Source organism: Sinorhizobium sp. GQ132 (genome assembly GCF_059758575.1).
In genome coordinates this window covers 168,051-617,914 of the sequence record NZ_JCAXDX010000003.1, presented here as the reverse complement: position 1 = coordinate 617,914, position 449,864 = coordinate 168,051, and the positions used below count along the sequence as shown (strand labels likewise).

General features: G+C 62.9%; 416 protein-coding genes, 4 tRNA genes, 4 pseudogenes and 1 riboswitch (2 of these 425 cut by a window edge). Of the genes and pseudogenes, 198 read left to right on the top strand and 226 right to left on the bottom strand.

All coding sequences use genetic code 11. The features are described from left to right. Window positions 1–432 carry the 3' portion of an N-acetyl-gamma-glutamyl-phosphate reductase gene (gene argC, locus AC6CIG_RS11220; RefSeq protein ID WP_437408971.1) on the top strand. It extends 501 nt beyond the left edge of the window, so only the last 432 of its 933 coding nucleotides appear in the window; its start codon lies off the left edge, out of view; the stop codon is at window positions 430–432. Between the two features lie 70 nt (window positions 433–502). Here argC and AC6CIG_RS11215 read toward each other — a convergent pair whose 3' ends face one another. After that, entirely contained in the window at window positions 503–1,606 is a 1,104-nt protein-coding gene (locus AC6CIG_RS11215; RefSeq protein WP_127709307.1) for a COX15/CtaA family protein, read from the bottom strand. Window positions 1,607–1,781: 175 nt separating this feature from the next. Between AC6CIG_RS11215 and AC6CIG_RS11210 the strand changes: the two genes are divergently transcribed. The 3 genes from AC6CIG_RS11210 to AC6CIG_RS11200 all read left to right on the top strand — a co-directional run bounded on the left by AC6CIG_RS11210 (window position 1,782) and on the right by AC6CIG_RS11200 (window position 4,151). Next, window positions 1,782–1,994 carry a DUF2842 domain-containing protein gene (locus AC6CIG_RS11210; RefSeq protein WP_003529239.1) on the top strand — a complete coding sequence of 71 codons (213 nt, stop codon included), beginning with the start codon at window positions 1,782–1,784 and terminating at the stop codon, window positions 1,992–1,994. 11 nt (window positions 1,995–2,005) lie between these two features. Beyond that, entirely contained in the window at window positions 2,006–2,746 is a 741-nt protein-coding gene (locus tag AC6CIG_RS11205; RefSeq protein ID WP_437411665.1) for a metallophosphoesterase family protein, read from the top strand. Window positions 2,747–2,903: 157 nt separating this feature from the next. Continuing rightward, the gene (locus AC6CIG_RS11200; RefSeq protein ID WP_437408970.1) at window positions 2,904–4,151 is read left to right on the top strand and encodes a GNAT family N-acetyltransferase; all 1,248 of its coding nucleotides are present in this window, start codon (window positions 2,904–2,906) and stop codon (window positions 4,149–4,151) included. Window positions 4,152–4,153: 2 nt separating this feature from the next. On the opposite strand, the gene AC6CIG_RS11195 is transcribed toward AC6CIG_RS11200, so the two are convergent. Further along, window positions 4,154–6,292, bottom strand: a complete 2,139-nt coding sequence (locus AC6CIG_RS11195; protein ID WP_498322708.1) for a GumC family protein — start codon at window positions 6,290–6,292, stop codon at window positions 4,154–4,156. A gap of 208 nt (window positions 6,293–6,500) precedes the next feature. Between AC6CIG_RS11195 and AC6CIG_RS11190 the strand changes: the two genes are divergently transcribed. The 8 genes from AC6CIG_RS11190 to AC6CIG_RS11155 all read left to right on the top strand — a co-directional run bounded on the left by AC6CIG_RS11190 (window position 6,501) and on the right by AC6CIG_RS11155 (window position 13,986). After that, on the top strand, window positions 6,501–7,076 hold the full coding sequence (locus AC6CIG_RS11190) for a polysaccharide biosynthesis/export family protein (protein ID WP_018094818.1): 576 nt from the start codon (window positions 6,501–6,503) through the stop codon (window positions 7,074–7,076). A 5-nt stretch (window positions 7,077–7,081) separates the two neighbouring features. Continuing rightward, a complete protein-coding gene (locus tag AC6CIG_RS11185; RefSeq protein ID WP_437408968.1) occupies window positions 7,082–8,251 on the top strand; it encodes a glycosyltransferase family 4 protein in 1,170 nt (389 codons plus the stop codon). A gap of 58 nt (window positions 8,252–8,309) precedes the next feature. Further along, on the top strand, window positions 8,310–9,872 hold the full coding sequence (locus tag AC6CIG_RS11180) for an undecaprenyl-phosphate glucose phosphotransferase (protein ID WP_437408967.1): 1,563 nt from the start codon (window positions 8,310–8,312) through the stop codon (window positions 9,870–9,872). After that, window positions 9,869–11,113 carry an O-antigen ligase family protein gene (locus AC6CIG_RS11175; protein WP_437408966.1) on the top strand — a complete coding sequence of 415 codons (1,245 nt, stop codon included), beginning with the start codon at window positions 9,869–9,871 and terminating at the stop codon, window positions 11,111–11,113. Before AC6CIG_RS11180 ends, AC6CIG_RS11175 begins: the two co-directional genes overlap by 4 nt. Next, window positions 11,110–12,285, top strand: a complete 1,176-nt coding sequence (locus AC6CIG_RS11170) for a glycosyltransferase family 4 protein (protein WP_437408965.1) — start codon at window positions 11,110–11,112, stop codon at window positions 12,283–12,285. The genes AC6CIG_RS11175 and AC6CIG_RS11170 overlap by 4 nt, the downstream gene beginning before the upstream one ends. A 96-nt stretch (window positions 12,286–12,381) precedes the next feature. After that, the gene (locus tag AC6CIG_RS11165; protein WP_018094813.1) at window positions 12,382–12,591 is read left to right on the top strand and encodes a hypothetical protein; all 210 of its coding nucleotides are present in this window, start codon (window positions 12,382–12,384) and stop codon (window positions 12,589–12,591) included. Between the two features lie 193 nt (window positions 12,592–12,784). Continuing rightward, window positions 12,785–13,063 carry a hypothetical protein gene (locus AC6CIG_RS11160; protein ID WP_127709323.1) on the top strand — a complete coding sequence of 93 codons (279 nt, stop codon included), beginning with the start codon at window positions 12,785–12,787 and terminating at the stop codon, window positions 13,061–13,063. A 737-nt stretch (window positions 13,064–13,800) separates the two neighbouring features. Continuing rightward, window positions 13,801–13,986, top strand: coding sequence for a hypothetical protein (locus tag AC6CIG_RS11155; RefSeq protein WP_127709327.1), 186 nt, complete (start codon window positions 13,801–13,803; stop codon window positions 13,984–13,986). Between the two features lie 354 nt (window positions 13,987–14,340). Here the strand turns inward: AC6CIG_RS11155 and AC6CIG_RS11150 are convergent. Further along, a tRNA-Pro gene (locus AC6CIG_RS11150) sits at window positions 14,341–14,417 on the bottom strand. Between the two features lie 183 nt (window positions 14,418–14,600). On the opposite strand from AC6CIG_RS11150, the gene AC6CIG_RS11145 reads away from it, so the two are divergent. Next, window positions 14,601–14,816 (top strand): hypothetical protein, encoded by a 216-nt coding sequence (locus AC6CIG_RS11145; RefSeq protein ID WP_018094738.1) that lies wholly within the window; start codon window positions 14,601–14,603, stop codon window positions 14,814–14,816. A 63-nt stretch (window positions 14,817–14,879) separates the two neighbouring features. On the opposite strand, the gene AC6CIG_RS11140 is transcribed toward AC6CIG_RS11145, so the two are convergent. The 6 genes from AC6CIG_RS11140 to AC6CIG_RS11115 all read right to left on the bottom strand — a co-directional run bounded on the left by AC6CIG_RS11140 (window position 14,880) and on the right by AC6CIG_RS11115 (window position 19,577). Beyond that, on the bottom strand, window positions 14,880–15,410 hold the full coding sequence (locus AC6CIG_RS11140; RefSeq protein WP_018094737.1) for a MerR family transcriptional regulator: 531 nt from the start codon (window positions 15,408–15,410) through the stop codon (window positions 14,880–14,882). Window positions 15,411–15,745: 335 nt separating this feature from the next. After that, on the bottom strand, window positions 15,746–16,084 hold the full coding sequence (locus AC6CIG_RS11135) for an integration host factor subunit alpha (RefSeq protein ID WP_003529278.1): 339 nt from the start codon (window positions 16,082–16,084) through the stop codon (window positions 15,746–15,748). Between the two features lie 93 nt (window positions 16,085–16,177). Next, on the bottom strand, window positions 16,178–17,149 hold the full coding sequence (locus AC6CIG_RS11130) for a beta-ketoacyl-ACP synthase III (RefSeq protein ID WP_437408876.1): 972 nt from the start codon (window positions 17,147–17,149) through the stop codon (window positions 16,178–16,180). A gap of 18 nt (window positions 17,150–17,167) precedes the next feature. Further along, the gene (gene plsX / locus AC6CIG_RS11125; RefSeq protein WP_018094735.1) at window positions 17,168–18,211 is read right to left on the bottom strand and encodes a phosphate acyltransferase PlsX; all 1,044 of its coding nucleotides are present in this window, start codon (window positions 18,209–18,211) and stop codon (window positions 17,168–17,170) included. A gap of 194 nt (window positions 18,212–18,405) precedes the next feature. Continuing rightward, the gene (locus tag AC6CIG_RS11120; RefSeq protein ID WP_437408875.1) at window positions 18,406–18,957 is read right to left on the bottom strand and encodes a YceD family protein; all 552 of its coding nucleotides are present in this window, start codon (window positions 18,955–18,957) and stop codon (window positions 18,406–18,408) included. Between the two features lie 83 nt (window positions 18,958–19,040). Further along, window positions 19,041–19,577, bottom strand: coding sequence for a ubiquinol-cytochrome C chaperone family protein (locus tag AC6CIG_RS11115; RefSeq protein ID WP_018094733.1), 537 nt, complete (start codon window positions 19,575–19,577; stop codon window positions 19,041–19,043). 137 nt (window positions 19,578–19,714) lie between these two features. On the opposite strand from AC6CIG_RS11115, the gene AC6CIG_RS11110 reads away from it, so the two are divergent. Continuing rightward, window positions 19,715–20,221, top strand: coding sequence for an outer membrane protein assembly factor BamE (locus tag AC6CIG_RS11110; RefSeq protein WP_018094732.1), 507 nt, complete (start codon window positions 19,715–19,717; stop codon window positions 20,219–20,221). A 73-nt stretch (window positions 20,222–20,294) separates the two neighbouring features. Here AC6CIG_RS11110 and AC6CIG_RS11105 read toward each other — a convergent pair whose 3' ends face one another. The 4 genes from AC6CIG_RS11105 to ribH all read right to left on the bottom strand — a co-directional run bounded on the left by AC6CIG_RS11105 (window position 20,295) and on the right by ribH (window position 24,800). Then, a complete protein-coding gene (locus AC6CIG_RS11105; RefSeq protein ID WP_437408874.1) occupies window positions 20,295–22,430 on the bottom strand; it encodes a sodium-translocating pyrophosphatase in 2,136 nt (711 codons plus the stop codon). A 198-nt stretch (window positions 22,431–22,628) separates the two neighbouring features. After that, complete coding sequence (locus AC6CIG_RS11100) at window positions 22,629–23,855, bottom strand: MFS transporter (RefSeq protein ID WP_437408873.1); 1,227 nt, start codon at window positions 23,853–23,855, stop codon at window positions 22,629–22,631. 4 nt (window positions 23,856–23,859) lie between these two features. Then, window positions 23,860–24,342 carry a transcription antitermination factor NusB gene (nusB, locus tag AC6CIG_RS11095; RefSeq protein WP_003529296.1) on the bottom strand — a complete coding sequence of 161 codons (483 nt, stop codon included), beginning with the start codon at window positions 24,340–24,342 and terminating at the stop codon, window positions 23,860–23,862. Continuing rightward, a complete protein-coding gene (gene ribH, locus AC6CIG_RS11090) occupies window positions 24,339–24,800 on the bottom strand; it encodes a 6,7-dimethyl-8-ribityllumazine synthase (protein ID WP_018094729.1) in 462 nt (153 codons plus the stop codon). Before ribH ends, nusB begins: the two co-directional genes overlap by 4 nt. 250 nt (window positions 24,801–25,050) lie before the next feature. On the opposite strand from ribH, the gene AC6CIG_RS11085 reads away from it, so the two are divergent. From AC6CIG_RS11085 to AC6CIG_RS11075, 3 genes are all read left to right on the top strand, one after another. Continuing rightward, entirely contained in the window at window positions 25,051–25,554 is a 504-nt protein-coding gene (locus AC6CIG_RS11085; protein WP_127709338.1) for a cupin domain-containing protein, read from the top strand. Window positions 25,555–25,594: 40 nt separating this feature from the next. Continuing rightward, window positions 25,595–26,134, top strand: coding sequence for a GNAT family N-acetyltransferase (locus AC6CIG_RS11080; protein WP_018094727.1), 540 nt, complete (start codon window positions 25,595–25,597; stop codon window positions 26,132–26,134). A gap of 555 nt (window positions 26,135–26,689) precedes the next feature. Next, window positions 26,690–27,040, top strand: a complete 351-nt coding sequence (locus AC6CIG_RS11075) for a hypothetical protein (RefSeq protein WP_018094726.1) — start codon at window positions 26,690–26,692, stop codon at window positions 27,038–27,040. Window positions 27,041–27,125: 85 nt separating this feature from the next. Here the strand turns inward: AC6CIG_RS11075 and AC6CIG_RS11070 are convergent, their stop codons facing one another. From AC6CIG_RS11070 to AC6CIG_RS11040, 7 genes are all read right to left on the bottom strand, one after another. Beyond that, on the bottom strand, window positions 27,126–27,746 hold the full coding sequence (locus AC6CIG_RS11070) for a riboflavin synthase (RefSeq protein ID WP_437408871.1): 621 nt from the start codon (window positions 27,744–27,746) through the stop codon (window positions 27,126–27,128). Then, window positions 27,747–28,931: a bifunctional diaminohydroxyphosphoribosylaminopyrimidine deaminase/5-amino-6-(5-phosphoribosylamino)uracil reductase RibD gene (gene ribD, locus AC6CIG_RS11065; RefSeq protein ID WP_437408870.1), complete on the bottom strand. Its 1,185-nt coding sequence runs from the start codon at window positions 28,929–28,931 to the stop codon at window positions 27,747–27,749. A 17-nt stretch (window positions 28,932–28,948) separates the two neighbouring features. Beyond that, complete coding sequence (gene nrdR, locus AC6CIG_RS11060; protein ID WP_003529310.1) at window positions 28,949–29,422, bottom strand: transcriptional regulator NrdR; 474 nt, start codon at window positions 29,420–29,422, stop codon at window positions 28,949–28,951. Between the two features lie 12 nt (window positions 29,423–29,434). Then, entirely contained in the window at window positions 29,435–30,730 is a 1,296-nt protein-coding gene (gene glyA / locus AC6CIG_RS11055; protein ID WP_018094723.1) for a serine hydroxymethyltransferase, read from the bottom strand. Window positions 30,731–30,914: 184 nt separating this feature from the next. Then, window positions 30,915–32,246, bottom strand: coding sequence for a L,D-transpeptidase family protein (locus AC6CIG_RS11050; protein ID WP_437408869.1), 1,332 nt, complete (start codon window positions 32,244–32,246; stop codon window positions 30,915–30,917). Window positions 32,247–32,669: 423 nt separating this feature from the next. Next, window positions 32,670–33,182, bottom strand: a complete 513-nt coding sequence (gene ldtR / locus AC6CIG_RS11045; RefSeq protein WP_018094721.1) for a transcriptional regulator LdtR — start codon at window positions 33,180–33,182, stop codon at window positions 32,670–32,672. 130 nt (window positions 33,183–33,312) lie between these two features. Beyond that, window positions 33,313–33,750 carry a DUF6163 family protein gene (locus AC6CIG_RS11040; protein ID WP_437408868.1) on the bottom strand — a complete coding sequence of 146 codons (438 nt, stop codon included), beginning with the start codon at window positions 33,748–33,750 and terminating at the stop codon, window positions 33,313–33,315. Between the two features lie 180 nt (window positions 33,751–33,930). Between AC6CIG_RS11040 and hemB the strand changes: the two genes are divergently transcribed. From hemB to AC6CIG_RS11020, 4 genes are all read left to right on the top strand, one after another. Further along, entirely contained in the window at window positions 33,931–34,944 is a 1,014-nt protein-coding gene (gene hemB / locus AC6CIG_RS11035; RefSeq protein ID WP_026168572.1) for a porphobilinogen synthase, read from the top strand. Between the two features lie 83 nt (window positions 34,945–35,027). Beyond that, window positions 35,028–35,492, top strand: coding sequence for an RDD family protein (locus tag AC6CIG_RS11030; protein ID WP_003529322.1), 465 nt, complete (start codon window positions 35,028–35,030; stop codon window positions 35,490–35,492). A 95-nt stretch (window positions 35,493–35,587) separates the two neighbouring features. Next, window positions 35,588–36,367 carry an arginyltransferase gene (locus AC6CIG_RS11025; RefSeq protein WP_018094718.1) on the top strand — a complete coding sequence of 260 codons (780 nt, stop codon included), beginning with the start codon at window positions 35,588–35,590 and terminating at the stop codon, window positions 36,365–36,367. Window positions 36,368–36,370: 3 nt separating this feature from the next. After that, window positions 36,371–37,276: a DMT family transporter gene (locus AC6CIG_RS11020; RefSeq protein WP_437411663.1), complete on the top strand. Its 906-nt coding sequence runs from the start codon at window positions 36,371–36,373 to the stop codon at window positions 37,274–37,276. A gap of 83 nt (window positions 37,277–37,359) precedes the next feature. Here the strand turns inward: AC6CIG_RS11020 and AC6CIG_RS11015 are convergent, their stop codons facing one another. Both AC6CIG_RS11015 and parC read right to left on the bottom strand, forming a co-directional pair. Beyond that, a complete protein-coding gene (locus AC6CIG_RS11015) occupies window positions 37,360–37,698 on the bottom strand; it encodes an ArsR/SmtB family transcription factor (protein WP_127709352.1) in 339 nt (112 codons plus the stop codon). A gap of 158 nt (window positions 37,699–37,856) precedes the next feature. After that, window positions 37,857–40,133 carry a DNA topoisomerase IV subunit A gene (parC, locus tag AC6CIG_RS11010; protein WP_498322701.1) on the bottom strand — a complete coding sequence of 759 codons (2,277 nt, stop codon included), beginning with the start codon at window positions 40,131–40,133 and terminating at the stop codon, window positions 37,857–37,859. A gap of 183 nt (window positions 40,134–40,316) precedes the next feature. Here parC and AC6CIG_RS11005 point away from each other — a divergent pair, with 183 nt between their 5' ends. The 3 genes from AC6CIG_RS11005 to groL all read left to right on the top strand — a co-directional run bounded on the left by AC6CIG_RS11005 (window position 40,317) and on the right by groL (window position 43,655). After that, window positions 40,317–41,507 carry an aq_1923 C-terminal domain gene (locus tag AC6CIG_RS11005; RefSeq protein ID WP_018094714.1) on the top strand — a complete coding sequence of 397 codons (1,191 nt, stop codon included), beginning with the start codon at window positions 40,317–40,319 and terminating at the stop codon, window positions 41,505–41,507. 173 nt (window positions 41,508–41,680) lie between these two features. Beyond that, window positions 41,681–41,899 (top strand): hypothetical protein, encoded by a 219-nt coding sequence (locus AC6CIG_RS11000; protein ID WP_100672147.1) that lies wholly within the window; start codon window positions 41,681–41,683, stop codon window positions 41,897–41,899. A gap of 127 nt (window positions 41,900–42,026) precedes the next feature. After that, window positions 42,027–43,655 carry a chaperonin GroEL gene (gene groL, locus AC6CIG_RS10995; RefSeq protein ID WP_018094712.1) on the top strand — a complete coding sequence of 543 codons (1,629 nt, stop codon included), beginning with the start codon at window positions 42,027–42,029 and terminating at the stop codon, window positions 43,653–43,655. Window positions 43,656–43,779: 124 nt separating this feature from the next. On the opposite strand, the gene AC6CIG_RS10990 is transcribed toward groL, so the two are convergent. Then, a complete protein-coding gene (locus tag AC6CIG_RS10990; RefSeq protein ID WP_018094711.1) occupies window positions 43,780–44,160 on the bottom strand; it encodes a rhodanese-like domain-containing protein in 381 nt (126 codons plus the stop codon). A 175-nt stretch (window positions 44,161–44,335) separates the two neighbouring features. After that, complete coding sequence (gene aspS, locus AC6CIG_RS10985) at window positions 44,336–46,123, bottom strand: aspartate--tRNA ligase (RefSeq protein WP_018094709.1); 1,788 nt, start codon at window positions 46,121–46,123, stop codon at window positions 44,336–44,338. Window positions 46,124–46,425: 302 nt separating this feature from the next. On the opposite strand from aspS, the gene AC6CIG_RS10980 reads away from it, so the two are divergent. The 5 genes from AC6CIG_RS10980 (at window position 46,426) to AC6CIG_RS10960 (ending at window position 53,272) form a co-directional block, all read left to right on the top strand. After that, window positions 46,426–47,661 (top strand): MFS transporter, encoded by a 1,236-nt coding sequence (locus tag AC6CIG_RS10980; protein WP_437408866.1) that lies wholly within the window; start codon window positions 46,426–46,428, stop codon window positions 47,659–47,661. Between the two features lie 133 nt (window positions 47,662–47,794). Further along, window positions 47,795–49,273: a multicopper oxidase family protein gene (locus AC6CIG_RS10975; protein WP_437408865.1), complete on the top strand. Its 1,479-nt coding sequence runs from the start codon at window positions 47,795–47,797 to the stop codon at window positions 49,271–49,273. Window positions 49,274–49,354: 81 nt separating this feature from the next. Then, complete coding sequence (gene rnd / locus AC6CIG_RS10970; RefSeq protein WP_498322698.1) at window positions 49,355–50,506, top strand: ribonuclease D; 1,152 nt, start codon at window positions 49,355–49,357, stop codon at window positions 50,504–50,506. 245 nt (window positions 50,507–50,751) lie between these two features. Further along, on the top strand, window positions 50,752–51,843 hold the full coding sequence (gene cya2 / locus AC6CIG_RS10965; RefSeq protein ID WP_018094705.1) for an adenylate cyclase Cya2: 1,092 nt from the start codon (window positions 50,752–50,754) through the stop codon (window positions 51,841–51,843). A gap of 70 nt (window positions 51,844–51,913) precedes the next feature. Next, window positions 51,914–53,272, top strand: coding sequence for an esterase-like activity of phytase family protein (locus AC6CIG_RS10960; protein ID WP_437408863.1), 1,359 nt, complete (start codon window positions 51,914–51,916; stop codon window positions 53,270–53,272). 67 nt (window positions 53,273–53,339) lie between these two features. Here the strand turns inward: AC6CIG_RS10960 and ppx are convergent, their stop codons facing one another. The 4 genes from ppx to AC6CIG_RS10940 form a co-directional block, all read right to left on the bottom strand. Beyond that, on the bottom strand, window positions 53,340–54,863 hold the full coding sequence (ppx, locus tag AC6CIG_RS10955; protein ID WP_018094703.1) for an exopolyphosphatase: 1,524 nt from the start codon (window positions 54,861–54,863) through the stop codon (window positions 53,340–53,342). 11 nt (window positions 54,864–54,874) lie between these two features. Beyond that, complete coding sequence (locus AC6CIG_RS10950) at window positions 54,875–57,085, bottom strand: RNA degradosome polyphosphate kinase (protein ID WP_018094702.1); 2,211 nt, start codon at window positions 57,083–57,085, stop codon at window positions 54,875–54,877. Between the two features lie 63 nt (window positions 57,086–57,148). Then, window positions 57,149–57,838, bottom strand: coding sequence for a DnaA regulatory inactivator HdaA (gene hdaA, locus AC6CIG_RS10945; protein ID WP_018094701.1), 690 nt, complete (start codon window positions 57,836–57,838; stop codon window positions 57,149–57,151). A gap of 73 nt (window positions 57,839–57,911) precedes the next feature. Then, a complete protein-coding gene (locus AC6CIG_RS10940; RefSeq protein ID WP_437408862.1) occupies window positions 57,912–59,027 on the bottom strand; it encodes an AI-2E family transporter in 1,116 nt (371 codons plus the stop codon). A gap of 245 nt (window positions 59,028–59,272) precedes the next feature. Here AC6CIG_RS10940 and purM point away from each other — a divergent pair, with 245 nt between their 5' ends. After that, window positions 59,273–60,343, top strand: a complete 1,071-nt coding sequence (purM, locus tag AC6CIG_RS10935) for a phosphoribosylformylglycinamidine cyclo-ligase (protein WP_437408861.1) — start codon at window positions 59,273–59,275, stop codon at window positions 60,341–60,343. Further along, window positions 60,340–61,002 (top strand): phosphoribosylglycinamide formyltransferase, encoded by a 663-nt coding sequence (gene purN / locus AC6CIG_RS10930; protein WP_275596496.1) that lies wholly within the window; start codon window positions 60,340–60,342, stop codon window positions 61,000–61,002. The genes purM and purN overlap by 4 nt, the downstream gene beginning before the upstream one ends. A 10-nt stretch (window positions 61,003–61,012) precedes the next feature. Here the strand turns inward: purN and AC6CIG_RS10925 are convergent, their stop codons facing one another. From AC6CIG_RS10925 to AC6CIG_RS10910, 4 genes are all read right to left on the bottom strand, one after another. Continuing rightward, complete coding sequence (locus AC6CIG_RS10925) at window positions 61,013–62,395, bottom strand: virulence factor (RefSeq protein ID WP_437408860.1); 1,383 nt, start codon at window positions 62,393–62,395, stop codon at window positions 61,013–61,015. Further along, window positions 62,392–64,998, bottom strand: a complete 2,607-nt coding sequence (gene mprF / locus AC6CIG_RS10920; RefSeq protein ID WP_437408859.1) for a bifunctional lysylphosphatidylglycerol flippase/synthetase MprF — start codon at window positions 64,996–64,998, stop codon at window positions 62,392–62,394. Before mprF ends, AC6CIG_RS10925 begins: the two co-directional genes overlap by 4 nt. A gap of 104 nt (window positions 64,999–65,102) precedes the next feature. Beyond that, complete coding sequence (locus tag AC6CIG_RS10915; RefSeq protein WP_018094695.1) at window positions 65,103–65,699, bottom strand: NUDIX domain-containing protein; 597 nt, start codon at window positions 65,697–65,699, stop codon at window positions 65,103–65,105. A gap of 129 nt (window positions 65,700–65,828) precedes the next feature. Then, entirely contained in the window at window positions 65,829–67,961 is a 2,133-nt protein-coding gene (locus AC6CIG_RS10910; RefSeq protein ID WP_437408858.1) for a molybdopterin-containing oxidoreductase family protein, read from the bottom strand. A gap of 68 nt (window positions 67,962–68,029) precedes the next feature. Between AC6CIG_RS10910 and AC6CIG_RS10905 the strand changes: the two genes are divergently transcribed. From AC6CIG_RS10905 to AC6CIG_RS10890, 4 genes are read left to right on the top strand one after another with little or no spacing between them, the layout of a single operon-like run. Then, entirely contained in the window at window positions 68,030–68,899 is an 870-nt protein-coding gene (locus AC6CIG_RS10905) for a 23S rRNA (adenine(2030)-N(6))-methyltransferase RlmJ (protein ID WP_127709385.1), read from the top strand. Between the two features lie 51 nt (window positions 68,900–68,950). Then, the gene (locus tag AC6CIG_RS10900) at window positions 68,951–69,394 is read left to right on the top strand and encodes a hypothetical protein (protein ID WP_018094692.1); all 444 of its coding nucleotides are present in this window, start codon (window positions 68,951–68,953) and stop codon (window positions 69,392–69,394) included. A 55-nt stretch (window positions 69,395–69,449) separates the two neighbouring features. Next, complete coding sequence (locus AC6CIG_RS10895; protein WP_437408857.1) at window positions 69,450–70,208, top strand: ribonuclease T2 family protein; 759 nt, start codon at window positions 69,450–69,452, stop codon at window positions 70,206–70,208. A 14-nt stretch (window positions 70,209–70,222) separates the two neighbouring features. Next, a complete protein-coding gene (locus tag AC6CIG_RS10890) occupies window positions 70,223–70,813 on the top strand; it encodes a glutathione S-transferase (RefSeq protein WP_437408856.1) in 591 nt (196 codons plus the stop codon). A gap of 164 nt (window positions 70,814–70,977) precedes the next feature. Here the strand turns inward: AC6CIG_RS10890 and AC6CIG_RS10885 are convergent, their stop codons facing one another. After that, a complete protein-coding gene (locus tag AC6CIG_RS10885) occupies window positions 70,978–71,616 on the bottom strand; it encodes an outer membrane protein (RefSeq protein ID WP_018094689.1) in 639 nt (212 codons plus the stop codon). A gap of 362 nt (window positions 71,617–71,978) precedes the next feature. Here AC6CIG_RS10885 and AC6CIG_RS10880 point away from each other — a divergent pair, with 362 nt between their 5' ends. The 5 genes from AC6CIG_RS10880 to AC6CIG_RS10860 all read left to right on the top strand — a co-directional run bounded on the left by AC6CIG_RS10880 (window position 71,979) and on the right by AC6CIG_RS10860 (window position 76,315). Then, a complete protein-coding gene (locus tag AC6CIG_RS10880) occupies window positions 71,979–72,743 on the top strand; it encodes an SDR family oxidoreductase (protein ID WP_018094688.1) in 765 nt (254 codons plus the stop codon). Next, window positions 72,740–74,764 (top strand): excinuclease ABC subunit UvrC, encoded by a 2,025-nt coding sequence (gene uvrC / locus AC6CIG_RS10875; protein WP_437408855.1) that lies wholly within the window; start codon window positions 72,740–72,742, stop codon window positions 74,762–74,764. Before AC6CIG_RS10880 ends, uvrC begins: the two co-directional genes overlap by 4 nt. Window positions 74,765–74,998: 234 nt before the next feature. After that, window positions 74,999–75,586 carry a CDP-diacylglycerol--glycerol-3-phosphate 3-phosphatidyltransferase gene (pgsA, locus tag AC6CIG_RS10870; protein WP_003531610.1) on the top strand — a complete coding sequence of 196 codons (588 nt, stop codon included), beginning with the start codon at window positions 74,999–75,001 and terminating at the stop codon, window positions 75,584–75,586. Then, window positions 75,583–75,843, top strand: coding sequence for a molybdopterin converting factor subunit 1 (gene moaD / locus AC6CIG_RS10865; RefSeq protein WP_379942488.1), 261 nt, complete (start codon window positions 75,583–75,585; stop codon window positions 75,841–75,843). Before pgsA ends, moaD begins: the two co-directional genes overlap by 4 nt. A 4-nt stretch (window positions 75,844–75,847) precedes the next feature. Next, entirely contained in the window at window positions 75,848–76,315 is a 468-nt protein-coding gene (locus AC6CIG_RS10860) for a molybdenum cofactor biosynthesis protein MoaE (protein ID WP_437408854.1), read from the top strand. 19 nt (window positions 76,316–76,334) lie between these two features. Here AC6CIG_RS10860 and AC6CIG_RS10855 read toward each other — a convergent pair. Continuing rightward, a pseudogene (locus AC6CIG_RS10855) lies at window positions 76,335–77,231 on the bottom strand (branched-chain amino acid ABC transporter permease). Window positions 77,232–77,299: 68 nt separating this feature from the next. On the opposite strand from AC6CIG_RS10855, the gene AC6CIG_RS10850 reads away from it, so the two are divergent. Both AC6CIG_RS10850 and AC6CIG_RS10845 read left to right on the top strand, forming a co-directional pair. Next, on the top strand, window positions 77,300–77,860 hold the full coding sequence (locus AC6CIG_RS10850) for a CGNR zinc finger domain-containing protein (protein ID WP_018094683.1): 561 nt from the start codon (window positions 77,300–77,302) through the stop codon (window positions 77,858–77,860). Continuing rightward, window positions 77,857–78,360 carry a hypothetical protein gene (locus AC6CIG_RS10845; protein ID WP_018094682.1) on the top strand — a complete coding sequence of 168 codons (504 nt, stop codon included), beginning with the start codon at window positions 77,857–77,859 and terminating at the stop codon, window positions 78,358–78,360. The genes AC6CIG_RS10850 and AC6CIG_RS10845 overlap by 4 nt, the downstream gene beginning before the upstream one ends. 52 nt (window positions 78,361–78,412) lie before the next feature. On the opposite strand, the gene ndk is transcribed toward AC6CIG_RS10845, so the two are convergent. Continuing rightward, window positions 78,413–78,835 (bottom strand): nucleoside-diphosphate kinase, encoded by a 423-nt coding sequence (gene ndk, locus AC6CIG_RS10840; RefSeq protein ID WP_003531616.1) that lies wholly within the window; start codon window positions 78,833–78,835, stop codon window positions 78,413–78,415. Window positions 78,836–78,937: 102 nt separating this feature from the next. Further along, the gene (locus tag AC6CIG_RS10835) at window positions 78,938–79,627 is read right to left on the bottom strand and encodes a glutathione S-transferase family protein (RefSeq protein ID WP_437408853.1); all 690 of its coding nucleotides are present in this window, start codon (window positions 79,625–79,627) and stop codon (window positions 78,938–78,940) included. Window positions 79,628–79,779: 152 nt separating this feature from the next. Here AC6CIG_RS10835 and AC6CIG_RS10830 point away from each other — a divergent pair, with 152 nt between their 5' ends. Further along, entirely contained in the window at window positions 79,780–80,292 is a 513-nt protein-coding gene (locus AC6CIG_RS10830) for a DinB family protein (RefSeq protein ID WP_437411660.1), read from the top strand. Here AC6CIG_RS10830 and AC6CIG_RS10825 read toward each other — a convergent pair. Both AC6CIG_RS10825 and AC6CIG_RS10820 read right to left on the bottom strand, forming a co-directional pair. Next, a complete protein-coding gene (locus AC6CIG_RS10825) occupies window positions 80,233–82,884 on the bottom strand; it encodes a non-ribosomal peptide synthetase (protein WP_437408852.1) in 2,652 nt (883 codons plus the stop codon). The two genes, AC6CIG_RS10830 and AC6CIG_RS10825, sit on opposite strands and share 60 nt — an antisense overlap. Before the next feature lie 233 nt (window positions 82,885–83,117). Then, a complete protein-coding gene (locus AC6CIG_RS10820; protein WP_003531620.1) occupies window positions 83,118–83,399 on the bottom strand; it encodes a hypothetical protein in 282 nt (93 codons plus the stop codon). Window positions 83,400–83,709: 310 nt separating this feature from the next. Between AC6CIG_RS10820 and AC6CIG_RS10815 the strand changes: the two genes are divergently transcribed. Further along, window positions 83,710–85,599, top strand: a complete 1,890-nt coding sequence (locus AC6CIG_RS10815) for an ABC-F family ATP-binding cassette domain-containing protein (RefSeq protein WP_324763177.1) — start codon at window positions 83,710–83,712, stop codon at window positions 85,597–85,599. Window positions 85,600–85,686: 87 nt separating this feature from the next. Here AC6CIG_RS10815 and AC6CIG_RS10810 read toward each other — a convergent pair whose 3' ends face one another. Further along, complete coding sequence (locus AC6CIG_RS10810; RefSeq protein ID WP_437408851.1) at window positions 85,687–86,526, bottom strand: GNAT family N-acetyltransferase; 840 nt, start codon at window positions 86,524–86,526, stop codon at window positions 85,687–85,689. A gap of 181 nt (window positions 86,527–86,707) precedes the next feature. Here AC6CIG_RS10810 and AC6CIG_RS10805 point away from each other — a divergent pair, with 181 nt between their 5' ends. After that, the gene (locus AC6CIG_RS10805) at window positions 86,708–87,634 is read left to right on the top strand and encodes a Gfo/Idh/MocA family protein (protein WP_275596510.1); all 927 of its coding nucleotides are present in this window, start codon (window positions 86,708–86,710) and stop codon (window positions 87,632–87,634) included. Window positions 87,635–87,810: 176 nt separating this feature from the next. Here the strand turns inward: AC6CIG_RS10805 and AC6CIG_RS10800 are convergent, their stop codons facing one another. Both AC6CIG_RS10800 and AC6CIG_RS10795 read right to left on the bottom strand, forming a co-directional pair. After that, window positions 87,811–88,260, bottom strand: a complete 450-nt coding sequence (locus AC6CIG_RS10800; RefSeq protein ID WP_100672117.1) for a DNA polymerase III subunit chi — start codon at window positions 88,258–88,260, stop codon at window positions 87,811–87,813. Window positions 88,261–88,279: 19 nt separating this feature from the next. Further along, the gene (locus tag AC6CIG_RS10795) at window positions 88,280–89,773 is read right to left on the bottom strand and encodes a leucyl aminopeptidase (protein WP_437408850.1); all 1,494 of its coding nucleotides are present in this window, start codon (window positions 89,771–89,773) and stop codon (window positions 88,280–88,282) included. A 313-nt stretch (window positions 89,774–90,086) separates the two neighbouring features. On the opposite strand from AC6CIG_RS10795, the gene lptF reads away from it, so the two are divergent. The 6 genes from lptF to rsmA all read left to right on the top strand — a co-directional run bounded on the left by lptF (window position 90,087) and on the right by rsmA (window position 97,851). Further along, the gene (gene lptF, locus AC6CIG_RS10790; RefSeq protein WP_018094671.1) at window positions 90,087–91,259 is read left to right on the top strand and encodes an LPS export ABC transporter permease LptF; all 1,173 of its coding nucleotides are present in this window, start codon (window positions 90,087–90,089) and stop codon (window positions 91,257–91,259) included. Then, window positions 91,256–92,338 (top strand): LPS export ABC transporter permease LptG, encoded by a 1,083-nt coding sequence (lptG, locus tag AC6CIG_RS10785; RefSeq protein WP_437411676.1) that lies wholly within the window; start codon window positions 91,256–91,258, stop codon window positions 92,336–92,338. The genes lptF and lptG overlap by 4 nt, the downstream gene beginning before the upstream one ends. Next, window positions 92,338–94,683, top strand: a complete 2,346-nt coding sequence (locus AC6CIG_RS10780) for an LPS-assembly protein LptD (protein ID WP_018094669.1) — start codon at window positions 92,338–92,340, stop codon at window positions 94,681–94,683. The genes lptG and AC6CIG_RS10780 overlap by 1 nt, the downstream gene beginning before the upstream one ends. Before the next feature lie 355 nt (window positions 94,684–95,038). Continuing rightward, window positions 95,039–95,989 (top strand): SurA N-terminal domain-containing protein, encoded by a 951-nt coding sequence (locus tag AC6CIG_RS10775; protein ID WP_018094668.1) that lies wholly within the window; start codon window positions 95,039–95,041, stop codon window positions 95,987–95,989. A gap of 9 nt (window positions 95,990–95,998) precedes the next feature. After that, entirely contained in the window at window positions 95,999–97,027 is a 1,029-nt protein-coding gene (gene pdxA, locus AC6CIG_RS10770; RefSeq protein WP_437408849.1) for a 4-hydroxythreonine-4-phosphate dehydrogenase PdxA, read from the top strand. After that, entirely contained in the window at window positions 97,027–97,851 is an 825-nt protein-coding gene (rsmA, locus tag AC6CIG_RS10765; protein WP_018094666.1) for a 16S rRNA (adenine(1518)-N(6)/adenine(1519)-N(6))-dimethyltransferase RsmA, read from the top strand. The genes pdxA and rsmA overlap by 1 nt, the downstream gene beginning before the upstream one ends. Before the next feature lie 114 nt (window positions 97,852–97,965). On the opposite strand, the gene gmk is transcribed toward rsmA, so the two are convergent. From gmk to fabD, 7 genes are all read right to left on the bottom strand, one after another. Next, on the bottom strand, window positions 97,966–98,625 hold the full coding sequence (gene gmk / locus AC6CIG_RS10760) for a guanylate kinase (RefSeq protein ID WP_018094665.1): 660 nt from the start codon (window positions 98,623–98,625) through the stop codon (window positions 97,966–97,968). Between the two features lie 3 nt (window positions 98,626–98,628). Next, complete coding sequence (locus tag AC6CIG_RS10755; RefSeq protein ID WP_437408847.1) at window positions 98,629–99,516, bottom strand: YicC/YloC family endoribonuclease; 888 nt, start codon at window positions 99,514–99,516, stop codon at window positions 98,629–98,631. A gap of 246 nt (window positions 99,517–99,762) precedes the next feature. Next, complete coding sequence (gene mltG / locus AC6CIG_RS10750; RefSeq protein ID WP_437408846.1) at window positions 99,763–100,962, bottom strand: endolytic transglycosylase MltG; 1,200 nt, start codon at window positions 100,960–100,962, stop codon at window positions 99,763–99,765. Between the two features lie 324 nt (window positions 100,963–101,286). After that, entirely contained in the window at window positions 101,287–102,552 is a 1,266-nt protein-coding gene (fabF, locus tag AC6CIG_RS10745) for a beta-ketoacyl-ACP synthase II (RefSeq protein WP_018094662.1), read from the bottom strand. A gap of 305 nt (window positions 102,553–102,857) precedes the next feature. After that, entirely contained in the window at window positions 102,858–103,094 is a 237-nt protein-coding gene (locus tag AC6CIG_RS10740) for an acyl carrier protein (RefSeq protein WP_003531676.1), read from the bottom strand. Window positions 103,095–103,430: 336 nt separating this feature from the next. Further along, on the bottom strand, window positions 103,431–104,168 hold the full coding sequence (fabG, locus tag AC6CIG_RS10735) for a 3-oxoacyl-[acyl-carrier-protein] reductase (RefSeq protein ID WP_018094661.1): 738 nt from the start codon (window positions 104,166–104,168) through the stop codon (window positions 103,431–103,433). Window positions 104,169–104,192: 24 nt separating this feature from the next. Next, window positions 104,193–105,137 carry an ACP S-malonyltransferase gene (fabD, locus tag AC6CIG_RS10730; protein ID WP_437408845.1) on the bottom strand — a complete coding sequence of 315 codons (945 nt, stop codon included), beginning with the start codon at window positions 105,135–105,137 and terminating at the stop codon, window positions 104,193–104,195. 336 nt (window positions 105,138–105,473) lie between these two features. Here fabD and AC6CIG_RS10725 point away from each other — a divergent pair, with 336 nt between their 5' ends. After that, entirely contained in the window at window positions 105,474–106,517 is a 1,044-nt protein-coding gene (locus tag AC6CIG_RS10725) for an aldo/keto reductase (RefSeq protein WP_379942518.1), read from the top strand. Window positions 106,518–106,543: 26 nt separating this feature from the next. Here AC6CIG_RS10725 and AC6CIG_RS10720 read toward each other — a convergent pair whose 3' ends face one another. Continuing rightward, window positions 106,544–106,876: a four-helix bundle copper-binding protein gene (locus AC6CIG_RS10720; RefSeq protein ID WP_018094658.1), complete on the bottom strand. Its 333-nt coding sequence runs from the start codon at window positions 106,874–106,876 to the stop codon at window positions 106,544–106,546. Between the two features lie 342 nt (window positions 106,877–107,218). On the opposite strand from AC6CIG_RS10720, the gene rpsF reads away from it, so the two are divergent. The 4 genes from rpsF to rplI all read left to right on the top strand — a co-directional run bounded on the left by rpsF (window position 107,219) and on the right by rplI (window position 109,699). Then, complete coding sequence (gene rpsF, locus AC6CIG_RS10715; RefSeq protein WP_018094657.1) at window positions 107,219–107,668, top strand: 30S ribosomal protein S6; 450 nt, start codon at window positions 107,219–107,221, stop codon at window positions 107,666–107,668. A 25-nt stretch (window positions 107,669–107,693) separates the two neighbouring features. After that, window positions 107,694–107,942 (top strand): 30S ribosomal protein S18, encoded by a 249-nt coding sequence (gene rpsR, locus AC6CIG_RS10710; RefSeq protein ID WP_003531693.1) that lies wholly within the window; start codon window positions 107,694–107,696, stop codon window positions 107,940–107,942. A 193-nt stretch (window positions 107,943–108,135) separates the two neighbouring features. Then, entirely contained in the window at window positions 108,136–109,089 is a 954-nt protein-coding gene (locus AC6CIG_RS10705; protein ID WP_498322691.1) for a YybS family protein, read from the top strand. 34 nt (window positions 109,090–109,123) lie between these two features. After that, window positions 109,124–109,699, top strand: a complete 576-nt coding sequence (gene rplI, locus AC6CIG_RS10700; protein WP_018094655.1) for a 50S ribosomal protein L9 — start codon at window positions 109,124–109,126, stop codon at window positions 109,697–109,699. 91 nt (window positions 109,700–109,790) lie between these two features. Here rplI and AC6CIG_RS10695 read toward each other — a convergent pair whose 3' ends face one another. Genes AC6CIG_RS10695 through AC6CIG_RS10685 form a run of 3 tightly spaced genes read right to left on the bottom strand, consistent with a single transcriptional unit; the run spans window position 109,791 to window position 112,920 of the window. Then, window positions 109,791–110,858 carry an HlyD family secretion protein gene (locus AC6CIG_RS10695; protein WP_275596521.1) on the bottom strand — a complete coding sequence of 356 codons (1,068 nt, stop codon included), beginning with the start codon at window positions 110,856–110,858 and terminating at the stop codon, window positions 109,791–109,793. Between the two features lie 17 nt (window positions 110,859–110,875). Then, window positions 110,876–112,471, bottom strand: coding sequence for an MFS transporter (locus AC6CIG_RS10690; protein WP_498322689.1), 1,596 nt, complete (start codon window positions 112,469–112,471; stop codon window positions 110,876–110,878). Next, window positions 112,468–112,920 carry a MarR family winged helix-turn-helix transcriptional regulator gene (locus AC6CIG_RS10685; RefSeq protein ID WP_018094652.1) on the bottom strand — a complete coding sequence of 151 codons (453 nt, stop codon included), beginning with the start codon at window positions 112,918–112,920 and terminating at the stop codon, window positions 112,468–112,470. The genes AC6CIG_RS10690 and AC6CIG_RS10685 overlap by 4 nt, the downstream gene beginning before the upstream one ends. A 322-nt stretch (window positions 112,921–113,242) precedes the next feature. Here AC6CIG_RS10685 and AC6CIG_RS10680 point away from each other — a divergent pair, with 322 nt between their 5' ends. Beyond that, the gene (locus AC6CIG_RS10680) at window positions 113,243–114,742 is read left to right on the top strand and encodes a replicative DNA helicase (RefSeq protein WP_003531702.1); all 1,500 of its coding nucleotides are present in this window, start codon (window positions 113,243–113,245) and stop codon (window positions 114,740–114,742) included. Between the two features lie 92 nt (window positions 114,743–114,834). Here the strand turns inward: AC6CIG_RS10680 and AC6CIG_RS10675 are convergent, their stop codons facing one another. From AC6CIG_RS10675 to AC6CIG_RS10665, 3 genes are all read right to left on the bottom strand, one after another. After that, window positions 114,835–115,137 carry an AzlD family protein gene (locus AC6CIG_RS10675; protein WP_127709425.1) on the bottom strand — a complete coding sequence of 101 codons (303 nt, stop codon included), beginning with the start codon at window positions 115,135–115,137 and terminating at the stop codon, window positions 114,835–114,837. After that, window positions 115,134–115,787 carry an AzlC family ABC transporter permease gene (locus AC6CIG_RS10670; RefSeq protein ID WP_437408897.1) on the bottom strand — a complete coding sequence of 218 codons (654 nt, stop codon included), beginning with the start codon at window positions 115,785–115,787 and terminating at the stop codon, window positions 115,134–115,136. Before AC6CIG_RS10670 ends, AC6CIG_RS10675 begins: the two co-directional genes overlap by 4 nt. Window positions 115,788–115,971: 184 nt before the next feature. After that, a complete protein-coding gene (locus tag AC6CIG_RS10665) occupies window positions 115,972–116,829 on the bottom strand; it encodes an AraC family transcriptional regulator (RefSeq protein WP_100672099.1) in 858 nt (285 codons plus the stop codon). Between the two features lie 132 nt (window positions 116,830–116,961). Here AC6CIG_RS10665 and alr point away from each other — a divergent pair, with 132 nt between their 5' ends. The 5 genes from alr to AC6CIG_RS10640 all read left to right on the top strand — a co-directional run bounded on the left by alr (window position 116,962) and on the right by AC6CIG_RS10640 (window position 122,692). Then, entirely contained in the window at window positions 116,962–118,101 is a 1,140-nt protein-coding gene (gene alr, locus AC6CIG_RS10660; RefSeq protein WP_437408843.1) for an alanine racemase, read from the top strand. Between the two features lie 123 nt (window positions 118,102–118,224). Beyond that, on the top strand, window positions 118,225–119,628 hold the full coding sequence (gene radA / locus AC6CIG_RS10655; protein ID WP_018094646.1) for a DNA repair protein RadA: 1,404 nt from the start codon (window positions 118,225–118,227) through the stop codon (window positions 119,626–119,628). A gap of 75 nt (window positions 119,629–119,703) precedes the next feature. After that, window positions 119,704–120,303: a CvpA family protein gene (locus AC6CIG_RS10650; protein WP_018094645.1), complete on the top strand. Its 600-nt coding sequence runs from the start codon at window positions 119,704–119,706 to the stop codon at window positions 120,301–120,303. 146 nt (window positions 120,304–120,449) lie between these two features. Next, window positions 120,450–121,940 (top strand): amidophosphoribosyltransferase, encoded by a 1,491-nt coding sequence (gene purF, locus AC6CIG_RS10645; protein WP_018094644.1) that lies wholly within the window; start codon window positions 120,450–120,452, stop codon window positions 121,938–121,940. 11 nt (window positions 121,941–121,951) lie between these two features. After that, window positions 121,952–122,692: an SDR family NAD(P)-dependent oxidoreductase gene (locus AC6CIG_RS10640; protein ID WP_018094643.1), complete on the top strand. Its 741-nt coding sequence runs from the start codon at window positions 121,952–121,954 to the stop codon at window positions 122,690–122,692. A 118-nt stretch (window positions 122,693–122,810) separates the two neighbouring features. Here AC6CIG_RS10640 and pssA read toward each other — a convergent pair whose 3' ends face one another. From pssA to AC6CIG_RS10620, 4 genes are all read right to left on the bottom strand, one after another. Beyond that, window positions 122,811–123,686 carry a CDP-diacylglycerol--serine O-phosphatidyltransferase gene (gene pssA / locus AC6CIG_RS10635; RefSeq protein ID WP_018094642.1) on the bottom strand — a complete coding sequence of 292 codons (876 nt, stop codon included), beginning with the start codon at window positions 123,684–123,686 and terminating at the stop codon, window positions 122,811–122,813. A 9-nt stretch (window positions 123,687–123,695) separates the two neighbouring features. Further along, window positions 123,696–124,394: a phosphatidylserine decarboxylase gene (locus AC6CIG_RS10630; RefSeq protein ID WP_018094641.1), complete on the bottom strand. Its 699-nt coding sequence runs from the start codon at window positions 124,392–124,394 to the stop codon at window positions 123,696–123,698. Window positions 124,395–124,499: 105 nt separating this feature from the next. Further along, window positions 124,500–126,383: an ABCB family ABC transporter ATP-binding protein/permease gene (locus AC6CIG_RS10625; RefSeq protein ID WP_127709429.1), complete on the bottom strand. Its 1,884-nt coding sequence runs from the start codon at window positions 126,381–126,383 to the stop codon at window positions 124,500–124,502. Window positions 126,384–126,667: 284 nt separating this feature from the next. Further along, entirely contained in the window at window positions 126,668–128,377 is a 1,710-nt protein-coding gene (locus tag AC6CIG_RS10620) for a LysM peptidoglycan-binding domain-containing protein (RefSeq protein ID WP_437408842.1), read from the bottom strand. 242 nt (window positions 128,378–128,619) lie between these two features. On the opposite strand from AC6CIG_RS10620, the gene AC6CIG_RS10615 reads away from it, so the two are divergent. Further along, complete coding sequence (locus AC6CIG_RS10615; RefSeq protein WP_127709433.1) at window positions 128,620–129,237, top strand: LOG family protein; 618 nt, start codon at window positions 128,620–128,622, stop codon at window positions 129,235–129,237. A 131-nt stretch (window positions 129,238–129,368) separates the two neighbouring features. Here AC6CIG_RS10615 and rarD read toward each other — a convergent pair whose 3' ends face one another. The 7 genes from rarD to cysS form a co-directional block, all read right to left on the bottom strand. Continuing rightward, on the bottom strand, window positions 129,369–130,310 hold the full coding sequence (rarD, locus tag AC6CIG_RS10610) for an EamA family transporter RarD (protein ID WP_275596531.1): 942 nt from the start codon (window positions 130,308–130,310) through the stop codon (window positions 129,369–129,371). A gap of 211 nt (window positions 130,311–130,521) precedes the next feature. Next, the gene (gene cimA, locus AC6CIG_RS10605; RefSeq protein ID WP_127709436.1) at window positions 130,522–132,138 is read right to left on the bottom strand and encodes a citramalate synthase; all 1,617 of its coding nucleotides are present in this window, start codon (window positions 132,136–132,138) and stop codon (window positions 130,522–130,524) included. 54 nt (window positions 132,139–132,192) lie between these two features. Then, window positions 132,193–133,155: a prolyl aminopeptidase gene (gene pip, locus AC6CIG_RS10600; RefSeq protein WP_437408840.1), complete on the bottom strand. Its 963-nt coding sequence runs from the start codon at window positions 133,153–133,155 to the stop codon at window positions 132,193–132,195. After that, the gene (locus tag AC6CIG_RS10595) at window positions 133,152–133,652 is read right to left on the bottom strand and encodes a GFA family protein (protein ID WP_100672087.1); all 501 of its coding nucleotides are present in this window, start codon (window positions 133,650–133,652) and stop codon (window positions 133,152–133,154) included. The genes pip and AC6CIG_RS10595 overlap by 4 nt, the downstream gene beginning before the upstream one ends. After that, window positions 133,649–134,128, bottom strand: a complete 480-nt coding sequence (locus AC6CIG_RS10590; protein WP_127709440.1) for a GFA family protein — start codon at window positions 134,126–134,128, stop codon at window positions 133,649–133,651. The genes AC6CIG_RS10595 and AC6CIG_RS10590 overlap by 4 nt, the downstream gene beginning before the upstream one ends. Then, window positions 134,125–134,607, bottom strand: a complete 483-nt coding sequence (locus AC6CIG_RS10585; RefSeq protein ID WP_018094632.1) for a GFA family protein — start codon at window positions 134,605–134,607, stop codon at window positions 134,125–134,127. The genes AC6CIG_RS10590 and AC6CIG_RS10585 overlap by 4 nt, the downstream gene beginning before the upstream one ends. Window positions 134,608–134,656: 49 nt before the next feature. Further along, window positions 134,657–136,057, bottom strand: a complete 1,401-nt coding sequence (cysS, locus tag AC6CIG_RS10580) for a cysteine--tRNA ligase (RefSeq protein WP_437408839.1) — start codon at window positions 136,055–136,057, stop codon at window positions 134,657–134,659. Between the two features lie 412 nt (window positions 136,058–136,469). On the opposite strand from cysS, the gene AC6CIG_RS10575 reads away from it, so the two are divergent. Then, complete coding sequence (locus tag AC6CIG_RS10575) at window positions 136,470–136,619, top strand: hypothetical protein (RefSeq protein WP_080662060.1); 150 nt, start codon at window positions 136,470–136,472, stop codon at window positions 136,617–136,619. 90 nt (window positions 136,620–136,709) lie between these two features. Here AC6CIG_RS10575 and AC6CIG_RS10570 read toward each other — a convergent pair whose 3' ends face one another. After that, window positions 136,710–137,540, bottom strand: coding sequence for an SOS response-associated peptidase (locus AC6CIG_RS10570; RefSeq protein ID WP_018094629.1), 831 nt, complete (start codon window positions 137,538–137,540; stop codon window positions 136,710–136,712). On the opposite strand from AC6CIG_RS10570, the gene AC6CIG_RS10565 reads away from it, so the two are divergent. The 8 genes from AC6CIG_RS10565 to AC6CIG_RS10530 all read left to right on the top strand — a co-directional run bounded on the left by AC6CIG_RS10565 (window position 137,539) and on the right by AC6CIG_RS10530 (window position 142,682). Continuing rightward, window positions 137,539–138,003, top strand: a complete 465-nt coding sequence (locus tag AC6CIG_RS10565) for an NUDIX hydrolase (protein ID WP_018094628.1) — start codon at window positions 137,539–137,541, stop codon at window positions 138,001–138,003. The two genes, AC6CIG_RS10570 and AC6CIG_RS10565, sit on opposite strands and share 2 nt — an antisense overlap. Beyond that, window positions 138,000–138,440 carry a TIGR02301 family protein gene (locus AC6CIG_RS10560; protein WP_437408838.1) on the top strand — a complete coding sequence of 147 codons (441 nt, stop codon included), beginning with the start codon at window positions 138,000–138,002 and terminating at the stop codon, window positions 138,438–138,440. The genes AC6CIG_RS10565 and AC6CIG_RS10560 overlap by 4 nt, the downstream gene beginning before the upstream one ends. A 157-nt stretch (window positions 138,441–138,597) precedes the next feature. Then, window positions 138,598–138,867: a hypothetical protein gene (locus AC6CIG_RS10555; RefSeq protein ID WP_010969047.1), complete on the top strand. Its 270-nt coding sequence runs from the start codon at window positions 138,598–138,600 to the stop codon at window positions 138,865–138,867. A gap of 15 nt (window positions 138,868–138,882) precedes the next feature. Continuing rightward, the gene (locus AC6CIG_RS10550) at window positions 138,883–139,626 is read left to right on the top strand and encodes a hypothetical protein (RefSeq protein WP_437408837.1); all 744 of its coding nucleotides are present in this window, start codon (window positions 138,883–138,885) and stop codon (window positions 139,624–139,626) included. A 108-nt stretch (window positions 139,627–139,734) separates the two neighbouring features. Beyond that, window positions 139,735–140,583: a CAF17-like 4Fe-4S cluster assembly/insertion protein YgfZ gene (ygfZ, locus tag AC6CIG_RS10545; protein WP_437408836.1), complete on the top strand. Its 849-nt coding sequence runs from the start codon at window positions 139,735–139,737 to the stop codon at window positions 140,581–140,583. Continuing rightward, window positions 140,580–141,188, top strand: coding sequence for a YfbR-like 5'-deoxynucleotidase (locus AC6CIG_RS10540; RefSeq protein WP_028012012.1), 609 nt, complete (start codon window positions 140,580–140,582; stop codon window positions 141,186–141,188). The genes ygfZ and AC6CIG_RS10540 overlap by 4 nt, the downstream gene beginning before the upstream one ends. A gap of 2 nt (window positions 141,189–141,190) precedes the next feature. Next, window positions 141,191–141,724, top strand: a complete 534-nt coding sequence (locus AC6CIG_RS10535; protein WP_275596538.1) for a tyrosine phosphatase family protein — start codon at window positions 141,191–141,193, stop codon at window positions 141,722–141,724. Then, complete coding sequence (locus tag AC6CIG_RS10530; RefSeq protein ID WP_437408835.1) at window positions 141,678–142,682, top strand: NUDIX hydrolase; 1,005 nt, start codon at window positions 141,678–141,680, stop codon at window positions 142,680–142,682. Before AC6CIG_RS10535 ends, AC6CIG_RS10530 begins: the two co-directional genes overlap by 47 nt. Before the next feature lie 53 nt (window positions 142,683–142,735). On the opposite strand, the gene AC6CIG_RS10525 is transcribed toward AC6CIG_RS10530, so the two are convergent. From AC6CIG_RS10525 to AC6CIG_RS10470, 12 genes are all read right to left on the bottom strand, one after another. Beyond that, window positions 142,736–143,254 carry a superoxide dismutase family protein gene (locus AC6CIG_RS10525; protein ID WP_018094621.1) on the bottom strand — a complete coding sequence of 173 codons (519 nt, stop codon included), beginning with the start codon at window positions 143,252–143,254 and terminating at the stop codon, window positions 142,736–142,738. A gap of 102 nt (window positions 143,255–143,356) precedes the next feature. After that, window positions 143,357–144,256 carry a carboxylating nicotinate-nucleotide diphosphorylase gene (gene nadC, locus AC6CIG_RS10520; RefSeq protein WP_437411650.1) on the bottom strand — a complete coding sequence of 300 codons (900 nt, stop codon included), beginning with the start codon at window positions 144,254–144,256 and terminating at the stop codon, window positions 143,357–143,359. A 49-nt stretch (window positions 144,257–144,305) separates the two neighbouring features. Further along, complete coding sequence (locus tag AC6CIG_RS10515; RefSeq protein ID WP_018094619.1) at window positions 144,306–145,904, bottom strand: L-aspartate oxidase; 1,599 nt, start codon at window positions 145,902–145,904, stop codon at window positions 144,306–144,308. A gap of 49 nt (window positions 145,905–145,953) precedes the next feature. Next, window positions 145,954–147,033 (bottom strand): quinolinate synthase NadA, encoded by a 1,080-nt coding sequence (gene nadA, locus AC6CIG_RS10510; RefSeq protein ID WP_018094618.1) that lies wholly within the window; start codon window positions 147,031–147,033, stop codon window positions 145,954–145,956. Window positions 147,034–147,217: 184 nt separating this feature from the next. Further along, window positions 147,218–148,456: an MFS transporter gene (locus AC6CIG_RS10505; protein ID WP_437411649.1), complete on the bottom strand. Its 1,239-nt coding sequence runs from the start codon at window positions 148,454–148,456 to the stop codon at window positions 147,218–147,220. A gap of 137 nt (window positions 148,457–148,593) precedes the next feature. After that, the gene (locus AC6CIG_RS10500; protein ID WP_437408833.1) at window positions 148,594–149,436 is read right to left on the bottom strand and encodes an MOSC domain-containing protein; all 843 of its coding nucleotides are present in this window, start codon (window positions 149,434–149,436) and stop codon (window positions 148,594–148,596) included. A gap of 78 nt (window positions 149,437–149,514) precedes the next feature. After that, window positions 149,515–150,171 carry an HD domain-containing protein gene (locus tag AC6CIG_RS10495; RefSeq protein WP_018094615.1) on the bottom strand — a complete coding sequence of 219 codons (657 nt, stop codon included), beginning with the start codon at window positions 150,169–150,171 and terminating at the stop codon, window positions 149,515–149,517. Then, the gene (locus AC6CIG_RS10490) at window positions 150,168–152,924 is read right to left on the bottom strand and encodes a DUF2339 domain-containing protein (protein WP_437411675.1); all 2,757 of its coding nucleotides are present in this window, start codon (window positions 152,922–152,924) and stop codon (window positions 150,168–150,170) included. The genes AC6CIG_RS10495 and AC6CIG_RS10490 overlap by 4 nt, the downstream gene beginning before the upstream one ends. Window positions 152,925–153,090: 166 nt before the next feature. Further along, window positions 153,091–154,320, bottom strand: coding sequence for a diaminopimelate decarboxylase (lysA, locus tag AC6CIG_RS10485; RefSeq protein ID WP_437408832.1), 1,230 nt, complete (start codon window positions 154,318–154,320; stop codon window positions 153,091–153,093). A gap of 87 nt (window positions 154,321–154,407) precedes the next feature. Next, complete coding sequence (locus AC6CIG_RS10480) at window positions 154,408–155,583, bottom strand: PLP-dependent transferase (RefSeq protein WP_437408831.1); 1,176 nt, start codon at window positions 155,581–155,583, stop codon at window positions 154,408–154,410. A 16-nt stretch (window positions 155,584–155,599) separates the two neighbouring features. Continuing rightward, complete coding sequence (locus tag AC6CIG_RS10475) at window positions 155,600–156,967, bottom strand: MATE family efflux transporter (RefSeq protein WP_437408830.1); 1,368 nt, start codon at window positions 156,965–156,967, stop codon at window positions 155,600–155,602. Then, a complete protein-coding gene (locus AC6CIG_RS10470) occupies window positions 156,967–158,112 on the bottom strand; it encodes a GNAT family N-acetyltransferase (protein ID WP_437408829.1) in 1,146 nt (381 codons plus the stop codon). Before AC6CIG_RS10470 ends, AC6CIG_RS10475 begins: the two co-directional genes overlap by 1 nt. A gap of 303 nt (window positions 158,113–158,415) precedes the next feature. Here AC6CIG_RS10470 and AC6CIG_RS10465 point away from each other — a divergent pair, with 303 nt between their 5' ends. From AC6CIG_RS10465 to AC6CIG_RS10450, 4 genes are all read left to right on the top strand, one after another. Next, window positions 158,416–162,357, top strand: a complete 3,942-nt coding sequence (locus AC6CIG_RS10465) for a non-ribosomal peptide synthetase (protein ID WP_437411648.1) — start codon at window positions 158,416–158,418, stop codon at window positions 162,355–162,357. 22 nt (window positions 162,358–162,379) lie between these two features. After that, window positions 162,380–163,699 carry a lysine N(6)-hydroxylase/L-ornithine N(5)-oxygenase family protein gene (locus AC6CIG_RS10460; RefSeq protein ID WP_437411647.1) on the top strand — a complete coding sequence of 440 codons (1,320 nt, stop codon included), beginning with the start codon at window positions 162,380–162,382 and terminating at the stop codon, window positions 163,697–163,699. Continuing rightward, window positions 163,700–164,425 (top strand): 4'-phosphopantetheinyl transferase family protein, encoded by a 726-nt coding sequence (locus AC6CIG_RS10455; protein WP_437411646.1) that lies wholly within the window; start codon window positions 163,700–163,702, stop codon window positions 164,423–164,425. A gap of 144 nt (window positions 164,426–164,569) precedes the next feature. Beyond that, complete coding sequence (locus AC6CIG_RS10450; protein ID WP_437408825.1) at window positions 164,570–165,130, top strand: sigma-70 family RNA polymerase sigma factor; 561 nt, start codon at window positions 164,570–164,572, stop codon at window positions 165,128–165,130. 29 nt (window positions 165,131–165,159) lie between these two features. On the opposite strand, the gene AC6CIG_RS10445 is transcribed toward AC6CIG_RS10450, so the two are convergent. Beyond that, window positions 165,160–166,056, bottom strand: coding sequence for an alpha/beta hydrolase (locus AC6CIG_RS10445; protein WP_437408824.1), 897 nt, complete (start codon window positions 166,054–166,056; stop codon window positions 165,160–165,162). A 288-nt stretch (window positions 166,057–166,344) separates the two neighbouring features. Here AC6CIG_RS10445 and AC6CIG_RS10440 point away from each other — a divergent pair, with 288 nt between their 5' ends. Continuing rightward, window positions 166,345–168,474, top strand: coding sequence for a TonB-dependent siderophore receptor (locus tag AC6CIG_RS10440; protein ID WP_437408823.1), 2,130 nt, complete (start codon window positions 166,345–166,347; stop codon window positions 168,472–168,474). Between the two features lie 365 nt (window positions 168,475–168,839). Continuing rightward, window positions 168,840–170,843 (top strand): PhoX family protein, encoded by a 2,004-nt coding sequence (locus AC6CIG_RS10435; RefSeq protein WP_437408822.1) that lies wholly within the window; start codon window positions 168,840–168,842, stop codon window positions 170,841–170,843. Between the two features lie 112 nt (window positions 170,844–170,955). Here AC6CIG_RS10435 and recO read toward each other — a convergent pair whose 3' ends face one another. Further along, the gene (gene recO / locus AC6CIG_RS10430; RefSeq protein WP_086017456.1) at window positions 170,956–171,699 is read right to left on the bottom strand and encodes a DNA repair protein RecO; all 744 of its coding nucleotides are present in this window, start codon (window positions 171,697–171,699) and stop codon (window positions 170,956–170,958) included. A gap of 223 nt (window positions 171,700–171,922) precedes the next feature. On the opposite strand from recO, the gene AC6CIG_RS10425 reads away from it, so the two are divergent. Further along, window positions 171,923–172,663 (top strand): L,D-transpeptidase, encoded by a 741-nt coding sequence (locus AC6CIG_RS10425; protein ID WP_018094612.1) that lies wholly within the window; start codon window positions 171,923–171,925, stop codon window positions 172,661–172,663. A 108-nt stretch (window positions 172,664–172,771) separates the two neighbouring features. On the opposite strand, the gene AC6CIG_RS10420 is transcribed toward AC6CIG_RS10425, so the two are convergent. Beyond that, window positions 172,772–173,134, bottom strand: coding sequence for a glyoxalase/bleomycin resistance/dioxygenase family protein (locus tag AC6CIG_RS10420; protein WP_018094611.1), 363 nt, complete (start codon window positions 173,132–173,134; stop codon window positions 172,772–172,774). Between the two features lie 9 nt (window positions 173,135–173,143). Continuing rightward, a complete protein-coding gene (locus AC6CIG_RS10415; RefSeq protein ID WP_018094610.1) occupies window positions 173,144–173,626 on the bottom strand; it encodes an SRPBCC domain-containing protein in 483 nt (160 codons plus the stop codon). Between the two features lie 51 nt (window positions 173,627–173,677). Between AC6CIG_RS10415 and AC6CIG_RS10410 the strand changes: the two genes are divergently transcribed. The 3 genes from AC6CIG_RS10410 (at window position 173,678) to rkpK (ending at window position 176,567) form a co-directional block, all read left to right on the top strand. After that, a complete protein-coding gene (locus tag AC6CIG_RS10410; protein ID WP_018094609.1) occupies window positions 173,678–174,010 on the top strand; it encodes an ArsR/SmtB family transcription factor in 333 nt (110 codons plus the stop codon). A gap of 71 nt (window positions 174,011–174,081) precedes the next feature. After that, window positions 174,082–175,107 carry an NAD-dependent epimerase gene (locus AC6CIG_RS10405; protein ID WP_018094608.1) on the top strand — a complete coding sequence of 342 codons (1,026 nt, stop codon included), beginning with the start codon at window positions 174,082–174,084 and terminating at the stop codon, window positions 175,105–175,107. A 146-nt stretch (window positions 175,108–175,253) separates the two neighbouring features. Next, window positions 175,254–176,567, top strand: coding sequence for a UDP-glucose 6-dehydrogenase (gene rkpK / locus AC6CIG_RS10400; protein ID WP_018094607.1), 1,314 nt, complete (start codon window positions 175,254–175,256; stop codon window positions 176,565–176,567). 86 nt (window positions 176,568–176,653) lie between these two features. Here the strand turns inward: rkpK and AC6CIG_RS10395 are convergent, their stop codons facing one another. The 3 genes from AC6CIG_RS10395 to cfa2 form a co-directional block, all read right to left on the bottom strand. Further along, on the bottom strand, window positions 176,654–176,968 hold the full coding sequence (locus tag AC6CIG_RS10395) for a hypothetical protein (protein WP_018094606.1): 315 nt from the start codon (window positions 176,966–176,968) through the stop codon (window positions 176,654–176,656). 240 nt (window positions 176,969–177,208) lie between these two features. Then, a complete protein-coding gene (locus AC6CIG_RS10390) occupies window positions 177,209–179,515 on the bottom strand; it encodes a Tex family protein (RefSeq protein ID WP_437408821.1) in 2,307 nt (768 codons plus the stop codon). Window positions 179,516–179,664: 149 nt separating this feature from the next. After that, window positions 179,665–180,921 carry a cyclopropane-fatty-acyl-phospholipid synthase gene (cfa2, locus tag AC6CIG_RS10385; protein ID WP_018094603.1) on the bottom strand — a complete coding sequence of 419 codons (1,257 nt, stop codon included), beginning with the start codon at window positions 180,919–180,921 and terminating at the stop codon, window positions 179,665–179,667. 513 nt (window positions 180,922–181,434) lie between these two features. Here cfa2 and AC6CIG_RS10380 point away from each other — a divergent pair. Then, window positions 181,435–182,433 carry a glycerophosphodiester phosphodiesterase family protein gene (locus AC6CIG_RS10380; RefSeq protein WP_437408819.1) on the top strand — a complete coding sequence of 333 codons (999 nt, stop codon included), beginning with the start codon at window positions 181,435–181,437 and terminating at the stop codon, window positions 182,431–182,433. A gap of 211 nt (window positions 182,434–182,644) precedes the next feature. On the opposite strand, the gene era is transcribed toward AC6CIG_RS10380, so the two are convergent. From era to rpoZ, 8 genes are all read right to left on the bottom strand, one after another. Further along, window positions 182,645–183,574 (bottom strand): GTPase Era, encoded by a 930-nt coding sequence (era, locus tag AC6CIG_RS10375; protein ID WP_026168570.1) that lies wholly within the window; start codon window positions 183,572–183,574, stop codon window positions 182,645–182,647. Window positions 183,575–183,582: 8 nt separating this feature from the next. Next, entirely contained in the window at window positions 183,583–184,299 is a 717-nt protein-coding gene (gene rnc, locus AC6CIG_RS10370) for a ribonuclease III (RefSeq protein ID WP_018094599.1), read from the bottom strand. Next, window positions 184,299–185,042 carry a signal peptidase I gene (gene lepB / locus AC6CIG_RS10365; protein ID WP_127712567.1) on the bottom strand — a complete coding sequence of 248 codons (744 nt, stop codon included), beginning with the start codon at window positions 185,040–185,042 and terminating at the stop codon, window positions 184,299–184,301. The genes rnc and lepB overlap by 1 nt, the downstream gene beginning before the upstream one ends. A gap of 157 nt (window positions 185,043–185,199) precedes the next feature. Continuing rightward, the gene (gene acpS, locus AC6CIG_RS10360; protein WP_018094597.1) at window positions 185,200–185,619 is read right to left on the bottom strand and encodes a holo-ACP synthase; all 420 of its coding nucleotides are present in this window, start codon (window positions 185,617–185,619) and stop codon (window positions 185,200–185,202) included. Continuing rightward, on the bottom strand, window positions 185,616–186,173 hold the full coding sequence (locus AC6CIG_RS10355) for a DUF2062 domain-containing protein (protein WP_437408818.1): 558 nt from the start codon (window positions 186,171–186,173) through the stop codon (window positions 185,616–185,618). Before AC6CIG_RS10355 ends, acpS begins: the two co-directional genes overlap by 4 nt. A gap of 291 nt (window positions 186,174–186,464) precedes the next feature. Further along, window positions 186,465–186,617, bottom strand: coding sequence for a DUF3563 family protein (locus tag AC6CIG_RS10350; protein ID WP_018094596.1), 153 nt, complete (start codon window positions 186,615–186,617; stop codon window positions 186,465–186,467). Between the two features lie 157 nt (window positions 186,618–186,774). After that, window positions 186,775–189,000 (bottom strand): RelA/SpoT family protein, encoded by a 2,226-nt coding sequence (locus AC6CIG_RS10345; protein WP_018094595.1) that lies wholly within the window; start codon window positions 188,998–189,000, stop codon window positions 186,775–186,777. Window positions 189,001–189,102: 102 nt separating this feature from the next. Further along, window positions 189,103–189,510, bottom strand: coding sequence for a DNA-directed RNA polymerase subunit omega (gene rpoZ / locus AC6CIG_RS10340; RefSeq protein WP_018094594.1), 408 nt, complete (start codon window positions 189,508–189,510; stop codon window positions 189,103–189,105). Between the two features lie 471 nt (window positions 189,511–189,981). On the opposite strand from rpoZ, the gene AC6CIG_RS10335 reads away from it, so the two are divergent. Then, on the top strand, window positions 189,982–190,560 hold the full coding sequence (locus AC6CIG_RS10335) for a LabA-like NYN domain-containing protein (protein WP_003527296.1): 579 nt from the start codon (window positions 189,982–189,984) through the stop codon (window positions 190,558–190,560). Window positions 190,561–190,782: 222 nt separating this feature from the next. Here AC6CIG_RS10335 and smpB read toward each other — a convergent pair whose 3' ends face one another. Further along, window positions 190,783–191,262 carry an SsrA-binding protein SmpB gene (gene smpB / locus AC6CIG_RS10330; RefSeq protein ID WP_003527297.1) on the bottom strand — a complete coding sequence of 160 codons (480 nt, stop codon included), beginning with the start codon at window positions 191,260–191,262 and terminating at the stop codon, window positions 190,783–190,785. Further along, window positions 191,262–192,146, bottom strand: a complete 885-nt coding sequence (gene dapA / locus AC6CIG_RS10325) for a 4-hydroxy-tetrahydrodipicolinate synthase (RefSeq protein ID WP_018094592.1) — start codon at window positions 192,144–192,146, stop codon at window positions 191,262–191,264. The genes smpB and dapA overlap by 1 nt, the downstream gene beginning before the upstream one ends. Window positions 192,147–192,447: 301 nt before the next feature. Between dapA and AC6CIG_RS10320 the strand changes: the two genes are divergently transcribed. After that, window positions 192,448–194,493 (top strand): lytic transglycosylase domain-containing protein, encoded by a 2,046-nt coding sequence (locus AC6CIG_RS10320; protein WP_437408817.1) that lies wholly within the window; start codon window positions 192,448–192,450, stop codon window positions 194,491–194,493. A 165-nt stretch (window positions 194,494–194,658) separates the two neighbouring features. After that, on the top strand, window positions 194,659–195,147 hold the full coding sequence (locus AC6CIG_RS10315; protein ID WP_164867105.1) for a BA14K family protein: 489 nt from the start codon (window positions 194,659–194,661) through the stop codon (window positions 195,145–195,147). Window positions 195,148–195,298: 151 nt separating this feature from the next. Here the strand turns inward: AC6CIG_RS10315 and AC6CIG_RS10310 are convergent. Further along, window positions 195,299–195,373: pseudogene (locus tag AC6CIG_RS10310) on the bottom strand (GIY-YIG nuclease family protein); the annotation flags it as partial. Window positions 195,374–195,932: 559 nt separating this feature from the next. On the opposite strand from AC6CIG_RS10310, the gene AC6CIG_RS10305 reads away from it, so the two are divergent. Further along, complete coding sequence (locus AC6CIG_RS10305; RefSeq protein WP_437411645.1) at window positions 195,933–196,964, top strand: porin; 1,032 nt, start codon at window positions 195,933–195,935, stop codon at window positions 196,962–196,964. Between the two features lie 173 nt (window positions 196,965–197,137). Continuing rightward, a complete protein-coding gene (locus tag AC6CIG_RS10300; RefSeq protein WP_026168567.1) occupies window positions 197,138–198,070 on the top strand; it encodes a tyrosine-type recombinase/integrase in 933 nt (310 codons plus the stop codon). 105 nt (window positions 198,071–198,175) lie between these two features. Here the strand turns inward: AC6CIG_RS10300 and AC6CIG_RS10295 are convergent, their stop codons facing one another. Continuing rightward, entirely contained in the window at window positions 198,176–199,195 is a 1,020-nt protein-coding gene (locus AC6CIG_RS10295; protein ID WP_437408815.1) for a porin, read from the bottom strand. A 685-nt stretch (window positions 199,196–199,880) separates the two neighbouring features. Between AC6CIG_RS10295 and AC6CIG_RS10290 the strand changes: the two genes are divergently transcribed. Then, complete coding sequence (locus AC6CIG_RS10290) at window positions 199,881–200,462, top strand: TetR/AcrR family transcriptional regulator (RefSeq protein WP_018094587.1); 582 nt, start codon at window positions 199,881–199,883, stop codon at window positions 200,460–200,462. 13 nt (window positions 200,463–200,475) lie between these two features. Next, window positions 200,476–200,769 (top strand): YciI family protein, encoded by a 294-nt coding sequence (locus AC6CIG_RS10285; RefSeq protein ID WP_437408813.1) that lies wholly within the window; start codon window positions 200,476–200,478, stop codon window positions 200,767–200,769. Between the two features lie 190 nt (window positions 200,770–200,959). Here the strand turns inward: AC6CIG_RS10285 and AC6CIG_RS10280 are convergent. After that, window positions 200,960–201,049 (bottom strand) — tRNA-Ser (locus tag AC6CIG_RS10280). A gap of 260 nt (window positions 201,050–201,309) precedes the next feature. Here AC6CIG_RS10280 and AC6CIG_RS10275 point away from each other — a divergent pair. Further along, window positions 201,310–202,431, top strand: a complete 1,122-nt coding sequence (locus AC6CIG_RS10275; RefSeq protein ID WP_437408812.1) for a pyridoxal phosphate-dependent aminotransferase — start codon at window positions 201,310–201,312, stop codon at window positions 202,429–202,431. Window positions 202,432–202,452: 21 nt separating this feature from the next. On the opposite strand, the gene AC6CIG_RS10270 is transcribed toward AC6CIG_RS10275, so the two are convergent. Next, window positions 202,453–202,719 carry a sel1 repeat family protein gene (locus AC6CIG_RS10270; protein WP_100672044.1) on the bottom strand — a complete coding sequence of 89 codons (267 nt, stop codon included), beginning with the start codon at window positions 202,717–202,719 and terminating at the stop codon, window positions 202,453–202,455. A 606-nt stretch (window positions 202,720–203,325) separates the two neighbouring features. On the opposite strand from AC6CIG_RS10270, the gene AC6CIG_RS10265 reads away from it, so the two are divergent. After that, window positions 203,326–203,667 carry a DUF2147 domain-containing protein gene (locus tag AC6CIG_RS10265; RefSeq protein ID WP_018094582.1) on the top strand — a complete coding sequence of 114 codons (342 nt, stop codon included), beginning with the start codon at window positions 203,326–203,328 and terminating at the stop codon, window positions 203,665–203,667. 80 nt (window positions 203,668–203,747) lie between these two features. Here the strand turns inward: AC6CIG_RS10265 and AC6CIG_RS10260 are convergent, their stop codons facing one another. Further along, the gene (locus AC6CIG_RS10260) at window positions 203,748–204,449 is read right to left on the bottom strand and encodes a glutathione S-transferase family protein (RefSeq protein WP_018094581.1); all 702 of its coding nucleotides are present in this window, start codon (window positions 204,447–204,449) and stop codon (window positions 203,748–203,750) included. Window positions 204,450–204,684: 235 nt separating this feature from the next. On the opposite strand from AC6CIG_RS10260, the gene AC6CIG_RS10255 reads away from it, so the two are divergent. The 4 genes from AC6CIG_RS10255 (at window position 204,685) to AC6CIG_RS10240 (ending at window position 207,024) form a co-directional block, all read left to right on the top strand. Beyond that, complete coding sequence (locus tag AC6CIG_RS10255; protein WP_003527318.1) at window positions 204,685–204,858, top strand: hypothetical protein; 174 nt, start codon at window positions 204,685–204,687, stop codon at window positions 204,856–204,858. 13 nt (window positions 204,859–204,871) lie between these two features. Then, the gene (locus AC6CIG_RS10250; protein WP_003527319.1) at window positions 204,872–205,045 is read left to right on the top strand and encodes a hypothetical protein; all 174 of its coding nucleotides are present in this window, start codon (window positions 204,872–204,874) and stop codon (window positions 205,043–205,045) included. Window positions 205,046–205,121: 76 nt separating this feature from the next. Continuing rightward, window positions 205,122–205,442, top strand: a complete 321-nt coding sequence (locus AC6CIG_RS10245) for a YnfA family protein (protein ID WP_018094580.1) — start codon at window positions 205,122–205,124, stop codon at window positions 205,440–205,442. A gap of 79 nt (window positions 205,443–205,521) precedes the next feature. Further along, the gene (locus AC6CIG_RS10240) at window positions 205,522–207,024 is read left to right on the top strand and encodes an AMP nucleosidase (RefSeq protein ID WP_018094579.1); all 1,503 of its coding nucleotides are present in this window, start codon (window positions 205,522–205,524) and stop codon (window positions 207,022–207,024) included. A 28-nt stretch (window positions 207,025–207,052) separates the two neighbouring features. Here the strand turns inward: AC6CIG_RS10240 and AC6CIG_RS10235 are convergent, their stop codons facing one another. After that, window positions 207,053–208,009 carry a lysylphosphatidylglycerol synthase domain-containing protein gene (locus AC6CIG_RS10235; RefSeq protein ID WP_437408811.1) on the bottom strand — a complete coding sequence of 319 codons (957 nt, stop codon included), beginning with the start codon at window positions 208,007–208,009 and terminating at the stop codon, window positions 207,053–207,055. Between the two features lie 95 nt (window positions 208,010–208,104). Here AC6CIG_RS10235 and AC6CIG_RS10230 point away from each other — a divergent pair, with 95 nt between their 5' ends. Together AC6CIG_RS10230 and AC6CIG_RS10225 are read left to right on the top strand one after the other, a co-directional pair. Beyond that, entirely contained in the window at window positions 208,105–209,124 is a 1,020-nt protein-coding gene (locus AC6CIG_RS10230; protein ID WP_437408810.1) for a glycosyltransferase family 2 protein, read from the top strand. Beyond that, window positions 209,117–210,601, top strand: coding sequence for an ArnT family glycosyltransferase (locus AC6CIG_RS10225; protein ID WP_437408809.1), 1,485 nt, complete (start codon window positions 209,117–209,119; stop codon window positions 210,599–210,601). The genes AC6CIG_RS10230 and AC6CIG_RS10225 overlap by 8 nt, the downstream gene beginning before the upstream one ends. Before the next feature lie 15 nt (window positions 210,602–210,616). Here the strand turns inward: AC6CIG_RS10225 and AC6CIG_RS10220 are convergent, their stop codons facing one another. The 4 genes from AC6CIG_RS10220 to AC6CIG_RS10205 form a co-directional block, all read right to left on the bottom strand. Beyond that, the gene (locus AC6CIG_RS10220; protein ID WP_437408808.1) at window positions 210,617–211,543 is read right to left on the bottom strand and encodes a diacylglycerol/lipid kinase family protein; all 927 of its coding nucleotides are present in this window, start codon (window positions 211,541–211,543) and stop codon (window positions 210,617–210,619) included. Between the two features lie 245 nt (window positions 211,544–211,788). Then, the gene (locus AC6CIG_RS10215) at window positions 211,789–212,676 is read right to left on the bottom strand and encodes an ABC transporter permease (RefSeq protein WP_018094574.1); all 888 of its coding nucleotides are present in this window, start codon (window positions 212,674–212,676) and stop codon (window positions 211,789–211,791) included. Window positions 212,677–212,896: 220 nt separating this feature from the next. Beyond that, window positions 212,897–213,895, bottom strand: a complete 999-nt coding sequence (locus tag AC6CIG_RS10210; RefSeq protein ID WP_018094573.1) for an ABC transporter substrate-binding protein — start codon at window positions 213,893–213,895, stop codon at window positions 212,897–212,899. A gap of 562 nt (window positions 213,896–214,457) precedes the next feature. Then, window positions 214,458–216,122: an electron transfer flavoprotein-ubiquinone oxidoreductase gene (locus AC6CIG_RS10205; protein WP_127712296.1), complete on the bottom strand. Its 1,665-nt coding sequence runs from the start codon at window positions 216,120–216,122 to the stop codon at window positions 214,458–214,460. Between the two features lie 269 nt (window positions 216,123–216,391). Here AC6CIG_RS10205 and AC6CIG_RS10200 point away from each other — a divergent pair, with 269 nt between their 5' ends. The 5 genes from AC6CIG_RS10200 (at window position 216,392) to AC6CIG_RS10180 (ending at window position 220,676) form a co-directional block, all read left to right on the top strand. Then, entirely contained in the window at window positions 216,392–217,681 is a 1,290-nt protein-coding gene (locus tag AC6CIG_RS10200) for an Hsp70 family protein (RefSeq protein ID WP_437408399.1), read from the top strand. Window positions 217,682–217,753: 72 nt separating this feature from the next. Then, window positions 217,754–218,617 (top strand): uracil-DNA glycosylase, encoded by an 864-nt coding sequence (locus tag AC6CIG_RS10195; RefSeq protein ID WP_437408398.1) that lies wholly within the window; start codon window positions 217,754–217,756, stop codon window positions 218,615–218,617. Between the two features lie 138 nt (window positions 218,618–218,755). Beyond that, window positions 218,756–218,932: a hypothetical protein gene (locus tag AC6CIG_RS10190; RefSeq protein ID WP_018094569.1), complete on the top strand. Its 177-nt coding sequence runs from the start codon at window positions 218,756–218,758 to the stop codon at window positions 218,930–218,932. Window positions 218,933–218,969: 37 nt separating this feature from the next. Then, window positions 218,970–219,125 (top strand): hypothetical protein, encoded by a 156-nt coding sequence (locus AC6CIG_RS10185; RefSeq protein ID WP_018094568.1) that lies wholly within the window; start codon window positions 218,970–218,972, stop codon window positions 219,123–219,125. Between the two features lie 261 nt (window positions 219,126–219,386). Beyond that, window positions 219,387–220,676, top strand: coding sequence for an MFS transporter (locus AC6CIG_RS10180; protein WP_275596568.1), 1,290 nt, complete (start codon window positions 219,387–219,389; stop codon window positions 220,674–220,676). 9 nt (window positions 220,677–220,685) lie between these two features. Here the strand turns inward: AC6CIG_RS10180 and AC6CIG_RS10175 are convergent, their stop codons facing one another. Beyond that, window positions 220,686–221,624 carry a DMT family transporter gene (locus AC6CIG_RS10175; RefSeq protein ID WP_437408397.1) on the bottom strand — a complete coding sequence of 313 codons (939 nt, stop codon included), beginning with the start codon at window positions 221,622–221,624 and terminating at the stop codon, window positions 220,686–220,688. Window positions 221,625–222,053: 429 nt separating this feature from the next. Here AC6CIG_RS10175 and pepN point away from each other — a divergent pair, with 429 nt between their 5' ends. Both pepN and AC6CIG_RS10165 read left to right on the top strand, forming a co-directional pair. Next, complete coding sequence (gene pepN, locus AC6CIG_RS10170; protein ID WP_437411643.1) at window positions 222,054–224,708, top strand: aminopeptidase N; 2,655 nt, start codon at window positions 222,054–222,056, stop codon at window positions 224,706–224,708. 313 nt (window positions 224,709–225,021) lie between these two features. After that, on the top strand, window positions 225,022–227,349 hold the full coding sequence (locus AC6CIG_RS10165; RefSeq protein ID WP_437408395.1) for a PAS domain-containing sensor histidine kinase: 2,328 nt from the start codon (window positions 225,022–225,024) through the stop codon (window positions 227,347–227,349). A gap of 10 nt (window positions 227,350–227,359) precedes the next feature. Here the strand turns inward: AC6CIG_RS10165 and AC6CIG_RS10160 are convergent, their stop codons facing one another. The 12 genes from AC6CIG_RS10160 to feuN form a co-directional block, all read right to left on the bottom strand. Next, window positions 227,360–230,320, bottom strand: a complete 2,961-nt coding sequence (locus AC6CIG_RS10160; RefSeq protein WP_437408394.1) for a bifunctional [glutamine synthetase] adenylyltransferase/[glutamine synthetase]-adenylyl-L-tyrosine phosphorylase — start codon at window positions 230,318–230,320, stop codon at window positions 227,360–227,362. Window positions 230,321–230,355: 35 nt separating this feature from the next. Then, on the bottom strand, window positions 230,356–231,753 hold the full coding sequence (locus AC6CIG_RS10155) for a sensor histidine kinase (protein WP_018094562.1): 1,398 nt from the start codon (window positions 231,751–231,753) through the stop codon (window positions 230,356–230,358). After that, entirely contained in the window at window positions 231,750–232,451 is a 702-nt protein-coding gene (locus tag AC6CIG_RS10150; RefSeq protein WP_498322672.1) for a response regulator transcription factor, read from the bottom strand. Before AC6CIG_RS10150 ends, AC6CIG_RS10155 begins: the two co-directional genes overlap by 4 nt. A 149-nt stretch (window positions 232,452–232,600) precedes the next feature. Continuing rightward, the gene (locus tag AC6CIG_RS10145; protein WP_127712289.1) at window positions 232,601–234,151 is read right to left on the bottom strand and encodes a Do family serine endopeptidase; all 1,551 of its coding nucleotides are present in this window, start codon (window positions 234,149–234,151) and stop codon (window positions 232,601–232,603) included. Window positions 234,152–234,421: 270 nt separating this feature from the next. Then, a complete protein-coding gene (locus AC6CIG_RS10140; RefSeq protein ID WP_026168565.1) occupies window positions 234,422–234,877 on the bottom strand; it encodes a cytochrome c-type biogenesis protein in 456 nt (151 codons plus the stop codon). Continuing rightward, on the bottom strand, window positions 234,877–236,859 hold the full coding sequence (locus AC6CIG_RS10135; RefSeq protein WP_437408393.1) for a heme lyase CcmF/NrfE family subunit: 1,983 nt from the start codon (window positions 236,857–236,859) through the stop codon (window positions 234,877–234,879). The genes AC6CIG_RS10140 and AC6CIG_RS10135 overlap by 1 nt, the downstream gene beginning before the upstream one ends. Then, entirely contained in the window at window positions 236,856–237,308 is a 453-nt protein-coding gene (gene ccmE / locus AC6CIG_RS10130; protein ID WP_018094557.1) for a cytochrome c maturation protein CcmE, read from the bottom strand. Before ccmE ends, AC6CIG_RS10135 begins: the two co-directional genes overlap by 4 nt. Then, window positions 237,305–238,450 (bottom strand): c-type cytochrome biogenesis protein CcmI, encoded by a 1,146-nt coding sequence (gene ccmI, locus AC6CIG_RS10125; protein WP_437408392.1) that lies wholly within the window; start codon window positions 238,448–238,450, stop codon window positions 237,305–237,307. The genes ccmE and ccmI overlap by 4 nt, the downstream gene beginning before the upstream one ends. Before the next feature lie 171 nt (window positions 238,451–238,621). Continuing rightward, window positions 238,622–239,068 carry an RT0821/Lpp0805 family surface protein gene (locus AC6CIG_RS10120; protein WP_437408391.1) on the bottom strand — a complete coding sequence of 149 codons (447 nt, stop codon included), beginning with the start codon at window positions 239,066–239,068 and terminating at the stop codon, window positions 238,622–238,624. A 214-nt stretch (window positions 239,069–239,282) separates the two neighbouring features. Next, window positions 239,283–240,668 carry a two-component system sensor histidine kinase FeuQ gene (gene feuQ, locus AC6CIG_RS10115; RefSeq protein ID WP_127712287.1) on the bottom strand — a complete coding sequence of 462 codons (1,386 nt, stop codon included), beginning with the start codon at window positions 240,666–240,668 and terminating at the stop codon, window positions 239,283–239,285. After that, window positions 240,658–241,329, bottom strand: a complete 672-nt coding sequence (feuP, locus tag AC6CIG_RS10110; RefSeq protein WP_003527364.1) for a two-component system response regulator FeuP — start codon at window positions 241,327–241,329, stop codon at window positions 240,658–240,660. The genes feuQ and feuP overlap by 11 nt, the downstream gene beginning before the upstream one ends. A gap of 40 nt (window positions 241,330–241,369) precedes the next feature. Then, entirely contained in the window at window positions 241,370–241,621 is a 252-nt protein-coding gene (gene feuN / locus AC6CIG_RS10105) for a two-component system FeuPQ modulator FeuN (protein ID WP_003527365.1), read from the bottom strand. Window positions 241,622–241,964: 343 nt separating this feature from the next. Here feuN and AC6CIG_RS10100 point away from each other — a divergent pair, with 343 nt between their 5' ends. Then, window positions 241,965–242,105: a hypothetical protein gene (locus AC6CIG_RS10100; protein WP_003527368.1), complete on the top strand. Its 141-nt coding sequence runs from the start codon at window positions 241,965–241,967 to the stop codon at window positions 242,103–242,105. Between the two features lie 65 nt (window positions 242,106–242,170). Further along, window positions 242,171–242,506 carry an MmcQ/YjbR family DNA-binding protein gene (locus tag AC6CIG_RS10095; protein ID WP_018094552.1) on the top strand — a complete coding sequence of 112 codons (336 nt, stop codon included), beginning with the start codon at window positions 242,171–242,173 and terminating at the stop codon, window positions 242,504–242,506. A 43-nt stretch (window positions 242,507–242,549) separates the two neighbouring features. On the opposite strand, the gene AC6CIG_RS10090 is transcribed toward AC6CIG_RS10095, so the two are convergent. Next, entirely contained in the window at window positions 242,550–243,017 is a 468-nt protein-coding gene (locus AC6CIG_RS10090; protein ID WP_003527370.1) for a YcgN family cysteine cluster protein, read from the bottom strand. A gap of 120 nt (window positions 243,018–243,137) precedes the next feature. Between AC6CIG_RS10090 and AC6CIG_RS10085 the strand changes: the two genes are divergently transcribed. The 3 genes from AC6CIG_RS10085 to AC6CIG_RS10075 all read left to right on the top strand — a co-directional run bounded on the left by AC6CIG_RS10085 (window position 243,138) and on the right by AC6CIG_RS10075 (window position 246,595). Beyond that, the gene (locus AC6CIG_RS10085) at window positions 243,138–245,372 is read left to right on the top strand and encodes a transglycosylase domain-containing protein (protein ID WP_127712286.1); all 2,235 of its coding nucleotides are present in this window, start codon (window positions 243,138–243,140) and stop codon (window positions 245,370–245,372) included. Between the two features lie 97 nt (window positions 245,373–245,469). Then, window positions 245,470–246,057 carry a DUF1214 domain-containing protein gene (locus AC6CIG_RS10080; RefSeq protein ID WP_018094550.1) on the top strand — a complete coding sequence of 196 codons (588 nt, stop codon included), beginning with the start codon at window positions 245,470–245,472 and terminating at the stop codon, window positions 246,055–246,057. Beyond that, window positions 246,050–246,595 (top strand): DUF1254 domain-containing protein, encoded by a 546-nt coding sequence (locus tag AC6CIG_RS10075; RefSeq protein WP_437411641.1) that lies wholly within the window; start codon window positions 246,050–246,052, stop codon window positions 246,593–246,595. Before AC6CIG_RS10080 ends, AC6CIG_RS10075 begins: the two co-directional genes overlap by 8 nt. 108 nt (window positions 246,596–246,703) lie before the next feature. Here AC6CIG_RS10075 and AC6CIG_RS10070 read toward each other — a convergent pair whose 3' ends face one another. The 3 genes from AC6CIG_RS10070 to AC6CIG_RS10060 form a co-directional block, all read right to left on the bottom strand. Further along, window positions 246,704–246,874, bottom strand: coding sequence for a hypothetical protein (locus AC6CIG_RS10070; RefSeq protein WP_013844138.1), 171 nt, complete (start codon window positions 246,872–246,874; stop codon window positions 246,704–246,706). Between the two features lie 287 nt (window positions 246,875–247,161). Further along, window positions 247,162–247,446: a hypothetical protein gene (locus tag AC6CIG_RS10065; protein WP_018094548.1), complete on the bottom strand. Its 285-nt coding sequence runs from the start codon at window positions 247,444–247,446 to the stop codon at window positions 247,162–247,164. Window positions 247,447–247,603: 157 nt separating this feature from the next. Further along, on the bottom strand, window positions 247,604–248,254 hold the full coding sequence (locus AC6CIG_RS10060) for an SH3 domain-containing protein (RefSeq protein ID WP_437408389.1): 651 nt from the start codon (window positions 248,252–248,254) through the stop codon (window positions 247,604–247,606). A gap of 242 nt (window positions 248,255–248,496) precedes the next feature. On the opposite strand from AC6CIG_RS10060, the gene AC6CIG_RS10055 reads away from it, so the two are divergent. Next, a complete protein-coding gene (locus AC6CIG_RS10055; protein WP_437408388.1) occupies window positions 248,497–249,552 on the top strand; it encodes a DUF2336 domain-containing protein in 1,056 nt (351 codons plus the stop codon). 171 nt (window positions 249,553–249,723) lie between these two features. On the opposite strand, the gene AC6CIG_RS10050 is transcribed toward AC6CIG_RS10055, so the two are convergent. The 3 genes from AC6CIG_RS10050 to AC6CIG_RS10040 form a co-directional block, all read right to left on the bottom strand. After that, a complete protein-coding gene (locus AC6CIG_RS10050; protein WP_018094545.1) occupies window positions 249,724–250,059 on the bottom strand; it encodes a DUF1491 family protein in 336 nt (111 codons plus the stop codon). Between the two features lie 86 nt (window positions 250,060–250,145). Next, window positions 250,146–251,099, bottom strand: coding sequence for a peptidoglycan-binding domain-containing protein (locus tag AC6CIG_RS10045; RefSeq protein WP_437408387.1), 954 nt, complete (start codon window positions 251,097–251,099; stop codon window positions 250,146–250,148). Then, window positions 251,071–252,648, bottom strand: coding sequence for a sensor histidine kinase (locus tag AC6CIG_RS10040; RefSeq protein ID WP_437411640.1), 1,578 nt, complete (start codon window positions 252,646–252,648; stop codon window positions 251,071–251,073). The genes AC6CIG_RS10045 and AC6CIG_RS10040 overlap by 29 nt, the downstream gene beginning before the upstream one ends. A 515-nt stretch (window positions 252,649–253,163) precedes the next feature. Between AC6CIG_RS10040 and AC6CIG_RS10035 the strand changes: the two genes are divergently transcribed. Further along, the gene (locus tag AC6CIG_RS10035) at window positions 253,164–253,601 is read left to right on the top strand and encodes a DUF5330 domain-containing protein (RefSeq protein WP_437408385.1); all 438 of its coding nucleotides are present in this window, start codon (window positions 253,164–253,166) and stop codon (window positions 253,599–253,601) included. A 179-nt stretch (window positions 253,602–253,780) separates the two neighbouring features. Next, on the top strand, window positions 253,781–254,203 hold the full coding sequence (locus AC6CIG_RS10030; RefSeq protein ID WP_437408384.1) for a SufE family protein: 423 nt from the start codon (window positions 253,781–253,783) through the stop codon (window positions 254,201–254,203). Window positions 254,204–254,405: 202 nt separating this feature from the next. On the opposite strand, the gene mucR is transcribed toward AC6CIG_RS10030, so the two are convergent. From mucR to AC6CIG_RS09990, 8 genes are all read right to left on the bottom strand, one after another. Further along, window positions 254,406–254,837: an exopolysaccharide biosynthesis transcriptional regulator MucR gene (mucR, locus tag AC6CIG_RS10025; protein WP_018094540.1), complete on the bottom strand. Its 432-nt coding sequence runs from the start codon at window positions 254,835–254,837 to the stop codon at window positions 254,406–254,408. Window positions 254,838–255,242: 405 nt separating this feature from the next. Beyond that, entirely contained in the window at window positions 255,243–255,593 is a 351-nt protein-coding gene (gene mnhG / locus AC6CIG_RS10020; RefSeq protein WP_018094539.1) for a monovalent cation/H(+) antiporter subunit G, read from the bottom strand. Then, the gene (locus AC6CIG_RS10015; protein ID WP_127712281.1) at window positions 255,593–255,979 is read right to left on the bottom strand and encodes a cation:proton antiporter; all 387 of its coding nucleotides are present in this window, start codon (window positions 255,977–255,979) and stop codon (window positions 255,593–255,595) included. The genes mnhG and AC6CIG_RS10015 overlap by 1 nt, the downstream gene beginning before the upstream one ends. Then, window positions 255,976–256,452 carry a Na+/H+ antiporter subunit E gene (locus tag AC6CIG_RS10010; RefSeq protein WP_018094537.1) on the bottom strand — a complete coding sequence of 159 codons (477 nt, stop codon included), beginning with the start codon at window positions 256,450–256,452 and terminating at the stop codon, window positions 255,976–255,978. The genes AC6CIG_RS10015 and AC6CIG_RS10010 overlap by 4 nt, the downstream gene beginning before the upstream one ends. Further along, the gene (locus AC6CIG_RS10005; protein WP_018094536.1) at window positions 256,449–258,014 is read right to left on the bottom strand and encodes a Na+/H+ antiporter subunit D; all 1,566 of its coding nucleotides are present in this window, start codon (window positions 258,012–258,014) and stop codon (window positions 256,449–256,451) included. The genes AC6CIG_RS10010 and AC6CIG_RS10005 overlap by 4 nt, the downstream gene beginning before the upstream one ends. Before the next feature lie 5 nt (window positions 258,015–258,019). Then, a complete protein-coding gene (locus AC6CIG_RS10000; RefSeq protein WP_018094535.1) occupies window positions 258,020–258,397 on the bottom strand; it encodes a Na+/H+ antiporter subunit C in 378 nt (125 codons plus the stop codon). Continuing rightward, entirely contained in the window at window positions 258,397–258,816 is a 420-nt protein-coding gene (locus AC6CIG_RS09995) for a Na(+)/H(+) antiporter subunit B (RefSeq protein ID WP_437408383.1), read from the bottom strand. The genes AC6CIG_RS10000 and AC6CIG_RS09995 overlap by 1 nt, the downstream gene beginning before the upstream one ends. Continuing rightward, a complete protein-coding gene (locus tag AC6CIG_RS09990; RefSeq protein WP_437408382.1) occupies window positions 258,813–261,188 on the bottom strand; it encodes a putative monovalent cation/H+ antiporter subunit A in 2,376 nt (791 codons plus the stop codon). The genes AC6CIG_RS09995 and AC6CIG_RS09990 overlap by 4 nt, the downstream gene beginning before the upstream one ends. A 251-nt stretch (window positions 261,189–261,439) precedes the next feature. Between AC6CIG_RS09990 and msrB the strand changes: the two genes are divergently transcribed. Together msrB and AC6CIG_RS09980 are read left to right on the top strand one after the other, a co-directional pair. Continuing rightward, on the top strand, window positions 261,440–261,847 hold the full coding sequence (gene msrB / locus AC6CIG_RS09985) for a peptide-methionine (R)-S-oxide reductase MsrB (RefSeq protein ID WP_018094532.1): 408 nt from the start codon (window positions 261,440–261,442) through the stop codon (window positions 261,845–261,847). 192 nt (window positions 261,848–262,039) lie between these two features. After that, complete coding sequence (locus AC6CIG_RS09980) at window positions 262,040–262,537, top strand: hypothetical protein (protein ID WP_127712278.1); 498 nt, start codon at window positions 262,040–262,042, stop codon at window positions 262,535–262,537. 22 nt (window positions 262,538–262,559) lie between these two features. Here AC6CIG_RS09980 and trhA read toward each other — a convergent pair whose 3' ends face one another. From trhA to AC6CIG_RS09965, 3 genes are all read right to left on the bottom strand, one after another. Continuing rightward, window positions 262,560–263,222: a PAQR family membrane homeostasis protein TrhA gene (trhA, locus tag AC6CIG_RS09975; RefSeq protein WP_100672000.1), complete on the bottom strand. Its 663-nt coding sequence runs from the start codon at window positions 263,220–263,222 to the stop codon at window positions 262,560–262,562. A gap of 264 nt (window positions 263,223–263,486) precedes the next feature. Next, window positions 263,487–263,831, bottom strand: a complete 345-nt coding sequence (locus AC6CIG_RS09970) for a TraR/DksA family transcriptional regulator (protein ID WP_018094528.1) — start codon at window positions 263,829–263,831, stop codon at window positions 263,487–263,489. A gap of 60 nt (window positions 263,832–263,891) precedes the next feature. Continuing rightward, window positions 263,892–264,314, bottom strand: a complete 423-nt coding sequence (locus tag AC6CIG_RS09965) for a universal stress protein (RefSeq protein WP_100671998.1) — start codon at window positions 264,312–264,314, stop codon at window positions 263,892–263,894. A gap of 342 nt (window positions 264,315–264,656) precedes the next feature. Here AC6CIG_RS09965 and AC6CIG_RS09960 point away from each other — a divergent pair, with 342 nt between their 5' ends. The 6 genes from AC6CIG_RS09960 to AC6CIG_RS09935 all read left to right on the top strand — a co-directional run bounded on the left by AC6CIG_RS09960 (window position 264,657) and on the right by AC6CIG_RS09935 (window position 273,622). Then, window positions 264,657–265,547: a VOC family protein gene (locus tag AC6CIG_RS09960; RefSeq protein ID WP_437408381.1), complete on the top strand. Its 891-nt coding sequence runs from the start codon at window positions 264,657–264,659 to the stop codon at window positions 265,545–265,547. 174 nt (window positions 265,548–265,721) lie between these two features. Beyond that, window positions 265,722–267,830 carry a S9 family peptidase gene (locus AC6CIG_RS09955; protein WP_437408380.1) on the top strand — a complete coding sequence of 703 codons (2,109 nt, stop codon included), beginning with the start codon at window positions 265,722–265,724 and terminating at the stop codon, window positions 267,828–267,830. An 11-nt stretch (window positions 267,831–267,841) separates the two neighbouring features. Continuing rightward, a complete protein-coding gene (locus AC6CIG_RS09950) occupies window positions 267,842–268,369 on the top strand; it encodes a DUF1697 domain-containing protein (RefSeq protein WP_437408379.1) in 528 nt (175 codons plus the stop codon). Window positions 268,370–268,463: 94 nt separating this feature from the next. Next, the gene (locus AC6CIG_RS09945) at window positions 268,464–269,420 is read left to right on the top strand and encodes a homocysteine S-methyltransferase family protein (RefSeq protein WP_437408378.1); all 957 of its coding nucleotides are present in this window, start codon (window positions 268,464–268,466) and stop codon (window positions 269,418–269,420) included. Between the two features lie 166 nt (window positions 269,421–269,586). Then, window positions 269,587–271,059, top strand: coding sequence for a protein adenylyltransferase SelO (locus AC6CIG_RS09940; RefSeq protein ID WP_437408377.1), 1,473 nt, complete (start codon window positions 269,587–269,589; stop codon window positions 271,057–271,059). A 229-nt stretch (window positions 271,060–271,288) separates the two neighbouring features. Continuing rightward, window positions 271,289–273,622: a glucose/quinate/shikimate family membrane-bound PQQ-dependent dehydrogenase gene (locus AC6CIG_RS09935; RefSeq protein WP_324763090.1), complete on the top strand. Its 2,334-nt coding sequence runs from the start codon at window positions 271,289–271,291 to the stop codon at window positions 273,620–273,622. Between the two features lie 116 nt (window positions 273,623–273,738). Here AC6CIG_RS09935 and bla read toward each other — a convergent pair whose 3' ends face one another. Further along, window positions 273,739–274,629 (bottom strand): class A beta-lactamase, encoded by an 891-nt coding sequence (gene bla / locus AC6CIG_RS09930; protein ID WP_437408376.1) that lies wholly within the window; start codon window positions 274,627–274,629, stop codon window positions 273,739–273,741. Between the two features lie 289 nt (window positions 274,630–274,918). Here bla and AC6CIG_RS09925 point away from each other — a divergent pair, with 289 nt between their 5' ends. Beyond that, a complete protein-coding gene (locus tag AC6CIG_RS09925; RefSeq protein WP_018094518.1) occupies window positions 274,919–275,332 on the top strand; it encodes a MerR family transcriptional regulator in 414 nt (137 codons plus the stop codon). Window positions 275,333–275,521: 189 nt separating this feature from the next. After that, window positions 275,522–276,025, top strand: a complete 504-nt coding sequence (locus AC6CIG_RS09920) for a GNAT family N-acetyltransferase (protein ID WP_018094517.1) — start codon at window positions 275,522–275,524, stop codon at window positions 276,023–276,025. A 23-nt stretch (window positions 276,026–276,048) separates the two neighbouring features. Here AC6CIG_RS09920 and AC6CIG_RS09915 read toward each other — a convergent pair whose 3' ends face one another. The 3 genes from AC6CIG_RS09915 to AC6CIG_RS09905 all read right to left on the bottom strand — a co-directional run bounded on the left by AC6CIG_RS09915 (window position 276,049) and on the right by AC6CIG_RS09905 (window position 278,371). Then, the gene (locus AC6CIG_RS09915) at window positions 276,049–276,963 is read right to left on the bottom strand and encodes a c-type cytochrome (protein ID WP_437408375.1); all 915 of its coding nucleotides are present in this window, start codon (window positions 276,961–276,963) and stop codon (window positions 276,049–276,051) included. 122 nt (window positions 276,964–277,085) lie between these two features. Beyond that, window positions 277,086–277,532 (bottom strand): c-type cytochrome, encoded by a 447-nt coding sequence (locus tag AC6CIG_RS09910; RefSeq protein WP_018094515.1) that lies wholly within the window; start codon window positions 277,530–277,532, stop codon window positions 277,086–277,088. A gap of 200 nt (window positions 277,533–277,732) precedes the next feature. Continuing rightward, window positions 277,733–278,371, bottom strand: a complete 639-nt coding sequence (locus tag AC6CIG_RS09905) for a LysE family translocator (protein ID WP_100674530.1) — start codon at window positions 278,369–278,371, stop codon at window positions 277,733–277,735. A gap of 127 nt (window positions 278,372–278,498) precedes the next feature. Here AC6CIG_RS09905 and AC6CIG_RS09900 point away from each other — a divergent pair, with 127 nt between their 5' ends. Further along, window positions 278,499–279,212: a helix-turn-helix transcriptional regulator gene (locus AC6CIG_RS09900; protein WP_437408374.1), complete on the top strand. Its 714-nt coding sequence runs from the start codon at window positions 278,499–278,501 to the stop codon at window positions 279,210–279,212. 94 nt (window positions 279,213–279,306) lie between these two features. On the opposite strand, the gene AC6CIG_RS09895 is transcribed toward AC6CIG_RS09900, so the two are convergent. After that, complete coding sequence (locus tag AC6CIG_RS09895; protein WP_018094513.1) at window positions 279,307–279,909, bottom strand: superoxide dismutase; 603 nt, start codon at window positions 279,907–279,909, stop codon at window positions 279,307–279,309. A 231-nt stretch (window positions 279,910–280,140) separates the two neighbouring features. On the opposite strand from AC6CIG_RS09895, the gene AC6CIG_RS09890 reads away from it, so the two are divergent. Next, window positions 280,141–280,551, top strand: coding sequence for a VOC family protein (locus AC6CIG_RS09890; RefSeq protein ID WP_102761399.1), 411 nt, complete (start codon window positions 280,141–280,143; stop codon window positions 280,549–280,551). Window positions 280,552–280,626: 75 nt separating this feature from the next. Here AC6CIG_RS09890 and AC6CIG_RS09885 read toward each other — a convergent pair whose 3' ends face one another. Beyond that, window positions 280,627–281,508 carry a branched-chain amino acid aminotransferase gene (locus tag AC6CIG_RS09885; protein ID WP_018094511.1) on the bottom strand — a complete coding sequence of 294 codons (882 nt, stop codon included), beginning with the start codon at window positions 281,506–281,508 and terminating at the stop codon, window positions 280,627–280,629. Window positions 281,509–281,661: 153 nt separating this feature from the next. Between AC6CIG_RS09885 and AC6CIG_RS09880 the strand changes: the two genes are divergently transcribed. From AC6CIG_RS09880 to AC6CIG_RS09860, 5 genes are all read left to right on the top strand, one after another. Then, window positions 281,662–282,702, top strand: a complete 1,041-nt coding sequence (locus AC6CIG_RS09880; RefSeq protein ID WP_018094510.1) for a zinc-dependent alcohol dehydrogenase family protein — start codon at window positions 281,662–281,664, stop codon at window positions 282,700–282,702. A 67-nt stretch (window positions 282,703–282,769) separates the two neighbouring features. Further along, window positions 282,770–283,321: a phosphatase gene (locus tag AC6CIG_RS09875; protein WP_437408373.1), complete on the top strand. Its 552-nt coding sequence runs from the start codon at window positions 282,770–282,772 to the stop codon at window positions 283,319–283,321. Between the two features lie 179 nt (window positions 283,322–283,500). After that, window positions 283,501–284,163, top strand: coding sequence for a haloacid dehalogenase type II (locus tag AC6CIG_RS09870; RefSeq protein ID WP_437408372.1), 663 nt, complete (start codon window positions 283,501–283,503; stop codon window positions 284,161–284,163). Between the two features lie 12 nt (window positions 284,164–284,175). Further along, window positions 284,176–284,949, top strand: coding sequence for a trans-aconitate 2-methyltransferase (gene tam / locus AC6CIG_RS09865; protein ID WP_018094507.1), 774 nt, complete (start codon window positions 284,176–284,178; stop codon window positions 284,947–284,949). A 140-nt stretch (window positions 284,950–285,089) separates the two neighbouring features. Beyond that, entirely contained in the window at window positions 285,090–285,917 is an 828-nt protein-coding gene (locus AC6CIG_RS09860) for an aldo/keto reductase (protein ID WP_026168562.1), read from the top strand. Between the two features lie 96 nt (window positions 285,918–286,013). Here AC6CIG_RS09860 and AC6CIG_RS09855 read toward each other — a convergent pair whose 3' ends face one another. Next, entirely contained in the window at window positions 286,014–286,409 is a 396-nt protein-coding gene (locus AC6CIG_RS09855) for a DUF2780 domain-containing protein (RefSeq protein WP_018094505.1), read from the bottom strand. Between the two features lie 290 nt (window positions 286,410–286,699). Here AC6CIG_RS09855 and AC6CIG_RS09850 point away from each other — a divergent pair, with 290 nt between their 5' ends. Beyond that, complete coding sequence (locus AC6CIG_RS09850; protein WP_100674540.1) at window positions 286,700–288,262, top strand: helicase HerA-like C-terminal domain-containing protein; 1,563 nt, start codon at window positions 286,700–286,702, stop codon at window positions 288,260–288,262. Between the two features lie 363 nt (window positions 288,263–288,625). On the opposite strand, the gene AC6CIG_RS09845 is transcribed toward AC6CIG_RS09850, so the two are convergent. Further along, window positions 288,626–289,048, bottom strand: coding sequence for an organic hydroperoxide resistance protein (locus tag AC6CIG_RS09845; protein ID WP_010968954.1), 423 nt, complete (start codon window positions 289,046–289,048; stop codon window positions 288,626–288,628). A 108-nt stretch (window positions 289,049–289,156) separates the two neighbouring features. Here AC6CIG_RS09845 and AC6CIG_RS09840 point away from each other — a divergent pair, with 108 nt between their 5' ends. Beyond that, the gene (locus tag AC6CIG_RS09840; RefSeq protein WP_018094502.1) at window positions 289,157–289,633 is read left to right on the top strand and encodes a MarR family winged helix-turn-helix transcriptional regulator; all 477 of its coding nucleotides are present in this window, start codon (window positions 289,157–289,159) and stop codon (window positions 289,631–289,633) included. A gap of 142 nt (window positions 289,634–289,775) precedes the next feature. Here the strand turns inward: AC6CIG_RS09840 and AC6CIG_RS09835 are convergent, their stop codons facing one another. Both AC6CIG_RS09835 and AC6CIG_RS09830 read right to left on the bottom strand, forming a co-directional pair. Next, complete coding sequence (locus tag AC6CIG_RS09835; protein ID WP_026168561.1) at window positions 289,776–290,555, bottom strand: L,D-transpeptidase family protein; 780 nt, start codon at window positions 290,553–290,555, stop codon at window positions 289,776–289,778. 185 nt (window positions 290,556–290,740) lie between these two features. Further along, a complete protein-coding gene (locus AC6CIG_RS09830) occupies window positions 290,741–293,059 on the bottom strand; it encodes a putative bifunctional diguanylate cyclase/phosphodiesterase (RefSeq protein ID WP_437411636.1) in 2,319 nt (772 codons plus the stop codon). Between the two features lie 261 nt (window positions 293,060–293,320). Here AC6CIG_RS09830 and AC6CIG_RS09825 point away from each other — a divergent pair, with 261 nt between their 5' ends. After that, the gene (locus AC6CIG_RS09825) at window positions 293,321–293,980 is read left to right on the top strand and encodes a glutathione S-transferase family protein (RefSeq protein ID WP_437408369.1); all 660 of its coding nucleotides are present in this window, start codon (window positions 293,321–293,323) and stop codon (window positions 293,978–293,980) included. Between the two features lie 30 nt (window positions 293,981–294,010). On the opposite strand, the gene AC6CIG_RS09820 is transcribed toward AC6CIG_RS09825, so the two are convergent. The 3 genes from AC6CIG_RS09820 to AC6CIG_RS09810 form a co-directional block, all read right to left on the bottom strand. Continuing rightward, window positions 294,011–294,919, bottom strand: coding sequence for a LysR substrate-binding domain-containing protein (locus AC6CIG_RS09820; RefSeq protein ID WP_437408368.1), 909 nt, complete (start codon window positions 294,917–294,919; stop codon window positions 294,011–294,013). A gap of 386 nt (window positions 294,920–295,305) precedes the next feature. Beyond that, window positions 295,306–295,926, bottom strand: coding sequence for a glutathione S-transferase family protein (locus tag AC6CIG_RS09815; RefSeq protein WP_102761397.1), 621 nt, complete (start codon window positions 295,924–295,926; stop codon window positions 295,306–295,308). A 90-nt stretch (window positions 295,927–296,016) separates the two neighbouring features. Further along, window positions 296,017–297,024: an asparaginase gene (locus AC6CIG_RS09810; protein WP_018094496.1), complete on the bottom strand. Its 1,008-nt coding sequence runs from the start codon at window positions 297,022–297,024 to the stop codon at window positions 296,017–296,019. A 71-nt stretch (window positions 297,025–297,095) separates the two neighbouring features. On the opposite strand from AC6CIG_RS09810, the gene AC6CIG_RS09805 reads away from it, so the two are divergent. Further along, window positions 297,096–297,833 (top strand): DUF3750 domain-containing protein, encoded by a 738-nt coding sequence (locus tag AC6CIG_RS09805; protein WP_437411635.1) that lies wholly within the window; start codon window positions 297,096–297,098, stop codon window positions 297,831–297,833. Window positions 297,834–298,133: 300 nt separating this feature from the next. On the opposite strand, the gene AC6CIG_RS09800 is transcribed toward AC6CIG_RS09805, so the two are convergent. The 3 genes from AC6CIG_RS09800 to AC6CIG_RS09790 form a co-directional block, all read right to left on the bottom strand. After that, window positions 298,134–299,135 (bottom strand): NAD(P)H-quinone oxidoreductase, encoded by a 1,002-nt coding sequence (locus AC6CIG_RS09800; protein ID WP_437408366.1) that lies wholly within the window; start codon window positions 299,133–299,135, stop codon window positions 298,134–298,136. 79 nt (window positions 299,136–299,214) lie between these two features. Beyond that, entirely contained in the window at window positions 299,215–301,014 is a 1,800-nt protein-coding gene (locus AC6CIG_RS09795; protein ID WP_437408365.1) for an EAL domain-containing protein, read from the bottom strand. A gap of 107 nt (window positions 301,015–301,121) precedes the next feature. Next, complete coding sequence (locus AC6CIG_RS09790; protein WP_437408364.1) at window positions 301,122–301,670, bottom strand: HdeD family acid-resistance protein; 549 nt, start codon at window positions 301,668–301,670, stop codon at window positions 301,122–301,124. A gap of 144 nt (window positions 301,671–301,814) precedes the next feature. Between AC6CIG_RS09790 and betI the strand changes: the two genes are divergently transcribed. The 4 genes from betI to betA all read left to right on the top strand — a co-directional run bounded on the left by betI (window position 301,815) and on the right by betA (window position 307,355). Continuing rightward, window positions 301,815–302,435, top strand: a complete 621-nt coding sequence (gene betI / locus AC6CIG_RS09785; RefSeq protein WP_018094490.1) for a transcriptional regulator BetI — start codon at window positions 301,815–301,817, stop codon at window positions 302,433–302,435. Window positions 302,436–302,538: 103 nt separating this feature from the next. Further along, a complete protein-coding gene (betC, locus tag AC6CIG_RS09780) occupies window positions 302,539–304,077 on the top strand; it encodes a choline-sulfatase (protein WP_437408363.1) in 1,539 nt (512 codons plus the stop codon). 1 nt (window position 304,078) lies between these two features. Then, entirely contained in the window at window positions 304,079–305,542 is a 1,464-nt protein-coding gene (gene betB, locus AC6CIG_RS09775) for a betaine-aldehyde dehydrogenase (protein WP_437408362.1), read from the top strand. A 163-nt stretch (window positions 305,543–305,705) separates the two neighbouring features. Then, window positions 305,706–307,355: a choline dehydrogenase gene (gene betA / locus AC6CIG_RS09770; protein WP_127711624.1), complete on the top strand. Its 1,650-nt coding sequence runs from the start codon at window positions 305,706–305,708 to the stop codon at window positions 307,353–307,355. Between the two features lies 1 nt (window position 307,356). Here the strand turns inward: betA and AC6CIG_RS09765 are convergent, their stop codons facing one another. Together AC6CIG_RS09765 and AC6CIG_RS09760 are read right to left on the bottom strand one after the other, a co-directional pair. After that, window positions 307,357–307,836, bottom strand: a complete 480-nt coding sequence (locus tag AC6CIG_RS09765; protein ID WP_127711626.1) for a DUF6644 family protein — start codon at window positions 307,834–307,836, stop codon at window positions 307,357–307,359. After that, window positions 307,836–308,222 carry a DUF6152 family protein gene (locus AC6CIG_RS09760; RefSeq protein ID WP_026168560.1) on the bottom strand — a complete coding sequence of 129 codons (387 nt, stop codon included), beginning with the start codon at window positions 308,220–308,222 and terminating at the stop codon, window positions 307,836–307,838. Before AC6CIG_RS09760 ends, AC6CIG_RS09765 begins: the two co-directional genes overlap by 1 nt. Window positions 308,223–308,378: 156 nt before the next feature. On the opposite strand from AC6CIG_RS09760, the gene AC6CIG_RS09755 reads away from it, so the two are divergent. The 4 genes from AC6CIG_RS09755 (at window position 308,379) to cysN (ending at window position 313,166) form a co-directional block, all read left to right on the top strand. Continuing rightward, on the top strand, window positions 308,379–309,731 hold the full coding sequence (locus tag AC6CIG_RS09755; RefSeq protein ID WP_026168559.1) for a chloride channel protein: 1,353 nt from the start codon (window positions 308,379–308,381) through the stop codon (window positions 309,729–309,731). A gap of 143 nt (window positions 309,732–309,874) precedes the next feature. Next, window positions 309,875–310,669: a phosphoadenylyl-sulfate reductase gene (locus AC6CIG_RS09750; protein ID WP_437408360.1), complete on the top strand. Its 795-nt coding sequence runs from the start codon at window positions 309,875–309,877 to the stop codon at window positions 310,667–310,669. 47 nt (window positions 310,670–310,716) lie between these two features. Next, window positions 310,717–311,670 carry a sulfate adenylyltransferase subunit CysD gene (cysD, locus tag AC6CIG_RS09745; protein WP_127711630.1) on the top strand — a complete coding sequence of 318 codons (954 nt, stop codon included), beginning with the start codon at window positions 310,717–310,719 and terminating at the stop codon, window positions 311,668–311,670. Then, on the top strand, window positions 311,670–313,166 hold the full coding sequence (gene cysN / locus AC6CIG_RS09740) for a sulfate adenylyltransferase subunit CysN (protein ID WP_018094481.1): 1,497 nt from the start codon (window positions 311,670–311,672) through the stop codon (window positions 313,164–313,166). Before cysD ends, cysN begins: the two co-directional genes overlap by 1 nt. A gap of 115 nt (window positions 313,167–313,281) precedes the next feature. Here cysN and AC6CIG_RS09735 read toward each other — a convergent pair whose 3' ends face one another. Further along, complete coding sequence (locus AC6CIG_RS09735; protein WP_498322662.1) at window positions 313,282–313,425, bottom strand: hypothetical protein; 144 nt, start codon at window positions 313,423–313,425, stop codon at window positions 313,282–313,284. A gap of 192 nt (window positions 313,426–313,617) precedes the next feature. Beyond that, window positions 313,618–313,694, bottom strand: a tRNA-Pro gene (locus AC6CIG_RS09730). A 277-nt stretch (window positions 313,695–313,971) separates the two neighbouring features. Here AC6CIG_RS09730 and AC6CIG_RS09725 point away from each other — a divergent pair. Next, window positions 313,972–314,385, top strand: a complete 414-nt coding sequence (locus tag AC6CIG_RS09725; RefSeq protein ID WP_018094479.1) for a hypothetical protein — start codon at window positions 313,972–313,974, stop codon at window positions 314,383–314,385. Window positions 314,386–314,468: 83 nt separating this feature from the next. Here AC6CIG_RS09725 and AC6CIG_RS09720 read toward each other — a convergent pair whose 3' ends face one another. The 3 genes from AC6CIG_RS09720 to AC6CIG_RS09710 all read right to left on the bottom strand — a co-directional run bounded on the left by AC6CIG_RS09720 (window position 314,469) and on the right by AC6CIG_RS09710 (window position 318,441). After that, a complete protein-coding gene (locus tag AC6CIG_RS09720; RefSeq protein ID WP_437408359.1) occupies window positions 314,469–317,087 on the bottom strand; it encodes a DUF3772 domain-containing protein in 2,619 nt (872 codons plus the stop codon). 346 nt (window positions 317,088–317,433) lie between these two features. Continuing rightward, window positions 317,434–318,030: a hypothetical protein gene (locus AC6CIG_RS09715; protein ID WP_234704904.1), complete on the bottom strand. Its 597-nt coding sequence runs from the start codon at window positions 318,028–318,030 to the stop codon at window positions 317,434–317,436. A 336-nt stretch (window positions 318,031–318,366) separates the two neighbouring features. Then, window positions 318,367–318,441, bottom strand: a tRNA-Gln gene (locus tag AC6CIG_RS09710). 223 nt (window positions 318,442–318,664) lie between these two features. Between AC6CIG_RS09710 and AC6CIG_RS09705 the strand changes: the two genes are divergently transcribed. Further along, entirely contained in the window at window positions 318,665–319,573 is a 909-nt protein-coding gene (locus AC6CIG_RS09705) for an MBL fold metallo-hydrolase (RefSeq protein ID WP_437408358.1), read from the top strand. Between the two features lie 53 nt (window positions 319,574–319,626). On the opposite strand, the gene AC6CIG_RS09700 is transcribed toward AC6CIG_RS09705, so the two are convergent. Further along, entirely contained in the window at window positions 319,627–320,535 is a 909-nt protein-coding gene (locus AC6CIG_RS09700; protein ID WP_437408357.1) for a DUF1499 domain-containing protein, read from the bottom strand. A gap of 293 nt (window positions 320,536–320,828) precedes the next feature. Here AC6CIG_RS09700 and AC6CIG_RS09695 point away from each other — a divergent pair, with 293 nt between their 5' ends. Beyond that, on the top strand, window positions 320,829–321,218 hold the full coding sequence (locus AC6CIG_RS09695; protein WP_018094473.1) for a hypothetical protein: 390 nt from the start codon (window positions 320,829–320,831) through the stop codon (window positions 321,216–321,218). A 168-nt stretch (window positions 321,219–321,386) separates the two neighbouring features. Further along, window positions 321,387–321,635, top strand: coding sequence for a hypothetical protein (locus tag AC6CIG_RS09690; RefSeq protein ID WP_018094472.1), 249 nt, complete (start codon window positions 321,387–321,389; stop codon window positions 321,633–321,635). 42 nt (window positions 321,636–321,677) lie between these two features. Here the strand turns inward: AC6CIG_RS09690 and ppdK are convergent, their stop codons facing one another. The 5 genes and pseudogenes from ppdK to AC6CIG_RS09665 form a co-directional block, all read right to left on the bottom strand. Continuing rightward, window positions 321,678–324,374: a pyruvate, phosphate dikinase gene (ppdK, locus tag AC6CIG_RS09685; protein ID WP_018094471.1), complete on the bottom strand. Its 2,697-nt coding sequence runs from the start codon at window positions 324,372–324,374 to the stop codon at window positions 321,678–321,680. Between the two features lie 195 nt (window positions 324,375–324,569). Next, window positions 324,570–328,031 (bottom strand): chromosome segregation SMC family protein, encoded by a 3,462-nt coding sequence (locus AC6CIG_RS09680; protein WP_437411632.1) that lies wholly within the window; start codon window positions 328,029–328,031, stop codon window positions 324,570–324,572. 50 nt (window positions 328,032–328,081) lie between these two features. Then, a pseudogene (locus tag AC6CIG_RS09675) lies at window positions 328,082–328,234 on the bottom strand (DUF559 domain-containing protein); the annotation flags it as partial. A 77-nt stretch (window positions 328,235–328,311) separates the two neighbouring features. Further along, complete coding sequence (locus tag AC6CIG_RS09670; RefSeq protein ID WP_018094469.1) at window positions 328,312–329,121, bottom strand: DsbA family protein; 810 nt, start codon at window positions 329,119–329,121, stop codon at window positions 328,312–328,314. A gap of 110 nt (window positions 329,122–329,231) precedes the next feature. Further along, window positions 329,232–329,738 (bottom strand): DUF721 domain-containing protein, encoded by a 507-nt coding sequence (locus AC6CIG_RS09665; RefSeq protein WP_026168555.1) that lies wholly within the window; start codon window positions 329,736–329,738, stop codon window positions 329,232–329,234. A gap of 89 nt (window positions 329,739–329,827) precedes the next feature. Here AC6CIG_RS09665 and mutY point away from each other — a divergent pair, with 89 nt between their 5' ends. Both mutY and AC6CIG_RS09655 read left to right on the top strand, forming a co-directional pair. Further along, window positions 329,828–330,928 carry an A/G-specific adenine glycosylase gene (gene mutY / locus AC6CIG_RS09660; RefSeq protein ID WP_437408354.1) on the top strand — a complete coding sequence of 367 codons (1,101 nt, stop codon included), beginning with the start codon at window positions 329,828–329,830 and terminating at the stop codon, window positions 330,926–330,928. Window positions 330,929–330,999: 71 nt separating this feature from the next. After that, window positions 331,000–331,656 carry an HAD family hydrolase gene (locus AC6CIG_RS09655; RefSeq protein ID WP_437408353.1) on the top strand — a complete coding sequence of 219 codons (657 nt, stop codon included), beginning with the start codon at window positions 331,000–331,002 and terminating at the stop codon, window positions 331,654–331,656. Between the two features lie 133 nt (window positions 331,657–331,789). Here AC6CIG_RS09655 and AC6CIG_RS09650 read toward each other — a convergent pair whose 3' ends face one another. Next, window positions 331,790–332,920, bottom strand: coding sequence for a site-specific DNA-methyltransferase (locus AC6CIG_RS09650; protein WP_018094465.1), 1,131 nt, complete (start codon window positions 332,918–332,920; stop codon window positions 331,790–331,792). Between the two features lie 168 nt (window positions 332,921–333,088). Here AC6CIG_RS09650 and AC6CIG_RS09645 point away from each other — a divergent pair, with 168 nt between their 5' ends. The 3 genes from AC6CIG_RS09645 (at window position 333,089) to AC6CIG_RS09635 (ending at window position 335,913) form a co-directional block, all read left to right on the top strand. After that, a complete protein-coding gene (locus tag AC6CIG_RS09645) occupies window positions 333,089–333,772 on the top strand; it encodes an ArsR/SmtB family transcription factor (protein WP_437408404.1) in 684 nt (227 codons plus the stop codon). A gap of 183 nt (window positions 333,773–333,955) precedes the next feature. Beyond that, window positions 333,956–334,651 (top strand): HAD family hydrolase, encoded by a 696-nt coding sequence (locus AC6CIG_RS09640; protein WP_100674567.1) that lies wholly within the window; start codon window positions 333,956–333,958, stop codon window positions 334,649–334,651. 155 nt (window positions 334,652–334,806) lie between these two features. Next, a complete protein-coding gene (locus AC6CIG_RS09635; protein ID WP_018094462.1) occupies window positions 334,807–335,913 on the top strand; it encodes a branched-chain amino acid ABC transporter substrate-binding protein in 1,107 nt (368 codons plus the stop codon). A gap of 228 nt (window positions 335,914–336,141) precedes the next feature. On the opposite strand, the gene AC6CIG_RS09630 is transcribed toward AC6CIG_RS09635, so the two are convergent. Further along, window positions 336,142–336,687 (bottom strand): hypothetical protein, encoded by a 546-nt coding sequence (locus AC6CIG_RS09630; protein WP_026168553.1) that lies wholly within the window; start codon window positions 336,685–336,687, stop codon window positions 336,142–336,144. A 349-nt stretch (window positions 336,688–337,036) separates the two neighbouring features. On the opposite strand from AC6CIG_RS09630, the gene thrC reads away from it, so the two are divergent. From thrC to AC6CIG_RS09610, 4 genes are all read left to right on the top strand, one after another. Beyond that, complete coding sequence (thrC, locus tag AC6CIG_RS09625; protein WP_018094459.1) at window positions 337,037–338,437, top strand: threonine synthase; 1,401 nt, start codon at window positions 337,037–337,039, stop codon at window positions 338,435–338,437. A gap of 15 nt (window positions 338,438–338,452) precedes the next feature. Continuing rightward, entirely contained in the window at window positions 338,453–339,754 is a 1,302-nt protein-coding gene (locus tag AC6CIG_RS09620; RefSeq protein WP_018094458.1) for a M16 family metallopeptidase, read from the top strand. 270 nt (window positions 339,755–340,024) lie between these two features. Next, on the top strand, window positions 340,025–340,636 hold the full coding sequence (locus AC6CIG_RS09615; RefSeq protein ID WP_437408352.1) for a GNAT family N-acetyltransferase: 612 nt from the start codon (window positions 340,025–340,027) through the stop codon (window positions 340,634–340,636). Beyond that, a complete protein-coding gene (locus AC6CIG_RS09610) occupies window positions 340,636–343,548 on the top strand; it encodes a sensor domain-containing phosphodiesterase (RefSeq protein ID WP_100674571.1) in 2,913 nt (970 codons plus the stop codon). Before AC6CIG_RS09615 ends, AC6CIG_RS09610 begins: the two co-directional genes overlap by 1 nt. Window positions 343,549–343,695: 147 nt before the next feature. Here AC6CIG_RS09610 and AC6CIG_RS09605 read toward each other — a convergent pair whose 3' ends face one another. After that, entirely contained in the window at window positions 343,696–344,301 is a 606-nt protein-coding gene (locus AC6CIG_RS09605) for a YqgE/AlgH family protein (RefSeq protein ID WP_018094455.1), read from the bottom strand. Window positions 344,302–344,504: 203 nt separating this feature from the next. Here AC6CIG_RS09605 and AC6CIG_RS09600 point away from each other — a divergent pair, with 203 nt between their 5' ends. Together AC6CIG_RS09600 and AC6CIG_RS09595 are read left to right on the top strand one after the other, a co-directional pair. Beyond that, a complete protein-coding gene (locus AC6CIG_RS09600) occupies window positions 344,505–345,332 on the top strand; it encodes a protein-disulfide reductase DsbD domain-containing protein (RefSeq protein ID WP_437408403.1) in 828 nt (275 codons plus the stop codon). Window positions 345,333–345,387: 55 nt separating this feature from the next. Next, on the top strand, window positions 345,388–345,873 hold the full coding sequence (locus AC6CIG_RS09595; protein WP_437408351.1) for a peroxiredoxin: 486 nt from the start codon (window positions 345,388–345,390) through the stop codon (window positions 345,871–345,873). Window positions 345,874–346,080: 207 nt separating this feature from the next. Here AC6CIG_RS09595 and rnhA read toward each other — a convergent pair whose 3' ends face one another. The 12 genes from rnhA to coxB all read right to left on the bottom strand — a co-directional run bounded on the left by rnhA (window position 346,081) and on the right by coxB (window position 355,418). Further along, window positions 346,081–346,542, bottom strand: a complete 462-nt coding sequence (rnhA, locus tag AC6CIG_RS09590) for a ribonuclease HI (protein WP_018094452.1) — start codon at window positions 346,540–346,542, stop codon at window positions 346,081–346,083. After that, on the bottom strand, window positions 346,539–347,519 hold the full coding sequence (locus AC6CIG_RS09585; protein WP_379938893.1) for a homoserine kinase: 981 nt from the start codon (window positions 347,517–347,519) through the stop codon (window positions 346,539–346,541). Before AC6CIG_RS09585 ends, rnhA begins: the two co-directional genes overlap by 4 nt. Window positions 347,520–347,672: 153 nt before the next feature. Continuing rightward, window positions 347,673–348,683, bottom strand: a complete 1,011-nt coding sequence (gene ispH / locus AC6CIG_RS09580; RefSeq protein WP_437408350.1) for a 4-hydroxy-3-methylbut-2-enyl diphosphate reductase — start codon at window positions 348,681–348,683, stop codon at window positions 347,673–347,675. Between the two features lie 92 nt (window positions 348,684–348,775). Next, window positions 348,776–349,543, bottom strand: coding sequence for an SURF1 family protein (locus tag AC6CIG_RS09575; protein WP_437408349.1), 768 nt, complete (start codon window positions 349,541–349,543; stop codon window positions 348,776–348,778). Continuing rightward, window positions 349,512–349,895 carry a DUF983 domain-containing protein gene (locus tag AC6CIG_RS09570; RefSeq protein WP_437408348.1) on the bottom strand — a complete coding sequence of 128 codons (384 nt, stop codon included), beginning with the start codon at window positions 349,893–349,895 and terminating at the stop codon, window positions 349,512–349,514. The genes AC6CIG_RS09575 and AC6CIG_RS09570 overlap by 32 nt, the downstream gene beginning before the upstream one ends. Further along, the gene (locus AC6CIG_RS09565) at window positions 349,892–349,993 is read right to left on the bottom strand and encodes a L,D-transpeptidase (protein ID WP_234819171.1); all 102 of its coding nucleotides are present in this window, start codon (window positions 349,991–349,993) and stop codon (window positions 349,892–349,894) included. Before AC6CIG_RS09565 ends, AC6CIG_RS09570 begins: the two co-directional genes overlap by 4 nt. Before the next feature lie 95 nt (window positions 349,994–350,088). After that, window positions 350,089–350,967, bottom strand: coding sequence for a cytochrome c oxidase subunit 3 (locus tag AC6CIG_RS09560; RefSeq protein WP_026168551.1), 879 nt, complete (start codon window positions 350,965–350,967; stop codon window positions 350,089–350,091). A 61-nt stretch (window positions 350,968–351,028) separates the two neighbouring features. After that, window positions 351,029–351,625, bottom strand: a complete 597-nt coding sequence (locus tag AC6CIG_RS09555; protein WP_127711677.1) for a cytochrome c oxidase assembly protein — start codon at window positions 351,623–351,625, stop codon at window positions 351,029–351,031. Window positions 351,626–351,636: 11 nt separating this feature from the next. Then, window positions 351,637–351,777: a cytochrome c oxidase system small membrane protein gene (locus tag AC6CIG_RS09550; protein WP_010968907.1), complete on the bottom strand. Its 141-nt coding sequence runs from the start codon at window positions 351,775–351,777 to the stop codon at window positions 351,637–351,639. Further along, window positions 351,777–352,727: a heme o synthase gene (locus tag AC6CIG_RS09545; protein ID WP_437408402.1), complete on the bottom strand. Its 951-nt coding sequence runs from the start codon at window positions 352,725–352,727 to the stop codon at window positions 351,777–351,779. The genes AC6CIG_RS09550 and AC6CIG_RS09545 overlap by 1 nt, the downstream gene beginning before the upstream one ends. 98 nt (window positions 352,728–352,825) lie before the next feature. Further along, complete coding sequence (gene ctaD / locus AC6CIG_RS09540) at window positions 352,826–354,514, bottom strand: cytochrome c oxidase subunit I (protein ID WP_003532329.1); 1,689 nt, start codon at window positions 354,512–354,514, stop codon at window positions 352,826–352,828. Window positions 354,515–354,533: 19 nt separating this feature from the next. After that, window positions 354,534–355,418 carry a cytochrome c oxidase subunit II gene (gene coxB / locus AC6CIG_RS09535; RefSeq protein ID WP_018094445.1) on the bottom strand — a complete coding sequence of 295 codons (885 nt, stop codon included), beginning with the start codon at window positions 355,416–355,418 and terminating at the stop codon, window positions 354,534–354,536. A 400-nt stretch (window positions 355,419–355,818) separates the two neighbouring features. Between coxB and AC6CIG_RS09530 the strand changes: the two genes are divergently transcribed. Continuing rightward, on the top strand, window positions 355,819–356,349 hold the full coding sequence (locus tag AC6CIG_RS09530; protein WP_026168549.1) for an invasion associated locus B family protein: 531 nt from the start codon (window positions 355,819–355,821) through the stop codon (window positions 356,347–356,349). A gap of 69 nt (window positions 356,350–356,418) precedes the next feature. On the opposite strand, the gene ribB is transcribed toward AC6CIG_RS09530, so the two are convergent. Continuing rightward, window positions 356,419–357,519 (bottom strand): 3,4-dihydroxy-2-butanone-4-phosphate synthase, encoded by a 1,101-nt coding sequence (ribB, locus tag AC6CIG_RS09525; protein ID WP_018094444.1) that lies wholly within the window; start codon window positions 357,517–357,519, stop codon window positions 356,419–356,421. 115 nt (window positions 357,520–357,634) lie between these two features. Continuing rightward, a complete protein-coding gene (gene aroC / locus AC6CIG_RS09520) occupies window positions 357,635–358,732 on the bottom strand; it encodes a chorismate synthase (protein ID WP_018094443.1) in 1,098 nt (365 codons plus the stop codon). 440 nt (window positions 358,733–359,172) lie between these two features. On the opposite strand from aroC, the gene AC6CIG_RS09515 reads away from it, so the two are divergent. After that, window positions 359,173–359,433 carry a DUF1344 domain-containing protein gene (locus tag AC6CIG_RS09515; protein WP_003532345.1) on the top strand — a complete coding sequence of 87 codons (261 nt, stop codon included), beginning with the start codon at window positions 359,173–359,175 and terminating at the stop codon, window positions 359,431–359,433. Window positions 359,434–359,443: 10 nt separating this feature from the next. On the opposite strand, the gene AC6CIG_RS09510 is transcribed toward AC6CIG_RS09515, so the two are convergent. The 4 genes from AC6CIG_RS09510 to AC6CIG_RS09495 form a co-directional block, all read right to left on the bottom strand. Continuing rightward, window positions 359,444–360,070, bottom strand: coding sequence for a histidine phosphatase family protein (locus tag AC6CIG_RS09510; protein WP_437408347.1), 627 nt, complete (start codon window positions 360,068–360,070; stop codon window positions 359,444–359,446). Between the two features lie 102 nt (window positions 360,071–360,172). Further along, window positions 360,173–360,991 carry an enoyl-ACP reductase FabI gene (fabI, locus tag AC6CIG_RS09505; RefSeq protein ID WP_018094441.1) on the bottom strand — a complete coding sequence of 273 codons (819 nt, stop codon included), beginning with the start codon at window positions 360,989–360,991 and terminating at the stop codon, window positions 360,173–360,175. 199 nt (window positions 360,992–361,190) lie between these two features. Next, window positions 361,191–362,234, bottom strand: coding sequence for a DnaJ C-terminal domain-containing protein (locus AC6CIG_RS09500; protein ID WP_026168547.1), 1,044 nt, complete (start codon window positions 362,232–362,234; stop codon window positions 361,191–361,193). A 215-nt stretch (window positions 362,235–362,449) separates the two neighbouring features. After that, a complete protein-coding gene (locus tag AC6CIG_RS09495) occupies window positions 362,450–362,899 on the bottom strand; it encodes an RT0821/Lpp0805 family surface protein (RefSeq protein WP_018094439.1) in 450 nt (149 codons plus the stop codon). 140 nt (window positions 362,900–363,039) lie between these two features. Between AC6CIG_RS09495 and pdxH the strand changes: the two genes are divergently transcribed. After that, window positions 363,040–363,660, top strand: a complete 621-nt coding sequence (gene pdxH / locus AC6CIG_RS09490) for a pyridoxamine 5'-phosphate oxidase (RefSeq protein WP_018094438.1) — start codon at window positions 363,040–363,042, stop codon at window positions 363,658–363,660. A 23-nt stretch (window positions 363,661–363,683) separates the two neighbouring features. Here the strand turns inward: pdxH and AC6CIG_RS09485 are convergent, their stop codons facing one another. Then, entirely contained in the window at window positions 363,684–364,742 is a 1,059-nt protein-coding gene (locus AC6CIG_RS09485) for a polysaccharide deacetylase family protein (RefSeq protein ID WP_437408346.1), read from the bottom strand. Window positions 364,743–364,953: 211 nt separating this feature from the next. Here AC6CIG_RS09485 and AC6CIG_RS09480 point away from each other — a divergent pair, with 211 nt between their 5' ends. Further along, window positions 364,954–366,183 carry a serine hydrolase gene (locus AC6CIG_RS09480; RefSeq protein ID WP_437408345.1) on the top strand — a complete coding sequence of 410 codons (1,230 nt, stop codon included), beginning with the start codon at window positions 364,954–364,956 and terminating at the stop codon, window positions 366,181–366,183. Between the two features lie 85 nt (window positions 366,184–366,268). On the opposite strand, the gene tldD is transcribed toward AC6CIG_RS09480, so the two are convergent. Continuing rightward, window positions 366,269–367,684: a metalloprotease TldD gene (tldD, locus tag AC6CIG_RS09475; RefSeq protein WP_437408344.1), complete on the bottom strand. Its 1,416-nt coding sequence runs from the start codon at window positions 367,682–367,684 to the stop codon at window positions 366,269–366,271. A gap of 102 nt (window positions 367,685–367,786) precedes the next feature. Further along, complete coding sequence (locus AC6CIG_RS09470) at window positions 367,787–368,986, bottom strand: winged helix-turn-helix domain-containing protein (protein WP_018094434.1); 1,200 nt, start codon at window positions 368,984–368,986, stop codon at window positions 367,787–367,789. Between the two features lie 132 nt (window positions 368,987–369,118). Here AC6CIG_RS09470 and AC6CIG_RS09465 point away from each other — a divergent pair, with 132 nt between their 5' ends. From AC6CIG_RS09465 to AC6CIG_RS09445, 5 genes are read left to right on the top strand one after another with little or no spacing between them, the layout of a single operon-like run. Beyond that, window positions 369,119–369,799, top strand: a complete 681-nt coding sequence (locus AC6CIG_RS09465; RefSeq protein WP_018094433.1) for an energy-coupling factor ABC transporter ATP-binding protein — start codon at window positions 369,119–369,121, stop codon at window positions 369,797–369,799. Next, window positions 369,793–370,398, top strand: a complete 606-nt coding sequence (locus tag AC6CIG_RS09460) for a CbiQ family ECF transporter T component (RefSeq protein WP_437408343.1) — start codon at window positions 369,793–369,795, stop codon at window positions 370,396–370,398. The genes AC6CIG_RS09465 and AC6CIG_RS09460 overlap by 7 nt, the downstream gene beginning before the upstream one ends. Window positions 370,399–370,429: 31 nt before the next feature. Beyond that, complete coding sequence (locus AC6CIG_RS09455; RefSeq protein WP_275596639.1) at window positions 370,430–370,993, top strand: biotin transporter BioY; 564 nt, start codon at window positions 370,430–370,432, stop codon at window positions 370,991–370,993. A gap of 4 nt (window positions 370,994–370,997) precedes the next feature. Beyond that, on the top strand, window positions 370,998–372,494 hold the full coding sequence (locus AC6CIG_RS09450) for a class I adenylate-forming enzyme family protein (protein ID WP_437408342.1): 1,497 nt from the start codon (window positions 370,998–371,000) through the stop codon (window positions 372,492–372,494). Further along, entirely contained in the window at window positions 372,478–373,671 is a 1,194-nt protein-coding gene (locus AC6CIG_RS09445) for a thiolase family protein (protein ID WP_437408341.1), read from the top strand. The genes AC6CIG_RS09450 and AC6CIG_RS09445 overlap by 17 nt, the downstream gene beginning before the upstream one ends. On the opposite strand, the gene AC6CIG_RS09440 is transcribed toward AC6CIG_RS09445, so the two are convergent. Continuing rightward, window positions 373,659–374,060 (bottom strand): acyl-CoA thioesterase, encoded by a 402-nt coding sequence (locus AC6CIG_RS09440; protein ID WP_018094428.1) that lies wholly within the window; start codon window positions 374,058–374,060, stop codon window positions 373,659–373,661. The two genes, AC6CIG_RS09445 and AC6CIG_RS09440, sit on opposite strands and share 13 nt — an antisense overlap. A 13-nt stretch (window positions 374,061–374,073) precedes the next feature. Between AC6CIG_RS09440 and AC6CIG_RS09435 the strand changes: the two genes are divergently transcribed. The 7 genes from AC6CIG_RS09435 (at window position 374,074) to AC6CIG_RS09405 (ending at window position 381,602) form a co-directional block, all read left to right on the top strand. Continuing rightward, complete coding sequence (locus AC6CIG_RS09435; RefSeq protein WP_437408340.1) at window positions 374,074–375,042, top strand: zinc-dependent alcohol dehydrogenase family protein; 969 nt, start codon at window positions 374,074–374,076, stop codon at window positions 375,040–375,042. Window positions 375,043–375,104: 62 nt separating this feature from the next. Beyond that, the gene (locus AC6CIG_RS09430) at window positions 375,105–376,034 is read left to right on the top strand and encodes a histone deacetylase family protein (protein ID WP_018094426.1); all 930 of its coding nucleotides are present in this window, start codon (window positions 375,105–375,107) and stop codon (window positions 376,032–376,034) included. 3 nt (window positions 376,035–376,037) lie between these two features. Further along, window positions 376,038–376,289: an exodeoxyribonuclease VII small subunit gene (locus AC6CIG_RS09425; protein ID WP_275596642.1), complete on the top strand. Its 252-nt coding sequence runs from the start codon at window positions 376,038–376,040 to the stop codon at window positions 376,287–376,289. A 199-nt stretch (window positions 376,290–376,488) separates the two neighbouring features. Beyond that, window positions 376,489–377,412 carry a pirin family protein gene (locus AC6CIG_RS09420; RefSeq protein ID WP_100669193.1) on the top strand — a complete coding sequence of 308 codons (924 nt, stop codon included), beginning with the start codon at window positions 376,489–376,491 and terminating at the stop codon, window positions 377,410–377,412. A gap of 220 nt (window positions 377,413–377,632) precedes the next feature. Beyond that, entirely contained in the window at window positions 377,633–379,546 is a 1,914-nt protein-coding gene (gene dxs / locus AC6CIG_RS09415; protein ID WP_198516604.1) for a 1-deoxy-D-xylulose-5-phosphate synthase, read from the top strand. A gap of 56 nt (window positions 379,547–379,602) precedes the next feature. Then, entirely contained in the window at window positions 379,603–380,358 is a 756-nt protein-coding gene (locus tag AC6CIG_RS09410; RefSeq protein ID WP_100669195.1) for a TlyA family RNA methyltransferase, read from the top strand. Continuing rightward, the gene (locus tag AC6CIG_RS09405) at window positions 380,355–381,602 is read left to right on the top strand and encodes a class I SAM-dependent RNA methyltransferase (RefSeq protein ID WP_437408337.1); all 1,248 of its coding nucleotides are present in this window, start codon (window positions 380,355–380,357) and stop codon (window positions 381,600–381,602) included. Before AC6CIG_RS09410 ends, AC6CIG_RS09405 begins: the two co-directional genes overlap by 4 nt. An 81-nt stretch (window positions 381,603–381,683) precedes the next feature. Here the strand turns inward: AC6CIG_RS09405 and mcpU are convergent, their stop codons facing one another. The 4 genes from mcpU to AC6CIG_RS09385 all read right to left on the bottom strand — a co-directional run bounded on the left by mcpU (window position 381,684) and on the right by AC6CIG_RS09385 (window position 387,188). Continuing rightward, complete coding sequence (gene mcpU / locus AC6CIG_RS09400; protein WP_437408336.1) at window positions 381,684–383,780, bottom strand: methyl-accepting chemotaxis protein McpU; 2,097 nt, start codon at window positions 383,778–383,780, stop codon at window positions 381,684–381,686. Window positions 383,781–384,075: 295 nt separating this feature from the next. Further along, window positions 384,076–384,828 carry a crotonase/enoyl-CoA hydratase family protein gene (locus AC6CIG_RS09395; RefSeq protein ID WP_437408334.1) on the bottom strand — a complete coding sequence of 251 codons (753 nt, stop codon included), beginning with the start codon at window positions 384,826–384,828 and terminating at the stop codon, window positions 384,076–384,078. A 9-nt stretch (window positions 384,829–384,837) separates the two neighbouring features. Beyond that, window positions 384,838–386,619 (bottom strand): acyl-CoA dehydrogenase family protein, encoded by a 1,782-nt coding sequence (locus AC6CIG_RS09390; RefSeq protein ID WP_018094418.1) that lies wholly within the window; start codon window positions 386,617–386,619, stop codon window positions 384,838–384,840. Window positions 386,620–386,768: 149 nt separating this feature from the next. Next, the gene (locus AC6CIG_RS09385; RefSeq protein ID WP_018094417.1) at window positions 386,769–387,188 is read right to left on the bottom strand and encodes a BA14K family protein; all 420 of its coding nucleotides are present in this window, start codon (window positions 387,186–387,188) and stop codon (window positions 386,769–386,771) included. Window positions 387,189–387,446: 258 nt separating this feature from the next. Between AC6CIG_RS09385 and AC6CIG_RS09380 the strand changes: the two genes are divergently transcribed. Next, window positions 387,447–388,508 carry a glycoside hydrolase family 25 protein gene (locus tag AC6CIG_RS09380; protein WP_018094416.1) on the top strand — a complete coding sequence of 354 codons (1,062 nt, stop codon included), beginning with the start codon at window positions 387,447–387,449 and terminating at the stop codon, window positions 388,506–388,508. Between the two features lies 1 nt (window position 388,509). Here the strand turns inward: AC6CIG_RS09380 and AC6CIG_RS09375 are convergent, their stop codons facing one another. After that, complete coding sequence (locus AC6CIG_RS09375; protein WP_018094415.1) at window positions 388,510–389,610, bottom strand: FAD-binding oxidoreductase; 1,101 nt, start codon at window positions 389,608–389,610, stop codon at window positions 388,510–388,512. Further along, the gene (locus AC6CIG_RS09370; protein WP_437408333.1) at window positions 389,607–390,851 is read right to left on the bottom strand and encodes an aromatic ring-hydroxylating oxygenase subunit alpha; all 1,245 of its coding nucleotides are present in this window, start codon (window positions 390,849–390,851) and stop codon (window positions 389,607–389,609) included. Before AC6CIG_RS09370 ends, AC6CIG_RS09375 begins: the two co-directional genes overlap by 4 nt. A gap of 113 nt (window positions 390,852–390,964) precedes the next feature. Beyond that, a riboswitch (cobalamin riboswitch) is annotated at window positions 390,965–391,167 on the bottom strand. 320 nt (window positions 391,168–391,487) lie between these two features. On the opposite strand from AC6CIG_RS09370, the gene AC6CIG_RS09365 reads away from it, so the two are divergent. The 3 genes from AC6CIG_RS09365 to AC6CIG_RS09355 all read left to right on the top strand — a co-directional run bounded on the left by AC6CIG_RS09365 (window position 391,488) and on the right by AC6CIG_RS09355 (window position 394,604). Continuing rightward, the gene (locus AC6CIG_RS09365) at window positions 391,488–392,084 is read left to right on the top strand and encodes a DUF6656 family protein (RefSeq protein ID WP_026168546.1); all 597 of its coding nucleotides are present in this window, start codon (window positions 391,488–391,490) and stop codon (window positions 392,082–392,084) included. A gap of 65 nt (window positions 392,085–392,149) precedes the next feature. Next, window positions 392,150–393,124 (top strand): L-threonylcarbamoyladenylate synthase, encoded by a 975-nt coding sequence (locus tag AC6CIG_RS09360; RefSeq protein ID WP_437408332.1) that lies wholly within the window; start codon window positions 392,150–392,152, stop codon window positions 393,122–393,124. Window positions 393,125–393,170: 46 nt separating this feature from the next. Beyond that, window positions 393,171–394,604: an FAD-binding oxidoreductase gene (locus tag AC6CIG_RS09355; RefSeq protein WP_026168545.1), complete on the top strand. Its 1,434-nt coding sequence runs from the start codon at window positions 393,171–393,173 to the stop codon at window positions 394,602–394,604. A 40-nt stretch (window positions 394,605–394,644) separates the two neighbouring features. Here AC6CIG_RS09355 and AC6CIG_RS09350 read toward each other — a convergent pair whose 3' ends face one another. Then, a complete protein-coding gene (locus AC6CIG_RS09350; protein ID WP_437411630.1) occupies window positions 394,645–396,954 on the bottom strand; it encodes a DUF1217 domain-containing protein in 2,310 nt (769 codons plus the stop codon). A 370-nt stretch (window positions 396,955–397,324) separates the two neighbouring features. On the opposite strand from AC6CIG_RS09350, the gene AC6CIG_RS09345 reads away from it, so the two are divergent. After that, window positions 397,325–397,891: a DUF6101 family protein gene (locus AC6CIG_RS09345; RefSeq protein WP_100669217.1), complete on the top strand. Its 567-nt coding sequence runs from the start codon at window positions 397,325–397,327 to the stop codon at window positions 397,889–397,891. A gap of 79 nt (window positions 397,892–397,970) precedes the next feature. On the opposite strand, the gene ubiA is transcribed toward AC6CIG_RS09345, so the two are convergent. From ubiA to AC6CIG_RS09330, 3 genes are all read right to left on the bottom strand, one after another. Next, window positions 397,971–398,930: a 4-hydroxybenzoate octaprenyltransferase gene (ubiA, locus tag AC6CIG_RS09340; RefSeq protein WP_437408329.1), complete on the bottom strand. Its 960-nt coding sequence runs from the start codon at window positions 398,928–398,930 to the stop codon at window positions 397,971–397,973. A gap of 73 nt (window positions 398,931–399,003) precedes the next feature. Next, window positions 399,004–399,810, bottom strand: a complete 807-nt coding sequence (locus AC6CIG_RS09335; RefSeq protein ID WP_498322647.1) for a MipA/OmpV family protein — start codon at window positions 399,808–399,810, stop codon at window positions 399,004–399,006. Between the two features lie 804 nt (window positions 399,811–400,614). After that, window positions 400,615–401,430, bottom strand: a complete 816-nt coding sequence (locus AC6CIG_RS09330; protein ID WP_018094407.1) for an AraC family transcriptional regulator — start codon at window positions 401,428–401,430, stop codon at window positions 400,615–400,617. A 114-nt stretch (window positions 401,431–401,544) separates the two neighbouring features. On the opposite strand from AC6CIG_RS09330, the gene AC6CIG_RS09325 reads away from it, so the two are divergent. The 5 genes from AC6CIG_RS09325 to AC6CIG_RS09305 all read left to right on the top strand — a co-directional run bounded on the left by AC6CIG_RS09325 (window position 401,545) and on the right by AC6CIG_RS09305 (window position 408,253). After that, the gene (locus AC6CIG_RS09325; protein WP_437408327.1) at window positions 401,545–402,741 is read left to right on the top strand and encodes an MFS transporter; all 1,197 of its coding nucleotides are present in this window, start codon (window positions 401,545–401,547) and stop codon (window positions 402,739–402,741) included. 105 nt (window positions 402,742–402,846) lie between these two features. Then, a complete protein-coding gene (locus AC6CIG_RS09320) occupies window positions 402,847–403,887 on the top strand; it encodes a polyamine ABC transporter substrate-binding protein (protein ID WP_437408326.1) in 1,041 nt (346 codons plus the stop codon). Then, window positions 403,884–406,256 (top strand): putative bifunctional diguanylate cyclase/phosphodiesterase, encoded by a 2,373-nt coding sequence (locus tag AC6CIG_RS09315; RefSeq protein ID WP_437408325.1) that lies wholly within the window; start codon window positions 403,884–403,886, stop codon window positions 406,254–406,256. Before AC6CIG_RS09320 ends, AC6CIG_RS09315 begins: the two co-directional genes overlap by 4 nt. 126 nt (window positions 406,257–406,382) lie before the next feature. Next, the gene (purD, locus tag AC6CIG_RS09310; protein ID WP_437408324.1) at window positions 406,383–407,654 is read left to right on the top strand and encodes a phosphoribosylamine--glycine ligase; all 1,272 of its coding nucleotides are present in this window, start codon (window positions 406,383–406,385) and stop codon (window positions 407,652–407,654) included. A 116-nt stretch (window positions 407,655–407,770) separates the two neighbouring features. Next, a complete protein-coding gene (locus AC6CIG_RS09305; RefSeq protein WP_437408323.1) occupies window positions 407,771–408,253 on the top strand; it encodes a plant virulence effector HPE1-like domain-containing protein in 483 nt (160 codons plus the stop codon). A 110-nt stretch (window positions 408,254–408,363) separates the two neighbouring features. Here AC6CIG_RS09305 and AC6CIG_RS09300 read toward each other — a convergent pair whose 3' ends face one another. From AC6CIG_RS09300 to AC6CIG_RS09285, 4 genes are all read right to left on the bottom strand, one after another. Beyond that, complete coding sequence (locus AC6CIG_RS09300) at window positions 408,364–408,879, bottom strand: 2-thiouracil desulfurase family protein (RefSeq protein ID WP_018094401.1); 516 nt, start codon at window positions 408,877–408,879, stop codon at window positions 408,364–408,366. 59 nt (window positions 408,880–408,938) lie between these two features. Next, a complete protein-coding gene (glyS, locus tag AC6CIG_RS09295) occupies window positions 408,939–411,104 on the bottom strand; it encodes a glycine--tRNA ligase subunit beta (RefSeq protein ID WP_437408322.1) in 2,166 nt (721 codons plus the stop codon). 91 nt (window positions 411,105–411,195) lie between these two features. After that, window positions 411,196–413,130: a DUF2207 domain-containing protein gene (locus AC6CIG_RS09290; protein WP_437411629.1), complete on the bottom strand. Its 1,935-nt coding sequence runs from the start codon at window positions 413,128–413,130 to the stop codon at window positions 411,196–411,198. Between the two features lie 117 nt (window positions 413,131–413,247). Continuing rightward, complete coding sequence (locus AC6CIG_RS09285; protein WP_018094398.1) at window positions 413,248–413,796, bottom strand: LemA family protein; 549 nt, start codon at window positions 413,794–413,796, stop codon at window positions 413,248–413,250. A 239-nt stretch (window positions 413,797–414,035) separates the two neighbouring features. On the opposite strand from AC6CIG_RS09285, the gene AC6CIG_RS09280 reads away from it, so the two are divergent. Next, the gene (locus AC6CIG_RS09280; protein ID WP_437408319.1) at window positions 414,036–414,278 is read left to right on the top strand and encodes a hypothetical protein; all 243 of its coding nucleotides are present in this window, start codon (window positions 414,036–414,038) and stop codon (window positions 414,276–414,278) included. Here AC6CIG_RS09280 and AC6CIG_RS09275 read toward each other — a convergent pair whose 3' ends face one another. The 5 genes from AC6CIG_RS09275 to AC6CIG_RS09255 form a co-directional block, all read right to left on the bottom strand. Further along, window positions 414,279–415,241 (bottom strand): glycine--tRNA ligase subunit alpha, encoded by a 963-nt coding sequence (locus AC6CIG_RS09275; protein ID WP_437408318.1) that lies wholly within the window; start codon window positions 415,239–415,241, stop codon window positions 414,279–414,281. A gap of 99 nt (window positions 415,242–415,340) precedes the next feature. Further along, window positions 415,341–415,532, bottom strand: a complete 192-nt coding sequence (locus AC6CIG_RS09270; RefSeq protein WP_018094395.1) for a hypothetical protein — start codon at window positions 415,530–415,532, stop codon at window positions 415,341–415,343. Window positions 415,533–415,680: 148 nt separating this feature from the next. After that, the gene (locus AC6CIG_RS09265) at window positions 415,681–416,547 is read right to left on the bottom strand and encodes a S49 family peptidase (protein WP_102761391.1); all 867 of its coding nucleotides are present in this window, start codon (window positions 416,545–416,547) and stop codon (window positions 415,681–415,683) included. Between the two features lie 138 nt (window positions 416,548–416,685). After that, window positions 416,686–417,456 carry a tRNA1(Val) (adenine(37)-N6)-methyltransferase gene (locus tag AC6CIG_RS09260; RefSeq protein WP_437408317.1) on the bottom strand — a complete coding sequence of 257 codons (771 nt, stop codon included), beginning with the start codon at window positions 417,454–417,456 and terminating at the stop codon, window positions 416,686–416,688. A 34-nt stretch (window positions 417,457–417,490) separates the two neighbouring features. After that, window positions 417,491–417,712, bottom strand: a complete 222-nt coding sequence (locus tag AC6CIG_RS09255; RefSeq protein ID WP_018094392.1) for a putative signal transducing protein — start codon at window positions 417,710–417,712, stop codon at window positions 417,491–417,493. 107 nt (window positions 417,713–417,819) lie between these two features. On the opposite strand from AC6CIG_RS09255, the gene AC6CIG_RS09250 reads away from it, so the two are divergent. The 5 genes and pseudogenes from AC6CIG_RS09250 to AC6CIG_RS09230 all read left to right on the top strand — a co-directional run bounded on the left by AC6CIG_RS09250 (window position 417,820) and on the right by AC6CIG_RS09230 (window position 423,921). Further along, window positions 417,820–418,836 carry a polyprenyl synthetase family protein gene (locus tag AC6CIG_RS09250; protein ID WP_010968861.1) on the top strand — a complete coding sequence of 339 codons (1,017 nt, stop codon included), beginning with the start codon at window positions 417,820–417,822 and terminating at the stop codon, window positions 418,834–418,836. Between the two features lie 262 nt (window positions 418,837–419,098). Continuing rightward, complete coding sequence (locus AC6CIG_RS09245) at window positions 419,099–420,922, top strand: tetratricopeptide repeat protein (protein WP_437408316.1); 1,824 nt, start codon at window positions 419,099–419,101, stop codon at window positions 420,920–420,922. A gap of 7 nt (window positions 420,923–420,929) precedes the next feature. Further along, window positions 420,930–421,832 (top strand): annotated as a pseudogene (locus AC6CIG_RS09240) (4-(cytidine 5'-diphospho)-2-C-methyl-D-erythritol kinase); the annotation flags it as partial. A 9-nt stretch (window positions 421,833–421,841) separates the two neighbouring features. Continuing rightward, entirely contained in the window at window positions 421,842–422,384 is a 543-nt protein-coding gene (gene moaB, locus AC6CIG_RS09235; protein WP_018094389.1) for a molybdenum cofactor biosynthesis protein B, read from the top strand. A gap of 457 nt (window positions 422,385–422,841) precedes the next feature. Next, complete coding sequence (locus AC6CIG_RS09230) at window positions 422,842–423,921, top strand: hypothetical protein (protein ID WP_437408314.1); 1,080 nt, start codon at window positions 422,842–422,844, stop codon at window positions 423,919–423,921. A 63-nt stretch (window positions 423,922–423,984) separates the two neighbouring features. Here AC6CIG_RS09230 and AC6CIG_RS09225 read toward each other — a convergent pair whose 3' ends face one another. After that, entirely contained in the window at window positions 423,985–424,542 is a 558-nt protein-coding gene (locus tag AC6CIG_RS09225) for a glycosyltransferase family protein (protein ID WP_437408313.1), read from the bottom strand. 177 nt (window positions 424,543–424,719) lie between these two features. Here AC6CIG_RS09225 and AC6CIG_RS09220 point away from each other — a divergent pair, with 177 nt between their 5' ends. Both AC6CIG_RS09220 and rnhB read left to right on the top strand, forming a co-directional pair. Continuing rightward, window positions 424,720–425,877, top strand: a complete 1,158-nt coding sequence (locus AC6CIG_RS09220) for a PA0069 family radical SAM protein (protein WP_437408312.1) — start codon at window positions 424,720–424,722, stop codon at window positions 425,875–425,877. Between the two features lie 187 nt (window positions 425,878–426,064). Next, a complete protein-coding gene (rnhB, locus tag AC6CIG_RS09215; RefSeq protein WP_018094385.1) occupies window positions 426,065–426,715 on the top strand; it encodes a ribonuclease HII in 651 nt (216 codons plus the stop codon). A 239-nt stretch (window positions 426,716–426,954) separates the two neighbouring features. Here the strand turns inward: rnhB and AC6CIG_RS09210 are convergent, their stop codons facing one another. From AC6CIG_RS09210 to AC6CIG_RS09155, 12 genes are all read right to left on the bottom strand, one after another. After that, window positions 426,955–427,440 carry a F0F1 ATP synthase subunit B gene (locus tag AC6CIG_RS09210; RefSeq protein WP_018094384.1) on the bottom strand — a complete coding sequence of 162 codons (486 nt, stop codon included), beginning with the start codon at window positions 427,438–427,440 and terminating at the stop codon, window positions 426,955–426,957. A gap of 13 nt (window positions 427,441–427,453) precedes the next feature. Then, window positions 427,454–428,068: a F0F1 ATP synthase subunit B gene (locus tag AC6CIG_RS09205; protein ID WP_018094383.1), complete on the bottom strand. Its 615-nt coding sequence runs from the start codon at window positions 428,066–428,068 to the stop codon at window positions 427,454–427,456. A gap of 72 nt (window positions 428,069–428,140) precedes the next feature. Next, window positions 428,141–428,368, bottom strand: a complete 228-nt coding sequence (locus AC6CIG_RS09200) for a F0F1 ATP synthase subunit C (protein WP_003533642.1) — start codon at window positions 428,366–428,368, stop codon at window positions 428,141–428,143. A gap of 84 nt (window positions 428,369–428,452) precedes the next feature. Beyond that, complete coding sequence (locus tag AC6CIG_RS09195; RefSeq protein ID WP_018094382.1) at window positions 428,453–429,205, bottom strand: F0F1 ATP synthase subunit A; 753 nt, start codon at window positions 429,203–429,205, stop codon at window positions 428,453–428,455. Window positions 429,206–429,265: 60 nt separating this feature from the next. Then, window positions 429,266–429,625: an AtpZ/AtpI family protein gene (locus AC6CIG_RS09190; protein WP_018094381.1), complete on the bottom strand. Its 360-nt coding sequence runs from the start codon at window positions 429,623–429,625 to the stop codon at window positions 429,266–429,268. A gap of 289 nt (window positions 429,626–429,914) precedes the next feature. Continuing rightward, a complete protein-coding gene (locus tag AC6CIG_RS09185; RefSeq protein WP_379938803.1) occupies window positions 429,915–431,072 on the bottom strand; it encodes a cell wall hydrolase in 1,158 nt (385 codons plus the stop codon). A 205-nt stretch (window positions 431,073–431,277) separates the two neighbouring features. After that, window positions 431,278–433,179, bottom strand: a complete 1,902-nt coding sequence (locus tag AC6CIG_RS09180) for a potassium transporter Kup (protein ID WP_033047212.1) — start codon at window positions 433,177–433,179, stop codon at window positions 431,278–431,280. A gap of 16 nt (window positions 433,180–433,195) precedes the next feature. Beyond that, window positions 433,196–434,176, bottom strand: a complete 981-nt coding sequence (locus AC6CIG_RS09175; RefSeq protein ID WP_018094378.1) for a magnesium transporter CorA family protein — start codon at window positions 434,174–434,176, stop codon at window positions 433,196–433,198. Between the two features lie 320 nt (window positions 434,177–434,496). Further along, window positions 434,497–435,651 (bottom strand): Mrp/NBP35 family ATP-binding protein, encoded by a 1,155-nt coding sequence (locus tag AC6CIG_RS09170; protein WP_437408311.1) that lies wholly within the window; start codon window positions 435,649–435,651, stop codon window positions 434,497–434,499. 624 nt (window positions 435,652–436,275) lie between these two features. Then, on the bottom strand, window positions 436,276–437,109 hold the full coding sequence (gene nurR, locus AC6CIG_RS09165; RefSeq protein WP_018094375.1) for a LuxR family transcriptional regulator NurR: 834 nt from the start codon (window positions 437,107–437,109) through the stop codon (window positions 436,276–436,278). Window positions 437,110–437,280: 171 nt separating this feature from the next. Further along, window positions 437,281–438,021, bottom strand: coding sequence for a helix-turn-helix transcriptional regulator (locus tag AC6CIG_RS09160; RefSeq protein ID WP_018094374.1), 741 nt, complete (start codon window positions 438,019–438,021; stop codon window positions 437,281–437,283). A gap of 225 nt (window positions 438,022–438,246) precedes the next feature. Continuing rightward, window positions 438,247–439,101, bottom strand: a complete 855-nt coding sequence (locus tag AC6CIG_RS09155; protein WP_018094373.1) for an IclR family transcriptional regulator — start codon at window positions 439,099–439,101, stop codon at window positions 438,247–438,249. A gap of 127 nt (window positions 439,102–439,228) precedes the next feature. Here AC6CIG_RS09155 and AC6CIG_RS09150 point away from each other — a divergent pair, with 127 nt between their 5' ends. The 6 genes from AC6CIG_RS09150 to AC6CIG_RS09125 all read left to right on the top strand — a co-directional run bounded on the left by AC6CIG_RS09150 (window position 439,229) and on the right by AC6CIG_RS09125 (window position 445,244). Continuing rightward, a complete protein-coding gene (locus AC6CIG_RS09150) occupies window positions 439,229–439,999 on the top strand; it encodes an SDR family NAD(P)-dependent oxidoreductase (RefSeq protein WP_437408309.1) in 771 nt (256 codons plus the stop codon). Continuing rightward, window positions 439,996–440,916 carry a 2-dehydro-3-deoxygalactonokinase gene (locus AC6CIG_RS09145; protein ID WP_437408308.1) on the top strand — a complete coding sequence of 307 codons (921 nt, stop codon included), beginning with the start codon at window positions 439,996–439,998 and terminating at the stop codon, window positions 440,914–440,916. Before AC6CIG_RS09150 ends, AC6CIG_RS09145 begins: the two co-directional genes overlap by 4 nt. A 14-nt stretch (window positions 440,917–440,930) precedes the next feature. Then, a complete protein-coding gene (locus AC6CIG_RS09140) occupies window positions 440,931–441,569 on the top strand; it encodes a 2-dehydro-3-deoxy-6-phosphogalactonate aldolase (RefSeq protein WP_018094370.1) in 639 nt (212 codons plus the stop codon). After that, window positions 441,566–442,450, top strand: coding sequence for an SMP-30/gluconolactonase/LRE family protein (locus AC6CIG_RS09135; RefSeq protein ID WP_018094369.1), 885 nt, complete (start codon window positions 441,566–441,568; stop codon window positions 442,448–442,450). The genes AC6CIG_RS09140 and AC6CIG_RS09135 overlap by 4 nt, the downstream gene beginning before the upstream one ends. Before the next feature lie 89 nt (window positions 442,451–442,539). Beyond that, on the top strand, window positions 442,540–444,264 hold the full coding sequence (locus AC6CIG_RS09130) for an IlvD/Edd family dehydratase (protein WP_275599982.1): 1,725 nt from the start codon (window positions 442,540–442,542) through the stop codon (window positions 444,262–444,264). Between the two features lie 347 nt (window positions 444,265–444,611). Then, a complete protein-coding gene (locus AC6CIG_RS09125) occupies window positions 444,612–445,244 on the top strand; it encodes a PRC-barrel domain-containing protein (RefSeq protein WP_018094366.1) in 633 nt (210 codons plus the stop codon). A gap of 81 nt (window positions 445,245–445,325) precedes the next feature. On the opposite strand, the gene AC6CIG_RS09120 is transcribed toward AC6CIG_RS09125, so the two are convergent. Then, window positions 445,326–446,870, bottom strand: a complete 1,545-nt coding sequence (locus AC6CIG_RS09120; protein WP_437408307.1) for a trimethylamine methyltransferase family protein — start codon at window positions 446,868–446,870, stop codon at window positions 445,326–445,328. 90 nt (window positions 446,871–446,960) lie between these two features. On the opposite strand from AC6CIG_RS09120, the gene AC6CIG_RS09115 reads away from it, so the two are divergent. Beyond that, on the top strand, window positions 446,961–447,935 hold the full coding sequence (locus AC6CIG_RS09115; protein ID WP_437408306.1) for a LysR substrate-binding domain-containing protein: 975 nt from the start codon (window positions 446,961–446,963) through the stop codon (window positions 447,933–447,935). Here AC6CIG_RS09115 and AC6CIG_RS09110 read toward each other — a convergent pair. Then, window positions 447,908–449,257 carry a putative bifunctional diguanylate cyclase/phosphodiesterase gene (locus AC6CIG_RS09110; RefSeq protein ID WP_324763014.1) on the bottom strand — a complete coding sequence of 450 codons (1,350 nt, stop codon included), beginning with the start codon at window positions 449,255–449,257 and terminating at the stop codon, window positions 447,908–447,910. The two genes, AC6CIG_RS09115 and AC6CIG_RS09110, sit on opposite strands and share 28 nt — an antisense overlap. Beyond that, window positions 449,254–449,864 carry the end of a response regulator gene (locus AC6CIG_RS09105; protein ID WP_437408305.1) on the bottom strand. Its footprint extends 1,255 nt past the window's final position, so 611 of the gene's 1,866 nt are visible here — the last part of the coding sequence; the start codon falls outside the window, past its right edge; it ends in the stop codon at window positions 449,254–449,256. Before AC6CIG_RS09105 ends, AC6CIG_RS09110 begins: the two co-directional genes overlap by 4 nt.

The following is a 449,864-nucleotide window of genomic DNA, read 5'->3' as shown; positions in this document are numbered from 1 at the left end:
CACATCGACGCGCCGCATTTCCTCTACGGGCTTACGCTGAAGCACAAGCACGTGCCGGAAATGAAGATGCACGGGCTTCTCGAGCGCGCGCCGGTCTTCAGCCCTTCCGTCGGCAAGTTCGCGCAGGGGATGATCGTGCAGGTGCCCCTCTATCTCGAGGACCTGGCAGCCGGTGCAACGCTCGAAACGATCCATCGGGCCCTCGTCGACCATTATGCGGGACAGTCGATCGTCGAAGTCGTGCCGCTTGAAGAGAGCGCCAAGCTCGCCCGGATCGATGCAACGGAGCTCGCCGGCAGCGACGCCATGAAGCTTTTCGTCTTCGGCACCCAGGGTGGAGCGCATGTCAATCTGGTCGCGCTGCTCGACAATCTCGGCAAGGGCGCCTCGGGCGCCGCCGTCCAGAACATGGACCTGATGCTGTCCGCCTGACACGGCCAGTCAAGACGAAAACCCCGGCAGCGTTCCTGCCGGGGTTTTGGTTCGTTCGATCGCAGGCAAATCAGTCGCGCATTTCTATCGCCGTGTCTGTCGGATAGGTGCCGACGAAACCGCGCCAATGGGCGATCACGAAGCCGAGCACGACGAGGGCGCCGCCCTGATGCAGCACGCCCCAGCCGATCGGTACCTGCAGTAGCAACGTCGTGATGCCGATTGCCGCCTGCACCGTCACCAACGCGAACAGGAGCACCGAGCGCCGGGCATGTGTCGTCTCCGGCGCGGCGCGCAGGGACGCGATCATGTGCCAAAGCGCCAGTGCGAACAGCAGATAGGCGCCGAGACGGTGTACGAACTGCACCGTCTTCGGATTTTCGAAGAGATTGATCCAGGCGGGCTGCTGCACGAACAGACCGCCCGGCACGATCGCCCCGTCCATCAGCGGCCAGGTGTTGTAGCTCAGACCCGCATCGAGACCCGCGACGATCGCGCCCAGATAGATCTGGAAGAGGCTCATGATCGCGATGGCCGCCGCCATGCCTTGCGACCTTTTCGTCGGATGCGCGTCGTCGGAATGCGGACACAGCCCCCGGTAAATCCACATGCAGGCGGCAAAGATCAGACAGGCGATGGTCAGATGCGTGGCAAGCCGGTACTGGCTGACTGCAGTCCGTTCCGCCAGACCGGAGGATACCATCCACCAGCCGATGAATCCCTGAAAACCGCCGAGCGCCAGGATTCCGAGAAGCGGCAGCCGCAGACGCCGCTCGATCCGCCCCGTGATCCAGAAGAAGAAGAACGGCAAAGCGAAGATCACCCCGATGCCGCGCGCGAGCAGCCGGTGCGCCCATTCCCACCAGAAGATGGTCTTGAACTCGTCCACCGTCATGCCTTTGTTGATCTGCTCATATTGCGGAATGCGCTGGTAGAGGCGGAATTCCTCCTCCCATTCCTCCGCGGAGAGCGGCGGTATGACGCCGTGGACGGGTTTCCACTCGGTGATCGACAAGCCGGATTCGGTCAGTCGCGTCGCCCCTCCGACGAGCACCAGTGCAAACAGAGCGAAGAGAACGGCGGCGAGCCAGCCGCGGATTTGCCGGCGGTTGCGCTCGGTTCTGCCGATCTCTTTGAGCAGCATCTGTTCTGTTGCCAATTCGGCGTGGGCCATGGCACTTCCTCATCTGTCGCCGGAAACGGTACCGCTGTGCCGGCATTGCCGGTCAGGACGGTCTCAAAGCCGTTGATTTGCACCAGAGTGCCGTGCAAAACAAGGCCGAACCCTTTGCGGCATGCCGTCGCGGGCCGCCCGAGTGCCAACGCTGCCGCCACCGAAAGAACGAAAAATGCCCGTACGCCTCCGAAAACTGATCGGTACCGTCCTGCTCATCATCCTCGTCGTCGTCTACGCACTTGCGGCCGTTACCTTCGCTTCCCTGCTGCTCGGCGCGTCTCCCTGGTGGGTGCATCTGCTTTATTTCTTCTTCACCGGCCTGCTGTGGGTCCTTCCCGCCATGCTGATCATCAAATGGATGGAAAAACCCGCCGCCGATCACTGAGGTTTCCGGGCATGAGAATCGCGGTGATTTCCGATGTTCACGGCAACGATCTCGCGCTCGAGGCCGTGCTTGCCGACATCGATGCACAGGGCATCGACGAGATCGTCAATCTTGGCGATCATCTGAGCGGCCCGCTGAATGCCGCGCGGACAGCGGAGATCCTGATCGGCCGCCGTACCGCTGCGATACGCGGCAATCACGACCGCTATCTTCTCACGCTCGACCCTGCCCGCATGGGATTGTCCGACCGCTCCGCCCATGACGAACTCGATGAGCGCCACCTCGACTGGCTGGCCGATCTCCCGGCGACCCTCGTCTACCGGGACGCTCTCTTTCTCTGCCATGGCACGCCGGCTAGCGACGAGGCCTACTGGATGGAAGCGCTGACGGGCGATGGCATCGTTCACATGGCGCGGCGCGCGGAGATCGAGCGCTTTGCTGACGACATCGAGCACCCCGTAATCCTCTGCGGCCACACGCATGTTCAACGTGCCCTGCGGCTTTCGGGCGGGCGGCTCCTGGTCAATCCGGGCAGTGTCGGATGCCCGGCCTATGGCGACGACCGGCCAGTCGCGCACAAGGTCGAAACCGGTTCGCCGGATGCCCGCTACGCCATCGTCGAGATGGCATCCGGCGACTGGAACGTCACCTTCCGCTGTGTCGGCTACGATCACATGGCGGCGTCGCTCCTCGCGGCCGAACGCGGCCGCGAGGAATGGGCAACGGCGCTCGCGACCGGATTCCTCGACTGAATTCTACCGGCCGCCTCGCCAGCATTTCCAGCCGCCGCCTGTTCCGGCTTCATATTCCCCTAACCCTGTTGTCTGCCGGGCAGGCGCGTGCCTGCCGGATTAATCAGATCTATCAGAATTCCCGCTTCAATGGCTGCATCACGCATGCGGATCGACAATGATGGCAAGTTCCGATTTCACCCTTTCGCCGGAAGCCAGCGCCGGGCGGTATCTTTCGGCCGGGAGCGTCGCCCGTGGAGGCAGCGCTGCCGGCCGGATCACCATCTCCGTCCACGCGGACATGGACGAGATCGAAGCGGAATGGCGCGCGCTCGACGGAAGCAGCGGCAATTCGCTGCACCAGAGCTTCGACTGGTGTGCGGCCTGGACAAAGACCCATGGCAGCGAACTGCTGATCGTCCGTGGCGCGGCTGGCAGGGAGCCGCTTTTTCTCCTCCCGTTCGAGATCGAACGCGGCCGGCTTTTCCGCGCGGCGCGCCTGATCGGCTCGGAGCACAGCAATCTCAACACCGGCCTGTTCGGCCCCGGCATCGACAACGCGCCCGCTGCGGAGCTCACGGCAGCGCTCACCGGCGGCATCGGTCGCCAGCTTCGCCGTTTCGCGGACGTGATCGTATTCGACCGGACGCCGCAGATCTGGCGCGGCGCGCCGCACCCCCTCGCCGCTCTGGACGGCATCGAGAACCCGAACGCATCGTTCCAATTGCCGCTTCTCGGCACCATCGAGCACACACTCGCCCAGATCAATGCCAAGCGGCGGCGCAAGAAGATGCGCATATCCGAACGGCGCCTCGCCGAGATCGGCGGCTATGATTATGTGATCGCTCGCGATACGCAGGAGGCCCACGCCCTGCTCGAGACCTTCTTCCGCCAGAAAGCCGCCCGTTTCGAGATACTCGGTCTGCCGGATGCCTTTCGTGATGCCCAGACGCGCGCCTTTTTCCATGCGCTGATCGATGCCCGAGCGCCCGAGCCCCTCCTCGAACTCAATGCGATAAGACTGAGGGGCGAATATGCCGGCCGAATTCTCGCGGTCGCCGGTCTCTCGCGTAAGGGCGACCACGTCATCTGCCAGTTCGGTTCGATCGACGAGGAAATCGCCGCGGACGCCAGCCCGGGCGAGTTGCTGTTCTACAGAATGATCGAGCGCCTCTGCGCGGAAGGCGTCGCCGTCTTCGACTTCGGCATCGGCGACCAGCCTTACAAGCGGTCGTGGTGCACGGTGGAAACCCCGTTGCGCGACATCGTTCTGCCCCTCACGTTCCGCGGTCGGCTGGCCGCCGGCGGTTTCCGGGCGATCGCCGGGGCGAAACGGTTGGTCAAGGCCAACGAAACGCTTTATGCCTTCATTCAACGGCAGCGGCAGCGACGGCAGACATCGGCTTCAAGCGCGGATGAACCGTGACGTTATGCAGCGCGGCGGTTGGGAAAATCGGGGCCGTCCTGCCCCTTCCCGGTCATCAGCACGACGTCGCGATATCCGGCTTCCCCGAAACTCAACAGCATCTCGACGATCTGGTCGTCGCTGATCGACGGTGCCGACAGAATGATCTCGGTGCCCTCGTGCCGTGCCACCTTGGCGACGGCCTCCGCATCGGCCGACCCGCATTCGATCAGGACGAGATCGTAGGCGTTGGCGAGCGCGTCGATGATGATCTGCAGCCGGTCGATGCCGCGCATCGCCGCATGAGGATCGGCGTCGCCATGGGGTACGATATGTGCTTGGGACAACCTGTCCGAATGAATCGACTCGGAGAAGGCGACTTCGCCCATGAGCAGATTCGTAACCCCGGCAAGGTCCTGCGATTGTGCCATGAGCCGCGTCGGACAGGCCGAACCGGAAAGGTCGATCAGCACGACTTTCTGCTCGTCCTCGGCCAGAACGCGCGCCAGCATCACGGTGGCCGTCGATCCCTCGTCGCCGCCCGGCGATACCGAGACCGCAATCCGCACGCCATTGGCACGAAGATGTTCGGCCACCGACTCGATCGAAAAATCGTGCTTCGATGCCGCATTTCCATCGCCGCCGTTCTCCTCAGGCGCAGGTTCCGCCGCGACGAGGACAGGTGCGGGAATTTCTTCGATCACGCCAGCTGCTGAAGGCATTTCTGCAGGCTGACCCGCGGCCGGTGCTTCGGGGAGCGAGACCGGCCTTAGCGCCCGGCCGCTGAAAAGTTCGCCAAGCATGACGACGACGCAACTGACCAGGAGGCTGGCAAAGGCAGCGACGATCGTGATCGGCAGCACCTTCGGAAAGCTCTGGGCGGTCGGAACCACGGCGCGCGAAATCACGCGTGCATCGGCCGGAGTTGCGTTCGCAACGGTACGCGACGTCGCCTCGCGGTATCGGGCGAGATAGGTTTCGAGCAGTTGGCGCTGCGCCGTCGCCTCGCGCTCGAGCGCGCGGAGCCCGACTTCCTCCTCGCCCGCCTGCGCCGATTGCGCCTTGAGCGTGTTCATTTGCTGAACGAGCTGCTGCTCGCGCAGTTGGCCGACCTTCGCCTCATTTTCGAGGCTCGCAAGAATTTTCCGCGTCTCCGACCGGATCTGCCCCTCGATCCCTTCGAGCTGGGATTTGAGCCCCTTCAACCGCGGATGGCCGTCGAGCAGTGCCGTCGACAGATCGGCGATCTGCGCCTGGACGTTGGCGCGGTTCTCCTTGAGACGCTGGATCATCGGCGAGCCGACGATGTCGGCAAGCGTGTCCGCCGGACGGCCGTCGGCGAGCGCCGTCCGCATACCCTCGGCGCGCGCAGCCGTGTTCGCCCGCTCCGACCGCACCCGTGCAAGCTCCGTCGAAATGTCGGTAAGCTGGCGCGTGGCAAAATTCTGCGTCTCGCCGGTCGGAAGCAGGCCCGACTCGGCGCGGTAACCTGCGACCTTCGCCTCCGCCTCGCGCACCTTCTCGCGCAGGTTGGCGATCTCCGGCTCAAGCCAGCGGCTCGCCTCGGAGTTCGAGTCGAGCTTGGCTCCGCTCTGCAACGAAAGATAGACATTGGCCATTTCGTTCGGAATGGCGGCTGCGAGCTTCGGGTCCTTCGAGGTGAAGGCGATAGCGATCACACGCGATTTTTCGACCTGATAGACCTGCAGCTTCTCTTCGAACTCCTTCAGCACCCGTTCTTCCGGCGGCAAATCGAGAGGATTCTTCTTCAGACCCAGCATCACCAGGAGATCGGACGCGGCAGAAGGCCGTGCCGAGGGATCGAACTCGTCGAGTTCGTGAAGCTTCATGTTGCGCGCGACCTGCTTGATAAGGTCCGCCGAGCGCAGGACCTGCACCTGGCTGAGGATGCCCGACTCGTCGAACATCCGGTCGGAGCCATTCTGCGAAACTTGATTGGTGCCGCTGAACTCGGGTTCACGCGACTCTATCAGAACGCGCGTTTCGCCCTCGTAATCGGGATCGACCATCTTGGCAGCCGCGAAGGCGACGGCAGCGACCCCGACCGTGGCGAGCAGCACCCGCACGCGGCGTTGCCAGATGGCGCGAAAAAGCCCGCCGAGATCGATATCCACATCCTGCTGTCCGCCGATGCCCGACATGCCTGCACTCCAATGCTTTCTCGTTTCGCGGGAAGGTAAACGAACATGGTAACCCAAGGGTTAATTTCCGCTGCAACCAGAGAGTGGCATGCTCCATGAACGGGAAGGGCATTCGATGCCGAAATTCTCGTGGCGGATTTACCGGCCATTAACCCTAACGGATCGATAACATCGGCCAACGGTGATCGTTTCCGGAGCCCCTGACCGCATGTCGACCGCAGCCAACAAGAGAACAAGCGTCTTCGCCGTGGCGATCCTGTCGGCGCTCGTCGGCGGTTGCACGAACTACCAGCCCGCCCCCAAAGGCTTCAGCCAGGCCACGGTGCAGCCCTATCGGCTGGACAGCGGCGATCGCTTGCGCATCAACGTCTTCGAACAGGCAAGCCTCAGCGGCAGCTATACGGTCGATCAGGCCGGCTATGTCGCCTTCCCGCTGATCGGGGCCGTTCCGTCGCGCGGGCATACGCTTCCGGAACTGGAGGGGATGATCGCGGCGAAGCTGCGCCAGGGCTTCCTCAAGGATCCGGACGTCACGATCGAGGTCGACCGCTACCGCTCCGTGTTCATCATGGGCGAAGTGGGACAAGCCGGCCAATACGCCTACGTTCCGGGGATGACGGTACAGAATGCGATCGCCGTCGCAGGCGGCTTCACGCCACGCGCCAACCAGGCGACCGCCGACATCACCCGCAAGATCAACGGCCGCATCATCACCGGACGCGTTCCGGTGACCGACCCGGTTCTCGCCGGCGACACCGTCTATATACGCGAACGTCTGTTCTGATCGCCATGAGCGAACGCCCCCTGCGCATTCTTCATTGCTTCAGATCCCCGGTCGGCGGCATATTCCGGCACGTGCGCGACCTTGCCGAAGCGCATGCGGATGCCGGACATCAGGTCGGAATCCTTTGCGACAGCACCACCGGCGGGGCCCACGAGGACGCGCTCTTCGAAGAGGTTCGCCCGCATCTGGCGCTCGGCATCATCCGTGTTCCAATCCATCGTTCGATCGGGGCATCGGACGCCGCGGCGCTTTGGCGCGGCTACAAGGAAATCAGAAGTTTGCAACCGGATGTATTGCACGGCCACGGCGCCAAGGGCGGCGTGCTGTCGCGCATCGTCGGTTCAGCCCTGCGGGTCAACAAGTATCGCGTAGCCCGCCTCTATTCGCCCCATGGGGGCAGCCTTCACTTCGAGCGCCGGTCCCTGGCTGGTTCGCTCATTCTGCGCGTCGAGCGCCTGCAGGAACGCCTGACCGACGCCCTCGTCTTCGTCTGTGAATACGAACGCCGCACCTACGGCGCCAGGGTCGGCCCTCCACTGGCGCGCAACGAGCTGATCTATAACGGCATCGACGATGCGGAATTCGAACCGGTCGAGACGGGCCCGGGCGCTGTCGATTTCCTCTATATCGGCATGATGCGGGACCTGAAGGGTCCCGATCTTTTTATCGAAGGATTTGCCGCAGCCGAAGAGATCGCCGGCCGCAGGCTTTCCGCCTTGATGGTCGGAGATGGCCCGCAGCAGCGGCAATACGAAGAAATGACCCTGCGCATGGGTCTCGCCGATCGCGTCCGGCTGCTGCCGGCAATGAGGGCGCGCGAGGCTTTCGCTCTGGCCCGCACGGTCGTCATTCCCTCCCGCGCGGAATCCATGCCGTATATCCTGCTGGAAGCGCTCGCCGCCGGAAAGCCCGTAATCGCCACCCGCGTCGGCGGCATCCCGGAGGTTCTCGGGACTGATAGCGAGGCGCTCGTCCAACCCGGCGATGCGGGGGCGCTTGCCCGTCTCATGGCAGACCCCATCCTGGACGCTGGCTGGGCTGCCCGGACGATGCCCGACGCGGACCAGTTCAAATCCCGCTTCGCCGCATCGGTGATGACCAGACACGTGATGCAGCTTTATCGAGACCTCACCGAGGAATCGCTTGTGCCGCAGGGGCGGCTGCGTACAACGTAAGCGTTTCTTAGTGGCTTTCTGCTATCCGGGCGGAGGACTTCAGCGCCGGAAAGCGACCATGAACCAGTTTGACAGGCCAGAGACCTTCGACCCCGAAGCGCTTCGCAAGAAGGTCGCCGAGATCCGCAAGACCACCACCGAACAAAAAAACGGGACAGGGGGAAATGCGGGGCTCAACCCGCTGGCGAAGCAGATCGCCCTTCAGTTCCGTGCGGACACCTACACACCGGCGATGATCACCGGACTTATCCGGCTTCTCGACTTCTGCGCACTTTTTGCCATCGGCTACGGCATCAATGCAGAATATGTCGCGCCGACGCTGGAGCAACTGCCGGTCTATCTCCTTATCCTCGCCGGGGGGCCGGCGCTCGCCGTTGCCGCCATGCAGGTCGCCGACGCCTACCAGGTGCCGGCACTGCGCGCCTGGCTGAGGATGACGCCGCGCGTCCTCGGTGCCTGGACGGCTGCGTTCGGCGTGATTGCGCTTGGCCTCTTCTTTCTCAAATCGGGCCACCTCTATTCTCGGTTCTGGATCGGCGCATGGTTCCTCGCCGGCGGGTTTTTCCTCGTCGCGGAGCGCGCATTCATCGCCTATTCGATCCGTCACTGGTCGAGAAACGGCACCATGGAACGGCGAGCCGTCATCGTCGGTGGCGGGCAGCCCGCGAAGGACCTGATCCGGCAGATCGAGCATCAGCCGGACAACGACATCCGCATCTGCGGGATCTTCGACGATAGAGACGAGCGCCGGTCCCCGAATGTGATTGCCGGCTATCCGAAACTCGGGACGGTGGACGAACTGGTCGAATTCGCCCGTCTCGCCCGCATCGACATGCTGATCATCTCGCTGCCGCTGACTGCGGAAAAGCGCATCCTCGCACTCCTCAGAAAGCTGTGGGTGCTTCCGGTCGACATTCGGCTCGCGGCGCACGCCAACAATCTCCGTTTCCGCCCACGCAGCTATTCGCATGTCGGGCAGGTCCCGATGCTCGACATCTTCGACAAGCCGATCGCAGACTGGGATTCCGTCGCCAAGCGCTGCTTCGATATCTTTTTCAGTCTCGTGGCGCTCGCTTTGCTCTGGCCCGTCATGCTCGCTGCCGCCGTCGCGGTGAAGGTCACCTCGCCCGGTCCGATCATCTTCAAGCAACACCGCCACGGCTTCAACAACGAGACCATAGAGGTCTACAAGTTCCGCTCGATGTACACGCATATGAGCGACCCGACCGCGCGCAACGCCGTAACCAAGAACGACCCTCGCGTAACCCCCGTCGGACGCTTCCTGCGCAAGTCTTCGATCGACGAGTTGCCTCAGTTCTTCAATGTCCTGAAAGGCGAGCTCTCGCTCGTCGGGCCGCGTCCCCACGCCGTGCTCGCGCAGACGAAGGACCGCACCTATTCCGATGTCGTCGAAGGCTATTTTGCCCGCCACCGCGTCAAGCCGGGAGTGACCGGCTGGGCTCAGATCAACGGCTGGCGCGGTGAGATCGACAACGACGAAAAGATCCGGTTCCGAACGGCATTCGACCTCTACTATATCGAGAACTGGTCGCTGCTGCTCGACCTGAAGATTCTCATCCTCACGCCGTTTCGGCTGCTGAACACGGAAAACGCCTATTGACCGCCGTCACCGCATCGCGGCCGGCTATCCTTCGCCCGCAGCTTGCCGCGATTTCGCTCGTCGGCTCCTGCCTGGTGACGATCGGCGTCTTCCTGTCCGGGTTCGTCATCGCCGAGCCCGCGCCCTACGAGATCTTCATGGCGGGGCTCATCGGCCTCTGGGCGCTTTTCGGCCTCAGGATCTCCCGTGCCACGGCTCCGCTCACGGTCCTTCTCGCCCTGTTCATGATCGGCGGCATCCTGTCGCTGACGGTGATGGCCGACCTTGGGACCGGTCCGATGTATATGGCCGTTACCGGCTTCCTCTGCCTCACGGCGGTGTTTTTTGCGGCCATCATCGAAGAGAGCTACCGGCGCCTGCCGCTCATCCTCAACGCCTGGGTGGCAGCCGCAGTCATCACCGCCCTCCTCGGCGTCCTCGGCTATTTCGGCGCGATACCGGGTGCGGCGAACTTCACGCTGTATGATCGGGCAAAGGGAGCGTTTCAGGACCCGAATGTCTTCGGACCGTTTCTCGTAGCCCCCACCCTCTACCTCCTTCACGGCCTGCTTACGCAGCCGATCAGCCGGGCGCCCCTGAAGGTCGCCGGGCTGCTGGTGCTCACGCTCGGCGTGTTCCTCTCCTTCTCGCGCGCGGCCTGGGCTCTCGACCTCTTCTGCGTCGTCGCTCTCGTCTTCGTCATGCTGCTCAAGCAGCGCAGCGGTCTCTTCCGCCTCCGGATTCTCGTGCTGACCCTCTCCGGCGCCCTGTTCGTGGTGGCAGCACTCGTGGTCGCCCTGCAGTCGGACCAGGTTGCCTCTCTCTTCTCGAGCCGCACGCAGCTCGTTCAGGATTATGACGGCGGACATCTCGGGCGTTTCGACCGGCACCGGATCGGCTTTCTGATGGCCATGGAAAAGCCGCTCGGCATCGGCCCCATGGTGTTCAGCACCATGTTTCCTGAAGACGAGCACAACGTGCTTCTGAAGAGCCTGACATCCTATGGATGGCTCGGCTTCGTCGCCTATGTCACGCTCATCCTCTGGACGCTGTCGCTCGGCTTTCGGTTTCTGCTGCTCGAGAGGCCGTGGCAACCATATATGATGATCGCCTGGATCACGCTTATCGGCCATGTCGGTATCGGCAACGTGATCGACACCGACCACTGGCGCCATTTCTATCTGCTTCTCGGCATCCTCTGGGGGTGCGCCGCGCTCGAATATCGCCATAAAAGGCAGATCCGTTCCGGAACGACCGCATGACCACGGGTAGCAAGCCGCTCGACGCCCCTCTGCGCCTGCTCGAGGTACTGGAACCCAGCGGCGGCGGGTCCGGACGCCACTTTCTCGATCTCTGCCGCGGCATGCATGCGCGCGGTCATCATGTCGAAGCGATCTATTCTCCTGTTCGGGCCGAAGACGGTTTCGTGCGCGAACTCCAGGCACTCGGCCTTCCCGCCATTCACGCCGTCGGCATGTGCCGGGCGCCCGCCCCCTCCGACTGGTCCTGCTTTCGCGCCATAAATCGCATCATCCGCACTGCCGGGCCGTTCGACGTCGTTCACGGGCACAGTTCCAAGGCCGGAGCCCTGACGCGCCTGCGCCTGCCGGGAAGGCACGTGCCGCGCGTCTACACGCCGCATGCCTTCAGGACGATGGATCCGACGCTCGGCCGCAGCGGCCGGGTGATATACGGGGCCATCGAGGCGCTTCTCGCCCGTTTCTTCACCGATCATCTCGTCACCGTCTCCGGTGACGAACTCGCCCATGCGCTGTCGATCGGCATTTCGAAACAGGGCATGTCCGTCATCGTCAACGGCGTCGAGACCCCCTCGACCGGCATGGCGCAGACGGTGCGCGCCAGCTTCGGCATTCCACCTGACGCCTTCGTTTTCGGCTTCATCGGCCGGCTCTCTGCGCAGAAGGCCCCCGAGCGTCTCATCAATGCCTTCGGCAAGGCCGCGTCGGCGATCAGGAACAGTCACCTTGTGATGGTCGGTTCGGGAGAATTGGAGGAAGAGGTCCGCGCCGCGATCGCCGCAAGCGGTTTGCAGAACCGCATCCATCTGACCTCGGCCTTTACGGGCCCTCAGGCGGTGCCCGCATTCGATCTCCTCGTCATGCCGAGCCGCTACGAGGCAATGTCCTATGTGATGCTCGAAGCCGCCGCCGCCGGCCGGCCGATCATCATTTCCGACGTCGGCGGAGCCAGAACGGCCGTCGATCACGGAGAGAACGGCTACGTCGTTCCGAACAGCGAGGACGCCTCACCGCTTGCACAAGCGATGATAGCGGCGGCCGACCCGGATATGTTTCGGCGCCTTGCCAGCGCGGCTTCGGCACGCCGGGACCGTTTTACACTGAAACGCATGCTCGACGAGACGGAAGAGGTTTACCGGCGAATGGCAGCGCAGCGGCGCCGACAGCAGCCATAGGATCGAACCAGCCCAGATTTGGCCACAGACGTTCCGTACATTCCATTGCACTTTATTAGGCATTTATAATTCTATTTATATTGGATAGGGGCAATCATGGGACCGGTAACACTGGTACTAACGGTGTGCCTTATTTCGGCGCCTGAAAAATGCCGTGAGGAGCGCCTGCACCTGGAGATCCAGGAAACGTTGATGCAGTGCACGTTCCGCTCCGCAATGTATGTCAGCAACTGGTCGGGACAGCACCCAGCTCTTAGCGTCAAAAAATGGCGATGCGAGCTTTCAGTGGCGAACAGGAGCATCTAGGCGTCCTACGACGCACCGGAGGACCTGCGGCGCATGCTCGACAACGGAAAATGGATCGGGGCCAGATGAGCCGTTGCCGACGCGGGAGCAGATTTCGATGAATTCTCAAACGCGGCGAGCCTATATCAATCGCTATATCGCAATACATTTGAGATGTCTTTAAAATAGCCCTCGCCAACAGGAGGGCACAGAGATGGAGAAACCTCGGGCCGAACTGCCTCAGAGCGACGAAGACAGACGCGAGTTTCTAAAAGCTTGCGGCCGATTCGCGGCAGTCACGCCACCTGCTGTGACGATGCTTCTTTCTGCCAGCCTCACCTCGGATGCAATCGCTGCATCCGGCAGCGGCAGCTCGAACCTGGGAAAGGGCGACGGAGGCGGGAATAGGGCAAAGGGCGGCAAGGGCGCCAATGGCATAAAGGGCGGCAAGGGCGGAAACAACGCAAAAGGGAAAGCCAAACCCGGCAGATAATGTGCAGCCCTCCAGCATTCAAGGATGAACGCTCAGGCGGGTCTCGTCACCTGCTACAGCCTTCGAAGGCCCCAGATTTGCCTGGGTCGTCCGATCGCCGAGTACCAGCCACGGAAGCGGCATCACGGAGCACCAGCTGCTGCAACGGCTGTTGATGCAGCGCCACGATCAGCAGGCGAAGGACGCAATCGGTGACGATCGGCAGGGTTGGTGGCCGGACGATGATCGAGGCGACGGCGGCAGCCCGCTCCTCCAAACCGAAAAATGGCCTGACACAAATAGAGCTGCAGCGGGGGACTTGCTGCAGCTCCGGTCGCGACGTGTCATCTTCTAGCTGGGGCGCATTTGCCCTGTTCCATTCAAGGGAACCGCTTCGAACGTCGCTTGGACATATTGTACTCTCAGCGGAACAGGAATCAAGGGAAAGCGCCTGTTTTGCCAGCACCGGGGCTCACACTTTTTAAGGCCGGGAATGGCACTCGCCCCATGGCCCGAGGGCGATGTTCCGATAGCCGTGCCAGCGCTTCCCGCCGACGGCATATCGGACCTTGGTCGGGTTTATCGATGGCAAAGGTCTTAGCCGCGCCGCCGAGCGAAACCTTTCAGACCGAATTGGAGTTGTCACCTTCGAGCGGCCCCCAGCCGCTTGGGTGAGTGATGACCTCAGAGCTGTAAAGATTGTCCCTTCTCCGCAGCTCTGAGGCTCCCGCTCCCTACAGCGCATTAGGAATTGATTGATGCAAGACAGAGACGACTACGCGTTGCCGGAGCAAAGTGTCTCACGCGACGAGAACAAGGATTCTGACACTCCAAAGAAAACGATGGCACAGCGGCGGAAGTCAGTGGGAGTGAACCGCGGAGCCGATCACAGTCGTTTGAAGGCCTTGGAGTATCTCGGCAGAAGGTGGTTGTCACATCGATGACAGAGTGAGAGCAAGCGGACTTACTCTCCCCGAAGCAAAAACACAAAGCGCCAGTCGGAACCATCTGTGCGGCCGACCGTTAAAGCCCGTCTCCGGACGGAGCGGCAGCGTCCTCATCTCCTCCCTCGCCCCGAGGATGCTGCCACTTCCGGGCAACTTTGAGCAAACGCTGGCGCAGCTCGATCAACGCCGCAACCGGGCGCCGTCTCGAAGGAGATGGGGAGGAAGAAGGGCGACCGGTATCCGATCACCTATAGCGGGCTCAAGATGCAGCGGAAGCGAATCAGGGCGAAAGCCAAGGTCCGGGATTCCGCGAGGGCGCCTATCATATAGCGTTGAAACCAAAGCGGAAAATGGTCGGAGCGGCGGGATTCGAACCCACGACCCCTTGACCCCCAGTCAAGTGCGCTACCGGGCTGCGCTACGCTCCGACCCGCTTGGTTACAAGCCCGCTCTCATTAGTCGGAACACACGCCCGGCGCAAGGGGGAAAATGGAGCTCGCCCATCACAGGAGGCCGCCGATTGTATCGGAAGCGGCAAGACAACAGTTTTGTGATTTGGATCGATGTCCCGTGCTGGATAAACTGCGCCTGCAAACCACAGGAGAAGCCCGATGAAGAGCATCCTCGTACTTGCAGCCGCCTTCGCTTTATCGGCGACGGCAGCGTCAGCCGATTGCCTGGGCCATTCCAATACCACGGCATCGATCGACAAAGTCGACAAGGAGATCACGACCGCGAGCGTGGCAAAGGCCGAGCAGTCGACCTCTGACGATCTCCTCCTGAAACAGAAGCATGCACAGCAGTCGACGGAAGAAGCGGCCGAATAAGTCGATAACGACCGAGTTGGGCCTCGGCACTGCTTTCGAGGCCCCCTTCCCGTCCCTTCCCTGCTACCGAACCTGATCGAGCAGACGCTTGCATTCGAGGAGGTCGTAGAGCGCTTCCTGCAGCAGCGCCCGGTCTTCCTTGCCGACCGACGTCTTGCCGACGGTTATCTCGGCATCGTCGCCTCCGGTGCCGAAAGTGAAGAAACGCCGGCTCGCCGGTGCCTTCGGACGGCCGACGATCTGGTCCTCCTCCGCCACGCCCGCCTTGGGCGGCGCCGGCTCTTCGTTGCTGGAAGCGGCAAGCGCCTCGACGGTCGCAAGATCCCCGCTCGCGATGGCGGCGACGAATTTGTTGCCGTTGGCTTTCAAAAGCTTCTGCACACCCTTGATTGTATAGCCGTGATCGTAGAGGAGGTGGCGTATGCCCTTGAGCAGGTCGACATCCTCGGGGCGATAATAGCGGCGCCCGCCACCGCGCTTCATCGGCTTGATCTGCTGGAACCGGGTTTCCCAGAAACGAAGCACGTGTTGGGGGAGATCGAGTTCGTCCGCAACCTCGCTGATGGTGCGGAAAGCATCCGGGCTTTTCTCCATGTGGTCCCCATCTCCATAAGGCGCGTCGGGATCTGAACCGATTCCTGCGACGTGTTTTACGTCCTCTGTCTGCGTATCCGCCATCAAACCGCTGCGCGGACCGGAGCTTTCAGCGTTTCATGGAAAGACTGAAACCTTCTAAGTCCTTGAAGCTCCGCACTTCCGCACGGAAAACCGCTAAGCACTTTTCCGGGCAACGCTTCGGGCGGCACTTGCTCGCCGCGCAAGATCGGCTACGCGACGCACGGATCGTCAGGCGATGATTACACGAATCATGCCTATTTCAATGGCTTATGGATGGGTTTTCAACCACATTTGTGGTGGTCGACGGCGCTTCAGCCGGCCGGATTGGACGGCTTCAACTTGGACTTGCGGCTCAGATGCGCCTTCAGGACCCGCTGCTTCAGGACATTCGAAGCCTTGAAGGTCATCACGCGGCGCGGAGAAATCGGCACTTCCTCGCCGGTTTTCGGGTTCCGGCCGATGCGCTCGTTCTTGTCGCGCACCTGGAACGTTGCGAAGGAAGACAGCTTCACGCTCTCGCCACGCACGATTGCGTTGCAGATCTCGTCGATGACAGTTTCTACGAGTTCGGCGGACTCCGTGCGAGACAGACCCACCTTGCGAAAAACCGATTCAGCCAAGTCTGCCCGCGTTACTGTTTTTCCGCTCATCTTCCCCCACCGATGTCTGGCATGCCGATCAGCGATTGAAGACTATTGCCCTTGTCTTTTCCGGTCAAGCGCCTGCCGTAATTCATTATTTTCTTACCAGCGAAGAAGAACGGAGCCCCAGGTGAAGCCCCCGCCCATCGCTTCGAGCATTACGAGATCACCCTTCTTGATCCGGCCGTCGGAGGCGGCGGCATCAAGGGCAAGCGGAATCGACGCCGCGGAGGTGTTGCCATGCAGGTCGACGGTAACCACAACCTTTTCGAGAGGGATGCCGAGCTTCTTGGCCGAGCCGTCAATAATGCGGCGGTTGGCCTGGTGCGGAACCAGCCAATCGATGTCGTCGGCGGTCGTCCCGGTTGCCTCGAAAGCCGCCTCGATCACGTCGGTGATCATGCCGACCGCATGCTTGAAGACCTCGCGCCCTTCCATCCGGAGATGGCCGACGGTGCCCGTCGTGGACGGCCCGCCGTCGACATAGAGCTTGTCGCGGTGGGCGCCGTCAGAGCGCAATTGCGCCGTCAGAACGCCTCGATCAGCCTTCGTGCCGGCCCCCTCCTGCGCCTCCAGGACGATCGCGCCGGCGCCGTCGCCGAAGAGCACACAGGTCGTCCGGTCGGTCCAGTCGAGAAGTCGCGAGAAGGTCTCAGCGCCAATGACCAGCGCGCGTTTGGAGAGACCGCCGCGAATATAGGCGTCAGCCGTCGCGACCGCGTAGACGAAGCCGGAACAGACCGCCTGCATATCGAACGCCGCACCGTGCCGCATGCCGAGGCGGTTCTGGATGTTCACCGCGGTTGCAGGAAAGGTGTTGTCCGGAGTGGAGGTCGCGACGATGATCAGATCGATGTCGTCGGGCGTCAGCTCGGCTCTCGCGAGCGCCGCACGCGCCGCCGCCTCGCCGAGAGAGGCGCTCGTCTCCTCCTCGCCTGCGATGTAGCGCTGGCGGATGCCGGTCCGCTGCACGATCCATTCGTCGGACGTGTCGACCCTGGATTCGAGTTCCTTATTGGTCATCACTCGCTTCGGCAGTGCTGCCCCGAAGCCGCGCACGACAGAACGGATCATCTACTCAAACCTCATCATTCATGCCCGCGGAAGGGCTTCGGACGGCTGGGCGCCATGATACCGTGCCAGATCGGCCTCGATCTTCGCCTTCAGGCCGTTCTTCACCATATCGTATCCGACGTCGATGGCCGCGGCGAAGCCCTCGGCATCCGCGCCACCATGGCTCTTGATAACGATGCCGTTGAGACCGAGGAAAACCCCGCCATTGACTTTTCGCGGATCCATCTTCTCGCGGAGCCGGTCGAAGGCTCCCTTGGCGAAGACATAGCCGACCCTTGCAAGAAGCGTGCGCGACATCGCGGCGCGCAGATATTCGGCGATCTGACGCGCCGTCCCCTCTGCTGCCTTCAGCGCGATATTACCGGAAAAGCCCTCGGTGACTACGACATCGACGGTGCCGCGGCCGATATCGTCGCCTTCGACGAAGCCGTAATATTCGATCCCCTCGACGTCGGCCTCACGGATCAGGCGCCCGGCCTCCTTTACCTCTTCCTGGCCCTTGATCTCCTCCACCCCGACATTTAGAAGGCCTACGGAAGGACGCTCTACTTCGAAGAGCGCCCGGGCCATTGCGCCGCCCATCAGGGCGAAATCCATGAGTTGCTGCGCGTCCGCGCCGATCGTAGCGCCGACGTCGAGAACGATGCTTTCGCCCTTCAGCGTCGGCCAGATGGCGGCGATCGCCGGCCGCTGAATGCCCTGCATCGTCCTCAGACAGAAAACCGACATCGCCATCAGGGCGCCGGTGTTTCCGGCCGAGACGACCACATCCGCTTCGTCGGCGTTGATCGCGTCGATCGCCTTCCACATGCTCGATTTGCCGCGTCCGCGCCGAAGCGCCTGGCTCGGCTTTTCGTCCATGCCGACGGCAATCTCGCAATCATGGAACGTGCTGCTCGCCTTGAGCTTCGGGTGCTTGGCGAGCAGTTCCACGCACCGCGCTTCCTGGCCAAAAAGAACGAACTTTATGTCCGGGTGACGTTCGAGCGCTCTCGCTGCGCCCGGGATGACGACTTCAGGACCATAGTCGCCTCCCATCACGTCAAGTGAAATTCTGACCACGCGTGTCTTATCCTTTTTTCCCGCCACGCAACATGTTTCGCCCCTCAAGCATCAAGCGGCGGCGATCCATGTTCCTTCTGATAGTGGGGCCGGCATGCAATGTCTCGGCGTAGCGGCCCCCTTGGCTGGAGTCGGGCCAAAATACTGCTTTTCGTCGGCGTGACAACCGAATTGTAAGCCGGGGCTCAGCCGTTTCAATCCTTTTTCCAGTCCTTCAGCGCCGCGAACGGGTTCGGCCGTTCGTCATCCGCTGCGGAGCTTTCGATGCGTTCGCCGAAAGCGGCGCCCGGCTTGCGCGGATAGGGATCGATGGCGAGCGCGACGTGCTCGCTGACGACCACGCCGGCATCGATCGTATCGCCTGTGAAGGTATCGGGCAGGTCGGGTCCGTCCGGATCGACGATCATCTCGCCGCCGTCGGCGTCGGCCTGCCGCGCGAGACGTGATCCCTCGGGTACGAGGATCGCCTCCACCGGTTCGCGGATATCAGATTCGACCGGCTCGAGCGTCACGACGCACGACTGGACGATATGCGCACGAACCTCGCCCTTGATCTTCACACCGTCCTTTTTCCAGCGCGCAATCTGCAGGTCGGCGGCAAGGGAAGAGACGCCTTCCACGCGCCAAAGCTCGGCAAGAGCCCGCAGTTCGGCATCGTTCGCCGACATATGCACGGTCACAGGATTTGCCGAAATATGCCCCACCTTCACCGGGTAGGAGAATGCCGGTTTGCTCTCTTGCTTCATGTTCAGACCCTTCCTCGCGCCGGCACCGCTGCAGGGCGGCGGTCGGCACGCTGCCATTTGATCGACGAACGATCGCGGCGCTTTTACGTTCCGGCCGGGGGGATGCGCAACTGACCCGTCTCGACGGCCTCTTCCGTGGTATCCGAGAGTACGGACTCGACCGCAAGGAGGTAGGAGGCGAGGCCCCGCATCGACGGCGCGTCCTCTACGTCGGCGTGAAAATTGCGCCGCAATGCGGCCGCCAGTGCGCCGGCGTCGCGTCCTTCGAGGGCCGCCGCGTAGGATTCGAGGCGGCCATAGAACATGCCGGCAAGTTTCTTCATCTTCTTCGGCACGCTCATGTCGCCGACGCCGAGCTCGCGGATGGAATGGTCGACATCCTCGAAGAAGGCGTCGACAATCTCCTGCGCGATCTCCTGGCCGGCTCGCGCCGAGCTGCGCGTGCGGCGGAAATAAAGGATCAGAATCGCCGACAACATCTCGAAGCGCCCCATGACCGTGTCGGGCACATCGAGGTCGGTATAGAGAAACGGTTGGCGCGCCGCCGCCGTCAGTGCCGCATATTGGCGCTTCACAATCGCAATATTGCCGCTTTTTTTCTTGAACAGTCCAAAAATCATCACAGAGGCCGGCTGGCTTTCTCGAAATCAGGGGCAAGCGCCCATGATCATGTTGCATGATAGCCGAAGCTGGTTTACCGAAGCGGGCACGAATTGCAATGGCCGATCTGCCAATCGTTACTCCAGGGGAGCAGTCCTTGACGAAGCGGTATTTGACGACAAACCTCAAAGTCCTGGGCCGTGCCGTGCTCGTGGCTTCCCTGTGTACTACCGCCCTTTCCGCCTGCATGTCCGCGAATGTGGGTGAAGTCCTGCATCAGGGCTATGTCGTCGACCAGGAAACGCTGGCACTCGTGCCGGTCGGATCGAGCCGCGAGCAGGTGCTGCTTTCGCTCGGCACGCCTTCGACCACCGCGACATTCGACAATGAGGTGTTCTACTACATCTCCCAGACCCGCAAGCGGCCGGTCGCATTCATGAAGCCGAAGATCATCGATCAGTCGATCCTCGCCGTCTATTTCGACAAGGAAGGCACCGTCAGCCAGCTCGCGCACTACACGTTGAAGGACGGGAAGGTCTTCGACATGCTGTCGCGAACGACGCCGACCGGCGGCAAGGAATCGAGCTTCCTCGGCCAGCTCCTGAGCGGCCCCGGCGCCGGACAGGCCGCCGCGCGCAACCTGTTCAAGGACTTCGGCAAGTAACCGAGCCGCAACGGATCGAAAAAGGCCCGCGAGACCAGGTCCCGCGGGCCTTCTGTTTTCCAAGACGCCTGCGTCAGGCCAGGACGGCGAGCAGGAGAAGGGCCACGATATTGGTGATCTTGATCGCGGGGTTGACCGCCGGACCGGCGGTATCCTTGTAGGGATCGCCGACGGTGTCACCCGTCACCGAGGCCTTGTGCGCTTCGGATCCCTTCATATGGCGCGTGCCGTTGCGGTCGACGAAGCCGTCTTCGAAGCTCTTCTTGGCATTGTCCCAGGCACCGCCGCCGGACGTCATCGAGATGGCCACGAAGAGGCCGTTGACGATCACGCCGAGGAGCGAGGCACCGAGCGCAGCGAAGGCGGACGCCTTCGAGCCGGAGATCAGCAGCACGCCGAAATAAACGACGATCGGCGCCAGCACCGGCAGCAGCGACGGGATGATCATTTCGCGGATCGCCGCCTTCGTCAGCATGTCGACGGCCCGGCCATAGTCCGGCCGATCCTTGCCTTCCATGATGCCGGGCTTTTCCTTGAACTGACGACGAACCTCCTCGACGACGGCGCTCCCGGCACGGCCGACGGCGGTCATTGCGATGCCGCCGAAGAGATAGGGGATGAGACCGCCGAAGATCAGCCCGGCGACGACGTAAGGATTGGACAGATCGAAGGAGATCGTCCCCACGTCGGCGAAATAGGGATGCTTGTCGCCATTGGCGGCGAAATAGGCAAGATCGTTGGAATAGGCCGCGAAGAGTACCAGGGCACCAAGGCCCGCCGAACCGATCGCATAACCCTTGGTCACGGCCTTGGTGGTGTTGCCGACGGCGTCCAACGCGTCGGTCGACTTGCGGACCTCGGGCGGCAGATGCGACATCTCGGCAATCCCGCCGGCATTGTCGGTCACGGGACCGAAGGCGTCGAGCGCTACGATCATGCCGGCAAGACCGAGCATGGCGGTCACGGCGATGGCCGTCCCGAAGAGGCCGGCGAACTGGAAGGTCGCGATGATGCCGCCGACGATGACGATTGCCGGCAAGGCCGTCGATTCGAGGGACACGGCGAGACCCTGGATCACGTTGGTGCCGTGGCCGGTGACCGAGGCCTGCGCGATCGAGTTCACAGGCCGCTTGTTCGTCCCCGTATAATATTCGGTGATCACGACGATCAGCGCGGTGACGATAAGGCCGATGATGCCGCAGAGAAACAGATTCCAGCCGGTGATGTCCATGCCCGCGACCGTTCCGATCGAACCCCATCCGATCGTCAGCGATGTCGCCGCGCCAAGGCCGAGGATCGACAGAGCGCCCGTAACGATCAGCCCGCGATAAAGCGCGCCCATGATCGAGGCGTTGGCGCCGAGCTTGACGAAGAAGGTGCCGATGATCGAGGTGATGATGCAGGCCGCGCAGATCGCCAGAGGATAAGTCATGACGGTTGCGAGCATCGGGGTCCCTGCGAAGAAGATCGATGCAAGCACCATCGTCGCAACGACGGAAACCGCATAGGTCTCGAACAGGTCGGCGGCCATGCCGGCGCAATCGCCGACATTGTCGCCGACGTTGTCGGCGATCGTCGCCGGGTTGCGCGGATCGTCCTCGGGGATACCCGCTTCCACCTTGCCGACGAGGTCGCCGCCGACATCGGCGCCTTTCGTGAAGATGCCGCCGCCGAGACGGGCGAAGATCGAAATCAGCGACGCCCCGAAGCCGAGCGCGACAAGCGCATCGATGACCTCGCGCGCGGCCGGCTCATGCCCCAGGCCCGCGGTGAGTATGAGATAGTAGACCGAGACGCCCAGGAGGGCGAGGCCGGCCACCAGCATGCCGGTGATTGCACCGGATTTGAACGCGATGTCGAGACCGGAGGCGAGGCTGACCGAGGCGGCCTGGGCCGTACGGACGTTGGCCCTGACCGAAACATGCATGCCGATGAAGCCTGCGGCACCCGAGAGCACCGCACCGATAAGGAAGCCGATGGCGGCTGCACCCGACAACAGGACCCATGCGGCGATGAAAACGACGACGCCGACGATGGCGATGGTTGTGTACTGACGCGTGAGGTAGGCCTGCGCCCCCTCTCTGATAAAACCTGCGATTTCTTGCATGCGGGCATTCCCCTGGTCGGCGGCAAGCACCGACCTTGTCGCCCAGATGGCATAGACCACCGAAAGCAACCCGCATGCGATAACGCCCAACAATATGGTCATTTCGCACTTTCCTCCGTTACAACCTGCGGGCTCATCCCTGCCGCAGGCCCCTCTCCGCGAATCACACGCCGCCTCCTCAAGCGACGCGTTTTCGCGGCGCGGCCAGAGTGCTGTTGCCGATGTGGATCGTCAAGCCCCTGAAATTGCCCGCATGCCGGCCTTTTCAGGGTCCGGGAGGCATTCGGATAAAACCGGCTTTCAGGCGGTGGCTTGCTTGCCCGCGCGCATGAGCGGGAGAAGGAGAAGAAGGCAAAAACCGGCCACTGGCCAGACAACCGCGCTCAGCATGTCCCAACCATAGGCGGAAAGCACCTTGCCGGACGCGAAGGAAGAACAAGCGACGGCTGAGAAGAGAACGATGTCGTGAAAGCCCTGGACCTTGTCTGCCTCATGCGGCCGGTAACTCTGCGCGACGATCGCCGTGGAGCCGATGAAACCGAAATTCCAGCCGAGGCCGAGCAGCGACAACGCCCCCCAGAAATTCCAGAGTGCGACACCGAGGTGAGCCACGGCAGCGCAGGCCATCAGCAGGAGGAGACCGCATGCGACGATGCGTTCGGCGCCGAAGCGGCTGATCAGCCAGCCCGTCACGAAACTCGGAGCGAACATCGCAAGCACGTGCCATTGGATTCCGAGCGTCGCGAGATCGCTCGAAAAGCCGCAGCCGACAACCATGGCGACGGGCGCGCCCGTCATCATGAAGGTCATCAGGACATAGCTGGAAATCCCGCAGATCATTCCCGTCATGAAACGCTGGCTGCCCGCAATCTCGCGCAGCGGACGCGCGGGAGGCTGCTCATGATGGGCCGATGCCGATGTGTGGTCCGGCAGCCGCAGCGGCACGAAGAAGAAGAGCGCGACGATGCAGACCGGTACGAGAGCGACGAAGGCGCCCGCGAACCACACGGGCGCAAAGTAATCGCCCGCGAAGATGACGATCTGCGGTCCGAGGATCGCCGAGACGATGCCGCCTCCCAGGATCCAGGAAATCGCCTTGGCCTTGTAGAAGGAGGGCGAGGCGTCGGCTGCGGCGAAGCGGAGCTTCTGCGTAAAGCCGTTGGAAGCGCCGAGCACGGCGAGGCCGCAGGCGAAGAACCAGAAACTCTCCCGGAACAGTGCAGCCATGGCGAGCACGCCGCCGAGCGCAGCGATCGACGCACCGGCGATGAAGGCGAAGCGCCGGCCAACGAGTCGCGACAACACCGCAACGAGCACGACGCCGAGCGCCATGCCGAGATTGTAGGCGGTGAGCGGCGCCGTCGCGAGCGACTTGTCTTCGCCGAGCAACTGGTGGCCGGCAACCCCACCGACGGCAAAACTGATCGGCCCGACAACGCCGAGCAGTGCCTGGGCAACGGTAAGCAACTGCACGTTGCGACGCGCCTCGCGGAGGACCGTTCCGATTTCTGCCGGCTCGGTGGCCATCCGCTTACTTTCTCTGGTCGCCGCGAACTTGTTTGGCGATCCGGTCGAGGACGGCGTTGACGAGCTTCGGCTCTTCGTCCTGGAAGAAGGCCTTGGCGATCTCGACATATTCGGTCACGATCACCGGAACCGGCACGTCCTTTCGCTCCAGTATCTCGAAGGTGCCGGCGCGCAGGATTGCACGAACGGTGGAATCGAGCCGGGAAAGCGCCCAATCGTCCTGTAGCGCCGAGCCGATCAACGGATCGAGCTTGCGCTGGTCGCGCACGACGCCCGCAACGATCGAGCGAAACCAGGACGCGTCTGCCCTGAGATAGGTGTCACCGTCCAGTTCCTTGCCGAGGCGATGTTCCTCGTATTCGGCGACGATCTCCAGGACGCCGGTCCCGCCGACATCCATCTGATAAAGCGCCTGAACGGCTGCAAGGCGCGCGGCGCCCCGCTGGTTGACCTGTTTCAGCGGCTGATCCGAAGGGGTGTTCGTCACTTCTCTGCGCCCAATCTTTGCTTCAGTTCAATCATGGTTAGGGCGGCGCGCGCGGCGAATCCGCCCTTGTCGCCTTCCGTACGGCGGGCCCGTGCCCAGGCCTGATCGTCGTTTTCGACCGTCAGAATGCCGTTGCCGAGCGCCAGGCTCTCGCTGACGGCGAGATCCATCAGCGCGCGCGCGGACTCGTTGGCGACGATGTCGAAATGGTAGGTCTCGCCGCGGATCACCATGCCGAGCGCAACGAAGCCGTCATATTCCGCCCCGCCTTCGTCGGCGCCGTCGAGCGCCATGGCGATCGCCGCGGGAATTTCCAGTGCCCCCGGAACCGTCACAATATCATAAGTGGCGCCGGCCGCATCCAGCGCATGTTTCGCTCCATCGAGGAGCGCGTCGGCCATATCGTCATAGAAACGCGCTTCCACAATCAGGATGTGGACGGGCTTGATCTTCGCCATGGATCACCTGTCTTGAAAAATTCGGACCGGACTTGGCCGGTGCAGGCGGCGGTCAAACCATGCCCGGCACGGAATGGCAAGTAAATTCCGTTAACCGAAGGGCATTTGCCCTACCGCAATCTTCGATATTGGTGGAGCCGAACAGCAAACCCGCTTGTAACGGCGCCAACTGTCTCTAATCCTTAACCGCGCCCAGCCCGATTCCGCGAGGTCGAGCCGGGCATGCGAAGCGACCAGGAGGACGACTGCGATGACGGACGCGCAAAGGCCCATCGTCAATCCGAAGAACCTGAAGCTCGACCACTGGCGCCGTGGTTCGTTCTTCGAATCCAGCGACGTCTCTTTCGGGTCGCTTCTCGGCCTCAAGGATATCGGCATAGGCTACGGCGAGGTTCCGCCCGGCAAATCCGGGTGTCCGTTCCATAACCACCATGTCGAAGAAGAGCTGTTCATCATCCTCGAGGGGCAGGGTACCTACCGTTTCGGCAGCGAACGCCATGCGGTCGGGCCAGGCGACATACTCGGAGCCCCCGCTGGCGGCCAGGAGACCGCGCATCACCTCATCAATACCGGCACCGTGCCGCTCAAATACCTGTCCATTTCAACCATCGCAGCGACCGAAATCTGCGAATATCCGGACTCCGGCAAGTTCCTTGCCCGGACCCGGCGTCCCGGTGAAAGCCAGGCGTCGTTCGACTTCATCGGCCGCGCGCCCTCGGCGGCCGACTATTGGGACGGTGAACCGGGCATCTGAGAACTCTACTCCTTCCCCTGTCAGAACAAGCGGAGCGACAATGCACAGCGTCCCCACGATCGAGACCGAGCGGCTATTCCTGCGCCCCTACCGGCGCGACGACTTTCCTTCCTATTGCGCACTCTTCGGCGACGAGGAAGTGACCCGCTATACCGGCGGCGTGCCGTACACCCGCGAACAGTCCTGGACGCGATTTCTGCGCCAGGTCGGCATGTGGCACTACTTCGGCTTCGGCTTCTTCGCGATCCAGGACAAGCAAAGCGGCGCCTTTATCGGAGAGGCCGGCTTCCACGAAGCGCATCGCCAGATCACCCCCTCACTGGAGGGAACGATGGAGACGGGCTGGGCGATTTCACCGAAAAACCACGGCCGCGGACTGGCGACGGAAGCCGTGACCGCCGCCCTCGCCTGGGCCGACCGTCAGTTTCCCGTGCTGAGGAAGACCTGCATCATCGAACCGGGCAACCAGGCTTCGATCAATGTCGCCCTGAAACACGGTTTCAAGGAATTCTGGCGCACGACCTATAACGGCCGGCCGATGGTCATGTTCGAAAGGCGGCCGAGGGGATCGGAGGCTTAGACCGGGAAAAGTGTGCGGGGTTTTCCGCTGAAGGAAGCTTTTCGGAGGACCGCAACCTCTCCTCTTCCTCATCGTGCTCGTCACAGGGATGAGAGCAGCGCCGCGTCCGCGGCGCGGGAGGCGTTTTTTCAGCCCAAGGACTTGGTCTGGCTGGATTCCTGTGACAAGCACAGGAATGAGGCGATCAAACAAGCGGCGGCGGTGGCCCATTCTCAACAGCCGTTAAAGCACTTCCAGGAAAGTTTCCTACGGCGCCGCGCGGATCGCAGAAGCGGAAAGATGAACAATTCTTAATTATTTTCAGCCGTTTACGCCACCGAAACGGCCACATTCCGGTCCACTTTCATGATCGTTGGCACGGCGCGAGATCCCAGTCGGACGCAACAAGGCGCAGTACCAACCAGTCGAAACGGTCCAGCTTCTTCGCTGCGGGTGACATCACCCGTAAACGACCCGTGCTGGCCTGCAGGCTGCGCCTCAGAGAAGCAAAAGGCCGTGGCGGATCTACGAACCGATCGTCACCGGGGCCAGCCGCAAAACCAAAGGAGCATGACAATGAACAGCATTGCGAAAATCTCCGTCATCGCCACCCTCTCCGCCCTTACCTTCGCCGGTATCTCCCAGGCGGCGAGCGTCGAAATGAACTGGCCGGACCGGATCGACCAGACCGTGCGCACCTTCAAGGGCGACAATTTCCGCGTCGTCGATGTCGACACGTTGAGCCGTTTGAATCAGACCCGTATGCGGGTCGACGAGGCGACACCGGGGCAGCGGGCCGCATTGCGAGCCGCCGTCGAAGCCAATAGACCGCTGCTCGCTTCGCTCAGGGCACGCAATGTCGAAATCGACAACGTCGCCGCGGCGACGCAGGCGGCCGATGGCGGACTGACGATCTATCTGCGCTGACGTTTTCGGCCGGCTGCCGACAATCTCGTCCGCCCCCATTTTCGGGGGCGGGCTCTTTTGACGGGCGATTTCTTTCGGCCGGACGTTATTCCTCCTTGGGAGCCGGGAATTCCGCCAATCGCGCCGCGTAGCGCGCCATCGTGTCCACCTCGAAATTGACGAGATCGCCGGACTTGCGTTCGCCCCAGGTCGTCACTTCGAGCGAATGACGGATCAGCAATACGTCGAACTCGACGCCATCCACCTTGTTCACGGTGAGCGACGTTCCGTCGAGCGCCACCGAGCCCTTGGGCGCGACGAATTTCGCGAGATGTTCGGGTGCCCTGAGGCGGAAGCGCACGGCTTCCCCCTCCGCTTCGACTGCGAGGATCTCCGCTTTGCCGTCGACATGGCCGGACACGATGTGGCCGCCCAGTTCGTCGCCGATCTTCAGCGAGCGCTCGAGATTGATGCGCGTCCCCTCCTGCCAGTCGGCGATCGTCGTCAGCCTCAGCGCTTCCTCCCATGCCTCGACCTCGAACCAGCGCTCGTTGCTGCCCGCTTCCGGCAGTGACGTGACGGTCAGGCAGATGCCGGCATGGGCGATGGAGGCGCCGAGATCGATGGTCTGAGGGTCGTAATTGGTGGCGACACGAAGCTTGATGCCTTCCTTGAGGGGTGAAGCTTTCTCGACCGTGCCGATATCGGTGATGATGCCTGTGAACATTCAGCTTTCTCTCTCATAGTCCTCGAACAGATCGTCGCCGTAGCGCGCCGCGCGGCGAAGCGAGAAGCCCTCCGGCACCGACGTCCTCTGAAATGGGGATGGAATGCCGCCTGCGCCAATCGCCGGCGGGCAGGTGAAGAGCAGGATTCGGTCCACCAGATCCGCATCGAGAAACGAACGCGCCGCCCGGGCCCCACCCTCCACGAGCAGGGAGGAAATGCCCCGGGACGCAAGTGCGGCCAGGAGGTCGGGGATGGTATCGGCGTTCAGCAGCTCGGCTCCTGCCGCTTCGAGGCCAGCTCGCCTGGCGTCGTAATCGACCTCTCTCTCCGCGAGCGCAGAGAGAGGCATCTGCGCGCCGCCTGGCTGCCCCTCATCCGCCCTTCGGGTACCTTCTCCCCATATGCGGGGAGAAGGGAATCCTGCATCACCCGCAACCACAATCAGCGGAACGTCGCGCGCCGTGCGGACCAATTTCGACTCAAGCGGCAGATCGAGACGGCGGTCGAGCACGATCCGGATCGGAGAGCGCTCCTCCAGTCCCGGGAGCCGCACCGTGAGTTGCGGATCGTCGGCAACGGCCGTACCGATACCCACAAGAATCGCGTCCGTCTCGGCTCGCAATATCTGCACCTGGGCGCGAGCGACGGCACCGGAAATCCTCACCTGCCCCTCGCCTCTCCGGCCGATCATGCCATCGGCGGAAACCGCAAGTTTCAGAGTCACATGCGGACGTTTCTTCCGCTGACGCATAAGGTAGGCCTCGAGCACGCGCCCGCCCTCTTCATGGAGCGTGCCGATGTCGACGGCGATCCCCGCATCGCGAAGCATCACCACCCCGCGGCCGGCAACGCGTTCGTCGGGATCGAGGATGGAAACGACGACACGGGCGATCCCCGAAGCGATCAGCGCATCCGCGCAGGGCGGGGTCTTGCCATGATGCGAACAGGGTTCGAGGGTGACATAGGCGGTGGCTCCCCTCGCCTGTTCGCCCGCCTCCGCAAGCGCCTGTGTTTCCGCATGCGGCCGCCCGCCCGGGGCGGTCACGGCGCGGCCGACGATCGTCCCTTCGTTGACAATGATGCAGCCGACCGAGGGATTGGTGGAAGTCAGGCCGAGATTGCGTCTTGCAAGCCGCAGCGCCGCAGCCATGAAACGTTCGTCTTCACGTGTCGGCTCGCCCATACCCCGTGGTCTCCGGCCTATTCGCCCGGGTCGCGGGCAATCTTGGCGCTTATCTCGGCAATCACCTTTTCGAAATCTTCCGCATGGGAGAAATCGCGATAGACAGACGCGTAGCGCACGAAGGCAACGTCGTCGAGGCTCTTCAACGCCTCGAGCACCTGAAGGCCGATTTCCTCCGAGGGAATTTCGGTTTCGCCCGAGCTTTCGAGCCGGCGGACGATGCCCGACACCGCCCGTTCGATCCGGTCGCGATCCACCGGGCGCTTGCGAAGCGCGATCTCGAAGGAGCGCAGCAGCTTATCCCGGTCGAAAGGAACCTTCCGACCGGTCTTCTTGATGATCATCAGCTCACGCAGCTGCACCCGCTCGAAGGTCGTGAAGCGGCCGCCGCAATCCGGGCAGATGCGGCGGCGGCGAATGGCGTTCCCGTCCTCTGCCGGACGGGAATCCTTCACCTGACTGTCTTCGGAACCGCAATAGGGGCAGCGCATGCAGCCGTCCGATCACATATAGCCGTACATGGGGAAGCGGTCGGTGAGCTTGATCACCTTCTCGCGCACGCCAGCCTCGACTGCGGCATTGCCCTCGTCGGAATTGGCGACCTTGAGACCGTCGAGCACCTCGACGATCAGTTCGCCGATCTCCTTGAACTCCGCCTCCTTGAAGCCGCGCGTCGTACCGGCCGGTGCACCGAGGCGCACGCCGGATGTGACGAAGGGCTTTTCGGGGTCGAAGGGAATGCCGTTCTTGTTGCAGGTGACGTAGGCACGGCCGAGAGCAGCTTCGGCACGCTTGCCGGTCGCGTTCTTCTTGCGCAGGTCGACCAGCATCAGGTGGTTGTCGGTACCGCCCGAGACGATGTCGAGTCCGTTGGCCTTCAAGGTTTCGGCAAGGGTGCGGGCGTTCTTGACGACCTGGGCCGCATAATCCTTGAAGGAGGGCTGCAGCGCCTCGCCAAGCGCGACTGCCTTGGCGGCAATCACGTGCATCAGCGGACCACCCTGGAGGCCGGGGAAGACCGCGGAATTGATCTTCTTGGCGATTTCCTCGTCATTGGTAAGGATCATGCCGCCGCGGGGCCCGCGCAGGGACTTGTGCGTGGTGGTCGTCGCAACGTGGCAATGCGGGAACGGCGACGGATGCTGGCCACCGGCCACGAGACCGGCAATGTGCGCCATGTCGACCATCAGCCACGCGCCCACCTCGTCGGCGATCTCGCGGAAGCGCTTCCAGTCCCAGATGCGGGAATAGGCCGTTCCGCCGGCGATGATCAGCTTCGGCTTTTGCTCGCGCGCCTTCTTGGCGACCTCGTCCATGTCGAGAAGGTGATCGTCTTGACGCACGCCGTAGGAAACGACGTTGAACCATTTGCCCGACATGTTCACCGGGGACCCATGCGTCAGGTGGCCGCCGGAATTGAGGTCGAGGCCCATGAAGGTGTCGCCCGGCTGCAGCAGCGCCAGGAAGACCGCCTGGTTCATCTGCGAGCCCGAATTCGGCTGAACGTTGGCGAAGTTGACGCCGAAGAGCTTCTTGGCGCGCTCGATCGCGAGTTCCTCGGCGATATCGACATACTGGCAGCCGCCGTAATAGCGCTTGCCCGGGTAACCCTCGGCGTATTTGTTGGTCATGATCGAGCCCTGCGCCTCGAGCACGGCCCGTGAAACGATGTTCTCGGAGGCGATCAGCTCGATCTCATGGCGCTGGCGACCCAGCTCCTTCTCGATCGCACCGAAGATCTCCGGATCGCTGTCGGCAAGAGAGCGGGTGAAGAAAGCGTCGTTGGTCTGTGAAAGCATCGGCTCGAGGCTCCTCTGAAGGGTGGCTGTTCTTTAGCTTCCTCGCACGCGGAGAGCAATATCCGCTATGCGGATTGCGTCATTTCCGCCATCCGCCGCGCCGGGTTCGCACAGCCGTCTCCAATTGAAAAAGCCGCGCGTTCGTGGAACGCGCGGCCTGTGATGAGGAATGCGGCTTCTCTGCTTATTGCGGCAGGGCGTCTGCGTCGATGGGACCGGCAGATTGCTCGATCCCCGTCGTCGTTTGCAGCGCGAGTTCGGCCGCACCGTCACGCTGGTAGATATCGTCGCGGAACTGGACGACACGGTCTTTTGCCGACCAGGCGGTTATATAGGTGAAGTAGACCGGGACCTCTTCGGCAAGCTTGATCGGCGTGTTGACGCCGGACTTGATCGTCGCCTCGATCTGCTGACGCGCCCAGCCGGGCGTTTCCTTGAGCAGCCAGGTGGAGAGGTCGCGCACGTTCTGGACGCGCACGCAGCCGGACGATTCGAAGCGCATCAGCTTGTTGAACAGGCCCTGCTGCGGCGTGTCGTGCATGTAGACGGCGTGCTCGTTGTGGAAGTTGATCTTCGTCGAGGACATAGCGTTGATCTTGCCGGGGTCCTGGCGGAACATCAGATTCGGCGCCTTCTCGGCCTGCCAGTCGATGGTTTCCGGCGACACTTCGTTGCCGTTGCCGTCGAGAAGGCGGATCGCGTTGCGCTCGAGATAGGTCGGATCCTTGCGCATCAGCGGCATGATGTCCTTCTGGATGATCGAGCGCGGCGCCGTCCAGTACGGGTTGAGGATGACCTCGTAGATCTTTGAATTGAGGATCGGCGACTGGCGGTCGATCTTGCCGACGATGGCCGTATGGCGCAATGCGACGCGGCCGTTCTCCACTGCTTCGATATAGGCCGCAGGGATGTTGACCATGACGTAACGCCGTCCGAGGTCGCCGGACATCGACTGGAGCCGTACGAGGTTTGTTTCGAGCTGGGCGAGCCGGGTCGAGGCGTCGACGTTCATGGCCTTCAGGGAATATTCGCCGATCACGCCGTCGGCCGGAAGGCCGTGGCGCGCCTGGAAGCGCTTGACCGCGCCGTCGACGTAGGAGTCGAAGGAAGAGGAAATGCCGGCAGACTGCGGCAGATCGCCGGAGATCATCAGGCGCTGACGCAACTGCCGGACGGAAGGATCGGTAACGCCGATTTCGAGCCTTTGGGTGCTCGCAGGCGTGACCATCGGCCAGCCTCCGGCGGATGCGATCTGCTGATAATCGTAGATCGCCTGCTGCAAATGTGCGATCGTTTCAGGGCCGAAAACCGGCGTGTTGGAGAGGACCGCAGTAGCCGTTCGCGACGCCTTCGCATCGAACTGGTCGTCCCAGGAGCCGCGGCGCGGCGAATTGATGATTTCGTTCAGCGCATCCTGGGCGCCGGCGGCGCCTGCCCATGCGGCGGCACCGAAGGTTGCGGCCGAGCGCAGAAATGCGCGGCGCGAGAAAGCATCAATTCCGTTCTTTTTCGACATAGTCCCACCGTCTCAATGCGCCAGAAGCGCGCTGCCCGAGCCCTAAAGCGCATTACGCGATGCGCTTTACGTCTTTGCATTCATGCAAGTCGCGTCCCAAAACCGATGTGCGCTTCTGGGCGACATGCATTAGCACGGCTATGGTTAACAAAGGTAAACCCGCGTGCCACCCGGCCCTCAAATCGCTTCACGTTCCCGCGAACAAGAGCCGCCCCGGCAGGCGAGCCGCGCAACCGACTTCCGTCACATGGACGCAATCGCGCACCTGCCGCACCCAAGCGTCGCTGTCACAGCAATATGGCCAATTCGTGTCTCCGCGCCGCCGGCGGGGCGTGGCGCTGCAACTCCATGGCGTGAAATACAGCAAAGGTCGGACACGCAGGGATTGCGCCCGACCCTTGAGACTGGAGGGGGTACGCCCGATTAAAGGCGATAGAGGATTTGATCGTTCCAGAAGCGGTCGAGACGCTGCAGGAGCTTATTCATCTGGGTGAACTCGTCGCTGCCGATCCCGCCGACCTTCTGGATCGAACCGATGTGGCGCTCATAAAGCTTGGCGACGGTTTCGGCGATCTCCTGCCCGTCTTCCGTGAGGCTGATGCGAACCGAACGGCGGTCGACACGCGAGCGTTGGTGGTTGATCAGACCGAGATCGACGAGTTTCTTGACGTTGTAGGAAACGTTCGAGCCCAGATAGTAACCGCGGGAGCGAAGTTCGCCGGCGGTCAGTTCGGAGTTGCCGATGTTGAACAGCAGCAGAGCCTGGACGGCATTGACGTCACTGCGGCCCTGCCGGTCGAACTCGTCCTTGATGACGTCGAGCAGGCGGCGATGCAGGCGCTCGACGAGGTGGAGGGATTCCATGTAGAGACCACGGATGGTTTCTTCCTGCGGGTCTCTGGGCGCAACAACCTGCGGCTTCATCTTGGTGTTCATTTTCGTGCCTCACTGTTTCGTTTGGCGGTGTCTCTTTGTCTTCCCGCCTTGAGTGAGACCCTATCGAATACGTATAAAATTCTACTTAAACCGCAGCCTTAACATGAACTTACCGCCGACCGAGCCTGTCTCAGGGTGAATCAACCCTTACCTTCCGCACCTGGCGCAGCCGCTGATAGAGCAGTGCCGCGCGGAAGAGCACGAAGGTGACGGCGACCGATCCGTGGAGCACGATCAGCAACGGACGGTGGCCGAGGATGCCGGGATAGAACTTGTCCATGGCGATCTCCGTCGCGGCGGCAACCACCCAGACGACCGGCCCCCAGGAGACCAGAAGCCAGAGCCCGATGGCGGCGACCGGGTAGACGACTGCAAGGGCCGTGGCGGCCGCGCGCCACTCCGGCGACAGAAGATCGAAACGGCCCGCGCCGCTATGGGAAAAGCCGATCAGCATGGCCCAATAGCTCAATGCGAACCAGAAGCAGGACGCGCCGACCAGGCGCAGGAACCAGGCGAAGAACACCTCGGTGAGCGACGGTTTGGGCACGTGAACAGAATCATGAAGCATGCCCGGCAAGATAGGCCGGGCGTCTGCGAACCACCAGCGCGAAGGACGGGAATGCGCCGCGATGTACTCGACGGGCGGAAGAAATGCCGCAGGCCAATGGCGGGCGATGCGGGTTTTCAACCCCTGAAGGCGCGTGATAAACCGCCTTCACGCACGATCAGGAAAGAGGGACGCGGCGCGATGAACGACAGGACAAATCTTGTGGACAGGATCACCGGACACCGCCGCATGCGCCGCAACCGCAAGGCGGATTGGACACGCCGGCTGGTCCGGGAGAGCAGCCTGACGGTGGACGACCTGATCTGGCCGATCTTCGTCGTGCCCGGCAGCGGCATCGCCGAGCCGATCGCTGCGATGCCGGGCGTCAACCGCATGAGCGTCGACAAGGCGGTCGAAGCGGCCAAGGAGGCGGCCGGCCTCGGCATCCCGGCTATCGCCACCTTCCCCAATATCGACATGGCGCTTCGCGACGAGACCGGTTCCGACAGCCTCAATGCCGACAATCTGATCAATCAGGCGACGCGGGCGATCAAAAAGGCCGTACCCGACATCGGGATCATCACCGATGTCGCGCTCGATCCGTTCACCAGCCACGGGCACGACGGCATCCTGCGGGGCGGCGAGATCGTCAACGACGAGACGGTGGAGGCGATCGCCAGGGCGGCGGTCATTCAGGCCGACGCCGGCTCCGACATCATCGCGCCCTCGGACATGATGGACGGGCGGATCGGCGCGATCCGCGAGGCGCTCGACGCCGCCGGCCACCAGAATGTCGGGATCATGTCCTATGCGACGAAATTCGCCTCCGCCTTCTATGGCCCTTATCGAGAGGCGATCGGCACGGGCGGTCTGCTCAAGGGCGACAAGAAGACCTATTACATCGATCCGTCGAACGGCACGGAGGCGATCCGCGATGCGGCACTCGATGTGGAGGAAGGCGCGGACATGCTGATGGTGAAGCCCGGTCTGCCCTATCTCGATATCTGTTGGCGGATGAAGGAAGCCTTCGGCCTGCCCGTCTTCGCCTATCAGGTTTCCGGCGAATACGCGCAGATCAAGGCAGCCGCCGCCAATGGCTGGATCGACGGGGAGCGGGTGATGCTTGAGACGCTGCTCGCCTTCAAGCGAGCCGGTTGCGACGGTATCCTCAGCTACTTTGCCGTCGACGTAGCTCGCATTCTTGCGAAACGCTGACGCCGGCAGCAGACCGGCCAGTGCATTGTTTTACCGCATTCGCTCCCCATATTTTGGGTGGATAGCAATTTTGGGGCACGCGCATGAGCATGCATAATGAAGAACTGAGGCTTCCGAGCGAGGACTGGCGCGCCTACCAGGGCGTATTGTCACGCAGGATATTCGCTTTCATCATCGATTACCTGATCGTCGCGCTGCTGTGGATACCGGCGGCCGTCGTGGTCTTTTTCCTCGGCATACTGACGCTCGGCCTCGGCTTTCTCCTCTACCCGGTCCTCTTCGCTTTGGTGGCGATGCTCTATTTCGGACTGACCGTCGGCGGCCGCGAGCAGGCATCACCCGGTATGAGGATCATGGGCGTGGCGATCGCCCGGACGGACGGTCGGCCAATGGATTTCCTGACGGCAATCGTCCATCTGGCGATATTCTGGATCGCCAATGCGCTGCTGACGCCGCTCATCCTGCTGATCGGCCTCTTCACCGACCGTGGCCGGCTGTTGCACGACCTGCTGATCGGCACCGTGGCCGTTCGGCGCGACATGTACTGACGGGACCGTTACGCCGAACGAGTGTGTTGACGTTTTCCATTCTTCGGCCATGCTATTACGATGAGCAACCGCACGAAGAGTGATCCGCCCGCTCGATGAACACGCAGACCGCACCGTCTCCTCAATTCTACCTGACCGCACCGGCAGCCTGTCCCTATCTGCCGAACCAGATGGAACGGAAGGTATTCACGCATATGGTGGGAGAGCGGGCGCCGGAGCTCAACGACCTGCTGACGCAGGGCGGCTTCCGCCGCTCGCAGAACATCGCCTACCGCCCCGCCTGCGAGACCTGCCGGGCGTGCATTTCCGTGCGCATACTCGCCAACGAATTCGCGCCGACGCGATCCATGCGGCGCGTGCTTGCGACCAATGGCGACATCGTATCCGCGGAATATCCGGCCGAGCCATCGAGCGAGCAGTACAATCTCTTCCGGCGCTATCTCGACTGTCGCCATCAGAAAGGCGGCATGTCCGACATGTCGGTGCTCGACTATGCGATGATGGTCGAGGATACCCATGTGCACACGAAGATCATCGAGTACCGGTTGCGGGTCGAAGGCGACGGCATCAACGACAAGGCGCGAGGCCCCCTGGTCGCCACGGCGCTCACAGACCGGATGAGCGACGGTCTCTCCATGGTCTATTCCTTCTTCGATCCGGCTCTCTCCGAGCGCTCCCTCGGCACCTACATGATTCTGGATCATATCCGCCGGGCGAAGGAACGCGGTCTGCCGCATGTCTATCTCGGCTACTGGGTCAAGGGATCGCGCAAAATGGGGTATAAGACAAAGTTTTTGCCGCAAGAGCACCTTATGGCCCGCGGCTGGGAGCGCTATTCTGGCGAGCACGATTCCACCAAACCCGCCACGGATTGAAAATTGACCCCATCCACTGACGCCGCCCGGCACCGGCGCGGCCTTGCCATCACCGGCCTCGGCGGCCTTGCGCTCTCCTTCGACATTCCGCTGATCCGGTCGGCAGATGGCGAGGTCTGGTCGATCCTTGCCGTGCGCAGCCTCTCGACCTTCCTCGCCGCGCTCGCCACATGGGTGGTGATCAACCGCCTGCTCGGCCGCCGTGTCGCCCTGATCCCGGGAAAGGCCGGCCTGATCGCCGGTCTCTTCTACGGCATCAACTCCTTCACTTTCCTGCTCGCCGTATTCAATACGTCGACCGCGAACGTCGTTTTCATCCTGGCGTTCACTTCGATGTTCGCGGCGATCCTCTCCTGGATATTCCTTGGGGAGCGCCCCTCCAACGCCACCTCCCTGACGATGGCGGTCATGCTCGTCGGCGTCGGTGTGATCGTCAGCGACGGACTCGAAAGCGGGCATCTCTTCGGCGACGCGATGGCGGCATCCTCGGCCTTCCTGCTCGCAAGCGCGATCACGATCAGCCGCGCCAGCGGCCGCGACATGTCGCTCGTGCCGCTGACAACGGCGATCTTCCCGGCGATCGCCGGCTTCATGCTTTTGCCGTCCGGCGGCCTCACGATCGCCGAACCCGCCTACATCCTCTTCAACGGACTGGTGATGATCCCGCTTGCCTTCTTCTGTCTGGCGACGGGGCCGCGCTACCTTTCCGCGCCGGAAGTCGGCATGTTCTACCTGCTGGAGACCATTCTGGCGCCGATCTGGGTATGGATCGTCTTTGCCGAGACGCCGACGAACCGAACGCTCCTCGGCGGCACGATCCTCATTCTCGCTTTGCTCGGCCATTCGTTTTGGCAGATGCGGATCAAGGCGGCCAGGGCGCGCATCGCCTGCGTGGAAATTGCGGGATAGGATAGCGCCTCATCCGCCTGCCGGAGGAGAGGCGCTTTGCACCGAGGATGCGAAGCGACGACTTTACGTCGCTGTCCGGGCTCCTATCGCTGTTCGGGCGACCCTTCATCTCTGGAGGATTCCTGCATCTGCGACTGCATCGCCCAGAGCTCGCGATTGGTGTCGATCCACTCCGCGGCAATCTCGAGCGGCGCAGGATCGGCCTTGACGAGTTCTTTCCCGCCCTTCCACCGCCGGGCAACCAACCCGGCTGTCTCCAGAACGGCCAGATGCCCCGAAAGGACGTCCTGCCCGATGCCGATGGCCGCAGCGATACTCGCCGCAGGCGTCTCGCCGGCAAACAGGACTTCGAATATGCGGCGGCGCATCGGATCGGCCAGCGCCAGCAATGTATCGTCAAGAGCCGAGGTCATCGCGTTCATCTCGCCGCCGCATGGTTGCCCGAATCGGAGCCGATCTAAGGGACATGCAGGAGATCAAGGAATTACAGCGACATTCGGGATAGCGAGGACACCGGCCCGCGCTATCCACCAACATTGATCCACGAACGCTCCGCCCTTGCAAGCCCGGTGTTACCGATCTAGCCGCTGAACTTGCCGCTCCGTGGGAAGCCCTTCGGGACGACCCTGCCGGCGCCGGCGCGATCACCCATCCACTCGATCAATTCGTCCTTGGTCTTGGTGAAGACACGGCCGGCGCTGTCTTCCCAGCTAAGCCCTTCGGCGATTGCGAAAGAACGGATATCGGAAACACCGCCATCCTTGTAGCCCTGGAGACGCACGCCCTTGCCGCGCGCCATTTCGGGAACCTGGACCAGCGGGAAGACGAGCATCTTGCGGTTCTCGCCGACGACGGCGAGATGATCGCCCTTGACCGGAACGACGAGCTTGGCCTCGTCGGGCATGGTGACGTTCATCACCTGCTTGCCCTTGCGCGTATTGGCCACGATATCGCTCTCGGTAACGACGAAGCCATTGCCGGCCGTGGAAGAGACGATGAGCTTGCGTGCCGGATCGTGCACGAAGGCCGTCAGCACGTCCTGGTCGTTCTCCATATCGACCATGATGCGCAAGGGTTCTCCGTGGCCCCGCCCGCCGGGCAGCTTGTCGCCGCCAAGCGTGTAGGCCTTGCCGCCCGTCGTGAAGATGAGGATCTTGTCCGTCGTCTGCGCGGGAAACGAAACCTTCAGGCCATCGCCATCCTTGAACTGGAGCGAAGACGTATCGGCGATGTGCCCCTTCAAGGCCCGGATCCAGCCTTTCTCCGAGATGACGACGGTGATCGGCTCTTTTTCGATCATCGCCTGCTGAATGGCTTCGACATCCGCGTCGGGCGCGTCGGCGAAGGTGCTGCGGCGCTTACCGAGTTCGGTCGCCTTGGCGAATTTCTTCTTGACCTCGCCGATCTCCCAGGCGACCGCCTGCCACTGCTTGTCACCAGAGGCGAGCAACGCCTCGATTTCCGCCTTCTCTTTCGACAGCGCGTCGAATTCGGTGCGGATCTCGAATTCTTCGAGCTTGCGCAACGATCGCAGCCGCATGTTGAGGATCGCTTCGGCCTGGACATCGGTGAGCCCGAAGCGCTCGATCATCACGGCCTTCGGCTCATCCTCCTCGCGGATGATGCGGATGACCTCGTCGATGTTGAGATAAGCGATAAGATAGCCGCCGAGGATCTCGAGCCGCCGATCGATTGCGGCGAGCCGGTGGCGCGAGCGCCGCTGCAGGACCTCCCGGCGGTGCGCCAGCCATTCGCTGAGCACCTCGTTGAGCGCCATGACGCGCGGTACGCGGCCCATCGACAGCACATTCATGTTCAGCGGAATGCGGCTCTCGAGTTCGGTAAGCTTGAAGAGCGATTCCATCAGGATATTGGCATCGACCGAGCGGCTCTTCGGCACCAGCACGACGCGGACGTCCTCGGCCGATTCGTCCCGGATGTCCTCGAGAAGCGGCAGTTTGCGCGCTATGAGCAGTTCGGCGATCTTTTCGATCAGGCGGGACTTCTGGACCTGATAGGGAATTTCGGTGACGACGATCTGGTAGCCGCCGCGCCCAAGATCCTCTACCGCCCAGCGTGCCCGGACCCGAAAACCGCCGCGGCCGGTCCGGTAGGACTCGGCCATGCTGGCGCGGCTCTCGACGATCACGCCCCCGGTCGGGAAATCCGGCCCTTCGATGCCGCCGCGCTGCGGATTGGCCGGATCGAACAGCAGATCCTCCACCGTCGCACCCGGATGCTTGATGAGATGGAGCGCCGCGTCGCAGAGTTCATGCGCATTGTGCGGCGGGATGGAGGTCGCCATGCCGACGGCGATACCGGACGCGCCGTTGGCGAGCAGATTCGGGAAGGCACCGGGAAGCACGGTCGGCTCCTGGTCCTCCTCGTTGTAGGTCGGGCGGAAATCGACCGCGTCCTGGTCGATCCCCTCCAGGAGGAGGGCTGCGACCTCGGTCATTTTCGCTTCGGTGTAACGGTAGGCGGCAGCGTTATCGCCGTCGATATTGCCGAAGTTGCCCTGGCCGTCGACGACCGGATAGCGCTGGGAGAAGTCCTGCGCCAGGCGCACCAGCGCATCATAGACCGACTGGTCGCCATGCGGGTGGAACTTACCGATGACGTCGCCGACGATGCGGGCGCATTTCTTGAACGAGGAATTGGGCCGCAGGCCCATCTCGCTCATGGCATGAATGATCCGGCGATGGACCGGCTTCAGGCCGTCGCGAACGTCCGGCAGCGCGCGGTGCATGATGGTCGACAGCGCATAGGCGAGATAACGCTCTTCCAGCGCCGCCTTCAGGTCAACCGGCTGAATGTTGTCGTCCCCGCCAGACGGCGGCAAAAGGCTTTGTCCCATATGTCCTTGCTACCTCAACAGGCGCGGGACGGCAAGAATTCCGGGCTATGCCACTGTGGAGAACGTCACCGGCGGGTGATCCCTGCCCCGCCCCCGCACGAGTTTGCACTTGGCGGCAGAACGGCGCTTGCGTATCGTCCCGGCATGATCGACGCAATCAGAACAATCTCACAAGGAACTCCGATGATGCATACGCGCAAAGTCCGCCTGATGCTGGCCAGCGCCGCCCTCCTTACCCTCGCCGGACCGGCCATGGCCCTGGACGGCGCGGACATGATGCAAAAGCTCAATGCGGCGACGTCGCCCAACGGCACTTCGGTGACATACGACAAGGCGGAGGCCGACGGCGACGTGGTGACGGTCACCGGCATGAAGCTGCAGGTGGTGGCAAAGCCCGGCACGTCCATCGACATAGGCGAAGTGACGTTCGAAGGCGTCGAGGAAAAGGACGGCGGCTACTATGCCGAAACCGTCTCCTTCCCGGATATCGCTGTCAGTGACAAGGATTCAAGCTTCTCGGTCAAGGACATCTCTATCGGCGGCCTGTCCATTCCGGGCAACGCGGCCGGTACCACGATCGATGACATCCTGCTTTACGAAACAGCCGGCACCGGCCCTATGACCGTAAACGTCAAAGGCAAGAACGTCTTCACCGCCGAAAGCACGGAAACCAATCTGACGCGGCAGGAAAACGACGCGGGCTTCGACTTCGACGCGACGCTTGCCGGAATCAAGGCGGATCTGTCGCAAATCGAGGATGCCAAGACCAAGGAGGCGGTCGAGAAGCTTGGGCTGACGACGCTCGATGGCGGAGTCACGATGAAGGGCAGTTGGGAATTGGAAACCGGCAACCTTGCCCTCGACGAATACGCGCTGGACTTCAAGAATGTCGGCCGGCTGAATATCGCCATGGACTTGTCCGGCTATACGCTGCAATTCATGAAGTCGTTGCAGGAGGCAGCCCAAGCGGCTGAGGCCAACCCGAACAAGAAGGAAGCCGATCAGGCGATGGCACTGGCGATGCTCGGCCTGATGCAGCAGCTTACCTTCAATAGCGCCTCGATCCGCTTCGACGATGCATCGATCACGAAAAAGGCGCTCGACTACGCCGGCAGCCAGCAGGGCGTCACCGGCGAACAGTTGGCGCAATCGCTGAAGGGGCTCGTGCCGATCATGATGGCGCAGCTCAATATCCCGGAGCTGCAGAACCAGGTCTCCAGCGCCGTCAGCGCCTTTCTCGACAATCCGAAGAGCCTGACGATCAGCGCTGAGCCGGAAAAGCCCGTGCCGTTCCCGATGATCATGGGTGCTGCAATGGGGGCTCCAAACACCGTCCCGTCCGTGCTCGGGGTCAAGGTGACGGCGAACGACTGATCGCGCTTATGGCGCGGCCACATGCTGACCCCGGCGGCCTTGTCGCCGGGGTTTTTTTCATCCGCTCGATCGATGATATGATGCATGCTTGATGCTCGCACGCGATCGCCTATCTATTTTTTGCGTGCCGACAGTTTGCGCATTCCCGACCGACCAAGCGGAAGGAGGACGCCATGGGACTGAAGCATTCGGATATCACCGCCATCCTCGGCCCTGTCGACGAAACGCTGATGGCTGAACTTCTCGCGACGGGCGCGACCGCGAGTGAACTTGCCGAAGCAATAGCATGGGTCAACAACGACGAGGCGCTGATCGGCGAAGGCCGCCACCTTCCGGCCGGCCGCGTTGCGGCGCTGATCGATATCCTGACGCCCGCCGACGACGAGGAGTGAATGCAATCGGCGGGGAGCACGGCATGCCCTGCTCCCCGCCGACACGCGGCGCTCCAGGAGGAGCGTGCCGGCGGAACGCGAAAGAGGCACGAAGACATTCGGGAATTCCGTGTGGAGGGAGGCATAAATGGCTGCCAAGGAAGTCAAATTCACCAGCGATGCCCGCGATCGGATGCTGCGCGGGGTCGACATCATGGCCAACGCGGTGCGCGTGACTCTGGGACCGAAGGGACGGAACGTCGTCATCGACAGGTCCTTCGGTGCACCGCGGATCACCAAGGACGGGGTTTCGGTCGCCAAGGAAATCGAGCTCGAGGACAAGTTCGAGAACATGGGCGCGCAGATGCTGCGCGAAGTGGCGTCGCGCACCAGCGACATCGCCGGTGACGGCACCACCACGGCCACCGTACTCGCGCAGGCTATCGTCAGGGAGGGCGCCAAGGCCGTCGCATCGGGAATGAACCCGATGGATCTGAAGCGCGGCATCGATCTTGCCGTCGAGGCTATCGTCAAGGAACTCAGGAACAATGCCCGCAAGGTATCCAAAAATGCCGAAATCGCCCAGGTGGCGACGATTTCGGCCAATGGCGATGCCGAGATCGGCCGCTACCTGGCCGAAGCAATGGAAAAGGTCGGCAATGAGGGCGTGATCACCGTCGAGGAGGCCAAGACCGCCGAGATCGAACTCGAAGTCGTCGAGGGAATGGAATTCGATCGGGGATATCTGTCCCCCTATTTCATCACCAATCAGGAAAAGATGAGGGTGGAGCTGGAAGACGCCTATATCCTGCTTCACGAGAAGAAGCTCTCCAACCTGCAGGCGATGATCCCGATACTCGAATCCGTCGTCCAATCCGGCAAGCCGCTCCTGATCATTGCCGAAGATGTCGAGGGAGAGGCGCTCGCCACCCTGGTCGTCAACAAGCTTCGCGGCGGCCTGAAGATCGCTGCGGTAAAGGCCCCGGGCTTCGGCGACCGTCGCAAGTCCATGCTGGAAGATATCGCGATCCTGACCGGCGGCACCGTGATTTCCGAGGAACTCGGGATCAAGCTCGAAAACGCCACGATGGACACCCTCGGCCGTGCGAAACGCATCATGGTGGAAAAGGAGACGACGACGATCGTCGACGGCGCCGGATCGAAGGAGGACATCGGCGGCCGCGTCGCACAGATCAAGGCGCAGATCGAGGACACGACCTCGGACTATGATCGGGAGAAGCTGCAGGAGCGGCTTGCCAAGCTCGCGGGCGGCGTCGCCGTCATCCGCGTCGGCGGCTCGACCGAAGTCGAGGTCAAGGAGAAGAAGGACCGGGTCGACGATGCGCTGCATGCAACGCGCGCGGCGGTCGAGGAAGGCATTCTGCCCGGCGGCGGAGTAGCGCTGCTGCGTGTCGTGAGTGCGCTCAACGGTCTTGCGACCGCCAATGACGACCAGCGCGTGGGCATCGAGATCGTCCGGCGCGCGATCGAGGCACCCGCGCGTCAGATCGCCGAAAACGCCGGCGCCGAGGGATCGATTATCGTCGGGAAGCTCCGCGAGAAACAGGATTTCGCCTTTGGCTGGAACGCACAGACCGGGGAATTCGGCGATCTCTTCCAAATGGGCGTGATCGATCCCGCGAAGGTCGTGCGCGCCGCGCTTCAGGACGCTGCCTCCATCGCCGGTCTCCTCGTGACGACGGAAGCGATGATCGCCGAGAAACCGCAGAAGGACGCTCAGCCGCAGATGCCGCCTGGCGGCGGAATGGACTTCTGAGAAGCGTCCACGGCGACGCAGGCGGCGAGCGCCAGCAACGGATGCCGAAGGCGGAGCGCCCCGCGAGGCGCCTTCGCCTACTTGCGAGGCCTACGAGGGGCGAAGTTCGGCTCGATGTGCGCGCTCACGCCGGTTCTGTATCGATGCCCGCCTCGGCCAAATCCTTGAAGCCGCCGATGTTGTAGACGTCCGAATATCCCATGTCCTGCAGGGTCTTGCCCGCAAGAGCGGAACGGCCGCCGGAGGCACAATGCAGAAGGATGGTCTTGTCCTTCTGAAAGACCGGATTGTGGTACTGGCTTTCCGGGTCTGCCCGAAACTCCAGCATGCCCCGCGAGACGTTTACCGCCCCCTTGATCCTGCCGGTTTGCTGGACTTCTGTCGGATCACGGACGTCCACGATCAACACATCACCGGCTCGCATCTTCTCGGCCGCCTCGGCGGGAGACAATTTCGGGACTGCACCGTTTGCTTCCGCGAGCAGATCCTTGACGGTCTTGATCATTGTTCCCCTCCAACCGATGGTTTGCACGGAAAGGAAACGCCTCGAAACATCCGCTGTCAAGGCGAGCGTCACGGGTCGCGTTCGGGGACACTCTCCTCCCGCGCTTCGAAACAAGGAACCGGACCAAAGAAAAACCCGGCGAGATCATCGCCGGGTCGTTCGGTCTCGAAGAAGATCAATCCTTCTTCTGAGGGATCGGTCGGATCGAGAGTTCCCTGAGTTGTGCAGGCGTCGCCTGAGAAGGCGCGCCCATCAGCAGATCCTGGGCCTGCTGGTTCATGGGGAACAGCGAAATCTCGCGCAGGTTCTTGGCGCCGACGAGCAGCATGACGATGCGGTCGATGCCGAAGGCCATGCCGCCATGCGGCGGGGCACCGTACTGGAACGCACGGTAGAGACCGCCGAACCGCTCTTCGACGTCGGCCTGGCTCAGGCCCACATTCTCGAAAGCCTTGACCATCAGTTCCGGCGACTGGTTACGGATCGAGCCCGAGGCGATCTCGAAGCCGTTGCAGACCATGTCGTACTGGAACGCCTTGATCGACAGGAGATCGTCGCTCGAAAGCGCGGTCAGACCGCCCTGCGGCATCGAGAAGGGGTTGTGGGCGAAGTCGACACGCTTTTCCTCCTCGTTCCATTCATAGAACGGGAAGTCCACGATCCAGCACAGCTCGTAGCGATCTCGGTCGACGAGGTTCAGTTCCTCGCCGGCCCTGGTGCGAGCCTCGCCGGCGAATTTGTAGAACTTCGCGGGCTCGCCGGCCACGAAGAAGCAGGCGTCGCCATCTTCGAGGCCGAGCTGCGTGCGGATCGCGTCGGTTCGTTCCTCGCCGATATTCTTGGCCAGCGGACCGGCGCCTTCGAGCTTCTCGCCCTCCTTGCGCCAGAAGATGTAGCCGAGACCCGGCTGACCCTGGCTCTGGGCCCAGGCGTTCATACGATCGCAGAATGCGCGGGAGCCGCCGGTCTTGGCGGGAATGGCCCAGATCTCCACCTTCGGATTGGAGGCGATCATGTTGGCGAAGACCTTGAAGCCGGATCCGGCGAAATGCTGCGTGACTTCCTGCATCTCGATGGGGTTGCGCAGATCCGGCTTGTCGGAACCGTATTTGCGGATCGCCGTGTCGTAGGGAATGCGCGGGAACTTGTCGGTCACCGGCTTGCCGCCGGCGAAGTCCGAGAAGATCGCCCGGATCATCGGCTCCATGGCGTCCCAGACGTCTTCCTGCTCGACGAAGCTCATTTCGAGGTCGAGCTGGTAGAACTCGCCGGGCAGCCGGTCGGCGCGCGGATCCTCGTCGCGGAAACAGGGCGCGATCTGAAAGTAACGGTCGAAGCCGGCGACCATCAGAAGCTGCTTGTACTGCTGCGGCGCCTGCGGCAGCGCATAGAAGTTGCCAGGGTGGATGCGGCTCGGCACCAGGAAGTCACGCGCACCTTCCGGCGAAGAGGCCGTCAGGATCGGCGTCGTATATTCGGTGAAGCCGATGTCGCCCATCCGCCGGCGCATGGCGGCGATGATCTCGGTGCGCCTGACGATGTTCTTGTGCAGCGTCTCGCGGCGGAGATCCAGGAAGCGGTATTTCAGGCGCACGTCTTCCGGATAGTCCGGCTCGCCGAACACCGGCAGCGGCAGTTCCTTGGCGGCCGAGAGGACCTCGATCTCGCGGGCATAGAGTTCGACCTCGCCGGTGGGCATGTTCTTGTTGACCGTATCGTCGGTGCGCGCCTTGACGGCACCGTCGACGCGAATGACCCATTCGCCGCGCACGGTCTCGGCGGTCTTGAAGGCCGGCGAATCCGGATCGGCGACGACTTGGGTCATGCCATAATGGTCGCGCAGGTCGATGAAGAGCACACCGCCGTGATCGCGGACGCGGTGAACCCAGCCGGAAAGGCGAACGGTGGAGCCGACATCCGACTTGCGGAGGGCGGCACAGGTGTGGCTGCGGTAACGGTGCATCGTATAGTCCCGGAATTGCTTAAAGGCCGCGCAGCTCGCAGAACGGCGCAGGGCGGCAGGTCAAAGTCGGGCGGAAAAGCGCATGATGCGCCGGTTTTGTCAAGGCCGCGGCGCGCCGGCGGCAGGAGCGCCGGCCCGGCCTTGCAAGTTGCCCGCGTCGACCACGGCCGCGAGGGGTACCGCGCAAATTTGGACACGAGTGGTCACAAATTGCTACTGTTCCCGCGCGTCAACCACGGTTAAACAGGGGCAAGGGTCGCGTATCGCGCGAGTCGCGGCCGCAATCGGATGCCTTCTGTTCCATGTCCCAGATTCGCCCGCTCATCCCGCTGCTCGTCACCGCAGGCATTCTGATCGGCGGCAACGGGTTGCAGGGCACGTTCATTTCCTTAAGAGCGCTCGAAGAAGGCTTCTCGACCTCGCTGATCGGCGTGATCGGCGCCGGCTACAATGTCGGCTTTGCAATCGGCTGCGTCTACGTCACCCGCATCCTGAGGGCGATCGGTCATATCCGCACCTTTTCGGCGATGGCAGCCATCGCTTCCGCCGCTGCGATCGCCATGGTGCTGGTCATCGATCCGTGGTTCTGGTTCCTGATGCGGCTCGTCGCCGGCATCTGCTTCGCGAGCCTCTTCGCTACGGTCGAGAGCTGGTTGAATGCCAGCGTCACCAACGGCAACCGCGCGCGCACCCTTTCGATCTATCGCCTCGTCGATCTCGGCTCGGTGACGGCTGCACAATATGCAATTCCCGGCATCGGAATCGGCGGCTTCGAGCTTTTCGCCATCATCTCTATGGCGCTGACGCTTTCGCTCGTGCCGATCTCCTTTGCCGACCGGTCGAGCCCGGTTGCACCGGAAGCGATACGCTTCGACGTGAAGGCGCTCTGGAACATCTCGCCGCTGGCCACCATCGGCTGCATCGTCGTCGGCCTCACCAACGCCGCGTTCCGCTCGCTCGGCCCTATCTATGCGCAGGAGATCGGCCTTTCGGTGACGGCGATCGCCACCTTCATGAGTGCCGGCATCATCGGCGGCGTCGTGCTTCAATATCCGCTGGGGTATTACTCCGACCGGATCGACCGCAGGCTGATCATCCTGATCGCCACCTTCGGCTCCCTTCTCGCGGGGCTCTTCCTCGCCTTCATCGCCGGGAGCGACGAGTGGTTGAACTTCGCCGGCATCTTCGCCTTCGGCGCGTTCGCGATGCCGCTCTTCTCGCTCTGCTCCGCGCATGCCAACGACCATGCGGCCGAAGGCCAGCATGCTCTGGTTTCCGCCGGGATGCTCTTCTTCTGGTCGCTCGGAGCCATCATCGGGCCGCTCCTCGCATCCTTCCTGCTCGAGATCTTCGAACCGCCGGTGCTTTTCATGTATACGGCAGCAATCCTGGCGCTCTTCATGGCCTATACGATCCGGCGCATGACTGCGCGCAAACCCGTTCCAACCGAGGAAAGGTCGATGCGGTTTCGCAGCCTTCTGCGCACATCGTCCTTCTTCAACAAGCTTGCGGGCGGCCAGACGCGGAAAGAGCCTTGACCCAACTGGGCCGCAACGAGGCGCGGGCTGCCGAATTGCTGAAACTGAAAATCAGGTTTAATAACGGGCCGGATCATTTTTCGGGGGCCGATCGGCTTTGCCCCTTCTTCCGGAACAGACAAGCAAGATACAGATGCTCGATCGCCGAATGTTTCTCCAGGGTTCAGCCGCACTTGGCGGCGCCTTCGCGCTCGGCGCCGGTCTTGCCGCGCGAGCGGGCGCAGCGCCCGATCCGCAGATCCTGACGGCGCGTTTCACCGAGGCACAGATAGCGGCCGGCGGCATCACCCCCCGGGTCATGACCTATGATCCCCGGGTCACGGCGCATGATCCCCGGGGTATCGCGCATGATCCCCGGGTCATCCTGCATGATCCCCGGGTCATCCTGCATGATCCCGGCAACCCGGCAAGCGCCGCCATGCCGCCCGTCTTGAGGATGCGCAAGGGCGAACCCTTCGCGGCGAGACTGGTCAACCGTCTCGACGAACCGACGACCGTTCATTGGCATGGCCTGAGGATCGCCAATGCCATGGATGGCGTGCCGGAAATGACGCAGCCCTATGTCTATCCCGGCGACGGGTTCGACTATCTCTTCACACCGCCGGACGCCGGCACCTTCTGGTACCACCCGCACTGCAACACGCTGATGCAGATGGGGAGCGGCCTGACCGGCGTGATCGTCGTCGAGAACCCGGAGGATCCGACCTTCGATTCCGAGATCGTTCTCAACCTCAGGGACTGGCGGCTCGGCGCCGGCGGCGCGTTCATCGCCCCTTTCAAACCGCGGGATGCGGCGCGCGGCGGGACCTATGGAACGGTGAGAACCGCAAACTGGCAGCGCGAGCCGGTCTACGACGCTCCCGCCGGCGGGCTCGTCCGCGTGAGGATCGCCGCAACCGACGTCACGCGCATCTACACGATCGGGCTCGAAGGCGCTGAGGCCCGGGTGATCGCGCTCGACGGCAACCCGGTCGAAATCCCCTTCGCGCTCGACCGGCTCGACCTCGGCCCCGGCCAGCGCATCGACCTTGCGCTTCGCATGCCGCAAAGCGAGGGCCAGCAGGCAAGGCTTGGCAATTTTCGCGGCTCCAACCCCTGGACGATCGCAGCCTTCCGGGCAGTCGGCACTTCGCTGAAGCGGGACCTCCGGGATATCGCACCCCTGCCCGCAAACCCCATTGCCGAAGCCGACATTTCCACCGCCAGGCGTATTCCGATCGAACTGACTGCAACGGCCGAGCACGAGCCGGCCGCCTCGATCTGCGGCTCGCTCGGCTATACTTTCTGGGCGATCAACAAGGTACCTTGGCCCGGTGACACGCCCGATCCGGTCGCCCCGATCGATGAACTCAAATTCGGGAAAAGCTATGTGCTGGAGATCGCCAACCGCACGCCGCATGCCCATCCGATCCATCTGCATGGGCTGAGCTTCCGCGTTCTCGCCTCGAACAAGCGGAGCCTGTTGCCGCCGCCGACCGACACGATCCTGCTCTTGCCGGACGAGCAGGCGCAGCTCGCACTGGTCGCGGACAATCCCGGCGACTGGGTGTTCCATTGCCATATCATCGAACATCAAAAGACCGGGATGTCGGCTTATTTCCGGGTCGCCTGACAATTTCCATTGTGACAGGTGCCGTGAAACGGTACACGGGGAAACTCAAAGCCGCATTTTTGCCACAGTGATTAAAGCCCGATGATTCAAACGACAGCAGATCTTGAGGCCGCCTGCCAAGAGCTGGCCCGTTCAAGCTATATTACGATCGATACGGAGTTCCTGCGCGAAACCACGTTCTGGCCGGTGCTGTGCCTCATCCAGATGGCAAGCCCGGATATGGCAGTGATCGTCGATCCGATGGCACCCGGCATCGACCTCGCCCCGTTCTTCGCGCTCATGAGCAACCCGGATGTCGTGAAGGTGTTCCACGCCGCCAGGCAGGACATCGAGATCATCCATCATCTCGGAAACCTCATTCCTCATCCGATCTTCGATACGCAGGTGGCCGCGATGGTTTGCGGCTTCGGTGACAGCGTTTCCTATGATCAACTCGTCAACCGCATCAAGAACGAGCAGATCGACAAGTCGTCTCGCTTCACCGATTGGAGCCGCAGACCGCTCACCGACAAGCAGCTCGACTATGCGCTGGCGGACGTGACGTATCTGAGGGATATCTACCAGTACCTCACCAAGGAACTGGATCGCGAGGGACGCTCCTCCTGGCTTGCGGAGGAAATGGCGATCCTCGAAAGCCGGGAAACCTACGACCTCCACCCGGACAATGCCTGGCAGCGGCTGAAGATGCGGGTGAAGAAGCCCATCGAGCTCGCCGTCCTGCAGAAGGTGGCGGCGTGGCGCGAACGCGAGGCGCGGGCCCGCAACGTGCCGCGCGGGCGGATTATCAAGGATGATGCTATCTATGAAATCGCGCAGCAGCAGCCGAAGGATGCCGAGGCGCTCGGACGCCTCAGGACCATTCCCAAGGGCTGGGAACGCTCGAGCGCGGGGACGGCCCTCATCGAGGCCGTCGGCGAAGCCTTGGCGATCCCGAGGGGCGAGCTGCCGCGCCTGCCGCGTCAGAACCACGCACCCGAGGGCGCTGCGGCAGCGAGCGAGCTGCTCAAGGTGCTGCTGAAACTCATCTCCGAAAAGGAGGGAGTCGCGGCGAAGATCATCGCCAACAGCGACGATCTCGACCGGATCGCGGCAGAGGGCGAAGGCGCCGACGTCGCCGCCCTCAAAGGCTGGCGGCGTGAGCTCTTCGGCATGACGGCGCTGAAACTCATTAATGGCGAGGTGGCATTGCGCTTTGTCGACAAAAAGGTCGAGGCCATGGAAATCGGCGGTTGAAAACCGCCGCTCGACGACAATTTTCCGCCCGAATCTGAGCTTAGCCGAGACGTTGCGACGGCTGATCGCGGCAAAACGCGCCGATCAGCCGTTTCTACATGCCGAGCGGGACCGCCCGGCCCCGCATGCTTCAACTGCATGTGTCCTTTGAGGACAAAACATGTAGCAATTCCACTTGCTCCAGCGACCTTTGCGTGCCTGATAACACGTGCGGCGCTGTCTATTCTCGTTTTCGAGGCTGTCACATGCGCTGGAGATTTTCCACGCTCGAGATCATCCTGTTGCTGCTCGTCGTCGCCGGCAGCGGCATGGCCTATGCGTGGGTCGTCTACGGCGGCGGCGGTCTGATCGGCGCAACCTATGCGCTCTTCATGTGCATGCCGATTCTCGCCTTTGAACGGCACATCATCTTCCGGCGCCTTTACCGGAGGATCCACGGATCGCCGACGCCGGCGTTTCTTCTCTCGTCCCTCGCCGTCTACTTCATATTCGTCAACGTCGGATATGCAGCCGCGGGGCTGCTTTTGCACGTCGCCGGCGTCATGCGTGAAAGCAGGACGGACGCGATGCTGCCATCGCTCAATGTGCTGGTGTACGCACTCGCGACCTCCGGTCCGATCATCTTCGTGCTCAGGGTACGCGAATTGCTCGGCCGCGATATTTTCCTGAGCCTCCTGACTGGACGATACCGCAAGCCGGTGCAGGAGGAACGCGTGTTCCTTTTCATCGATCTCGCCGGATCGACATCGCTTGCCGAGCGCTTCGGTGACCTGCGCATGCAGGAATATTTGGGAAAGCTGTTTGCAGCCATGGCTGATCCCGTGCTGCGCTATGGCGGATCCATCGACGACTATGTCGGCGACGCTGCCGTGATCACCTGGCCTTACGATCGCGCCGTCGCGGATGCAGCCTGCATTCGCTGCGTGTTCGACATTCTGGAACAGATCGAAGCGGACGCCCGTCGCTGGCGAAAAGACTACGGCGAGGTGCCGCGCCTGCGTGCCGCTCTGCATGGCGGCACGATCGTTGCCGCGGAGATCGGCGTCGACAAACACAAGATCACCTATTTCGGCGACACCGTGAACACGACGGCACGCCTGGAGGGCCTGTGCCGAACGCTCGACCGTCAGGTCTTGATCTCAGCCGATCTGCTGCGGCGCTTGCGCCCCCCGGTCTTCGTGCGCGCCGAGGATCTCGGCGAGCATGAGGTCAAAGGTCGGGGCCAGAAGCTCGCGGTTCTGTCGCTCACGGCCGGTTCGCTCAGCGGCGAGGGCGCCATGGACCCAGACGGGAAGCCCGTTAGCAGTCCGGCCGCCGGGGCATTCACCTCGCTGTAAGACAAACTTCAAACAGCTGTCATCGAAGCCGCCTATCGGGTTCACCTGCACTCCAACCCGAGGTGAACTTATGACGAAACCCATCCTTGCCGCCATGGCGTTAACCCTTCTGGCGTCGAGCGCCGCGCTTGCCGAGGAAAAGGCCTTTCCCGCAACGCTCGAGGCGCATGCGATCCTTCCCGCAAACACCATTATCGCTGCGCCGGCGGATGCCGCGGAGTACCTCAAGACCTCGGGCAAGTTCTCGACCGCCGACCGCAAGCGCGCCGCCGAACTCGGCAGCGTCGCGGGCAAGGATGGCGTTCGCCCGACCGGTCTGTCGCTTCCCTTCAACGGCCAGCCGATGCAGGGCTTCTCCGGCATCAAGGCGATGGAGGACGGCACTTTCTGGAGCCTTTCGGACAACGGCTTCGGCAACAAGCTCAACTCGACCGACGCAATGCTGATGCTCCACCACCTCAAGATCGACTGGGACGCCGGCAAGGTCGAGGCGTTGAAGACCCTGTTCCTGTCCGACCCCGAGCGCAAGGCGCCCTTCCCCATCGTCATGGAAGGCTCGGCCACCCGCTATCTCACGGGCGGCGATTTCGACGTCGAATCGATCCAGCCGGTGGCCGACGGCTTCTGGGTCGGTGAGGAATTCGGACCCTACATCCTGAAGTTCGACCTTGACGGCAAGCTCACCGATGTCATTGCGACCGTCGTCGACGGCAAGCCCGTACTCTCGCCGGACAACCCGGAACTGACGCTGCAGGGAGACCCCTCCAAAAAGGCACCGGACTTCAACCTGAAGCGCTCCGGCGGTTACGAAGGACTGGCACTTTCGAAGGACGGCGCGAAGCTCTACGGACTGCTCGAAGGCCCGCTCTGGGCGGACAGCGAATCGGTGGAAGAGGCGGAGGGCCGGCCGGCGCTGCGGATCGTCGAGCTTGACGCCGGCAGCAGGGCCTGGACCGGGCGCAGCTGGCTGTATCCACTCGCCGAAGGCGGCGAAGCGATCGGCGATTTCAACATGCTCGACGAGAAGACCGCGCTGGTGATCGAGCGCGACAACGGCGCCGGCACCGTCGACAAGGCCTGCGCGGATCCCAAGAACCCGCAGCCGGATTGCTTCGCCGTCGGATCGAAGCTGAAGCGTGTCTACAAGATCGCCATGAGCGACGAAAACGTCGGCAAGGCCGTGCGCAAGATCGGCTATGTCGACCTGCTGAAAATCGCCGATCCGGACAACCGCAAGCGCCAGGGCGGCGGCGAGGGCTATTACGACATGCCCTTCGTCACCATCGAGAATGTCGATCGCGTGGACGAAACGCATATCATCGTCGGCAACGACAACAACCTGCCATTCTCCGCCGGGCGTTCGCTCGACAGGGCGGACGACAATGAATTCGTGCTGCTCGAAGTCGGCGAATTCCTGAAGGCCGAATAAGTGGCGCAGGGCCGCGCATCGTCAGATGCGCGGCACCCTGCTGTGGCAGGAACGAGCCGGAAAGGGTTCAGCGTTCGAAGGAGAAGACGAGCTTCTTGCCGGTAAGCTTGCCGAGTTGCTGGAGCCGGCCGTCGAGGCGTTCGCCCTCGAAGTCGGCATAGGCTGCCGGGACGACGAATTCGAGATCGATGTCGGGCTTCGAAGATCGCCGGAGCGTGAGGTGGCGCGCCACACCCGGCATGGAGGCCGAAAAGAGATAGGCGACGCGCAACAATCCGCCCAGGAGCTTCGCCAGCTCGAGCAGGCGCGGCGTCGTGATGCCTGCGAGCGGGCTCGTGGCGCCGTCGTCGTTAAGCCCCTCGAAGCGGTAGTAGTTCGCGAGCGCGATATAGGCCCGTCCCGCATGCGTGATGCCGGTGAAGGCCGAGTGCGCAATGATGTTCAGCGCCTGCAGACCGCGATAGTCCGGATGCGCCCGCCAGCTGATGTCCGCCAGCAGACAGGCGGCCTGACGGTAGCGCCTCTCCTCTTCCGTTTCTTCGATGCCGAAGAACGGCACGAGGCGGCCGGTCCATTCGGCGAGCTCTCGCGCATGCTCGGGCGAACGGGCCCGAAGGATGGCGAGTTCGTTGGCAGCCGTCAGCAGCGGGTCCTGCTGGCGTTCCTCACTGGAAAGCAGCGAAAAGAGATACCCTTCGCGCACGCCGAGCGCGGAAAACGAGATGCGCTCGGGCTTCATGATGGAGATTGCCTCTTGCATCGTCACCGCACCGAAGGGCAACAGGCTCCGGCGGCTCTTGGAAATCGTCGCATAGGCGGAGGGCTTGATATTCTTCGGCTCCATCACTTCGGCAAGGATCGCCAGCGCCTCGTCATAGGAGATCTCGTAACCCTGCATCATGTGCAGCGGGTAATTGTGCATCTCCATGTGCAGCTTGGCAATGGCTCGCCAGGTTCCGCCCACGGCGTAGAACGTGCGTCCGGTCCCCTTCTTCAGGACCTCGGCGTCTTTCATGACTTTGCGCACCCAGGTCCGCGCCTTGCTGAGCGAGCCGCTCGAATGCTCGAAGAGGCGGATGCCGCCCAGAGGCAGCGTTATGCCCTTGCCGATCCGCTTGCCGTCTACATCGACAAGCTCAAGCGAGCCGCCGCCGAGATCGCCGACGACGCCATCCGGCTCATAGTAGCTGCTGACGATGCCCATCGCCGAGTAATGGGCCTCCTCCTCCCCACTCAGGATCTTCACCCTTTGCCCGAGGATGGCTTCCGCCCTTTCGATGAAGGCCGCTCCGTTGGTGGCCTCCCGCGCCGCAGCGGTCGCGATCACATACATCTCGGTCGCGCGCGCCTGGTCGGAGAGCGCACGAAAGCGGTGCAGCGCCCTCAGCGCCCTGGCCACGCTTTCCTCCTCCATGCGGCCGGTGGCATCGATGCCCTTGCCGAGGCCGCACATCACCTTCTCGTTGAAAAGCATTGCCGGCGAACGGCTCAGCCCTTCATAGACGACGAGACGAATGGAGTTGGAGCCGATATCCACAACGGAGACCGGGCGGATACCGGGCAGACGTCCCTGCGCTTCAGATTCGACCATGCAATTCCAGTTTACTTGTGCCAGCCGCTCTTCCAGCCGGCGATCAGCTTCGGTGCACTGGATTTCAGAGCCTCACCCCGGCCCGAAAGGCTCGGATTGGTCATGAAATAATGCTGAGCGTTGAACGGCTCGGCGTCCTTGCCGACTTCCATGCGGCGCGAGGTGCCGTCCGGAAGAATCTCGTAGCTCTGCTGGTTGTCGATGAGATTGCCCAGCATGATCTGCGAAAGAACCTGTTCGTGCACAGTGCGGTTGATGAGAGGAACGAGCGTCTCCACCCGCCTATCCAGATTGCGCGGCATCATATCCGCCGAGCCGATATAGACAAGCGCATTCTCCGATGGAAGTCCATGTCCGTTGCCGAAGCAGAAAATTCTTGAATGCTCCAGGAAGCGACCGACGATGGACTTGACGCGGATATTGTCGGAGAGCCCGGGCACCTGCGGCCGCAGACAGCAGATGCCGCGCACGACGAGATCGATCTCGACGCCTGCGCAGCTTGCCTTGTAGAGCGCATCGATGATTTCCGGGTCCACCAGGGAGTTCATCTTCATCCAGATCGACGCCGGCCGCCCGGCTTGCGCGTGGACGATCTCCTCCTCGATGTGCTTGAGGATGCGCGGACGCAGCGTATGCGGTGACACTGCGAGTTTCATGCCCCCTTCCGGCTCGCCGTAGCCGGTGATGAAGTTGAAGATGTTCGCCATGTCGTGGGCGATCACCGGGTTGCAGGTGAAGAACGACAGGTCGGTGTAGATTTTCGCCGTGACCGGGTGGTAGTTTCCGGTGCCGAGATGGCAATAGGTCCTGAGCTTGCCCTCCTCACGGCGCACGACCATCGACATCTTGGCGTGGGTCTTCAACTCGATGAAGCCGAAAACCACCTGGACGCCGGCGCGCTCGAGGTCGCGCGCCCAGCGGATGTTCGCCTCCTCGTCGAACCGCGCCTTGAGCTCGACAAGCGCCGTCACCGACTTGCCGGCCTCGGCGGCATCGATCAGCGCGCGCACGATCGGGCTGTCGTTCGAGGTTCGGTAAAGCGTCTGCTTGATCGCGAGCACGTCCGGATCGCGCGCAGCCTGCAGCAGGAACTGCACGACGACATCGAAGGATTCGTAGGGGTGGTGGACCACCATGTCCTTTTCACGGATGGCGGCAAGACAGTCGCCCGCATGTTCGCGCACACGCTCCGGGAAGCGCGGATTGTAGGGCTCGAAGCGCAGATCCTCGCGCGGCGCCTTGGTGATCTCCGAAAGCGTGTTCAGCGCCAACAGGCCCGGCAGGACCGCGACGCGATTTTCCGGGACACCGAGCTCCTGCACGACGAACTGGCGCAGCGAAGCCGGCATCTCCGAATCGGTCTCGATCCGGATCACCGATCCGCGACGGCGGCGCTTGAGGGCCGTCTCGAAAAGACGCACGAGGTCTTCGGCTTCCTCCTCGACTTCGATATCGCTGTCTCGAATGATGCGGAACGTGCCGGACCCCTTCACCTCGTAGCCCGGGAAAAGCCGGTCGATGAACTGGCTGACGACATCTTCGAGGGTGATGTAGCGGATGACGTTCTTGACATCCGGCAGGCGAATGAAGCGATCGAGCGCCACCGGCAGGCGCAGCAGTGCCGTCATCGGATCGCGCCCGGTCTTGCTGACGAGCTGCAGGCCGATGGAGAAGCCGAGATTCGGAATGAATGGGAACGGGTGCGCCGGATCGATCGAGAGCGGCGTCAACACGGGGAAGATCGCCTGGTCGAATTCGTTCGCGAGCCAGCTGCGATCCTGCGCGGAAAGCGAAGCCGGACGGACGATGAGGATATCTTCCTTGGCGAGATATTGCTGCAGGACGGCAAGCGATGCCTGCTGCTCCATCTGCAGATTGTCGACTTCCGTCAGAATGCTCTCGAGCGTTTCCGCCGGCGTCAGGCCGTCCGGGCTACGCAGCGAAAGCCCGGAACGGACCTGGCCCTCCAGACCCGCGACGCGAACCATGAAGAATTCATCGAGATTGGCGGCGGAGATCGACAGAAAACGGACGCGCTCCAGAAGGGGGTGCGCCGTGTTCAGCGTCTCCTCGAGGACCCGGCGGTTGAACTGAAGCCAGGAGAACTCGCGGTTGACGAAGCGCTCGGGGCTCTTGAGAAGGTCCAGCGCTTCGGCCGGCGCCTCACGCTTCTGCTCAGCAGATGCCTCGTGTTCCGTGATTGCAGACGTTGCGCTGTCCATGCCTGTAAAGCCCCATTACTCCGAACGACGAGCTACCCCAGTTTGACGACGGAACTGTGACAGTCAATCGGAGAGGCTTGTATTTGCAAGCTCTTCCAGAACTTCCGCGGCGAGCGCACGGGTCGGCCGGGTTCCACGCGCAAGCGCCAGATGGTCTATCCGCTCGACGATGGTCTGCGCCGCCTCGAGCGAGCGTTCCATGCGCGCGACGACGTAGCCGACCAGGCGCTCGTCCACGAGGAGCTGGCGGTCGGCAAAAAGCTTGGTGAGCACCTGCGCGAGCAATTCGTCGTCGGGCTCGCCGATTTCGACCACGGTGGCAGCCTTGAGGCGCGACTTGAGGTCAGGAAGCCGCACCGGCCATGACATCGGCCATAGCCGAGACGTCATCAAAAGCGCCGTACCGTTCTGTCGCACGCTGTTGATGACATGGAAGAGAGCCGTATCGTCGAAGCCCTGGCGGTCGGCATCCTCGAAGAGGACCGGCTTTTCCGCGGCGATATCGGCGGCGTTCGAGCCGGCAAAGGGATGTATCGGCTCCGCCCTCGCCTTTTCGCGCCAGATGCCCGCAAGATGCGATTTGCCGGAACCGACCGGCCCGCAAATGATGACCACCGGCGACGGCCAGACGGGCCAGTGATCGACGATGGAAATGGCCGCGCTCAACCGGTCCGAGACGAGCAGGTCGTCGCGACCGGTTGCGGGCGCATGGCCGAAGACCAAAGGCAATTGTTCGGACAGATGTCTCTTCATGCATTACCCGTGAGCATTCACCTTTTGCAGCTACGCACGTCCGCACGGAAAACCGCTATGCACTGGAAGTGCTCTAGCCGTTGCTCTCCGGCTCCTTGTGAACGGCTGTTCTATGCCCGTGATAGAGATCGCTATCAAGGTACCGCTGGATGCCGAAGCGGACAAGCACACCGATCGCGGCCGCCGCGGGCACCGCCACGAGCAGGCCGACGAAGCCGAAGAGCGCGCCGAACGCAAGCAGGGCGAACATCAGCCAGACCGGGTGCAGCCCGACGGTTTTGCCGACCAGTTTCGGCTGCAGAATATTGCCTTCGAGAAACTGGCCGCTGAAGAAAACGGCGAGAACCACAAGGATCCAGACATAGTCCGGCCAGAACTGAACGAGCGCGACGCCGAGCGCAAGCACGAGACCGACCAGCGATCCCACATAGGGGATGAAACTGATCATGCCGGCGAAGAGGCCGATCAGGAGGCCGAAATTGAGCCCGACCATGCTCAGCCCGATCCCGTAATAAAGGCCGAGGATCACGCAGAGAGAGCCCTGGCCGCGTACAAACCCGGCAATGGTCGTATTCATGTCGCGAGCGATTTGCCGCACGACCTCGACGTAATCGCGCGGTATCCAGCTGTCGACCCTGTCGACCATACGGTCCCAGTCGAGCAGCAGATAGAAGGCGACGACAGGGGTGATGACGAATAGGGACAGGATATTGAGAAGTGCCAGGCCGGAGTTCCAGATCTGCTGGAACAGCGTGCCGAGGAAGCTTGCGCCTTGCTCCAAGAGCTTGGCCGAGTTCTGCTTGATGGTCGTCATCTGGCCGGCGAGCCAGTCCGGCAACAGCGTCGACTGGCTGTCGGTCAGGAACTCCTGAAGCCTGGTGATGTAACCCGGCATTTTCTGAATGAATTCGGCAGCCTGCGTGACGACCAGCGGAACGATGATCATCAGCGACAGCGCCAGCACGACGACGAAGGCGACCAGGATGGCGATCGTCGCCATCAGCCGGCTCAGACCGAGCCGCTCCAGGCGATCGGCGACAGGATCGAGAAAATAGGCGAGCGCCATGCCGGCGAGAAAGGGCAGAAGGATGGAGCTGAACACCAGCAGGAAGGCAATGAAGCCGACAAGCACCAGCAGCCAGAAAAAGATCTGGCGCTGAAGTCCCATACTGCTGACCCGATCGCCCATGACGGCCCCCGTTGCGCGCGGCACACCGCACCTTCCGCGTCGTTCGTTCGCACGAGATAGGGCTTGGGGCGCGCCAAGGTCAAGTCCGGCGGCGCTCACGGGACAAACGGCCTGTGACCGGCAGAAGGCGCTGACCACAGGCAGATTCACGAAAAAAGCAGGATCGGGCGCGCCTCTGCGCTTGCACTCCTCGCTTCTCCGTGCCAATCGCATCCGCAATCAGCGACGAGCCTTGGAGAGCGAGCATGAGCCAGTCGGGAAAGAACGGCCTCACCTACAGCGACGCAGGTGTCGATATCGATGCCGGCAACCTGCTGGTCGAGAAGATCAAGCCGCATGTCCGCTCGACCCGGCGCCCCGGCGCCGATGGCGAGATCGGCGGGTTCGGCGGCCTTTTCGACCTGAAGGCCGCCGGTTTCAGCGATCCGGTCCTCGTCGCCGCCAATGACGGCGTCGGCACGAAGCTCAAGATCGCGATCGACGCCGACAAGCACGACACGGTCGGCATCGACCTCGTCGCCATGTGCGTGAACGATCTCGTGGTGCAGGGCGCCGAACCGCTGTTCTTCCTCGACTACTTCGCGACCGGCAAGCTCGATCCCGACCAGGGCGCCGCGATTGTCGCGGGAATTGCCGCCGGCTGCCGCGAGGCCGGCTGCGCGTTGATCGGCGGCGAGACGGCCGAGATGCCGGGCATGTATTCCGGCGGCGACTACGACCTTGCCGGTTTTGCCGTCGGCGCGGCCGAGCGCGGGCAGCTTCTGCCTGCCGGCGACATCGCCGAAGGCGACGTCATCCTCGGGCTTGCCTCCTCGGGCGTGCACTCGAACGGCTATTCGCTGGTGCGCAAGATCGTTTCGCTCTCGGGTCTTGCCTGGGATGCTCCGGCACCTTTCGGCGAAGGCACTCTCGCCGACCTCCTGATGACTCCGACGCGCATCTATGTGAAACCGCTCCTGAAGGCGATCCGCGGGACGGGTGCGATCAAGGCACTGGCCCACATCACCGGCGGCGGCTTCCCCGAGAATATTCCGCGGGTGCTGCCGAAGCATCTTGCCGCCGAGATCGACCTCGGCGCCATCAAGCCGCCGGCCGTCTTCTCGTGGCTCGCAAAGACCGGCGGCGTTGCCGCCAACGAGATGCTGCGCACCTTCAATTGCGGCGTCGGCATGATCGCCGTGGTTCCGGCGAGCGAAGCGGAAAAAGTTGCGGTCGTGCTTGCCGGCGAAGGCGAAACGGTCTTCACGCTCGGCCGCATGGTCGCACGCGCCGAGGGCACACCCGGCACGATCTACAAGGGCAATCTCGCCATATGAGCTTGATGACCGGCAAGAAGAAGGTCGTCGTGTTCATTTCCGGCGGCGGCTCCAACATGATCGCGCTGGCGAAGGCTGCCGCCGCGCCGGATTTTCCGGCCGAGATCATTGCGGTGATCGCCGACAAGGCGGATGCCGGTGGCCTCGACAAGGCGGCCGGGCTCGGCATTCCGACCTTCGCCTTCGTTCGCAAGGATTTTGCGAGCAAGGAAGCGCACGAGGGAGCAATCCTGGCCGAGCTCGACCGCCTCCAGCCGGACGTGATCTGTCTCGCGGGCTATATGCGCCTTCTTTCTGCGGCCTTCATCCAGCGCTACGAGGGCCGGATCCTCAACATCCACCCGTCACTGCTTCCGCTCTTCCCAGGGCTCCACACGCACCGCAGGGCGATCGACGCCGGGATGAGGATCGCAGGCTGCACCGTGCACTTCGTGACGGAGGGTATGGACGACGGGCCGATCGTCGCCCAGGCGGCCGTACCGGTCGTTTCCGGCGACACGGCGGATACCCTCGCCGCCCGCGTCCTTACCGTCGAGCACAAGACCTATCCGATGGCGCTTCGGCTCGTGGCTGAAGGCAAGGTTCGGATGGAAGCCGGCCGGGTGGTAAGCCATGCCGTCGGCGAGGCAACGGGTACGCTCATTTCCCCCGTCATCTGACGCAAGCGGGTCACCTTCCCATCGCCAGCCGCCGGTCGAGCGCATCAAGCACGCGTCGTGTCAAAGCGGCATAATCGCCATCGAAATGATGGCCACCCTGGATGGGAACCACCTCGATACCGGAGGATTTCAGATCCGGGCAAGCGTCGTCCTCCTCGTCGGTGCCGTAGATGCACTGAACGAGTGGCGGCTCGATCGCCTTGATGTCGTCGACCGGGTCGCCGGCATTCCCCTCCCCGTCAGCGCCGAGCCAGCCAAGGACGGAGATCTTGTAGTCGGCGCGATGCGACAGTGCCATGAGCGTGACCTGCCGTATGCGTGCGCGGGTCGCGGGCGCAAGCAGGTTGTATGTGCGCGGCAGGATGTCGGCGCCGAAGGAATAGCCGATCAGCACTACGTTGCGGACGTTCCACCGCTTGCCGTAATAGGTGATGACACGGGCGAGATCGTCCGCCGTCGCCTGCGGCTGTCGCTCCGACCAGAAATAGCGCAGCGAATCCACCCCGACGACGGGCACGCCCTGCTGCTGCAGGGCATTGCCGACCTCCTTGTCGATGTCGCGCCAGCCACCATCGCCGGAATAGATCACCGCCATGGTATCGCGCGTTGGCTTCGCATCGAGAACGGTCAGGGGGAGCCCGAACGGGTTGTTCCCGTCGTCCTCCTGCTGGATGTACCCGGCGAGCGTGCCGGAGAGTGCGGCATAGACGTCTTCGTCGCTCGCCTGGACTTCGACGTCCGGATGCTTGGCTGCGAGAGCGGCAACGTGCTCGCGCCCGGCGGGCGACGCGGACGGCGAAAAGATTACGGTTACCGGGTCGGGTAAGGCGCCATCGGTCAGGCCGTAGACCATACCATCGCCTTTTCGAATTTTTTCGGCCGGAGTGCAGAGCTGCTTCGTCAGGGCGATACCCTCTTCGGGATCGACCGCGAGCGTCCGGCCGATGGTCGCTGCGGGCGACTGTGCGGCGATTGCCAGCGCCATGGCGCCGCCGGCGCCGACGCCGGCGACGATCGGCGGCCGATAGGCGCCGCTGCCGGCCGCGCGCTGCACCTGCTGACTCAAGGATTCGATGTCCGAAACGGTGTAGACGCAGTCCCCGTCATCCCTTGCAAGGGCTGCCAGATAGGCCTTGAGGTCGATGCCGATGACGAGCGCTTTCTCGCTCGAAAGCTTTCGGGCCACGGCATCCTCCCTCTCAGTCCAGCCGCCGGCGTCCGAAAGCAGCACCACGGCGCCGGAAGGCGCCTCTTTCGGGAACAGGATGTGCGGTGCGGGGATCATGCCGGTGTCGAACTTTGCCGAGTCTTCGGCAAAGGACGGAAGGGATGCAGTGCCGGCAATCAGGGCCGCCAGGGCTGCACGTTTCAATATCCTTTTAATGGGGGTCATTTCCCGATCACTCCCTTCAGACCGCCGCCGATCAGGAATGTCGCATCCATCAGCGCCAGGATCGGGTTGAAGCCGCCGCTCGCCACCAGGTAGCGCGGTTGCCACTGCGGGTGAAACTTGGACTTGAAGGCACGCAGTCCCTTGAAGTTGTAGAAGCGCTCGCCGTGCTCGTAAAATGCCCGGCCGGCGCGGTCCCATACGGGCGCCAGCCGCCGCTCCGACATTCCCGACAGCGGTGCCATTCCGAGATTGAAGCGCCGATAGCCCTCGTTTTTCAGATATTCCATCAGTTGCGTGAACAGGAAATCCATCGTCCCTTTCGGCGCCTCGGGCGAGAAACGCATGAGGTCGACCGAGCCCTCCTCCTTCGTGCCGGTGATCAGAATATTGGAGAAGGCCACGATGCGACCCTGCCATTTGAGGATCGCAACAGGCTGCGCCGTCAGATATCGCGGATCGAAGGCGCCGAGGGAAAAGCCCTTTTCCCGCGCATTGTGGTGGGCGAGCCAAGCATCGGAAACCGCCTCGAGCTCCGGAAGGATCGCCGATACCTCCGCAGGCGCGACGACCGAGAACTCCAGCCCGTCGCGAAGGCCACGGCTCACCTGCTGGCGCAGGTTTGCCCATTTGCCGCCCTTCATCTCGAAGCGCGTGAGATCGACCTCGGCAAGTTCGCCGAGGCGGAAGGCTCTCAAGCCCGCATCCGCGTAATGGGCAAGCCCGCGGGCCGAGACCTGGTAGAAGACGGCCCGGCAACCATTGGAGCGCGCCGCCTCGATGAACTGCCAGATCAGGTCCGGCCAGGCATCCACGGGCCCGACCGGATCGAACAACGCAATCCAGGAACGCGCCCAGCGGCCATACATGATGAAGGCCCGGCCGTCGGCGGAGAACATGATGCTCTTGTCACCCATGCGCACGAGGTTGGCATCGGACATGTCCTGCGCGTCGACGATGGCGATCGCCCGTTCCATCTCCTGCCTGCAGGCGGGGGCAACCGCCGCAGCGGCCGGGCGCATCAGGCTCCAGGTCGCTACAGCACTTGCGCCGATCGTCACTCCCAGAAGGGCGCGGAGCCCGCGCGGCGCCTCGGCGGAAAATTCGAACTGCCACCAGAGCTCATGGCTATATGCGACGTCGCGATAGACGAAGAGCAGGACGACGAATGCGCCGAAACAGATGACGCCGAGCGCGGTAAGCCACGGCAGCGTCAGCGCCTGTCCGAAAAGCGAGGCGGGACGGTTGAAGAGCCGCCGACTCGCGAGCAGCCCGACAAGGAGGAAGGCGAGCATGCCAGCTTCCCCGAGCGCCACCGCCTTCACCAGGGAAAGCAGGATTGCGGCCAGCGCGATCGCGATCGATGCCCACCAGGCGCCGTCGAGACGCAGCGCCAGCCCCCGCGCGACGATGAACAGCGCCAGCCCCAACAGGCTCGCCAGGAAATGCGCCCCTTCAATGATCGGGAGGGGCACGTAATTCGCAAGAAAGTCCAGGTTCTCGTCCGGGGTCGGCGTCACCCCCGAGAGCACCAGCATCAGGGCGAGGACGAGCGCCAGCGTGGCAAGCAGAAGCGGCGTCATCCGGCCGCCGGCACGGCGAAGGCTGGAGGCCGCCGGATGGCCCGCCAACTGGCGGAGTTCGATGCCGGTCATCACGACGATGGCGATGAGCAAGGGCAACAGATGGTAGATGACGCGGTAGAGGACGAGTGCACCGAGCACCGCATCGACGCCGGCTGCGCGGCCCAGGCTCGCAACGATCACCGCTTCAAAAACGCCGAGCCCCGCCGGCACGTGGCTGAGCACGCCGAGGCCGACCGCCACGGCGTAGATCGCCAGGAAGGCGGGCCAGCTCACCGTTCCGGCGGGCAAAAGGACATAGAGGACGCTCGCAGACGCAGCGAGATCGAGCGCCGTCACGAGGAACTGGCGCGACGATGTCCGTGAGTCCGGCAGACGCAGGACGAGGCGGCCGATGCGGACCTCGCGACCGCTGCGGGCGGCGACCAGCACCGCCAGCAAGCCGGCAAGGACGAAGGCGGCGATTGCCCGCAGCCATGCCGCATCGATCCCGGTCAACGGCGCCACGTATTCGCCAACGGCAAGCAGGCTCAGGCATGTGACCGTCGCGAGCCCCAATCCGAAGGCGAGCGTGACGAAGGCGATGATACGGGCGATCTCCTCCGGTTCCAGTCCAAGGCGCGAATAGGACCGATAGCGGATTGCGCCGCCGCTCAGCGGACCGAAGCCCGCCGTGTTGCCGACCGCATAGGCGCAGGCGGCGGTAAGCGCGACGGCGGGATAAGGGAGCTTGCGTTCGATGTAGTCGAGCGCGCTGACGTCATAGAAGGTGAGTGCGAGGAAGCTCAGGCCCGTAAACAGGATCGCCGTTCCCACCGATCGCCGGCTCGTATCCGACAGCGCCGACACGACATCGTCATATTGCACCTCGGCCGTCAGGTGAAAGATCGCCGCCCCGAAGAACGCGATCACGAGGAGTGTGCCTAGCGCGGAGAGATAGCGCTGGTTGCGCTTCAGAAAGTGCATCCATGCGCCCCGCGGCCGCTGGTCTTTCTCTTCAAACTCTTCAGAGGAGGACGCCATTGGATCGCCCGTGTCGTTGAAGGAGACGACAAGGACTTACCGCAGCGCAGCGCGATCAAACAGTGAAATATCGGTAATGTAGAATATTGCAGAGTATCAGGCGATTACTTGGCCAGAGAGGCACGGTTGAGCATAGCCCACTGCAGAAGCATGATGGTTTTCGCGTCGCAGATCTCGCCGGTGCCGATCCCCGCGACGGCTTCGTCGAAGGAAATTTCCAACACCTCGATGTCCTCGCCTTCATGCGCAAGCCCGCCGCCCGCCGCCACCTTCTTCGATATATCGATGAGACCGAGGAAGAAGCTCGTGCGCTCCGTAATGGAGCCGGGGCTCATATAGGCATCGAAGAGATGCATAGCCGTCTCGATGCGGTAGCCGGTTTCCTCCATCGCCTCGCGGCAAATGGCGACCTCCGGCGCTTCGCCGTCGAGGAGGCCCGCCGGCGCTTCGAGGAGATATCCCTTTTCCCCCTGCAGGAAAACCGGCAGGCGCAGCTGGCGGACGAGAACCACCACCTGCCGCTCCGGGTCGAAGAGGAGGATCGTTGCGGCGCGACCGTGGTCGTGGACTTCACGCACGAGGCGCGCGGTGCTGCCGTCGGACATTTCCTGCTCGATCGTGATTTGCTCGAGATTGATGAAGCCATCCCAGACCGTCTTGCGATCGATGATCCGGAAGCGCGGGTCTGCGTTTTTGATCATAAGAAATCCTTGTTCGATCGCCCTGTGCTCGTCACAGGGATCCAGCCGGACCAAGTCCTTGGGCTGAATTAACTCTGCCCGCCCCGCAGACGAGGGGGCATAAAGACATCGTGATCTGGAGAGCGGCGGTCAGGTCCGCCGCATCCAGACCCGGTTGTCGTGGAATGCAGCGCCGCCATAGGGTGCCACGGCATCGGCACCGGTCAAGACGTTGATCCCCTCCCCGTCCAAATGGGCGCCATTGGGCCAAAGCCCTTCGGCGATGACGACGCCGCGACGGGCACCCCCTCCGATCTTCGCGTGCAGGCGAATTTCACCACGCCCGTTGCCAAGCCTCACGACGTCGCCCTCGGCGATACCGAGTTCGGCCGCATCCTCCGCATGGATCATGACTTCCGGCCGGCCTTCCTTCTGGATCGAGGACGGGGTTTCGGCAAAGGTGGAGTTGAGGAAGGACCGCGCCGGCGACGTCGCCAGCCGGAACGGATGCCGCTCGTCGGCTACCTCGATGAGGTCGACATGATCTGGGAACTCGGGAAGTTCACCGTGCGGCCCCTGAACCCCCATCGCCTTCGGTGGCCGGTTCGGCGCGGGCGTACCGGTCCAATCCGCCTTGAAGCGGAACCTGCCGTCCGGATGCGCGAAACCGTTGAGGAAATGCGCCTCCTCGAAAGCCGGCTGGCAATCGAGCCATTTCCGCTCCTTCATCTCGTCGTAGCCGATGCCGTAATTGGCGAGCAATCGATCGATATGCTGGCGTTCCGTCATCCCGAAGCCGGGACAGTCTGCGACGCCGAGACGCTTTGCCAGCTCTTCGATGACGAAAAGATTGGTGCGCACGGTCGGCGGCGGCTCGACGACTTTCGGCCCGAGCAGAACATGCTGGTGTCCACCACCGCGATAAAGGTCGTCGTGCTCGAGGAACATGGTGGCCGGCAGGACGATGTCCGCGAGTTGCGCGGTGTCCGTCATGAATTGCTCGTGCACGGCGACGAAGACGTCGTCGCGCAGAAAGCCGCGCTTCACCAGCCGCTGCTCCGGCGCGACATTGACCGGGTTGGTGTTCTGGATGAGCAATGCCGTCACAGGACCGCGATGGCGAAGCGCCTCGGCGTCTCCGGTCAGCACGCGGCCGATCTGCGACTGGTCGAGCATGCGCACATCCGGATCGTGAAGGGCGCTGCCGACGAGCTCGCGCTTGTCCAGCCGGAAAATGTCGTTGTTCGAATGGAAGGCACCGCCGCCCTCGTGCTTCCAGGAGCCGAGCACCGTGGCAACGGAGGCTGCGGCATGGATCGCGACGGAACCGTTGCGCTGGCGGGTGAAGCCGTAGCCGAGACGGAAATAGGTCCGCGGCGTCGTCCCGACGAGTCTCGCGAAAGCTTCGATCTCCTCCACCGAAAGCCCGGTGATCGCGGAAGCCCATTCCGGTCCGCGCGTCTTCAGATGCGCTTCGAGCCCCGCGGGATCGTCGGCGAATTCAGCCATATAGGCGCGGTCCGCATGACCGTCGCGGAAGGCGACGTGCATGACGGCGCAGGCGAGCGCCGCGTCGGTGCCCGGCTTCAGGACCAGCCCCATATCGGCCTGCTTGATCGTCGGATTGTCGTAGACGTCGATGACGACGATCTTGGCGCCGCGCTCCTTTCGCGCCTTGACCGCGTGGGTCATCACGTTGACCTGCGTCGCAACCGCATTGGTGCCCCAGATCACGACGCAATCGGACTTGGCCATCTCTCTTGGGTCCGGCCCGCGCAGGGTACCGGTCGCCATGGTGTAGCCGGTCCAGGCCATATTGGTGCAGATGGACCCGAAGAAGCCGGAATAGCGCTTGGCGTGGCGCAGCCGCTCGATGGAGTCGCGTTGCACCTGCCCCATCGTGCCGGCATAGAAATAGGGCCAAACCGCCTCCGAGCCGTGTCTCTGCTCGGCTTTGACGAACTGGTTGGCAATCTCGTCCAGGGCCGTCTCCCAGGAAATCTCCTGCCAACGCCCGTCGCCCTTCGCACCGAGCCGGCGTTGCGGCACCATCAGCCGGCCGGGATGATAGATGCGCTCTGCATAGCGGGCGACCTTGGCGCAGATCACCCCCGCCGTATAGGTGTTTTCCGCCGCTCCGCGTACGCGGCCGATCCGGCCGTCGGCGGTGAGGTCGACCTCCAGAGCGCAAGCCGAGGGACAGTCGTGCGGACAGACCGAATGGCCGATGGTTTTTTCTTGTCTGATAGGGGTCGCAACGTTCATGGCTTTTCTATATGGCATGGCCAGGGACGCTCAAAGCCCCATTCGCCATTCATCGAAACAATTGATCGCGGCCATCGGCAACGCTTATGAACTACCGGCACATCTACCACGCGGGCAACTTCGCCGATGTCCTGAAGCACGCGGTGCTGGCACGGCTCGTCACCTATCTGAAGCAGAAGGACAAGGCCTTCCGCGTGCTGGACACCCATGCGGGGATCGGCGTTTACGACCTTTCGAGCGAGGAAGCGCAGAAGACCGGCGAATGGCGCGAGGGCATCGGAAGGCTGATCGAGGCAGAGCTTCCCGCCCCGGTCGCCGCCATTCTCGAACCGTATCTTTCCGCCGTTCGCGACCTTAACCCCGGGGGCGGCCTCATGCATTATCCGGGGTCGCCGAAGCTCGCTCGCATGTTGTTTCGCCCGCAGGACCGGCTGTCGGCCATGGAACTTCATCCGGAGGATCACGAGGCGCTGCACCGGCTCTTCGAAGGTGATTTCCAGAGCCGCATCACCCGGCTCGACGGCTGGCTGGCGCTGGGCGCACATCTGCCGCCGAAGGAAAAGCGCGGCCTCGTTCTCGTCGATCCTCCCTTCGAAGCCGAAGGCGAGTATGAGCGGCTGGTGGACGGGCTGGCCAAGGCATACCGCCGCTTCACCGGCGGCATCTACTGTCTCTGGTATCCGCTGAAGAAGGGCGCGCCGATCAGGGATTTTCATGAGTCGCTCAAGGCTTTGGAAATCCCGAAGATGCTTTGCGCCGAACTGTCGGTGCGCAGCGATCGCGTTACCACGGGACTCGCGGGGTCCGGCCTCGTCATCGTCAACCCGCCCTTCACGCTGAAAGGTGAACTCGACATTCTCCTACCCTATCTGAAGACACAACTCGCCCAGGATCGTTTCGCTTCGGGGCGTTGCTTCTGGCTGCGCGGCGAGGCGCCGCTCGATCGAGGGCCTTGACGGATAAGGTTCTGTGGCTTCAATCTCTTACGACGACTCAGGGAGGTAGCCATGACTTGCAAGCTTGCCGCAATGCTTCTCACCTCGCTTTCCCTCGTTGCCGGCGTGACCAGCAGCGCGGCCGCCGCAGACTTTGCGGAAGTTCCCGTTGCCCGGCATACCTACGACGTCGGCGTTTGCGGCAACCCCTCCGTCCTGGGTTTCATTACCCGGCGCTTCGACTACAAGGCGGCGAACTATCTGCGCGCCAACATCGCCATCGCCGAGATCCGTGAAATGGGTCAGAGCCGCTTCGAACCGCGCGATTACACCCATCTGGTGGAACGCGAATATTGCTACGCGACCGCGGTGACCACGGACGGCGTTCGGCGCCCGATGTGGTATCTGATCGAACGGCCATGGGGCTTTGCCGGCGTCGGGTCCAATATCGAGTTCTGCGTCGGGGGTCTCGACCCATGGTATGTCTACGGCGCCAACTGCGCTTCGCTTCGGTGATCGCAGCACCTAACGCATGTCGCCCAAAAGTGCGCAGCGGTTTTGGGACAACGACATGCATCGGTACGAAAAGCTGAAGCGCATCTCACGAACTCGATCGAATGCGACGCCTTTCAGCCTGTTGCCGGCAATCGTCGTCCTTGGCACGCTTCTCGGCTGTAGCGGTGAAGAAGGCAGCCAGACTGCCCCGAACGCCTCGGATGATTTGGCGAGACGTGCGTCAATGGCGCCTGTGCCCGTCGGCACGGGCTTCGACTTCTATGTGCTTTCCCTCTCCTGGTCGCCGACCTGGTGCGACGCCAACGATCCGAAAGGCAAGTCCGACCAGTGTGAGACCGGCCGCGGACATGGCCTGATCGTACACGGGCTCTGGCCGCAGAACGAAGGCAGCTATCCGGAATATTGCCGGACGCGGCACTCGGATCGCGTGCCCGAATCGCTCGGACGGCAATATTTCGACCTCATCCCCTCGATGGGCCTTATCGGCCATCAGTGGCGCAAGCACGGCACCTGTTCCGGCCTCAGCCAGAGAGATTATTTCGCGGTCACGCGGGCCGCGCATGAGAGGCTCGCCATTCCCTCGGAATTGACGGCTGCGGACGGCGCGGAGAACCTCTCCGTCCAGGCGATCGAAGCGGCCTTCAAGAAGAAGAATTCCGGGATGACGAGCGAGTCGATCGCTGTTACCTGCGAAGGAAGGTTACTCGAAGAAATCAGGATCTGCTTCGACAAGGAACTGAAATTCAGGGCTTGCCCTCAAGTCGACCGACAGGCCTGCAGACGAGACACCGTCTCGTTGCCTCCAGCACCATGATGGAAAGACATCGCATGAAGATACTCTACTCGCCCGCCTCCCCCTATTCGAACAAGGTCCGCATGGCGGCTCATCATGCCGGAATCGCGGCGGAAAGCGTTCTCACGGAAACCAATGCCAATCCGCCGCAGCTGATCGACAACAATCCGCTCGGAAAGATTCCGACGCTGATCACCGACGACGGCCTGGCAATCTACGACAGCCGCTCGATCATGCATTTCATCGATCGCGAAACCGGGGGCAAGCTCTATCCGAAGAATCACGAGAAGCGTACCCGGATCGAGATCTTCGAGGCACTTTGCGACGGCATTTGCGACAGCCTGCTCGCGATCGTCTACGAGAAACGCTTCCATCCGCCTGAAAAGGTGCACCAGCCCTGGATCGACCGGCAATGGGAAAAGGTGGAACGGGGCCTCGACTACCTCGAAGCAAACCTGCCCAAGACCGGAGGGAAGCTCAATGCCGGTCATTTCGCACTCGCCGCCACGCTGCGCTACATCGAACTGCGCTTCGCCGGCGAATGGCAGAAGGGCCGGCCCAAGCTCAAGAACTGGCCTGCCAAATTCGAGAAGCACTTCCCGGATTATTCGAAGTTCAAGGCTTGAGCATCGCGAAGCTTGCTCTTGCTTGCATCGCCCCTCATCCGGCCTGCCGGCCACCTTCTCCCCGCAAGCGGGGCGAAGGAGACTCGTGGCGCGCGCCGCAGGATGCGGCTCAAAACAAAAAAGGCCGGGGGTGAGCCCGGCCTTTTTCGATCGCGTTGGACGGATCAGAACTTGACGCCCATACCGAGTTTGACGCTGTGCTCGTCGTAGCCGGACGAGATCGTCGAACCGCCGGCGCGGAAGTCCTTGGAGCCGTAATCCGTGTAGCGGTATTCGGCACGCGCGGTGATGTTGTCGGTGACGAAGGTTTCGGCGCCGACGCCTGCGGTCCAGCCGACAAGAGTCTTGTCGTCGGAGCCTGCCGGAGTCGAAAGCTTGGCATTGCCGAGTGCGACACCGGCCGTGCCGTATACGAGAACCGGGTTCAGGTCGACACCGACGCGACCGCGGACCGAGCCGTTGACACCCTGCTTGACGCGGCGGCCGCTGGAGCGGGCGTCGTTGCCGGTGTAGTTTACGTCGGCTTCACCGCCATAAACCATCTGACCGTCCTGAACGTTGTAGCCGCCATAGAGACCGCCGCCGAAACCGACCGACTTATTGTTGCCGGTTGCATCGGCCTCGCCATGGTGCCAGTCGATGGTGCCGCCGACATAGGCGCCGGACCAGTTGCGCACCGCCGGTTCGGTATATTCGGCAGCCGGAGCAGCCGGAACTTCGTCGACCACGTCAGCGGCGTGGGCGGCCTGGAAAGCAACGAGGGCCATGGCCGAGGCCATGAGGGTGGTGGTGAGCGTACGCATACTATTCTCCTTTCGAACCGGCGTTCCGTTTTAGGTGTTTCCCGGCGGAACACCGGACATCTGCAATTAACCCGCCCGGTTGACCCGAAATTGATCAGGAAATGAGGAATCTCAAGAGCCAAAATGTGAAATTTTAGTGGCGGCAACGCGACCGAAAAGCGATGTTGCAGCGCAGACACAGGAGTTTTATTAACCATGACTCAAGATTAACGAAATATATACTATAGCAATACAAACTAATGCAAATTACGGCTTCCACGTTAATTTTTCAGAAATGAATCCTCCGGCGAGAGTTTCGGCGAGCGTTTCCAGTCTATATCTTCTGCCACTCGGCATCAGGATTCGAAGAACGGGACGAAACGTTGAAAAGGACACTCAAGGCGGCGCTCGTTACCGGCGGCGCCCGACGCATCGGCAGGGCAATAGTCGAGGATCTGGCGGCGCACGGTTTCGCGCTCGCCATTCACGCGAACGGATCGTTCGCAGAAGCGGAGGCGCTCGCCGGGAAGCTGGGACAGACCGGCGCGAGGGCGGTCGCACTCAGAGCCGATCTTACCGAAGCCGGCGCCGCCTCCGGGCTCATCGCCGAGGCAACGGCCCTGCTCGGTCCGCTGGATCTCCTCGTCAACAACGCCTCGGTGTTCAACAAGGACAGCCTCGCCGAGTTCGACGAAGCGGTATGGGAGCGGCACTTCGCGCTGCATGTCAAAGCCCCCTCCCTGCTCGCCCGCGATTTTGCCCTGCAGCGGCCGGCCGACGTCTCCGGTCTCATCGTCAATGTGATCGATCAGCGCGTCTGGTCTCCAAATCCGCGCTTTTATTCCTATATGTTGTCGAAGTCGGCGCTGTGGACGGCAACTCAGACGATGGCCCAGGCGCTCGCCCCCGACATTCGCGTCAACGGCATCGGACCCGGGCCGACGCTGCCGAACGAGCGACAGGATCCGCGTGATTTCGAGGCGCAGGTCGAGGCGCTGATTCTCAGGCGCGGTCCGGCGCTCGATGAATTCGGACGTGCGATCCGCTTCCTTTTCGACACGCCGTCGGTTACCGGACAGATGATTGCACTCGACGGCGGCCAGCACCTTGCCTGGGAGACGCCGGATATTCGGGAGATAGTGGAATGAACGGGCAGACGCCCACCGATGGCGGCATCCTTTACGACGCCACGGAGACGGACGACGAAGACGATCTGGTCGAAGTGACCGAGCCCGAACGGCCGGCGCCGGCAATAGGATGGGCGGAGAGCCTGCCGGACGCGGCGGGCCTCAAGGGAGCCGAACTCATCCAGGCCTTCGTCAAGCGCCTGCCGAACGGGCCCGGCGTCTACCGGATGCTCAACGAGGCCGGCGACGTGCTCTATGTCGGCAAGGCCCGCAGCCTGAAGAAGCGGGTGAGCAACTATGCGCAGGGGCGCGGCCACTCCAACCGCATCGCGCGCATGGTTCGCGAGACCGCACATATGGAATTCGTGACGACGCGGACGGAGATCGAGGCGCTGCTGCTCGAAGCGAACCTCATCAAGCGCCTGCGCCCGCGCTTCAACGTGCTTCTGCGCGACGACAAGTCCTTCCCCTATATCGTCGTCACCGGCGATACGCGTGCGCCGGCGCTCTACAAGCATCGCGGCGCGCGCAGCCGCAAAGGCGACTATTTCGGCCCCTTCGCCTCGGCCGGAGCAGTCGGACGCACGATCAATTCGCTGCAACGCGCCTTTCTTCTCAGAACCTGCACGGACAGTGTCTTCGAAACACGCACGCGCCCCTGTCTGCTTTACCAGATCAAGCGTTGTTCCGCGCCGTGCACGAACGAGATCAGCGATGCGGACTACGCGGAACTGGTCAGCGAAGCCAAGGACTTTCTCTCCGGCAAGAGCCAGGCGGTGAAGGCGACCATTGCCTCCGCCATGGCCGAGGCTTCGGAAAACCTGGATTTCGAGCGTGCCGCGCTTTACCGCGACCGGCTGGCCGCGCTGAGCCACGTCCAGAGCCACCAGGGCATCAATCCGGCCGGCGTCGAGGAAGCGGACGTCTTCGCCATTCATCACGAAGGCGGCATCTCCTGCATCCAGGTGTTCTTCTTCCGGACGGGGCAGAACTGGGGCAATCGCGCCTATTTTCCGAAAGCCGACCCTTCGATTCCCCCCGCCGAGGTGCTCAGCGCGTTTCTTGCCCAGTTTTACGACGACAAGCCCTGTCCGCGGCAGGTCCTGCTCTGCGCCCCCGTGGAGGAACAGGAACTGCTTGCACAGGCGCTCAGCGAGAAATCCGGGTACAAGGTCTCGATCCTCGTGCCGCAGCGCGGAGAGAAGAAGGATCTCGTCGAGCATGCGCTCGCAAACGCCCGCGAGGCGCATGGCCGCAAGCTCGCCGAAACCGCTTCGCAGGGGCGCCTGCTCGAAGGTTTTGCCGCAACCTTCCAACTCCCTTACGTGCCGCGCCGCATCGAGATCTACGACAACTCGCATATCATGGGCACCAATGCGGTGGGCGGCATGGTGGTCGCCGGCCCGGAGGGCTTCGTCAAAGGCCAGTACCGAAAGTTCAACATCAAATCGACCGACATCACGCCGGGCGACGATTTCGGCATGATGCGCGAGGTCATGACGCGGCGCTTCTCCCGACTCCTGAAAGAGGAGGGCAAGCCGGATCGGTCCGCAGAGCCGGGTGAGGATGCCGGTTTCCCCGCGTGGCCCGACGTCATCCTGATCGATGGCGGCCAAGGACAGATGACCGCGGTTCGTGCGATTCTCAAGGAACTCGGCATAGAGGATAGCGTGACGGCGATCGGCGTGGCCAAGGGCGTCGACCGCGACGCCGGCCGCGAACGTTTCTTCGCCGAAGGCCGGGAAAGCTTTACTCTGCCGCCGCGCGACCCGGTCCTCTATTTCATCCAGCGCCTGCGCGACGAAGCGCACCGCTTCGCGATCGGCTCGCATCGGGCTCGCCGGAAAAAGGAAATGGTCAAGAATCCGCTCGACGAGATCGCAGGAATCGGCCCGACACGCAAACGCGCGCTCCTCACCCATTTCGGAACCGCCAAGGCAGTCTCCCGCGCTGGCATCAACGACCTGATGTCGGTAAACGGCATTTCCGAAACGGTCGCCCGTATCGTCTACGAGCATTTCCACGAAGACGCCGCCAAATGACGGCGCGGCGCGGTTCAGCCTGCATTCAGGCGAAATCCGCCAATTATGACAGGCGTCACGCAATGATCTGTTGACCTTATGGTCGCAAAGTCATTCTGTACAGCTGAACCCGGAGGGGATGAGGAAAGGCATTCGGCGTTTCCGCCCGCATCCCGCTTCGACCACTAGAATCGATCGCGCCGAGACCCCAGATGGCGGGAAATGAGGACTGTCGTGTCCAGAGAAACCGAATCCATGCCAACGCCCATAGCCTATAGCATCCCGAATCTGCTGACCTATTTCCGCATCCTGATCGTGCCGCTGATCGTCTTCTGCTTCTTCATCGAGGGCCGGCTTCACAGCTCGGACTTCGCGCGCTGGACCGCGCTTATTCTCTTTGTCGCGGCTTCGATCACAGACTTTTTCGACGGCTATCTCGCCCGCATATGGAAGCAGACCTCCAATATCGGCCGCATGCTCGACCCGATCGCGGACAAGCTGCTGGTCGCCTCGATCCTGCTGCTCGTGGCCGCCGACGGGACGATCGCCGGCTGGTCGATCTGGGCTGCCATCATCATCCTCTGCCGCGAGATACTGGTTTCCGGTCTGCGCGAATATCTTGCAGCTCTCAAGGTCAGCGTTCCGGTGACGCGGGTTGCCAAATGGAAGACGACGATCCAGATGGTGGCGATCGCGTTCCTGCTCGCCGGTCCGGCCGGCGACAAGATCGTGCCCTATGTGACGGAAGCCGGTATCCTGCTTCTGTGGATCGCCGCGGCCATCACACTCTATACCGGCTACGACTATTTCCGCGCCGGCCTGAAACATGTGGTCAACGAATGAGCACGGTAAACCTCGTCTATTTCTCCTGGGTTCGCGAACGCATCGGCAGGCCGGAAGAAACACTGGACCTGCCGGAGGATGTCGTCACGATCGCCGATCTGCTTGGCCATCTGAAGACCCGCGGCGAGGAGTATGCCGCGGTGTTCGAGCACGCGAACGTCATCCGCGCGGCGATCAACCAGGAACATGTGGAGCACGGCGAGCCGATCGCCGGCGCCCGCGAGATCGCCCTCTTCCCACCGATGACGGGCGGCTGAGATCATGGCTGCCCCGGTCACCGTGCGCGTCCAGCGCGACGACTTCGACATCGCCGCCGAAGTCTCGGCGCTTTGCCGTGGGCGGACTGACATCGGTGCGGTGGTCACGTTTGCGGGGCTGTGCCGGGACGAGGCCGGAGCCCTCGGCGCCCTCGAGCTCGAGCACTATCCCGGCATGGCGGAGGCGGAGATCGAACGGATATGCCAGGAAGCGGTCGAGCGCTTCGGCCTGCAGGCCGCAACCGCCATCCATCGCTTCGGCCGCATGGAGCCGGGAGCGAACATCGTCCTGGTGGTAACCGCCTCGCCGCACCGGCAGGCGGCATTCGATGGCGCGAATTTCATCATGGATTTCCTGAAGACCTCGGCCCCCTTCTGGAAGAAGGAACATCGCACCGACGGCAGCGCAGGCGATTGGGTCAGCGCGAAGGATGCGGACGACGCGGCGCGCGATCGCTGGACGCGTCGCTGATCTCACACCGCCTAGCGGTTCATGGAATGATCTTTTCCCGGCGCGTGATCACGAGCACGATCACCAGAAAGCCGAATATGGCGAAGTCCCGCCAGAGGATGGGTCCATAGGCGCTCCACAAGGTCTCCATGAGGCCGATGCCGGCTGCGCCCAGTGCCGCGAATAGCGGCGAAGCCTGCCCGCCGATGGCCGCGATGAACAGGACCTTGACCCCGAAGGTCAGGCCGGTGCCGAAATCCATGTTGCCGTAATAGGAAGCAGCGAGAATCCCGCAGAACGCAGCGATCAGCGACGCCACGCCGTAGGCGGCGACATAGACCACGCCGGGATCGATACCGCAAAGCGCGGCGGCCTTGCGATCCTCGGAAACGGCACGCCAGTAGCGGCCGGCGTAGGAACGGGTCAACAGCCAATGGCCGCCGCCGACAAGGGCCACCATGAGCGCGGTATTGACGAGTTGTACGACCGTCAGCGCGACCGGAAAGGCGGGATTGGGCCAGAACACCACCACGTCGTTCAGGAAGGGCGGCAGCCAGAGGCTTCTGGTGTCGGAGGCGAGCCGGGCTGTTTCCATCAACACCAGCAGGCTTCCGAGCGAGGCGACGACCACCGCGTTGGCGGAGGAAAAAGCCAGGGGCCTCATGACGTAGCGGCCGGCAACAAGGCCGGCGCCGAGCCCGAATGCGAGCGCCGCTGCCGCCCCCAGCGCGAGCGCCGCCGGCAGTACCAGTCACAGCCGGCTCCAGCCGACATCGGCGAAGAGCACGAAGATTTGCCCTGCAAAGGCGAAGAGTGCGCCATAGGTCAGATCCGCCCGGCGTGTGACGGCAAAGGCGATGGCGTATCCGAAGGCGAGCGCCGCATAAAGCGCGGCCACGGGCACGGCATTGGCGATCTGCTGCAGGAAATAGGCCATGGCACATCCGCGTGATGACAAGCGTACTATAACTGGTAAAATAGCTTTTACCAGTTAGGACTTTTCGCATGAGCTTCACCTGGACCGCACATCGATTCTCCGGCGGCGCGCTCGCACTGGACGTCGCCAATTCCGTGGTCCTGCGCTTCGACGCGGAGCGCCGGATCGATCGCTTCGACGATCCGGCGGCGATCGACAGCTTCGCCGAGGCCGCAAATCTCTACGGCGCCGAACGGAGCCGTTTCGGCACGCTCGTCCCGGCAAAATCAGTGCGCCGAAACGCATTCATTGGACTGCGCGAGGCGACCGACCGCCATTTCCGCGCGCTGGTGCGGACTGAGGATCGGCCGGACCTCCTGGCCGATCTGCTCGAGGCGATCGCCACCGTCCTGCGTCAACCCGCGGACACGGGCAAAGGCACGCCGCTCGATGTGGCCACGGCGCATTCGGCACTTGGTCTCATTGCCGGACCGGAGAGGGAACGCCTCAAAATCTGCCCCAACTGCGCGTGGCTGTTTCTCGACCGCAGCCGCAACCGAAGCCGGACGTGGTGCGACATGGCGGTTTGCGGCAACCGCACGAAGGCCAGGCGTCATTATCGCCGCAGCAGGGAGGAACCGAAGCCATGAAGAGAGCCATGATATCCGCTCTGCTCGCCGCAGCGGTCGCTGCCGGCTGTCAACGCGAAAGCGGCAGGGATCCGCTCGAACTGACCGGCAAGATGTTCGTGTTCAACTATCGGCTGGCCTATGCGACCTATATGGTCACCCTCAACAAGACGGAGCCGGTTCCGGATGGGAGCACTGTCGTCGCAACCTTCGAAAACCCTGCCGGCGGCAATCCGCTGACCCTTGAACGGCGGCTTTTCCCGAAGCTGAACAAGGTGGTGCTGGAAAGTCCGGACATCACCTGCGTGAAGAAGCAGAGACCCTATGCCGTGACCATCGAGGTCAAAGGGCCGGACGGGACATCGCTTCAGAGATTGGAGACGACTGTCATTTCGGACATCGATCAGGACGTGATGCCGGCGAAACCCCTTGTCGAAGGTCCGGCCTACGACAAGAACCCGGAGGTCTTCAAGGACGGCAAGGCGCCGGCGCGCTTCGAGACCGCCAGTTGCCCGACGTAAAAAGCCGGAGCGTCGCCGCCCCGGCTCGAAAGTCACGTCTCTGCTTTATCGCTCAGCCGACGATCTCGGTGCCGGAGAACCAGTAGGCGATTTCCTCGGCAGCCGTCTCCGGGGCATCGGAACCGTGAACCGAGTTTTCGCCGATCGAAAGAGCGTGGACCTTGCGGATCGTGCCCTCGGCGGCGTTAGCCGGGTTGGTAGCGCCCATGACTTCACGGTTCTTGGCAATGGCGTTCTCGCCTTCGAGAACCTGGACCACGGTCGGGCCGGAGGACATGAATTCGACGAGCTCGCCGAAGAACGGGCGCTCCTTGTGGACGGCATAGAAGCCTTCGGCTTCGCGGCGGCTCATCCAGACGCGCTTCGAGGCGACGACGCGAAGGCCGGCATCCTCCAGCATCTTGGTGATGGCGCCGGTCAGGTTGCGCTTCGTCGCATCCGGCTTGATCATCGAAAAGGTACGTTCAATCGCCATTGGCTCAATTTCCCTTGCTCTTGAGAAGTGGCGGTTCATTAGCCGCCAATTCCGCGCAAAACAAGGGGGCGCGGCGATGATTCGCCCCCTCGCGCTGTAGTTTCACGCCGCTGTCACGCTGCGGCCCAAGCCGTCGTGAAGGTCGAGGCAGCGCTCGAACCAGTCGGTGACGACGTCGCCTGCGGCAAGCAGGCGGCGTGGCGAAGCGATACGCGCCCATTGCAGCGCGCCAAAGACGATATAATCGGCAAATAGCGGCCCGTCGCCGCCGAGGAACGGCTGAAACTTCAGCATGTGGCGGAGCGGTTCGAGCTTCGCCGAGAAGCTTTCGAGGTCTCCACGCCCGGCCTCGGCAACCGCCTCCAGCGGCCTTCCGAAGCGCTCCTCGCGGCTCGCCCGGAAATAAGCCCGGTCGATCGGGTCGAGGCTGTCATGAATGTCCATGATCGCGATACGTCCGATCGCGGGATGCAAAACCGTTTGCGACCAGCCCTCGACGAAGCGAGCCATGGCCTTTCCGCCTTCGCCGGAAAACAGCGGGGGACGATCGGGATAGGCCTCTTCGAGATAGAGAGCGATATCGAAGCTGTCGCTGACGAGTTTCTCCCCGTCGCGCAGCAGGGGAACGATCTTCGTCGCCCCCTGCTCCAGCCTCGGAATCTCGGTGAAGCCGACGGGCGCGATGTCGAAGGCTAGGCCCTTGTGCGCGAGCGATAGCTTCGTCTTCCACACATGCGGCGAAAAGGGGCGGCTCCTGTCGGTTCCGGAGAGTGCATAGAGTTTGCGTGTCATTCAGGCTCCTGTATTTCGCTACTGAGGCACATAAGGGGAGCACCGCTTGCGGATCAAATCACTTAATTTCATCAGTAGCATTCGACACCCTGATACGGATTCGCGATAGGTTGCCGACCACACGAGGAGCCGACCACACGAGGAGATTGCCGATGCTCGACCACTACCGGATGTTTGCCGACTACAATCGCTGGGCGAACCGGCGTGTCTACGCTGCCGTCTCGGAACTATCGGATTCGGAATACCGGGAGGACAAGGGAGCCTTCTTCGGCTCGCTGCACGGGACGCTGAACCATATCCTCGCGGCGGACCGGATCTGGATGAAGCGGTTTACGAAAGAGGGCGAGGCGCCGTCGCAACTCGACGCCATTCTACACGAAGATTTCACCGGACTGGCGCCGGCGCGGGCGGCCGAGGACGACCGCATCATTGCCTGGGTCGACAGCCTCGACGAGGCGCGCCTTGCCGGGCACTTCACCTACTCTCCGCTCACCAATCCGGTCGAGGTCACGGAACGGCTCGCACGGACGCTCGCTCACTTCTTCAACCATCAGACCCATCATCGCGGCCAGGCGCATGCGACCTTGACCGCGCTTAGGCAGCCCTCACTGACGCTGGACCTGGTTTTCTTCCTGCGGACCGAGGGCAAGAAGTGGGCCGATTGAAGCGAGGCCGGAGCCGCCCTCCGTTGCAAGCGAGATGCGCCTGTCTCGGGCACCGGCGAGCCACGCGATAAGTCGACCCTGCCCCAGCCAGGCGGCAATGCCGAGCGCGATGCCCCCCAGGATTGAGCAGAAGGCAAACGCCAGCGGCGACAGCAACGGCCGGATCGGCAGCAACAGCAACTCCGGCACGAAGCGGTGCAGGATGTAGATATGAAAGCCCGCTGCGGAAAGCGGCAGGATCAGCCGCGTACCCCATTGCGGCATGCGAATGCGCGGCAGGAAGAGCAGCGCCGCCAGGACGGCGATCTGCAGCAGATATTTGACTTTCGTCCCGATCCAGACGCCCTCATAAAGTCCGAGGAACAGGAAAACGCCTGTTCCTGCCAGCATTACCATCGAGCGTTCTTTCCACGTTTCGGCAACTGCCGCACACCAGCCGAGCACCGCCATGTAGAAGATCCATGGAAGGGTGAATATCTGGCGGTTGCCGATATCGACGAGAAGCGGAAACGCCATCCGCGCAGCGAAGGCCGCGGCAAACAACGCCATGCCCACGGCAAGAGGTCTTCTGGCCGCGGCGCGCCGGACGACCGGAACGGCAAACAGAGCGCCAAACACCAGCAGCATCTGACAATAGGCTTCGATGAACCAGTAGAGATAGGGCACCATGCCGTGGCGCCCGGGGTCGGCAAAGCCGAAATTCCCGACGAGAAAGACCGACGCCCAGGGTATCTGGCCCCAGGCGAGCGTGTAGCCCGCCACGATCAGATAATAGGGGACGAGAATCTGGACGAGCGGCCGCAGCAGCTTGTCTATCGCGCCGGAGAGCAGTGCGCCGCTCTGGAAGCGCGCTAGACCGAAGCCGGCGAGAATGACCATGGCAGCCGATCCTCCCGGAATCGGCCAAAGCGTCTCGTGGTGGACCACGACCAGCAGGATCGCCAGCGCCCGGATCAGGAGATCCGCGCCGATCCGGCGGCTCTTTCGCTCGCGGCTGCCGAGGGCGGCGAGTTCGCCGATCGAGAGCTTTTCCCAGGCCTCCGGCAGTTCTCCGAGCCTCCTCTCGAGGCCGATCGAAAGCTGGACGAAACGGAGCGAATCGCCACCGAGCGACAGAAAGCTGTCCTCCCGTCGAACCTTCTTCGGATAGAAGAGCTGGGCAAAAAGCGCCTCGACGTCCCCCTCTTCCGAACTGCCGCACGTTGCCGCGGCCGGCCGCTTGCGAAGGGCCGGGTAATCGATCTTGCCGGATGTCAATCTCGGCAACTTGTCGAGGCGGGAAGCCCCTACATGCATCAAGGTCAAGCCGCTCGCCTCGACGAGCAGGCGGCGAACTTCATCCGGATCGCGGTTTCCCACATAATAGGCATGGATTTCGGTGTCGCTGCCGACCACGGCCGCGGCGACTCCGTGCCGCTCCAGGGCCGCCTCCAGACCGTCGTGACCTATTCGGAGGCCGGCAATCTTCGATATCCGCTTTGTTCGTCCGACGATCCGGAAGAGCCCGTCCGCATCTCTTACGGCCAGATCGCCGGTCCGCAATTCCGACAACTCGGCCCCTCGCGCGAGATCGGCGCGTGACGAAGCGTAGCCCATCATCACATTCGGCCCGCGATAGACAAGCTCGCCGGGCTGATCGGCGCTGGAGATTATCCTTCCACCGTCGTCCTCTAGCGTCAGGCTGCCGCCCGGGATGGCGATGCCGATCCGGTCTTCCCTGCCCCGGAGACGGTCCGGCGGCATATAGGCCATGCGAGCGGTTGCCTCTGTCTGGCCGTACATCACGAAAAGGCACGCGTTGCGCGCGGAGAGATGCTCATTGTAGCGGCGAACGAGTTCCGGCGCCAAACGTCCGCCGGCCACAGTCATGAAGCGCAGCGCCGGAAAGTCCCGCTCCCGGAATCCCGCCATTTCCAGGAGGTCGTAGGAATAGGGGACTCCGGCAAAATTGGAGCTGCCGCTCTGCGCAAGTTCATCGAGGAAGCCCTCGTCGAGGATGGAACAGCCCGGCATGTAGACGCTCGCGCCCACGGCGAGGTGGGCGTTAAGGACGGAAAGCCCGTAGGAATAGTGAAGCGGCAGGATGAGGCAGCCTCGGTCCGCTGCCGTCAAACCGAGATATTCCGCGATTGACCGCGCATTGGACTGGATATTCATGTGCGACAGCCGCACCCATTTTCCTTGCCCGGTGCTGCCGGACGTCGAGAGCAGGACGGCAAGTTCGGGATGCGGTGTGATCGCATCTCCCGCCAGCCGCTCCATGCGCCAGCGACCGCCGAAGCGGCGGTAGCAATATTCCGGCTTGAAGACGTCGCGATCCTCGGCCATGGAAGCGGTGCCGCACAGGGCGACCGCGTGGCCCGCCTCGAGTGCTGCGAGATAAGCGACGATAGCGTGTTCGGAAAGATCGGCCTCGATTATGACCAGGCCGCGATCGCCGCGCCACCGAGAAGCGAGCCGGTCGATGCGCTCGGCAAGTTCGCTGTAACTCACGATCCGCCCGCCGCGCAAAAGCAGCGCCGGCCGGTCGCGCCGCGCAGCAAGACTTGCAACACCGAACGGAGACACCGAAACTTCGCCTGAGCCGCCCAAAACCACCTCCATTTTAGCACGGCGGCATATTATTGCTGACTCCCATCGTCAAGTATAAAGGGCGAAGCGGAGAGAGGACGTTGTGCGAAACGGTTTTGCGCGCGGAGTGCGCCGTTTGAAAAGGCCACCCCGGAGCACGAAAGACCCGGTTCGGGGGAACCGGGCCTTTCGTTCGGGCGGAGCCAGAGGCGCGTGGGAGGCCGCGCCCGCTCCATGACTCGTCGGCTGTGGCCTTAGCGGCTGAGGCCCTGGTAATATTCGCCTTCACCGCCGGAAACGACCTTCGGCTGCGGAGCATAGCCGACCGAACCGGTGGACGTACGGTCGAGGGAGCCGTCGGCACGGCGAACGGCCGTCTGGTCACCGGCTCGCGCTGCGCGTTCGGTGTAGAGCGGCTTGTCGCTGACACCCTGATAATAGCTGCCGCCGGCAAAGGCTGCGGATGCACCGCCGAGAACGGCTGTGGCAACGAGGGTGGCGGCGAGAGCAGTATGGATTGCGTTCCTCATGATCATCACTCCTGATCGGTCGTTCGCTTGAACGAAGGTTTCGTCGCGACCGCCTTGATCGGCACCATTCCGGACGCGGTGGCCTCGCCGATGGCGCCCGGTCCGATCAAAGGGTCAGAAGAGCATTCTCGTGCTCTCCGTCCGAAGATGTGGGGCCTCATGATGAGGATGGGAAGTATTGATTATCGGAACACGTTGTCCATGAATCCATAACAATCCTTACTTGAAAATGCCTTCGGCATCCTTATTCGAGCGATCGCGAGAGCAGTGGCGCGAGCCTCTTGCCTTCCCGAAAAAGTCCGGGCAAAAGGCCCGGATGATCCAGATATCCGGCCTCTCCGCCCGCATTGCGGGCCGTCTGCTTATCGACAACGCTTCCGTGACGCTCCCGGCGGGCACGAAGGCCGGGCTCGTCGGGCGCAACGGCGCCGGCAAGTCCACACTGTTTCGGGTCATCACCGGCGAGCTTGCGGCGGAAGCCGGCGGTGTTTTCTTGCCGAAGAACGCGCGGATCGGGCAGGTCGCACAGGAAGCGCCGGGGACGGAAGAGCCTCTGATCGAAATCGTGCTCAACGCCGACAGGGAACGCACCGCGCTCATCGCGGAGTCGGAGACGGCGATCGACCCGCACAGGATCGCCGAGATCCAGACGCGGCTCGCCGACATCGGCGCCCATTCGGCGGAAGCGCGCGCGGCAAGCATTCTCGCCGGTCTCGGCTTCGACCACGAGGCGCAGAAACGCCCCGCCTCCTCCTTTTCCGGTGGCTGGCGCATGCGCGTGGCGCTTGCCGCGGTCCTTTTTTCGGAGCCCGATCTGCTGCTCCTCGACGAGCCGACCAACTATCTCGACCTCGAAGGAACGCTGTGGCTCGAGGACTATATTCGCCGTTATCCGCACACGGTGATCATCATCAGCCACGATCGCGACCTCCTGAACACCGCGGTGAACGCGATCGTTCACCTCGATCAGAAGAAGCTCACCTTCTACCGCGGCTCCTACGATCAGTTCGAGCGGCAGAAGGCGGAAGCGGACGAACTGCAGATGAAGGCGAAGGCCAAGAACGAGGCGGCCCGCAAGCATCTGCAGAGCTTCATCGATCGCTTCAAGGCCAAGGCTTCCAAGGCCCGTCAGGCCCAGAGCCGCATCAAGGCATTGGAGCGGATGGGCACCGTTGCAGCCGTGATCGAAGACCATGTCCAGGGCTTCACCTTTCCGGACCCGGAGAAGCAGGTGGCCTCGCCCATCGTCGCCATCCAGGGCGGCGCGGTCGGCTACGAACCGGGCAAGCCTATCCTGAAGAGGCTCAATCTGCGCATCGATGCGGACGACCGGATCGCGCTTCTCGGGTCCAACGGCAACGGCAAGTCCACTTTTGCGAAGTTCATCGCCGGGCGCCTCCCGGCGCAAAGCGGCGAGGTGCGGATCGCCCCGGGGCTGAAGGTGGGCTTCTTCGCCCAGCACCAGCTCGACGACCTCGTGCCGACGCAGAGTGCCGTGGAGCACGTCCGCCGCCGCATGCCGGAAGCGCCGGAAGCGAAGGTGCGCTCCCGCGTGGCGCAGATGGGACTTGCAACCGAGAAGATGGACACCGCGGCCAAGGATCTCTCCGGTGGCGAAAAGGCGCGGCTTCTTATGGGCCTTGCCGCCTTCGAGGCGCCAAGTCTGCTTATCCTTGACGAGCCCACCAACCATCTCGACATCGACAGCCGCAATGCACTGATCGCCGCCCTCAACGACTTCTCCGGCGCGGTCATCCTCATTTCGCATGATCGCCACCTGATCGAAGCGACGGCCGACCGGCTGTGGCTGGTGCGCGAAGGAACCGTCACGAACTACGACGGCGACCTCGAGGACTATCGCGGGCTGATCGTCGGCGGGCCGAAGCCCAGGGACGACAAGCCCAGGGTGAACGGATCGGATGAGGCGCTCTCCAAGGCAGACCAGCGAAAGGTGAATGCGGACAGGCGAGCCTCACTGGCACCGCTCAGGAAAAAGATCAATGAGATCGAGTCCTTGACGGCCAAACTGGAGAAAGTGATTCAGGCCCTTGATGCGGAGCTTGCAGATCCCGCGCTTTACGAGAAGGCCCCGGCAAAAGCGGCTCAGCGCGCCAAGGAGCGCGCCGATGCCGTCGAGAAACTTGCTGCTGCGGAAGAGCAATGGCTGGAGCTGTCGGCGGAATACGAGGAAGCGATGGCGGGATAATCAGCCCGGCTGCTCTCGATCACGATGTTTTTAGGTCGGGTCGACCTAAAAACATCGGCGGAAATGGCACAGTTTTCCTCATCCCCTCTAACCGAGCTCAAAGGTCGTGATCCCGTAAATCCGTGCAAGCGGCAGATCCGGTGCCGGTCCGCGATACATGCGGGCGGTCTCGAAAACCGGCTTCATGTTGTAGCGCGTGCACAGTGCTCGGGCGGACGCATTCGGCTCGGGAACGTCCAAATAGATCCGTTCCCCGCCGGTGCCGGTTGCGAGCTTGCGAAACAGGAGATCCGCACCGGTCTCGCTGTCGGCGAGCAGCGGACCGATCTTGTAGCCTTCGCGGCACTTGCGGATCGTTCCGTAACCGGTGATGGCGCCGTCTCGCAGCAGGACCACGCTTCTGCGCGTCTGCAATTGCTTGGTCCATTCGCGCAGAAACGCCTCGCGCCGCGTTGGATTGAACCTCATGTCATAATCGATCAGCGTCGCCGAATGCACCGGCGCCACGTCGACAAGCTCGGTGCCGGGCGGCTCGGTCACGTTCACCACGCCGCCGTAGCGTATGTTCGCGTGCGCCCAGCCGAAACCCGATTTCCGATAGTTTCCCTGCTGGCCCACGACCCCGTCGAGGCCGATGGTCCGCCCCTCGGCCCTCGCGATTGCCCACTTCCAAAGCTCGAGGCCGATGCCCCTGCCCCGATACGCCTCGTCGGCGATGAAAAACCCGAGAAATGCGTAACCGCTGCCATAGCGCACGAGCGAAATGGCAGCGGCAAGCCGCTCTTCCTCGACCGCGACCCAGTAGCCTTCTGGATCGGCGGCCCAGAAAGCATTGCCGTCGTCAGTACCGGGATTCCATCCCTCCCTGGCGGCCCAGTCGATGATCGTGTCGAGCTCGGCCCGTGTCGCAAGACGAATATGTGGCATCTGAAATCCTGACTTCGGAGACCCCCTCGAGAGGCAAGAAGACGGACAAGATAGATTTGGGTTCCATCTTGTCCACCCAAGCGCCTAGGCTAATTTTTGCAACTGGATGCCGGCTTGTCGGCATTTCCCAATCTGCTAAAAGGGTGCGGAATAAATCATACTAATCAGGGCGGAAAACACCATGTCCCCAATCAACATTGCCATCGTTGGCGTCGGCAAGATCGTGCGCGATCAACATCTGCCGGCGCTTGCGAAGAACGCGGACTACCGCCTGATCGCAGCCGCGAGCCGCCATGGAACGGTGGACGGCATCGACAATTTCAAGTCGATCGAGGCCATGCTCGAGGCCGTGCCGGGGGTCGAGGCGGTTTCGCTCTGCATGCCGCCGCAATACCGCTACGAGGCGGCGCGTACCGCACTTGCCGCCGGCAAGCATGTCTTCCTCGAAAAGCCGCCGGGCGCGACTTTGAGCGAGGTCGCGGACCTGGAGGCGCTGGCGGACGAGAAAGGCGTTTCGCTTTTCGCGAGCTGGCACTCGCGTTATGCGCCGGCGGTGGAGGCGGCAAAGACGTTTCTGGCGTCGACCGCGATCCGCAACGTCCGGATCATCTGGAAGGAAGATGTTCGCCACTGGCATCCGAATCAGGAGTGGATCTGGGCAGCCGGCGGGCTGGGCGTCTTCGACCCCGGCATCAATGCGCTCTCGATCATGACCCACATCCTGCCCCGGCCGGTCTTCATCACCTCCGCGACACTCGAATTTCCCGAAAACCGCGACGCGCCGATCGCCGCCACGATCGCCTTCAGCGATGCCGAAAAGCTCGATGTCGCTGCCGAGTTCGATTGGCGCCAGACAGGCAAGCAGAGCTGGGACATCGTCGCTGAAACCGACGCGGGCGAGATGGTCCTCTCCGAGGGCGGCGCCAAACTCGCGATCGACGGCAAGATCGTCCACGAGGAGCCCGAGCAGGAGTACCCCATGCTCTATCGGCGTTTCGCCGAGATCATCAAAGCCGGCAGATCGGATGTCGACCTGGCGCCGCTCCGGCACGTGGCCGACGCCTTCATGCTCGGTCGCCGCAAATTCGTCGAGGCATTCCACGACTAAGTGTGGCGTGTGCGGACATGGTGCTGTCGCCCTCGCCGCCGCTGATGCCCCTCTCCCCGGTTAAACCCGAGGGGACGAGTACGACGCTGCCGCGAGTCTCTTTCGCACCGCCTGCGGGGAGAAGGTGGAAGGCAGGCCGGATGCGGTGCAACCGGTTCCGGCCTGATTCGCGTCGATCACGCCTTCTTTTCCCATCTTCCGTCACGGTTCTGCTGCCAGTAGGTGAGATTGTGCCCCTCGCCCTTTAGCCGCTTCCACTGATCGCGCGCCGCCTCGAGCTGCTGCTGGTCGTAGCCGTCGAACATGAAAACAACCCGCTCATATTCCGAAACCGGCGGCGGCTCGGCGCCGTCGACGACGAAGCGCACAGTCGCGGCATTCCGGTTGCCTTCATCGGCGACGACGAGAATCGGTTGCTCCGCCGCGAAATCGCCGGCGTCCGTCCCGTGCGGCAGGAAGCTGTCGTCCCGATAGACCCATAGATGCGTATCCAGCGCATCGCGCCTTTCGGCGTCGATCGTCTGCACGACCACCCGCCAGCCGCGCTCGATGCTCTTGTCGAGCAGCGGCGGCAGGGCGTCTTCGAGCTTCGATTCCGTCAGGTGGTAAAAAAGGATCTCGGTCATTCCGATCTCGGGCCAACGGTCACGATTCGTAGTTCGCGCGCACCAGCTGGTCGAGGAGACGAACGCCGAAGCCCGAGCCCCATGACTGGTTGATCTCGTCGGTCGGCGAGCCCATGGCGGTGCCGGCGATGTCGAGATGCGCCCAGGGGGTGTCCTTGACGAAGCGTTTCAGGAACTGCGCCGCGGTGACAGAGCCGCCGTGCCGGCCGCCGGTGTTCTTCATATCGGCGAACTTGCTGTCGATCATCTTGTCGTATTCCTTGCCGAGCGGCATCCGCCACAGTCGTTCCTGCGTCGCCAAACCGGCGGCGAGCAACTGCTCTGCCAGCCGGTCGTCGTTCGAAAACAGCCCCGCGTAATGATTGCTGAGCGCTACCATGATCGCGCCGGTCAGCGTTGCCAGATCGATCATCAGCTGCGGCTTGAAGCGATCATTGCAGTACCAGAGGGCATCGCCGAGGACGAGCCTGCCTTCGGCGTCGGTGTTGATCACCTCGATCGTCTGCCCGGACATGGACGTCACGATGTCGCCCGGCCGCTGGGCACTTCCGTCCGGCATGTTCTCCACGAGCCCGATGATACCTATGGCATTGACGGCTGCCTTGCGCGCGGCAAGGACATGCATGAGGCCGGTCACTGCCGCCGCTCCGCCCATATCGCCCTTCATTTCCTCCATGCCGGAAGCGGGCTTGATCGAAATGCCGCCGGTGTCGAAGACGACCCCCTTGCCGATGAAGGCGACCGGCCTTTCCTTGGCCTTTCCGCCCTTCCACTGCATGACCACCAGCCGCGGCGGACGGGACGAGCCTTGCGCCACGCCGAGGAGTGCGCCCATGCCGAGCTTCTTCATCTCCCGCTCGGTCAGGATCTCGACATCCACGCCGAGTTTTTCCAGTTCCTTCGCGCGCGCCGCGAACTCGACGGGGCCCAGCACGTTGGCGGGCTCGTTGACGAGATCGCGCGCCAGAAACACGCCTTCACCGACCGCCTGCGCCGTCATAAAGGCCTTTTTCGCTGCGATCACCGTGCCGGTGACGATGGTGACCTTGACCGGTTTCTGCGCCGCCTTCGGCTCGTCATCCGATTTCCGGGTCTTGTAGCTCTCGAAGCCGTAGGCATTCATTTCCATGCCAAGGGCGAAATCCGCAGCTGCCTTGCCGGTGACTTCGAGCCCCGGCGCATCGAGGAAAACCGTGATCTTTTCGGCAGACCGCGATTTCGCAGCCGCGGCGCCACCGGCCTTCAGCCAGTCGTGATCGCCGACGCCGCCCGCGTCCCCGAGGCCGAGCAGGACAATCCGATCGGCCGGCGAGCCGTGCGGCGCAATGACGTCGAGGGTCGAGAGCGCCTTGCCCGTGAACTTCCCGATCTTCGCCGCCTTCGGCAGGACGCCCTCCGGATCGGCGACAGCCGCCCCGGCCGCTTCCTTGGCTCCCGCAACCTGCAGGAGTACCGCGACGCCGCCGGCCGGGCGGTGGGATTTGCTGAAAGAAAACTCGAATTTCATCGGCATGCAGGACTCCAGGCACTTTCTGACGGTGGCGCCCGGCCTGTTACCGGACGGCTACAGTGACCGACATTCGCGACGTCGGCGGTGATCGAAGCTGTGGGCCGCACCCTTCTCGCTTTTCAGGCGCTTGGCAAGATGCTCGCACATGTTTACATGCGGTTAACCGAAATTCTTCGGCTTATATTTTCCCTGTTGTCGCATATTCCGATTCGCGGCACGGGGACGAAGACGGCCACCTCGGCCGGCAAGAAATTGTGCGCTCGTCCGCAACCGAACGGCATACGAAATTGAGCAGGACCTTGGACCGGATACGGCTATGAAGCTCATCGAACGCTACATATTCCGGCGCGCCACGATCATGTTCCTGGCGACGCTCCTGCCGTTGATGGGCATCGTGTGGACCACGCAGGCGCTCACCAATGTCAACCTCGTTACCGACAGCGGTCAGTCGATCATCGCTTTCCTGAAGCTCGCGACGCTGATTCTGCCGTCGGTCGTGCCGATCATCCTGCCCTTTGCCTTGGTGATCGGCGTGACGCAGACGCTGAGCGCGATGAACACCGATTCAGAGCTTACGGTGCTCAGTGCCGCCGGCAGTTCGCGCATGTCCATCATCCGGCCGGTGATGTTTCTCGCGGCAGGACTGAGCGTCCTCTCCTTCGCCATCGACAATTTCGTCGAGCCTTATTCGCGCGTTGCGGTACGCAAGATGATCGCGACGGCCCATGCGGATCTGCTTGCCTCCGTCGTCCAGGAGAACGCATTCCGCAAGATTGCCGACGGGCTTTACGTTCAGGTCGGCGCCCGCCGCAGCGGCGGCGTGCTGCAGGGCATCTTCGTCGCCGATGCGCGCGATCCGAATTTCGAACTCGTCTACTATGCGCGCGAAGGAGCCGTCGACGAGGAACGCTCCGCGCTGGTGATGAAGGACGGAGAGGTCCACCGCAAACTGCCGGACGGCGACGTTTCCATCATCAAGTTCGACTCCTACGCCTTCGATCTGACCGACCTGACCAGGATGGCGGGAGAGGCCAATATCCGCGCCAAGGACCGCGATCTCTTCTATCTGCTTGACCCCGATCCCGACGACGAAGCCTACAAGAGAGCTCCGCGCGCCTTTGCGGCGGAGCTGCACCGGCGCTTCACCGAATGGACCTTTCCGCTGCTCTTCGGCCTCATTGCACTGGTCGTCAGCAGCGATGCCCGGTCGCATCGCGAAGCACGCGTGCACCCCATGGTCAGCGCCCTTGGAGCGGCTCTGGTCATCCGGTGGATGACGTTCTACGCGGCCAACAGCGCCGAAGATTCGGTATGGTTCGTGCCGCTCATGTATCTGATCCCGCTGGTGACGGGAGCGCTTGCCATACAGCAGCTTGCCAGCAACCGGCGCCTCGACATCCCCATGACCTGGCAGGAAAAGCTCACGGACCTCATGGTCAGGCTACGGCTCGTGCGGCCGGCGGGCGCCGACGGGGAGCAGCCCTCATGATTTTCAACACGCTCGGACGCTATTTCTTCAAACGTTATGCACGCACCACGTTTTGGTTCCTCGTCGGCATTTTCGCGCTGATCTTCATCATCGACTTCAGCGAACTGACCAGCCGCATGTCGAACCTGCCACATTACACGGTGTCGGGCGCGCTGCTGATGACCGCGTTCCGCATTCCGACGATTCTGCAGCAAACGGTGCCCTTCGTCGCGCTTTTCGCGGCGATGGCTGCATTGATCTCCCTTAACCGGCGCTATGAACTCGTCGTAACCCGGGCGGCGGGCATTTCCGTCTGGCAATTCCTGCGTCCGTTCGTCGTCGGCTCGCTGCTCTTCGGCGTGCTTGCCGTGGTCGTGATCAACCCGCTTGCCGCTTGGGGAACCAAGAAGGCGGAAGCGCTGGAGGCCGAGTGGGGCTCCACCCGTTCGGCCGCCGCGAACTCGATTCCCTGGCTCCGGCAGATCTACGACGGTACCGACACGATCATCGGCGCACGCTCCGTCCAGAACGGCGGCACCGAGCTGATCAACGTGACCGTTATCCACTTCGATCCACAGGGCGCAATCACGCTCCGGCAGGATGCGAAGTCGGCGAAACTCGAAGATGGTTACTGGCTTCTTAACGGCGTCGTCGAGACGGAGGTCGGGCGCCTGCCGCGTCGTATGGAAACGGCACAGCTTCGCACCAACCTGAAGCCGGATTTCGTCCAGGAACGTCTGGCGAAGGCTGATTCTATTCAGTTTTTTGACCTTCCGCGGAAAATCGAAGTGGCACGGTCCTTCGGCTTTTCCACCAACGGCCTGGAAACGCAATTTCACTCTCTCATGTCGCTGCCGCTGCTGCTCGTCGCCATGACGCTGATCGCCGCCTGCGTCTCGTTAAAATTTAGCCGGTTCAACCAATCTCGATCGGTGATTCTCGGTGGAATCCTATCGGGCTTCGTGCTTTATGTCGTCACCGTGCTTGTCAAAGCATTCGGGAGCAGCGGCATTGTGCCTCCGTTCGTTGCAGCCTGGCTGCCGGTTGTTGTAGCAATGGCGCTGGGCTCGACGATTCTACTGCATCAGGAGGATGGCTAGTGGCGGCAGGCAACCGCAAACGCATGAAGCTTACCAACGCTGCCCTGCTTGCAGGCGTGGCGCTGCATATGCTTGCCATCGGAATGAATGCGCCAGCCAAGGCGCAGGACGCAGGGACGCGAATCGACGAACTGCAGCCGAATATTCCTGCCGACGCCAAGCTGCTGCTGACCGCCAATGAGCTCGTCTACAATCGCGACACGGAAAAGGTGACCGTACGCGGCAATGTGCAGATCGAATACGGCGGCTACAAGATGGTGGCCCGGCAGGTCGATTACGACCAGAAATCCGGCCGCATCCTCGCGACCGGCGACATCCAGCTCATCGAGCCGGGCGGCAACATCGTTTATGCCGACAGAATGGACGTCACCGACGACTTCGGCAACGGCTTCGTCCAGGCCCTCAGGATCGAAACGACGGATCTGACGCGCCTGGCGGCGGAAACCGGCGAAAGACGCAATGGCGAGGAATTCATCCTCAACAAGGCTGTCTACACCGCCTGCACGCCGTGCAACACCAAGCCGGAACATCGCTCTCTGTGGCACATCAAGGCCCAGCGAATCATTCAGAACGGACGCACCCGTACCATTCGGCTCGAGCACGCCTATTTCGAGCTCTTCGGCAAGCCGATCGCCTACATTCCGGTGATGGAAATCCCGGACCATACGGTCAAGCGCAAGAGTGGCTTCCTGTTCCCGCAGTTCCGCTACACGCAAAAGCTCGGCGCCGGCGTAGGAGTGCCCTACTACTGGGCGATCTCGCCCTACATGGACGCGACGATCACCGGCACCGGGCTGACCCGCCAGGGTTTTCTCCTTGAAGGTGAGTTCCGGCAGCAGTTCCACAACGGCCTGCATACGCTGAACGTCGCCGGCATCAGCCAGCTGGACAGGGAGCAATTCACACCGGGAACCGTGGACGCGCTGGAAACCAATCGCGGCATGATCGCTTCGCGGGGCAAGTTCGAGATCAATCCGCGCTGGAGCTTCGGCTGGAACGTCCTCGTCCAGTCGGACAACAACTTCGCCAAGACCTACGATCTGTCGACCTTCGACGGCACGACCTATGTGAACCAGGCCTATCTCACGGGCCTTGGAAAACGCAATTATTTCGACCTGCGGGCCTTCTATTTCGACATCCAGGATGCCGACCCAAACAGCCTCGACGAAAACAAGCAGCCTATCGCGCAGGTCCTCGACTATTCCTACACTGCACCGGAGCCGATCCTGGGCGGCGAACTCAACGCCGATTTCAACCTTACCAACATCAAGCGCAACCGGCTCGACAGGATAAACGTGTTGGGGGTCGAGCGCTTCCGCGGCCTCGAGGGTACCTCGCACAGGCTCACCGGCGAACTCGAATGGAAGCGGACCTTCATTGCGCCCGGCGGACTTGTGCTGACACCGCTGCTCGCGGCACGCGGCGATGCCCTCGGCATGAATGTGGATGACCCGGTCGGTTATACCGGCAACTTCAGCAGCAGCGATGCCGAGACCCGTAGAATGTTGACCGCCGGTCTCGAGGCGCGCTATCCGATCCTCTTCGCTGGAGAGACGAGCACCCACGTTCTCGAGCCGATCGGACAGCTATATGCGCGTCCGGACGAGCAATATGCAGGCGGACTGCCGAACGAAGACGCGCAGAGTTTCGTCTTCGATGCGACCAACCTCTTCGATCGCGACAAATTCTCCGGTTACGATCGCATCGAGGGCGGCACGCGCGCGAATATCGGTCTGCGCTATACCGGAAGCTTCGACAGCGGCTTCGGCCTGCGCGCCATAGCCGGCCAGTCGTTTCACCTTGGCGGCCTCAATTCCTTCGCGACGGACGATCTCGTCAAGGCCGGGGCGGATTCGGGCCTCGAAACCGACAGTTCCGACTATGTCGCCATGCTGGGTATCGATGCCCCGTCGGGTCTGATGGCGAGCCTCTCCGGACGGCTGGACGAAAGCGACTTCTCGCTGCGCCGGGCCGATGCAACGGTCGGCTATCTCGGGCTGAACTGGCAGGCCGCTCTCACCTATACGCGGATCGAAGCGCAGCCGACCTATGGCTCACCGTTCGATCAGGACGAAATCCAGACCGCTGCCGCCTACCGGTTCCACGAATATTGGTCCGTTTTCGGCGCGGTGACCTACGATATCGACGCGGGCGTCGTCTCCCGCAACGGCCTCGGCATCACCTATGACGACCAGGACACCCTGTTCTCGATCGTCTACAAGCAGGAGCGGGACACCGACAGTTCGCTTGCGAACGATTGGTCGATCGGCGCCCGGATCAGCTTCCGCACGCTCGGTGACGTCTATGTCGGCGACACCAAGTTCGACGAGCTGGACTACTTCTAGAGCGTTTGAAACGGCGCACTTCCGGACGGAAACCGTTCCACGTTTTCCTGGAAGTGCTCTGAAGTGGCCATGTTCCGCCCTTGCCGCATCGGCCCGATCGGAATCGACTTTCGCAAAGGACGATGCGTCGGTTCCATAAGTTGAAGCGTCCTTCCGGCGTCCGCTCGGACGCACGGCGCTCCGGCGTGAATCGATCATGCGGTCTTGTCATTGTTTGGCCGCATGTATTATGCATTTCCCTCGCATTGACACCTATGACGCCCCGCGACTTGCGGAGCGCGCAGAGCTCGCCGTAGCAAGGTCGGCAGTGTGGCAACTGAAGCCGCCGGCAACGGGAGGCAGAACGAACAGGGGAATGATGATGGGCGGGAAAAACGCGATCGTGAGGTTGCTTTCGGCGGTTGCACTGGCGGGTGCGCTGAGTGTCGCAGCGGGTACGGCTACCACGGTAATGGCGGCGAGTACCGTCGAGGTGGTCGTCAACGGCACCGTGATCACCTCAGGCGACGTAGCCAAGCGGGTCGCTTTCCTTCGGCTTCAGCGGCAAAGCGGCGGCGCGGCCGAAGCCAAGCAGCAGCTCGTCGACGAGGTACTGAAGCGCGCCGAGATCGCGCGCGTTCAGCAGTCCGTCAGCACGGAGGAGGTCGATGCCGCCTTCGCGCGTTTCGCCGCCGGGAACAAGCTTTCGCCGGAGCAGCTCGGCAAGATCCTTGACCAGGCCGGCGTCGGCATCGACCATTTCAAGCAGTATATCGCAGTCCAGATGAGCTGGCCGCGTGTCGTCAACTTCCGCTACGGCAGTGCCAGCCGCCTTTCCGGCGGCGACCTCGTCAAGCGCATGATGCAGGGCGGCGGCAACAAGCCGGTCACGACGGAATATTTCCTGCAGCAGGTCATCTTCGTCATTCCCGAATCGAAGCGCGGCGCCATTACGGCGAAGCGGCAGGCTGAAGCCAATGCCTCGCGCTCGCAGTTTCCAGGTTGCGACACCTCAAAGGCCTTCGCGGCGAACTATCGCGACGTTTCGATCCGCAGCCTCGGCCGGATTCTGGCACAGCAGCTGCCCGAAGATTGGAAGCCGCTCGTCGAAAAGGCCGGCGACGGCATGACGACGGGTACGCGCGTTACCGAAAAAGGCGTCGAATATCTGGCAATCTGCAAGAAGCGTCAGGTCAACGACGACGCCGCCGCCGAGATCGTCTTCCGCGCCGAGGATCTCGGCAAGAAGAGGGCCGAGGGGGAAGACCCGAACAGCGCCAAATATCTTGAAGAACTGCGCTCGAAGGCGCAGATCGCCAACAAGTAACGAGCCGGTATGAGCGAGACGAGCATCGGGCCGGTCGCCCTGACCATGGGCGATCCGGCCGGGATCGGCCCGGACATCAGCCTCTCCGTATGGGCGAAGCGGGCCGATCGGGCGACACCGCCGTTTCTTTATGTGGGCGATCCGGCGGTACTCGCCGCCCGTGCCAAGCTCCTGGGTCTGACCGTGCCGATATGCGAGACCGATTGTCACGGGGCCGTCGCCGCTTTCCGGCAGGCGCTCCCCGTTTGGCCGGTCCGCTCCCCTGCCCCCGTCGTTCCCGGTAATCCCGATGCGGCGAATGCTTCCGCCGTAACCGATGCGATCGACACCGCCGTCCGGCTCGTGCTGGCGGGAGAGGCGTCCGCCATCGCCACCAATCCGATTGCCAAGGCAGTGCTCTACGAGGCGGGGTTCCGCTTCCCGGGCCACACCGAATATCTCGCGGATCTCGCCGCGCGTGCAACGGGCGTTGCCGCCCTGCCGGTGATGATGCTCGCCGGGCCGAAGCTGCGCGCGGTCCCGGTCACGATCCATATCCCGCTCAAGGACGTTCCAGCCGCGCTGACGCCGGACTTGATTTACGAGACCTGCACGATCACCGCGGCCGACCTCAGGAGCCGTTTCGGTCTGCCGGCGCCGCGCCTGGCGATTGCCGGTCTCAATCCGCATGCGGGCGAAGGCGGCGCGCTCGGCCGCGAGGACGATGCCGTCATCCGCCCCGTCATCGATCGGCTGCGCGCCGAGGGGCTGGACGTCGTCGGCCCCCTGCCGGCAGACACCATGTTTCACGATCGCGCGAGAGAAAGCTACGACGTCGCCATCTGCATGTATCACGATCAGGCATTGATCCCGGCCAAGGCGCTCGGTTTCGACGACAGCGTCAATGTCACGCTGGGCCTGCCCTTCATCAGAACCTCTCCGGATCACGGAACCGCCTTCAGTCTCGCGGGGAAAGGGATCGCGCGCGCGGAAAGCCTTCTTGCGGCACTGCGGCTTGCAGAAGAACTTGCCCGCAACGCCGGCAGGACGAAGCGCTGATGGCGGCTCTCGACGGTCTGCCGCCGCTACGCGACGTCATCCAGCGCCACGGTCTCGACGCGAAGAAGGCGCTCGGTCAGAATTTCCTCCTCGATCTCAACCTTACCCAGAAGATCGCGCGCACCGCCGGTCCGCTTGAGGACGCGACGGTGATCGAAGTCGGTCCGGGTCCCGGCGGCCTTACACGGGCGATCCTCGCTCTGGGGGCCAAGAAGGTCGTTGCGATCGAGCGCGATTCGCGCTGCCTGCCGGCACTCGCCGAGATCGGCGCCCATTATCCGGGGCGGCTCGACATCATCGAGGGCGACGCATTGAAGGTGGACTTCGAATCGCTTGCCGACGGCCCGGTGCGCATCATCGCCAATCTACCCTACAACGTCGGCACACAGCTTCTCGTCAATTGGCTGCTGCCAGGGCACTGGCCGCCCTTCTGGCAATCCCTGACACTGATGTTCCAGCGCGAGGTCGGCCTGAGGATCGTCGCCGGCGCCGATGACGATCACTACGGCAGGCTCGGCGTCCTCTGCGGCTGGCGTACAAAGGCGCGTCTGGCATTCGACGTGCCGCCGCAGGCCTTCACACCGCCGCCCAAAGTGACGTCGACGGTCGTCCATCTCGAGCCTGTCGAAGCTCCGATCCCCTGCTCGCCCGCGGTCCTGGAGAAGGTCACCCAGGCAGCCTTCGGCCAACGGCGCAAGATGCTCCGCCAGAGCCTGAAACCCCTCGGTGGCGAGGCGCTGCTTGCAAAGGCGGGCATCGATCCGCAACGTCGCGCGGAAACCCTGACTGTGGAAGAATTTTGCCGACTGGCCAATTGTCTGTAGAGTCGGGCGCTTGCGACAGCGCAGGAACGAGCCCGCAGCCGCCGGTTGTCTTCCCCCTCATACGCCTGCCGGCCCCCTCTTCCCGCGAGGCGGGCGAAGGGACAAGCGGCGCGCTCAGAGTGGATTTTCCGTCAGCAGTCCGTTGACGAATTCGAAGAGGCCGGGGCGCCGGTCGCGGCGAAGGCGCTCGGCTTCGACGATCGCCCTGACGGCGGAGAAGGCCCGGTCGAGATCGTCGTTGACCACGATGTAGTCGTATTCGCGCCAGTGCTCGATTTCGGCGCGCGAATTGGCCAGCCGCGTCGCGATGACCTCTTCACTATCCTCGGCGCGCCGATGGAGCCGCGACTGCAGCTCCGCCATGGACGGCGGCAGGATGAAGATCGATACCACGTCGCCCGCCATTTTTTCCTGCAGCTGCTGGGCGCCCTGCCAGTCGATGTCGAAGAGCATGTCCCGCCCTTCGCCCATCGCCTTCTCGACGGCGTCACGCGGCGTGCCGTAGTAATTACCGTGCACTTCGGCCCATTCGAGCAGCGAGTCCGTTGCCCTCAGTGCCTCGAACTCTCGGATCGACTTGAAAAAATAGTGCCGCCCCTCGATCTCGCTCGGCCGCCGCGAACGCGTCGTCACGCTCACTGAAATGCTCAAGTCCGGATCGGCTTCGAGCAGATTGCGCGCGATCGTAGACTTCCCCGCACCTGAGGGCGATGAAATCACGAGCATCAGCCCGCGGCGAGCGATCTTGATGGGCGAAACGGTCGCCGGTTTCATATCCTACTCCAGATTCTGAACCTGTTCGCGGAACTGGTCGATCACGACCTTCAATTCGATACCGGCGGCAGACACGGCAGCGGCATTCGATTTCGAACAGATGGTATTCGATTCTCGGTTAAATTCCTGTGCAAGGAAATCGAGCTTGCGTCCGACCGGCCCGCCCTTTGTCAGGAGGTCGCGGGCAGCGCCGATATGGGAACCCAGCCGATCGAGTTCCTCCCGAAGATCGGCCTTCGTCGCAAGCAGCGCGACCTCCGCATGCAGCCTTTCGCGGTCGATGCCGGACGCGTTGGCCATGATCACCGAAACCTGCTGCGCCAGCCTGTCGGCGATCGCCTGCGGGCTGCGGGACGGATCGTTTTCGACTACCGCGGTCAGCTTCTCGATGCGCTCCACCTGGGCGAGCAGCACCTGCCCGAGCGCCTTGCCCTCGTCTTCCCGCATCGTCCGCAGATCGGCGAGCGCGCCTTCCAGGCCGGCGAGTATCTCCGCGTCGCGTTCCGCGCGCTCGTTCTCGCTCTCCTCCGGCTCGCGGAAGTCGACGATGCCGCGAATGGAAAGCAGCGTATCGAGTTTGAGCGGCGCCGGATCGACGACATCGCCCAATCGTTCGCGAAGCTTCAGGACGGCGGCGAGCGCTTCCTCGTTGAGAACTGCCTCCGCCGAAACTTCAGTACCGCTCAGCGAAAGGCCGACCTGCAGGTTCCCTCGCGAGAAATACTGCGAGGCGAGACGTCGGCAGTCGGGTTCGATACGTTCCAGTCCCGGCGGCAGGCGAAGCCGCATGTCGAGACCTTTGCCGTTGACCGAACGGAGTTCCCAGGCCCAGCGATACCGTCCGGTGCTCCCTTCTTTCCTGGCAAAGCCGGTCATCGATTGGAGCGGCATCGTTTCCTCCGTTGGCAGTGATTCGTTAAAGTGACAACGATTTCTGTACCTCCGAGGGAGGCACGACATTGTCGTTGAGGGAAGCACTATGGCGACAGCGCCGAACTCCGCAAGAAATATCCGCGCGGCGGCGAGCCCGTCCACATGAGGCTGAGGCGCGCCGCATTTTTTTCACGCGGCGCGCCTCAGGTTTTGCTTTCGTGCATGTCGTTATCCCAAACCGCTGCGCGGTTTTGGCGACGTGTATTATTGCTGAGTCCCGGTCTGCGTGACGGCATCCTGTGCCGCCTCGGTGGCCTTCGCCGCCTCCGCTGCCCTCTCCGCCTCGATCTTGCGCCAGCGCCGCACATTGGCATTGTGCTCCTCGAGCGTCTCCGCAAAGACGTGTCCACCGGTGCCGTCGGCGACGAAGTAGAGTTCGGGCGTGCGCGACGGATTGGCGACGGCTTCGAGCGCCGCCCGGCCCGGATTTGCGATCGGCGTCGGCGGCAGACCTTTGATGAGATAGGTGTTGTACGGCGTCTGCTTGTCGAGGTCGGACCTCAGGATCGCCCGGTTGGCGGGTTTGCCTTCGCCCCCGAAGATGCCGTAGATGATCGTCGGATCCGACTGCAGCCTCATGCCCTTTTCCAGGCGATTGATGAACACGGAAGCGACCCGCGGTCGCTCGTCCGCGCGGCCGGTCTCCTTTTCCACGATCGACGCAAGAGTTACGAATTCCTCTATGGTCGACACGGGAAGATCCGGATCCCGCTTCTCCCAGATCTGCTGTACCAGCGCCTCCTGGGCAGCGGTCATCTGCTTGATGATCTCGTTACGGTCGGTTCCGCGGGTGAACTTGTAGGTGTCCGGCTTCAGGGAGCCTTCGGGCGGCAGCTCCGCCGGCAGATCGCCGACAAGAACCGGATCGTCGGCAAGCCTGTGGAACATCTGCTTCACGGTCAAACCCTCGGGCAGCGAGACGGAGTAGAGGATCGACTTGCCGGATTTCAGAAGCTCCATGATCTCCTGCATCGATGCATGCGCCTTGATTTCATACTCGCCGGCCTTGAGCGTGTCATTGCTCAGATAGGCTTCCGAAACGAACCGGAATACGCGGCTGTCGGTAATGATCTCGTTGCGCTCCAGATTGCTGGCAATCTCGCTGATGCCCGCGCCGCTGCGAACGATGAAGTTCTTGTTCGCCTCCAAGGGACCCGGCTTCTCATATTCGTGCATGGCATAATAGACGGCCCCGGCGGCCGCGAGTGCCACGAAGACGACCACGGTCATGACGAAGTTGAGAAAGATGACGACTTGGCTGCGCGCCTTGCGTGAACGCTTCGGCGGGTGGGGAACTCTTTCGGGACGCAGCGCTTCGTTGGCCGACTTCGGAATGATCGGCCCGTTGCTCCCGGTTTCATTGCGGCCGAATTGCACCGCGCTGTTATCGTTTGAGTCGCTCACGATTGTCCCGATTCCGAAATTCGCAACCTTTTCAAACCGCCGCCGGTGCGAATTTCGGATTAGACCGGCGACCAGTGAATGTTACGGCGGCCTCTGCGGCTCCGGTGAAAGAGCGGCCTGCCCTGCGATGAATATCCTACAATTACCAGATGTGGCTTGCGCGAACATAGCCCTTGGCGGCGGCCCCGAGTCGTCGCCACTCCAGCGACAGCTTGTAGCGAGCATTGCGGCAAAAAGCGGGATCGCGGGTCGATGCAGATCGGAAGATCTGCCCGAATTCCGCTTACCCTGGCAACCCGTTTCGCAACACGCCCGCTCGAGGGATCAATGGCCGGTGTAACGGCGCAGAATCAGCGACGCGTTGGTGCCGCCGAAACCGAACGAGTTCGACAGGGCCACATTGATCTCGCGCTTGCGCGCGACATGCGGCACCAGATCGATCTTCGTCTCGACGGAAGGATTGTCGAGGTTGAGCGTCGGCGGGGCGACATTGTCGCGAATTGCGAGCGCCGAGAAGATGGCCTCGACCGCGCCGGCCGCTCCGAGCAGATGCCCGATGGCCGATTTCGTCGAGGACATGGAGATCCTCGAAGCACTGTCTCCGACCAGCCGTTCGACCGCGCCGAGCTCGATCGTGTCGGCCATCGTCGATGTTCCGTGGGCGTTGATATAGTCGATGTCCGCAGCCGTGACGCCCGCGCGCTTCAACGCCATCTGCATGCAGCGGTAAGCGCCTTCGCCGTCTTCGGACGGAGCGGTGATGTGGAAGGCGTCGCCGGACAGGCCGTATCCGATCACTTCGGCGTAGATCTTGGCACCGCGCGCCTTTGCGTGCTCCAGTTCTTCCAGAACGACGACGCCCGCACCCTCGCCCATGACGAAGCCGTCACGATCGGCGTCATAGGGCCGCGAGGCCTTCTCAGGATTGTCGTTGTGCTGGGTCGAGAGCGCCTTGCAGGCGGCGAAGCCTGCGAGCGATATCCGACAGATCGGCGATTCCGTACCACCGGCAACCATCACGTCCGCATCCCCGAGCGCGATCAGCCGGCTGGCGTCGCCGATCGCATGCGCGCCGGTCGAGCAGGCCGTCACGACGGAATGGTTGGGACCGCGCAGCTTGTGGCGGATGGAAACCTGACCGGCTGCGAGATTGATCAGCCGCCCGGGAATGAAGAACGGGGAGATACGCCGCGGACCCTTGTCGCGCAGGGTGTAACCCGCATCGACGATACCTTCCAGTCCGCCGATGCCGGAGCCGATCAGGACGCCGGTCGAAATCTGGTCTTCGTCGCTTTCGGGTTTCCAGCCGGCATCCGCCAGCGCCATATCGGCAGCGGCCATCGCATAGACGATGAAGGGATCGACCTTGCGCTGTTCCTTGGGCTCCATCCAGTCGTCGGCATTGAACGTGCCGTTGCTGCCATCGCCGAAGGGAATGCGGCAGGCAATCTTGGCGGGAAGGTCCTCGACCTCGAACTCGGTGACCTTGCGGGCTGCATTGTCGCCGGCCAGAAGACGCGCCCAGCTGACTTCGGTTCCGCAACCCAGAGGAGATACCATGCCGGTACCGGTGATAACGACACGTCTCATACCCGTGACCCACCCTGACTGTTCAATTCAACCGCCGGACCGGACCACGCGACGATCGCGACCCGCGCATGCATTGCAAATCTCGTTACAGCGTCGTGAAGACGCGCAAAGGTCGCTGTGACCTTATGGTTCCTTGCATGTTCTTGTCCCTGGACGGACTCCAATCAGGAGACATGCAGTAGTGACGACCAGAGGGAAAGGCGGGACGCTTTACCGATCGCAACCCGCAGTGGATGCAGGCCAGCCCACTGCCCCAGGGCTGAACGGGCCGCGAGTGCGGCCCGCCAATAGCTCAAGCCAGAAGGTCAGGCCTGGGCTTTCTCGATGAACTTGACGGCGTCGCCGACGGTGAGGATCGAATCTGCAGCGTCGTCCGGGATTTCGACACCGAATTCTTCTTCGAATGCCATGACCAGTTCGACGGTGTCGAGCGAGTCCGCGCCGAGGTCATCGATAAAGCTTGCGCCTTCGCTGACCTTTTCGGCGTCGACGCCAAGATGATCAATAACAATTTTCTTCACGCGTTCTGCGATATCGCTCATGTCGGAGTTCCTCGACCTTATGTTTCTCTACGGCGCTGTTACCGGCACCGGCACTCTATCACGCCTGATAGACCAAGTTGGTCCAACGGGCAATCCATCCAACCGAAACCGCGGAAACCTAGGGCAACAAGAGCTGCCGGACACCTGGCCGGAACGGTCGACTGCGCGCAGTCATGGCCCGATTAACACGGTTTATGCCTGCCGCAAAGTGCGAAAATGCCCGATATTCCCTTGGTCAACATTGATTTTCAGGCATTTGGCACAATCAAACGAAGAGGCTGATCGGAGCTCGCGGCACGGGCCGAAGACCAAGGTACCGCACACTCCATCGCCTCGTCAGATCATCGCCATGCCGCCGTTGACGTGGATCGTCTGACCGGTGACGTATCCCGCTTCGTTCGAAGCGAGATAGGCGACGGCGGAGGCGACCTCGGCTCCGCTTCCCATCCGCCGCATCGGGATCGCAGACATGATCCCTTCCTTTTGCTTGTCGTTCAGCTTGCCGGTCATCGCGCTTTCGATGAAGCCCGGCGCGACGCAGTTGACCGTGACGTTGCGGGTGGCGATTTCCTGTGCAAGCGACTTGGAGAAGCCGATCATGCCGGCCTTCGAGGCACAGTAATTCGCCTGCCCCGGATTGCCGGTGACGCCGACCACCGAAGTTATGTTCACGATGCGGCCGAAGCGACGGCGCATCATCGGATGCGTGAGCTCCCGCGTCAGCCGGAAGACGGCTGTGAGATTGACTTCGATGACGTTGTCCCAGTCTTCGTCGCTCATGCGGACGAAGAGCCCGTCCTTGGTAATGCCGGCATTGTTGACGAGGATGTCGACGCCGCCGAGATCGGCTTCCGCCTTTTCACCGAGCGCCTTGACTTCCGCCCGGTCGGAGAGATTTGCCGGGAATATCTGAACCCGTTCGCCGAGGGTGTTGGCAAGAGCTTCGAGCTTCTCGACGCGGGTACCATGCAGTCCGACGACGGCGCCCTGAGCATGCAGCATGCGGGCGATTTCCTCGCCGATACCACCGGAAGCGCCGGTAACGAGAGCCTTGCGGCCTGAAAGATCGAACATGGATTTCTCCTTATAGTAGGGCGCTCAGGCCAAGAGGACGGCAAGCGCCGCATCGATATCGGCGGGCGAATTGACGGCGATGCCGGTGACGGTCTTGTCGATCCTCCGGGCAAGTCCCGTCAGGACCTTGCCCGAGCCGATCTCGTAAAGCGTCGTTACGTCATGGGACGCAAACCACTCGACCGTCTCGCGCCAGCGCACCTGCCCGGTGACCTGCTCGACAAGCAGGCGTGCGATGTCGCCCGCATCGCTTACCGGCGCGGCAAGCACGTTCGCGACGACCGGCACCACTGGGTCGCGCTTCTCGACCGTTGCGAGCGCCTGGCGCATGGCTTCTGCGGCCGGTGTCATCAACGCGGAATGGAAGGGGGCTGACACGGGCAGCATCAGCGCGCGTTTGGCACCCTTCTGCGATGCAAGAGCCGCGGCCTTCTCCACAGCCGGCTTCTCGCCCGAGATCACCAGCTGGCCGCCGCCGTTGTCGTTGGCGATCTGGCACGAGCCGAGCGATGCGGCGTCGCGGCAGATCGCTTCGACATCGTCATGCTCCAGACCGATGATCGCCGCCATCGCGCCCTTGCCGACGGGCACGGCCGCCTGCATGGCATCGCCGCGAATGCGCAGAAGACGCGCCGTGTCGGCGAGCGAGAAGGTACCGGCCGCACAGAGCGCCGAATACTCCCCGAGCGAGTGGCCCGCAACGAAGGAAACCTTGCGCTTGAGATCGACGCCCTTGGCCTCGAGCACGCGGATGACCGCCATGGACACCGCCATCAGCGCCGGTTGCGCATTCGACGTCAGCGTCAGCGTGTCCTCAGGGCCGTTCCACATGATGTCGGAAAGCTTTTCGCCGAGCGCCTCGTCGACCTCGGCGAAGACGGCGGCAGCCTCCGGAAAGGCCTCGGCCAGATCCTTGCCCATGCCGACGGCCTGGCTGCCCTGACCGGGGAACGTGAATGCGGTGCTCATCAAGAGTGCCCCTTCCATGGGTCGCGGCTGGTTCGGAGCAAGCCAGTAACCGTGACCGTTTCAATTGCGCGGGCGGGTGCAGATGAACCGCCCGGACCTTTGGCGCCGCCCCGCATTTTCCTCTCCATTCACATTCCTGAACCGCAAGTCAAGCGCGGAAGCCGCGCTTCGCCGGTTGGTTAGGGTCTTTTGCCCTTGATCTTCGCCGATCAAGGCTTAAGTTTGCCCCGCTTTGCCGCCGCGCCGTTCCGGAACTTCCCGGGCTGCGGCCAACCGTCATTTCCAAGGCGGAGCGCCTCCCTCCCATGGGCGCGAACCCGCCCCACAAGGAACGTCATGCGCTACAACAAACTCGGCCGCACCGGCATCAAGGTTTCGTCCATCTGTCTCGGAACGATGACGTGGGGCTCGCAGAACACGCCGGCCGAGGCCCATGAACAGCTCGACTATGCCTTCGATCATGGCGTCAACTTCATCGATACGGCCGAACTCTATCCGACCACGCCGCTTTCAGCGGAGACCTACGGCAACACCGAGCGCATCATCGGCGATTGGCTGGCCGCGCGCGGCCGCCGTGACGACGTGGTGGTTGCAACCAAGGTCGCCGGCTCCGGCCGTGCCTACATCCGCAATGGCGGCCCGGTCACCCCGCAAGGGATCGGCGAAGCGGTCGATGCGAGCCTCGCGCGGCTCAGAACCGACTATATCGACCTTTATCAATTGCACTGGCCCAACCGCGGCCATTACCACTTCCGAAACGCCTGGTCCTATGATCCTTCCCACCAGAACAGGGAGGAGGTCGCGGCTGATCTCAAGGCCATTCTGGACAAGCTCGGCGAACTCGTCAAAGCGGGCAAAATCCGCGCAGTCGGCCTTTCGAACGATACGGCCTGGGGCGCGATGAAGATGATCGACCTCGCCAACAGATACGGCTTCCCGCGCGTCGCAACGATCCAGAACGAATACAGTCTGCTCTACCGCAGCTACGATCTCGACCTGGCGGAAGTGTCGCACCACGAAGATATCGGCCTGCTCGCCTATTCGCCGCTGGCGGCCGGGCTGTTGAGCGGAAAATATCTGGACGGGGCCAGGCCGGCCGGGTCGCGCCTGTCGATCAACGGCGACCTCGGCGGCCGCTACACGCCGCATCAGGAGCCCGCCGTCGCCGCCTATGCCGCACTCGCCCGCGAACACGGTCTTGACCCCGCTCAAATGGCGATCGCGTTCTGCCTCACGCGCCCCTTCATGGCCTCGGCCATCATCGGCGCCACGTCCATGGAGCAACTGAAGAATGACCTCGGCGCCGCCGACGTCACTCTCTCCCAGGACGTGATGAACGGCATCCGGCGGCTGCACCGGCTCTATCCGGCGCCGATCTGAAACACTCTCCCGCCGGAGCGGCGGCTTCATGCCGCCATCTGGCGGCAGCTCTCGGCACAGCGCCTGCAGGCGTCGACGCAATCGCCCATGTCGCCGATGCGCTCGCAGTCGTCCGCGCACTCCGCGCAAATCTCGGCGCATTCGCCGCACAGGTGCTTGTGGTGCGGCGTCCCCAGCAGCATGAAATGCGCCGCGTCCCTGCAAATTTCCGCGCAGGCCATCATCAGCCGGAAGTGCGGCGGCTTGGTATGCTCGCCGCCGGTCTCGAGGCAATGCGTCATCGCCGTCGAAAGGCAGACGCGATAGCAGGCAAGACAATTCTCGATGCATTCCTGCATCTTCGGATCGAAGGGGGCCATTTTCTTCTCCCGGATGGGTGGAAGCCCACTCAACAGCGCAAGGGCGCTTTTGTTCCGGATGAGTGCAGCCGGGACGCCAATCCGACGAGAGCGCTTGCATTTCGGGTGAAAACCCGTATAAGCGCGCTGTTCGAAACGCCCGGTCTTCTGGCTGGTGGCTGAACGGAGGGCCGGTTTCCATTCGGAAACCGCGAGGAATGTAAGGCATTCCGGCCTCCCGTGTCTCCGCTCTCGACCGTCTCGATACAACACTTTCTTGCCGGCTCTCGTAGCCTTTAAGAACAGTCGTTGAGGCTTAGCCGCCGAGGTCCGGGCTGATTAACGCAAGAAAGGCAAGCCACAATGGCTCTTTATGAACACGTATTCCTCGCTCGGCAGGACATCACGCCGCAGCAGGTCGACGCTCTGGTCGAGCAGTACAAGGGTGTCATCGAATCGAACGGCGGCAAGGTCGGTCGGGTCGAGAACTGGGGCCTGAAGTCCCTCACCTACCGCATCAAGAAGAACCGCAAGGCTCACTACGTCCTCATGGACATCGATGCCCCGGCACCGGCCGTGCACGAAGTCGAGCGTCAGATGCGCATCAACGAAGACATCCTGCGCTACATGACGATCGCCGTCAGCAAGCACGAGGAAGGCCCGTCCGCGATGATGCAGAAGCGCGACCGCGACGATCGCCCGCGCCGCGACGGCGACCGCCCGGACCGTGGTGGGTTTGGCGACCGTGGTCCGCGTCCGGACCGTGGCGACCGCGATGACCGTCCGCGCCGCCCGCGCGAAGACCGCGCTTAACAAGAAGCTTTAGGAGATAAAGACAATGGCTGAAGTTTCTTCCGCTCCGGTACGCCGTCCGTTCCACCGTCGCCGCAAGACCTGCCCCTTCTCGGGCGCAAACGCTCCTCGGATCGACTACAAGGACGTCCGTCTCCTGCAGCGCTACATTTCCGAGCGCGGCAAGATCGTGCCGTCGCGCATCACGGCCGTTTCCCAGAAGAAGCAGCGTGAACTCGCCCAGGCGATCAAGCGCGCCCGCTTCCTCGGCCTGCTGCCCTACATCGTATCGTAAGGCGGCCGGCGCTCCGTTGATCGGTTGACTCAACGGAAACCAGTTCCGATCGAGGCGCGCTCTCAAGTGTGCCTCGATCCCTCCCTTCCGCGGTGGGCGCGGATCGGAAACGCGCCGGAACGGCGCGCAAATCCCATGTTGGGGCAATGGCCGGATGGCCGCCCCTAACTGCCTCTCAAGCAGGACAGCGAACGTGAAGAACTGGAACAGGACATCGCTGCTGACCGGCGTTCTCGCCGGCATTACCGCCGCCCTCTTGTCGATGGGCGCGAATACGCAGTCGTCTCTTGCGATCGTTCTCTACGCCGCCTCCGCGCTGCCGATCCTGATTGCGGGTCTCGGTTGGGGAAACGCCGCCGCCATCGCTGCCATCGTGGTCGCGGGCGGGGCAGCAGTGGCACTCGTGTCACCCTATTTCGCACTGCTGATCGTCGTCGTGACGCTCGTCCCGGCCGGCTGGCTCAGCCACCTCTCCAATCTTGCGCGCCCGGCTTCCGAACTCGGCGGTCCCGAGGGTTCACTCGCCTGGTATCCGCTCTCCGACATCCTCGTGCATCTTGCCGGACTGGTGACGGTCGGCATGATCATCGTCGGCTATATCGTCGGATACGACTCGAGCGTCTCCGACATCATGGTCGACATGGTGGTCGAGGCGGTAAAGGCGCAGGAACCGCTCTACAATCCGGATGCCGCGGCGATCGCTCAGCTCAAGTCGATATTCGCGCTGGCGCTGCCGCTGGTGCAGGGTGCCATCTGGGTATTGATGCTGTTCGCCGCCTACTATCTCGCGACCCGCATCGTGCAGCTGTCCGGAAAGGCGCTTCGGCCGCGGGAGGACGTTCCCTCGTCGCTCAGGATGCACCGCAACGCCATCTTCGTTTTTCTCGGCGGCCTGGCCCTCACCTTCTTCGGCGGGGCGCCGGCTGTGATCGGTGCGCTCGTCTGCGGTACCTTCGGCGCCGGCTTCCTGCTGTCGGGCTTCGCCTCTTTTCATTTTCGCACGCGCGGCAAGTCCTGGCGGCTTCCCGTGCTGTGGATCGCATACCTGTCGGTGTTCGTCTTTACGATTCCGGCTTTCTTCTTCCTCCTGTCCGGCTTGATCGATACGCGCCGCGCCATCGCACTCACGCCCACGGGAAAAAACTGACCAACGAAACGAACAAAACTGAAAGGAAATCAAAATGGAAGTCATTCTCCTCGAACGCATCGCCAAGCTCGGCCAGATGGGCGAAACCGTGAAGGTTCGCGACGGCTTCGCGCGCAACTACCTGCTGCCGCTCGGCAAGGCGCTCCGCGCCAATGCCGCCAACAAGGCCCGTTTCGAATCCGAGCGCTCGACGCTCGAAGCCCGTAACCTCGAGCGTAAGTCGGAAGCCCAGAAGGTTGCCGATTCGCTTGACGGCAAGTCCTTCATCATCGTCCGTTCCGCTGGCGAGACCGGCCAGCTTTACGGCTCGGTTGCCGCCCGCGACATCGTCGAGACACTGGCTGCCGAAGGCTTCAACATCAACCGGAACCAGGTCGACCTCAACCAGCCGATCAAGGCTATCGGCCTGCACAAGGTCACGCTGCACCTGCACGGGGAAGTCGACGTGGCGATCGAAATCAACGTCGCCCGTTCGGCCGAAGAAGCCGAGCGCCAGGCCAAGGGCGAAAGCCTGACCTCGGCCGATGCCATCTACGGCGTGGACGAAGACGCCCTGAAGCCGGAAGACTTCTTCAACCCGGAAGCCGAGATCGAGTCCGAAGAGGAATAAGTCCCGAGCGGACCTCAAGGAAAAAAGCCCGGATCCGATCGGATCCGGGCTTTTTGTTTGCGGGCGATTCCTCGCGGAACCTGGAATTGCCCTACCCGGCGGACGCGATCGCCGCCTGAGGTTCGGCCGCCTTGTCGACCCTCACCACCACCGAAAGCCCGGGAGCAAGGCGGTCGGCCATTGGCTGTTCGGGATCGACGGCGATGCGCACGCCGAGACGTTGCGCCACCTTGGTAAAATTGCCGGTGGCGTTATCGGGCCGGATGATGCTGAATTCCGATCCGGCAGCGGGAGAGAAGCGCTCGATGTGGCCTCTCAGCACCTGCCGGTTCAGGGCGTCTACCGAAATGGTGACGGGCTGACCAACCCGCATCCCGTCAAGCTGCGTCTCCTTGAAGTTGGCGACGATCCAGACGTCGTGCGGCACCACCGAGAGCAGCTGTGTGCCGGCAGTGACATATTGCCCGACACGGGCACCGATCTCGCCGAGCCTGCCGGCACGCGGCGCAACGATCCTGGTGTTGTCGAGGTCGATCTCGGCGAGTTCCACGGCCGCCTCGGCGCCGGCTACCGCACCCTCGAGGCCGGCGCGGGCGCCGAGCGTCGTCGCAAGCGACTGGCGCGAAACCTCGAGATTTGCGATCGCCTGTTTGACGCCCGCGTCCGCCTGCTCGAACGCAGCCCGGGCCTGGTCGGCGTCGCTCCGCGTCGCGACACCTTTGTCGGCGAGCGGACGAATGCGGTCCCAGGTTGCTCTCGCCGTTGCCAGAGCCGCTTTGGCCCCGTCGAGCTGGGCCTCGCTCGCGGCGATTCCGGCCTTTGCCGATAGCTCCTGTTCGAACGAGTTGGCCAGTGCCGACCGTTGTGTCGCAAGCGTCGCTTTTGCCTGCGCAAGCTTCTGGACGTAAATCCGGTCATCGATCCTGACGAGGAGCTGACCAGCCCTCACCTCCTCGTAGTCGCGCACCGGCACCTCCGCGACGTAGCCGGAAAGTTGCGGGCTGATGGTCGTGACATAGCCGCGGACATAGGCGTTCTCCGTGGTTTCGACGGAGCTCGCGAAGGGCGGCAGACGCCAGGCGTAGAGGACGAGCGAAAGACCGGCGAGGCCGGCAAGAAATACGATGAGCGTTGTAGGAGAGCGGAAATTTTTCAGCATGATAGCAACTTCATTGTTCAAGATATGGCCGCCGGTACGGTGTCGGAATCGCGCCCGGCAAGCCGTTTGACAGCGACTTGGATGAGCAGCACCGCGAGCGCGAAAAGCGCTATGATCGCCGCCAGCAGGAAGGCATCGTTGTAGGCGAGGATATTGGCCTCGCGTGTGATCGTCTGTCCGAGCAGGGCAACGCCCTCCCCGTTCAGCAACGCCCTGTCGCCGATTGCCTTGGCGTAGGCGCCCGACAACTGCCCGATGCGCTGCGCGACCAGAGGATTGGTCAGAACCATCTGCTCGGCCAGAATGTTGGCGTGGAACTTCTCCCGCAGTGTCACGAAGGTTCCGAAGGCGGCCGAGCCTATCAGGCCGCCGATGCTCTGCGTGAACAGAAAGACGACGATGAAGCTCAGGATGTAGCTCGGGCCTTTCGCGAGTGCCGCCGTGAAACCGCGGGCCATGGCCGGCGGCAGGAAAAGGGCCGTGCCGGCGGCGACCAGCGCCTGGCTCACATACATTTGTTCCGGACGCGTGAGGCTCGTCGCATGGCTGTCCATAAAGGCGCCGCCAGCGAGCAAGCCGAGGGCGAGCACGTGGATGACGTCCGCGTGCCCCGGCTTCATCAGCGCCGCACAGAGCAGACCGCCCGCGAGCGATGCGGCCAGAATGATCCAGTAAAGTGTCGCGAGCTGGTCATACTGCAGGCCGAGCAATTGGTAGAAGTTGGTGGCGATCGCCGACTGCTCCGAGGCGACGAGGCGGAAGATCAACAGTACGGCAGCAAAATGCACGATCTCGCGCGAGGCCAACCAGCGTATGTCGATCAAGGGCTGCTCGCGATTGAGCTCGATCAGTACGACGGCCGTGAGGGTAACGACCGCCAAGGCGAGCAGCATGCCGAGCCAGGGTGCCTCGAACCACCAATAGAGCCTCCCCATTACGAGGACGACGGCAACACAGCCGAAGCCGACGGCGAGCAGCAGGTAGCTGAGGATGTCGGTACGCTGGATGACTTTGGCATGAGGCACCGGCGTCAGCGGCAGCAGATAGATGATCGGCAGCGCGATCAGCGCGAGCGCCATCTCGAGCGTGTACAGCCCGTGCCATTGCCCGATCTCGATGAGCCGCGGCGAAATCAGCCGCGTGATCGGAGCGGCCAAGGTCGTGCATGTCAGTGCGAGTGCGAGGCCCACCGTCAGCTTGCGCGCCGGTGGAAAGGCTTCCAGCATATAGAGAAAGCCGAGGCTCGACATCGGCGCGGCCGCAATGCCGCTGATGAAGCGGACGACGACCGCCGAATGAAGGTCCGAGACGAAGACGTTCATCAGTGAAGCGATGACGAAGCCGACTATGCCGATCTCAGCGAAGCGGCGAAGACCGTATTGGGCGCGGATCTTCACGAGAGCCGCCGAAAGGCTGACATTGGGCGCCATGTAGGCAGCGGCAAGCCAGGCAGCCTCCACCGACGTGGCCGAAAGCGACCCCTGGACCTGCGCAAGATTGGCCGAGGCGAGATTCATGCCGAGGCCCTGCGTCAGAAAAAGGAGAGCGGAGCCGGCGATATAGAGAGCTGATTTACCGATGCGCATCGAGTCGGGAGCGGCAACGGCATTCATCGGTCGCCACTCCGCCCTATCGACTGGATGTTCGTCGCGATCTTGCAGACGACCTTCAGCGCCACGGCGATTTCCTGTGGCTGCAGCCCGCCCAGGACCTCCTCGCGGATGTCGCTCGCGAGCTTCTGAATCTCATCCGCCACGGAGCGGCCAATGTCCGTCATATGGATCTGCTTCGCACGACGATCGGAAATCTCGACCCGGCGCTCGATGAACCCCTGCTTTTCCATGCCGTCGAGAAGGCGAACGATCGTCGGCGTCTCGATATCGAGCTCTTCGGCCAACTCGCGCTGGTTGAGACCTTCTTTCCTGGCGAGCGCGAACAGCATCCGCGCACGCGGCAGCGTCAGGCCGCGCTCCTTCACCCGCGCGTCGAACACCGACCGCAGTTTGCGATTGACGGTCGCAAGCGCGTCGAACAGTTCACGATTGTCGCTTGGATTCGGCATTTAGTATCGTTTCCATATTACTAGCATGCTAACTATCTGGACACTATTTAATCCGGCCATGGGCATTTTTCAAGATGCCCATCGAGGACGCGGGGACGCGAATCAGCTAGTTTTTACCCATGGCCGCTGCGTCAACCAGTGTCGCGTGAGAATGTATTTTTTTACAACTTCTCCCTTGCCTCCCTGTGGATCAGTCGAACAACGGGCAAAGGCGACAGGCGGGGTTGTATGGCACGCCACTGTTGCGTGCCTGCACTAGACGCGACGGGCAACAGTCAGCAAACCGGGTGCCTCACGGGATCATAAGCGGAAACGGAAAACGATGAACGACGCAGCGCGAAAGCTCGCCCCTTTGGCCAAGGATCAGGCGGAACAGCATTATCGCGAGGCGCCGAACAATCTGGAAGCGGAACAGGCCCTGCTCGGCGCCATTCTCGTCAATAACGACGCCTTCTACCGGGTGTCGGACTTCCTCAAACCCGTACACCTGTATGAGCCGTTGCATCGCAGGATCTTCGAGATCGCCGGCGAAATCATCCGCATGGGCAAGACTGCCAACCCGGTGACGGTCAAGACCTTTCTCAAGGCCGACGAGAAGGTCGGCGACCTGACCGTTGCGCAATATCTCGCGCGCCTCGCCGCCGAAGCCGTGTCCATCATCAATGCGGAGGACTACGGCCGCGCGATCTACGACCTGGCGCTCCGCCGGTCGCTGATCACCATCGGTGAAGACATGGTGAACATCGCCTATGACGCACCGCTCGACATGCCGCCGCAGAGCCAGATCGAGGATGCCGAACGGCGCCTGTTCGAACTCGCCGAGACCGGGCGCTACGATGGCGGCTTCCAATCGTTCAACGACGCGGTCGCGCTCGCGATCGACATGGCCGGACAGGCGTTCGAGCGGGACGGTCACCTCTCCGGCATTTCCACCGGCATCCATTCCCTCGACGGGAAGATGGGCGGACTGCAGCGTTCGGACCTGATCATCCTCGCCGGCCGTCCGGGCATGGGCAAGACCTCCCTCGCGACGAACATCGCATACAACATCGCCGCCGCCTACGAGCCGGAAGTACAGCCCGACGGCTCCTTCAAGGCCAAGAACGGCGGCGTGGTCGGCTTCTATTCGCTCGAAATGTCGTCCGAACAGCTCGCTACCCGTATCATCTCCGAGCAGACCGAAGTCTCCTCCTCGAAGATCCGCCGCGGTGACATTTCGGAAGCGGATTTCGAGAAGCTCGTCGCCTGCTCGCAGATGATGCAGAAAGTGCCGCTTTATATCGACCAGACCGGCGGTATCTCGATCGCCCAGCTTGCCGCACGCGCGCGCCGGTTGAAGCGGCAGCGCGGCCTGGACGTGCTCGTGGTCGACTACATCCAGCTCATGACCGGTTCGAAGAAGTCGGGCGAAAATCGCGTACAGGAAATCACCGAGATCACCACCGGCCTCAAGGCGCTCGGCAAGGAACTCAACGTGCCGATCATCGCGCTGTCGCAGCTTTCGCGCGCGGTGGAAAGCCGCGAGGACAAGCGGCCGCAGCTCTCCGACCTGCGTGAATCGGGCTCGATCGAGCAGGACGCCGATGTGGTTCTCTTCGTGTTCCGCGAGGAATATTACGTGAAGAACATGGAACCGCGCGACGAGTTCGATCCGAAATACGAAGAGTGGAAGATGCAGATGGAGAAGGTGAAGGGCACGGCCGACGTGATCATCGCCAAGCAGCGCCACGGACCGACCGGTACCGTGAAGCTCGCCTTCCAGTCGGAATTCACGCGCTTCTCGGATCTCGCCGATCCGTCGTTTACGCAGTACGAGCACTGAGGGGCGGACTGAGAGTATTGCAATGTTTCATGGAAACACTGAAATGCTCTAAGTCGCTGGTCCAACGCACTGCCGGACGGAAAACGGGCTCTCTACCCCACGAACACCCTCGCAACCGCCACGACGATCACGCCGGCCGCCACGGCGGCCAGCAGCGGAAGCCTCGTGGCGACAAGCGCTGTCGCGAGGGTTGCGAGCGTTTCGGCCGGCCCGGTGACCAGCGCCGTCGGCGCGATGACGGCCATCAATACGGCCGGCGGAATCGCCTCCAGCGCCCGCTTCTGCTTAGGACCTATCGTGACGAAACGGATGAGAACAAGACCGCCGATGCGGGTCAGCACGGTCGCCACGGCCATCGCGACGATCGCAAGAAGCGTGTGCGGATCGAGCGTCATGCGCGGGCCTCCTGACGTTCCCCGGTGAAGAGCGCCGCAATGACGCCCGCCCCCGCGCCGGCTGCGATATACCAGACTCCGGGGAGGAGTTGGTGCGCGAGGACCGCGGCCGCAGCGCTCGCAGCGAGAACCGCGCCGGTCTCTCGTCCCTTCCAGAAACCCATGACCAGGACGATGAAGACCGCGGGGAACGCAAAATCGAGACCGAGCGCTTTCGGGTCTCCGAGGAACGCGCCGGCGAGCGAGCCGACAAGGCCGGCAAGCACCCAGACCAGATAGAACGGCACCGCGAGGCCCGCATACCAGGCAGGCGTGAGCCGCGACTCACCGGCCCGGACCTCGGCCATGGCCCATATCTCGTCGGCAAGGAGAAGCATCGCGGCATATCTCGCCGGCCCCGAGAAGGCCGGCATCTTCGTGCCGATCGACGCGCTCATCAGAAGATGGCGGATATTGACGAGCAGAGCCGAAAATCCGAGGGCCGCCCAGGAGGCAGGATGAGTCCAGATGTCGAGCGCGACGAATTGCGAACCGCCGGCGAAGACCAGAGCGCTCATCGTCACGACTTCGAGGGGCGACAGGCCCTTGGTTGCGGCGACGGCCCCGAAGACGAGCCCGATCGGCATCACCGCCACGATAAGCGGTGCCATCGCCCTGAAACCTCCCCAGAATTCCTCGACTGTCCGCACCTTTTTCACGCCAGGGATCTCCCGCACCTGCAACACCAATCTTCTGAAATTGCGCACATCCGGGACGGAAAAACCGTTACGCGCTTTTCCTGGAAGTGCGCCAGCAGGTAGCCCGGCAGAGGACGGCCGTCTTGAACGAAAGTGATCAGCCTGAGCGATAGGTGCCCGGCGTCACGCCGGTTCGAGCCTTGAAATGGCGGCTGAAATGCGCCTGATCGGCAAAACCGCAGTGATAGGCGGTGTCCGCCGCAGACCAGCCCTTGCGCAGAAGGGCCTTGGCTTCCCGCACCCGCTTGTCGGTGAGAAAAGCATGCGGGGTGATGTGAAATTCCTTTCGGAAGGCGCGGATCAGATGGGCGCGGCTGAGCCCCGCCAGCTTCGCAAGTTCCTCCAGCCCGATATCGTGCGTGTAGTTTTCAACAAGATAGTCGCGTGCCCGGTGCACGGCTGAACTCTCGCGCGTCTGCAGAGGGACGATGATAGCGTTGCCGTGGCGCTCGAAGAGCCTGGCCAGGAACCCGAACATGCTTTCGTCCGCTTCCAGCGTACCGACCTTGCCTTCCAATGCGCGGTGCGCACGATGAAAGCCGATCGCAAGCTCTCTATCGGTGAGAAGCAGCCGCGAGAAGGACGGCGTTCCCTTGAAGGAGCGGCCGGTCACATCCTCGAGAATCTCCACCAGCAGGTCCGTGGATGGATAGATCATCCGGTAGCGGTAGCCTTCATGACCCGGATGCCCGTCGTGGATTTCATCCGGGTTGATGAGATAGAGATCTCCCGGGCCCGTCTGCGATCGTTCTCCCTTGATCGTGCTGATCTGGGAACCCGCTTCGATCGCACCTATGCTGAAGGTGTCGTGCGCGTGGGGGGCGAATTCGTGTGTGATGAAGGTCGCGCTGAGGCACTCCATGCCCTTGAAGCGGGGGTCGCGCCAGAAACGAGTCCGCTCGGCTCCCTCGAGCGGCATGGCCTCGATGGCCTTTTCCTGTGAGATCGTTTCCATCGGCCGATCTTATCGGGCGAGGAAAGGCTCGTCTTGCATAAAAGTGCTTTCGGCCGGAGCATTGCGTCGGCGGTTTGCGGCACGGAGCACTTGGATGTATTGCTGCGGGTATCACCCACGCAGAGTTCCAGTATGCAAAGCCCCGAGTTTCTTTCCGCCTCCAGCAGGCTCACCGTCGACCTCACCGCGCTTGCCGACAATTGGCGGGCGATGAACGAGCGGTCCGGAAACGCCCGCACCGCCGCCGTTCTGAAGGCCGATGCCTACGGCCTCGGCGTCGTGCATGCCGCACCGGCTCTCTATGCCGCCGGCGCGCGCGATTTCTTCGTGGCCAGTGTCGAAGAAGGGGCCGAGCTTCGCCCGCTTGTTCCGGATGGGCGAATCTACATTCTCGCGGGAATGTGGCCGGGCAACGAGGAACTCTTCTTCGAGAACGATCTCGTGCCGATCATCAACTCGGAGGAGCAGCTGGCGGTCTTCATGGCAGCGCTTTCCGAACGGGGCGACCACCCCTGCGTTCTCCACGTCGACACGGGCATGAACCGGCTCGGCCTGTCGCCCGAGGAGGCCGTTGCCCTCGCCCACGACCCTGCGCGGCCTGCGAGTTTCTCGCCGGTCCTCGTCATGAGCCATCTGGCCTGCGCAGACGATCCTGGACACCCGATGAACCGCTATCAACTTCAGCGTTTCCGCGAGGTTACAGCCGCCTTCGAGGGCGTGCCGGCAAGCATCGCAAATTCCGGCGGCGTGTTCCTCGGCGCGGACTACCACTTCGATCTCACCCGGCCCGGTATCGCCGTCTATGGCGGCGAAGCGGTAGATGGCGCCGTGAATCCGATGAAAGCGGTCGTCACCGCCGAAGCGCGCATCGTGCAGGTCAGGACGGTTCCATCCGGCGAAACGGCAAGCTACGGCGCCTCGGTCCGCTTCGGCCGCGACAGCCGCATTGCGACGGTCGCAATCGGCTATGCCGACGGCTACCACCGTTCGGTTTCGGGCGGCGGCGTCACCCTCAGACAGGCGATGCCTTCGGGCGCCTTCGGTTTCCTGCATGGTATGAAGGTGCCGCATGTCGGGCGGGTGACTATGGATCTGAGCCTGTTCGACGTCACGGACCTGCCGGAAACGGCCGTGCGTGCCGGCGATTACATCGAGGTCTTCGGGCGCAATGTCGCCATCGATGACGTCGCGCGCGCCGGCGGCACTATCGGCTACGAGCTGCTGACGAGTCTGGGCCGCCGGTATCATCGGACCTATGTCGGAGGCGCTTGAACAAGGCGCAAAGGAATATCGTCCTTTCAATCGGGATTTCGCGGCATTATGTGACCGCCAAGAGTGATTCTCGGGCGGCGGCAATTCCGCCATCTGCCCGCAAACATCCGAAAGCCGACATCCATGGCGAAAGCCCGCACCCAGTTCGTCTGCCAGAATTGCGGCACTGTCCATTCCCGCTGGGTGGGCAAGTGCGACGGTTGCGGCGAGTGGAACACGATCATCGAGGATGACCCGACGGGGGGGATCGGCGGCGGTCCCATGCGCACGCCGAAGAAGGGGCGTCCCGTCGCACTTACCACGCTGTCCGGAGAGATCGAAGACGCGCCGCGCATCCACACCGGCATTTCCGAACTCGATCGCGTGACCGGCGGCGGCTTCGTTCGCGGATCCGCACTGCTCGTCGGCGGAGATCCGGGCATCGGCAAGTCGACCGTACTGATGCAGGCGGCCGCGGCACTTGCCCGCCGGAAGCATCGGGTGATCTATGTCTCGGGCGAAGAAGCGATCGCCCAGGTCCGCCTGCGTGCTCAGCGGCTTGGCGCCGCCGACAGCGACGTGCTTCTTGCGGCCGAGACGAATGTCGAAGATATCCTCGCGACGCTTTCCGAGGGCAAGCGCCCGGACCTCGTCATCATCGATTCGATCCAGACGCTTTGGAGCGACATCGTCGACTCCGCACCGGGCACGGTGACGCAGGTCCGCACCGGCGTGCAGGCGATGATCCGCTTCGCCAAGCAGACGGGCACGGCGGTCGTGCTGGTCGGCCATGTGACGAAGGAGGGCCAGATCGCCGGCCCGCGCGTCGTCGAGCACATGGTCGATGCCGTCCTTTATTTCGAGGGCGACCGCGGCCATCATTACCGCATCCTCAGGACGGTGAAGAACCGCTTCGGACCGACCGACGAGATCGGCGTTTTCGAAATGTCGGACAAGGGCCTGCGCGAGGTCGCCAACCCGTCGGAGCTGTTTCTCGGCGAACGCAACGCGAAATCGCCGGGTGCCGCGGTCTTCGCCGGCATGGAGGGCACGCGGCCCGTGCTTGTCGAGGTACAGGCGCTGGTCGCGCCGACATCGCTCGGAACGCCCCGCCGCGCGGTGGTCGGCTGGGATTCGGCCCGCCTTTCGATGATCCTCGCCGTGCTGGAAGCCCATTGCGGCATTCGCCTCGGTCAGCACGACGTCTATCTCAATGTCGCGGGTGGCTATCGCATTTCCGAACCGGCGGCCGATCTCGCTGTGGCTTCCGCACTGGTTTCGTCGCTTGCCGGGCTTGCCCTGCCGGCCGATTGCGTCTATTTCGGCGAAGTCAGCTTGTCGGGTGCAGTCCGGCCGGTTGCGCATACCGCCCAACGTCTCAAGGAAGCCGAGAAGCTCGGTTTCTCCCAGGCCGTCCTGCCATCTGCATCGACCGAGCTGCCGAAGAACGGCAACGGCCGCTGGAGCGAGATGGAAAGCCTGCCGGATCTGGTGGCGCGTATCGCGGGATCGCGGCGTGCCCTGCAGCAGACGAATGACGAGGACTGACGGAATAGCCGCGCCCTGGGGCATCAACAGGATGTGCCGCCTGGCGATTGGCGGTGAAGTCGGAGTAAGGACAACATGCCCATCACAATTCTCGACGGTATCGTTCTCGGCGTCGCGCTGTTTTCGGCCATCCTCGCGATGGTTCGCGGCTTCTCGCGCGAGGTTCTGTCGGTGGCGAGCTGGGTCGGCGCAGCCGCCGCGGCCTATTTCCTCTATCCGCATCTTCTGCCCTACGCCAGCCAGTACACGACCAGCGGAACGGTCGCGATGATCGGCTCGGCGGCCGTGATCTTCCTGATCGCACTGATCATCATCTCCTTCATCACGATGCGGGTGGCCGACTTCATCATCGACAGCCGCATCGGCGCGCTCGACCGCACGCTCGGCTTCCTGTTCGGAGCCGCTCGCGGCATTCTGCTCGTCGTCGTCGCCATGCTGTTCTTCAACTGGCTGGTGGCGCCGCAGCAGCAGCCCGTCTGGGTGACCCACGCGAAGTCGAAGCCGCTGCTCGACAATCTCGGCAATCAGTTGGTGGCGCTGCTGCCGGAAGAGGCCGACGCCACCATTCTCGACCGCTTGCGCGGAAAGGATACGACCGGCGAAGGCGAAGGCGAGACGCCGCCGGCTCAGACGGAACAGGCGCCCGGCGAGGAAGCACCGGCGACGAACGGCTGAGATCGACAGGAAAGTTTGCGACAAAGCCCGCTGTGCGGGCTTTATCCATTTGGAATGACGCTTGTCAGTGTTTTCGGGTAAGATCGCTTGAAGACTGGCGGCCCGATCACGATATGCGCACCGGCACGTAGCAAAGGCGAATTGCGATGACCGATCTCAGATCCAGCGAAATTCATGACGAACTCGACGGCGACACCCTCCATGAGGAGTGCGGCGTTTTCGGCATTCTCGGGCATCCGGACGCCGCCGCGCTGACGGCGCTCGGCCTGCATGCTCTCCAGCATCGAGGGCAGGAAGCCGCCGGCATCGTCACCTTCGACGGGCGGCAGTTCTATTCGGAGCGCCGGATGGGTCTCGTCGGCGACCACTATACCGATCCGACGACGCTCGCGAAGCTGCCCGGTTCGATGTCGATCGGCCATGTACGCTACTCCACCACCGGTGAGACGGTCCTGCGCAACGTCCAGCCGCTGTTTGCCGAGCTGCAGGAAGGCGGAATCGCAATTGCGCACAACGGCAACTTTACGAACGGGCTGACGCTCCGGCGCCAGATCATTGCAGACGGTGCCATCTGTCAGTCGACATCCGACACCGAAGTGGTGCTGCACCTGATCGCGCGGTCGAAACACGTCTCCTCCAGCGACCGCTTCGCCGACGCGATCGCCCAGGTCGAAGGCGGCTATTCGATGCTGGCTCTGACGCGCACCAAGCTCATCGCCGCCCGCGACCCGAACGGCATTCGCCCGCTCGTCATGGGCGAACTCGACGGCAAGCCGATCTTCTGCTCGGAGACCTGCGCGCTGGATATCATCGGCGCCAAGTTCGTTCGCGATATCGAGAACGGCGAAATCGTCATCTGCGAGATTCAGGCGGACGGGTCGATCACCATCGATGCCCGCAAGCCGCAGAATCCGCTGCCGGAACGCCTTTGCCTTTTCGAATACGTCTATTTCGCCCGGCCGGATTCAGTCGTCGGCGGCCGCAACGTTTATGTCGCCCGCAAGAACATGGGCAAGAACCTCGCCATCGAAGCCCCCGTCGAGGCGGATGTCGTGGTGCCCGTTCCGGATGGCGGTACTCCGGCTGCAATCGGCTACGCGCAGGAAAGCGGTATCCCCTTCGAACTCGGGATCATCCGCAATCACTATGTCGGGCGGACCTTCATCGAGCCGACGCAGCAGATCCGCGCCTTCGGCGTCAAGCTCAAGCATTCTGCGAACCGGGCGATGATCGCCGGCAAGCGCGTCGTGCTCGTCGACGATTCCATCGTCCGTGGCACCACTTCGGTCAAGATCGTCCAGATGATGCGTGACGCAGGCGCGCGCGAGGTGCATGTGCGCGTCGCAAGCCCGATGATCTTCCACCCGGATTTCTACGGCATCGATACGCCGGACCGTGACAAGCTGCTCGCCAACCAGCATGCCGACCTCGCCTCCATGTGTCGCTTCATCGGCGCCGATTCGCTCGAATTCCTCTCCATCGACGGGCTTTATCGTGCCGTCGGCGGCGAGACGCGCAACCCACAGGCGCCGCAGTTCACCGATCACTATTTCACCGGAGACTACCCGACCCGCCTTCTCGACCAGGGGGCAGCGAGCAACGTTCGCAAACTCTCGGTTCTCGCAAGCAACGGATAACGAACAACAATATGACGCCCAATCTGAAAGACCGGATCGCCGTCGTCACCGGCGCATCGCGCGGGATCGGCTATTTCACTGCGCTTGAACTCGCCAAGGCCGGCGCCCACGTCGTCGCCTGCGCCCGCACCCTCGGCGGCCTCGAAGAACTGGACGACGCGATCAAGGCTTTCGGCGGTTCGGCAACGCTCGTCCCCTTCGATCTGTCGGACATGGCCGCCATCGACAAGCTCGGCGGCGCCATAAACGAGCGCTGGGGCAAGCTCGACATCATGGTCGCCAATGCGGGCGTCCTCGGCACGATCTCGCCGATCGGGCATGTGGAAGCCAAGGTCTTCGAAAAGGTGATGGCGATCAATGTCACCGCGACCTGGCGCTTGATCCGTTCGCTCGAACCGTTGCTCGTCCGTTCGGATGCCGGCCGCGCCCTCATCCTCTCCTCGAGCGCGGCGCACAAGTGCAAGCCCTTCTGGGGGCCCTACTCCGCCTCCAAGGCTGCGGTCGAGGCGCTGGCACGCACATGGGCCTACGAGACGCAGCGCCTGCCGCTGCGCATCCTCAGCGTCGATCCGGGCGCCACGCGCACCGCCATGCGGGCGCAGGCCGTGCCCGGCGAAGATCCTGAGACCCTACCGCATCCCTCCGAGGTGGCTCAGGCGCTGTTGCCGCTGCTCGGCCCCGAGCAGACCGAGACGGGAAAGCTCTTCATCGTTCGGGAAAAGAAGATCGTCGACTACCGCATGCCGGAATAGGGCGGTGGCGCTTCCCCGCATCCGGCCTGCCGGCCACCTTCTCCCCGCAAGCGGGGCGAAGGTGATTGGCGACTGATGCTCCGCCCCCGGCGGGCATCCGCTCGCGGTAACCTTTCAGCTATTCGCTATCCCCCGGCAAACCGTCGTTCCCGTGGCCGCCCGGCCAGTCGCCGTATTTGCGCTGCCAGGATCGGGCACCGAAGGGCAGGCTCACCAGATAGGCCACCGCAGTCACCACCATCGTCTCCCAGGTATAGGTCATCAGCGTCGCCACGTAAAAGACGACGACCAGAATGACGGGAAGGACCAGATCCCGGCGGACGCGGTTCTCCGACTTGCCGGACCAGACAGGAAGACGGCTGACCATAAGGAAGGCGATCAGGACGGTATAGAGCGACGCGATCAGCGCAAACGTCCTTTCCGGCGCAAGGCCGAGCAGGCCAAGATAGACGGGCAGCAAAACCAGCATCGCACCGGCAGGCGCGGGAACGCCGACGAAATATTCCGACTGCCAGGACGCCTTGACCTGGCGCTCCGCCATCACGTTGAAGCGCGCCAGCCTCAGACCGACGGCAATGGCGTAGATCAGGGCCGCAATCCAGCCGAGGGAACGCGCCTGATCGAGCAGAAACACGTAGAGGACGAGCGCGGGCGCGACCCCGAAATTGATGATGTCGGCAAGCGAGTCCATCTGGACCCCGAAACTCGAGGTCGCCTTGAGAAGACGCGCGATGCGCCCGTCGATGCCATCGAGGAAAGCGGCAAGGAGAACCATCGCAACCGCGAGCTCGAACCGATTCTCGAATGCCAGCCGGACGCCCGAGAGGCCGGCGCAGATCGCCAGGACCGTGATCATGTTCGGGACCATCAGCCGTAGCGGAATCTCCCGCAACCTTGGCCCGCGGGCCTTGTCGTGGGTGCCGGTGGCGTCCACGTGCTCAGCGGCGGGCTGTTCCGGGCTTCCTGCGGATTGTTCGTGGCGGGGTTCTTCCATGACCTGTCCTCACGCGCGCCGGCTGATGACCGGGCCCTTCGCCGATCCGAATTCGGCGAGCACCGTCTCGCCGCCGGTGGCCGTCTGACCGACCGTCACGCGCGGTTCCGCACCGGCAGGCAGGAACACGTCGAGGCGCGAGCCGAAGCGGATGAGGCCGAAACGCTCGCCCGCCTCGAGCGACGCGCTCTCCCGCGTCCAGCAGAGGATGCGGCGGGCCACGAGACCGGCAATCTGGACCACGCCGATCTGGCCGTGTTTCGTTTCGATGACGAGGCCGTTGCGCTCGTTTTCCTGACTTGCCTTGTCCAGCTCGGCATTCACGAACTTCCCGGCACGGTAGGCGATCCGGCGTACCGTGCCGCTCATCGGCGCACGGTTCACGTGGCAGTTGAAGACGTTCATGAAGACCGAAATGCGCAGCATCGGCTCCGATCCGAGGCCCAGTTCCTCAGGCGGCGTCACGGTGGCGACCGACGATACGGTGCCGTCCGCCGGGCTGATGACGAGATCGTCGTCGATCGGCGTCATGCGCTCCGGATCGCGGAAGAAATAGGCGCACCAGGCGGTCAGCACGAAGCCGATCCACATCAGCGGCTCCCAGAGGAAGCCGAGCGCCAGCGAAACGACAAAGAAAATCGCAATGAAGCGGTAGCCTTCCCTGTGGACCGGTACGAGCGTGTTGCGCACTGTGTCGATCAAACTCATGAACTCTACTCTCCATATTTGCTTTGCGACGTGAACTAGCGCGAATCAGACAGCCCGGCAATGTCGAGGCCGAAAGATAGAGGACTCGCGGTAACCTCAGTGCGGTCAGAGCGCCGGCATTCCCCGGTCGACGATGCCGAGATCGTCGCTCTCACGCACGCGTTTCAATTGTTCTTCGGCCTGCGTTGCCTCGCGCTGGCGGCTCCACATGGAAGCATAAAGACCGCCGCGGTCGATCAGTTCGCCATGGGTGCCACGTTCGGCAATCACGCCGTCCTTGAGGACGATGATCTCGTCGGCGTTGATGACCGTGGACAGGCGATGGGCGATGACGAGCGTGGTGCGATTGCGCGACACGATATCGAGCGCAGCCTGGATTTCCTGTTCCGTCTTCGTGTCCAGAGCCGAAGTCGCCTCGTCGAGGATCAGAATCGGCGGCGCCTTCAGGATGGTTCGCGCGATCGCGACGCGCTGCTTTTCGCCGCCCGAAAGTTTCAGGCCGCGCTCGCCCACCATGGCGCGGAAGCCTTCCGGCAGGTCACGGATGAAATCGGCGATCTGCGCCGCCTCGGCGGCTGCCTCGACCTCCGCATCGCTCGCCGTCACCCGGCCGTAACGGATATTATAGGCGATCGTATCGTTGAAAAGCACAGTGTCCTGCGGCACCATGCCGATCACGGAGCGCAGGCTCTTCTGGGTGACGTCACGCACGTCCTGACCGTCGATGGTGATCGAGCCTTCCTGGACATCGTAAAAGCGGTAGAGCAGCCGCGACAATGTCGACTTGCCGGCTCCTGAGGGGCCGACGACTGCGACCGTCTTTCCGGCGGGCACATCGAAGCTGATCCCTTTCAGGATCGGCCGTGCCGGATCATAGGCGAATTGGACGTTCCTGAAGGAAATTGCGCCTTTTTCGATCTCGAGCTCCTTCGCGTTCGGCCGGTCCACGACCTCCGCCCGAACGTCGAGCAGATCGAACATGTGCTCGATATCGGTCAGGCCCTGGCGGATTTCGCGATAGACGAAACCGATGAAATTCAGCGGGATCGCGAGCTGGATCAGCATCGCGTTGATGAAGACGAAGTCGCCGATGGTCTGTTCGCCGCGCTGCACGGCGAGCGCCGATATCGTCATCATCACCGCCGTGCCGGCACCGAAAATCAGCGCCTGACCGAAGTTCAGCCAGCCGAGCGACGTCCAGACCTGCGTCGCGGCCCGCTCGTAACGCTCCATAGACTTGTCGAAGCGCTTCGCCTCCATCTCCTCGTTGCCGAAATATTTCACGGTCTCGAAATTCAGGAGCGAATCGATTGCCTTGGTGTTCGCATCGGTGTCGCTGTCGTTCATCGAGCGTCGAATGGCGATGCGCCAGTCGCTCGCACGCACCGTAAACCAGATGTAGAGCCATACCGTGACAGCGGTCACCAGGAGATAGGTGAAGCCGTAGCCCCACCAGAAGATCACCGCCGTCAGCAGAAACTCGATGAGTGTCGGCACGCTGTTGAGGATCGTGAAGCGGACGATCGTCTCGATGCCCTTGGTGCCACGCTCTATGATGCGCGAAAGCCCGCCCGTGCGCCGCTCGAGATGGAAGCGCAGCGAGAGCTGGTGCATGTGAACGAAGGTCTTGTAGGCAAGCTGCCTGACGGCATGCTGGCCGACACTGGCGAAAAGCGCGTCGCGCAGCTGGTTCAGGCCCGCCTGCAGCAAACGCGCGAGATTATAGGCGAGTACCAGCATGACGGCGCCGGTCAGGAACTGTGGCAGGAAACCGAGCGCGTCGGGCTTGTTGTTGAGCGCATCTGTCGCCCATTTGAAGAAATAGGGGACAAGGATGAGCACCATCTTGGCGATCACCAGGATCACCGTCGCCCAGACGACCCTCAGCTTCAGATCGATCCGGTCCGCCGGCCACATGTATGGCCACAGATTCGCTATGGTTTCGATGGGATTGGCGCTGTCGGCGGAAACCGTCTTCTTCTGGGGCACGTCTCAGTCCGCTTCATGATTTGATTGACGAAGACATGCGGGCGAACCGCTACGTCGCGCGGCTTCATCCCGCACCAGCTTCAATGAAAAGCGGCGCCTTTTTGGAGGACGCCGCTTTTCCTGACAGATAGGTCCACCTCCCCGCCAACGCAATGGAAGTGCCGGCAAAAGACAAACTTAGAGCGGGATGAGGAAAACTATGTGCGGTTTTCCGCCCGCATCCCGCTCTTGGGAACGATCACGTCAATGCTTTGAGGTCGAACCGACCTCAAAAGCATCGTGATCTAGTGTCGCATATGCTTGCGGTGGATTTCCCGCGATTCTTCCTCCGACAGCATCTCGTCCGGAACCCCGAAAACCTGGCCCGGACGGATCAGATCCGGATTTTCGATCTGTTCGCGGTTGGCGAGATAGATGGTGGTGTAGCGCAGACCGGCACCGTAGACGCGGCGCGAGATCTGCCACAGCGTATCGCCGCGGCGGATGATCACCGACGTCTTGCTTTCCTTGAGCGGTGCCTGCTCGATGGTGGCCGGCTGTTCCTTCACCGCATCCGAAGCCGGCGCCGCCGCCTGTTCGATCACGGTTGCATTTGCCTCGCCCGCTGCCGAAGGCTCCGGCTGCTTCGAGGCATCGCTCGCCTGCACCGCCAAGGGTTCGGCGGATGCCACCGAGGCGCCGACATTCTGGCGCGTCAATGCGTTCCCAAGAGCGCCATCGACCTTCTCCACCGCCGCTGCGACGCTTGACGGGTCCTGCGGCGCAGCCTTGAGCGCGTCCAGCGCCGTTGTCGCCGCCTTGGATGCTTCAGCGGCGGCTGCCGCCAGATCGGCATCGGAGCCGTCGGCCGGCTTGAATTCGGCCAGCGACTGGAGGGCGAATTCGGTTGCCGAGCGGGCTGCGGCGAGCTGCTCCACGGAGGGCTGCTTCCCGTCGGCAAAAAGCGCTTTCAAAAGGGTAAGCGCCTTGCCCGCTTCCGCCTTCAAACGGTCGAGACCCGTCGTGGGTGCCGCAAGCGTCGAACCGGCGATGGCGGCAACCTGCGCGCCCGCCGGCCTGTCGAAGGGAACGGAGGCGCGCATCGCCACCTTGCTTGCATCTTCGTTCATCATATCGGCGCGGATGATGTGGCTGCCGACCGAGAGATCGATCGAACCGTCGACGACGAAATGTCCCTTGTCATCGGCTTTCACCTCACCCAGCAGATCGTCGTCCGCGTAAATGCGGACAAGGGCACCGGGCTTGGCGTTGCCTGCGACATACATCATGCCGCCTTCGATCTCGACCGCAGTCACCTGCAGCCCGGGAATGGTTGCCGGTGCGGCGGGAGAAGCGGAAGCGCCGCCGGGCTCGCCGGCCGGGACCGTGCCCGGATCGGCGGCTGCCTGCATCGGCTTCGGCTCGGCTTCCGGCGTCGTGATCAGCCGGCTCGCCTTGCCCGCCTTGGATACCATCGCCAGCAGCTGCCCACTCGAATCCTTCGGTACCGAAACAGTTGCAACCTCCTCCGACGTCTTGCTGTGTCCGCCTGAGCCGACGCTTCTGAGCGTCAGCTGGTGGTCGCCTGCCGAGAGCGGCTTGTCGAAGACGGCGGCAAAATCGCCGCCCGCGCCGACATTGGCGGTACCGACGACCGTGTCGCCGCTCAGGATCTCGAGCTTCGTGCCGGGCTGGGCTCTGCCCGCGACGACCGTCGAGCCGTCCGGTTCGACGCGCAGGACGTCAAATCCCGGAACCGTCCAGTTCGCCACCGGGTCGGATGCGGCCGCATTGCTGCCGGAGGCCGCTGTCGCTTGTTGCGCTGCGTTGCCTTGGGGAGCGGACGGATCGGTCTTCGTCGCCGCCGCCGTTTGGCCGGGCTGCTCGCCTGCGCCCGATTGGGCCACCGCCCCCTTGTCGCTTTCACGCAGATTCGGCTGAACCACAAAGATCATCAATGCGGTCGCGATTGCCAGGACGCCAAGCGCCACCCAGCTGGCCTTATTCTTAATCATGCCACTCTCCACAGGGCGGAGCGCCTTGATGCTCCCCGCATGCCCCATCGGCCGGCGCTGCGACGCCCGGTGCATTATAGCGCAACCGCAGCACACTGTCCGAATTCTTCAATGTATTACTGAAATTGCTAACGTTTCTTATAGTTCTATACAAGCGCTCACTATGATTCCGGCGCTCGACAGCCGGAGATTTTTCGTCCATTTTCCTTGACCCGTGCTGCACTGCAATTTCTGGTGGGACCATGAACGAGGAAACCACGCCGATTCTATCCGTTTGCGTTTATTGCGGTTCTCAGCCCGGGCGTGACGAAGCCCACATGCAGGCCGGCCGCACCCTCGGCAAATCGATCGCCGATCATGGCCTGCGCCTCGTCTATGGCGGCGGCACGCGCGGGATCATGGGCGCCGTGGCGAGCGGCGTGCTTTCGTCCGGCGGACACGTGACCGGCATCATTCCCGAATTCCTGATGGACAAGGAAGCGACGCGTCACTCGCTAGGCCAGCTGAACGAATTGATCGTTACCGCCGACATGCATGAGCGCAAGCACAAGATGTTCGAGCGCGCCGACGCCTTCGTCGCCCTTCCGGGCGGGATCGGCACGCTCGAGGAGATCGTCGAAATCATGACCTGGGCGCAGCTCGGCCGCCATAGGAAGCCGATGGTCTTCGGCAATGTCAATGGCTTCTGGGATCCGATGCTGCAGCTGATCGACCACATGCGCGGCCAGGGATTCGTTCACACCGCGCATCTCGTGCAGCCGCTGGTGATCGACCGTGCGGAAGACATCATCCCCGGCATCCTTGCCTCGGTCCGCGCCAACGGGCGCGAAGGCGAAGCCGAGATCATCGCCAGGCTCTGATCCGGATCGGGACGAGGAGAAGTGTGTGCGGTTTTCCGCCCGCATCCCCGCTCTAACTTCTTAGAATCGATCACGTTCATGACTTCAGGTCGATCCGACCTGAAGTCATGAACGTGATCTGACTCTGCCGATTATTCGGCCGGCGTCGGTTGAGCCGCGCGCCGCGCCCTGCTCTCCGCAAGCATCGCTCCCGAATAGATGAAGAGCGCGGCCCAGATCAGGGCGAAGGCGACGAGTTTTGCCGTTCCAAAGGGTTCGTGGAAAACGAAGACCGCGATCAGGAAGATCATCGTCGGAGCGATGTATTGCATGATCCCGATCGTCGAAAGCCGGAGCAGCTTCGCGCCATTGGCATAGATCATCAGCGGCACGGCGGTGACGATCCCGCAGGCGAGGAGCAGCAGGACATCCGTCATGTTGGCGTCGCCGAGGAAGTGGCCCTGCCCGGTCGCCTCGAGCCAGATGACGTAGCCTGCGGCCGGGATGCTGAGCAGCAAGACTTCGAGGAAGAAGCCCTGGTTCGGCCCGACCGGCAGCGTCTTCCGGAAGAACGCATAGAAACCCCAGGAAAAGCACAGCCCGATCGAAACCCAGGGAAGACCGCCCGCGTCGAAGGCAAGCACGCCAACGGCGAGCGCGGCGAGGCCGATCGCCACCATCTGCGCCGGATTCGGCCTCTCCTTCAGCAGCAGCGCACCGAGGAAGATGGAGAACAGAGGGTTGATATAGTAGCCGAGCGCCGTCTCGATGGCCCGCCCCGCCCCGATCGCCCAGACATAGATGCCCCAGTTGACCGTGATGAGAGCCGCCGTGATCGTGGCCATCATCAGCACGCGTGGAGAGCGCAGCGCTACCTTCACGTCCTGCGTGCGGCCGAGCCACACGAGCACGAGGCCTGCGAGCGGTACCGACCAGACGATACGATGCGCCACCACTTCCGCCGCAGGGATATGCGACACCGCCTTCATGAAAAAAGGCAGGAAACCCCACAACAGGTAGGCTGCCAGCGCGAAGGCGAAACCCTTCGGGGAATCGACATTCTCTGCGGGCAAATTCGCGTTCGGCTCGGCCATGATTTTGATCCTGAAATTCCACCGGAGCCGAGCGGGAAGCGCTCCGGCCGCAATCGACGGCCAACCCTCTCGGGAGCAATTGCCGTCAGTCCTCCTGCGTCCTACTCCAACCGACGGTGATGCACCAATTCATTTCCGTGAACCGATGGATGAACGGCGTTGATGCGACGGAAGCGGATATCCCGCGCAACCCGACATCATCGTGATCCAACTACTCGGCCGCGATCGATCCGACCTGATCGCGGTTTTTGAGCAGCTTGTAGACGATACTGTCCATCAATGCCTGAAATGAGGCGTCGATGATGTTGTCGGACACGCCGACCGTCCACCAGCGCGCCCCTGAGCGATCCGTCGATTCGATCAGAACGCGGGTGACGGCCTCGGTGCCGCCGTTGAGGATGCGCACCTTGTAATCGGCAAGTTCCAGATCGGCGATCTCGGACTGGTACTTGCCGAGATCCTTGCGAAGCGCGAGGTCGAGCGCGTTGACCGGGCCATGCCCTTCGGCGACCGACATCATCGTTTCGCCGTCGACGATCACCCTGACCACGGCCTCCGATACCGTCTTCAGCTTGCCGTTCGCGTCGAAGCGGCGCTCGACCATGACGCGGAAGCTCTCCACCCGGAAGAAGTCGGGCACGGTGCCGAGAATACGGCTCGCGAGCAGCGTGAAGCTCGCATCCGCACCTTCATAGGCATAGCCCGTCGCCTCGCGTTCCTTGACGATCGAGATCAGCTTGTCGAGCCGCGGATCGTCCTTGGAGACCGTGATGCCGCGCCGCTTGAGGGCATTGATGAAATTGGCCTTGCCTCCCTGATCGGAGACCATGACCTTGCGCAGGTTGCCGACGCTTTCCGGTGCGACATGCTCGTAGGTCCTCGGGTCCTTGAGCAAGGCGGAGGCGTGAATGCCGGCCTTGGTGGCAAAAGCCGAAGCGCCGACATAGGGGGCCTGGGGATCGGGAGAGCGGTTGAGCAACTCGTCGAAGGCATGGGCGAGCTTGGTCAGCTCCTGGAGCCTCTCGGCATCGATTCCCGTCTCGAAGCGGTTCGAATAGGTTTCCTTCAGGGCAAGCGTCGCAATCAGCGTCACGAGATTGGCGTTGCCGCAGCGTTCCCCGATGCCGTTGAGCGTGCCCTGGATCTGACGAACGCCGGCTTCGACCGCAGCCAGCGAGTTGGCCACCGCCTGCCCCGTATCGTTATGCGCATGGATGCCGAGATTTGCACCGGGCACTCCCGCCGCAATCACGGCCGAGACGATCTCGCGGATCTCGCCCGGCTGCGTGCCGCCATTGGTGTCGCACAGGACGACCCAGCGCGCGCCCGCCTCGAAAGCCGTTTTCGTGCAGGCGAGCGCATAGGCGGGATTCGCTTTGTAGCCGTCGAAGAAATGCTCGCAATCGACCATCGCCTCGCGCCCGGACTCGACGACCGCCTTCACGGATGCGCGGATATTGTCGAGATTTTCCTCGTTCGTGCAGCCGAGCGCCACCTCGACATGATAATCCCAGCTCTTGGCGACAAGACAGATCGCATCGCTCTTGGCGCTCAGCAGCGCGCTCAGTCCCGGGTCGTTGGACGCGGAGACGCCGGCGCGCTTGGTCATGCCGAAGGCGACGAAGGAGGCCTTGTCGGTACGCCGGCACTTGAAGAACTCCGTGTCCGTGGGGTTGGCGCCGGGATATCCGCCCTCGACATAGTCCATGCCGAATTGATCGAGCAGCGCCGCAATCGCGATCTTATCCTCGACGGAAAAGTCGATGCCCGGCGTCTGCTGCCCGTCCCGAAGCGTCGTGTCGAAGAGATAGATGCGTTCCCTGGTCATGTCTCGATTCCAACGTACAAATCACTGATCGATTGCGGGTTCTTCGCACCCGCTCTATTCGGTCTTGCCGGCAAATTTATCGGTCGCCCGGATGAGCCGGTCGAGAATGCCCGGCTCCGAATAGGCATGTCCCGCCCCCTCGATGAGGTGGAATTCGGCTTGCGGCCAGGCCTTGTGCAGCTGCCAGGCATATTTTGCCGGGCAAGGCATGTCGTAGCGGCCATGCACGATCACGCCCGGAATTCCGTGGAGCTTATAGGCATCGCGCAGCAATTGCCCGTCTTCCAGCCAGCCGGCATTGACGAAGAAATGGTTTTCGATGCGGGCGAACGCATGAGCGTATTCGTCCTCCTCGAAGGGCGTGCTGGTGTCCGGCTCCGGCAGAAGCGTAACGGTCTCCCCCTCCCAGATGCTCCAGGCCTTGGCCGCGGCAAGCCGCGTCGCGCGGTCCTCGCTTGTCAGGCGGCGGTGATAGGCCCGCATCATCTCGTGGCGTTCTTCCGGCGGGATCGGCGCGATGAAGCGTTCCCACTTGTCGGGGAACATTTCCGAGACGCCGAACTGATAGTACCAGTCGAGCTCGGCCTTGGTCAGGGTGTAAATGCCCCTGACGACGAGCTCGCTTACCCGCTCAGGATAGGTCTCGGCATAGGCCAAGGCCAGCGTCGAGCCCCAGGAGCCGCCAAAGACGAGCCACTTGCCAACCCCGCAAAATTCCCGCAGCCGTTCGATATCGGCCACGAGGTGCCAGGTCGTGTTGGCCTCGATCTCTGCATGCGGCGTCGACCTGCCGCAGCCGCGCTGGTCGAACAGCATCACATCGTAGAGCGACGGATCGAAGAGCCGGCGGTGGTTCGGCGAAATCGTACCGCCCGGGCCGCCGTGGAGGAAGACCGCCGGCTTGGCGCCGGGCGTGCCCGCCCGTTCCCAATAGATCGAATGGCCGTCGCCCACATCGAGGTGCCCGGATGCATAGGGTTCGATTTCGGGATAGAGGGTACGCAATGGAGAACTCACGATAGATCTTCCTCGGGCGGCCAGTGCACCGTGTCGTAATCGGGGTGCTGGCGGTTGGATTCCAGGACTATGAGATGGCGCTCGGCGGCCGCTTCGCTGCCGTCGTCGGTCTCTGTTTCGGGAAGCTGCGGCAGATGCGAAAACCAGAACATCCGCGACTCGACGCCGGACTGGTAGACCGGCTGGACGTCATCCGGATCGTCGAGCGAACCAAGCGCGATGTTCAGAAAGCTCGCATGCGGCATGTCATAGAAGAGCGGCGTCCCGCAATCGCGGCAAAAGCCGCGGCGCACGAGATCGGACGAACGATACCAGGCGGGCTGGCCGCGCACGATGCGGAAATCTTCGCGCGCGATATTGGCAAGCGGCAGAAAGTAGTTGCCCGCCGCCTTCTGGCACATGCGGCAATGACAGATGTGCGGATCGTCCAGCGTGCCCTCGGCGCGGTAGCGCACCGCGCCGCACTGGCAGCCGCCGGTGAAGATGCGTCCGATCATCGTGCCCAGACTCCGCCCGGAGGCCACTGCTCCGTCTCATGGTCCGGATGCTGAAACGAGATGATCTGCTCCTGCCGCCCATAATAGTCGGGATCGTGGTGAACCGGCTGCTCGAAGATCGATTCGACCCAGGGAAGCCGGGACTGGTAATTGACCTGAATTTTCGGCGCGAGATCGGAGCGGTCGTCGAAGGCGCCTATGGCGATTTCGAGGCCGCCGGGATGCCGATAGGTCATCGGCGTACCGCATTTCGGGCAGAAGCCGCGATCGATATTGACCGATGACTGGAAATAGCTCGGCTCGTCACGGATCCACTCGACCCCGTCCTTCGGCGCGGTTACCAAGGCGGAGAAGAACGAGCCGAACTGTTTCTGGCACATGCGGCAATGGCAGATCGAGGGGCGCCCGAGCTCTCCGTGGATGCGGAAGCGAACGGCCCCGCACTGGCAGCCTCCAGTCCTGACGGTATTGCTCATCCTTTTTCCTCCGGTGGCCAGGTTTCGGTGTCGTGATCGGGGTGCTGATAAGAAACGAGATCGGCAAGAAAGGCGACAGCCTCGGCGTCGGCCATGGTCTCTTCGCCGGGCAGCTCGGATACATGATCGACATAGGGCAGTTTTCCTTCGACGCCCCATTGGATGGTCGGCACGATGCCTTCCGGCCTGTCGAATGCAGCGATCGCGAGCGCCATGCCGTCCGGCGCCTCGTAGGTCAGCGGCGTTCCGCAGTCGCCGCAGAAGCCGCGCCAAACCACATTCGAAGACCGGAAGCGCTTGCGCTCGCCGCGGGTCCATACGAGCTTCGCGCCGCGTACGGAAACGAGCGGCAGGTAGAAATTGCCGCTCGCCTTCTGGCACATGCGGCAATGGCAGACGGAAGCATCGCCGAGTTTTCCCTCGACGCGGAAGCGGACCGCGCCACACTGGCATCCGCCCATATGGATCTCGTCAGCCATCTCGCCCTCCTCTTTCCTCCGGCGTGCCGGCAGCGCCACCATCCTGAAACTAGACCTGAGACCGCTTCACCTCCCAGGTGGTCACTCTTTCGCCGGTCTCGGGATCCTTGCCGTCCTTGAGTTGGATGCCTCTCGCCAGGAGATCGGCGCGGATGCCGTCGGCCTGCGCGTAGTTCTTGGCCTTCAGAAGCTCCAGACGCTCACGTACACGGCCATCGATCTCGTGAACGACCGCCTCGTCGAGTTCGACCTCCTTCGGCACCACCCCGAGAAGCGCCGCGCTCGCGGCGAAGGCCCCGAGATGGCGCGTATCGGCGGAAGCCTTTTGCGCCAATGCATGCAGCGCCTGAACGGCCGCCACGGTGTTGAGGTCGTCGGCAAGGGCGGTGACGACGGCCGGATCCGCCTCGCCTGCAGCGTCGCCGTAGACCGGCCATTTCGACAGCAGATGCTCGGCCTCCTCCAGCCGCTTGATCGAGAAGTCGATCGGTTCGCGGTAATGGGTCATCAGCATTGCCAGCCGAAGTACATCGCCGGGCCATTTGCGGCCGCCGAATTTTTCCGTGTGAAGAAGCTCGTAGATAGTGATGAAATTGCCCTCGGACTTCGACATCTTGCGGCCTTCGACCTGCAGGAAGCCGTTGTGCATCCAGACATTCGCCATCATCTCGGTGCCGTGGGCACAACGCGACTGGGCGAGCTCGTTTTCGTGATGCGGGAAGATCAGGTCGATGCCGCCGCCGTGGATGTCGAACACGTCGCCGAGATAGCGCCCGCTCATCGCCGAGCATTCGATGTGCCAGCCCGGCCGCCCGCGGCCCCAGGGGCTGTCCCAGCCCGGCTCGTGCTCGGCGGAAAGCTTCCAGAGCACGAAATCGCCCGGGTTTTTCTTGTGCGCCTCGACGGCGACACGGGCACCGGCCTGCTGCTCGTCGAGATTGCGCTTGGAAAGCTGGCCGTAATCGTCCATCGACCGTGTATCGAAGAGCACCTCTCCCTCGGCCTCGTAGGCATGGCCCTTGGCGATCAGCTTTTCGATGATTTCGATCATCCCGGCGATGTTTTCGGTAGCGCGCGGTTGCACGGTGGGCTCGAGGCAGCCGAGCACCGCCGCATCTTCGAGGAACTGCGCCTCGGTCTTCTCGGTCACATGCCGGATCGCCTCGTTCAGCGGCAGCCCGGGATAGTCGCGCAATGCCCGCGCGTTGATCTTGTCGTCCACATCGGTGATGTTGCGAGCATAAATGACGTGATCCGCGCCATAGACGTGACGAAGCAGCCGGAACAGGACGTCGAATACGATGATCGGCCGTGCATTGCCGATATGGGCATAGTCGTAGACCGTCGGGCCGCAGACATACATGCGGACGTTCTGAGGATCGATCGGCCGGAATTCGGCTTTTTCCCGCGTCAGCGTGTTGTACAGTTTCAAAATCGGCATTCCGCCCATCCCAGATCTCCAAGTCTGCATGCAGCCGTCGCAATATAATCGCCGGGTGGCCCCGCGCGTTTGTCATCTTGGATTTCTGGAGACGAAAACGGCCAGGCCAGCGGTTCGCTAGCGAATAATCTTCCGGCAAATAATGCAGATAACCGTTTTCATGGGGACCCTTATCGCGCGTCACCCGGCGCCGGTCAAGAGGCGAGCCACGTGCAAGCGAAAGTCGTCATTCCGCAAATGACAGCCATGGATTCGTCACGATTTGGCTTATCTGGAAATCGTCAGAGGGGGAGGAGATTCGCCAATGCGGCCCGGCACTGCTTCAGGTCCTGTTTCCCGAGGAACAACAGGGACATGGTTTTCGTTGAAAATTCACGAGGGCTAATGCTCCCGATAGGGAAAACACCAAGGAAGACATGCAATGAAGGCCGCCAAAATTGCCGAACGCAACCCGCCGCCATCCGATCTGCTGACGAAATACCGCCCACTTGGCCTGAAGGCCGTCCTCGCAGCCGCGCTGCAAGTCAGGGCTAAACCGGCTGACAAGAAGATCGCGAAGCGTTCGGCTTAGTTCCGATCTGGGAGCAGCGCCGCGCGTCCCCTTCGCCCCGCTTGCCGGGGAGAAGGTGGCCGGCAGGCCGGATGAGGGGCGGTCCTTGGCTCAAAACAGCGACATCTGCCCGCCATCATCCCGATCGTCAGAGCGCCCCCTCTTCGGGATCGGCGCTATGGGCGTGACCTCGTCCTGGAGCTCAGGGCCGGTGTTGGCGACCTTGTTGACCTTGTCCGACACGGGGATTGCTTCGAAATAATCCTCCGCCGCCGGCACCATGAGGTCGGCCACCTCGCGAGGTTCCTGGCTCTTGCAATCGAGCCAACGGGAAAAGTCTTCGGGCTGGATCACGACCGGCATGCGGTCATGGATGTGGCTGACGGCGCCGTTCGCATCGGTGGTGAGGATCGCCGCGGTGTCGACCTCCGAACCGTCGGCGGAAGACCACGTCTCCATGAGCCCGGCAAAGGCCACGATCCCGCCCTTCTTCGGCCGGACCCAAAAGGCTTGCGAGGCCTCCCGGCTGCCCTTGACCGGGCGGCGCCATTCGTAGAAACCGGACGCCGGCACCAGCACGCGGCGATGGCGCATTGCGGCGCGGAAGGCGGCCTTGCCGATCGCGGTTTCGGCCCGAGCGTTGATGAGCAGCGGAAACTTGCGCGGGTCCTTTACCCAGCCTGGCGTGAAACCCCAACGGACGAGGACAGCCTTGCGTTCCGGCAGGTTGCTGCCCGGTTCCGGCCGATCGGAGGCCACGATAACGACTATCGGCTGCGTCGGCGCGATGTTGAAGCGCGCAGGAAAGCCCTCCGCTTCAAGCAGGCCAAACAGTTCCAGCAATTCCTCCGGCGTGGCCGTAAGCGCAAAACGTCCGCACATGACATCGATGTGGCACTTCACGTAGTATGGGTCAACGACCAAGGTGATTTTCGATTCCATGATAACGAAGCAACCCGAGCGCGCCTCCTCCGCCATTCTCGAACGGAACGGCCGCTATCTTCTTGTCCGGCGGGCCAATCCGCCGTCAGCCGACATGTACGCGTTTCCCGGCGGCAGGGCGGAGCCCGGGGAGACGCCTGCGCAGACGGCATTGCGCGAACTCGCCGAGGAAACGGGCATCAGCGCCCGCGATCCCGTGCTCTTCGAAATCTATGACCTGCCCGGTATAGGCCCGCAGGAGCGTCACTTCCTGCTTTCGGTCTTCACCGTCCAAGCCGATCCTGATTTGGTCGCGATCGCCTGCGATGATGCCGCCGGCGTTGGCTGGTTCACACCGGAGGAGATTTTCACCTTGCCCATTCCGGAAAGCGTGCGCGACTGCGTGGAAAAGCTGGCTGCCGGCGGGCCAAGGCGTATTCCGGAGGCGACGACCGGCGTCAGTTCGGATTTGAGGGGCGCATGACCGATAAACGGCTCCCGTTCAGACTGTTGCTGCTGACAGGAATTCTCCTTGCGACCGCCGCGGGCGTGGCGGCTCAGGAAAAGCAGCCTGCCCAGCAGACGGCCGCTCCTTCCGCGGCGCAGGAGGAAAAGCCGACCCCCTACGACCGGCGGTTGATCCGCCTCGCCGAAATTCTCGGCTCGGTGCATTATCTGCGCAATCTCTGTCTCGACCAGTCCGAGGACGGCTGGCGCCGCTCCACGCAGGAACTGATCGACAAGGAGGCGGCCGGAGAGCCGAAACGGCGCGAGCGCATAACCGCCGCTTTCAACCGGGGCTATCGGACCTTCGCCTCGGTCTATACCAGGTGTACGGAGCCCGCGACGCTCGCGGAAGAACGCTACCGTGCCGAAGGTGCAACACTCGTTTCGGAAATCGTCGCCCGCTTTGGAAATTAGGAAGATATTAACCTCTTTTTCCCTGACCCCGTGTCGTTTCGGGAAAAGGCTGCTAAGTTTGTTAAGAGAGTGATAAGAAGTAGCCGGCCTGTCTGCCCGTTCAGTTGCGGTTCAGCCGATAGGCGTTAGGTTAGCCAGTGCACGTAATGGAAGCCGCATGGAACGAATGATGGAACCAAGCCTGACAGACATCGACGACATGATCGTCCACGAGAAGATGCAGGCGGCGCTCGAGCACCAGAACGAGGCTTGGGCGGATGGCATGGCCGACGGCATCGAGCCCGAAATCATCGCCGATGCGGCGATTGCGCTGGCCATGCGCGAAACCGTCCGGCTTCATGGCGAAGAAGGTGCCGAGGCAATGCTTAATTCGCTTCGCGAGCGCATGCTCGCCGGAGAATTCTCGCCAGAGCGGACGATTCAGTAACATCAGGACTGCCCGATGAACCGGAACCCTGCAAACCGGGCCTTCCCGGTTGGTCTTGTCGTGTTGCTGCTGGCGAGTGCGACCATGCCCCCTGCGCCCGCGTTCGCGCTCAGTGAGTTTCAGGGCGCCCCTGCCCCTGCCGGCGAACAGAACGCAGCCCCAGGCGACGAGGCCGAAGAGTCCGCGCCGGAAGAACGGGCCCCCCTCGAAATTCCGATGCCAGACCCTCTCGTCGACAGGACGGCCGTCGAGTCGAAGGACGATGAGATCGCCGCGCCTGACGTTGTGGAGCCTGTCGAGGTCCTGACGGATGTTTCGAAGATCCCGGTGCCGGTCGCACGCATGCGCGAACTGATCGTCGAGGCCGCGGCTTCGGGTGACATCGAGCGGTTGCGCCCCCTGCTCGGCAAGGGCCCCACCCAGACCCAGGTTACCGCCACCGCCGGGGAAGACGACCCGATTGCCGCACTCAAAAGTCTTTCCGGCGACCAGGACGGCATCGAAATTCTGGCCATCCTCCTCGACGTCATGTCGACGGGCTTCGTGCTTGCGGACAAGGGTACTCCCGAGGAGGCCTATGTCTGGCCCTATTTCGCCGAGAAGCCGCTCTCGTCGCTGACCGCCCCGGAAAAGGTCGACCTCTTCCGACTGGTGACCGCCGGCGATTTCGCCGGGATGGAAGAGTTCGGCACCTACAATTTCTACCGCGTCGGCATCACGCCGGATGGAAAGTGGAAGTTCTTCGTCGCGGGCGATTGAGCGCGTCTCGTGCCGGAGAGACGGAAATGCTGGCGGTTCCCGCACGGCATGCTTGCCCTTCCCCGGCAGACATCCTACCTCTTCGGAATAGAGAATAGGACTCGACATATGCCAATGGTTTGCCTCGACGGCCGCGCAATCATTCGTGTCTCCGGAAAGGACGCGGAGACCCTTCTTCAGACGCTGATCACGACGGATATCGCCTCGTTGACCCCCGACGAGGTCAGGCCCGGCGCGCTGCTGACGCCGCAGGGCAAGATCCTTTTCGATTTCCTGATCTCCCGCGACGGCGAAGCGTTGCGTCTGGAGACGACGGAGGATCAAGCCGACGCGCTCGTCAAGCGCCTGACGATGTACAAGTTGCGATCGGCAGTGGAGCTGTCGCTCAATTCGCCGGCGCCGGTCACGGTCGTGTTCGGAGAAGATGCGCCTGCCGGGAGCTATCGCGATCATCGGTTCGAGAAGGCGGGCATTTCCGCTTTCCGCCTCTATCGCGACATGCCTGCAGCGGAAGCGGGCGTCGCCGATCTGGACCGGCTCAGAATCGCGGCGGGCATCGCCGTTGCCGGCCGCGACTACGACCTGCAAGATGCCTTTCCGCATGACGTGCTCATGGACATGAACGGCGGCCTTTCCTTCCGCAAGGGCTGCTATGTCGGGCAGGAAGTCGTTTCGCGCATGCAGCACCGAGGCACTGCGCGACGCCGCCTCGTCATCGTCGCCGGCGAGGCGACGCTGCCGCCGAGCGGAACCAACATTTCGGTCAACGGACGGCCGATCGGTTCTCTCGGCACCGTACTGGATCGGGACGGCCTGGCTATCGTCAGGATCGACAAGGCAGGCGAAGCGATCGCCAAGGGTGAGGCCATTCTTGCAGGCGATGTGCGTCTTACCCTCACGCTGCCCGCCTGGACGGGACTCGTCTTTCCGAACGAGACAGGCGAGGCGAGCGCATGATGAGTGCGCGTGCGTGGCAGCGTATGCTTTCCGGGCGGCGGCTCGATCTTCTCGACCCCTCACCGCTCGACGTCGAGCTTTCCGACATCGCCCACGGACTCGCCCGCGTGGCGCGTTGGAACGGGCAGACTTCCGGCGACCACGCCTTCTCCGTTGCCCAGCACAGTCTCGTTGTCGAGGAGATTTTCCGCCGCACCAATCGCTGCGATGCCCAGGATTGCCTGATGGCCCTGCTTCACGACGCGCCGGAATACGTCATCGGCGACATGATCTCGCCGTTCAAGGCCGTCGTCGGCGGCGGTTACAAGACCGTGGAGAAGCGCCTGGAGAATGCGGTCCACCTGCGCTTCGGGCTTCCGGCACATACGCCCAGGGAGCTCAAGGAGCGGATCAAGAAGGCCGACCGTATCGCGGCCTATTTCGAAGCGACGGAACTTGCCGGCTTTTCAGCAGAGGAGGCCCGCAAGTTCTTCGGTCAGCCGCGCGGCATCACCCGCGAGACGTTGCTGATCGACCCTCTGCCCGCGGTCGAGGCGCAGCGGCTCTTCGCCACGCGCTTCAATGCGCTGGAGTCCGAACGCGCCAAGGCGAGACAGGAGGCGTGACCATGACGGCAATCGTCGTCTCGCCGCTTCAGCGCATCGCGGAGATGGCCGTCCGGCACGGCTGCCGCGAAATGCTGAGCCTGCTTGCGAAGGGTCAGAATTTTCATCGCCCAGCCGTCATCGACCATGCGAAGCATCTGACGATCGGCGTGAACGACATCAGCTTCGCCGGAACGGGCGACCTGATTGCGCCGCAGGAAGAACACGTTCATCGAATCATCGATTTCGCCCGCAAATGGGACCGGACGCGGCCGATGCTCATACATTGCTGGATGGGCGTCTCCCGCTCGCCTGCGGCCGCGCTGATCGCCGCACTCGCCGTCGAACCGGACCAGGACGACCACGCGCTCGCGAAGCGCCTCCGGCTTGCCTCGCCCTATGCGACGCCGAATGCGCGGCTCGTGGAAATCGGCGACCGGGCGTTGTCCCGCAAGGGTGCGCTCGTCGCCGCAGTGCGAGCCATCGGCCGCGGCGCGGATGCCGACGGCAATGCTCCGTTCATCCTGCCCCTGCAAGACGTGCAACATGCCGGGTGAAGCGCAGCCGGTCACGGTCGAGATCGGGCTCAATGCCGTGATCGTCGCGGTCGTCAGTCGCAGCCCGCGCATCCTCGCCGTCAGCGAGGCGGACGGGGACGCTCGCGACAGCCTGCCCTTCGGCCCCTTCGATCCGGCCCGCCACCGCACTTTCGAGGCAAGCCTGCGGGCGCGCGTCGAGAAGCGTACGGCGCTCAAGCTCGGCTATATCGAGCAGCTCTACACCTTCGGCGACCGTGGGCGCCAGCGTCTGCCCGGCGAGGAAGGTAAGCACATGGTGTCCGTCGGCTACCTGGCGCTGACGCGCACCGACGCCGAGAACAACGAGAGGCTGGCCGAGGCGGGCGCGCATTGGCGCGACTGGTACGGCTATCTGCCCTGGGAAGACTGGCGTCTCGGACGTCCCGCGATACTCGACCAGACCATCCTGCCGGCGCTTGTTCGCTGGGAGTCCGGCGACGAAAAGCCGGCCTCCGCACAGCGTCGTTCACGGATACGCCTCGCCTTCGGCCTTGACGACTTTCCCTGGGACGAAGAGCGCGTGCTGGAGCGCTACGAATTGCTCTATGAGGCGGGTCTGGTGCGCGAGGCCGTGATCGACGGCCATTGCCGCGAACCGGAAAACCCGGCGGCGGGGCTGGCGATGCGCCACGACCACCGCCGGATCGTCGCGACCGCTGTCGCGAGACTGCGCGGCAAGCTCAAATACCGGCCGGTGGTCTTCGAGCTGATGCCGCCGGCATTCACCCTTACCGATCTGCAGGCAACCGTCGAGGCGATTTCAGGACGCCATCTCCACAAGCAGAACTTCCGCCGGCTGGTCGAAGGAGCGGAGCTCGTCGAGCCGACGGGAGAGACCCTGGCATCCACCGGTGGCCGTCCGGCCGCACTCTTCCGCTTCCGCCGCCAAATCCTGGACGAGCGGCCAGCGCCCGGCCTCAAGGTCGGCGGCCGCTGAACCTTAAAGCGCGTCGCGTTTTGCCAAAACCGCTGCGCACCGGGCGAGATGCACTATTTCACCACCGCGCAGGCCAGCCGGTCGCCGGCATCGCCGGAGGGCTGGCTGCGGTTGTCGTCCGAATGCATATGGATCACCAGGGCCCGGCCGCGAAGGGCGGTGGCCTTGTCGTCGAGAGACACGAAGCTGTTGAAGACCTGGGCACGCAGGATGCCATCGGCGCCGACATACTGGTTGGGCATGTCACCGGCATGCGGGCCATTGGAAGCGAGGAAGCCGTGCTCGGAATTTTCATCCTCGCCGGCAAAATGCTTTCCCGCCGACTCGAACCCGTCCTTGGGATCGCAGCGCCCCATTTCGTGAGCGTGAAAAGCGACCCAGGTATCCTTCGGCAGGCCGCTTATCTCCATCTCGATCAGCACGCCCTTGCCACCTGCCGTCAAAGTGGCCCGCCCGATGTCGGTACCGTCCTTGCCCACGAACTCGGCCGTTGCCGTTTGCGAGGATTGTTGTGCCGAAGCGGCACCCGCCAAGCCTGCCGCACAGGCGATCGCGATCATCGTTCTCATCATCGGAGTTCTCCCTCTCACTCGCGGGTCGATAGAAGACAACGCGCGGCTGCCGAGGTCGTTCCGCAAAAACGCGGCTGAGTTGCAGTCATCCGGCGAATTGAGCTAAATCGACACGTCCAGACCGATGTCGAGCGTCGGTGCGGCCATCGTGATCTTCGAAGTCGAGATGTAGTCGACGCCCGTTTCGGCGATTGCCCGAATGGTTTCGATCTTAACGTTTCCCGACGCCTCCAGCCTGGTGCGGCGCAGGTCACCGGGATAGGAAGCGGCGGACAGTCCCCAATGTGCCGCGTTGGTTGCGACGGCCTCGCGCAGCAGTTCCGGCCCCATATTGTCGAGCAGGACCACGTCCGGCGAGGCGGTCAGCGCCTCGCGCAACTGGGCGAGGCCGTCGACTTCGACCTCGACCTTGACGAGATGGCCGCAATAGGCCCGCGCGGCGCGGACGGCGCCGGCAACACCGCCGGAAACGGCGATATGGTTATCCTTGATCAGCACCGCGTCGTCGAGGCCGTAACGATGATTGGAGCCGCCGCCGAGGCGAACGGCGTATTTTTCAAGAGCGCGAAGGCCGGGGATCGTCTTGCGCGTGCAGCAGACCTTGGCGCTCGTATGGGCGATCTCGTCGGCGAACGTCGCCGTGTAGGTCGCGACCCCCGAGAGATGCATGAGAAAGTTGAGCGCCACCCGCTCGGCCGAAAGGAGTCCTCGGGCACGGCCGGAAATTCGCGCAATCGTCGTACCTGGCGCCACCCGGTCGCCGTCCGCAGCGAGCGCCTCGAAGCGGATCGACGGGTCGATCAGGCGGAAGGCGGTTCGCGCCAGTTCCAGCCCCGCAATCACGCCCGCTTCGCGCACGCTCATATTCGCGGCGGCTGTCCGCTCCGGCCCGATCGTCGAGAGGGTGGTGATGTCACCGGCCCGGCCGAGATCTTCCAAAAGGGCCGCTTTCACCTGCTCCTCGACCATGAGAGCGGGCAGTTCCGGGCGAAGGGCGATCATTATGTCGTTCCTGCGATTGGAGTAGCTTCTAATTTCGCGTTTGCCGCCGTCATGCCGGCTCGCTCTCGGCCACGTCCGCGGCCAGACGCTCCGCCTGGGCAAGCGTCAGATAGGTCCGGCGCCGCCATTCCGGTCGCTCGTCCGGGCAATCGGCCCGAAAATGACCGCCGCGGCTTTCCGTCCGCTGCAGGGCGGCGATCGCGATGAGCTTGGCCGTGGTAACGATATTGGCGAAGCGCAGGCGCTTGTTCGTCCTCTCGAGTTCCGCAATCCCCCGGATCGCCCGGGTCAGGCTTTCGCGCGTACGCACGACCCCGACGCAATCGCTCATCAATTGCCGCAGCACCTTGAAAGGCGGGCTGTCCTCGACCGTCACCGGATCGTCGTTCTCGCCGGCATTGTCGCCCCAGGCAGTCAGCTTCGGGGCCGGCAGGCTGCCCTTGATATTCTCCGCGATCCGCGCCGCGAAGACGACCGCCTCCAGCAGCGAATTCGAGGCAAGACGGTTCGCGCCGTGAACGCCGGTCGATGTCACTTCGCCCGCCGCCCAGAGGCCGTCGATGGAGGTACGCCCCTCCCCGTCCGTCAGCACGCCGCCCATGTGGTAGTGCACGGCAGGCGTGACGGGGATCGGTTGCCTGACCGGATCGATGCCCGCTGCCATGCATGAGGCGTAGACGGTCGGGAACATCTCAGGAAAATGCCTGCCGACGGCCTTTGTGCAATCGAGGAAGGCGCCGCGTCCGGCCTGGACTTCCGCAAAGACCCCACGCGAGACGATATCGCGCGGCGCGAGCTCTCCATCGGGATGGATGTCGAGCATGAAACGGCGGCCTTGCGAGTTCACCAGGGTGGCGCCATCTCCGCGCAACGCCTCGGTGGCAAGCGGCGCCGGGTCCTTGCCGATGTCTATCGCGGTCGGATGAAACTGGACGAACTCGGGATCGGCAATGATGGCGCCCGCCCGCGCCGCCATGCCGACGCCCTGGCCGCATGCTTCCCATGGATTGGTGGTGACCGCATAGAGATGGCCGACACCGCCCGAGCAAAGAACGACGGCGCGCGCCGGGAAGGAAACGCGGCTCTTCGACTGGCCGGCATCCGGCCGCGCGATCACGCCGGAGATGAACCGGCCCTCGCGCACCAGTTCCTCGACCACGTAGCCCTCGATCACCCGGATCGACGGGGTATTGCGCACCGCGGCAATGAGCGCCTCCATGATCGACTTGCCGGCCATGTCGCCCTTGACGCGGACGATGCGCCGCTCGGAATGCGCGGCTTCCCGCGAAAGCAGGAGCTTTCCCTCCAGGTCGCGGTCGAAGGGCACCCCGAATTCGAGCAGATCGTGGATGCGGGCCGGGCCCTCTGCGACCATCATGCGCGTCATCTTCTCGTCGACGATACCGGCACCGGCCGCAACCGTGTCGGCGACATGCTTCTCGAATGTATCGCCCCTGCTCATCGCGGCGGCTATGCCGCCTTGCGCCCAGGCCGAGGAAGCGCCGTAGCCGATCGGTGCGGCGGCAAGGATCGTAACGGGACGCGGCGCCAGTTTCAGCGCGCAGAAAAGCCCGGCAAGGCCGCCGCCGACGATGACGATGTCATCGATCCCGTTGAAGGACTGCGGGCGGAAATGGTCGGTCAGCATGGCTCGATAACTCCTCCACGGGCCTGCGCCGGGTTTGCCCCGGCATTGATCACTGCTTGAGGTTCACCATGCGCTCGACCGCCAGCCGCGCGCGGTCGGCGATCGCCGGATCGACCAGAACCTCTTCCGTCATGTCGAGCAGGCTGTCGAGGATCTTCGGCAGCGTGATGCGCTTCATGTGCGGACACAGGTTGCACGGCTTGACGAAATCGACGCCCTTGACTTCCGACTGGATATTCGAGGCCATCGAGCATTCCGTCACCAGCAGCACCCGTTGCGGCCGCTTGTCCTTGACGTAATTGATCATGCCCGATGTGGAACCGGAGAAATCGCAGACGGCGATGACATCGGGGTGGCATTCCGGATGGCCGACGATCTCGATGCCGGGATTGGCTTCCTTGTAAGCCAGGAGTTCGGCTGCCGTGAAGCGCTCGTGCACCTCGCAATGACCTTTCCAGGTCAGGATCTTCTTATTCGTCTGGCGCGCCACGTTCATCGCCAGATACTCGTCCGGGATGCAGAGCACGGTGTCGGACTCCAGGCTTTCGACTACTGCCAGCACGTTGGAGGAGGTGCAGCAGATGTCGGTCTCCGCCTTCACGTCGGCCGAGGTGTTGACATAGGTGACGACCGGCACGCCCGGATAGCGTTCCCTGAGGAGCCGCACATCCGCTCCGGTGATCGAGTCCGAAAGCGAGCAACCTGCTCTCGCATCGGGAATGAGCACCGTTTTTTCCGGATTGAGCAGCTTCGACGTCTCGGCCATGAAGTGCACGCCGCACTGGATGATGATCTCCGCGTCGACCTTGGTAGCGTCGCGCGCAAGCTGGAGCGAATCGCCGACGATGTCCGCCACGCAGTGAAAAATGTCCGGCGTCTGGTAATTGTGGGCCAGGATGACCGCGTTGCGTTCCTTCTTCAACCGGTTGATCGCATGAACGTAAGGCGCATATGCCGCCCACTCGAACGCAGGAATGAAGTCCTTGACCTTTTCGTAAAGGTGCTCGGTCTCGCGCGCGACAGCCGGGGTGAAGGCGAGATCCGGCTTTTCGATGACACCGAAGCGTGCCGCAGCGCTTGCAAAGGCCGGAGCGGGCGCCGCTTCCTTGCGAAGGTCAAGAGTGGTCATCGGGCTCTCCTCTCTCGCCGTTTCCGGCAATTTCTAATTATGCTCAAAATGAGCATAATTAGATCAAAACAAAAGCGGCTGAGCCGCCGGAACTGATTTAGAAAGTTTTGTGACAGATTTCAAGCGCGCAGGGTGGAAACGACACGCCCGCATATCGCACGGGCGCATCGCGACATTTTGGTGATCAGGCCATTGCCGGGCGGGCGACGGCACGCTCCTCGATCGGCCAGTGCACGATGGCCGCGAACACTCCGAGCGCGACGCCCACCCACCAGACCGGATCGTAGGATCCGAATTGGTCGTAGAGATAGCCGCCCATCCATACGCCGAGAAATGAACCGATCTGGTGCGACAGGAACACGATGCCGCCGAGCAGGCCGAGATGCCGCGTGCCGAACATGATCGCCACCAGCCCGTTGGTCGGCGGCACCGTCGAGAGCCACAGGAGGCCCATGGCGACCGCGAAGACGATGACCGATGTCGGCGTTTGCGGCAGCAACAGGAAGGCCGAGACGACGACTGAACGGGCCAGATAGATCAGCGCCAGGAAATAGGGCTTCGAATAACGCTGGCCGATGATGCCCGCCGAGAAAGAGCCGATGATGTTGAAGAAGCCGATCAACGCCAGCGCGATTACCGCATAGCGGGCGTCGATTCCGATATCGCCGATATAGGCCGGAAAATGCGCGGTGATGAAAGCGACCTGATAGCCGCAGACGAAGAAACCCGAGACGAGCAGAAGATAGCTCTTGTGCCCGAGCGCTTCCTTGAGCGCTTCCCCGACTGTCTGCTTGAACAATGCCTCGGACTGGCGCCCGGAAGAGGCATTGCCGCGCAGCGGAATCGCAAAGAGCGGAACGAGCAGCATCATGAGGCCGAGATAGACGAGGCTGTCGGACCAGCCATAGGCGGAGATGAGGCCTTGGCTCAGCGGCGCGAAGAGGAACATGCCGGCCGAGCCGGCGGCGGTGCCTATGCCGAAGGCGAGCGAGCGCTGCTCGGGCGCGACGTTGCGGGCAAAGGCGGAAAGCACGATGCCGAAGGAACCCGACGCAACGCCCAGCCCGACCAGTACGCCGCCGCCGATATGCAGCCAGATCGGCGCATCCGCGAAGGCCATCAGGATCAGTCCCGCGGCATAGACGAGGCCGGAGAGGGCGAGCACGCGCCAGGTGCCGAACTTGTCGGCGATCGCGCCGAAGAACGGTTGGCCAAGACCCCAACAGAGATTTTGAAACGCCATTGCCAGGCCGAAGGTCGTCCGGTCCCAACCCTTCTCGGCAAGCATCGGCAGCTGGAAGAACCCCATGGCGGAGCGCGGACCGAAGGTCAGCATCGCGATGATGGAGCCGGCGAAGATGATGAGCCAGGGCAGACCGCTGCGGTCCGCCGGACGGGTGACTGCGGGAGAAATGGCAGACATGGGCAAGCTCCTGATGATGAGGGGCCATCCTATGGTGGCGGCGAGCCCGGGGGAAACCAATAATATTGAGCGTGGCATCACAGGAATTGATGCGCCGGCCGCTCGCACCTTTTCGCACGGCCGCGTTTTAAGCCGCCTCAGCGCACCTTCATCGGCCAGCGCTCCTCGCGACGGCGGAGGACCTCGACCGCGTCGCCGAGCCTGACAATGCCCTCCCCCCGCGGCACGGCGTTCCAGCCGAAGAGCACGCCGGGCACGCGCCGGTCCGCAGACATGCGCTTTACCGAAAGACCCTGGATCGGGTTACCGCCGACGCGTTCGCCGGTCGTCTGATCCTGCGTCGTCATGATGCACCGGGCGCAGGGCTTTACGAGATCGAAGGTAATCCCGGCAATCTCCAGGCTCTCCCAGAAGTCCTCGGCCCAGGCCTCGTCGCAATCGATGACGATATTGGTGCGGAAGCGCTCCATGCCGACCGGCTCCTGCCCCTTTTCCATCAGGGTGCGGTTGAGGTCGGCGAGCGAGCCCGTTGTCGTAACCAGAACCGGGAAGCCGTCGGCGAATGCGACGGGCGCCGCCGCTCCCGCCCATTCGGCGCCGACGAAGCGCTCGGCCTCATCGTCCATGCGGACGAGCTTGACGGGGCGGCCGAACCAGCCGGACAGCATGTCGTTTGCAGCACCCCCGGCGACAGCCGCATTGACGTCGCTCGACCAGACCCGGACATCGAGGCGGTCATTCGGGTCGAAGCGAACGGAAAGCTCCTTGCCGTTCATCCGCAGGCGCACACCGCCGGCGACATGCTCCGCCTCCACCTGCGCAAGCGCCTGCAGCTCGCGCTGTGTGATGAAATGTCCGTCGGGCGCGACCAGCATGAAGCGCCGGTCGCCGGCGAGTCCGTCGAGATTGACGGTAACGGCCGTTTGCGGCACCGCGCGACCGCTCTTCAGGGGATGGATGTTCAGGCCGGTCACTTGCATGTCAATTTTCCGAATTCAGAAATCGAGTCAGGCCGTTGCCAATCTGATTCACCGGGACGGGCCAACCCATTGAGGCTTTTAGATTTCATCCAGCATCATGGCAAGCACGCCGCGAAGCCGCTCCTGCCGCTCGACAGCCAACCGCCGCCCCGCCGCGGTCTGGAAATCTTTCGCCAGGCGGAAGAGCTTCGCCTCGAAATGGTCGATCGCGAAAGCCTTGTCGTCGAGCGGGCGGGCTTCGGCCAGGGGATCGAGGGGATCATAAAGCGCGCTGTTCATGCGCCCGGCGATGTAAAAGCAGCGGGCAGCGCCGACCATGCCGATGGCATCGAGCCGATCGGCATCCTGCAGAATCTGCGCCTCCAGCGTTTCCGGCGGCAGATTGGCCGAAAAGCTGTGTGTCAGAACGGCGTGGGCGACGGATGTGATATCGGCCGCACTCCAGCCGAGCCTCTCGAGGATTTCGGACGCCTTTTCGGCCGCCAGCCGAGAAGCCGCTGCACGCTGTGGGGAATTTTTCTCGACCGACACGCAGTCGTGCAGCAGCACGGCGGCGGCCAGCAGGCGGGTGTTGCCACCCTCCTCCGACTGGATGCGGAGAGCGTTTTTCCAGACTCGGATGAGATGCGAGGCGTCATGGGAACCATCGTCCGCGGCGAAGGCATGCGGGAGGAGTTCGCCGGCGAGCCGGTCATGGGGTGCGAAGGCGGCCGCGAGTGCAGGAAGTCGGCTCATGCGCGGTGAGCCCCGTTGCCAGCGCTGCCCGACAATATCTTCTGGTAGAAGAGCCCGATACCGATCAGTACCGCCCCCAGGCCGATGAAGGACAGCGCCCGCAGAAAGCCTTCGAGATTGGACATGTCGACCAGGAATACCTTGAGCACGGCGATGAAGACCAGCACCGCCGAGGCGATACGGATGCTCTTGGCATTCATGCGCGAGCCGACCACGAGAAGCAGCACGCCGAGAACCAGCCAGACCACCGAATAGGTGTAGGTCTCACCCTGCAGGAAGCCCTTCCAATCGGCGACGTTCTGCCCTTGCCAGAAACGGCGCACGCTGAGGCTCGCCCAGGCGAAGGCGAGAACGGCGCCACTGACGGCGAGCGCCGCCACATAGGGCAGCGGGCGACGGCCCCGCGCATACCGGGCAAGCCCCGCATAGCCGATGGCGGGGAGCAGATACCCGATGAGGAGCAGGTCGAAGAAGGGAACGCTTCCGAGCAGTTCGCCGCTGAAATACGGGTTCAGACCGACGAGGTGGGCGGCAAGCACGGAAAGCATCGACAGGACCCCGAGCACCATGCCGCCGTAGCGGAACACCGGACTCGGCGACCTCCCGTCGAGTGTCATGAATATCCCGGAGGCGCCGATCGCGAGAAGCGTGTAGATCGCCTGCTCACCGAGTGTCGGGACGGAACTGTCGAGCACGCCGCGGTTCATCGCGTGGCGAACGAGGATCGCGACCGTCAGAAGCACGAAAAGGCTCGCCAGCGCCTGCAGCAGGTTGCGCACCCGCACATCCGGCAAGGTCCTCAGGAAATAGGCGGAGGCGACGAGCAACAACGCCGGGATGCCGTAGCCCGGGAGCAGCGCATTGAAGACCGGCACCGTTCCGAGGCTGCCCGGCCCGACGATCGTCGGCTCCCAGGCAATCCGCGCGAGAACGACGACCGCGCCGGCGACCGTCACCCAGGGAAGAACCGGCCAGGAGCGAAGACGCGTCGCGAAGCTGTATGCGGCCCCGAGGAAGGCGATCGCCAGTGTCGTCACCAGGCCGTCGGTCCAGGCGTGAAGCCCGATGACGAGAAGACCGAAGGAGCCGAGCGCCAGCAGACCGCCGGGAACGTCGGCTTCCCCCGCCTCTATGCCCCGGCGATAGAGCCATTCGACTAGCCCGAGAAGGAACAGCCCGCCGGCGAAGGCGACGAGGCCATGCGGCAGGTCGAAGGTGAAATTGCCCGTCATCAGGAACGACATGGCCAGAAGCGCATTTGGCATTGCCGCGGCGAGACCTGCCCAAAGAACGACGAATGGCCGATTCCCCGCCGGGCGCCGGGCAAGCACGAGGGCGCCGAAGAGGACGAAGAGCGCCGAAAGTATCATGGCGCTCAGCATGGCCGTGCGGCCAGGGACGACGATCTCGGGCGGCAAATCGGCCAAAGACGGATCGAGATAGGACAGAACACCACTGAGCGCAGTCAAGCTCCAGGTACCTGCGATGGCACCGAAGGCGGCGAGCAGTGCCCCATAGACCGCATTTGGACGCAAGGAGCCTGCAGCGGCAAGCGCCGCGACGACGACCACGAATTCGGTCACCGGGAAACGCTGGGCGTCGACGGTCGGGCTGATGAACAGCAGCGCGAGAACGGCTGCGACGATCGCCGCCGAGATGGAGATGGCAAGTCGGGGCGGCTTGAAGAGCCGCTCCCAGGCGCCCGCCGCCGGCGCTCCGCTCGGCTCCGCGTCCCGCTCGCCGAGGCCCGGCCAGATCAGTGCGACACCGGCGATCATCACCAGGAGCGCGAAGGTCACCGGAGGCGCCTCGAAAGGCGTCGCGAGCGCTACATAGGCAAGGCCCCAGAGCCCGAGGCCGGCATTGGCAAGCGTCGGAACGACCGACCAGCGGCGCAGACGCGACGCGGCAAGCGTGGCGAGCCATGCGGCCGCAAGGAAGCCGAACAACACCCAGGGGCGCGGCTCTCCGCTGGAGACGAACAGGGGCGTCAGAAGCGATGCGAGAAGACCGAGGCCGGCAAACGCCTGACCGTGCAGCAGTGACAGCCCCACCGTCGCAAGCGAAATCACCGCCAGCAGAATGAAAGCGGCTGCAGTGCCGATGAAGCCGTAGATGCCATAGGCGGCATAGACGACGCCAAACAGGGTGACGGCACCGGCAGCGGTCAGAACGCCCGGTATCATCGCGTTGCGGAAGCGGTCCGCGACAGCAGGCACGGCGCGCCGGCGGATCACCTCGCCGGCTGCTCCGAGCGCGAGCCCGAAGAGGGCGGCGAGGGTCAAGCGGACCGGGGGGCTCAGCAAGCCGGCATCGATCGAATACTGCACGAGGAAATAGCCGCCGAGCGCCAAGGCGAGCCCCCCGACCCAGACCGGCCACCTCCCGCCGATCCGGCTCTCCAGGCTCTCGGTCCGCGCTGCCGCAGCCGAGGGTATCGCCGGTGGCGCGGCCTCCTCGTCGAGGCTTTCGGCAGCACCCCTGGTTTCGTCAGCAACGGCGTGAGCGTCCTGCCGCGCCCGCGCCCATGGACCGTCGGCCATCGCCTCGGGCTCGGCAGCCTTCGCAACGTCAGCCTCCGTCCTCGCAGCTTCGATATCCGGGGAGCGCTGTTCCGTCGACTCTCTCCCGAGCCGCGCGATCTCCGCCTTCAGGCTCTCGATTTCACGGTCGAGGCGCTCGGCCGTCCTCCGGCCGCCGAGGAAAGCAACGAGCGCCATCACGAAGGCTAGAAGAGCTATGGCCTCGAGCATCAGTTCCCCCGGCATCACCACGATCAGGATCGATTCGGACAACGTTAGCGCGAAACGGGCGCCGAAAATATCCTGCGGCAGATATCCGCGGATTTATGCCGACGAGCTCCGTTCCCCCTCAAGGGATTTCCCGACATGGCGGGATGATAGCTCGTTGAAATGCGCGTCACGGCAAACCGGTTTCGAGCGTCAGCAGTTCGTCCAACGTCTGGCGGCGGCGGATCAAGGTGTGCCTGGACTCGTCGACGAGCACCTCCGGTACATAAAGCCGGCTGTTGTAGTTCGACGACATCGTCGCGCCATAGGCGCCGGCGCCATGGAAAACCAGATGATCGCCGACCTCGACTTCGGGGAGGTCGCGGGGCAGCACCGTCCCGGTTTCGGTCTGGGTGAAGACGTCGCCGGATTCGCAAAGGGGGCCGGCGATGATCGACGGCAGCATTTGAGCCCGCTCCGGAATGGCGGAAATGCGGTGGTAGCTGCCATACATGGCGGGCCGGGCTAGTTCGCTGAAACCGGCATCGACGAGCACGAAGCGGTTCCGCCCCATGGTCTTGACGGCGCGGACCTCCGAGACGAGCACGCCGGAATCGGCAACAAGGTAGCGGCCGGGCTCGATTTCGAGCCTGACGGCGTGTCCGACTTGCGCCTCGATCTCCAGCCGCGCCGCATTCCAGAGCGAAAAATAGTGGGCGGGCTCGATCTCCTCTTCCTCCTCCCGGTAAGGTACGGAGAGGCCGCCGCCGGCGGAGACGGCTTCGATATCGGCGCCCAGCTTGCGGCAGAGGTCCACCATTGCCCCGCAAACCCGTTGCAGGTGACCGTAATCGACACCCGAGCCGATGTGCATGTGAAGGCCGACGAGCGTCAGCGCATGGCGGCGCACGAGCGCCATGGCATCCTGCAACTGCTCGAACCAGATGCCGTGCTTGCTGCTTTCTCCACCGGTATTGGTCTTGTTGCTGTGGCCGTGCCCGAAACCCGGATTGAGGCGCAGCCAGACGCGATGGCCCGGCGAGCGTTCACCAAGTTGCCGCAGCATGTCGATGGAGCCGGCATTGACCTCTATCCCGTCGGCGACGACGCGCTCGAGGGTAGCGCGGTCGAGGAGATCGGCAGTGAAAACGACGTCCGCCGTGCCCGAGATATTGCCGACGGCAAAGCCGGCCCGCTTCGCCCGCTCGATTTCCCCGAGCGAGACGGCGTCGACCCGCACACCGGCCTTGCGCATCTCGTCAAGGACATGAATGTTCGAACAGGCTTTTTGCGCATAGCGCACGACATCGAAGGCGGAGAGCTGCGCGATGCGGCGGCGGATGGACGAGGCGTCGTAGACCCAGAGCGGCGTACCGTATTCGCCGGCAAGCGAGATCAGCGTTTCGTTCGAGAGGGGCATGGTGTCTCTGGAAATTGGAGTAATGTCGGGGAGCGGAGCGGCGGGGCTGCACCGCTCCGGGCATGGTGCGGAAGCATATCGCCCGGTCTAGCGTTTCGCCGCCCGCAAGGCTTGATCCAGATCGGCGATGACTCTTTCCGCAGAATGCAACCCGACATTCAGGCGGATCGTGCGATCGCTGACGCCGAAGCGGGCGAACACGTTGGTTTCCGGCGAGATGCTGAGCGCAGCCTTGGCCGGCACGACGAGGCTTTCCGGCCCGCCCCAGCTCACCCCGATGCGCACCAGGCGCAGCGCATTGACGAAGGACGCCACGTCTATGCCGTCCGAGACCGTGAAGGAGAACAGGCCGCCGAAGCCGCGGAAGGCGGCCTTTCCGGGATGGTCGTAGAAAGCCGGATGCAAGACGCCGGTCAGATCCTCATGCGCCTGGAGCCAGGAAGCCACGGCAAGGCCAGCCTCGTGGTGATGGCGCATGCGGAACGGCAGGGTTTCGAGGTTGCGCAGTACCAGCCAGGCTTCGAAGGGTGCGAGTTTCGCGCCGGTATAGGGATAGATCTCGCCATTGATCCGGTCGATATGCGCCTTCGAGCCAGCGACGAGGCCGGCAACCGTATCGCTTTGCCCGCCGAGATACTTTGACGCCGCGTGAATGACGAGATCAATGCCGAAATCGAGCGGGTTCTGGTAGAGCGGCGTCGCCCAGGAATTGTCGACGATGGTCACGACGCCGTGGCGGCGGGCGGCCTCGCCGATCGCCTTCAGATCCTGCAGTTCGAAGACCATGGAGGTCGGGTTTTCCAGATATGCGAGGCGGGCGCCGGGCAGCGCGGCGACCATCGCCTCCGTATCGGTGCCGTCGACATAATCGACGAGGATCCCGAAGCGTTTCAGCACCTTCTCGAAGAAGCGGAAGGCATCGCTATAGACGTGCCGCACGGTAACAATGCGGTCGCCCGGGCCGACGAAGGCGAGCACCGCGGCGGCGATCGCCGCCATGCCGCTGGAAAAGGCGCGGGCATCCTCCGCGCCCTCCATATCCGCGATGCGGCGCTCCAGCAGGCGCACGGTCGGATTGTCGCCTCGCGAATAGATCGGCTTCTTCGAGCGGCCGGCAAAGACGTCCTCCAGTTCCTCGTAGCTGTCGAAGAGGAAGAGCGACGTCTGGTAGATCGGCGGCACGGCGGCATCGAACGGATCGTCGCGTTGCAGCAGCAGCGCCTCAGCATTGCGATAGGCGTCGACTTTCAGGGGCTCGTTCATGGTGTTTCCTCTTATGTCAGGAAGGGCCGACAGATGGATCGGCGAGACGCGGGGCCATCGCTCGGGGTATGGCGGACCATTCGTGCCGGGCGACAAAAAGGCCGAGCACGGCGGCCAGGACGGCTGCCGCCGCAGGCGCGGCAGCAACGCCGGCGAAGCCGGCCCATAGCGGCAGGAGAATAAGGAGCGGAATGAGCAGGTAGCCTTGCGGCGCGAGCCCGACGAGGGCCGAAAGCCCGGCTCTCCCCCGCGATTGCAGCAGCACGAGCAGCACGGACTGGAACGCGGCCAGCGGAAAGACCGGGAAGAGCGCGCGCAACCAGGTTGCGGCCTCGGCGACAACCGCGGGGTCGCCGGTAAAGAGCCGCGCGACCGGTTCAGCCGCAAAGAACAGCAGCGCCGCATAGAGGAATGTCGCCGGGATCGTCAGGGCCAGCATGAAGCGTATGACGCTCTTCAGCCGCGCGGCATCGCCCGCGCCGAAGGCATGGCTCACGACGCTCTGCGCGCCAAGGCAGAAGCCGAGCACGGGAAGCTGCCCGAGCGTCATCATCCGCACGGCGATGGCGGTCGCCGCAACGCCGGTATCGCCGCCATGGACCGCCGACTTTCGCATCAGGACGAGGAGGGCGACGCCGGTGGCGAGCGTCGTCGCGGCGGCGGGCACGCCGATTTTCCCGATCGGCCTCAGCAAGGACCAGCGGATTTTACCGCCGAGAAGATCGACTTTGCCCCATCTGCGCAGGAAATAGACGGCATAGCAGGCCAGCGCCGCCGTTGCGGAAAGCAGCGTGGCGAAAGCCGCGCCGGCGGCGCCAAGATCGAAGGCGAAGATGAAGATCGGGTCGAGCACGACGTTAAGTGCGAAGCTTGCGATCAGCACGATCATGGAAAAGCGCGAATTGCCTTCGGCAATCGCGATGAAGTCGCAGACCACCTGCAACAGCCCGAGCGTCAGGCCGAGTGCGAGCATCCGGCCGTAAGCGAGGGCTGGCGCGAGCAGAGCCTCGCTTGGCCCAAGCGCGCCGGCAAACGCCGGTAAGCCGAGATAAATCGGTACGGAGAGGGTGATGCCGAGGGGCATCGTCGCCGCAAGCGCCGTCACCGCGACGGCCGCTGCCCCCGTGCGGTCGCCGGCGCCGAGTCGGCGCGCCAAAAGCGTCGCGAGGCCGATGCCGAGCCCTTGGCCGGCGGCGCCCACCAGGAGAAAAAGCGGCATGACGAGGCCGACGCCTCCAAGCACTTCCGGCCCGAGGGCGCCGAGGAAGAGCGCGTTCACCGCATGATGCCCGGCATTGGCGGCAAGGCCTGCCACCGCCGGCAGCGCGACCGCCAGAACGAGCCGCACGAGGCGCGGATCGTTCAAGTCCACGGCGGTTTTCATCACGCGGCGTCTCGGGCGAGCGATCCGAGGGCGGGTAGGCCGTCCGGCCCGCCGAGGCCAGTGAGATCGGGAGAAAGCAGCCGATCCATGAAAAAGCGCTCGCGCAGCAGCATGACGAGAAGTGCCTTCTTATGAGGGAACTGGACGTGCTTGACCTTGGCGAAGCCGGAACGGTCCAGATTGCGGATCTGCTGGCGGTGGTGGTGGATCGGCTCGCCGACGATGCGGCGGGTGCGCGCATCGGCGAGGAACATGTAATGCATCAGCGAGGGCAGCCAGGCGCTGACGAACGCCTTGCCACGGAAATCGTCCTCGCCGATCGCCACATGCCAGCCGCGATCATAACCATCGGCCTCGTAATGCGGGCCAATCCGGTCCTCCTTGGCCCAGTAGAGTTCGAAGTAGCCGAAGGGCACGCCGCCGAAGGTTCCGATCAAGGGCAGCGTGCGCGGATCGGCAAGGCGGCCGGCGATGAAATCTCGATGGTAGGAGAGTTCGCCATTGTCCTCCCAAATCGCCGCCACGCGGGAATCGTTCATCCAGCGATGGAAATGCGGCAGATCCGCCTCGACATCGGCGACATGGAAGGCGAGGTCAGTGTTCAACCAGGGAATAAAGCGGCTATAGACGCGGCCCGCGGGTTTCGGCGGGCGCTGCGGATGAAGCGCGCCGTTCGTCAGCGTCACAGCTTCGGGATAGGCGGCGGGAACGCCTCCGAGCCACGGCCTTGCCAGTTGGAAGAAGGTTTCCGGCCGCGCGAGCAGCCGCTCGCCATGGCGTTCGAGCGCGCCGGTGCGAAGGAGGTCCTGCACGAAACTGCCATCGGCAAACTCCACCTCAACGGCGCTCAACGCCGGATTGCAGGCGAGGACCGATTCCAGAACGGCGCCGACGATATCGGCGGCAGCAACCTGCGAGACCGGCAAAGCCTGGAAGGTCAGCAGGCGGGCGGACGGGCTGGAGAGCGAGCCCGACGCCACCTCTTCTCCCTCGTGCTCGACGCGAAAGCCGCCAGGAGCCTTGCTCCGCAAGACACGAAGCGGCTGTCCGTAAGCAAGCGTGTGACTGAGCGCTCCCGTCGCCGGCAACTCAAGGCCATCGGACTTCTCCCCCATCGTTTCGCTGACGGCGACATAGGCATTCATGGTCTTCTCCACTTTCGAAACGCGGGGCCGGCCAGAGGTCCACGCGCGGCCGATGGTTCGACAATGACGAATGAGGCCACGTCGAATTCAGATTATTTTCAGCTTTTTTCTAAATTCGCGCGCGGCTCATTCGTCATTGGTTGGCGTCGATGTAACGGCTGGCCGGACGACAGTCGATCGGCGCGCTAAAGCCGCGCATATAGGGCAAAAGAGCTTCACGATCGCGAAAATCACGAAGCCGATACTATACCTATATTCGCGCCACATAAAACATTTCGATTCCATCGAGAGAACGGCGAAGAAATGACAATTCATGATCGGAACGCCAAGGCGGCAAACGACTTCGCTCCCGTAGCGAAATGTTCGCTTTCGCCAGCGCAATCGCGAATCTGGTTCTTGTCGGAGACGGGCAACGAAGCCGTCTACGGGCGGCAAATTCTCGGCGTTACCTTCCCGCCGGTCGCCCTTGCGACGGCGCGCGAGGCACTGGCCCTCCTGTCGCGACGCCACCCCCTGGTCACCACGCGTTTCGAAGCGCGCGCCGGCGGCGCGGTGCAGCAGGTGCGGACGAGCGGCGAGGCTGTCGCCGTGCTGGAAGTGGCTGGCGCAGGCGATCTCGACAGAGTGCTGTCCGAGGCCGCCGCGACGGAAAGGAACCGCCCGGTCGATCTTGCGGGCGGCAATCCGGCACGCTTCATCCTTGCCACGGAGAACGGTGTGGCCGTCGGCGCGGTGTTTTCGCTGCATGCCGTGCTGGCCGATACGGCGACGCTCGACCTTCTCGCGACAGATTTCCTTCGCTTTCTCGGTGGGGAGGCCCCCGCGGCTACGGACGGCGGAGCCGTTGCGGGCTGGATGGCCAGAAACGGTGCGTCGCGCGTTCCGGCGCAGGCTCTGGTCGATTTCTGGTTCCAACGGCTGACGGCGCAGGACAGCGTTGCCGTATTGGCTCCGCAGGCCGCGACAGGGCAGGATCGCCTCGAGGAGACCTGGGCGGAACACCTGCTGGTATTGCCCGTCTCCCGAGAACAGTCGATCGACGAAACGACACGCCGCGTTCTCGGCGCCCTCGGGATCGCCCTCCGCCGGCATTCCGGTCACGGCGCGCAACGCATCGGCCTCGTCACCCGGCCTTCCGCACCCGCCGTCGCCGCCCGCAGCGAGGATGTGCTGATCCTGACGGCCGCGCTCGGCGGCGACATGACGCTCGCGGATGCCCGTGCCGCCTTCGAAACGGAGATCTTGACCGCCGCCGCACGGTCCGTGCCCTTCGAAGCGCTGGCCGACGCGCTACTGCGCCGTGACGAAGCCTTCGACACGACCAGCCTCGCCAGGACGCTTCTCGACGTGCGCCCGCCCTTCCGCTTCGCCGGGATGGACGGCGTGCGCACCATTGCCGAACCGCCGGCCCGCCGGGATGCGGAGCTGGTGGTGACCGTCCGCCGTCTTTCCGACGAGACGCTGGGCGTCAGCTTCGGCTTCGATCCGCAGAAACTCGATCGCAAGCAGGTCGCCCGTTTTGCCGATGATCTGGCGATTGCCCTGGCGCGGCTCGCCAGCCATCCGGACGAGCCGATCAAATGCATCCCCTTCGTTTCACGCGAAGAGCTGGACCGGCTTTCCGCACCCTATCCGGATACGCCCGCGCCCGATGACGGCACGCCCATCCACGAGGTCATTTCGGCCGAAGCCCGGCGCCGGCCGCATGCCTTCGCCGTAGCTCAGGGCGAGCGTTCGGTCACCCATGGCGAGCTCGAGGCCGCCGCCAACCGGCTGGCCCATCGCCTGATCGCCCTAGGCATCGGTCCGGAAAGGCGGGTCGCCGTGGCGCTCGAAAAGTCGATCGATGCGATCGTCGCCATTCTCGCCGTGCTGAAATCGGGCGGCGCCTTCACCCCGGTCGAGCCGGATCATCCCGAAGCGCGCAACCGGCATATCCTCACCGCGCCCGGCCTGTCGCTCGTCATTTCCCGCACGCGGCATATCGCCAACCTGCCGGGCGACATCGGCACGCCGATGCTCAATCTCGACGCGACCGACCTTTCCGGCGAGGCCGAGACCGCGCCGGCCACGGTCATTGCGCCGGACCAGCTTGCCTATGTGATCTATACCTCGGGCTCGACCGGCGTGCCGAAGGGCGTTGCCGTCGAACACGGGCCGCTGGCGCATCATTGCAAGGCCACGCTCCGTATATACGAAATGAGCGAGGAGTCTTGCGAGTATCCCGTGCTGCCCTTCACCTCCGATGGCGGCCATGAACGCTGGATTGTCCCCCTGATGGCCGGGGGCGGCGTGGTGCTCGCCCCCGACAGGCTGGCAACGCCGGAAGACGCCTTCGCCATGATGGTCAGGCATGGCGTCAATAATGCCAGCCTCCCGACCAGCTATGTGCGCGGCCTTGCCGAATATGCCGGGGAGAATGCAGACATTCCCCGCCTGCGGCTCTATTCCTTCGGCGGCGAGGCGCTGTCGCAGGCCGTGTTCGACATGATCACGGAAAACCTCCAGGCAAAATTGCTGATCAACGGCTACGGTCCGACCGAGACGATCATGACGCCGATGATCTGGAAGATTCCGGCCGGCACGCGCTTCGAGGGCGCCGTTGCGCCGATCGGCCGCGGCGTCGGCGACCGACGCATCTATGTGCTCGACGCCGATCTCGCGCCCGTGCCGGTCGGCGTCATCGGCGAGATCTATATCGGCGGCAGCGGCATCGCGCGCGGCTATCTCGGCCAGCCGGAGCTTACGGCGGACCGCTTCATCCCCGATCCGTTCTCCGGGACGGGACGGCTCTACAAGTCCGGCGACCTCGGCCGCTGGCGGGAGGACGGCATCGTCGAATTCGCCGGCCGCGTCGATCATCAGATCAAGCTGCGCGGTTTCCGCATAGAGCCGGGCGAGATCGAAGCCGTGCTGCGCTCCGACCGGCGCGTCGCCGAGGCCGTGGTGCTGCTGCACAGTGAAGGCGGGCGCAGCTTCCTCGTGGCCTATGTGGTGCCGTGTGAGGGCGAGGCGCTCAGCGCCACCGACCTGCGACGCGTAGCCGTCGCCGCCCTGCCCGACTATATGGTGCCGCAGACCATTATGCTCATCGACGCCCTTCCCATGGGCCCGAACAGCAAGCTGGACCGCGCCGCCCTCCCCGCTCCGCGCATCGAACGGGCGCTTGTTTCGCCGGCAACCGACAAGGAGACGGCGATCCGCGAGGTCTGGCAGGACGTTCTCGATATCGGCGAGATCGGCGTGACCGAGAACTTCTTCGACATCGGCGGGCAATCCCTGGCGGCGGTGCGCATCGTCTCGCGCTTGAAGATGCGCCATCCCGAATGGCCGCTGTCGATTGCCGACATGTTCAACCACCCGACCATCCGCGACCTTGCACTCGCCGTCGAAGGCGGACGCGATGAGGCGGGTGTCGATGTCGTCTATCTCCGCCGCAACGGCGAAAAGCCGGTGCTCTATTGCTTCCCCGGCCTTCTCGTCAGTACCCGCGAATATATGCGGCTGGTGGACTATCTCGGCCCGGACCAGCCGGCGACCGGCTTCATCTGCTACTCGCTAACCGAGACGAAAACGCTGAGCACCCGTGTCGAGGACATCACGGCGCGGTATGCGGAGGCGGTGCGCCGGCAGGCGCAGGGCCGGCCCTGCGCCTTTCTCGGCTGGTCCTGGGGCGGCCTGCTGGCCTATGAGGCGGCGCGCCAGCTCGGCGCCGACATCGATCTCCGCATGATCGGCATGGTCGACGTGTGCGACATGGACGAAGAGTTCACCCTCGGCGTCATGCCGCGCTTCGCCGAGAATGTTCGCGAGCGGACCCATGCCGCCGTGAAGCAATGGCTCATGACAACACCGATGCGCGAGGACTGGAAGCGCCTCTTTGCCGCCATGGATGCGGAGGTCTACGAACAGTTCCTCTCCCATATCGTCAAGAACAACGTCACCCTGCCGACAGATGGGCCGGATATCGGCTCGGAGGAGCACACGTTCTGGATCCTCATCGACAATGCGATGATCTTCCGCAACTACCGCCTCGCCCCGTCCGATTTCCGCATTCATGCCTTTGCCGCGGAAGACTCCCTCACACGCGCGCTCAACGTCATCGACTGGCGCCGCTATTCGCCGAACGCCACCGCGTCGGAGATCGTCACCGGCACAAACCATCTCACGATCATCGGCAAGACGCCGTTCCACCAGCGTTTCGCCCGTCGGCTGGACCAGGCGTTCTCGGCTTCCGTCCTCTAATGCCTCATTCTGGAGTTCCATCATGACTTCCCATGTGCTCGACCTCGCCGGGGCCGGTATCGGACCGTTCAACCTCAGCCTTGCCGCTCAGCTCGATTCGATACCCGAGCTTTCGGTGCGCTTCTTCGAGCGGCGCGCCGCCTTCGCCTGGCATCCCGGCATGATGCTGCCGGGAGCGGAAATGCAGACCTCCATCCTGAAGGACCTGGTGACCGCCACCAATCCGACGAGCCCCTGGAGCTTCCTCGCCTATCTTGTGGCGCACAAGCGCTTCTATCAGTTCATCAATGCGGAATATGAAGCGGTGCCGCGCAAGGAATTCGCCGACTATCTCGGCTGGGTGGCGCGCGGCCTCTCTTCTCTCCGCTTCGGCACCAGTCTGCGCGACGTGCATCTCGACGGCGACCGCTTCGACATCGCCACCGACAACGAGACCGTGCATGCGAAAAACCTTGCCGTCGGTGTCGGCAAGGTACCGTCCCGGCCGGCATGGGCCGAGGCTTTGCCGAAGTCGATGACCTTCCACAGCAGCGAGGCCGTCTCGCGGCTCACCGAGGTGAAGGCCGGGCGGATCGCCGTCGTCGGCGGAGGTCAGAGCGGCGCGGAGATCGTCGATGCACTCATGGAGCGCAATGATGTTTCGGCGGTGCACTGGATCAGCCGCCGCCCGAACTTCGAGCCGCTCGATGCCACACCGTTCACCAACGAGCTTTTCACGCCGAGCTACATGGAACGTTTCCATGTCCTTCCGGAGGAGTTGCGGCTCATCCACACGCGCCGGCAGGTGCTCGCCAGCGACGGTGTTTCCGCCTCGACGCTGAAAAAGCTCTATCGCCGGCTCTATGAACGGCAGTTCGAGGCCGGTCAGGGCGTCGATCACGGCATTTCACTGCGCCCCTTCCGCGACGTCGTCGCGGCCGAGCAGGAGGGTTCCGGAATTTCCCTGACCATGCGCAACGGCTTCGACGGGAACATCGAGACGCTGACCGTCGACATGGTGGTGCTCGCCACCGGTTATCGCTTCGTGCTTCCCGAATTCCTGCATTCGCTGGAAGATCGCATTGCGTTCAACTCGCTCGGCGAGCCGGTGCTGGAGAGCGATTTCTCGCTCGCATGGGACGGTCCGCGGGAAAACCGCATCTTCGTGCTCAATGCCGGGCGCCACAGCCACGGGATCGCCGAACCGCAGCTCAGCCTCGCCGCCTGGCGCAGCGCCGTCATCGCCAATGCGCTGGTCGGACGGCAGCATTTCGATCTCACGCAGATCGACCCCGTCGTGCGGTGGGAAAGCGAGGGCGGGCCGGCGAGGCTGCCGGCGCATCTGGGCCAGGCCGCCGAATAGGTGTCCGCGGCCCTCTTGGAAGGCGCGAAGGGGCGGGTGGAACTGCATTGCCTGCATTTGCGCACCGGGTGCCCCGCTCCCGACAACGTACTCAGCCTCGCAGAGAGGCAGCGTGCGGCCGCTTTTCGCTCGAGCGAAGCGGCCCGCTTGTTCGTTGCAGGTCGCGTCCTTTGCCGAAATATCCTCGCCGAAGTCATCGGTTGCGCGCCAGAATCTCTCGCCATTGCGCTGTCGCCCGAGGGCCGGCCCTATCTGCCCGGCCATCCCGGGATCGATTTCAATCTTTCCCACACGACGGGGACCGTCGCACTCGCGGTGTGTCTCAACGGTCGCGTGGGTATCGATATCGAACGCGCCGAAGGACATGGCGAGGCGGCGATGCGGGATCTCATGCCCCTCATTCTTTCCGAGGAGGAAGAGGCAGATCTCCGGCAGCTGCCTCCGGGGGAGCAACCGACTGCCTGTCTCGCCCGGTGGGTGGCCAAGGAGGCGGTCTTGAAGTGCCGCGGTCGTGGTCTTCTCGACGATCCCAGACGTGTGACGATCGAATCCGGAGGTTCGATCTCGAATTCATGCAACCGTCCCAATGAGGCTGGCGGCGGATGTCGATTCCATGCAGGTCGGGACTATGGTCACCTGTGGGCCGTCGCAACCCAAAATCCGGTCGAGAGGCCCCTCTGGCACCATCACCACGCGGGCGACCGTCTCAGAAGAGAACATCGATGAAGCGGCCGGTCGAAAGATGTTGACCGACAGCGGTGAGGCTCTGCATCTTCATCAATATCTTGACTGAAAGAATCATGTTTTATAATCATCGTGAAAAAACAAGGGGAGATTGAAATACAGCCATGATTTCAACGGGGACCCGACATGATTGCCGACAGCAACCCGCAGTCGACGTGCAACGAACAGCTCCAATCGGCTCTTGAGGCCTATCCCAAGCTCCTCTCCATCGCCCGCAGGATCACCGGCTGCCCCGTCATCGCTGAGGACGTCGTCCAGGACGTCCTGCTGCAGCTCGTCTCCAAGCCGCTCAACCATGACATAGCGGCGCCGATCTCTTACGTGATACGGATGGTACGCAATCTGGCGACTGACCATATGCGGCGGCTGCGCTATGAGAGAGGCCTGTTTCTGGAAGAGGACGTCGGCGGCAACGCAACCGCCTACGGCAGTCCGGAAGAACGCCTGCGGGAAGCCGAAGCCTACAGGGCATTCTGCTGTGTGGTCGAGGCCATGCCGACGCGCACGCGAAAATTCTACGAGGACCATTATTTCGCGGACGTCCCGCAAAAGACCATAGCCCGGGAGGCGGGCGTTTCGTGCGCGCTCGTCTGTGGTCTGCTGCGCGAAGCGCATACCCGCTGCCTTGCCGCGCTGTCGGTCGAAGCGAACCAAAGCCGTCGCTATCGGCCGAAGCAGACATCATGAAGGCCGATCCCGCCGAAAGCCGGAACCGGCTACATTTCCTGGCGGAAGGCGATCTGCACGGCCCGGTTCACCGCAACGGGAAGAACGGACATGTGGTTTTCGCCGGCGTATTCCTCGAAACGGCCGACGCCTGCGAGTGCCGGCAACGCTTCCCAACGTTCCGCCATGGCGCGAGCATATTCCACGGTTCGCGTTTCCAGAGCTCGGGCGAGGCGCTGCCCCTCGTCGGGCCTGCCCTTGTGAAAGGGGGCGATGCACCGCTCACTCTCATATTGCCCGGCCGAAAGATGAAGCTCCAGGCCCGGCGGCACGTCTGCGCGTTCCAGAAATGCCCGTTCCGTCACGAGAATGGCCGCATCCTCCCAGAAGATCGCGGGGCTCGCCGCGATCCAGCGCCGGAAGGCCCGGGGTCTGGTAAACAGTGCGTGGAGCACGAACAGACCGCCGAAGGAATGGCCGAAAAGCGACTGGCGAGACCGGTCGATTGGTACCTGCTTTTCGACCCAGGGCTTCAACTCGTCTTCGATCGCCGAGAGAAAATCGGCCCCTCCCCCGGTCCGGACATCCGGCGTATCCGGGAAGAAGGGCGGATAGGTCCGACCGGGCGGCGGGCTCAGGTCCCAGGAACGCCGCACAGGATCGTACGCCTCATCGGAGGGGTAGCCGATCGCAACGATCACGCCGTCACAGATGTTCGTCCCGCCCGGATAGGACATCTGCACCTTCTGAGCGTCGACGGCCGTCGCGAAGCAGGCGTTGCCGTCCGTGAGATAGAGAACCGGCCAGCCCTCCGGCGGCGCCGGCCTCGCCGGTCGATAGAGAAAAATCCGGTATGGCTGCTCGACATCGCCCAAGGTCAGATCGGCGAATGTGGCACCGGCGATCGCCACGGGCGATGCCGCAAGTTCGGATGATGAATGGGGCATGATCTCTCCGGACGGCCGACGGCAGGATGCCGATAAAGTTGAATGAAATTGGCATATTATGTGAATCGAAGCCTGGCAAGAGCGGCGAAGCTCGCTGAGACGCGGACGGATTGCCCGCCCCGATGCCGCAAAATTTCTGCCGCCATTGCATCCAAAACCCGGGCCGAACGCACAATCTTCAGGCGAATCTAAAAAGGTGACTAAATTCGTCATGTATTCTTGACGCCGGCGAATCCTGCTGTATAGGGTACGCCATCACTGTCGAAAGCTGCGGGGGTGGAACACCGAATGAAGCCGAACTCAGATAATGCCTTCAATACCTTGAAAAGATACAAGCCTCATGCCTGGCGCACCGCCACCGCATTGGCCGCAGTGCTGGCCGTGAACGGAAATGCGGCGGCGCAGGAGGCCGTCCCCGGCGCGACCCAAAGCGGCGCGACGCAGCTGGATGCGATCGTCGTCGACGGCGCGACCAAGATCCCGACGACCCTGGTCGAGACGCCGCGCTCCGTCTCTCTCATCAGCCGCGAGGAACTCGACAAGCGCGCCGTGCAGGATATCATCGAGGCGGTGCGCTATTCCGCCGGCGTCGTGACCGGCTCATACGGTTTCGATCCGCGTTTCGAGCAGATCACCATCCGCGGCAACGACATCACCACGACGGGTGACTATCGCGACGGACTGCGCCAGCCCTATCTCAGCTATGCCATGCTTCGTAACGAGCCCTATTCACTGGAGCAGGTCGAGGTCATCAAGGGCCCGATCTCCGTGCTTTACGGCGCGGGCTCGCCCGGCGGCATCGTAAACAAGACCTCGAAAATGCCGACGGAAGAGACGATCCGGGAAGTCGGCGTCCTCTACGGCACCGAGAATCGCATCCAGGGCATGTTTGACTTCGGCGGACCGCTGAGCGAGAACGACGATGGCCTGCTCTACCGCGTCGTTGGTCTGGCGCGCCGAGGCGAGACCAATTTCGACATTGCCGACGACCGCTACCTCATCCAGCCGGCTCTTACCTGGAAGCCGGATGAGGCAACCTCCTTCACGATCTACGGCCTAGCGCAGGCCGATGAGACCGATGTCGATGTCGGCGCGGTCATCGGCCCCGACGGTAGGATTCACGACCTGCGCGGCAGCGACCCCGATTACGACTTCCAGAAAGTCCGCCAGCAGCAGATCGGCTACCGGTTCGAACACGAATTCGACAATGGTCTTACCTTCCGCCAGAAGCTGCGCTATTCTCACCTGAAATTGTCGGGGCGCTATCTCGGCATCACGGATTGGACGGGCACGGTTGGCCATCGCACGCCCTACTCGCTCGGCGACGAGCTCGACGTCTTCCAGGTCGACAACCAACTTGAATACAAGTTCGATACGGGCCCGGCTTTGCATACCGGGATGCTCGGCCTAGACTACAGCAATGTAAAATCCGCCTTTGGCTTCGGTGCGGGCAGTTCCGATCCGGCCTACGATTTCGACATTGAAAACCCGACCTGGGGTGTTTCCGGTCCGACGCCTGCCTATAGCAGCCTCAGCGACAGCCGGATGCGCCAATTGGGGGTCTATGTCCTCGACCAGATCGAACTGGACAAATGGCGCTTCACGCTGGGCGGGCGGCAGACGTGGGTGCAGCAGGACAGGGATTCGACCGACGTTCCCTCGGCAACGACGGCATCCGAGAGCCTCGACAAGCACGGCTTCTCCGTTCAGCTCGGCACCGTCTATCTCTTCGACAATGGTCTTGCGCCTTTCGCCAATTACGCGACCTCCTTCGATCCCGTGACCGAGAAATCGCGAAGCGGCAGCATCCTGCAGCCGACCGAGGGCGAACAGTTCGAGCTTGGCGTGAAATATCAGCCGCCGGGCACGGACATTCTTCTCTCCGCAGCGCTTTATCATCTCGTCGAGAAAAACAAGCCGATCGCCGTCGATCCCGTGAATGGCATCTATGAATCGCTTGGCGAGGTCACGAACAAGGGTCTCGAGCTGGAGGCGCGGGCGCATGTCGCCGATGGTCTCGATCTGATCGCAGCCTATACCTATAACAATTCCGAAGTCACCGCCGGCGAGAATGTCGGCAATGCACCTGCCGTCACGCCGCGGCATACCGCCAGCCTCTGGGCGGACTACACCTTCCAGGAGGATACGTTCGCCAGCGGCCTGACGGTCGGCGCCGGACTTCGCTTCACCGGCGAAAACTATGCCGAAATCGAAAACACCAGCAAGAACAAGGCGAACGTCTATGTGGATGCCTCCCTTACCTACGATTTCGGGGCGCTCGACAAAGAGTTCGACGGCCTGACCGGCAACGTCGCCGTCCGCAACATCGCCGACCGGCGCGACACGGTTTGCAACAGCGGCTATTGCTATCTCGGCCAGGGCCGCAACATCACGGCCTCTCTGAAGTATCGCTGGTAGACGAAAGGCACGGACAGACGGGGAGCCGCGTTCGCCGCGGCTTCCCAACCGTTGCTCCTGGAAGGGCGAACGGACATGTGCTCCATGTCGGCTGCGGCATCAAGGCTCCGATATGGCCTCCCCTCACGCGAGGCGCATCACAAGAAGTTGCGCCCTAGGCGCGGAAACGCCGACACCGACAGGTATCTCCAACTTTCCCAGCGACCGGCCAGCACGCTCTTCCGAAGCCGGCGTCGCGGCATCGCGACCCTCTGCAGCAATCTCTTCATCCAATTGTCGCAGAGCTGTCATGAACTCGCTGGTAAAGCGAGACCGGGACGCCCGGGGGATCGGGCGCGTCTACCGTCTCAATGGGGAGAATTGCCATGGACAAATATCTCGGCCTTACCGAAGAAACCGAATTCAAGACGCTGACGGAGCGCAGGGAAGAACTGGAAGACGTCGGCCATAACTGTTCCACCAACCCGACCATGGGCGACATCATCAATCGCCGCTTCTCGCGCCGGTCGTTCATCGGCGGCTCTCTGGCCGTGGCTGCCATATCCACGACGGTTAGCCCCCTCGCCCTGCTGACGGCTGACGAAGCACGGGCAAACGGCGAAGCGTCGCGATTCGCCTTCAAGGAGATCGAAGCCGGTGTCGACGAGACCCATCATGTAGCCGAGGGTTACGAAGCCGACATCCTGCTGCGCTGGGGCGACAAGGTCTTTGCCGACAGCCCGGAATTCGGCCCGCTGAACCAGACAGCCGAGGCCCAGAGCCGGCAGTTCGGCTACAACAACGACTATGTCGGCTTCATTCCGCTCGAAGGCAATCCGGACCACGGCCTGCTGGTCGTCAACCACGAATACACCAATGCGGAGATCATGTTCCCGAACTTCGCCCGCGTCGAAAAGGTGACGGAGGACGGCAAGGAGGAGGACAAGGTCGTGCTCGGCGAGTACACCAAGGACCTCGTCGATATCGAAATGGCCGCCCATGGCGGCACCGTCATCGAAATCCGCAAGATCGACGGGAAATGGCAGCCGGTCCTCGACGGCAAGTACAACCGCCGCATCACGGCCACGACCGAGATGCAGCTTTCCGGCCCTGTTGCCGGCCACGAGCGGGTCAAGACCCCGTCGGATCCGACCGGCAGGAAGGTCTTCGGTACCCTCAACAATTGTGCCGGCGGCGTCACCGCCTGGGGCACCTACATGATGGCCGAAGAAAACTTCAACGGCTATTTCGGCGGCGAACTCGCCGAGGATCATCCGGAATTCAAGCAGATGAAGCGTGTCGGCGCGCCGGGCGGGCAGTATGAATGGTCGAAATTCTACGACCGCTTCGACGTATCCAAGGAGCCGAACGAAGCCAACCGCTTCGGCTGGGTGGTCGAGGTCGACCCGCTGGACCCCACCTCCGTCCCGAAGAAGCGCACCGCGATCGGACGCTTCAAGCACGAGGGCTGCGAGTCGATCGTCAACAGGGATGGCCGCGTCGTCCTCTATAGCGGCGACGACGAACGCTACGATTATGTCTACAAGTTCGTGACGAAAGGCACTTACAACCCGGACGACCGGGCGGCGAATATGGATCTCTTCGACGAAGGCACGCTCTACGTGGCGAAGTTCGACGAGGACGGCACGGTCACCTGGATGCCTCTCGTCCACGGCGAAGGGCCGCTGACGGCCGAGAACGGCTTCGCCTCCCAGGCCGACGTGCTGATCGACACCCGTTTTGCCGCCGATGCGCTCGGCGCGACCAAGATGGACCGGCCGGAAGACGTTCAGCCCAATCCGAAGACCGGCAAGGTCTATGTGATGCTGACCAACAACACGAAGCGCAAGGAGGACGAGATCGACGCCGCCAATCCGCGCGCCAAGAATGCCTTCGGCCACATCGTCGAAATTTCGGAAACCGACGGCGATTTCGCCTCGACGAAATCCCGCTGGGACGTCCTCCTGAAGTGCGGCGATCCGAGCGTCGCCGAGGTCGGTGCCTCCTTCTCCACCGCGACGACCAGGAACGGCTGGTTCGGCATGCCGGACAATTGCGCCATCGACGCCGATGGCCGTCTTTGGGTGTCGACCGATGGCAACAACGAAAAGGACACGGGGCGCACGGACGGTGTCTGGGCCGTGGAGACGGAAGGCGAAGGCCGCGGCACCTCGAAGCTGTTCTTCCGGGTGCCGGTCGGTGCCGAAATGTGCGGGCCGAGCTTCAACCCGACGAGCGACACCTTCTTCCTCGCGGTTCAGCACCCGGGCGATGCCGGTCTCGCAACCTACGAGAAGCCGGCGACGCGCTGGCCGGATTTCCGCGACGACATGCCGGTGCGCCCGGCCGTCGTCGCCGTCACCAAGCAGGGTGGCGGCAAGATCGGCTGAAGCGTTTCGGAGCGCCACACCCTCTGCGACCTCCCATCCCTGTGTCCGTCACAGGGGTGGGAGAAAAGCCATCCGCCACCCGTCGCCACCGCGGTCGCCTTCTCAGAAACGCTTAAGCCTCCGACGATGCGGCCTTCAGCGCCTTCAGCGTCGCATGGACGAACCCGTCCCGCGCCGACGCGGCGTCGACGCCCCGCGGCTCGTAAACATGGCGGTTGAGGAAATAGGCGGTAAGGCGGAAGGCGGCGGCAAGGCTTTCGTGATCGGCAGCTCTGGTTCCTCCCGATAGGAAGTCCGGGAGGGCGAGCATGCGATCGGCGTAAGGGGCACCCGCTTCGCGGCAGATCGCGCGGCCCGATTTCGGCGATACGAAGACAAGGTCGCTGCGCGCACCCGTCGCACCACATCGGGAAAGATCCAGACCGAAGCCGAGATCGTTCAGCACCGCGAGTTCGAAGCGCACGAACAATTCGCCGGCGTCTGCCGGGTCCTGGAGGTGATCGACTATGACGGCGAGCGCCTCGTAGAGATGGGGATGCGGGTCGCGCTCCGGCAGGAGCCGCAAGAGTGCGCCGATCGCCTGAATTCCGTAGACGGAAGTCGCCGTCTCGATCAGCCTCGCGGCGCGCAATTGCAGCGGCTCGACGCGGAATTCGCCGAGATGCTCGTCCAGCCTCGCCCGCCAGTTCACCTCCACGGAATTGCCCGGCTGCAGCACCGGCTGCATCGCACGCGAGCGGCCCGAGCGCACGAGCCCGAGATGCCGCCCGTGCCCGGGCGTCATCACCTCCGCGATGACAGAGCTCTCGCCATGCCGCCGGATGCCGAGAATTATGGCTTCATCGCTCCATTGCATGAAAAAGGCATACACCCGCCGCCGAAACCGGAGCAAGCGAAGAAACGCGCCCGGTTTCGAGCCTTGTCCGGTGCGGCGGAAACAAACTGTAGCCTTTCCGCTACACTTGCCGTGCGCCGCAAATCTATTGTCGTTTTTGCCGCATTGCGACGCCTTTCAATGCGGGTTGCGAGGCCTTAGACGTGCCTCCTCAAGAATGACAGTCAGCAGGAACAATTCGACTATGTGTGTGTCCGGGAATCGCGCCAGCCGTCTGATGCAGCTTTGCGCCGCTTTGGCCCTCTCCGCCGCGCTGGCGGGTTGCGTGAGCAGCAACCAGCCGGTCCGGCCGAAGGGGCCGGATCCCTATTTCGTAGCAATGTATGGGGCGAAGCCGGATGAGAAGTTTCCGCTTCCGGCCACCGACATCAGCAAGGTCGAACCGCGTTTTCTGCGGCAACAGGTGCCTTACGTCACGCATGAGCCGCCGGGTACTGTCGTGATCGACACGGAAAACCGCTTTCTCTATCTCGTGCAGGGCGGAGGCATGGCGCTTCGTTACGGCATCGGCGTCGGCAAGGCCGGGCTGGAATTCGAGGGCGAGGCGCGCGTCGGCCGCAAGGCGGAATGGCCGCGCTGGACGCCGACATCCGACATGGTCGCGCGCGAACCCGAGCGCTACGGACCGCTCGCGGGAGGCATGGACCCCGGCCTGCGCAATCCACTCGGACCGCGCGCGCTCTATCTCTACCAGGGAAACCGCGACACGCTGTTCCGCATCCACGGCACCACGGAGGCCTGGTCGATCGGCAAGGCGGTCTCGAGCGGCTGCATCCGCCTGTTCAACCCGGATATCATCGACCTTTACAGCCGCGTGCCGGAAGGCTCGCGCGTTGTCGTGCTCCAGGCGGAACCGCCGATGAGCCAGCCGATGGATGCACCGATGTCGACCGCCGCCGATGGCAGCGGAACGCTTTCGTTCTAGAGTACATCCAGGGAAAGTGTGTAAACGGTTTTCCGCCCGGAATTGCGTTGGATTAAATGGTTAGAGCATTTCAGTGTTTCTATGAAACCTTGAAATGCTCTCGCTCCCTTACCAGGCATCCGGCTCGCGCACGAGGTGCACGATATTGGCGGGGTTCATGATCCATCCGCCGCGGAAGCCCTCGCCCAGTTTCTCGATCTGATCGCAGCGCACGACCTGGTGCGCTGCGAGACGATCGAGGGCTGCCTCGTGATCTTCGGTAAAGAGTTCCAGCCATATTTCCGCCTGGCTGTAATGCGGCGCTTCGTCTATCCACAAACGATTGGGGCCGAGAATGAAGCCTTTCGCCGGTGCCTTTTCGTCGAAAGGCGCGAGACCGACGACGTCGCGGTAGAAGGCGATCACCGCTTCGTATTGATGGCTCGGAACTTTCATGGCGATGTTGATACCGCCCTTGATTTCGGTGGACATCGCCCCCTCCTACAGTTGCGGTTCGAGCGCCGGCTTGCCGGAGAGTTCGCTCACATAATAGCCCTCCCGCAAATTGATGCCGTATTCGACCCAGGCCTTCATGCAGGCGAGCATCTGCGACCAGCCCTCGCAATTGAGATAGGAGCTCTTCTGCCCCTGTTCGTTTTCCCGCCAGCCGCTCTCGGCGATCGTCACCATGGTGGCGCCGTCGTCGAGCGACTGAAAGCGCATCTCAACCCGCGTCTGGTAGGGGGACTCGCCCTCACCGGTCATGGCATCCCAGCAAAAGACGATCCGCTCGTTGGGCTCCACGGCCTCGACCTTGATGGGAACTTCGCCCCACCACGTCACGGTGGTGCCGGCAACCAGCGGTCCGCTGATGCCGCCGAGCGTTACGAAATAGCGGCTGAGCTGATCCGGGTTTACCACCGCGTCGAAGACCTGCTCGACGGGACGGGCAATACGTCCATTCACACGAAATTCGAATGCCATGACGTCCTCCTCACGATTGTATCGGTGGATAATATGTTATAAAAACATAACATGTCAAACGATTCGAAAGACGATGCGGTTTTCAAAGCGCTGGCGAACGGCCTGCGGCGACGGATGCTCGACGCGCTGAAGGAGAAACCGCAAACGACGGGCATGCTCTGCGAGCTCTTCCCGAACCTGGATCGCTGCACGGTGATGCAGCACCTGAAGGTTCTTGAGGAGGCCGATCTCGTTCTCGCCAGGCGCGAGGGCCGGGAGCGGTGGAACCACCTGAACGCCTTGCCCATCCGTGCCATCCACGATCGTTGGATCAGTCAGTATGCCGGCCACGCAATGTCCGTTCTGACAGCCCTCCAACGTGAGCTCGACGAGCCCCGCGAGTGACGGAATTGACTTTTCATCGGCCGCCTTTCTGCGTATGAACTGTGGAGTGGGGCAAACTGGGGGAAATCGTCATGCGTTACCTCATCACCGGCACTGCAGGATTCATCGGTTTTCATGTTGCAAAACGACTGATCGACGAGGGGCATTTCGTCGTCGGATTCGACGGCATGACGCCCTATTACGACGTGACGCTGAAAGAGCGCCGACACGCGATCCTTCAGCGCTCCAACGGCTTCAAGGCGGTGACGGCCATGCTCGAGGACAAGGCCGCGCTGGACCGGGCGGCGGAGCTTGCCGAGCCGGAAGTCATTATCCACCTCGCCGCCCAGGCAGGCGTCCGCTACAGCCTCGAAAACCCGAAAGCCTATGTGGACGCAAATCTCGTCGGGTCGTGGAACATGCTCGAGCTCGCCAAGGCGATCGCACCGAAGCACCTGATGCTCGCCTCCACCTCCTCGATCTACGGCGCCAACGAGAAGATCCCGTTCGCCGAAGCGGACCGGGCCGACGAACCCATGACGCTCTATGCCGCGACGAAGAAGTCGATGGAGTTGATGGCGCACAGCTATGCGCATCTCTACAAGGTGCCGACCACCGCCTTCCGCTTCTTCACCGTTTACGGCCCCTGGGGGCGGCCGGACATGGCGCTCTTCAAATTCGTCGACGCCATAGACAACGGCCGCCCGATCGACATTTATGGCGAGGGCCGGATGAGCCGGGACTTCACCTATATCGACGATCTCGTCGAAAGCATCGTGCGGCTGTCGCATATTGCGCCCTCCGAGGAGAACCGGGTGGCACCGGAAAAGGCCACGGATACGCTTTCGCGCCATGCGCCGTTCCGCGTCGTCAATACCGGCGGTGGCCAGCCGGTAGAATTGATGACCTTCGTCGAAACGGTCGAGAAGGCGATGGGGCGTCCGGCGATCCGCAACATGCTGCCGATGCAGCAGGGCGACGTACCGCGCACCTTCGCTTCGCCGGACCTGCTCGAAGCCCTGACCGGATTCAAGCCGTCCGTTTCGGTCGAGGAAGGCGTTGCGCGCTTCGTCGAGTGGTATGAACAGAATTATCGCCGTGCACCCACGACCGTCTGATGGTAAAACAAGCGATATTTGTGCGAAGCGCGTGCTTCCGCACGCAGTTGCAATTTGGTTTTTCTTTACTTTTTTATCGATGACATCCTTTTATTAGATAAAACTTAATTGATCAGCGTTCTCAAGAACAATCAAAGGAAAAGCGGATGAAAATCACGATGATCGGTGCCGGCTATGTCGGCCTTGTTTCGGGTGTTTGCTTTGCGGATTTTGGCCATGACGTCGTCTGCGTCGACAAGGACGAAGGCAAGATCTCGGCGCTGAAGAAGGGGCAGATTCCCATCTTCGAACCCGGGCTGGACCATCTCGTCGCCAGCAACGTCGCGTCCGGGCGCCTGAATTTCACCGATGATCTCAAGACCGCCGTGGCCGCCAGCGACGTCGTTTTCATTGCCGTCGGAACGCCGTCGCGGCGCGGTGACGGACATGCGGATCTTTCCTATGTTTACGCAGCTGCACGCGAAATCGCTGCCAACCTTCAGGGCTTTACCGTCGTGGTGACCAAGTCCACGGTTCCGGTCGGCACCGGAGACGAGGTCGAGCGCATCATCCGCGAAACCAACCCTGCGGCTGACGTCACCGTCGTCTCCAACCCGGAATTCCTGCGGGAAGGCGCCGCGATCGAGGATTTCAAACGGCCCGACAGGATCGTCATCGGGGTCGACGGCAGTGACGGTCGCGCGCGAGAGGTGATGACGGAGGTCTATCGGCCGCTCTATCTCAACCAGTCGCCGCTGGTATTCACGACACGCCGCACGTCGGAACTGATCAAATATGCCGGCAACGCCTTCCTGGCGATGAAGATTACCTTCATCAACGAGATTGCCGATCTCTGCGAGAAAGTCGGTGCCAATGTGCAGGACGTCGCCCGCGGCATCGGGCTGGACGGCCGCATCGGGTCGAAGTTCCTGCATGCCGGGCCGGGATATGGCGGCTCCTGCTTCCCCAAGGACACATTGGCGCTGGTTAAAACCGCCCAGGACCACGACACCCCCGTGCGGCTCGTCGAAACCACGGTCGCCGTCAACGACAACCGCAAGCGGGCAATGGGACGCAAGGTGATTGCGGCGGCCGGCGGCGATATCCGCGGCTCCAAGATCGCAGTCCTCGGCCTGACCTTCAAGCCGAACACCGACGACATGCGCGACAGCCCTGCAATCGCGGTGGTTCAGGCGTTGCAGGACGCAGGCGCCCGCGTCACCGGTTACGACCCCGAAGGAATGGAAAACGCGCGCAAGCTGATAGAGGGCCTGGACTGCGCGAGCGACCCCTATGAAGCGGCGGCCGAGGCGGATGCTCTGGTGATCATAACGGAATGGAACGAATTCCGGGCGCTGGATTTCGACCGTTTGAAATCCGCCATGAAGACGCCCCTGCTCGTCGACTTGCGCAACATCTATCGCAAGGACGAGGTCGCAAGGCACGGCTTCCGCTATGCGAGCATCGGCAGGCCGGACTGACCGGCAACGCACCGTCGCATTCAATGGTAAGCGGAGGGAAGCTGCACGGGCTTCCCTCTGCGCGCCTCGCGCAGAAGGGCTGAAGGTCAGGCCCTCGGGCCGACCTGGATGACCTGTTCCCAGCTTTTTCCGGCAAGGAAGACGCAGCTTCGGCCGGAAACATCGGTTACGATCAAAGTCCAACTGCCGCCGTCGGCCGCATAGAGTTCCATGACCGCTTGCGGATTGATCTGCCCGAACGCGGCCTGCTTTTCTTGATATTGTCGAGCAAGCAGCTCGACAACCTGCGAACGCTCGGCGCAATTCACAACGGCCTGTGAGTCTGCCGAATTGGGGTAGGCCGTCACTGCGGCCGTCAGAAGGACGGCAAGAGAGAAGCCGCGGACCACATTGCGTACCATGACGCACCTCCTTTAGCCGGGAAGTCCCGGCGGAAGAGGATTTCCGCTGACCTGTTCCGCCGTATACCGGCATTCGATGGTCGACACCTTCACGAGACGGAGCGATGTCGCCATCCGAAAAGTGTGACGGAGGCGGGTTACATCTCAGTTGGCTGAATTATAGAGCGCAACCTGAGCCATCACACGAGCATCGATGCCCGGGTAACGATCCTTCCATGCGTGCCGTTCCATCAAACGCTCTCATTTTTTCTTCATCGCCGCCATCAGCGCCGCGCCGAACGCGCCCTGCGCCGGCTCCTGCGGTGTTTGCGACCGAGCCGACCCGCCCCGGTTCGCGCCCTTCGGTGTCGCCCCCCTCGACTCACGGGGCGTGTCGGCGCTACCTTCCTTGCGCATGGAGAGCCCGATGCGCTTGCGGGCGACGTCGACCTCCGTGACGCGGACCTGCACGACGTCACCCGCCTTGACGACCTCATGCGGATCCTTGACGAAGCGGTCGGCCAATTGCGACACGTGGACGAGGCCGTCCTGGTGCACGCCGATATCGACGAAGGCGCCGAACGCTGCGACGTTGGTCACCGTGCCCTCGAGCCGCATCCCGACTTTCAGATCCTTGATGTCGTCCACGCCTTCCGCGAAGGTGGCCGTCTTGAAGCTCGGGCGCGGATCGCGACCCGGTTTCTCGAGTTCGGCCAGGATGTCCTTGACCGTCGGCAGGCCGAAGCGCTCGTCGACGAAAATGCGCGGATCGAGTTTTTTCAGCTCGGCGCTGTCTGCCATCAGCGAGCGCACGTCCCGCCCGCAGGCTGCAACGATCTTCTTGGCAACGCCATAGGCCTCCGGATGCACCGCAGACGCGTCGAGCGGCTCGGAACCGTTCGGTATCCGCAGAAAGCCGGCGCACTGCTCGAAGGTGCGGGCGCCGAGACGCGGCACTTTCAAAAGCTCCTGGCGGCTGGCGAAGGCCCCCATCGCATCGCGGTGCGCGACGATTGCCTCGGCCGAGGACTTGCCCAGTCCGGAGACACGCGCCAGGAGCGGCGCCGAGGCGGTGTTGAGATCGACCCCGACGGCGTTTACCGCATCCTCGACGACGGCGTCGAGCGAGCGGCTCAGCTTCGACTGATCGACGTCGTGCTGGTACTGGCCGACGCCGATCGATTTCGGTTCGATCTTGACGAGCTCGGCCAGCGGATCCTGCAGCCTGCGGGCGATCGAGACGGCGCCCCGCAGGGAAACGTCGAGGCCCGGAAACTCGGCAGCCGCCGTCTCCGAAGCGGAATAGACCGATGCACCCGCTTCGGACACGATCACCTTGGTAGGCTTCGGCGCCGGCATGGCAGCGAGCATGTCTGCGACGAGTTTCTCCGTTTCACGGCTACCGGTGCCGTTGCCGATCGCAATCAGTTCCACCTTATGCTTGCGCACGAGCGCCGCAAGCTCTGCCTGGGCGCCGCGAATGTCGTTCTTCGGCGGAAAGGGATAGACCGTGGCGGTGTCGAGCAGCTTGCCTGTGCCGTCGACCACCGCGACCTTGACGCCGGTGCGGATCCCGGGATCGAGGCCCATGGTCGCGCGCGAGCCCGCGGGTGCCGCGAGCAGCAGGTCCTTGAGATTGCGTGCGAAGACGCGGATTGCCTCTTCTTCGGCCCGCTCGCGCAGCTCGCGCATCAGGTCCAGCGACAGCGAAAGCGAAAGCTTGACGCGCCATGTCCAGCCGATGACCTCCAGCAGCCATCTGTCGCCGGGCAACCGATCGCCGACACCGTAGGCCGCCGCGATCATCCGCTCGGTCGGCCTTTGCGAAGGCGCGGCCTCCTGATCGACCACGATATCGACCGAGAGGACCTCTTCGTTCCAGCCGCGCAACATCGCCAATGCGCGGTGCCCGGCCACCGTCGCCCAGCGCTCGGAGTGGTCGAAATAGTCCGAGAATTTGGCGCCGGACTCCTGCTTGCCGTCCACGACCCGAGCGCGCAGGAAGGCTGCCTCCCGCATATAGTTCCGCAACCGCCCGAGAAGGTCGGCGTTCTCGGTCATGGCCTCGGCGATGATATCGCGGGCGCCGTCGAGTGCGGTCTTGACGTCCGGCACATCGGCGGTGAGGAAGGCGGCCGCGCGTTCGGCCGGCGCGATCGAGCGGTCGGAAAGAATTGCTTCAGCCAGTGCGCCCAGCCCCCGTTCGCGCGCGATTTCCGCCTTGGTGCGGCGCTTCGGCTTATAGGGCAGGTAAATGTCTTCGAGTTCCGCCTTGGTAACCGCGCCGGCGATTTTGCCTTCGAGCTCGTCGGTCATCTTGCCCTGGCCGCGGATCGAATCGACAATCGACGCCCGCCGCGCTTCAAGCTCGCGCAGATAGGTAAGCCGCTCCGACAGGACGCGCAGTTGCGTGTCGTCGAGACCGCCGGTGACCTCCTTGCGATAGCGGGCGATGAAAGGCACCGTCGCTCCGCCGTCCAGCAATTCGACTGCCGCTGTGACCTGGGCGGCGGTCGCCTTGATTTCGCTGGCGATGATGGCGGCGATGGGCTTTGCGGTCGTGACCATTCTCTCGTTCCGTTTCCTGTTTCGGCCGGACCATACCGGCGCAGACCATCAAGGCCAAGTGAAGGCCGATGGCCGCCCGGGCGAACTCCACAGAAGATCAGGAGACGGTGCCGTCGCGTGGGCGGATGAGGGGGCCTTCGCCCGCCCCCTCACACCGCGACGAGTTCCAGCCGTTCGCGGGTCTTTTCGAATTCCAGCAATTCGCGCTCCTTGATGGCGATGTAGTCGCGCGACACCGGCACCGTCGCGAGTGACGGCGAGAGCTGGAGCTGGAAGACGAAATGCTTGTCGTAGAGGAAGGCCGTTTCCGAGGCGGCGAGATAGAACTCCCACATCCGGAAAAAGCGCTCGTCATAGAGCCTGACCGCCTCCTCCCGCTGCGCCAGGAAACGCTCGCGCCAGGCCCTGAGCGTCCAGGCGTAATGCAGCGGCAGAATCTCGATGTCTTTGACGAGCAGGCGGTTGCTTTCGACCCGTGGCAATACCTCCGACAGGGCGGGAATGTAGCCGCCGGGGAAGATATACTTCTCGATCCACGGGTTGGTCGCCCAGGGTTTGTAGATCTGACCGATCGAATGCAGCAGCATCACGCCGTCCGGCTTCAGCAGTTCTTTCATCTTGCGGAAGAAATTGCCGTAATTTCCGATGCCCACATGTTCGAACATGCCGACGGAGACGATGCGGTCAAATTGCCTTCCCTGCATGGTGCGATAGTCCTGCAGTTCGAAGCGCACCCGGTCCGAAAGCCCGCGCCTTGCGGCGCGCTCGCGCGAGACCTTCAACTGCTCTTCGCTGAGCGTGATGCCCGTGACTTCGACCCCCGACGACTCGGCGAGGTACATCGCCATGCCGCCCCAGCCGGAACCCACTTCCAGTACCTTCTGGCCAGGCTCTAGCAGCAGCTTTGCCGCTATGTGCCGCTTCTTGGCGCGTTGCGCCTCGTCGAGCGAGATGCCCGGCGGATGGAAATAGGCACAGGAATATTGCCAGTCCTCGTCGAGGAAGAGGTTGAAGAGCTTGCCGTCCAGATCGTAATGGTGGGCGACGTTGTAGCGGTTGCGGTTTACCGGCAGCCGGCTCTTCATCTGCTGGCGAAAGATGTGTCCCAGCGCGACGATCGAATTGGTGAAGGTTGCCGCCTTGTCGAGATCATTGCTCTTGACGATGGCCAGCACGTCGAAAATATCGCCCTCCTCCACGAGAACGCGACCGTCCATGTACATTTCGCCGAATTTCAGCCCTGGATCGTGAAGAACGGCTTTTTCCGCTCCGGCATCAGCGAAACGGATGGCCGCCGGCTTGCCCGTACCATCGCCCAGAACCACCTTTTCACCCGACGAGAAAACGACCGTCAGCTTGCCTTTCTCGACAAGCCGGCGAAGTAGATTCAACAAACCCGCATTCATATCCTACCTCAGCTCAGACCTAAACGGACCATCGGTTCCTTCACAGGGGGAGCGGGTGAGCGGCTGGTCGGCTTCAGGGCAGACATGCGGCAGCTTGGAAGCGGGCGGCCACATCCGGAAGCGGCGAGAAACCGGCTCGAGCGCGACCTCACGGTTTCCGGCGAGTCCTCGCGAAGCAAGGCAAGGACCAGCTGCGGGAATTCGTCAGGCCAGCCCATCGGGCTCCTATCCATCAGAACTTCCATTAACTTAGCTGTGTTCGGCGGTTATTCAATGGGGCTTTTTTGTGGCCCCTCAAAGATTTGTTTGCTTAGCAAATTCGAAAGCACTGGAAACGGGCTCTCCTCGGATGTTGCGGGGCCGCTTCCGAGCGCCTACCTGCGCTTAGTGGTGGCCGACCCGTCATGGACCCGGTAACAGAGTGGTGCCGGTCCTTGTAACACGCGTATACCAACCGGTAACATCGTCACGCCACATTGTCGCGGCAAGCCCGTCGCGAGAGGAGGATACACGATGAAGAAGATCGCCGCGGTTGCGCTCGTCGTCGTCGCCATCGTCTGGCTTCTCAACACGTCGCTTCTGGCGCCGCCCCCCTCCGGCAATGCAAAGATCCTCGCTCATCGCGGCATCCACCAGGTTTTTTCCTCGGAAGGTCTCGACAACGACACCTGCACCGCCGAGCGCATCGAAACGCCGCGCCACAGCTATCTCGAAAACACGATTGCCTCGATGCGCGCGGCGATGGAGAGCGGCGCCGACGTCGTCGAACTCGACGTCCACCTGACACCGGATCGCCAGTTTGCCGTGTTTCACGACTGGACGCTCGATTGTCGGACGGATGGGAGCGGCGTCACCCAGGACACTCCGATGTCCGAGCTGAAGACACTGGACATCGGCTACGGCTATACGGCCGACGGCGGCAAGTCCTTCCCCTTCCGCGGCCAGGGGGCCGGCCAGATGCCGACGCTGACGGAAGTTTTCAAGGCCCTGCCCGAGGGCCGCTTCCTTATCAATTTCAAGAGCGAGAGGCGGGAGGAAGGAGCGACCCTCGCGGTCCTCCTCCGGTTCCACCCGGAGTGGCGCAAACAGGTGTTCGGCGTCTATGGCGGCACCGCTCCGACGCAGGAAACGCTCCGGCTGGTTCCGGGGCTCAGAGGCTATGATCGACAATCCACGATCGCCTGCCTTGGCCGCTATGCCGCCTATGGCTGGACCGGCATCGTACCGGATGCCTGTCGCGATACGCTGATCATCGTGCCGAGTAATTATGCAAGTTTTCTGTGGGGCTGGCCCCACCGGTTCGCGGCCCGCATGCAGGCGGCCGGCAGCGAAATCATCCTGCTTGGCCCTTACAGCGGAGGAGATTTCACCTCCGGCATCGACAGCACCGATGATCTCGCTTTCGTTCCCGAGCGCTTCTCCGGCTACGTCTGGACCAACAGGGCGGAAACAATCGCTCCCCTTCTCGGAAAGCGCCCCGGCGCAGCGACCGACCAGGCCAATCGACAGTAGCCGAACGGCGCAACCTTCCTCGTGCAAGGGTCAACATATGTCGACCTATGGATTCTCGCGGCCGCCGCCCTTGCTGCTCTCGCTACATTCGCGGCGCATGATCACGGTTCCGCATCAGTCTCCGTCGCCAAGGCGTTCCAGGAAGGCTGGTGAACCGGCTGCGGAGCTCGAACGCCGCATGACGTTGAAGAGCGTCTGACGGTCCTTCCCGCTATTTCGGAAAGTCGAGCCCCATTTCGCGGAAGCGTTCCGGATCGTCGCCCCAGTTCTCGCGCACCTTGACGAACAGGAAGAGGTGCACCGGCTGCTCGAGAATTTCGGAGATTTCCTTGCGCGCGGCGGTCGAGATCGCTTTGATCGCCTCGCCGCCCTTGCCGAGGGCGATCTTCTTCTGGCTGTCCCGTTCCACGTAGATCACCTGTTCGATGCGCACGGAACCGTCCTTGCGCTCCTCCCATTTCTCCGTTTCCACGTGAGATGCATAGGGAAGCTCCTGATGCAGACGAAGGAAGAGCTTCTCGCGGGTGATCTCGGCGGCCAGCTGGCGCATCGGCAGATCGGAGATCTGATCCTCGGGATAGTACCACGGACCCTCCGGCAGCGTCTCGGCGAGATAATCCATCACGTCTTCGCAGCCGGAACCCGTCAGCGCGGAGATCATGAAGGTGCGCTCGAATGCGACCACTTCGTTCGCAGCGGCCGCAAGCTTCAGCAAATCCTCGCGGCGAACCTGATCGACCTTGTTGAGGACGAGGACCTTCGGCTGATGTACCTCCTTCAGGCCCTCGAGGATCGCCTCCGCGTCACCCTTGATCCCGCGCTCGCTGTCGATCAGCAGCATGATCAGATCGGCGTCCTTGGCTCCGCCCCAGGCCGTGGTGACCATGGCGCGGTCGAGCCGACGCCGCGGCTTGAAGATGCCGGGCGTGTCCATGAAGACGATCTGCGCGCTGCCGTGGATCGCAATGCCGCGGATGATCGCCCGCGTCGTCTGCACCTTGTGGCTGACGATCGACACTTTCGCGCCGACAAGGCGATTGACCAATGTCGACTTGCCGGCATTCGTCGCCCCGATCAGCGCCACGAAGCCCGAGCGCGTCGGCACTGCGCCGGCGGCCGTATCCTTTTGAGTATCCGTCATGATATCCGTCAATTTCCGGCAGAGCGCTTCTGCCACACACCTTCGCGTTCCAGCAATTTCATCGCGGCGACCTGCTCGGCCCCGCGCTTGGAACGATCGACCCCCGTCTCCGGCGCGATCCCGTCGACCTCCACCGTCACGGTAAAGCGCGGATCGTGATCAGGCCCGGAACGGTCATCCGTCCTGTATTTCGGCGCGACACCGAATCTGGCATGCGCCCATTCCTGCAGTTCCGTCTTGGCGTCCCGCCTGGCGCCGTCTGCGCTTGCGGCCCTATGCGTCCAATGCTCGAGCACGAAACGTCGCGCCGCGTCGAGGCCGCCATCGAGATAAATCGCGGCGATCAGCGACTCTACCACATCGGCGCGCACATTCATCATGTGCTTGCCCGTGATTTTCTTCACATCCGAGCCGGTACGGATGAATTCGTGCAGCGAGAGCTCATCCGCCACCTTCGCGCAGCTCTCCGCGCTGACGAGCTGGTTCAGGCGCACCGAGAGCTCGCCTTCGTTGGCATCGGTGAAGGTCTGGAACAGGAGTTCCGCGACGCAGAGCCCAAGCACCCGGTCACCCAGGAATTCGAGCCGCTGATAGTTGATCGCGCGGCCGCTGCGAGCGCTCGAATGCGTCAGCGCCCGGTCGAGACGTTCCTTCTCGGCGAACCGGTAACCGATCGCGGCCTCGAGCCGCGCCCGGTCCTCCCCGTTCAACGAGCGGCCCTTCATCAGTGGACGACCTTGAATAAACGATCGTAACGCAGGTTCGCCGGCCATTTCCAGATCTGCCGGAACGAGGTGTCGTTGCCGAGCGAGAAGAAGATCAGGCTGGCCCGGCCGACAAGGTTTTCGGCCGGCACGAAGCCGACGTCGAAACGGCTGTCGGCGGAGTTGTCCCGGTTGTCGCCCATCATGAAATAATGACCTGCCGGGACGATGAATTCACGGGTGTTGTCGCCGCGCGAATCGGGGAACTGGTCGAGCGTGTCGTAAGTCATGCCGTTGTCCATCGTCTCGCGATAGACAGGAACATCGCCGCCCGTGTCGTACTGATCGTCAGCGCGGAACGTGCCGTCCGGCACCCGTTCGACCGGCTTGTCGTTGACGTAGAGAATGCTGTTCCTGACCTGGATGCGGTCGCCCGGCAGGCCGACGAGGCGCTTGATATAGTCGATGTCGGGATTGGGCGGGAACCGGAAGACCACGATGTCGCCCCGGTCCGGTTCGCTCGCAAAGATCCTGCCGCTGAAAAGATCCGGCGAAAAGGGCAGCGAGTATTTCGAATAGCCGTAGGCGAACTTGTTGACGAAGATGTAGTCGCCGACAAGGAGCGTCGGCATCATCGAGCCGGAAGGGATCGTAAAGGGCTGAAAGAAGACGGTGCGGATGACCACGGCGAGGAGCAGCGCCTGGATGATGACCTTGACGTTCTCCCAGAGACCGCTCTGCTTCGCTTCTGTCTTTTCTGCCACGCTCAGTCTTCCTTGTCATCCTGCCCGGGGCACCGGGCCTAACGCTTCAACGTTCGTCTGCGCCCGAACTCAAGCGCACGCCGCCCCGCAACTCGATGCTATATGTCGCGGGAATGCCGTGCTTCAAGCGACCGCGGGCCGGTCTTCGGCAAGTGCTCTAAACCGTTCCCTCGGCGGGGGCAACCGGGAGCGCTTCGATAATCACGAAAGCTTGAGCAAGCGGGAAGTCGTCGGTGATGGTCAGATGGATTGCGGCGCGGTGGCCGACCGGCAGCAATTCCTGAAGGCGCGCGGCCGCGCCGCCGGTCAGCTGCATCGTCGGCTTCCCGCCGGGCAGGTTCACGACGCCCATATCTTTCCAGAACACGCCTTGAGCCAGACCGGTGCCCAGTGCCTTGGAACAGGCCTCCTTTGCGGCGAAACGCTTGGCATAGGAGGCCGCACGGTTTTTGCGGCCTTCGGATTTGGCGATCTCGATATCGGTGAAGCACCGGTTGACGAAACGCTCGCCGAAGCGTTGGAGCGAGTTTTCGATGCGCCTGATATCGATGAGATCGCTGCCGATGCCGATGATCATGTCGGATGTCCGAATTTGTGCGCGCGGGCCTGCCGGCGCCGCTTCTGGAAGAGGCGGGCCGTCTGAAAGGCAAACGGGTAGAATATCAAGGCGCCCGCCGCTGAAAGAGGGAGCGAGCCAATGAGCATCGGCTTGAAGACCGGGCCCCACAGGCTTGCAAAATCGAGATGTTCGATCATCCGCATGATCTCTTGGCCGCCGATCACCTGAGCGGCTTGCGGCTGCGTGAGCATCGTGCCGACCTCGTAGGAAGCCGTCAGGATGACGGGTATCGTGATGGGATTGGCGAGCAGCGTCGTGATCGCGGCCGCGATGAGATTTCCGGAAAACACCGACGCCAGAAGGACGGCGAGAACGATATGCAGGCCGAAGAACGGCGTCAAGGACGACGCGACACCCGCCGCCACCCCGACGGCGATCGAGTGCGGAGACGAGTTAAGCCGGAGAATTCGAAGGGCAATGTAGCGCGGAGCGCGCGTCAGCCCCTTGCGCGGCCAGAAGAAAGCGCGAAGCCTCTCGGATAGTGTGACCGGTTTTCTGCGCCTGAATAACATTATGCCGTCATGATCGCATTCGAAACCGCCGCCGGCGCAAGACGGACCGCCCGCCTTACGATGGGCGCAAGATAGGCGCCGCACACGCCATGTGCAAGCTGCTGCATGTTTCCTTCAATCCTTGAAGACTGAGACGTGCGGCAGATCAAAGCGTTACAGCCGCAGGACACGCAGCGTCGTAAGGCGTCAGACTGACAGATAAGGCAAGAGAGCCATTCGTAAAACGCATAGCTCAGGCTACCGCCGGGCGCAGCAGCCGTGGCGCGCCTTTCGGGCGCGCCGCATTCGCGATCAGAAGCCCTTCCGGAAAAGGCCGCGGTCGATCTGACGCTGACGGTATTCCAGGTCGATCCGGTCGACGGAGCCATTCAGATAGGCGGTCTCGCGTTCTTCGATGCTCGGAATGTGCAGGGCACGGGTGATTTTCTTCAACTGCTTGAACATGGCAAACCCCTTTCGTTCACCTCCCGATGCGAAAGATAGTTCACCAGCCGAACCATCACCAGTCCCGCGAAGCGTCGGCAGCCATGCAATGAGTGCATGGCGCGGCTCATCATTGTTACGAGATGCTTATTTCTGAGGCAGATTGCACAGAAACCGGCTACTCGAAGAGGCGCTTGACCATGGATATGCTCGGCAGCTCCTTGAGCTGCGCCATCAGATGGTTGAGCTGACGCAAATCCCAGACCTCGAGATCGAACTGCAATTCGCTGAAGTCCGCGGCGACGCGCCCCATGGAAAGCGAACGGATGTTGACGTCGGTGGTCGCGATGGCCTGTGCGACCTCTGCCAGCGTGCCGGGCTCGTTCAGGGCGCTGACCGCAATCCTCGCCATGAAACGGCTGTTGTTCGCCTCGTCGAGATCCCAACGAACGTCGATCCAGCGCTCGGGCTCTTCATCGAACTTCTGCAGGATCGGCGACTGGATCGGATAGATGGTGATGCCTTTGTCCTTGTCCATGATGCCGACGATGCGATCGCCGGGAACGGCGCCGGCAGGACTGAAATGGACCTCGGCATTGCCGGAGAGGCCACGGATCGGCAGGGCTTCCGGCCCCTCCGCCTGCTCGGCGGCGGCCATTTCCTTCGACCGCTCCGGCAGCTTGAAGATCATGCCCGCGGCGCTGCGCATGTTGAACCAGCCGTCGTCGGCGCTGGGCTTCACGGTCACGCGCTCGTCCTGATGATCGGGAAACACCGCGCGCAGCACGTCGAGCGAGGAGAGTTCGCCGCGCCCGACCGCGGCGATGGCGTCTTCGACGTCCTTCTGCCCGAGCCGATGCAGCACCGGCTTCAAAGCCTCACGCGAGAAGGTCTTGCCCGCCCGTTCGAAGGTGCGCTCGAGGATGCGATAGCCGAGGCCGGCATATTGCTTGCGAATGGCGGCGCGGGTGGCGCGGCGGATGGCGGCCCGCGCCTTGCCCGTGACGACGATCTCTTCCCAGGCCGGCGGCGGCACCTGAATACCCGACCGGATGATCTCCACCTCGTCACCGTTGTTGAGCCGGGTCACCAGCGGCATGATGCGACCGTTGATCTTGGCCCCGACGCAGGTGTCGCCGATATTCGTATGGACGGCATAGGCAAAGTCGATCGGGGTGGCGCCGCGCGGCAGCGCTATCAGTTGCCCCTTCGGTGTGAAGCAGAAGACCTGATCCTGGAAGAGTTCGAGCTTGGTGTGCTCGAGAAACTCCTCCGGATTGTCGCCCTCGGCGAGCGATTCGATCGTCCGGCGCAGCCAGGAATAGGCATTCGATGTCGGAGTGCGCGTCAGGTCACCGGAAACGGTGTCGCGATCCTTGTAGAGTGCGTGGGCCGCGATACCGTATTCGGCGATCTCATGCATGCGCTTCGTGCGGATCTGCAGTTCGATGCGCTGGCGCGACGGGCCGATGATCGTCGTGTGAATCGATTGATAGTCGTTCTGTTTCGGGGTCGAGATGTAGTCCTTGAAGCGTCCCGGCACGACACGCCAGCGGGTGTGCACGATACCGAGCGCGCGATAGCAGGACGGAATGTCGTTGACGATGATGCGGAAGCCCCAGACATCCGAGAGCTGCTCGAAGGAAAGCGATTTCGACTGCATCTTGCGGAAAACCGAATAGGGCTTCTTCTGGCGTCCCCTGACCTGTGATTCCGTAAGCCCCTCGGCCTGAAGGAGCTCGCTCAGTTCCTCCTCGATCTTCTTGATCAGCCCCTCATTGCGCTCGGAGAGCTCCTGGAGGCGCCTGGTAACGGTCTCGTAAGCCTCCGGATTGATGTGGCGGAAGGACAGGTTCTCGAGCTCCTCGCGCATGTCCTGCATGCCCATGCGCCCTGCCAGGGGCGCATAGATGTCCATCGTCTCCTCGGAGATGCGCGCGCGCTTTTCGGCCGACATGTGGTCGAGGGTGCGCATATTGTGGAGGCGATCGGCAAGCTTGACCAGGAGCACGCGAACGTCGTCCGAAATGGCGAGCAGCAGCTTCCGAAGATTTTCCGCCTGCTTGGCCTTCTTGGTCACGAGGTCGAGCTTCTTGATCTTGGTGAGGCCTTCGACCAAGGCGCCGATATCCTCGCCGAAGAGATCGTCGATCTCCTGCCGCGTCGCGGTCGTATCCTCGATCGTGTCGTGCAGCAGCGCGACGGCGATCGTGGATTCGTCCAGATGCATCTCGGTCAGGATCGCCGCCACTTCCAGGGGATGGGAGATGTAAGGATCGCCGCTTGCCCGCTTCTGCTGCCCGTGCTTCTGCATGGCGTAGACATAGGCCTTGTTCAGCAGCGCCTCGTTGACGTCGGGCTTGTATTTTTGCACGCGCTCAACGAGCTCGTATTGGCGCATCATCCGCTAGCGGCTCCGTGAAATCAGGCAAATAAAAAAGTGCGCCAATCATATGAGTGGCGCACTGCTTCGATAACACGTCGGAACGTTGTTCCGGAACGAATCTCAGTAGTCGTCGCTCTTTTCCGGAGGAACGAGGCCTTCGATGCCGGCCAGCAGTTCCTCTTCGGACATGCGGTCGAAGGTCAGCGCTTCCGGCTGGTCTTCCTCTTCGGCTGCCTCAGCGAAGGCAGGCGCTGCTTCCGTCTGGGCGAGCGATGCCGGATCGGGTTCCGGCTCGTCCACTTCCACATGCTTCTGCAGCGAGTGGATCAAGTCCTCCTTCAGGTCGCCGGGCGACAGGGTTTCATCGGCGATCTCGCGCAGTGCAACGACCGGATTCTTGTCGTTGTCGCGGTCGACCGTAATCGGGGCACCCTGGGAAACCAGGCGTGCGCGGTGGCTGGCAAGAAGGACGAGTTCGAAACGGTTTTCGACCTTGTCGATGCAGTCTTCGACGGTGACGCGGGCCATAGCCTGTCCTTTACGACTCAAGAGATGCGGCGGCATCGCCGCGGCAGGTTTAACGACGCGAAACCGGAACGTCCGCTGACATGCGGCTCCATCAGCTCCGATTTCTGGAATTAGGCGTCCGATACAATCAAAACGGCATAAGTTCAAGTTTTTCCTGCATCCGGCTCACGTCATGGCCCGGAGCATGATAAAATGCCGCGTCTGCGGAACGCTCCAGAGGGTCACAGACATCGCCTGTATTTCGTGATAATTTCGAGTACGTATCCAGCAACAATTATAGATTGAAAATGTGGACGAACTGCAGCAACTGCTAAAACTAGCTATAGGCGCCGCGCCCTAGTTGGAATAATGCGTTGGCATGACCACATTATTTGCAGATAAGTGAGCTTTAATTTAATCCGCCAATTGTAAGCGTGACGCTCCGCGGGGTTGGTCCGGTCACTGTGCAGGGTACGGAAAAAGGAAGTAACGATGTTCGATCCTCGCGAGAAAATCGCTCTTTTCATCGATGGCGCCAACCTCTACGCCGCGTCGAAGAGCCTCGGCTTCGACATCGATTACCGCAAGCTGCTCAAGGCCTTCCAGAAGCGCGGCTACCTGCTCAGGGCCTACTACTACACCGCACTCATCGAGGACCAGGAATATTCGTCGATCCGTCCGCTGATCGATTGGCTGGACTATAACGGCTATAAGGTCGTGACGAAGCCCGCCAAGGAATTCACCGATTCCCTCGGACGCCGCAAGATCAAAGGGAATATGGACATCGAGCTGGCGATAGACGCCATGGAGCAGTCCGAATCGGTCGACCACCTGGTGATCTTCTCCGGAGACGGTGATTTCACGACCCTGGTCGAAGCGTTACAGCGCAAGGGCCGAAAGGTTTCCGTGGTCTCGACCATGTCGACGCAGCCGCCGATGATTGCCGACGACCTGCGCCGTCAGGCCGACCACTTCATCGATCTCGCGACGCTCAGAGGAGAGATCGGCCGCGAACCGTCCGAACGCGTTCAGCGCCCTGTCGAGCCGGTCGCCGACGACGTCGAGCTTTAAAGCCTGTCGGGATTTTTCCTCGTCCCTGTGCTTGTCACAGGGACGGAGGCCGGACCAAGCCTTGGCTGAAAATGGCTTTTCCGCGCCGCAGACGCGGTTTCCGCCCGCATCCCGCTCCAACTCATTGGAATCGATCGCCTTCGTGGTTCAGGTCGACCCGACCTGAGATCATTGTGATCTCGTCTGCCGATGAAGAACAATACCCCAGAGATCGACGGGGACTCAGCCCCGCTCCTTGAGGAGCCTGTTCTTCTGCCGGTTCCAGTCGCGTTCCTTGGAGGTCTCTCGCTTGTCGTGCAGCTTCTTGCCCTTGCCGAGCGCCAGTTCCAGCTTCGCCCTGCCTCGCTCATTGAAGTATATCCGGAGCGGTATCAGCGACATCCCCTCGCGGTTGACCGCACCCTGCAGACGGTTCACTTCCCTCTTCGACAGGAGCAATTTGCGGCGGCGGCGCGTCTCGTGATTGAAGCGGTTGGCCTGCAGATATTCGGGCAAATAGGAGTTGATGAGCCAGATCTCGCCGCCTTCGTCGGTCGCGTATGATTCCGCGATATTGGCCTTTCCCTCGCGCAACGACTTGACCTCCGTGCCGGTCAGCACCAGACCGGCCTCGTAGGTGTCGACGATCTCGTAGTTGAAGCGGGCCTTGCGATTTTCCGCGACAACCTTCTTGACCGTGCGTTCGCTGCCTTTCGGTGCCATCAGTTCATCAGCCCTGCATGCCTGAGCGCCGCGTCGATAGCCGAGGCGGTGGCCGGCTCAAGCGCCGACAGCAACGGCGAGCGGACAGTAAAGCTCATCCGCCCGAGACGGTTCAACGCATATTTGGCGCCGCAGACGCCCGGCTCAAGGAAGATGGCCTTGTGCAGCGGCATCAATTTGTCTTGAAGCTCCAAGGCCTTGGCATAGTTGCCGGCAAGGGTTGCCTCCTGGAATTCGGCGCACAGGCGCGGAGCCACATTGGCGGTGACGGAGATGCAGCCAACGCCGCCATGCGCATTGAAGCCGAGGGCGGTCGCATCCTCTCCCGAAAGCTGCACGAAAGCCTTGCCGCAGCCTATGCGCTGCTCGGAAACCCTCTCGATCTTTCCAGTCGCATCCTTCACGCCGATGATCGTGGGATGGGCCTTCGCCAGCGCCGCCATGGTCTCGACGCTCATGTCCACGACGGAACGGCCGGGAATGTTATAGATCACGATCGGCAGCTTCACGCTTTCGGCGATCGCCGCGTAGTGGGCGAAAAGGCCCTTCTGCGTCGGCTTGTTGTAATAGGGCGTGACAACGAGGATCGCGTCCGCGCCGGCCTTTTCCGCATGCTGCGCAAGCTCGATCGCTTCGATCGTGTTGTTGGACCCAGCACCGGCGATGACCGGTACGCGCCGCGCCGACGCCTCTACGCACAGTTCCACGACCTTCTTATGCTCGTCGTGGGAAAGCGTCGGAGATTCACCCGTGGTGCCCACCGGCACGAGGCCGTGGCTGCCCTCTTTTATCTGCCACTCCACATGCGCGACGAAACTATCCGCATCAACCGAGCCGGCGGCGGTGAACGGCGTTACGAGTGCGGGAATGGAACCCTTGAACATGCACAACTCCTGACGACCGAGGGCGCAGAATACGCTCACGCTTTGGCCGCAATCGACGGTTAAAAAACTGCCGCACCATAATCATGTGACGTGTCTGCGGCAAGCGCTGAGAGGATGCATTTCGCTTTCGTTTCCGCGCAAACGCCGCCCGTGGGCGGGACCGCAATGGGGCGCCGGGTTTCGGGGAACACCCATGCGCCGGCCGGTCAGCAGTCCGACAGATATGGCTGGGTTTTCGCCGACCGATCGGCTGTAATGGAGCGGCAATGAAGTCGAGGGATCGGGGACTACGGGGCTCGTGATGCGGCGAACAATTTTTCTGCCGGCCGCCGCCATGATCGGTGCGGGGATGCTGGCTTTTTCGGCCGAGGCAGCCGAGGGCCGGATTCCGGTACCGACGAGCAAGCCGGATGCTGCCGGCAAGATCGGCAGCCTCGCAACCGGCGAACTCTCAACTATTCTCGGCGCCAATCTGAAAAGCGGTCTCGATGCCCTCTCCGATCGGCAGCCGGAAAAGGCGATCGCCGTTCGCGACCGCATGCCGGCAGGAACGCTCGACCGCCATATCCTGGCCTGGGCGATCGCGGTGTCCGGACAGAGGGGCATTCCTTCCTATGACATTGCCGAGGCGCAGCGGGAACTCCAGGGCTGGCCGGGTCTGAAATCGCTGCGCTCGCATTCGGAACGGGCGCTTTACCGCGAGAACGCTCCCGCCGCCAATGTGGTCGCCGCCTTCGGCACCACCCGGCCCGAGACCGCTGAAGGGGCGATCATCCTTGCACGCGCACTTGCAGCGCAAGGGCAGAGCTCGGCGGCCGCCACGCACCTGCGCGCATTCTGGCTGAGCGAAGCCCTGGACAAGGACACTGAAACGAAGATCCTTTCCGAGTTTTCCGGTCTGTTGACGACGGAAGACCACAGGCAGCGGATGGAAATGCTTCTCTACCGCGCCCGCATAGACCAGGCCGAGCGGTTCAGCGATCTCGGCAAGGCGCAATCGCTGTTCCGCGCCTGGGCCGCAGTGACCCGCGGCGGCAGCAACGCTGCCTCGCTCATCGAAGCGGTGGACGCTTCCTGGCGCAGCAGGCCTTCCTACCTCTTCATCCGCATCGAGCATTTACGCAAGCAGCAGAAATACGCCGAGGCGGCCCGGCTTCTCGACCAGATGCCGAAGGACGACGGCGCCCTCGTCAATCCCGGAGAATGGTGGGTCGAGCAACGTATCGTCAGCCGCGGCTTGCTCGACGCCGGCGACTTCCGCGGCGCCTATCGCATCGCCGCCAACCATGCGGCAAGGCGCGCTACGGACCGCGTCGACGCGGAATTCCATGCGGGCTGGTATGCGCTTCGCGGCCTCGAGGAACCCGAGACCGCGGCGCGTCACTTTCGCAGGATCCTCGAGGCATCGAGCCGGCCGATCTCCGCCTCGCGCGCCTGGTATTGGCTGGGCCGCGCCGCCGAAGCGGGCGGCCCCGGCGACGCGCGCGCGTATTTCACCAATGCCGCGCGCTACCCGGCCACCTTCTACGGGCAACTCGCCGCCGCACGCCTTGGCCAGGCGAAACTCGATATGAGCTATCCCTCGGCGACGGAGCAAGACCGCATCCGGCTGGAGGGGCGCGAAGCCGTTACGGCGATCGGCCGGCTCGAAGCTGTCGGCCATGGCTGGCGCGCCGACAGTCTTTATCGGGCGCTTGCCGAGGAACTGACCAGCCCCGGCGAACTTGCGATCCTGGCGGAGCGGGCCGAGAAGTCGGGCAATCACCAACTCTCGTTACAGATCGGCAAAATCGCCTTCGGCCGCGGCATCGAGGTGGCTGCCCTTGCCTTTCCTATCGGAGTCATTCCGCCGAGCGCCGATATCGACGGGGCCGGCAAGGCGCTCGCCTATGCCATCGCCCGGCAGGAAAGCGCTTTCAACCCGGCCGCTGTTTCTGTGGCGAATGCCCGGGGGCTCCTGCAACTCCTTCCCGGCACGGCCAAGGCCGTCGCCAGCCGCTATGGCCTCGCCTATTCGAAGGACCGCCTGACGAGCGACGCCGGCTATAATGCGACGCTTGGGGCCCATTACCTCGGCGAACAGATCGACAGCTTCGGCGGTTCCTACATCCTCACCTTCATCGCCTATAATGCCGGCCCGCGTCGTGTTCCTGAGTGGCTCGCCCGCTATGGCGATCCACGCGGAAAGCCCATCGACGAGGTCGTGGACTGGATCGAGCGCATCCCCTTCGAGGAGACGCGCAACTATGTCCAGCGGGTGATGGAGAACTACCAGGTTTATAAGTCGCGGCTGGGACAGGATACGGACATCGTTGCGGATTTGAGGTTGGGACGCCGTTTGCCTTGAGCCGGAGCTGCGGGGGCGAACCGGACGGTCGCGCCCGACTGCAACGGTCCCCGCGGCAGCTTCACCGAGAGAGGATCACATCATCGTGATCCTTTGGCGGCGTCCGGCACAAAATACGAGTTCGGCCATTTTCCCTTGGAAGGGATTACTTTCTCCTGAGAGGAAATGGTGAGGCCAATGAAGACCTTAGCAATTGTTGCCCTGTCGCTGGCCACGGCCATCAGCAGCGTTCCGCCCGCAGAGGCATTTCCGATCGTTCCGGCACCGAAGCCGCAGGCTGCCGACGTGCAATTGGCGCAGTTTCCGTACGAGCGCGGGGAAGCGCGCAAGGGCCGCTGCCGCGACCGGGACTGCCGGCGGATGGGCAACTGGCGCGGCTATCGCGGAAACCGTCATTACAGCAACCGCTACCATCATCGCCGCTACTACCGCGACGACGATGATGATCTCGGAGCTTTCTTTGGCGGCCTGGCCGCCGGCGCGATCGTCGGTGGCGTGTTGAGCCAACCGAGATATGCGGCTCCGAGGTATTACGGCGGCGGCAATGCACATGTGGAATGGTGCTACTCGCGCTATCGCTCGTATAGAGCCTGGGATAACACCTTCCAGCCCTATAATGGTCCGCGGCGCCAGTGCTATTCACCCTATAGCTGACGCCACTGCGCGCAGACAAATTAAGGTCTGTCGTGATTCGGGCCGCCCGCTGCGGCTTGTTTGATCGCCTCATTCCTGTGCTCGTCACACGGATGAAGGTAGAGAGGGTGTGACGCCTCGGCGCGGTTGATAAACCGTTAAGATATAGAGGCGGAAGGTCGCGGGTCACGCCCGTATACAGCGTCCCGCTTCGCTTCGACGCGAGAATGTAGTCGTAACCTTTCATCTCGGTCCCTCATTCCTGTGCTTGTCACAGGAATCCAGCCAGATCAATCCTTGGGCTGGAAAGGCTCTTCCGCGCCGCAGACGCGGCGCTGCTGGATCCCTGTGACGAGCACAGGAATGAGGGCGGAGAGAGTGCGGTCCCTCGGCGCGTTTCATTGCGGCACAGGTTGATCATCCCTCGCATATTCGCAAGCGAATGTTGTAGTAGCCGCACATCCCCGGTCCCTCATTCCTGTGCTTGTCACAGGAATCCAGCCAGACCAAGTCCTTGGGCTGGAAAGGCTCTTCCGCGCCGCAGACGCGGCGCTGCTCTCATCCCTGTAATGAGCACAGGGCGAAATCTCAACAGGCCCGAAAGCGCGTGGCATGAAGTTCTATTTGAACGCGACGCGCCTCCCTCACCTTCTCCCTATTTGAGGGAAAGGCAGTGCTGGCGCTTCCCCCCTACTCGTCAGCGCCCTGGCTCCCACGCGTCCGCAATGATCTTCGGTGGCCTCTACTTAGCCTCGCCGACCGCCCAGTCATAGGATTTCTTTCCCACGACTGACTGGAGGTCAGAAATGAACATCAAGAGCCTTCTTCTCGGCTCAGCTGCGGCTCTCGCAGCAGTCTCCGGCGCCCAGGCTGCCGACGCGATCGTCGCGGCCGAGCCGGAGCCCATGGAATATGTCCGCGTCTGCGACGCTTTCGGCACCGGCTACTTCTACATTCCCGGCACGGAAACCTGCCTCAAGATCGGCGGCTTCATCCGCGTTCAGGGTGAATTCGGCCGTGACGAAGCTAACGACCGCTGGAAGAACCCGAAACAGTCCACGTCGGATTGGGACATGTTCTCCCGCGCCTACATCTCATTCGACGCAAAGAGCGACACGGAATACGGCACGCTCACCGGCTTCTTCGCCGCTGAATTCAACGCCGACAACGACTCCGATGCAGGCGACAGCCTGATCGACGTCGATGAAGCCTACATCCAGCTCGGCGGCTTGAAGGCCGGCTTCTTCTACAGCTGGTGGGATAAGGGCCTGAACGGCGAAACCGACTCGATCGGTGAAAACACCGAATTCAACTCGCTCGCCTATCTGTATGACGGCGGTACCTTCCAGGCTGGCATCGCAGTCGATGAACTCGAGGCAACAACCACCAAGGCCAACGGCATCGGTGTTGAAGGTATCGTTTCGGCTTCGCTCGGCGGCGTGAGCTTCGATCTGCTCGGCGGCTTCGACACCGAGGCTGAAGAGGGCGCGGTTCGCGCACTGCTGTCCGCAGATGCCGGTCCGGGCACCTTCCAGCTCGCGGGCGTATGGGCATCCGACCCGAATGCCTATTGGGAAGATTCCGAGTGGGCAGTTGCTGCGTCGTACCGCTTCAACGCTTCCGAAAAGCTCGCAATCACCCCCGGCGCACAATATTGGGACGCTCTGAACAACGATGCCGGTGGCTTCGACTCGAGCGAAGAAAAGTGGCGCGTCGGTGTCACTGCCGACTATCAGATCACCGATGGTCTCGCCTCGCGCTTTGCCATCAACTACGAAGATGCAAGCAACAAGCCCGACGCTGTCAGCGGCTTCCTCCGCCTGCAGCGGGACTTCTAATCTGACCTAGTCAGGTTCCAAAAAGCCCGCAACCCAACATTGAGTTGCGGGCTGTTGCTGTTCTGCAACGAATGTGCGCCGCCAAGGCGTTGAGATTGTTTGACTATAAGCACTGACTTGATGGTCAGTGGTTTCTTGGCTCGTTCACGGAGAATGGGGAGGAAACGGCAAACGTGACGTCGGACGCTGAAAAACGAGCGAGTGACCTTGGATTCCCTGGAATGGGGTCCGGGTACGAGGTCAATTATAGCTTCGGCCGGCAAGGTCCCATGGGAGTGGTGAAGGAAGCCACGCTCGCCGAATTGCTTCAGCGCTATGCCGACATCCTGTGGGACGAAGGCAAGCACAAATACAATGTGAAGGCTTTCGTCGGAGAGCTGGACGAGATTCTGCTCGGCAAGCGTTTCTCCGTCTTCTCGCAGGAGATGCTCGACGGCCTTATCGGTGCGCTGCGCAAGCGCGGCAACAGCAACGCGACCATCAACCGGAAGATGGCGGCGCTGCGAAAGCTGCTGCGGAAAGCGTACAAGATGGGGGATGTACACAATCTACCGGAGTTCAAGCGCCAGAAGGAGAAGGCGGGGCGCCTACGCTTTCTGGAAGCCGACGAGGAGGAACTGCTCTTCCGGGAGATTGCGAGCCGGTCTGAACTGTACCTTTATCTCTCGATATTCCTGGTGGATACGGGTGCGCGCCTGGGCGAGGCCATTGCTCTCAAATGGAACGACATCCATGAGGGCCGGGCGACATTCTGGGTCACCAAATCGGGCCGCAGCCGCACGGTCCCGCTCACGTTGAGGGCAAAGGACGCCCTGAAGAAATGTGCCGACAGAGCCCCGGGCCCCTTTTCGAGAATTGATCAGCAAAAGTATCGCGCCGTCTGGAACGCTGCAAAGGTGGATGCGCGCCTCGGTGACGAAGAAGACGTCGTTCCGCACATCCTGCGGCATACCTGCGCCTCACGCCTGGTCAGAGGCGGGATCGACCTTAGACGGGTTCAGATGTGGCTTGGCCACCAGACGCTCGAGATGACGATGCGCTACGCCCATCTCGCCTCCCACGACCTCGATATGTGCGTGCCCGTCCTGGAACGGCACCTTAAGTAAATCGCGGAACGCGCCGCAGTAGCGCGGCACTCACAATACTGTCCCAAAAAGAGAAAGCCCGGCTTTGAGCCGGGCTTTCCTTCCACTGACCGAGGTCAGGTCAGATTAGAAGTCACGCTGCAGGCGGAGGAAGCCGAAGACTTCTTCGTCGCCATTGTCCTGATCTTCGTAGTTGATCGTGAAGCGAGTGGCGAGACCTTCGGTGATCTGGTAGTCGGTCGTGATACCAACGCGCCATGCATCGTCGTTGCCGAAGTTGTTGTTCTCGTTCACGTTACCGAAGTACTGAGCGCCAGGGGTGATGGCGAACTTGTCGTTCACGTTGAAGCGGTAGGACGCAGCAACGGTCCACTCGGAGGCATCCCAGTAGGCGTTCGTTTCGGATGCCCAGATACCAGCGATCTGGAACGTGCCCGGGCCGAGATCTGCGGAAAGCAGGGCGCGGATCGCGCCTTCTTCGGCTTCCGTGTCGTAGCTGCCGAGCAAGTCGAAAGCAACGCCACCGAGCGTAGCGGAGACGATACCGGTAACGCCGACACCGTTGTCCTTAGTCGTTGCGCCTTCGAGTTCGTCGACCGAGATACCTGCCTGGAAGGTGCCGCCATCGTAGATGTAAGCGAGCGAGTTGAATTCGGTGAAGTTGCCGAGCGTGTCGGTTTCGCCGTTCAGACCCTTATCCCACCAGCTGTAGAAGAAGCCGGCCTTGAAGCCACCGAGCTGGATGTAGGCTTCGTCGACGTCGATGAAGCTATCGCCTTCGTCGGTGTCGTTGTCGGCGTTGAATTCACCAGCGAAGAAGCCGGTGAGCGTGCCGTATTCGGTGTCGCTCTTGGCGTCGAACGCGATGTAAGCGCGGGAGAACATATCCCAATCGGACGTGCCGCCGTTGTCGTAACGGCTGGTGACCTCGTCACGGCCGAACGAGCCCTGAACGCGGATGAAGCCGCTGATCTTGAGGCAGGTTTCCGTGCCGGGGATGTAGAAGTAGCCCGTGCCGAAAGCGTCGCAGACGCGAACGTATTCCATGGGCTCCGGCTCGGCAGCGACGATTGCGTCGGCAGCCTGGGCGCCGGAGACTGCTGCGAGAGCAGCAGCGGAGCCGAGAAGAAGGCTCTTGATGTTCATTTCTGACCTCCAGTCAAAAGTTTAAAACGGGTCTGGGTTTTTTGCTGAAGGACAGCGTTCCCTGCCCCATCCCCAATGTTCAAGAAGTCGGACGATCAACCGCCCTTGCTTCCGGAGTTGAAAATACAAAACCGGGTGGGGCGCGCAACGACCAACTTACCAGATCGACTCCTTTGCCCTGCCCTTCCCTGATCCCTGTTGCTGAAACGACACAAAATCGCCCCAGACGGCCCGAGGAAATTAACAGAGCGTTAAGAAAATCCTTTAGCGACGAGGGGTTAGCGTAGGATGTCGGGCTGTAATCTGTGTCGGAAAGGGGCGAAAAATAGCCGGAAAGGGGGTCGAAACCGGGCAAACGCCCTGCCCAAGTCCTATCCTTTCCGGAGCCATTGACGCGTCGATCCCGGTCCCGCGCATCGAAATCGGGGCGCCTCCCGGCCGATTCACGGAAGAATCAGCCCACGGGGATTCGCGAATCGAGAAGCACTCACGAGCGCAGTCGGAATGGCTGCGCCGGCTCCACTCTTTACCCGGTGTTTAAAAATGAGCTGATTGGCCATGACGGTGAGTGCCGCCGAGCGCTGCATGTCGCATCCCCGACGCCGGGGCGCAGAGAGAGTATGGTTTTGACAGATTAGGTCATTTGTCCTAGTGATTTTCCAGTTACTAGGACAAATGACCAAACATGCCGGTATCATCCACTCGTGAACTGATTGTCGAAAAGGCTGATATCCTCTTTTACGAAGGGGGATATGAGGCCACGTCCTTTGCCGAGATCGCGGCGGCCGTCGGCATCTCGCGCGGCAATTTCTACCACCACTTCAAAACCAAGGATGACATTCTGGATGCCGTGATCGCGCGCCGCATGGAACGGACCAGCGCGATGCTCGACGGCTGGCAGGCGGAAGGCGACGGCCCGCGCGAGCGCATCCTGTCCTTCATTCAAATGCTGATTGGCAACCAGGCGAAGATCATGGCCTTCGGCTGCCCGGTCGGCACGCTTTGTTCCGAACTCGCCAAGCTCGATCATGTCGCCCAAGGCCGTGCGGCCGAAATCTTAGGGCTGTTTCGCGATTGGCTCGCCGGGCAGTTCCGGGAGCTTGGCGCAGGCGACCGCGATGAGCCGCTGGCGCTGCATCTCCTGTCATGGTCGCAAGGGGTGGCGGTGATGGCGACGGCGTTCCGCGACGAAACGTTCATCCGCAGCGAGGTTGCCAGCATCGAACACTGGCTGGCGACATTGCCGGACATATCCCGAGCCAATTGACCAAGGAGCACCGATGTTTATCACCTTCCTCAAGTTTGCTGAGAACCGCGCCGCCGCGCCCACCTTCATGGTAGCGCATAACGAATGGATCGCGCAGGGTTTTGCCGATGGCGCGTTCCTCTGCGTCGGCTCGATCCGGCCCGCCGCCGGGGGCGCGATTCTCGCCCATGGGGAAAGCCGGGCCGATCACGATGCGCGTATTGCCGCTGACCCCTTCGTCATTGAGGGGATCGTGACTGCTGAAACCTACGAGATCGACCCGAAGCGCACTGTCGCCGCGCTGGATTTCCTGAAGATACCGGCATGAGCGGGAACGTTCCCGGTCCCGATGCTTGCACGAGTTCCGAGCCCGATTGCTGCGACCGGCAGACGGAAGCTGTCGTCACGGCTTCAAAGTATATCGAGTTGCAGCGTAGAAGCGGCGGTCTTGCGTGCCAATTGGTGGGTGTGCGGTGATCGGCGGCAATGTCGCGCTATAGCGGGCAATCGGCGGTGTATGGCGGAGAAGAAGGGATTCGAACCCTCGATACCGTTTCCGGTATACTCCCTTAGCAGGGGAGCGCCTTCGACCACTCGGCCACCTCTCCGTTAGCGCCTGACTAGTGTCACCGCGTTTCCAATGCAAGATTTTTTTGTCGAATTTCGGGAAATCATCCCATTTTCATCCGCTTCGGCGCGGTTACACCCGATCGGAATATAGTGAAATCGTGTTGCCTGGGACTGAGAGTTGGGAGAAGCCCCTTCGCGGCGGCTGTTCTTCTGCCGATTCTTCATCGCATCGATTCCGCTTCGCCTTCTTATGCGATAAGTTCCGCCGGCATTTCCGAACGGAGTACGTTTTACCAACATGTCCGCATTCTCACGCTTCACGCCACTCGTCCAATCCCTGCCGGCTACCGTCCCCTTCGTTGGCCCTGAGGCGCTCGAGCGTCAGCACGGCCGCGAGGTCGCGGCGCGCATCGGCGCCAATGAGAGCGGGTTCGGCCCGGCACCATCCGTGTTGCTGGCCATTCGTCAGGCGGCCGATGAGACCTGGAAATATTCCGATCCCGAGAATCACAATCTGAAGCAGGCGCTCGTCGGCCATCTTCGTGTCCCGGCCGCCAATATCGCGATCGGAGAGGGAGTCGACGGCCTGCTCGGGCAGATCGTACGCCTCGTCGTGGAACCGGGCATGCCGGTCGTGACCTCATTCGGAGGCTATCCGACCTTCAACTATCATGTCGCAGGACATGGTGGACGGCTGGTCACGGTCCCCTATGCCGGCGATCGGGAAGATATCGATGGATTGCTCGCCGCCGCGAAGCGCGAGAATGCGGCGCTCGTCTACCTCGCCAATCCCGATAATCCGATGGGCAGCTGGTGGCCCGCCGAACGCGTGATCGCCTTTGCGGACGCTCTGCCGGAAACAACACTCCTCGTGCTGGACGAAGCCTATTGTGAAACGGCGCCGCGGGAGGCAATTCCTTCGATCGAGAGCCTGATCGACAGGCCTAACGTCATACGCACGCGCACCTTTTCGAAGGCCTACGGACTGGCCGGGGCCCGCGTCGGTTACGCACTGTCGACGCCCGGGACGGCTCAGGCCTTCGACAAGATCCGCAATCATTTCGGAATGAGCCGAATCAGCGTGTCGGCAGCGATTGCCGCACTGGCCGACAAGGAATACTTGAAGGAAGTCACGCGCAAGATCGCGAAGTCACGGGAGAGGATCGGCCGGATCGCTACCGACAACGGCCTCGTCCCTCTTCCATCAGCCACGAATTTCGTGGCTGTCGACTGTGGAAAGGATGCGGCCTATGCGCGGGCGATCGTCGATCGGCTGATGAGCGATCATGGCATTTTCATCCGCATGCCCGGGTTCGCGCCACTCAACCGCTGCATCCGCATCAGCACTGCGCCCGAAACCGAACTCGATCTTCTTGCGGCCGCGCTTCCGGAGGTGATCAGGAGTTTGGCTGCCACCTGAACCGGCGGCAACCGCCACGCATCAGTGCATCGTCATCCATTCGCGTGCTGCGCGCAGCGCGGCGGCGAGATCCGCCTTGCTCATCGTCGCCGCGAGGTCGGCTCGCAAGTCGGCCGCACGGTCCGAGCCCCTGATCGCGGCGATGTTCAGCCACTTGTGCGCGGCTACCAGATCGACGGGCCTGCCGCGGCCCGTCGCATAGGCGAGGCCCATCTCGCACAGAACGTCGGCGCGGTTGCCGCCGCCGATGGCGTCATCCGAAACGATCTCAATGTTAAAGAGTGCCATTTTTCTTGTCCCTGTCTTTTCTTCGTTTGAGCGAAGCGGCCCGCCCGTAGGGGCGAGCCCGGCTTCAGCTGGTATTTCTGGTCCCTGTTTCATCGAGCCTCTTGGCGGGCTTTCCGGGAAATCGCGCCGTCTTCTGCGGCGTCGCTTTCCGGTTGGTCGGCGGCTTGTTTCGCCGCTCGTCTTATGGATGTGAATATGCCCGACGGCCTTCAATGGCCGCTTAAAATCCATGCTTAATTTGACGCAAACAAAGTCCAAATGCTTGGTAAACTTGGGTTTTCGTTAAGCATCGCAGGCCCTGCAAAGGCACGCATTCGCCTCGAATTTTACGAAAATTTCACGTTCGGATTTCAACTGAACGCTAACCATGAGAACAACTGCTCTTTCAAGGACGGGGGGCGCCGCGCGCAGCATGCCCCCTGCAAGGCACGCAGCATGCCCCTGCAAGGCAACGCCCGGATATTTACCTTTACGTACGCGTAATATACTGTCTGTGCCGGAGTGATCTTCATCCGCCTGACCCGTCCGTCGCAGCAGGCGATCGCGCTCCACAGGGAACAAGCACGCGGCAGGACCGAAGAGCCTGCCGACTTCGGAGGAAATTGCATGATTCGCACATTGCTCGTTGCAGCAGCGCTTGGCTTTGCCGCAGCCGCCCCGGTCCACGCTGCCGAACCGATCCTCGGCAAGTGGAAGACGGCGAGTGGCTCCACCGCGGAAATCGCCGCTTGCGGCACAGCCTTCTGCGTCACGCTGAAGACGGGCAAGCACGCGGGCAAGCGTGTCGGTTCGCTGTCCGGAACCGGCGGCAGCTACAGCGGCGTGGTCACCGATCCCGAAAGCGACAAGACCTATAGCGGAACGGGGTCGGTGGACGGCAATCTGCTGAAGATGCGGGGCTGCGTGCTGAAGGTGCTTTGCAAGTCGCAAACCTGGACGCGTCTTTAAGCCTCCGCAGCAAGAACACGGGCGGCGCTGCACCAGATACGCCTATGGAGGGGCATTGTTCGCCCCTCCCCCGCCCCGTCTTAGCGGGCGCGTTGGCCGAACAGAACCTTCTGCGCCTCTTCGTCCTCGGCGAGGCTTTTCTGGCGAGCCCGCTCTTCCTTGCCCACTTCGATGGCCTTCTTCACCGCCGGGCGCGCAAGCACGGCGTCGAACCAGCGCTTCAGGTTAGGAAATTCGTTGAGGTCCTGGCCCTGGTTCTCGTGCGGAATCACCCAGCCGATCGCGGCCATGTCGGCGATCGAGTAGTCGCCGGCGAGGAACGGCCGGTCGGCGAGCCTCTTGTTCATCACGCCGTAGAGGCGGTTCACTTCATTGGTATAGCGGTCGATGCCGTAGGCGATTCTTTCCGGGGCATATTGGCGGAAATGATGTGCCTGCCCCGCCATCGGGCCGAGGCCGCCCACCTGCCAGAAAAGCCACTCCTCTACCTCGACGCGGGCGCGCTCGTCGGACGGATAGAACTTGCCGTATTTGCGGCCGAGATACTGCAGGATCGCTCCTGATTCGAATACGGAGATGGGCTCGCCGCCCGGACCGTCCGGATCGACGATCGCCGGCATCCGGTTGTTCGGCGAGATCTTCAGGAAGTCCGGCTGGAACTGATCGCCCCGGCCGATATTTATATACTTGACGACGTAGGGAACGCCGAGCTCCTCCAGCATTATGGTGATCTTCCAGCCGTTCGGCGTGGGCCAGTAATAAAGCTCGATCGGAGCGGTCATCGCGTCTCTCCTGGTTTGTCGGAAGGACAGACTTAGGAACACGACGGCTCAACGGCAAGGCCGCAGTCCGACGCGCATTTGTTTAAGTGCATGATCGTTCTCCCTAAACCGCTGCACATCTTCGGCGCTGCTCAGATGAACGCCAGATGAACGGACGTCTCAGCCAGAGTTCAGTTTGGTTGTGCGAAAAGACGATCAATCGATTTGAACGTGTCTCGCTTCAACGGACGGAACCATGGACATTCTCGCTCGCCGCCTCACCATCATCAGCCTGCTCATGGTCGTCTTCGCGATGACGCTTGCCGCCGCAGTCGGCGCCGACACGGAACGCCGCCGCCAGAACACCTATATCGGTTCGCTCACGGATTGCACCGCTCACACGGCGCAATACTGCCAAGCCAAACTCTGAAGGAAACTGTGGAATGGCCGCGCTCGTCTCCTCTGCCATTCTCTCGCTCAGGCTCCTGATACTCGCGGGCCTGCTGATCGCTCCCATCGGAGCGGTCGCTTACAGCAAAGCCGCCGGTTACGGCATCGGCAAGAACGGTGCCGGCTTCGTTCTTTTCGTCACCCTCCAGCGCCAGGCGATGAGCTGATTTCGAGACGCCGCCTTCGGTCCTTGCATATCGGTTGAAAGTGCGCTCCTCTCCTGATCGGGAGGACCTGTAAGCCATGCCCGCATACGCTATCTATTTTGCTGCAGCTCTTGCCGAAATCGCCGGATGCTTTGCCTTCTGGTCCTGGCTGAGACTTGGCAAATCCACCCTGTGGCTCATTCCCGGCATGGCTTCGCTTGCGCTTTTCGCCTGGCTGCTGACGATGGTGGACGCGGCAGCGGCGGGCCGTACCTATGCCGCCTATGGCGGCGTCTACATCGTCGCGTCGCTCTCTTGGCTCTGGCTTGCCGAAGGCGTCCGGCCGGATCACTGGGACATGACGGGCGCCGCCGTGGCGCTCGCCGGCAGCGCGATCATTCTCGCGGGGCCTCGCTGAAGTACAAAGTGCGGCGCTGTAGAACAAAAAACAGCACTCTTGTCGTTTGCTTGTCGGAAGGTGCTGCATATAATGCGACATGAACAAGCGAATCTCTTCACACTCCGTCCTCTCCGTCGCCACCCCTGAACCCTTCGAGCCGCAGCTCTTCGACGATGCGACCGAGGCCGTCGATTGTCTGGAAGCGCTCTACGAACGCAACACCCGCTTCCTCTGCGAAGCCTTCGAAGGTCTCGGGAAAAGCGGCAGGCCCCTCACTCGTTTCCGCGCCTGCTATCCGCAGGTCAGCATCGAGACGAGCAGCTTCGGACATGTCGATTCGAGGCTTTCCTTCGGCTATGTCAGCGCGCCCGGCGTCTACACGACGACCATCACCCGGCCCAAACTGTTCCGGCACTATTTGAAAGAACAGCTCGGCCATCTCATGCGCAACCACGGCGTCGGCGTCACGGTGTCGGAATCCTCGACACCGATCCCCCTCCATTTCGCCTTTGGCGAAGGGGCGCATGTCGAAGCGTCTGCGGCCGACAGCATCGACATTCCGCTGCGCGACCTTTTCGACGCGCCGGATCTTACGACCACCGACGACGAGATCGCCAACGGCTCCTACGAGCCAGGTCCGGGAGAGCCGTCGCCGCTCGCGCCCTTCACGGCGCAGCGCATCGACTATTCGCTCGCGCGCCTCAGCCACTATACCGCGACCAGCGCCAGGCACTTCCAGAACTTCGTGCTTTTCACGAACTATCAGTTCTATGTCGACGAGTTCTGCGCCTGGGCGCGCCAGCAGATGGCGGAGGGCGGCAACGGTTACACCGCCTTCATCGAACCCGGCAACATCACCACCCCCGCGGGTGCCGACCGGCCGGATGCCGATTATTCGCTCGCCCGCCTGCCGCAGATGCCCGCCTATCATCTGAAGAAGAAGGGGCACGGCGGCATCACTCTCGTCAATATCGGCGTCGGCCCATCCAATGCCAAGACGATCACCGACCATATCGCCGTGTTGAGGCCGCATGTCTGGCTGATGCTCGGCCATTGCGCGGGCCTGCGCAACAGCCAGCGGCTCGGCGATTACGTGCTGGCGCATGCCTATATGCGCGAGGATCACGTGCTAGATGACGACCTGCCGGTCTGGATTCCCTTACCCGCACTGGCCGAGGTGCAGGTTGCCCTGCAGGACGCCGTCGCCGAAGTGACGGGCTACAAGGGCTACGACCTCAAACAGATCATGCGCACGGGTACGGTCGCGACGATCGACAACCGCAACTGGGAACTGCGCGACCAGCGCGGGCCGGTCAAACGACTCTCGCAGGCCCGAGCCATCGCGCTCGACATGGAATCGGCTACCATCGCCGCCAACGGGTTCCGCTTCCGCGTTCCCTACGGGACGTTGCTCTGCGTGTCCGACAAGCCGTTGCACGGCGAACTGAAGCTGCCCGGCATGGCGAGCGCCTTTTATCGAACCCAGGTGAGCCAGCACCTGAAAATCGGTATCCTGGCCCTGCAGAAGCTGGCGGCGATGCCTTCCGAGAAGCTCCATTCACGCAAGCTCAGAAGCTTCTACGAGACTTCGTTCCAGTAGAGCCCGCATCCTGTCGCTCAGAAGCGTTTCACGCTTTCGGCCGCAGGAGGAGCGACAGCAGCGTGCCGGCCACCGCCGACACGATGACCATGAGGTGGGCATTGATACTGGCGCGGCCGAGCGTCTCGAGCGTCGCCTGATCCGCCGGCGCTCCGAAGGAAACCGCACCGGCGACGATCGCCGCTGCGTAGGTTCCCACACCCGCCGGCGCGTGCACCGGCAGGACGGAAGACAATTCGCCACCGAGCGCCCCGCCGAAGGAGGCGGCGAGCGGAGCGACCCCCATGATCGCGAGCACCCAGGCGAGAACGACGACCTTAACCGCCCAGTTCAGCATCGTCATCGCCCAGGCCCGCAGGAAAGCGGGAATGTCGATCGGCAGGCCCGCCTCCACCTCGTCCAGATGCGGACCGACCTTCGCCGGCGCGAAACGGCGCATCGTGGTGAGCGCTTTCTCCTTCATGAGAAAGAAGGCAAGAGGCGACAGAAAAGCGATAAGCCAGAGAACCCAGCCGATCGCCCCTGGGTCCCGCCCCACCACCAGACCCACCGCAGCGACGGTCAGCAGGGCGTGCAGGTCCAGAAGCCGCATGACGAAGAGCGCCGCGGTACCACGCACCAGCGGCACACCGAATTCGCTGCGCATGAGCAAGGGAAAGCTCGTTTCGCCGGCTCTGAACGGCAGCATGATGTTGAGCAGATTGTGAACCTGGGTCACCCGGAAGAGAGACAGAAACCGGCCCCTGGTTTCGCCCGGGAAGTAGTCGTGGATCCGATAGCAACGGATGAAATAGGTGGCGACGAGAAGCGCTAGCGCCGAGAGCACCGGCACGACGCCGATTTCGGCCCATTGCCGCAGCAATACCGGCCAGCCCCAGACCCACTCCACGAAGACGGCATAAGCCGCGATTGCCGCAGCGGAAATCAGTGCCAGACGGTTGCGCGCGAGCCACGACCGCCGGCTGCGCTCCCAGTTCGTATTCATCGAGACCGTTTTCCTGTATCAGCAATGCGATTCGACATTGGTTATAACCTCAGAAGTATGCAAGAAAACCTGCCAGCCCACCGGAGACTGCCCTCTTGAATCGCATCGAAGAACCCGTGAAGCCGATGACCGAAGTCCTGGAGGGTGTCGAGCTCTCCATAGTCGTGCCGGTGTTCAACGAGGAGGAGAGCGTCGGACCGCTCGTCACGCGCATCCGGGCGGCAATGGCCGGGTTCCTGAAGTCATGGGAACTCATCCTCGTCGACGACGGCAGCACGGACCGAACCCTGCCGAACGCGCGCAAGGAGCTTTCACACCCCGACCTGCAACTGAAGATCATCGAGCTCCAGAAGAATTTCGGCCAGACGGCCGCAATGCAGGCGGGGATCGACGCGGCCTCCGGCCGGCTGATCGCGACGCTCGACGGCGACCTTCAGAACGATCCGGCGGACATTCCCAACATGGTCGCGGCGATAGAAGAGCGCGGGCTCGATCTCCTTGTCGGCTGGCGGCAAAACCGACGCGATGCACTGATTCTGAGGAAGATCCCGTCCTGGTGCGCCAACGTTCTGATCGGCAAGATCACGGGCGTGAGATTGCACGACTATGGCTGCAGCCTGAAGATCTATCGCGGTTCCATCATCAAGCAGGTGAAGCTGATGGGGGAAATGCACCGCTTCATTCCGGCCTGGGTGGCGGGTGTCGTGCCGAGCAGTCGGATCGGCGAGATGCCGGTGACCCATCACCCGCGGCATTACGGCAGCTCGAAGTACGGGATCTCGCGCACGTTCCGGGTTATTCTCGATCTGCTCGCGGTCTTGTTCTTCATGCGCTACAAGGCGCGGCCGGGGCACTTTTTCGGCTCCATCGGCCTGGCCGCCGGCGGTCTCAGTGTGCTGATCCTTCTCTATCTTGCAATAGACAAGTTCATCTTCGGCAACGACATCGGCACCCGTCCGATGCTGATCGTCGGCGTCATGCTGTTCCTCTCTTCGGTCCAGCTGATCACCACCGGCATTCTCTCGGAGATGATGGCGCGCGCCTATTTCCGCGACGATGAAATGACGAGCTACATCGTGCGCCAGACTTTCGAGCGGGAGCAGCCGCATGATTGAAGCGGTCAATCGACGGCCTGGAGCGGTCGTCCTGGCGGTTGCCGGCTATTTCCTGCTGTGCATCATCCTGCGGGTCTCCGTCTCGAGCTCACTGGAAATCGACGAGGCGGAACAGGCATTTCTGTCTCAGTTCCTCGCCCTCGGATACGGACCGCAGCCGCCCTTCTACAACTGGCTGCAATATGGACTGGCAGAGGTGATCGGGACCTCGCTGGCGACGATGACCATCCTCAAGAACGGGCTCCTATTTCTCTGCTGTCTGTTCTACGGCCTTGCGGCACGGCTGGTACTGGCCGACCGCCGTCTGCCCCCGATCGCAATGCTCGGCGTTCTTACGCTGCCCCCGATCTTTCTACTCGCACAGCGCGATCTTTCCCACACGGTCGCAGCCCTCTTCGCCGTCTCGCTGTTTCTCTACAGCTTCCTGAAGACGCTGAAGCGGCCCAGCCTTTTCTCCTATATTCTCACCGGCATTGCGGTGGGTATCGGCCTGATGGCGAAGTACAACTTCGTCCTCGTGCCGGTCGCGGCGATCGTCGCCGTTTTGCCGGAACGGGAGCTGCGGGCGCGGATACTCGACTGGCGCATTCTGCCGGCGATTGCGGTAGCAACGCTCATCGTTCTGCCCCACGCCTACTGGGTGCTGCAGAATTTCGGTTTCGCCTCGGGTGGGACCTTGAACGAGATGCGGGAGCGCGAGGCGGAGGGATTGCTGCTTCAGGCCTTTTACGGCGTCTACTCGCTCGGCTCCGCCATCATCGGCGGCAGCCTGGTGCCGCTGCTCGTATTCGGCCTCGTCTTCCGCGGCAAGTTCCGCGCGATCTGGCAGGCGGAAAGCCAGTGGAGCAGGATCGTCGGGCGGATGCTCGCCCTTTGCCTGATCGCGGTCCTGCTGGTCGTACTCGGCGTCGCCGCCACGCATGTGCGCGAAAAGTGGCTGGTCCTCTTCCTCGTTCTCATTCCGCTTTATCTCTGTCTGAAGATCGAGGCGGCGAATATCGACCTTACAGACAGCCTCAGGCGCTTCTTCCTGCTGGTCTTAGTCATCGCGCTGGGCGCACTCGTGCTCGTGTCGGCGCGAGCCGTCGTGCGGCCGTGGTTTGGTGACTATTCGAGGCTGAACATACCCTACTCCGCATTGGCCGAAGCGGTGGCACAGGCAGAAGGCCAGCCGGCGCTTATCCTGGCCAATGACAAGCAGATCGCGGGAAATCTCCGAATGCAGTTCAGCGGAGCACAGGTCACGATGCCAAGCCCCTCGAATGCACTTCCGGTCGATATGTCGAAAAGGCCCCTTCTCGCGGTCTGGCATGACGACGCACAGCCGGAAGCACCCGTTCCCGACCTGTTGCGGAACGCTCTCTCCGCACTTGGCATTCCCGACGCGGCCGCGGCACCGCGCCACCTCGCGCTACCCTATCTCTACGGGACCGGCGAGGACCGCTACAGCTTCAGCTATATCTGGGTCTCGGAATAGACGCGCGGAAAGCCGCTACACGGGGTTCCCGAAATTGCTCTCCTGCGAGCCGACCAGCAGCTTCAATTCACCGGGGTGAACGCGCAATGCGACCTTGCCGCTTCTGATCGGGATAAGCTCGCCGTCGATGACGCAGTTGATCTTCCGATCCACCTTCGGAAAGTGCAGGTCGACCGTCAGAGCGCTCATCTCGCTGATCAGCGTGCTGCTCCTGAACTTTCCGCGCAGGATGTCGAAGGAGAGCTTCGCCACGCCCGCAGGGCTTAGCGGCGGCGCCGTGTAGAAGCCCAGGTGGCCGCTTGTCAGGTCTTCCGCATACATCAGCGTGTCGTGGCCGAAATGGTTGTTCGAAACGGAAATCGCCGAAACATGCCGGCGCTCGCGGTGCCCGTCCGCGTCGAATTCGATCTCGAAATCCGGCGGGTTGAAGATTACCCCGATGGCGGCACGTACGCTGGCGCTGATCTTCCCGAGTCGCGACGCGAACCGATAGGACTGACGATAGCGCACCATGCGGGCGTGGAGCCCCATCGAGAACTGATGCACGAATGCGCGGCCGTCAGCGCTGCCTATGTCGGCATCGATGATTCGGCCATTGGCCAGCACCTCCGGGACCTTCCAGATATCGAGCGGCAGCTTCAGGGAGCGCGCGACGAGATTCATCGTCCCGGCGGGAACGATGCCCAGCGGCATGCCGGTTTTCCAGGCCACGCCTGCCGCCGCCGAAATCGTGCCGTCGCCGCCGCCGGCGACGATCGCGTCGAGATCGTCCCGTCCGCAAGCCGTCTCCAACGCGTCCCGCATCTCATCCGCTGCGACCACTGCGATCTCGATCTCGTGGCCGGCCGCCCGAAAGTCCTCCTCGACCTTCCTGCTGTAGGCATCCATGTCCGTCGTACGGAAAGTTCCCCCATCTCGATTGAAGATGGCTTTGACTTTCAAGGGCTGCTGCCTCCGTCATGCGAGTGCGTTCAGCTTCTCAGATAAGAGCGGCAGCGGGGGTTTCCAGAGCTGTGCGACGAAAAGTGCAGGCGGCCTTATCGCCGGCCGCTTCGGCGTACGGAAGTTTCAACGAAGCGATCAAGCGAGCGTGACTCGAACGGCTTCGTGGGCCGTCTGCAAGGCCCTCCCCACCCCCCCACAAGTGCCACAGTGGGAGGGGTTGGGGAGGGGAAGTTTTGGAGCTTCTATCCGTGAATGATTTCGCGGTGGCGCTGGAGCCGGCGCCCGTAAGCCTGGCTCACCCGGTCGAAAATGATCGCGATTCCGACGATGGCGAGGCCGTTGAAGATGCCGAGCGTGAAATACTGGTTGGCGATCGCCTTCAAGACCGGCTGACCCAGGCCCTGAACGCCGATCATCGAGGCGATGACGACCATGGCGAGCGCCATCATGATGGTCTGGTTGATCCCCGCCATGATCGTCGGCAGCGCCAGCGGCATCTGCACGTTCTTCAGCTTCTGCCAGTTCGACGAGCCGAAGGCGTCCGCCGCCTCCAGCACATCCTTGTCGACCAGCCGGATTCCGAGATTGGTGAGGCGGATCATCGGCGGGATCGCGTAGATGACGACGGCTATAAGCCCCGGAACCTTGCCTATGCCGAGAAGCATCACGACGGGAATGAGATAGACGAAGCTCGGCATCGTCTGCATCACGTCGAGCACCGGATTGACGATGTTCTGGAAACGATCGGAACGCGACATGATGATGCCCATCGGTATGCCGATCGCTATCGACAGGACCGTACAGACGAAGATCATCGAGATCGTCTTCATCGTGTCGTCCCACATATCGAGATAGCCGATGAGGAGCAGGGTACCGACGGCGCCGGCAACGATCTTCCAGTTGCGGCTGGCAAACCAGGCGATCACGGCAATCAGTATGAGAATGATCGGCCATGGCGTTCGTGTCATGAACCGTTCGGCGTGGATCAGGAAGAACTGGAGCGGGTCGAAGAACGATTCGATCGCGTCGCCATAGGCGCGTGTGAAGCTACGGAACCCTTCGTCGATTATCTTCTTCAACTGCCGAAGCCGATCGTCGTCCATGTGCGGAAATTTGGTCAGCCATTCCATGTGTCGATTCCCCTTCGCACTCTTATGGGCGGCTTATGGTTGTTATTGCTTTGCCGCCTGCCTTTTAACGCTAACGCGCGGTGTAAACGATGAAGCCGCGCAATCTTATTCTCAAACCGACATGCGGTGAACGAAATCTTGCGCCTTCCTTCGAAAACTACGCAGCAGAAAACAAAAAACGGCGCGCTTTTACGCGCGCCGTTCATTCGAGGCGAGTCGATCAGAGGGCAGCCTTGATCTTCTCGGCGACTTCGGGCGAGACCCACTTGGTCCAGAGGTCCGGGTTTTCCTCGAGGAAGTGCTTCGCGCCTTCCTCGCCGCTCGCCTGATTGTCGGTCATCCAGGCCATGAGCTTGTTGACCGTGTCGTTCGTCCAGGCGCGGGTGTTGAGATACTCCATGGCCGGGCCGGCGCGGTCGGCGAATTCCTTGGTTACCAGTGTCTGGACCTTGTCCTTCGGCCAATCGTTCTTCTTCGGATCCGGGCAATCCGCAACCGTATTGCAGCGCTTCCATTCGGCCATGTCGTTGGGGACGCCATGCTCGAGCTTGACCATCTCGTACTTGCCGAGCAGCGCCGTCGGAGCCCAGTAGTAGCCGACCCAGCCCTGCTTGCGCTCATAGGCCTTGGCAATCGAGCCGTCGAGGCCGGCCGCCGAGCCGGTATCGACCAGCGTGAAGCCCGCCGCCTCGGCACCATAGGCCTTGTAAAGCTGCGTCGTCACGACCGTGCCGCCCCACCCTTGAGGACCGTTGAAAATCGCGCCCTTGCTCGGATCCTCCGGATCGGGGAAGAGTTCCTTATGCTTCAGGACGTCGTCGATCGTCTTGATGTCCGGGTTGGCATCGACGATGTATTTCGGAACCCACCAGCCCTGTACGGCGCCATCCGAAAGCGCGACTGCGGCGCCTACGAGCTTGCCTTCTTCGAGGCCGCGGTTCACCACGTCCGGCAGCAGGTCGACCCAGCCCTCCGGCGCGATGTCCGGCTCGCCCTTCTCGATCATCGACGTGATGGTCGGCACCGTGTCGCCGACGACGAGCTCCGCACTGCAGCCGTAGCCTTCGGTCAGAATGAACTTGTCCACACTCGCCAGGACTTCGGCGCTCTGCCAGTTCATATTGGCAATCGTCACATCGCCGCATTCCGCCGCCGATGCCGCGCTGCCGAGTCCCAAAAGACCGGCGGCCAGGCATGTCGTTGCAAGAAGTTTTTTCATTTCGGCTCCCTCTGTGTTTTGGCGGTGTCTCTATGGCGGACTGCCAGCCTCACCGCAGCTGCTGACAGTGAACGGAACAAGCACCCGCCCCGATCCGATGCCGGGGCGCGACAACTCGCGGGTCAACCGATACCTGTTCGGACCGGTACCTCCCACATTGCTATCGTGTCTTTCCGGCGAACACTTTCCCATTTGCGTCAGCGGCTGACATTCCTGCCGTTTGTCAAACTACACAAATAATTGATGGGTTTAACCCCCTTTTTTAAATTCATTTGCCGGCGACCCCCATCATCCACGTCGGAAGCTGGACGACTTATAAGGACATGCGAAAGGGCCGGCGAACGCTCGCCGGCCTTTCGGGAAGTGCAATTGCGTGTTCGGACAGGGCGCGTTCGAACTGGCTCTCCGAACGTTCACATGTTCGGATAGACCGGCCCTTCGCCCCCTTCTCATGGCGGGAGTCCGTGCGAGCCGCCTCTCCGAACATTCACATGTTCGGATAGACCGGCCCTTCGCCCCCTTCTCATCACGGGAGTCCGTGCGGGTCCGCCTTCTCCGAACATCACATGTTCGGGTAGACCGGCCCTTCGCCCCCTTGTGGCGGCACCCAGTTGATGTTCTGGTTCGGGTCCTTGATATCGCAGGTCTTGCAGTGGACGCAGTTCTGGGCGTTGATGACGAAGGTGGGCTCGCCGTCCTTCTCCACCCATTCATAGACGCCGGCCGGACAGTAGCGCGAAGACGGGCCGGCATAGACCTCGTATTCCGAGCGTTTCTGCAGATCCCAATCCTTCACCTGAAGATGCACCGGCTGGTCCTCCTCGTGATTGGTGTTCGACAGGAACACCGAGGAGAGCCGGTCGAAGGTCAGCACGCCATCCGGCTTCGGATAGTCGATCTTCTCGTGCTTGGCGGCCGGCTCGAGCGATTGCGCATCGGTCTTGCCGTGCTTCAGCGTGCCGAATAAGGAAAAGCCGAAGAGCTGGTTGGTCCACATGTCCAGACCGCCGAGCGCCACGCCGACAGCGGTGCCGAACTTCGACCACAGCGGCTTGACGTTGCGGACCCGTTTCAGGTCCTGGCCGATGGCGCTCTCGCGCCAGCCGCGCTCGATCTCGATCGGCTCGTCATTGGCGCGGCCGTGGGCGATCGCCTCGGCGAGTTTCTCCGCCGCGAGAATGCCCGACAGCACCGCATTGTGGCTGCCCTTGATGCGCGGCACGTTGACGAAGCCGGCCGAGCAGCCGATCAGAGCCCCGCCGGGGAAGGAAAGCTTCGGCACCGACTGGTAGCCGCCCTCGGTAATCGCGCGCGCGCCATAGGAGAGCCGCTTGCCGCCCTCGAAGGTGCCGCGGATCGCCGGATGCGTCTTGAAGCGCTGGAACTCCTCGAACGGATAGAGATACGGGTTCTTGTAGTTGAGATGGACGACGAAACCGACGGCGACCAGATTGTCCTCGAGGTGATAGAGGAAGGACCCGCCGCCGGTCTTCATGCCGAGCGGCCAACCGAAGGAATGCTGCACGAGGCCGGGCCTATGATTTTCCGGCTTCACCTCCCAGAGTTCCTTTAGGCCGATGCCGAATTTCGGCACGTCGCGCCCCTCGTCGAGCTTGTATCTGGCGATCAGCTGCTTGGCGAGCGAGCCGCGCACGCCCTCGCCGATGAGGGTGTACTTTCCGAGCAGCTCCATGCCGCGGGCGAAGTTCGGCCCCGGCTCGCCGTTGCGCTCGATGCCCATGTCGCCGGTGGCAACGCCGATCACCGCGCCCTCGTCATTGTAGAGGACCTCGGTCGCGGCAAAGCCCGGATAGATTTCGACGCCGAGCGCTTCCGCCTGGGTGGCGAGCCAGCGACAGACATTGCCGAGGGAGACGACGTAGTTGCCGTGATTGTTCATCAGCGGCGGCATCAGGAAATTGGGAAGGCGGACCGAGCCGGCGGGGCCGAGAAAGAGAAACTGGTCGTCGGTGACTTCCGTCTTGAACGGGTGGTCCGGTTCGTCGCGCCAGCCGGGCAAGAGCCGGTCGATGCCGATCGGGTCGACCACGGCGCCGGAGAGGATATGCGCGCCCACTTCGGCGCCCTTCTCCAGAACCACGACCGAGAGTTCCGGATTGACCTGCTTCAGCCGGATCGCAGCCGCAAGACCAGCCGGTCCCGCCCCGACGATCACGACGTCGAATTCCATGCTCTCGCGTTCGGGGAGTTCTTGTTGCTCGGTCATTACACTCTCCAGTTCTGCCGGTCTTGTGCCGGCTCCGTTCCCGGCCAAATCATCCCGTCATGACAAATGCCGTAAACCTTGTCGAGCCGGGATGCGACAGACTGTCTCTGCATTTGCGCATGAGTTCATGAGATTACTATGTTACTTGAACGTAAACGTAAATGCATTTGGGCGGATCCGGCCGATCGACAGCTTGCTTTTGCAGCGCTCGCATGCGAGGAGGCCCGCCCCACCCCGCAAGCCGCATCACCGACAAGACGGAGACGATCATGGCGTTCGCCCTAGGCCTCGACTTCGGCACGACCAATTCGGTACTGGCTCAGGCCGAAGGCGCCTCGACGCGCTCCATCGTCGTGGAAAGCCCGGTCGGGAGATCGGACACGACGCGCACGGCGCTCTCTTTCCTGAAGGATGCCGGTCCCTCGCCCCTGAAAGTCGAAGCAGGACAGGCGGCAATCCGCGAATTCATCGACAATCCGGGCGAATGCCGCTTCCTTCAGTCGATCAAAACCTTTGCCGCGAGCGCGCTCTTCCAGGGCACGCTGATCTTCGGGAAGCGCTACGAGTTCGAGGACCTGATGCAGCGTTTCCTGACGCGGCTCAGGGACTATGCCGGCAGTAACTGGGAGCCCACCTTCAGGCGTGTCGTCATCGGCCGTCCCGTGCAGTTTGCGGGCGCCAATCCGAACGAGAAACTGGCCCTCGAACGCTACAATCGCGCGCTTACCCGCATGGGTTTTCCCGAAGTCCATTACGTGTACGAACCGGTCGCGGCCGCCTTCTATTTCGCGCGCAACCTCGATCGGGACGCGACGGTGCTCGTCGCCGACTTCGGCGGCGGCACTACCGACTACTCGATCATCCGGTTCGAGAGCCAGGCCGGTCGACTGACGGCAACGCCGATCGGACATTCCGGCGTCGGCATCGCCGGAGACCATTTCGACTTCCGGATTATCGACAACATCGTCTCGCCGCTCATCGGAAAGGGGAGTCTGTTCAAGAGCTTCGACAAGCTGCTTGAGGTGCCGTCGAGCTACTACGCGAATTTCGGCCGCTGGAACCAGCTTTCGATCTTCAAGACGTTGAGAGATTTCACCGAATTGAAAAAACTGGTGCGCGCAAGCCTGGAGCCAGAAAAGCTGGAGTCCTTCGTGGAGCTCATCGAGCATGACGAAGGCTATCCACTCTATCAGGCGGTCTCGGCCACCAAGATGCGGCTCTCGCAGGCTGAGGAGACCGAATTCGCCTTTGCGCCGCTGGGCGAGCGCGCACGCCGTACCGTTCACCGGGACGAGTTCGAAGCCTGGATTGCGCCTGACCTTGCCCGCATCGAGGAGGCGCTTGACGAGGTCCTTTCAACGTCTGCGACAAAACCGGACGGGATCGACAAGGTGTTTCTCACCGGCGGGACGTCCTTCGTGCCGGCGGTTCGCCGTCTCTTCGAGAACCGCTTCGGCAAAGAGCGCATCGAGAGCGGCGGCGAGCTCCTGTCGATCGCCCATGGCCTGGCGCTCATCGGCGAGCGCGACGACATTGCGGCCTGGACAGCGGCGGCCTGAAGGCGGTCCCTGCCGCTACAGATTTGAGGAACGTGCAGTGGACCACTCCCACCGATCTGTTACATTCGCCCCATGATCTCGGCCAACGACCTCTCCCGCTCCGAACTCGCTGCCCTTCTCGCCTTCCATGCGGAGGCGGGTGTCGAGTGGCTCCTCGAAGAAGAACCGGTCGATCGGCTCGCTGAATTCGAGGCGATGAGAATCAGGCGCGCGCAAAGCCGCGCCGTGCCGCAAACCAGCGCGACCGCAGTCGAACCGCAGCAGCCTGCTCCCCTTGCCGCCACCTCGCGCGAGCGTCGCCCCGCGCCTCCGGCATCCCCTCCGGCGGTTGCGATACCGGACGAGCAGGCCATCAAGGAGGCGCAGTTCGTCGCCGATGCCGCGCGATCGCTGGGAGAGCTGCGTACGGCCATGGAGGCCTTTGCCGGCTGCAACCTCAGGAACAGCGCACGCAACCTCGTCTTTGCCGAAGGCAGTGCTGCTTCGGGAGTCATGATCATCGGTCCGATGCCCTATGCGGATGACGACCGCGACGGCCGCCCCTTTGCGGGACGGCACGGCGAGATGCTCGAACGCATGCTGTCCGGCATCGGCCTTTCGCGCGAGGACGTGCTTCTTGCCAATGCCGTGCCCTGGCGGCCACCGGGAAACCGCGTTCCGAGCGCTCGCGAGGCGGATATCTGCCGGCCGTTCATCGAGCGTCAGATCGCGCTGGCCGAACCCAAGCAGTTGCTTCTGCTCGGCAACTTCACCGCCCGCTTCTTCTTCGGCGGCGAAACGATCCATCAACTGCGCGGCGAATGGCGAGAGCTCACCTTTGGCGGCACCCGCATTCCAACGCTCGCCACCTTGCATCCGCAGGACCTTGTCGCCGCTCCTGTCAACAAGCGCTTTGCCTGGCTGGACCTGCTGGCGTTCAAGTCGCGCCTCGGCTGATCCAACTGCTCGATTTATGAACGAGGTGTGAAAAAAGCCATGCGATTTGCGCATGTCTGAGCGGCGTTTTAGCGCATTGCAAAACCAATGCTGCGCCGCAATATAGCACGACGGGAGGAATGGATAAGGATTTGAACCATGACTGCCCGCTATCGCCCGATTCACAGCAGCTTCGAGACGCTCCGCTACGCCGGTGCCTCCTCGCGCGCGCCGTCCAACAGCTTCGGGTCGGCTGCCAACGAGCAGCTGACAGCAATCGGTCTCGCGCGGACGACCCGCCCGGCTCAGATCTTCGCCGAATTCATCCAGCGCTGAACGCTCTGCGCCGGAAAGACTGCAGGAGAGAACGATCATGTCCAAGCCGCTCGACAGCATTCGCGGTCTCGTCGACACGATCTCCGACATTCGCACCGCAGTCCGCGCATCTCGCGAGTACAGCCGCCTGAGCCTCGCCAGCGACGGACGGCGCGCCGATCACGGCGCGGCGAGCCAGTTGCTGCCGAGATAGGTCACGTTTGGGTCCGGACCGACCTGAAAACCAACGTGATCGCTTCCCATTGGTCGAACGCGGGATGGGGGCGGAAATCCGCACACACTTTCTCATCCCGCTCCAGCCTTTCCGGTTGCGCCATTTCACCATTCCCTGTCGCAATCGACAGCGCCCCGGAACTTCGTTACAGCCACTCTCGATTCGTTTTGACGGAGTGACGAAGTTCATCGGCCGAAGCCGAAACGAAGCCGCTCCTTAATCCCCTCTCCAGGAGCGCCGATGCTGGCGAACTTCGCTTCCGTTTTCAGCCTGATGCTCTCGACCTTCCTGATGATGGTCGCCTTCGGGCTGCAGAGCTATGTCATCCCTGTACGCTCCGTGGCGGAGAGCTGGTCGACCCTCACCATCTCGATCTTCGCGACCGGCTACACGCTAGGGTTCACCCTTTCCTGCATCGTCACGCCTAAATTCGTCCTGCGCGTCGGCCATGTCCGCGTCTTCACAGCCCTGATAACGCTCCTTTCCATCGCGATCCTGATGTGCGGGCTCGTCGTCGATTGGCGCGCCTGGATCGGCTTCCGTGCCGTGTCGGGCTTTGCGATTGCCGGAAGCTATCTCGTCATCGAGAGTTGGCTGAACGAGCGGGTGACGAACGACAATCGCGGCCTGCTCTTCTCGCTCTATCTCATCACCAGCATGGTCGGCACGATCGGCGGACAGTACCTGGTGCCGCTCGGCGATCCGAGCAACACCTCCCTTTTCATCCTTTGCGGCGTGCTGTTCTCGCTCGCCCTGCTGCCGACCGCCCTTTCCTCCTCGCCGATGCCGGCCCCCCCGGCACGGGCAAATTTCGATATCCCCGCACTCTATCGCCGCTCGCCGGTCGCTGTCGTCGGCGGCTTTCTCGCCGGTGCGCTCTCGGGCGCGTGGCTCAATCTCGGCGGCGTCTTCACCCAGAAGATCGGCCTTTCGACCGGCGAGGGAGCGACGCTACTCGCGTCGCTTCTGGCCGGCAGCGCGATCTCGCAGGTCCCGATCGGCCGCGCCTCGGACCGGATGGACCGGCGCATCGTCATGGTTGCCTGCGGCATCGCCGGCGTCGTGTCGTGCCTTGCCATGTCCGTTTCGATTGCGAGCAGTCCGCCGGTTCTCTATGCGCTCGCCGCCTGCATCGGCACGGTCCTCTTCCCGATCTACGCGCTGAACGTCGCGCATGCCAACGACCTTGCCCGCCCCGACGAATATGTGGAGATTTCATCCGGGCTGATGATCACCTACGGCCTCGGCACGATCTCCGGTCCGCTGATGGTCGGTCCGGTCATGGACCGGTTTGGCCCCGTCGCACTGTTCATCGCGCTTGCCGTGTATTTTGCACTCTACAGCGGCTATGCCGCATGGCGCATCCTTCAGCGCGAACAGCATGACGGCCTCGTCGCGAAGACCGATTTTCAGGCGACCACGGTGCTGCCGACCCCCGGTCCCGACGTCACCGGTCCGCTCGCACAGCAGGACGCAGGCGAACTCATCGAGGACGATACCGTTCCTGCCTGGGAGCAACGCGCCGAGTAGCACATCCCTTTATCCCTGCGGCGTCACGTGCTTGCGCGCGCCCTTGCGTTCCAGTCCCAGCCGATGCTCCCGGTAGATGATGAAGATGCCCGCGCCGACGACGATCGCCGTCCCGGCAAGCATGGTCAGGGTGGGCACATCGCCGAAGAGGAAGTAGCCGATGACTATGCCGAGCACGATCGACGTGTATTCGAAGGGAGCGATCGTCGACATATCGGCGTGGCGATAGCTCTCCGTCAGCAGGATCTGCCCGACGCCGCCGCAAAAGCCGGCGATCGTCAGGAGAACGAAGGTCTGCCAGGAAATCTCGGACCAGCCGAAAGGCAGCGTCGCAAGCGAGAACACCGCGGCCGAGAGGGAGAAGTAGAGGACGATGGTGTGCGTGCGCTCCTTCTGCACGAGCTTGCGCACGAGCACCATCGCCGTTGCCCCGAGCGCTGCCGAAAGCAGTACGGCGACCGCACCCTTGGCCTCGGCCGACCCGAAGCCCCCTTCGTTGAACAGCGTGAGCCGCGGCCAGGAGATGATAAACACGCCGACGAGCCCGACAAACACCGCAGACCAGCGATAGAGCCGCACGATCTCGCCCAGAAAAATTGCTGCGAAAGCCACGGCGAGCAGTGGCATGGCATAGCCGATCGCAATCGCCTCCGGCAGCGGCAGATGGACGAGACCGTAAAAGCCGCAACTCATGGCGAGAATGCCGACAAAGCCGCGCACCAGGTGTCCGGTGATATCATTGGTCCTGAACGCGTCCCGCAATGCGCCACGGCATGCCAGAAATCCAAGGATCGGCACCATCGCAAAAGCCGAGCGATAGAAGGTGATCTGGCCGGTGGGGATATCGTCGCCCGCAGCCTTGATGCAGGTCGACATGCACACGAAGACGACGACGGAGAGCACCTTGAGCACAATCCCCTTCATCGGGCTCACATCGTCCGCATCCATGAAACGCAACTTTTCAAACTGACATCGGCGAACCGGTCGGAAGGCCAACAGAAACGGGAGGACGCGGCGGCAAGGCCGCGAAAGGACCACGCCACCTTAGCCGTGCTTGCGCAGCATGTTGGATCAAATTTCGTGATGGAGCTGGTTTTTTCGTGATGAATTCGCCCGCATATGCAAAGGTTGTTGCCGGAGAAAAATGGGCCTGCAGGTTATTTAGCAAGCCCGAAAAAATCGTCACGGATTTAGTTCTTGTTAGTGCCGCTCCGATAAACCTTCGGTCAATAAGAGGCGGGAGTGGCCCTGCGTTTTTGCTGCCGGATGTACTGTCGCCGGCACCACATTCGTGCGTAAATCTCGGATCTTGGCTTTTCACCATCACGAGCGCCCTCTACAAATCATAAGAGCAAGAAGGCGCAAGCAGGACTGACCATGCGGACAAACACTGGCCAGATCGTTCATCTGGAAAACTACCGGCCGACCGATTTCGTACTCGAGAGGGTGGACCTGACTTTCGAACTCGACCCGAGGGAAACGAAGGTCGAGGCGCGCATGATCTTCCATCGCCGCGAAGGCGTCAGCCCCTCTGCACCGCTCGTTCTCGACGGCGACGAGCTCACCATGACCGGCCTGCTGCTCGACCAGGAAGCGATTCCCGGCACGCTCTATGAAGCGACGGACGACACGCTTACCATTCGTGGCCTGCCGGAAGCGGCGCCCTTCGAGATCACCGTCACGACGGCCTTGTCGCCTGAGACGAACACCAAGCTGATGGGCCTCTACCGCACGAGCGACGTCTATTGCACCCAGTGCGAAGCCGAAGGCTTCCGCCGCATCACCTACTTCCCGGATCGCCCCGACGTGCTGGCGGTCTATACCGTCAACATCATCGCGGACAAGGCTTCCGCACCGCTCCTGCTTTCGAACGGCAACTATCTCGGCGGCGCCGACATGGGTGACGGCCGTCATTTTGCTTCCTGGTTCGATCCGCATCCGAAGCCGAGCTATCTGTTCGCGCTCGTCGCCGGCGATCTGGGCGTCGTCGAGGGCACCTTCACCACCGCTTCCGGCCGCGACGTCGCGCTCAAGATCTATGTCGAGCACGGCAAGGAGCCGCGTGCCGCCTACGCCATGGATGCGCTGAAGCGGTCGATGAAATGGGATGAGGAAGTCTTCGGCCGCGAATACGATCTCGACATCTTCATGATCGTTGCCGTTTCCGATTTCAACATGGGCGCCATGGAGAACAAGGGGCTCAACATCTTCAACGACAAATACGTGCTCGCCGATCCCGAGACGGCGACCGATGCGGACTATGCCAATATCGAGGCGATCATCGCCCACGAATATTTCCACAACTGGACCGGCAACCGCATCACCTGCCGCGACTGGTTTCAGCTCTGCCTGAAGGAAGGCCTTACCGTCTATCGCGACCACGAGTTTTCCGCCGACATGCGTTCGCGCGCCGTGAAGCGGATCGCCGAAGTGCGGCACTTGAAATCCGAGCAGTTCCCAGAGGATGCCGGCCCCCTCGCCCATCCGGTGCGCCCGACGCAATACCGCGAAATCAATAATTTCTACACGACGACGGTTTACGAGAAGGGATCCGAGGTCACGCGGATGATCGCGACGATCCTCGGCCGCGACCACTTCAAGAGGGGAATGGACCTCTACTTCGAGCGTCACGACGGCCAGGCGGTAACGATCGAGGATTTCGTCGCCTGCTTCGAGGCTGCGAGCGGCCGCGACCTCAAGCAGTTCTCGCTATGGTACCATCAGGCCGGAACGCCGCTCGTCACCGCTTCGGGCACCTATGACGCCTCCAACCAGACATACACGCTATCGTTGGAGCAGACCGTTCCGCCGACGCCCGCGCAGAGCAGCAAGGCACCGATGCATATCCCGCTCCGCTTCGGATTGCTGCTTCCGGACGGAAGCGAGGCAAGGCCCTCGGACGTCTCCGGCGCCGAGATCACCGGCGACGTACTGCACCTGACCGAGCGCAAACAGACGATCACCTTTTCCGGCATGCCATCAGAGCCGGTCCCCTCCTTCAATCGCGGCTTCTCCGCGCCCGTCAATCTGCATCTGACGCAAAGCGCCGAGCAGCGTGCGCTGATCGCACGCCACGAGACCGACCTCTTCGCACGCTGGCAGGCGCTGAACGCGATGGCCCTCGACAATCTCGTCAAGGCGGCAGCGGAAGCGCGTGCCGGCCAGCCGGTTGCCTGTGACGATGCGCTCGTCGACGCCCTGCTTGCAGCAGCCGGCGACGACCGACTGGAGCCGGCGTTCCGATCGCAAGTGCTGTCCCTGCCGAGCGAAACCGACATAGGCCGCGAAATCGGCGGCAATAACGACCCGGATGCCATTCACGCCGGCCGCCAGGCTATTCTGGGCGCCATCGCCACGGCCGGCAAAGACACCTTTGCGCGACTGGTGAACGAAATGTCTCTGTCCGGCCCGTTCCGTCCCGATGCCGACAGCGCCGGGCGGCGGGCGCTGCGCAATTCCGGGCTCACCTATCTCGTCTATGCCGACGGAAGACCTGAGAAAGCCGCTGATGCGTTTCGATCCGCCAACAACATGACCGACCTCAGCCAGGCGCTGACGCTTCTTGCGCATCGGTTTCCGGGCGCCGAAGAGACGGCGGACGCCCTGGCCGCGTTCAAGAAGCGCTTTGCCGACAACGCACTGGTCATCGACAAGTGGTTCGCCATTCAGGCGACGATTCCCGGAGCATCGACGCTCGACCGCGTTCGGGCGCTGATGTCGGATCCGCTCTTCAATGCCAGCAATCCGAACCGCGTTCGCTCACTGGTCGGCACATTCGCCTTCGCGAATGCCACCGGCTTCAACCGCATCGACGGTGAAGGCTATCGTTTCCTTGCCCGGCAGATTCTGGACATCGATGCGCGCAACCCGCAACTTGCGGCGCGTATTCTGACGTCGATGCGCTCCTGGCGGTCGCTCGAAAAGATCCGGGCCGGCCACGCCCGCAGCGCGCTCGAGGATATCGCGTGTGCCTCCAATCTTTCCGCCGATGTCAGCGACATCGTCGACCGCATGCTCAAAGACAAGCACTGACCAGACCGCCGAACACGACGGTTTCAGTTCGGATCGACCTGAAACCGTCGTGGATCTGGCCTGAAATCGGCTCTGGCAGTCCGGCTATCATTTCCCAACGATGAAATATGGTTAACAAATCTTTACCGTTGCCTCTGGACAAGGCGAATCGCCCTGTGATTCATTGAGTCAGATTCGGGCGAGCGGCGCGCCGAATCACTGAAACGCCCGCTTCCGGGAAACCGATAAAGACGGGATCGACGTTTCGGACTGATAAGAATCAAGCGTTCCTTGCGGCATGGTCGCGTGCGGATCGCTTTTCGAGGACGACAAATTGGATAAGATGGCGGACGCGCGACGGGGAAGCGCAGCCGAAGGGCGGTTGCGACTCAAGTTTCCGGGCTTTTCGAGCCTCGAACGGGAGTTCATCGAGCAGGCAAAGATATTTGCCGAACCGGCCTCGCAGAAGCTCGCAATGGCCGAGCCGATGCTCAAGCGGTCCATCCCGGTCCTTATTATCGCTTTTCTTCTCATCGTGGCGATCTCACGGATGTCGGGCATCATGGACGAGCATGCCCGCATGGAAGCCTCCTCCCGCCGGACGGTCAGCCTCGCGGCCGCAGCGGCAGCCGGTGTTTTCCAGACCGGCGGATCGGAACTCTTCGCCGATGGCCGCCGCTGGGAGGTCGAACGGCGGCTCGCCGAACTTCTGCCTGCCGAAATCCTGGACGCCGGAATTTTCCTGCTGACGGTCCGCAGGGACGGACGCGTCTTTGCCGGGACGCAGGATGGCGTCCATCTCATCGGGCGCACGCTCTCCGCAATCGCTCCCGAGGTCGCGACGCTGCAATATTATGGCGAGGGTGCCGGTGTCGTAAGAGCGTCGATCGACGGCATCGAGCATTTCATCGCGCTCCGGCAATTGCCGGATTCCGGCGGCGCGGTTCTGGCGGCAACGTCGATCGCCAGATTCGAAGCGGCCTGGCGCGACGAAATTTCACTCAACGTCACGCTGTTTGCCGGCGTTTCGGCGATCCTGATGGTCGTCCTCTATGCCTATTACATCCAGGCAAAGCGCGCCCGAGATGCCGATGCGGTCTTTGCCGAGTCGAACCTGCGCGTCGAAACGGCGCTCTCTCGCGGACGCTGCGGCCTCTGGGACTTCGATCTGGACAACCGGCGCCTCTTCTGGTCCCGCTCGATGTACGAGATGCTCGGAATGCCGGGCGACGCGAGCGTGCTGTCGTTCGGCGATGCCGCCCGTCTCATGCACGTCGAGGACCGGGGCATATACCGGGTCGCTCGGGCGATCGCGAAAGGCAACGAGCGCCAGATCGATCAGGTGTTCCGGATGCGCCATGCGGATGGCCACTATGTATGGCTTCGAGCGCGTGCCCAGGTGATCCGCACCGTGTCGGGCCGGACGCATCTGATCGGCATTGCGATGGACGTGACCGAGCAACACAGGCTGGCGCAGCGTTACGCCGAGGCCGATCAGCGCCTGGCGGACGCGATCGAGTGCACCTCGGAGGCCTTCGTGCTCTGGGACAAGCACGATCGCCTGGTGATGTGCAACACCCATTACCAGCAAGCCTGGCAGTTGCCCGACCACGTGCTGGTGCCCGGCACCGAACGCACGATCGTCCATGCGGCGGCGGCAAGGCCCGTTGTCGAAAGGCGCGTCGCCGATCCGGACCGGAGCAATCACTCGCAGACGAGCGAGGTTCAGCTTGCCGACGAACGCTGGCTGCAGATCAATGAGCGGCGCACGCGCGACGGCGGGCTCGTCTCGGTGGGCACGGACATCACGCTCCTCAAGCGGCATCAAGTTCGCCTGCGCGAATCGGAGCGGCGGCTGATGGCAACCATCGGCGATCTCTCCGCCTCCCGCGTAACGCTCGAGCAGCAGAAGGCCGAACTTTCCGTCGCCAACGCGAACTATCAGGCGGAGAAAGAGCGCGCCGAAGCCGCGAACCGGGCAAAGTCCGAATTCCTCGCCAACATGTCGCACGAGCTGCGCACCCCGCTGAACGCCATTCTCGGCTTTTCGGAAATCCTTCAGGACCAGATGTTCGGCCCCCTCGGCTCGGAGAAATACCACGAGTATTCGCGCGACATTTTCGAGAGCGGCAAGCATCTGCTCAACGTCATCAACGACATACTCGACATGTCGAAGATCGAGGCCGGCCATATGCGCATCACGCGCGAGGGGATCGATCTCGCGCCACTCATCGAGGAGACCCTTCGTTTCACGGCGATTCCGGCAGAGCGAAAGAACATCCGCGTGGTTCAGCAAATATCCTCCGGCCTGACGATGTTCGCCGACCGCCGGGCGATGAAGCAGGTCCTGCTCAATCTCCTCTCCAATGCGGTCAAGTTCACCAATGAAGGCGGCCGCATCTCCTTGCGGGCGCGCAAGGTGAGGGGCGCCGTCACGCTGACGATCGCCGATTCCGGCATCGGCATTCCCAAGGGCGCGTTGCAGAAGATCGGCCAGCCCTTCGAGCAGGTGCAGAGCCAATATGCCAAGAGCAAGGGCGGCTCCGGGCTCGGGCTCGCCATATCCCGTTCGCTGACGCGGCTTCACGGCGGGACGATGAAGATCCATTCGGCAGAGAATGTCGGCACCATCATATCGGTCAGGATTCCCGACCGCGGCTGACTACGTCCGCTTACGCTGCAGCGACGACCCCCTGGAAGATCCGGCGCACGGCCTTCGAGAAACGGCGAATGTCGGCTTCGAGATGCGTCAGATCCGGATAATCTCCGGCACGGCAGACGAGATCCACGAGACCGGCCGGCGCTTCCTTCGGATCGAAGTCGCCATCGATGCAGAGGCGCACGAGCTGCGACAGCTCTGAGAAGAGTACGAGCGCTTCGGCGGCCGTATCGAGATCGTTCGCATTCATCATCCCGGCGCCGAGCGCCTTCAGCGCCTCGAGCGTATGCGTGCCGGCAGGAGGGGACGTCACTCCCCTCGCCGGCGCGATCAGGGCGAGATACTGGGCGATGAACTCGATGTCGACCAATCCGCCGGGAATGAGTTTGAAATCCCAGATGTCCTTCGGCGGCTTCTCCTTGTCGATCAGGCCGCGCATCTCCTCGACGTCCTTGCGGATCTTCGCGATGTCGCGCTTTTCAGTGAGGATCTCGGCAAAGATCGCCTCCGCTTCGCCGACGAGGCTCTCGTCGCCGCAGATGCAGCGCGCCCGCGTCAGCGCCAGATGCTCCCAGGTCCAGGCTTCCGTTCGCTGGTACTTGGCGAAGGCGGTTATGCGGGTGGCAACCGGCCCCTTGTTCCCGGAGGGTCGCAGCCTCATGTCCACGTCGTAGAGGATGCCCTCGGCGGTCGGGGCGGAAAGCGCGGCGATCAGCCGCTGCGTGACCCGCGTAAAATAACGCACCGGATCGAGCGGCTTGGCGCCGTCGGACTCGAGCACTTCGTCGTCGTAATCGTAGAGCAGGATGAGATCGATATCGGAGCCGGCGGTCAATTCGTGACTGCCGAGCTTGCCCATTCCGACGATTGCGACCCGCCCGCCCGGGAAACGTCCATGCGCCGACCGGACCTCCTCCAGAACCGCATCGAGCGCGGCGGCAATGATCAGATCGGCAAGGTCGGTGAGAGCGCGCCCCGCCTGAAGGCCGGTGATCGCGCCTGTGAGCAGCCGGATACCGATCAGGAAGCGCTGCTCGGCGGCGATGATGCGCAGGCGGTCCAGCACCTCCTCATAGTGCCGGCCAGCGCCGACGAAGGTCGCGATGCGCGGCGCCAGATAATCCCTGGTGGGCAGTTCGGCAAGCAGCCCCGGCTCCAGCATGCCGTCGAAGACATGCGGTTTGGCGGCGATGATGTCCGCCAGGCGCGGTGCCGACGACATGATATTGACGATCAGCGACAGGAGGCCGGGATTGTTGCCGAGCAGCGAGAAGAGCTGGATCCCCGCGGGCAGACCGGAGAGGAAGTGGTCAAAACGCAGAAACGCTTCGTCCGCCCGCCTGCTTTCGCCGAAGACGCGCAGAAGCTCCGGCGTCAGTTCCGTCAGCCGCTCGCGCGCCTCGACCGATTGCGTTGCCCGATAGCGCCCGTAGTGCCAGGTGCGAATGATATTCGCTATGTCGGACGGCCGCTGGAAACCGAGCTTCTTCAGCGTTTCGAGCGTATCCGGATCGTCCTGCTGACCGGTGAAGACCAGGTTTCCGGTTTCGGTGGATAGCTTCGCCTCCTGCTCGAAAAGCTGCGCATAGCGCCGCTCGACCGCGCGCAGCACGCGCGACAGCGCATCCGAAAAGGAAGCCGTATCCTCGAAGCCCAGCATATAGGCGATCCGCCTGAGCTCCGGCTCGGTTTCCGGAAGGAGGTGGGTTTGCTCGTCATGCACCATCTGGATGCGGTGCTCGACGTCGCGCAGGAACCAATAGGCATCGGTAAGCTCCTCGGCCGTCGCCGCGTCGATCCAGCCGCTCTCGGCGAGCATCCGCAGCATCGCTTCCGTTTCGCGCAGACGCAGCGCGGGCGTGCGGCCGCCGGCGATCAGCTGCTGGGTCTGAACGAAGAACTCGATCTCCCGGATGCCGCCGCGCCCAAGCTTGATGTTGTGTCCCTTCACGGCGATTTCTCCGTGCCCCTTATGGGCATGGATCTGCCGCTTGATCGAGTGAATGTCGGCAATTGCCGCATAGTCGAGGTACTTGCGGAAGACGAAGGGCGTCAGTTCCTTGAGGAAGCGTTCGCCCGCCTCCAGATCGCCCGCGATCGGCCGCGCCTTGATGAAGGCGGCGCGCTCCCAGTTTTGCCCCCTGCTCTCGTAATAGAGCATTGCCGCCTCGACCGGGATGGCAAGCGGCGTGGAGCCCGGGTCTGGCCTGAGCCGCAGATCCGTGCGGAAGACATAGCCGTCGCCGGTTCTCTCCTGCAGGATGCGAATCAGGCGCCGCAACAGCCGGGCGAAGGTTTCCGGAGCATCGTCGCGATTGGTGATGATGCCCGACTGCGGATCGTAGAAGACGACAAGATCGATATCGGAAGAATAGTTGAGCTCGCCGGAGCCGAGCTTACCCATTCCAAGCACGACGACGCCGGAGGCGGTAGACGGCGCGGAACTGTCCTTCAACACGAACTTGCCGCTTTCATGCGCGCCGAGCAGCAGATGATCGATCGCCGCCGAAACGGCCGCCTCTGCAAAATCGCTGAGCCACCGTGTCGTCTCACGTCCACCGAAAAGCCGCGAAAGGTCCGCAAGCGCGACGGCGAAGGCGACCTCGCGCTTCGCCCGTCTCAATCGCGTCATGATCTCGGCATCCGGCAGCGCCGCCCCGGGCGCATCGCCCCGCCAGGACACCCTTGCGGCCTCGATCCTGCGCTTCAAAAACGCCGGCAGCGCCTCGGATAGCAATGCTTCGAGGATCGCCGGGTGGCTACGCGCCGTGTCCCGCAGGAATGGCGAAAGCGCGAAGGCGGCAACGAGAAAATCCTTGAGCGGCGCGTCCGAGGCAATGAGCTTGGCAATCTGCTCGCTGCCTTTCGCCGCATCCTTGAGTACGGAAAGGGCGGCTTTGGCGTCCGCCTGGCTCGCCGGGCGAATCGCCACCACATCGATATCGGACAAAGACCGCTCGATCGCTTCCGCCATGCACAATCCCCCCTTCGGTTCCCGTCATGGGTTTATCAGGTCGCAACCGCCGGGAAAACCATGCGCACCGCCAGGCCCCGACCTTCCTCCTCCGTCGCCGACAGTTCCAGCGAGCCGCGGTGCATCTCCATGACGGCCTCGACGAGCGAGAGGCCGAGGCCCGTCCCCGGCTTCGACCGGCTTTCGTCCAGGCGAACGAAACGCTTGACGACCTCCCCGCGCATATTCTCCGGAACGCCGGGCCCGTGGTCGGCAACGGTCAACACGACGTGACGAGCGCTCCTCTTCAATTCAACCCGTATCAGCGGATTTTCGGCACCTTCCGCATATTTGATTGCATTGTCGATCAGGTTGCCCAGCGCCTGGCTGATCAGTTCGCGGTTGCCGGAGATCGCCGCCCCCGCCGCCGCCTCCGCTTCGATGCGCATTTCCTTGTCTTCCGCCAGCGGCTCGTAGAGTTCGACGCAATCCGCCACGATCTGCGCCAGGTCGACCTCGTTCATCTCGGCGACGGCGGAGCCGGCTTCGACGCGGGAAATCATCAGAAGCGCGTTGAAGGTACGAATCAGCTGATCGGACTCGGCGATGATCTGTTCGAGCGCACCGCTCTGGTTGCCCCCTTCGGTATCGGCGAGCGCCGCCTCTGCCTTGTTGCGCAAGCGCGTCAGCGGTGTCTTGAGATCGTGCGCTATGTTGTCCGAGACCTGTTTCAGTCCTTCGTTCAGCTTTTCGATGCGCTCGAGCATCGCGTTCAGCGATTCCGAAAGACGGTCGAACTCGTCGCCGGAACCGCTCGTCGGCAAGCGTTGCGAGAGGTCGCCGGCCATGATCTTGGTGCTCGCCTCCGACATGCGGTCGATCCGGCGCAGGGCGTTGCGGCCGATGCCGAACCAGATCACCAGCGCACCGAGCCCCATGATGCCGAGCGCGACCATCAGCGCCTGACGGACGAGCGCACGGAATTTTTCGGGTTCCTGCAGGTCGCGGCCGACGAGGACTCTCAACCCGTTGTCGAGCATCAGGACCTGGGCAAGGGCGACATGCCTGTCGGCGCGGCTCTCGTCGGTGAAGCGCCGGTAACGGAACGGCTCGGATTTCCATCCTTCGTCATCGAGCAGCCCCGGCTCCAGCGCGGCTACGTTTCCGGCGAGGATCTCTCCGTTCGGACCCGCAATGACGTAGAGATTGGCTCCCGGCTGACGTGCCCGGCGCTCGAGCGAGCGAAGCAGCCCGTTGATGCCGGCCCGGTCGTATACGCCGGCGATCTGCGCCACTTCGGCGGCGATCGCTTCCCGCGTCTGCTGCTGAAGGAGGCGCTCCGACATGCCGGTCACGTAGAAGACGAGGAAGGCCGCACACAGGGAGAAGAGGACCAGATAGAGCGCAGAAAGCCGGACTGCGGTCGTCCTGAACAGCACGCTTACCCTGCTCATGTGTCCGTGGTCCGGTCGTCCTTGATCATGTATCCGGCGCCCCGGATCGTCCGCAGCAGGGGAGGATCGAAATCCTTCTCGATCTTCGAGCGCAGGCGCGAGACGTGCACGTCGATCACATTGGTCTGGGGGTCGAAGTGGTAGTCCCACACGTTTTCGAGCAGCATGGTTCTCGTCACCACCTGCCCGGCATTTTTCATGAGGTATTCGAGCAGCCGGAATTCGCGCGGCTGCAAGGATATCTCCTTGCCCTGCCGCCGGACTGAATGGGACAGGCGGTCGAGTTCGAGATCGCCGACGCGATAGACCATGTCCTGCTCGGGTGCGCCCTTTCGGCGGCCGAGCACCTCGACACGCGCGAGGAGCTCGCTGAAGGCGTAGGGCTTCGGCAGGTAATCGTCGCCGCCGGCACGCAGACCGGTGACGCGGTCGTCCACCTGCCCAAGTGCGGAGAGAATGAGCACGGGCGTGTGGATGTCCTTGCGCCTCAGTTCGGTGATCAGCGAAAGACCGTCGCGGCGGGGAAGCATGCGGTCCACGACGAGAACGTCGTAGGCATTCTCGCTCGCCATGAACAGGCCGGCCTCGCCGTCGCTCGCGTGATCGCAGACGATGCCTGCCTCACGGAATGCCTTGGCCAGATAGGCGGCGGCCTCCAGATCGTCTTCAACAATCAGAATCTTCATATGGGTGACCATAGTCCCGGACCTCCGTTCGTCTCAACCGGTTTCAGCCCGCTGCGGCTGACGGGATTTGAAACACCAAGCGCCGCGACATGTTTTCGATGTCGCGGCGCCTTCCAAGTCGGAGCGGGGTTCGGAAAGTCCGCGCCCCTTCCTGCGGCGTCTCAGCCCTGAGCGATGGGGAGTGCGACGAAGCGGCTGCCTTCCTGAGCCTCGATCTGGAACAGAGCCTTGGTCCGCCCATCCTTCTTGGCGTTGTTGATGACCTTGAGAACGTCGTCCGCCGATTTCACGTCCTGATTGTTGACGGAGACGATCTTCTCGCCTTCCTTCAGGCCGCGATCGCTGGCGGCGGAGTCCGGATCGACGGACGTGATCGTGACGCCACTGTCGTCGTCCGACGGGGTTACCGTCAGGCCGAGGTCTGCCAGCGCCTCCTCGCCTGCCTGACCTTCATCGGGCTGCGCTTCGCTGGTCGCCGGCGTTTCCTTGGTATCGCTCGGCAGCGTGCCGATTTCGAGCTTGACCGTCTCCGACTTGCCGCTACGCCACAGCGTGACCTCGGCGGTGGAGCCGGGGCGCAATGCCGCAACCCGACGGGCAAGATCGCGCGGATCCTTGACCGGTTCGCCATTCAGGGCCGTCACGATGTCACCGTTCTTGATGCCCGCCTTTTCACCCGGCGAGCCTGCCTGAGGTTCGACGACGAGGGCGCCCTTCGCTTCGGACAGGCCGAGCGACTCGGCGATGTCCTTCGTCACCGGCTGTATCTGGACACCCAGCCAGCCGCGCGAAACCGTGCCGTCCTTCATCAAGGAGTCGACGACGTCTTTCGCGACCGTTGCGGGAATCGCGAAGGCGATGCCGACATTGCCGCCGGAGGGCGAGAAGATGGCCGTGTTGATGCCGACCACTTCGCCTGCGAGGTTGAAGGTCGGGCCGCCGGAGTTGCCGCGGTTCACCGCTGCGTCGACCTGCAGATAGTCGTCATAGGGACCGGAACCGATATCGCGTCCCCGGGCGGAGATGATGCCCGCGGTCACCGTGCCGCCGAGGCCGAAGGGGTTGCCGACGGCGACCACCCAGTCGCCGACGCGGACCTTTTCGTCGTCGGCGAACTTGACATAGGTGAACTTGCGCTTGTCGTCGACCTTGAGCACGGCGAGATCGGTCCGGCTGTCCTTGCCGACGAGCTTGGCATCGAGCTCGGTACCGTCGTTCAATATGACGGTGAAGGCCGAGCCGTCGGAGACGACATGATTATTGGTGACGAGGTAACCGTCCTCGGTGATGAAGAAGCCGGAGCCTTGCGCCCGCGGACGGAGACGACCCTCGCCGCGGGGGCCGCGACGGTCGCGCCAGCGATCCGCGCGGTCGCCGTCACCGGGGCCGAATTCGCGGAAGAAGCGCCGCAGCGGATGGTCTTCGGGCAGATCCTCGAAGCCGCGGCCGCCGAAATCGAAGGTGAAGTTGCTTCCATCGTCGCTGACGCGCTCACGTGCCTGCACGCGGACGGAGACGACCGCCGGAGAAACGGCGTCGACGACGTTCGCGAAGCTTGGAACAGCCGGAGCGGGCACGCTGACGGCTTCGGCGAAGGACTTGGTGACCTCTGCCGGGAGGCCGGTGGTCAGCAGCACGGCCGCGACACCCGCAACCGTCGTTGTCTTCAGCACTGTCTTCAAGGAGGGCCGGGAAGTTTTGATCGTGGACATTCGCTTTGCCTTCTCTCTTTCAGGAAGCCCGCCTGCAGGGGCAGGCGGCTTCGAAACCTTTCTCCGAGCCGGACCAACGGCGTGACTGCCGGAGATCCGCTCGTCTGGCTGTCCCCTGGGGAAACAGCCTGTGTCGAAAGATGTAACGGGTTGGACCTTACTGAGTTCTGTCCGGCAGATGAATTTTTGGTAATGTTCCGCTCGGCCCGGCAAGCTGCCGGAGTCCCTGCGCCGGATCGTGCGCCGCAACGCCGGGAATCCCGCTCGAGATCAGGGCCGCAGGAGCTTATCCAGCGCTTCCTTTTCCTCGGCGGAAAGGGGTGCGCCGGGAATCCGCGCGGCGCGGCGCCGCGCCGCCAGGACGAGGGTGACGATGCCGGCCACGAGAAGGATGGCGGGCATGCCCCACAGCACGAGCGTCTTGGCCTCGAAGCGGGGATTCAAAAGAACGAATTCGCCATAGCGCGAGACGACGTAGGAGATCACGGCTTCGTCGGAATCGCCGTTCTTCAGCCGCTCGCGCACGAGCAGCCGCAGGTCCTTGGCGAGTTCGGCATTGGAGTCGTCGATCGACTGGTTCTGGCAGACCATGCAGCGAAGCTGGGCGGAAATCGCACGGGCACGCGCCTCTAGCGCCGGATCTGCGAGCACCTCGTCAGGATTGACGGCAAGGCTCGGGACGACCGAGGCAAGGAGAAGGAAGAGCGCGAGCAGCAGCCGCCTGATCATTCGGCAGCTCCCATCGCCAACGCCTTTCTGGCACGCGCCGGTGCGCCCACGCGAAGGCGCCGATCGCTGAGCGAGACGATGCCGCCGGCCATCATCACGAGCGCGCCGCCCCAGATGCAGAGAATCAGCGGCTTCCACCAGATGCGGACGACGATGCCGCCATCCGCCATGTCGTCGCCCAGCGAAACATAGAGCTGACTGAGGCCGAAGGTCCGGATCCCGGCTTCCGTCGTCGGCATGCGGCGCGCGGAATAAAGCCGTTTCGACGACCAGATATCGCTGACCGCGACGCCGCCCCGGCTGATGGTGAAATGGCCGGCATCCTCGGTATAGTTCGGCCCGCGCCCTTCACGCATGCCGTCGAAGCGCAGGCTGTAGCGTCCGACGTCGACCACCGCGCCGGGCTTCATCTCGACGACCGTTTCCGTTTCGAAAGCCGTGACCGTGACTATCCCGATCAGGGTGATTCCGAGCCCGATATGGGCGAGCGCCGTGCCGAAAGCCGAGCGCGGCAATCCCGAAAGCCGTCTCCAGGCGACGCCCGCCGCCACTTTGCCGAGACCGGAGCGCAGAACCAGATCGGTAAGCGCTCCCAGGATCAGGTAGACGCCGAGGCCGAGGCCGAAGGGAGCCAGGACCGGGCCGCCGTGCAGCGCGTAATAGCAGATCGCGGCGGCGAGCAGGCCCAGGGCGGCAGCCACAAACAGACGTTGCGCCGCACCGGCAAGGTCGCCGCGCTTCCAGGCAAGCAGCGGACCGAAGGGAACGACGGCGATGAGCGGCAGCATCAGCAGACCGAACGTCATGTTGAAGAACGGCGCGCCGACCGAAATCTTGTCGCCGGTCAGCGCTTCGAGTACCAGCGGATACAGCGTGCCGGTCAGCACCGTCGCCGTGGCCGTCGTCAGGATCAGGTTGTTGACGACGAGCGCACCCTCGCGCGAAACCGGCGCGAAAATTCCCCCGGCCTTGAGATGGGAGGCACGGAAGGCAAAGAGCGAAAACGCACCGCCGATGAAGACGACCAGAATGGCGAGAATGAAGACGCCGCGGGTCGGGTCGGTGGCGAAGGCATGGACGGATGTCAACACGCCGGAGCGCACCAGGAACGTGCCGAGCAGCGACAGCGAAAAGGTCATGATCGCCAGCAGCACGGTCCAGATCTTCAGCGCCTCTCGCTTCTCCATGACCAGGGCCGAGTGCAGAAGTGCCGTTCCGGCAAGCCAAGGCATGAAAGAGGCGTTTTCGACCGGGTCCCAGAACCACCAGCCGCCCCAGCCCAGCTCGTAATAGGCCCAATAGGAGCCCATGGCGATGCCGGCGGTAAGAAAGGTCCAGGCGGCGAGTGTCCACGGCCGCACCCATCGCGCCCAGGCCGCGTCGATCCGCCCCTCGATGAGGGCGGCGACCGCGAAGGAGAAGCATACGGAAAAGCCGACATAGCCGAGATAGAGCAAGGGCGGGTGGATCGCGAGCCCGATATCCTGCAGCACGGGGTTGAGGTCCCTGCCCTCGCCCGGTGCCGGCACGAGCCGCGCGAAGGGATTGGAGGTCAGCAGGACGAAGAGCGCGAAGGCCGTCGCGATCCAGGCCTGCACCGCAAGCACGTTCGCCTTCAACGTCTCCGGCAGGTTTCGGCCGAAGAGCGCCACCATCGCGGAAAAGAAAACGAGAATCAGCAGCCAGAGAAGCATCGAGCCTTCATGGTTTCCCCAGACCCCGGTGATCTTGTAGATCAGCGGTTTGAGGGAATGCGAGTTCTCCCAGACGTTCTTGACCGAGAAATCCGATGTCACATAGGCGAATGTCAGCACCGCGAAGGAGAATGCCACCAGCAGGAAGCAGACGAGCGCCGCGTTTGCTGCCAGGCCCATCAAGGAAGGGTCGCCGCGCCGCACTCCCAGGACCGGCAAGACGCCCTGGATGATAGCGGTCGCGAGCGCCAGGACCAGTGCATAGTGCCCGAGTTCGATGATCATCGGATGTTTTCCTCCCCGCCGAGCGTGACGCCCTGCGCTTTGAGGCGGTCGGCGACATCCTTCGGCATGTATGTCTCATCATGCTTTGCGAGGACGGTGTCGGCAACGAAAACCGGGCTGCCGCCGACGAAGGCTCCCTCGGCCACCACGCCCTGGCCCTCGCGGAAGAGGTCGGGCAGGATGCCCGTATAGGTCACCGGAACGGTCGCAAGCGTGTCCGTCACCGTGAATGTGATGGTCCTTCCCTCGCCGCGCTTTACGGAGCCCGCCTCGACAAGCCCGCCGAGGCGGATGCGCGTCCCCGGCGCGACGCCGGCCTTCTCAAGGTCGCCCGGAACGTAGAAATAGGCGACCGCCTGGCTGAAGGCGAACATGACGAGCAGCACCGCGGCCGTCAGAAATGCCACGCCGCCGCCGATTATCGCCAACCTTTTCTGCTTGCGTGTCATTCAGCCTCTCCGCCCGCGTCGATCCCTAGTTCCCGGGCCAAGGCCAGCAACTGCTTTCCCTGCTCGCCCGTTTCCGGGAAGGCTCTCAGCCCGTCATGCAACGCATCTTTCGCCCTGTCCCTTTGGTCGAGCACCACATAGGAACGGATCAGGCGCATCCACCCCTCCAGGTTGGCCGGATCCTCCTTCAGGCGGCTTGCCAGGCTGTCGACCATGCCGCGGATCATCGCCTGCCGGTCGCCGGCATTCATTTCCTCTGCGGCGGCAATATCGCCGGGAGCCGGATTTCCGGGCGCGGCAGGGCCTGGACCGGCCGGGGCGGCGGCGAGCTCCGCCATATGCTGGTTCACCAGAGACAGCCAGGGCGCATCGGCCGGTGAGCGCTCCGCGAGCTTGCGGAAGGCGGCGAGCGCATCGGTGTGCTTGCCCTCCTGCTTCAGGCCGAGTGCGAGGTAGAATGCGGAGCGCGGATCGTCGGGGTCGAGCGCCAGCGCCTTTTGCAGCGCGTTCTGCGCCTCGGATGTGACCAGGCCGCCGGCCTGCGCCACAAGAGCCTCGGCGTAGCCGCCCATTCTTGCCGGGGTTGGCCCGAGCAGGCGGATCGCGCGGTCGTAGGCGGCGACGGCGTCGTCCACGCGGCCATGGCGCATGTAGATCGGCGCCAGCAGATCCCAGCCGGCCCCGTCCTGCGGATTGAGGGCCAGGTGGTTTTCGGCCTTCGCGATCAGGATGTTGACGTCGTCGCCGGGGTCGGCAAGGCGAGCCGCGAGCGGCTGTGCCGGCACACCGGGGCTGCCGGTCGTCAAATAGAGACAAAGGCCGACGGCCGGAAGACAGAGGAAAATGAAAGCTTGCGCCAGGCGGTTGGATAGAAGCCGCTTCGGCGTGCGCTCCGCCACAGCCTGATCCGCGGCACTGGCGGCCAGCATGCGGCGGGCGATCTCGGCCCTGGCCAGCTCGGCCTCATCGCTTCCGATCAGACCGGCCTCCCGGTCCCGCGCCAACTCGCCGAGCTGATCGCGATAGACTTCGATGTCGTGACTATGGCGAGACGGCAGCGGTTCTACCGCCCGCATGAGCGGCAGAAGAAGCACGGCTGCGACAGCCGCCGTCAGAATGGCGACGAGGATCCAGAACAACATGCTTGGGGAATACTATGAGGGCTATGTCATTCCAACTCGAAAACCGGCAATGACGTATATTTGAGGCGTTTCGCCGCAAGAATGCCGCCGCGCAAGAAGAATCCGCTCGCCCAAAGCAGCCCCCGCGATTCAACACCTTCCACGGTTCGCGATATTCGAGGGCGGTGCCGCTCAGGTGAGCGGCGTCCAGCTTCCATCGCTGTTGCGACAGGCGGCGCCGCGTGCCGTGGTCTGTTGGCTCTTGATGGTCACCGTATGGCTGTACTGACGGCAATTCTGCGACCCGACCTGATAGGGTGCGGCAGCGACGACCGAGCCGCTGACACCCCGCCCTTGCCAGGCGACGGGCTGCCCGCCCGGCGCGGCTTCGAGGGCGCGATACTCGGCCTCGAGCGCCCGCTGCCGATCCGACGTGCCGAGCTCGACGCCGCCGAGACGCGAAACGACGCCACCCTGCAGGGCTTCGATATAGGTGGCGGACGATGCAACGCGGGTGGACGCTGCTCCGAGTCCGCCAACCGCCCCACCCTGACCGGACGAGGTCGTGCCACAGCCGGCGAGGGCTACACCCGAAGCCACCACCGCGATCCTACCGCGTGACGCGAAAGCTCGCGTCATTTCTGCGTAATTCCTCATGATACGCGCTACTCATTCCTCTTGTCGGTCGCCAGTCGCGCCTCGGGAATATCCATCGAAACGGCTGGCTCCGGTCGGGTTCTTTTTGCACCACCTGCGGATGGAGGCAACCGCCTGCCGTCAGCGCCGGCATTTTCAGGCCCGGGTGTGACCGCCGGATCACGATCGTCCCGCATCAGTCGTATCCGACCGGCGCTCAGACCGCGGCCGGCAGTACGAGGGTAGCCCGCAACCCTCCAACATCGCGACGGCTGAGCTCCACACTTCCCTGATATTCACCCACGATTTCGCTTACGATCGAAAGACCGAGCCCGGTTCCGGGCTTGCTCTCGTCGAGCCGCTTGCCGCGTTTCATCGCCAACGCGATCTGATCGGGGTCGAGCCCCGGTCCGTCGTCGTCGATCTGGAGCACGATCCACTGGCGGCCCGGCTCCCTTTCGCGCGCATCTTCGGGGGCCGGCTCAACATTCAGCGAAATCCTATCCTGCGCGTAACGGGCGGCGTTTTCCAGCAAGTTGCCGACCGTTTCCTCGACGTCCTGCTGTTCCATCGCCAGCACCAGTCCGGGCGGATTGATGGAGAGGCTGAATTGCTTGTCCGGGTTGAGCCGCCGCATCACCCGCATGATTCTTTCCAGTGCCGGCTGGGCTTCGGTCCGCGCCAGAACCGACCCGCGCTGGGCGGCAATCCTGGCGCGGCTGAGATAGGACTGCACCTGTGTCTGCATGGCGTCCGCCTGGGCCCTGACCAGCTCGCCGTGCGGCACCTCCAGCACTCTCGCCTCGTTGAGCAGCACGGCGATCGGCGTCTTGAGCGAGTGGGCCAGATTGCCGACCTGCATGCGCGCGCGTTCGACGATACGCCGATTGCTGTCGATCAGCGCATTCACCTCGTTGGCAAGGGGTTGGATCTCCCGCGGGAACGCGCCATCCAGCCGTTCGCTTTCCCCCGTGCGGATCTTTTCGAGCGAGCGGCGTACCTGGTCGAGCGGCTTCAGGCCGAACAGGATCGTGAGCGCGTTAACGCCAAGGCCGCCAAGGCCGAAAATGGACAGGGCGATCGTGAGGTTGCGCGTGAAGCGATCTATGTCGGCCTCGAGGACATCGCGATTGCCTGCGACGCGGAAGCGGGCGGCGTGGCCCTGAATGTCGAGAACGACCTCGGTTTCGGCCACCTCCACCGCGTTTCCGAACGGATCCGTGGTGGTGTAGAACCGCTCGTAGCGGATATCGAAGGGGACCTCGTCGACGCTGACGATCGGCAGTTTCGCCGTGCCGAGCGAGGTCGATATCAGCGGCGGCGTGTCGAATTCGCCGATCGGCTCGACGATCCAATACCAGCCCGTCTGCGGCTGGGAAAAGCGTAGGTCGCCAAGCTGCGGGCTCCCGGAGAGCGCGGCCTTCTCGTCGACAGAGATGGAGTTGATGACGTTGTAGAGCTGCGCCCGCAGCAGGTCCTGAAAGCCGCGCTCGGAGCCCTGCCGATAAAGGGCGGAGATGACCACCCCGATCACCACGAGGGCAACGACGGCCCAGACGGTCGAAACCGCCAGAACGCGCGCCGTGAGCGATCTAATGGCCATTGCCGGGTGCTTGCATGCGATATCCGAGGCCGCGCACCGTTTCGATCAGATCATTGCCGATCTTCTTGCGGAGCCGGCCGATGAAAACCTCGATCGTGTTGGAATCGCGATCGAAGTCCTGATCATACATGTGTTCGACCAGCTCGGTGCGGGAAACCACCTGTCCCATATGGTGCATGAGGTAGGAAAGCAGACGGAACTCGTGCGATGTGAGCTTCAGCGCCACACCTGCGACGGTCGCCTTGGAACCCTTGGTGTCGAGACGGACGGGGCCGCAGACGATCTCGGAGCTTGCGTGCCCGGCGGCCCGCCGGATCAACGCACGGATGCGGGCCAGCACCTCCTCTACGTGGAAAGGCTTCGCCACATAATCGTCCGCGCCGGCATCGATGCCGGCGACCTTGTCGCTCCATCGATCGCGGGCGGTCAGGATCAGCACCGGCATGGTCTTGCCGTCTGCGCGCCACTTCTCGAGAACGGTAATGCCGTCCATCTCCGGAAGGCCTATATCGAGAATTACCGCATCATAGGGCTCCGCATCGCCCAAATAGTGGCCCTCTTCGCCGTCATAAGCCTGGTCGACGACATAACCGGCCTCCTTGAGAGCGTCGGCCAGCTGCCTGTTCAGATTGGTATCGTCCTCGACGATCAGAATGCGCATTCTCGTCCACTTCCCTTGCCTTCGGGTACCCCGAAAAAGCTTACATAGGCACTTTCACCGTGACTTTCTTGGGGCGCCCCCCGTTTCCCGGGATGAGCACCGTCACCACGCACTGCCCATCGCCGGTTGGCTGGGCAGAAAGCAGCTCGCCACCCGTCTGGGCAACCACCTGCGCGGCGGCCGCGCTGCAATCGCCAGCCACGCGGACGACAACCGCAGGCATGTTGACGGCAGGCGGAGAAAAGCCTGCGAGGCCTGCGGCGAGCGCGGCTATGGTCAATGCTGAAGACATGAACGCACTTTCGACTTGGGAAGCACTATGCCGGAATCATTAACCGATACAGGCTGAATGGCAAATGAATGTCGGCCTTGAGGATCCGCGGACTCGCGTCCGGCGGTTGTCTGACCTCTGTCACGGGGATCGACCACAGATTGCAGAGGTTGGCGAACAAATCTTTCGGATAGCTCGGCGCGCGTATCAATGAGACTGCTGCCACCTTTCTGTGGATCAGGTGAGAAATTAATCGATTTAAATTTTTTTCAATCGTTTAAATGCTTTAAACCGCTGATTTACAAAGTCTTTATCCTGTGGAATCGTCCGCCCAGTCCAACAGTCTCGCCCAAAGGAGGACCGGATGAAGACACTCGCGAACAAGCCGCCGGTATCACCGCAATCCAGAATCCCGCAGTCGCTGCTCGAGCGGTTCGAGAACGAGTGGCGCGAAATGCGCACGGTCGGCGAGGCTGCACAGAAGACCGTTCCCCCTGCAGAGTGAATTGCCCCGGCGGCCCGGCGCCGCCGGTTTTTTGCCAATCGGCAATTCCGTGCTACTCTCCTTCCATGCTGTCCGAAGAAATCGAAAAGCTGGCCCTGAGCCTTCCGGGAACCCAGGAAAATGCCCATTTCGGTGCACGGGATTTCCGTGTGGGCAACCGGATTTTCATGACCCTGCCGGAAGCCGGTCGCGCCGTATTCAAGTTCACGCCGGACCAGCAGCGAATGCTTCTGGAAATGGAGCCCGGCGTCTGCGCCGCCGTTCCCGGCGGCTGGGGCGCACGCGGCTGGACATCATTCTATTTCGTCGGTGCCGACGACGAACTCGTTCGCCAGTCCATGGAAACCGCATGGCGCAACGTCGCGCCGAGAAGCCTCGTCAGCAAAAACGGCCGGCACTGACGGCGACAGTACGCATAGTCGCTGCAGCACTCTGAGGCGTGCCCTAATCGGCCGGCTCCCTGCCCACCTCCAGCGGCCAGGTCACGAGATAATCTTCATAATCTTCGATGTCGATGCCGTCCTCCGCGACGGTGCGTCCGCGCACGGATATGCCGGCCGCATGCACCGTCTCCGGATCGCCGGAGACGAGCGGGTGCCACCAGTAGAGATCTCTGCCTTCGGCGACCAGACGGTAGCCGCAGGTCGGCGGCAGCCAGCTGATTTCGCGCACCGCTTTCGGCGTCAACTGAATGCAGTCTGGGACGGTTGCCTGGCGATTGTCGTAGTCCTTGCAGCGACAGCTTTCGCCGTCCAGCAGGGTGCAGCGGATCGAAGTCCAGGCGATCTCGGAACTGTCCCAATCCTCGAGCTTGTTGAGACAACAGAGCCCGCAACCATCGCAGAGACTCTCCCACTCCGCGCCGGTCATCTCCTCGAGACCTTTCGTCTTCCAGAAAGGCATTTCGCCCATAAAGTCACACTTTCGTAAAATTCGATCCAACATGGAAACTTCGCAGAAAATTGCCGGTTTTTTAAGGCGGGTTGCGCGATATGCAAGTAGATTGGATTGCCGCCCCGTGCAAATATCGTCATGAGGCAGAACCTTCGGGACATGAAAGCCGTGCAGGAACCGAGGAAAGAGGACAACCGGCCGAAAAGGCGACACATCTTTCTTCGGATCGATTCCTGGATCGATTCGACCGTATGGAGTGCAGGATTCCGGCTCGGCGAGTGGTGGGAGGACACCACCATCTTTTTCCGCCGTTTTCGCGTGCGCGGCTGGAAAAGAGCGTTCTTCGAAGTGCTCGGCGAGGGAATGACCCTCGGCGCGGCGGGCTCGGTGCTGATGCTGGCGCTCGCCCTTCCCGCTTTCGAGGAAACCAAGGGCAACTGGCGGGCGCAAAGCGATTTCGCGGTCACCTTTCTTGACCGCTACGGCAACGAGATCGGCCACCGGGGTATCATCCACGAGGATTCCGTCCCGATCGACGAGCTGCCCGATCACCTCATAAAGGCGGTCCTCGCCACGGAAGACAGGCGCTTCTTCGACCATTGGGGCATAGATTTTCTCGGGCTCGCGCGCGCCATGACGGAGAACGCTCGCGCCGGCGGGGTCGTTCAAGGCGGCTCGACACTGACGCAGCAACTGGCCAAGAACCTTTTCCTCTCGAACGAGAGGACGATCGAGCGCAAGATCAAGGAAGCCTTTCTTGCCGTCTGGCTCGAATCCAACCTGTCGAAAAAGGAAATCCTCCGCCTCTATCTCGACCGCGCCTATATGGGCGGCGGCACCTTCGGCGCGGCAGCGGCGGCGCAGTTCTATTTCGGCAAGGCGATTACCGACGTCAATCTTGCCGAGTCGGCGATGCTCGCCGGTCTCTTCAAGGCGCCGGCGCGCTATGCCCCCCATGTAAACCTGCCGGCGGCTCGTGCCCGCGCCAACGAGGTCCTGAGCAATCTCGTACAGGGCGGGCTGATGACGGAAGGACAGGTCATCGCCGCCCGCCTGACCCCAGCCTCGGTGGTCGATCGTGCCCAGGTCAAGGCACCGGATTTCTTCCTCGACTGGGCCTTCGAAGAGGTCCAGCGCATTGCCGCTCCCTTCGCGCAGCATTCGCTGATCGTGCGCACGACGATCGACATGGGGCTGCAGCAAGCAGCCGAGGAAGCGGTCGAATCGGGCCTCAGGCAATATGGCGAGAGCTACAAGGTCAAGCAGGGCGCTCTCGTCATGGTCGAGCATGGCGGCGCGGTGCGGGCGATGGTGGGCGGCCGCGACTACGGCGAAAGCCAATTCAATCGCGCCACGCGCGCGCTGCGCCAGCCGGGGTCGTCCTTCAAGGTCTATACCTACGCTGCCGCGATGGAAAAGGGCATGACACCGGAAACCATCGTGGTGGACGCGCCAATCACCTGGCGCGGCTGGTCGCCGCAGAACTACGGCCGCAAATATGCCGGCCGGGTAACGATGATGAACGCGCTCGCGAGATCGATCAACACTATTCCGGTCCGCCTCGCCAAGGACAAGCTCGGTACCGAAATCATTGCCGAGACCGCCAAGAGAATGGGCGTCGAGACCCCGGTTCGCACCGACAAGACCATGCCGCTCGGCACCTCCGAAGTGACCGTGCTCGATCAGGCGACGGCCTATGCGGTCTTTCCGGCGGGCGGGTTCCAGTCGCAACGCCACGGCATCAGCCAGATTCTCAACTATGACGGCGACATTCTCTACGACTTCGGGCGCGACGCGCCGCCGCCGCGCAGGGTTCTGAGCGAACAGGCGGTCTCGTCGATGAACCGCATCCTGACGCAGATCCCGGTCATCGGCACGGCGCGGCGCGCAGCCCTCGACAACGGGATCGTCACCGGCGGCAAGACCGGAACGACACAGGCTTATCGCGACGCATGGTTCGTCGGCTTCACCGGCGACTACACCACGGCCGTCTGGTTCGGCAATGACGACTATACCTCCACCGATGAAATGACCGGCGGCTCTCTCCCGGCGATGACCTTCAAGCGGCTGATGGACTATGCCGAACAGGGGATCGAGCACCGCGCGATTCCGGGCATCGAAATCGCGCCCGCCAAACCGGCGAAGGAGCGGGTCGCCGAAACTGCGAAGCCGGACGAGAACGCCCTGCCGCCGCTCGTGCGGCCGCGGTCGCTATCCGCGGACGTAACCCGGCTCTTGAAAAAGATCGGCGACACATTCGAGAAAGCCCAACCGCTCAAGGCGCGCGAAAGGCCCGGCGGCAAGGTGGCCGTGCTCGAGCCGACGGATCGCGGCGTGAACATGCGGACCATGCCCGGCACGACAAACAATTGACTTTGCAGTCAGAAATCCGTTCTCTGGCGAACAGGCCGAGCGGCGCCCCTACGAGCGCCGACAGGGTAAACGACGCAACATTCGATAGAGCCGCCACTTGTTTCGAGTTCCCCTCCTTGTCGCTCTTGCCCTCATCGTCGCGTTCGGCGGCGGAATCGGGACGGCCGTATGGGCGCTGAAGGCGACCGTCGGTTTCGGCTCGATCGCGATCGGTCCCTGGATCGCTTTTCCCGAAGCGCAGACCGTCTCCGCCGATCCCTATGCCAAGGCGCACCGCGCCCGGGCCGGCGAATTGCTCTATGGCGGCGCCGAGGGACTGGCCTTTACCGCGCTCACGGACGATACCGGCGCGCGCCTCTCAGCCGCCTGCTCCTATGACATCTCGGGTATGACGCCGCCGGCGCGGTTCTGGACCCTTTATGCTGCGGCGGCGGACGGGACCGCGCTACGGCCGGGACCGGAACTGCCCTCCGCAATCAATTCCTGGACCGTCCTGCGCGCCGAGGACAGCCGCTTCGTCATCCACGTTTCCCCGGTGGCCCAGCCCGACAACTGGCTGGCGATACCCCGGACGGGCAGCTTCGCGCTCGTGCTGACCCTTCTGGACACGCCGACGGCAGGCTCCTCCGGCTTGATCGACCTAGCAATGCCGAAGATCGTAAAAACCGGGTGCGGGCATGCGTAGCATCATCTTCGCCAGTCTCGTCGGTCTCGTCGGAGCGGCGCTTCTTCATATCGTGATCGTGCTCGCCCTACCCCAGTTCACCGGCCGCGATGCCTATACGCGCGTGCTCGGCCTGCTCGAAATGGACAGCTTCTTTCCGCTGACGGCCGAACCGGGGCCGACAGGCCTGAACAACGCCGACCCCTTCCTGCGTACGGCCGTCTGCAGCTTCTCGGTGGCGGATGCTCCGGCTCGCTTCGTCGGGCGCGGCGACGTGCCCTTCTGGTCGCTTGCGATCTTCGACAGCGGGTCGAACGAGGTCTTCAGCATGAACGACCAGACAGCCGTCCATGGCGATCTCGATCTCGTGGTCGCCACACCGATCCAGCTCGTCGAGCTGCGCAAGTCGCCGCCCGAAGCGCTGGCGCAATCGATCATGATCGAGATGAAGGACGAGGAAGGTTACGCAGTTCTTCGAGCCCTGGCACCTCTCGACAGCTTCGAGGACCTGGTCCGCACATTCCTTGCGGAGTCGAGGTGCGAGCCCTTCCAGCGGTAGCGGCGAAGGTAACGGCGATTTGGGGCAAACTGAAATCGAAGTGGTCGAAGTCGGGCGGCGAACGAGCGCACCGCCCCGGCGGGCGCTGCCGGCGCTTCGCCCGCGGGTTTACTGCTTCTTGGCCTGGCGGCCAGCCGGGGCAGTTGGCTGCGGTCCGCGGCCGTCCAGCCTTTCGTAACGGATCCCCGTGAAGAACAACACCTTGGCGCCGCCCTTCCCGACAGGACGCCGTCGAGGGCGTTTGACGATCCGGTCCTGCATTCTGATTACGTCTGCCATGCTCGTCTCCATAGTCTCACGAGACGGATGAACTACCGTACAGATTTCACCCTGCCCGTTTTCGGGCTGACGCATTTTCCGGTGCCCGGACAGACGCGCCCTTCTCAGTCACTCCTTCTTCCGGTCACCCGGATGTCGTCCGTTTCGGCATAAGAGGCGAGGCGATAATAGCCGCCTTGTGCCGATTGAGCCACAGCCTGGTTAACCGTTTGTTAATCCAGACCATGACGCATTAACCTCGCGCAATCCTCAATCCTGGGGGATTTGCAAATCCGGCAATCCGTCCGTCAGCGCCTTGCGATTAAACCGAAAAGGAAAGCTACACCCGCGACCGTCAGCAATGTCGAAATCGGCTCTTCCCGAACGCGCTCCCGGACGCGCTGCGTCATCAGTTCCGCTTCCCCCTGCACGACCGCCTTGGCTCCGGTGCCGATGGCCGAAACGGTCTCCGTCAGCCGGGCGATCTCTGCCTTCAGTTCCTGGACCTGGGATTCCAATTCGGCCTGTGCGCCTGACGCCCGCGTTTGGGCACCCGTCTCTGCGCCGACTGCCGCCAGATTCTTCTCCGCCATCTCTCCGCTCCTTGCCATTCCGGTATCACCCTTTGCGCGATTTCAACGCGTCGAGGCCGGATTGGTTCCCATGGAGGACGACGCAAGAACCAGCGGCTGCAGGAAGGGCGGCGACGATCGCCGCCGACCCTGGAGTGAAGCGGCCAAATCGCCGCGCCTACGGTTCGCAGCGAAAATCCCCGCCGTCGCATTCCGCGATGGTCCTCTGCCCGTGGTAACGGCGCTCGCGGCGCGACTGTTCCCGGTCAGCGCCCTCGATCCCCCGCCGCCAGCGGTCATCGTCACGGCCGCGCTCCGATTCCCATTCGCGCCGCTCTCTTTCCCGGTCACGCTCCCAGTCTCGGCGTTCCCGCACCTGGCGGCGATCCCATTCCCGCCGGTTGCGTTCACGCTCGCGATCCCAATCGCGGTCATGCCTCCAGCGGTCGCGATGGCGATAGAAATCCCGGCCGCGGTAGTTCCGATCCCAATAGCTATCGAACTGGAAGACGACCGTCGGAATGCCGAGCGGCCGATAGTATTCCGGCTCCACATAGACCCGGCGGCTGCGATAGGCGGCCTGCACGTATCGGCCCGCCACCCATCCCCGTCCGCCATAGAAGGAAACGTCGCACCAGGGGCTTTCCGACAGGCAGCCGTGAATTTCCACCGATTCGCCGACGGGAATGACCGTTACAGCCGGATAATATGTACTCGGTCCCGAGCGCATATTGACATTGGCAGTGGCAAAACCTTCGGCCGCCGATGCGGCCGCGGGCATGAGCAGCAGCGCAAAGGCAGCCGCTGCCCGCAAGAATATTTTCTTCACAGATCAACTCCCACATGAGAGGCCGCAGCCCGACTCGCTTCCGGCGTTTGCCGTCAATCGGATCAAATAGGGGCGCTTGTGGACTTTTTATGGCTGAGGAAAGCGGCTTCTGCTGCCGGGGCGGCTCGTCACCAGAATGACGCAAGCCTGAATAAAGCCCCAACGTCCATAGTTAATCCTGCGCTAACGATTTCGATCTAGTTTTAGACACGTGTGTCGTTCCGAGCCATCGGAATGCCGTCATGCTTTGCGTTTTAGGATATGTCGTGACAAACCGGTTTCGTGAGTTGGAACGGCCGCAGACGGGGCGGTTGAAGGACGTCGTGCTGATGGCGACCGTCACCGGCTTCGAGAGCCTTCGGATTCCAAGCAGGTCCGACATGAAGCAGTTTGCCGAGCTGTTCGAGCCACTCTTCCTCGGCTCCAGCAACGAGGCCCGCCGACAGGCGGCGGCGGCACTATCCCAATGCCCCCACGTGCCTGAGCCGGTGGCCCTGCTGATCGGCAGCATGCCCATTTCGATCGCCGCCGCCTTCCTCGCCCGTGCGACAGCGATTTCCGACGGCGTGCTCATTTCCATCATTCGCCAGCAAGGGCCGGGCCATGCGAACGCCATTGCCCGTCGGGAGAGCCTTTCGCCTTCGGTGATCGACGCGCTGGTCGAGCATCATCAGTCCGCTCCCCTCCCCGCACGCCTTCACGACGGCGCCAGGCGCCCGGTGGGGAGCGATTCGCAGCCGGCTGCCGCAGCCGCCGATCGCGAAGAAAAGCTGCGCGCGGAAATCAAGGCGCTGGCGCGCGTCGGATCACAGGAGAAGAACGCCACCCCGTCGATCCAACCCATCAGCGAGCTGCATTGCGCGCTGCTCGTCCGTTTTGCGCGCAACGGCGAAGCGACCCTCTTCTCCACGGCCCTGGCAGACGCGCTCGGAGCAAGCCGCGCACTCACCGACCGGATATTGCTCGATGTTTCCGGCCAGCAGCTCGCCGCGACGCTTGCAGCTCTCGCCTTTCCGGCGGACGAGGAAAGCCGCGTGCTCGAGGCGCTCTATCCCCATCTTTCCGAAAGAATCGGCGGCGGCAACCGCGCCGAAGCGCTGATCGGAAGTCTCGACCGGCAGGCGAGCGGCGAACGGGTGGCGTCCTGGCTTCGCGCCGACGCAAACGGGGCGAAGCCAGGACGGCATGAGACCCTGCTTGCGGATAATCGAGCCGCGGACCCGCGCCGGTACGACGCGCAACCGATTGCGCGTCAGGGCAAGGCCGCCCAACCAAAGCGAGGCTTCGGCCAGTTCTAAATCCGTTGATCGTAGCCGATCAAAGAACAACGACATGCAGCAGTTCAAATTGCTACGTGGCGCGGGAAGAGTTCTTTCAGCCCAACGACTTGGGCTAGCTGGATTCCTGTGACGAGCACAGGAATGAGGAGATCGAGCAAACCGCGGCGGGTATCCCGAATCTCGAAGGCCCTAAACCAGATCGAACAGATCGCTGCAGTCGTCGAGTTCCAACTCTACGATCCAGCAGTCCGGGTCGAAGCGGATTTCCGAGGAAAGCGCCCGTTCGACCGCGTCGGCCTCGGCGCCACGCAATCGCACCTCGAAGCGGCGCGACGTGTCTCCTTCCTCATCGAAGAAATTCTGCGGCGCCGGCGCATAAAGCGTCTCGTAGCCCGATCGTCCGCGCTGCCGGATGAAGATCGCGCCGGCATCCTCCGCTCCCTTGCGCAACACAGCCGCATACCCGCCGCGTCCAAAGGCGTTCCGCAGAAGCGAGGAGACGAAAATGTGGGACTTCAGGCGCATGCACAGCTGATACACGCGCCACCGGCGAGATGCAAACGGAGCGGTCGACCGGCAGTGGTGCGCAACTGCTCCTCTTGCTCTGGCCGTCAGAGCGCTCCGATTTCCTTAAGCTTCTTGAGAACCTTGGGGTTGGGCTCTCCGGTCTGAGGAAGACGATAGTGTTTTTCGAAATGGCGGATGGCGGCGCGCGTCTGATCGCCGGCAACGCCATCGACGACGACATCTGCATAGGCGAGATTGCTCAGCCCCTTCTGGATGTTCATCACCATTTCGCTCGATACGGGGACCTCCGTGCGCGAGCTGAGCGCGTTTTCCTTCTCGGCGCTGCGGATGGCAGCGGCAACCGGATCCGCCTCGGCCGGAACAGTCTTCGGGTCGGCATAGGGCCGGTTGGCGGGCGTCGCAACTGCCGGCGGGGAACCGCCGGCGTTGCGCAGTGCCCGAAGCAGATCGTCACTCGGCGCACCCGTCTCCATACGGCCGGCCTGCTTTTCGAAGCGGAGGATCGCCGCCGAGGTCTTCGGACCGCTTCGGCCGTCCGGCGCTCCTTCGTAGAAGCCGAGCCTTGCCAGTTCCTTCTGGATGTCTGCAACCAGCGTCGAGACCGTGCTACCGGGCGCATCCGGTGAGTCCTGCGCCGGAAGCGACGCGTGCCGTTCGTTGGATCCGTCCGTTGCCGCATCGCCGGGTTTCGCGTTCCCCTCCCGCTCTATGACGAAGGTGGTAACATCGCGCTGCTCGACCGGCTCGCCTTTGGCAGCCGCAAGGCGCTCGGCCACTTCGGGACTGACGAGGGGCACGCGGGTACGCAGAAGCGGCGAGGGATGAGTACCGTTCTGGTACCACATGGCGTTTGCGGCGACGAAACTGAAGACGACGGCAAAGATCGCCGACCCGCCGGCGCTCACCGGATGGCGAGAGATCAGGCGACCGGTGAGCACCAGACCACGGCCGACGACAGCGAGTCCGCGCAAGGCCAGACCCGCTCCGCGCCGCGCCGCCCGCTTGCGCTCAGGCTGTTTTCGCTTGCGCGGCGCCATGTCCCCCTTCCCTGTCAATTTCTCCGGTGTGGAAAGCCTCGGAGAGCGCCGGCACTCCGATTTCGCTCTTTCCGTCTGCGTGCTGCCTCAATCGCGGCGGAAACTCCACTGTGACGGGCGCATCCGCGCACTCCCTTTCTGCCGCGCCGGAGGCGTCGCTGGGAATGGTTACGACGATAACGGTACCCTCCCCTTCGGCGCTGCGGATCGCAAAATCGCCGCCATGCAGTTCAGCAAGTCCCTTGACCAGCGAGAGGCCGAGTCCGGTACCCTCGTAGCGGCGGGTATAATCATTCTGAATCTGGACGAAAGGTTGGCCGAGCATTTGCAGCTTGTCCGCTGCGATCCCGATCCCGGTGTCGCTGACCGTCAGCTTCAGCATGTTGCCTTCAAGCGCGGCATCCACCGTGACAAGCCCGCCGCGGTCGGTAAACTTGATGGCGTTGCCGATGAGATTGATGAGGATTTGCTGGAAGGCGCGCTGGTCTGCATTGATCTCGCCGACCGAACGGGTGACGCGGCTCGTCAGCCGCACGCCTTTTTCGCGCGCCTGGTGCGACAGCATGGCCTCGCAGGCGGCGATCGCCTCGGCGACACGGAACGGTTCGAGGAGAAGCTCGTAACGGCCCGCTTCGATCTTGCTGATATCGAGCATCGTGTTGACGACCGAGAGAAGATGCGTGCCGGATTGATGGATCAGCGACACGTATTCGCGCTGGCGATCGTTTTCGAGCTTGCCGAAATATTCGCCTGCAAGCACGTCCGAAAAGCCGAGGATGGCATTGAGCGGCGTGCGCAATTCATGGCTGACGGCGGCAAGGAACCGCGTTTTGGCATCGTTGGCCGACTCGGCATGTGCTGCCTTGGCGGCCGCCTCTGCCTGCAAACGGGCCTCTTCGGAAACATCGCGAGACTGGGCGACAATCGCAAGGAGATTTCCTTCAGCGTCTCGAATCGGCGTCATCTCGCAGTAGATATGTGCGAATTGAGCGCCATCCGCCGACGTCCGCTCGAGACGGATGTCCACGGCAGAGCGCTCGCTGTCCAGGCGCAGCGAGTCAATCGCTCTGAGGAAGGCGATGCGATCCGACACATGGATCTGCTCGATGAAGCCGCGCCCATGCGGATCGCGCATCAGTTTCAGATACTCACTCGCATCGCGGCCGTGGACGGACAGGACGTGGCCCCGGGTATCGTGGACGGTCACCAAACCCGCAAAGAGATTATATGCCGCATCGAGATCGGGCAGTTCCGGTGCAGGCGCGAGTTCCACCTCGCCCGCCGCCGGGAAATCGCGGCCGCTCGCAATGGCTGCAGCCGCGGCCAGCAGGGATGCCGAGGCCCAAAGCGCCGCTCCCGCCGGCAGGGCGGCGGATACGGGCAATGCCAGGGTCAGCGCGAGAGGCACGATCGGCAGCGCGGTCAGCGATACGGCAGCGACGGCACGCAAGCGTCTGAAGTCGTGACGCGCAATTGCTGGGCCCAGGCCGCCGCGCGGCAGCCAGGGTGCGGCCGCTTCATCCACAAAGGATGTCCATCTGCCAGCCATGTCACGCAATAAACTCACGCCTTGCCCTGCCGAATTTGTCGTTCTTGCGAGGCATTTCCGGACCGTTCCGCGTTGTCGCGGACGACCGCCTCGTGATGACCCGAATCTCGCACCCCTGACTTAATGAAAGAATAAACGGCCGCTCTCCGAGGGCGTCCGAGGCGGTCGAAAGTTCCCGATTTGAGGCAATCCGAGCGAGCATCGTCAGATGTGGTTAACGGTGCGTAAGCAGCGGATTTTCGTGGATTTTTCGGCTCGCGTTAACGATTTGGGCAGGCATCGCCACTATCCGATGCCGGGAACGCGAGGCTTAGGGCCGAGACCTCAGCCACGAGCGTTAACGACGACCGCTGAAATGCAGGAAAAAGCGTCTGCACGAATATGCTGATTCCTGAATTTCGATAAAATTTGAAGCAAATACCGTTGTTTCTGGAAAAGCGGCCTTGTGATTCCCGCGCTAGTTTCGAAGCGTAAACACCACGGCCGGAGCCGAAGGCAAAAGAGGATGGCGCAAGATGTGGTTTCTCGTAAAGGCGACGTTCTGGTTCTCGCTGGTGCTGGTGCTGCTGCCGTTTCTCGATCCGTCGAGCAGCGAGAAGCTCGAGCACGGTCCGAAAATGGAGATCGGCGGCACATTCTCTGCCGCGAACGAAGCCTTCCAATATATAAGCGCGATCTGCGTAGAGAAGCCGGACGTCTGCGAGAAGGGTGCGGAGACTTTCGTCGCCCTCGGACATCGCGCCCGCGAAGGCGCTCGCATCGCCTATGAGTTTCTCAACACCCAGTTCGCCGAAGGCGACGCCGCCGCTCCCGACGTCAAGGTCATGACCGGTACCGTCGCACCGGCAGAAAGTATCCCTTCCGCGGAAGCGACGGAGAAGGCCGAACAAGCCTTCAAGCGTATGCCGGTTCCGGAACACCGCCTCGATCCCGGTACGGCTTCCGGGAAGTAAGCCCTGCAGCGTAGAAGGCAAGTCTGATCGTTCGGGCCTGACAGGCGGGGAAACGCGATTGCCTGTTCTCTTTGCGGCCCGCCTCTCCTATATGAAGGTGAAACGATGCGCCCGAAATGCGGTTGAAGCAGTTTCACGCAAACTGCTGTACTGAGCGGGCGCCGAAAGCCGGACACAGCATGACTTCACTTGACCAGATCATCGACGACTTTGCATTTCTCGACGAATGGGAAGATCGCTACCGCTATGTGATCGAACTTGGCAAAAACCTGCCCGAGATGCCGGAGGCCTCGAGGACGAGCGAGAACAAGGTGCAGGGCTGTGCCAGCCAGGTCTGGCTCGTGACCCATGCGACCGGCGATGCTGAAGACCCGCTTCTCACCTTCGAGGGAGAATCGGATGCGCATATCGTGCGCGGCCTCGTGGCAATCGTCCTCGCCATCTTCTCCGGCAAGCGTGCTTCGGAAATTACCAAAACCGATGCTCTCGACATCTTCGGCAAGATCGGCCTCATCGAACATCTTTCCTCGCAACGTGCGAACGGCCTGCGCTCGATGATCCGGCGTATCAAGAGCGAAGCCGAAGGACGCCTGCCTGCCTGACCGGCGAAGCGTCAGAGCACTTCCAGGACAAGTGTGTAACGGTTTTTCGTCCGGAAGCGCGTAGCTTCAACGGGTGGCAGCGTGTCAGTGTTTCAATGAAATACTTAAACGTCCTGAAAAAGCCGGCCTGAATGAACCGGCCGGCCTTTATGACACAACTCAGGCGTCGCGCGTTCCCGATGGCCCCTTGAGGCCGCCCGGATCACTTGCCGCGGCGCTTCCGACGCTGTCCGAGACCCATTTCCTTGGCGAGCCGCGAGCGTGCTTCCGCGTAGGCCGGCGCGACCATCGGATAATCGGCAGGCAAATCCCACTTGTCTCGGTAGTCTTCCGGCGAAAGGTTGTGGTGCGTCATCAGATGCCGCTTCAACGACTTGAAGGTGCCGCCGCATTCGAGACATGTGATCTGGTCGTCCTGCACCGACTTTCGGACCGAAACCGCGGGCTTCGGCTTTTCCACCGGGACGACCACCGGTGCAGGAGCCGTGGTGTTGTTGAGAGCCGAATGCACGTCGGCTATGAGCGTCGGCAGCTCGGCAACCGGAACCACGTGGTTGCTTACATAGGCGGCAACGATCTCCGCCGTAAGCTCAACCAGGAGTTCATTGCTCGCACCGAGCGAAGTCTCTGTCATTTCTTTCTCCTATCGGAATCCAGCGACGAAACCTGAAACAGAGTTCCAGGGGGAGGATGTACAAAATGCCGTCAATCAGCGCTTGCCGCCTCGGAACCGACCGCGATCTCGCAATGGAGACTGCGGTTCTGCCGCAACATCAAGGCTCGAATTGCGAGAGGGAAGAACCGTCACCAAGGCGCCAAAGCGGCCGACACCTCAAAGCAACGGACAAGCATCACAACTCAGGCTGGAATTTCATCTCTAAGTATTTTCCACGACGACACTTTGCATTTACTGCATTAACACTGATCTGCCAAAAGTCCAAACATAAATTTATCGGCATGCAGCAACTTTATTCCGAGTTGCTAAAATTGTCACGCTCGGCAAAATTGTCCTCAAATACAGAGTCAGAAATGCTGCCCGTCAATGCCCGCGCGGCTCTTCCTTATGGGGAAGCTGATCTATCACCGATCGTTTTGTCATCCTGTAGCCCGCTTGATGCGCGGCTTTTGCCAATAGATGGGCCGAGATCGGTGCCGTCAGCACGAAGAAGCCAAATCCCGCCAGTGCGCGCGCGAAGACGGCGGCATCGAGCGAATGCAGCCCGGCCGCAAAGAGCAGCAGACCCGAACCGACGGTACCGGCTTTCGAGGCCGCATGCATGCGGGTGTAAAGGTCGGGGAAGCGGATGAGGCCAACCGCGGCAAGCAGCGAGAAGCAGGCGCCGACAACCATGATCAGTGCAACGAGGTAAGCGATGATTTGCAGAACCATCAACGCGCTCCCTTGCGTTTGCGGCGCCCAGCCTGTCCCGCGCGCGAGCGCGTCGACGACGGCTTTGCCTGGGGCAGGTCAGTTGCGCCCGGCGTCACGCGCTCCGGCGAGAGACCGCGCGCCAGGATGAAGCGGGCGAAAGCGACCGTCGCAAGAAAGCCGACGAGCCCGAGGGCGATCGCGATATCGATGTAGAGATAAAAGCCGGTTCTCACGGCGATCACCGCGATCAGGCCAATCGCAATCGCCACCAGCATATCGAGGCCCAGCACCCGGTCCGGAAGCGTCGGCCCGCGAATGATGCGCAGCACCGTCAACAGCAGCGCGAGAGAGAGAAGCACGAGCGCCACGCCGGAGGCCGCGCTCAGGACTGCAGCGGGCGTCATCGTTCGAAGGCCTCCCGAATTCGACGTTCGAAGCCGCCGGCGATGTCTCGCCGCAGAGCTCCCGGATCGGCGCAATCGAGCGCATGGACGTAGAGGGTCTTGCGATCTTCGGAGACATCCACCGACAGCGTACCCGGCGTCAGTGTGATCAGATTGGCGAGCAGAGTTATCTCGAAGTCAGTCCTGAGCGCGAGCGGATAGGCAAAAATGCCAGGCTTCAGCGCCATGTTCGAGCGGAGAACCAGAAGCGCGACCTTCGTTGCGGAAATCGCGAGCTCCTTGAAAAACAACAATGCGAGCAGCAGCAGCCGCAACGGTCTCACCGGGTAAGCCACCGGGCGCAGCTCACGCCGGATCAACCAGAGCGACAAGGCGCCGGCCGCGAAGCCCAGCAGGAGGTTAGCGGGCGTGAAGCTGGCGCTGATTGCCCCCCAGATAAGCGTAAAGACCAGGTTGGTCAGCAGGAATTTCATTGCGGACCTCCTGCGGGAAAGACTGAATTCAGGTAAGCGGACGGCTCTGCAAGACCGGCTGCGGCGCTCTGGATCATCGCAAGCAGCGGTTCGGGATAGAGGCCAAGCGCAAGCGCCAGAAGCGTAAGTGCTGCAAGCGGACCCAGGGCCGTCGCGGACAGGGGGGCCGGGCCGGCGGCCGCCTCGGGTATTGCGCTGTCTCGCCAATAGGCCAGGAGGAAAAGGCGGCCGGTCGCAATCATGGTGAAGAAGCCGACGAGAAGGAGCGCGGCGGCAAGCCACCAGGCGCCGATATCGATGGCCGCCTTCACCAGCATGACCTTCGGCCAGAAGCCGGAAAAGGGCGGCAGCCCCGAAATGGCGAAGCACAGCATCAGGGTCAGCGCCGCAAACCCCGCATGCTTGCGGTAAAGGCCCGCAAGCGTTGCGATCGAGCTGTCTGCACCGAGGCGCATTGCGATCCCGGAGGCGAAATAAAGGCCCGTCATCACCAGCATCGAATGGAGCGCGTAGAAGATCGCGCCGCCAATGCCGCCCGGTCCACCGATGGCTATGCCTGCAAGCATCGAACCTATGCCCGAAACGACGAGGTAGCCGAGAAGGCGCCGGAAATCCGTTTGCGCGAGCGCGCCGAGAACGCCGACCATCATCGTCAGGGCACCGACGAGCGCCAGTACGAAGCTCAATTCCTCCCTTTCGATCGGGAAGAGCATGACCGTCACCCGGATCAACGCATAGATACCGACCTTGGTGAGCAGGCCGGCAAAGAGCGCCGACACGACGACGCGAGGGGTATGGTAGGAAGCAGGCAACCAGAAGTTCAAGGGAAACGCGGCCGCCTTCATGCCGAAGGCAAGAACATAGAGTCCGACCAAAGTCATCAACGGCGCATTGACGCGCAGTTCGTCGGCCTTGCGCGCGATGTCGGCCATGTTGAGCGTGCCGAACACGGCGTAGAGGAAGCCGGTAGCGACGAGGAACAGCGTTGTTGCGACCAGGTTCAGAAAGCCGTACTTCACCGTCCCGTCGATCTGCCCGCGCTCGGAGCCGAGGACCAGAAGCCCGAAGGAGGAAATCAGCAGGACCTCGAACCAGACATAGAGGTTGAAGATATCCCCTGTCAGGAAGGCTCCCGAAACGCCGGCCATCAGCAGCATCAGCAGCGGATAGAAACCATAGCGCCGGCCGCTGTCGTTGATATCGGCCAGCGAAAAGATGCCGGCCGCAAAAGCGACCAAGGCCGCCACCAGGGCAAAGAGCGCACCGGTCAGGTCGACCGTGAAGGCGATGCCGAACGGCGGCAGCCAGCGCCCCATCACCATGGTCGTCGGCCCGTTTCTTGCGACGTGATCGAGCAGCGCCACGTCGATCAAAACCAGAAGGGCCAGGCTCGCAAGCGCTATTGCGGGCTGGAGGCCGGCCCAGCGACGAAGCATCACGAGGAGCGCGCCGACGGCCAGACACCAGGCGACGGGCAGAACGACGAGCCATTCGACGGCCGACGCCGGGGTCAGCATCAGGGCCGCGGAAAGGTCGACGGGAGCAGGGGTGGAAACGGCCATGTGCGTCAGTATCCCAGTGGCGGCGCCGGCTCGTTCACCGGTTCCGCAACACGCATCTCGTCCGTGTTGTCTGTCGCGAGGTCTTCATAGGCGCGCCAGGCGAGAACGAGGAGAAAGGCGAAGAAGGAGAAGGAAATCACGATGGCGGTCAGGATCAGCGCCTGCGGCAAGGCATTGGCCGCCGGACCGGAAAGCACATCGGCACCCTCCGCTATGACCGGCGGTACGTCGCGCGTCAGGCGGCCGCCGGTGAAGATCAGGAGGTTCACCGAATTTCCCAGGATCGCCACGCCCAGGAGGACGCGGATGATGGATTTCGACAGAAGCAGGTAAATGGCGACGGTGAAGAAGAAAGTGACCAGCAGGGAAAACCAGGTCTCCATCAGACGCCCCCTCTTTCTTCAAGTGACAGCGCGATCGAACTGATGGCACCGACGACGACCAGGTAGACCCCCGTATCGAACAGCATGACCGTGGAGAGCGGAACCTCGACGCCGAAAAAGGAGGGATAAATCCACAGCCCGGTCATGAACGGCACCCGCGCGAAAAGTGACGCCAGTCCGGCCAAGGTCGCGGCGAAAAGGCCGGCCCCCGCGATAGCCATCGGGTGGAAGAATATCGCCCGCCGCACCGTCTCCACGCCGTGGGCGATGCCGTAGATCGCCAGCGCCGAAACGGCGATCAACCCGCCTATGAAGCCGCCTCCGGGCTCGTTGTGGCCGCGCAGCAGCACAAAGATCGAAAAAAGCATCATCAATCCGGCGAGGAAGGGCGCGACGGTCCGAAAAATGATCGACTTCATACCGGCTCCTTCGTGTTCGCTTCAGCCGCCGCGATCTCGCGCGTTTCGCCGCGTCTCAACGATCCCGCCCGCAACCGCACGAGGGAAAGGATGGACAGGCCAGCAACCAGCACGACGGCAATTTCGCCGAGCGTATCCGTACCGCGGAAGTCGACGATGATGACGTTGACCACGTTCGCGCCGTGGGCGATCGATTTCGAATAGAGGTTGAAGAAGTCCGTCAGCGTCGAATCGAACGGCACGCCGGTAACCCGGAGGAGGAAAAGGCCGAATCCGATTCCGCAGGCGAGCGCGATTGTGAAGTCGGGAAGCTTCTGTCTGAGTGGTCGGTGATCCGAGGGAGACAGACGCAGCCGTGTCATCACCAGTGCCAAAACGACGACGGACAGCGTCTCTATCATGAACTGGGTGAAGGCGAGATCCGGAGCGCCGTAAAGCAGGAAGAGCATCGCAACGGCGAAGCCCTGAATTCCGAGCGACACGATCGCCGTCAGCCGGTCCGCGGCCAGCACCACGGCGAAGAGGCCAAGCACGGCGATCGCCATGATCGCGAATTCGTGCAGCGGCACGTCGCTCGGAAAGAAAGGTGCGCGCGGGAATTCGCCGTAGCGCAGCGGCAATGCGAGCATGACGGCGGCGACGAACAGGAAGGTCACGGTCATGTAGTTATCGAGACGGCCGCCCTGCAAGCGCCGGGTCGCGGCGACCGCAAACCGCACGAGGCCGCGTATGAACTGGTCGAAGCCTCGATCCGGTCCCCAGCCGATATCGGCAAGGATCACCGCCATGGCGGCGCGCAGCCGCGTCAGATTGAGGAAGAGAACGACGCCGACCGCCAGCGTCACCACGGAGAGCAACAGCGGCACGCCGATATGCGGTGCGAGCGAGATCGTCACGGTTCTCGGCTCGCCGGCAACGGCCGAGGCCATGGGCGAGGTCACGAACCGATGAACGAGGCCCGACATCAGCGCGATGGAAAGGCCCATCGCAGCCAGGATAGCCGGGCCGAGCCAGAGGAGCACCGGTGCCTCGTGGGCATGCTTCGGCGTATCGACCTTGGGGCCGAGAAACGGTTTTAGAGCGATCGCGAAGCCGACGGCGAACATCAGGCCGTTGCCGAGGATGGTCAAGGCCGCGAAGACCATGGACCGACGGTCGAAACCCGAGAGTGCGGCGTAGATTTCCTCTTTCGCAAGGAACCCGAAAAAGGGCGGCAGGCCGCCCATCGACAGGGCCGCCGCAAGAGCTATGGCGAAGGTCAGAGGCATGGCGCTGCGCAGGCCGCCGAGCTTCGTCAGGTGGCGCGTACCGGTTTCATGATCGATGATGCCGGCCACCATGAACAGCGCCCCCTTGAACAGGGCATGCGCCACCAGGTAAAGCACTGCGGCTTCGATGGCGTAGGGCAGGCCGAGCCCGGTCAGCATGACCAGAAGACCGAGCGACGACATGGTCGTATAGGCCAGCATCATCTTCAGGTCCGTCTGGCGCACTGCCAGGGCGGCTCCGGCGACGAGCGTCGTCACGCCGAACAGCGGCAACAGGACCTGCCACTCCGTCGTGCCGCCGAGCACCGGGTTGAGCCGCATCAGAAGATAGACGCCCGCCTTCACCATCGTCGCCGAGTGCAGATAGGCCGAAACGGGCGTCGGCGCTTCCATGGCATTCGGCAGCCAGAAGTGAAACGGAAACTGTGCCGACTTGGTGAATGCGCCGCCGAGGACGAGGAGCAGCGCCGCGAGATAGAAGGGGCTCTGCTTCAGTTCGTCTCCGAAGGACAGGAGCAGCGAAAATTGCGTGACGCCGCTGACGTTCCACAGGATGAGGAGCCCGGCGAGCAAAGCAAGCCCGCCTCCCCCGGTCACGACCAGAGCCTGCAAAGCCGCGCGGCGCGCCGCCTCGCGGCCGTGATCGAAGCCGATCAGCAGGAACGAAGTGATCGACGTCAGCTCCCAGAAGACGAAAAGCATCAGGAAGCTGTCCGAGACGACGAGGCCCTGCATCGAGCCCATGAACATCAGAATGAACGAAAAGAAGCGGCCCTGGTCGGAATACCCCTTCAGATATCCGCCCGAATAGAGGACGATCAGTGTGCCGATGCCCGAAATCAGAAGTGCGAAGGTCAGTGACAAGCCGTCGATCAGCCAGGAGAAGCTGACGTTGAAGGAAGGTATCCAGATATAGCCGCCGGTGACGATCTCGCCGGCGGCGACTTCCGGAATGAAGCCTGCGAAATGCATGAAGACGGCGAGTGGCGCAAGCGCCAACAGCCAGGCGGCATTCCCGCCGAGAAGCCGGGTCAGGGCCGGCGCGACGACGGCCGCGGCAAAGGGAAGACCGAGGGCCAGGAATGTCAGGGCCGCGGCATCCATCGTATCGACACGCTCCTTCTCGTTGATCTTTCAGTCAAGCTTTAACCGGACATAGAAGATGGTCGGGCCTGCCTCAAGGGAAATCGGCCGGGGTGTGAGGTTATGCCACGTTTATACTGTGTAGAGGGCAGCGGCTTCGCCCCGACCTGATCAGTATCCTGTCCAAAACGCGGAGCTCCTGACATCGACCCCCATTTGTGCCCAAGCAGAACCCATCCTATATATTCGCTGCAATCGAAAGGAGCGCAGCCATGTCCGAAAACCGGATGCCGAAGATTACGAAGACGAACGAAGAGTGGCGGGCAGCCCTGACGCCCGAGCAGTACCGCGTCACACGCGAACATGGCACCGAACGTCCCTTCACCGGCCCCTTTCTCGACAACAAAAGGCATGGCACCTACAAGTGCGTCTGTTGCGGCCGCGCGCTGTTCCGCTCGGATACCAAGTTCGATTCCGGCTGCGGCTGGCCCAGCTATTTCGCCCCGGTCGATCCGGACGCGATCGCTGAATATGTGGACCGCTCGCACCATATGGTCAGAACGGAGATTCGCTGTGCCGATTGTGACGCCCATCTCGGCCATGTCTTCCCCGACGGGCCTCCTCCGACCGGCCTGCGCTATTGCCTGAACGGCACCGCGATGACATTCGAGGAGGATTGACCACGCGGGCCTGTTTCGGCGGCACTTTCCAGCATGCGTGTGGTCTATCGCATGCCCTTAAACCCGGAACGTTTTGAAGATAAGATGGTGCAGCAGTTCAAAGCCGTTGCGGCGGCCCTCGGCGTCCGGAACAAAACACGCGGCGCGGTGAGGAGAAGCGGCAGGTCGAACGAATCCTAGAGGACGCCCCGCATGCGCCGTGCCTGTATCGCATCTCTGCTCCTCGTGACGCTTGCCTCGCCCGCTGTCGCCGAGGACGACTGGCACCCTTACGCCAATCCCCGCTTCGGTTACACGGTCGAGATCCCGCCCGGATTCGAGATGGGCCTCGAGGCCGATAACGGCGACGGCGTCAGATTTCACGCCGATGACAATGGCGCGACGCTCATGGTGTTCGGCACCCATCCGCCGGATGGCGACTTCGAAACCGACGTCGCCGAAAGGATCGGCTACGAGAAGCAGGACGACTGGCGAATCATCTTCTCGCGCGTCACGTCCGCCTGGGCGAGCTTTTCCGGCGCGCGCGAGAACGACGTCTTCTATACGCGGGCGATTGCGCTCTGCGACGGCAGCGCCGCATATTTCAGGCTCCAGTATCGGAAGAGCAAACTGACCAGTTTCGATGGAGTCATCTCGCGCATGGCCTCGGCACTCAGGCCGTCGGAAGAATGTCGGCCTGCTGCAGACTGAAGCTGCAGCTTTGACTCCAAGCTTAAGATACGGCGGCGCTGCTGATGCAGGTCAGGACTGCGGAATAGTGCACAGCAGCTCCCGTGACGACGAAGCCGTGCCAGATGGCGTTCTGGAAGCGCAGGCGCTCCCAGACATGGAAGATGACCCCGACCGAATAGATGACGCCACCGATGACGATCAGAGTGAGCGTCGTCGCGCTCAAGGCGGTAAAGAGGGATTTCGCGGCGAGCAAGCCGCTCCAGCCCATTGCGAGATAAAGCAGGATCGCCAGCCGATCGAAGCGCCCCGGCAGGAGGCACTTCATGGCGATGCCGGCGGCTGCGATAAGCCAGATGGCGACCAGCATCGAGAAGAGGAACGGATCATCCCAGCCGCGCTGCAGAAACGGCGTGTAGGTTGCAGCGATCAGCACGAAGATTCCGGAGTGGTCCAGCCGACGCAGCAGCCACTTGGCCCGGCCCACCGGAAAGAGATTATAGACGAATGAGATCGACAGGGCGGCGATGAGCCCGCCGCCATAGATCGAAGCCGCGGCCAATTGCCCGGACGTGCTCCAGACGGTGGCGTAAAAGATCAGGGCGGTAACACCGACGAGCGCCGCCGAAAGCCCGATCCCGTGGACGATTGCGTCGGCGATCATCTCCGATCGGTCGTAGTCCCATTTGACGCCGGCAACCTTCACGCGGCCCCTCCCGCTCCGCTTTCGATATCCGTGCAGCCTGCAGCAGCAACGAAATACCTCATGATCGATCACGGCGGATTCGAACGGTTCGAAACACCGCAAGATCACCTGGTTCGGTTCATCCTGCCACAGGCCGGCGGCACGGCAAAGCACCAGGATCGGGCGAAAGGATCAACTTTTGCAACGCATTACAACAAATACCGCACCCTTCGCCGGAGCGTGCGGCAAACGGCTTTCTCTGGAGCAGGTGGGAGCTTTGGGCGGTTATCTCCCGCCGGTCGCGATCTCGGCGGCGCAGGTCTGACAGAGTGGAGCATGCGGCACGGCGCGCAACCTTTCCGGGGATATGGGGTCGCCGCAACGCACGCAAATGCCGAAGGTCCCCGCTTCGATGCGGTTGAGTGCAGCATCGATCGCGCGAATCTCGCCCTGGCCGGCCAGGCCGAGTCCTTCCAGGACCTCATCGCTCTCCCGTTCCGTTACGCGATCCGGCACATCGGCATTCATCGGCTGCTCGAGGTCTTCCTCTATCTGCACCAACCGGCCATGAAGTTCGCGTTTGCGGCGCAAAAGCTGTTCGCGAAAGTCGTCAAGCGCATACTTATCCATTGCGTGACTCCTTCGGATCGCGGCGCAGGGGGCCTGCACCGTGCCGTTTTATTCCCAGTGTTACCGGTCGACGAGAACCGCGCAGGGGCAATGGCTGACGACACGGCTGGCGGTAGACCCGATGAAATAATCGATCAGGCCCGGGCGGTGGGACGCGATGATCACCAGGTCGGCCTTCTCTTCCTCGGCCAGTGCATTGATACTGCCGGCAGCTCCGCCGGTGCGGATTTCGACGCGTCCATTGATGCCATGCTTGGTTTTCAACGCTTCCAGGGTCTTGACCGCGTGCTTGCGCGATTCCTCGATCATCTCCAGCGGAAAATCGACGATCATGTAGCCTTGTGCATAGGCGTTGAGATCCTCGACGACGTTGAGCAGAATGATCTCTCCCCCCTCGTCGATCAGTTTCTCGGCGATGCCTAGGACGGACTCGCCGTGCTCCAGCTGATCCATGGCGATCGGCACGATGATCTTCCTGTACATGCTGCTACGTCCTTTTCCTATGTTACCACGTCGCACGCCGAATGCGACGGCCGCTGGCTCCCGATACGGACGGAAACCACATCACGTACGCCGTCCTGCGCCGGACCGACATCGAACGGTGACGGCTGTACGGGCCTTGACTTGGATCAAAGTGACCGCCCCTCTGCTCCCATCGCTCCCACCGTTAAAGGTAGCGCGGCCGCGACGACTGTCAACGTTTGTCGAACACAACATCAAGTAATATAAGAGCTTCCGCCTACCTGTTCACGTACTCATATTGGATTGAGGGCAGCAGATCACAGTCTCGGGCGTCGCCCTCCCGCTGTCCGAAAGGCGAATAGGATGAAGGACACCTCACAACCGAAGCCGCAGGCCAGCGTTCCCGCCGATCACGCGACCGCGATGCCCGCTTATGTCGACCGGTCGCATCTTGTCGTAAGCGACCTGGAGACGGTGTCGTCCTGGTACCAGCGGATACTCGGCCTGTCGCCGATCGAGGCGAACAAAAGCGGCGTGACGCTTGGCGTCGCCGGAAGACCGCTCCTGACATTGACGGGCGACGGCAATGCCGTAAGGGCTCCGCGAAGTGCACCCGGTCTCTTCCATCACGCATTCCTGGTTCCGGACCGCACCGAGCTCGGACGCTGGCTCGTGCACGCCGCCGAAAACGGGGTGCAGTTGCAGGGGGCCTCCGATCACCTCGTCAGCGAAGCGATCTATCTCGCTGATCCGGAGGGTAACGGAATCGAGATTTACCGCGATCGCCCGCGCGCCGAATGGAATTACGGAGCGGACGGCATGGTGGCAATGAACACGCTGCCGCTCGATCTGCAGGCACTCTACGACGAGGTGCCGAAGAACAGCTGGGACGGCTTGCCGGCCGGCACCACGATCGGCCACATCCACCTCCAGGTCTCGGATATCCCGAAGGCGGACGATTTTTTCCGCGATGCCCTGGGACTCGACCTCATGGCCCGCTACCCTGGAGCCAGCTTTTTCGCGACCGGCAAGTACCATCACCACGTGGCGGCCAATATCTGGAATTCGCGCGGAGCGCCGAAACGCCAGGGCAACATGACCGGTCTCGCCGACTATACGATCCGCTTCCGGGACCCGGCGGCCCTCGACGCGGTGACCCAGAAGCTCGACGCGCTCGAAATAGCGAGGGACAGGCAGGGCGACACGCATTGCCTCACCGACCCGTGGGGCATCGGCCTCAAACTCGCCGCCTAGGCGTCTCGGCGGCCCTTTCCGCTTGATCGCCGCGCTGGTGCCCTCTATCTCATTGTCTCCCCATACGGCGCCGCACGTCTCGTCAGACGCGCAAAAGGTCGCTGTAGCGCTTTAATCTGCTGCGTGTTTTTCCCTCCGGAAGCCATGCAGCAGGACCGATCCCGGAGACATGCCTTGTCCGTATTCAAGAACCTGCCCGCCGCACCCGTCGCCTCGAAAAAGCCGGCGACGGATACCCGCCACGGCATGACCCGCACCGACGATTACGCTTGGCTCAGGGCCGAAAACTGGCAGGCCATGTTCAAGGATCCGTCGATCCTGGATCCCGAAATCCGCCGCCATCTGGAGGCGGAGAATACCTATATGAACGCCGCGATGGCCGACACGAAGGACCTGCAGAAGACGCTGTTTGCCGAAATGCGCGGCCGGATCAAGGAAGACGATTCATCGGTTCCGATGAAGGATGGCCCTTTTGCCTACGGGACTTCCTACGTCACCGGCGGCGAGCATCCGCGCTATTTCCGGATCCCGCGCGAGGGTGCAGCGGGCGACGAGACGATCCGCAAGGTGCTGCTCGACGGCGACAGGGAGGCTGAAGGTAAGGCCTATTTCCGTATCGCCGGGCTCGACCATTCGAGCGATCATTCCCGCGGAATCTGGGGGTACGACGACAAAGGGTCGGAATATTTTACTTTGAAGGTGCGCGACCTTTCGACCGGCGAGGACCTCGAGGACCTGCTCGAAAATACGGGCGGCGGCGGCGCCTGGGCGCCGGACGGCAAGAGCTTCTTCTATACCGTGCTCGACGAGAACCACCGGCCATCGAAGATCTTCCACCACGTCATAGGAACGCCGCAGTCGGAAGACCGGCTGGTTTATGAGGAGCCCGACGCCGGCTTCTTCATGTCTGTCGGCGGTTCGCTCCTCGACGATTTCATCTATATCGACATCCATGACCACGAGACGAGCGAGTATCGGCTCATCCCGACCAGCGACCTTGCCGCGGAGCCCAGGCTCGTGGCGGAGCGCGTAACCGGTCTGGAATATTCCATGACCGAGGGCGGCGACGTCTTCTACATTCTTACCAATGCCGACGGCGCCAAGGATTTCAAGATCATGGAAGCGCCGGTGGAAGCGCCGCAGAAGGAAAACTGGCGCGAGGTCGTGCCGCACAAGCCGGGAACGCTGATCCTCAGCCATATGGCCTATGCCCGGCATCTGGTCTGGCTGCAGCGCCGAAACGGGTTGCCGGAAATCGTCATCCGCGACCGCCGAACCGGCGAGGAACACGCCATCGCATTCGCCGAGGAGGCATATTCTCTGGGGCTTTCGGGTGCGGCCGAATACGACACCGACATCATCCGCTTCTCCTATTCGTCGATGACGACGCCTTCGCAGCTGTTCGACTACGACATGCAGACGCGCAAGCGCACGCTGCTCAAGACGCAGGAAGTCCCCTCCGGGCACGATCCGGACGCCTATGTGACCCGCCGGGTATTCGCCCCGGCGCATGATGGCGAGCAGGTGCCGGTCACCCTGCTCTATCGCAAGGACACACCGCTCGACGGATCCGCCCCTTGCCTGCTTTACGGCTACGGTGCCTACGGCATCACCATTCCCGCCAGCTTCAACACCAACTGCCTGTCGCTCGTCGACCGCGGCTTCGTCTATGCGATCGCCCATATCCGCGGCGGCAAGGACAAGGGCTTCCACTGGTACGAAGACGGCAAGATGGCGAAGAAGACCAATACGTTCAAAGACTTCATCGCAGCCGCCGATTATTTGAATCAGGAAAAGTTCACCTCCTACGCGAACATCGTCGCCGAGGGCGGATCGGCTGGGGGCATGCTGATGGGCGCCATCGCCAATATGGCGCCGGAGAAGTTCCGCGGCATCATCGCCGCGGTGCCCTTCGTCGACGTGCTCAGCACGATGCTGGACGACACGCTGCCGCTGACACCCCCGGAATGGCCCGAATGGGGCAACCCGATCGACAGCCCGGAGTTCTACGACATCATCGCGAGCTACTCGCCCTACGACAATGTCTGTGCCAGGCCGTATCCCGCCATTCTGGCGCTCGGAGGCCTGACCGACCCGCGCGTCACCTATTGGGAACCGGCGAAATGGGTGGCGAAGCTGCGCGACGAGACGACCGGCAGCGAACCCATCCTGCTCAAGACCAACATGGACGCCGGCCACGGCGGCGCTTCCGGTCGCTTTCAGCGGCTGGAGGAGATCGCCTTCGAATATGCCTTCGCCATCAAGGTCGCAGGCAAGGCGTAAGGGGAAGAGCCGTGCCGGTCTATGTAGCACTGCTCAGGGCCGTCAATGTGGGCGGCACCGGCAAGCTGACGATGGCGGACCTGAAGGCCGCCTGCGATGGGCTCGGCTTCGCGGGGGCCAAGACCTATATCCAGAGCGGCAACGTCGTTTTTCGCTCTGACCTGCCTGAGCCCGCAGTGCAGGCGAAACTCGAACAGGCGCTGGCGGCGAAAATGGGCAAGGCGCCGGGCGTCTTGCTGCGCAGCCGCCGCCAACTGGAGGACGTCGCCGCCAGGGCGGAGCGGTTTGTCGATGCCAAGCCGAACCTGCTGCTGATTACCTTCCTGCCGGAGCCGCCTCCCCGCGACGCGCTCGACAAGCTGGTCGCACCTGATGGAGAAAAGGTGCGGATGGACGGGCGCGAAATCTATATCCACTATCCGAATGGATCCGGACGATCGAAGCTGAAGCTTCCGGCGCTCAGACCGGGCACGGCGCGCAATCTCAACACGATACGCAAGCTGGCGGAAATGGCAGCCGCGATGGAAGACGGTTCCTGACGTTACAGCGAGACGCCGACACCTGTGCATACTCTGCTGCGCCCCTGCCATAGTGGCAGGAGAACAAACGCAAGGAGGGATAAAGGTGGAGGACTTGGCCAGGTACAGACATGATCTGCCGCTTGTACGGGGCGGCATGTTCTTGAGCGACGGTGGCATGGAAACCGCGCTGATCTTCCAGGAGGGGATCGAACTCCCGCATTTCGCATCCTTCGTCCTGCTCTCGGCGGCGGAGGGCCGGCGGCGGCTTCTGCGCTACTACACGCGCTATCTCGAAATCGCCAGGCGCCACGGCACCGGCTTCGTGCTCGATACCGCCACATGGCGCGCCAATGCCGATTGGGGTGAAAAACTCGGCTACGATGCGGCGGCATTGAGAAAGGTCAACCTGGATGCCGTTGATCTCCTCACGGGGTTGCGCACCGAGTACGAGCGGCCGCAGGCTCCGGTCGTCCTCAATGGCGTGATCGGTCCGCGCGGCGATGGCTATCAGGCGGGCCGGATTACGGCCGACGAAGCGGAGGACTATCATTCCGCCCAGGTCGCCGCCTTTGCCGACAGCCAAGCAGACATGATCACGGCAGTCACGATGACGAATACCGAGGAGGCGATCGGGGTCGTCCGGGCCGCCAGGGGCCATGACATGCCCTGCGCCATCTCCTTCACGGTGGAGACCGACGGCCGCCTGGTTACCGGTCGCTCGCTGCAGCACGCGATCGAGACGGTGGACGCCGAGACCGGCGGTTATCCGCACTACTACATGATCAATTGCGCCCATCCGACCCATTTCGAGAATGTGCTGGAACGGCAGAGCGCCTGGGTCCGGCGGATCGGCGGCATTCGCGCCAATGCCTCGACGAAGAGCCATGCCGAACTCGACGAGAGCGAGACATTGGATGCGGGCGACGCGTGCGACCTTGCAGAGCGTTACCGTTCGCTCACCGGCCGCCTGCCGCATTTGCGGGTGCTCGGCGGCTGTTGCGGTACCGACCACCGGCACATGGCGGCGATCTGCGAGGCGTGCCTGCCACGAGCGGCGCTCAGTGCCTGATCGCGACGGCCCCTTCGCACGAAGGAGCGAGGGGGCCACATAGGTGTCCAGGCCGAAACCTCGCGAAAAGCGCGGGGCTCGTGTAGACTTGCTGCGAAAGGGCGGCCGACTTTCCGCGTGCCGCTGTATCGTGATGAGTTCCGTTCCAACGCAGCCAATTTCAAAGATGACCGCATTCCGCTTCGACAACAGCTACGCCCGGCTGCCGGCCAATTTCTACGCCCGTGTGGAGCCGACGCCGGTCGCGGAACCGTGGCTGATCAAGCTCAACCGTCCGCTGGCCGTCGAGCTTGGGCTCGACTCCGAAGCGCTCGAACGCAACGGCGCGGCGATCTTTTCGGGTAATCTCGTCCCCGAAGGTGCCGAACCGCTCGCCATGGCCTATGCGGGCCACCAGTTCGGCGCGTTCGTGCCGCAGCTCGGCGACGGACGTGCCATCCTGCTCGGAGAGGTGACCGACGCCGGCAGACGGCGACGCGATATCCAGCTCAAAGGAGCCGGCCAGACACCCTACTCCCGCCGCGGCGACGGACGGGCGGCGCTCGGGCCGGTCCTACGCGAATATATCGTCAGCGAGGCGATGCACGCGCTCGGCGTGCCGACGACCCGTGCGCTGGCTGCCACGGTTACGGGTCAGCCCGTCTACCGCGAACAGATCCTGCCGGGCGCCGTCTTCACCCGGGTCGCGGCAAGCCACATTCGTGTCGGCACGTTCCAGTTCTTCGCGGCACGCGGCGACATGGAGTCGATAAGGACGCTCGCGGATTATGTGATCGACCGTCATTATCCGGAGCTGAAGAAGGATGAGAAGCCCTATCTCGCGCTCTTCAAGGCGGTCGCGGCGCGTCAGGCTGCACTGATCGCGCGCTGGCTGCATGTCGGCTTCATCCATGGGGTGATGAATACCGACAATATGACGATTTCGGGCGAAACGATTGATTTCGGCCCCTGTGCCTTCATGGACGTTTACGATTCGAAAACGGTATTCAGTTCGATCGATCAGTTCGGCCGCTATGCCTATGCCAACCAGCCGGCGATCGGTCAGTGGAACCTCGCCCGCCTCGCCGAGACGCTGGTGACGCTGTTCGATCCCGTGGCGGACACGGCCGTGAACCTCGCCAACGACGCTCTTGGCGAATACGGGAGTATCTTCCAGAACCATTGGCTCGGCGGCATGCGGCGCAAGATCGGCCTGTTCACGGACGAAGACGAGGATCTCGACCTCGTTCAGTCGCTGCTGACGCTCATGCAGAACGGGAAAGCCGATTTCACTCTCAGCTTCCGCCGGCTGGCGGCATCCGCGGAAAACGCGGCCGCCGATACGGAGCTTGCAAGCCTCTTCGAAGAACCGCAGGCACTCTCACCCTGGCTCGGGGATTGGCGCCGAAGGCTCGAACGCGAACCGCAGCCGGCGAGCGAACGTGCTGCCGCGATGCGCGCCGTCAATCCCGCCTTCATTCCGCGCAACCACCGGGTGGAACAGGCGATCGATGCGGCAACGCAAGACGCGGATTTCTCGCTCTTCGAAGCGCTCGTCGAGGTGACCTCCCGTCCCTATGAGGACCAGCCGGGCCGCGAAGCCTACGCCGCGCCACCCAAGGCGGGCGAGGAAGTGCTCCAAACCTTCTGCGGCACCTGACACTCCCTGTCGATCGTCATGCGACCATGTCGACAATCTCGGTCTCCGTCGGATTGTGGCCATTGAAAGGCACGCGTTTTGCGTTAACTTCGAAATAGCGCACCGACCGGGCTCCGCACGGAGCCGCGCCTTCGTCGTCGGCAATGCGCATTCTCCTCCAGGCCCGGCCGGGCCTGCCCGCGGAATCAGTCGTGCCCACGGCACGTCCTCAACTCGGGAGTTCTACTTGATGCTCATCGTCCTGACCGCCATCGTCTTTGCCGTGATCGGCCTCGCCCTCGGTGCGGGCGGAACGCGGCTCCTGCTGCTCGGCGGCAGCCCTTACTACCTCGTCGCTGGCCTGGGCTTCCTGCTCACAGCGTTTCTGCTCTTTCGCCGACGCGCCGCCGCGCTCTGGGTCTATGCGCTGGTCGTCCTGGGCTCGCTTGCTTGGGCGGTCTGGGAGGTGGGATTCGATTGGTGGCAGCTCGGCCCTCGCGGCGGCGTGATTATCCTGCTCGGGCTGTGGTTGCTCACACCCTGGATACGGCGCCCCCTCGGCTTCGTCAGCCCCACGGGCGAGCAATACGGCGCGCGCGCCTGGCCGCTCGCCTTGGCCAGCCTTCTATCGATCGGCGTTGCGCTGTTTTCGATGACACAGAACCCCCACGACATCAGGGGCGATCTGCCGGGCGAGGTCGTGGCAAACCCGAATCTCGGGGGCAACGTGCCGCCGGGCGAATGGCACCAATACGGGCGCACGCCCTTCGGCCAGCGCTATTCCCCGCTCGACCAGATCCGCCCGGAGAACGTCTCGAACCTCCAGGTGGCATGGCAATATCAGACCGGCGACGTGAAGCTGCCGGAGGACGTCAGCGAAACCACCTACCAGGTGACGCCGCTGAAGGTGAAGGACACGCTCTATGTCTGCACACCGCACAACTGGGCGATCGCGCTCGACGCCGCCACCGGCCAGGAGAAGTGGAAGTACGATTCGAATTCCGGCATGAACCCGGACCGTCAGCACCAGACCTGCCGCGGTGTCACCTATTGGGCCGATCCGGCCGCGGCGCCCGGCAGCCCCTGCGCCGAACGGGTGTATCTGCCGACGTCCGACGCCCGCCTGATCGCGCTCGACGCGACGAATGGAGAGGTGTGCACCAGCTTCGCCGATAACGGGGTCCTGCATCTGGAGCAGGGCATGAAGTACAACCCGGCCGGCTATTACTATTCGACGTCGCCGCCGGTCGCCGTCGGCGACAAGATCATCATCGGCGGTGCCGTCAACGACAACTATTCGACCATGGAGCAGTCGGGCGTGATCCGCGCCTTCAACATCAACACCGGCGCCCTCATCTGGAACTGGGACAGCGGAAATCCGGACGTGACGACGCCGCTGCCTCCGGGTGAAACCTACACCACCAATTCGCCAAACAGCTGGTCGGTCTTCAGCTATGACGAGGGGCTCGGCCTCGTCTACATTCCCATGGGCAACCAAGTACCCGACCAGCTCGGCATGGGACGCAGCGAGCATGTGGAGAAATATTCCTCCTCCATCGTCGCCCTCGACATCAACACGGGCGCGGTTCGCTGGGTGCGCCAGACCGTGCATCACGACCTCTGGGACATGGACGTGCCCGCCCAACCCGCCCTGCTCGACATCACGAGAGAGGACGGAACCGTCGTGCCGGCACTCGTCGGACCGACCAAGCAGGGCGACATCTATGTGCTCGACCGGCGAAACGGGGAGCCGATTATCCCGATCGAGGAAGTACCCGCGCCCGGCGGCGCGATCCCAGAGGATTTTACTGCGCCTACCCAGCCCGTCTCGGGCCTCACCTTCATGCCCCCGCCGCTCATGGAGCGCGACATGTGGGGGATCAGCATGTTCGACCAGCTTGCGTGCCGTATCGAATTCAGATCGCTGAAATACGAGGGGCGCTACACGCCGCCTTCCCTCGAGGGGACGATCGTCTATCCCGGAAATTTCGGGACTTTCAACTGGGGCTCGGTCGCCGTGGACCCGGAACGCCAGGTGATGTTCGGGATGCCGACCTATCTCGCCTTCACCTCGCGGCTCGTTCCGCGCGACCAGATCGCCCCGAAGGGCGAGGGCGAAAAGGGTAGCGAACAGGGCCTCAACCGCAATGAAGGCGCACCTTACGGGGTCTTTATGGGTCCGTTCCTCGGCCCGCTCGGGATTCCCTGCCAGGCCCCGCCATGGGGCTATGTCGCAGGCGCCGATCTCAGAACCGGCAAGATCGCCTACAAGCACAAGAACGGCACGGTCTACGACATGACGCCGCTGCCGCTGCCCTTCAAGCTGGGCGTACCGGGCATCGGAGGACCCATGATAACCAAGGGCGGTCTCGCTTTCCTGGGTGCCGCGGTCGACAATTACTTCCGGGCTTACGACCTGACCACGGGTGAGCAGCTCTGGGAAGCACGGCTTCCTGCCGGCGGCCAGTCGACGCCGATGACCTATACGGTCGGCGACAAACAATATGTGCTCATCGTTGCGGGCGGACACGGTTCGGTCGGCACCAAGCCGGGCGACTATGTCATCGCCTATACGCTGCCCTGACGCACGAGCCGGAATGCGCGCGCCCGCATGGGCGTCCGGAGGACTGCAATCTCATCTCTGTGCTTGTCACAGAGATGAGGCGATCAAACAACGGGCGGCCGGAATCTCAACAGGCCTCAGGCCATGCCGGCGACGATACTGCCTATATCGGCGAAGACAGGGTTCAGGTCGTCGAGCGGCGCCTTGGCCTCGCCCATGTAGACGCAGATCAGGATCGGACCACGGCCCTGCGGCCAGGCGACGGCGATATCCGAAACGGCACCGGTCATACTCGTTCCCGTCTTGTCTCCGATCCGCCAGTCCTTGGGCAGGCCCGCCCGTAGCCGCGCATCGCCGGTCTTGTTCGCAACCAGCCAGTCGATGAGCTGCTGGCGCCCTTCTTGCGAGAGGACCGGACCCAGGACCAATTTCCCGAGTGTGTCGAGCATGGCGGCCGGTGTGGTGGTGTCGCGCGGATCGCCCTTCCTGGCCTCGTTCAGCTCGGGCTCCGTTCGGTCGAGCCGCGTGGTCTCGTCGCCGATCGAGCGCAGCCAGGACGTCAGGCCCTCGGGACCCCCAAAGCTTTCGAGCAGCAGGTTGCCGGCGGCATTGTCGCTGATGGTGATCGCCGCCTCGCAGAGTTCCGCGACCGTCATGCCGTTGCCACCCACATGCTTTTCCGTCACCGGCGAGTGAGGCAGCAGGACCTCCCTGCCGAAGGTGATCCGCCGGTCGAGCGTTTCCTCCCCGCGATCGACGCGTGCCAGCGCGCAAGCCGCCGCAAGCGCCTTGAAGGTCGAACACATGGCGAAACGCTCGGCCTCCCGGTGCCCGAACGAGATGTTGGTCTCAGTATCGAGCACGGCAACCCCGAGGCGTCCGCCGGTGCGCTCTTCAAGCCGGCGAAGCCGTTCCGTGACGTCATCCTCCGCCGCGCCTGCCGCAAGCGCGGGCGTTCCCAGGACGAATGCCGGATAGAGCATGGCCGACGCGGCCAGCATTGCTCGGCGGGTTATGTGCAAAGGCATGTCTTTCTCCGTCTGTGCGGCTCAAGCGCCGAGACATAGCTAAATTATTGATCTGGAATATTATTCCTGTCGCTTCCGACGATCGAATCGCTAAGGGGCGATTGCGGCGGGCTTGTGCCCGAAGCTGCGCTCTTCGACACGGAACGAGCCCCGGATGCCGCTTTCAAGGCTTGATCGACGGCAGGTCCCTGTCCATATAAAGCTCTAGAGACTAGAGGATAGGAAAGCGGTGTGACGGTTTCCGTCCGGAAACACGCAGTTTCAAAATGTTGGAGCACTGGGCCATCGCATGTACACGATCGGCGACCTTTCCCGTCGGACGGGCGTAAAAATCCCGACCATCCGCTATTACGAGCAGATGGGTCTGCTTGCGGCGCCGGAGCGCTCGGAGGGCAATCAGCGGCGCTATGAAAAGCACGAGCTCGAAAGGCTCGCCTTCATCCGCCACGCACGCGACCTCGGACTTTCGATTGAGGCGATCCGAGACCTTCTGGCATTGAGCGAACATCCGGAACGCCCCTGCGGCGAGGCGGACCGCATCGCGACCGAGCATCTTGCCTCCGTGCGGGAAAAAATCGCCCGGCTCAGAAGGCTGGAGCATGAGCTCGAGCGCATCGTCGCCTGCCATGGCGATCACACGATCGGCGATTGCCATGTGATCCGCGCGCTTGCCGACCACTCGCTGTGCGGAAAAGAGCATTGAAATTCCGCGTTGACAAATTCCGGGATTTGGACAATCTACGCGCATGATCAAGAACGCGCCCATTTCCAGCGTATATTTTTGGCTGTTCCGATAGGAGCGGCCTGCTGATCATATTCAACAAGGCCGCCATCAGGCGGCTTTTGTTTTTCACGGCACCTGATGGCGGAAGAGAACCATTAGGAGCCGAGAATGCTGCAGACCGTCACCCCTACCCTTCAGCCCGTTCCGTCGGCCCGTGCGCCGATGGTGACGATCCGTTGCGCCAAGCCACGCGATCTCGCCGAATTGCGCGAGATGGTCGCCGAGCTTGCCGCCCATCACGGCGATGCCGCAACAGTCACGCCCGAACAGCTCGAGCGGGATCTCTTCGGACGCACGCCCTGGATCACGGCGCTGGTCGCCGAAGCCGGCGGCGCGTTGATCGGCTATGCCATTCTCGTCCCGCAATACCGGGCGGCCGAAGGTGCCCGCGGCATGGAAATGCACCACCTCTTCGTACGCCCCGGTCACCGCGGCACCGGCATCGGGCGCCACCTCGTGGCCAAGGCTCGCGAGCAGGCGAAAATGGCGGGCTGCGATTACCTCTCGGTCAGTGCCGCCACCGGAAACTTCCAGGCCCACCGTTTCTACGAGTCCGAGCGTTTCGTACCGCGCCCGGTAACCGGCATGCGCTACCTGCAGAGACTCGGGTGACGGAGGCCGCGGGTCGCTCCGGTTTACAGCGCCGGCAGCGCCTTGAGGTAGGCCGCGATCGCATCGCGGTCGGAGGCCGGCAGCTCCGCCATGTTCTTCTGGACCTCGACCATCGAGCCGCCGACCGTGTCGAAATCCGGCGTGAAGCCGGTTTCGAGATAGGAGGCGATGTCGGATGCACTCCAGCCCCCGATGCTTTTCGAAGACGGGGTGATGTCGGGAATTCGGCCTTCGCCTTCAGGATTGGGTGCGCCGGTGAGCCACCGGCCCTCCTCGAAGCCGCCAAGCGCATCGCGCGGCGTGTGACATTCGCCGCAATGACCAGGGCCCTCCACGAGGTATTGCCCGCGGGCGAGCTTGGTGTCGGCGGTATTGACCTGAGTACGCGGCTCAGCGTTGAGATACAGCAGCTTCCATGCGCCGAGCGCCTGGCGGACATTGTAGGGGAATGCCAGGTCGTGCGGAGGCGTCGCATTGCCGCTCTTCGGCAGCGTCTGCATGAAGCCCCAAAGGTCGTTCACGTCCTTCGCGGTCATCCGGATATAGGAGCCGTAGGGGAAGGAGGGATAGAGATGCTCGCCGTCCTTTCCGACGCCGCGCGTCATGGCGTCGCCGAACTCTGCAAGCGTCCAGCTGCCGATGCCAACGGTTTCATCGGGGGAGATGTTGGGCGGATAAAAGGTGCCGAAAGGGCTCTTCAAAGTGCGGCCGCCGGCAAGGACGAGCCTCTGGTCGTCCTTGGCGCCCGGAGCGGCGTGGCAGCTGACACAGCCGCCGGCCCAGAAGATCCGTTCGCCATTGGCAAGATCGGGCTCGCCGAGCCCCTCCCAATGAGCGGCGTCCCAACGATCGGGCTTGGTCAGCCACCAGGCGAGACTCCCTCCCGCCACCACCAGCAGGACCAGACCAGAAAGCAGATACCTCGCACGCCGGCCCATGGGCTCCTCTTGAGATCACGAATGCGGATGACAACGGCCGGAGGGCTTTTCGACCTGCTTGCGGAGAGCTCGCGCCGGCGAACCGGCGCGGTTCGAAACGGATTGGAAGGACCGTCTGATCGTCAATTCTTCTTCAGGCGGTAGGTCTCATGACAGCTGCTGCAGTCCTTTCCCAGAATGCCGAGCGCGGCGCCGACACCGGCCTGATCTGCGGGCAGTTGGGCAAGGATCTTTTCGGCGTCACCGCCGAGCTTGGCGGCCTTTTCCTTGAAGTCCTCCATGTTCTCCCAGATTTTCGGGCTCGCTTCGGTTTCCATTCCCGTCTCGGAGCCGGCCGGGAAGTGATCCGGGAAGACCTTCACCGTCTCGCTTATCGTCGCCAGAGATGCTTTGACGATCTCGGCGTCATAAGGTTTTTCACCCTTGGCGATGCCGCTGAGTTCGCCCGTGGCCTTTCCCACCTTTTTCATCAGCTGCTGACGCACCGCCTGCGGCTCGTCAGCCGCCGTCACGGCGGTCACGCCCAGGCCCGCCAGGGCTGCGGCAAGCATAAGAGCTCGTATCTTCATCATGTTCTCCGGTCTGACCCGCTTCCGCGGCGTGGTGTTCAAGCGCCGGCATGATGGCATTTTGGGTTTTCTACGGAAGTAACTTTTTATTGATGTGCTTGTCGATTCAGCACAATTCCCGACGCAATACCTGGCTGCGCGGCGACGCCTTCACATATTCAAATATGATAACAGAACTCATGTTTATACTTGAAGGAGTCTCAAACAGCCCCGCTCCAGCCGTGCCATACCGTGAAGATGGCGATGACGACGAGGAGGAGACCGGCGAGCCGGCCGATGGTCACCGTGGCACCGGGGCTGCCCACGAGGAAATCACGCCCGCGCCCGGCGGCAAGTGCAAGCCCGCCATAGACCGCAAGCTGCGTCAGCGCGATCATCACGGCCATGACGGCCGCCTGGGACCACACCGGGCCGAACTGCGGCTTGAGGAACTGCGGGTAGACCGCAAGCATGAAGAGATAGGCCTTGGGATTCATCAGGCTCGTCAGGGCGCCCTGCCGAAAACTCGCCCAACGCGACAGCCGTGCCCCTCCTTCGACGCCGCTGATGGTGATGGAACTGCGCAGGAGCGAAAAACCGATCCAGGCGATATAGGCCGCGCCGGCAGCGAGCAGCAGGTTGAAGAGCTGGGGCACCAGATGCAGGACGACGCTGACGCCAAGGGCTGCATAGAGCGTGTGCAGCACGCCGCCTGCCACGATTCCGGCCGTTGCGGAAAGCCCGGAAGCGCGCCCGCCGGTCATCGCATTGGCGAGGACGAAAACCATGTCCATGCCGGGAACGATGATGATGCCGAAGAGCAGGGTGAAAAAGAGCCAGAGGTTTTCCGCATAGGTCATGTCAGTTGCTCATCCGATTTCCGTGATATCCCAGGAGCGGATTGTTTAGTTTCAACCCGTTGGCGCGTGTTATATCTCTCTCCTACTGACAAGGTCGTGTCAGGAGTGAGCAGGTAGAGGCCGCTTCATGCGCAAGGCGTCGCGTCTTTTCGAAATCATCCAGATGCTGCGGCTCGCCCGTACACCGGTGACGGCGGCGCAAATCGCCGACGCGCTGGAGGTGACGCCCCGCTCGATCTACAGGGATATTGCCGCCCTGCAGGCGATGCGCGTGCCGATCGAGGGCGAGCGCGGCATCGGCTATATCCTGAGGCCCGGCTTTGACCTGCCGCCGCTGATGTTCTCGATCGAGGAGACGGAGGCGATCGTGCTGGCGCTTGCGCTTCTGGCTCGCACGGGCGACGAGGAGCTGAAGACGGCGGCACGGCGCGTCAATCAGAAGATCACCGGCGCCGTGCCGGAACCGCTGCGCAAGGCCTTCCAGTCACAGGCGCTGCACGCCTGGGGCACGATCGCCTCGCCGCCGCCGGCGGTCGACTTGGCCATGATCCGGCGGGCTATCCGTGACGAGCAGAAGCTGGTGCTGGACTATCGCGACGAGCTCGGGCGCGCGACCGAGCGCACAGTACTCCCGCTTGCGCTGATCTATTATTCCGAACACGCGATGATGGTCGCGTGGTGCGAATTGCGGCAGGATATCCGCAACTTCCGCGCCGACCGCGTTGAACACTGCGCACCCGCCGACACCTATTTCCGCGGCGAAGGCAACCGGCTGAGGCAGGTGTGGATTGCGGGATGGCAGGCGAATGCGGTTCGGCCCCTCGAGGCGGCGGACGGGTAGAAAACCGCGGCGAGATGGCCGTTGAAAACCGCCCCTCATAACGAAAGGCCCGGCGCAAGCGCCGGGCCGATTTCCCGCTGGGAGAAAGCAGCGCTTACTTTGCAGCCGCTTCGTACAGCTCGAGGACGTAATCCCAGTTGATGAGATTGTCGACGAAGGCTTCCAGGTATTTCGGACGCGCGTTGCGATAGTCGATGTAATAGGAATGTTCCCACACATCGACGCCGAGGATCGGGGTTGCGCCGTGGACGAGCGGGTTTTCGCCGTTCGGGGTCTTGGAGATTTCCAGCTTGCCGTTCTTAACGGAAAGCCAGGCCCAGCCCGAGCCGAACTGACCTGCGCCGGCAGCAATGAAATCGGCGCGGAACTTGTCGTAGCCGCCAAGGTCCGATTTGACCGCCGCATCGAGCTTGCCGGGCAGGCTGGTGCCGCCGCCGCCCTTCTTCATCCACTTCCAGAAGTGAACGTGGTTGTAGTGCTGGCCGGCATTGTTGAACAACGGCTGGTTGGTGCCGTAGGATTTCTTGACGATATCTTCCAGCGAAAGATCGGAAAGACCGGCTTCCTCGGCGAGCTTGTTGCCGTTCGTCACGTAAGCGAGGTGGTGCTTGTCGTGATGGTATTCGAGCGTTTCGCGCGACATGTACGGCGCAAGCGCATCGTAGTCATAGGGAAGGTTCGGCAATTCGAAAGCCATTGTGGCATCTCCTCTTGGCATGGATTTCGTCGGGGAAATCTGTCAGCGGAACATAGGCACCGCCTTGCAGGGAGGCAACCGATGCAGCGCCAAATTTTCGCTAACCCACGCAAAATACTTTCATTGCTTTCGTGACTTCCGTCTTCGCGCGCAAGCGCCTCGACGCGCCGCCTTGCGGTCCTATCTTACGTTATCGAGGGCATGTGCCCGACCGTGCCACAGGAGAAGACGATGGAATTTCACCAGGGACGGCTCATCGACCATGTGCATCTTCGCGTCGGGGACCTCAAGGCGAGCAAGCGGTTCTATCAGGCGGTGCTCGGCGCGCTTGGCCACCAGCCGACCTACGAGACCGACGAGTTCTTTGCGTTCGACGAGTTCTTCGTCGACGCGGCGGAGGATTACCGCACCCGCGTCCACCTCGCATTCCAGGCCTCGGGCCCCGATGCGGTGCAGCGGTTCTACGATGCCGGACTGGCCAATGGCGGCACCGACAATGGACCGCCCGGAGAGCGAAGCTACCATCCGGGCTATTATGCCGCGTTTCTCCTCGACCCGGACGGCAACAATGTCGAAGCCGTCTATCACGGACCGAACACGCGCTCGTCCGCCGATGTGGTCGTCCGTCCGCTTGAACCGTGACCTTCGAAGAGCGACTGGCGATGCCTCGCGCGTTCAGGGCGGCGGAGAATAACGGCCGGCTGAACTGAGAGGAGATCACTTCCCTCCGGTCGCGTGCGCCCAGTCCATGTAGAGATCGCGCGCCTTTGTCGCGACCGGACCGGCCTGCAATTCGCGCTGCTCGAGGCGGGTGACAGGCAGCACCTTGGAATAGTTGCCCGAGGTGAAGATTTCGTCGGCCCCTTCGAAATCGGCCATGGTCAAGCTGGTTTCGATCACTTCGAGGCCTGCCTCCCTGAGAAGGGCCATCACGCGCGAGCGGGTGATGCCGGCGAGGAAGGTCCTGTTGGCGGCCGGCGTGAAGACGACGCCGTCCTTCACCATGAAAATATTCGAGGAGCCGGTCTCCGCGATGTTGCCGAGCATGTCGCGCACCAGCGCATTGTCAAAACCGCGCGAACGTGCCTCGTTGAGGATGCGGGCGTTGTTGGGATAGAGGCAACCGGCCTTGGCATCGGTCGGCATGCATTCGAGCGTCGGCCGGCGGAAGGGAGAGAGCGTCAGCGACGAGCCGGCACGGCCATTGCCCATCGGCGCCTCGAAAAGGCAAAGCGCGAAGCGTGTCGATTCAGGATCCACCGCAACGACGCTCCAGGACCCGTGCTCGCCCCAATACATGGGCTTCACATAGACCGCCGTCTTGCCGTCGAACTTCTTCGCGCCTTCCCAGGTCAGTCCCTCGATCTCCTCGGCCGACATCGTTGGCCTGAGACCCAGAGCCTCGGCGGAGCGGTTGACGCGCCGGCAATGGAGGTCGAGGTCCGGCGCGATGCCGTCGAACCAGCGGGCGCCGTCGAATACGGTCGAACCGAGCCACATCGCATGGGATGTCGGGCCGATCAGCGGCGGGTTGCCGGCAAGCCATTCGCCGTCGACAAAGGTCCAGGTGGTGGATCGTGGGGATGTATCGACGGCCATCGGTGCCTCCTTCTTTCTTCACGCACTTCCGCTCTAGCCGGAAAAAGCAGCATGAGGGTGAATGGGTACATCAAAAAATGTCATGGCGTCCATTCTGGAGCCCTCCCGGGCGACGTGTCAGAATGATGAAAACGCCCCAAGGGAGAGATCTCGATGAAAGCGATGTATTACGATGCCTTCGAGAAGATGCCGGAGATCCGGACGCTTCCCGATCCGGCGCCGACCGAGAACGGGGTCGTCATAAAGATCGAGGCGACCGGCCTTTGCCGCAGCGACTGGCACGGCTGGATGGGGCACGACCCGGACATTCGCCTTCCGCATGTGCCGGGCCACGAACTGGCAGGCACGATCGCGGCGACCGGGCGCGGGGTCCTCCGCTACAGGATCGGCGACCGGGTGACGGTACCCTTCGTTTCCGGTTGCGGCCGCTGCTTCGAATGCAGCTCCGGCAACAGCCAGGTCTGCGAAGCGCAGTTTCAACCGGGTTTCACCCACTGGGGCTCGTTTGCGGAATATGTGGCGATCGACTTTGCCGAGCAGAACCTCGTGCATCTGCCCGAGAACATGGATTTCGCAACGGCGGCGAGCCTCGGCTGCCGCTTCGCAACCTCTTTCCGTGCGGTCGTCGACCAGGCCCGCGTCAAGGGCGGCGAGTGGGTGGCTGTGCACGGCTGCGGCGGTGTCGGCCTCTCCGCAATCATGATCGCCGCCGCACTCGGCGCCAACCCCATCGCCATCGACATCTCGGAGGAGAAGCTCGCCTTCGCCCGGACGCTCGGGGCGGTCGCCACCATCGACGGCCGCGAGACGGAGGACGTCGCGGGAGCTGTCAGGGAACTCACCCGAGGTGGCGCCCACGTCTCGCTCGATGCGCTCGGCTCGCCCGTTACCTGCTTCAACTCGATCAAAAATCTGCGCCGCCGCGGCCGGCACGTCCAGGTCGGGCTTATGCTGGCGGAGCACGCGACGCCGCAGATTCCGATGGCGCAAGTGATCGGCCATGAACTCGAGATCTATGGAAGCCACGGAATGCAGGCCTGGCGTTACGACGCGATGCTGGCAATGATCACCGCCGGGAAACTGAACCCGAAGCAGTTGATCGGCCGTGAGATATCGCTCGAAGAGGCGGCGCCGGCGCTTGCTGCGATGGACCGGGCGACGGACCTCGGCATCAGTGTCATCACGCGGTTCTGACCGGATTTCGGTTGCGTGCCGGCGCTGCTATTCTGCCGGCAATCCGAGACGAATCAGGAGGCACGTCATGGCTCTTGCGGTTCAGGCTATCGAGAGCGCCTGTTATCGGCCCGTACTCGACGCGAATCCGGCGCATCCGAACGGCTGGCCGGTGCGCCTCATCGTGAGCTCGCAAACCGAGGCGCGGCACAATCGCGCGTTATGGGCGCCGACGCATCTCGTCTCCATCCGAGCGCCAGCGACGCGTCTGCTTTCGATGATCGACCTGCCGCCGGAGCGGCATCTGGAACTCCGCTTCGGCGACACCATCGACCCGGATGCGCCGGATGCCGCGCGTCCGGCGGCCATCGAGGCGACATTTGACTTCATCGACAGCCTGCCCGGAGAGGCGCACCTGCTGGTTCACTGCCTCAGAGGCATCGGACGTTCGACGGCGCTGACCCTCGGTGTTCTGGCGCGCTATCTGGGACCGGAGGAGGCTGCGGCAGCGCTTCACGCGCTGCGCCCGGAGGCGAAACCGAACCGGCACGTGCTCGGCCTTTGCGACGCGGCCCTCGGCCTCAAGGGCAAACTTGCGAAACTGGCGCTGCGTTTCCCGGCAAAGGTTTGGAAAGATTGAACGAAGGCGGGCGACGAAGACATTGTGCGGCGCACAAAGTTTTGACATGATGCGCCAAAAGAATGCTGTGGCACAGCGTCTCCGACGCAGTGCCGCAAGCCCCTGCCCGGCGGCTACTCGCGCAAAATGGTGAAAACCTCCGGCGCGCCGACCGGACGGTGGATAGACGGGAGAACTCGATGTCTTACGCGGCCTATGTCTTCGACGCCTATGGCACGCTTTTCGACGTGCATGCGGCCGTACGCCGGCATGCCGAGGCGATCGGGCCGGACGGCCAGGCCTTTTCGGAACTCTGGCGCGCCAAGCAGCTCGAATATTCCTGGGTCCGCTCGCTCATGGGCGCCTATGTCGACTTCTGGGAATTGACCGAGCAGTCGCTCGACTACGCCTTTCAGCGCTTCCCCTCAGCCGATCCCGGGCTCAAAAAGCCGCTTCTCGATGCCTATTGGGCGCTCGACTGTTATCCGGAAGTTCCCGCGGTTCTCAAGGGATTGAAGGAACGTGGCGCCCGCATCGCCATTCTTTCCAACGGTTCGCCGGCCATGTTGGCCTCGGCCGTCAAGAACGCCGCACTCGATATCGTCATCGACGACGTTTTCTCGGTCGATGCCGTCAAGGCGTTCAAGACGGCACCGGCTGTCTACGACCTGGTGACGACGAGCTACCGGCTCTATCCGCAGGCGGTCTCGTTCCAGTCCTCGAACCGGTGGGATATCGCCGGCGCCACGAAATTCGGCTTTCGCACCGTCTGGATCAACCGGGCCGACGGGCCGGATGAATACAAGGACCATGGTCCTTCGCTGATCCTCCCCTCGCTCGAAAGCCTGCAATTCGGCGTATGAAGGAGCCCGCCCATGGCCTGGTCTGCAGCGCAATATGCCAAGTTCGAGGACGAACGGACGCGTCCGGCGCGCGACCTGCTGGCGCAGGTACCCGATCTGCCCGCCGGTCCAGCCTTCGACCTCGGCTGCGGCCCGGGCAATTCGACCGAGTTGATCCTCCAACGATTTCCGGGCAGCCCGCTCACCGGCATCGACAGCGACGATGACATGCTTTCGGCCGCCCGCACCCGCCTGCCGGACCTTCGCTTCGAAAAAGGCGACCTCGCCGCCTGGGCGCCGCCGGCGGAAAGCGCGCTCTTCTTTGCCAATGCGGTCTTCCAGTGGCTGCCGGAGCACGTCACGCTTTTCGAGCGGCTCATACTGGCGCTTGCGCCCGGCGGAACGCTTGCCGTGCAGATGCCCGACAATCTCGATGAATCGTCCCATCTTCTGATGGAGGAAACGGCAGAGGAGGCCGCCTTCGCCCCGGCCTTCGCGGGCCGCACCATTCGGCGCAGGTCCCTGCCCTCACCGGCTACCTATGTCGAAAGGCTCACCTCGAAGGAGGTCCGCGTCGACGTCTGGCACACCGTCTACTATCACCAGCTCGCAAATGCGAACGCGATCGTCGAATGGGTGAAGGGCACGGGATTACGCCCCTATCTGGACGCGCTGCCCACCACTCAGCGGGCGGGCTATCTCGCCGCCTATGCCGAAAAGATCAGGAAGGCCTATCCGGCGATGAAAAACGGGCGCGTGCTCCTGCGTTTCCCGCGGCTTTTCATCGTGGCGACAAAAAATCGCTAGAGCGGGAGTGCGTGCGGGTTCTCGCCGGCTCCGACAGGCGCGGTCCTATTTTCCGGACAAGCTTGAAGGCGCGCCTTGCGCGGACAAGAATAGGAGATCGCGCTTCGGCCCGCCGGGCGCTCGCAGTGAAGGAGTTCTCAATGCATGCAGTCAGTTCCAATGGCGCCAATATTCCCGCGCTCGGCTTCGGCACATTCCGTATGTCCGGAGCGGAGGTGCTTCGCATCCTGCCGCAGGCCCTGAAGCTCGGTTTCCGCCACGTGGACACCGCACAGATCTACGGCAACGAGGCGGAAGTCGGCGAGGCCATCCAGAAGTCCGGCATTGCACGGGCGGACATCTTCCTGACCACGAAGGTGTGGGTCGACAATTATCGCCACGACGCCTTCATCGCCTCGGTCGATGAGAGCCTGAGAAAGCTGAGAACCGACCATGTCGATCTGCTGCTTCTGCACTGGCCGGGGAGCGACGTGCCGATGGCCGAACGCATCGGCGCCCTGAACGAGGTGCGGAATGCCGGCAAAGTACGCCATATCGGCATCAGCAACTTCAACGCCGCGCAAATGGAAGAGGCGACGCGTCTCAGCGATGCGCCGATCGCCACGAACCAGGTCGAGTATCATCCTTATCTCGACCAGACGAAGGTCCTCCAGACGGCGCGGCGGCTCGGAATGTCGCTCACGGCTTACTATGCCATGGCCAACGGCAAAGTGCCTGCCGACCCGCTGCTCGCCGAGATCGGCAGCCGCCACGGCAAGACGGCGGCGCAAGTGGCGCTGCGCTGGCTCGTGCAACAGCAGGACGTGATCGTGCTTTCGAAGACGGCGACGGAGGCGCGGCTCAAGGAGAATTTCGCGATATTCGACTTCGCGCTGACGCGGGAGGAGATGGCGGCAGTCCGCGAGCTTGCCCGCCCGTCCGGGCGGATCGTCAATCCGCAGGGTCTTGCTCCCGAATGGGATGCGTGAGGTGAAGGCCTTTAGCGGCCCCCATGCCGCACCCCGGCCGTTACCTCCTCCGGCTGCCGGCCAGAGGGGGTAACGCCTGCCTGCGCATCAGAGCCATCAGACGAACTGGCTGAGGCCCGGAACGGAGGCAACCACCTCGTCGACGACCTCCTCGCCCGCCTTCTCCTTGGCAAATGCGATCGTCTCTTTGGCGAGCGCCGTAATCTCCCCCATGCCAAGACCCTGGCTCATCAATTGCTGCCCCAGCGCCATGACGCCGCCGCCTCCGCCGATCGCCGACATCAGGCCGCCAAGAAGGCCGCCACCACCGCTGCCCTCGCCATTGTACTGGGCGACCAGTTCGGGCGCACCGGGGATCGCCTCGATCATCTGGGCGACCGGGCCTTCGGCTGCCTCGCGCTGCAGGAAGCCGAGGATCATCCCGACTGCCTTTTCTGCCGTTGCGGTCTCGATTCCGACATTTTCCGCCACGCGCGTGACCAGTTCACTCATGGAAATCTCCTCGATCGAATTTTGACGTTAACGTCAAGGTAAATGAACGATGCCGGAATGACAAGAGCATCGAAACGGACGCCGATTACCATATTCCGCCACCTCGCAGCATCGTTTCACGGGGCTCGCCAGATGGCAATCCGGCCTTGTTCCCGCCCGCAATCATGTTGCCGGGAACAGACGCACCGCCTATAACAGATGCACGCTATGTTTCGATGACCGACTTTGTGCGACATGCGGGAAATACCCGCTTTCATTGATAAAATTGACAAGACGGAGATGAAGCCCCCATGCTGCAGGAAGGCAAGATCTATATCGGAACCAGCCGCAAGCCGGACGATTCGATCAACAAAGGCGAATATCTGGAGCTGAAGTTCGGCAACCGCCACGGGCTGATCACCGGCGCCACTGGGACCGGCAAGACCGTGACGCTGCAGATCCTGGCCGAGGGTTTCTCGAATGCGGGCGTTCCGGTCTTCTGCGCGGACGTGAAGGGCGACCTGTCCGGTATCGGCGCCATGGGCGAGCCCAAGGACTTCCTGCTGAAGCGTGCCGAGCAGATCGGCCTCGAGCCTTACGATTTCCAGGAATTCCCGGTGATCTTCTGGGATCTCTACGGCGAGAAGGGCCACAGGGTCCGCACCACCATTTCCGAAATGGGCCCACTTCTTCTGTCGCGGCTGATGAATGCGACGGACGCGCAGGAAGGCGTGTTGAACATCGCCTTCAAGATCGCCGACGAGGGCGGCCTGCCGCTGCTCGACCTCAAGGACCTGCAGGCGCTCCTCAATTACATGGGAGAGAATGCGAGCGAGCTTTCCAATCGGTTCGGCTTCATCTCCAAGGCCTCCGTCGGCTCTATCCAGCGCGAACTCCTGATTCTGGAGCAGCAGGGTGCTGAGCATTTCTTCGGCGAGCCGGCGCTGAAGATCACCGACATCATGCGGACCACCAATGACGGGCGCGGCGCGATTTCGGTGCTTGCCGCCGACAAGCTGATGATGAACCCGCGTCTCTACGCGACCTTCCTGCTGTGGCTCTTGTCCGAGCTGTTCGAAGAACTGCCCGAAGTCGGCGATCCCGACAAGCCGAAGCTGGTGTTCTTCTTCGACGAGGCACATCTGCTCTTCAACGATGCGCCGAAGGTTCTCGTCGAGCGTGTCGAGCAGGTCGTCCGCCTGATCCGCTCTAAAGGCGTCGGCGTCTATTTCGTCACGCAGAACCCGCTGGACGTACCGGAGACGGTCCTCGCCCAGCTCGGCAACCGCGTCCAGCATGCGTTGCGCGCCTATTCCCCGCGCGAACAAAAGGCCGTCAAGACGGCTGCCGACACATTCCGCCCGAACCCCGACTTCAATTGTGCCGACGTGATCACGAATCTTGGCACCGGCGAAGCTCTGGTCTCGACGCTCGAGGGCAAGGGATCGCCGTCAATCGTCGAGAGAACCCTGGTCCGGCCGCCTTCGTCGCGCCTTGGCCCGCTCACGGATGCGGAGCGGCAGAAGGTGGTGGACGTGAGCCCGGTGCGCGGTCTCTACGACGAGGACTTCGACCGCGACTCGGCTTATGAGATGCTTGCCAAACGTGCAGCCAAGGCAGCGGAACAGGCGGAGGCTGCCCGGCAGGCGGAAGAAAAACCCGCCGAGGAGACTTCCGGCGGCAGCCGCTGGACCCTGCCCGGCTTCGGCGACGATGCGGCCGAAGCGCCTTCCGGCAAGCAGGCCCGGCCGCGATCCTCCGGCTACAAGCGGGAAACCATCATGGAAGCTGCGATGAAGTCGGTCGCGCGAACGGTTGCGACCCAGGTGGGGCGAGCCCTTGTGCGCGGAATACTCGGCAGTCTGAAGCGCTAGACCACATCGTTGAGACGCGGGATGCGGGCGGAAAACTGCACATAGTTTTCCTGCGCGTCTGATAAGACGCGCGGCGCTGTAGGGAATTTTTCGGAGGACTGCAATCTCTCCTCTTCCTCATCGTGCTCGTCACAGGGATCCAGCAGCGCCGCGTCTGCGGCGCGGGAAGCGTTCTTTCAGCCCAAGGACTTGGTCTGGCTGCACCCCTGTGACGAGCACAGGGACGAGGCGATCAAACAAGCCGCGGCGGGTGGCCCGAATCTCAACAGGCCTCAGATCGATCCCCGACACTTGCTTGCGGCGGAACTGCCGGGGCAGGCCGAAGCCCGGGGTTACGGGCTTCGGCTGTCTGCAACGGTCCTATCAGGCCACCGTCAGCTTAACGTCGACATTGCCCCTGGTCGCATGGCTGTAAGGGCAAACGATATGCGCCTTCTGGACGAGGTCTTCCAGCACCGCCTTTTCCACGCCGGGCGACGAGATTTCCAGCGCCGCGTCGATGAAGAAGCCTGTCCCGTCGTCGCGGGGTCCGATGCCGACCGTGCCCGTCACCGTCGTGTCTTCCGCAAGCTTTACCTTCTCCTTGCCGGCGACGAATTTCAGTGCACCGAGGAAGCAGGCGGAATAGCCGGCGGCAAAGAGTTGCTCGGGATTGGTGCCGCGCGCGCCGTCGCCTCCGAGTTCCTTTGGAACGGTCAGCGTCACGTCGAGAACGCCGTCCTTGCTCTTGGCCTGGCCGGCGCGGCCGCCGGTCGCGGACGCGGTAGTGCGGTAGAGGATGGGCATGACAGTCTCCTTCCTTGTGGTTGCCGAATTTATATATCGTAAGATTAAATAGCGCGCAAATTAATTTTGCAAATTGCTTTGCCGGCGTGAATTTGCGACAATGACATAATGACGAGGAAAGCGGCAAAATTCGACGCAGAGTCCGATGAGGTGCTGGCGCTCGGCCGCCAGCTCTGTTTCGCCGTCTACTCGGCGGCGCATGCCTTCAATCGCGCCTACAAGCCGTTGCTCGACCGCTTCGGGCTGACCTATCCGCAATATCTCGTGCTGCTCACGCTCTGGCAGCAGGACCGCATGACGGTGAAACGAATCGGCGAAGAGCTGGGCCTCGATTCAGGCACCCTTTCGCCTCTGCTCAAGCGGCTGGAAGCAGGCGGATATGTCCGCCGCGTACGCGATGCGGCGGACGAGCGGCAGGTGATCGTCAGCCTGACGGATGGCGGCCGGGAACTGAAGGCCGAAGCCTTCGGTATTCTGCGCGACATCGGCAGTGCATCAGGCTGCAGCCTGGAGGAGGTCGGCGAATTGCGCGACGCGCTGCACAGGCTGACGCAGCGGCTTGCCGGGAGTCGACACGAAAGCTGACAAGAGGACCTGCAGGAAAAGTGTGTACGGCTTTCCGTCCGGAAGTTCGCAGTTAACGCTTTCGCTGGTCATCAAAACGCAGAAAGAAGCGATTTTCGCCGCAGAGATGAACGGCTCCTTCGTTACGCCCCCGCACAGGCCGTCAAATGACGAGGATCGGCGCCTTGTTGCGCACGCGATCGTAAAGATCGATCACGTCCTGATTGACCATGCGGACGCAACCGGAAGAGACCGCCTTGCCGATCGATTGCCATTCGGGCGTCCCGTGGACGCGATAGAGCGTATCCTGGCCGTTCTGGAAGATGTAGAGCGCGCGCGAGCCGAGCGGATTGTCGAGTCCCGGCGGCATGCCGCCATTATCGGCGGAATATTTCGCCAGTACCGGCTGACGGGCGATCATTTCGTTCGGCGGCGTCCACTTCGGCCATTTCTGCTTCCACTGGATCAGACCGCGGCCCGACCAGGCGAAGCCTTCGCGGCCTAACCCGACGCCATAGCGCATCGCCCGCCCGCCCGGCTGGACGAGGTACAGATAGCGGTCGGCCGTATCGACGACGATCGTGCCCGGGGCCTCACCGAAGGGATCGCCGACCTCCTGGCGATAGAAGCGCGGATCGATCTGTCTGAAGGGCACCTCCGGGATGAGAAAGCCGCCATCCTCCCGCGCCGCATAGATCTCCGCGTAATAGGCATCCTGTGGCGGCAGGCCGATCGGCCCCTCGCCGACCGGTCCCTCGAAGATCCCGCCCGGCGGCCCGTTCCAGCGGCTTTCGAGCGCAGGATTGCGGTAGACCGGCATCGTTTGCTCGCGGAAGCGGTTCGTGTTCATCGATGAGGTGCAGCCCGCAAGTCCGGCGGAGGCGATTGCCAAGCCGGATGTGCGGAGAAACTGACGTCGGGACAAAGCTGGCAGTGATGACATCTAACTCTAACGGGGTTGTGCTGCACGGAAAGAGTCCAGGTGCTCCATTCCGAGGGCCGGATCAAGGTGCTTCGAAAGTGAATCGTTGCGAAGCCGTCTCGAATGGTTATCGGCAAGTCGGAACGGGACGCAAGCGGAAACCGCTCCCTGTGGCACCAGATTGCATTTACGGACGCTCGCGAACATCACGGCCGCTGGGAGGAAAGCATCGCTTCGAAATCCTCGCCCGACAAGGGCTGGCTGAAGAAGTAGCCCTGGATCTCGTCGCAGCCGCTTTCTTTGAGAAACTCGACCTGGGCCTTTGTCTCGACACCCTCGGCAATGACGCGCAGGCCGAGGTTCTGGGCAAGCGAGATGATCGCGGACGTAATCGCCATGTCGTCGGCATCGTGCGGAATGTCCGTCACGAAGGACCGGTCGATCTTCAGCCGGCGCACCGGGAAGCGCTTGAGCGCACTGAGGCTCGAATAGCCTGTCCCGAAATCGTCGATCGCAAGGTGCACGCCGATCGCCTCCAGCGCATGCATCGTGGCGATCGCCCCCGGCACGTCCTGCATGATCAGACTTTCGGTGAGCTCGAGTTCGAGGTAACGGGCCTCGAGGCCGGTCTCCTCCAAAACCGCCGCCACACGCGCCGCCCAGTTGCGCTCGCGGAACTGCCGCGCGGAAACGTTGACGCTGACGATCAGCGGCGGCAGACCGGCGTCCTGCCAGGCCTTCAACTGGCGGCAGGCGGCGCGCAGGACCCAGTCTCCAATCGGCACGATCAGACCGGTTTCCTCGGCGAGCGGAATGAATGCCGCAGGCGAGATGATGCCGCGCATCGGGTGCTGCCAGCGCAACAGCGCCTCCGCAGCGAAGATGCGGCCGGTCTCGAGGCTCATCTGCGGTTGGAAATGCAGCAGGAACTCCTCCCGCGCAAGCGCCTCGCGAAGCTCTTCTTGCGACTGGAGTTTTTCATGGGCTCTCGCGGCCATCGCCTCGGTGAAGACCTGGATGTTGTTGCGGCCGAGCTCCTTGGCGCGATACATGGCCATGTCGGCATTGGCGAGAAGTTCGCCCGCCGTCGTGCCCTGGTTGGGGAAGCAGGCCACGCCCATGCTGCAGTTCACCTGCAGGGAGCGGCCCTGCAACTGCACCGGCATGGCGATTGCAGCGCGGATATCCTCCAGCCGCGACAGCACGACGTCCCGTTCCTTCGGCAGGCCGTTCAGGAGGATGATGAACTCGTCGCCGCCGACACGCACGACGGAATCGGACCTGCGCACGGCACCCCGCATGCGCCCGGCTACGACCTTCAGGAGCTCATCACCTGTGGCGTGCCCAAGGCTGTCATTGATCAGTTTGAAATCGTCGAGGTCGAGAAAGGCGAGCACGGCCCATTGATCCCGCTCGCGGATCTCCTCGAGCATGCCGGCGACCTGCTCCTCGAAAAGCACGCGGTTCGGCAGCCCCGTCAAGGCGTCGTGATGAGCCATGAAACCGATGCGATCCTCCGCCCGCTTGCGCTCGATCGCTATTCCGGCGAGATGAGCGGCCATGGCAATCAGTTCCTGCTGCTGCTCGCTCGGCGTTCCGACCTCCTGCGCATAGAGCGCGAATGTTCCGAGCACATTGCGCTCGCGCGACAGGATGGGCGTGGACCAGCAGGAACGGAGGCCGGAGGGCCTCAGGAGAGGCGCGTATTCCTCCCAGAGCGGGTCTGCGAAGACGTCGGAAACGATCACCTGTTCGCCGCACCAGGCAGCCGTTCCGCAGGAGCCGGCCGCAGGGCCGATCTCGGCGCCATGGATGGCGGCGCAATAATCCGCGTCGAGGCTGGGGGCAGCGCCGTGCAGGAGATGCTCGCCATCCTCCGAAAGGAGCAGGATGGAGGCCTTGATGCCGGGCAGCAGCGCTTCGATCATCAGCACCAGCTCGTGGAAGAACTCACCAAGGGGCCTGCCCTTGGCGATCATTTCCAGCAGCCGGGCCTGACCCTCGAGCAGGCGCTCCGCGGCCTTGCGATCGCTGATATCGCGCGAGATGCCGACGATACCGATGATCCCGCCGCTCTTGCTGCGCAAGGGCACTTTCGAGGTCATCAGCCAGCGATCGCGGCCCTTGGTCACGATGGCGCGTTCCTCGATGCCGAAGATCGGCTCGCCGGTTTCCAACACGCGCCGCTCGGTATCGGCGACGGCCTGGGCGAATTCGTGCGGGTGCAGATCGAAATCGGTCTTGCCGACGAGGTCCCGCAGGCTTTCAAGGCCGTTGTCGGCGACCGTCGCCTCGTTGGCGATCAGGAAGCGCCCCGCCGTATCCTTCGCATAGATATAATCGGGAACGTGGTTGATCATCGCTTCGAGCCAGTAGTGGCGGTCGGCCATGTCGGGTTCGGGCGGAAAGAGACGCGCGACCTCGTCGGCAAGGCGGCTGCCGGCATCGATCAGCCGGCGCGTCTGCGCATTGTCGTCCGCGTTCAGGTCGGCATATCGGATGCTGCGGGACGTTTTTCTTGCCAAGCGAAACCTCCGAAGGAGCGGCGCTCGCGCAGATTTAGCGAAAAGAGGTTATGCTTCCCTAAACTCCACAGCGAAAAATCGTCTAAAGGTTGTGCAGAGCCACTTCGCATCAAAAGAATTCATGCGACCTATCATTGCCGACGGCTTCTGCCGAGGACGGCGATGGCCTACAGCATGACCATGCAGGAGTTACAGCGTCCTTTGCGCGTCTGTCCGACGCGCGCTGCAAGGAGCTGAACGACAATCGGAGGACGGCGGGAAATGCTGACGATCTATGGAGTTTACCGTTCGCGCGCGTCGCGCAACTATTGGATGGCGGGGGAACTCGGCCTGCCCTTCCGATCCGTGCCGGTTCTCCAGGCGCGCCGGGTCGCCGATCCGCTGGCCGCGGATGCCCCCCTCAATACGAAGTCGCCGGGCTTCCTCGCCATAAACCCGATGGGCCTCATACCCGCGATCGAGGATGACGGGTTGGTGCTGACCGAGTCGCTCGCCAACAATCTTTATCTCGCCCGCAAACACGGCGGACCGCTGGCACCGGCCGATATCCGGGAGGAAGGGCAGATCGGTAACTGGACGATGTGGGCGGCGACCGAGGTCGAGCCGCATGCGGTGAAGATCGTTCTCGCCCATGACAAGGGGATCGAGGACACGCCGGAAGGGCGGACGGAGATCGCGGCCTGCGCCCGCTCCCTTGAAAAGGCCTTTTCCGTACTCGAAACGCACCTCGCCGATCGCGACTACGTGGTGGGTGACCGCTTTACCGTCGCGGACCTCAATCTCGCGGAGGTTTTCCGCTACACGATGAGCCAGCCGGACCTTTTCGAAAGGCACCGCCAGGTCAAGGCCTGGCTGGCGCGCTGCCAATCCCGCCCCGCCTTCAAGGCGATGATGGAGGAACGGCTGAAGGAACCGGAATAAGGCACCTGGCTGGGTGAGCGAAGGGTCTTCTCATCCCGTCATCGCCGCGAGCTGCCGCATTCCGTCCTCGACTTCCTCGCGCACCCAGCGTTTGAAGGCGGCAGCGCCCTTGCTTCCGCGGCGTGAGACGGAGGTGACGAAGTAGTGCCCGAAGCCGGTCTTGGCGCGAATGCCGAACGGCGCCACGAGAGACCCCCTCAGCAGCGCGTATCCGGCAAGCGTCTGCCAGGCAAGCATCACCCCCTGCCCGGCAATCGCCGCATCGAGCGCCAGGGAAGCGTCGTTGAAGGTGTGGCGCACCGTCATGGCCGCACCGGTGAGGCCGGCGGTCTTGAGCCATAGTTCCCAGGAAAACATTGCGTGCGCATCGATCACCGCGGGCAGCTTCAGTATGTCCGCGGGCTCACGAAGTCCGGCGGCCAGTGCCGGCGAGCAGACCGGGAAGACCTCCTGCTCGAGCAGCAGTTCCGATCGCACGCCGGGCCAGCGTCCAGCCCCGACGCGGATGCCGAGATCGACATCGGAGGTCTCCAGATTGGCGAGCGTCGTGGTCGCGTCGATCCTCAGCCGGATGTCCGGATTACGCTCGGCGAAGCGGTCCAGCCGGTAGACGAGCCAGCGCGCCGCAAAGACCGGCGCGACCGACACCGTCAATACCGAATCGTCACGACGTCGTGCCTGGGCGACTGCCTCGGCGAGCTCCCTGAACGCGCTCGACAATCGCGTCAGCAGCGCGCGCCCGCTATCTGAAACCACAAGCCCCCGCGGCGAGCGCTCGAAAAGCGTACGACCGAGTTGCGCCTCGGTCTTGGCAATCTGCTGGCTGACGGCGCCGGCGGTGACGCCGAGCTCCTCCGCCGCAGCGGCGAGCGAGCCCAGGCGGCCGACCGCCTCGGCCGCGCGCAATCCGTTCAGGTGAACCTTATTCAGGTCTTTCATATAGTTTTTCTAAACCGCTCCCCTCGCAATCTCAATTGCAAACTTCGACAAAGAGGTGGATTCTCCTCCTACAGATTGAGGGGTTGAGCGGCCGGCGTGACCGGCTGCGCTACCCCAATCCGAGCTGAACGGTGACTGTATGCTGAAGTTTTTCTCAATACTGAAGCGCCCCGAGGCCTCGTCCGACAGTGTTCGAGGACTCGCCTCCGACTGGATGCGCGACCCTCTCCAGCATCCGGATCTCTTCCGTATGGGTGAACGCGAACTCGCGGATCTGCCGTTCCCCGGATGGCCTTGGCCTCGCACTGGGGCAGAGAACCTCTGCAACTGAGGACGACCAACGCCCGTTTTAACGCTTCGGCTCCGCCGATCCCGGCCGATTGCCGTTACGACTGCACTTCAGCCAGAACCTTGGCGACGGCCGGGCGCTCGGCCATCCGGTTGCGATGGTCGAGGATTCGCGGAAACCGGGCCGGATCGACACCGTCCGACTCGAGCCAGCCGGCGATGGTGAAGAGATAGGGATCGGCGACCGAATAGGCGTCGCCCCTGACAAAGGGGCCGACGAACATCGTGCGCTCGATGAGCGCGAAGCAGTCGGCCATGTTCTGCTGCACCTTGGCCTTCATCGCCTCCTGCGCCGCCGGGTCGTCTGCCCACCGCGCGGCCCGGCGCGCATGGGCATGAGCGACGTGAACCGTCGAGCAGAGATAGCTCAGAAACGACTGCAGCCGCGCGAACTCGAAAGGATCGTCAAGCGGCGCAAGCCGCGCCTTCGGGAAGCTTTGGGCGATATAGGCGAGAATGGCCGGCGTCTCCGTCAGGATACCGCGGTCGGTCACGAGGGCGGGCACCCGCCCCTTTGGGTTGATGGTGAGGTAGTCCGGCTTGGTCTGCTCGGCTTTGGAAAAATCGACCCGATGCACTTCATAGTCGGCACCGGCTTCCTCCAGCGCGATGTGCGAGGCAAGCGAGCAGGTTCCCGGCGTATAAAACAGTTTCAGCATCGTTCTTCCTCCCAAATTGCGCGGCTGACGGCGGCGCCGAAGCACAGAAGATCGAATCGCCGCGATTGACAAGTCCTGAGCGAGATCGCGTCAGGCGGCAAAGGCTTCCGTCACCCGCACGTCGCCGACGTGCATTCCGTTCCAGTTGCGCATCGCGTGATTGGCCTGAGCCATCAACGCCTCATGGATTTCGTCATCGTCCGAAAAGAAGCGCGCAAGCGTCGCGGCGACCATCGCCTCGGCGGCCCGGGTCGTGCCATCCTCGCATTTCAGCGCGATGCCGATACCCTTTTCCGGTATCGCCGCACAGAATACGCCCTCGGCGCCGGTCTTCGCAAAAATGCGGCCGGGTGCCGTCTTCATCAGCCGCGTGCAAGCGCGCTTGGTGCCGGCGACGTAGAAGGGTTCGGCCATGCAGGCGTCGATCAGACGCTTCGAGGCCCGCGCCCGCTCCGTCCCGAGACCGACTCCGCTCGCCATCCTGGCAAAGCCGTGAGCAAGTCCTTTCATCGAGAGCGCGTAGGTGGGGATCGAGCAGCCGTCGACGCCGCAATTGTCGCGATCAAGAATCGCTCCGGTCAGCTCCGCCATGACCCCGCGGATTTCCTGCTGGATCGGGTGGTCATAGCCGATATAGCCTTTGACCTCGGTCCCGGAATGGCAGCAGGCGCAGACGAAGCCCGCATGCTTGCCCGAGCAGTTGTTGTGAAGCGCGCTCGGCGCTTCGAGTGAGCGGGCCTGCGCGATCAGCGTCTTCTGGTCGGAGGACCAATGGGCGCCGCACTCAAGCGCCTGGACGTCCCGCCCCGCAGCCGTCAGCATTTTGGCGGCGAGCGCCACATGTTCCGGCTCCCCCGAATGCGACGAGCAGGCCAGCGCCAACTCCCGATTGCCGAAATCGTAGGCGTCGGCGGCACCGCTTTCGATCAGCGGCAGGGCCTGCATTGCCTTGCAGGCGGAGCGCGGAAAGATATGAGCATCCGTTTGGCCAAGGGAGAACAGCGTCTTTCCGTCGCCATCGACGGCGACGATCATGCCTCGATGGCGACTTTCGACCAGATTTCCGCGCGTTACTTCGACCAGAACCGGATTCGACATCGGCTGCCCTCAATTTTCCAAGTTTCGGATATGCATCTATCAGGAATCCCACGGCAGAAAAGTCACCGTAGATGAAATTCCTCCGCAAGCTCTTTCTCGTTTTCGCTCTCGTCTACCTGCTTCCGGCGCTCGCCTCGGCGGGCCTGTGGTACTTCAAGGAGCGGCCACAGAGCTGGCACGATGCGGATTGGTCGTCGTCAGGTATTCTGGCGGATGCGGCTGCGAGCCCGCAGGCGGCGATATACGTCTTCTCGGCGACCACCGGAGGCATGAAGGGGGCGGTAGCAAGCCACGCCTGGATCGTCACCAAAGACGAAGGGGCGCCTACATACAACCGTTATGAGAAGGTCGGCTGGGGCAAGCCGATCCGTAAGAACGCCTATCCGGCCGACGGACGCTGGTATTCCAACGAGCCGCGCATCGTCGCGGTAGTCAGGGGCGAGGAAGCCAAGCGCCTGATCCCCAAGATCGAAACGGCGATCGAGGATTATCCCTATTCTTCGCCGGGCGCTTATCGAATCTGGCCCGGGCCCAACTCCAACACTTTCGTCGCCCATGTCTTGCGATCGGTGCCGGAACTCGACGTCGTGCTGCCGCCGGATGCGGTCGGGCGCGACTATCTGCCGGAGGGGAAACTGTTCCATGTCGATGCCGACGGTCGCGACCTGCATGCGACGCTTTACGGCCTCGCCGGCATCTCGGCCGGCTGGCGCAGCGGACTGGAACTGCACTTCATGGGACTGGTGGCGGGCTTCGACGTCGCGCGGCCCGGCATCAAGATTCCGGCACTCGGCCGCTTCGGAATCTGAGGGGATGGCACGCGGGCGGAAAACCGCACGCACTTTTCCCATCCCGTTCCATAGGAAAAGGGCCGCCCTGCGGCGGCCCTTCCATGAGCTTTGGCCTCACAATGGCCGGGTGCTGAGACCCCAAGGAAGGCGGCTATCAGGCCGAGGGCTGCCTCGACTCCTTCACCTCTCCTATGTCCATTACGAGGTCCGAAATCTCATTAGACATTGGATCACCTTCCTTTCTGTTCGTTGACGTTAATCCCAACGTAAGCGATCTTTGGGCCAATACAAGGGCGACCATCGTCTTATTGTCTTTTGCTACCCGATCCGCATCACGATCTTGCCGATATGATCGCCCTGCTCCATCAGCCGATGAGCGCCGGCAATCTCGGCGAAGGGCAGGATCGCCTGGATGACCGGCGCAACTTCGCCCCCTTCCAGCAGCGGCCAGACCTTTTCCGCCAGCCCGTCGCGGATTGCCTGCTTCTCGGCGGCGGTGCGCGGCCGGAGCAACGAACCCATTATCTGCAGGCGCTTCATGAGAATTGGCGCAATGTTGGCGTCCTCCACCCGGGCGCTGCCGAGGAAGGCGATGATCGACAGGCGGCCGTCCTTGGCCAGGCTGCCGATGTTGCGCTCGAAGTAGCGCCCGCCCACCATGTCGAGAATGACGTCGACTCCGCGACCGCCGGTTTCTTCCAGCACGACGGCCCTGAAATCCTCCTCGCGATAATTGATCGCACGTTTCGCCCCGAGTGCCTCGCAGGCCTCGCACTTCGCAAGGTTGCCGGCGGTCGCGAAGACCTCTGCACCGAATGCCTTGGCAAGCTGGATGGCGGTCGTGCCGATACCGCTGGATCCTCCATGGACAAGGAACGCTTCGCCGGCCTTCAGGCGGGCCATGTCGAAGACGTTGGCCCAGACCGTGAAGAAAGTCTCCGGCAAGGCTGCCGCCTTCGCGGCATCGTAGCCCTTGGGCCAGCGAAGGGCCTGCGTGGCGGGAACGGCGCAATATTCCGCGTAAGCGCCGCCATTGGCCAGAGCGCAGACCTTGTCGCCGGTCGAGAAGCCGGCCGCTCCCTCGCCGAGAGCAACCACTTCGCCTGCAACTTCGAGCCCGAGGATGGGGCTCGCCCCAGCGGGCAGCGGGTAGTCTCCCTTGCGCTGCAGGACGTCCGGCCGATTGATGCCGAAGGCTTCGACGCGGATCAGAATGTCGCCGGGCCGGACCTCAGGCATCGCCCCCCGCGCCAGCACCATATTCTCCGGCCCTCCGGGGCCAGGCAGATCGACATAGGTCATTTCTGTCGGAAGGGTCATGACGGCATCCTCGCAAAACGGTTCCGCCTATACCTATAGCCCTCTTGCCGTTCGGGAAAGTTCGTCGTGCATCCGCTGCTCAGGTCCGGTCGAGGGGCTCCATGACGAGGCCTTCTTCGCTCGCCTTGGCGCGCGCCTTTATCTCCGCGATCCGCTTGCTCACGGTCTGTCCGTCCGAGAGGACAAGGCCTTCCGGAAGCAAAAGCACCGCGATCGAACAGCGCATCAGGGGGAAAGCCTTCGTGATGCCGTCCCGGCCATATCCGCTGATCCGTCCCGCCGACAGATGCTCAGGCGAATAGAGCTGGCGGACGTCGGAGCGGAAGTCGTCGATCAGACGTGAAAGGACGCCCCGTATATCCTCCTCGGTAGAACCGTCGATGCCGACGAAGAAATCGTCGCCTCCGACGTGACCCAGGAACTTCCCTTCGCCTATGAAGTGGCGCCGCAGGAGCGCCGCAAAGAGCGTGATCGCGAGATCCCCCTTCTGGAAGCCGTAGGTATCGTTGAAGGGTTTGAAATCGTCGAAGTCGCAGTAGCAGAAGTAGCGGGCCTGGTCGCCATCGAGGATCGCGTGCTGGACATAATCGCGGATCGCGCGATTGCCGGGAAGGCCCGTCAGCGGATTCTGCTCCTGGGCCGTCTTCAACTGCTTCTCGTTGATGATCTTCAGGAGCGACGAAGCGGAGAGAATGCCGGCATAGCGCATGTTCTCCGTCAGGATGACGCAGTCGCTCCCGTTCATGCCGGCGAAGATCTTGAGCATCTCGTCGGCGGGCGTGTCGAGATCGGCGATCGGCGCCGGCGTGACGAAATGCGAGATGCGGCGCTGATAGAGGCGGTTCTTCAGGAGGTCGCGGCCGAAGGGATGATAGATCATCTCCTTGACGTGATACTCGTGCAGGATGCCGCGCGGTTCGCCATTGGCATTCAGGACCGGAAAGAAAGCCTGGCGTGGATTGAGCCGGAAAAGGTCGAACACGGAATCGAGGTCGTCGCTCTCCCTCGCTGCCGGAAGCTGCTCGATCTCCTTGCGGATCAGGATGCCGTCAAGGGTCGCAGACGGGCGCCGGGCGCCGGCCGCCGGTTCGAGATGAGCGTAGACGGCCTGCAGCTCCGTGACGTGCGTCGTCGGTCGGGCGATGAAGTAGCCCTGCATCAGATCGCAACCGAGATCACGGCAGACGAGAAACTCCGCCTCCGTCTCCACGCCCTCGGCGATGACCCGCGACCCGAGCACATGGGCCATGTTGACCGTATGCCGGACGAGGTGCCGCTTGCGGGAGTCCTTGTCTATATCGCAGATGAAGTGCCGGTCGATCTTCACATAGTCGACCGGCTGGTCGCAGAGCAGTTTCAGCCCGTTGAACCCCGCACCGAAATCGTCGATCGCGAGCTTGAATCCCGCAAGCCGCAGCTGCCGCACGAGCGCGGAAAAGTCAGGCATCTTGCTGCTGTCGAAACGTTCCGACAGTTCGAAGCAAAGAGAGGACGGCGCGATATTCGCACGCTTCAAGTGGTTGACCAGGCGATCGACGATGTCGCCCTCGGCGCCGACGAGCCTCGCATCGAAATTCAGAAAGAGCGTGCGCGCCGAAAAATCCGGGAGCGTGGCAAACGCGGCGACGGCGCGGCTGTTGATCAGGTGCTCGAGCGCGAGCAACTGCCCCGCGCTCTCGGCCCTGTCGAGCAATTCGACCGGCGAGGCAAAGCCCAGGCGCTCGAAACCGCGCATCAGGGATTCATAGCCGAACACCGCCCCGGTCGCCGCTTCCACGATCGGCTGGAGGGCATTTTCGATGACGAGTTTGGCAAGGGTCACGATCTGGTCGTCGCCGAAACGGCGAAGCGACAGGATTTTTGCGGGGGCGGCCGACATGCCGGGCTCCAGGGATAGGACACACAAACGCGCGCCAGCATCGGAGCCAGGCGTCAACGAAATCTTTCGCGAATGTGAAAGTTTGATGAAGCTTCGGAAAAGCCTGCTCAGCCCCTAGCGAGAACCCCGAAGGCGATCGAGGCCAGCCCCTGCATGACGAGATCGACCGCCAGGAAAAGACCCAGTATCCAGAGGCTGTCGACCGGCCAGCCGGCAGCGATGATGAGGCCGGCTAGCAGGGTCACGAGGCCGCCGATGACCATCCACCCCCAGCCTCCAAGAGGCCGAAGCCTGAACCCTACCCAGATGCGGGAGCAACCGGCGGCGATCAGCGCCACCGCCAGCAGGAACGTCAGCACGGAGGAGGCGAGGACAGGATTGATGAAAGCGAACACGCCTGCCGCGGCATAAAAGGCACCGCTCAAGATCCAGTAAAGGACACTCCCCCAGTTTTTGACCTGAAAGGCGTGGGCGAGGTTGAGCAGGCCGCCGATCAGCATGATGAGACCGACGTAATAGACGGAGGCGACTGTCGCCATCAGCAGGTTTCCGAAGGCGATGCCGCCGCACATGATCAGAAGCACGCCGAGTGCGACGAACCACCCCCATTTTCCGGCAAGGGCTTCTCTGCCGGCGGGATCGAACGCGTGAACCATTTCAACCTCCAGTCATGCCTATGCGCATGGACGCCTCCCGCTGATTGAGCCGGATTTCCAAGCAAAAAGAAAGAGAAAAGCGCAGGATTTTTTTATTGATTGATGGATCAATCAAAAATAAGCTAGAGCCAGAGGAGTTCGAAGATGCCCAAGGTCGGAATGGAGCCGGTGCGCCGCAAGGCGCTGGTCGATGCGGCGCTGCGCGTGATCGGCGACCAAGGGACGCTCGCGGTCACCATGTCGGATATCGCGCGGACGGCCGGCGTTTCGCCCGCGCTCGCGCATCACTATTTCGGCAGCAAGGAACAGTTGCTGATCGCCACCATCCGCAGCCTTCTCGGCAAGCTGCGCGACGACGCCGTGTCTGCGATGAAGGCGGCCTCGACGCCGCGCGCAAAGGTGAGTGCTCTGATCAGCGTGAGTTTTCGCGCCGATCAGTTCGCGCCGGAGACGGTCGCAGCCTGGCTCGCCTTCTATTCGGAGGCGCAACGGTCGGAGGAAGTGCGGCGGCTGCTGGTGATCTATGCGCGGCGGCTGCGCTCAAACCTGCTCGCGGGTCTGAGAGCGCTCTGCCCGGCAGATGACGCGGAACGCATCGCCGAGGGCGCCGCTGCGATGATCGACGGGCTCTACATCCGGCAAAGTTTGAAATCGGCGCCGATCAGCATCGAAGCCTCGGTGGCGCTCACGGAAGATTACGTGAATGCGCATCTGAGGGCGAGCGACGGGAAAGGCTCCCCTCCCCGGGTTTGCTCCGAGGATTAGCCCCTCCCTCCCGGCGGGCAGAAGGTGGCGGCAGCCGCAGCTGACAATCGCCGACCGGCCAAGCAAGACGAAGCAAGAATTCGAACCACGAGGAAACGATCAAGTGACCACCGGGAAGCCGAATATTCTGATCATCATGGTGGACCAGCTGAACGGAAAGCTTTTTCCGGACGGGCCTGCAGACTTCCTGCACGCGCCCAACCTGAAGGCGCTGGCCAACCGATCGGCCCGTTTCCGCAACAATTACACCTCGTCGCCATTATGTGCCCCAGCCCGAGCATCCTTCATGGCCGGGCAATTGCCGAGCCGCACGCGGGTTTATGACAATGCCGCCGAGTACCAGTCGTCGATCCCGACCTATGCACATCACCTGCGCCGGGCCGGCTATTACACCGCGCTTTCCGGCAAGATGCACTTCGTCGGACCGGACCAGTTGCACGGCTTCGAGGAGCGGCTGACGACCGACATCTATCCGGCCGATTTCGGCTGGACGCCGGATTACCGCAAGCCGGGCGAGCGCATCGACTGGTGGTATCACAATCTCGGCTCCGTCACCGGCGCCGGGGTCGCCGAGATCACCAACCAGATGGAATATGACGACGAGGTGGCATTCCTCGCCAACCAGAAACTCTACCAGCTTTCGCGGGAAAACGACGATGCGAGCCGGCGCCCCTGGTGCCTCACCGTCTCCTTTACCCATCCGCACGACCCCTATGTCGCGCGGCGCAAATTCTGGGACCTCTACGAGGATTGCGAGCACCTCACGCCCGAGGTCGACGCTATCCCCCTCGACGAGCAGGACCCGCATTCGCAGCGCATCATGCTGTCCTGCGATTACCGGAACTTCGAGCTGACGGAGGAGAATGTCCGCCGCTCTCGCCGCGCCTATTTCGCCAACATCTCCTATCTCGACGAGAAGGTCGGCGAACTGGTCGACACCCTCACGCGGACGCGAATGCTCGATGACACCCTCATCCTCTTCTGTTCCGACCACGGCGACATGCTCGGTGAACGCGGCCTCTGGTTCAAGATGAACTTCTTCGAAGGCTCGGCGCGCGTGCCGCTGATGATTGCCGGCCCCGGTATCGCACCCGGCCTGCATCTGACGCCGACCTCCAATCTCGACGTGACGCCGACGCTTGCGGACCTCGCCGGCATTTCGCTCGAGGAAGTGAAGCCCTGGACCGATGGCGTCAGCCTCGTGCCGATGGTCAACGGCGTCGAGCGCACCGAACCGGTGCTGATGGAATATGCGGCCGAGGCCTCCTATGCGCCGTTGGTCGCCATTCGCGAGGGCAAGTGGAAATATATCCACTGCGCACTCGATCCGGACCAGCTCTTCGACCTCGAGACCGATCCGCTGGAACTCACGAACCTCGCAGCGAAGCCGCGCGGACCTGTCGACCAGGCAACGCTGACCGCATTCCAGGACATGCGCGCCGCCCATTGGGACATGCAGGCCTTCGATGCTGCCGTGCGCGAAAGCCAGGCCCGCCGCTGGGTCGTCTACGAGGCGCTGAGAAATGGCGCCTATTACCCCTGGGATCACCAGCCGCTGCAAAAGGCATCGGAGCGATACATGCGCAATCACATGAACCTCGACAATCTCGAGGAGTCCAAACGCTATCCGCGAGGAGAATGAGATGAGAGCCCAACCGAAAGCCTCGCACTTCATCGACGGCGAATATGTCGAGGACACCGGCGGCACGGTGATCGAGAGCATCTATCCGGCGACCGGTGAAGTCATCGCCCGCCTCCACGCGGCAACGCCTTCGATCGTCGAAAGGGCGATCGCAGCGGCCAAGCGCGCACAGCCGGAATGGGCGGCGATGAGCCCGACCGCGCGCGGGCGTGTCCTGAAGCGGGCCGCCGAAATCATGCGCCAGCGCAACCGCGAGCTTTCCGAGCTCGAAACGCTCGACACGGGCAAGCCGATCCAGGAAACCATCGTTGCCGACCCGACGTCCGGTGCCGACAGTTTCGAATTTTTCGGCGGCGTCGCGCCCGCCGCACTCAACGGCGATTATATCCCGCTCGGTGGCGACTTTGCCTATACCAAGCGGGTGCCGCTCGGCGTCTGCGTCGGCATCGGCGCCTGGAACTACCCTCAGCAGATTGCCTGCTGGAAGGGTGCGCCTGCGCTCGTCGCCGGCAATGCGATGGTGTTCAAGCCTTCGGAAAACACCCCGCTCGGCGCACTTAAGATCGCCGAGATCCTCATCGAAGCGGGTCTGCCGAAGGGCCTCTTCAACGTCATTCAGGGCGACCGCGCGACGGGCCCGCTCCTCGTCAACCATCCGGACGTCGCAAAGGTGTCGCTCACAGGCTCCGTGCCGACCGGAAAGAAGGTGGCCGGCGCCGCCGCCGCCGAACTCAAGCACGTCACCATGGAGCTCGGCGGCAAGTCGCCTCTGATCGTGTTCGAGGATTCCGATCTCGAAAGCGCGATCGGCGGTGCCATGCTCGGCAATTTCTACTCGACCGGACAGGTCTGCTCCAACGGTACCCGCGTCTTCGTGCAGAAGAAGATCAAGGAGCCCTTCCTCGCCCGTCTCAAGGAACGTACCGAAGCCATCGTCATCGGCGACCCCCTGGACGAGACGACGCAGCTTGGGCCGATGGTCTCGGCGGCGCAACGCGACAAGGTCTTCTCCTATATCGAGAAGGGCAGAGCGGAAGGGGCGCGCCTCGTCACCGGCGGCGGCATTCCCAACAATGTGAGCGGCGAAGGCACCTATATCCAGCCGACCGTCTTCGCCGACGTCACCGACGGTATGACGATCGCTCGGGAAGAAATCTTCGGACCGGTCATGTGCGTGCTCGACTTCGACGACGAGGCGGAAGTCATCGCACGTGCCAACGCCACGGAGTTCGGCCTATCGGCCGGTGTCTTCACCGCTGACCTCACCCGCGCCCACCGGGTCGCCGACCGGCTCGAGGCCGGCACGCTCTGGATCAACACCTATAATCTCTGCCCGGTAGAGATCCCCTTCGGCGGGTCCAAGCAGTCGGGCTTCGGACGCGAGAATTCGGTCGCGGCGCTGAACCACTATACCGAGCTCAAGACCGTCTATGTCGGCATGGGGCCGGTCGAGGCGCCGTACTGAGCTTTGCAGTTATGCCCTCTCCTCGGGTTTGACCCGAGGACTAACCCTCTCCCCGCGCGGGGAGAGGGGACCGGCGCGGCATATCCCTCTTTCCCTCGCGCGCGGGAGAAGGCGGCGGCAGCCGGATCGAGGGGCCATCCCAGAAGCAAGAAAGACCACGCTCATGCAGGCAGATTTCGTCATCATCGGTTCCGGCTCGGCGGGCTCGGCGCTCGCCTATCGCCTGTCGGAAGACGGCAGGAATTCGGTCATCGTGCTCGAGTTCGGCGGCTCCGATGTCGGCCCGTTCATCCAGATGCCGGCGGCGCTTGCCTGGCCGATGAACATGAACCGCTATAATTGGGGCTATCTCTCCGAACCCGAGCCGAACCTCAACAACCGGCGCATCACCGCGCCGCGCGGCAAGGTGATCGGCGGCTCCTCCTCGATCAACGGCATGGTCTATGTCCGGGGCCATTCGGAAGACTTCAACCGCTGGGAGGAACTCGGCGCCAAAGGCTGGGCCTATGCGGACGTGCTGCCCTATTACAAGCGGATGGAGCATTCGCATGGCGGCGAAGAGGGCTGGCGCGGCACCGACGGGCCGCTGCACGTCAAGCGCGGCCCGGTCAAGAATCCCCTTTTTCACGCCTTCATCGAAGCGGGAAAAGAGGCCGGCTTCGAAGTCACCGAGGACTATAACGGCTCGAAGCAGGAGGGCTTCGGGCTGATGGAGCAGACGACGTGGCAGGGCCGCCGCTGGTCGGCCGCTTCCGCCTATCTGAGGCCGGCCCTCAAACGTCCGAATGTCGAGCTCATCCGTTGCTTCGCCCGCAAGGTCGTGATCGAGAACGGCCGGGCGACGGGCGTGGAGATCGAGCGGGGCGGACGGATCGAGGTGGTGAAGGCCAATCGCGAAGTGATCGTCTCCGCCTCCTCGTTCAATTCGCCGAAGCTGCTGATGCTTTCCGGCATCGGACCGGCCGCGCACCTCAAGGAGATGGGAATTGACGTGAAGGTCGACCGACCCGGCGTCGGCCGGAACCTGCAGGACCACATGGAATTCTATTTCCAACAGGTGAGCACGAAGCCGGTGTCACTCTATTCCTGGCTGCCATGGTTCTGGCAGGGCATCGCCGGTGCGCAATGGCTCTTCTTCAAGAGAGGCCTCGGAATTTCCAACCAGTTCGAGTCCTGCGCCTTCCTGCGCTCGGCACCCGGCGTGAAGCAGCCGGACATCCAATACCACTTCCTGCCGGTGGCGATCAGCTATGACGGCAAGGCGGCGGCGAAGTCGCACGGCTTCCAGGTGCATGTCGGCTATAATCTGTCCAAGTCGCGCGGTGACGTCACCCTTCGCTCGTCCGATCCCAAGGCCGACCCGGTGATCCGCTTCAACTATATGAGCCATCCGGAGGACTGGGAGAAGTTCCGCCATTGCGTTCGGCTGACGCGCGAGATTTTCGGCCAGAAGGCCTTCGACCTCTATCGCGGCCCCGAAATCCAGCCCGGCGAAAAGGTGCAGACGGACGAGGAGATCGATGGGTTCCTGCGCGAGCATCTCGAAAGCGCCTATCATCCCTGCGGCACCTGCAAGATGGGGGCGAAGGACGATCCGATGGCCGTGGTCGACCCCGAAACCCGGGTTATCGGCGTCGACGGGCTTCGTGTCGCCGACTCCTCGATCTTCCCGCACATCACCTATGGCAACCTCAACGCCCCCTCGATCATGACCGGCGAAAAGGCCGCCGATCATATCCTCGGCAAGCAGCCGCTCGCCCGCTCGAACCAGGAGCCGTGGATCAATCCGCGCTGGGCGGTGAGCGACAGGTAACTTATTCCGAGAGGAAACCTATCCAGCGCCCGGCTAGGACCGCACCGGTCCAGATCGACATGGAAAGCAGCGCTGAAAGGCGGACCCTCGGGGAGAGCGGCCCGCCTTTGATTGCGTCGCGCCATTGCGGGGTCAGGTGCAATATGGCGGCGTTGAGTACGCCGAGCGCGAGCAGCGTCATCTTCGTCAGGAAGGCGGGGTTGCCGGCATACTCAACCGGGCGAACGCTGAAGAGACAGAAACCGGTGACGATGGCCAACGCGATGCCGATCGCAGCCGAGCGTGAAAGATAGGGGCCGACCACTCCGATCGGCACGTCGCGGAAGAGGCCGAGCAGCCGTAGGTCGAGCGGCAGGATCGAACCGACGATTATCCCGATCGAGAGTATGTGGGCGGCGTTCACGAAGATGTAGAGCACCGCGGAACGCCGTATCGCCAAAGCGAAGGGCAACGCCCCGATCCACGTCAGCGCCTCCTCCATCAATTCGTCCGTATGCGCTCCGGATAGATGTCGTAGACCTTGCCGGCGACGGTGATCCGCACGGCCTTCATCCTCTTCTCGTTCCGGTCGAGCGAGCGGTTGCCCAGCACCACGATCGGATCGCCGGCCTTGGCTACCCCCTCCACAAAGCCCGAACGCTGGGTGAGCCGCGGGTTGCCGAGTTCGACCCGCCAGGTGCCGTCATCCGTCGTCTCGACCTGAAGGGTCGGATGCGGCGGCGCCATGGAGATCTCGCGGATCGTCCCTGAAAGCTCGACCTGATCGGCCTCCGCCCAGGACCAGCCGTGATGCGCGTAGGCGCCCGTAACCAGAAGCAGGCTCAGCAAACCGGCCGCGGGGAGGCGTGACGACAAAGACGTAGCCATCGGCATTTCCTTCTCCTGCGTTGATGATGCCTGAACATGGAGCACGCATGGGGCAAGAACAGCACGCTCACCGATTGTTGAACGGCAGGGTCTCGCGATCCTGCAGGGGCAGACTCCCGATTTGTGTTCGAAGGGCATACTCGCTAAGAGAACATGATGCCTTCGGCCTACACCAAATCGAAACTCCTCCGCCGGTCCAGAGTCCTTTGGGGATCCTACGGCGTCTGGCGGCCAAGACTGGTCTTCTGGGTCGGCGCAATTGCGATCGGCGTGATCAGCGTCGCCTTCGCCGAAGCTGCCGATTGGGCCCAACACGCCTTCCGCCGGCTGACGGATTCCGGGCGGTGGAGCTTTCTGCTTCCCCTGCTCCTCACACCTGCGGTTTTCGTCCTCTCTGCCTGGCTCGCCATCCGCTTCTTCCCCAATGCGCAAGGCAGCGGCATCCCGCAGGCCATCGCTGCAAGGCATCTGCATGGCGAGGAAGAGCGCTCGCGCCTGCTGTCGCTCCGGCTTGCCTTCGGGAAGATCCTGCTTACGGTCCTCGGGCTCTTCGGCGGGGCATCGATCGGTCGCGAAGGCCCTACCGTCCAGGTCGGCGCCTCGATCATGCTGCAGGCCGCCCGCTGGGGCGGAATGGCTCACGCGCGCGGGCTCATACTTGCCGGTTCCGCCGCGGGGATCGCGGCCGCATTCAACACACCGCTGGCGGGCATCGTATTCGCGATCGAGGAAATGAGCCGGACCTACGAGTCTCGCGCAAACGGACTCGTTCTGACCGCAGTCATATTGTCTGGCCTCGCGGCCCTGAGCCTCTCCGGCAACTACACCTATTTCGGCACCAGCTCGACGACGGCGAGCGGCGCCAAAGATTTCCTGCTCATTCTCGCCTGCGGAATAGGCGGCGGGCTTCTTGGCGCCGCCTTTAGCGCGGCCAGCCTTCGGCTGACGCGGCGTATTCGCCGCTGGGCTCAGCCGGCCCCCGTGAAGCGCATGCTCATGCTGGCTGGCGGATGCGGCGTCGCCACCGGCATCGTCGGGGTCCTGTCGGGTGGTGCCACCTTCGGAACGGGCTACGAACAGGCGCAAGCGGCCGTCGCAGGTGAGCCGCTTCCCTATTTCTTCTTCCTGGGCAAGCTGTTCGCGAGCTTCGCGGCGATGATCTCGGGTATCCCGGGCGGCATCTTCGCCCCCTCTCTTGCGATCGGCGCAGGACTCGGCAGCACGATGAGTTCACTTTTCGGAACCAGCATCGCCTTGGGAGCCGTGCTCGGCATGGCCGGTTACTTCGCCGGCATCGTCCAGGCGCCGATGACCGCCTTCGTCATCATCATGGAGATGACCGGCAACCATCAGGGCGTGATCGCGCTGATGGCCGCATCGATGCTTGGCTATGTCACCGCCCGGCTCGTTTCGCCCGAGCCGCTCTATCACGGTCTTTCCAGAACATTCATCGCCCAGAGCATTCTCCTGCGCAGGAGCAGCGCGAAAAGCGAAGCCGCACCTCAGTGACGCACCGGCCACGGGCGCCTTTTTCAAGGCCTCTGGGGATCAGAGAGATATTTGCTCCGTTCGCGCGGCATTAGAAACCGCTATTTCTGTCCATTGTCATGAACGGCTGCCATATTCCGTGCAAATTGCAACAGGATGCAGCCATGACGACGCAATCCCGCAAAGCAGAAGTGGCGGTCGACGCGGAAGAGTTTGCCCTCGAGGCAGAGGCCAAGGCCATCAACGATGAGCTCGAAGGGCTGGATCTTTCCGGCCGTCTGGCATTCATCGCCGGGCTGGAAGGCCGCGCGGTCTTTACCACTTCGCTCGGCATCGAGGACCAGGTCATTACCGCCGCGATCGGCAGCAACCGTCTCGACATCGAAGTCGCGACGCTGAAGACCGGCCGTCTTTTCGACGAGACCGTGGCCCTGATCGACAAGACCGAGGAGACCTATGGCATCCTCATCAAGCGCTATTGTCCCGAGAAAGCCGATATCGAAACCTATGTGGCGCAATACGGCATGAACGGGTTCTACGAAAGCGTCGAAGCCCGGCATGCCTGTTGTGGCGTGCGCAAGCTGAAGCCGCTTGCGCGCGCACTCGACGGGGCAAGCTACTGGATTACCGGCCTGCGGCGCGGGCAGTCGGGCAACCGTGCCACGACTCCTTTCGCTGAAGCCGACGTAGATCGCGGGCTCATCAAGATCAATCCGCTCGCCGACTGGGACATCGAGACGATCCAGGCCCACGTCGCGGCAGAGGCCATCCCCGTCAACCCGCTGCACAGCCGCGGCTATCCGTCGATCGGTTGCGAGCCCTGCACCCGGGCCATCAAGCCCGGTGAGCCGGAGCGCGCCGGGCGCTGGTGGTGGGAGAACGATGAGAAGCGCGAATGCGGCCTGCATGTGCCGGAAGCGGCTTCCTCGATCATCCCCAACGCCAGCAACGCGGCCTGAGCGCCACGCGCGCACCCGAAGACCACGATCTTCCCCCGGAGTTAGCAATGCCCCACACTCTTCCGGAAACGGAACTGCATAATCCGCAGAGCACGAAACCGCCGCTCGATCCGCATCTGAAGGCGCTGGAGAACGAAGCGATACATATCTTCCGCGAGGTCGCGGCCGAATTCGAGCGCCCCGTAATGCTTTACTCGATCGGCAAGGATTCGTCGGTCCTGCTGCATCTTGCGCGCAAGGCCTTCTATCCCGGCCGCATCCCCTTCCCGCTCCTGCATATCGACACGGGCTGGAAGTTCCGCGAGATGATCGCATTCCGCGACGAGATGGCCGCGAGATACGATCTCGACCTCGTCGCCCACACCAATCCGCGCGGCGCAGCCGAGAACGTCACGCCGTTCACGCACGGATCGGCGCTCTATACCGACATCATGAAGACCGAAGCGCTGCGCCAGGCGCTCGACGCGGGTCAGTACGACGCCGCATTCGGCGGCGCGCGCCGCGACGAGGAGGCAAGCCGTGCCAAGGAGCGCATCTACTCCTTCCGCACGCCCGATCATCGCTGGGATCCGCGCAATCAGCGCCCGGAACTCTGGAACGTCTATAACGGCATGATCCGCAAGGGCGAGAGCGTCCGTGCCTTCCCTCTGTCCAACTGGACCGAGGTCGACATCTGGCGCTACATCCAGGCGGAAGAGATCCCGATCGTTCCGCTCTATTTTGCCAAGAAGCGCCCCGTCGTAGAGCGCGACGGCATGCTGATCCTCGCCGAGGATCCTCGCCTCGAGCTGCTTCCCGGCGAGGTCAAGCGCGAGGAAGTCATCCGCTTCCGCACGCTCGGCTGCTTCCCGCTCACGGGCGCGATCCGCTCCGAAGCCGACACGCTCGACGACATCATTGCCGAACTTGAAACCGCGACCGTCTCCGAACGTCAGGGCCGCGCGATCGATCGCGATCAGGCCGGTTCGATGGAAAAGAAGAAACGCGAAGGATATTTCTGATGACCGCACCGGCAGCAGCGAACGCAGTCCTGGATCAAACCGTCGTATCCCTTCCGATGCAGGAGACTGCGCGGGTCGTGCGCGACACGCGCCCCCTTCGCCTCATCACCTGCGGCAGCGTCGATGACGGCAAATCGACGCTGATCGGCCGGCTGCTTTGGGACACCAAGGCGGTCAAGGAAGACCAGGCGGCAAGCCTTCAGCGCGATTCCGGCGGCAAGCAGAACGATCTCGGCCTTCCGGATTTCGCTCTCCTGCTCGACGGCCTTCAGGCCGAGCGTGAACAGGGCATCACCATCGACGTGGCCTATCGCTATTTCGCGACCGACAAGCGCTCCTTCATCGTCGCCGACACGCCCGGCCATGAGCAATATACCCGCAATATGGCGACCGGCGCTTCGACCGCCGACCTCGCGGTGCTGCTCGTGGACGCGCGCGTCGGCCTTTTGGAGCAGACCCGCCGCCACGCGACGATCGCGACGCTGATGGGCATCCGCCAGTTCGTGCTCGCCGTCAACAAGATCGACCTGACGAATTACGATCGCGCCCGCTTCGACCAGATCTCGCACGAGTTCCGGGAGCTGGCCCTTTCGCTCGGGGTGCGCCAGGTCACCGCAATCCCGGTCTCGGCGCTCAAGGGCGAGAACGTCGTCTATGACGGCCGCGCTTCCATGCCCTGGTATGACGGCCCGACGCTCATCGAAATTCTGGAGCTTGCCACGACCCGCTCCGCCCAGACCGTCGGCTTCCGCCTGCCGGTGCAGCGCGTATCGCGCCCGGGAGAGAGCTTCCGCGGCTATCAGGGAACGGTTGCCGGCGGCTCGGTGAAGCCGGGTGACTCCGTCGTCATCCTGCCGTCGGGCATGGTCGCCAATGTGAGCAAGATCGTCACCTTCGATCTCGTGCGCAATGCGGCGGTGGCGGGAGACGCGATCACGCTGGTGCTCGACCGCCAGGTGGACGTTTCCCGCGGCGACGTCATCGCCTCGATCGACAGCCAGCCGATGACCGGGCTCGCCTTCGATGCGCAACTCGTGGCGCTGCAGCCGGAAGGCATCCAGCCGGGCAAGCGCTACTGGCTGAAGTCCGGCAGCCGCCGCCAGCGCGTGCAGGTGCAGCCGGTCAGCCAGCTCGAACTCAAGAGCGGCAAGTGGAACCACGCAGACGAACTGCCGATGAACGCGATCGGCAAGGTGCACCTCGCCTTCGACGAACAGGCGATCTTCGACACCTATGAGCAGAACCGCACGACCGGCGCCTTCATCCTGATCGACCCCGATACCAACAACACGGTGGCGGGCGGCATGATCACTGCCAAGCGCGCCGCGCTCGGGGGCATCCATGCCGAGGAAAGCCGGGTGATCCTGTCGCTGCCGGCAGATCTTGCCGATCAGCTCATGGCAACGGAGCTCTTCGCCGCCCGCCGCGAAGACGTTGAGGTGCGTCGGATAACCGCCGCGAAGGCGGTGGGTATCATCGACTCGATCGACGGTTGACGCTCTCACCGTTTGCCTGTCAGTAAAGGGGCCGCATGGCCCCTTTTTGCTGCTCTGATCGGGAAACGGTCTGAGTGCAGGCACGCGCTTCTAAGGTGGAGGCCGCTTAATACGGTCAGGCCCGCCGCTCGACCGTTGCGAGGTCGATCGTCAGCGGCTGTGGATCGGCATGATTCCAAAGCTGGTAGCCGACTACACTGCCCAGAATGGCGGCCCAGACGAGAATTTCGCGCAGAGTGAAGATAGGTTGCTTCGACATCGCTGCCTCACGGGTTTGCGTTTGAAGGATATTCGCTCCGATTGTTCACTCCGATAAGACGGATTTTCAGGAACAACCCGTTTCTCTGTGAACAATAAAGGTGCGGCAAAGCATCCGTCGCCGTAATGTGAGGGCGACCCGGCAAACCGGCAGAAAGCCGGAAAAAAGATACGGTTGGGGGAGATTTACAGCTGGTCGGAGTGGAGTGATTCGAACACTCGACCCCCACGTCCCGAACGTGGTGCGCTACCAGACTGCGCTACACTCCGTGACCAGCGGCGCCTCTATAGAACAGCATTTTTGATTTCACAAGCGCCTATCGCAAAAAAGACCGCGCTGAAGGTGAAAATGTTCTGGCCGCCGGCACGCCCCGTCTCATACGCGATAGGGCGTTTCTGCAACGCTCTCCAATTTCCTCTGCGGCAATGCTCCGAGCCGATTTTCTTTCACGGCTTTTAGCGCTAGAGCCTCGGCGGACTGCAAGGAAACCGGGGATTCCGGCCCTTCCGCGCCGCAGGTTTCAGGACATATCTAAGGGACAGACACATGAATTTCCGCATGATGACGGCGGGCGCCCTCGGGCTGCTTCTTGCCGGCTGCACGACGACGACCGGGATCACGAGAAATGCGGTCGAGGCACGCTGGCTCGGCCAGCCGGCAGGGCCCTTCTTCGCTCAGTTTGGCCCACCCATTTCCGACGTCGAAGCGGGCGGCGACACCGTTTATAGCTGGAAGGGCGGTTACAAGACGCGCAGGATCCCGGCGGAATACGAAAAGACCGCCGACGGCAAACGCGGCAAGCGCATCTCTGCCGCGCGCACGGAATATCTGAGCTGCTCCGTTCAGCTGACGGTCTCCTCCGACTACGTCATCCGCGCGATCCGGATCGCCGGCGACCGCAAGCGTCCGAACGGGCCGAGCTGGTGCGAGGAGTTTTTGGGCGGCGCAAAGGCGGAGTAGTCAGCTCGAACCGTCTCGGCTACCCCCCGGGCCCGCTGCCGAAAGCCAGCGGGCCTGCTTCGTCATCCGGACTGCCTTCATACTCATTCGCTGGCGGCCTCGGCCGCACTCTTCCGACGTTTCGCGCGCGTTTGCCCGGGCCGAGACGCTGCGGCCGGCGCGGCTGTGCGGCCATCGAACAGCTCGCGGACCAGCCCCTCGATGCTGGCGAGATCGCGAAGATGGATGTCGCGCTGGCCGAAGGGCATTTCGATCTTTTCCTCGCGGAAGCGTTTGGCGATTTCGAAACGCATATCGCTCGCCGCGCCCGCATCGGCGTTGATGTTGCCGACGTGGCAGAACAAGGTGAACTGCAGGGCATCGGCTCCGAAATCGGTGAAGGAAACGAAAGGCTCCGGAATTTTCAAGACGCGCGGATTGTCCATGGCGATTTCCAGCAGAACCCGCCGCACCTGCTCCGGGTCCGATTCATAGGAGACCCCCACGGGAATCTTCAGGCGCGCCGAGAAGTCGCCATGCATCCAGTTGACCACCTGGCCGCTGATCAGGTCGGCATTGGGTACGATCACGGTCACATTGTCGAAGGTCTGTATCTGGGTAGCCCTGACGCTGACGCGCTGGACGATCCCCGTATTCGGGCCGACCTCGATGCGGTCCCCGACCTTGAAGGGCCGTTCGGCAAGCAGGATGATCCCGCTGACGAAGTTGTTGACGATGGACTGCAGGCCGAAACCGATGCCGACGGACAGGGCACTGGCGACGATTGCGACGTTCTGGAGGTTGAGACCCGCATAGGAAAAGGCCACGAGACCCGCAATCGCAGCGCCGACATAGCCCACCCCCGTATGGATCGACGTCCTGAGGCCGGTGTCGAGGCTGGTTTGCGGCAAAAGGCGACCGTCGAGCCACCTCTGGAAACCGCGCGTTGCGACGATCACGACGACGAAAACGACGATCGCGCCGAGAATCGCAGAAGGCGAGAACGAAAATCCGGCGATCTCGAATCCGAAGAAGGCGGAGGTGAAGGTGCCGACCACATCCTCCGACTGGATGCCCCAGGGCGCGAGAAGGGCCATCACGGCTACCATGATCACGATCAGGCGCGCGAACCCGGCAAGGATCACACCGATCTGGCTGATCGTGTTGGGCTTCAGGCCGATCGCCTGCCGCATGAAGCCACCGATCCGCGTCTGCACCGAAAAGCCGTAGGAAATCGCCTCGTCCGCAAGACGCAGCAACAGCACGAGGCTCATCAGCACCGCCGTCGTGAAGACGATCTGCAGCGCGGCGAAGCGTCCGAAGGCCACGAAGCCGGCGAGCGGCGCAATAACGGTGAGCGCGGCGACCGCCCAGGTAACCGGAATGAGCAGGCGCCAGGCCGAGCTCGTTCCCTGCGGGTTCTCGTCATCGTCTTCGCGCGCCACAAATCTGAGCGCGAACATGGCGAGAATGCCGAGCGCGATGGCACCGAGGCCTTGGGCCGCGACGGCAAAGGAGAGGGGCGCATGGGTCGCCTTCAGGAACGCGTCGAGGGCAAGGCCCCCGACATTCACCACAGCCATGGCCACTATTATCGGAATCAGCCGCTCGGCCGCCGTGTCCGTAACGTGGACGAGCCGCCAGCTGGGCCGTTCCGGTGCGAGAACGGCGATCGAGAGTCCGTAAAAGAAGGATGCGAAGGTCAGCCCGAAAAGGACCGGCCGCAGGACCGTCGCCAGATCCGCCGGAAGAACCTTCAGAATGGACATGGCCTGGTACAGCACGAAGAAGGCGACAGCCGGGATCAGCAAGTTGGCAAGCGTGATGGCCGCCGCTGCGGTCGCCTTGGCAAGCCCCGACGGGTGGAGAACCGAAGGGTCGCGGCTCGTGCGCCGAGTAAGCCAGCGCCGGCCCGGCGACAGAAGAAAGGCGGCGAAGCCGATCACGACCACGAGAATGCCCGCGGCCGATCGGCCGGTGCGTTCGACCAGGGCTCCGAACCAGTGCCCGACGACGCGGGACTGGTCCGCCAGCGTCTCCGGTGTCGCGGCGGCTAGATCGAACCAGAAGGAAGGATCGGCAAGGCTCTGCGAGCGCTGCAGAATGGAGCTCGTAAAGAGGGCGCGCCGCCGCTCTCCGATCGTGTCTATATCCTGCTGGGCGCGAAGCGCGATGAGATCGGCCTGCTGGACGACGCCCTGCAGGCCGGCCGCCTCCGACTGTAGTTGCGCCTGTTCGGATTTGATCGCTTCGGTCTGATTGCGGGCGGCCTGCTCGTCGGCCGGCTTCAACTGCTCGATGCGCTGATTGACGAGCTGCAATCGCGGCTGCAGTGCTGCCTTGAGCCCGGCGGCCTGCATGGGAATCTTGGCGATCTGGCTGCGCAGCTGTGAAAGAGTGACGTCGTCTATGCGTTCGGCCTGGAGCGCGGCCTCCACACGCTCCAGCGTCGCTTGCCAGGCATCGATGCGTGCCTGCTCCTCCGGAAAGGCCTTCGGCGGCACCTCCGGTAAGGCACTACTCTGGCCCTGCACATCGGCTGCTGCGCCGGCTTCCGGCTGTCCGCCGCTGTCCTGGGCAAGGGCCGGCGGTGCAAATGTCAGCAGGAAAGCGACGAGAAGCAATCGAAGCAATGTGCTGACCGAACGGCCCTGATCCAAAGCTCTTTCGAAGGTTGGGCCCGTCGCGGATGTGCGACGAAGAAGGAACCGCGTGCTCGTCATTATCAGTCCTATTCCGGTGTTCTGCATCGTGCCTCTGCCGAGCGCGGTGAAGCCGAGCCCGGGGTTTGCAAAGGCGCACCATAAGGTTGCCGACCGGATTATCCAACCTCACCCCGCCGATTTGCGCCGGCTGCTCGGCCGGAAGCGCATCGCAGACGCCCGGCACCACGGCCGCATTCCGAACGGAGACACCGCTTGGATAATTCGACGCGTCGGCTTTCGCCGGCGGCCATTATCGGCATATGCAGGAGGTTGTTGCCCGCCTCGATCCGTCCGCGTCCGAGGCAGCCCTTACGAAATTTCCGCCGCGCAAATCTCGGCCGTCAGGAGGCGAGGCGTTGCGCCCTCACAGGGTGCTTGCGAGATTCTGTGTTTTCTCTGCGAGGCACTTGGCTCGGTTCTCGAAGTCGTATTCCAGGGCGATGAACGATACGTCCTCGCCGATGCCCTGGACTCTCAGCTTTATATATTTGATCCCGTCCTTGAGCCTCGAACCATGCGCGGCAGACCATTCGTATCGGTGCATCCGCTCGTTCTGCGTTATGGACATCACCCAGTCACGCTTTTCATGCCAGCGTGGATCTGCCCTCAAATGCTCGAAGCGTTTTCCCTTGCCGTAAATATCTTCGAGTTCCTGTACAATCTCGTCGAACTTCGATCGAACGTTTGTTCCGAACCGATCCTTCCTGAACATCATCGATCCGGCACTGACACGGCAAACACCAAATCTTTCGCTGATTTCTGCTGCGTATACTTCGAAATCGGGGTGACGCCGCGGGACGGACCGAAGATTATATATGCCGCCGTGTGGGGCTACTTTTCTTAGTTCAAGAGAGTTTTTACTCTGTCCCTGCTCTATGCCGAATGGACCCGCCCATGCGTCACATACGATAATGAACCATGCAAGGCAGTACGCGACATTGACAAGAATAATAGCTTTCATATCGCTATTCCCCAACGCGACTAGACCTACAGAAAATAGGCGAATACGTTTGTTGTCAATCACAAATACTAAATTGCATTTTACGATATCGATGAGAAGGCCAAAAATACGCATTATTATATATAACTTATACAAAAATAAGATTACTGCGGAACCCGAAGTTTCTTTGGAAACTATTCCCCCTAGCGGCGCCAAATACGTCTGAATATCACTGCCGCAGAAAAACGGTGCTTTTCGGTTTCATGCCGGTAAACCGAATTACCGTCGGCAGGTCTGTCGTCGAGCGCATCGACCACGCCGTCATCTTCGGCAAGGTATAGGTTCGGTGGTGTGAAGTGGCTGGGGCGCCTGGATTCGAACCAGGGAATGGCGGTACCAAAAACCGCTGCCTTACCGCTTGGCTACGCCCCAACTAAACTGGCAGGTAATCTGCTCGCCAAATCGAGCGCCTGATTAGCAAAGCTCGTGCGCGCTCACAATGCTTAACTTCGTTTGGCGCGCAGATTTATCGCTCGCGGTACGGCAGCAATCTTCAGGCCGAACCGATGTTTCCTCCGCCCGGCCTTTGGCCTATGGTCGCGCCGACCCCTAAAACTCCCGAGGGCGGTCGTGCAAGCGGATGACAGGCCAAGACATGCAAGCTCCGGAATTCGACCTCGATTTCAAGCCCGCCTATGGCGAACCGGTGCGCGTAGCCGAGAACGTACAGCGCATCACGGTCAACAATCCCAGTCCGTTTACCTTCCACGGCACGAACACCTATATCGTCGGCCGAAAGTCGGTCGCGATAATCGACCCCGGCCCCGAGAACGAGGCACATTTCCATGCGCTGATGGCCGCGCTCAGGGGGCGCGAAGTGACGCATATCGCCGTCAGCCACACCCATCGCGACCACTCTCCGCTCGTCGGCAGGCTCGCCCGGGCAACCGGCGCGATGGTCGTAGGCGGAGGACCGCACCGGGCAGCCCGGCCGCTGCATGCCGGCGAGGTCAATCCCTTCGCCGAAAGTTCGGACATGGACTTCGTGCCCGATGTCGCGCTTTGCGACGGGGCACGCGTCGAAGGCGACGGCTGGAGCCTGACGGCGGTAGCGACGCCCGGGCATACGGCCAACCACATGGCCTTTGCGCTTGATGGAACCGGAATCCTGTTTTCAGCCGATCATGTGATGGCCTGGGCGACGAGCATCGTTGCGCCGCCGGACGGAGCCATGGCCGATTACATGGCCTCGCTCGACAAGCTGCTCCAGCGCGACGATCGGATCTACCTGCCAGGCCATGGCGGTGCGGTCAACGAGCCTGCCTCCTTCGTGCGGGCGTTGAAGGCGCATCGCAGGATGCGCGAGCGCGCGGTGCTCGAACGCCTGCGTGCGGGGGACCGGCAGATCGCCGACATGGTCAAGGTGATCTATGCCTCGACCGACCCACGGCTGCATGGTGCTGCGGCACTCTCGCTGCTGGCGCATATCGAAGACCTCATCGAGCAGGGGCGCGTCGAAACAGAAGGGCCGCCGTCGCTCGCCAGCGCATACCGGCTGGCGTGACGCGGTTGGATCGCTGAAACGCGCAATGCGGGGCAGGAAACCGCGCGCACTTTCTAATCGCCCGCGATCCCCAGAAGCTCGGCGTCGAGGTCGCGCAGGAACTCCTCGGCGAACATGGCTCCCATGCCGAGGTCATGGCGGCCGTAGCGCGAAGCCACGCGCAGATCGACGAAGGTCGTTTCCGCCTCTTCGCGCAATCTGATCAGCACGTCGAATCGGAAACCGACGACAAGGCTCCGCCATTCGCCTTGCAGGACGACGTCGCTGGATCGCCTTCCCGGTATGCCATCGTCGGCCAGTTGCGTGGGTCGAGCGGTTGGAACGGGGATGACGTTCGGCCCGGCATTCGCATCCCCGCCTGCCTCGGGTCGTACGGCGAGGTCTTCGAGGTCCGCCCGCGCGTTGTCGGCGCCGAACTCAGCAGTGATGGTGATCCGCGTCTGCTCGACGACCTTGCGCACGCCCTGGAATACACGGTCCAGCGCCCCTTCGTAGCGCCGGCCCGTAAGCCCCGGATAGGCTTCAACCTGCGCCTCGCGGTCTTCCCGCGTCACCGCACGCTTGCGCCCGAGCCAGCTTTCCCCCGATGCCGGCGTCCTGATCCAGGGTGGGGGCGTCGAGGTATCGGTACTGACCTCGTAGAGCGCCGGCCGCGTCAGGTATTGCACGGCCCCATAACCGAAGAACCCGAGCGGAACGGCCGCGTAGAAGAGCGCCGAGACGGAAGCGGACCCGCCGATCGCTGCCACCTGCCAAAGACGCGTGAGCCCGACCGTTGCCAGCACGACGCTAAGGAGAGCCAAGCCCCCGGCGATCAACGCCAACGCCAGAAAGTGCGGCGTCGTCAGAGGACCGAAACGATGCGACAGCAGCGACAGCAGAAAAACGATGAAGGCGATGCGGGCAATGCGGCGCGCCCAATGTGCCGCGTAGGAATAGGGACGCTCGTAGCGGACAATCATCTAACGGAATCAATCCCCGAGGCGGAAAAGGACCTCGCCTTTCTTAGACCATGGCTCGGGTAGTGCAAACCCGTATCTTTCCCCCATCGGCGATGGAGATCGCCCCATGGAGGCCAAAGAGAGAATGCGGGCGGCGATTATGGCGGCGCCACTCACACGGGTGCCGCAAATTTGCCATTCTCGTTAACCACCTATTCAGGTTTACTATTTGGCCGGACACACGGCGCTGTAGCATTTGGAGGCATCGGCCGTCGTCGCCGGCAAGAGGCGCGGCAAATCAACGGAGAGACATCATGGCCGCACAGCAGTCTACCATGGACATCGCCATCCCCGCCCCTCCGCCCCCGGTGGGCGAAGCTGCAATGCCCATGGCACTTCTCGAGTTGGAGCTTTCGCTCGACCGCTTTTCCGGCGACAAGGACGATTTCGTCGGCTTCACGCATAAGGTGGCTCACGACATCGGCGCCGAGCTGCTCTTCGTTCTGCCGGCTTCCGGTCTCGTCGACGATTGCGTGACGATCGCCGCGATACGCCACGGCCAGGCGGAGGACAAGACACCGATCATCCTGTTCATCTGTCTCGCTCAGGACGGCACCACCATCCGCGTCGAGCAGCCGAGCGAGCACACCGCCGGTCTAAAGAGCTTCGCCAACTCCTTCGTCGGCGTCCTCGAGCGGATCTGAACCGCACTCCGTGGGGCGATTGACCAGCGATGCGCAACGGGCGCATGATGTCGCCGAGTTGAATCGCGCCAACGGATTTCGTCTTATGCGTTGCAGTATCATGCCTGTCGTCCAGCGGAATGCCATCGGACTCTGTCCCCGCGAATGGGTGCCGGTCAGGAGGCAAGGATGACGACGATGACAATGAGACTGCTTGGCCTTGCGGCCGTGGGGCTGGTGCTTGCCGCGTGCCAGTCGATGTCGCCGCAGGAACGTCGAGCGAGAGACGAAAATACATGCGCCTCCTACGGCTTCAGAAGGGGCACGGATGCGTTCGCGAACTGCCTGCAGCGCATAGATCTCGACCGTCGCGCGGAAGCGCGCGCTTTCCGGTACGACAACGACGTCTTCCTGCGCGGCCCCTATTACTGGCACTGACCGGCGAGAAATCCCGCAACTCCGGACGAAGATCGACGACCGTCAGCTCGCCGCCAGAGCTTGAACCTCGGCGACCTCGCGGCCGTTGATCGCCGCCTGTGCGGCCGCAAGTCTCGCGATCGGCACTCGGAACGGCGAGCAGGAAACGTAATCGAGACCCGCTTCCTCGCAAAAGCGAATCGAGACGGGATCGCCGCCATGCTCGCCGCAGATCCCGAGCTTCAAACCGTTCTTGGTCCGCCGGCCCCGCTCCGCCGCGATCTGGATCAGTTCGCCCACGCCGTCCAAATCGAGCGAGACGAAGGGATCCTGCTCGATGATCCCCTTCTGCTGATAGGTGGCCAGGAACAGGGCCGCGTCATCGCGCGAAATGCCGAAGGTGGTCTGCGTCAGGTCGTTGGTGCCGAAAGAGAAGAAATCCGCCGATTCGGCGATCGTGTCCGCCCTGAGGGCCGCCCGCGGCAACTCGATCATCGTGCCGATCAGATAATCGATGTTCACGCCAGCCTCGCCGACGACCTCCTTGGCGACCGCCTCGATCCGCGCCTTGACGTAATCGAGCTCGGCGCGCAGGCCGACGAGCGGCACCATGATCTCGGGAACGACGGCAGCGCCGGTATCGCGGGCAGCCTGGACCGCCGCCTCGAAAATCGCGCGCGCCTGCATCTCAGCGATCTCCGGATAGGAGATCGCCAGTCGGCAACCGCGATGCCCGAGCATCGGATTGAACTCGTGAAGCGCATCGACCCGCTGACGAAGTTCCGCGGGATCGATCGTCAGCACGCGCGCAACCTCTGCGATTTCCTCGTCGGTTTTCGGCAGGAACTCGTGCAGCGGCGGGTCGAGAAGACGTATCGTGACCGGCAGGCCGTGCATGATCGAAAAGAGCTCGACGAAGTCGGAGCGCTGCATGGGCAGAAGCTTGGAAAGTGCTGCCCGCCGCCCTGCTTCGTCTTCGGCCAGGATCATCTCGCGCATCACATTGATGCGGTCGTCCTCGAAGAACATGTGCTCCGTACGGCAGAGTCCAATGCCTTCGGCGCCGAAGGAGCGGGCGGCGCGCGCATCCGCCGGCGTCTCGGCATTGGTGCGCACGGTCATGCGGCGGCTTGCGTCGGCCCATTGCATGATCTTGCCGAAGTCGCCCGAAAGTTCCGGCTGCAGCATGGGGATCTCGCCCTTCAGCACCTGGCCGGAGGAGCCGTCGATGGTGATCACGTCGCCCTTCCGGAGCGTGACGCTCGCGGCGATCAGGAGCTCGTTTCGCTGATCGACGCGGATGCTGCCGGCGCCCGATACGCAAGGCGTACCCATACCGCGGGCGACGACCGCCGCGTGGCTGGTCATGCCGCCGCGGGTCGTCAATATGCCCTCCGCCGCATGCATGCCGTGAATGTCTTCAGGACTCGTCTCGACGCGAACGAGAATGACCTTGCGGCCTTCCTTGACCGCCTGCACGGCCTCGTCGGAGCTGAAGACGATCTCGCCCGTGGCGGCACCCGGCGAGGCCGGCAGGCCGGAACCGATAATGTCGCGGCGGGCATGAGGGTCGATCGTCGGATGCAGAAGCTGGTCGAGCGAAGCCGGATCGATGCGCGCCACCGCCTCCTCCTTCGAGATCAGCCCTTCCTCGGCCATGTCGACGGCGATCTTCAGCGCCGACTTGGCCGTTCGCTTGCCGGAACGCGTCTGCAGCATCCAAAGCTTGCCGCGTTCGATCGTGAACTCGATGTCCTGCATGTCGCGGTAGTGGCGCTCGAGCGCGTTGCATATCTTCTCGAACTCGGCAAAAGCCTCCGGCATCAGCTTTTCCAGTGACGGCTTGTCCGAACCGGACGCGATACGGGCCGCCTCGGTGATGTTCTGCGGCGTGCGGATGCCGGCGACCACGTCCTCGCCCTGAGCATTGACGAGGAACTCGCCATAGAGCTCTTTCTCGCCCGTCGACGGGTTGCGCGTGAAGGCGACGCCCGTCGCCGACGAATTGCCGAGATTGCCGAAGACCATGGCCTGGACGTTGACGGCCGTGCCCCAGCCGGCCGGTATGCCGTGAAGGTGCCGGTAGGTGATGGCCCGCGGGTTCATCCAGCTCGAAAAGACGGCACCGATCGCGCCCCAGAGCTGAATTTCCGGGTCCTGCGGGAAAGGCACGCCGAGCATCTCCTCGATCGCCTCCTTGTAGCGTGAGATCACGTGCTGCCATTCGACGGCGGAAAGCTCCGTGTCCTGCTCGTGACCGAGGCGCGCCTTCTCGTCCTCCAGAACTTCCTCGAAAACCTCGTGGTCCACCCCCATCACCACATCGCCATACATCTGGATGAAGCGGCGGTAACTGTCCCAGGCAAAGCGCGCATCGCCGGCGTCGTGACCGAGCGCATGCACGGATTGATCGTTGAGGCCGAGGTTCAGGACCGTGTCCATCATTCCCGGCATGGAGGCGCGCGCGCCGGAACGGACCGACAGAAGCAGCGGGCGGTTCGTATCGCCGAAGACGCGCCCGGTGATTTTCTCCATCCGCGCAATGCCCTCGCGGACCTGCTCGCGCAGACCCTCGGGCATGCAGCGGTCCTTCTCGAGATAGCTGTTGCAGGCAGCGGTGACGATTGTGAGCCCCGGCGGCACCGGCAGGCCGAGATTGCACATCTCCGCGAGGTTAGCCCCCTTGCCGCCCAGCCGGTCGCGGTCTTCCGCGCCCCCTTCGGCCTCTCCCGCACCGAAGGTATATACCCATTTCGCCATGCCTGTTCTCCACCCGAAACAGTCGCCGACCTAAAATCATGAACGTGATCGAATCCAAGAAGTCAGAGCGGGATGCGGGCGGAAAAGCGCACGCACTTTTCCTCACCCCGCTCCAGACCATCTACAGTATATGCTCCGGGCTGAAAATGCACTCGGCGAAGATTTTGTTGCAGTGCACCAAATTGGAGGTCGCCATCAGACGGCTTCGCGCAGCCGCTCTGCCGTCTGCAGGTCGACCGAGACGAGCTGCGAGACCCCCTGCTCCGCCATCGTGACCCCGAACAGGCGGTTCATCCGGGCCATGGTGATCGGATTGTGGGTGATGATGACGAAGCGGGTCTCGGTGGAGGCCGCCATTTCGTCCATCAGGTTGCAGTAGCGCTCGACATTGTGGTCGTCGAGCGGCGCATCCACCTCATCGAGAACGCAGATCGGGGCCGGATTGGTGAGGAAGACGGCAAAGATCAGCGCCATGGCAGTCAGCGCCTGCTCGCCGCCGGAAAGCAGCGTCATCGTCTGCGGCTTCTTGCCGGGCGGCCGGGCAAGGATTTCGAGCCCCGCTTCCAGCGGGTCGTCGCTTTCGATGAGCTGCAGTTCCGCCGTGCCGCCCCCGAAGAGATGGGTGAAAAGCCGCTGGAACTGCACATTGACCACGTCGAACGCGGCAATCAGCCGCTCGCGGCCCTCGCGGTTGAGGTTCTGGATGGCACTCCTCAACCTGCGGATCGCCTCGATGACGTCGTCACGTTCCTTGAGCAGCGCCGCGAGCCGCTCCGAAAGCTCCTTCTGCTCCTCGTCGGCGCGCAGGTTGACGGCGCCGAGCCTTTCCCGCTCGATCTTCAGCCGCTCGAGTTCCCGTTCCACGCTGCGCATATCCGGCAGTCCTTCCTCGGAGCCGAGGCCGGTAAGGCGCATCACTTCATGGGGGGCGCAGGACAGTGCTTCGAGGATGCGCGCCTCTATCTCGACACGCCGCTCCCGCGCAGAAACGAGCCGCTCTTCGGCGCGGCCGCGCTTTTCGCGTACCTCTGCCAGTTCCGAGAGCGCGGTGGCGGCCTGGCGATCCGCTTCGCGCTGGTGGTTTTCCGCCTCGGCGAGTCTGTCGGCCGCCTCTCGGCGCGACGCCTCCGCCTTTTGCAGCTCGTTCATCAGCGCGCGGCGCTTGTCGTCGAACTCGTCAGGGGCATCGAGCAGTTCCTCGACCTCCTCGCGCGCCTCCGCCTCGCGGTCGCGAAGCGTCGCAATGTGATCTTCGGCGCTCGCCGCCCTCGCTGCCCAGGTCTCTCGCTCCCCGGCGATGGCCGCAAGCCGCCTGAGGCGCCCATCGTTTTCGCGTGCGAGACCGTCATGTGCGGCGCGAGCTTCGGCCGCCGCCGCACGGTCGGTCGCGACTTCGGCCGTCCGATTGCTCAGCCGCAGGTCAAGCTCTGCAAGATCCGGCTGACCGGCAAAGGCTTCCCTGGCCGCCTCGATCTCTTCGGCGATCTCCTCGGCCTGCCCCTCGATCTGGAGCTTCGTCTCGGCAAGCACCGCGCGGCGCCGGGCAAGATCGCCGGAGGCCCGCTCGGCGGCTGCCAAGGCATCGCGCGCCTCGGAGAGCTGCCGGGTAAGCATGCGTTGCGCCTCGCGCGAAAGCCTCAGCCGCTCATCCTCGGCGCGGATGTGCGCGCCGGCAGCGGCAAGATGCGCCTCCGCCTTCAGCAAGGCCTCGCTCGCCTCCTCGGCTGCACCTTCCAGTTCGGAAAGGCGGTTCTTCTGGGCGAGCCTCAGGGCCGCAGCACTCGGCGCTTCCGAGCCGGTAACGTGGCCGTCCCATCGCCAGACGGCGCCTTGCCTCGTCACCAGCCGCTGGCCGGTCCTGAGGAGCGGCAGCAATCGCTCCGCCTCCTCATCGCTCTCGATGATCCCGATCTGCCGGAGCGCTCGTCTCAGCGCCTCCGGTGCCTGGACGAAATCGATCAAAGGGAGGGCGCCAGCCGGCAATGCGGGATCGTTCGCATCGTCGCCGGGCATGCGCCAGTGCGCCGGCGCCGCCTGTTCCAGGGGCGAATCGAGGTCGTCGCCAAGAGCCGCGCCGAGCGCCGCCTCGAAGCCGCGCTCGACTTTCATCTCCTCGACGACGGCCGGATAAGTGCTGCCGCCGGCCGCCTCCAGCATGCGCCGGATCGTTCGCGCTTCCGTCTCGATGCCGTTCAGCCGCGCCCGGGCCTCGTCGACGGGCGGGCGCGCGGCGCCTTCGTCGGCGCGCGCCTCGGCGAGTCTCTCTTCGACGGCGGCGACGGCGGCCTCGGCCTCCTCCAGCGCCGCCTCCGCAAGCTCCACCTGCCCTCTCTTCTCATCCGGATCGGGGAGGCGCGCCATCTGACCGTCAAGCTCGTCGACTTCGCGCCCCTGATCCGCGAGCTGGCGTGCAAGTCGCGCCTGCCGCTCGGAGAGATCGCGCAGCGCTCTCTCGATCTGGTTGCGCGCGGCTTGCGCCTCGGCGCGCTCGGCCGTAATGCGGGCGAGACCGGCTTCGCTCGCCGCTAGCTTTTCATTGGCCTCGTCGAGCCTTTCACGCGCCTGAGCGCCGCGATCATCCGCCTCGGCCAACGCGTCTCGCAGATCTTCCTCCTCCTGATCGAGGCGGGCGAGAATGCCGGCATTGTCGGCGACCAGCCGCTCTTCGCGGGCAATGTCCTCCGCAAGTTGCGCCAGTCGCCGCTGCAATTCCTCACGGCGGCGCAGGATCCGGCCGGCATCCTCCTCGAGCTGCGCGCGAGCGATCTGCAGGCGCTGCAGCCCGGCAGCGAACTTCGCCTCGTTTTCACGCAGTTCCGGCAGCTTGAGGCTCGCGATCGCCTGAGCCTTGGCGGCTTCCATCTGCGCCTGCGCCTTCTCGGCGACGAGGGCAGTGATCTGGTTCAGCTGGCTGGTCGCCTCGGCCTCCGCTTCCTTGGCCTGCACCCAGCGGGTATGGAACAGGATCGCCTCGTGCCGGCGGATTTCCGCCGACAGCATCTTGAACCGGTTGGCCTGGCGCGCCTGGCGCTTGAGGCTCTCGATCTGGCTTTCGAGCTGCGAGGTGACGTCGTCGAGGCGCTCGAGATTGGTTTCGGCCGCCTTCAGCCTGAGTTCCGCCTCATGCCGGCGCGAATGGAGACCGGAAATGCCGGCCGCCTCCTCGAGCAGCTGCCGGCGCGCCTGCGGCTTGGCGGCGATCAGCTCGCCGATGCGGCCCTGACCCACCATCGACGGCGAGCGCGCACCGGTGGACGCATCGGCAAACAGCAACTGCACGTCCTTGGCGCGCGCCTCCTTGCCATTGATGCGGTAGACCGAGCCCTGCTCGCGCTCGATACGGCGCGTCACCTGTATCTCGTCGCTGTCGTTGAAGGCTGCGGGTGCGGTGCGGTCGCTATTGTCCAGGTAAAGGCCGACTTCGGCCGTGTTGCGCGCCGGGCGGTTGCCGGATCCGGAAAAGATCACGTCGTCCATGCCGGAGGCACGCATGTTCTTGTAGGAGTTCTCGCCCATCACCCAGCGGAGCGCCTCGACGAGGTTGGACTTGCCGCAGCCGTTCGGTCCGACGACCCCGGTCAGGCCGCGCTCGATGACGAATTCCGTCGGTTCGACAAAGGACTTGAAGCCGAGCAGGCGCAGCCGGGTGAATTTCATGACGGACACGCTGGGGTGGACGGCGGCGCATACCCCCCTCTGCCCTGCCCGTAACCGGCGATCGGAACTTGCCGGCGAAAACCAAGCCCCATCAGCCGATCCGCACGCAGTTCATTCCAGAGCTTGGTTTCCGCCTCCGTCATGGCATTGCGCATGCGGCGGGCGTTGCCGCGAACTTCCGGCGATACGTCAGCGTGAGGCATGGCGAAGCCCCACCGACCGGAGACAAAAAACGGGCGCACGGCTGCCGCCGTCGCCCGTCGGAATTGAAAGCGAAGGATCAGAGCTTGCTGTCGATGAGGGCCGACATAACGTCAACCGACATGTCCCCCGAATAGTGCTCACCGTTGACGAAGAAGGTCGGCGTCGACTTGACCCCGAATTCCTTGGCGCCCCTCTGCATGACTGCATTCACATCATCCAGAAGTTTCTGGTTCGTCAAGCAGGCCTCGAAGCTCTCCTGTGTAAAACCGGCGAGTTTCGACAATTGCAGGAGTGCATCGCGGCCGTTCTGCGCAGCCGCCCACTGCTCCTGCTGCTTGAACAGCATGGAAACCATCGGGAAATACTGCCCCTCCGGCGCACAGCGCGCCAGCATGAAGGCGGCTGCCGCGCGCGGGTCGAAGGGGAATTCGCGGACGATGAAGCGTACCTTGCCGCTGTCGATATACTTCGTCTTGATCGCGTCGAATGTATCGTTGTGGAAATTGGCGCAATGCGGGCAGGTCATCGACATGTATTCGACGATGGTGACCGGCGCATTGGCTTCTCCGAGCGCCATTTCCGGCAGCGCTCCGGGCTCCAGGAGCTTCGCCATGTCGACGCTGCCCTCCGACTTCGGCAACTCGACCTTGGCGGCAGGGGTTGTGGCCTGCGCCACTTCGGTCGCCGGCTTCGCCTCGCTCGCGGCGGCAGGCGCCTGAGACGTCGAGGCGGTGGTCGTCGCATCGGTGCTCGCCGTGGTCTCGGCGGGCGTCGTTGAAGCCGCCTCCTTCTTTTCATCGCTGCAGGCTGCGAGCGCCAGAGCGAGCGCTGCAACGGCGACGCCGCTCAGCAGGCGTTTCGGAAGGCTTGTTTGGGAAGCGGACATGGACAGGACCCGTGTTCTACTCGAGGGAAATTGAAGCGTGATTTCGATAACTTGCCACGTGCGGGGCGACAAGAGGGGGTGTTTCGACAGCGTTCAAACAATCGTGACCGTCATCGCCGCGGCGTCGACAGAACGGCAGTGCCGAGCCGCTTCAGCGCCGCCTTCAACGCGTCGCTTTCGACGCCTTCCACCATGGTTTCGAGCCGCCGGGCAGCCTCGCCGACGAGGGGCAGCGGGCGGCTGTAGCGCTTGGGCGGCGGTGCGACCGGCTTCTGGACGATGCGCAACTGGCCGATTGCGTGGAAACCGAAGAAGCCGTTGATGCGCTGAATCAGCTCGCCCTGGGCATGGGTCAGGAAAAGCGCCCGGGCGCCTTCGCACGCGACCGTCAGCACACCCGGCTGGTATCCGCCTTCGCCGGCGATCTCGGAAGCGCGGCGCGGCCAGGCAATTCTTTCCGGCCGGGTGCAATCGGCGAACTCCGCGCCCGCGATTTCGTCCCACGAACCGAGCAGCATCGTGTTGATGCCGGCACGCTTCGCCAGCACCGGATCGATCAGGCCGTTGGCAACTTCGCTGATCTGAACGACGCCCTTGCGGGCCTTTCTCTCACTCACGGAACGACTTTCTGTTTGCAATTTCGATCGAACCTTGCGGCTCGAGCCGGCATCGGCCAAGTATAGGCCGCAAAAGGATCTCCCTGCAAATGATGCGCGATCTTCCACAGGCGGCGAGCGCCGCACTTCTTCTCGAATGGTACGATCGCCACCACCGCGACCTTCCATGGCGGGTCTCGCCGGCAGCGGCGCGGAAAGGTGCGGTTGCCGACCCCTATCGCGTCTGGCTGTCGGAGGTGATGCTTCAGCAGACGACGGTCCAGGCAGTCAAAGCCTATTTCGAGAAATTCCTCACCCTGTGGCCGACGGTCGGCGACCTTGCCGCTGCGGACACCGAGGATGTGATGAAGGCCTGGGCCGGCCTCGGCTACTACGCCCGCGCGCGAAACCTGAAGAAATGTGCCGAAGCGGTCGCCCGCGATCACGGCAGCCGTTTTCCCGATAGCGAAGAGGGGCTGAAAGCGCTGCCGGGCATCGGCGACTACACCGCCGCAGCCATCGCCGCGATCGCCTTCAACCGGGCAAGTGCCGTTCTCGACGGAAATGTGGAGCGCGTGATCTCGCGCCTCCATGCCGTCGAGACGCCGCTGCCCGCGGCCAAGCCCGAAATGCGGGCCCTCGTCCACGCGCTGACCCCGGCCGATCGGCCGGGCGATTTCGCGCAGGCGATGATGGATCTCGGCGCGACGATCTGCACGCCGAAACGGCCCGCCTGTTCCCTCTGTCCCTTTCGCGCGGATTGCCGGGCCCTGAAAACAGCCGACCCGGAGACATTTCCGCGCAAGGCAGCCAAGAAGGAGAAGCCGCTGCGCCGGGGTGCGGCCTTCGTCGCCGTCGACGGCTTCGAGGCGGTCTATCTTCGCAAGCGCCCCGAAACGGGCCTCCTCGGCGGCATGACAGAAGTGCCCGGCACGGACTGGACGGCGCGCCGCGACGGCGACACCTCGATTGACGCTCATCCCTTCCCGGCAGCGTGGGAGCCGTGCGGGACCGTCAACCACGTCTTCACGCATTTCGAGTTGCACCTTTCCGTCTTTCGGGCCAGGGTCTGGCGCGCCAATGTCGGAGAGGCGCGGACCGGCACGAGCGGATGGTGGGAGCCGCTCGCCTCGCTCAAGGCGCAGGCGCTTCCGACTGTCATGAAAAAGGCAATCGCCAAGGCTATACCGCATGCGTTCGAAGCGGGCTAAATGCAAGGCGAGCGCTTTGCGGCCGCTCCGGCCCAATTTCCGTCGCAAGCCAAGGATCGGCAGGAATACCAATGAGCAGCATCGACATCCGCCACATCGTTTTCGACATCGGCAAAGTGCTGATCCATTACGATCCGAACCTTCCCTATTCCCGCCTCATACCGGACGAGGCGGAACGCAACTGGTTTTTCGCCAATGTCTGCACGTCAGACTGGAACATAGAGCAGGATCGCGGCCGCTCCTGGGAAGAGGCGGAGGCACTCCTCATCCGCAATCATCCCGAACGGGAAGATCACATCCGCGCCTTTCGCCGGCACTGGCATGAAATGGTGCCGCACGCCTATGTGGGGACGGTCGCCATCATGGAAGGCCTGATCGCCGACGGCTGGGACGTCACGATGCTGACCAATTTCGCCTCCGACACTTTCCGGGAGGCGCAGAAGCTTTATCCCTTCCTGACCCTGCCGCGCGGGGTTACGGTCTCCGGCGACGTGCGGCTCATCAAGCCCGATCTCGCCATCTACCGGACCCACGCGAAGGCCTTCGATCTCGATCCGGGCGCGACGCTCTTCATCGACGACAGCGCCGCCAATGTCGAAGGCGCGCAAGCGGCCGGCTGGCACGCGATTCAGTTCACCGGCGCAGAAAGGCTGAAGGCCGACCTGGCGGCCTACGGTATTCAGGCTTCCGAGGCGGCACCCTCGCTGACAGCGGCCGCCGTGCCGTAATCGGCCGACGCCAGAATTGATACAAACGCCCGGAATCCTCTTCGGATTCCGGGCGTTTAAAGCGCTCATCCGGGACTGAAGGTACAAAAACCGGAGGGGGGCGCTTATCGAAGACCCAGGCGGAACTGGTTGATCAGTTCAGTTTTGCCAGGTCGTTTCGAATGACGGATCTGAGCGCGTCGATCGGTTTCAACACGCTTCCCTCCTCGAAGTGCCAGAAGGTCCAGCCGTTGCAGGCGTCGAGGCCCTGCACTTTCGCGCCGAGGCGATGAATGGATCCGGCCTCGCCGCCGGACGCAAGCGTGCCGTCGGCGCGAACGATCGCGCTGTAGCGGCGCTTCGCATCCGTCAGAACCGTGCCGGGCTTGATGAGCCCGCTTTCCACCAGAGTGTTGAAGGCGACGCGCGGCTCCGCCTTCTTGCCGGTCATGACCGAGAGCGTGGCCTTGCCGAGCGGCTCCACGGCCGCGATACGTTCGGCGGCGGCGTCGATATAGTCCTGCTCGCGCTCGATGCCGACGAAGTGCCGGCCGAGGCGCTTGGCGACCGCCCCGGTGGTGCCGGAGCCGAAGAACGGGTCGAGCACGACGTCGCCGGGCTTGGTCGAGGCCATCAGAATGCGGGCAAGCAGCGCTTCCGGCTTTTGTGTCGGGTGTACCTTCTTACCGTCGTCTCCCTTCAGCCGCTCGGAACCGGAGCAGATGGGGAACAGCCAATCGGAGCGCATCTGAACGTCGTCGTTCGCCGCCTTCATCGCTTCGTAGTTGAAGGTATACCCCTTGGCTTTGGCGTTCGGCGTCGCCCAGATCAGCGTTTCATGCGCGTTCTGGAAGCGGCGGCCCTTGAAGTTCGGCATCGGATTGGTCTTGCGCCAGATGATATCGTTCAAGACCCAGAAGTGCAGGTCCTGAAGGATCGCGCCGACCCGGAAGATATTGTGGTAGGAGCCGATGACCCAGAGCGTGCCGGTGGGCTTCAGGACACGCCGGCAGGCAAGCAGCCAGGCGCGGGTGAAAGCGTCATAGGCTTCGAAGGAGGCAAACTGGTCCCAATCGTCGTCCACTGCATCGACCAGCGACTGATCGGGCCGGTGCAACGTGCCGCCGAGCTGAAGATTATAGGGCGGGTCGGCGAAGACGACATCGACCGAATGATCGGGAAGCGCGTTCAGCGCGGCCACGCAATCTCCCTTGATGATGCTGTCCAGCCAGTTCAACGGACGGGCGGCACGGGAGATTTCGGCAAGCGAAACAACTGATGACATTGGCAACTCGCAAATACGCTTACTCGGACTGACGATAGGCTTATGGTTACCGAAGATGGTTACCAAAGCCTGAAGGCGCCGGAAAAATCTGCGTCGCTGCAGGGGCCGTCGTCCAGGCGGCGCCGTCCGGGACTTGCCGGCCCGCGATACTTCGACTACCATCGAAGTATGAAGGAAGGTCCGGACATAGCTCTTATCGGCTCGTTGATCGGCGATCCTGCACGCGCGAACATGCTGACCGCTCTGATGGGCGGCCAGGCGCTGACGCCGACGGAGCTCGCAGCCCAGGCCGGCATCACGCTGCAGACCGCCAGTTCGCACCTCGCCAAGCTGGAGGCGGGCGGCTTGCTGACACAGCGCAAGCAGGGCCGGCACCGCTATTACGCGCTGAGCGAGGACGAGGTTGGCCTCATGCTCGAAAGCCTCATGGGTTTTGCCGCCGGGCGCGGCCTGACGCGCTCGCGGCCCGGACCGAAGGACCCGGCACTGCGCAAGGCACGCGTCTGCTACAACCATCTTGCCGGCGATTACGGCGTGCGCATGCTGGACAGCCTGATCGCCGCCCGGCAGATCGAAATGACGGGCGACGACGATCTGGCCCTGACCGATGCCGGGCGTGTCCGCATCGAGTCGCTCGGGATCGACTACGCCGCGCTCAGGAAATCCCGGCGGCCGATCTGCCGCACCTGCCTCGACTGGAGCGAGCGGCGGTCGCATCTCGCCGGCTCGCTCGGGGAAGCGTTGCTGACGCTCTTCATCGACAAGGGCTGGGCGAAACGGGAGCAGAGCAGCCGGGCGGTTCGCTTTACGGCGCCAGGCGAGAAGGCCTTTCTGGAGCTCTTCCCGCGGTGATCACGACGATTTGCACCGTCGGCTGCAGCGATTGTGAGTTGAATCGGCCACAATCGCCGGTTCTCCATCTCCTGCCCAGGTTGAGCTTTGATCCGCCATCGTATAAAGCTGCGGACACCGTTTCCCGCGCCGCTTTTCAGCTCCTCCCCTGCCGGCGGCGCCTTTCTCCCAAGGAACCGATTTATGACCGGTATCGACCTCATCATCTTCGACTGCGACGGCGTGCTCGTCGACTCGGAAATCATCGCTTCGGAAGTCGAGGCCGGACTGCTGACGGAAGCGGGCTATCCGATCAGCATCGAGGAAATGTCCGAACGCTTTTCCGGCATGACCTGGCGCGACACATTGCTGGCGGTCGAGAAGGAAGCAAGCATTCCGCTCTCCGCCTCGCTGATCGACAAGGTCGATGCCATTCTCGACATGCGGCTTGCCCGCGACGTCAAGATCATCGAAGGCGTGCGGCCGGCACTCATGCAACTGACGCTTCCGCATTGCATCTGCTCCAACTCCACTTCCAAACGGCTTGCGATGATGCTCGGCAAGGTCGGAATCAAGGATCATTTCGGCAAGCACATCTATTCCGCGCGCGATCTCGGGCCGGATCGCGTCAAGCCGAAGCCGGACATCTTCCTGCATGGGGCCGCCCAGTTCGGCGTCGATCCGGCACGCGTTCTTGTCATCGAAGACTCGGTTCACGGCATTCATGGCGCCCGCGCGGCGGGCATGCGCGTCGTCGGTTTTACCGGCGGTTCACATACGTTCGCAGCCCATGCGGACAAGCTGACGGAAGCCGGTGCCGAAACGGTCATCTCGCGAATGGCGGCGCTTCCCGGAGTAATCGCCGCGCTCGCGGAATGGTCGGAGTCCATGACGGCTTAGGGGGGAGTGCTTAGGGGGACGGCTTAGGGCGGGCGAAGACTCCATGCCGCATTGAAGCCGCATGGACTTCCTCCGAGAATCGGCCGATTTTCAGACTGCGCGCGGGCATATCAAGCAAACCCCCAGAAGGGGGAATTTTCCAAGGAGGAAACACAATGCGTCTTTCACGATTGACCGGAATGGCCCTGGCGGCCAGCGTCGCGTTTGCGCCGCTCGCCCATGCCGACATCACCATCGGAGTCATCACGCCGCTCACCGGTCCCGTTGCGGCCTTCGGCGAGCAGGTCAAGAACGGCGCCGAAGCGGCGGTCGAAGCGATCAACAGCGCCGGCGGCGTCAATGGCGAGAAACTTGTCGTCAAGATCGTCGACGACGCGGGCGAACCCAAGCAGGCCGTCTCGGTCGCCAACCAGCTGGCGGGCGAAGGCATAAAATACGTGGTCGGACCGGTGCTTTCCGGCACCTCGATGCCGGCATCCGACGTGCTGGCGGAAAACGGTATCCTGATGGTCACGCCGACGGCAACGACCCCGGACCTGACCACCCGCGGCCTGTGGAACGTTCTGCGCACCTGCGGACGCGACGATCAGCAGGCCGTCGTCGCCGCCGACTACGTCGTCAAGAACTTCAAGGACAAGCGCGTTGCGGTGCTTCACGACAAGGGAGCCTATGGCAAGGGTCTTGCCGACGGCTTCAAGGCTGCGATCAACGCAGGCGGCATCACCGAGGTGGTCTATGAGGGCCTGACGCCCGGCGAGAAGGACTTCGGGGCGATCGTCACCCGCCTCAAGTCCGAGAACGTCGACGTCGTCTATTTCGGCGGCTATCACGCGGAGGGCGGGCTGCTCGCTCGCCAGATGCATGACCAGGGCGTGAAGGCGCAGCTCCTCGGCGGCGACGGTCTTTCCAACACCGAGTTCTGGGCAATCGGCGGCGAAGCCGCATCGGGCACCGTCTACACCAATGCCAGCGACGCCACCCGCAACCCCGCCGCCGCCCCGGTGATCGAGGCCCTCAAGGCCAAGAACATCCCCGCGGAAGCCTTCACGCTCAACGCCTATGCCGCCGTGCAGGTTCTCAAGGCGGGCATCGAGAAGGCGGGCTCGCCCGACGACGCGACTGCCGTTGCCACCGCCATCAAATCCGGCGACGCGATCGACACGGTCATCGGCAAGCTGACCTACGGCGAAAGCGGCGATCTCACCTCGCCAAGCTTCTCGCTTTACAAGTGGGAAGGCGGCCAGAGCGTCGCGGTCGAGTAAGCGGCCGCTGAACGAGAAATACGAACGCCGGGTCACTGTGAACTGACCCGGCGTTTTTTTGAGGAATGGGCTGAGTTCTGCGGGATTTGCCCCTCATCCGGCCTGCCGGCCACCTTCTCCCCGCAAGCGGGGCGAAGGGAATGCGCGGCTGCCCTTGTTCTCGTCCCCTCGCCCCGCTTGCGGGGAGAGGGTTAGGGTGAGGGGCAAGCCTACCCTCGAACCGCCCCGTTACTTGGTCCTGTACGGCCCTTCGTCAAATCCTACGAAGACCTTCGCTTCGGCGCCGGCGCCGGCAGGAAGCGTCACATCGGCCTTGGTGAAAACGAACTGGGTGGTGGCGCTGCCCGCCGGCACTTCGACCGGATATTGCGTGAGCTCCGAATAAAGCGTCTTCTCGCCATCCGTGGCGGCGACGCGGATCGGCAGCGTCACCCTGCCCGGCCCGCCGGCGGGACCGGCGACCACGCGACCCTGCACCACGACCGTCATCGTCAGCTTGTCCGGGCTCTGCACGCATTGGCGCGTCGTGTCGGCAAGCGAGGCCTGATAGACGATCTTGCTCGGATCGTCCTTGGCACCCTTTGCATAGGTGCGGTAGGAGGAGGTACCGTCGCGGAGGCTGATCGGCGGGCAGGCCGCCTGGATCACCGCAGGCGTCGGCGCCGTCGCGCTTCCGCCGGCGTCGATGGCGCCGCCCGATTGCGTCTTGTTACAGCCGGCAGCGGCCAAAAGAAGGGATACTGCGAGAACACGGCGAAATACTTTGCCAGACACGTTGCACAACCTCTACTGAACGGACGAACTCCCAAACCGCGATGATTTCGGCTTATAACAAAGCCAAACTCGCCGCGGCCGGCTTCAACGGGCGAGAGCTCGAGACCGCCTCGGGTCAACTCGAGCTCAGGGCCGAAAACGGCTGGAGGCCTTTCTTGACCTTCGGGCATCGTCTATATCAGCGGCGAAATCAAAAATCGACCGGTCCACGCTCCCCAACCGAAAATTCCGAAACCGACGTGAAATTGCCACGGTGACAAGAATGGCCGCGCGATTTGCCAGGGACTGACGCAAAAGCGCCTGCAGCGCCGCGCGTCTCATTCAGACGCGCAAACGACGAAGGATGACGATGGTGAAGTATATTTCGACACGGGGAGAAGCGGCCTCTCTCGGTTTTTGCGATGCTCTTCTGGCGGGACTTGCCCGCGACGGCGGACTTTACCTGCCGAAGGAATGGCCGGCGCTCTCGAAAAAAGAGATCCGGGCGCTGCGCGGCAAATCCTATCAGGAGATCGCCTTCACCGTTCTCGAACCCTTCACCAATGGCGAAATCCCGGCGGCCAAGTTCCGCGAGATGATCGACGAGGCCTACGCCACTTTCCGTCATCCGGCGGTAGCACCCCTCGTCCAGACCGGACCAAACGCTTTCGTGATGGAGCTCTTTCACGGTTCGACGCTCGCCTTCAAGGACGTCGCCATGCAGTTGCTCGCCCGGCTGATGGACTATGTCCTTGCCGAACGGGGTGAGCGGGCGACGATCGTGGGAGCGACTTCCGGCGATACCGGCGGCGCCGCGATCGACGCCTTCGCCGGCCGCGATCGCACCGATATCTTCATCCTCTTTCCGCAGGGCAAAGTGTCGCCCGTGCAGCAAAGACAGATGACCACGTCCACGGCATCGAACGTGCACGCGGTCGCCGTGAAGGGCAATTTCGACGATTGCCAGAACCTGGTCAAAGCCATGTTCAACGACCAGGCCTTCCGCGACCGCGTGAAGCTTTCCGGCGTCAATTCGATCAACTGGGCGCGTATCATGGCTCAGATCGTCTACTACTTTACGACGGCGGTCGCTCTCGGCGCGCCCGACCGGAAGATCTCCTTCACCGTGCCGACCGGCAATTTCGGCGATATTTTCGCAGGCTACGTCGCCAAACGCATGGGTCTGCCGATCGACAAGCTGATCATCGCCACCAACGAAAACGACATTTTGGCGCGCACCCTGAAGAACGGCCGCTACGAGATGCGCGATGTCAAGGCGACGACCTCGCCTTCGATGGACATCCAGATCTCGTCGAACTTCGAAAGGCTCATCTTCGAGGCGAACGAGCGCGATCCGGCGGAAGTCCGCGCAGCCATGGCGAGCCTCAGGCAATCCGGCTCGTTCACGCTCGGCGACGCAGCGCTGAAAAAAATCCGCAAGGAATTTCGCGCGGGCCGCGCCTCGGAGAAAGATGTGGCGAAGACGATCCGCAAGACCTTCGACGAAACCGGCTATCTCCTTGATCCGCATACGGCAATCGGGGTTTTTGTGGCAGCCAAGCACGAGAAGAACTCCGCCCCGATGGTCACCCTTGCGACTGCCCATCCGGCAAAATTCCCCGCCGCAGTAAAATCGGCAAGTGGTATTGACCCCGCGCTTCCGACGTGGCTTGCTGATCTCATGACTAGGGCGGAGCGTTTCGACATCCTGGATCCGGAGCTCAAGAGCGTCGAAACCTTCATCGGCGAGCGTACCCGCGTTCGGGAATAGAGCGAAAGATCACGGATGATGAAAGTTGAGTGCACCCGGCTCCCTTCCGGGCTGACGGTGGTTACCGAGCGAATGCCGCATCTGGAAAGCGTGGCGCTCGGAGTCTGGATCAAGTCCGGTTCGCGCAACGAAACCGTGAATGAACACGGAATTGCGCATCTCCTGGAGCACATGGCTTTCAAGGGCACGAGGCGGCGCAGCGCCCGCCAGATCGCCGAGGAAATCGAGAATGTGGGCGGCGAGGTCAACGCCGCAACTTCGACGGAAACGACTTCCTACTATGCACGCGTACTCAAGGACCATCTGCCGCTGGCGGTCGATATCCTCGCCGACATTCTGACGGAATCGACCTTCGAGGCGGACGAGCTCCGTCGCGAGAAGCAGGTCATCCTGCAGGAGATCGGCGCGGCGGACGACACGCCGGACGACGTCGTCTTCGATCGCTTTGCCGAGACCGCCTATCGCGGCCAGACGGTCGGCAGGCCGATTCTCGGCACGCCGGAAACGGTGATGTCCTTCAGCGCGGATCAGATCCGGCAGTATCTCGGCCGCAACTATACGACCGACCGCACCTTCATCGTTGCCGCCGGCGCCGTGGATCACGACACCATCGTGCGCCAGGTGGAGGAGCGTTTCGCCTCCCTGCCCGCCGAACCCGTTTGCGCTCCCGTCATCGAGACCGCGCGCTACACCGGCGGCGACAGCCGCGAGAGCCGCGACCTGATGGACGCGCAGGTTCTGCTCGGCTTCGAAGGCAAGGCCTATCACGCGCGTGATTTCTATTGTTCGCAGATCCTTGCCAACATCCTCGGCGGAGGCATGTCTTCCCGCCTGTTCCAGGAAGTGCGCGAACATAGAGGCCTCTGTTATTCGGTCTACGCCTTCCATTGGGGCTTTTCCGATACCGGCATCTTCGGCGTGCATGCGGCAACGGGCGGAGAAAACCTGCCGGAATTGATGCCGGTGATCGTCGATGAATTGCGCAAGTCGTCCTTGAGCATCGATCAGCAGGAGATCGAGCGTGCCCGCGCACAGATCCGGGCGCAATTGCTGATGGGCCAGGAAAGCCCGGCCGCGCGTGCGGGACAAATCGCACGGCAGATGATGCTGTACGGCCGGCCCATTCCTAATGAGGAACTGATGGAACGCCTGTCGGGCATCACCATCGAGCGCCTGACCGACCTGGCCGGCCGCCTGTTCTTCGACACGGTTCCGACGTTGTCGGCCATCGGGCCGCTCGGGCAGCTCGCTCCCCTGAACGACATATTGGCCTCGCTGACCGCTAAGGCGGACGCTATCCATGCTGCGGCGAGCTGACCGGTCGTTGCCGGTCGCATGCCTTCCTTCAACGTCCTCGTTTTCCTTGTACAATTCTTAAAATCGGATTCGATTTGGGCGTAAACTTGTGCAACGTTTCGCATTGAGACAGTGCCCTGAAGCGCGTCGCGTTCGATCGGACTCATCCGACGCGCATTAGGGCATTGTTCTCGTGCAGGTCGTCCCAACCGCCGCATATTGTTCGGGCGACATGCATTCGGTTCGACCGAACTGCGGCGGCGCCGACGCGGTATTGGCCTGGAGGCATAGATGACAAGATCGGTTTTTCGGTTCCTTTCGCGGCAGCCGGATACGGTCGAGATTGCCAGCCAGCATTACCTGCTCCGCCTCCCCCGCTACGCCGACTACCGGCAATGGTATCGGTTGCGCAGCGAAAGCCGCGCCTTCCTGGAGCCGTGGGAGCCTACCTGGCGCGCCGACGAAATGACCGAAGGCGCCTTTCGCAGCCGCGTCAATCGCAACGAGCAGGAATTCGCGTCCGGTCAGGCCGTACCGCTCTTCCTCTTCCACAGGCCGGACGAAACGCTGCTTGGCGGTCTCACCATCGGTCATATCCGCCGCGGTGCTGCGCAGAACTGCATGATCGGCTACTGGATGGGCCAGAAATATGCCGGACAGGGCCATATGTACGAGGCCTTGAAGCTGACGATCCCCTACATCTTCACGGGGCTCGAGTTGCACCGTATCGAAGCAGCCTGTATTCCAGAAAACGCTCGGAGCATCCGGCTCCTTGAAAAGGCCGGCTTTGAGCGTGAAGGCTATTTGAGACAGTATTTGAAGATAAACGGGCAGTGGCGGGACCATTTGATGTTTTCGCTCCTCTCCGTCGATGCCGTACCCAACAGGAATTTGCCCCTTTGATGCCCCTGACCCGTAAGCCGCTCGCATGGCCAGCCGCAAGGCTGGCGGCGTTTCTGGTCGCATTCGTCGTTTTCGCCCTTGGTCTTGGCGGCGGCGTTGCGCATGCGCTCGAGCCGGTGAAGATCTCGCGCGAGGACACGGCGCTCGACCTTACCGCCACGACGGAGATCTACAGCGGCAGAGGCGATGCCTTTCAGGTTTCGACCGCTCCCGGCACGGACGGCATCGTCAGACGCATCGAAGTGCGTTCCAGCACGGAAAACCACCAGGGCGACTGGGCCGTATTCGCGCTCGCAAATGTTTCGGAAGAGCAGCTCGAACGCGTTATCGTCGCACCGCATTTCCGGCTCGTGAATTCGAAGCTCTTCTGGCCCGACCTCGGCTCGCAGCGAATACTCTCGATCACGCCGAGCGAGGGTTTTGCGCTGGACCGGCAACCGAGCGAAGAAGCGGATGTCTTCCGGATCACGCTCAATCCGGGTGCGGTCATCACTTTCGTTGCCGAACTCACCACGCCGGAGCTACCACAGATCTATCTTTGGCAGCCGGACGCCTACAAGGATACCGTCAACGCCTTCACCCTGTATCGCGGTATCGTGCTCGGCATCGCCGGGCTGCTCGCGGTGTTCCTGACGATCCTTTTCGTCGTCAAGGGCACGTCTATGCTGCCGGCCACCGCCGCGCTCGCCTGGGCCGTGCTTGCCTATATCTGCGTCGATTTCGGCTTCCTTTCGAAGCTCATCACCGTGACTGCCGACGACGAGCGCATATGGCGAGCGGGCACGGAGGTGTTCCTCGCGGCCGGTCTCGTGGTCTTCCTGTTCACCTATCTCAATCTCAATCGCTGGCATCAGCATCTCGGCTACGCGACGCTCGCATGGATTCTCGGCCTCGGGCTGCTCTTCGGCGTCGCCGTCTACGATCCGGCGATCGCCTCCGGCATCGCCCGCCTGTCCTTCGCGCTGACGGCAACCGTCGGCATCGTGCTGATCGCCTATCTGGGCTTCAACCGTTATGACCGCGCGATCCTTCTCGTTCCCGCCTGGCTGTTGATCCTTGTATGGCTGTTCGGCGCTTGGCTCGCGGTGACCGGTCAACTCGCCAATGACATTGTGCAGCCGGCACTCGGTGGTGGCCTCGTACTCATCGTGCTTCTGATCGGCTTCACCGTCATGCAGCACGCCTTTTCCGGCGGGGCCTATCAGCTCGGCCTGTTCTCCGATCTCGAGCGCCAGGCGCTGGCACTCACGGGATCAGGCGACACCGTCTGGGACTGGGACGTGGCGCGCGACCGGGTCGTTACCATTCCCGATATCTCGCACCAACTCGGGCTTTCGCTCGGAACGATGAATGGGCCGGTGCGCAATTGGGTGCCGCGGCTGCACCCCGACGACCGCGACCGTTTCCGCGCAACGCTCGACGTCCTGCTCGAGCATCGCCGCGGGCGGCTCAACCATGAATTCCGCGTGCGCGCCGAGGATGGCCATTATCATTGGCTCTCGATCCGGGCGCGCCCGGTGCTCGGCGCCAATGGCGAAATCATCCGATGCGTCGGAACCATCAACGACATCACCGAACAGCGCAATTCGGTCGAGCGGCTCCTGCACAACGCGCTTCTGGACAATCTGACCGGCCTGCCGAACAGACAGGTCTTTCTCGATCGCCTGCAGGCGATCCTCCTGATGGGCGACGGCAGCAACTCGATACGCCCGACCGTGCTTGCCATCGACATCGACCGCTACAAGCAGGTCAACGACATGCTCGGGATCGCCGCCGGCGACAACGTCCTCATCGCGCTGACGCGCCGCCTGCGCAGGCTTCTGCGCCCGCAGGACACGCTCGCGCGTCTCGGTGGCGACCAGTTCGGTTTGATCCTCATGTCCGAACGCGATCCGCCCAAGATCGCCGACTTCGCCGATGCGGTCAGCAAGGCGATCATGGTACCGCTCAACTACGGAAATCGGGAGATCAACCTGACCGCTTCGATCGGCCTCGTCTCATGGCTCGATCAGGAGCAGAGCGCTGCTGGACTGCTCGACGATGCCGAGCTTGCGATGTTCCGCGCCAAGAAGGCGGGCGGCAACCGGGTCGAACCGTTCCGTCCGGCTTTCCGGACCTCCGGCTCGGACCGCCTACAGCTCGAAGCCGACCTGAAACGCGCCATGGAACGCAAGGAGCTTTCCCTCGTATACCAGCCCATCGTCCGCCTCAGCGATGCCGAAATCGCCGGCTTCGAAGCGCTCATGCGCTGGGACCATCCGAAGCGCGGAAATATCTCGCCGACTGAATTCATCCCCATCGCGGAGAATTCCGACCTGATAAACCAGCTGGGTCTGTTCGCCTTCGACAAGGCCACGAGCGATCTTGCCGAGTGGCAGGCGCAGACCGGCGACCTGCCGATCTTCATCTCGATCAACCTGTCGAGCGCGCAGCTTCTGAACAACGAACTCTATGACGACATGCGCGCGATTCTCAGCAAGAGCCGCTGCGATCCGGCGCAGATCAAAATGGAACTGACGGAATCGCTTGTCATGGAGAACCCCGAGCAGGCTAGGCTCGTGCTTGAAAAGCTCCGCGAAGCCGGGCTGCGGCTGGCGCTCGACGATTTCGGCACCGGCCACTCGTCGCTCTCCTATCTCACCCGCTTCCCGTTCGACACGATCAAGATCGACAAGGCGCTGGTCCGCGATCCAAGCGACAAGCGCGCGGTCATCCTGCGCTCGGTGATCACGATGGCGCGCGAGCTCGACATGCGGGTGGTCGCGGAGGGAATCGAATCCGAGGAGGATGCGATCCAGCTCGCGCAGATGGGCTGCGACTACGGTCAGAGCTTCCTGTTCGGTCCGCCGGTGGGATCGGAATCGATCCTGAGGCTCCTGAAGGAGCGATTTCCGCTGATGAAGCGGGCATGAGGGCATCTGCCCCCTGGCCCATTGGGGAAGGGACAAGCGGCACGCTCCTCCTGCTACAGCCACCGATTTGAGAGATGATCGAGCGACCGCCGCTTGCCGCTTCGCCCCGCCTGCGGGGAGAAGGTGACGGCAGGCGGCCGGGGGCAATCAAGCGTGGCCTGAGTCCGTCGAGAGCATCGCCGGGCTGACACCCATCAGGGCCAGCGCTCTGTCGTACTTCTCGTCGAGGTCCCGGCTGAAGATCAGCTCCTCCTGCGCAGGGCAGGTCAGCCAGCCGTTCTGGGTGATTTCGGCCTCCAGCTGGCCTGGGCCCCATCCCGCATAGCCGAGCAGCATGGTGGCCTTGAGAGGTCCCTCGCCGCGCGAGATCGCCCTGACGATATCGAGCGTCGCCGTCAGGCAAATGTCGTCACTGACGGGAATGCTGGAGTCGCTGAGATAATCGTCCGAATGCAGCACGAAGCCGCGCCCGGTCTCGACGGGCCCTCCGGCCTGGATCTGGAACTCGCGCGTAGCCGACGGCAGGCGGATGGCCTCATCCGGGTCCAGCAGCTGCAGGTGCAGCAGAACATCCGGGAAGGTCAGGCGCTGCGGACGATTCAGGATGAAACCCATCGCCCCGTCTTCCGAATGGGCGCAGACGAAGATGACCGTCCGGGCGAAATTGGTGTCGAACATGCCGGGCATGGCGATCAGGAATTGACCGTCAAGGAAGCCACGTTCGCGTATCGTATTCAGCACGTTTTTCGCCATGATGATGATAGCCTATCAATTCGCGACGAAATGAAAAGCGCTTCTACGTGGCGTTCGCCGATATTTGCGCCCACGCAAGCGACACCCGGTCCATGCTCTCGTCTTGCCGATCAAGCAATTATGATCGCAGCGGCATATCGGGACCGCTGGAGACCAAGCGCGAAACGCGATACAGCTTGGCCATGACCCGACGCTCGACCCCAATGAAGATGGCCCAGCGCATCGCCACGGCAAGCCTTCTCCTCGCTTTTTTTCTGCCTGCCCAGTCCTATGGAGCCGCCAGCGAATGGGTGACCTCGCCCGGCGGCGCTTTCCGCATTGTCGCTTCGCACCCGAACCCGGGTGGTATCATTCCCGCCATTCTCGAAGTTCGACTGAACCCCGGCTGGAAGACCTATTGGCGCGATCCCGGCGCAAGCGGCATACCACCACAAGTGACCCTCGATCCCTCCGGCGGCGTCTCGCTGCGGTCGATCCGCTTTCCAGTGCCGAAGACGTTCGGCGAAGGACCCGGGCGCTACACCGGATATGACGCGCCGGTGGCTTTCCCGCTGATCCTCAGGAAGACCGGCAACGGCGGCGACGTCACCATCCGCGCCTCCGTCTTCCTCGGCATCTGCGAAGATATCTGCATCCCCGTGCAGGGCGATGTGACCCTTGCGCTCAAAAGCGGCGAATTCGACAATCCGCTCGACGGTGCGCGCATCGAGAAGGCGCTTTCCGCGCTACCGGAACAGCCATCCGAGAACTTCAGGGTGGTCACCTCGAAATTCGATGCGTCCGCGGGCATGCTGCGGCTTGAGTTCGTTGTGCCGCCGGATGCGGCTGCCGGGCCAGCCGATCTCTTTCTCGCCGGGCCGTCCGGCGTCTTTTTCGGCGCGCCGGTTTTTCACGATGCGCAGGGCGCCGAGCGCCGGGCCGACGTTCCGGTTAAGCTCTCCGGCAAGGACAAGAACGTCGCGGGAAAGCCGATCACGCTCACCCTGCGCGCGGGCAGCCGCAGCATGGAAACGACGCTTGCCTTTGATTGAGCCGATCCTATAGTCCTGCGAAACACCGCTACTGCATAGAAACGAGGAGATACCAGTGACCATTGCCGTCGGAGACAAGCTGCCCAACGCCACCTTCAAGGAGAAGACCGCAGACGGCCCGGTCGAGGTAACGACAGAGCAGCTCTTCAAGGGCAAACGCGTGGTTCTTTTCGCGGTGCCGGGTGCTTTTACCCCGACCTGCTCGCTCAACCATCTGCCCGGCTATCTGGAAAATCGCGACGCCATTCTTGCGCGCGGAATCGACGATATCGCCGTGGTCGCGGTCAACGACCTGCATGTGATGGGCGCCTGGGCGACCCACTCCGGCGGCATGGGCAAGATCCATTTCCTCTCGGACTGGAATGCCGCCTTTACCAAGGCGATCGGGATGGAGATCGATCTTTCGGCCGGCACGCTCGGCATCCGCTCGAAACGCTATTCGATGCTGGTCGAAGACGGCGTCGTCAAGGCGCTGAACGTCGAGGAAAGCCCGGGACAGGCGACCGCTTCCGGTGCGGCCGCGATGCTTGAGCTGCTCTGATTCTGAAGGCGGACTGCAAGCATTTGCCCCTCATTCTGCCTGCCGGCCACCTTCTCCCCGCACGCGGGGCGAAGGGACAAGCGGCATTCCCCGAAGGTCCCGCTTCCCCGCCTGCGGGGAAGAGAGGGCTGGACTAGTCCGGGTCGAGCCCTAGGAAGAGGGGCAGCCGCAAGTGAATCACAGCCTCGCATTATATCCCATTCGAATTCACTTCACCGCGTCGGCGCGACGCGCTCTCTTGAACGGTTCCATGCCCTTGCGGGCGAGTTCGTCGGCGCGTTCGTTCTCCGGGTGACCGGCGTGGCCCTTCACCCAGTGCCAAGTCACGTTGTGACGATTCCTCGCCTCATCGAGCGCCTGCCATAATTCGCCGTTCTTTACCGGCTTCCGGTCGCCGGTTTTCCAGCCGTTGCGCTTCCAGCCGTGTATCCATTTGGAGATCCCGTCCATGACATATTTGCTGTCGGTATGGAGATCGACCTCGCAGGGCTGCCTGAGCGCGTTGAGGGCAGAGATCGCCGCAAGAAGCTCCATGCGGTTGTTCGTCGTCTCCGCCTCCCCGCCGGACAATTCCTTCTCCACGTCGCCGTAGCGCAGGACCGCGCCCCAACCGCCCGGTCCCGGATTTCCCGAGCACGCACCGTCGGTAAAGATGTCGACGTGCTTCATGCCGACGCCTCTTCGCGTCTGAGGCCGTATTCGGCGCTCGAGACGATGGCGCGGTGGAATCGGATCTTCGTCAGATATTCGAGCGGATCTTTCTTGACCACAAGCGCGCCCGGCGGCGTCGTCAGCCAGTCATAGAGGCGCGTCAGGAAGAAGCGGAGTGCGGATCCGCGCGCAAGCAGCGGCAGCGCCTCTACTTCTTCCGCCGTCAATCTCCGCACGCTCTCATAGCCGGAAAGCAGCGCCATGCCCTTGGTGATGTTGTAGGAGCCATCCTTCTCGAAGCACCAGGAGTTCAGGCAGATGGCGACGTCGTAGGCGAGGAAGTCGTTGCAGGCGAAGTAGAAATCTATAAGGCCGGAAAGGCGATCGCCGAGGAAAAACACGTTGTCCGGGAAGAGATCAGCGTGGATCACGCCTTCCGGCAGATCCTTCGGCCAATGCTCCTCGAGAAAGGCGAGCTCCGTCGCGATCTCGTCCTTGAGGCCGGCTTGAACCTCGTCGGCACGCGCTTCGGAGTTCCGCCATAGCGGTCGCCAGCCTTCGACGGAGAGCGCGTTGGGGCGCTGCAGGGCAAAGCCCTCGCCCGCCTGGTGCATCGATGCGAGCGCCCGGCCGACTTCGCGGCAGTGCTGCGCCTCGGGCTTCCTCAGCCACATGCCTTCCAGAAACGAGATCACGGCCGCAGGTCTTCCGGAGAGCGTTCCGAGAAGCTTGCCGTCGGCGCGTGGAAGGGGCAGCGGGCAGGAAAGCCCCCGCTGGGCGAGGTGATGCATGAGGCCCAGGAAAAACGGCAGATCGTCGGCGTTTACCCGCTTCTCGTAAAGCGTGAGGATATATGCCCCCTCGGTCGTGTGGAGAAGGAAGTTCGAATTCTCCACGCCTTCGGCGATCCCCTTGTAGGAGGTCAGCGATCCAACCTCGTAGGCGGCGAGGAAACGGATCAGCTCGTCTTCCGTGATATCGGTATAAACTGCCAAGGCGCGTTACTTTCCAGAGATGCGAATTGCGAGATATTAAGCGGCTAGAGCACTTCCAGGGAAAGCGTGTAACGGTTTTCCGTCCGGAAGTGCGTTGGTTCAAATGGGGAGCATTTCAGTGTTTCCTTGAAACATCGACATGCTCTGGCCGAGCTACTCGCCGTTGACGAAGGCCATGTCGGCCCCCGTGAGTTCGACGTGCCGGAGCTCGCGGTTGACGAGAAAGTGCTCGTTTTCCTCCACCGTGTCGGCAAGCTCGACCGTGGCATCGTAGCGCTCGCGGAACGCTTCGATGATCTCGTTGACGATCACCTCCGGTGCGGAAGCACCCGCCGACAACCCGACCATCGAGATATCCCCCACCGTCGCCCAGTCGATTTCGGAGGCGCGCTGGACGAGAACGGCTTTCTTCGCCCCCGCCCTCAACGCAACTTCGACGAGGCGCTTCGAGTTCGATGAGTTGGGTGCGCCGACGACCAGGAAAAGGTCGCAGCCGGGCGCCGCCTGCTTCACCGCTTCCTGCCGGTTCGTGGTGGCATAGCAGATCGAATCGGCCGCAGGCGCCGTCAGGTTCGGAAAGCGCTCATGCAGCCGTTTGATGACGCCGGCGGTGTCGTCGACCGAGAGCGTCGTCTGCGTGACGAAGCCGAGATTGTCCGGGTCCGGCGGCATATAGACCTCGGCATCCTCGACGGTCTCGACGAGGGAGACCGCCCCCTCCGGCAATTGTCCCATGGTGCCGATAACCTCCGGATGTCCGGCATGGCCGATCAGCACGACGTGGCGTCCCATGCGATGATGGCGCATCGCCTGCTTGTGCACCTTCGAGACGAGCGGACAGGTGGCGTCGAGATAGAAGAGATTGCGCGCGTCCGCATCGGCCGGAACGGATTTGGGCACTCCATGGGCGGAGAAGACCACGGGCTGCTCGCGGTGCTCGGGCGGGATCTCGTCGAGCTCCTCGACGAAAATCGCCCCCTTGGCTTCGAGCCCCTCCACGACGTAACGGTTATGCACGATCTCATGGCGGACATAGACCGGCGCGCCGAACTCCTTGAGCGCGAGCACCACGATCTGGATCGCCCGGTCGACGCCCGCGCAGAAGCCACGCGGCCCGCAGAGGCGGATGGTGATCGGGGTTTTTGCTGCTGCGGATGAGGCCATCATGAAAACGCCAGTGGAACGAACAAACCAGATGTCGGCATGCGCCATATATAGCGGCAACGACCGGGCACACAAGGAAGAACCGGCGCGTCCTACCGCCTGCGCCGATAGACGTAGATGCCGCTGACGGCGACGAGGGCGGCTGCAAGGCCGTACCAGGTCAGCGCATATTGCAGGTGATTGTTCGGCAGATCGAACTGGGTCACGCCGCCGATCGGAAGGCCGCCGGGATTTTCCGATGCATCGGCATCGATAAAGAAGGAAACGACGCGATCGGATGCGATGCCGGCAGAGTCCGCCATCGCATCGAGATCCTTCCAGTAGAAGATGTTCTTGGCGGCGTCGTTGTCCGGTACCAGCGACGACGGCTTTCCGGAAAGCGTCGGCCGCGCCAGGCCGTCGATCGCCACACTTCCGGCGATCTGCCCTTCGGCCCGCGTGGAGGCGTCCTTCTTTTCGAAGGGGACGAAGCCGCGGTTCACGAAAATCGCCCGGCCATCGGCCAGCATGAGAGGCGTGAAGACGTAGAAGCCGGTACGGCCTTCATGGGTGGCGAAGAAATGGCGCTCCTTGCCGTGGTCGTACACGCCGGACACATGCACCGTCCGGTAGTCGATGTCTTCGCCGGCCGCGGCCATGGCCTCGATCTTGTCGAGCGAGACGGCCGGCGCCGAACGCCGCTCGGCAATTGCACCGATCAGCGCCTCCTTCCAATGCAGCCGTTGCATCTGCCAGGTACCGAGCGACACGAGCACGGCGAAAGCGGCGAGCACCAGGACAACGCCCGCCAGACGGCCGGCGCGGCTGTGCGGGGCCGGCATGCGCTCGTCAACCACGGTCGATTTCACCCGGGCGTGCATTGTTTCGGTATTGCAGATTGATGAGCACGCCCTTCAGCAGGCGCGTCAGCGCCAGGCTCAAGATGGTTGCAAGCGGAATCCACAGGAGGAAATGCAGCCAGAGCGGCGGGTTGACGTTGATCTCCATCCAGAGCGCCGCGCCGACGACGACGAAACCGACGATCAGGATGACGAAGACGACCGGGCCGTCGCCGGAGTCCGCGAAAACATAATCGAGCTCGCAACTGCTGCAAGCCGGCCGAACCTTCAGCAGTCCGTCGAAGAGCTTTCCCTGGCCACAGCGGGGGCAAAGACCCTTGATTCCCGTCATCACGGGATCGACGGGCGGGTAGAGCGCCTTGTCTTTGTTCATGGCGTGGTCACGATCGCGGTATTGTCGGGAACCATGTCCCGGATTTCGTCCATCTCGGCATTGGTAACGGCAATGCAGCCATTCGTCCAATCGAACATCTGCGTCAAAAACGCCGGCCGACCGAAATACCCTATGTTCAAACGAAACGGGGCGACCTCTCGGCCGCCCCGTCATCAGCAAAGCAAAAACGGCATCAGCCGTGGGCGATCGGCGCGCCCCAGCCACCCCAGATGTAGATGGAGAAGAAGAGGAACAGCCAGACGACGTCGACGAAATGCCAGTACCAGGCCGCCGCTTCGAAGCCGAAGTGGTGCTTCGGCGTGAAGTCGCCCCGCAGGGCGCGCAGCAGGCAGACGAGCAGGAAGATCGTGCCGACCAACACGTGGAAACCGTGGAAGCCGGTCGCCATGAAGAAGGTCGCACCGTAGATCGAATCCTTGAACGCGAACGGCGCGTGCGCATATTCGTAGCCCTGCACGTAGGAGAAGAGAACGCCGAGCAGGACCGTGAGCGTCAGGCCGTAGACGAGGCCCTTGCGGTCGTTGTGCAGCAGCGCATGGTGCGCCCAGGTCGCCGTCGTGCCGGAGAGCAGCAGGATGATGGTGTTGTAGAGCGGCAGGTGCCAGGGATCGAGGACCTCGATGCCCTTGGGCGGCCAGACGCCGCCGGTGAATTCGGCGCGCGCGGCCTGGATCGCTTCACCGGGAAAGAGGCTGGCGTCGAAGAATGCCCAGAACCAGGCAGCGAAGAACATCACCTCGGAAGCGATGAACATGATCATGCCGTAGCGCAGGTGCAGCGACACGACGCGGGTATGGTGGCCCTCATGCGCTTCCTTGATGGTGTCCGACCACCAGCCGAACATGGTATAAAGGATCAGCGCCAGACCGATGAAGAAGACCCACGGGTTGGCGAACTCAAGTCCGAACAACTTGAACGAGCCGCCGGAGAGATAGCGCATGTAGCCGACGCCGCCGAAGGCCATGATGAAGGCTCCGATGGAGGCAAGCAGCGGCCACGGGCTCGGGTCGATGATGTGATAGTCGTGTTGCTTCTGATGCGCTCCGGCCATGTCGATAACCCCCGATAGTCCTCTCTTGTCGCCGTCCGGCATAGCCGAAACGGCGCGCATGTCAAAGTTGGTTTTCTGCCTTCGCCTTCACTTGCGCGACCGGCTTGGAGGGCTCGCGCGGATAGAAGGTGTAGGACAGCGTCAAAGTCTTGATGCCCTTCGTCTCGACCGGCTTGACGATCTCCGGATCGACGAAGAAGACGACCGGCATCTCCATTTCCTCGCCCGGCTGAAGCGTCGTCTCCGTGAAGCAGAAGCATTGCACCTTGTTGAAATAGGCACCGGCTGCCATCGGCGTTACGTTGAAGGTCGCCTGACCCGTCGTCGGCGTGGAAGCCAAGTTCTTCGCACGGTACATGATCTGCACCGTCTCGCCGATCCTGACGTCGATATCCCGTTGAACCGGGACGAACTCCCAAGGCAGTCCGGCAGCGACATTGGCGTCGAACGTAACCTTGATCTTCTCGTCGAGGATCAGGTCGGATGCCTGCTCGACCCGCTGCGTCGTGCCGTTATAGCCCGTGACGCGGCAGAACATGTCGTAGAGCGGAACGGCCGCATAGGCCATGCCGATCATGCCGGCCACAAATGCAAGGCACGTGCCGACGATCACGCCGTTCGAGCGTTCTTTCCGATCTGCCTGTCCATTATCCGCCATGCGCAACGCCTTCAATTCACCATGCCGCCGCCGACCTTGACCAGCGTGACGACGTAGAAAATCGCGACCAGGGCCGCCAGCACGATACCGAGCGCGATGTTGCGGCCGCGGCGAGACTTCTTCTGAGCCTCGTTGAGTTCGACGGTTTCCATCAGACAATACCTCCAAGCCAGATCCGGGCGATCGCGTAATCGACCAGAAGCGCCGAGAATATCGCGAAAAGATAGGCGATCGAGAATGCGAAGAGCTTCTTCGCCGGTACCATGCGCTTGTCGCCTTCGGGCATGCGCAGCACACCCAGCGAATACCAGACGAAGCCGAGCCCCATGGCCGTGGCAAAGGCTCCATAGCCCAGGCTCGCGAAGCCGAGCAAGGTGGGACAGACGCCGCTGATCGCGGTGAGCACGGCATAGATGACGATCTGCCGCTTGGTCGTCGCCTGGCCGCAGACATTCGGCATCATCGGCACGCCGACCGCGCCGTAATCGCCCATCTTGAAGAGAGCCAGGGCCCAGAAATGCGCCGGCGTCCAGAGAAAGATGATGAGGAAGAGTACGATGCTCTCGACCGACACGCCGCCGGTCACGCAGGCCCAGCCTATCATCGGGGGGAAGGCCCCGGCGGCTCCGCCGATGACGATGTTCTGCGGCGTCGAGCGCTTCAGCCACATCGTATAGATGGCCACGTAAAAGAAGATCGTGAAGGCGAGCAACCCGGCTGCGAGCCAGTGGACGGCGAGCCCAAGGATGATCACCGAGAATGCCGACAGGGTCAGCCCGAAGGCGAGCGCCTCCTGCGGCAAAATCTTGCCGGCCGGAATCGGACGCTTGGCCGTGCGGCTCATCACCGCGTCGATATCCGCGTCGTACCACATGTTCAGCGCACCGGAAGCGCCGGCTCCGATGGCGATGCAGAGAATGGCGGTGAAGCCGATGAACGGATTGATATGACCGGGGGCAAGGACGAGCCCGGCGAATGCGGTGAAGACGACGAGAGACATGACGCGCGGCTTCAGGAGCTCGAAATAATCGCGCGCAGAGGCCTCGGAAAGTCGCGGTGCGCCTTCCATGCCAACTACCTCGTGATTGTCGATGACCGTCATGTCCATACCTTGAACTTGCTGCGGCAAAAACAGCCGCGTCACGCCGGTATCCCGGCGGGGAGAAGCCGCCGAAACCGGCGGCTTCTGTTCGTTACCCGTCACTTGATCCGCGGGAGCTGCTCCCACTGGTGGAACGGCGGCGGCGAAGACAGCTGCCATTCCAGGGTGTTGGCGCCTTCGCCCCAGGGGTTATCCCCCGCAACGCGCTTCTTGGCGAAAGCTTCGGCGACACAGAAGAGGAAGATCAGCACGCCGACCGCCGCGATGTAGGAGCCGTAGGACGAAACCATGTTCCAGCCGGCAAAGGCGTCCGGATAGTCGATGTAACGGCGCGGCATGCCTGCGAGCCCGAGGAAGTGCTGCGGGAAGAAGATCAGGTTCACACCGACGAACATCACCCAGAAATGCAGCTTGCCCAGGAACTCCGAGTACATGTAGCCGGTCATCTTCGGGAACCAGTAGTACCAGGCCGCGAAGATGGCGAAGACGGCGCCGAGCGACAGCACGTAGTGGAAGTGCGCCACCACGTAATAGGTGTCGTGCAGCGCACGGTCGAGGCCGGCATTGGCGAGCTGGACGCCCGTGACGCCGCCGACGGTGAACAGGAAGATGAAGCCGATCGCCCAGACCATCGGCGTCGCGAAGCGGATCGAGCCACCCCACATCGTCGCGATCCAGGAGAAGATCTTCACACCCGTCGGCACAGCGATGACCATCGTCGCGAAGACGAAGTAGCGCTGCGTCTGGAGCGACATGCCGACCGTGTACATGTGGTGCGCCCACACGATGAAGCCGACGGCGCCGATCGCGACCATGGCGTAGGCCATGCCGAGATAACCGAAGATCGGCTTGCGCGAGAAGGTCGAGATGATGTGGCTGACGATGCCGAAGCCCGGCAGAATCAGAATGTACACTTCCGGATGACCGAAGAACCAGAACAGGTGCTGGAACAGGATCGGGTCACCGCCGCCTTCCGGCGCGAAGAAGGTCGTGCCGAAGTTGCGGTCCGTCAGCAGCATGGTGATCGCGCCTGCGAGAACCGGCAGCGAGAGCAGGAGCAGGAAGGCGGTGATCAGAACCGACCAGGCAAAGAGCGGCATCTTGTGCAGCGTCATGCCCGGAGCGCGCATGTTGAGGATGGTGGTGATGAAGTTGATCGCGCCGAGGATCGACGAGGCGCCGGCAATGTGCAGGCCGAGGATCGCGAGATCCATCGCGGGCCCGGGCATGCCGGATGTCGAGAATGGCGGATAGATCGTCCAGCCGCCGCCCGCGCCATAGGCGCCTGCAGGGCCTTCGACGAACATCGAAAGCAGCACCAGCAGGAAGGCCGGCACGATCAGCCAGAACGAAATGTTGTTCATGCGCGGGAACGCCATGTCCGGCGCACCGATCATGATCGGCACCATCCAGTTGGCGAAGCCGCCGATCAGCGCCGGCATGACCATGAAGAAGATCATGATCAGCGCGTGAGCGGTCGTGAAGACGTTGAACATGTGCTTGCCGCCGTCGATGGCAGCATCACCCTCGAAACCATAGACCATCTGGGCCAGACCGTGGAAGATCTGGATGCCCGGCTCCTGCAGTTCGGCGCGCATGAAGACCGACAGCGTACCGCCGATAATGCCGGCGATGATCGCGAAGATCAGGTAGAGCGTGCCGATGTCCTTGTGGTTGGTCGACAGGAACCAGCGCTGAAAGAAGGTCAGCGGCTTGTGCGCGTGGTCCGCGTGGCCATGATCGGAATGATCATGGCGTTGATCGTGATGAACGGCTGTTCCAGCCATGGTCAAGCTCCACTTCCGATTACTGTGCGGCGTTGTCGGCGACGTCAACGGCCTTGGCCGCGCCGTCTACGGACGCCATGAGCGCCTTGTTCGCTTCGCCGACATTGGTTGCGGCGGCGGCGAGCCAGGCGTCGTATTTATCCTGCGCAACAACGCGGACGGCGATCGGCATATAGGCGTGATCCTTGCCGCAGAGCTCGGAACACTGGCCGTAATAGAGACCTTCGCGATCGGCCTTGAACCAGGTTTCATTGAGGCGGCCGGGAACCGCGTCGATCTTGACGCCGAAAGCCGGCATGGCGAAGGCATGAATCACGTCGGCAGCCGTGACGAGCAGGCGAACGGTCTTGCCGACCGGCACGACGACTTCGTTGTCGACGGCGAGAAGACGCGGATACTGCGCCTTATCCTCCTTGCCGAGGCCCGCACGATCCTCGTCCTTCAGGAGCAGGCTATCGAAGGAGAGCGGGTTTTCGCCGACTTCATATTCATAGGACCAGTACCACTGGTTGCCGGTCGCCTTGACCGTCAGGTCCGGATTTTCCGGAGGCGTGAGCTGCGCGGTCAGAAGCTGGAATGAGGGAATCGCGAGGAAAAGCAGCACGATAACCGGGCCGACCGTCCAGATGACTTCGATCAGCGTATTGTGGCTGGTCCTCGACGGAACAGGATTGGCACTCTCGCGGAATTTGACGACCACGATGACCAGCAGCAGGAGAACGAAAAGTGTGATCGGAATGATGAACCACAGGGTATAGTGTTCAAACCACGTGATTTCTTCCATGATGCCCGTAGCAGCCGCCTGAAAGTTCGTCTGCCAGTCGACAGGCTTGTCAGCAAAGGCGCTCGAAGCAAAAAGCAGACAGGCAAGCGCTGCCAGAACTGCATAGGCCTTGTTTTTCACAATTACGTCTCCCCAATGCGCTTGATCAGGATCAAACCCGGAACGCAGAATCCCTGCGATACTGAAGCGCTTCAAACCACAGTTTGACCAGCGCCGCAACATCTGTCCAAGCAACCTCGTGCGGCATTTTTGCACAAAGCGGAAGTTTTCGCACAGGAGACCTCGCAACCGGTCGAAAGCCCTCCCACGCACCGGCGCCCGCGCGCGGGCCGGTATTCGCCGCCCCATTTGCGGGCAGCCACGCTCATCGGCGGAGACAAGGCGGCCCTCGCCAGGCCTATTTCGTGCCGGGAGGGCCCAATTTCGGCCATATGACACTGGAATGTAACGACCAGGGCTTTTCATTTATCCTCGCGCGCTTCAAGAATAGCCCTAATGATTCGAGGTTTTTGAGGTTTACATGGGCCTGTCCCTCTTCTCCCGGCTGCCCGCCCTGGCCGCGCTCGCAATTGCCGCCTTCGCACTCCCCGCAGCAGGCTTGGCCCAGCAATCCAACGCAACGCCGGGCACGGTGAAGTCAAACCACGGCGCGTGGTCGATCGTCTGCGACCAGCCGGCGGGCGCCTCGGCCGAACAGTGCGCGCTGATGCAGAACGTCATCGCCGAAGACAGGCCGGAAGTCGGCCTCTCGGTCGTCGTGCTCAAGACCGCCGACCGCAAGGCGAAGATCCTTCGGGTGCTTGCGCCGCTCGGCGTGCTCCTGCCGAACGGCCTCGGCCTGAATGTCGACGGCAAGGACATCGGCCGCGCCTATTTCGTGCGCTGCTTCTCCGACGGCTGCTACGCCGAGGTCGTGCTCGAAGACGAGCTCCTCAAGACCTTCCGCGCCGGCGCGACGGCGACCTTCATTGTTTTCCAGTCGCCCGAGGAAGGCATCGGCATCCCCGTCGACCTCAAGGGCTTCGACGAAGGCTACGACGCCCTGCCGTAACGGCAGCTTTCTTTAAAGGCGAGGAAGCCGCGTCCGGTGACGCGGCTTTTATTTCGGGCTCTTCTGGATTTACAGAATCTCGGTCGCGGCGATCTTGATGCCGAAGCCCTCCAGGCCGACGTAATGCCGCTCGCGCGACGAAAGAAGGCGAATGGAGGTGATGCCGAGGTCTTTCAGGATCTGCGCGCCGAGGCCGATCTCCAGCCACTCGCTTTCGCGCTCCTGTGCCTCCGAGTGGGCTTCCCTCTCGTGCTTGCCCTTTCGCGCGGTCTGCGAAATTCCGACCCCCACCGAGCCCTCTCGCAGATAGACGATGACGCCCCTCCCCTCAGCGGCGATGCGCTTCATGATCTCGTCGATCTGGCGGCCGCGGCCGAAGACGTCGGCTCCGACGTTCTCGAGGTGGAGACGCACGGGAATGTCGACGCCGTCGCGAATGTCTCCGAAAACCACGGCCAGGTGCTGCATCGTATCCCAGGGCAGCGAATAGGTGTGGCCCTTGGCCTTGCCGTAGGGCGTGTCCATCTCGAAGGAATGGCCCTGCTCGATCAAGGTCTCCTTGCGCTGGCGATAGGCAATGAGATCGGCTACGGAGACCTGCTTCAGGCCATGCGTTTCGGCAAAGGCTTCGACCTGCGGTCCACGCGTAACCGTGCCGTCATCGTTGACGAGTTCGCAGATGACGCCGATCGGCGGCAGGCTCGCGAGCCTGCAGAGATCGACGGCGGCCTCGGTATGGCCGGAGCGCATCAACACGCCGCCCTCGCGCGCCACCAGAGGGAATATGTGGCCGGGCCGGACGAAGTCCGTCGGCCCGACATTCGGATTGGCGAGGTTCCTGACCGTCAGCGTACGGTCGTCGGCGGAAATGCCGGTCGTGGTCCCGTGCTTGAAGTCGACCGAGACCGTGAAGGCGGTGGTGTGGGCGGAGTCGTTCTCGGCAACCATCGCATTGAGGTTGAGGCGCTTTGCCTCCTCCCGAGGCATCGGCGCGCAGACGATGCCGGACGTATGGCGCACGATGAACGCCATCTTCTCAGGCGTGCAGTGCACCGCCGCGACGATCAGGTCGCCCTCATTCTCGCGGCCGCCGTCGTCGGTGACGACGACGATCTCGCCTGCTTCGAAGGCGCGAATGGCTTCGACGACGCGCTTCTGGTCGTAGGACATGTCTTGTCTCCGCGAATATCCTGTTTGGTGCATTCCCAGACGGAAAACCGCTGCGCACCTTTTCCTGCAGCGCCACGCGTCTTTCAGAAGCGCGAAGGCCGCTGCAGCAGTCGAGTTACTTCAGCCGGCCGGTCTGGCCACGGTCACGCAGATAGTGATCGGCGATGGCGCAGGCCAGCATGGCCTCTCCGATCGGCACCGCCCGAATGCCGACGCAGGGGTCGTGACGGCCCTTGGTGCGCACGTCGACCTCCTTGCCGTCGCTGTCGATCGAGCGGCGCTCCGTGAGAATGGACGAGGTCGGCTTGATGGCGAAGCGCGCAACGACCGGCTGCCCGGTTGCGATCCCGCCCAGAATGCCGCCGGCATTGTTGGACAGGAAAACCGGTTCGCCCTGCGCTCCGATGCGCATCTCGTCGGCGTTCTCCTCGCCGCTGATCTCGGCTGCGGCGAAGCCGTTGCCGATCTCGACGCCTTTGACCGCGTTGATGGACATAAGATTGGCGGCGATATCCTGATCGAGCTTCGCATAGATCGGCGCGCCGATGCCGGCCGGAACGCCTTCGGCAACCACCTCGACCACCGCGCCGATCGAGGACCCCGCTTTGCGGATGCCGTCGAGATAGTCTTCCCAGACGGGCACAATCGCCGGGTCGGGTGCGAAGAACGGATTGTTGTTCACTTCCGCCCAGTCCCAATTGGAACGGTCGATCCGGTGCTTGCCGATCTGGACGAGTGCACCGCGGATCACCAGGCCCGGCACGACCTTGCGGGCGATAGCGCCCGCCGCCACGCGCGCAGCGGTCTCGCGCGCCGAGGAGCGGCCACCGCCGCGGTAGTCGCGGATGCCGTATTTCGCATCGTAGGTATAGTCCGCATGGCCGGGACGGTAGCGCTTGGCGATCTCGGAATAATCCTTGGAACGCTGGTCGGTATTCTCGATCATCATCGAGATCGGCGTGCCGGTCGAAATCATCGTCTCGCCGTCGTCATCGAGCATCACGCCGGAAAGGACCTTCACAAGGTCGTCCTCACGACGCTGGGTGACGAAGCGCGACTGGCCGGGCTTGCGCTTGTCGAGCCAGGCCTGGACTTCGGCGAGCGTAAAGCGAATTCCGGGCGGACACCCGTCGACGACACAGCCAAGTGCGGGACCGTGGCTTTCGCCCCAGGTCGTGACGCGGAAAAGATGACCGAATGTATTGTGCGACATGGCGGCTACCGAACTCCGGATCGCGAAGATGGCCGGTGAGCCGCCTCGCGTCTATTCCAATTACCCCGGAGCCGCAGCTGGCCCGCTCCGAGGGCCACGCGAGAGACGCGCGTGCCCTCTCTTAGTGGAAAGCGGGCACGCGGGAAAGTCCTTCTGCGGCGGCGGCTGGCACAGGTGCCATCTCCCCTGCCCCCAGGCTCGGCGCCTCAAGAAAGGTGCCGCTAAATTCCCGTGGAAAACCGGGAGAGTTCGGCTGCCGCCGAGCCGCTCCACCGCTTTCACGGAAACATCGGGTTGCAATTCGCCGCACCGGCCTTCACCCTCCAATGCGGTGGGCAACTGCATCGAAAAAGCAACGACATAGGGCTACTTTTGCCACAATCGGGGATCAAAGCGTGAGAACAACAAAATTCGCAAAATCATTGATGAGGGCAACAAGGATGCGATTTGTCATTGCCACGCTCATGGCCACCGCAAGCCTGCTTTCGCCGCTCTCCGCGCTTGCCGAGAGTGCCGATGTCGAAGCCGTGATCACCAGCGTCGATACCGACCGGCTGAGCCTCTCCCTCGATGACGGCAAGAGCTATCAGGCGCCCGAGGAGTTCAACTTCGAGGGGCTGGAGGCCGGCGTCAAGGTGCTTGTCTTCTATACCGAGGTCGACGGCAAGCGCGTCATCAACGACCTGGAGATTCTTCAGTAGGTTTGTGGCGTCAGAGCCAGCCTATCGAGCCATCCAGGATTTTCAGCAGGCGGTCCTGCGGGATCGCTGCAGCCGCCGCCTCATCGGCATCCATCTCCCCAAGCAGCTTGAACAATGCCCTGATAACGCCGCCATGGCTGACGCAGACGGTAGGCCGCGTCACGCTCCTGAGCCAGGCACCGACACGCCAGGACAGGATTTCGTAGCTTTCGGCGTCGGGACCGGGCGGGATGAAATCCCATTTCGCGACGCGCCTCTCTGCAATCCGCTCGGGCACGAGCCGCTTCAGTTCGGGAAGCGTGTAGCTCTCCCAGTCGCCGAAGGACACCTCCTTCAGACGCTCGTCGGTGCGGTAGGCCAAGGGATCGAGATCCATCGCCCGCCGAAGACGCTCCATGGTTTCGCGCGTACGGCCGAGCGGGCTGCTGACGAAATCGAAGTCGGCGGCGCCACTCCCGAGGAACCTCCTCAGCGCGACGCCGTTCCCAGTCGCCTGCTGCCGTCCGGTCTCGTTGAGGGGGATGTCCTTCTGACCCTGAAGGCGGCTCTCCGCATTCCAGTCCGTTTGTCCATGGCGAACCATGTAGATGAGCACAATGTCCACTCCGGGCGAGCCGCCGCGATCCCTGCCGCACATTCCGCAAACCGCAGCCGGTTTGAGGATAGAACATGCAGCAGTTCAAAGTGCGACAGCCGCCATGCGTCCGAAGGACGCATGGCGGCTGTCGAGCAAAGGCTGTCAATCCTTCACAACGCTGATGTCCGGCGCGTCAACGGCCTTCATGCCGACCGTGTGGTAGCCGGAATCAACATGATGGACTTCGCCGGTAACGCCGCTCGACAGGTCGGAAAGCAGGTAGAGGGCGGAATTGCCGACCTCCTCGATCGAGACCGTGCGCTTCAGCGGGGCGTTGTATTCGTTCCACTTCAGGATGTAGCGGAAATCACCGATGCCGGACGCAGCAAGCGTCTTGATGGGACCGGCGGAGATCGCGTTGACGCGAATGCCGCGGTTGCCGAGGTCGACCGCCAGGTAGCGAACGCTTGCCTCGAGGGCCGCCTTGGCGACACCCATGACGTTATAGTGCGGCATGACCTTCTCGGCGCCGTAATAGGTGAGCGTCAGTATCGAGCCGCCGTCGTTCATGACGCGATCCGCACGTGCGGCGACCGCCGTGAAGGAATAGACCGAAATGTCCATCGTACGCGCGAAGTTGTCGCGGCTCGTATCCAGGTAGCGCCCGGTCAATTCGTCCTTGTCGGAAAAGGCGATCGCGTGCACGACGAAATCGATCTTGCCCCACTTCTCTTCGAGGGCCGAGAATACGGCATCGATCGTGGTGAGGTCGGTCACATCGCAATGGCCGGCCATGAAGGCACCAAGCTCCTGCGCCAGCGGCTCGACGCGCTTCTTCAGAGCGTCGCCCTGCCATGTCAGCGCGATCTCGGCCCCCGCCTCGGCCAAGGCCTTCGCGATGCCCCATGCAATCGAGCGATTGTTTGCGACGCCCATGATGACGCCGCGCTTGCCATTCATCAGACCCGATGCCTGAGCCATGGAATGTCCCCAATACTGTCTGCCTCCACCAGCTGCTGCCGGTGGCAAAATTTCACGAATGCCAGGATGCCGCGCCTCCTGCAGCGGGTGCGGCAATTGTCGAGCATTGCCTATGGCATAGGCGCCACAGCGGTTCAAGCAGGAGGCAGATCAGGAACTGTTAGTCCCCGTAATATTGGTTCAGCTTGTCAGAAAAGCTTCATAAAAAGAGGCCGTCACGCTGGGATCGCATGAGGTCCGTCACCTTGTCGTCCGGTTTTTCGTGTAGCACCACCCGCAATTCGACGACCAGGTCGCCGCTGTTCCCGTCGGCCCCGCGCAAGCCTTTTCCGGCAATGCGGATCTCCTTGTCGGAGCCCGACCACGCCGGCACCGTCACCGTGAGCGGTCCGTTCGGCGCATCGATCGTCGTTTCGCAGCCGAGAACCGCGCTCTGAAGATCGATCGGCAATGTGGTGACGAGGTCGAGACCGCGGGTCCGGAACGGGCCGTCCTGGCGGAGGCGCAGGGTTGCCACCACATCGCCGCGCGCCATACCGGCAACGCGGTAGCCCTGCTCCTTCAGGCGGATCGCCTGGCCGTCCGTAGCGCCGGCCGGGATGGGGACCTTCAGCAGTTCTCCGTCCGGAAGCTCAACCGGCACCCGCGCGAGATTGATCACGTCCTCGACGCTGGCGTGAACGTCGACAGCAAGATCCGGCACCTTCTCGGCCGTCTTCGCGATGCGTCCGCGAATACGCTGGACGATCGCGGCGACCAGATCCGCCGCCGGCATGATCGAGCGACGGGCAAACGCGTCGGCTTTCGGCTGCTCTTGTTTTGCTTCGGCGGCGAGCTCGGTTTTGGCTTCCACCGGCGCACGTTCCCTTTCGGCGGGACGCGCGGAGGATTTCGGCCTGGCGGCAGCGGGCTGCGGCTCGACGCCGAATATGCGCGAAATCGCTTCCTCGGCCGTTTCGGTGCCGACAGGGTCCTCCGGCACCTCCGCGCCTCGCATCTTCTCCTTCATCGCCTCCATGCGACGAAGCTCCGCCTCGCGCCGCGCCCAGTCGTAACGGCTTCTGCGCACCGGATCGCGAAGCAGCTCATAGGCCCTGCCCGCTTCCGCGAAGCGTTCGTTGGCGGAAGGATCGTCCTGATTGTGATCGGGGTGGACCGCTCTGGCGACGGAGCGCCAGGCCGCCTTGATTTCCTCTTGCCCGGCGGTGCGACGCACACCAAGAATTGCATAGGGATCGCGCATGGCTGCTATCGTTTTCTCTACTCGGCGGTCCTTCCCCGGATGCCCGCCTGACACCTCACGACGAGCGAAGAGGGTCTGCGAGACCTTCTCCGTCACCGGGCGATGATCGGGCGAAGTTGCTAACTATCGGTTAGTCGGAAGCGGGGACGCGGTGCCGAAAACATCGTCCGGGACGCTTCGCGGCCGCTTTGCGGCAATATGGTTAACCTGCGATTTCAGCTCCGCGGGCCGAAGCTCGTCAGGTACCATTCCCCGTTGCCGAGCTGGCAGGTGTTGCCATCGAACTTGGCAATGCCCTCGAAGGAGTGCCGGGTCGTGGTGAAGCGGCGGCAACGCATGCCCGAGGCATGGTCTTCCTGGATGCTGCTGATGACGCCGGCGCTGCCGGAATTTGCATTTGCCCAGGGGATGGTTCTGTCCTGACTGATGTCGGCAGCGGTAACGAGGTCGCGCACGGCTATGGCATCGGAAAGGCCGTCGGATGTCTTCGCCACCGGCACGGTTCCGGTCGAGACCGAACGATCGACGCCCGATCCCCCGAAGACGTCGAGGCCCGCGCCCATGCACCCCGGCAGGGCGAGAATCGTCACGCAAATTGCCGCGCTGCGCAGCAATGCGAAGGAAAGACCCTTCTTGCCATCGTTCCGCTTTGCTATGTCTTGCACGGCATTCCTGTCAGACTCGCCAGAGCGCACCACGTCCCGAGGAAGTCCGCAGGCAGGCTCTGACATTATTACGATGCGGAAACGCCACTCGGCTCATCCCGAAGCGTTCCCGCGCCAGACACACGGCATTGGAAAACAATATGACCGCGAACGAGTTAACAACCGGTGACTTCACGGAAGCAAGCGAGCCCTTTTCCCTTTTTGGCACATGGCTGAAGGAAGCAGAAAAGAGCGAGGTGAACGATCCGAACGCCGTCGCCCTTGCGACCGTCGACCCGGATGGCATGCCCAATGTGCGCATGGTCCTGCTCAAGGGGTTCGACGAACGCGGCTTCGTCTTGTACACGAATTTCGAAAGTCAGAAAGGCCGGGAAATGCTCGCGACCCCAAAAGCGGCCCTGTGTTTCCACTGGAAATCGCTGCGCCGCCAGGTGCGTCTGCGCGGTCCCGTCGAAGTCGTCTCCGACCAGGAAGCCGACGAATATTTCATGAGCCGGCCCCGCGGCAGCCGCATCGGCGCCTGGGCATCGAAGCAGTCCAGGCCGCTCGAAAGCCGCTTTGCGTTGGAGAAGGCCGTCGCCGAATACACGGCGCGGCATGCGATCGGCGAGATTCCACGTCCGGATTACTGGTCCGGATTCCGCATCCGTCCACTGTCGATCGAATTCTGGCACGACCGTCCCTTCCGGCTGCACGACCGTGTCGAGTTCCGCCGCGAAACGCCGGACGGTGGTTGGACGAAAGTGCGGATGTACCCCTGACGGAAAGACGCTGCCACCGCGCCTCAAGCTGCCTGGCGGGCAAAGAGCCGGAACGGGATGCCGGAACCGAGCGCGGTCACATAGCGCGCGGCCTGGAAATGGCCGTTGAGCGAAATGCGCGGCAGCGCATGAGGATTGGCAGCCTTGGACAGCATGCCGGGCTGCGTCGTCACCGCCACGGCAAAACCGAGTTTAGCCGCCAGCCGATGATCGCGGGGCGAAACCGCGAGCCTGTCCCCATAGGGATAGGCGAAGCTCGTGGGCCGGCGACCGGTGATCGTCCCGACGCGTTCGGCGGAGGCTGAGATTTCGCGGCTGGCCTCGTCGTCGCCAAGCCGCGCAAGTGCGCGATGGCTGATCGTGTGTCCGCCGAGGCTCGCAAGCTGGCTTCGGACCAGGCTTCGAAGTCCCGCTTCATCCAGCGTCAAACGCTCGGTGATGGCCAGCGGATCGATGCCGTGCTCCTGCGCGGCCCTGTTTAGTGTCGCGAGCGCATGGGCCTCATCGCTGCCATGGACGTAAGCGGCGATCCGATCGAAGGCGGCCTGCTTCTGCGCAAGGTTTTCGCTCGCCACCGCTTCCTCACCTGCGCCGAAATCGAAGCGAAACCTGCGGCAGACCGACAGGAGATCGGCGAGCGTTTCCCACCAGAGCGTATGGCTGCGGTCGATGTAACCGGCGGTGACGAAAACGGTGAAGGGCACGCCGTGGCGCTCGAAGACCGGCAGGGCGTGATCGAGATTGTTGCGGTAGCCGTCATCGAGAGTGAAGCAGGCGAAGGGCCGGGTATCGGCGGAAGCGAGGCAGGCGGGCAGGTCGTCCAGCGGGATGAAGCGATAGCCGTCCCGCTTCAAAGTCACGATCGCCTCTTCGAGGAATTCCGGTGAGATTTCCAGATGGGCGTTGGGATCGAAAGCCCGCGCAACCTTCGGGCGGACATGATGCAGGGTGAAGATCGCCCCGCGCCCGCGGGCCGCCCCCAACAGCCGTGCCCGCGCAAGCAGATGCGCAGCTTCGAGCCCGCCGGTGATAGCGGCGCGCTTGGCATGGTAGCGGACCAGACCCGCAAAGCCGTGTTTCATCTTCTTCCGTCTTCTCAAATCGTCCTGTCGAGCTCGGACGGGCGTTGCGGCCCGGACGGTAACGTCTGCGGGGTTAAGCCTTGCTGAATCGGCCGGGCGGTGCGAAAGAGCGGGCCGCCTTTTGTGCGGCGAGGTTGCAACGACGCCTCGAGCCTGTCAAAACAGCGTACCGCGTCGATATCGGCCGCACATCTCTATGAGGGGGAGTTCGATGACGAGCTTTCGATTGGCTCTGGCGACGATCGCCGTGCTTTTCTTCGGTGCCGTTCAGGCAATGGCAGGCAACGCCTCTCTTGTCGTCGACGCTCGGACGGGCCGGGTTCTCTCTGCCGAAAACCCCGACACGCTCCACCATCCCGCGTCTCTCACCAAGATGATGACGCTCTACATGACCTTCGAAGCGCTTCACCGCGGCCAGATCGCCTGGAAAACGCCTGTGCCCATGTCCGCGACCGCTGCACGCAAGCCGCCGACGAAGCTCGGCGTCAAGGCCGGAGGAACGATCACCGTCGAAGAGGCTGTCTACGGCATGATCATTCGTTCGGCCAACGACGCGGCGGCTGCGATGGCCGAACGGCTTGGCGGTTCCGAGGAAGGCTTTGCGAGAATGATGAACGCAAAGGCACGCCAGCTCGGCATGAACCGCACATTCTTCGTCAACGCTTCGGGTCTGCCGGCAAGCGAACAGGTGACCACGGCTCGCGATATGGCGCGGCTCGCCGTTGCCCTCATGCGACACTATCCGCGCGAGTACCGCCTGTTCTCGGTCCAGAGTTTCGCCTTCCGCGGCCGTGTGATCCGAGGCCACAACAATCTGATGTATCGATACCAGGGGATGGACGGCATCAAGACCGGCTACACGAGGGCCTCCGGCTACAATCTCGTAAGCGCGGTGAGCGACGGCAACCGCCGCCTCATCGGCGTGGTGCTCGGCGGGCGAAGCGCGCGAAGCCGTGATGAGAAGATGGCGGCGCTCCTCGATCAGCACCTGGGCAGGGTCTCCTCGCCCCGCCGCCCGATGATCGCGGCGGCAAGCGCACCCCGCCTGGCCGACGTGGCGAGCTTACCTGGCGTTTCCTTGTCCTATGTGGGTACCCAGCCCCCGGTCGAAGCTGTCGCCGCATCGCCGACGGAAGCTATCGTCCCGGCGGACCGGCCAACCGCAGTGGCGGCCGCGGACACGAAACCACCGGCGAGCGGCTGGCGAATTCAGATTTCCTCCGCACCGACGGCGGAAGGCGCGCGCAAGATGCTCGTCGAGGCACAATCGGCTGGCGGCGCGGCCCTTCTCGGCGCCGCCCCCCACACCGAGGCCGCAGGCTCGGGCGGAGCCTATCGCGTAGGTTTCGTAGGCTTCGCCAGTCGCGAAGCGGCGACGACCGCCTGCAGCATCCTGAAAAAGAGGTCCTATGACTGCGTCTTGCTTCCTGATGGGGGGTGAGTCCGCAACAGCTGAAAGAACGCTTCCCGCGCCGCAGACGCGGCTGCCCTCATCTCCGTAGGCAAGCACAGATGAGGGCACGTTGTCAGGCCTGCGTGCCGCCGACGGTGATCTGATCCATGCGCAGGTGTGGCTGGCCCACGCCGACCGGCACCCATTGGCCGGCCTTGCCGCAATTGCCGATGCCGGTGTCGAGCTTCGTATCGTTTCCGACCATCGTCACCCGCTTCATCGCATCCGGACCGTTGCCGATCAGCATCGCACCCTTGACGGGCGCTCCGACCTTGCCGTTCTCGATCAGATAGGCCTCGGTGCAGCCGAAGACGAATTTGCCTGAGGTAATATCGACCTGGCCGCCGCCGAAGGAGACGGCATAGATGCCCCTCTTCACCGACGAGATGATTTCATCGGGCGTGCGGTCACCGGCAAGCATGTAGGTGTTGGTCATGCGCGGCATGGGCACGTGGGCGTAGCCCTGGCGGCGGCCGTTTCCGGTCGGCTCCATGCCCATCAGACGAGCGTTCTGCCGGTCCTGCATATACCCGACGAGCTTGCCGTCCTCGATCAGGACATTGTAGCCGGACGGCGTTCCCTCGTCGTCGATCGAGATGGAGCCCCGCCGCGCTTCCATCGTGCCGTCGTCGACGACCGTCACGCCCTTCGCAGCGACCTGCTCGCCGAGCAGCCCGGCGAAAGCGGAGGTCTTCTTGCGGTTGAAGTCGCCCTCCAGGCCGTGGCCGACGGCTTCGTGCAGCATGACGCCCGGCCAGCCGGAGGCAAGCACGACATCCATGGTGCCGGCCGGCGCATCGATCGCCTCGAGGTTCACGAGCGCTTGCCGCAAAGCCTCGTCCGTCCCGCTTTTCCAGTTTTCCTCGGTTATGAAATCGCCGAAGCCGCGCCGTCCGCCGATACCGAAGGAGCCGCTTTCCTGGCGGTCGCCCTCGCCGACCACGACGGAGATGTTGATCCGCGTCATCGGCCGGACATCGTGGACGCGGTGCCCGTCGGCCCTCAGAATATCCACGACCTGCCAGCTCGCCGCGAGCGTCGCGGTCACCTGGCGGACCTTCGGCTCCTTGGCGCGCACATAGGCGTCGATCTCCTGAAGCAGCTTGACCTTCGTCTCGAAACTCGGCTCGCCGATCGGGTTCTCGTCGCCGTAGAGCTTTTTGTTGGTGCGCTGCGGGGCTGCCGCGTAGGAGCCGGAATAGCCTCGGGTCACCTGCTCCACGGCGTCCGCCGCCCTCTTCAGGGCCGCAAGCGACAGTTCGCCGGCATGGGCGTAGCCGACGGCTTCGCCGGCGACGGCCCGCAGGCCGAAGCCCTGGTCGGTGTTGAAGCTGCCGCCCTTCAGGCGGCCATTGTCGAAGGAAAGCACCTCCGCCTGCGCATGCTCAAGGAAGAGTTCGCCGTCATCGGCGCCGGCAAGCGTCTCGGAGAGAACCTTGCGGACCGTCGCCTCGTCCGCATCGAAGAGGCTCATCAGGTTGGTGTCCATGGTTCTGCTCCCTGCCGTGAAGGATTGGGTCGTGAAACTTACTGGCTCCATTTAGGGAGCGCCGGCCCGCAAGCCAAGAAAAAACAAAGCACGAAAAATCGGTCAGGAAAGGGCAGCGTTCCAGCCATCGAGCAATTTGACCTGCTCGACGCCGGCAAAGCGGGCGATGCGGTCGAGTTCGGCCATAAGCTTTTCCATCCGGCCCGAAGAGGGTTTGACGCCGCGCTCCAGCCAGAGGCGCCGAACGTCGAGGCTTCCGCGTTTGCGATCGGCTTTCATGTCGATGCGGCCGATCAGCCGGTCGCCTTCGAGCAGGGGGAAGACATAATAGCCATATTCCCGCTTCGGCTCCGGTACGAAAACCTCGATACGATAGAAGAAATCGAAAAGCCGTTCGGCCCGGCTCCGGTCGCGCAGCAGCGGGTCGAAGGGGCTCAGCACCCGGACGCGGGCGGGCGGGTCGGGAATGTCGCCGAGCCCGCCGGGAAAGCCGGCGAAGGCAAAGGACGGGCGCGGCTTGCCGCCATTGGCAGATTCGATGACGATCTCGCACAGTTCGTCGCGATGGGCAGCGACCCATTCCTTCGCCTCGTCCGGCGATACGAGATCCCAGAAGGCGGCGATCTCGCCGTGGGTGGCGAAGCCCAGGCGCTCGAGCGCGCTGCGGCAGGCCCAGTCGATGAACTCCTCATGCGCGACCTCGCCGTCGTAGTGGCGAGCCGGAATGACGCGTTCCGTCAAATCATAGACCTTCTGGAAATTTTCGCGCCGGGCGATCGCGAGCTTGCCCTGGCGCCAGAGCACCTCGAGAGCCGTTTTCGACGGGTGCCAGTTCCACCAGCCGCCGGATTCGTGGCCGTCCTCCTTAAGGTGGCGCGCCATGACGGCGCCATTGTTCGCTATCCTCGCATAGGTCTCCTCGCAGCCCGCGTCGAAGTCTTCTCCGCGCCATTTGCGCCAGCGCTCGCGGAGCGTTTCGCTCTCCCATTTGAAGCGATGCTTCCAGTAGACGAAGAAGGTGCTCGGTATGATCGATGCGTCGTGGGTCCAATGTTCGAAGAGCTCGCCGTCCTTTTCGAGAAGCTCGGCCAGATGCTCGCGGCGATAGGTCTGATTGCGGGAAAAGAGAATCTGATGATGGGCCCGCTCGACGGTCGCTATGCTGTCGACCTGCACGAAACCCATGTCGTGAATCAATTGCAGCAAGCCGTCCTTGCCGAGCGCGCGATGCGGCGCGGCCGAGAGCCCCTGCTTGGCGAGAAAGATGCGCCGGGCATCGCGATTGGAAAGGCGAATCGTCATGAGCAAAGAGTAGGCTTTTATTCCCAAGTTTCAAACGTGAGTCGGCAACAGATGTGTTGTCCACACTACATTGCCCTTTACGATCGACTTGTCCTATAGAGCGATCACGCAAAACATCGCGAGGACCGACGCTTGGAAATCCGCTTTACCGATTGCTCGGTCAGCTTCGGCGAACGGGTCGCGCTTCAACCTCTGAGCCTTGCCCTCGATGAGCGGCGGGTCGGCGTCATCGGTCTCAACGGCTCCGGAAAGACCACATTCGCACGGCTGATCAACGGGCTCGTCAAGCCGACGACCGGACGGGTCAAGGTCAACGGCCTCGACACGGTCGAGGACGACAAGGCAGTGCTCGCCGAAGCCGGCTTCATCTTTCAAAATCCGCAGCACCAGCTGATCATGCCGATCGTCACCGACGATATCGCCTTCGGGCTCAAGAACCGGGGGCTGCCTGCGCATGAGATCGCGTCGCGAACCGAGGCAGTCCTTGTACGCTTCGGCGTCAGCCACCTCGCACGGAGGCGGGTGCACGAGCTTTCCGGAGGCGAGACGCAACTCGTCGCCATGGCGAGCGTCATCGTCACCGGGCCGAAAATTCTGATCCTCGACGAGCCGACCAATCAGCTCGACCTCAGAAATCGCCGGATGGTCGCCGAGACGATCGACACGCTCGACGAAGACACGATCGTCATCACCCATGATCTGGCGCTGGCCGAGAGCGCCGAACGGGTCCTGCTCTTTCACGAGGGCCGCCTTGTTGCCGACGGTGGGCCGGCCGAAACCATCCGGCGCTATCATGAGGTCGCCGGATGCTGACGAGCCTCTATGTCGAGGGAGGTAGCTGGTTTCACCGCGTGCCGGTGCGCGCCAAGCTTGTCGCGCTCGCCGTCTTGAGTATCGCGCTCTTCGCGACGGACTCACCTTTCCTGCTGCTGCCTGCCTTTCTCCTCGGCGCTTGGCTTTACCTCTCGCTCGGGCTGAAACCGCGCGAAGCGCTGTCGCGCGTCGGTTTCGTTTTCTTCACCATTCTGATCCTTGCCGCGGTCAATCTGTTCCTCGTTCCCGTGCCGCAGGTCGCGGCGCTCGTCTTGCGGCTGATGGCGCTCGTCCTCTTTGCAGCCGCGGTCACGGCGACCACGACGATCGGCGCTTTCATGGACGAGGTAACGATCCTCCTGAAGCCGCTGGAGCGCCTCGGTCTCTTGAGGGCGGCAGATGTCGGTCTGGCGCTTGGCCTCGTGCTGCGGTTCGTGCCCGACATCTTCGCCCGGTATCAGGCACTCGCCGAAGCGCATCGGGCACGCGGACTGCCGGTCCGGCCGTTGACCATCATCGGCCCGCTGATCATCCTGACGCTGAAAGATGCGGACACGATCGCGGCCGCCATTGACGCGAGGGGATTTCGCCGTCAATAAATTCGCGTTTTCTAATAAAAGGTAGGGCTATATGAACACCAGAGATCTCGTCCTCGTTGCGCTTTTCACTGCCATCATCGTCGTGCTCGGCCTCGTACCGCCGATCACGCTCGGCTTCATTCCCGTTCCGATCACGGCGCAGTCTATGGGCGTGATGCTCGCCGGCTGCATCATCGGCGCGAAGCGCGGCGCCCTCGCCTTCCTCCTGCTCATCCTGCTCGTCACGATCGGACTGCCGGTACTTTCCGGCGGCCGCGGCGGACTCGCCGTCCTGGCCGGCCCCTCGGGCGGGTTCATCTTCGGCTGGGCAGTTGCGGCCTTCGTTACCGGCCTGATCGCCGAGCGCTTCGTCCAGTCCACGAATTCGGAAGCGCGCCAATTTGTCGGCTTCTTCCTCGCCTCGGTCCTTGGCGGCATCGTCGTGCTCTATGGGATCGGGGTTCCGTGGCTCTCTGCCGTCACCGGCACACCTCTGATGGCCGCCGCAACCGGTTCGCTCGTCTTCATTCCGGGCGACCTGTTGAAGGCCGCTATCGCGACGCTCGCCGCCCGGGCCGTCTACGCCGGCTATCCGCTGCTGCCGGCGCGCGTCTGACGCAGTGCCGCTCTCCGAGGCAATCGCGATCCATGCGAGCGAACGCCCGTATTCCCCGGCCTTCCGCATGGAAGGCCGGGTTTTCACCTTTGGCGACCTTGCCGCGGAGGCCGGACGCATCCTCTCGGCCATCCACCGCTCGGGTGCACAGGCGACAGAAGAAAGCATACTCTCCGGGCGCGTGCGGCTGGTCGCGCTCGAAACGGGAAATCACCCGCTTTTTCCCGCCGCTTTCATTGCCGCGACCGCGGCCGGCCATTGCGCCGCCCTGATCGACCCGCATCTGCCCGAGATCGCGCGCCAACGGATGAAAGAGCGCTTGCGGCCGGAGATCGTCATCCGCGCCGAACGCGAACTCTTGCGCATCGACGTGCCGTCGGCAGGACAAAGCCGTCTGCTGCAAGGCGCCTCCGACGCGCCGCCCGCAATCCCCGCCGGCTGCGGCGGTGATCCCTTCCTCGTGGTCTTCACCTCGGGGACGACCGGCGATCCGAAGGCGATCATCCGCGACCGCCGGTCCTGGCGGGCGAGCCTTGAGACCGGGCAGAGCTTTTTCGGGCTCGGGCCGGAGACGACGACTTACGCGCCGGGACCGTTGGCGCACGGCCTGACGCTTTACGCGCTCGCGGAGACCCTGACGGCCGGAGCCGAATTCGTGGGCGCTCGGCACTTCGAGGCGGATCAGGCTTTGGCCACGATCGCGGCCACCGGAGCGAAACGGCTGGTGCTAGTGCCGACGATGCTGCGGCGGCTCTGCGAGCGCGCGGCCGGTTCGCCGTTGACATCGGTCAGACGGATTACCGTCGCCGGAGCCAAGCTCACGCCGGCGGATCGGGAAGCGGCGACACGGGCTTTTCCGGAGGCTCAGGTCACGGAATATTACGGCGCCTCGGAACTCGGCTTCATCAGCGTTTCCCGGCCGACGGACAGGCACACGCCGACCGCAGTCGGAAAGGCCTTTCCCGGCGTTCGCCTGGAGATCCGGGACGAGAAGGGCGAGCGCCTTCCCGCAGGAGAAACGGGCACGATCTTCGTCGACAGCGAGCTCATATCCGACGGTTACATCGCGGGCGGCGACGGAGCGGGATTCCGCCGGCAAGGAAAGCTCGCGACGGTCGGCGACCTCGGTTTCCTTGACGAGGGCGGCACCCTGCACCTCATCGGCCGGGCGGGCGGGATGGTGGTCTCGGGCGGGAACAACATCTATCCATCGGAGGTGGAGATCGTGATCCAGGGAGCCGGCGGCGTGAACGCGGCCCTTGTCTTCGGTCTCGATCATCCGGATCTCGGCAGCGAGCTTGCGGCGGTGATCGAGCCCGGCGCCGGATTCGATCATGCGGCACTCGAACGTCATCTTGCCGCCGCCCTGCCGCGCTACAAGCGCCCGCGCAGGATATGGCTCTGCCGGAAGATGCCGATGACCGCCTCCGGCAAGGTCGCGGCGGGAGAGCTTCGGCAATGGATCGCGGAGGAGAACAGTGCCCTTGAACGCCTCCTCTGACCCCGATCGCACCCCGGTCGTCATCGCCGCACTGCGAACGCCGGTCGGCCGCGTCAACGGCAGCCTTGCCGCGATCGAGCCTGCAAGCCTTGCCGCCTTGCTGATCGAAAGGATCATTGCGGATACCGGCATCGACCGGGCAGAGATCGACGACGTGATCGTCGGCAATGCCGCCAACAGTGCCGGCAATCTCGCACGTCTCGCCGCGCTGGAGGCAGGATTGCCCGTGGCAATTCCGGGCGTCACCGTCGACCGTCAATGCGGCTCCGGGCTGGAGGCGATCGTCCTTGCGGCTCGGCAGATCCAGGCCGGCGCGGGTCGTTTCTACCTTGCCGGAGGCACCGAGAGCGCCAGTCGCGCGCATATCCGCCTTCGGCCCCCGCTCACGCGCGGCGAAGAGCCACAGCCGGTCCAGCGCGCGCGGATGGCGCCCGATTCGATCGGCGATCCGGATATGGGCGTTGCAGCGGAGAACGTCGCCGCGGCCTGCGGCATCTCGCGTGAGCGGCAGGACCGGTTTGCGCTCGAAAGCCACCGACGCGCCGTCGCGGCCGAAGCGGCGGGCCGGTTCTCGCGCGAGATCGTGCCCGTGCCGACATCATCAGGGCCTGTCGGAAGGGATGAGTGCCCTCGCGCAAACGCATCTGCCGAGACGCTCTCGCGACTGAGGCCGGTTTTCGTTGCTGACGGCACCGTCACCGCCGGCAATGCCTGCCCGGTCAATGACGGAGCGGCGATGGTACTGATGACGAACCTCGCGGAGGCGCGCAGGCGCGGTGTCGCCTTCGGTCTCGTCTTCACCGATGCGGCGACGGCCGGCGTCGAACCGAAGCTGCTCGGCCTCGGCCCCGTCCCCGCCATGGCGAAGCTTCGCGCGCGCAATCCCGCGCTCGATGTGGCCCGCGTCGATTTCATCGAATTCAACGAGGCCTTCGCCTCGCAGGTTCTCGGGAGCCTCGACCAGCTCGATATCGCACCCGAACGCGTCAACAGCGACGGCGGCGCGATCGCGCTCGGCCACCCTTATGGCGCTTCCGGCGCCATTCTCGTCGTCCGGCTGTTCTCGCAGATGTTCGCGGCCTCCTCCCCGGCGGAAGGGCTGGCCATGATGGGCATCGGCGGCGGCATGGGGATCGCCGCCCACTTCAGCAGCTGCAGACCGGATCAGGCGGCATAGCCGGCGAGCCATTCCCGGGTTGGGGCCGGCAGCTGTACCGGTTGATGGCGGGCACGGTCGACGGCCACCCAGACAATCTCCACCTCGGCGGCAAGTTTGTCGCCGGTCTCGACGCGTACGGCAAAACCTATCGAGCTGCCGCCGATCTTCGCGACGGTCACCGTAAAGCGCGCGGGATCGTCGAAGCGCAGACCGCGATGGAAGATGCAGGCGGAGCGGCGGACGAGATAGGCCGGTTCTTCCGCAATTGCCGGCCGGTGACGCCAGAGATTGGCAAGCGCGGCCTCCGCATGCGCATAATAGGCCGCATTGTGCATATGGCCGTGCATGTCTATATCGCGGAACGGAATGCGGACTTCCGTGACATTTTCCCGCTCTGTGCCGTCCATGCGAGGCTCCCCGATGCGCTCCACACTCGTTAGACAGTTTGGCGACCCCGGACAAGTCATCGAGCTCGTGGACGCACCCCGCCCTACCGCAGGCGCGGGCGAAGTCGAGGTCGAAATATCGCTCGCGGCAATCAATCCTTCGGACCTGATCCCCGTTACGGGCGCCTACAGCGCGCGCACCGTCCTGCCTTTCGTCCCCGGCTTCGAGGGCGTCGGCATCGTCAGGCTCGTCGGGCCGGACGTGCAAGGCATCAAGGCCGGAGATCGGGTCGTCCCGATCGGCGCGAGCGGGCTTTGGCAGCAATTCCTCCTCCGCCCCGCCGAATGGTGCTTTCGCGTGCCGGACGGGATCGAAGACGCGCAGGCGGCGATGAGCTATGTCAATCCGCTAACGGCGTTGAGGCTTGTCGAAGCGCTGCGGGAGCATTTCGGATCGCTCGAGGGCATGGATGTCGGCGTGACCGCTGCGGGCTCTGCCATCGGCGGCATGCTGATGAAGCTGCTTGCGCTCGAAGGCGCGGTGCCGACGGCCATGCTTCGCAGCGAGAGGAGACGCGGCCGTCTCGGCGAGGCACACCGGATCCTGGTGGCCGAGAGCGGCGATCTCCTCATGGACAGCCAATTCGATGCGGTGCTGGATGCCGTCGGCGGCACGCTGGCGGGCGAACTGATCGGGCGGTCCATCCGCCCCGGCGGGACCTTCATCCAGTATGGAGCGCTCAGCGGCGCACCAGTGCCTCAGACGGCGATCAGCGGCCGGCCCGACATACGTTTCGCCTTTCTTTGGTTGAGAACCTGGGTGCATTCCGCCGGCCGGGAGGCACTCGAAGCCGCTTTCCTGCGCAGCTTCGCCGGGCTGCAGAGCGGCCTCTTTACCAGCCCTGTTGCCGCCACCTACCCCTTGAGCAGGCTCGCCGATGCCCTTGCGCATCAGGCCGACCTGGGTCGCGACGGCAAGATCCTGCTCGATCCGCGCTGTTGAAAATCGGCAGTTTCGCGTCGCGCGCCATGGATTTTGACAGACATGCGCACTAGGTTCGCGGGATGACCACGCATCTCTACGAAAATCCGGTCTTCCTGAAGCACGAGGTCCCGGAAGGGCACCCCGAACGGCCGGATCGGCTGAAGGCCTTGAATCTTGCGTTGGAGCATCCGAATTTCGCGGATCTGGAGCGGGTCGAGGCATCGAAGGGTGACGAAAATCTGGTGTTGCTCGCCCACACGGAAGAGCACCTGCTGCGAATCAAGCGGGACATTCCGGACGAGGACATCAACCAGCTCGAGGCCGATACCTATGCAGGCCCGCAAAGCCTCGAGGCCGCGTTGACCGGCATCGGCGGTGCTGTCGCCGCCGTCGACGCGGTCTTCGCCGGGGAAGCGGACAATGCCTTCGTCGCAGCCCGCCCGCCCGGCCACCATGCCGAGAAGAACAGGGCCATGGGCTTCTGCTTTTTCAACAATGTAGCGATCGCCGCGCGCCACGCGCAGACGGCGCATGGTGCCGAACGCGTTGCCATCGTCGACTGGGACGTCCACCACGGCAACGGCACACAGGACATTTTCTGGGACGACCCGTCGGTGCTCTTCTGCTCCACGCATCAGATACCGCTCTATCCCGGCACCGGTGCCAAGGACGAGACGGGCGTGAGGAACAATGTCGTCAATGCGCCGATTTCGCCCAATAGCGGCAGCGAGCATTTCCGCGATGCCTTCCGTTCGCGCGTGCTGCCCGCGCTTGAGAATTTCCGGCCCGATTTTCTTCTGATTTCCGCCGGCTTCGACGCCCACCACCGCGATCCATTGGCCCAGATCAATCTGGTCGGCGAAGATTTCGACTGGGCGACGGGTCGTCTCATTGACGTTGCCGGCAGGAGCGCCGGCAACCGCATCGTCAGCCTGCTCGAAGGCGGCTATGACTTGCAAGGCCTGGCCGAGTCGGCCGGCCTGCATATTCTGAGATTGATGAGAGGGTAATTCATGGACAACAATGCGCAACCGGACGTTTCCGCCCTCTCCTTCGAGCAGGCCGTCGAGGAATTGGAACGTATCGTTTCGGCGCTTGAACGCGGCGACGTCGCACTCGACAAATCGATCGAGATCTACGAGCGGGGCGAGGCCCTGAAGAAGCACTGCGAGGCCCTGTTGAAGGCGGCAGAGGACCGTATCGAAAAGATCCGCCTCGACCGCGCCGGCCGGCCGCAGGGAGTCGAGCCGCTCGACGCGGAATAGTCTTCATTCCAGGCGAGATTCGCCCCTCATCCGGCCTGCCGGCCCTCCCCGCAGGCGGGGCGAAGGGACAAGCGGCACGCATCGGTGCAAACCCGCCTGCTGGACTCCAAACAGAAACACTCCGTCTCCCGATTGCCGCTACCGAACCGGAAGCACTGACGGTAATCTTCAGTGAATGCCATCAACCGGAGCGCCTGCCATGTCCTTCTTTCCCGGTCCCGATCCGCTCGCCGGCGACAAGCCCGCCTGCGACGCAATCGAGCATCTGATCATCCCGCGTACCAGCGATATCGGCGGCCTGCAGGTCAGGCGGGCGCTGCCGACGGCAAAACGCCGGCTCGTCGGTCCGTTCATCTTCTTCGACCGGATGGGCCCGGCGCTGCTGCGTGCCGGCCAGGCGATCGACGTCCGCCCGCATCCGCATATCGGACTTTCGACCGTCACCTACCTGTTCGACGGCGAGATCAAGCACCGCGACAGCCTCGGCACCGAAATGGTCATTCGCCCGGGCGACGTGAACCTGATGACCGCCGGGCGCGGCATCGTGCATTCGGAGCGCTCGCCGGAAAACCAGCGCGGGCACGAACGCTCTCTTTCAGGACTGCAGACCTGGCTGGCGCTGCCCGACGCCATGGAGGAGATCGATCCGGTCTTCGCGCATACCGAGGAGCGTATGCTGCCGCATCTTGCCGATGGCGGGGTTCGCGCGCGCGTCGTCATCGGTCAGTTCGAAGGGGCGGCTTCGCCCGTCTCCACCTTTACCGATACGATCTATGTCGACCTCATGATCGAGCCCGGCAAGAGCGCGCCGTTCGCGGCCAACTGGGAAGAGCGCGCGCTCTACATCCTTGCCGGCGAAGCGATCATCGCCGGCGACCATTTCGACGACAATCAACTCCTCGTCTTTCGTCCCGGCGACGAAATCACCATCACCGCGGGGCCTGCGGGCTGTCACGTGATGCTCTTCGGCGGGGCAGCGCTCGGCTCGCCGCGCCATATCTGGTGGAACTTCGTTTCCTCCTCCAAGGAGCGGATCGACAAGGCAAAGGAAGAATGGCGCACGGGACGCTTCGATATCGTGCCGGGAGACGAGGAAGAGTTCATACCCTTGCCCGCAAGCTGATCTCCGTTAAGCTCGTTTTCAGGCATTGGATCGCGATGCGGCGGAAAACCGCGCAGGTTTTCCTCATCCCGCTCTTGGTTGAAGCCGCAGGAAAGCCTAATTTTGCATTCAACGGCGATTACCTCTAAGAAAGAGCCGTTCCGACGACCCAACAACAATGCGCGCGCCTAGCTCCGGCGCGCATGAGGCATGCAGCGTGACACAACTGCCAACCAATCCGATGCCGGCAACTCCCCTGCTCGATAAGGTCGAATATCCCGACGATCTGAAGAAGATCGACGACAGGGACCTGCCGCAGTTGGCGGCCGAATTGCGTGCCGAGATGGTCGATGCCGTGTCGCGCACCGGGGGGCATCTGGGCGCGGGCCTCGGCGTCGTCGAACTGACGATCGCCATCCACAAGATCTTCGACACGCCGCATGACCGCTTGATCTTCGATGTCGGACACCAGTGCTATCCGCACAAGATCCTGACCGGCCGGCGCGATCGCATCCGCACCTTGCGCCAGGAAGACGGGCTCTCGGGCTTCACCCGGCGGGCGGAAAGCGAATACGACCCCTTCGGCGCAGCGCACTCCTCCACCTCGATCTCGGCCGGTCTCGGCATGGCTGTCGCCGCCGAACTCGACGGCAAGAGCCGCAATGTGATCGCGGTGATCGGCGACGGCGCCATGTCGGCCGGGATGGCCTTCGAAGCGCTCAACAATGCCGGCGCGCTCGATGCGCGCCTCATCGTCATTCTCAACGACAACGACATGTCGATCGCACCACCGACCGGCGCGATGAGCGCCTATCTGGCGCGGCTCGCCTCCGGGCGGACCTATATGGGCATTCGCGAGGTCGGCAAGAAACTCACCGCCTATCTCGGCAAGACCGTCGACCGGGCGATCACCCGCGCGGTGGAGCATGCCCGGGGCTACGTCACCGGCGGCACGCTCTTCGAGGAGATGGGTTTCTACCATATCGGCCCGATCGACGGACACTCCTTCGACCACCTGCTTCCGGTCCTGCGCAACGTTCGCGACAATGCGAAAGGCCCGGTCCTGATCCATGTCGTCACGCAGAAGGGCAAGGGCTATCCGCCAGCCGAAGCCGCGGCCGACAAGTATCACGGCGTCAACAAATTCGACGTGATTACCGGGGCTCAGGCGAAAGCGAAGCCCAACGCCCCCGCCTATACCTCCGTCTTCGCGGACGCGCTCACGCAGGAGGCGACCCTCGACGACAAGATCGTTGCGATCACTGCCGCCATGCCGTCCGGGACGGGCCTCGACAAGTTCGCCTCGGTGCATCCCTCACGCTGCTTCGATGTCGGCATAGCCGAGCAGCATGCGGTGACTTTCGCCGCCGGCCTTGCGGCGGAGGGATACAAACCCTTTGCGGCGCTTTATTCCACCTTCCTGCAACGCGCCTATGATCAGGTTGTCCACGACGTGGCCATCCAGGGTCTGCCGGTCCGCTTTCCGATCGACCGCGCCGGCTTCGTCGGCGCCGACGGGCCGACCCATGCCGGCTCCTTCGACACGACCTATCTGGCGACACTGCCGGGCTTCGTCGTCATGGCGGCGGCCGACGAGGCGGAGCTGAAGCATATGGTGCGCACCGCCGCGGCCTACGATGAGGGTCCGATTTCGTTCCGCTATCCGCGCGGCGAAGGCGTCGGCGTCGAGTTGCCGGAGCGCGGCGAAATTCTTGCGATCGGCAAGGGCCGGATCGTCAAGCAGGGGAGCAAGGTGGCGCTGCTTTCCTTCGGCACACGGCTCGCCGATTGTCTGCTGGCGGCGGAAGACCTGGATGCAGCCGGCCTCTCGACGACCGTCGCCGACGCCCGCTTCGCCAAGCCGCTCGATCATGATCTGATCCGTCAGCTTGCCCGCCATCACGAGGTTCTGATCACCATCGAGGAAGGGGCGGTCGGCGGCTTCGCAAGCCACGTGCTGCAGTTCCTTGCGGAAGAGGGCCTCCTCGACGGCGGCCTCAAGGTGCGCCCCATGGTCATGCCCGACATTTGGATGGAGCAGGCAAAACCGGAAGCGATGTACGCCCGTGCCGGCCTCGACCGCGCCGGCATCGTATCCACCGTCTTCAAGGCGCTCGGCCAGAAGCACGGCGTCGGCCTCGGCGCCGCCGGCTGAGCCGAGCCGTCCAAGAGTTCGCTTGCATTGCGCGGCGGGACGCGCGATGACGGCCCATGTCCCAAGATACACAGATGACGATCCGCCTCGATCAATTGCTCCTGAACAGGGGCTTGGTGGCCAGCCGCGCACGCGCACGCGACGCGATCCAGCGGGGAACCGTGAAGGTCGACGGCCGCACCGTGACCAAGCCGGCCTCGACCTTCGCGCAAAGCGTTACGCTCACCATTGACGATCCGGCGCAGGATTATGTTTCGCGTGCGGCACTGAAACTCGTCGCGGCGCTCGATCACTTCGGCCTCGATCCATCGGAGCAGACCTGTCTCGACGTCGGGGCCTCGACCGGCGGCTTTACCGAGGTGCTGCTGAAGCGCGGCGCCGCGCATGTGGTCGCCGTCGATGTCGGCCACGGTCAGATACATCCGCGCGTCGCCGAAGACCCGCGCGTGACGAACATCGAAGGCCTGAATGCCCGGTCCATGACCCGCGGCGACGTCGGTGAGCGCGCCATCAATTTCATCGTCTCGGATGTCTCCTTCATCTCGCTGAAGCTGGCGCTGCCGCCGGCCCTCGGCCTGGCGGAACCGGGCGCCTGCTGCATCCTGCTCGTCAAGCCGCAGTTCGAGGCCGGCCGCGATGCGATCAGCAAGGCCGGGCTGCTGAAGGTTCCGGAGAGCGCTCCGGCGGTGGCAGCCGAACTCGAGCGGTGGCTTGTCGAAGACATGGGCTGGCGAAGCCTCGGCCTGATCCCCTCGCCCATTGCCGGCGGTGACGGCAACAGCGAATTTCTCCTGGCGGGGCGCAAGCCATGAGCACCGGGGTCGTGACCATAGATCGTCTCGGCGCCCAAGGCGACGGCGTCGCTCGGACGGAAGCCGGCCCCGTCTTTGCACCGTTCACGCTCCCCGGCGAGACCGTCTCGCTCGCGGTCAACAAGGCGAGCGGCACGCTGATATCGCTGAAGGAGGCCTCCCCGGAGCGGGTCGAGCCGCCATGCCGGCATTTCGGGCCGGACGGTGTCAACGGGACGTGCGGCGGCTGCACGCTGCAGCACGCATCCGACGCGCTCTACCACGCCTTCAAGCGCAATCTCGTCATCGACGCCTTGAGGTCGAAGGGACTGACGCCGGAGGTCGCCCCGCTGATCATCGCGCGCCCCGGCGATCGCCGCCGTGCCGTTTTCACCGCCCGGCGGACGGAAAAGGAACTGCTGCTCGGCTATAACCAGATGCAGAGCCATCATATCGTTTCGATCGGCGAATGTCCGATCACCAGCCCGGGCATCGTCTCGCGGCTGGCGACCATCCGCAAAATTGCCACGGCCATGGCGTCGAGCGCCGAACCATTCCGTATCACCGTGCTCGAAACCGATACGGGCCTCGATCTCGCCTTCGAGGGGGTGAAACTCAGCGACCCGCAGCGGCGCTCGACCGTCGATGCCGTTCTTGGCGAGCGAGGCATCGCGCGCGTCAGCTTGAATGGCGAGATCGTCGTCGAGCCGATCAAGCCCGCGATCGATTTCGGCGGTGTGACGGTTTTTCCGCCGCCCGGCGCCTTCACTCAGGCGACGCGGCCTGCCGAAGACGCGATGGCGAAGCTGGTGCTGGCTCACGTCGGCAAGGCGAAGCGCGTTGCCGATCTCTTCGCCGGCATCGGCACTTTTGCGCTGAGGATTGCACGAACGGCACGCGTTCACGCGGTCGAAGGCGACGACAGGGCCGTGAAGGCGCTGGATTTCGCCGCACGCAACACCCAGGGGCTGAAGCCGGTGACCGCCGAGAAGCGCGATCTTTTCCGCCGGCCGATGATGGCGCAGGAATTGAAAGCCTTCGACGCCGTGGTCTTCGACCCGCCCCGCGCCGGCGCCGAAACGCAATGTCACGAGCTTGCCCGATCCGGCGTGAAGAAGGTCGCCGCCGTCTCCTGTAATCCGGTGAGCCTGGCGAGGGACCTTTCGATACTGACCGCAGCCGGTTATCGCATTACGGGGGTGACGCCGATCGACCAGTTCCTCTGGTCGGCGCATGTGGAAACGGTAGCGACGCTCGAAAAATGAAAAAGGCCCGGCGACGAACCGGGCCTTGTTTGTTCAAAGCTATTCCAGACGGAAACCGCTGCACAGTCCCTGGGATTGCCGTCAGGCCGCGCGGCGGCGGCTCGCGGCCTGGTAAGAGGCCGCTTGCGTCTCGCCCAGTATGAACTGGGAGAGCAGCGCGTTGAGCGCCGCTGCCTCGGATGCGAGACCGTGACTGGCGGCCGTCTGCTGCTCGACCATCGCGGCGTTCTGCTGCGTGCCCTGGTCCATCGTGTTGACGGCCGTGTTGATCTCCTGGAGACCGGTCGACTGCTCGCGCGTCGCGGTCACGATTGCGCTTACATGCTTGTTGATCTCCTGCACCTCGGCGACGATCGCCTGCAGCGCCCGTCCGGTATCGCCGACCAGCGTCACGCCCGAATGCACCTGCTCGCCGGAGGTCGTGATCAGCGCCTTGATTTCCTTGGCCGCATTGGCCGAGCGTTGAGCGAGCTCGCGCACCTCCTGGGCGACGACCGCGAAACCCTTGCCCGCCTCGCCGGCCCGTGCCGCTTCGACGCCGGCATTCAGCGCCAGGAGATTGGTCTGGAAAGCGATGTCGTCGATGACGCCGATAATGTTCGAGATTTCTCCTGATGATTTCTCGATGGCATGCATGGCCTCGACCGCATTCTGCACCACTTCCCCGGATTTTTCCGCACCGGCACGAGTACGGGCGACCAGCGCACCGACTTCCTCGGCCCGGTGGGCGGAATCGCGGACGGTCGTGGTGATCTCCTCGAGCGCAGCGGCCGTTTCTTCGACGGATGCCGCCTGCTGTTCGGTTCGGCGTGCGAGGTCGTCGGCCGCCGAACGGATTTCGCTCGCACCCGCGTCGATAGCGCGGGCATTCGCGCCGACTGCACAAAGCGCGTCGTGCAGCTTGGCGACCGAGTTGTTGAAGTCTTCCCGGAGGCGATCCAGGCGATCGGCAAAGGGACTGCCGATCCGATAGGCGAGATCGCCGTCGGCCAGCCGTCCGAGACCCGTTGCCAGCGCATCGACCGCATGCTGAACCTCGGCTGCATCGCGGGTCTTCTGCGCCTCGCGTTCGAGGCGCTCGCGCTCCGAAAGCGACCGGTTGGATTCGGCCTCGTCTTCCAGGCGCTTCCGTTCGACCGCATTGGCGCGGAAAACGGCGACGGCCGCCGCCATCGACCCGATCTGGTCGCGCCGCTCCTCACCCGGAATCATAACGTCGAGACTGCCGGCTGCAAGCTTCTCCATGGCGCCGGTCATGTCGGTTACCGGACGAATGACGAGGCGGCTCAGAAGCGTCGCGAGGAAGGCGATCATGGCGCCGACCGCCAGGATCGTGGCGATCATCGCGGCGACGCGGAACTGGCTGATCGCCGAATAGGCGACATCCGCATCGAGCGCGAAGCCGACATACCATTCGACCGACGGGAGCCCCTTCACCGGCACGAAGCTCACGAGCATCGGCTTGCCGTCGAGCTCGGTGTGCATGATCCCGGTGCCGATCGCCGGCGTATCCGCCGGGAAGGCGTCGGCGAGCGTCTTCGTCACGAGCTTGGCATTCGGATGAACCAGTATCTGGCCATCCTTGTTGGCAAGGAACGCAAAGCCTTCGCCGCCGACATCGATGCCGTTGACCATGGAAACGAGGGCCTTTAGCGAGAAATCGCTGCCGGTCACACCGTAAAGCTTGCCTTCGTGCTTCACCGGCACAGCGGCGCTGATGATCAGGTCGCCGCTCGACGCGTCGACATAGGGTTCGGTAAGGACGCGTGCATCGGCTTTCACCGCCTGCTGATACCAGGGGCGCTGGCGCGGATCGTAGCCGTCGGGCATTTTCGAATCCGGCCAGATCATGAACCGGCCGCTCTCGTCGCCGACATAGGTGGAGATGAATTCGCCGGTCAGCACGTCGTTCTTCAGGACGCCCTGAATGGCCGCTTCGTCAGCCACCCGACCGGCAGCGTCCGCCGCCATCGCGGTCAGCGTCACACGGCCGTTCAGCCAGTTGGCGACGCTCTGCGCCGCCTGATTTCCGGAGGAAGCGATATCCTCCTCCACTGCTTTCGTGGTCGTGGCGCGCTGGAGACTGTCGATATAGACGGAAAAGCCTGCAAAGGCGCCGACGACGACGCAGGACGCGGCAACGAGAATGCGCGTCATGAGATTCGATCGTTTGGACAAGGTGGGGGCTCCCTGAAAGAGGCGGCAACGCCGCCGGGATGAGCTCGCGATGATCTTCCCGGGCGCGACGGATCGGCCGCTGAGCGACTTGAAGGACGGCGGGAAAACGATGGGACATGCCGCAAAGGCGGAGCCGGCAATGCTTCATGCGGCCGGGGGTCTCGCGTGTCGCACAATTCCTGCGGCGCCGAGAGAGACCTACTGCGGCTGGACGCTAGCGGGAGCTATTTAAGAAGCGATTAAAATTGATCCATGCAAAGTCGCGATGGCCGGAAGCGACCTGGCGAATTGCCGCCTACCGGCGCATGAAGGCCTCGAACGCGGCGCGCGCCTCGGCGCTGTTCAATTGCGCGGCAAAATGCTTCGCCTCCTCCTCGATCCGGGCAAGCACATCGCTGCGATCGCCGCGAATGAGGTCGCGGGCGATGCGCAGCGCTTCCGGCGGTTTTTTTGCCAGGCGCGCCGCAGCTGAAAGCGTTTCCCCTTCGACGGCGGTCTCTTCCACGATCTTCCAGATCAGCCCGGCCTCGCGCGCACCGGCCGCGTCGAGCGGCTCGCCGGCTGCAAGCAGGGCAAAGGCGCGCTGATGGCCCATGATGCGCGGAGCGCTCAGGCTCGAGGCCGCTTCCGGAACGAGCGCCAGATCGACGAACGGGGTCTTGAACACCGAGCGGGCCGAGGCGACCGTCAGGTCGCAATGGAGGTGGATCGTCGTGCCGATGCCGATGGCCAGTCCGTCTACGCCGGAAACGATCGGTTTCGTCGCGCCGGCAAGCGCCCGCAGGAAATCCAAAACCTCGTCCCCCATGCTGCCCCCCATGGCGAAGGCGAGGAAGTCGGCCATGTCGTTGCCGGCCGAGAAGCACCCTTCCGTTCCGAGGAATGCCATCGCGCGTATGGCGGGATCCGTTCCGGCAATGGTCAGCGCCTCCGTCATCCTGGCGTACATCTGGCGCGTGATGGCGTTCTTCTTCTCCGGCCGATTGAACCGGATAAGCTGAACGCCGGGATAGGCTTCCGGCCGTTCGACGAGCACGTGGTCGGTCATGGGTTTCCCTCAGTCGAGTATGGAACGGGCTGCGGCGAGACTTTCCGCCCCGTTGACGACACGGTCCTTGAGCGCGCTCGTCTCCGAGAGCAGGTTTTCCGCTGCGAAGCGGCAAAGCGCAACGCGCCGGTCCTGCCGCCCGTCACCGGCTTCGGCAAGGCCGCCTTTGGCGAGATAGACTCCGGTCAGCACGAGGCCGAACAGGCGCTGATAGGCGGTCGCGCCGGCGAGCGCCTCGGCAAGCTTTCCGTCGCGAAGCCTCGAAAGCAGCCAGTCGGTCGCCCCTTCGAGATCCGCAACCGCCGCATCGAGCCGTGCGGCTGTCTCGCCGAAACCTTCCCTGTTCGACGCGGCAGCGGCAGCGGCGACCTCTCGGAGTTCGGCGATGAAGCCGCGCACCTGTGCGCCATCGGAGAGCGTCAGCTTGCGGGTGACGAGGTCGATCGCCTGAATGCCGTTGGTGCCCTCGTAGATCGGCGCGATTCGGGCATCGCGGAGATAGCGCGCGGCCCCGGTCTCCTCGATGAAGCCCATGCCGCCATGGACCTGAATGCCCATCGAGGCGACGTCGACGCCGGCGTCGGTGGCGAAGGACTTGGCGATCGGCGTCAGCAGGCTCGAACGCTCCTGCCAGTGGCGGGCTCCCTCCCCTTGCGCGGCATGCGCCATGTCGACGGCGTGGGCGCAGGCATAGGCGATGGCGCGCGATCCCTGCGTCAGCGCTTTCATCGTCAGCAGCGTGCGGGCGATATCCGGATGCTCTATGATCGGACTCATGCCGTCGCCGCTCCACCCCGGCGCGCGGCCCTGCGTGCGCTCCTTGGCGTAGGCGATCGCCTTCTGGGTGGCGGCCTCCGCGATGGCGACGCCCTGCATCCCGACCGCGAGCCGCGCATTGTTCATCATCGTGAACATGCAGGCGAGACCGCGGTTTTCCTCACCGATCAGATAGCCGATCGCCCCCTTCTCGCCGCCGAATTTCCCGTCGCCGTAGATCATGGTGCAGGTCGGCGATCCGTGGATGCCGAGCTTGTGCTCCAGCGAGTGGCAGAAAACGTCGTTGCGCTCGCCAAGCGAACCGTCCTCGTTGACGAGGAACTTCGGCACGAGAAACAGCGAAATGCCCTTCGTCCCGGATGGCGCATCGGGCAGCCGCGCGAGTACCAGATGGACGATATTGTCGGTGAAATCGTGCTCGCCCCAGGTGATGAAGATCTTCTGCCCCAGGATGCGATAGGTGCCGTCGCCGCGGCGCTCGGCGCGGGTCTTCAGCACGCCGAGGTCCGAGCCGGCATGCGGCTCGGTCAGGTTCATGGTCCCCATCCATTCGCCCGAAACCATCTTCGGCAGGAAGGTCGCCTTCAGAGCGTCGGTGCCGTGCTTCTCGAGCGCTTCGATGGCGCCCATGGTAAGCGTCGGCGCAAGGGCGAAGGCCATCGAGCCGCTGTTCCACATTTCCATGGCGGCGACGTGCAACATGTGCGGCAGGTTCTGCCCGCCGAAAGCTTCCGGAGCCGTCAGGCCGTTCCAGCCGCCTGCGATCCAGTTGCGGTAAAGCTCCCGCCAACCCTCCGGCGTCTTGACGGCGCCATCGACGAGCCGCGACCCCTGCCGGTCGCCCGCCTCGCCGAGCGGCGCCACTTCTTCCGAGGCGAAGCGCCCGGCCTCGCCGAGGATCGCATCCACAAGGTCCTCGCCGAGTTCGCCGAACGTTCCGGCGTCGAGAACCTCGGACAGGCCGGCGACGTGTTTCAGGGTGAATGCGATCTCGTCGACCGGTGCCTTGTACATGGTGCTCCTCCCCTGCGTCCGCGGCCAATCCCCGCCGGCCCTCATTCGATGCGCGGCAGACTAATGGATTTTACGTGAACGTCAACGTCAACCGACCGGAGCCGGAGCGCAACTGCGCGCCCCGACGAACGCGCAGCTATGACGAACGCTCAGCTATAGGGAGAATAGCACTGCCGGCGGGGGCCGTTATAGGGCTGATAGCTGTTGTCGTAAGCCCTGTAGGAGCGGTAGCGATCATAGCACCATTGGACATGCCGGCTGCCGTAGCGCACCGGCGGGCGAACGGCGGGACGGCGCTCGATCACGATGCCGGGTCGGAAGGCAGCCCCCGGGTACCACCAACCGCGGTAATAGCGATAGCCGGGCCGCTGATAGCGGTACCCACGATAGCCGTTATAGTAATAGAAGTCGCCATACCGATAATAACCGCGCCGCGGCGCGTACTGAACGTCCGTGACGGCGCTCTCGACGGCAACCCGCGGGGGCAGAGGCGTGAAAGCCTGAGACGGCACCGCCGATGCCGCCAGCGTCATCGCTGCAAGCGCGCCCGAAAGCCATTTCAGTGACATCATTTCCTCCTGCCTTCGATTTCATGTACAACCGGCCCTTGCAAGGGCGACATACCAAGACTAGGGCAGAAGTCGCAGGAAGCAACCGTCGCGCGCGGATGCAGCAAAGGAAAAATCCCTCCGTCGATACAATCCTGGGCGGAATCGGGCCGTCGACTTTGCCTCTTGGGGTCGGTGTACAGAAGCGTCCGCCTCGCGCAGATTGAGGCCGGGGCTGAGATTTACGACCTCTTAACTCTAAGTCGGCAATCTCAGAGAATGGAAAAGCGGGGAATCTCGATCATAGGGATGATCTTGCGCCTGGCGGTCCTGATGGGCCTGACCTTCGCGGCGGCGAACGCACGCGCGAGCGAAGTCGAGCCGTGGAAAGAGCGGCGGAACGCCCTCATCGTCGACGCTTACGAGCTGAACAGCATCGACTGGGAGGCCATGCTGAAGGACAAGCGGATAGCGGGCTTCATCGCGAAGGCTTCCGACGGCCTGCCGGAAAGCTACACCTGTACCGGTGACCACGGCGGCGATACGGTTGCGCACTGCAAGACGATGTGGCGCAAATATGCGGTCAGCCGGGAGCTCTATCAGACGCGCCGGATGATCGCGCGCTCGCATGGCCTGCTCTGGGGCGCCTATCATCTGGCAAGGCCCGGCAACCCCGTCGATCAGGCGAACCACTTCATCGATTATGCCGATCCGCGCGACGACGAGCTGATGGTGCTGGATATCGAAGGGATCGATCCGGAAAAATACATGTCGCTCGAAGACGCTGCAATCTTCGCCGGCCATGTGAAGGCCCGGACGGGGCGCTATCCCGTCCTCTATACCAACCACGCAACCGCGAAACACATTGCCGCCAACCGCTTCAAGCATCGGCTTCTAGCGCGTCTTCCGCTCTGGTATGCGCGCTATAAGCCCGATATCCGCAAAGTCTTTCCGATGGGAAACTGGGACCGCTACGCGCTCTGGCAATTCTCGTCGGCGCATAATTGCGGAAAGAAGCGTTGCCCCTATCGGGTGCCCGGCACCCTCGACGATATAGACGTGAATGTCGCAGCGATGAGTGCATCGGCACTGAAGAGAATCTGGCCCCACGGCGCGCTTCTTCCGGAGAAGCCGCCGGCGCTCACCGTTATCGCCTCGGCCACCGTCGGTACGATCCCGGCGTTGAATGCAAGTGCAACGGCCGCCCTTTCGCGGCCGCTCGTGATAAGCCGCGCCGAGGCGGAGAGCGGATCAGGGGCGGGCGCCGACGAGACGGTTACCGGCTCCATCGCCGTCAGGGCCGCCGAGGCACGCCTGCCCTACCAATCCGAGCGGCGGTAACTCAGGCCTCGATCTGGACGTCGCTTGTCGGCCGCGAACAGCAGGCGAGGATGTAGCCCTCCTCGATCTCATCGTCGAGAATGCCGCCATTGTGGTTCATCTCGACATCGCCGGCGATCTTCATCACCCGACATGTTCCGCAGATGCCGCCCTCGCAGGCGGCCCCGATCCTGACGCCGTTGGCCCGGGCCGTCTGCAGAATCGTCTGGCCGGGAACGGCGGTCGCCTCCTTGCCGCTCATGGTAAAGGTCACCCGCGCCGCACCGGCCCCGGCATCGGCCGCCGGCCCCGCCCGAATTGCAAGCTCCTCGGCCGCCGGCGCCGCGGCGGGCTGGAAGCTCTCCTGGTGATAGCCGGCCATGTCGAAGCCCGCCGATTCCAGCATTGCCCGAACATTGCCCATGAACGGCTCGGGCCCGCAGCAGAAAACGGTTCTTTCCATGAAATCCGGTGCGAGCATCGGCAGCTTCGCCGCGTCGATGCGCCCGCGCAGACCATGCCAGCCATGTCGCGCCTCATGCCCCTCCACGAGGAAGCCGAGATTGAGCCGCGGCATCTGACGCGCGAGAACTTCGAGCTCCGTTCTGAAGAGGAGATCGTCCGGGCGGCGGGCGCAGGAAATGAAGGTGACATCCGTTTCCGGTGCGCAGTCGGCCATCCAGCGCGTCATCGACATCATCGGCGTGACGCCCGACCCCGCTGAAATGAAGAGATACTTTTCACCGGGATGACGGACGAAGCTGAAATCGCCGAGCGGCCCGAACGCCTTGAGCATCATGCCCGGCTTCAGATTGTCGAACATCCAGCGGGTGCCGATGCTTCCCGGCTGCGCCTTGACCGTGACCGCGACCGAAAGGGGGCGCGAGGGCGAGGATGACAGCGTATAGGTGCGCATCACCGGCTCGGCTGAGACGGGCAGTTCGAGCGTCACGAACTGCCCGGGCAGGTAGCGGAACCAGGCCGGCTTGTCGGAGCGGAAGGTGAAAGTCATCACGTCGGCGGCTTCGGCTACGGCCGACGTGCACTCCAGCATGTGCTGACGGTCTCTCCAGGGATCGAGCTCGTCGAAATGGTGAAAGGAGCGAGGCATTTCCATGGTCATGCCACCCGCGAGAGCTGCGCGGCCCCGCCCTGAAGGCGGTCCAGCATGAAGCTCGAATACCACTCGACGAACTGCATGACGCCGCCCTCGTGTTCGGCCGAATATGGACCCGGCTCATAGGCCGGCGAGCGGATCCCGAACGCGTTTTCCTCGACTATCTGCCGGTCCTGGTCGTTGGTCTCCGTCCAGACGTGCGTCAGCTCGTCTATCGTATAGTCGACGCCCTCCACCGCATCCTTGTTGACCAGCCATTTGGTCGTAACCTGTGTCAGTTCCGGCCCGAGCGGCAGAACGCGGAAGGTGATCGCATGATCGCCCAGAATGTGGTTCCAGGTCGTCGGATAATGGAAGAGGAGCAGCGTGCCGATGCCATCGGCGTCGAGCCCGGCGGAGAGCTGCCTGCGTACGGCCTTCTGTCCGGACATCGTATAGCTCTCGGCGCCGTTGATCAGCGGCATTCTCGTCATGCGGAACTGGCCGGTGGGCGCAATCCTGAAAGCGCTCGGAAGGCCCGCCGCCTCGCATTTCTGCCAATGGGCGCCGATTTCCGGGTCGTTCATCGCCCCCTGGACACCGGTTACGGTCGGCGCTTCGGGATAGGTACGGCAGAGTTCCGGGTGATTGGCGGCGCAGTGGTAGCACTCGCGATTGTTCTCCCAGACCAGCTTCCAATTGCCCTTCTCGACGATGGTGCTCTCGAAGGCGACCTTCGTTTCCCCTAGGCGGTGCGGCGCGAGATAGGCCGCGACCGTCTCGCGGAACGGCCGGAAGTCCATCGGTTGTTCGGCAAGGCTGATGAAGATGTAACCGCCGACGGTTTCGCAGTGGATCGGCTTAAGACTGTGTTCGGCCGGGTCGAAGCCCTCGGGCATCTGCCGCGCGAAGAGCAGGCGGCCGTCGAGCTCGTAGGTCCACTGGTGGTAGGGACAGACGAGTTTGGCGGATGAGCCTTTGTGCTGCGTGCAGACGCGCGAGCCGCGATGGCGGCACGAATTGTGCAGTGCCCGCACCGCGCCCTGTCTGTCTCGAACGATAACGACCGGGTAATCGCCGACCTGCACCGTGAAATAGTTCCCCGGCCGCGGGACTTCACAATCATGGCCGATGAACAGCCAATCCTTGTACCAGATCTGCCCCAGGTCCTGGCGATAATAATCAGGATCGACGTAGAAGGCGCGGTCGAGGCTGTAGCCATCGCGACGGGTCTTCAGCTTGCGCAGCATTTCGGTCTGAATTTCCATGCCCTTATCCTCGTTTTCCGCCGTTTCGGAGAGGCAGGACTGGAACCCGCGCCGGCCGTATGGACCCGCAACGCAATTGGCTCCGATCCGGCTGCCCGCCGCAACCAGCTACGGTCTGTTTCTGCTTCAAGGCTGGTTTCCGGGCTCTGGAGCTGTCCGCAAGGGACCTGCCCGGCGCCTTCCCGGACGCGGTGTCCAGTGGCCTTCTGCCGTGGCTGTTCGCTCCACCACCGTTGCGGGGGCAGCGCCGGGATTTGACCGGCTTCCCAATTCTCCGCCTTCCCTTCGAGGCAGCACCTTGAGTGTCCTCATCTAAGCCTGAGGGCCGGTCCGGCAACTGCCAATAGACGACATCCGATTCCAGAAAGACGACAGCCATTCGCGGCGTAATCGGCACGATTGGCAGACGGATATTATCCATAACAAACAAGGAAGTAGGTGAATCTACGCGCAGCCGGCGGATTTTTCGGCAGCGCCGTTCATAGCGCGAAGGCGACTGGCCATTTTACGACACGGCCCACCGACACAAGGTCTGATCGATGCCCGCACGGCCGCAAACGAACCAATTCGTTAACTGTGATGATTTACGTTCGCTACCATCAACCCGCTTGCGGACAGGACGGCGCGACGACGCCCATGGCAAAACTCCGATATTACGACGCTGCCGACAAGATGCCGGTCGCACCGGCGAAAGCCAAGGCTCACACCGAGTTCCTGCGGACCGGCCGGATCGATAGACGCCGGTGGATGGCGAACGAGCGGCAGTATCTGAGTTATGCCGAGGTTGCGCAGCAGACGGCGCGGAAGCTGACGACGGCGGGCGAGACGACCCACAGCCGAATCAACGGGTTTCATGCCTCGATGCAGTTCCCGAAGATGGTCTTCCATCGCACGCTCGCCAACAGTCCGCATCTCGGCTACTGCCACGTGACCGCCGCGAAAACCTGCCTCGCAAAGGGACATGAGATCACCTGGTCCTTTTATCTCGCGAACTTCTTCTGCGACCTCGGGAACGAGACCCATTTCTTCGACCGTATCCAGCCGGGCTATTCGCGCATGTATTTCGCCGTCGCGATCGAGCCCGATGCCGGCGAAGGACGGATCGTCGTCAACCGCAACGTGCGCGGCAACGGCCTGATTTTCCGGACGCAGGATCCGAAGGTGGCGCTGAAGAACGTGCTGATGCTCGGCGCACGCGACGAAGCCTTGCGGCGGATCATTCGCAGCCTTTGACCAAGAAAATCGTTCTGTTTTTGCAATCGCTCCGTTAAGGAAGCGACGGAAAGGATCAGAACGCCATGGCCGAGATCATCGACACGCGCATCGAACCGGAGCGGGCAATCGAGACGGCTTGCGCAGTTCTTTCGGACGGGGAACCCGTGGCGATCCCCACGGAGACCGTATACGGCCTTGCTGCCGATGCCACGACCCCCGATGCGATCAGCCGCATCTACGAGATGAAGGGGCGGCCGCGGTTCAATCCGCTGATCTGTCACGTCTCCGATCTGGCGATGGCGGAGGCGCATGTGACCTTCGATCCGGTTTCGAGACGTCTGGCCGAGGCTTTTTGGCCTGGCCCCCTCACGCTGATCCTGCCGCAGCGGCGGGAAAGCACCGTGCACACGCTCGCATCCGCCGGTCTCGATACGCTCGGAATTCGGATGCCCGACGGCTTCTCGCGTCGGGTGATCGCCCGATTCGGACGGCCTTTGGCGGCGCCGAGCGCCAACACCTCGGGCAAGATCAGTCCCACCAGTGCGGCCCATGTGCAGGCGGATCTCGGCTCCAGGCTGAAGCTCATCCTCGACGCAGGCCCGGCCGCGATCGGCCTTGAATCGACCATCGTCAAGGTCGAGAACGGAAAGCTGCGGCTGCTGAGGCCCGGGGGGCTCGACGCGGCAGAGATCGAAGCTTTGACAGGGCTCCCCATCGAGCGCCCTGAGACCGCCGGCGCCGTCATCGAGGCGCCCGGCATGCTCGCCTCGCATTACGCTCCCGGTGCCGCTGTGCGGCTCGATGCCGATGAGGTCCGGAAAGGAGAAGCCCTCATCCGCTTCGGCGGAAAGGCACTTCCCGGTGAAGGCGATGCCGCGATCGTCCTGGATCTCAGTCCGGGCGGCAGCCTGCGGGAAGCCGCGGCCAATCTTTTCGATTATATGAAAAAGGCGGATGCCAGCGGCGCCGCGACCATCGCTTTCGGCCCGATCCCGAGCGTGGGGCTCGGCGAAGCGATCATCGACCGGCTGCAGCGCGCGGCCGCGCCGCGGGGCTGATGGCCACCGGCACGCTTGAAGCAACCACGTGATCCGAGGCAGGGCCATGACCACCATACTTCCATCTCCCGAACTCATCGCCTCCTTCGTCGACATCGTCGGGCCCGGCAATGCCCTCACCGCACCCGCCGACACGGCCCCCTACCTGGTCGAGTCCCGCGGGCTCTATCACGGCACGACGCCGCTCGTGCTCAGGCCCGGCTCCGTCGAGGAAGTTTCGCTGGTCATGCGGCTTGCGAGCCAGACCCGAACGGCAGTCGTGCCGCAGGGCGGCAACACCGGACATGTGGCCGGCCAGATTCCGCGCGAGGGCAGAGCCGACGTGGTCCTTTCCCTCGAGCGGCTGAACCGCATCCGCGACATCGACCCGGTCGGCAACGTGATCGTAGCCGATGCCGGTTGTATTCTGGCGGATATCCAGAAGGCCGCCGATGACGTGGACCGGCTTTTTCCCCTGTCACTCGGCTCGGAAGGCTCTGCCCGGATCGGCGGCAATCTTTCGACCAATGCCGGCGGCACTGCCGTGCTTGTCTATGGCAATATGCGCCAGCTTTGCCTGGGGCTGGAGGTCGTGCTTCCGACCGGGGAGATCTGGAACGGGCTCAGACGCCTCAAGAAGGACAACACGGGCTACGATCTGCGCGATCTTTTCATCGGTGCCGAGGGAACGCTCGGCGTCATAACCGGCGCCGTTTTGAAGCTCTTCCCGAAACCGCGGGGCCACCAGGTGGCTTTTGCCGGCCTTAGAAGCGTCGAGGACGCACTGACGCTTTTCGATCGGGCATCGAGCCTCTGCGGGCCGGCCCTGACGGGCTTCGAACTGATGCCGCGGCTCGGCATCGAGTTCACCACCCGGCACATCGCCGGCGTTCGAGATCCGATGGAAACGACGCATCCGTGGTACGCGCTGATCGATATCTCCACCTCGGATACCGCCGAAAGCGCGGAGCGGATGGTGCAAGACCTTCTCGAAGCGGTCATCTCCGACGGTCTCGTCGAGAACGCCGTCATTGCCCAGAACGAAGCGCAGCGCAGAGCCCTCTGGCACATGCGCGAAAGCATGTCGCCGGCACAAAAGCCCGAAGGCGGCTCGATCAAGCATGACGTTTCGGTCCCGGTATCGAGCATTCCGGCCTTCATGACGGAAGCGGATGCGCTGGTCTCCAAGGCCATTCCCGGCGCACGCATCTGCGCCTTCGGCCATATGGGCGACGGCAATATCCACTACAACATCTCCCAGCCCGTCGGCGCGGACAAGCAGGGCTTTCTCGACCGGTGGCGCGAGATCAATGCGATCGTTCACGCCGTCGTGCTCAAACATGAGGGCTCGATATCTGCCGAGCATGGCATCGGCCAGCTGAAACGCGACGAACTCGCGGCGATCCGCTCGCCGATCGAGATCGAGCTCATGCGGCGGATCAAGCACGCTTTCGACCCGGCGGGGATCATGAACCCCGATAAGGTGCTGCGCGAGGATTGAGGCGAGTAACGACGCGTGCCGGTCCGGCCGCCGTTAAGCCCTACCCGCCCTTCCTGAGCTGCGACAGTTGGAAGAGCGTATCGGCGCTGATGCCGATATTGCTGCCGCTGCCCGAAAGCACCACCACGGCCGGATCGACTTCCATGTTGTTCTCCAGATCGTAGAGCACGGTGAAGCGCGCGAGGAGTTTCTTCAGTTCGGCCGGATCGCTCAGCTTCTCGAGCTCGAGGTTCTTCTCGACGATCTTGGCCTGCTGGTCGATGTCCATGGAACTGAATTCGTCGGGCAGGCTGAAGATCGTGCGGAACACTTCGGCGAGCGCATCATCGGCCAGGAGATCGTAAGCGTCGACGAGCGAGCCTGCCTGGCGCTCGAAATAGAGTGCCAGGCGGACACCTGCATTGTCCTCGCCGGCCTGTTCTTCCAGCGTCTGGTGCAGATACCGGTCGAGGGTCTCGTAAAGCCCCTGCCGCGTGATGATGACGCTCTTGTCCTCGCGCAGCACGTTGCCGCCGCGGTCGAAATTGAACGAGGTGACCAGGGCGATATAGGCCCCGGAGTTCTGCTGCTGATTGATGAAGCTCTTGGGATCGTCCAGATCGGAGGTGAAGATGTCGCGAAGGAAATCGACGGTGACATTCTCGGGATCGATGCCGTTTGCCGCCAGAGCGAAATCGACCAGGCGGGAATCGGCCAGAAATTCGTCGAGAGAGGAGAGTTTGGCGACCTCGGCCGTATAATATTCGGCATCCGCTTTGGCCTTGGTCTTGTCCTCCTCCGAGCCAAAACGGGACTTGTTGACGATGTAGGTCTTGGCGGTCTCCTGAATCAGCGTCTCCGACTGCGCCAATGCCGGAACGCCGATGTCGCCCGATGTCGTAAAGTTGAACAGCTGGGCGAGCTTCAGGTAACGCTCGTCCTTCAGCGTGTAGACGAAGCTTTCCGGATCGGTGAGATCGCTGGTCAGAACCCGCTTGATCGTCCGAGCGCTTTCGGCGTCCGGATCGAGACCGACGGCTTGCAGCGCGAAATCGTAGATCGAAGCCGTGTCGATGAAGTCGCCGACGGACGCCATCTTCTCGACGGCAAGCTTATAGGCGCCGATCGCCTTCGCGTCCGCTGCGTCGTCCTTGTCGTTGTAGCGCGTCATGTAACGGCTGGAGGTGAGTGTCGTCTGTTCCGCGGTCTGCGCCGCATCGCCCGCCGCAAGCGTGCCGTCCGCCTGGAAGTTGAAGGCCCTGGCGAGCGCCTTGTAGTTCTCGTTCCCCTTGCCGATCGTATTGATGTAGCTGTTCGGGTCGTCCGGATCGCTGGTCAGGATATTCTTGATCGTCGCCGGCACGATGGTGACCTCGTTGAGATCGAAGGCCGTGCGGATGTAGTTATAGAGGCGCGTATCGGCGACAAGCTCGCTGACGGTCGTGATGCTCGCGATCTTTTCCTCGAAATAGGCCTTGTTCAGGAGCGCTGCCTGGGGGGTGATCCGGGGATTGCTGGAGACGTAGAGTTCATTCATGGTCTTCTTGTGCGCGGCGGTCTGCGCCGATCCCGCGGCCACCGTGCCGTCGGCGTTGAACTGGAAAGCCGCCGCCATCGCCAGGTAATTGCTGACCGTGGAAATCGACTTGTTGTAGGTGGCTATCTTCGCCCGGAGTTCCAGCTTTTCCGCCTCGGTCGTGCCGCTCTGCTGGAGCTTCGCCTGAGCGTCGGCCCTGGCAGCCTCGAGCTCCGACAGTCTGGGTTTGAGCACGGTTTTCTCATAGCTGTCCGGATCGTCGGCATTGCTGGAGAGAACGTTGCGGAGCGTTTCACGGGAGTACGTGCTCTCGTCGATACCGAAGACGGTGAAGACATAGGTCCGCAGACGCTCATTGTTCAGAAGCTGATCGACGCTCGTTACCTTGTCGATCATGACGTTGTAGTAGCGCGTCTCTTCCTTCTGGGTTTCCCCGATGCTGGCGATACTCGTATTGTAGAGCCCGATCATCTCGTCGAGCTGCGCTTCGGTCTGGGAAACCGCCGTTCCACCGCTGAAGCTGAACGCCATCGTGAATTCGCGGTATCGTTCGTCCGTCAATTTGTTGGCAAAGCTGTTATCGTCGGACAGGTCGCTTTCGAGCACCTTCCTCATGAAGGCGACCGACTCGATCATATCTGCCAGGCCATAGGCCTTCATCGCGTAGGAATAGAGGCGGTAGTCGGCGAGAAACTCGTCGACGGAGGCCACACTGCCGATGTTCTCCCTGTAATACTGCGTGTCGCGGGCGACGATCGTCTGCTCCGACACGCGTCTCAGGCTGAGCTTCATGTCCCGTGCGATCAGATTGTAGTCGAGATAAGTCGAAACCATGCGTCGCCCGCCAGCAAGGAACGGGGACCGCCGGCGCGCCGACATCCCCTGAAACCACTCCGATGATGGCGAAGATCGCGCAGCATGCTTGTGTGTGGCTTTCCCGCTGGAGCGGATGAAAAAAAACGTGTGCCCGTTTTCGCCCGCATCCCGCCCCGGCAAAGCACATCGAAAATGCCCGCGGTTTCATTGACGAATGAGAAACCTTGCGGCCTCGGCTTTTGCTAACCATCGGAGAGAGCAAAGTTTTTTTAACCGCGAATTTTAAGCCGGCCGGAACGGAGCCCGCCTATCCTCCGCCCCTAGAGGACGAAAAGTCCCGACAGGAAAGCCGGAAACGGCTCTCAAGGAAAAACAAGGGCGATATGAAATGCGCAATACACTCTCTCAGCCGGCTTGGGTCGGAAACACGCTCAGACTTGACCCGAAGCGCTTTCCGCAGCAAGCAAGCTACGTGCTGCGCGGGCACACGGGGAATGTCAGCATCAGCCTTGACGAGCGTGGCGCTGTTCTGCGCAAGGTGCTACCATTCAGCGGCCTGCCGCTTTCGATCGCTCTGCCGGCGCGAGCTTTCAAGGGTGTGGCGGCACGGGCAATCGACCATGGCGACGGGGAGGTTACAGTGACGCTCGAACTTCATCACGACGATCCGGATCTCTGTATCCCGCTGCTCGTGGCTCATGATCTTTCGGACATCGCAGCCGATTGGCGCGCCTGGGCCGAAGCCTATCGCATTCCGATGCTCATGGTGGAAGCCGACGGGGTCGCGCGGCCGCTCGAGGAACATATCGGCGATGTTCGCACCGCTCCCGCAAAGCCGCGCCGCCGCCATTCCTTTTTCGCCGAGCGCCGGCCGCGCTTTCTCGTGCGCCGCTCCACCGGCAGTCTCGGCATCCAGATGAAGATCGACGGCCGCGAAATCATCGCCCGGGCGTGACCGCAGCGTTCCAAGTCACAAGACAACGATCAGCAAGCCGGCCCTTCGGCGCTCCGCGCCTTAGGGCCGGCTTCTGCGTTCAAATGAGCCGCACGAGAAGCGAGAGCACAAGTCCGGCAAAGATGATCAGGCCGACGACGCCGTTGAACTTGAACAGCGCCAGACATTGTAGCGGATCGTGAATGTTCAATACGAGAATCTGATAGGCGAGCATCACCGCGGCCACCAGAAGCCCGACATAGGCGAAAAATCCGGCGCCGGCGGACAGGAAGGCGAGAAGCATCAGGAAAACCGCAATCCCGTATAGCCCGATAAGCCAGGGCCGCGGGCTGTCGCCGAAGCGCCGGGCGGTCGAGCGAACGCCGATCAGCTCGTCGTCCTCCCTGTCCTGATAGGCATAGATCGTATCATAACCGATGGTCCAGGCGATGGCGGCAACGTAGAGGATGATCGCGGCCAGGGAGAGGCTGCCGAACTCAGCGGTCCAGCCCATGATCGCGCCCCAGGAGAAGGCGAGCCCCAGGAAAAACTGCGGCCAGTCCGTGAAGCGCTTGGCGAAAGGATAGATCGCGACCAGCGCCAGCGAAAGGAAGCCGAGAAAAATCGTGAAACCGTTGAACTGCAGCAGCACGACGAGGCCCACAAGGGCCTGCAACAGCATGAATGCCTTCGCCTGAAAACGGGTAACGCGGCCGGAAGGCAGCGGTCGGGAGCGCGTACGTGCCACTTCCATGTCGATGTCGTGATCGACGATGTCGTTGTAGGTACAGCCGGCACCGCGCATGGCAATCGCTCCGACAACGAACAGAAAGACATGGAAGAGAAATCGCCCAGCCGAAAAGCTGCCGAGCGATGCCGCCGTTCCGGACGCCATGGCCGCCGACCAGAGGCACGGCCACAAGAGCAATTGCCAGCCGATCGGCCGGTCCCAACGCGCGAGCTGCGCATAGGGCCACAGCGCTCGCGGCAGAACCCGATAGACCCAATTGTTGGACGGCGCGTCGTGCACGCGGCCGGAATCGATGGAAGAACTGTTCATGGCCTCTGTTTGGCCCCGCAAAACCCGCCGGTCAAGCGCCCCATTTCATCCCGCCGCCATCCAGGCCGACCCGTCAGGGGAGCGTGAAATCGAAGCGATAGGTCGCGGTCACCCCGACGAGGAACTGGTCGGGGCTGCCGCGCTCGCGTACGAGGCTTGAATCGGCGGCAGCGCCCATCAATCGCCGATATTCGGCATAGACACCCGTTTCGAGCTTCTCGGTCGCCATCCAGTTGATCTCCGCACCGAGCCCAGCGGAGTGAATACCGCCACCCGGATCATAGGTGCCGAGTCCCGAAGCAGCGGATTCCGCTGCGTTGACGCCATAATAGGCGTCGAAATAATCGCTCGATGCCGCCGTCAACCGCGGTCCGGCGGAAATGCGGACGGTTTCGCCGGGATCGGCGAAGGCATCCGCCGCGACATCGGCGACAACCCCGTGATGGCTGCGGATACCCTGACGTATCTCGGCGCGAAGGCGCATCCAGTCCGTGGGGTAGACTTCCGCGAAACCGCCGATTTCGCCGCCGAATTTCGGATGGTCGAGGCCTTTAAGATCGCTCGAGTCGTCCTCGTCACGCTCGAAAATCAATTTGCCGACGGCGCCAGCGCGGAAATGGCCCTGGTCGAGCAGGGCGTAGGACATGTTGTCGTTGCGCGACGAAAAGCGCACGGCGCTGCCAGCCTTGCCGAGCGAAACGAGCGGCGCCGCCTGAAGCATGCGCTTCGAACCGCCCTCATACTCCGGACCGAGAAAACCAGTGGCGCCTATCTTCAGATACCAGTCTCCAGACCAGGGGTACCGGCGTTCTTCGGCGGCAACGACTCCGGCTGCAAGAAGAAAAACCTGAGACGCAAGAAAAACAACACGAGTTCTCATCTATACTCCGAAGAATAGTTTATTGGGCTGGCAAACCCAGGACGTGACTCAAGCACGTATAAGGGGTGGCTATCCCTTCATACAACGCCTTCTTATCTTCGGCAAGGCCATGAGATTCCGCTAACCCGATCTGTTCAGCTTCGGGATTCACACCGAACCGCGGCTACGTCGCAAATTGAACTAGGTCGTCCTGTTGAGATTCAATTTGAGTTCATGACGGCTGCTGCCAGATGGATAATGGCGTTGAAGCTCTGGTCGGTTTTGTCGGCACGCATGGCGATGCCATTGAATTCCCCGAGTACCGACCGTGCGCCACTGCATGTTGATCGTAGCCGATCAATGGACAAAACATGCAGCAGTTCAAAGGGCTACAGCGACCTTTGCGCGTCTTATAAGACGCGCGGCGCTACAGGACTGCAATCTTTCCTCTCCTCATTTCTGTGCCTGTCACAGAGATCCAGCAGAGCCGCGTCTGCGGCGCGGAAGCGTTCCTTCAGCCCAACGACTTGGGCTGGCTGGATTCCTGTGACAAGCACAGGAATGAGGACCGGGGATGTGCGGTTGCTACAACATTCGCTTGCGAGTGTGCGAGGGGATGGTGAACCTGTCACGCAATGAAAGGGTACGTCTTTTTTGAAGCGCGCCGAGGGACCGCACCCTCTCCGCCCTCATCTCTGTGCTCGTCACAGAGATCCAGCAGCGCCGCGTCTGCGGCGCGGGGAATGAGGAAATCAAACAGGCCGCCGCGGGTGGCTCGAATTTCAACAGGCCTTGGCGCAATTCAACGAAAAGTGCCGACACCGTTCAGGTTCGCTGGTCACGCAGATAGACGCTCGGCGGCGCACCCAGCATGCGGCGGAACATGGTCGTGAAAGCCGCGACGTTCTCGTAACCGGCGTCGAGCGCCACCGTGGTGATCGGCTCGCCGTCCGCAATGCGCGGCAGCGAGGCGAAGATGCAGGCATGTTGTCGCCACGTGACGAAGCTCACGCCCGTCTCCTGCCGGAAGAGCCGCGTGAAGGAACGCCGGCTGATGCCCATGCGCGCCGCCCACGCGTCGATATTCGCGGATGCCGACGGCGCTTCCAGAAATTGCCGGCAGAGGGCTGCAAGCTTGCGGTCGCGCGGGAAAGGCAGGCCTAAAGGTCGCTGGTTGAGCCGCGGTATTTCCGTGAGCAGCAATTCCATGATCAGGCTTTCGCGCCGTTCGGACGATGCTTCGTTCCCGGCGCCGACGAGTTCGTCGATGAGGCTGCCGACGAGCGCGCTCATCTCCAGGACGAGAGGCCGGCGCGCTTCGCTCGCCTCCGGCGGGATGTAGATGGAATGCATACGCACATCGCTGACCATCTCGGCCGAATGTTCGATTCCCGCTGGAACCAGCAAGGCGTGTCCCGGAGGAATCATCCAGCGTCCCTCCGACGTATAGACGAGCACCACCCCCGAACGCGCCCACCAGAGTTGAGTCCGGCTGTGGCTGTGGGAGGGCACGGTGAGTCCGCAGGCGTAATCCCTCCCGATCGCGAGAACGGGCGCGTTCGCCTTCTCGATCCATTCCAGGCTTCTGAAATGATCCGCGTCCGGCAACTTTGGCAGGTGATGTCGGTCGGATTTCGCCATATGGCCCACTCTCGAAAGAACTCGACCAAATCACAAAAGCAGGCCAGCGGCAAGCCGTCTAGAGATGACCGAAAAGGCTCCGTTGGCGAGCCGGCTCCTAAGGAAACATTCTCCATGGCAACGGTCACGTCGGCGGGCACCATCAGCCCGGAAAAGACAGCATTTTCGGTCATCCTGGCGGTCAGCTTCTGTCATATGCTGAACGACATCATGCAATCGCTGCTGACGGCGCTCTATCCTTTGCTCAAGGAAAACTACGCGCTCGATTTCGTCCAGATCGGCCTTCTGACGTTCACGTTTCAGGTGACGGCGTCGATGCTGCAGCCGGCCATCGGCATCGTGACGGATCGCTGGGCGCTACCCTATTCGCTGCCGTTCGCCATGCTCTCGACCTGCATGGGCCTCCTGCTTCTCGCCAATGCCGACCACTTCTGGATGCTTCTCCTGGCAGCGAGCCTGATCGGCATCGGGTCGGCGATCTTCCACCCCGAATCCTCCCGCGTGGCCCGGCTTGCGTCGGGCGGCCGCCACGGGCTGGCCCAGTCGCTGTTCCAGGTCGGCGGCAATGCCGGAAGCGCGCTTGGCCCGCTGCTGGCCGCATTCATCGTGCTCCCTTTCGGCCAGGGCAGCCTCGGCTGGTTCTCCATCGTCGCCATCACCGGTTTCTTCGTGCTTTCCTGGGTGAGCATGTGGTACGTCCGCCACCGCCGCGCGACCATGAGCCGTCCCATCCCCAGCCGCGCGCTGCCCCTGCCGAAGGCGCGGGTCCTGTGGACGATCGCGATCCTCGTCCTGCTGACGGCTACGAAGAACGTCTATCTCACCAGCATCTCGAGCTATTTCACCTTCTTCGTCATTGAAAGGTTCGGCACCAGCGTACAGCAGGCGCAGCTGATGCTGTTCCTCTTCCTCGGTTCGGCGGCCGCAGGAACGTTCCTCGGCGGCCCGATCGGCGATCGATACGGCGCCCGCTTCGTCATCTGGTTCTCGATCCTCGGCGTCGTTCCGTTCACCCTTCTGCTGCCTTATGCGAACCTGTTCTGGACGGGCGTGCTGAGCGTCATCATCGGCCTCATCTTCTCGTCCGCTTTCTCGGCGATCGTCGTCTTCGCGCAGGAACTCGTTCCCGGCCGGGTGGGGCTCATCGCCGGCGTTTTCTTCGGTTTCGCCTTCGGCGCCGGCGGCATGGGCGCCGCGGTCCTCGGCGTCTTCGCCGATCGGCAGGGCATCGAGTTCGTCTATAAGATCTGCTCCTATCTGCCGCTCCTCGGGCTGCTCACCGTATTTCTGCCGAAGCTGCCCGCGCGATGAACAGGCGTGCGGGCGCCTCGCGCCCGCACGATCTTGCTCCGGACGTAAGCATTCCTCAATCATTGCCGGATAGCGTCCGGCGATGGGGGTGTGCAGGGGCAGAGAATGAACGCACGCAGGGCTATTTCCGTCTTTCTGGCGACACTGCTTTGCGCTTCCGCGAGCCGCGCCGAAACGCTCAACCTGCTTATCTGGGAAGACTATATCGCCGAGAGTCTCATCGACCGCTGGACCGAAAAGACGGGCGTTTCCATCCGCCAGATCAATTTCGACAGCGACGATGCCCGCGACGAGATTCTTGCCGATCCGGGCCGTAACATCGACCTAGTCATCGTCGATGAGAACGGCGCGACGCTTTTCGGACGGAAGGGCATCATCGAGCCGCTCTCCGAGACCAATCTGCCCGCGCTCGCGGACTATGCGCCGCAATGGCGCAAATCCTGCGCCGGTTACGGCCTTCCCTACTTCTGGGGCACGGTCGGCATCCTCTATCGCTCCGATGTGGTTACGCCGCCACCGACATCCTGGCGTGACATGATGCGTCCTGCACCGGCGCTGCAGAAGCACATCGCCATGTTCGCCGACCACAGCGAGATTTTCGTGCCACCGCTGATACTGCTCGGCGCCTCCGTCAATGCCGACGACACGGCAACGCTGAAGGCCGCATTCGCGCTCCTGAAGACGCAGGCCCCATCCGTGCTGACCTACGACTACGTCGTCACCTCGATCCAGGATCCGGCCTTGGCCGGAAATATTTATCTGGCGCTGGGCTATAGCGGCGATCAGCATGTGCTCAACAGTAAAGCCGGCAAGGCCGGGCTATGGCGCTACGCGGTCCCGAAAGAGGGCACGTTGTCGTGGGTCGACTGTTTTTCCGTCACGGCCGCATCCCCTCGCAAGCAAAGGGCTCTTGAATTCCTGAACTTCATCGGATCGCCGGAGGCCGCCGCTGCCAACGCGATCGCGCTCAACATGCCGACCGCAAGCAGCGCGGCGCTCAAGCTCCTTCCGGAGACCATGCGCTCCGATCCGGAAATCTATCCGCCGTCGGAAATCATGGCGAAAAACCAGCACCACCAGGAATTGTCCGTCAGGTCGATCGAAGCGCGCCGGCGAATCATCAACACGTTGGCGAACTTCCAGTGACCCTCGGCAAGCGTGCGCTCATCCTCATCTTTCCGGTCGTGCTGGCGGGTTATCTTCTCGCGGCTCTCTCCGTACACGTCGCCCAGAGCCGTTCCATCCGCGCACTCGAGCACGCCAAGCTCTCACAACGGCTCGAACATGCCGCCTCCGTCTTCCAGAACGAGGTTCGGCGCAGCCGCGGTGCCCTCAACGCGCTTTTGAGCGGCAACGCGCTGCGGCAATACGTGGCCGAAACCGACAAGAAATATCGCGCCAATGCGCTCGGTGTGCGGCTGCAGGAGAGCCTGACCTCGCTGTCCGACGACCCTGCGGGGTTTATCTCCCTGGCTGTTCTCAACAGCAAGCTGGAAGCGGAGTACTACTTCGAGAACAGTTGGGATCCCTTTGCGGAAATCGATCCGGCACAGCTCGATCTCGCGCGCCAGTTGCTCAACGGATCGAAACTCGGCGACTGGAGCTATGTCGACTCCGCCGGCGACCGGCCGCGGATCGTCTATTCGCTGTTCGTCGATCCGGTAACCTTTGGCCGGCCGGCTCCCAGCAACAGGGCAAATGCGCTGCTGATGCAGGTTGCGGTACAGCCCGACCGCTTTCTCAGGCTGCTGGCCCCGCTGAAAAGGGAATATGGCGCCGATATCGTCCTCCAGCCGTGGCCGCTTGCCGTGACCGACGATCTGTCGGCGAGCGTTCCTCTCGGGCCCGCCTTGCATGCGACGCTGACGGTTTCTGATGCGCATTTCGAAGCCCAGATGATGCGTCAGAAAGTGCTCCTCGCCCTCGGCGCTTTGGCCATGAGCCTCTTTTCGATCTGGCTGATCATCGTGCTCATCCGCCGCTTCATCACGGGCCCGATCGCAACCCTCGATACCAATGTCATGGCGGTGATGGCCGGCGCGCGCGCGGAAATCGCCGAGGTGGACGAGGCCGGCGAAATCGGCCGTCTGACCCGAAACATCCGGGAGATGCATCGACAATCCGTCCAGTCGCTCCAACTCGTGCAGCGGAGTTCCTGGACCGACACGTTGACGGGCATCAGCAACCGGGGACGCTTCAACATGCTTGCCGCGCAGGCCGTCCAGGAGGCTGTCGCATCCGGCGAGAAATGCAGCCTGCTTTTCATCGACATCGACAACTTCAAGTTCGTCAACGACAAGCACGGCCACGATGTCGGCGACGAGCTCTTGAAAACGCTCGCCGCCCGGATCGCACGCGATGTCGGAGCGATCACGCGCAGGCGCGGACAGGAGCCGGCCATCCTCGCGCGGCTCTCCGGCGACGAATTCGCGGTTCTGTTGCGTTCGCAGCTCGGCGACGGCGCGGTGCGGGAAGTTTGCGGCGCGATCCTCGCTCTGTTTTCAGACGGGTTCGAGCTTTCCGGCAAGCGTTATCCGGTCACGGCAAGCATCGGCGTTGCCGCATGTCCTGATGATGCGAGCTCGGTCGCGGAGCTGATCTCGAATGCCGACGCTGCCATGTACCAGGCGAAGAGCGCCGGCAAGAACCGGTCCGCCCGCTTCTCCCGCGCGCTCAACGACAAGCGCACCCGCCAGCGGCAGATCCAGGATGAGCTGCGCTCGCTCGATCCCGACGAGCAGTTTCACCTGGTCTACATGCCGATCGTCGACGCCGGCGGAAAAGTCACCGGCTGCGAGGCTCTGTTGCGCTGGCACTCGCCGGTCCTGGGGCATGTGACGCCCGACGAATTCGTTCCGATAGCCGAGAGCTCCGGTCTGTTCACGAAAATCGACTGGTGGGTCATCGACAAGGCGATGTCGGATTGCCACCAGCTGAAGGCGCTGTTCGGCCCCGATACGGTTCTGGCGATCAACATCTCCTCGGCCGAACTGCACTCGAAGTCGATCAACGACCATTTTTCGGACTGCCTCACGCGCCACGGCCTGGAGGCGCGATCGATCGACATCGAGCTTACCGAAACGTTCGCCGTCCAGATCAGCGATCAATTGCGCCTGAACATGGAAGAACTCAGGAGCAAAGGCTTCCGGCTCTCGATAGACGACTTCGGCGCCGGCTACACATCGGTTCAGCAGATCATCGATTATGCCGCCGACACGATCAAGCTCGACCGGGCGCTCGTCTCCAACCTGGCCGCTTCGCGATCGCTGGCGGTACTCAAAGCGGTCGTCGCGCTCTGCCACGCGAAGGAGATGACCGTGGTCGGCGAAGGCGTCGATACGCCGGAAAAGCTCGCCATGCTCACGGCGGCGGGCTGCGACCGCTTTCAGGGCTATCTGATCAGCAAGCCGCTCCCGCTCAACGAGCTGGCGATCTGGGCGCTCTCCCGGGTCGCGCTCGCCGCAGACAAGCCGGCTGACGACGACGGCTGGCCGGTGGCTGCAAGCCGGCGCTGACGTTACTCCCGACAGAAGCACGCCGGCTGGCACCAGGAAATTTGCAGCGCGGGCCGCTTTTTCCTTGACCTCGTCCCGCCTGCCGTCTTAACCGCAGCGCAACAATTCCTGACGGCGAGGATGGCGATGAAGGTTCTTCTGATCGGATCGGGCGGCCGCGAACATGCGCTTGCATGGAAGATCGCGCAGTCGCCGAGGCTGACCAAGCTTTATGCCGCCCCCGGTAATCCGGGCATCGCCGAGGAGGCCACGATCGCAGACCTCGACACGGAAGACCACCAGGCCGTCGTCGATTTCTGCAGGACCCATGCGATCGATTTCGTGGTCGTCGGTCCCGAAGCGCCCCTGGTCGCCGGTCTTGGCGACGTGCTTCGCGCGGCCGATATTCCCACCTTCGGCCCTTCGGCCGCAGCGGCCCAGCTTGAAGGCTCCAAGGGTTTCACCAAGGACCTCTGCGCGAGATACGGGATCCCGACCGGGGCCTATAGACGCTTTACCGATGCCGCGTCCGCCAAGGCCTATGTCCGCCAAGAGGGCGCACCGATTGTCATCAAGGCCGACGGCCTTGCCGCCGGCAAGGGCGTGACGGTGGCGATGAGCCTCGACGAGGCCCTTGCCGCAGTCGACGAATGCTTCGCGGGCGCCTTCGGCGCGGCCGGCGCCGAGGTGGTCGTCGAGGCCTATCTCGACGGCGAGGAAGCCAGCTTCTTCTGCCTTTGCGACGGCAAGAGCGTGCTGCCGCTCGCCTCCGCGCAGGATCACAAACGTGTCGGCGACGGCGACACCGGGCCGAACACCGGCGGCATGGGCGCCTATTCGCCCGCGCCGGTCATGACCGCCGAGATGGTGGAACGGACGATGAAAGAGATAATCGAACCGACCGTCCGCGGCATGGCCGAAAGCGGTCATCCCTTCGCCGGCGTGTTCTTTGCCGGCCTGATGATCACGGAAAAGGGCCCGGAACTCATCGAATACAATGTCCGCTTCGGCGATCCCGAATGCCAGGTGCTGATGATGCGGCTCGAGAGCGACCTCCTGCCGCTGCTCTACGCGGCGGCCACCGGAACGCTCGAGGGGACGAAAGCGGAGTGGCGCGACGACGTTGCCCTGACCGTGGTGATGGCCTCGCGCGGCTATCCGGGCGCCTACGAAAAAAATACGCCGATCGAGGCCCTGCCCGACGCGTCCGCCGCGACCAAGGTATTTCATGCCGGAACCTCAATGAAGGAAGGCGGGCTGGTCGCGACCGGCGGCCGGGTGCTGAACGTCACCGCCACGGGAAAGACCGTCGGCGAGGCGAAGGACGCAGCCTATGCGGCGGTTCGCGGCGTTCGCTGGGAGAACGGCTTCTATCGCAGCGACATCGGCTGGCGGGCAGTCGCGCGCGAGACTGCCTGACGGCTTCAGCGAGCGGCGCTGCAGGAAAGGCCGTATCGTTCAAATTTTATGATTTCTCCTGACCGGAAGGTAAGGGGAGACCGCTATTCTCACCTTGACCAATCGAGGAGAGATCAATGCGTTCCCTGCTGATCACAGCCGCTCTCGTCTATACCGCCGGTCCCGCGGCAGCCTCTTCGATCGACAACATCACCTCCGGCGAGGCTGTCAATTCGAGCGTCGCGACGGTTTCCTGCGCGGCCTGCCCGCCCTTGCAGCCAAAGAGGAAGCCTTCCTACGTCGTCCCGGATCTTGCGCCGGGCACGGATCGCGTGGAGCTCAAGGAAATCCATGGAGAGGTGAAGTCGGTCCGCACGGAAGCGTGGCTGGGCGGCTCGCCGGTGATTTTCGTCAACGATGCATCGGATGTCGCGATCCGGGCCGCGGGAATGCAGACCGGCGAACCGGCAGCGGCCGACGTCTCGGCAAGCACCCATCGCGGCGAGATCGCGGAAATCTCCATCGACCATACCGCAAAAACCGCCGCGGTTGCTGCCTCCATGGCCAGCGGCGGTTCACGGAAAATTGATCCGGCTATTTTCGATCTTCGCCTAGATTGATACCATATTATTAACGTTCCCTGCCCCAGTCAGTCGACGTTCAAGGCTGACGGGCAAATTCGCTGCAAAAGCGAGAGGTTGCGCCCCTGAGAGAAGCAGGGGCGTAATCTTTAGAGCGATACCCCAACTTCGTTGCCGGCATCGCCGACCCTTGCGACCAAGGTCTCTATCTCACGATCGGAATAGATTTCGATGCCGTTGGCCCGCAGCAGCGCGGCCGTCACGCCCTCACCCGCAATACGCTCGCCGCTGAACCGGCCGTCATGGATGAAGCGGGAGCCGCAGGATGGACTGCCGTCGATCAGCAGGGCAAACCGGCAATTCGTCTCGCGTGCCAGCGCAAGCGCATTCTCCGCTGCGCGACGAAACTCCGACGTCACATCGCCGCCCGTCTTTTCGAGGACGCGCGTCCTGCCGGCGAGCACGTCGGCGCCCGTCCTGCCCCCTTCGATCTCGGCCGGCGGACGCGGCACCGGCATGCCGGCCGACATTTCCGGACAGATGGTGACGAGCCGCCCTTCCTTCCTCCAGCGATCGATCGCCGGGTGAATGAGCGGCTTCGATGCGCCGTCGTAACGAACGGCATGTCCCATGAGGCAGGCGCTGACGAGAATCCTGGCGGTCATGGGCTTTCATATCGGCCGGTCGTCAACGCGGCAACCTGTGCGGTGCAGAGCGCTTCGAGTTACCCCGATATCTTCGAGAAGTCCGCCACCTCACCCGTCGCCGAGCGGATGAGGCCCAGGAGCGCGAGGCGGTTGGCACGGATCGCCTTATCCTCGTCATTGACGAGAACATCGTTGAAGAAATCGTCGACCGGCTCGCGCAGTTTCGAGAGCGCCTCCATGGCCGAGCGGAAATCCTCCTTGACGATCGCGTCGCGCGCATCGTCCGACGCGACCTTGATCGAAGCATGCAGCGTCCGCTCGGCATCGAGCCGGAACAATGCTTCGTCGACGCTCTCGGCGACTTCGGTACCCTTCTTCTCTTCGGCAGCGAGAATCTGCGTCGCACGTTTCGTGCCGGTGAGCAGGTTCCTGCCCTCCTCGGCCGTGATGAAGGCGGTCAGCGCCTCGACGCGGCGGGCTATCATCAACAGATCGTCCGCATCCGGCGCGAGCACCGCATCGATCAGATCGTATCGCGCGCCGAGATCGCGCAGGTAAACCTTCAGGCGATCGTGGAAGAAGGCGAGCAGATCGGCGGAAATCTCGGCTGCGATATCCGGACGCTGTGCCTTCAGGGCGGCGAGCGCCACATCGAAACAAGGCAGAAGCGGCAGCCGCGCACTTCCCTCCAGAATAAGCCGGATCACGCCGAGTGCCGCACGGCGCAGCGCATAGGGGTCCTTGGAACCCGTCGGCTTTTCGTCGATTGCCCAGAAGCCGACGAGGGTATCGAGCTTGTCGGCAAGCGCCACCGTTACCGAGACGGGATCGGTCGGCACACGGTCGGATGGTCCCTGCGGCTTGTAGTGATCCTCGATCGCATTGGCGACGGCCGCGCCTTCACCCTGCAGAACGGCGTATTTGTGGCCCATGATGCCCTGCAGCTCCGGGAATTCGCCGACTGCCTCGGTGCGAAGGTCCGCCTTGGCGAGCACGACCGCGCGATCGACGGAGGCGGGATCGGCACCGGTGAGCTTGGCGAGCGCTGCGGCGAGCGAGCGGATGCGGACGACACGATCGCCCTGCGTGCCGAGCTTGGCATGGAAAGTCACGTTCAGGGCGTCGAGCTTCGCCATGCGCTGGTCGAGAGGCTTTTTCAGATCGAGGCCGAACTTCTCGGCAGACGCCGTCAGCGTTTCGAGATCCGGCAAATCGCCCTGGTCGCGCTTCCAGAAATGCGCCGCGTCGGAGAGCCGCGCACGCACGACCTTGCCGTTGCCGTGGGCGATCTCCCTGCCGCCGTCCTTCGCCTCGATGTTCGAAACGAGAATGAACCGGTTGGACAGCGTTTCGGCGCCGGGCTTGCGCGTGACGAAGCATTTCTGGTTGGTCTTGATCGTCAGTCGGATGATTTCGGACGGGATTTCGAGATAGCTTTCCTCGAAGCTGCCCATCAGCACCCTCGGCCATTCGACGAGACCGGCGACTTCCTCCAGGAGGCCCTCGTCTTCAACGAGCTCGAGGCCGTTGGCGAAAGCGATGTTGTGGGCGTCGGCCGAGATGATCTCCTTGCGGCGCTCCGCATCGATCACGACCTTCGCCTTTTCAAGCTTCTCGGCGTAGTCGGCGAAGCGGCGGACCGTGATCGCCTCCGGCGCGTGGAACCGGTGGCCGTAGGTAACGTTCGAGGCGACGATGCCATCGATTTCGAAGGGGATCACCTTCGTCTCGTCGTGTTCCGCGCCGAACGTGCAGACGATCGACTGCAGCGGCCGGACCCAGCGAAGACTGCCCGGTTTGGCCGAAGCGGCACCGGAGCGCATGGATTTCGGCCAGGGAAAGTCGCGGATGATCGCCGGCATCACATCGGCGATGATCTCTTCCGCCTCCCGGCCGGGCTTTACGATGTGCGCCACATAGAAATCGCCCTTCTTCGGGTCGTTATGGACATGAGCCTCGCTGACGGAGGAGAGGCCCGCGGCGCGGAGAAAGCCGTCGATCGCCTTCTCGTTCGCGTCGATGCGCGGACCCTTGCGCTCCTCGCGCAGGTCGGCGGAGCGCGCGGTCAGGCCGCGGATGTCGAGCGCCAGCCGCCTCGGCGTCCAGTATTCGCGCGCGCCTTCATAGGTGAGCCCCGCCTCAACCAGAGCGTCCGTCACGAGCTTCTTCAGATCGCCGGCCGCCTTGCGCTGCATGCGGGCGGGGATTTCTTCGGATCGCAATTCAATAAGGAGATCGGGCATGGATTCGAGACTTCGTTCTGTTCCGGAAGGTTGCGGCGGACTTAGCAAGCTCTGGCGAAAATGTCATCACGGCCGGCGAGGAAATCCGCTGTCACCAGCCGCCACCGCCACCGCCGCCACCGCCACCGCCGGAAAATCCGCCGCCGGAAGAAAAGCCCGAGGACGAACTCTTCGCAGGCGGCGGCAGGGAAGACGTCATCGTATCCGCCATCGAACCGGCAAAACCGCCGATCGTGTCGGTGAAGGATCCGGGCCCGAAGCTGTCGCCGTGATACCAGCTCGGCTGATAGGCGGCTGCCGCCGCGCCCGCGGAAGCCGCAAGCAGCCAACGCTCGAAGGTTGCGCTCCAGGGCTTTTCCACACCGAGTGCGACGGCATAGGGGAGCAGGGTCTCGAAATGCCGCGGCGACATTTCCGGCGCGCCCTGCATGTTCAGGCGGTCTTTCTCGGCGAGCGTAAGATATTGCCTGAGTCCGTCGATGCCATCCATCATGCGCGTGCCGAGCGGCGTCGGCGCGCCCATGAGGTAATAGAAAAGCCCGTTGACGAGGACGATGCCACCGATGGCGAAGAACAGCGGCAGGTCGCCCGGATCGCTGGCCGAAAAGACGAGCGCGGCGAGAATGCTCGAGAAAACCGTGAACAGCACGAAGCCGATGAAGGCAAGCACGACGATCGACAGAATGCGGCGTGCGAGGCTCGAGCCGCGCCGGAGCGATTTACCGACCGAAACGGCGAAGGCGGAAATGAAGACGGCGAGGAAGACCGGGACGATGACGAAAGGAACGCTGTCCTCGCTCAGGTCGCCGAAGACGAACAGCGCCGCGAGAGTGACGACGGAAAGCACGATGCCGCCAACCACGTATCCGGTATTGGCGCGGTAATACTTGCCGCGATGCTCGCGCTCCATCGCGCTGCGGAAACCGGAGCCCGCCGCCTCAATCTTCTTGCCGTTCGCCCTGTCGATGGTGAGCTTGCCGCCGGCCGCGTCCACCGCTTTCATCAGGGCCGCTTCGCCGGTCGGCAGCTTCTCGCCGTTCTTGCCCGTGGCGGTGATGACGACCGCCTTCTTCAGGTCTTCGAGGATGACATGCCCCTTGACCGCAAGGTTGAGCGCCGCCGCGGAAAGCGCTGTCCATCCTTCGCCGGAAAAGCCCTTGTTATCGATATAGTTGACGAGCGCGGGCGAGACGCCGTGCGGAGGGTCCCAGCGCGGGACCATGACGCCGCGGGCCGGGTCGCGGCCGACACGCACCCAGGCGCGCCCGTAATAGAGCAGGACGAGGAGGAGGCCGGACCCGGCGATGACCAGAGTCATGTGATCGCGCAGCCACCAGATATTTTCCTGGGAGGCGGTTGGCCGTTCGATGCTGCCCTTGGGCAGCTTGATCGCGACGGTCAATCCCTCCTGCGGGCGCAGTCGGCGCGTGGTCGCGAAGAAGATCTCGTCGCCCTCCTCCACCGCGCGCGCATCCTTTTCGGTCGCGCCGTAGCCGCCGGTAAAGACGTCGAGCGCCTCCGCCTTCACGCCCTTCGGCAAGGTGACGGTGGCGGTCGCCTCCTCGATCGGGAATGCCCATTCGGTTCCGGTCACGTTCCAGTAGAGCTCGTCGTGGTCGTCGAAGAAGCGGATCTGCCGGCTCGTCTCGTAGGTGATCTGAAAGGTGTGTTCGCCATGCGGCAGGAGCACGTCGGCGCTTCCCGTATAGATGCGGATGCCGCCGCTGATCGACTCCGTGCGGTATTCCTCTTCGTCGCCGTCCCGCTCGACGGAGAGAAGGTTGAAGTCGACCTTGCTGCGGCCACCGCGCTCGTCGACGAAGGTCAGCGGAAAGTCGCGGTAGATGCCGCGCCGGATACGGTTGCCTTCGACATTCGCCGTGATCGTCTCGGTGACCGTGAGCGTGCCGTCTTTCGCGACCTCGATGACCGAATGGTAGGCGGAGATGAACTCTTCCGCCGCCGCGACGAGCGGCGCGGCAAGAACGAAGGTGACGAGCGCAAGCGCCGCGAAAAGCCGCCTCATCGGGATTCCCTTTTTCAGGCCCACCGGAGCACTTCCAGATAAGTATTTAACGGTTTTCCGTCCGGAAGTGCGCGGTTTCGAACCGATAGATCGTTTTATTGATTCAGTGAAATTGATCTAGAACTTGACCGACGGAACCGCGCGGTCCGCCTCGTTGGTGATCTCGAAATAACTGGCCTTGACGAAGCGGAAGGCGTTGGCGATCAGGTTCGACGGGAAGCTCTCGACCTTGACGTTGAGATCGCGCGCTGCGCCGTTGTAGTAGCGCCGGGACATTTGGATCTCGCCCTCGATCGTTTCCAACGAACGCTGGAGTTCTGCGAAATTCTCGTTGGCCTTCAGATCCGGATAGGATTCGGCGAGCGCGAAGACGCGGCCAAGCGCCTGCGAAAGCGCGCCTTCGGCCGCAGCCCGCGCCGCGACATCGCCTTCCGGCACCGCCTGAGCCCGGTTGCGCAGCGTAACGACCTCCTCGAGCGTCGACTTCTCGTGAGCGGCGTAACCCTTCACCGTCTCGATCAGATTCGGGATGAGATCGGCGCGCCGCTTCAACTGCACGTCGATGCCGGACCAGGCCTCCTCGGCCATCTGCCGCGCCTTGACGAGACCGTTATAGACGAAGACGAGATAAAGAATAACGGCGACGCCAATTGCCAGCCCGATCATCAAACCCTCCTTTGGATCACGGCGATCCTACTGCATGTTTTCTTAAATTCTATTCGATTCAAGAACAAACCGGTCAGCAATTCAAAGTTCTACAGCGGCCGATCACAAGACCGACCCCAGCCCCTGCCGAACGGGTGGTGCCGACGCCTGCAGCCTCAGGCTGTTCCACCGGTAACGGCAACGCGTCGGCGGATGCTCGATAGTCTATCCATCGAACAACCACAACGCTTAGTGCCGCCATGAACACGCCCGTGAGCTTCATCAACGTGATCGCCTTTGCCGCCCTTTTCGCGACCCATGCAAGCGCGGGTCCCATCGAAAGGCCGAGCGGTGTGCGCCGCGCGCTGCAAATCTATGCAGGCGAGTTGTCGAGCGTCAGAGCGCCGGCGCCGAAGTGGCGGCTCGACGGGAGCGAGCACTTCTGCTCGCAGCAATCGGACCCGCTTGCCCCGCCATGCCGGAGGACCTCCGCGACCTCCTGATCAGGCCGCTTCCCTGTTCCAGTTGGCGCCGCCGGCCTCGGTCAGCAGGAAGGCTTCGCCGCAGGCTTTCGCGAGCGTACGCACGCGCAGGATGTAGCTCTGGCGCTCCGTCACCGAAATCACGCCCCGGGCATCCAGAAGATTGAAGACGTGGCTCGCCTTGATGCACTGGTCATAGGCGGGGAAGACGCATTTGTGCAGGCGGTTGTTGCTGGAGTCATCAGGCGCACCGGCGGCCAGCAACGCCAGGCATTCCTTTTCCGCATCGATGAAATGCTGATGCAGCATCGCCGTGTTGGCGTATTCGAAGTTGTGCCGCGAATATTCCTGCTCCGCCTGCAGAAAGACATCGCCATAGCTGATCTTTTCGGCGCCCTCGCGGCCGTTGAAGTTGAGGTCGTAGACATTGTCGACGCCCTGGACATACATCGCCAGGCGCTCGAGGCCGTAGGTCAGTTCGCCGGAAACCGGAGAGCATTCGATGCCGCAAACCTGCTGGAAATAGGTGAACTGCGACACTTCCATGCCATCGCACCAGCATTCCCAGCCGAGGCCCCAGGCGCCGAGCGTCGGGCTCTCCCAGTCATCCTCGACAAAACGGATATCGTGCAGCAGCGGATCGAGGCCGATTGCCTCGAGCGAGCCGAGATAAAGCTCCTGCAGATTGGAAGGGTTGGGCTTCAAGATCACCTGATACTGGTAATAGTGCTGCAGCCGGTTGGGATTCTCGCCGTAGCGACCGTCGGTCGGGCGCCTCGACGGCTGCACATAGGCCGCGCGCCATGGCTTCGGCCCGAGCGCCCTGAGGGTCGTCGCCGGATGGAACGTGCCTGCGCCGACCTCCATGTCGTAGGGCTGAAGCACGGCGCAACCCTTGTCGGCCCAAAAGTTGTGCAGCGTCAGGATCAGGGCCTGAAAGGAGCGCTTCGGGTTCATGTGGTCCGGGAGGGGTGCAATGGTCATGGGGTCCGGGTCCGAATTCGTCAAGATTTGCGGGGACAGGTGCCATGCCGCAGGGCGAGGGTCAAGCGCCTTCACCCGCCGGTATTCGGTCAGGCAGCCTCACTCGTCGTCGCGCTTCAGGCGGTACTCGCCGGTCTCGGCGTCCTTGACGAGCGTGCCGTTTGCGCCAGTCTCGCGCTGCCGGCGCAGGCGCTCACGCTGACGCGTCAGCTTCTCGGCGTCCGCGACGAACTTGCGATAGCCGATCCAGGCGATGACGGCGATAATCAGAAGCAGGATGATCTGCGGCATGGTTCCTCCTCTGCATATCCCTCCGATGGAACGACGGCGCGAGGGGATGCAGCAAATCGCAGTGTTAGCGCGCTCATGCGGTACTGGCCAGATGCTGCCGCGAGACCGTTCTTCAAAAACACACGCTCACGCAAGAAACGGGGCCGGTTCAAAGACCGAAACGCGCCCAAAGCGCCCGTTCCTCGACGGCGTCGACAAGACCTGCAGCCGCCGTTGCGACGAGCGGCCCCGCGATTGCTCCGGCTACGGCTGCTCCGGGCTGACGTCGCCCGAAGAGGCTTCGGGCCGGCTGGATCAGCTCGAGCCGCGCTTTTTCCCCATAGCGCTTCTTCACCTCGCCCCGCATGTCGCCGAGAGCGTCGACCAGGCCGAGCTCCTGGCCACGTTGCCCCGTCCAGAACAGCCCCGAGAAAAGATCGGGATGGTCGGCCAGGAGCGAACCGCGTCTGCTCTTGACCATCTGGATGAAGATGTCGTGGATCTCGAGCTGCAGGCCTTTGAGAAATTCGATGTCACGCTCCTTCTCCGGCTGGAAAGGATCGAGAACGACCTTGTTTTCGCCCGCCGTGTAGACCCGTCTCTCGACGCCGATCTTCTTCAGGAGATCAGGGAAGCCGAAGCCGCCCGAAACGACGCCGATCGAGCCGACGATCGAGGTCGGATCGGCGATGATCTCATCGCCGGCCAGTGCGATCATGTAACCACCGGACGCCGCCACGTCCTCGACGAAGATCAGCACGCGCTTCCTCTTCTCCTGCGCGAGATCGCGGATGCGCTGATAGATAAGACGGGACTGCACCGGCGAACCGCCCGGAGAGTTGATGGAGATGGCAACGGCGGGTGCCTCCTTGACGGAGAAGGCCTTTTCGAGCAGCGGCGCAACCGTCGCTAGATTGAGAGCCGGGCGGAGCGGGCTGCCGCCGGCCATGATTGCGCCATGCAGCCTGATCGCCGGAATCGTCACACCATCCCTGCGGAAGCGCTTCGGCATCAGCTTTCTGAAGAATCCGGCCATTTCAACTCCTGCCTGCTGCAATCTCTGCATATCTTCTTAAATCCTAGCCGATTTAAGAACAAAGACATGCAGCAATCCAAATCGTCGTCGTGCATGTATGCATTGCCGTCGCAAACGCAATGCCCTGCTTACGGTTAATCATCGGCGATGATAGGCCGCGCGGCCGTTGTTGAGATCGTCGACCTCGGGCGAGAAGCGGTGGCCCTCCCCGTGCATCACGAGCGGCGCGCGCAGCGCCAGCCGCTTGCGGCTCTGCTTGATCGCGGATACGAGGATGCGCACGGCATTTTCGCCTGCCCGCGGCAGAAGCGGGGTGATCTCTATGCCGCCGAAGCGGCGGCCGCAGGCTTCGATGATCCCGGCGATCGATTCGGGCCGGGCGATCAGGGAAAGCTGCCCGCCCGGCTTCATGACTGCTCCGGCCGTTTTGATCCACGCTTCGAACACGTCGCCGCTCATCGCATGGGCCTCCGCCTTCAGCCGGTCGGGCGTCCTGCGATCCGCGGCGTCGTTGAAGGGTGGGTTCATGATCACGTGGTCGAATGTGTCGTCCGGAAGACCCGCGGCCGCGCGCGCCTTGCCGCTCAGCGCGACATCGGCTTCGAGCACCGAGACACGGCCGGCAAGATGCGCGTTCTCAGGCAATGCGAGGCTGCGGCGCGCAAAATCCGCCATGACCGGCGAACGCTCGACCAGCAGCACTTCGGCCTCCTCGATCCGCGACGCGACGGCCATGCCGGCCGCACCGGCGCCGGCGCCGAGATCGGCGACGCGGCACGCCCTGCGGCAGGAAACGAGGGATGCGACCAGCATCGCATCCATTCCCGAACGGTGCCCCTGACCCAGAGGCTGGATCAGGTGGAACCTGCCGCGGTGGAAAGCATCCACCGTCTCCGGAATTCCCGTCATGCCGCTTTCCGCCTCGCGGAAGGGCCACAGCCGATCATTGCCGCAATTCCAATTCGAGGCCCGCATCGATCAGAATGCGCCGCGCCCGGTTGGCATCGTCCTCGGCGACCAGGAAGCGCCGCGGCAGTAGGCCGAGCGATCCTTCGAGTATGCTCATGTCCTGATCGGCGATGAAGCATCCGATCCCGGCATCCTTCATCAGGCTTTCCGCAAAGGAAAGAAGGACGGCATCATTGGTGCGGATCAGCTCTTTCATCCGGCTCTATTTTCCTGTCTTAAAGCTGCGGGCGGGACAATTCGCCTCTTGCCGCCCGAAGCCCCTCTTTCTATTGTCGAACCCGCAACGAAACAGGAGTCCGGGCGTTGGGCGTAGTGATACCGCTGGAAGACAATAAAAACAAACAGGCATCTGTGAAGCCGCTTGTCGACCTGACGCTGTCCGACATGGAGCGGGTCAACCAGCTCATTCTTTCCAAGGCGGGCTCCGACGTCCAGATGATCCCGGAAGTCGCCAACCACCTGATTTCCTCGGGCGGCAAACGGCTCCGGCCGATGCTGACGCTCGCAGCCGCTTCGATGTTCGGCTACGAGGGCGATGGTCACATCAAGCTCGCGACCAGCGTCGAGTTCATGCACACGGCGACCCTTTTGCACGACGACGTGGTCGACGAGAGCGATCTGAGGCGCGGCAAATCGACGGCGCGGACGATCTGGGGCAACCAGGCAAGCGTGCTCGTCGGCGATTTCCTGCTCGGGCAGGCTTTCCGGATGATGGTCGACGTCGGTTCGATCGATGCGCTCGACGTCCTTTCGACCGCCGCATCGGTGATCGCGGAGGGCGAGGTTCTGCAGCTTTCGGTCGCCAAGAACATGGAGACGACCGAGGACGACTATCTGCAGGTTATCCGCGCCAAGACAGCGGCCCTCTTCGCCGCCGCCTCCGAGGTCGGGCCGATCGTCGCAGGCGGAAGCAAAGCCGACCGCAACGCGCTGAAGTCCTACGGCACCAATCTCGGCCTTGCCTTCCAGCTGGTCGACGACGTTCTCGATTATGGCGGAACGTCGAGCGATCTCGGCAAGAATGTCGGAGACGATTTTCGCGAAGGCAAGATCACGCTGCCGGTCATTCTCTCCTATCGCCGCGGCACGCCGCAAGACCGGGCCTTCTGGCGCGAGGCGATCGAGGGCGGCGCAAGCGACGCGGCAAATCTTGAAAAGGCGCTGGGTCTCATCCGTCGCTACGGCGGCCTTACGGATACGATCGCCCGTGCCAAACACTACGGTACGATCGCCCGCGACGCGCTCGCGCCGCTGCCGGCTTCCCCATGGAAATCGGCGCTCGTCGAGGTGATCGATTTCTGCATCGATCGGGTAAGCTGAGCCACTTCATGTTTCCTTGCATCGCGGCCGATCCAAGGGCAGAAACAGGCAGCAATTCAAAGTGTTGCCGCGAGGCTTACGCTTCCGGCACGGGACCCGGCGCCGCAGCAGCGGCGGACGAAGACCTCTCCGGAGGATTTTCTTGCCGCGCTGCGCCAAAAAAGCCATTCTATTCTTGAAGACTTGCGCCCGATTTCCAATCGGCTCCGGGCCAACCAGCGGTGGCGTCTCGAATCGTACCACCGGCAATGAAAGGTTTGATATGCGGCAGAATACATTCCTTCGCCTTCTCAGCGGCGCGGCAATGCTGGTTCTTGCAACGGTGACCGGCAACCAGCAGGCCTTTGCCGAGGAGAAGGCGCCGGTCGAAGACGCCGAGCCTTTCGACATCAGGAGCGTCAACACCTTTGCCGGCGCATTCCTTGCGGCGCGCACGGCAGACGTCGATCGCGACTTTGCGGCGGCAACCGAACTCTATCGCACCGCACTCAGGTTCGAGCCCGGCAATAAGGATGTCAAGCAGCGGCTGATGATCACGCTGCTGATGAGCGGCAAGTTCGATGAAGGCGCCAAGATCGCCGAAGAGCTGAAATCGGATCCCGCCGTCGAAAGGATCACCACGGTGGTCCGCGCGATCGAAGCCATCCGCAAGCGAGAATACCGCAACGCGCAAAAGCTCTTGAACTACGACGGTCCGAACGATCTCGACCGGCTGATGAGCTCGCTGCTTTCCGCCTGGGCCAAGTTCGGCCAGGGCCGACCGAAGGAAGCGCTGGCGCAGATCAAGAATTTGGATGGCCCGGAATGGTTCCGGATCTTCAGGAACTATCATGCCGGGGCGATTGCGCTTGCGGCCGGCGACAAGACGACGGCGCGCGCCCGGCTCAACGACGCCATTCTTGACCGAGAAGGCGGCGGCGCTGCGCCGGACACTTTCATGCGGGCCGTCGAGGCGCTGGCGCGATTCGAAGCGCGCGAAGGCAACAAGCAGAAGGCGTTGGATACGATCGCCGTCGGCGAAAGCCTCGTCAACAACTACACTCCGCTCGAGGCGCTGAGGAAGAGTGTCGAGGAAGGGAAGCCGCAGGAGCAGCAGGTACGCAACGCCGTGCAGGGTGCGGCCGCCGTTCTCTTTTCGATCGGCGGCGCGCTCAACCGCGAGGGCGCGGAAGACATCGTTTCGCTCTACCTTCAGACGGCGCGTCGGCTCGACCCGGAAAGCGCCGATATTCTCGTGATGCTCGGCGGGATCGCCGAAAACCTCAAAAAGCCGGAAGAGGCGATAGCGCTTTACAAGAGCGTGCCGGAGAGCTCGCCGATGCGCCGCCTCTCCGAACTTCAGCTTGGTCTCAGCCTCGCCGGCATCGGCAAGGTAGACGAGGCGAAAAAGCATCTCAAAGGGCTGATCGACGTCGATCCCAAGAACATCCGCAACTATCTCGCCTATGGCAGCGTGCTTTCCGACGCCAAGGACTACAAGGAGATGGGCGAGCTCTACGACCGTGCGGTCGCCGCGATCGGCCCCGTGCCGAAGCGGAGCGACTGGACCGTCTTCTTCCAGCGCGGCATTGCCTACGAACGCCAGAAGCTCTGGGAAAAGGCCGAGCCGAACTTTCGCAAGGCACTGGAACTCAACCCGGATCAGCCGCAGGTTCTGAACTATCTCGGCTATTCCTGGGTCGACATGAACATCAACCTCGAGGACGGGCTTGAGATGATCCGCAAGGCGGTCGAGCTCAAGCCCGACGACGGCTATATCGTCGACTCGCTCGGCTGGGCCTATTTCCGCATGAACCGGTTCGACGAGGCGGTGACCGAGCTCGAGCGCGCTGCCGAACTGATGGCCGGCGACGCGACGATCAACGACCACCTCGGCGATGCCTACTGGCGCGTCGGCCGCAAGCTCGAAGCCGTGTTCCAGTGGAATCAGGCGCTGGAACTGAAGCCCGAGGAAGCGGAAATTCCGAAGATCAAGGCGAAGATCGAAAACGGTCTGCCGCCGCTTAAGGAACCGGTCCCGGCCGCGGCGGATGCCAAGGAAATACTGCCGAAAAAGACCAAGGCAGCGCCGGACAAGAAGTCCTGACCGTAACATGCAGGCAGACGGCATTCCGGGCTTCGCACTGACCTTTGCGGCGCCCGCCAAGATCAATCTCGCGCTGCACGTCGTCGGGCAGCGCGCCGACGGCCACCATCTGCTGGAAAGCCTCGTGACCTTCGCCGAATGTGGCGACCGGGTCGGGCTGACCGCAGCGGAAAGGGACCGTTTCACGGTGTCGGGCCGCTTCGCCACCGACCTTTCAGCCGAGGGCAATGGTGGTAATCTCGTGCTCCGCGCCCGGGACCTGTTGCGGCGCGAGCTTTTGGCGCAGGGTGGAATGGCCGGCCCGGTTCATCTGCATCTCGAGAAGAACCTGCCGATAGCATCGGGGATCGGCGGCGGCTCGGCCGATGCCGCCGCGACTCTGCGCGGGCTGCTGTCGCTCTGGGGCGCGACCGTCGAAGCGGCAAGGCTCGACAGCCTTGCGCTGCAGCTCGGCGCGGACGTTCCGATGTGTCTCGACCGAGGCCCCCTCGTCGCGAGAGGCATCGGCGAAGAGATCACGCCTTTTCCCGAACTGCCGCCCTTCGACGTCGTCCTCGTCAACCCCCTCGTCGCGGTCTCCACGCCGGTTATCTTCCGATCGCTCGTCAGCAAGACCAATCCTGCGCTGGTCTTGCCTGAAGATGCCCGCTCGACTGCCGACTGGCTGACGGCGATGGCGGCCATGCGGAACGATCTGGAGCCGCCGGCACGTGCGCACGAGCCGATGATCGAAACCGTCTCGAACGCATTGCACGATGCAGGCGCCGCGCTCGTGCGGATGTCCGGCTCAGGCGCCACCTGTTTCGGACTGTTCACGGAGACGAAAAGCGCCGAGCGTGCCGCTGAGACCATTTCCGCCGACCACCCGCGATGGTACGTTCAGGCGACGCGAACCGCGGGAAAACCAGGATGGCGCCAGATGCCCGGCCTCGATGAAAGACGTCCCTTCATTCCCATCGGCATCGCCGTGCTCACGGTCTCGGACACGCGCACACGCGCGGACGACAAGTCCGGCGATGTGCTCGAAGCGAGAATACGGGAGGCCGGCCACCGACTCGAGGCGCGGACAATCGTTCCCGACGAGCGCGAGAAGATCTACGGACAGGTAAAGGCCTGGACGCTCGATGCCGCAATCGACGTCGTCATCACCACCGGGGGCACCGGCTTCACAGGCCGCGACGTGACGCCGGAAGCACTGGAGCCGCTCTTCGAGAAACGCATGGATGGCTTTTCGGAGGTGTTCCACCGGATCTCCTACGAGAAGATCGGCACGTCGACGATCCAGTCGCGAGCCACGGGCGGGGTCGCCAACGCGACGTTCATCTTCGTCCTGCCCGGATCCCCCGGTGCCTGCAAGGATGCCTGGGACGAAATCCTGAAGCAGCAACTCGATTACCGGCACATGCCGTGCAATTTCGTCGAGATCATGCCGAGACTCGACGAGCACCTGAAGCGCGGCTGACGAAATTCATGTTCCGTTTGGAACAGCCCAGCGCCCAGAATCCCGTTAATTTGCCTCCGTCGGCTTGGCTCGGAGCGGGCAAGGCAAGCACCGTTTAATTGCTTCGAGCGAATGTCCGGCCTCTTTTCCGGGGCAATATCGGGAAAAGAGAGAATGCTACGACGTGCTGCCCGTTCGCAACGGTGGGCCTGCATGGCAAGACATTTTCACAGACGAATATTTGCATAAACAAGGTCATTTGAGAGCCACTTTGGGGGGTACCGCAAGGTACGCCCCATTCTTGCTTCGGAGAAGAGGCTCAGCTCGGGGCTACCACCGGCATATGATGGCTTCTCATCGCCGGAGAAAGCCCATTCCTGTTTACCGACTCGGAGCCCCTTTTCCCGGTTTTCATTAACGACGCAGGCGCGCCGCTCGAGGCTCCGCGCCGCGACCCCGCGAGGGTAAGGAGGAGGTCATGGGAACGGCAGAGCATACATATTCGAAAACGGATTGGCCTGAGGCCGAGATTCCGCTGGGGCTGCGGGCGCTCTACGAAAGTCGGCGCAAAGAAGAATGGCAGGCAACGGTGGACAAGCTGGACGCATTGCGCCAGTCCTTCGCGGAGCAGCGACGGCATATCATTGCACCTGAACTGCGCGACAGGATCAAGAATGTTGCAAGGTCGGGCTTGCGGGACGATCCGCGCGGCCCCGGTCTTCGATACAGGTCGTTCGTGGAGGCCAGGAATGCCGACCTTGATCTGAACGCGCTCAAACGGCTTCATAAGCGCGCCTATGGCGAAGTTGGCGCGTTGGTGAAGAGCCCTGAAGCCTTCCACCGCCACGAAACGGTGGTCGGCAGCGTGACCGACATCTTCAAACAGCCACCGATCGTGTATGTCGCGCCCGACCCGGACAAGGAAAAGCTGTTTCTCCCGCCCTTTGGAGGCTGCTGGGACAGACTCGATCAGAATCAGGCAACCGGCGACGGGGCAATCGTGGAGAACAGTTCCTATCTGGACTGTGCCGGCCGGTTTGGATCGAAACTGATCGCCCGCAACAGCGATGCCTCCGACGTGGATCTTCTCTGTGCCTATCGGGAGAACGGCTATCTCGTGCCGTTCAAGACGCTTCGCACCGGGATACTGCAAGTCAAGGCCGACCTGTCGGCCCTCATCTGCCGCCATCACATCTCGACCTACGACGAGTTCGGGTGGTCCGACTTTCACGCGACGACGCGCGGCCGCCTCGTGTTGGCTGTGTTCTGGAACTGGGAGGATGTCGAACCGGCGAACGAGGTGAGCGACCAGTGGTTCGCCTCGGGCCTCGACTGCAGCGGCGATGGCGAGAGCTTCCCCGGCACCTCAATCCAGGCCGTTCCTGGGGAACGAAGAATTATCAACCTCTTCACCGAGATGGCCTTCCCCGCTGGCCGCGAGCTCTGGATCTATGTCGGCGTGGCCGATCGCATCTGGGCACTCCTCAATGACGTCAGCATCGACATTTCGATCGACTCGGCCTGGCAATTGAACTCGCTTGCAGTCCGCTCGCTCTGACAACGATGCCTTCGGGTCCCTCCGACGCCTCGGTCGGGCCCGAATGGACAACCTATCGCAAGCTCACATCTTGGAACCAGGCGTCCGATCCAGTTCTCCGGTCGACCGGTTCTCCATTGCGACCCAGGCTGGGACGAGTTCGGTCGCAAGTTTGCGGGCAGCTCGTCCGCTCGTAAGGCGGCTGAGCGGCATCTTGCCGCGCGCAGCCGCGACCGCATCACCCTTCGGCATCAGAAATCCGGACTCCAGCGGCGGCGACCTGTGCGTCAGGCGCTTGAGAAGCGGGCGCTTATGCATTCGCGAGGGAGAAAACTGCGCCGGGCTCCTGTTCAGAGAGACGTATTCGGCCAATTCATCCACCCAGCGACCGATGGGGCGGGCACCAGGCTCCAGCAGCATCAGCCACTCGCCGCGCGCCGAACGAAGGACATCGCCGAGATCCCAGTCGAGGCAGAAGCGGCAGCCAGCCGCATCCGCGATCCTGGGGGAGCCGTCGGTCGATCCGTGGTCCAGGATTATGACATCGCTGACGAGCCCTTCCACCGCACCGGCAACGAGCGCCGAGAGCGTCTGCGCGAGCTCCGCTTCGTTGTCCTTCGTTTCCATGATGACCGTCAGCATAGGCGTTCCTACCGCATCGCAGCGCAGATTGCTACAAGCGCCGTTCCGCACAGGGTGCGGGATGATCACGGAGCTTCCTCGGACCTGCGCTGAATATTTGTTCTTGCTTTGTTCCGTCTTCTGCGCTAGGAAAATAATCAGCACCAAGCGAACCGAGCATGGTTCCGGGAGATTTCGATGAACGATCTGTCTCAACTCAAGCAGGGCATCTATGCGCCCGGCAACAGCGCGGATGTGGCGGAGGCCCTCGTCGCCGGAACCGGCATCAGAATCGACGTCGATCGTCGGCGCGGCCGCGGTGCCGCCCTCAACATCTCCGGACGCTTCGAGCCGATGACGCGCGAAGTCTTCGATGACGGGTGGCAAACGCTCGAGGAGCTGCCGCCGTTCAAGACCGAGGTCCAGATAGAAAAGCCGAAGACCGCGATCACGCGCAACGATTCTCCCGATATATCTTTCGACCGATCGATCAACCCCTATCGTGGCTGCGAGCACGGCTGCATCTACTGCTTCGCGCGCCCTACGCACGCCTATATGGGGCTCTCGGCAGGGCTCGATTTCGAGGCCAAGCTCTTCGCCAAGCCGGACGCGCCACGTCTTCTCGAGCGCGAACTGGCGAAGCCGGACTATAAGCTCCGTCCGATCGCGATCGGCACAAATACCGATCCCTATCAGCCGATCGAAAAGGAATGGCGGATCATGCGCCAGATCCTGGAGGTGCTCAAGGACGCCAATCATCCGGTCATGATCGTTACCAAATCGGCCATGGTGACGCGCGACATCGACCTGCTGGCACCGATGGCGGAAAAGGGGCTTGCCCGGGTCGGGATTTCCGTGACCACGCTCGACCGGAAACTGGCGCGCAGCATGGAGCCGCGGGCGTCGACGCCCGCCAAGCGGCTGGAGGCGCTACGCGCAATTTCCGAGGCCGGCATTCCCGCTGGCGTTCTGGTCGCGCCGATCATTCCGGCGCTGAACGACCACGAGATCGAGCGCGTGCTCGATTCGGCGAAGACGGCCGGCGCCTCGGATGCGAGCTACGTCCTCCTCCGGCTTCCGCTGGAGGTGAGCCCCCTGTTCCGTGATTGGCTTCTCAGAAACTATCCGGACCGCTACCGGCACGTCATGTCGCTCATCCGTTCCATGCGCGGCGGCAAGGATTACGATGCCGAGTTCGGTAAACGAATGAAGGGCAGCGGACCTTACGCCTGGCAGATCGGCCGTCGTTTCGAGCTGGCGGCCAAGCGGCTCGGCCTCAATCTGACGCGCCGGCAATTGCGCAGCGATCTCTTCGTGCCGCCCCTCGGGATGGGGGTTCAACTGTCGCTGCTTTGATGCAGACCGTTTCTGCAGGCTATCGCACCGGAGATTGAACAAACGTCGCGATCTCGACCGCCGATGTGCCTTAAAACTTCCAGTGTCCGCCCTTTGCCTCGGGGGCGGTGCTGGTCTTCCCCGGCAACCGCCGCAAACCGAGCCGGGGACTTGAAGGGAATCGGGCGAGTATGCCAATGTCGCCCGCATGACACGCAGCAAACAGCCCGATTCCCCTCTTTTCCCTCTTCCGCCGGCCGTTCCGGATTTCACGTTCGAACGCGCGGCGCAGCGCGACGGTCTCTGGCCGGTGGCGGGCGCCGACGAGGCCGGACGTGGCCCGCTCGCGGGCCCTGTCGTCGCTGCGGCTGTCATCCTCAATCCGGAGGCGATCCCGGCGGGCCTCAACGATAGCAAGCTCTTGAGCGCGGAGCAGCGCGAGGCATTGTTCGAGGAGATTCTGGCGACGGCGACGGTCTCGATCGCCTCGTCCTCGTCGGCCCGCATCGACACGACCGACATACTGAAAGCCAGCCTCGATGCGATGCGCCGCGCCGTTCATGGCCTGGAGCTGGCGGCCCGCATCGTTCTCGTCGACGGCCGCGACGTCCCTCCCGGGCTTACCTGTCACGCCAAGGCCATCGTCAAAGGCGACAGCCGCTCGGTGTCGATCGCCGCCGCATCGATCGTTGCCAAAGTCACCCGCGACCGGATGATGGCCCGGGCCGATGCAACCTTTCCCCTCTACGGCTTTGCCCATCACGCGGGCTATGCGACGGTGAAGCATCGCAGCGCGATCGAAAGCCACGGCCCCTGCTCCCTGCACCGCATGAGCTTCCGCCCGTTCCGACAACTGTAGTCGACCCCGGCCCTGGCCTTTGATCGGGGGCGTAAACCGGAAGCTTCGTCCGCGCCGCGCAAGCGGCTCCGCCGCCCTGATCCAGGCTGTAGGCATGAGCGTCCGTCCCGGCAAGGGCTTGGTCGACACGATCAAAACCGCTGAAGCCGAAACCCGGGGACTGTCGGAGACAACCTCCCATGCGCCCAACGAAAAAACCCCGCCGAAGCGGGGCCTTTGAATCTCGGTCGAACCGACTCTCAGTTCAGGCGTGACTTGACCTCGCCGAGCGCCTTCTTGAAGAGCGACTCCTGAGCGCCTGCGTCGGCCTTGCTCGCGATCACTTTCTCGGCTGCGCTGATTGCCAAGTCTACGGCAGCAGCACGAACCGCATTGATCGCATCGCTTTCGGCCTGCTTGATCTTCTGTTCGGAAAGTGCCGTGCGGCGCGCGACATATTCTTCGGTCTTCTGCCTTGCTTCCGCCGTCAGCATCTCTGCTTCGCGCTGGGCAGCGGCGACGATGCTCGCGGCTTCCGCCTCGGCATCCTTGCGCTTGCGCTGATATTCGGCAACGAGGCTCTGCGCTTCCTCGCGCAGACGCTTCGCTTCCGCCAGTTCGTTGCTGATCTTGTCGGCGCGGGCGTCGAGTGCCTTGCCGACCATGCCCGGAACCTTGAGATAGGCGATGAGGGCAAAGAAGAGAATAAGGCCTACGAGGGCATAGAAAGTCGCATCAAGAGCCATTGTTCTCTTATCCTCAGTTGCCGGCCGAAGCCTTGAACGCCGCAGCGATCTCGGACTTGGTGACGGTTCCGCCGATCAATTGCTTGACCACGGCCGTAGCAGTTTCCTCGGCGATGGCGCCGACATCGGCAAGCGCTTTCGACTTGATGTCGCCGATGCGCGCCTCTGCGGCGGCAATCTTCTTCGCGAGCTCGGCTTCGACACCGTCGCGATCTGCCTTGGCCTTCGTCTTGGCAGCTTCGCGTGCGGTGTCCGCAATCGAATGGCCTTTTGCCCTTGCGCCTGCCAGTTCCTGCTCGTAGGCGGCGATGGCCGCATCGGCCTCGCCCTTCAGACGAGATGCCTCGTCGAGGTCCTGAGCGATCCGGTCATGGCGCGTCTCGAGGATACCGCCAATGCGGGGGATGATGACTTTCGACATCAGGAGATAGAAAAGCCCGAACGTAATCGCAAGCCAAAGAAGCTGCGAAGCGAAATGGGTCGAATCGAAGGGCGGGAACACGCCGGAGCCATGCTCGCCTTCGTGGGCCACACCCGTTTCGGTGTGCACCTCACCGGCCGCAGCGGCATCGTGTGCTTCGGCGCCTTCGGTGGTGGATGACTGGGCGTATGCCGCGGTCACAAACATGCTCACCTCCAGGTGCACTCAAGAATATGCGCGGCCGCGGCCTTTCGGCCGCGGCCAAAACTTCTGCCGATATCAGACGGCGAAGAGGAGGAGGAGTGCAATGAGCAGCGAGAAGATGCCCAGAGCTTCCGTAACGGCGAAGCCGAATACGAGGCGGCCGAACTGGCCGTCAGCTGCCGACGGATTGCGCAGAGCGCCGGACAGGTAGCTGCCGAAGATGTTGCCGAGGCCGAGAGCCGTGCCGGCCATACCAAGGCATGCAAGACCTGCACCGATGTACTTTGCTGCTTCCGCTTCCATGATTGACTCCTTCGAAATGGTGTTGCGGCTTAGGATTTGCGCTTCCGGCGGCAAGCCGACCGGAAACCAGCGACTGTTTATTCCTTAGTGGCCTCCGGGGTGGACCGCATCGTTGAGGTACATGCAGGTCAGCACCGCAAAGACATAGGCCTGGAGGAAGGCGACAAGGAATTCAAGACCGGTAAGGGCGACGGTCATGATGAGCGGCAGGATCGCGCCGCCGATGCCGAGCGCCCCAAAAGCGCTGAGCGATGCGACGAAGCCTGCGAAGACCTTCAGCGTGATGTGGCCCGCCAGCATGTTGGCGAAAAGACGGACCGAGAGGCTGATCGGACGGGAAAGGAACGAGATGATTTCGATCGAGACGACAAGCGGCAGAAGCGCGCCCGGCACGCCTTGCGGCACGAACAGCTTGAGGAAGCCGAAACCGTGCTTGTAGAAGCCGTAGAGAAGGACGGTGCCGATCACGAAAACCGCAAGCGCGAAGGTGACGATGATCTGGCTGGTGACGGTGAAGAAATAGGGGACCATGCCGAGCAGGTTCGCCGTCAGAATGAACATGAACAGCGAGAAGACCATCGGGAAGAACTTCATCCCGTGACTGCCGGCGCCCTCGCGAAGCATCGAGGCGATGAATTCGTAGGACATTTCCGAAACCGACTGCATGCGCGTCGGGATCAGCCCACGCTGCGACGTCGTCAGATAGAGGAAGCCCGCGGCCGCACCCACTGTCGCGACCATGAACAGCGACGCATTGGTGAAGGAAAAGTCAATTCCGCCAATCTCGATCGGGACAATCTTGTTGACCAGGAACTGGTGGGTCGGATCGTTTGACACCGCGCTTCTCTTTCGTTTTGCCCGCCCGCGAGCGGAAATCCTGTTCTTCCCGGCGACGTATCAGACGCCGCCGTCCTCTTTGTCCGTGCCCGGCTCACCCTTCCGCTCGTCGGGCTTCGCCACCACACCGGCGGAACGCAGCACGTTCAACACGCCGGCACAGAAGCCGAGTAGCAGGAGGACGATCATGCCCCACGGCCCTGTACCCGCAAAGTGGTCCAAAAGATAGCCCAGAAACGCCCCGACCAGGATGCCGGCGATGAATTCGCTCGAAAGCTTCATCGCCGCCGCGTACCCCTTGCGGCTTTCATCGGCGCGCCCATCCGCCCCTTCCGAGACATCCGCCCGCTTCTTGGACTTGATGTCGTCGCCGAGGCGCTTGAGCCGCGCTTCCAGACTTTCTTCCGGCTTCTCCGTCACATGGCTCCCCTTTGCACCCCTACGCGGTCGAACGCGATCTCGGTCATACAAACGGCCGCTGTTCAAGCCACGCTTCGGCCCCATTTGAAGTCGCGCGCAACATAGTTTTAGGCACCCGCATAGTCAAGGCATGCGGGCACCTTCGACGTGGACAATATTCTTATTTTAATTCAGAGACTTAGCAATAAATCCGGCAAGCTGCGACAAAGGTGCAGAGGGAATCGCAGCCAGCGGCGGGGTCACACCCGCGGCTCCGGCGGCCGACAGGGACGCGGAGGCGGCTACGCCGTCAGCTCCAGCCGCCGCCATAGGTTCTGTAGAAGATGTGCAGCCCGATCTTGCCGACCCGCTTCATCGTCTTGGCCCAGGCGGGATTCACATAGGTGGCGTGATAATGGGTCGCCGAGCCGACTTCCGACAGCCATATCCTTCCGGAGGTGACCGCCAGCGCGACTTCCTTGGCCGTCTTCCAGTGCGATCGCGAATAGATCAGGTCGCGGATCATGTCGCAGGCGAAAGAGAACTGGCAGCGGTTGCGCCAGGCCTTGTTCTGGTAGACGACGCCGCAGATCGTCTTCGGGTAGGTCGGATTGCGGACGCGATTGAGAATGACCTGCGCCACCGCGGCCTGGCCCTTGACGGATTCGCTGCGTGCCTCGAAATAGATTCCCTCGGCCAGACAGGTCTGCTCTTCCTTGCTGAAGACGGTTGGCGGCAGCGGCGTTGCCGCCCAGGCATGATCGTCGGGCGCGATATCCGGAATGAAGCGCCCTGCATTTTCGTCGTTCCGCAGGATCGAATCGAAGGGTGATTCACGCGCATAGTCCGGCTCGGGCCGGACATAGGCAGTCGCAAGAATGTCGGGCTTGTCGTTGGTGACGAGCTTGGCCAGCATCGGCGAGAGGCCCGGTTCCGGCTTCGGCGGCGTCTTGCGGTAAAAGACCGTGGCGATCTCTATTTCCTTGCCTTTGATCTTCGGCTTGGCAAAGACCATCTTTTCGGGGCCGTCGACGGCCGGACCGATAAGCGAGCTCGTGCGCTGAAGGATGGACCCGGCGCTGAAGTCCTTGGGCGGGGTCACCGGCGTTACCGCGACGATTCGCCCCTTCTTCAGCTTCCGCGTCACGCGATCCTCGTCCGGCGTCCCCTGGTGTTTCGATTCGGCGGTCAGCGCCACGCGGCCGCCTTCCGGCAGGGTCATGCCGGCGCCGCCATCGAGCGCACCGGTGGTGATCGGGTCCGTGAAGACCATCTCGACTTCGTGGAGAGAGCCGGCCGGCGACGGAGTGAGATAGGTGCGCCAACGCTCGCCGCCGCGGTTGATGCCGGACAGAAAAGTCGCAATGTCCGAATAGGCGACCGCCGAGGGGAAGCCGAGGAATACGGCAAGGCCTAGGATCGCCGGGGCCCGCCAGGCCGAGAACGAAAACCGAAACTTGTCACGCAACTTCCAACTCTTACGCACCGGTCGGCTCCAGGAACTCTTTCTCAAGCACGCGCTCTCGCAAGCCGGCGATGAGCCAGCGACAAGATTCCATGCAGGACGCTAGGGTTTGGAAGCGGCCGGCCGGCTCGCCGGGACCGCTTCGCGTGAGCCTTGAAAATGCGGCATTAACCTTGATGTTTGGTTAATGCGGACGCAGTGAAACGGATCAGATGATTACGTGAGAGCCGAGTTCGACCACCCGGTTCGTCGGCAGGCGGAAATAATCGGAGGGATCGATCGCAGCATTGGCGAGTGCGATGAACAGACGGTCCTGCCAATGCGGCATGCCGGACTGGGCGTCGGGCACGAGTTTGCGGCGGCCGAGATAGAAAGAGGTGGACATGATGTCGAATTTCAGGCCCGATTTTCTGAAGAGGCCCAGCGCCTGGGAGACATTCTGCGTCTCCATGAAGCCGAACTTCATTTCCAGCAGAGTGAAACGCTCCGACAACCGCCGCGCGCTGACCCGCTCTTCCCTCGGCACCTTCGGCGTGTTTGCCGTCCGGATCGTCAGAATGAAGTTCTGCTGATGCAGAACGTGGTTGTGTTTGATGTTGTGCAACAGGGCGGCAGGAGTCGATTCCGGATCGCTGGTCAGGAATATCGCCGTGCCGGTCACCGACACCGGCGCGTGCTCGCTCTGGCGCTCGACCGACTTGATGAAGCTTGCCAGCGGAATGTCGATATGGCGGGTCTTGGCGTGCAGGATTGCTGTGCCGCGCTTCCAGGTCCACATGATGACGATAAAGGTCGCCGCAATCAGGATCGGCACGTAGCCCCCGTCGTGGATCTTCAGCATGTTGGCGCCCAGGAAGACGAATTCCAGCGCGAACAGCGGCAGCAGCGCACCCGCTGCCCACCAGCTCGGCCAGTTCCACCGCATACGCAGGAATTCGAAGGAAAGCACCGTGGTGACCACCATCGCACCGGTGACGGAGATGCCATAGGCGGTCGCGAGCGCCTCCGAGGAGCCGAAGAGGAAGACGAGCGCCATGACGCCGAACATCAAAAGCGTGTTGACGTTCGGCAGGTAAATCTGGCCCGTATGGGTCTCGGACGTATGGAAGATCGCCATGCGCGGCAGGAAACCAAGGTGGATGGCCTGGCGCGTCAGCGAAAAGGCGCCGGTTATGACCGCCTGACTGGCGATGATGGTGGCCGCGGTCGCAAGAATGACGGCGGGCAGCAGCGCCCATTTCGGAAACATCAGGAAGAACGGATCGGACATCGCCTCCGGGTTCTTCAGCACGAAGGCGCCCTGCCCCAGATAGTTCAGCGTGAGCGCCGGGAAGACCACGGTGAACCAGGCCCATTGGATCGGCCGCCTGCCGAAATGGCCGAGATCGGCGTAAAGCGCCTCGGCACCCGTGACCGTCAGGAAGACGGCGCCGAGTACGACGATACCGACATAACCTTCGTTGAAGAGAAAGGTGACGGAATAATACGGGTTGAAGGCTCTGAAGATCGACAGGTCGTCGGAAATATGCACGAAGCCGATCGCGCCCATGACGACGAACCAGATGAGCGTTATCGGGCCGAAGAAATTGGAAACCGCGGCAGTACCCTTGGACTGAACGGCGAAGAGGAGCAGGAGGATGACCACGGCGATCGGAACGACGTAGTCCGAAAGGGCCGGGGTCACCAACTTCAAACCCTCGACGGCCGAGAGCACCGACAGTGCCGGTGTTATCATCGCGTCGCCGATGAAGAGTGCGGCGCCGGCAATGCCCATGAAGAACAGTATCGCCGTGTGACCATTGGCGGTCTTCATGAGCAGCGCAAGCAGGGAGAGCGTGCCGCCCTCGCCCTGGTTGTCCGCCCGCAGCAGGAAAAGCACGTATTTTATCGTGACAATGATCGTCAGCGCCCAGATCATCAGCGAGATCAGACCGATGATCTCGACGTCCGTCACACCGTCGTGCGCGACGGGGCGCAACGCCTCGCGGAAGGCATAGAGGGGGCTGGTGCCGATATCGCCATACACGACGCCCACGGAGCCAAGCGCCAGAACCAACAGGCGACGGATATTCTCCACGCCGGGTGTCGCGGGAGCAGACAATTGAGACATGTTGCTCAACAGGCCCTTAGAGCCAGCCTTTCCAGCGGAAGAAGAAAAAGGGGATCACGGCCGAAAGTACCATGGCCGCAAGCGCCCACGGATAGCCGAACTGCCATTCAAGCTCAGGCATGATGCGAAAGTTCATGCCGTAGACAGAAGCGACCAGCGTCGGCGGCAACAGAACGACCGAAGCGATCGAGAAGATCTTGATGATCGCATTCTGCTCGACATTGATCAGGCCGAGCGAGGCATCGAGCAGGAAGGTGATATTTCCAGAGATGAAAGCCGTGTGTTCCGAGAGCGACTGGATATCCCGCGATACCGTACGGCAAAGTTCCCGGCTTTCCTTGTCTGCTTGAACGTCGGGAACCGTATAGACGAAGGTCAGCAGCCTGGAGAGCGAAGCGAGGCTGTCGCGCGTTTTCGCAACAAGCCGGTGATGGCCCGCGACGTCGCGCAGGCGTGCTTCGAGAAAGTGCGGTGGCCGGTGCCGCCGGCCAGACGCCTTGTCGCCGAAGACCTGGAGCGCCAGGTCGTCGATCCTGTCGACAGCCTGCTCGAGAATTTCCGCCGTCCTGTCCACAATCGTCTCTAGCAGGCGCGTCAGAATCACCGCGCCGTTGCGGCAGCCGCCGGGGATACGATGCATGCCGGCCTTGAACAGGCCGAAGGCCCTCGGCTCGGCATAGCGGACGGTGACAAGGCGCTTGCCTGCCAGAATGAAGCCGACATCCGTCAACCCCGGCATTTCCGTGTCGCTTCGATAGACGAGCGAAGCGGTCATGAAAACGGCACCGTCGTCCGTATAAAGCCTGCTCGAAGGTTCGATGTCCCTCAGATCGTCCCGCGTCGGAATGGGAATTCCGAGCAGTCCCTCGATCATCAGGTCTTCCGCCTTGGTTGGCTCGACAAGGTCAATCCAGACGAGATCGGGACGCAGGGCCGACGGCGGCTCGGCCGTGGAAAGAGCGACCGCTTCACCGTTGATACAATAGCCTGTGATCATGCGGCCGCCTTTTTCATGCAGCCGACGACGATGAACCTTGATGATTTCGCAGGATCAGCCGCCACACGATTTTCCACAAAGCAGATTCATCCGATGAAGGCTTTCAGCCGTTTCGACGCCGGTTGACGGCAGTCGGGTGACCAAAGTCTCCGGCGATGGCAGTGGCTCGCCTTGACTTGCCTATGCGAGCCAAGGGGATATGACTCAACCCCGACGCAAAATCAATGGCCATGGGGGATCCGGTGCTTCCCTGTCGGATGTCTCGGTCGCACCGCACTGAATCCTCCGGCAGGTCGCTTGGGCATGACCGCGGCGAAGCGCTATTCGAAGACGATGTTCGGCATCGCACGGCTTTTGTCCTGCCGGGCAGCGGTGACCTCTCCCCAGACCCGCGCCGCGATCTCGCGATAGACGCGCGCGACCTCGCCATCGGGCTCGGACGCCACGAGAGGGGTTCCCGCATCGGAGGTCTCCCGGATGCCCATGGTCAGGGGCACCTCTCCAAGGAACGGTACGCCGATGCGCTCGGCTTCCTTGCGCGCGCCGCCATGACCGAAGATGTCGTAGCGCCTGCCCGTATCGGGCGCCACGAAATAGCTCATGTTTTCGACGATCCCGAGAACCGGAACCTCGACCTTGCGGAACATGGCGAGACCCTTGCGGGCATCCACGAGCGCCAGGTCCTGCGGCGTCGACACGATGACGGCGCCTGCGAGCGGCACCTGCTGAGCCATCGTCAGCTGTGCGTCACCGGTGCCCGGCGGCATGTCCACGACCAGGACGTCGAGGTCCCCCCACGCCACCTCGCGCAACATCTGCAGGAGCGCCGACTGGATCATCGGGCCGCGCCAGATCATCGCGACCTCCTCGTCCACGAGGAAGCCCATCGACATGACTTTCAGGCCGTAGTTTTCCATCGGGCGGATAAGCCGCCCCTCGATCTGTTGCGGGCGGCCGGAAATCTTCAAAAGCCGCGGCATCGAAGGGCCGTAGATATCCGCATCGAGGAGCCCGACCTTCAGCCCGTTTGCCTGAAGCGCCAACGCCAGATTGACGGAGGTGGTGGACTTGCCGACTCCGCCTTTGCCGGAGGCGACGGCGATAATGGCACCGACGCCGGGGATGCCGGCCTTTGGTGCAGCCCCGCCGCCCGCGCGCTGCGCCGGCGCATGGCCCGTCGGAGCCGGCCGGGGCCGCTCCACCGGGCCCTTCTGCGGAGCGGCCTTGCGGTCGGCAGTCAATGCCACCATGGCGGCCTTCACGCCGGGAATCTCGCGCACGACCCGTTCGGCGGCCGCCCGCATCGGTTCGAGCTCCTTCGCCCGATCCGCCGGCACGGTGATCGAGAAGTAGGCCTTGCCGTCGGAAATGAACACATCGGACACAAGGCCGAGGTCGACGATGTTTCCTTCCATATCCGGACCGCGGACGGTCCGTAGCTTCTCCAAAACCATTTCCCGGGTGACATCCGGCATGTCGGCCTCTTGCTCTTTCGTTGGCGCGCAACGCTTTCGACTGCTCTATCGCTAGCCCAAATCGCACCCGATTTAAGGAACTGGGTATTAGATAGTCGAGCCGGGGCACTTCGCCAATGCGACAGGTGGGAAAATGAGAGGGCCGCCAACCGATCATCGTGTCCGTACATCCGGGATCACGGGCGATCGGCGGCGGCCCTTTGTCGCGACCTTCCTGGGCGCTGTCTTATTATGGTCCCCTCTGGACACGGAATTGAATATGCACAATGCGTGCCAGTTGGAGCTTTCCGGAAAAAACCAGAGTTTCCAATAAGTTGCTCTTCATCTATCGAGGATACGCAAGAGACTGCGCTGCTCATTTCCTGAGCAGGCGCGCCATTTGGACACGAAATGCTCGCAGATGCGCCGGCCACTTGCTCCGGCCGATGGGGCTGCCGGCTAAAGCTGTTGAGATCGAATAACCGCTGCGGCTTGTTTGATTTCTTCATTCCTGTGCTTGTCACAGGAATCCAGCCAAGCCAAGTCCTTGGGCTGAAAGAACGCTTCCCGCGCCGCAGACGCGGCGCTGCCCTCATTCCTGTGACAAGCACAGAGATGGGGGCGGAGGATGACTCTCAACAGGCCCTAGCTGATATAGCCTTTTTTCATCGCCTTCACGACCGCCTGCGTGCGGTTCACCGCGTCGAGCTTCTTCGTGACGTGGTTGAGGTAATGATTCACCGTGTGTTCCGACAGGCCGAGGATACCGGCGATTTCCGAGCTGGTCTTGCCGGCGGCCGTCCAGCTCAGGCACTGGATCTCCCGTTCGGAAAGAACCGTATTGGTGTTCTTCCAGACAGAGCCGATCTCGGCAAGCCGGTTATAGACGTGAATTGCGATCATCTGCAGTTCCATCGCCGCCGTCATCGGTAATTCCGCTTCCGGGCCCATGAGGATGACCGCGCCGCGGCCACCTTCGGCATCGTGGACCGGGAAGTAATTGGCTTGGAATATGCCGTTGTCGCGCAACATGGCGATGTAATCCGCGGCAGAGTCGGGCTTGCCTCCCTCCCTCTCCCAGTCTTCAAGCTTGATCTGAAACGGCGTCGTCGTCTCTCTCAACCGTCGCACCCCGGTGCTGAAGCGCAGCATCGAAAGGCTGTCATATTTGTTGAGGAGCTCGGCCGGCATGTTCGAGATCACCGTGGTGGCGGAGAGCCGCTCTACCTCGACTGCAGGGATCGAACAGATGAGAAACGTCTTGAAGCCGAAAATCGGCGTAATCCGCCGCATGTAGCGAATAATGTCGAACTGGGTCTCGAGCCTTGCTATCTCAGGCGCGAAATCGCCGCCCCGGGGCAGATCGATATCAGTCGTCCCCCTCGTGATCATCTCTTGCATCGGTGCGGTTCCATCGCAGTCATCGACTATCAAATAGCCCGAGCGGCCGAGCAATGCCAACAGGTGATTGACGATCATCACCTCTGATGCGCAAAACCCTGTGCATTTCGACCGTGCCGATGAGCGCCGACTCCGCCTTCAGCCGCTCGCGCCGAAAGACGGCCGCGTCGCGTTCGCGTGCCTCCATTTCCCGTGCTTGTCACAGGGATGAGAGAGTAAAGGGCTCTATTCATGTCCCGCCTGCGTCGATCAATTGATCAAGCCCGCGCGTATCGCCTTGGCGACAGTTTGGACGCGATTGACCGAATCGAGCTTGCGCGTCGCACGGTTGAGATAGTGGTTCACCGTATATTCCGACAGTGCCATTATGCGGGCCATCTCCACCGTCGTCTTGCCAGCCGCGGCCCAGCGCAAACACTCGATCTCGCGCCGGGAAAGGCTGCCCGGGCCGCGTCGGTCGCGCGTTCGGACTTCGCTCAGCCGGCTGTATAGAAGGCCGGCCCAGAGGTTCAGAGCCTGCATCTCGTCGTCGGACACGGCGGACCTGTCACCGCCGAAGGCGATGGCGGCGCGGTGACCCGCGGCATCATGGACCGGCAGATACACCCCGCGCGGCATGTTCGCCTGTTCGAAAACGCATATGGCAGCTTCGCCCTTTCCGTCCACACGCCCGCGCGCGAGCAGATGAGCATCATAGGTGAAGGGAATTGTGCTGCGCCGCAACCGCTGGATCACGGGACTGCCGTCGATCAGGCGGGCACTGTCGTAGCGCCTGAGGAAATCCATCGGCCAGGTCGTCATGAGCGCCTGCGCAGTGAGGCTGTGGGACCCCGACTCGGGAATGGCGAGGACCATGAAGCCTCGAAAACCGAAACCTTCCGACACTCGGCCGAGCGCGCTCCGCACATCATCCTCGCTGTCGATCGACCCGCTGATAGCGTGACCGTCAGGGAGGACCAATGAGGATATATCCACGCTGAAATCGATCATCTTCCGCCCGCCTCTCACATCCGCGTTCCAGCTGGAGCATGACGCTCGCGCTGTCATACCCACGCTATCGCTTCCACCAGAATTCCGCCCGATGCAACCAGCCGTGGCAGCAGACCGGCATTGAAGCTACTTATCTTGAACCTTTTCGTCCAGTCGAAACTTCTAATTTACCGTAAAGCGGTCCCGCGCACTTTTTCGTGGAAAACATGCTGTAATCCTTAACCGTTACGGAGACCTTTGCTCGTCCGGCAGGACACGCGGCGCCGCAGCCCCCGTTTCCCGCCCGGGGCCAAGCCGGATCCGGACCTCTTCCTCGATCTCTGCCGCCACCTCGCGCACGTCCTGCGCCCAGGCGGTCAGCTGCTGCAGGCTGACCCGATAGGATGGACCGGTCACGGAGATCCCTCCGACCAGGTCGTGTTCCGGAACGCTGATCGGGGCAGCCACGCAGCAGATCTCCGCCTCGTGCTCCTCCCGGTCGAAGGCATGGCCGTCGTGCCGCACTTCCTCGATCTCGGCAAGGAGCGATTCTATCGAACGATGCGTTTGCGCCGTGAACGGGTGAAACTCCATTCCGGTCGATATCCGCTGCAACTCGCCTGCGGGAAGAACCGACAGAGCCGCCTTGCCGATACCCGTACAATAGGCCGGCGACGCCTTGCCGATCTGCGAACTCATACGGACGGTCTGCCGGCTTTCCACCTTGTCGACATAGATGATCTCGGTCTCCCGCAGCACGCCCAGATGCACCGTCTCGCCGGTCAATTGGTGCAGGTGCAGGAGATAGGGGGCGGCGATCTCGCGAAACCGGTTCCCCGACCAGGAGCGATAAGCGAATTTCAACAGGCGAAGCCCGGGCTCATAGGACAAGTCCCGGCGCTGCACCAGCAAGCCCTCTTCGACGAGATGGCCAAGCAGCCGGTGCAGGGTTCCGCGGGGCTGACGGACGGTCTGCAATATATCCGTGAAGCGCTGAGGGCGGTCGGCCATGGCTACTGCCTCCAGCACTGCCATTGCCTTGCCAAGCGTGCCGGTGCCGACGAGGTCACCTTCCATGTCGTCTTCTTTCTTCCGCTTCATTTCTTATCCGCTTGCCGCTGCGCTATCTTGACAGGGTAAAAGCATTGGCGCGATAATTCCATATAATAAAACACAGTTCCGGATATTGGAACAACCAATCCCGCAGCCGCGGTATCAGGGAGAAGCCATGACCTTGCCGAGCAGCCAGTTTCCTGATCTGCGCGATCGCGAAGTTCTGGTCACCGGCGGCGGCTCCGGCATAGGAGCCGCACTGGTGGAGGCGTTCGCCCGGCAAGGCGCCCACGTCGCCTTCGTGGACATTGCAGCGGAAGCGAGCCTGGCGCTCTGCGATAAGGTCGCGGCGCAGACCGGGCAGGCGCCGCATTTCATCCAGGCAGACCTTCGCGATGTCGAGGCCGTGCGGGCCGCAGCCGACGAGGCGGCCGCCAAACTCGGCTCCGTCCGTGTCCTCGTCAACAACGCCGCGCGCGACGACCGGCAGGCGCTCGAAGCGGTCACTGAGCAGAGCTGGGACGAAAGCCTTTCCGTCAACCTCAGGCATATCTTCTTCATGTGCCAGGCGATCGCGCCCCACATGCAGCGGCAAGGCGGCGGATCGATCATCAATTTCTCCTCGATCGCCTTCATGCTCAATATGCCGGAAATCCCCGCCTACTCTGCAGCCAAAGCCGGGATCATAGGCCTCACCAAATCGCTCGCCGGCAAGCTCGGACCGGATAACATCCGCGTCAACGCGATCCTGCCCGGCATGATCGTTACGGAGCGGCAGCGGCGCTTGTGGCTCACGGAAGAATCGATCGCGCGGATGCAGGAAAGGCAGTGCCTCAAGCGCATGCTCGTCGCCGACGATCTCGTCGGCCCATGCCTCTTTCTGGCGTCGGACAGTTCGGCGGCGATGACCGCACAGACCATGATCATCGATGGAGGCGTGTTTTGACGACGGCAGGCTATTATGCCGCAGTGGATTGGGGAACATCCAGCTTCCGACTGTGGATCATCGGCGAGGACGGTACGGTGCTGGCCGAACGCCGCAGCGCCGAGGGCATGACGACGGCCGCAAAGACCGGTTTTCACACGATTCTCGACGGCCATCTCGCCGCGGTCGCCGCGCCTGCGCATCTGCCGATCATCATCTGCGGCATGGCTGGCGCCCGTCAGGGCTGGAAGGAGGCCGGGTATATCGAAACTCCCGCAGCACTCGCCGAGATTGCCGGCCGTGCCACGGCCATTCCCGATGTCGACCGCGACATCCGCATTCTCCCCGGCCTCGCCCAGCGCGACCAACGGCATCCGGACGTCATGCGCGGCGAGGAGACGCAGCTCCTCGGCGCTGCCGGGCATCTCGGCGCCGGCAGCCATCTCGTCTGCATGCCCGGCACGCACAGCAAATGGGTCCGTCTTGCCGACGACAGGGTCGAGGGCTTTTCCACCTTCATGACCGGCGAGCTCTTCGACACCATCGCGCGCCACACCATCCTCAGCCACGCGGTGGCAGAAGCGGAAACCTTCGCGACCGGGAGCGCAGCCTTTACGGATGCAGTAAGCCGCACGAGGGAGAACCCGGCGCTCGCAACCAATCTGCTCTTCTCCGTTCGTGCCGGGCAGCTTCTGCACGGCACCGGCGCCGCCGATGCGAGAGCGCAATTGTCCGGGACCCTGATAGGCCTGGAGATCGCCGGAGCGCTCGCGGCCTCGGGCACGGTGGACGGCGTATGCCTCGTCGGCTCCGGTGGGCTCGGCACGCTTTATCGTACTGCCCTCGAAAGCCAGGGCCTCAACGTCCGGGCCGTCGACGCCGATGAGGCGGTGCGGGCCGGTCTTTCCGCAGCCGCCCGTGCGATTTGGCCTTTGTGATAGAAAGAAAGAACATGGAAAGAATCCCCCTGCCCCCGATGAAACGCCCGCTGATCGCGATCCTGCGCGGCCTGAAGCCGGAGGAGGCGGAAGGCGTGGTCGGTGCCCTCATCGAAACAGGCTTCACGGCGATCGAAATCCCGCTGAATTCGCCCGACCCGTTTCGCTCCATCGAGACGGCCGTCAAAATGGCTCCGGCCGGGTGCCTTATCGGCGCTGGTACGGTGCTGACGACGGCCCAGGTGGAACGCCTCGCCGATGTCGGCGGGCGGCTGATGGTGAGCCCCAATGTCGAGCCGGCAGTCATCCGGCTTGCTGCGACGAAAGACATGGTGACGATGCCAGGCGTTTTCACGCCGACGGAGGCATTGGCGGCGGCCGCCGCCGGAGCCAGCGGCCTCAAGTTCTTTCCGGCAAGCGTGCTCGGCCCCTCCGGCATCGCGGCGATCCGCGCGGTGTTGCCGGGCGATCTCGAGATCGCGGCGGTCGGCGGCGTGTCGGAGGTCAATTTCGCCGACTATGCAGCGATCGGGATCCGCAGCTTCGGGCTCGGTTCGAGCCTTTACAAGGCCGGGATGAGCGCTGGGGAAGTGCGGCAGCGGGCCATTGCCACGCTCGCAGCCTATGATGCCGTCTATGGAGGCCAGCAGTGACCGATCTCGTTCCCTTTTCCGGCCGAACCCTTTCGGAAGCCGCGTGCGAACTCGGCGAAGGCCCCACCTTCGACCCCGACACCGGAACGGCCTGGTGGTTCAATATAACGGGCCGCGAGTTGCATGAGCTTCATCTCGAAAGCGGACGGAAGGCGATCCATCCCCTGCCCTTCCTCGGCAGCGTGCTTGCGGCGATCGATCCGCTACGGCAGTTGATCGCCTCGGATCAGGGCCTTTTCGTGCGCGACACCGAAAGCTCGAAGCTACGCCATTTCGCGACGCTCGAGGAAAAGCCGGGCAACCGCTCCAACGACGGACGCGTCCATCCCTGCGGCGCGCTTTGGGTCGGCACCATGGGGCGCAGCGCCGAGAAACATGCGGGTGCGATCTACCATGTGGCCGGCAGCCGCGTCACGAGGCTCTATGGCAACATCACCATTCCCAACGCGATCTGCTTTTCCCCGGACGGGGCTACCGCCTATTTCACCGACACCGACGTCAACCAGCTGATGCGCGTCGACATAGATCCGGCGACGGCGCTCCCGACCGGCGATCCGGTGCTGCTTTCGGACGAAAGCACGAGCCCGGGCGGCGTCGACGGCGCCGTCTGCGATGCCGACGGGCTCATCTGGAACGCCCGCTGGGGCGCAAGCGCCGTGGAGGTCTATAAACCCGACGGCCGGAAGGTCGCCCGCTACGCCGTGCCGGCGACGCAGCCGAGCTGCCCGGCTTTCGTCGGCGCCAGGGCCGAACGTCTGCTGGTGACCTCGGCCTGGCAGGGCATGGACGACGCCGCGCGGGCAGCCGACCCGCAGGGCGGGAAAACCTTCGACCTCGGGATCGAGGTCAAAGGGCGCTTCGAGCCCGCATTCCGACTTTAAATCCGCCAAACAACAAACACTGGCGTCGCGCCGGCGAAAAATCATACAATTGCTCCATTGCGCTGAATCGCGGTGGAAGGAGTGCTCGGATGAGCGACAAGAAAAAAGAACTGAGAAGCCGTCACTGGTACGGCGGCACGCACAAGGACGGCTTCATTCATCGGTCCTGGATGAAGAATCAGGGGTTTCCCGACCATGTTTTCGACGGCCGGCCGATCATCGGCATATGCAACACCTGGTCGGAGCTCACGCCCTGCAACAGCCATCTGCGTATCCTCGCCGAAGGGGTGAAGCGCGGCGTCTGGGAAGCGGGGGGCTTTCCGGTCGAATTTCCGGTGTCGTCGCTCGGGGAGACGCAGATGCGTCCGACCGCCATGCTCTTCCGCAACCTGCTTGCAATGGATGTCGAAGAGGCTATCCGCGCCTATGGCATCGACGGCGTCGTGCTTCTCGGCGGCTGCGACAAGACCACCCCGGGCCAGCTGATGGGAGCGGCCTCGGTCGACCTCCCGACGATCGTCGTTTCCTCCGGCCCCATGCTGAACGGCAAGTGGAAGGGCAAGGATATCGGGTCGGGCACGGACGTCTGGAAGTTTTCGGAGGCGGTACGCGCCGGCGAAATGAGCCTGCAGGAATTCATGGCCGCCGAAAGCGGCATGTCGCGCTCGCCGGGCGTCTGCATGACCATGGGCACGGCGACGACGATGGCGTCGATCGTGGAAGCCATGGGCCTGTCGCTTCCGACGAACGCCGCCCTGCCCGCGGTCGACGCCCGCCGCATGGCGCTCTCGCACATGACCGGCAAGCGCATCGTCGAGATGGTCCACGAGGACCTCAGGCTGTCGAAAATCCTGACAAAGGAGAACTTCGAGAACGGCATCATCGCCAACGCCGCTGTCGGCGGGTCGACCAATGCCGTGGTCCACATGCTGGCGATCGCCGGGCGCGCGGGCATCGACCTCTGTCTCGAGGATTTCGATCGGGTGGGCGGTCAGGTGCCCTGCATCGTCAACTGCATGCCGTCGGGCAAGTATCTGATCGAGGATCTCGCCTATGCGGGCGGCCTGCCGGCCGTGATGAATCGGATCCAGCACCTGCTGCACGCCGACGCACCGACGGTCTTCGGCGTTCCGATCAGCAAATATTGGGAGGGCGCGGAGGTCTATAACGACGATGTCATCCGCCCGCTAGACAACCCGTTGCGTGCGGCGGCGGGCATTCGCGTGCTGAAGGGTAATCTTGCGCCCAACGGTGCGGTGATCAAGCCGTCTGCGGCAAGCGAACATCTGCTCGCCCACGAGGGGCCGGCCTATGTCTTCGACACGATCGAAGACCTCAGGGCCAAGATCGACGATCCCGACCTGCCGGTCACCGAAGACACGATCCTCGTGCTCAAGGGTTGCGGACCGAAGGGCTATCCCGGCATGGCGGAAGTCGGCAACATGCCGATTCCACGCCGGCTCGTCGAAAAGGGCGTGCGCGATATGGTGCGCATCTCCGATGCGCGCATGTCCGGCACCGCCTTCGGCACCGTCGTTCTTCATGTGAGCCCAGAAGCCAATGCCGGCGGGCCCCTGGCGATCGTCAGGACCGGCGACCGGATCCGCCTGGACGCCCTGAAAGGCGAGCTGAACCTGCTCGTCAGCGAGGAAGAACTGGCGGCCCGGATGGCGGCCTGGCAGCCGCCCGAACAGAAATGGCATCGCGGCTACTACAAACTCTATCACGACACGGTGCTGCAGGCCGACAGGGGCGCGGACCTCGATTTCCTCGTCGGCAAGAGCGGCAGCGAGGTCCTCCGAGAAAGTCACTGATCGAGCCTTCGCCCCGGACCCTGGAGCCATGAAGGCGTCCCCTTCGAAAGACAACCGGAATGCGAGCTTCTGCGCCGCGTGTTCACCCGAGCATGCGGCGCAGCCGCATCGAGCGCACACCAATGGAAGCCTCGTTCCAGCCAGCTCGGCGTTCACTTTTTCCGGAACAGTTTGCGTTGCCGGGCGTTGCTTGAGTGTCATCGGCGCAGCATCCCTGGCCCAACTTGAGGCTGCGCCTGGATCACGGTGATGACATCGTGATCGATGCCAAAGGGCTGGAAGGGAATGCGGGCGAAAAGCGCACGTAATGCCCTCTAGCCGACAACGTCAACGAAAGGCAGTCTGACATGAAAGAGAGACTTATATCTTCCGTTGCCGCTGGCGCGCTTCTCGTGGGCGTTGCCGTTGCCCCGATGAGCTTCGCACAGCAAACCACGACGCCTCCGGCTACGGCACCTGAAACCCAGACCATGGAACCCGCCCCGGCTCCGGCTACCCCGCCGGCCGCCGACGAGCAGGCGCAGACACCGGATACGGCAGACACGACCACCGATATGGCGGCTGGTGACGCCAGCTACCTGACAGAGCAAGCGGAAAACCAAGTGTCCGCAAATACTTATATCGGCCAGTCCGTCTACAATGCCAGCGATGAAAGCATCGGCGAGATCAACGACCTGATCATCGAGAAGGAAGGCGGTATCGCTGCTGCCATCGTCGGAGTTGGCGGCTTCCTCGGTATCGGGGAAAAGAACGTCGCAGTTCCGTTCGACAAGATCGCGATTGCCGACCAGCCCGATTCGGACGAGATCAAGCTGACCACGACCGAAACGGCGGATTCGCTGAAGGGTGCTCCGGAATTCAAGACGAAATCGCAGGTAATGGCCGAGCGTAACGCCGACCAGCCGGTAGATACGTCGACGACTTCGGCAACGGGTACGACCCCGGCACCGGCGCCTGCGGAACCTGCCCCGCAGCAGTAAGCCGTAGGCTCTAAAACGAACAACAAAAGCGGCGCCCATGGCGCCGCTTTTCGTCGTCTGGTGGCAACGCGTTGGAAATGCTCAGTACCACGCGTCGGCCATGCCGCTTTTGCGTCTGTCGACATAGTCGTTCAGCGCTTCGTCGACTGCCGCATCCAAGGGCGGCGCCTCATATTCGGCGAGAGCCTTTTTCCAGCTCCTGTTCGCCCGCAGTGCCATGTCGGTTTCGCCCTGTTCCACCCATTTCTCGAAGGGCTCGTTATCGGAAAGGGCGCTGTCCCAGAAGGCGGTCTGATAATTGCGCATCGTGTGGCCGGAGCCAAGGAAGTGGCTGCCCGGGCCCACTTCCAGGAAGGCGTCCATGGCGAGCGTATTGTCGTCGACCACGACGCCGGCAAGATAGGAATGCAGCGCCCCGCAGAAATCCATGTCCATCATGAATTTTTCGTAGGACATGGCCAGCAGCCCGTCGGCAAAGCCTGCCGAGTGCAGGACGAAATTGGCGCCGCAATGTACGGCCGACAGCATCGACATGACGCCTTCCTGCATCGCCTGAGCATCCGGGCGCTTCGAGTTGGAGAAGTTTCCGGCGCAGCGCAACGGCAGGCCGAGCCGGCGCGCGAGCTGGCCGATGACCATGCTGCCGATCGCCGGTTCCGGCGTGCCGAAGGTCGGCGAGCCGGAGCGGAGCGACATTGAGGAAAGGAAGTTTCCGAAAATGACGGGCGCGCCCTTGCGTTCGAGCTGCGTCAGCGCACAGCCGGCAAGCGTTTCGGCATAGGATTGCGCAATCGCCCCGGCATTGGTGACCGGCCCCATCGCGCCGCCGAGGATGAACGGCACGATCACCGCGGCCTGGTTGGCCCGCGCATAAGCCCGCAGCGACTTCGTCATCGTGCCGTCCCAGACGAGCGGCGAGTTGACGTTGACATTGCCGAGAATGACACAGTTGCCGTCGACGAATTCGGCACCGAAAAGAATGCGGGCCATTTCGATCGAATCCTCGGCACGTTCCTCCGAGGTAATCGATCCCATGAAGGCGCGATCGGAGTATTTTATGTGGCTGTAGACCATGTCGAGATGACGTTTGTTCACCGGCACGTCGCACGGTTCGCAGATGGTGCCGCCGGAGTGGTGCAGCCAGGGGCTCGACTGGGCGAGCTTCACCAGATTGCGGAAGTCTTCGATGGTGCCGTAGCGCCTGCCCTTGTCCAGATCCATGACGAAGGGGGAACCGTATGCCGGAGAGAACACCACGTTGCGCCCGCCGATCTCGACGCTGCGGGCGGGGTTGCGGGCGTGCTGCGTGAATTGCGCCGGCGCCGAGCGGACGATCTCTTTCAGCATCCCCGGCTCGAAGGTGACGCGAAGGCCCTCGATCTTCGCCCCGGCGCGCCGCCAGTGGTCGAGCGCCACCGGGTCGTCGCGAAACTCGATGCCGACTTCGGCGAGAATGCGGTCGGCCACCCCTTCGATCCGCTCCAGGTTCTCCTCGCCGAGGATGTCATAGGTCGGTATATTGCGGGCGATGTAGGGGACACCGAGATTCTTGCTGCCCTCGCGTCGCTGCGGTCGCCCGCTCCGGGTCCGTTTCGGCGCCTCGCCGGTTGCTTCCAACACTTCCATGGTCGATCTCCCATCATTTGCAATGATGGTATTGACGAGAAAGGCTATTGTAACGCAGGAAAAATTTGACGCTTGATATAAGTGGTACTTATGGAAAACCTGCGCCGTCTCCTACCGTCTGCCGCGAGCCTCATCGTCTTCGAGGCAGCCGGCCGGCATCAGAACTTCACACGCGCTGCCGGTGAGCTCGGAATGACTCAGGCAGCGGTGTCCTACGCCATTCGAGGACTCGAGAACCAGCTGGGCGTGCCGCTGTTCCACCGTGTGCACCGGGCCGTCGAACTGACGGAGGCGGGAGAAAAGTTTCACGCGGATGTCTCGGTCGGCCTCGCGCGGATCCAGAAGTCGGCCGAAGACATCCGCGCCAAAGGGCGCGAGACTAATGTGACGCTGGCGGCCTCGACGGCCTTCACCTCCATGTGGATGCTGCCGCGGCTAGCCCGGCTGCGCGAAGACCTGCCGGAGATCGACCTTCGCATCCAGACAAGCGTGCGCGACCTCGATCTGGATGAGGAGCCGATCCCGCTCGGAATTCGTGGCGGGGACCCCAGCCATTGGCCGCGCTATCACGCGGCGGTGCTGGCCGATGAAGTCATTCAGGCCGTGGCGACACCCGCCTATATCGAGACGCATGGGCTGCCGGCAACGCCCGCGGACCTCATCAGGCACAATCTTATCCACCTCGAAGAGCCCGTAAGGCGGGCCTGCGACTGGACCGAATGGTTCGCGAGCGCGGGCCTTGCCTATCCGGCGCAAGGCAAAAGGCTCGCGATCAACGATTACGTGCTCGTGATCCAGGCCGTGCTGGCGGGAGAGGGTATTGCGCTCGGCTGGGAGCATCTGACCGCCCGACAGGTGCGCTCCGGCGCGCTGGTGCCGGTCGGGGGGCATGTGCTGAAGACGGGCCAGGCCTTCTACGTCGTCTGGCCGCGGTCACGCGAACTCAACAGTCAGGCGCGCCGCATCCGCGACTGGCTTTTGGAGGAGGGCCGCAGCGATCGTTCGGGGGCCGAAACCGTAAGCGGGCATGAGGCGCTTCAGCGCGCCGCCGCCATATCCGGGTAATGCTCGGAAAGGTAACGCAAGGTGGCATCGGCATCGGCGGGCTTGCCGTAGAAATAGCCCTGTCCCAGGCCGCAGCCGAGCGCCTTGAGCTTCAGCGCCTCGGATGAATGCTCGATGCCTTCGGCGACCACGGCGAGTTCCAGCCCCTCGCACATCGAAACGATAGCCTTGACGATATGTTCTGAAGTCCGGTCGGTGGAAATCCCCGAAACGAAGGTCCGGTCTATCTTCACCTTGTCGAGGGAAAAATCCCTGAGCCGCCCGAGGCTCGACTGGCCCGTTCCGAAATCGTCCAGCGACACGCGCACGCCGGCCGCTCTCAATTCGGTGACGATCCTCTGGGCAGTGCCGGCGTCGGCCATCGCAGCGGTCTCGGTTATCTCGAGTTCGAGGCGCCGGGGGTCGAGGCCCACCTGAGCTGTGATTGCCAGGAGCCGAGCGCTCGTCGCCGGATCCATCAGCTGGACCGAGGACAGGTTGAAGGACAGGAAGAGGTCCTCCGGCCAGGACAGGGCAGCCCGCGCCGCCTTGCGCAGAAGCATTTCGGAAAGCGCGTCGATGAATCCGCGCTCTTCCGCGAAAGGCACGAAGACGGCCGGCGAGACATAGCCGAGGTCGGCGTCGCACCACCGCGCCAGCGCCTCGAAACCCACCGGACGGTCGCTGCGCAGATCGACGATCGGTTGAAAGTGGACATCGATCCCACCGGCGATGATCGCATTGCGCAGTGCCTGCTCAAGCTGCGTCGCGTGCTTCATCTCCTGTGCGATCTCTTGCGAGTACACGGTGATCTGTCCGCGGCCACGCCGTTTGGAGCGGTAGAGCGCGGTATCGGCGCTCTTCAGCAGGTCGTCGAACGTATCTCCGGCAAAGGGATAGACAGCAAAGCCGAACGAGGCCGAGAGCCGAACGTTCCGGTCGCCGAGTGCGAAGGGCGAAGAGAGCACTTCCTTTAGCATCTGGCCGCGCTTCTCCGCACTCCTTCGTTCAAAGACCAGCGGCAGGACGATGGCGAATTCGTCATCGGCGGTACGCGTCACCGTCGCGCCCTCGGGAACGCAGGCCTTCAGCCGGTGCGCCACCTGGCGCAGGATCTGATCGCCGGCCTCAGGGCCGAAGAGGTCGTTGATCGGCTTGAACCCGTCCAGATTTGCAAGAGCGATGGTAAAGGGCGCGGGATCGCTTGCCCGTTCGGCCGCGAGGGCGCAGACGGTTTGCTTGAGGTGGCGTGCATTGCCGAGCTCGGTCAATGGATCGACGAAGGAGGCACTATACGGCCTGTCCCGCTTCGCCCGATCGATACCGAGCTCCTGCAATGTCATTGCGATCCGCTCCGACCAGAACCCGAAGCGTGCCTTTCGGCCGCCGGAAGGTGTTTCCGCAGCAGCATCTCGATCATATCCGGGCTGACCGGCTTCATGATGTGGTCATCCATTCCCGATGTCCTGCAGCGCTCGAGGTCGATATCGAGCGCCTGGGCGGTCACGGCCACGATCGGCGTGCGACGGCCCGTGCCCTTCTCGGCCTGTCGAATGGCAATGGCGGCTTCAAAGCCGTTCATCACCGGCATGGAGACGTCCATCAGAACCAGGGCGGGCTGGAGTTCGTGCCAGAGGTCCACCGCTTCTCTTCCATCCGCGGCGATCCGGTGGGAAATCCCGAGCCCCTCCAAGATCTGCGCGAAGACGAACTGGTTGACCTGGTTGTCCTCCGCGACGAGGACTTCCACCGTCGGCGCATGCGTCACGGGCGCGAGATCGCGGTCGAGCGCAATCCCCCATTCGGGCTGCAGCAAGGGCGAACGCGCGCCGCGGGCGCGGACAGCGAAGATCTCCCCAAGCAGGATCGTGGCATCCATATCGCTCGATACCTCGACCCATGTACAGGCGCGCCAGGAGGCGAGAACGCGATGCTTCTCCGGAAAAGCGA

Excerpts from the sequence above, each read along its gene's own strand:
- AC6CIG_RS11215 (WP_127709307.1), bottom strand. The coding sequence starts at position 1,606 with ATGGCCCACGCCGAATTGGCAACAGAACAGATGCTGCTCAAAGAGATC.
- AC6CIG_RS11210 (WP_003529239.1), top strand. The coding sequence starts at position 1,782 with ATGCCCGTACGCCTCCGAAAACTGATCGGTACCGTCCTGCTCATCATC.
- AC6CIG_RS11205 (WP_437411665.1), top strand. The coding sequence starts at position 2,006 with ATGAGAATCGCGGTGATTTCCGATGTTCACGGCAACGATCTCGCGCTC.
- AC6CIG_RS11200 (WP_437408970.1), top strand. The coding sequence starts at position 2,904 with ATGATGGCAAGTTCCGATTTCACCCTTTCGCCGGAAGCCAGCGCCGGG.
- AC6CIG_RS11195 (WP_498322708.1), bottom strand. The coding sequence starts at position 6,292 with ATGTCGGGCATCGGCGGACAGCAGGATGTGGATATCGATCTCGGCGGG.
- AC6CIG_RS11190 (WP_018094818.1), top strand. The coding sequence starts at position 6,501 with ATGTCGACCGCAGCCAACAAGAGAACAAGCGTCTTCGCCGTGGCGATC.
- AC6CIG_RS11185 (WP_437408968.1), top strand. The coding sequence starts at position 7,082 with ATGAGCGAACGCCCCCTGCGCATTCTTCATTGCTTCAGATCCCCGGTC.
- AC6CIG_RS11180 (WP_437408967.1), top strand. The coding sequence starts at position 8,310 with ATGAACCAGTTTGACAGGCCAGAGACCTTCGACCCCGAAGCGCTTCGC.
- AC6CIG_RS11170 (WP_437408965.1), top strand. The coding sequence starts at position 11,110 with ATGACCACGGGTAGCAAGCCGCTCGACGCCCCTCTGCGCCTGCTCGAG.
- AC6CIG_RS11165 (WP_018094813.1), top strand. The coding sequence starts at position 12,382 with ATGGGACCGGTAACACTGGTACTAACGGTGTGCCTTATTTCGGCGCCT.
- AC6CIG_RS11160 (WP_127709323.1), top strand. The coding sequence starts at position 12,785 with ATGGAGAAACCTCGGGCCGAACTGCCTCAGAGCGACGAAGACAGACGC.
- AC6CIG_RS11155 (WP_127709327.1), top strand. The coding sequence starts at position 13,801 with ATGCAAGACAGAGACGACTACGCGTTGCCGGAGCAAAGTGTCTCACGC.
- AC6CIG_RS11145 (WP_018094738.1), top strand. The coding sequence starts at position 14,601 with ATGAAGAGCATCCTCGTACTTGCAGCCGCCTTCGCTTTATCGGCGACG.
- AC6CIG_RS11140 (WP_018094737.1), bottom strand. The coding sequence starts at position 15,410 with ATGGAGAAAAGCCCGGATGCTTTCCGCACCATCAGCGAGGTTGCGGAC.
- AC6CIG_RS11135 (WP_003529278.1), bottom strand. The coding sequence starts at position 16,084 with ATGAGCGGAAAAACAGTAACGCGGGCAGACTTGGCTGAATCGGTTTTT.
- AC6CIG_RS11130 (WP_437408876.1), bottom strand. The coding sequence starts at position 17,149 with ATGATCCGTTCTGTCGTGCGCGGCTTCGGGGCAGCACTGCCGAAGCGA.
- AC6CIG_RS11120 (WP_437408875.1), bottom strand. The coding sequence starts at position 18,957 with ATGAAGCAAGAGAGCAAACCGGCATTCTCCTACCCGGTGAAGGTGGGG.
- AC6CIG_RS11115 (WP_018094733.1), bottom strand. The coding sequence starts at position 19,577 with ATGATTTTTGGACTGTTCAAGAAAAAAAGCGGCAATATTGCGATTGTG.
- AC6CIG_RS11105 (WP_437408874.1), bottom strand. The coding sequence starts at position 22,430 with ATGACCATATTGTTGGGCGTTATCGCATGCGGGTTGCTTTCGGTGGTC.
- AC6CIG_RS11100 (WP_437408873.1), bottom strand. The coding sequence starts at position 23,855 with ATGGCCACCGAGCCGGCAGAAATCGGAACGGTCCTCCGCGAGGCGCGT.
- ribH (WP_018094729.1), bottom strand. The coding sequence starts at position 24,800 with ATGGCGAAGATCAAGCCCGTCCACATCCTGATTGTGGAAGCGCGTTTC.
- AC6CIG_RS11085 (WP_127709338.1), top strand. The coding sequence starts at position 25,051 with ATGACGGACGCGCAAAGGCCCATCGTCAATCCGAAGAACCTGAAGCTC.
- AC6CIG_RS11080 (WP_018094727.1), top strand. The coding sequence starts at position 25,595 with ATGCACAGCGTCCCCACGATCGAGACCGAGCGGCTATTCCTGCGCCCC.
- AC6CIG_RS11075 (WP_018094726.1), top strand. The coding sequence starts at position 26,690 with ATGAACAGCATTGCGAAAATCTCCGTCATCGCCACCCTCTCCGCCCTT.
- AC6CIG_RS11070 (WP_437408871.1), bottom strand. The coding sequence starts at position 27,746 with ATGTTCACAGGCATCATCACCGATATCGGCACGGTCGAGAAAGCTTCA.
- ribD (WP_437408870.1), bottom strand. The coding sequence starts at position 28,931 with ATGGGCGAGCCGACACGTGAAGACGAACGTTTCATGGCTGCGGCGCTG.
- nrdR (WP_003529310.1), bottom strand. The coding sequence starts at position 29,422 with ATGCGCTGCCCCTATTGCGGTTCCGAAGACAGTCAGGTGAAGGATTCC.
- glyA (WP_018094723.1), bottom strand. The coding sequence starts at position 30,730 with ATGCTTTCACAGACCAACGACGCTTTCTTCACCCGCTCTCTTGCCGAC.
- AC6CIG_RS11050 (WP_437408869.1), bottom strand. The coding sequence starts at position 32,246 with ATGTCGAAAAAGAACGGAATTGATGCTTTCTCGCGCCGCGCATTTCTG.
- ldtR (WP_018094721.1), bottom strand. The coding sequence starts at position 33,182 with ATGAACACCAAGATGAAGCCGCAGGTTGTTGCGCCCAGAGACCCGCAG.
- AC6CIG_RS11040 (WP_437408868.1), bottom strand. The coding sequence starts at position 33,750 with ATGCTTCATGATTCTGTTCACGTGCCCAAACCGTCGCTCACCGAGGTG.
- hemB (WP_026168572.1), top strand. The coding sequence starts at position 33,931 with ATGAACGACAGGACAAATCTTGTGGACAGGATCACCGGACACCGCCGC.
- AC6CIG_RS11030 (WP_003529322.1), top strand. The coding sequence starts at position 35,028 with ATGAGCATGCATAATGAAGAACTGAGGCTTCCGAGCGAGGACTGGCGC.
- AC6CIG_RS11025 (WP_018094718.1), top strand. The coding sequence starts at position 35,588 with ATGAACACGCAGACCGCACCGTCTCCTCAATTCTACCTGACCGCACCG.
- AC6CIG_RS11015 (WP_127709352.1), bottom strand. The coding sequence starts at position 37,698 with ATGAACGCGATGACCTCGGCTCTTGACGATACATTGCTGGCGCTGGCC.
- parC (WP_498322701.1), bottom strand. The coding sequence starts at position 40,133 with ATGGGACAAAGCCTTTTGCCGCCGTCTGGCGGGGACGACAACATTCAG.
- AC6CIG_RS11005 (WP_018094714.1), top strand. The coding sequence starts at position 40,317 with ATGATGCATACGCGCAAAGTCCGCCTGATGCTGGCCAGCGCCGCCCTC.
- AC6CIG_RS11000 (WP_100672147.1), top strand. The coding sequence starts at position 41,681 with ATGGGACTGAAGCATTCGGATATCACCGCCATCCTCGGCCCTGTCGAC.
- groL (WP_018094712.1), top strand. The coding sequence starts at position 42,027 with ATGGCTGCCAAGGAAGTCAAATTCACCAGCGATGCCCGCGATCGGATG.
- AC6CIG_RS10990 (WP_018094711.1), bottom strand. The coding sequence starts at position 44,160 with ATGATCAAGACCGTCAAGGATCTGCTCGCGGAAGCAAACGGTGCAGTC.
- aspS (WP_018094709.1), bottom strand. The coding sequence starts at position 46,123 with ATGCACCGTTACCGCAGCCACACCTGTGCCGCCCTCCGCAAGTCGGAT.
- AC6CIG_RS10980 (WP_437408866.1), top strand. The coding sequence starts at position 46,426 with ATGTCCCAGATTCGCCCGCTCATCCCGCTGCTCGTCACCGCAGGCATT.
- AC6CIG_RS10975 (WP_437408865.1), top strand. The coding sequence starts at position 47,795 with ATGCTCGATCGCCGAATGTTTCTCCAGGGTTCAGCCGCACTTGGCGGC.
- rnd (WP_498322698.1), top strand. The coding sequence starts at position 49,355 with ATGATTCAAACGACAGCAGATCTTGAGGCCGCCTGCCAAGAGCTGGCC.
- cya2 (WP_018094705.1), top strand. The coding sequence starts at position 50,752 with ATGCGCTGGAGATTTTCCACGCTCGAGATCATCCTGTTGCTGCTCGTC.
- AC6CIG_RS10960 (WP_437408863.1), top strand. The coding sequence starts at position 51,914 with ATGACGAAACCCATCCTTGCCGCCATGGCGTTAACCCTTCTGGCGTCG.
- ppx (WP_018094703.1), bottom strand. The coding sequence starts at position 54,863 with ATGGTCGAATCTGAAGCGCAGGGACGTCTGCCCGGTATCCGCCCGGTC.
- AC6CIG_RS10950 (WP_018094702.1), bottom strand. The coding sequence starts at position 57,085 with ATGGACAGCGCAACGTCTGCAATCACGGAACACGAGGCATCTGCTGAG.
- hdaA (WP_018094701.1), bottom strand. The coding sequence starts at position 57,838 with ATGAAGAGACATCTGTCCGAACAATTGCCTTTGGTCTTCGGCCATGCG.
- AC6CIG_RS10940 (WP_437408862.1), bottom strand. The coding sequence starts at position 59,027 with ATGGGCGATCGGGTCAGCAGTATGGGACTTCAGCGCCAGATCTTTTTC.
- purM (WP_437408861.1), top strand. The coding sequence starts at position 59,273 with ATGAGCCAGTCGGGAAAGAACGGCCTCACCTACAGCGACGCAGGTGTC.
- purN (WP_275596496.1), top strand. The coding sequence starts at position 60,340 with ATGAGCTTGATGACCGGCAAGAAGAAGGTCGTCGTGTTCATTTCCGGC.
- AC6CIG_RS10925 (WP_437408860.1), bottom strand. The coding sequence starts at position 62,395 with ATGACCCCCATTAAAAGGATATTGAAACGTGCAGCCCTGGCGGCCCTG.
- mprF (WP_437408859.1), bottom strand. The coding sequence starts at position 64,998 with ATGGCGTCCTCCTCTGAAGAGTTTGAAGAGAAAGACCAGCGGCCGCGG.
- AC6CIG_RS10915 (WP_018094695.1), bottom strand. The coding sequence starts at position 65,699 with ATGATCAAAAACGCAGACCCGCGCTTCCGGATCATCGATCGCAAGACG.
- AC6CIG_RS10910 (WP_437408858.1), bottom strand. The coding sequence starts at position 67,961 with ATGCCATATAGAAAAGCCATGAACGTTGCGACCCCTATCAGACAAGAA.
- AC6CIG_RS10905 (WP_127709385.1), top strand. The coding sequence starts at position 68,030 with ATGAACTACCGGCACATCTACCACGCGGGCAACTTCGCCGATGTCCTG.
- AC6CIG_RS10900 (WP_018094692.1), top strand. The coding sequence starts at position 68,951 with ATGACTTGCAAGCTTGCCGCAATGCTTCTCACCTCGCTTTCCCTCGTT.
- AC6CIG_RS10895 (WP_437408857.1), top strand. The coding sequence starts at position 69,450 with ATGCATCGGTACGAAAAGCTGAAGCGCATCTCACGAACTCGATCGAAT.
- AC6CIG_RS10890 (WP_437408856.1), top strand. The coding sequence starts at position 70,223 with ATGAAGATACTCTACTCGCCCGCCTCCCCCTATTCGAACAAGGTCCGC.
- AC6CIG_RS10885 (WP_018094689.1), bottom strand. The coding sequence starts at position 71,616 with ATGCGTACGCTCACCACCACCCTCATGGCCTCGGCCATGGCCCTCGTT.
- uvrC (WP_437408855.1), top strand. The coding sequence starts at position 72,740 with ATGAACGGGCAGACGCCCACCGATGGCGGCATCCTTTACGACGCCACG.
- pgsA (WP_003531610.1), top strand. The coding sequence starts at position 74,999 with ATGCCAACGCCCATAGCCTATAGCATCCCGAATCTGCTGACCTATTTC.
- moaD (WP_379942488.1), top strand. The coding sequence starts at position 75,583 with ATGAGCACGGTAAACCTCGTCTATTTCTCCTGGGTTCGCGAACGCATC.
- AC6CIG_RS10860 (WP_437408854.1), top strand. The coding sequence starts at position 75,848 with ATGGCTGCCCCGGTCACCGTGCGCGTCCAGCGCGACGACTTCGACATC.
- AC6CIG_RS10850 (WP_018094683.1), top strand. The coding sequence starts at position 77,300 with ATGAGCTTCACCTGGACCGCACATCGATTCTCCGGCGGCGCGCTCGCA.
- AC6CIG_RS10845 (WP_018094682.1), top strand. The coding sequence starts at position 77,857 with ATGAAGAGAGCCATGATATCCGCTCTGCTCGCCGCAGCGGTCGCTGCC.
- ndk (WP_003531616.1), bottom strand. The coding sequence starts at position 78,835 with ATGGCGATTGAACGTACCTTTTCGATGATCAAGCCGGATGCGACGAAG.
- AC6CIG_RS10835 (WP_437408853.1), bottom strand. The coding sequence starts at position 79,627 with ATGACACGCAAACTCTATGCACTCTCCGGAACCGACAGGAGCCGCCCC.
- AC6CIG_RS10830 (WP_437411660.1), top strand. The coding sequence starts at position 79,780 with ATGCTCGACCACTACCGGATGTTTGCCGACTACAATCGCTGGGCGAAC.
- AC6CIG_RS10820 (WP_003531620.1), bottom strand. The coding sequence starts at position 83,399 with ATGATCATGAGGAACGCAATCCATACTGCTCTCGCCGCCACCCTCGTT.
- AC6CIG_RS10815 (WP_324763177.1), top strand. The coding sequence starts at position 83,710 with ATGATCCAGATATCCGGCCTCTCCGCCCGCATTGCGGGCCGTCTGCTT.
- AC6CIG_RS10810 (WP_437408851.1), bottom strand. The coding sequence starts at position 86,526 with ATGCCACATATTCGTCTTGCGACACGGGCCGAGCTCGACACGATCATC.
- AC6CIG_RS10805 (WP_275596510.1), top strand. The coding sequence starts at position 86,708 with ATGTCCCCAATCAACATTGCCATCGTTGGCGTCGGCAAGATCGTGCGC.
- AC6CIG_RS10800 (WP_100672117.1), bottom strand. The coding sequence starts at position 88,260 with ATGACCGAGATCCTTTTTTACCACCTGACGGAATCGAAGCTCGAAGAC.
- AC6CIG_RS10795 (WP_437408850.1), bottom strand. The coding sequence starts at position 89,773 with ATGCCGATGAAATTCGAGTTTTCTTTCAGCAAATCCCACCGCCCGGCC.
- lptF (WP_018094671.1), top strand. The coding sequence starts at position 90,087 with ATGAAGCTCATCGAACGCTACATATTCCGGCGCGCCACGATCATGTTC.
- lptG (WP_437411676.1), top strand. The coding sequence starts at position 91,256 with ATGATTTTCAACACGCTCGGACGCTATTTCTTCAAACGTTATGCACGC.
- AC6CIG_RS10775 (WP_018094668.1), top strand. The coding sequence starts at position 95,039 with ATGATGATGGGCGGGAAAAACGCGATCGTGAGGTTGCTTTCGGCGGTT.
- pdxA (WP_437408849.1), top strand. The coding sequence starts at position 95,999 with ATGAGCGAGACGAGCATCGGGCCGGTCGCCCTGACCATGGGCGATCCG.
- rsmA (WP_018094666.1), top strand. The coding sequence starts at position 97,027 with ATGGCGGCTCTCGACGGTCTGCCGCCGCTACGCGACGTCATCCAGCGC.
- gmk (WP_018094665.1), bottom strand. The coding sequence starts at position 98,625 with ATGAAACCGGCGACCGTTTCGCCCATCAAGATCGCTCGCCGCGGGCTG.
- AC6CIG_RS10755 (WP_437408847.1), bottom strand. The coding sequence starts at position 99,516 with ATGCCGCTCCAATCGATGACCGGCTTTGCCAGGAAAGAAGGGAGCACC.
- fabF (WP_018094662.1), bottom strand. The coding sequence starts at position 102,552 with ATGAGACGTGTCGTTATCACCGGTACCGGCATGGTATCTCCTCTGGGT.
- AC6CIG_RS10740 (WP_003531676.1), bottom strand. The coding sequence starts at position 103,094 with ATGAGCGATATCGCAGAACGCGTGAAGAAAATTGTTATTGATCATCTT.
- fabG (WP_018094661.1), bottom strand. The coding sequence starts at position 104,168 with ATGTTCGATCTTTCAGGCCGCAAGGCTCTCGTTACCGGCGCTTCCGGT.
- fabD (WP_437408845.1), bottom strand. The coding sequence starts at position 105,137 with ATGAGCACCGCATTCACGTTCCCCGGTCAGGGCAGCCAGGCCGTCGGC.
- AC6CIG_RS10725 (WP_379942518.1), top strand. The coding sequence starts at position 105,474 with ATGCGCTACAACAAACTCGGCCGCACCGGCATCAAGGTTTCGTCCATC.
- AC6CIG_RS10720 (WP_018094658.1), bottom strand. The coding sequence starts at position 106,876 with ATGGCCCCCTTCGATCCGAAGATGCAGGAATGCATCGAGAATTGTCTT.
- rpsF (WP_018094657.1), top strand. The coding sequence starts at position 107,219 with ATGGCTCTTTATGAACACGTATTCCTCGCTCGGCAGGACATCACGCCG.
- rpsR (WP_003531693.1), top strand. The coding sequence starts at position 107,694 with ATGGCTGAAGTTTCTTCCGCTCCGGTACGCCGTCCGTTCCACCGTCGC.
- rplI (WP_018094655.1), top strand. The coding sequence starts at position 109,124 with ATGGAAGTCATTCTCCTCGAACGCATCGCCAAGCTCGGCCAGATGGGC.
- AC6CIG_RS10695 (WP_275596521.1), bottom strand. The coding sequence starts at position 110,858 with ATGCTGAAAAATTTCCGCTCTCCTACAACGCTCATCGTATTTCTTGCC.
- AC6CIG_RS10690 (WP_498322689.1), bottom strand. The coding sequence starts at position 112,471 with ATGAATGCCGTTGCCGCTCCCGACTCGATGCGCATCGGTAAATCAGCT.
- AC6CIG_RS10685 (WP_018094652.1), bottom strand. The coding sequence starts at position 112,920 with ATGCCGAATCCAAGCGACAATCGTGAACTGTTCGACGCGCTTGCGACC.
- AC6CIG_RS10680 (WP_003531702.1), top strand. The coding sequence starts at position 113,243 with ATGAACGACGCAGCGCGAAAGCTCGCCCCTTTGGCCAAGGATCAGGCG.
- AC6CIG_RS10675 (WP_127709425.1), bottom strand. The coding sequence starts at position 115,137 with ATGACGCTCGATCCGCACACGCTTCTTGCGATCGTCGCGATGGCCGTG.
- AC6CIG_RS10670 (WP_437408897.1), bottom strand. The coding sequence starts at position 115,787 with ATGGCACCGCTTATCGTGGCGGTGATGCCGATCGGGCTCGTCTTCGGG.
- AC6CIG_RS10665 (WP_100672099.1), bottom strand. The coding sequence starts at position 116,829 with ATGGAAACGATCTCACAGGAAAAGGCCATCGAGGCCATGCCGCTCGAG.
- alr (WP_437408843.1), top strand. The coding sequence starts at position 116,962 with ATGCAAAGCCCCGAGTTTCTTTCCGCCTCCAGCAGGCTCACCGTCGAC.
- radA (WP_018094646.1), top strand. The coding sequence starts at position 118,225 with ATGGCGAAAGCCCGCACCCAGTTCGTCTGCCAGAATTGCGGCACTGTC.
- AC6CIG_RS10650 (WP_018094645.1), top strand. The coding sequence starts at position 119,704 with ATGCCCATCACAATTCTCGACGGTATCGTTCTCGGCGTCGCGCTGTTT.
- purF (WP_018094644.1), top strand. The coding sequence starts at position 120,450 with ATGACCGATCTCAGATCCAGCGAAATTCATGACGAACTCGACGGCGAC.
- AC6CIG_RS10640 (WP_018094643.1), top strand. The coding sequence starts at position 121,952 with ATGACGCCCAATCTGAAAGACCGGATCGCCGTCGTCACCGGCGCATCG.
- pssA (WP_018094642.1), bottom strand. The coding sequence starts at position 123,686 with ATGGAAGAACCCCGCCACGAACAATCCGCAGGAAGCCCGGAACAGCCC.
- AC6CIG_RS10630 (WP_018094641.1), bottom strand. The coding sequence starts at position 124,394 with ATGAGTTTGATCGACACAGTGCGCAACACGCTCGTACCGGTCCACAGG.
- AC6CIG_RS10620 (WP_437408842.1), bottom strand. The coding sequence starts at position 128,377 with ATGATTAAGAATAAGGCCAGCTGGGTGGCGCTTGGCGTCCTGGCAATC.
- AC6CIG_RS10615 (WP_127709433.1), top strand. The coding sequence starts at position 128,620 with ATGAACGAGGAAACCACGCCGATTCTATCCGTTTGCGTTTATTGCGGT.
- rarD (WP_275596531.1), bottom strand. The coding sequence starts at position 130,310 with ATGGCCGAGCCGAACGCGAATTTGCCCGCAGAGAATGTCGATTCCCCG.
- cimA (WP_127709436.1), bottom strand. The coding sequence starts at position 132,138 with ATGACCAGGGAACGCATCTATCTCTTCGACACGACGCTTCGGGACGGG.
- AC6CIG_RS10595 (WP_100672087.1), bottom strand. The coding sequence starts at position 133,652 with ATGATCGGACGCATCTTCACCGGCGGCTGCCAGTGCGGCGCGGTGCGC.
- AC6CIG_RS10590 (WP_127709440.1), bottom strand. The coding sequence starts at position 134,128 with ATGAGCAATACCGTCAGGACTGGAGGCTGCCAGTGCGGGGCCGTTCGC.
- AC6CIG_RS10585 (WP_018094632.1), bottom strand. The coding sequence starts at position 134,607 with ATGGCTGACGAGATCCATATGGGCGGATGCCAGTGTGGCGCGGTCCGC.
- cysS (WP_437408839.1), bottom strand. The coding sequence starts at position 136,057 with ATGGGCGGAATGCCGATTTTGAAACTGTACAACACGCTGACGCGGGAA.
- AC6CIG_RS10575 (WP_080662060.1), top strand. The coding sequence starts at position 136,470 with ATGAAGGCCGCCAAAATTGCCGAACGCAACCCGCCGCCATCCGATCTG.
- AC6CIG_RS10565 (WP_018094628.1), top strand. The coding sequence starts at position 137,539 with ATGATAACGAAGCAACCCGAGCGCGCCTCCTCCGCCATTCTCGAACGG.
- AC6CIG_RS10570 (WP_018094629.1), bottom strand. The coding sequence starts at position 137,540 with ATGGAATCGAAAATCACCTTGGTCGTTGACCCATACTACGTGAAGTGC.
- AC6CIG_RS10560 (WP_437408838.1), top strand. The coding sequence starts at position 138,000 with ATGACCGATAAACGGCTCCCGTTCAGACTGTTGCTGCTGACAGGAATT.
- AC6CIG_RS10555 (WP_010969047.1), top strand. The coding sequence starts at position 138,598 with ATGGAACGAATGATGGAACCAAGCCTGACAGACATCGACGACATGATC.
- AC6CIG_RS10550 (WP_437408837.1), top strand. The coding sequence starts at position 138,883 with ATGAACCGGAACCCTGCAAACCGGGCCTTCCCGGTTGGTCTTGTCGTG.
- ygfZ (WP_437408836.1), top strand. The coding sequence starts at position 139,735 with ATGCCAATGGTTTGCCTCGACGGCCGCGCAATCATTCGTGTCTCCGGA.
- AC6CIG_RS10540 (WP_028012012.1), top strand. The coding sequence starts at position 140,580 with ATGATGAGTGCGCGTGCGTGGCAGCGTATGCTTTCCGGGCGGCGGCTC.
- AC6CIG_RS10535 (WP_275596538.1), top strand. The coding sequence starts at position 141,191 with ATGACGGCAATCGTCGTCTCGCCGCTTCAGCGCATCGCGGAGATGGCC.
- AC6CIG_RS10530 (WP_437408835.1), top strand. The coding sequence starts at position 141,678 with ATGCTCCGTTCATCCTGCCCCTGCAAGACGTGCAACATGCCGGGTGAA.
- AC6CIG_RS10525 (WP_018094621.1), bottom strand. The coding sequence starts at position 143,254 with ATGATGAGAACGATGATCGCGATCGCCTGTGCGGCAGGCTTGGCGGGT.
- nadC (WP_437411650.1), bottom strand. The coding sequence starts at position 144,256 with ATGATCGCCCTTCGCCCGGAACTGCCCGCTCTCATGGTCGAGGAGCAG.
- AC6CIG_RS10515 (WP_018094619.1), bottom strand. The coding sequence starts at position 145,904 with ATGCTGACCGACCATTTCCGCCCGCAGTCCTTCAACGGGATCGATGAC.
- nadA (WP_018094618.1), bottom strand. The coding sequence starts at position 147,033 with ATGACCACTCTTGACCTTCGCAAGGAAGCGGCGCCCGCTCCGGCCTTT.
- AC6CIG_RS10505 (WP_437411649.1), bottom strand. The coding sequence starts at position 148,456 with ATGTCTGCCATTTCTCCCGCAGTCACCCGTCCGGCGGACCGCAGCGGT.
- AC6CIG_RS10500 (WP_437408833.1), bottom strand. The coding sequence starts at position 149,436 with ATGCAAGTGACCGGCCTGAACATCCATCCCCTGAAGAGCGGTCGCGCG.
- AC6CIG_RS10495 (WP_018094615.1), bottom strand. The coding sequence starts at position 150,171 with ATGAGCCGACTTCCTGCACTCGCGGCCGCCTTCGCACCCCATGACCGG.
- AC6CIG_RS10490 (WP_437411675.1), bottom strand. The coding sequence starts at position 152,924 with ATGCTCGAGGCCATAGCTCTTCTAGCCTTCGTGATGGCGCTCGTTGCT.
- lysA (WP_437408832.1), bottom strand. The coding sequence starts at position 154,320 with ATGCCCCTCTCGAACGAAACGCTGATCTCGCTTGCCGGCGAATACGGT.
- AC6CIG_RS10480 (WP_437408831.1), bottom strand. The coding sequence starts at position 155,583 with ATGAACGAGCCCCTGAAAGTCGACGCCTATCGCAATGCTGAGGCGCTG.
- AC6CIG_RS10475 (WP_437408830.1), bottom strand. The coding sequence starts at position 156,967 with ATGAAAACCGCCGTGGACTTGAACGATCCGCGCCTCGTGCGGCTCGTT.
- AC6CIG_RS10470 (WP_437408829.1), bottom strand. The coding sequence starts at position 158,112 with ATGAATGCCTATGTCGCCGTCAGCGAAACGATGGGGGAGAAGTCCGAT.
- AC6CIG_RS10465 (WP_437411648.1), top strand. The coding sequence starts at position 158,416 with ATGACAATTCATGATCGGAACGCCAAGGCGGCAAACGACTTCGCTCCC.
- AC6CIG_RS10460 (WP_437411647.1), top strand. The coding sequence starts at position 162,380 with ATGACTTCCCATGTGCTCGACCTCGCCGGGGCCGGTATCGGACCGTTC.
- AC6CIG_RS10450 (WP_437408825.1), top strand. The coding sequence starts at position 164,570 with ATGATTGCCGACAGCAACCCGCAGTCGACGTGCAACGAACAGCTCCAA.
- AC6CIG_RS10445 (WP_437408824.1), bottom strand. The coding sequence starts at position 166,056 with ATGCCCCATTCATCATCCGAACTTGCGGCATCGCCCGTGGCGATCGCC.
- AC6CIG_RS10440 (WP_437408823.1), top strand. The coding sequence starts at position 166,345 with ATGAAGCCGAACTCAGATAATGCCTTCAATACCTTGAAAAGATACAAG.
- AC6CIG_RS10435 (WP_437408822.1), top strand. The coding sequence starts at position 168,840 with ATGGACAAATATCTCGGCCTTACCGAAGAAACCGAATTCAAGACGCTG.
- recO (WP_086017456.1), bottom strand. The coding sequence starts at position 171,699 with ATGCAATGGAGCGATGAAGCCATAATTCTCGGCATCCGGCGGCATGGC.
- AC6CIG_RS10425 (WP_018094612.1), top strand. The coding sequence starts at position 171,923 with ATGTGTGTGTCCGGGAATCGCGCCAGCCGTCTGATGCAGCTTTGCGCC.
- AC6CIG_RS10420 (WP_018094611.1), bottom strand. The coding sequence starts at position 173,134 with ATGTCCACCGAAATCAAGGGCGGTATCAACATCGCCATGAAAGTTCCG.
- AC6CIG_RS10415 (WP_018094610.1), bottom strand. The coding sequence starts at position 173,626 with ATGGCATTCGAATTTCGTGTGAATGGACGTATTGCCCGTCCCGTCGAG.
- AC6CIG_RS10410 (WP_018094609.1), top strand. The coding sequence starts at position 173,678 with ATGTCAAACGATTCGAAAGACGATGCGGTTTTCAAAGCGCTGGCGAAC.
- AC6CIG_RS10405 (WP_018094608.1), top strand. The coding sequence starts at position 174,082 with ATGCGTTACCTCATCACCGGCACTGCAGGATTCATCGGTTTTCATGTT.
- rkpK (WP_018094607.1), top strand. The coding sequence starts at position 175,254 with ATGAAAATCACGATGATCGGTGCCGGCTATGTCGGCCTTGTTTCGGGT.
- AC6CIG_RS10395 (WP_018094606.1), bottom strand. The coding sequence starts at position 176,968 with ATGGTACGCAATGTGGTCCGCGGCTTCTCTCTTGCCGTCCTTCTGACG.
- AC6CIG_RS10390 (WP_437408821.1), bottom strand. The coding sequence starts at position 179,515 with ATGGTCACGACCGCAAAGCCCATCGCCGCCATCATCGCCAGCGAAATC.
- cfa2 (WP_018094603.1), bottom strand. The coding sequence starts at position 180,921 with ATGAATGCGGGTTTGTTGAATCTACTTCGCCGGCTTGTCGAGAAAGGC.
- AC6CIG_RS10380 (WP_437408819.1), top strand. The coding sequence starts at position 181,435 with ATGAAGAAGATCGCCGCGGTTGCGCTCGTCGTCGTCGCCATCGTCTGG.
- era (WP_026168570.1), bottom strand. The coding sequence starts at position 183,574 with ATGACGGATACTCAAAAGGATACGGCCGCCGGCGCAGTGCCGACGCGC.
- rnc (WP_018094599.1), bottom strand. The coding sequence starts at position 184,299 with ATGAAGGGCCGCTCGTTGAACGGGGAGGACCGGGCGCGGCTCGAGGCC.
- acpS (WP_018094597.1), bottom strand. The coding sequence starts at position 185,619 with ATGATCATCGGCATCGGCAGCGATCTCATCGATATCAGGCGCATCGAA.
- AC6CIG_RS10355 (WP_437408818.1), bottom strand. The coding sequence starts at position 186,173 with ATGTTATTCAGGCGCAGAAAACCGGTCACACTATCCGAGAGGCTTCGC.
- AC6CIG_RS10350 (WP_018094596.1), bottom strand. The coding sequence starts at position 186,617 with ATGTTCAAGCAGTTGAAGAAAATCACCCGTGCCCTGCACATTCCGAGC.
- AC6CIG_RS10345 (WP_018094595.1), bottom strand. The coding sequence starts at position 189,000 with ATGATGCGCCAATACGAGCTCGTTGAGCGCGTGCAAAAATACAAGCCC.
- rpoZ (WP_018094594.1), bottom strand. The coding sequence starts at position 189,510 with ATGGCCCGCGTCACCGTCGAAGACTGCATCGACAAGGTCGAAAACCGT.
- AC6CIG_RS10335 (WP_003527296.1), top strand. The coding sequence starts at position 189,982 with ATGTTCGATCCTCGCGAGAAAATCGCTCTTTTCATCGATGGCGCCAAC.
- smpB (WP_003527297.1), bottom strand. The coding sequence starts at position 191,262 with ATGGCACCGAAAGGCAGCGAACGCACGGTCAAGAAGGTTGTCGCGGAA.
- dapA (WP_018094592.1), bottom strand. The coding sequence starts at position 192,146 with ATGTTCAAGGGTTCCATTCCCGCACTCGTAACGCCGTTCACCGCCGCC.
- AC6CIG_RS10320 (WP_437408817.1), top strand. The coding sequence starts at position 192,448 with ATGCGGCGAACAATTTTTCTGCCGGCCGCCGCCATGATCGGTGCGGGG.
- AC6CIG_RS10315 (WP_164867105.1), top strand. The coding sequence starts at position 194,659 with ATGGTGAGGCCAATGAAGACCTTAGCAATTGTTGCCCTGTCGCTGGCC.
- AC6CIG_RS10305 (WP_437411645.1), top strand. The coding sequence starts at position 195,933 with ATGAACATCAAGAGCCTTCTTCTCGGCTCAGCTGCGGCTCTCGCAGCA.
- AC6CIG_RS10295 (WP_437408815.1), bottom strand. The coding sequence starts at position 199,195 with ATGAACATCAAGAGCCTTCTTCTCGGCTCCGCTGCTGCTCTCGCAGCA.
- AC6CIG_RS10290 (WP_018094587.1), top strand. The coding sequence starts at position 199,881 with ATGCCGGTATCATCCACTCGTGAACTGATTGTCGAAAAGGCTGATATC.
- AC6CIG_RS10285 (WP_437408813.1), top strand. The coding sequence starts at position 200,476 with ATGTTTATCACCTTCCTCAAGTTTGCTGAGAACCGCGCCGCCGCGCCC.
- AC6CIG_RS10275 (WP_437408812.1), top strand. The coding sequence starts at position 201,310 with ATGTCCGCATTCTCACGCTTCACGCCACTCGTCCAATCCCTGCCGGCT.
- AC6CIG_RS10270 (WP_100672044.1), bottom strand. The coding sequence starts at position 202,719 with ATGGCACTCTTTAACATTGAGATCGTTTCGGATGACGCCATCGGCGGC.
- AC6CIG_RS10265 (WP_018094582.1), top strand. The coding sequence starts at position 203,326 with ATGATTCGCACATTGCTCGTTGCAGCAGCGCTTGGCTTTGCCGCAGCC.
- AC6CIG_RS10260 (WP_018094581.1), bottom strand. The coding sequence starts at position 204,449 with ATGACCGCTCCGATCGAGCTTTATTACTGGCCCACGCCGAACGGCTGG.
- AC6CIG_RS10255 (WP_003527318.1), top strand. The coding sequence starts at position 204,685 with ATGGACATTCTCGCTCGCCGCCTCACCATCATCAGCCTGCTCATGGTC.
- AC6CIG_RS10250 (WP_003527319.1), top strand. The coding sequence starts at position 204,872 with ATGGCCGCGCTCGTCTCCTCTGCCATTCTCTCGCTCAGGCTCCTGATA.
- AC6CIG_RS10245 (WP_018094580.1), top strand. The coding sequence starts at position 205,122 with ATGCCCGCATACGCTATCTATTTTGCTGCAGCTCTTGCCGAAATCGCC.
- AC6CIG_RS10240 (WP_018094579.1), top strand. The coding sequence starts at position 205,522 with ATGAACAAGCGAATCTCTTCACACTCCGTCCTCTCCGTCGCCACCCCT.
- AC6CIG_RS10235 (WP_437408811.1), bottom strand. The coding sequence starts at position 208,009 with ATGAATACGAACTGGGAGCGCAGCCGGCGGTCGTGGCTCGCGCGCAAC.
- AC6CIG_RS10225 (WP_437408809.1), top strand. The coding sequence starts at position 209,117 with ATGATTGAAGCGGTCAATCGACGGCCTGGAGCGGTCGTCCTGGCGGTT.
- AC6CIG_RS10215 (WP_018094574.1), bottom strand. The coding sequence starts at position 212,676 with ATGGAATGGCTGACCAAATTTCCGCACATGGACGACGATCGGCTTCGG.
- AC6CIG_RS10210 (WP_018094573.1), bottom strand. The coding sequence starts at position 213,895 with ATGAAAAAACTTCTTGCAACGACATGCCTGGCCGCCGGTCTTTTGGGA.
- AC6CIG_RS10205 (WP_127712296.1), bottom strand. The coding sequence starts at position 216,122 with ATGACCGAGCAACAAGAACTCCCCGAACGCGAGAGCATGGAATTCGAC.
- AC6CIG_RS10200 (WP_437408399.1), top strand. The coding sequence starts at position 216,392 with ATGGCGTTCGCCCTAGGCCTCGACTTCGGCACGACCAATTCGGTACTG.
- AC6CIG_RS10195 (WP_437408398.1), top strand. The coding sequence starts at position 217,754 with ATGATCTCGGCCAACGACCTCTCCCGCTCCGAACTCGCTGCCCTTCTC.
- AC6CIG_RS10190 (WP_018094569.1), top strand. The coding sequence starts at position 218,756 with ATGACTGCCCGCTATCGCCCGATTCACAGCAGCTTCGAGACGCTCCGC.
- AC6CIG_RS10185 (WP_018094568.1), top strand. The coding sequence starts at position 218,970 with ATGTCCAAGCCGCTCGACAGCATTCGCGGTCTCGTCGACACGATCTCC.
- AC6CIG_RS10180 (WP_275596568.1), top strand. The coding sequence starts at position 219,387 with ATGCTGGCGAACTTCGCTTCCGTTTTCAGCCTGATGCTCTCGACCTTC.
- AC6CIG_RS10175 (WP_437408397.1), bottom strand. The coding sequence starts at position 221,624 with ATGGATGCGGACGATGTGAGCCCGATGAAGGGGATTGTGCTCAAGGTG.
- pepN (WP_437411643.1), top strand. The coding sequence starts at position 222,054 with ATGCGGACAAACACTGGCCAGATCGTTCATCTGGAAAACTACCGGCCG.
- AC6CIG_RS10160 (WP_437408394.1), bottom strand. The coding sequence starts at position 230,320 with ATGGCGGAAGCGATCGAGCGGTCTTTGTCCGATATCGATGTGGTGGCG.
- AC6CIG_RS10155 (WP_018094562.1), bottom strand. The coding sequence starts at position 231,753 with ATGAGCAGGGTAAGCGTGCTGTTCAGGACGACCGCAGTCCGGCTTTCT.
- AC6CIG_RS10150 (WP_498322672.1), bottom strand. The coding sequence starts at position 232,451 with ATGGTCACCCATATGAAGATTCTGATTGTTGAAGACGATCTGGAGGCC.
- AC6CIG_RS10145 (WP_127712289.1), bottom strand. The coding sequence starts at position 234,151 with ATGTCCACGATCAAAACTTCCCGGCCCTCCTTGAAGACAGTGCTGAAG.
- AC6CIG_RS10135 (WP_437408393.1), bottom strand. The coding sequence starts at position 236,859 with ATGATCATCGAACTCGGGCACTATGCACTGGTCCTGGCGCTCGCGACC.
- ccmE (WP_018094557.1), bottom strand. The coding sequence starts at position 237,308 with ATGACACGCAAGCAGAAAAGGTTGGCGATAATCGGCGGCGGCGTGGCA.
- ccmI (WP_437408392.1), bottom strand. The coding sequence starts at position 238,450 with ATGTTGTTCTGGATCCTCGTCGCCATTCTGACGGCGGCTGTCGCAGCC.
- AC6CIG_RS10120 (WP_437408391.1), bottom strand. The coding sequence starts at position 239,068 with ATGACGCGAGCTTTCGCGTCACGCGGTAGGATCGCGGTGGTGGCTTCG.
- feuQ (WP_127712287.1), bottom strand. The coding sequence starts at position 240,668 with ATGGCCATTAGATCGCTCACGGCGCGCGTTCTGGCGGTTTCGACCGTC.
- feuP (WP_003527364.1), bottom strand. The coding sequence starts at position 241,329 with ATGCGCATTCTGATCGTCGAGGACGATACCAATCTGAACAGGCAGCTG.
- feuN (WP_003527365.1), bottom strand. The coding sequence starts at position 241,621 with ATGTCTTCAGCATTGACCATAGCCGCGCTCGCCGCAGGCCTCGCAGGC.
- AC6CIG_RS10100 (WP_003527368.1), top strand. The coding sequence starts at position 241,965 with ATGAAGACACTCGCGAACAAGCCGCCGGTATCACCGCAATCCAGAATC.
- AC6CIG_RS10095 (WP_018094552.1), top strand. The coding sequence starts at position 242,171 with ATGCTGTCCGAAGAAATCGAAAAGCTGGCCCTGAGCCTTCCGGGAACC.
- AC6CIG_RS10090 (WP_003527370.1), bottom strand. The coding sequence starts at position 243,017 with ATGGGCGAAATGCCTTTCTGGAAGACGAAAGGTCTCGAGGAGATGACC.
- AC6CIG_RS10085 (WP_127712286.1), top strand. The coding sequence starts at position 243,138 with ATGAGGCAGAACCTTCGGGACATGAAAGCCGTGCAGGAACCGAGGAAA.
- AC6CIG_RS10075 (WP_437411641.1), top strand. The coding sequence starts at position 246,050 with ATGCGTAGCATCATCTTCGCCAGTCTCGTCGGTCTCGTCGGAGCGGCG.
- AC6CIG_RS10070 (WP_013844138.1), bottom strand. The coding sequence starts at position 246,874 with ATGGCAGACGTAATCAGAATGCAGGACCGGATCGTCAAACGCCCTCGA.
- AC6CIG_RS10065 (WP_018094548.1), bottom strand. The coding sequence starts at position 247,446 with ATGGCGGAGAAGAATCTGGCGGCAGTCGGCGCAGAGACGGGTGCCCAA.
- AC6CIG_RS10055 (WP_437408388.1), top strand. The coding sequence starts at position 248,497 with ATGCTTTGCGTTTTAGGATATGTCGTGACAAACCGGTTTCGTGAGTTG.
- AC6CIG_RS10050 (WP_018094545.1), bottom strand. The coding sequence starts at position 250,059 with ATGCGCCTGAAGTCCCACATTTTCGTCTCCTCGCTTCTGCGGAACGCC.
- AC6CIG_RS10045 (WP_437408387.1), bottom strand. The coding sequence starts at position 251,099 with ATGGCGCCGCGCAAGCGAAAACAGCCTGAGCGCAAGCGGGCGGCGCGG.
- AC6CIG_RS10040 (WP_437411640.1), bottom strand. The coding sequence starts at position 252,648 with ATGGCTGGCAGATGGACATCCTTTGTGGATGAAGCGGCCGCACCCTGG.
- AC6CIG_RS10035 (WP_437408385.1), top strand. The coding sequence starts at position 253,164 with ATGTGGTTTCTCGTAAAGGCGACGTTCTGGTTCTCGCTGGTGCTGGTG.
- AC6CIG_RS10030 (WP_437408384.1), top strand. The coding sequence starts at position 253,781 with ATGACTTCACTTGACCAGATCATCGACGACTTTGCATTTCTCGACGAA.
- mucR (WP_018094540.1), bottom strand. The coding sequence starts at position 254,837 with ATGACAGAGACTTCGCTCGGTGCGAGCAATGAACTCCTGGTTGAGCTT.
- mnhG (WP_018094539.1), bottom strand. The coding sequence starts at position 255,593 with ATGGTTCTGCAAATCATCGCTTACCTCGTTGCACTGATCATGGTTGTC.
- AC6CIG_RS10015 (WP_127712281.1), bottom strand. The coding sequence starts at position 255,979 with ATGACGCCCGCTGCAGTCCTGAGCGCGGCCTCCGGCGTGGCGCTCGTG.
- AC6CIG_RS10010 (WP_018094537.1), bottom strand. The coding sequence starts at position 256,452 with ATGAAATTCCTGCTGACCAACCTGGTCTTTACGCTTATCTGGGGGGCA.
- AC6CIG_RS10005 (WP_018094536.1), bottom strand. The coding sequence starts at position 258,014 with ATGGCCGTTTCCACCCCTGCTCCCGTCGACCTTTCCGCGGCCCTGATG.
- AC6CIG_RS10000 (WP_018094535.1), bottom strand. The coding sequence starts at position 258,397 with ATGGAGACCTGGTTTTCCCTGCTGGTCACTTTCTTCTTCACCGTCGCC.
- AC6CIG_RS09995 (WP_437408383.1), bottom strand. The coding sequence starts at position 258,816 with ATGAAGTCGATCATTTTTCGGACCGTCGCGCCCTTCCTCGCCGGATTG.
- AC6CIG_RS09990 (WP_437408382.1), bottom strand. The coding sequence starts at position 261,188 with ATGGATGCCGCGGCCCTGACATTCCTGGCCCTCGGTCTTCCCTTTGCC.
- msrB (WP_018094532.1), top strand. The coding sequence starts at position 261,440 with ATGTCCGAAAACCGGATGCCGAAGATTACGAAGACGAACGAAGAGTGG.
- AC6CIG_RS09980 (WP_127712278.1), top strand. The coding sequence starts at position 262,040 with ATGCGCCGTGCCTGTATCGCATCTCTGCTCCTCGTGACGCTTGCCTCG.
- AC6CIG_RS09970 (WP_018094528.1), bottom strand. The coding sequence starts at position 263,831 with ATGGATAAGTATGCGCTTGACGACTTTCGCGAACAGCTTTTGCGCCGC.
- AC6CIG_RS09965 (WP_100671998.1), bottom strand. The coding sequence starts at position 264,314 with ATGTACAGGAAGATCATCGTGCCGATCGCCATGGATCAGCTGGAGCAC.
- AC6CIG_RS09960 (WP_437408381.1), top strand. The coding sequence starts at position 264,657 with ATGAAGGACACCTCACAACCGAAGCCGCAGGCCAGCGTTCCCGCCGAT.
- AC6CIG_RS09940 (WP_437408377.1), top strand. The coding sequence starts at position 269,587 with ATGACCGCATTCCGCTTCGACAACAGCTACGCCCGGCTGCCGGCCAAT.
- AC6CIG_RS09935 (WP_324763090.1), top strand. The coding sequence starts at position 271,289 with ATGCTCATCGTCCTGACCGCCATCGTCTTTGCCGTGATCGGCCTCGCC.
- bla (WP_437408376.1), bottom strand. The coding sequence starts at position 274,629 with ATGCCTTTGCACATAACCCGCCGAGCAATGCTGGCCGCGTCGGCCATG.
- AC6CIG_RS09925 (WP_018094518.1), top strand. The coding sequence starts at position 274,919 with ATGTACACGATCGGCGACCTTTCCCGTCGGACGGGCGTAAAAATCCCG.
- AC6CIG_RS09920 (WP_018094517.1), top strand. The coding sequence starts at position 275,522 with ATGCTGCAGACCGTCACCCCTACCCTTCAGCCCGTTCCGTCGGCCCGT.
- AC6CIG_RS09915 (WP_437408375.1), bottom strand. The coding sequence starts at position 276,963 with ATGGGCCGGCGTGCGAGGTATCTGCTTTCTGGTCTGGTCCTGCTGGTG.
- AC6CIG_RS09910 (WP_018094515.1), bottom strand. The coding sequence starts at position 277,532 with ATGAAGATACGAGCTCTTATGCTTGCCGCAGCCCTGGCGGGCCTGGGC.
- AC6CIG_RS09905 (WP_100674530.1), bottom strand. The coding sequence starts at position 278,371 with ATGACCTATGCGGAAAACCTCTGGCTCTTTTTCACCCTGCTCTTCGGC.
- AC6CIG_RS09900 (WP_437408374.1), top strand. The coding sequence starts at position 278,499 with ATGCGCAAGGCGTCGCGTCTTTTCGAAATCATCCAGATGCTGCGGCTC.
- AC6CIG_RS09895 (WP_018094513.1), bottom strand. The coding sequence starts at position 279,909 with ATGGCTTTCGAATTGCCGAACCTTCCCTATGACTACGATGCGCTTGCG.
- AC6CIG_RS09890 (WP_102761399.1), top strand. The coding sequence starts at position 280,141 with ATGGAATTTCACCAGGGACGGCTCATCGACCATGTGCATCTTCGCGTC.
- AC6CIG_RS09885 (WP_018094511.1), bottom strand. The coding sequence starts at position 281,508 with ATGGCCGTCGATACATCCCCACGATCCACCACCTGGACCTTTGTCGAC.
- AC6CIG_RS09880 (WP_018094510.1), top strand. The coding sequence starts at position 281,662 with ATGAAAGCGATGTATTACGATGCCTTCGAGAAGATGCCGGAGATCCGG.
- AC6CIG_RS09875 (WP_437408373.1), top strand. The coding sequence starts at position 282,770 with ATGGCTCTTGCGGTTCAGGCTATCGAGAGCGCCTGTTATCGGCCCGTA.
- AC6CIG_RS09870 (WP_437408372.1), top strand. The coding sequence starts at position 283,501 with ATGTCTTACGCGGCCTATGTCTTCGACGCCTATGGCACGCTTTTCGAC.
- tam (WP_018094507.1), top strand. The coding sequence starts at position 284,176 with ATGGCCTGGTCTGCAGCGCAATATGCCAAGTTCGAGGACGAACGGACG.
- AC6CIG_RS09860 (WP_026168562.1), top strand. The coding sequence starts at position 285,090 with ATGCATGCAGTCAGTTCCAATGGCGCCAATATTCCCGCGCTCGGCTTC.
- AC6CIG_RS09855 (WP_018094505.1), bottom strand. The coding sequence starts at position 286,409 with ATGAGTGAACTGGTCACGCGCGTGGCGGAAAATGTCGGAATCGAGACC.
- AC6CIG_RS09850 (WP_100674540.1), top strand. The coding sequence starts at position 286,700 with ATGCTGCAGGAAGGCAAGATCTATATCGGAACCAGCCGCAAGCCGGAC.
- AC6CIG_RS09845 (WP_010968954.1), bottom strand. The coding sequence starts at position 289,048 with ATGCCCATCCTCTACCGCACTACCGCGTCCGCGACCGGCGGCCGCGCC.
- AC6CIG_RS09840 (WP_018094502.1), top strand. The coding sequence starts at position 289,157 with ATGACGAGGAAAGCGGCAAAATTCGACGCAGAGTCCGATGAGGTGCTG.
- AC6CIG_RS09835 (WP_026168561.1), bottom strand. The coding sequence starts at position 290,555 with ATGTCATCACTGCCAGCTTTGTCCCGACGTCAGTTTCTCCGCACATCC.
- AC6CIG_RS09825 (WP_437408369.1), top strand. The coding sequence starts at position 293,321 with ATGCTGACGATCTATGGAGTTTACCGTTCGCGCGCGTCGCGCAACTAT.
- AC6CIG_RS09820 (WP_437408368.1), bottom strand. The coding sequence starts at position 294,919 with ATGAAAGACCTGAATAAGGTTCACCTGAACGGATTGCGCGCGGCCGAG.
- AC6CIG_RS09815 (WP_102761397.1), bottom strand. The coding sequence starts at position 295,926 with ATGCTGAAACTGTTTTATACGCCGGGAACCTGCTCGCTTGCCTCGCAC.
- AC6CIG_RS09810 (WP_018094496.1), bottom strand. The coding sequence starts at position 297,024 with ATGTCGAATCCGGTTCTGGTCGAAGTAACGCGCGGAAATCTGGTCGAA.
- AC6CIG_RS09805 (WP_437411635.1), top strand. The coding sequence starts at position 297,096 with ATGAAATTCCTCCGCAAGCTCTTTCTCGTTTTCGCTCTCGTCTACCTG.
- AC6CIG_RS09800 (WP_437408366.1), bottom strand. The coding sequence starts at position 299,135 with ATGACCCTTCCGACAGAAATGACCTATGTCGATCTGCCTGGCCCCGGA.
- AC6CIG_RS09795 (WP_437408365.1), bottom strand. The coding sequence starts at position 301,014 with ATGTCGGCCGCCCCCGCAAAAATCCTGTCGCTTCGCCGTTTCGGCGAC.
- AC6CIG_RS09790 (WP_437408364.1), bottom strand. The coding sequence starts at position 301,670 with ATGGTTCACGCGTTCGATCCCGCCGGCAGAGAAGCCCTTGCCGGAAAA.
- betI (WP_018094490.1), top strand. The coding sequence starts at position 301,815 with ATGCCCAAGGTCGGAATGGAGCCGGTGCGCCGCAAGGCGCTGGTCGAT.
- betB (WP_437408362.1), top strand. The coding sequence starts at position 304,079 with ATGAGAGCCCAACCGAAAGCCTCGCACTTCATCGACGGCGAATATGTC.
- betA (WP_127711624.1), top strand. The coding sequence starts at position 305,706 with ATGCAGGCAGATTTCGTCATCATCGGTTCCGGCTCGGCGGGCTCGGCG.
- AC6CIG_RS09765 (WP_127711626.1), bottom strand. The coding sequence starts at position 307,836 with ATGGAGGAGGCGCTGACGTGGATCGGGGCGTTGCCCTTCGCTTTGGCG.
- AC6CIG_RS09760 (WP_026168560.1), bottom strand. The coding sequence starts at position 308,222 with ATGGCTACGTCTTTGTCGTCACGCCTCCCCGCGGCCGGTTTGCTGAGC.
- AC6CIG_RS09755 (WP_026168559.1), top strand. The coding sequence starts at position 308,379 with ATGCCTTCGGCCTACACCAAATCGAAACTCCTCCGCCGGTCCAGAGTC.
- AC6CIG_RS09750 (WP_437408360.1), top strand. The coding sequence starts at position 309,875 with ATGACGACGCAATCCCGCAAAGCAGAAGTGGCGGTCGACGCGGAAGAG.
- cysD (WP_127711630.1), top strand. The coding sequence starts at position 310,717 with ATGCCCCACACTCTTCCGGAAACGGAACTGCATAATCCGCAGAGCACG.
- cysN (WP_018094481.1), top strand. The coding sequence starts at position 311,670 with ATGACCGCACCGGCAGCAGCGAACGCAGTCCTGGATCAAACCGTCGTA.
- AC6CIG_RS09735 (WP_498322662.1), bottom strand. The coding sequence starts at position 313,425 with ATGTCGAAGCAACCTATCTTCACTCTGCGCGAAATTCTCGTCTGGGCC.
- AC6CIG_RS09725 (WP_018094479.1), top strand. The coding sequence starts at position 313,972 with ATGAATTTCCGCATGATGACGGCGGGCGCCCTCGGGCTGCTTCTTGCC.
- AC6CIG_RS09720 (WP_437408359.1), bottom strand. The coding sequence starts at position 317,087 with ATGACGAGCACGCGGTTCCTTCTTCGTCGCACATCCGCGACGGGCCCA.
- AC6CIG_RS09715 (WP_234704904.1), bottom strand. The coding sequence starts at position 318,030 with ATGAAAGCTATTATTCTTGTCAATGTCGCGTACTGCCTTGCATGGTTC.
- AC6CIG_RS09705 (WP_437408358.1), top strand. The coding sequence starts at position 318,665 with ATGCAAGCTCCGGAATTCGACCTCGATTTCAAGCCCGCCTATGGCGAA.
- AC6CIG_RS09700 (WP_437408357.1), bottom strand. The coding sequence starts at position 320,535 with ATGATTGTCCGCTACGAGCGTCCCTATTCCTACGCGGCACATTGGGCG.
- AC6CIG_RS09695 (WP_018094473.1), top strand. The coding sequence starts at position 320,829 with ATGGCCGCACAGCAGTCTACCATGGACATCGCCATCCCCGCCCCTCCG.
- AC6CIG_RS09690 (WP_018094472.1), top strand. The coding sequence starts at position 321,387 with ATGACGACGATGACAATGAGACTGCTTGGCCTTGCGGCCGTGGGGCTG.
- ppdK (WP_018094471.1), bottom strand. The coding sequence starts at position 324,374 with ATGGCGAAATGGGTATATACCTTCGGTGCGGGAGAGGCCGAAGGGGGC.
- AC6CIG_RS09680 (WP_437411632.1), bottom strand. The coding sequence starts at position 328,031 with ATGAAATTCACCCGGCTGCGCCTGCTCGGCTTCAAGTCCTTTGTCGAA.
- AC6CIG_RS09670 (WP_018094469.1), bottom strand. The coding sequence starts at position 329,121 with ATGTCCGCTTCCCAAACAAGCCTTCCGAAACGCCTGCTGAGCGGCGTC.
- mutY (WP_437408354.1), top strand. The coding sequence starts at position 329,828 with ATGATGCGCGATCTTCCACAGGCGGCGAGCGCCGCACTTCTTCTCGAA.
- AC6CIG_RS09655 (WP_437408353.1), top strand. The coding sequence starts at position 331,000 with ATGAGCAGCATCGACATCCGCCACATCGTTTTCGACATCGGCAAAGTG.
- AC6CIG_RS09650 (WP_018094465.1), bottom strand. The coding sequence starts at position 332,920 with ATGTCATCAGTTGTTTCGCTTGCCGAAATCTCCCGTGCCGCCCGTCCG.
- AC6CIG_RS09645 (WP_437408404.1), top strand. The coding sequence starts at position 333,089 with ATGAAGGAAGGTCCGGACATAGCTCTTATCGGCTCGTTGATCGGCGAT.
- AC6CIG_RS09640 (WP_100674567.1), top strand. The coding sequence starts at position 333,956 with ATGACCGGTATCGACCTCATCATCTTCGACTGCGACGGCGTGCTCGTC.
- AC6CIG_RS09635 (WP_018094462.1), top strand. The coding sequence starts at position 334,807 with ATGCGTCTTTCACGATTGACCGGAATGGCCCTGGCGGCCAGCGTCGCG.
- thrC (WP_018094459.1), top strand. The coding sequence starts at position 337,037 with ATGGTGAAGTATATTTCGACACGGGGAGAAGCGGCCTCTCTCGGTTTT.
- AC6CIG_RS09620 (WP_018094458.1), top strand. The coding sequence starts at position 338,453 with ATGATGAAAGTTGAGTGCACCCGGCTCCCTTCCGGGCTGACGGTGGTT.
- AC6CIG_RS09615 (WP_437408352.1), top strand. The coding sequence starts at position 340,025 with ATGACAAGATCGGTTTTTCGGTTCCTTTCGCGGCAGCCGGATACGGTC.
- AC6CIG_RS09610 (WP_100674571.1), top strand. The coding sequence starts at position 340,636 with ATGCCCCTGACCCGTAAGCCGCTCGCATGGCCAGCCGCAAGGCTGGCG.
- AC6CIG_RS09605 (WP_018094455.1), bottom strand. The coding sequence starts at position 344,301 with ATGGCGAAAAACGTGCTGAATACGATACGCGAACGTGGCTTCCTTGAC.
- AC6CIG_RS09600 (WP_437408403.1), top strand. The coding sequence starts at position 344,505 with ATGAAGATGGCCCAGCGCATCGCCACGGCAAGCCTTCTCCTCGCTTTT.
- rnhA (WP_018094452.1), bottom strand. The coding sequence starts at position 346,542 with ATGAAGCACGTCGACATCTTTACCGACGGTGCGTGCTCGGGAAATCCG.
- ispH (WP_437408350.1), bottom strand. The coding sequence starts at position 348,683 with ATGGCCTCATCCGCAGCAGCAAAAACCCCGATCACCATCCGCCTCTGC.
- AC6CIG_RS09575 (WP_437408349.1), bottom strand. The coding sequence starts at position 349,543 with ATGCACGCCCGGGTGAAATCGACCGTGGTTGACGAGCGCATGCCGGCC.
- AC6CIG_RS09570 (WP_437408348.1), bottom strand. The coding sequence starts at position 349,895 with ATGAACAAAGACAAGGCGCTCTACCCGCCCGTCGATCCCGTGATGACG.
- AC6CIG_RS09565 (WP_234819171.1), bottom strand. The coding sequence starts at position 349,993 with ATGTTCGATTGGACGAATGGCTGCATTGCCGTTACCAATGCCGAGATG.
- AC6CIG_RS09560 (WP_026168551.1), bottom strand. The coding sequence starts at position 350,967 with ATGGCCGGAGCGCATCAGAAGCAACACGACTATCACATCATCGACCCG.
- AC6CIG_RS09555 (WP_127711677.1), bottom strand. The coding sequence starts at position 351,625 with ATGGCGGATAATGGACAGGCAGATCGGAAAGAACGCTCGAACGGCGTG.
- AC6CIG_RS09550 (WP_010968907.1), bottom strand. The coding sequence starts at position 351,777 with ATGGAAACCGTCGAACTCAACGAGGCTCAGAAGAAGTCTCGCCGCGGC.
- AC6CIG_RS09545 (WP_437408402.1), bottom strand. The coding sequence starts at position 352,727 with ATGACGGTCATCGACAATCACGAGGTAGTTGGCATGGAAGGCGCACCG.
- ctaD (WP_003532329.1), bottom strand. The coding sequence starts at position 354,514 with ATGGCTGGAACAGCCGTTCATCACGATCAACGCCATGATCATTCCGAT.
- AC6CIG_RS09530 (WP_026168549.1), top strand. The coding sequence starts at position 355,819 with ATGGGCCTGTCCCTCTTCTCCCGGCTGCCCGCCCTGGCCGCGCTCGCA.
- ribB (WP_018094444.1), bottom strand. The coding sequence starts at position 357,519 with ATGTCCTACGACCAGAAGCGCGTCGTCGAAGCCATTCGCGCCTTCGAA.
- aroC (WP_018094443.1), bottom strand. The coding sequence starts at position 358,732 with ATGTCGCACAATACATTCGGTCATCTTTTCCGCGTCACGACCTGGGGC.
- AC6CIG_RS09515 (WP_003532345.1), top strand. The coding sequence starts at position 359,173 with ATGCGATTTGTCATTGCCACGCTCATGGCCACCGCAAGCCTGCTTTCG.
- AC6CIG_RS09510 (WP_437408347.1), bottom strand. The coding sequence starts at position 360,070 with ATGTGCGGCAGGGATCGCGGCGGCTCGCCCGGAGTGGACATTGTGCTC.
- fabI (WP_018094441.1), bottom strand. The coding sequence starts at position 360,991 with ATGGCTCAGGCATCGGGTCTGATGAATGGCAAGCGCGGCGTCATCATG.
- AC6CIG_RS09500 (WP_026168547.1), bottom strand. The coding sequence starts at position 362,234 with ATGCGCGATCCCTATGCAATTCTTGGTGTGCGTCGCACCGCCGGGCAA.
- pdxH (WP_018094438.1), top strand. The coding sequence starts at position 363,040 with ATGACCGCGAACGAGTTAACAACCGGTGACTTCACGGAAGCAAGCGAG.
- AC6CIG_RS09485 (WP_437408346.1), bottom strand. The coding sequence starts at position 364,742 with ATGAAACACGGCTTTGCGGGTCTGGTCCGCTACCATGCCAAGCGCGCC.
- AC6CIG_RS09480 (WP_437408345.1), top strand. The coding sequence starts at position 364,954 with ATGACGAGCTTTCGATTGGCTCTGGCGACGATCGCCGTGCTTTTCTTC.
- tldD (WP_437408344.1), bottom strand. The coding sequence starts at position 367,684 with ATGGACACCAACCTGATGAGCCTCTTCGATGCGGACGAGGCGACGGTC.
- AC6CIG_RS09470 (WP_018094434.1), bottom strand. The coding sequence starts at position 368,986 with ATGACGATTCGCCTTTCCAATCGCGATGCCCGGCGCATCTTTCTCGCC.
- AC6CIG_RS09460 (WP_437408343.1), top strand. The coding sequence starts at position 369,793 with ATGCTGACGAGCCTCTATGTCGAGGGAGGTAGCTGGTTTCACCGCGTG.
- AC6CIG_RS09455 (WP_275596639.1), top strand. The coding sequence starts at position 370,430 with ATGAACACCAGAGATCTCGTCCTCGTTGCGCTTTTCACTGCCATCATC.
- AC6CIG_RS09440 (WP_018094428.1), bottom strand. The coding sequence starts at position 374,060 with ATGGACGGCACAGAGCGGGAAAATGTCACGGAAGTCCGCATTCCGTTC.
- AC6CIG_RS09435 (WP_437408340.1), top strand. The coding sequence starts at position 374,074 with ATGCGCTCCACACTCGTTAGACAGTTTGGCGACCCCGGACAAGTCATC.
- AC6CIG_RS09430 (WP_018094426.1), top strand. The coding sequence starts at position 375,105 with ATGACCACGCATCTCTACGAAAATCCGGTCTTCCTGAAGCACGAGGTC.
- AC6CIG_RS09425 (WP_275596642.1), top strand. The coding sequence starts at position 376,038 with ATGGACAACAATGCGCAACCGGACGTTTCCGCCCTCTCCTTCGAGCAG.
- AC6CIG_RS09420 (WP_100669193.1), top strand. The coding sequence starts at position 376,489 with ATGTCCTTCTTTCCCGGTCCCGATCCGCTCGCCGGCGACAAGCCCGCC.
- dxs (WP_198516604.1), top strand. The coding sequence starts at position 377,633 with ATGCCGGCAACTCCCCTGCTCGATAAGGTCGAATATCCCGACGATCTG.
- AC6CIG_RS09410 (WP_100669195.1), top strand. The coding sequence starts at position 379,603 with ATGTCCCAAGATACACAGATGACGATCCGCCTCGATCAATTGCTCCTG.
- AC6CIG_RS09405 (WP_437408337.1), top strand. The coding sequence starts at position 380,355 with ATGAGCACCGGGGTCGTGACCATAGATCGTCTCGGCGCCCAAGGCGAC.
- AC6CIG_RS09395 (WP_437408334.1), bottom strand. The coding sequence starts at position 384,828 with ATGACCGACCACGTGCTCGTCGAACGGCCGGAAGCCTATCCCGGCGTT.
- AC6CIG_RS09390 (WP_018094418.1), bottom strand. The coding sequence starts at position 386,619 with ATGTACAAGGCACCGGTCGACGAGATCGCATTCACCCTGAAACACGTC.
- AC6CIG_RS09385 (WP_018094417.1), bottom strand. The coding sequence starts at position 387,188 with ATGTCACTGAAATGGCTTTCGGGCGCGCTTGCAGCGATGACGCTGGCG.
- AC6CIG_RS09380 (WP_018094416.1), top strand. The coding sequence starts at position 387,447 with ATGGAAAAGCGGGGAATCTCGATCATAGGGATGATCTTGCGCCTGGCG.
- AC6CIG_RS09375 (WP_018094415.1), bottom strand. The coding sequence starts at position 389,610 with ATGACCATGGAAATGCCTCGCTCCTTTCACCATTTCGACGAGCTCGAT.
- AC6CIG_RS09370 (WP_437408333.1), bottom strand. The coding sequence starts at position 390,851 with ATGGAAATTCAGACCGAAATGCTGCGCAAGCTGAAGACCCGTCGCGAT.
- AC6CIG_RS09365 (WP_026168546.1), top strand. The coding sequence starts at position 391,488 with ATGGCAAAACTCCGATATTACGACGCTGCCGACAAGATGCCGGTCGCA.
- AC6CIG_RS09360 (WP_437408332.1), top strand. The coding sequence starts at position 392,150 with ATGGCCGAGATCATCGACACGCGCATCGAACCGGAGCGGGCAATCGAG.
- AC6CIG_RS09355 (WP_026168545.1), top strand. The coding sequence starts at position 393,171 with ATGACCACCATACTTCCATCTCCCGAACTCATCGCCTCCTTCGTCGAC.
- AC6CIG_RS09350 (WP_437411630.1), bottom strand. The coding sequence starts at position 396,954 with ATGGTTTCGACTTATCTCGACTACAATCTGATCGCACGGGACATGAAG.
- AC6CIG_RS09345 (WP_100669217.1), top strand. The coding sequence starts at position 397,325 with ATGCGCAATACACTCTCTCAGCCGGCTTGGGTCGGAAACACGCTCAGA.
- ubiA (WP_437408329.1), bottom strand. The coding sequence starts at position 398,930 with ATGAACAGTTCTTCCATCGATTCCGGCCGCGTGCACGACGCGCCGTCC.
- AC6CIG_RS09335 (WP_498322647.1), bottom strand. The coding sequence starts at position 399,810 with ATGAGAACTCGTGTTGTTTTTCTTGCGTCTCAGGTTTTTCTTCTTGCA.
- AC6CIG_RS09330 (WP_018094407.1), bottom strand. The coding sequence starts at position 401,430 with ATGGCGAAATCCGACCGACATCACCTGCCAAAGTTGCCGGACGCGGAT.
- AC6CIG_RS09325 (WP_437408327.1), top strand. The coding sequence starts at position 401,545 with ATGGCAACGGTCACGTCGGCGGGCACCATCAGCCCGGAAAAGACAGCA.
- AC6CIG_RS09320 (WP_437408326.1), top strand. The coding sequence starts at position 402,847 with ATGAACGCACGCAGGGCTATTTCCGTCTTTCTGGCGACACTGCTTTGC.
- purD (WP_437408324.1), top strand. The coding sequence starts at position 406,383 with ATGAAGGTTCTTCTGATCGGATCGGGCGGCCGCGAACATGCGCTTGCA.
- AC6CIG_RS09305 (WP_437408323.1), top strand. The coding sequence starts at position 407,771 with ATGCGTTCCCTGCTGATCACAGCCGCTCTCGTCTATACCGCCGGTCCC.
- AC6CIG_RS09300 (WP_018094401.1), bottom strand. The coding sequence starts at position 408,879 with ATGACCGCCAGGATTCTCGTCAGCGCCTGCCTCATGGGACATGCCGTT.
- glyS (WP_437408322.1), bottom strand. The coding sequence starts at position 411,104 with ATGCCCGATCTCCTTATTGAATTGCGATCCGAAGAAATCCCCGCCCGC.
- AC6CIG_RS09290 (WP_437411629.1), bottom strand. The coding sequence starts at position 413,130 with ATGAGGCGGCTTTTCGCGGCGCTTGCGCTCGTCACCTTCGTTCTTGCC.
- AC6CIG_RS09285 (WP_018094398.1), bottom strand. The coding sequence starts at position 413,796 with ATGATCGGGCTGGCAATTGGCGTCGCCGTTATTCTTTATCTCGTCTTC.
- AC6CIG_RS09280 (WP_437408319.1), top strand. The coding sequence starts at position 414,036 with ATGAACACGCCCGTGAGCTTCATCAACGTGATCGCCTTTGCCGCCCTT.
- AC6CIG_RS09275 (WP_437408318.1), bottom strand. The coding sequence starts at position 415,241 with ATGACCATTGCACCCCTCCCGGACCACATGAACCCGAAGCGCTCCTTT.
- AC6CIG_RS09270 (WP_018094395.1), bottom strand. The coding sequence starts at position 415,532 with ATGCCGCAGATCATCCTGCTTCTGATTATCGCCGTCATCGCCTGGATC.
- AC6CIG_RS09265 (WP_102761391.1), bottom strand. The coding sequence starts at position 416,547 with ATGGCCGGATTCTTCAGAAAGCTGATGCCGAAGCGCTTCCGCAGGGAT.
- AC6CIG_RS09260 (WP_437408317.1), bottom strand. The coding sequence starts at position 417,456 with ATGACGGGAATTCCGGAGACGGTGGATGCTTTCCACCGCGGCAGGTTC.
- AC6CIG_RS09255 (WP_018094392.1), bottom strand. The coding sequence starts at position 417,712 with ATGAAAGAGCTGATCCGCACCAATGATGCCGTCCTTCTTTCCTTTGCG.
- AC6CIG_RS09245 (WP_437408316.1), top strand. The coding sequence starts at position 419,099 with ATGCGGCAGAATACATTCCTTCGCCTTCTCAGCGGCGCGGCAATGCTG.
- moaB (WP_018094389.1), top strand. The coding sequence starts at position 421,842 with ATGCCCGGCCTCGATGAAAGACGTCCCTTCATTCCCATCGGCATCGCC.
- AC6CIG_RS09230 (WP_437408314.1), top strand. The coding sequence starts at position 422,842 with ATGGGAACGGCAGAGCATACATATTCGAAAACGGATTGGCCTGAGGCC.
- AC6CIG_RS09225 (WP_437408313.1), bottom strand. The coding sequence starts at position 424,542 with ATGCTGACGGTCATCATGGAAACGAAGGACAACGAAGCGGAGCTCGCG.
- AC6CIG_RS09220 (WP_437408312.1), top strand. The coding sequence starts at position 424,720 with ATGAACGATCTGTCTCAACTCAAGCAGGGCATCTATGCGCCCGGCAAC.
- rnhB (WP_018094385.1), top strand. The coding sequence starts at position 426,065 with ATGACACGCAGCAAACAGCCCGATTCCCCTCTTTTCCCTCTTCCGCCG.
- AC6CIG_RS09210 (WP_018094384.1), bottom strand. The coding sequence starts at position 427,440 with ATGGCTCTTGATGCGACTTTCTATGCCCTCGTAGGCCTTATTCTCTTC.
- AC6CIG_RS09205 (WP_018094383.1), bottom strand. The coding sequence starts at position 428,068 with ATGTTTGTGACCGCGGCATACGCCCAGTCATCCACCACCGAAGGCGCC.
- AC6CIG_RS09200 (WP_003533642.1), bottom strand. The coding sequence starts at position 428,368 with ATGGAAGCGGAAGCAGCAAAGTACATCGGTGCAGGTCTTGCATGCCTT.
- AC6CIG_RS09180 (WP_033047212.1), bottom strand. The coding sequence starts at position 433,179 with ATGTCTCAATTGTCTGCTCCCGCGACACCCGGCGTGGAGAATATCCGT.
- AC6CIG_RS09175 (WP_018094378.1), bottom strand. The coding sequence starts at position 434,176 with ATGATCACAGGCTATTGTATCAACGGTGAAGCGGTCGCTCTTTCCACG.
- AC6CIG_RS09170 (WP_437408311.1), bottom strand. The coding sequence starts at position 435,651 with ATGCCGGATGTCACCCGGGAAATGGTTTTGGAGAAGCTACGGACCGTC.
- nurR (WP_018094375.1), bottom strand. The coding sequence starts at position 437,109 with ATGATCGTCAATCACCTGTTGGCATTGCTCGGCCGCTCGGGCTATTTG.
- AC6CIG_RS09160 (WP_018094374.1), bottom strand. The coding sequence starts at position 438,021 with ATGATCGATTTCAGCGTGGATATATCCTCATTGGTCCTCCCTGACGGT.
- AC6CIG_RS09155 (WP_018094373.1), bottom strand. The coding sequence starts at position 439,101 with ATGAAGCGGAAGAAAGAAGACGACATGGAAGGTGACCTCGTCGGCACC.
- AC6CIG_RS09150 (WP_437408309.1), top strand. The coding sequence starts at position 439,229 with ATGACCTTGCCGAGCAGCCAGTTTCCTGATCTGCGCGATCGCGAAGTT.
- AC6CIG_RS09140 (WP_018094370.1), top strand. The coding sequence starts at position 440,931 with ATGGAAAGAATCCCCCTGCCCCCGATGAAACGCCCGCTGATCGCGATC.
- AC6CIG_RS09130 (WP_275599982.1), top strand. The coding sequence starts at position 442,540 with ATGAGCGACAAGAAAAAAGAACTGAGAAGCCGTCACTGGTACGGCGGC.
- AC6CIG_RS09125 (WP_018094366.1), top strand. The coding sequence starts at position 444,612 with ATGAAAGAGAGACTTATATCTTCCGTTGCCGCTGGCGCGCTTCTCGTG.
- AC6CIG_RS09120 (WP_437408307.1), bottom strand. The coding sequence starts at position 446,870 with ATGGAAGTGTTGGAAGCAACCGGCGAGGCGCCGAAACGGACCCGGAGC.
- AC6CIG_RS09115 (WP_437408306.1), top strand. The coding sequence starts at position 446,961 with ATGGAAAACCTGCGCCGTCTCCTACCGTCTGCCGCGAGCCTCATCGTC.
- AC6CIG_RS09110 (WP_324763014.1), bottom strand. The coding sequence starts at position 449,257 with ATGACATTGCAGGAGCTCGGTATCGATCGGGCGAAGCGGGACAGGCCG.